This window comes from Nostoc sp. MG11 (assembly GCF_014904695.1).
GTDB lineage: Bacteria > Cyanobacteriota > Cyanobacteriia > Cyanobacteriales > Nostocaceae > Komarekiella.
Genome location: NZ_JACXXN010000002.1, coordinates 57,672 through 519,044, shown reverse-complemented (window position 1 = coordinate 519,044; position 461,373 = coordinate 57,672). Strand labels below are relative to the sequence as shown.

402 protein-coding genes, 1 tRNA gene and 15 pseudogenes (2 of these 418 running past the window's edge) are annotated in these 461,373 nt (G+C 41.9%); 181 read left to right on the top strand and 237 right to left on the bottom strand.

All coding sequences use genetic code 11. The features are described 5' to 3' along the window. The 6 genes from HCR01_RS04890 to HCR01_RS04865 all read left to right on the top strand — a co-directional run. Positions 1 to 136, top strand: partial view of a 3'-5' exonuclease gene (locus tag HCR01_RS04890; RefSeq protein WP_193195028.1) — the 3' portion only. The gene continues 431 nt to the left of window position 1, outside the view; only the last 136 of its 567 coding nucleotides appear in the window; the start codon falls outside the window, past its left edge; the stop codon is at positions 134 to 136. 86 nt (positions 137 to 222) lie between these two features. Continuing rightward, positions 223 to 1,605, top strand: a complete 1,383-nt coding sequence (locus HCR01_RS04885; protein WP_193195025.1) for a cytochrome P450 — start codon at positions 223 to 225, stop codon at positions 1,603 to 1,605. Positions 1,606 to 1,610: 5 nt separating this feature from the next. After that, on the top strand, positions 1,611 to 1,823 hold the full coding sequence (locus HCR01_RS04880; protein ID WP_226889117.1) for a type II toxin-antitoxin system RelE family toxin: 213 nt from the start codon (positions 1,611 to 1,613) through the stop codon (positions 1,821 to 1,823). A 75-nt stretch (positions 1,824 to 1,898) separates the two neighbouring features. Then, positions 1,899 to 3,068, top strand: a complete 1,170-nt coding sequence (locus HCR01_RS04875) for a pyridoxal phosphate-dependent aminotransferase (RefSeq protein WP_193195021.1) — start codon at positions 1,899 to 1,901, stop codon at positions 3,066 to 3,068. Between the two features lie 89 nt (positions 3,069 to 3,157). Next, positions 3,158 to 3,595, top strand: a complete 438-nt coding sequence (locus tag HCR01_RS04870; protein ID WP_193195019.1) for a secondary thiamine-phosphate synthase enzyme YjbQ — start codon at positions 3,158 to 3,160, stop codon at positions 3,593 to 3,595. A gap of 229 nt (positions 3,596 to 3,824) precedes the next feature. Beyond that, positions 3,825 to 4,199: a hypothetical protein gene (locus tag HCR01_RS04865; RefSeq protein ID WP_193195017.1), complete on the top strand. Its 375-nt coding sequence runs from the start codon at positions 3,825 to 3,827 to the stop codon at positions 4,197 to 4,199. A gap of 152 nt (positions 4,200 to 4,351) precedes the next feature. Here the strand turns inward: HCR01_RS04865 and lipB are convergent, their stop codons facing one another. Further along, positions 4,352 to 5,014 carry a lipoyl(octanoyl) transferase LipB gene (gene lipB / locus HCR01_RS04860; protein ID WP_226889116.1) on the bottom strand — a complete coding sequence of 221 codons (663 nt, stop codon included), beginning with the start codon at positions 5,012 to 5,014 and terminating at the stop codon, positions 4,352 to 4,354. Positions 5,015 to 5,651: 637 nt separating this feature from the next. On the opposite strand from lipB, the gene hpf reads away from it, so the two are divergent. After that, positions 5,652 to 6,302 carry a ribosome hibernation-promoting factor, HPF/YfiA family gene (gene hpf, locus HCR01_RS04855; protein WP_193195015.1) on the top strand — a complete coding sequence of 217 codons (651 nt, stop codon included), beginning with the start codon at positions 5,652 to 5,654 and terminating at the stop codon, positions 6,300 to 6,302. A 105-nt stretch (positions 6,303 to 6,407) separates the two neighbouring features. Here hpf and HCR01_RS04850 read toward each other — a convergent pair whose 3' ends face one another. Continuing rightward, a complete protein-coding gene (locus HCR01_RS04850; protein WP_193195013.1) occupies positions 6,408 to 6,869 on the bottom strand; it encodes a peroxiredoxin in 462 nt (153 codons plus the stop codon). A 334-nt stretch (positions 6,870 to 7,203) separates the two neighbouring features. Here HCR01_RS04850 and HCR01_RS04845 point away from each other — a divergent pair, with 334 nt between their 5' ends. After that, entirely contained in the window at positions 7,204 to 8,073 is an 870-nt protein-coding gene (locus HCR01_RS04845; RefSeq protein WP_193195011.1) for a zinc metalloprotease HtpX, read from the top strand. Between the two features lie 117 nt (positions 8,074 to 8,190). Beyond that, complete coding sequence (locus HCR01_RS04840) at positions 8,191 to 8,625, top strand: hypothetical protein (RefSeq protein ID WP_193195009.1); 435 nt, start codon at positions 8,191 to 8,193, stop codon at positions 8,623 to 8,625. Positions 8,626 to 9,273: 648 nt separating this feature from the next. Here the strand turns inward: HCR01_RS04840 and HCR01_RS04835 are convergent. Next, the gene (locus tag HCR01_RS04835) at positions 9,274 to 9,714 is read right to left on the bottom strand and encodes a hypothetical protein (protein ID WP_193195007.1); all 441 of its coding nucleotides are present in this window, start codon (positions 9,712 to 9,714) and stop codon (positions 9,274 to 9,276) included. Positions 9,715 to 10,420: 706 nt separating this feature from the next. Between HCR01_RS04835 and HCR01_RS04830 the strand changes: the two genes are divergently transcribed. Beyond that, on the top strand, positions 10,421 to 10,606 hold the full coding sequence (locus HCR01_RS04830; RefSeq protein WP_162396754.1) for a PCP reductase family protein: 186 nt from the start codon (positions 10,421 to 10,423) through the stop codon (positions 10,604 to 10,606). A 137-nt stretch (positions 10,607 to 10,743) separates the two neighbouring features. Here the strand turns inward: HCR01_RS04830 and HCR01_RS04825 are convergent, their stop codons facing one another. The 5 genes from HCR01_RS04825 to HCR01_RS04805 all read right to left on the bottom strand — a co-directional run bounded on the left by HCR01_RS04825 (position 10,744) and on the right by HCR01_RS04805 (position 17,254). Then, positions 10,744 to 11,043 carry a CU044_2847 family protein gene (locus HCR01_RS04825; RefSeq protein ID WP_162396755.1) on the bottom strand — a complete coding sequence of 100 codons (300 nt, stop codon included), beginning with the start codon at positions 11,041 to 11,043 and terminating at the stop codon, positions 10,744 to 10,746. Positions 11,044 to 11,199: 156 nt separating this feature from the next. Beyond that, positions 11,200 to 12,036: an SWIM zinc finger family protein gene (locus HCR01_RS04820; protein WP_193195005.1), complete on the bottom strand. Its 837-nt coding sequence runs from the start codon at positions 12,034 to 12,036 to the stop codon at positions 11,200 to 11,202. A 93-nt stretch (positions 12,037 to 12,129) separates the two neighbouring features. Beyond that, positions 12,130 to 12,921 carry a hypothetical protein gene (locus HCR01_RS04815; RefSeq protein ID WP_193195003.1) on the bottom strand — a complete coding sequence of 264 codons (792 nt, stop codon included), beginning with the start codon at positions 12,919 to 12,921 and terminating at the stop codon, positions 12,130 to 12,132. A gap of 74 nt (positions 12,922 to 12,995) precedes the next feature. Continuing rightward, positions 12,996 to 13,496, bottom strand: a complete 501-nt coding sequence (locus tag HCR01_RS04810; RefSeq protein WP_193195001.1) for a glycine-rich domain-containing protein — start codon at positions 13,494 to 13,496, stop codon at positions 12,996 to 12,998. A gap of 431 nt (positions 13,497 to 13,927) precedes the next feature. Beyond that, complete coding sequence (locus HCR01_RS04805) at positions 13,928 to 17,254, bottom strand: DEAD/DEAH box helicase (RefSeq protein ID WP_193194999.1); 3,327 nt, start codon at positions 17,252 to 17,254, stop codon at positions 13,928 to 13,930. A 482-nt stretch (positions 17,255 to 17,736) separates the two neighbouring features. Here HCR01_RS04805 and HCR01_RS40385 point away from each other — a divergent pair, with 482 nt between their 5' ends. Together HCR01_RS40385 and HCR01_RS04795 are read left to right on the top strand one after the other, a co-directional pair. After that, positions 17,737 to 17,919, top strand: a complete 183-nt coding sequence (locus HCR01_RS40385) for a hypothetical protein (RefSeq protein ID WP_320073080.1) — start codon at positions 17,737 to 17,739, stop codon at positions 17,917 to 17,919. Between the two features lie 101 nt (positions 17,920 to 18,020). After that, a complete protein-coding gene (locus HCR01_RS04795; protein ID WP_193194997.1) occupies positions 18,021 to 20,177 on the top strand; it encodes a polyribonucleotide nucleotidyltransferase in 2,157 nt (718 codons plus the stop codon). Positions 20,178 to 20,389: 212 nt separating this feature from the next. Here the strand turns inward: HCR01_RS04795 and HCR01_RS04790 are convergent, their stop codons facing one another. Then, positions 20,390 to 22,513 (bottom strand): caspase family protein, encoded by a 2,124-nt coding sequence (locus HCR01_RS04790; protein ID WP_193194995.1) that lies wholly within the window; start codon positions 22,511 to 22,513, stop codon positions 20,390 to 20,392. A gap of 80 nt (positions 22,514 to 22,593) precedes the next feature. Further along, a complete protein-coding gene (sat, locus tag HCR01_RS04785; protein ID WP_193194993.1) occupies positions 22,594 to 23,772 on the bottom strand; it encodes a sulfate adenylyltransferase in 1,179 nt (392 codons plus the stop codon). Between the two features lie 90 nt (positions 23,773 to 23,862). Here sat and HCR01_RS04780 point away from each other — a divergent pair. After that, positions 23,863 to 24,288: pseudogene (locus HCR01_RS04780) on the top strand (Uma2 family endonuclease); the annotation flags it as partial. 198 nt (positions 24,289 to 24,486) lie between these two features. Here the strand turns inward: HCR01_RS04780 and mnmA are convergent. After that, positions 24,487 to 25,539, bottom strand: coding sequence for a tRNA 2-thiouridine(34) synthase MnmA (mnmA, locus tag HCR01_RS04775; RefSeq protein WP_193194991.1), 1,053 nt, complete (start codon positions 25,537 to 25,539; stop codon positions 24,487 to 24,489). 797 nt (positions 25,540 to 26,336) lie between these two features. Between mnmA and HCR01_RS04770 the strand changes: the two genes are divergently transcribed. The 3 genes from HCR01_RS04770 to HCR01_RS04760 all read left to right on the top strand — a co-directional run bounded on the left by HCR01_RS04770 (position 26,337) and on the right by HCR01_RS04760 (position 30,906). Continuing rightward, positions 26,337 to 27,185: a hypothetical protein gene (locus tag HCR01_RS04770; RefSeq protein ID WP_226889115.1), complete on the top strand. Its 849-nt coding sequence runs from the start codon at positions 26,337 to 26,339 to the stop codon at positions 27,183 to 27,185. A gap of 265 nt (positions 27,186 to 27,450) precedes the next feature. Next, a complete protein-coding gene (locus tag HCR01_RS04765) occupies positions 27,451 to 29,007 on the top strand; it encodes an NAD(P)H-hydrate dehydratase (protein ID WP_193195215.1) in 1,557 nt (518 codons plus the stop codon). 126 nt (positions 29,008 to 29,133) lie between these two features. Further along, positions 29,134 to 30,906: an SWIM zinc finger family protein gene (locus tag HCR01_RS04760; protein ID WP_193194989.1), complete on the top strand. Its 1,773-nt coding sequence runs from the start codon at positions 29,134 to 29,136 to the stop codon at positions 30,904 to 30,906. Positions 30,907 to 31,274: 368 nt separating this feature from the next. Here HCR01_RS04760 and HCR01_RS04755 read toward each other — a convergent pair whose 3' ends face one another. Further along, positions 31,275 to 32,246: an NAD-dependent epimerase/dehydratase family protein gene (locus HCR01_RS04755; RefSeq protein WP_193194986.1), complete on the bottom strand. Its 972-nt coding sequence runs from the start codon at positions 32,244 to 32,246 to the stop codon at positions 31,275 to 31,277. 315 nt (positions 32,247 to 32,561) lie between these two features. On the opposite strand from HCR01_RS04755, the gene HCR01_RS04750 reads away from it, so the two are divergent. Continuing rightward, entirely contained in the window at positions 32,562 to 32,996 is a 435-nt protein-coding gene (locus tag HCR01_RS04750; protein ID WP_193194984.1) for a COG3650 family protein, read from the top strand. A gap of 29 nt (positions 32,997 to 33,025) precedes the next feature. Here HCR01_RS04750 and HCR01_RS40695 read toward each other — a convergent pair whose 3' ends face one another. From HCR01_RS40695 to HCR01_RS38420, 3 genes and pseudogenes are all read right to left on the bottom strand, one after another. Beyond that, positions 33,026 to 33,607 (bottom strand): chloride channel protein, encoded by a 582-nt coding sequence (locus HCR01_RS40695; protein WP_413773923.1) that lies wholly within the window; start codon positions 33,605 to 33,607, stop codon positions 33,026 to 33,028. Continuing rightward, positions 33,577 to 34,074, bottom strand: a pseudogene (locus tag HCR01_RS40690) (chloride channel protein). The gene HCR01_RS40695 and the pseudogene HCR01_RS40690 overlap by 31 nt, the downstream one beginning before the upstream one ends. Before the next feature lie 33 nt (positions 34,075 to 34,107). Further along, entirely contained in the window at positions 34,108 to 34,365 is a 258-nt protein-coding gene (locus HCR01_RS38420) for a hypothetical protein (protein ID WP_226889114.1), read from the bottom strand. Positions 34,366 to 34,535: 170 nt separating this feature from the next. Between HCR01_RS38420 and HCR01_RS04740 the strand changes: the two genes are divergently transcribed. From HCR01_RS04740 to HCR01_RS04725, 4 genes are all read left to right on the top strand, one after another. Further along, the gene (locus HCR01_RS04740; RefSeq protein WP_193195213.1) at positions 34,536 to 35,321 is read left to right on the top strand and encodes a TIGR01548 family HAD-type hydrolase; all 786 of its coding nucleotides are present in this window, start codon (positions 34,536 to 34,538) and stop codon (positions 35,319 to 35,321) included. Positions 35,322 to 35,588: 267 nt separating this feature from the next. Continuing rightward, positions 35,589 to 36,089 carry an LptA/OstA family protein gene (locus tag HCR01_RS04735; protein ID WP_193194982.1) on the top strand — a complete coding sequence of 167 codons (501 nt, stop codon included), beginning with the start codon at positions 35,589 to 35,591 and terminating at the stop codon, positions 36,087 to 36,089. 30 nt (positions 36,090 to 36,119) lie between these two features. Then, on the top strand, positions 36,120 to 36,848 hold the full coding sequence (lptB, locus tag HCR01_RS04730; protein ID WP_193194980.1) for an LPS export ABC transporter ATP-binding protein: 729 nt from the start codon (positions 36,120 to 36,122) through the stop codon (positions 36,846 to 36,848). Positions 36,849 to 37,490: 642 nt separating this feature from the next. Then, on the top strand, positions 37,491 to 38,606 hold the full coding sequence (locus HCR01_RS04725) for an LptF/LptG family permease (RefSeq protein ID WP_191757285.1): 1,116 nt from the start codon (positions 37,491 to 37,493) through the stop codon (positions 38,604 to 38,606). Positions 38,607 to 38,732: 126 nt separating this feature from the next. On the opposite strand, the gene HCR01_RS04720 is transcribed toward HCR01_RS04725, so the two are convergent. Beyond that, positions 38,733 to 39,353, bottom strand: coding sequence for a CP12 domain-containing protein (locus HCR01_RS04720; RefSeq protein ID WP_193194978.1), 621 nt, complete (start codon positions 39,351 to 39,353; stop codon positions 38,733 to 38,735). 370 nt (positions 39,354 to 39,723) lie between these two features. Here HCR01_RS04720 and HCR01_RS04715 point away from each other — a divergent pair, with 370 nt between their 5' ends. Continuing rightward, positions 39,724 to 40,899 (top strand): hypothetical protein, encoded by a 1,176-nt coding sequence (locus HCR01_RS04715; protein WP_193194976.1) that lies wholly within the window; start codon positions 39,724 to 39,726, stop codon positions 40,897 to 40,899. On the opposite strand, the gene HCR01_RS04710 is transcribed toward HCR01_RS04715, so the two are convergent. From HCR01_RS04710 to mfd, 3 genes are all read right to left on the bottom strand, one after another. Next, positions 40,890 to 41,078 (bottom strand): ribbon-helix-helix protein, CopG family, encoded by a 189-nt coding sequence (locus tag HCR01_RS04710; RefSeq protein ID WP_162396769.1) that lies wholly within the window; start codon positions 41,076 to 41,078, stop codon positions 40,890 to 40,892. The genes HCR01_RS04715 and HCR01_RS04710 overlap by 10 nt on opposite strands. Before the next feature lie 107 nt (positions 41,079 to 41,185). Further along, on the bottom strand, positions 41,186 to 41,368 hold the full coding sequence (locus tag HCR01_RS04705) for a CopG family transcriptional regulator (RefSeq protein WP_193194974.1): 183 nt from the start codon (positions 41,366 to 41,368) through the stop codon (positions 41,186 to 41,188). Between the two features lie 575 nt (positions 41,369 to 41,943). Next, positions 41,944 to 45,483, bottom strand: a complete 3,540-nt coding sequence (mfd, locus tag HCR01_RS04700; RefSeq protein ID WP_193194972.1) for a transcription-repair coupling factor — start codon at positions 45,481 to 45,483, stop codon at positions 41,944 to 41,946. A 238-nt stretch (positions 45,484 to 45,721) separates the two neighbouring features. On the opposite strand from mfd, the gene HCR01_RS04695 reads away from it, so the two are divergent. Continuing rightward, entirely contained in the window at positions 45,722 to 47,050 is a 1,329-nt protein-coding gene (locus tag HCR01_RS04695) for a hemolysin family protein (RefSeq protein WP_193194970.1), read from the top strand. A gap of 251 nt (positions 47,051 to 47,301) precedes the next feature. Here the strand turns inward: HCR01_RS04695 and HCR01_RS04690 are convergent, their stop codons facing one another. Further along, a complete protein-coding gene (locus tag HCR01_RS04690; protein WP_193194968.1) occupies positions 47,302 to 48,483 on the bottom strand; it encodes an aldo/keto reductase in 1,182 nt (393 codons plus the stop codon). A 731-nt stretch (positions 48,484 to 49,214) separates the two neighbouring features. On the opposite strand from HCR01_RS04690, the gene HCR01_RS04685 reads away from it, so the two are divergent. Both HCR01_RS04685 and HCR01_RS04680 read left to right on the top strand, forming a co-directional pair. Further along, positions 49,215 to 49,439: a hypothetical protein gene (locus tag HCR01_RS04685; RefSeq protein ID WP_193194966.1), complete on the top strand. Its 225-nt coding sequence runs from the start codon at positions 49,215 to 49,217 to the stop codon at positions 49,437 to 49,439. 17 nt (positions 49,440 to 49,456) lie between these two features. Beyond that, entirely contained in the window at positions 49,457 to 51,109 is a 1,653-nt protein-coding gene (locus HCR01_RS04680; protein WP_193194964.1) for a tetratricopeptide repeat protein, read from the top strand. A gap of 84 nt (positions 51,110 to 51,193) precedes the next feature. Here the strand turns inward: HCR01_RS04680 and rpiA are convergent, their stop codons facing one another. Beyond that, complete coding sequence (gene rpiA / locus HCR01_RS04675) at positions 51,194 to 51,904, bottom strand: ribose-5-phosphate isomerase RpiA (protein WP_162394796.1); 711 nt, start codon at positions 51,902 to 51,904, stop codon at positions 51,194 to 51,196. A gap of 443 nt (positions 51,905 to 52,347) precedes the next feature. On the opposite strand from rpiA, the gene HCR01_RS04670 reads away from it, so the two are divergent. The 4 genes and pseudogenes from HCR01_RS04670 to mtnA all read left to right on the top strand — a co-directional run bounded on the left by HCR01_RS04670 (position 52,348) and on the right by mtnA (position 57,196). After that, positions 52,348 to 53,025 carry an S-layer homology domain-containing protein gene (locus HCR01_RS04670; protein WP_193195211.1) on the top strand — a complete coding sequence of 226 codons (678 nt, stop codon included), beginning with the start codon at positions 52,348 to 52,350 and terminating at the stop codon, positions 53,023 to 53,025. A gap of 178 nt (positions 53,026 to 53,203) precedes the next feature. Beyond that, positions 53,204 to 55,111 carry a 1-deoxy-D-xylulose-5-phosphate synthase gene (dxs, locus tag HCR01_RS04665; RefSeq protein WP_193194962.1) on the top strand — a complete coding sequence of 636 codons (1,908 nt, stop codon included), beginning with the start codon at positions 53,204 to 53,206 and terminating at the stop codon, positions 55,109 to 55,111. Positions 55,112 to 55,622: 511 nt separating this feature from the next. Further along, a pseudogene (locus HCR01_RS04660) lies at positions 55,623 to 55,964 on the top strand (cation:proton antiporter); the annotation flags it as partial. Between the two features lie 170 nt (positions 55,965 to 56,134). After that, positions 56,135 to 57,196 carry an S-methyl-5-thioribose-1-phosphate isomerase gene (gene mtnA, locus HCR01_RS04655; protein ID WP_193194960.1) on the top strand — a complete coding sequence of 354 codons (1,062 nt, stop codon included), beginning with the start codon at positions 56,135 to 56,137 and terminating at the stop codon, positions 57,194 to 57,196. A gap of 23 nt (positions 57,197 to 57,219) precedes the next feature. On the opposite strand, the gene HCR01_RS04650 is transcribed toward mtnA, so the two are convergent. Beyond that, positions 57,220 to 59,067 (bottom strand): ATP-binding protein, encoded by a 1,848-nt coding sequence (locus HCR01_RS04650; RefSeq protein WP_193194958.1) that lies wholly within the window; start codon positions 59,065 to 59,067, stop codon positions 57,220 to 57,222. 232 nt (positions 59,068 to 59,299) lie between these two features. On the opposite strand from HCR01_RS04650, the gene HCR01_RS04645 reads away from it, so the two are divergent. Next, on the top strand, positions 59,300 to 59,749 hold the full coding sequence (locus tag HCR01_RS04645; protein ID WP_193194956.1) for a hypothetical protein: 450 nt from the start codon (positions 59,300 to 59,302) through the stop codon (positions 59,747 to 59,749). A 43-nt stretch (positions 59,750 to 59,792) separates the two neighbouring features. Here HCR01_RS04645 and HCR01_RS04640 read toward each other — a convergent pair whose 3' ends face one another. From HCR01_RS04640 to HCR01_RS04620, 6 genes are all read right to left on the bottom strand, one after another. After that, positions 59,793 to 60,896, bottom strand: a complete 1,104-nt coding sequence (locus HCR01_RS04640; RefSeq protein WP_193194954.1) for an ABC transporter ATP-binding protein — start codon at positions 60,894 to 60,896, stop codon at positions 59,793 to 59,795. Positions 60,897 to 61,076: 180 nt separating this feature from the next. Continuing rightward, entirely contained in the window at positions 61,077 to 61,325 is a 249-nt protein-coding gene (locus tag HCR01_RS04635; RefSeq protein ID WP_193194952.1) for a hypothetical protein, read from the bottom strand. Continuing rightward, the gene (locus HCR01_RS40685) at positions 61,318 to 61,437 is read right to left on the bottom strand and encodes a hypothetical protein (protein WP_413773922.1); all 120 of its coding nucleotides are present in this window, start codon (positions 61,435 to 61,437) and stop codon (positions 61,318 to 61,320) included. Before HCR01_RS40685 ends, HCR01_RS04635 begins: the two co-directional genes overlap by 8 nt. Continuing rightward, complete coding sequence (locus HCR01_RS04630; RefSeq protein ID WP_413773920.1) at positions 61,404 to 61,583, bottom strand: BrnT family toxin; 180 nt, start codon at positions 61,581 to 61,583, stop codon at positions 61,404 to 61,406. Before HCR01_RS04630 ends, HCR01_RS40685 begins: the two co-directional genes overlap by 34 nt. 108 nt (positions 61,584 to 61,691) lie before the next feature. Further along, positions 61,692 to 61,895: a type II toxin-antitoxin system HicB family antitoxin gene (locus HCR01_RS04625; RefSeq protein WP_193194950.1), complete on the bottom strand. Its 204-nt coding sequence runs from the start codon at positions 61,893 to 61,895 to the stop codon at positions 61,692 to 61,694. Between the two features lie 25 nt (positions 61,896 to 61,920). Then, complete coding sequence (locus HCR01_RS04620) at positions 61,921 to 62,649, bottom strand: GUN4 domain-containing protein (protein ID WP_193194948.1); 729 nt, start codon at positions 62,647 to 62,649, stop codon at positions 61,921 to 61,923. A gap of 305 nt (positions 62,650 to 62,954) precedes the next feature. Between HCR01_RS04620 and HCR01_RS04615 the strand changes: the two genes are divergently transcribed. Both HCR01_RS04615 and HCR01_RS04610 read left to right on the top strand, forming a co-directional pair. Next, positions 62,955 to 64,382 carry an NADP-dependent isocitrate dehydrogenase gene (locus HCR01_RS04615; protein WP_193194946.1) on the top strand — a complete coding sequence of 476 codons (1,428 nt, stop codon included), beginning with the start codon at positions 62,955 to 62,957 and terminating at the stop codon, positions 64,380 to 64,382. Positions 64,383 to 64,744: 362 nt separating this feature from the next. Further along, positions 64,745 to 70,606 carry an AAA family ATPase gene (locus HCR01_RS04610; protein ID WP_193194944.1) on the top strand — a complete coding sequence of 1,954 codons (5,862 nt, stop codon included), beginning with the start codon at positions 64,745 to 64,747 and terminating at the stop codon, positions 70,604 to 70,606. 66 nt (positions 70,607 to 70,672) lie between these two features. On the opposite strand, the gene HCR01_RS04605 is transcribed toward HCR01_RS04610, so the two are convergent. Continuing rightward, positions 70,673 to 71,125 (bottom strand): nitrate reductase associated protein, encoded by a 453-nt coding sequence (locus HCR01_RS04605; RefSeq protein WP_193194941.1) that lies wholly within the window; start codon positions 71,123 to 71,125, stop codon positions 70,673 to 70,675. Between the two features lie 58 nt (positions 71,126 to 71,183). Between HCR01_RS04605 and HCR01_RS04600 the strand changes: the two genes are divergently transcribed. Continuing rightward, a complete protein-coding gene (locus HCR01_RS04600) occupies positions 71,184 to 71,324 on the top strand; it encodes a hypothetical protein (protein ID WP_193194939.1) in 141 nt (46 codons plus the stop codon). Positions 71,325 to 71,516: 192 nt separating this feature from the next. Here the strand turns inward: HCR01_RS04600 and HCR01_RS04595 are convergent, their stop codons facing one another. The 4 genes from HCR01_RS04595 to HCR01_RS04580 all read right to left on the bottom strand — a co-directional run bounded on the left by HCR01_RS04595 (position 71,517) and on the right by HCR01_RS04580 (position 77,585). Further along, on the bottom strand, positions 71,517 to 71,975 hold the full coding sequence (locus HCR01_RS04595) for a phosphate-starvation-inducible PsiE family protein (protein WP_193194937.1): 459 nt from the start codon (positions 71,973 to 71,975) through the stop codon (positions 71,517 to 71,519). A 287-nt stretch (positions 71,976 to 72,262) separates the two neighbouring features. Next, positions 72,263 to 74,560: a molybdopterin oxidoreductase family protein gene (locus HCR01_RS04590; RefSeq protein WP_193194935.1), complete on the bottom strand. Its 2,298-nt coding sequence runs from the start codon at positions 74,558 to 74,560 to the stop codon at positions 72,263 to 72,265. 567 nt (positions 74,561 to 75,127) lie between these two features. Continuing rightward, positions 75,128 to 76,630, bottom strand: coding sequence for a NarK family nitrate/nitrite MFS transporter (locus tag HCR01_RS04585; protein ID WP_193194933.1), 1,503 nt, complete (start codon positions 76,628 to 76,630; stop codon positions 75,128 to 75,130). Positions 76,631 to 76,736: 106 nt separating this feature from the next. Continuing rightward, the gene (locus HCR01_RS04580) at positions 76,737 to 77,585 is read right to left on the bottom strand and encodes a nitrate ABC transporter ATP-binding protein (RefSeq protein ID WP_193194931.1); all 849 of its coding nucleotides are present in this window, start codon (positions 77,583 to 77,585) and stop codon (positions 76,737 to 76,739) included. Positions 77,586 to 77,673: 88 nt separating this feature from the next. On the opposite strand from HCR01_RS04580, the gene HCR01_RS04575 reads away from it, so the two are divergent. Then, positions 77,674 to 77,919, top strand: a complete 246-nt coding sequence (locus HCR01_RS04575) for a hypothetical protein (RefSeq protein WP_226889113.1) — start codon at positions 77,674 to 77,676, stop codon at positions 77,917 to 77,919. On the opposite strand, the gene HCR01_RS04570 is transcribed toward HCR01_RS04575, so the two are convergent. The 4 genes from HCR01_RS04570 to HCR01_RS04555 all read right to left on the bottom strand — a co-directional run bounded on the left by HCR01_RS04570 (position 77,920) and on the right by HCR01_RS04555 (position 83,897). Next, positions 77,920 to 79,908 (bottom strand): nitrate ABC transporter ATP-binding protein, encoded by a 1,989-nt coding sequence (locus tag HCR01_RS04570; protein WP_193194929.1) that lies wholly within the window; start codon positions 79,906 to 79,908, stop codon positions 77,920 to 77,922. It lies immediately after the preceding gene. A gap of 56 nt (positions 79,909 to 79,964) precedes the next feature. Further along, a complete protein-coding gene (ntrB, locus tag HCR01_RS04565) occupies positions 79,965 to 80,798 on the bottom strand; it encodes a nitrate ABC transporter permease (protein ID WP_193194927.1) in 834 nt (277 codons plus the stop codon). Positions 80,799 to 80,949: 151 nt separating this feature from the next. Further along, complete coding sequence (locus HCR01_RS04560; protein ID WP_193194925.1) at positions 80,950 to 82,272, bottom strand: CmpA/NrtA family ABC transporter substrate-binding protein; 1,323 nt, start codon at positions 82,270 to 82,272, stop codon at positions 80,950 to 80,952. A gap of 26 nt (positions 82,273 to 82,298) precedes the next feature. Then, the gene (locus tag HCR01_RS04555) at positions 82,299 to 83,897 is read right to left on the bottom strand and encodes a ferredoxin--nitrite reductase (RefSeq protein ID WP_193194923.1); all 1,599 of its coding nucleotides are present in this window, start codon (positions 83,895 to 83,897) and stop codon (positions 82,299 to 82,301) included. 430 nt (positions 83,898 to 84,327) lie between these two features. Here HCR01_RS04555 and HCR01_RS04550 point away from each other — a divergent pair, with 430 nt between their 5' ends. The 9 genes from HCR01_RS04550 to HCR01_RS04510 all read left to right on the top strand — a co-directional run bounded on the left by HCR01_RS04550 (position 84,328) and on the right by HCR01_RS04510 (position 94,643). Beyond that, complete coding sequence (locus HCR01_RS04550; protein WP_193194921.1) at positions 84,328 to 84,735, top strand: ubiquinol-cytochrome c reductase iron-sulfur subunit; 408 nt, start codon at positions 84,328 to 84,330, stop codon at positions 84,733 to 84,735. A gap of 26 nt (positions 84,736 to 84,761) precedes the next feature. Beyond that, positions 84,762 to 86,060 (top strand): HEAT repeat domain-containing protein, encoded by a 1,299-nt coding sequence (locus HCR01_RS04545; protein WP_193194919.1) that lies wholly within the window; start codon positions 84,762 to 84,764, stop codon positions 86,058 to 86,060. Between the two features lie 498 nt (positions 86,061 to 86,558). Next, positions 86,559 to 87,506 carry a LysR family transcriptional regulator gene (locus HCR01_RS04540; protein WP_162394731.1) on the top strand — a complete coding sequence of 316 codons (948 nt, stop codon included), beginning with the start codon at positions 86,559 to 86,561 and terminating at the stop codon, positions 87,504 to 87,506. A gap of 80 nt (positions 87,507 to 87,586) precedes the next feature. Next, the gene (locus HCR01_RS04535) at positions 87,587 to 88,687 is read left to right on the top strand and encodes an anthranilate phosphoribosyltransferase family protein (RefSeq protein ID WP_193194917.1); all 1,101 of its coding nucleotides are present in this window, start codon (positions 87,587 to 87,589) and stop codon (positions 88,685 to 88,687) included. Between the two features lie 827 nt (positions 88,688 to 89,514). Beyond that, entirely contained in the window at positions 89,515 to 89,739 is a 225-nt protein-coding gene (locus tag HCR01_RS04530) for a hypothetical protein (protein WP_193194915.1), read from the top strand. A gap of 465 nt (positions 89,740 to 90,204) precedes the next feature. Then, on the top strand, positions 90,205 to 91,389 hold the full coding sequence (locus HCR01_RS04525; protein WP_193194913.1) for a phosphotransferase: 1,185 nt from the start codon (positions 90,205 to 90,207) through the stop codon (positions 91,387 to 91,389). A 22-nt stretch (positions 91,390 to 91,411) separates the two neighbouring features. Then, entirely contained in the window at positions 91,412 to 92,539 is a 1,128-nt protein-coding gene (locus tag HCR01_RS04520; RefSeq protein ID WP_193194911.1) for a T3SS effector HopA1 family protein, read from the top strand. Between the two features lie 687 nt (positions 92,540 to 93,226). Then, positions 93,227 to 93,787 carry a helix-turn-helix domain-containing protein gene (locus tag HCR01_RS04515; RefSeq protein WP_193194909.1) on the top strand — a complete coding sequence of 187 codons (561 nt, stop codon included), beginning with the start codon at positions 93,227 to 93,229 and terminating at the stop codon, positions 93,785 to 93,787. A 121-nt stretch (positions 93,788 to 93,908) separates the two neighbouring features. Then, a complete protein-coding gene (locus HCR01_RS04510) occupies positions 93,909 to 94,643 on the top strand; it encodes a peptidylprolyl isomerase (protein ID WP_193194907.1) in 735 nt (244 codons plus the stop codon). Between the two features lie 265 nt (positions 94,644 to 94,908). Here HCR01_RS04510 and HCR01_RS04505 read toward each other — a convergent pair whose 3' ends face one another. The 4 genes from HCR01_RS04505 to HCR01_RS04490 form a co-directional block, all read right to left on the bottom strand. Then, a complete protein-coding gene (locus tag HCR01_RS04505; RefSeq protein WP_193194905.1) occupies positions 94,909 to 95,808 on the bottom strand; it encodes an MBL fold metallo-hydrolase in 900 nt (299 codons plus the stop codon). An 11-nt stretch (positions 95,809 to 95,819) separates the two neighbouring features. Continuing rightward, positions 95,820 to 96,203, bottom strand: coding sequence for an aspartate 1-decarboxylase (gene panD, locus HCR01_RS04500; RefSeq protein WP_193194903.1), 384 nt, complete (start codon positions 96,201 to 96,203; stop codon positions 95,820 to 95,822). 90 nt (positions 96,204 to 96,293) lie between these two features. Next, positions 96,294 to 96,836: an inorganic diphosphatase gene (locus HCR01_RS04495; protein WP_191757190.1), complete on the bottom strand. Its 543-nt coding sequence runs from the start codon at positions 96,834 to 96,836 to the stop codon at positions 96,294 to 96,296. A 445-nt stretch (positions 96,837 to 97,281) separates the two neighbouring features. Continuing rightward, positions 97,282 to 98,211, bottom strand: coding sequence for a carbohydrate ABC transporter permease (locus tag HCR01_RS04490; RefSeq protein ID WP_193194901.1), 930 nt, complete (start codon positions 98,209 to 98,211; stop codon positions 97,282 to 97,284). A gap of 175 nt (positions 98,212 to 98,386) precedes the next feature. Between HCR01_RS04490 and HCR01_RS04485 the strand changes: the two genes are divergently transcribed. From HCR01_RS04485 to HCR01_RS04470, 4 genes are all read left to right on the top strand, one after another. Next, complete coding sequence (locus tag HCR01_RS04485; RefSeq protein ID WP_193194899.1) at positions 98,387 to 99,046, top strand: GIY-YIG nuclease family protein; 660 nt, start codon at positions 98,387 to 98,389, stop codon at positions 99,044 to 99,046. A 146-nt stretch (positions 99,047 to 99,192) separates the two neighbouring features. Beyond that, entirely contained in the window at positions 99,193 to 100,014 is an 822-nt protein-coding gene (locus tag HCR01_RS04480) for a DUF1003 domain-containing protein (protein ID WP_226889112.1), read from the top strand. A 315-nt stretch (positions 100,015 to 100,329) separates the two neighbouring features. Beyond that, the gene (locus tag HCR01_RS04475) at positions 100,330 to 101,052 is read left to right on the top strand and encodes a cadmium resistance transporter (RefSeq protein ID WP_193194894.1); all 723 of its coding nucleotides are present in this window, start codon (positions 100,330 to 100,332) and stop codon (positions 101,050 to 101,052) included. A gap of 125 nt (positions 101,053 to 101,177) precedes the next feature. Then, entirely contained in the window at positions 101,178 to 101,816 is a 639-nt protein-coding gene (locus HCR01_RS04470; protein WP_193194892.1) for a hypothetical protein, read from the top strand. Positions 101,817 to 101,910: 94 nt separating this feature from the next. Here HCR01_RS04470 and HCR01_RS04465 read toward each other — a convergent pair whose 3' ends face one another. Next, positions 101,911 to 102,291 carry a hypothetical protein gene (locus tag HCR01_RS04465; RefSeq protein ID WP_193194890.1) on the bottom strand — a complete coding sequence of 127 codons (381 nt, stop codon included), beginning with the start codon at positions 102,289 to 102,291 and terminating at the stop codon, positions 101,911 to 101,913. Between the two features lie 248 nt (positions 102,292 to 102,539). Here HCR01_RS04465 and HCR01_RS04460 point away from each other — a divergent pair, with 248 nt between their 5' ends. Then, positions 102,540 to 103,595, top strand: coding sequence for a DMT family transporter (locus HCR01_RS04460; protein ID WP_193194888.1), 1,056 nt, complete (start codon positions 102,540 to 102,542; stop codon positions 103,593 to 103,595). 26 nt (positions 103,596 to 103,621) lie between these two features. Here HCR01_RS04460 and HCR01_RS04455 read toward each other — a convergent pair whose 3' ends face one another. The 8 genes from HCR01_RS04455 to HCR01_RS04420 form a co-directional block, all read right to left on the bottom strand. After that, a complete protein-coding gene (locus HCR01_RS04455) occupies positions 103,622 to 104,398 on the bottom strand; it encodes an ABC transporter ATP-binding protein (RefSeq protein ID WP_193194886.1) in 777 nt (258 codons plus the stop codon). An 80-nt stretch (positions 104,399 to 104,478) separates the two neighbouring features. Then, positions 104,479 to 105,495: a FecCD family ABC transporter permease gene (locus HCR01_RS04450; protein WP_413773919.1), complete on the bottom strand. Its 1,017-nt coding sequence runs from the start codon at positions 105,493 to 105,495 to the stop codon at positions 104,479 to 104,481. Between the two features lie 62 nt (positions 105,496 to 105,557). Further along, on the bottom strand, positions 105,558 to 106,970 hold the full coding sequence (locus HCR01_RS04445) for a cobyrinate a,c-diamide synthase (protein WP_193194880.1): 1,413 nt from the start codon (positions 106,968 to 106,970) through the stop codon (positions 105,558 to 105,560). A 119-nt stretch (positions 106,971 to 107,089) separates the two neighbouring features. Beyond that, positions 107,090 to 108,454: a glucose-6-phosphate dehydrogenase assembly protein OpcA gene (opcA, locus tag HCR01_RS04440; protein WP_193194878.1), complete on the bottom strand. Its 1,365-nt coding sequence runs from the start codon at positions 108,452 to 108,454 to the stop codon at positions 107,090 to 107,092. Between the two features lie 88 nt (positions 108,455 to 108,542). Further along, positions 108,543 to 110,072 carry a glucose-6-phosphate dehydrogenase gene (gene zwf / locus HCR01_RS04435; RefSeq protein WP_193194876.1) on the bottom strand — a complete coding sequence of 510 codons (1,530 nt, stop codon included), beginning with the start codon at positions 110,070 to 110,072 and terminating at the stop codon, positions 108,543 to 108,545. Between the two features lie 102 nt (positions 110,073 to 110,174). After that, positions 110,175 to 111,320 (bottom strand): transaldolase, encoded by a 1,146-nt coding sequence (gene tal, locus HCR01_RS04430; protein WP_193194874.1) that lies wholly within the window; start codon positions 111,318 to 111,320, stop codon positions 110,175 to 110,177. A 334-nt stretch (positions 111,321 to 111,654) separates the two neighbouring features. Further along, entirely contained in the window at positions 111,655 to 112,704 is a 1,050-nt protein-coding gene (fbp, locus tag HCR01_RS04425) for a class 1 fructose-bisphosphatase (protein ID WP_193194872.1), read from the bottom strand. 420 nt (positions 112,705 to 113,124) lie between these two features. Beyond that, on the bottom strand, positions 113,125 to 113,412 hold the full coding sequence (locus HCR01_RS04420) for an RNA recognition motif domain-containing protein (protein WP_193194870.1): 288 nt from the start codon (positions 113,410 to 113,412) through the stop codon (positions 113,125 to 113,127). A 75-nt stretch (positions 113,413 to 113,487) separates the two neighbouring features. On the opposite strand from HCR01_RS04420, the gene HCR01_RS04415 reads away from it, so the two are divergent. Next, positions 113,488 to 113,631, top strand: a complete 144-nt coding sequence (locus HCR01_RS04415) for a hypothetical protein (RefSeq protein WP_193194867.1) — start codon at positions 113,488 to 113,490, stop codon at positions 113,629 to 113,631. Positions 113,632 to 113,871: 240 nt separating this feature from the next. Here the strand turns inward: HCR01_RS04415 and HCR01_RS04410 are convergent, their stop codons facing one another. The 3 genes and pseudogenes from HCR01_RS04410 to nrdJ (HCR01_RS04400) form a co-directional block, all read right to left on the bottom strand. Next, entirely contained in the window at positions 113,872 to 114,090 is a 219-nt protein-coding gene (locus HCR01_RS04410; protein WP_193194865.1) for a hypothetical protein, read from the bottom strand. 496 nt (positions 114,091 to 114,586) lie between these two features. Further along, a pseudogene (gene nrdJ / locus HCR01_RS04405) lies at positions 114,587 to 115,660 on the bottom strand (ribonucleoside-triphosphate reductase, adenosylcobalamin-dependent); the annotation flags it as partial. 309 nt (positions 115,661 to 115,969) lie between these two features. After that, positions 115,970 to 117,220: pseudogene (nrdJ, locus tag HCR01_RS04400) on the bottom strand (ribonucleoside-triphosphate reductase, adenosylcobalamin-dependent); the annotation flags it as partial. Between the two features lie 316 nt (positions 117,221 to 117,536). On the opposite strand from nrdJ (HCR01_RS04400), the gene HCR01_RS04395 reads away from it, so the two are divergent. Beyond that, complete coding sequence (locus HCR01_RS04395; RefSeq protein WP_193194863.1) at positions 117,537 to 118,319, top strand: Uma2 family endonuclease; 783 nt, start codon at positions 117,537 to 117,539, stop codon at positions 118,317 to 118,319. 64 nt (positions 118,320 to 118,383) lie between these two features. After that, positions 118,384 to 119,091, top strand: a complete 708-nt coding sequence (locus HCR01_RS04390; protein WP_193194861.1) for a Uma2 family endonuclease — start codon at positions 118,384 to 118,386, stop codon at positions 119,089 to 119,091. A 406-nt stretch (positions 119,092 to 119,497) separates the two neighbouring features. Here HCR01_RS04390 and HCR01_RS04385 read toward each other — a convergent pair whose 3' ends face one another. Together HCR01_RS04385 and HCR01_RS04380 are read right to left on the bottom strand one after the other, a co-directional pair. Continuing rightward, entirely contained in the window at positions 119,498 to 123,328 is a 3,831-nt protein-coding gene (locus HCR01_RS04385; protein ID WP_193194859.1) for a tetratricopeptide repeat protein, read from the bottom strand. 1 nt (position 123,329) lies between these two features. After that, positions 123,330 to 123,656: a hypothetical protein gene (locus tag HCR01_RS04380; RefSeq protein ID WP_193194857.1), complete on the bottom strand. Its 327-nt coding sequence runs from the start codon at positions 123,654 to 123,656 to the stop codon at positions 123,330 to 123,332. Positions 123,657 to 123,837: 181 nt separating this feature from the next. On the opposite strand from HCR01_RS04380, the gene HCR01_RS04375 reads away from it, so the two are divergent. Further along, complete coding sequence (locus tag HCR01_RS04375) at positions 123,838 to 124,407, top strand: Npun_F5749 family FMN-dependent PPOX-type flavoprotein (RefSeq protein WP_193194855.1); 570 nt, start codon at positions 123,838 to 123,840, stop codon at positions 124,405 to 124,407. A 156-nt stretch (positions 124,408 to 124,563) separates the two neighbouring features. Here the strand turns inward: HCR01_RS04375 and HCR01_RS04370 are convergent, their stop codons facing one another. The 4 genes from HCR01_RS04370 to HCR01_RS04355 all read right to left on the bottom strand — a co-directional run bounded on the left by HCR01_RS04370 (position 124,564) and on the right by HCR01_RS04355 (position 128,236). After that, entirely contained in the window at positions 124,564 to 124,722 is a 159-nt protein-coding gene (locus tag HCR01_RS04370; RefSeq protein WP_193194853.1) for a hypothetical protein, read from the bottom strand. 18 nt (positions 124,723 to 124,740) lie between these two features. Continuing rightward, on the bottom strand, positions 124,741 to 125,505 hold the full coding sequence (gene cysE, locus HCR01_RS04365) for a serine O-acetyltransferase (RefSeq protein WP_193194851.1): 765 nt from the start codon (positions 125,503 to 125,505) through the stop codon (positions 124,741 to 124,743). Between the two features lie 380 nt (positions 125,506 to 125,885). Further along, positions 125,886 to 126,377: a hypothetical protein gene (locus HCR01_RS04360; protein ID WP_193194849.1), complete on the bottom strand. Its 492-nt coding sequence runs from the start codon at positions 126,375 to 126,377 to the stop codon at positions 125,886 to 125,888. Positions 126,378 to 126,583: 206 nt separating this feature from the next. After that, positions 126,584 to 128,236, bottom strand: coding sequence for a DUF3352 domain-containing protein (locus HCR01_RS04355; protein ID WP_193194847.1), 1,653 nt, complete (start codon positions 128,234 to 128,236; stop codon positions 126,584 to 126,586). 244 nt (positions 128,237 to 128,480) lie between these two features. Here HCR01_RS04355 and HCR01_RS04350 point away from each other — a divergent pair, with 244 nt between their 5' ends. From HCR01_RS04350 to HCR01_RS04335, 4 genes are all read left to right on the top strand, one after another. After that, entirely contained in the window at positions 128,481 to 128,828 is a 348-nt protein-coding gene (locus HCR01_RS04350; RefSeq protein ID WP_193194845.1) for a rhodanese-like domain-containing protein, read from the top strand. Positions 128,829 to 129,290: 462 nt separating this feature from the next. Beyond that, positions 129,291 to 130,421, top strand: coding sequence for a heat-inducible transcriptional repressor HrcA (gene hrcA, locus HCR01_RS04345; protein ID WP_193194843.1), 1,131 nt, complete (start codon positions 129,291 to 129,293; stop codon positions 130,419 to 130,421). Between the two features lie 67 nt (positions 130,422 to 130,488). After that, positions 130,489 to 131,148, top strand: coding sequence for a DUF2834 domain-containing protein (locus tag HCR01_RS04340; RefSeq protein ID WP_193194841.1), 660 nt, complete (start codon positions 130,489 to 130,491; stop codon positions 131,146 to 131,148). Between the two features lie 75 nt (positions 131,149 to 131,223). Next, the gene (locus HCR01_RS04335) at positions 131,224 to 131,364 is read left to right on the top strand and encodes a hypothetical protein (RefSeq protein WP_193194838.1); all 141 of its coding nucleotides are present in this window, start codon (positions 131,224 to 131,226) and stop codon (positions 131,362 to 131,364) included. A 46-nt stretch (positions 131,365 to 131,410) separates the two neighbouring features. On the opposite strand, the gene crtW is transcribed toward HCR01_RS04335, so the two are convergent. Both crtW and HCR01_RS04325 read right to left on the bottom strand, forming a co-directional pair. Next, positions 131,411 to 132,172 carry a beta-carotene ketolase CrtW gene (crtW, locus tag HCR01_RS04330; protein WP_193194836.1) on the bottom strand — a complete coding sequence of 254 codons (762 nt, stop codon included), beginning with the start codon at positions 132,170 to 132,172 and terminating at the stop codon, positions 131,411 to 131,413. Positions 132,173 to 132,464: 292 nt separating this feature from the next. Continuing rightward, positions 132,465 to 132,668 (bottom strand): chlorophyll a/b-binding protein, encoded by a 204-nt coding sequence (locus tag HCR01_RS04325; protein WP_193194834.1) that lies wholly within the window; start codon positions 132,666 to 132,668, stop codon positions 132,465 to 132,467. Positions 132,669 to 133,006: 338 nt separating this feature from the next. Between HCR01_RS04325 and HCR01_RS04320 the strand changes: the two genes are divergently transcribed. Continuing rightward, positions 133,007 to 133,825: an SDR family NAD(P)-dependent oxidoreductase gene (locus HCR01_RS04320; protein ID WP_193194832.1), complete on the top strand. Its 819-nt coding sequence runs from the start codon at positions 133,007 to 133,009 to the stop codon at positions 133,823 to 133,825. A gap of 76 nt (positions 133,826 to 133,901) precedes the next feature. On the opposite strand, the gene HCR01_RS04315 is transcribed toward HCR01_RS04320, so the two are convergent. The 11 genes from HCR01_RS04315 to HCR01_RS04270 all read right to left on the bottom strand — a co-directional run bounded on the left by HCR01_RS04315 (position 133,902) and on the right by HCR01_RS04270 (position 146,699). Next, positions 133,902 to 134,348, bottom strand: coding sequence for an SRPBCC family protein (locus HCR01_RS04315; protein WP_193194830.1), 447 nt, complete (start codon positions 134,346 to 134,348; stop codon positions 133,902 to 133,904). 19 nt (positions 134,349 to 134,367) lie between these two features. Continuing rightward, positions 134,368 to 134,556, bottom strand: coding sequence for a CPXCG motif-containing cysteine-rich protein (locus HCR01_RS04310; RefSeq protein WP_191757164.1), 189 nt, complete (start codon positions 134,554 to 134,556; stop codon positions 134,368 to 134,370). Positions 134,557 to 134,567: 11 nt separating this feature from the next. Then, positions 134,568 to 136,214, bottom strand: a complete 1,647-nt coding sequence (locus tag HCR01_RS04305; protein WP_193194828.1) for a B12-binding domain-containing radical SAM protein — start codon at positions 136,212 to 136,214, stop codon at positions 134,568 to 134,570. Between the two features lie 26 nt (positions 136,215 to 136,240). Next, entirely contained in the window at positions 136,241 to 136,495 is a 255-nt protein-coding gene (locus tag HCR01_RS04300) for a SemiSWEET transporter (protein ID WP_193194826.1), read from the bottom strand. A gap of 91 nt (positions 136,496 to 136,586) precedes the next feature. Further along, entirely contained in the window at positions 136,587 to 137,582 is a 996-nt protein-coding gene (locus tag HCR01_RS38415; protein ID WP_226889111.1) for a hypothetical protein, read from the bottom strand. Then, positions 137,572 to 138,447 (bottom strand): hypothetical protein, encoded by an 876-nt coding sequence (locus HCR01_RS38410; RefSeq protein WP_226889110.1) that lies wholly within the window; start codon positions 138,445 to 138,447, stop codon positions 137,572 to 137,574. Before HCR01_RS38410 ends, HCR01_RS38415 begins: the two co-directional genes overlap by 11 nt. 130 nt (positions 138,448 to 138,577) lie before the next feature. Continuing rightward, entirely contained in the window at positions 138,578 to 139,666 is a 1,089-nt protein-coding gene (gene aroC / locus HCR01_RS04290) for a chorismate synthase (protein ID WP_193194824.1), read from the bottom strand. A 221-nt stretch (positions 139,667 to 139,887) separates the two neighbouring features. Beyond that, positions 139,888 to 140,970, bottom strand: a complete 1,083-nt coding sequence (gene psbA / locus HCR01_RS04285; protein ID WP_191757160.1) for a photosystem II q(b) protein — start codon at positions 140,968 to 140,970, stop codon at positions 139,888 to 139,890. Between the two features lie 602 nt (positions 140,971 to 141,572). Beyond that, positions 141,573 to 141,851 (bottom strand): hypothetical protein, encoded by a 279-nt coding sequence (locus HCR01_RS04280; protein ID WP_193194822.1) that lies wholly within the window; start codon positions 141,849 to 141,851, stop codon positions 141,573 to 141,575. Between the two features lie 224 nt (positions 141,852 to 142,075). Then, a complete protein-coding gene (locus tag HCR01_RS04275; RefSeq protein WP_193194820.1) occupies positions 142,076 to 143,572 on the bottom strand; it encodes an MBOAT family O-acyltransferase in 1,497 nt (498 codons plus the stop codon). Between the two features lie 100 nt (positions 143,573 to 143,672). Next, complete coding sequence (locus tag HCR01_RS04270) at positions 143,673 to 146,699, bottom strand: DUF1574 family protein (RefSeq protein WP_193194818.1); 3,027 nt, start codon at positions 146,697 to 146,699, stop codon at positions 143,673 to 143,675. A gap of 217 nt (positions 146,700 to 146,916) precedes the next feature. Here HCR01_RS04270 and HCR01_RS04265 point away from each other — a divergent pair, with 217 nt between their 5' ends. From HCR01_RS04265 to HCR01_RS04255, 3 genes are all read left to right on the top strand, one after another. Then, complete coding sequence (locus HCR01_RS04265; protein ID WP_193194816.1) at positions 146,917 to 147,153, top strand: hypothetical protein; 237 nt, start codon at positions 146,917 to 146,919, stop codon at positions 147,151 to 147,153. 104 nt (positions 147,154 to 147,257) lie between these two features. Beyond that, positions 147,258 to 150,368, top strand: a complete 3,111-nt coding sequence (locus HCR01_RS04260) for a phosphoenolpyruvate carboxylase (protein WP_193194814.1) — start codon at positions 147,258 to 147,260, stop codon at positions 150,366 to 150,368. 85 nt (positions 150,369 to 150,453) lie between these two features. Then, the gene (locus HCR01_RS04255; RefSeq protein ID WP_193194812.1) at positions 150,454 to 150,708 is read left to right on the top strand and encodes a hypothetical protein; all 255 of its coding nucleotides are present in this window, start codon (positions 150,454 to 150,456) and stop codon (positions 150,706 to 150,708) included. Positions 150,709 to 150,787: 79 nt separating this feature from the next. Here the strand turns inward: HCR01_RS04255 and HCR01_RS04250 are convergent, their stop codons facing one another. The 5 genes from HCR01_RS04250 to HCR01_RS04230 form a co-directional block, all read right to left on the bottom strand. Continuing rightward, the gene (locus HCR01_RS04250; protein WP_193194810.1) at positions 150,788 to 151,771 is read right to left on the bottom strand and encodes a phytanoyl-CoA dioxygenase family protein; all 984 of its coding nucleotides are present in this window, start codon (positions 151,769 to 151,771) and stop codon (positions 150,788 to 150,790) included. Between the two features lie 34 nt (positions 151,772 to 151,805). Further along, the gene (locus tag HCR01_RS04245) at positions 151,806 to 153,701 is read right to left on the bottom strand and encodes an asparagine synthase-related protein (RefSeq protein ID WP_193194809.1); all 1,896 of its coding nucleotides are present in this window, start codon (positions 153,699 to 153,701) and stop codon (positions 151,806 to 151,808) included. A 2-nt stretch (positions 153,702 to 153,703) separates the two neighbouring features. Then, positions 153,704 to 154,429: a lasso peptide biosynthesis B2 protein gene (locus HCR01_RS04240; RefSeq protein ID WP_193194807.1), complete on the bottom strand. Its 726-nt coding sequence runs from the start codon at positions 154,427 to 154,429 to the stop codon at positions 153,704 to 153,706. 157 nt (positions 154,430 to 154,586) lie between these two features. Further along, positions 154,587 to 154,745, bottom strand: a complete 159-nt coding sequence (locus HCR01_RS04235) for a hypothetical protein (protein WP_193194805.1) — start codon at positions 154,743 to 154,745, stop codon at positions 154,587 to 154,589. Positions 154,746 to 155,068: 323 nt separating this feature from the next. After that, the gene (locus tag HCR01_RS04230; protein ID WP_193194803.1) at positions 155,069 to 155,452 is read right to left on the bottom strand and encodes a hypothetical protein; all 384 of its coding nucleotides are present in this window, start codon (positions 155,450 to 155,452) and stop codon (positions 155,069 to 155,071) included. A 207-nt stretch (positions 155,453 to 155,659) separates the two neighbouring features. Between HCR01_RS04230 and HCR01_RS04225 the strand changes: the two genes are divergently transcribed. After that, the gene (locus HCR01_RS04225; protein ID WP_193194801.1) at positions 155,660 to 155,965 is read left to right on the top strand and encodes a DUF4090 family protein; all 306 of its coding nucleotides are present in this window, start codon (positions 155,660 to 155,662) and stop codon (positions 155,963 to 155,965) included. 556 nt (positions 155,966 to 156,521) lie between these two features. Further along, positions 156,522 to 157,313: an FkbM family methyltransferase gene (locus HCR01_RS04220; protein WP_193194799.1), complete on the top strand. Its 792-nt coding sequence runs from the start codon at positions 156,522 to 156,524 to the stop codon at positions 157,311 to 157,313. A gap of 228 nt (positions 157,314 to 157,541) precedes the next feature. Here HCR01_RS04220 and HCR01_RS04215 read toward each other — a convergent pair whose 3' ends face one another. The 3 genes from HCR01_RS04215 to HCR01_RS04205 all read right to left on the bottom strand — a co-directional run bounded on the left by HCR01_RS04215 (position 157,542) and on the right by HCR01_RS04205 (position 159,527). Continuing rightward, positions 157,542 to 157,973 carry an NUDIX hydrolase gene (locus HCR01_RS04215; RefSeq protein WP_193194797.1) on the bottom strand — a complete coding sequence of 144 codons (432 nt, stop codon included), beginning with the start codon at positions 157,971 to 157,973 and terminating at the stop codon, positions 157,542 to 157,544. An 8-nt stretch (positions 157,974 to 157,981) separates the two neighbouring features. Beyond that, positions 157,982 to 158,434, bottom strand: coding sequence for a DUF3531 family protein (locus tag HCR01_RS04210; protein ID WP_193195206.1), 453 nt, complete (start codon positions 158,432 to 158,434; stop codon positions 157,982 to 157,984). Positions 158,435 to 158,564: 130 nt separating this feature from the next. Continuing rightward, the gene (locus HCR01_RS04205; RefSeq protein ID WP_193194795.1) at positions 158,565 to 159,527 is read right to left on the bottom strand and encodes a Sll0314/Alr1548 family TPR repeat-containing protein; all 963 of its coding nucleotides are present in this window, start codon (positions 159,525 to 159,527) and stop codon (positions 158,565 to 158,567) included. A gap of 372 nt (positions 159,528 to 159,899) precedes the next feature. On the opposite strand from HCR01_RS04205, the gene HCR01_RS04200 reads away from it, so the two are divergent. Continuing rightward, entirely contained in the window at positions 159,900 to 160,574 is a 675-nt protein-coding gene (locus HCR01_RS04200) for an ABC transporter ATP-binding protein (RefSeq protein ID WP_193194793.1), read from the top strand. Between the two features lie 109 nt (positions 160,575 to 160,683). Next, the gene (gene rsmG / locus HCR01_RS04195) at positions 160,684 to 161,433 is read left to right on the top strand and encodes a 16S rRNA (guanine(527)-N(7))-methyltransferase RsmG (RefSeq protein ID WP_193194791.1); all 750 of its coding nucleotides are present in this window, start codon (positions 160,684 to 160,686) and stop codon (positions 161,431 to 161,433) included. A 119-nt stretch (positions 161,434 to 161,552) separates the two neighbouring features. On the opposite strand, the pseudogene HCR01_RS40680 reads toward rsmG, so the two are convergent. Next, a pseudogene (locus HCR01_RS40680) lies at positions 161,553 to 161,696 on the bottom strand (ATP-binding protein); the annotation flags it as partial. A 116-nt stretch (positions 161,697 to 161,812) separates the two neighbouring features. Between HCR01_RS40680 and HCR01_RS04185 the strand changes: the two are divergent. Together HCR01_RS04185 and HCR01_RS04180 are read left to right on the top strand one after the other, a co-directional pair. Beyond that, positions 161,813 to 162,413: pseudogene (locus HCR01_RS04185) on the top strand (DJ-1/PfpI family protein). 473 nt (positions 162,414 to 162,886) lie between these two features. After that, positions 162,887 to 164,266: a PrsW family glutamic-type intramembrane protease gene (locus HCR01_RS04180; RefSeq protein ID WP_193194789.1), complete on the top strand. Its 1,380-nt coding sequence runs from the start codon at positions 162,887 to 162,889 to the stop codon at positions 164,264 to 164,266. 279 nt (positions 164,267 to 164,545) lie between these two features. Here HCR01_RS04180 and HCR01_RS04175 read toward each other — a convergent pair whose 3' ends face one another. The 4 genes from HCR01_RS04175 to HCR01_RS04160 all read right to left on the bottom strand — a co-directional run bounded on the left by HCR01_RS04175 (position 164,546) and on the right by HCR01_RS04160 (position 171,115). Then, positions 164,546 to 165,193: a hypothetical protein gene (locus tag HCR01_RS04175; RefSeq protein ID WP_193194787.1), complete on the bottom strand. Its 648-nt coding sequence runs from the start codon at positions 165,191 to 165,193 to the stop codon at positions 164,546 to 164,548. A gap of 152 nt (positions 165,194 to 165,345) precedes the next feature. After that, positions 165,346 to 166,926 (bottom strand): CHAT domain-containing protein, encoded by a 1,581-nt coding sequence (locus tag HCR01_RS04170; protein ID WP_193194785.1) that lies wholly within the window; start codon positions 166,924 to 166,926, stop codon positions 165,346 to 165,348. A gap of 122 nt (positions 166,927 to 167,048) precedes the next feature. Continuing rightward, complete coding sequence (locus HCR01_RS04165) at positions 167,049 to 169,331, bottom strand: protein phosphatase 2C domain-containing protein (protein ID WP_193194783.1); 2,283 nt, start codon at positions 169,329 to 169,331, stop codon at positions 167,049 to 167,051. Between the two features lie 1,424 nt (positions 169,332 to 170,755). Further along, entirely contained in the window at positions 170,756 to 171,115 is a 360-nt protein-coding gene (locus tag HCR01_RS04160) for an NAD(P)H-quinone oxidoreductase subunit M (protein WP_162394714.1), read from the bottom strand. 906 nt (positions 171,116 to 172,021) lie between these two features. Between HCR01_RS04160 and HCR01_RS04155 the strand changes: the two genes are divergently transcribed. Next, complete coding sequence (locus HCR01_RS04155) at positions 172,022 to 172,306, top strand: Npun_R1517 family heterocyst differentiation transcriptional regulator (protein ID WP_162394713.1); 285 nt, start codon at positions 172,022 to 172,024, stop codon at positions 172,304 to 172,306. A gap of 816 nt (positions 172,307 to 173,122) precedes the next feature. Here HCR01_RS04155 and HCR01_RS04150 read toward each other — a convergent pair. From HCR01_RS04150 to HCR01_RS04135, 5 genes are all read right to left on the bottom strand, one after another. Further along, positions 173,123 to 173,818 (bottom strand): response regulator transcription factor, encoded by a 696-nt coding sequence (locus HCR01_RS04150; protein WP_193194781.1) that lies wholly within the window; start codon positions 173,816 to 173,818, stop codon positions 173,123 to 173,125. Between the two features lie 742 nt (positions 173,819 to 174,560). Then, positions 174,561 to 175,004, bottom strand: a complete 444-nt coding sequence (locus HCR01_RS04145; RefSeq protein WP_193194779.1) for a hypothetical protein — start codon at positions 175,002 to 175,004, stop codon at positions 174,561 to 174,563. 69 nt (positions 175,005 to 175,073) lie between these two features. Next, positions 175,074 to 175,766 (bottom strand): hypothetical protein, encoded by a 693-nt coding sequence (locus HCR01_RS04140; protein WP_193194777.1) that lies wholly within the window; start codon positions 175,764 to 175,766, stop codon positions 175,074 to 175,076. Between the two features lie 90 nt (positions 175,767 to 175,856). Further along, positions 175,857 to 175,979 carry a hypothetical protein gene (locus tag HCR01_RS39835; protein ID WP_264299878.1) on the bottom strand — a complete coding sequence of 41 codons (123 nt, stop codon included), beginning with the start codon at positions 175,977 to 175,979 and terminating at the stop codon, positions 175,857 to 175,859. Between the two features lie 108 nt (positions 175,980 to 176,087). Beyond that, a complete protein-coding gene (locus HCR01_RS04135; protein WP_193194765.1) occupies positions 176,088 to 176,732 on the bottom strand; it encodes a restriction endonuclease subunit R in 645 nt (214 codons plus the stop codon). 168 nt (positions 176,733 to 176,900) lie between these two features. Between HCR01_RS04135 and acs the strand changes: the two genes are divergently transcribed. The 3 genes and pseudogenes from acs to HCR01_RS04120 all read left to right on the top strand — a co-directional run bounded on the left by acs (position 176,901) and on the right by HCR01_RS04120 (position 180,948). Further along, on the top strand, positions 176,901 to 178,874 hold the full coding sequence (acs, locus tag HCR01_RS04130) for an acetate--CoA ligase (RefSeq protein WP_193194763.1): 1,974 nt from the start codon (positions 176,901 to 176,903) through the stop codon (positions 178,872 to 178,874). Between the two features lie 395 nt (positions 178,875 to 179,269). Beyond that, positions 179,270 to 179,950 carry a tetratricopeptide repeat protein gene (locus HCR01_RS04125; protein WP_193194761.1) on the top strand — a complete coding sequence of 227 codons (681 nt, stop codon included), beginning with the start codon at positions 179,270 to 179,272 and terminating at the stop codon, positions 179,948 to 179,950. A gap of 217 nt (positions 179,951 to 180,167) precedes the next feature. Further along, positions 180,168 to 180,948, top strand: a pseudogene (locus HCR01_RS04120) (Uma2 family endonuclease). A gap of 81 nt (positions 180,949 to 181,029) precedes the next feature. Here the strand turns inward: HCR01_RS04120 and HCR01_RS04115 are convergent. Together HCR01_RS04115 and HCR01_RS04110 are read right to left on the bottom strand one after the other, a co-directional pair. Continuing rightward, a complete protein-coding gene (locus tag HCR01_RS04115; RefSeq protein WP_193194759.1) occupies positions 181,030 to 181,497 on the bottom strand; it encodes a MarR family winged helix-turn-helix transcriptional regulator in 468 nt (155 codons plus the stop codon). Positions 181,498 to 181,614: 117 nt separating this feature from the next. Continuing rightward, the gene (locus HCR01_RS04110; protein WP_193194757.1) at positions 181,615 to 183,294 is read right to left on the bottom strand and encodes an ArnT family glycosyltransferase; all 1,680 of its coding nucleotides are present in this window, start codon (positions 183,292 to 183,294) and stop codon (positions 181,615 to 181,617) included. 282 nt (positions 183,295 to 183,576) lie between these two features. On the opposite strand from HCR01_RS04110, the gene HCR01_RS04105 reads away from it, so the two are divergent. The 4 genes from HCR01_RS04105 to HCR01_RS04090 all read left to right on the top strand — a co-directional run bounded on the left by HCR01_RS04105 (position 183,577) and on the right by HCR01_RS04090 (position 188,229). Continuing rightward, positions 183,577 to 184,224 carry a class I SAM-dependent methyltransferase gene (locus HCR01_RS04105; protein ID WP_193194755.1) on the top strand — a complete coding sequence of 216 codons (648 nt, stop codon included), beginning with the start codon at positions 183,577 to 183,579 and terminating at the stop codon, positions 184,222 to 184,224. Positions 184,225 to 184,486: 262 nt separating this feature from the next. Further along, complete coding sequence (locus HCR01_RS04100) at positions 184,487 to 184,996, top strand: hypothetical protein (RefSeq protein WP_193194753.1); 510 nt, start codon at positions 184,487 to 184,489, stop codon at positions 184,994 to 184,996. A 48-nt stretch (positions 184,997 to 185,044) separates the two neighbouring features. Then, complete coding sequence (locus HCR01_RS04095; RefSeq protein ID WP_193194751.1) at positions 185,045 to 185,932, top strand: hypothetical protein; 888 nt, start codon at positions 185,045 to 185,047, stop codon at positions 185,930 to 185,932. 488 nt (positions 185,933 to 186,420) lie between these two features. Further along, a complete protein-coding gene (locus HCR01_RS04090) occupies positions 186,421 to 188,229 on the top strand; it encodes a bifunctional serine/threonine-protein kinase/formylglycine-generating enzyme family protein (protein ID WP_226889109.1) in 1,809 nt (602 codons plus the stop codon). A 435-nt stretch (positions 188,230 to 188,664) separates the two neighbouring features. On the opposite strand, the gene HCR01_RS04085 is transcribed toward HCR01_RS04090, so the two are convergent. From HCR01_RS04085 to HCR01_RS04060, 6 genes are all read right to left on the bottom strand, one after another. Next, positions 188,665 to 191,667: a GAF domain-containing protein gene (locus tag HCR01_RS04085; RefSeq protein ID WP_193194748.1), complete on the bottom strand. Its 3,003-nt coding sequence runs from the start codon at positions 191,665 to 191,667 to the stop codon at positions 188,665 to 188,667. Between the two features lie 170 nt (positions 191,668 to 191,837). Further along, a complete protein-coding gene (locus tag HCR01_RS04080; RefSeq protein ID WP_193194746.1) occupies positions 191,838 to 192,557 on the bottom strand; it encodes a hypothetical protein in 720 nt (239 codons plus the stop codon). 321 nt (positions 192,558 to 192,878) lie between these two features. After that, positions 192,879 to 193,073 carry a 30S ribosomal protein S21 gene (gene rpsU, locus HCR01_RS04075; protein WP_191757119.1) on the bottom strand — a complete coding sequence of 65 codons (195 nt, stop codon included), beginning with the start codon at positions 193,071 to 193,073 and terminating at the stop codon, positions 192,879 to 192,881. Between the two features lie 123 nt (positions 193,074 to 193,196). Next, positions 193,197 to 193,502, bottom strand: a complete 306-nt coding sequence (locus HCR01_RS04070; protein WP_162394693.1) for an RNA recognition motif domain-containing protein — start codon at positions 193,500 to 193,502, stop codon at positions 193,197 to 193,199. 385 nt (positions 193,503 to 193,887) lie between these two features. After that, positions 193,888 to 194,742: a 3'(2'),5'-bisphosphate nucleotidase CysQ gene (locus HCR01_RS04065; RefSeq protein ID WP_193194744.1), complete on the bottom strand. Its 855-nt coding sequence runs from the start codon at positions 194,740 to 194,742 to the stop codon at positions 193,888 to 193,890. Positions 194,743 to 194,788: 46 nt separating this feature from the next. Continuing rightward, positions 194,789 to 195,661: a sugar kinase gene (locus HCR01_RS04060; RefSeq protein ID WP_193194742.1), complete on the bottom strand. Its 873-nt coding sequence runs from the start codon at positions 195,659 to 195,661 to the stop codon at positions 194,789 to 194,791. A 104-nt stretch (positions 195,662 to 195,765) separates the two neighbouring features. On the opposite strand from HCR01_RS04060, the gene rsmI reads away from it, so the two are divergent. From rsmI to rpsU (HCR01_RS04045), 3 genes are all read left to right on the top strand, one after another. Then, complete coding sequence (gene rsmI, locus HCR01_RS04055) at positions 195,766 to 196,632, top strand: 16S rRNA (cytidine(1402)-2'-O)-methyltransferase (RefSeq protein ID WP_193194740.1); 867 nt, start codon at positions 195,766 to 195,768, stop codon at positions 196,630 to 196,632. Positions 196,633 to 196,726: 94 nt separating this feature from the next. Further along, on the top strand, positions 196,727 to 197,071 hold the full coding sequence (locus tag HCR01_RS04050) for a hypothetical protein (protein ID WP_193194738.1): 345 nt from the start codon (positions 196,727 to 196,729) through the stop codon (positions 197,069 to 197,071). 294 nt (positions 197,072 to 197,365) lie between these two features. After that, positions 197,366 to 197,545: a 30S ribosomal protein S21 gene (rpsU, locus tag HCR01_RS04045; protein WP_017655011.1), complete on the top strand. Its 180-nt coding sequence runs from the start codon at positions 197,366 to 197,368 to the stop codon at positions 197,543 to 197,545. Between the two features lie 271 nt (positions 197,546 to 197,816). Here rpsU (HCR01_RS04045) and pth read toward each other — a convergent pair whose 3' ends face one another. The 3 genes from pth to psbH form a co-directional block, all read right to left on the bottom strand. After that, positions 197,817 to 198,458: an aminoacyl-tRNA hydrolase gene (gene pth / locus HCR01_RS04040; RefSeq protein WP_193194736.1), complete on the bottom strand. Its 642-nt coding sequence runs from the start codon at positions 198,456 to 198,458 to the stop codon at positions 197,817 to 197,819. Between the two features lie 33 nt (positions 198,459 to 198,491). Next, on the bottom strand, positions 198,492 to 198,764 hold the full coding sequence (locus HCR01_RS04035; RefSeq protein WP_193194733.1) for a TatA/E family twin arginine-targeting protein translocase: 273 nt from the start codon (positions 198,762 to 198,764) through the stop codon (positions 198,492 to 198,494). A gap of 176 nt (positions 198,765 to 198,940) precedes the next feature. Then, positions 198,941 to 199,144: a photosystem II reaction center phosphoprotein PsbH gene (psbH, locus tag HCR01_RS04030; RefSeq protein ID WP_162394686.1), complete on the bottom strand. Its 204-nt coding sequence runs from the start codon at positions 199,142 to 199,144 to the stop codon at positions 198,941 to 198,943. Between the two features lie 85 nt (positions 199,145 to 199,229). Between psbH and psbN the strand changes: the two genes are divergently transcribed. Then, the gene (gene psbN / locus HCR01_RS04025; RefSeq protein ID WP_193194732.1) at positions 199,230 to 199,361 is read left to right on the top strand and encodes a photosystem II reaction center protein PsbN; all 132 of its coding nucleotides are present in this window, start codon (positions 199,230 to 199,232) and stop codon (positions 199,359 to 199,361) included. 92 nt (positions 199,362 to 199,453) lie between these two features. Here the strand turns inward: psbN and HCR01_RS04020 are convergent, their stop codons facing one another. Next, entirely contained in the window at positions 199,454 to 202,744 is a 3,291-nt protein-coding gene (locus HCR01_RS04020) for an alpha-mannosidase (RefSeq protein WP_193194730.1), read from the bottom strand. A gap of 105 nt (positions 202,745 to 202,849) precedes the next feature. Between HCR01_RS04020 and HCR01_RS04015 the strand changes: the two genes are divergently transcribed. Further along, on the top strand, positions 202,850 to 204,478 hold the full coding sequence (locus HCR01_RS04015) for a hypothetical protein (RefSeq protein WP_193194728.1): 1,629 nt from the start codon (positions 202,850 to 202,852) through the stop codon (positions 204,476 to 204,478). A gap of 109 nt (positions 204,479 to 204,587) precedes the next feature. After that, on the top strand, positions 204,588 to 204,884 hold the full coding sequence (locus HCR01_RS04010; RefSeq protein ID WP_162394682.1) for a hypothetical protein: 297 nt from the start codon (positions 204,588 to 204,590) through the stop codon (positions 204,882 to 204,884). A gap of 4 nt (positions 204,885 to 204,888) precedes the next feature. On the opposite strand, the gene HCR01_RS04005 is transcribed toward HCR01_RS04010, so the two are convergent. Next, positions 204,889 to 205,833, bottom strand: coding sequence for a lysophospholipid acyltransferase family protein (locus HCR01_RS04005; protein ID WP_193194726.1), 945 nt, complete (start codon positions 205,831 to 205,833; stop codon positions 204,889 to 204,891). A 287-nt stretch (positions 205,834 to 206,120) separates the two neighbouring features. Here HCR01_RS04005 and HCR01_RS04000 point away from each other — a divergent pair, with 287 nt between their 5' ends. After that, complete coding sequence (locus HCR01_RS04000) at positions 206,121 to 207,011, top strand: alpha/beta hydrolase (protein ID WP_193194724.1); 891 nt, start codon at positions 206,121 to 206,123, stop codon at positions 207,009 to 207,011. 3 nt (positions 207,012 to 207,014) lie between these two features. Here HCR01_RS04000 and HCR01_RS03995 read toward each other — a convergent pair whose 3' ends face one another. From HCR01_RS03995 to mnmE, 6 genes are all read right to left on the bottom strand, one after another. Then, entirely contained in the window at positions 207,015 to 207,458 is a 444-nt protein-coding gene (locus tag HCR01_RS03995) for a type II toxin-antitoxin system VapC family toxin (protein ID WP_193194722.1), read from the bottom strand. Between the two features lie 2 nt (positions 207,459 to 207,460). Beyond that, a complete protein-coding gene (locus tag HCR01_RS03990) occupies positions 207,461 to 207,742 on the bottom strand; it encodes a hypothetical protein (protein ID WP_193194720.1) in 282 nt (93 codons plus the stop codon). A gap of 196 nt (positions 207,743 to 207,938) precedes the next feature. Beyond that, positions 207,939 to 208,268, bottom strand: a complete 330-nt coding sequence (locus HCR01_RS03985) for a hypothetical protein (RefSeq protein ID WP_193194718.1) — start codon at positions 208,266 to 208,268, stop codon at positions 207,939 to 207,941. A gap of 50 nt (positions 208,269 to 208,318) precedes the next feature. Further along, positions 208,319 to 209,116, bottom strand: a complete 798-nt coding sequence (locus HCR01_RS03980; RefSeq protein ID WP_193194716.1) for an SDR family NAD(P)-dependent oxidoreductase — start codon at positions 209,114 to 209,116, stop codon at positions 208,319 to 208,321. A gap of 73 nt (positions 209,117 to 209,189) precedes the next feature. Further along, a complete protein-coding gene (locus HCR01_RS03975) occupies positions 209,190 to 209,369 on the bottom strand; it encodes a hypothetical protein (protein ID WP_193194714.1) in 180 nt (59 codons plus the stop codon). A 48-nt stretch (positions 209,370 to 209,417) separates the two neighbouring features. Then, positions 209,418 to 210,809: a tRNA uridine-5-carboxymethylaminomethyl(34) synthesis GTPase MnmE gene (gene mnmE / locus HCR01_RS03970; RefSeq protein WP_193194712.1), complete on the bottom strand. Its 1,392-nt coding sequence runs from the start codon at positions 210,807 to 210,809 to the stop codon at positions 209,418 to 209,420. 262 nt (positions 210,810 to 211,071) lie between these two features. On the opposite strand from mnmE, the gene HCR01_RS03965 reads away from it, so the two are divergent. Beyond that, positions 211,072 to 211,272, top strand: coding sequence for a hypothetical protein (locus HCR01_RS03965; RefSeq protein WP_162394674.1), 201 nt, complete (start codon positions 211,072 to 211,074; stop codon positions 211,270 to 211,272). A 38-nt stretch (positions 211,273 to 211,310) separates the two neighbouring features. On the opposite strand, the gene HCR01_RS03960 is transcribed toward HCR01_RS03965, so the two are convergent. From HCR01_RS03960 to HCR01_RS03915, 11 genes and pseudogenes are all read right to left on the bottom strand, one after another. Continuing rightward, on the bottom strand, positions 211,311 to 212,021 hold the full coding sequence (locus tag HCR01_RS03960; protein WP_193194710.1) for a Uma2 family endonuclease: 711 nt from the start codon (positions 212,019 to 212,021) through the stop codon (positions 211,311 to 211,313). Between the two features lie 58 nt (positions 212,022 to 212,079). Next, positions 212,080 to 212,580, bottom strand: a complete 501-nt coding sequence (locus tag HCR01_RS03955; RefSeq protein ID WP_193194708.1) for a GNAT family N-acetyltransferase — start codon at positions 212,578 to 212,580, stop codon at positions 212,080 to 212,082. A 100-nt stretch (positions 212,581 to 212,680) separates the two neighbouring features. Further along, positions 212,681 to 214,309: a mucoidy inhibitor MuiA family protein gene (locus HCR01_RS03950; RefSeq protein WP_193194706.1), complete on the bottom strand. Its 1,629-nt coding sequence runs from the start codon at positions 214,307 to 214,309 to the stop codon at positions 212,681 to 212,683. A 178-nt stretch (positions 214,310 to 214,487) separates the two neighbouring features. Further along, complete coding sequence (locus tag HCR01_RS03945) at positions 214,488 to 215,429, bottom strand: LysR family transcriptional regulator (RefSeq protein ID WP_193194704.1); 942 nt, start codon at positions 215,427 to 215,429, stop codon at positions 214,488 to 214,490. 266 nt (positions 215,430 to 215,695) lie between these two features. Beyond that, positions 215,696 to 216,484, bottom strand: coding sequence for a BMC domain-containing protein (locus HCR01_RS03940; protein ID WP_193194702.1), 789 nt, complete (start codon positions 216,482 to 216,484; stop codon positions 215,696 to 215,698). A 56-nt stretch (positions 216,485 to 216,540) separates the two neighbouring features. Further along, entirely contained in the window at positions 216,541 to 217,359 is an 819-nt protein-coding gene (locus HCR01_RS03935) for a transferase (RefSeq protein ID WP_193194699.1), read from the bottom strand. A gap of 165 nt (positions 217,360 to 217,524) precedes the next feature. Beyond that, positions 217,525 to 217,773: pseudogene (locus tag HCR01_RS38405) on the bottom strand (ribulose bisphosphate carboxylase small subunit); the annotation flags it as partial. Positions 217,774 to 217,866: 93 nt separating this feature from the next. Then, positions 217,867 to 219,516: pseudogene (locus HCR01_RS03930) on the bottom strand (ribulose bisphosphate carboxylase small subunit); the annotation flags it as partial. A gap of 277 nt (positions 219,517 to 219,793) precedes the next feature. Continuing rightward, positions 219,794 to 220,096, bottom strand: a complete 303-nt coding sequence (locus HCR01_RS03925; protein ID WP_191760411.1) for a EutN/CcmL family microcompartment protein — start codon at positions 220,094 to 220,096, stop codon at positions 219,794 to 219,796. A gap of 6 nt (positions 220,097 to 220,102) precedes the next feature. Further along, entirely contained in the window at positions 220,103 to 220,447 is a 345-nt protein-coding gene (locus HCR01_RS03920) for a carbon dioxide-concentrating mechanism protein CcmK (RefSeq protein WP_039748664.1), read from the bottom strand. A gap of 90 nt (positions 220,448 to 220,537) precedes the next feature. Then, positions 220,538 to 220,846: a carbon dioxide-concentrating mechanism protein CcmK gene (locus HCR01_RS03915; RefSeq protein WP_015209255.1), complete on the bottom strand. Its 309-nt coding sequence runs from the start codon at positions 220,844 to 220,846 to the stop codon at positions 220,538 to 220,540. Between the two features lie 655 nt (positions 220,847 to 221,501). Here HCR01_RS03915 and HCR01_RS03910 point away from each other — a divergent pair. The 3 genes from HCR01_RS03910 (at position 221,502) to HCR01_RS03900 (ending at position 226,251) form a co-directional block, all read left to right on the top strand. Further along, entirely contained in the window at positions 221,502 to 223,358 is a 1,857-nt protein-coding gene (locus HCR01_RS03910; RefSeq protein WP_193194695.1) for an NAD(P)H-quinone oxidoreductase subunit F, read from the top strand. A 127-nt stretch (positions 223,359 to 223,485) separates the two neighbouring features. Beyond that, entirely contained in the window at positions 223,486 to 224,991 is a 1,506-nt protein-coding gene (locus HCR01_RS03905; RefSeq protein ID WP_193194693.1) for an NADH-quinone oxidoreductase subunit M, read from the top strand. Positions 224,992 to 225,105: 114 nt separating this feature from the next. Next, the gene (locus HCR01_RS03900; RefSeq protein ID WP_193194692.1) at positions 225,106 to 226,251 is read left to right on the top strand and encodes a CO2 hydration protein; all 1,146 of its coding nucleotides are present in this window, start codon (positions 225,106 to 225,108) and stop codon (positions 226,249 to 226,251) included. 42 nt (positions 226,252 to 226,293) lie between these two features. Here the strand turns inward: HCR01_RS03900 and HCR01_RS03895 are convergent, their stop codons facing one another. The 3 genes from HCR01_RS03895 to HCR01_RS03885 are packed head-to-tail and all read right to left on the bottom strand — an operon-like array spanning position 226,294 to position 228,327. Continuing rightward, positions 226,294 to 227,013 carry a carbonic anhydrase gene (locus HCR01_RS03895; RefSeq protein WP_193194690.1) on the bottom strand — a complete coding sequence of 240 codons (720 nt, stop codon included), beginning with the start codon at positions 227,011 to 227,013 and terminating at the stop codon, positions 226,294 to 226,296. A gap of 44 nt (positions 227,014 to 227,057) precedes the next feature. After that, positions 227,058 to 227,354 (bottom strand): P-II family nitrogen regulator, encoded by a 297-nt coding sequence (locus HCR01_RS03890; protein ID WP_162394661.1) that lies wholly within the window; start codon positions 227,352 to 227,354, stop codon positions 227,058 to 227,060. A 4-nt stretch (positions 227,355 to 227,358) separates the two neighbouring features. Continuing rightward, the gene (locus HCR01_RS03885) at positions 227,359 to 228,327 is read right to left on the bottom strand and encodes a sodium-dependent bicarbonate transport family permease (protein WP_162394660.1); all 969 of its coding nucleotides are present in this window, start codon (positions 228,325 to 228,327) and stop codon (positions 227,359 to 227,361) included. A gap of 367 nt (positions 228,328 to 228,694) precedes the next feature. Here HCR01_RS03885 and HCR01_RS03880 point away from each other — a divergent pair, with 367 nt between their 5' ends. Continuing rightward, positions 228,695 to 229,267: a GNAT family N-acetyltransferase gene (locus HCR01_RS03880; protein ID WP_193194688.1), complete on the top strand. Its 573-nt coding sequence runs from the start codon at positions 228,695 to 228,697 to the stop codon at positions 229,265 to 229,267. A 122-nt stretch (positions 229,268 to 229,389) separates the two neighbouring features. Here HCR01_RS03880 and HCR01_RS03875 read toward each other — a convergent pair whose 3' ends face one another. The 5 genes from HCR01_RS03875 to HCR01_RS03855 form a co-directional block, all read right to left on the bottom strand. Next, positions 229,390 to 229,878, bottom strand: coding sequence for a LysR family transcriptional regulator (locus HCR01_RS03875; protein WP_226889108.1), 489 nt, complete (start codon positions 229,876 to 229,878; stop codon positions 229,390 to 229,392). A gap of 60 nt (positions 229,879 to 229,938) precedes the next feature. Beyond that, on the bottom strand, positions 229,939 to 231,216 hold the full coding sequence (locus HCR01_RS03870; RefSeq protein ID WP_193194686.1) for a tetratricopeptide repeat protein: 1,278 nt from the start codon (positions 231,214 to 231,216) through the stop codon (positions 229,939 to 229,941). Next, a complete protein-coding gene (locus tag HCR01_RS03865) occupies positions 231,216 to 232,559 on the bottom strand; it encodes an ATP-binding protein (protein WP_193194684.1) in 1,344 nt (447 codons plus the stop codon). The genes HCR01_RS03870 and HCR01_RS03865 overlap by 1 nt, the downstream gene beginning before the upstream one ends. 775 nt (positions 232,560 to 233,334) lie before the next feature. Then, positions 233,335 to 233,589, bottom strand: a complete 255-nt coding sequence (locus HCR01_RS03860) for a FitA-like ribbon-helix-helix domain-containing protein (RefSeq protein WP_193194682.1) — start codon at positions 233,587 to 233,589, stop codon at positions 233,335 to 233,337. A 221-nt stretch (positions 233,590 to 233,810) separates the two neighbouring features. Further along, on the bottom strand, positions 233,811 to 234,617 hold the full coding sequence (locus HCR01_RS03855) for a Uma2 family endonuclease (protein WP_193194680.1): 807 nt from the start codon (positions 234,615 to 234,617) through the stop codon (positions 233,811 to 233,813). Between the two features lie 178 nt (positions 234,618 to 234,795). Here HCR01_RS03855 and HCR01_RS03850 point away from each other — a divergent pair. Together HCR01_RS03850 and HCR01_RS38400 are read left to right on the top strand one after the other, a co-directional pair. Next, positions 234,796 to 235,024: pseudogene (locus HCR01_RS03850) on the top strand (serine/threonine protein kinase); the annotation flags it as partial. A gap of 1 nt (position 235,025) precedes the next feature. Further along, complete coding sequence (locus tag HCR01_RS38400) at positions 235,026 to 235,184, top strand: hypothetical protein (RefSeq protein ID WP_226889147.1); 159 nt, start codon at positions 235,026 to 235,028, stop codon at positions 235,182 to 235,184. Between the two features lie 156 nt (positions 235,185 to 235,340). On the opposite strand, the gene HCR01_RS03840 is transcribed toward HCR01_RS38400, so the two are convergent. From HCR01_RS03840 to trpS, 3 genes are all read right to left on the bottom strand, one after another. Then, positions 235,341 to 236,042: a Uma2 family endonuclease gene (locus HCR01_RS03840; RefSeq protein WP_193194678.1), complete on the bottom strand. Its 702-nt coding sequence runs from the start codon at positions 236,040 to 236,042 to the stop codon at positions 235,341 to 235,343. 129 nt (positions 236,043 to 236,171) lie between these two features. Continuing rightward, positions 236,172 to 237,101: a methylenetetrahydrofolate reductase gene (locus HCR01_RS03835; RefSeq protein ID WP_193194676.1), complete on the bottom strand. Its 930-nt coding sequence runs from the start codon at positions 237,099 to 237,101 to the stop codon at positions 236,172 to 236,174. A gap of 60 nt (positions 237,102 to 237,161) precedes the next feature. Next, positions 237,162 to 238,181, bottom strand: coding sequence for a tryptophan--tRNA ligase (trpS, locus tag HCR01_RS03830; RefSeq protein WP_193194674.1), 1,020 nt, complete (start codon positions 238,179 to 238,181; stop codon positions 237,162 to 237,164). A 528-nt stretch (positions 238,182 to 238,709) separates the two neighbouring features. Between trpS and HCR01_RS03825 the strand changes: the two genes are divergently transcribed. Further along, the gene (locus tag HCR01_RS03825) at positions 238,710 to 239,447 is read left to right on the top strand and encodes a DUF429 domain-containing protein (RefSeq protein WP_193194672.1); all 738 of its coding nucleotides are present in this window, start codon (positions 238,710 to 238,712) and stop codon (positions 239,445 to 239,447) included. A 30-nt stretch (positions 239,448 to 239,477) separates the two neighbouring features. Here HCR01_RS03825 and glgP read toward each other — a convergent pair whose 3' ends face one another. Next, a complete protein-coding gene (glgP, locus tag HCR01_RS03820; protein ID WP_193194671.1) occupies positions 239,478 to 242,042 on the bottom strand; it encodes an alpha-glucan family phosphorylase in 2,565 nt (854 codons plus the stop codon). A gap of 623 nt (positions 242,043 to 242,665) precedes the next feature. Further along, positions 242,666 to 242,989: a hypothetical protein gene (locus tag HCR01_RS03815; protein WP_193194669.1), complete on the bottom strand. Its 324-nt coding sequence runs from the start codon at positions 242,987 to 242,989 to the stop codon at positions 242,666 to 242,668. Positions 242,990 to 243,798: 809 nt separating this feature from the next. On the opposite strand from HCR01_RS03815, the gene HCR01_RS39830 reads away from it, so the two are divergent. Further along, entirely contained in the window at positions 243,799 to 243,927 is a 129-nt protein-coding gene (locus tag HCR01_RS39830) for a hypothetical protein (RefSeq protein WP_255515472.1), read from the top strand. A 653-nt stretch (positions 243,928 to 244,580) separates the two neighbouring features. Then, positions 244,581 to 245,285 (top strand): acyltransferase, encoded by a 705-nt coding sequence (locus HCR01_RS03810; RefSeq protein ID WP_193194667.1) that lies wholly within the window; start codon positions 244,581 to 244,583, stop codon positions 245,283 to 245,285. Positions 245,286 to 245,471: 186 nt separating this feature from the next. On the opposite strand, the gene HCR01_RS03805 is transcribed toward HCR01_RS03810, so the two are convergent. Then, positions 245,472 to 245,627: a hypothetical protein gene (locus HCR01_RS03805; protein WP_193194665.1), complete on the bottom strand. Its 156-nt coding sequence runs from the start codon at positions 245,625 to 245,627 to the stop codon at positions 245,472 to 245,474. 42 nt (positions 245,628 to 245,669) lie between these two features. Here HCR01_RS03805 and HCR01_RS03800 point away from each other — a divergent pair, with 42 nt between their 5' ends. The 4 genes from HCR01_RS03800 (at position 245,670) to HCR01_RS03785 (ending at position 249,469) form a co-directional block, all read left to right on the top strand. After that, positions 245,670 to 245,876: a hypothetical protein gene (locus tag HCR01_RS03800; protein ID WP_193194663.1), complete on the top strand. Its 207-nt coding sequence runs from the start codon at positions 245,670 to 245,672 to the stop codon at positions 245,874 to 245,876. Positions 245,877 to 246,012: 136 nt separating this feature from the next. Beyond that, a complete protein-coding gene (locus HCR01_RS03795; RefSeq protein ID WP_193194661.1) occupies positions 246,013 to 246,129 on the top strand; it encodes a photosystem II reaction center protein I in 117 nt (38 codons plus the stop codon). 357 nt (positions 246,130 to 246,486) lie between these two features. Next, positions 246,487 to 249,096, top strand: coding sequence for a DUF3769 domain-containing protein (locus HCR01_RS03790; RefSeq protein ID WP_193194659.1), 2,610 nt, complete (start codon positions 246,487 to 246,489; stop codon positions 249,094 to 249,096). A gap of 70 nt (positions 249,097 to 249,166) precedes the next feature. Next, the gene (locus HCR01_RS03785) at positions 249,167 to 249,469 is read left to right on the top strand and encodes a hypothetical protein (RefSeq protein ID WP_193194657.1); all 303 of its coding nucleotides are present in this window, start codon (positions 249,167 to 249,169) and stop codon (positions 249,467 to 249,469) included. Here HCR01_RS03785 and HCR01_RS03780 read toward each other — a convergent pair. Both HCR01_RS03780 and HCR01_RS03775 read right to left on the bottom strand, forming a co-directional pair. Then, entirely contained in the window at positions 249,444 to 250,976 is a 1,533-nt protein-coding gene (locus HCR01_RS03780; protein ID WP_193195202.1) for a SagB/ThcOx family dehydrogenase, read from the bottom strand. The two genes, HCR01_RS03785 and HCR01_RS03780, sit on opposite strands and share 26 nt — an antisense overlap. A 230-nt stretch (positions 250,977 to 251,206) precedes the next feature. After that, positions 251,207 to 251,362 carry a hypothetical protein gene (locus HCR01_RS03775; protein WP_193194655.1) on the bottom strand — a complete coding sequence of 52 codons (156 nt, stop codon included), beginning with the start codon at positions 251,360 to 251,362 and terminating at the stop codon, positions 251,207 to 251,209. Between the two features lie 38 nt (positions 251,363 to 251,400). Here HCR01_RS03775 and HCR01_RS03770 point away from each other — a divergent pair, with 38 nt between their 5' ends. The 3 genes from HCR01_RS03770 to HCR01_RS03760 all read left to right on the top strand — a co-directional run bounded on the left by HCR01_RS03770 (position 251,401) and on the right by HCR01_RS03760 (position 255,239). Next, positions 251,401 to 252,237 carry an alpha/beta fold hydrolase gene (locus tag HCR01_RS03770; protein ID WP_193195200.1) on the top strand — a complete coding sequence of 279 codons (837 nt, stop codon included), beginning with the start codon at positions 251,401 to 251,403 and terminating at the stop codon, positions 252,235 to 252,237. Between the two features lie 331 nt (positions 252,238 to 252,568). After that, positions 252,569 to 254,296, top strand: a complete 1,728-nt coding sequence (locus tag HCR01_RS03765; RefSeq protein ID WP_193195199.1) for a serine/threonine-protein kinase — start codon at positions 252,569 to 252,571, stop codon at positions 254,294 to 254,296. Between the two features lie 73 nt (positions 254,297 to 254,369). Then, positions 254,370 to 255,239 carry an Rpn family recombination-promoting nuclease/putative transposase gene (locus tag HCR01_RS03760; RefSeq protein ID WP_193194653.1) on the top strand — a complete coding sequence of 290 codons (870 nt, stop codon included), beginning with the start codon at positions 254,370 to 254,372 and terminating at the stop codon, positions 255,237 to 255,239. 87 nt (positions 255,240 to 255,326) lie between these two features. Here the strand turns inward: HCR01_RS03760 and HCR01_RS03755 are convergent, their stop codons facing one another. Together HCR01_RS03755 and HCR01_RS03750 are read right to left on the bottom strand one after the other, a co-directional pair. After that, positions 255,327 to 256,115 (bottom strand): ABC transporter permease, encoded by a 789-nt coding sequence (locus tag HCR01_RS03755; RefSeq protein WP_162394641.1) that lies wholly within the window; start codon positions 256,113 to 256,115, stop codon positions 255,327 to 255,329. 145 nt (positions 256,116 to 256,260) lie between these two features. Continuing rightward, positions 256,261 to 258,024 (bottom strand): DUF3685 domain-containing protein, encoded by a 1,764-nt coding sequence (locus HCR01_RS03750; RefSeq protein ID WP_193194651.1) that lies wholly within the window; start codon positions 258,022 to 258,024, stop codon positions 256,261 to 256,263. Between the two features lie 140 nt (positions 258,025 to 258,164). Here HCR01_RS03750 and HCR01_RS03745 point away from each other — a divergent pair. Continuing rightward, positions 258,165 to 261,250, top strand: a pseudogene (locus HCR01_RS03745) (pentapeptide repeat-containing protein). 99 nt (positions 261,251 to 261,349) lie between these two features. Here the strand turns inward: HCR01_RS03745 and HCR01_RS03740 are convergent. Continuing rightward, a complete protein-coding gene (locus HCR01_RS03740) occupies positions 261,350 to 261,793 on the bottom strand; it encodes a Fur family transcriptional regulator (protein ID WP_193194649.1) in 444 nt (147 codons plus the stop codon). A gap of 521 nt (positions 261,794 to 262,314) precedes the next feature. Between HCR01_RS03740 and HCR01_RS03735 the strand changes: the two genes are divergently transcribed. Both HCR01_RS03735 and HCR01_RS03730 read left to right on the top strand, forming a co-directional pair. Next, positions 262,315 to 262,785, top strand: coding sequence for a CRR6 family NdhI maturation factor (locus HCR01_RS03735; protein WP_193194647.1), 471 nt, complete (start codon positions 262,315 to 262,317; stop codon positions 262,783 to 262,785). Positions 262,786 to 263,142: 357 nt separating this feature from the next. Continuing rightward, the gene (locus tag HCR01_RS03730; protein WP_193194645.1) at positions 263,143 to 263,865 is read left to right on the top strand and encodes a DUF4336 domain-containing protein; all 723 of its coding nucleotides are present in this window, start codon (positions 263,143 to 263,145) and stop codon (positions 263,863 to 263,865) included. Positions 263,866 to 264,061: 196 nt separating this feature from the next. Here HCR01_RS03730 and HCR01_RS03725 read toward each other — a convergent pair whose 3' ends face one another. Continuing rightward, positions 264,062 to 265,021, bottom strand: coding sequence for a glycosyltransferase family 9 protein (locus HCR01_RS03725; RefSeq protein WP_193194644.1), 960 nt, complete (start codon positions 265,019 to 265,021; stop codon positions 264,062 to 264,064). A 69-nt stretch (positions 265,022 to 265,090) separates the two neighbouring features. On the opposite strand from HCR01_RS03725, the gene ispD reads away from it, so the two are divergent. The 3 genes from ispD to HCR01_RS03710 all read left to right on the top strand — a co-directional run bounded on the left by ispD (position 265,091) and on the right by HCR01_RS03710 (position 267,103). Further along, entirely contained in the window at positions 265,091 to 265,774 is a 684-nt protein-coding gene (gene ispD / locus HCR01_RS03720; protein ID WP_193194642.1) for a 2-C-methyl-D-erythritol 4-phosphate cytidylyltransferase, read from the top strand. 218 nt (positions 265,775 to 265,992) lie between these two features. Then, positions 265,993 to 266,541, top strand: coding sequence for an SMC-Scp complex subunit ScpB (scpB, locus tag HCR01_RS03715; protein WP_193194640.1), 549 nt, complete (start codon positions 265,993 to 265,995; stop codon positions 266,539 to 266,541). Between the two features lie 214 nt (positions 266,542 to 266,755). Then, complete coding sequence (locus HCR01_RS03710) at positions 266,756 to 267,103, top strand: DUF760 domain-containing protein (protein WP_193194638.1); 348 nt, start codon at positions 266,756 to 266,758, stop codon at positions 267,101 to 267,103. A 57-nt stretch (positions 267,104 to 267,160) separates the two neighbouring features. Here the strand turns inward: HCR01_RS03710 and HCR01_RS03705 are convergent, their stop codons facing one another. Next, the gene (locus HCR01_RS03705) at positions 267,161 to 268,366 is read right to left on the bottom strand and encodes an HhoA/HhoB/HtrA family serine endopeptidase (protein ID WP_193194636.1); all 1,206 of its coding nucleotides are present in this window, start codon (positions 268,364 to 268,366) and stop codon (positions 267,161 to 267,163) included. Positions 268,367 to 268,754: 388 nt separating this feature from the next. Here HCR01_RS03705 and HCR01_RS03700 point away from each other — a divergent pair, with 388 nt between their 5' ends. After that, positions 268,755 to 269,645 (top strand): peptidoglycan DD-metalloendopeptidase family protein, encoded by an 891-nt coding sequence (locus tag HCR01_RS03700; protein ID WP_193194634.1) that lies wholly within the window; start codon positions 268,755 to 268,757, stop codon positions 269,643 to 269,645. Between the two features lie 53 nt (positions 269,646 to 269,698). Here HCR01_RS03700 and HCR01_RS03695 read toward each other — a convergent pair whose 3' ends face one another. Both HCR01_RS03695 and HCR01_RS03690 read right to left on the bottom strand, forming a co-directional pair. Then, positions 269,699 to 270,733, bottom strand: a complete 1,035-nt coding sequence (locus HCR01_RS03695) for an isochorismatase (RefSeq protein ID WP_193194633.1) — start codon at positions 270,731 to 270,733, stop codon at positions 269,699 to 269,701. Positions 270,734 to 270,987: 254 nt separating this feature from the next. Further along, positions 270,988 to 271,983, bottom strand: a complete 996-nt coding sequence (locus tag HCR01_RS03690) for a phosphotransferase enzyme family protein (protein ID WP_193194632.1) — start codon at positions 271,981 to 271,983, stop codon at positions 270,988 to 270,990. A 324-nt stretch (positions 271,984 to 272,307) separates the two neighbouring features. Between HCR01_RS03690 and ispG the strand changes: the two genes are divergently transcribed. Then, positions 272,308 to 273,534: a (E)-4-hydroxy-3-methylbut-2-enyl-diphosphate synthase gene (gene ispG / locus HCR01_RS03685; RefSeq protein ID WP_193194630.1), complete on the top strand. Its 1,227-nt coding sequence runs from the start codon at positions 272,308 to 272,310 to the stop codon at positions 273,532 to 273,534. 597 nt (positions 273,535 to 274,131) lie between these two features. Next, complete coding sequence (gene ctpC, locus HCR01_RS03680; protein WP_193194628.1) at positions 274,132 to 275,418, top strand: carboxyl-terminal processing protease CtpC; 1,287 nt, start codon at positions 274,132 to 274,134, stop codon at positions 275,416 to 275,418. A 25-nt stretch (positions 275,419 to 275,443) separates the two neighbouring features. Here the strand turns inward: ctpC and HCR01_RS03675 are convergent, their stop codons facing one another. The 3 genes from HCR01_RS03675 to psbA (HCR01_RS03665) form a co-directional block, all read right to left on the bottom strand. Then, a complete protein-coding gene (locus tag HCR01_RS03675) occupies positions 275,444 to 275,632 on the bottom strand; it encodes a transposase (protein ID WP_193194626.1) in 189 nt (62 codons plus the stop codon). 189 nt (positions 275,633 to 275,821) lie between these two features. Further along, positions 275,822 to 277,213 (bottom strand): malic enzyme-like NAD(P)-binding protein, encoded by a 1,392-nt coding sequence (locus HCR01_RS03670; RefSeq protein WP_193194624.1) that lies wholly within the window; start codon positions 277,211 to 277,213, stop codon positions 275,822 to 275,824. Positions 277,214 to 277,619: 406 nt separating this feature from the next. Beyond that, positions 277,620 to 278,702: a photosystem II q(b) protein gene (gene psbA / locus HCR01_RS03665; protein ID WP_193194622.1), complete on the bottom strand. Its 1,083-nt coding sequence runs from the start codon at positions 278,700 to 278,702 to the stop codon at positions 277,620 to 277,622. Between the two features lie 358 nt (positions 278,703 to 279,060). Between psbA (HCR01_RS03665) and HCR01_RS03660 the strand changes: the two genes are divergently transcribed. The 3 genes from HCR01_RS03660 (at position 279,061) to HCR01_RS03650 (ending at position 281,593) form a co-directional block, all read left to right on the top strand. Further along, positions 279,061 to 279,516, top strand: coding sequence for a rhodanese-like domain-containing protein (locus HCR01_RS03660; RefSeq protein ID WP_193194620.1), 456 nt, complete (start codon positions 279,061 to 279,063; stop codon positions 279,514 to 279,516). A gap of 106 nt (positions 279,517 to 279,622) precedes the next feature. Further along, on the top strand, positions 279,623 to 280,810 hold the full coding sequence (locus HCR01_RS03655) for an acyltransferase family protein (RefSeq protein WP_193194618.1): 1,188 nt from the start codon (positions 279,623 to 279,625) through the stop codon (positions 280,808 to 280,810). A gap of 27 nt (positions 280,811 to 280,837) precedes the next feature. Beyond that, a complete protein-coding gene (locus HCR01_RS03650) occupies positions 280,838 to 281,593 on the top strand; it encodes a TIGR04283 family arsenosugar biosynthesis glycosyltransferase (protein ID WP_193194617.1) in 756 nt (251 codons plus the stop codon). Here HCR01_RS03650 and HCR01_RS03645 read toward each other — a convergent pair. Beyond that, entirely contained in the window at positions 281,578 to 282,279 is a 702-nt protein-coding gene (locus HCR01_RS03645; protein ID WP_193194614.1) for a DUF547 domain-containing protein, read from the bottom strand. The two genes, HCR01_RS03650 and HCR01_RS03645, sit on opposite strands and share 16 nt — an antisense overlap. A 1,020-nt stretch (positions 282,280 to 283,299) precedes the next feature. On the opposite strand from HCR01_RS03645, the gene HCR01_RS03640 reads away from it, so the two are divergent. From HCR01_RS03640 to HCR01_RS03630, 3 genes are all read left to right on the top strand, one after another. Next, entirely contained in the window at positions 283,300 to 284,748 is a 1,449-nt protein-coding gene (locus HCR01_RS03640; protein WP_193194613.1) for a glycoside hydrolase 100 family protein, read from the top strand. A gap of 368 nt (positions 284,749 to 285,116) precedes the next feature. After that, the gene (locus HCR01_RS03635) at positions 285,117 to 286,463 is read left to right on the top strand and encodes a 16S rRNA (cytosine(967)-C(5))-methyltransferase (protein WP_193194611.1); all 1,347 of its coding nucleotides are present in this window, start codon (positions 285,117 to 285,119) and stop codon (positions 286,461 to 286,463) included. 57 nt (positions 286,464 to 286,520) lie between these two features. After that, positions 286,521 to 286,943 (top strand): TerB family tellurite resistance protein, encoded by a 423-nt coding sequence (locus HCR01_RS03630; protein ID WP_193194609.1) that lies wholly within the window; start codon positions 286,521 to 286,523, stop codon positions 286,941 to 286,943. A gap of 55 nt (positions 286,944 to 286,998) precedes the next feature. Here HCR01_RS03630 and psb35 read toward each other — a convergent pair whose 3' ends face one another. After that, complete coding sequence (gene psb35, locus HCR01_RS03625; RefSeq protein ID WP_162394614.1) at positions 286,999 to 287,226, bottom strand: photosystem II assembly protein Psb35; 228 nt, start codon at positions 287,224 to 287,226, stop codon at positions 286,999 to 287,001. A gap of 304 nt (positions 287,227 to 287,530) precedes the next feature. Continuing rightward, positions 287,531 to 289,921, bottom strand: coding sequence for a transglycosylase domain-containing protein (locus HCR01_RS03620; protein WP_193194607.1), 2,391 nt, complete (start codon positions 289,919 to 289,921; stop codon positions 287,531 to 287,533). 265 nt (positions 289,922 to 290,186) lie between these two features. Here HCR01_RS03620 and folK point away from each other — a divergent pair, with 265 nt between their 5' ends. Both folK and HCR01_RS03610 read left to right on the top strand, forming a co-directional pair. Beyond that, a complete protein-coding gene (folK, locus tag HCR01_RS03615) occupies positions 290,187 to 290,675 on the top strand; it encodes a 2-amino-4-hydroxy-6-hydroxymethyldihydropteridine diphosphokinase (protein ID WP_193194605.1) in 489 nt (162 codons plus the stop codon). A gap of 81 nt (positions 290,676 to 290,756) precedes the next feature. Further along, positions 290,757 to 291,305, top strand: a complete 549-nt coding sequence (locus HCR01_RS03610; protein WP_193194603.1) for an NUDIX hydrolase — start codon at positions 290,757 to 290,759, stop codon at positions 291,303 to 291,305. A gap of 82 nt (positions 291,306 to 291,387) precedes the next feature. Here the strand turns inward: HCR01_RS03610 and HCR01_RS03605 are convergent, their stop codons facing one another. Beyond that, a complete protein-coding gene (locus tag HCR01_RS03605; RefSeq protein WP_193194601.1) occupies positions 291,388 to 292,194 on the bottom strand; it encodes a basic amino acid ABC transporter substrate-binding protein in 807 nt (268 codons plus the stop codon). 227 nt (positions 292,195 to 292,421) lie between these two features. Between HCR01_RS03605 and HCR01_RS03600 the strand changes: the two genes are divergently transcribed. After that, on the top strand, positions 292,422 to 293,111 hold the full coding sequence (locus tag HCR01_RS03600; protein WP_193194599.1) for a class I SAM-dependent methyltransferase: 690 nt from the start codon (positions 292,422 to 292,424) through the stop codon (positions 293,109 to 293,111). Between the two features lie 304 nt (positions 293,112 to 293,415). After that, positions 293,416 to 293,775, top strand: coding sequence for a VOC family protein (locus tag HCR01_RS03595; protein WP_193194597.1), 360 nt, complete (start codon positions 293,416 to 293,418; stop codon positions 293,773 to 293,775). 55 nt (positions 293,776 to 293,830) lie between these two features. Here HCR01_RS03595 and aroF read toward each other — a convergent pair whose 3' ends face one another. The 17 genes from aroF to scyA form a co-directional block, all read right to left on the bottom strand. After that, on the bottom strand, positions 293,831 to 294,895 hold the full coding sequence (gene aroF, locus HCR01_RS03590) for a 3-deoxy-7-phosphoheptulonate synthase (RefSeq protein WP_193194595.1): 1,065 nt from the start codon (positions 294,893 to 294,895) through the stop codon (positions 293,831 to 293,833). Positions 294,896 to 294,928: 33 nt separating this feature from the next. Continuing rightward, the gene (gene trpD, locus HCR01_RS03585) at positions 294,929 to 296,029 is read right to left on the bottom strand and encodes an anthranilate phosphoribosyltransferase (RefSeq protein ID WP_193194593.1); all 1,101 of its coding nucleotides are present in this window, start codon (positions 296,027 to 296,029) and stop codon (positions 294,929 to 294,931) included. Positions 296,030 to 296,055: 26 nt separating this feature from the next. After that, entirely contained in the window at positions 296,056 to 297,285 is a 1,230-nt protein-coding gene (gene trpB / locus HCR01_RS03580; protein ID WP_193194591.1) for a tryptophan synthase subunit beta, read from the bottom strand. A gap of 145 nt (positions 297,286 to 297,430) precedes the next feature. Continuing rightward, positions 297,431 to 298,258, bottom strand: a complete 828-nt coding sequence (trpA, locus tag HCR01_RS03575) for a tryptophan synthase subunit alpha (protein ID WP_193194589.1) — start codon at positions 298,256 to 298,258, stop codon at positions 297,431 to 297,433. 55 nt (positions 298,259 to 298,313) lie between these two features. Further along, a complete protein-coding gene (locus tag HCR01_RS03570) occupies positions 298,314 to 298,550 on the bottom strand; it encodes a hypothetical protein (RefSeq protein ID WP_193194587.1) in 237 nt (78 codons plus the stop codon). Then, complete coding sequence (gene trpC, locus HCR01_RS03565; RefSeq protein WP_193194585.1) at positions 298,550 to 299,398, bottom strand: indole-3-glycerol phosphate synthase TrpC; 849 nt, start codon at positions 299,396 to 299,398, stop codon at positions 298,550 to 298,552. The genes HCR01_RS03570 and trpC overlap by 1 nt, the downstream gene beginning before the upstream one ends. Before the next feature lie 214 nt (positions 299,399 to 299,612). Then, positions 299,613 to 301,820 carry an anthranilate synthase gene (locus HCR01_RS03560; RefSeq protein ID WP_193194583.1) on the bottom strand — a complete coding sequence of 736 codons (2,208 nt, stop codon included), beginning with the start codon at positions 301,818 to 301,820 and terminating at the stop codon, positions 299,613 to 299,615. Positions 301,821 to 302,206: 386 nt separating this feature from the next. Further along, positions 302,207 to 303,592, bottom strand: coding sequence for an alkaline phosphatase family protein (locus HCR01_RS03555; protein WP_193195197.1), 1,386 nt, complete (start codon positions 303,590 to 303,592; stop codon positions 302,207 to 302,209). A gap of 245 nt (positions 303,593 to 303,837) precedes the next feature. Next, a complete protein-coding gene (locus HCR01_RS03550) occupies positions 303,838 to 305,121 on the bottom strand; it encodes a 3-dehydroquinate synthase (RefSeq protein WP_193194581.1) in 1,284 nt (427 codons plus the stop codon). Next, positions 305,115 to 305,759, bottom strand: coding sequence for a DsbA family oxidoreductase (locus HCR01_RS03545; protein WP_193194579.1), 645 nt, complete (start codon positions 305,757 to 305,759; stop codon positions 305,115 to 305,117). The genes HCR01_RS03550 and HCR01_RS03545 overlap by 7 nt, the downstream gene beginning before the upstream one ends. A 299-nt stretch (positions 305,760 to 306,058) precedes the next feature. Further along, the gene (gene tyrA / locus HCR01_RS03540) at positions 306,059 to 307,114 is read right to left on the bottom strand and encodes a bifunctional chorismate mutase/prephenate dehydrogenase (protein ID WP_193194577.1); all 1,056 of its coding nucleotides are present in this window, start codon (positions 307,112 to 307,114) and stop codon (positions 306,059 to 306,061) included. Positions 307,115 to 307,270: 156 nt separating this feature from the next. Then, positions 307,271 to 308,461, bottom strand: coding sequence for a scytonemin biosynthesis PEP-CTERM protein ScyF (scyF, locus tag HCR01_RS03535; RefSeq protein ID WP_193194575.1), 1,191 nt, complete (start codon positions 308,459 to 308,461; stop codon positions 307,271 to 307,273). 344 nt (positions 308,462 to 308,805) lie between these two features. Then, positions 308,806 to 310,185, bottom strand: coding sequence for a ScyD/ScyE family protein (locus HCR01_RS03530; protein WP_193194573.1), 1,380 nt, complete (start codon positions 310,183 to 310,185; stop codon positions 308,806 to 308,808). Between the two features lie 88 nt (positions 310,186 to 310,273). After that, entirely contained in the window at positions 310,274 to 311,530 is a 1,257-nt protein-coding gene (locus HCR01_RS03525; protein ID WP_193194571.1) for a ScyD/ScyE family protein, read from the bottom strand. A 30-nt stretch (positions 311,531 to 311,560) separates the two neighbouring features. After that, positions 311,561 to 312,532, bottom strand: coding sequence for a scytonemin biosynthesis cyclase/decarboxylase ScyC (gene scyC / locus HCR01_RS03520; protein ID WP_193194569.1), 972 nt, complete (start codon positions 312,530 to 312,532; stop codon positions 311,561 to 311,563). 50 nt (positions 312,533 to 312,582) lie between these two features. Continuing rightward, a complete protein-coding gene (gene scyB / locus HCR01_RS03515) occupies positions 312,583 to 313,644 on the bottom strand; it encodes a tryptophan dehydrogenase ScyB (protein WP_193194567.1) in 1,062 nt (353 codons plus the stop codon). A gap of 293 nt (positions 313,645 to 313,937) precedes the next feature. Next, complete coding sequence (gene scyA, locus HCR01_RS03510) at positions 313,938 to 315,821, bottom strand: scytonemin biosynthesis protein ScyA (protein ID WP_193194565.1); 1,884 nt, start codon at positions 315,819 to 315,821, stop codon at positions 313,938 to 313,940. A gap of 467 nt (positions 315,822 to 316,288) precedes the next feature. On the opposite strand from scyA, the gene HCR01_RS03505 reads away from it, so the two are divergent. The 7 genes and pseudogenes from HCR01_RS03505 (at position 316,289) to HCR01_RS03475 (ending at position 323,978) form a co-directional block, all read left to right on the top strand. After that, positions 316,289 to 316,459 carry a hypothetical protein gene (locus HCR01_RS03505; RefSeq protein WP_193194563.1) on the top strand — a complete coding sequence of 57 codons (171 nt, stop codon included), beginning with the start codon at positions 316,289 to 316,291 and terminating at the stop codon, positions 316,457 to 316,459. Between the two features lie 863 nt (positions 316,460 to 317,322). Further along, complete coding sequence (locus HCR01_RS03500; protein ID WP_193194561.1) at positions 317,323 to 319,278, top strand: scytonemin biosynthesis sensor histidine kinase; 1,956 nt, start codon at positions 317,323 to 317,325, stop codon at positions 319,276 to 319,278. A 158-nt stretch (positions 319,279 to 319,436) separates the two neighbouring features. Then, the gene (locus HCR01_RS03495) at positions 319,437 to 320,270 is read left to right on the top strand and encodes a response regulator (RefSeq protein WP_193194559.1); all 834 of its coding nucleotides are present in this window, start codon (positions 319,437 to 319,439) and stop codon (positions 320,268 to 320,270) included. A 114-nt stretch (positions 320,271 to 320,384) separates the two neighbouring features. Next, positions 320,385 to 321,563 carry an AGE family epimerase/isomerase gene (locus HCR01_RS03490; RefSeq protein ID WP_193194557.1) on the top strand — a complete coding sequence of 393 codons (1,179 nt, stop codon included), beginning with the start codon at positions 320,385 to 320,387 and terminating at the stop codon, positions 321,561 to 321,563. 49 nt (positions 321,564 to 321,612) lie between these two features. Continuing rightward, a pseudogene (locus tag HCR01_RS03485) lies at positions 321,613 to 322,199 on the top strand (Uma2 family endonuclease). Between the two features lie 124 nt (positions 322,200 to 322,323). Continuing rightward, positions 322,324 to 323,445, top strand: coding sequence for a phosphotransferase enzyme family protein (locus HCR01_RS03480; protein ID WP_193194555.1), 1,122 nt, complete (start codon positions 322,324 to 322,326; stop codon positions 323,443 to 323,445). After that, a complete protein-coding gene (locus tag HCR01_RS03475; RefSeq protein ID WP_193194553.1) occupies positions 323,442 to 323,978 on the top strand; it encodes a DOMON-like domain-containing protein in 537 nt (178 codons plus the stop codon). The genes HCR01_RS03480 and HCR01_RS03475 overlap by 4 nt, the downstream gene beginning before the upstream one ends. An 8-nt stretch (positions 323,979 to 323,986) precedes the next feature. Here HCR01_RS03475 and HCR01_RS03470 read toward each other — a convergent pair whose 3' ends face one another. From HCR01_RS03470 to HCR01_RS03460, 3 genes are all read right to left on the bottom strand, one after another. Beyond that, entirely contained in the window at positions 323,987 to 326,518 is a 2,532-nt protein-coding gene (locus tag HCR01_RS03470; protein ID WP_193194551.1) for a PAS domain S-box protein, read from the bottom strand. 218 nt (positions 326,519 to 326,736) lie between these two features. After that, complete coding sequence (gene gntT, locus HCR01_RS03465; protein WP_193194549.1) at positions 326,737 to 328,095, bottom strand: guanitoxin biosynthesis MATE family efflux transporter GntT; 1,359 nt, start codon at positions 328,093 to 328,095, stop codon at positions 326,737 to 326,739. A 110-nt stretch (positions 328,096 to 328,205) separates the two neighbouring features. Beyond that, the gene (locus HCR01_RS03460) at positions 328,206 to 329,000 is read right to left on the bottom strand and encodes a glutathione S-transferase family protein (protein WP_193194547.1); all 795 of its coding nucleotides are present in this window, start codon (positions 328,998 to 329,000) and stop codon (positions 328,206 to 328,208) included. A 132-nt stretch (positions 329,001 to 329,132) separates the two neighbouring features. Here HCR01_RS03460 and HCR01_RS03455 point away from each other — a divergent pair, with 132 nt between their 5' ends. Together HCR01_RS03455 and HCR01_RS03450 are read left to right on the top strand one after the other, a co-directional pair. Beyond that, positions 329,133 to 329,729, top strand: coding sequence for a TetR/AcrR family transcriptional regulator (locus tag HCR01_RS03455; protein WP_193194545.1), 597 nt, complete (start codon positions 329,133 to 329,135; stop codon positions 329,727 to 329,729). Positions 329,730 to 330,119: 390 nt separating this feature from the next. Next, complete coding sequence (locus tag HCR01_RS03450) at positions 330,120 to 330,776, top strand: hypothetical protein (protein WP_193194543.1); 657 nt, start codon at positions 330,120 to 330,122, stop codon at positions 330,774 to 330,776. A 154-nt stretch (positions 330,777 to 330,930) separates the two neighbouring features. On the opposite strand, the gene HCR01_RS03445 is transcribed toward HCR01_RS03450, so the two are convergent. The 5 genes from HCR01_RS03445 to HCR01_RS03430 form a co-directional block, all read right to left on the bottom strand. After that, positions 330,931 to 331,656, bottom strand: a complete 726-nt coding sequence (locus HCR01_RS03445; protein ID WP_193194541.1) for a zinc metallopeptidase — start codon at positions 331,654 to 331,656, stop codon at positions 330,931 to 330,933. Between the two features lie 220 nt (positions 331,657 to 331,876). Beyond that, positions 331,877 to 333,151, bottom strand: coding sequence for a S41 family peptidase (locus HCR01_RS03440; RefSeq protein ID WP_193194539.1), 1,275 nt, complete (start codon positions 333,149 to 333,151; stop codon positions 331,877 to 331,879). Between the two features lie 100 nt (positions 333,152 to 333,251). Continuing rightward, positions 333,252 to 333,458, bottom strand: a complete 207-nt coding sequence (locus HCR01_RS38395; protein ID WP_226889106.1) for a hypothetical protein — start codon at positions 333,456 to 333,458, stop codon at positions 333,252 to 333,254. 12 nt (positions 333,459 to 333,470) lie between these two features. Further along, positions 333,471 to 333,761, bottom strand: a complete 291-nt coding sequence (locus HCR01_RS38390) for a sugar-transfer associated ATP-grasp domain-containing protein (RefSeq protein ID WP_320073083.1) — start codon at positions 333,759 to 333,761, stop codon at positions 333,471 to 333,473. Between the two features lie 32 nt (positions 333,762 to 333,793). Next, positions 333,794 to 333,985, bottom strand: coding sequence for a hypothetical protein (locus HCR01_RS03430; protein WP_193194537.1), 192 nt, complete (start codon positions 333,983 to 333,985; stop codon positions 333,794 to 333,796). A gap of 393 nt (positions 333,986 to 334,378) precedes the next feature. Between HCR01_RS03430 and HCR01_RS03425 the strand changes: the two genes are divergently transcribed. From HCR01_RS03425 to HCR01_RS03385, 12 genes are all read left to right on the top strand, one after another. Further along, on the top strand, positions 334,379 to 334,597 hold the full coding sequence (locus HCR01_RS03425) for a DUF2945 domain-containing protein (RefSeq protein WP_193194535.1): 219 nt from the start codon (positions 334,379 to 334,381) through the stop codon (positions 334,595 to 334,597). Positions 334,598 to 334,719: 122 nt separating this feature from the next. After that, the gene (locus HCR01_RS03420) at positions 334,720 to 335,157 is read left to right on the top strand and encodes a DoxX family protein (RefSeq protein ID WP_193194533.1); all 438 of its coding nucleotides are present in this window, start codon (positions 334,720 to 334,722) and stop codon (positions 335,155 to 335,157) included. 27 nt (positions 335,158 to 335,184) lie between these two features. Beyond that, entirely contained in the window at positions 335,185 to 335,745 is a 561-nt protein-coding gene (locus tag HCR01_RS03415) for a DUF2808 domain-containing protein (RefSeq protein WP_193194531.1), read from the top strand. A 13-nt stretch (positions 335,746 to 335,758) separates the two neighbouring features. After that, positions 335,759 to 335,899, top strand: coding sequence for a hypothetical protein (locus HCR01_RS38385; protein WP_226889105.1), 141 nt, complete (start codon positions 335,759 to 335,761; stop codon positions 335,897 to 335,899). Next, positions 335,896 to 336,093, top strand: coding sequence for a hypothetical protein (locus HCR01_RS38380; RefSeq protein ID WP_226889104.1), 198 nt, complete (start codon positions 335,896 to 335,898; stop codon positions 336,091 to 336,093). Before HCR01_RS38385 ends, HCR01_RS38380 begins: the two co-directional genes overlap by 4 nt. A 150-nt stretch (positions 336,094 to 336,243) precedes the next feature. Then, positions 336,244 to 337,092 (top strand): AraC family transcriptional regulator, encoded by an 849-nt coding sequence (locus HCR01_RS03405; protein WP_226889103.1) that lies wholly within the window; start codon positions 336,244 to 336,246, stop codon positions 337,090 to 337,092. Between the two features lie 175 nt (positions 337,093 to 337,267). After that, entirely contained in the window at positions 337,268 to 337,777 is a 510-nt protein-coding gene (locus tag HCR01_RS03400; RefSeq protein ID WP_193194529.1) for a quercetin 2,3-dioxygenase, read from the top strand. Positions 337,778 to 337,926: 149 nt separating this feature from the next. Next, positions 337,927 to 338,205 carry an SDR family NAD(P)-dependent oxidoreductase gene (locus HCR01_RS39825; RefSeq protein WP_264299877.1) on the top strand — a complete coding sequence of 93 codons (279 nt, stop codon included), beginning with the start codon at positions 337,927 to 337,929 and terminating at the stop codon, positions 338,203 to 338,205. Then, positions 338,180 to 338,701, top strand: a complete 522-nt coding sequence (locus HCR01_RS03395; protein ID WP_264299876.1) for an SDR family oxidoreductase — start codon at positions 338,180 to 338,182, stop codon at positions 338,699 to 338,701. The genes HCR01_RS39825 and HCR01_RS03395 overlap by 26 nt, the downstream gene beginning before the upstream one ends. Further along, positions 338,698 to 338,832 (top strand): hypothetical protein, encoded by a 135-nt coding sequence (locus HCR01_RS39820; protein WP_264299875.1) that lies wholly within the window; start codon positions 338,698 to 338,700, stop codon positions 338,830 to 338,832. Before HCR01_RS03395 ends, HCR01_RS39820 begins: the two co-directional genes overlap by 4 nt. Positions 338,833 to 338,871: 39 nt before the next feature. Next, positions 338,872 to 339,759, top strand: a complete 888-nt coding sequence (locus HCR01_RS03390) for an alpha/beta fold hydrolase (protein WP_193194527.1) — start codon at positions 338,872 to 338,874, stop codon at positions 339,757 to 339,759. Positions 339,760 to 339,864: 105 nt separating this feature from the next. Beyond that, the gene (locus HCR01_RS03385; RefSeq protein WP_193194525.1) at positions 339,865 to 340,770 is read left to right on the top strand and encodes an aromatic alcohol reductase; all 906 of its coding nucleotides are present in this window, start codon (positions 339,865 to 339,867) and stop codon (positions 340,768 to 340,770) included. A 479-nt stretch (positions 340,771 to 341,249) separates the two neighbouring features. Here HCR01_RS03385 and HCR01_RS03380 read toward each other — a convergent pair whose 3' ends face one another. Further along, positions 341,250 to 341,624, bottom strand: a complete 375-nt coding sequence (locus HCR01_RS03380; RefSeq protein ID WP_193194523.1) for a hypothetical protein — start codon at positions 341,622 to 341,624, stop codon at positions 341,250 to 341,252. 132 nt (positions 341,625 to 341,756) lie between these two features. Between HCR01_RS03380 and HCR01_RS03375 the strand changes: the two genes are divergently transcribed. Then, a complete protein-coding gene (locus tag HCR01_RS03375; protein WP_226889102.1) occupies positions 341,757 to 342,020 on the top strand; it encodes a hypothetical protein in 264 nt (87 codons plus the stop codon). Positions 342,021 to 342,776: 756 nt separating this feature from the next. Then, positions 342,777 to 343,118, top strand: a complete 342-nt coding sequence (locus HCR01_RS03370; RefSeq protein ID WP_193194521.1) for a KGG domain-containing protein — start codon at positions 342,777 to 342,779, stop codon at positions 343,116 to 343,118. A gap of 140 nt (positions 343,119 to 343,258) precedes the next feature. Here the strand turns inward: HCR01_RS03370 and HCR01_RS03365 are convergent, their stop codons facing one another. The 8 genes from HCR01_RS03365 to HCR01_RS03330 form a co-directional block, all read right to left on the bottom strand. Beyond that, positions 343,259 to 344,353, bottom strand: a complete 1,095-nt coding sequence (locus tag HCR01_RS03365) for a glycosyltransferase family 4 protein (RefSeq protein ID WP_193194519.1) — start codon at positions 344,351 to 344,353, stop codon at positions 343,259 to 343,261. Positions 344,354 to 344,408: 55 nt separating this feature from the next. After that, complete coding sequence (locus tag HCR01_RS03360) at positions 344,409 to 345,605, bottom strand: glycosyltransferase family 4 protein (protein WP_193194517.1); 1,197 nt, start codon at positions 345,603 to 345,605, stop codon at positions 344,409 to 344,411. Positions 345,606 to 345,615: 10 nt separating this feature from the next. Further along, a complete protein-coding gene (locus HCR01_RS03355) occupies positions 345,616 to 346,782 on the bottom strand; it encodes a hypothetical protein (RefSeq protein ID WP_193194516.1) in 1,167 nt (388 codons plus the stop codon). Between the two features lie 16 nt (positions 346,783 to 346,798). Then, entirely contained in the window at positions 346,799 to 348,175 is a 1,377-nt protein-coding gene (locus HCR01_RS03350; protein ID WP_226889101.1) for an O-antigen ligase family protein, read from the bottom strand. A 28-nt stretch (positions 348,176 to 348,203) separates the two neighbouring features. After that, entirely contained in the window at positions 348,204 to 349,331 is a 1,128-nt protein-coding gene (locus HCR01_RS03345; protein ID WP_193194512.1) for a glycosyltransferase family 1 protein, read from the bottom strand. Positions 349,332 to 349,358: 27 nt separating this feature from the next. Further along, the gene (locus HCR01_RS03340; protein ID WP_193194510.1) at positions 349,359 to 350,147 is read right to left on the bottom strand and encodes a class I SAM-dependent methyltransferase; all 789 of its coding nucleotides are present in this window, start codon (positions 350,145 to 350,147) and stop codon (positions 349,359 to 349,361) included. A gap of 81 nt (positions 350,148 to 350,228) precedes the next feature. Beyond that, positions 350,229 to 351,530: a lipopolysaccharide biosynthesis protein gene (locus tag HCR01_RS03335; RefSeq protein ID WP_193194508.1), complete on the bottom strand. Its 1,302-nt coding sequence runs from the start codon at positions 351,528 to 351,530 to the stop codon at positions 350,229 to 350,231. Beyond that, positions 351,527 to 353,746 (bottom strand): GumC family protein, encoded by a 2,220-nt coding sequence (locus HCR01_RS03330; protein WP_193194506.1) that lies wholly within the window; start codon positions 353,744 to 353,746, stop codon positions 351,527 to 351,529. The genes HCR01_RS03335 and HCR01_RS03330 overlap by 4 nt, the downstream gene beginning before the upstream one ends. 1,124 nt (positions 353,747 to 354,870) lie before the next feature. On the opposite strand from HCR01_RS03330, the gene HCR01_RS03325 reads away from it, so the two are divergent. Both HCR01_RS03325 and galE read left to right on the top strand, forming a co-directional pair. Then, positions 354,871 to 356,289 (top strand): sugar transferase, encoded by a 1,419-nt coding sequence (locus HCR01_RS03325; protein WP_193194504.1) that lies wholly within the window; start codon positions 354,871 to 354,873, stop codon positions 356,287 to 356,289. 16 nt (positions 356,290 to 356,305) lie between these two features. Then, a complete protein-coding gene (galE, locus tag HCR01_RS03320) occupies positions 356,306 to 357,313 on the top strand; it encodes a UDP-glucose 4-epimerase GalE (RefSeq protein ID WP_193194502.1) in 1,008 nt (335 codons plus the stop codon). A gap of 215 nt (positions 357,314 to 357,528) precedes the next feature. Here galE and HCR01_RS03315 read toward each other — a convergent pair whose 3' ends face one another. From HCR01_RS03315 to HCR01_RS03305, 3 genes are all read right to left on the bottom strand, one after another. Further along, a complete protein-coding gene (locus HCR01_RS03315; protein ID WP_193194500.1) occupies positions 357,529 to 358,290 on the bottom strand; it encodes a class II aldolase/adducin family protein in 762 nt (253 codons plus the stop codon). Next, positions 358,274 to 358,447: a hypothetical protein gene (locus HCR01_RS03310; RefSeq protein ID WP_193195228.1), complete on the bottom strand. Its 174-nt coding sequence runs from the start codon at positions 358,445 to 358,447 to the stop codon at positions 358,274 to 358,276. The genes HCR01_RS03315 and HCR01_RS03310 overlap by 17 nt, the downstream gene beginning before the upstream one ends. Positions 358,448 to 358,822: 375 nt before the next feature. Beyond that, on the bottom strand, positions 358,823 to 360,601 hold the full coding sequence (locus HCR01_RS03305) for a ShlB/FhaC/HecB family hemolysin secretion/activation protein (protein WP_193194498.1): 1,779 nt from the start codon (positions 360,599 to 360,601) through the stop codon (positions 358,823 to 358,825). A gap of 571 nt (positions 360,602 to 361,172) precedes the next feature. On the opposite strand from HCR01_RS03305, the gene HCR01_RS03300 reads away from it, so the two are divergent. Next, positions 361,173 to 361,520 (top strand): DOPA 4,5-dioxygenase family protein, encoded by a 348-nt coding sequence (locus HCR01_RS03300; RefSeq protein WP_226889100.1) that lies wholly within the window; start codon positions 361,173 to 361,175, stop codon positions 361,518 to 361,520. A gap of 76 nt (positions 361,521 to 361,596) precedes the next feature. Here the strand turns inward: HCR01_RS03300 and HCR01_RS03295 are convergent, their stop codons facing one another. The 7 genes from HCR01_RS03295 to HCR01_RS03265 form a co-directional block, all read right to left on the bottom strand. Further along, a complete protein-coding gene (locus tag HCR01_RS03295; RefSeq protein WP_193194494.1) occupies positions 361,597 to 361,842 on the bottom strand; it encodes a DUF6737 family protein in 246 nt (81 codons plus the stop codon). 73 nt (positions 361,843 to 361,915) lie between these two features. Next, positions 361,916 to 362,374, bottom strand: coding sequence for a hypothetical protein (locus tag HCR01_RS03290; RefSeq protein ID WP_193194492.1), 459 nt, complete (start codon positions 362,372 to 362,374; stop codon positions 361,916 to 361,918). A gap of 377 nt (positions 362,375 to 362,751) precedes the next feature. Then, positions 362,752 to 362,964 carry a hypothetical protein gene (locus HCR01_RS03285; protein ID WP_193194490.1) on the bottom strand — a complete coding sequence of 71 codons (213 nt, stop codon included), beginning with the start codon at positions 362,962 to 362,964 and terminating at the stop codon, positions 362,752 to 362,754. Then, positions 362,946 to 364,061, bottom strand: a complete 1,116-nt coding sequence (locus tag HCR01_RS03280) for a radical SAM protein (protein ID WP_193194488.1) — start codon at positions 364,059 to 364,061, stop codon at positions 362,946 to 362,948. The genes HCR01_RS03285 and HCR01_RS03280 overlap by 19 nt, the downstream gene beginning before the upstream one ends. 425 nt (positions 364,062 to 364,486) lie before the next feature. Further along, positions 364,487 to 365,506: an adenosyl-hopene transferase HpnH gene (gene hpnH, locus HCR01_RS03275; protein ID WP_193194486.1), complete on the bottom strand. Its 1,020-nt coding sequence runs from the start codon at positions 365,504 to 365,506 to the stop codon at positions 364,487 to 364,489. A 178-nt stretch (positions 365,507 to 365,684) separates the two neighbouring features. Continuing rightward, the gene (gene hpnA / locus HCR01_RS03270) at positions 365,685 to 366,668 is read right to left on the bottom strand and encodes a hopanoid-associated sugar epimerase (protein WP_193194484.1); all 984 of its coding nucleotides are present in this window, start codon (positions 366,666 to 366,668) and stop codon (positions 365,685 to 365,687) included. A gap of 74 nt (positions 366,669 to 366,742) precedes the next feature. Continuing rightward, the gene (locus HCR01_RS03265) at positions 366,743 to 369,442 is read right to left on the bottom strand and encodes an efflux RND transporter permease subunit (protein WP_193194482.1); all 2,700 of its coding nucleotides are present in this window, start codon (positions 369,440 to 369,442) and stop codon (positions 366,743 to 366,745) included. A gap of 601 nt (positions 369,443 to 370,043) precedes the next feature. Between HCR01_RS03265 and HCR01_RS03260 the strand changes: the two genes are divergently transcribed. The 3 genes and pseudogenes from HCR01_RS03260 to HCR01_RS03250 all read left to right on the top strand — a co-directional run. Next, complete coding sequence (locus HCR01_RS03260) at positions 370,044 to 370,748, top strand: phosphorylase (protein WP_193194480.1); 705 nt, start codon at positions 370,044 to 370,046, stop codon at positions 370,746 to 370,748. Between the two features lie 71 nt (positions 370,749 to 370,819). Then, positions 370,820 to 371,149 carry a hypothetical protein gene (locus HCR01_RS03255; protein WP_193194478.1) on the top strand — a complete coding sequence of 110 codons (330 nt, stop codon included), beginning with the start codon at positions 370,820 to 370,822 and terminating at the stop codon, positions 371,147 to 371,149. A gap of 17 nt (positions 371,150 to 371,166) precedes the next feature. Then, positions 371,167 to 371,595 (top strand): annotated as a pseudogene (locus HCR01_RS03250) (type II toxin-antitoxin system VapC family toxin); the annotation flags it as partial. A gap of 22 nt (positions 371,596 to 371,617) precedes the next feature. Here HCR01_RS03250 and HCR01_RS03245 read toward each other — a convergent pair. After that, positions 371,618 to 372,886: a glycosyltransferase gene (locus HCR01_RS03245; RefSeq protein WP_193194475.1), complete on the bottom strand. Its 1,269-nt coding sequence runs from the start codon at positions 372,884 to 372,886 to the stop codon at positions 371,618 to 371,620. A 92-nt stretch (positions 372,887 to 372,978) separates the two neighbouring features. Here HCR01_RS03245 and shc point away from each other — a divergent pair, with 92 nt between their 5' ends. Further along, positions 372,979 to 374,889 carry a squalene--hopene cyclase gene (shc, locus tag HCR01_RS03240; protein WP_193195191.1) on the top strand — a complete coding sequence of 637 codons (1,911 nt, stop codon included), beginning with the start codon at positions 372,979 to 372,981 and terminating at the stop codon, positions 374,887 to 374,889. A 339-nt stretch (positions 374,890 to 375,228) separates the two neighbouring features. Here shc and HCR01_RS03235 read toward each other — a convergent pair whose 3' ends face one another. Next, positions 375,229 to 375,675, bottom strand: a complete 447-nt coding sequence (locus tag HCR01_RS03235) for an orange carotenoid protein N-terminal domain-containing protein (RefSeq protein ID WP_193194473.1) — start codon at positions 375,673 to 375,675, stop codon at positions 375,229 to 375,231. 329 nt (positions 375,676 to 376,004) lie between these two features. Continuing rightward, positions 376,005 to 377,156, bottom strand: a complete 1,152-nt coding sequence (gene hpnI / locus HCR01_RS03230; RefSeq protein ID WP_193194471.1) for a bacteriohopanetetrol glucosamine biosynthesis glycosyltransferase HpnI — start codon at positions 377,154 to 377,156, stop codon at positions 376,005 to 376,007. Positions 377,157 to 377,244: 88 nt separating this feature from the next. Here hpnI and HCR01_RS03225 point away from each other — a divergent pair, with 88 nt between their 5' ends. Then, on the top strand, positions 377,245 to 378,873 hold the full coding sequence (locus HCR01_RS03225) for a cyclic peptide export ABC transporter (RefSeq protein WP_193194469.1): 1,629 nt from the start codon (positions 377,245 to 377,247) through the stop codon (positions 378,871 to 378,873). A gap of 133 nt (positions 378,874 to 379,006) precedes the next feature. Then, positions 379,007 to 379,729, top strand: a complete 723-nt coding sequence (locus HCR01_RS03220) for a carbonic anhydrase (protein ID WP_193194467.1) — start codon at positions 379,007 to 379,009, stop codon at positions 379,727 to 379,729. Between the two features lie 210 nt (positions 379,730 to 379,939). Here HCR01_RS03220 and HCR01_RS03215 read toward each other — a convergent pair whose 3' ends face one another. Further along, the gene (locus HCR01_RS03215) at positions 379,940 to 380,728 is read right to left on the bottom strand and encodes a DUF1868 domain-containing protein (RefSeq protein ID WP_193194465.1); all 789 of its coding nucleotides are present in this window, start codon (positions 380,726 to 380,728) and stop codon (positions 379,940 to 379,942) included. Between the two features lie 225 nt (positions 380,729 to 380,953). On the opposite strand from HCR01_RS03215, the gene holA reads away from it, so the two are divergent. From holA to HCR01_RS03195, 4 genes are all read left to right on the top strand, one after another. Beyond that, a complete protein-coding gene (gene holA / locus HCR01_RS03210) occupies positions 380,954 to 381,943 on the top strand; it encodes a DNA polymerase III subunit delta (protein ID WP_193195189.1) in 990 nt (329 codons plus the stop codon). Positions 381,944 to 382,162: 219 nt separating this feature from the next. Further along, entirely contained in the window at positions 382,163 to 382,636 is a 474-nt protein-coding gene (locus HCR01_RS03205; RefSeq protein WP_193195187.1) for a DUF4168 domain-containing protein, read from the top strand. Positions 382,637 to 383,365: 729 nt separating this feature from the next. Next, positions 383,366 to 385,360 carry a protein-arginine deiminase family protein gene (locus HCR01_RS03200; protein WP_193195185.1) on the top strand — a complete coding sequence of 665 codons (1,995 nt, stop codon included), beginning with the start codon at positions 383,366 to 383,368 and terminating at the stop codon, positions 385,358 to 385,360. 566 nt (positions 385,361 to 385,926) lie between these two features. Further along, positions 385,927 to 386,409 carry a hypothetical protein gene (locus tag HCR01_RS03195; RefSeq protein ID WP_193194463.1) on the top strand — a complete coding sequence of 161 codons (483 nt, stop codon included), beginning with the start codon at positions 385,927 to 385,929 and terminating at the stop codon, positions 386,407 to 386,409. Between the two features lie 197 nt (positions 386,410 to 386,606). On the opposite strand, the gene HCR01_RS03190 is transcribed toward HCR01_RS03195, so the two are convergent. The 3 genes from HCR01_RS03190 to HCR01_RS03180 all read right to left on the bottom strand — a co-directional run bounded on the left by HCR01_RS03190 (position 386,607) and on the right by HCR01_RS03180 (position 395,159). After that, on the bottom strand, positions 386,607 to 387,221 hold the full coding sequence (locus tag HCR01_RS03190; protein WP_193194462.1) for a helix-turn-helix transcriptional regulator: 615 nt from the start codon (positions 387,219 to 387,221) through the stop codon (positions 386,607 to 386,609). A 705-nt stretch (positions 387,222 to 387,926) separates the two neighbouring features. Then, positions 387,927 to 392,465, bottom strand: a complete 4,539-nt coding sequence (locus HCR01_RS03185) for a PAS domain S-box protein (protein ID WP_193194459.1) — start codon at positions 392,463 to 392,465, stop codon at positions 387,927 to 387,929. A gap of 312 nt (positions 392,466 to 392,777) precedes the next feature. Further along, positions 392,778 to 395,159: a glycoside hydrolase family 31 protein gene (locus tag HCR01_RS03180; RefSeq protein WP_193194457.1), complete on the bottom strand. Its 2,382-nt coding sequence runs from the start codon at positions 395,157 to 395,159 to the stop codon at positions 392,778 to 392,780. A gap of 225 nt (positions 395,160 to 395,384) precedes the next feature. Between HCR01_RS03180 and HCR01_RS03175 the strand changes: the two genes are divergently transcribed. Next, positions 395,385 to 395,744: a DUF1622 domain-containing protein gene (locus tag HCR01_RS03175; protein ID WP_193194455.1), complete on the top strand. Its 360-nt coding sequence runs from the start codon at positions 395,385 to 395,387 to the stop codon at positions 395,742 to 395,744. Between the two features lie 95 nt (positions 395,745 to 395,839). On the opposite strand, the gene HCR01_RS03170 is transcribed toward HCR01_RS03175, so the two are convergent. Continuing rightward, the gene (locus tag HCR01_RS03170; protein ID WP_162398738.1) at positions 395,840 to 395,995 is read right to left on the bottom strand and encodes a hypothetical protein; all 156 of its coding nucleotides are present in this window, start codon (positions 395,993 to 395,995) and stop codon (positions 395,840 to 395,842) included. Between the two features lie 225 nt (positions 395,996 to 396,220). On the opposite strand from HCR01_RS03170, the gene HCR01_RS03165 reads away from it, so the two are divergent. Beyond that, positions 396,221 to 396,418, top strand: a complete 198-nt coding sequence (locus HCR01_RS03165) for a hypothetical protein (protein WP_193194453.1) — start codon at positions 396,221 to 396,223, stop codon at positions 396,416 to 396,418. A 117-nt stretch (positions 396,419 to 396,535) separates the two neighbouring features. Continuing rightward, positions 396,536 to 396,898 (top strand): hypothetical protein, encoded by a 363-nt coding sequence (locus HCR01_RS03160; protein WP_193194451.1) that lies wholly within the window; start codon positions 396,536 to 396,538, stop codon positions 396,896 to 396,898. Positions 396,899 to 397,163: 265 nt separating this feature from the next. On the opposite strand, the gene HCR01_RS03155 is transcribed toward HCR01_RS03160, so the two are convergent. Continuing rightward, the gene (locus HCR01_RS03155; RefSeq protein WP_226889099.1) at positions 397,164 to 397,385 is read right to left on the bottom strand and encodes a type II toxin-antitoxin system HicB family antitoxin; all 222 of its coding nucleotides are present in this window, start codon (positions 397,383 to 397,385) and stop codon (positions 397,164 to 397,166) included. Between the two features lie 53 nt (positions 397,386 to 397,438). Between HCR01_RS03155 and HCR01_RS03150 the strand changes: the two genes are divergently transcribed. Further along, positions 397,439 to 398,638, top strand: a complete 1,200-nt coding sequence (locus HCR01_RS03150) for a Coenzyme F420 hydrogenase/dehydrogenase, beta subunit C-terminal domain (RefSeq protein WP_193194449.1) — start codon at positions 397,439 to 397,441, stop codon at positions 398,636 to 398,638. Positions 398,639 to 398,673: 35 nt separating this feature from the next. On the opposite strand, the gene HCR01_RS03145 is transcribed toward HCR01_RS03150, so the two are convergent. Then, entirely contained in the window at positions 398,674 to 399,051 is a 378-nt protein-coding gene (locus HCR01_RS03145) for a GxxExxY protein (RefSeq protein ID WP_193194447.1), read from the bottom strand. Between the two features lie 79 nt (positions 399,052 to 399,130). After that, positions 399,131 to 400,360 carry an aminotransferase class I/II-fold pyridoxal phosphate-dependent enzyme gene (locus tag HCR01_RS03140; RefSeq protein ID WP_193194445.1) on the bottom strand — a complete coding sequence of 410 codons (1,230 nt, stop codon included), beginning with the start codon at positions 400,358 to 400,360 and terminating at the stop codon, positions 399,131 to 399,133. A gap of 87 nt (positions 400,361 to 400,447) precedes the next feature. Between HCR01_RS03140 and HCR01_RS03135 the strand changes: the two genes are divergently transcribed. The 3 genes from HCR01_RS03135 (at position 400,448) to HCR01_RS03125 (ending at position 403,860) form a co-directional block, all read left to right on the top strand. Next, positions 400,448 to 401,266 (top strand): acyl-CoA desaturase, encoded by an 819-nt coding sequence (locus tag HCR01_RS03135; RefSeq protein WP_193194443.1) that lies wholly within the window; start codon positions 400,448 to 400,450, stop codon positions 401,264 to 401,266. Between the two features lie 223 nt (positions 401,267 to 401,489). Beyond that, positions 401,490 to 402,542, top strand: coding sequence for a fatty acid desaturase (locus tag HCR01_RS03130; protein ID WP_193195183.1), 1,053 nt, complete (start codon positions 401,490 to 401,492; stop codon positions 402,540 to 402,542). A 238-nt stretch (positions 402,543 to 402,780) separates the two neighbouring features. Further along, complete coding sequence (locus HCR01_RS03125; protein WP_193195181.1) at positions 402,781 to 403,860, top strand: fatty acid desaturase; 1,080 nt, start codon at positions 402,781 to 402,783, stop codon at positions 403,858 to 403,860. Between the two features lie 288 nt (positions 403,861 to 404,148). Here HCR01_RS03125 and HCR01_RS03120 read toward each other — a convergent pair whose 3' ends face one another. The 5 genes from HCR01_RS03120 to psbZ form a co-directional block, all read right to left on the bottom strand. Then, positions 404,149 to 405,414 carry a glutamate-5-semialdehyde dehydrogenase gene (locus HCR01_RS03120; RefSeq protein WP_193194441.1) on the bottom strand — a complete coding sequence of 422 codons (1,266 nt, stop codon included), beginning with the start codon at positions 405,412 to 405,414 and terminating at the stop codon, positions 404,149 to 404,151. A 4-nt stretch (positions 405,415 to 405,418) separates the two neighbouring features. Further along, a complete protein-coding gene (locus HCR01_RS03115) occupies positions 405,419 to 405,826 on the bottom strand; it encodes a hypothetical protein (RefSeq protein ID WP_193194440.1) in 408 nt (135 codons plus the stop codon). A 687-nt stretch (positions 405,827 to 406,513) separates the two neighbouring features. Next, a tRNA-Gly gene (locus tag HCR01_RS03110) sits at positions 406,514 to 406,585 on the bottom strand. A 106-nt stretch (positions 406,586 to 406,691) separates the two neighbouring features. After that, the gene (ribH, locus tag HCR01_RS03105; RefSeq protein ID WP_193194438.1) at positions 406,692 to 407,270 is read right to left on the bottom strand and encodes a 6,7-dimethyl-8-ribityllumazine synthase; all 579 of its coding nucleotides are present in this window, start codon (positions 407,268 to 407,270) and stop codon (positions 406,692 to 406,694) included. Positions 407,271 to 407,463: 193 nt separating this feature from the next. Beyond that, positions 407,464 to 407,652: a photosystem II reaction center protein PsbZ gene (gene psbZ / locus HCR01_RS03100; RefSeq protein ID WP_162398750.1), complete on the bottom strand. Its 189-nt coding sequence runs from the start codon at positions 407,650 to 407,652 to the stop codon at positions 407,464 to 407,466. Positions 407,653 to 407,879: 227 nt separating this feature from the next. Here psbZ and HCR01_RS03095 point away from each other — a divergent pair, with 227 nt between their 5' ends. Together HCR01_RS03095 and HCR01_RS03090 are read left to right on the top strand one after the other, a co-directional pair. Beyond that, a complete protein-coding gene (locus HCR01_RS03095) occupies positions 407,880 to 410,591 on the top strand; it encodes a CBS domain-containing protein (protein WP_193195179.1) in 2,712 nt (903 codons plus the stop codon). 25 nt (positions 410,592 to 410,616) lie between these two features. Next, a pseudogene (locus HCR01_RS03090) lies at positions 410,617 to 411,212 on the top strand (Uma2 family endonuclease). A 97-nt stretch (positions 411,213 to 411,309) separates the two neighbouring features. Here the strand turns inward: HCR01_RS03090 and HCR01_RS03085 are convergent. The 4 genes from HCR01_RS03085 to HCR01_RS03070 form a co-directional block, all read right to left on the bottom strand. Continuing rightward, a complete protein-coding gene (locus tag HCR01_RS03085) occupies positions 411,310 to 412,011 on the bottom strand; it encodes a Uma2 family endonuclease (protein WP_193194436.1) in 702 nt (233 codons plus the stop codon). 90 nt (positions 412,012 to 412,101) lie between these two features. After that, positions 412,102 to 412,464, bottom strand: a complete 363-nt coding sequence (locus HCR01_RS03080) for a DUF5615 family PIN-like protein (RefSeq protein WP_193194434.1) — start codon at positions 412,462 to 412,464, stop codon at positions 412,102 to 412,104. Then, positions 412,461 to 412,799, bottom strand: coding sequence for a DUF433 domain-containing protein (locus tag HCR01_RS03075; protein WP_193194432.1), 339 nt, complete (start codon positions 412,797 to 412,799; stop codon positions 412,461 to 412,463). The genes HCR01_RS03080 and HCR01_RS03075 overlap by 4 nt, the downstream gene beginning before the upstream one ends. A gap of 361 nt (positions 412,800 to 413,160) precedes the next feature. Continuing rightward, positions 413,161 to 414,927, bottom strand: a complete 1,767-nt coding sequence (locus tag HCR01_RS03070; RefSeq protein WP_193194430.1) for a serine/threonine protein kinase — start codon at positions 414,925 to 414,927, stop codon at positions 413,161 to 413,163. A 557-nt stretch (positions 414,928 to 415,484) separates the two neighbouring features. Here HCR01_RS03070 and abc-f point away from each other — a divergent pair. Continuing rightward, the gene (gene abc-f, locus HCR01_RS03065) at positions 415,485 to 417,101 is read left to right on the top strand and encodes a ribosomal protection-like ABC-F family protein (protein ID WP_193194428.1); all 1,617 of its coding nucleotides are present in this window, start codon (positions 415,485 to 415,487) and stop codon (positions 417,099 to 417,101) included. 118 nt (positions 417,102 to 417,219) lie between these two features. Here abc-f and HCR01_RS03060 read toward each other — a convergent pair whose 3' ends face one another. Continuing rightward, entirely contained in the window at positions 417,220 to 419,643 is a 2,424-nt protein-coding gene (locus HCR01_RS03060) for a protein kinase domain-containing protein (RefSeq protein WP_193194426.1), read from the bottom strand. Positions 419,644 to 419,663: 20 nt separating this feature from the next. Continuing rightward, positions 419,664 to 421,061: a DUF1822 family protein gene (locus HCR01_RS03055; RefSeq protein ID WP_193194424.1), complete on the bottom strand. Its 1,398-nt coding sequence runs from the start codon at positions 421,059 to 421,061 to the stop codon at positions 419,664 to 419,666. A 345-nt stretch (positions 421,062 to 421,406) separates the two neighbouring features. Here HCR01_RS03055 and HCR01_RS03050 point away from each other — a divergent pair, with 345 nt between their 5' ends. From HCR01_RS03050 to HCR01_RS03035, 4 genes are all read left to right on the top strand, one after another. Next, on the top strand, positions 421,407 to 421,733 hold the full coding sequence (locus tag HCR01_RS03050; RefSeq protein WP_193194422.1) for a DUF6825 family protein: 327 nt from the start codon (positions 421,407 to 421,409) through the stop codon (positions 421,731 to 421,733). A gap of 236 nt (positions 421,734 to 421,969) precedes the next feature. Then, positions 421,970 to 423,655, top strand: coding sequence for an ABC1 kinase family protein (locus tag HCR01_RS03045; protein WP_193194420.1), 1,686 nt, complete (start codon positions 421,970 to 421,972; stop codon positions 423,653 to 423,655). 17 nt (positions 423,656 to 423,672) lie between these two features. Continuing rightward, on the top strand, positions 423,673 to 424,407 hold the full coding sequence (locus HCR01_RS03040; protein ID WP_193194417.1) for a Stp1/IreP family PP2C-type Ser/Thr phosphatase: 735 nt from the start codon (positions 423,673 to 423,675) through the stop codon (positions 424,405 to 424,407). A 579-nt stretch (positions 424,408 to 424,986) separates the two neighbouring features. After that, complete coding sequence (locus HCR01_RS03035; RefSeq protein ID WP_162398757.1) at positions 424,987 to 425,184, top strand: NblA/ycf18 family protein; 198 nt, start codon at positions 424,987 to 424,989, stop codon at positions 425,182 to 425,184. 456 nt (positions 425,185 to 425,640) lie between these two features. Here the strand turns inward: HCR01_RS03035 and HCR01_RS03030 are convergent, their stop codons facing one another. The 4 genes from HCR01_RS03030 to uvrC form a co-directional block, all read right to left on the bottom strand. Next, the gene (locus HCR01_RS03030; protein WP_193194415.1) at positions 425,641 to 427,194 is read right to left on the bottom strand and encodes a serine/threonine protein kinase; all 1,554 of its coding nucleotides are present in this window, start codon (positions 427,192 to 427,194) and stop codon (positions 425,641 to 425,643) included. Between the two features lie 211 nt (positions 427,195 to 427,405). Beyond that, positions 427,406 to 427,855, bottom strand: coding sequence for a hypothetical protein (locus tag HCR01_RS03025; RefSeq protein WP_193194414.1), 450 nt, complete (start codon positions 427,853 to 427,855; stop codon positions 427,406 to 427,408). A gap of 378 nt (positions 427,856 to 428,233) precedes the next feature. Continuing rightward, positions 428,234 to 428,413, bottom strand: coding sequence for a replication restart DNA helicase PriA (locus HCR01_RS38375; RefSeq protein WP_226889098.1), 180 nt, complete (start codon positions 428,411 to 428,413; stop codon positions 428,234 to 428,236). 730 nt (positions 428,414 to 429,143) lie between these two features. Further along, the gene (gene uvrC, locus HCR01_RS03020) at positions 429,144 to 431,036 is read right to left on the bottom strand and encodes an excinuclease ABC subunit UvrC (RefSeq protein ID WP_193194412.1); all 1,893 of its coding nucleotides are present in this window, start codon (positions 431,034 to 431,036) and stop codon (positions 429,144 to 429,146) included. A gap of 507 nt (positions 431,037 to 431,543) precedes the next feature. Between uvrC and HCR01_RS03015 the strand changes: the two genes are divergently transcribed. Further along, positions 431,544 to 431,717, top strand: coding sequence for a hypothetical protein (locus tag HCR01_RS03015; protein ID WP_193194410.1), 174 nt, complete (start codon positions 431,544 to 431,546; stop codon positions 431,715 to 431,717). A gap of 27 nt (positions 431,718 to 431,744) precedes the next feature. Here HCR01_RS03015 and HCR01_RS03010 read toward each other — a convergent pair whose 3' ends face one another. The 9 genes from HCR01_RS03010 to HCR01_RS02975 all read right to left on the bottom strand — a co-directional run bounded on the left by HCR01_RS03010 (position 431,745) and on the right by HCR01_RS02975 (position 440,526). Further along, positions 431,745 to 432,167: a response regulator gene (locus tag HCR01_RS03010; RefSeq protein ID WP_193194408.1), complete on the bottom strand. Its 423-nt coding sequence runs from the start codon at positions 432,165 to 432,167 to the stop codon at positions 431,745 to 431,747. Between the two features lie 443 nt (positions 432,168 to 432,610). Next, positions 432,611 to 433,558 carry an NF038130 family PEP-CTERM protein gene (locus tag HCR01_RS03005; RefSeq protein WP_193194406.1) on the bottom strand — a complete coding sequence of 316 codons (948 nt, stop codon included), beginning with the start codon at positions 433,556 to 433,558 and terminating at the stop codon, positions 432,611 to 432,613. A gap of 663 nt (positions 433,559 to 434,221) precedes the next feature. Then, a complete protein-coding gene (locus HCR01_RS03000) occupies positions 434,222 to 435,499 on the bottom strand; it encodes an LL-diaminopimelate aminotransferase (protein WP_193194405.1) in 1,278 nt (425 codons plus the stop codon). A 279-nt stretch (positions 435,500 to 435,778) separates the two neighbouring features. After that, positions 435,779 to 436,114, bottom strand: coding sequence for a thioredoxin family protein (locus tag HCR01_RS02995; RefSeq protein ID WP_193194403.1), 336 nt, complete (start codon positions 436,112 to 436,114; stop codon positions 435,779 to 435,781). A 107-nt stretch (positions 436,115 to 436,221) separates the two neighbouring features. Continuing rightward, positions 436,222 to 436,602, bottom strand: a complete 381-nt coding sequence (locus HCR01_RS38370; protein ID WP_320073078.1) for a transposase family protein — start codon at positions 436,600 to 436,602, stop codon at positions 436,222 to 436,224. Further along, entirely contained in the window at positions 436,602 to 437,051 is a 450-nt protein-coding gene (locus HCR01_RS38365) for a transposase family protein (RefSeq protein ID WP_264299874.1), read from the bottom strand. The genes HCR01_RS38370 and HCR01_RS38365 overlap by 1 nt, the downstream gene beginning before the upstream one ends. Before the next feature lie 180 nt (positions 437,052 to 437,231). Beyond that, a complete protein-coding gene (locus HCR01_RS02985; protein ID WP_162400017.1) occupies positions 437,232 to 438,008 on the bottom strand; it encodes a PspA/IM30 family protein in 777 nt (258 codons plus the stop codon). A gap of 162 nt (positions 438,009 to 438,170) precedes the next feature. After that, a complete protein-coding gene (locus HCR01_RS02980) occupies positions 438,171 to 438,914 on the bottom strand; it encodes a PspA/IM30 family protein (RefSeq protein ID WP_193194401.1) in 744 nt (247 codons plus the stop codon). Positions 438,915 to 439,200: 286 nt separating this feature from the next. Then, positions 439,201 to 440,526 (bottom strand): hypothetical protein, encoded by a 1,326-nt coding sequence (locus HCR01_RS02975; RefSeq protein WP_193194399.1) that lies wholly within the window; start codon positions 440,524 to 440,526, stop codon positions 439,201 to 439,203. Positions 440,527 to 440,655: 129 nt separating this feature from the next. On the opposite strand from HCR01_RS02975, the gene HCR01_RS02970 reads away from it, so the two are divergent. After that, positions 440,656 to 441,198, top strand: coding sequence for a DUF721 domain-containing protein (locus tag HCR01_RS02970; RefSeq protein ID WP_193194397.1), 543 nt, complete (start codon positions 440,656 to 440,658; stop codon positions 441,196 to 441,198). Positions 441,199 to 441,973: 775 nt separating this feature from the next. Continuing rightward, on the top strand, positions 441,974 to 442,288 hold the full coding sequence (locus HCR01_RS02965) for a hypothetical protein (RefSeq protein ID WP_193194395.1): 315 nt from the start codon (positions 441,974 to 441,976) through the stop codon (positions 442,286 to 442,288). A gap of 127 nt (positions 442,289 to 442,415) precedes the next feature. Here the strand turns inward: HCR01_RS02965 and menB are convergent, their stop codons facing one another. Further along, entirely contained in the window at positions 442,416 to 443,249 is an 834-nt protein-coding gene (gene menB, locus HCR01_RS02960; RefSeq protein ID WP_193194393.1) for a 1,4-dihydroxy-2-naphthoyl-CoA synthase, read from the bottom strand. Positions 443,250 to 443,575: 326 nt separating this feature from the next. On the opposite strand from menB, the gene HCR01_RS38360 reads away from it, so the two are divergent. Both HCR01_RS38360 and HCR01_RS02950 read left to right on the top strand, forming a co-directional pair. Continuing rightward, a complete protein-coding gene (locus tag HCR01_RS38360; RefSeq protein WP_320073077.1) occupies positions 443,576 to 443,677 on the top strand; it encodes a DUF4351 domain-containing protein in 102 nt (33 codons plus the stop codon). A 118-nt stretch (positions 443,678 to 443,795) separates the two neighbouring features. Further along, the gene (locus HCR01_RS02950; RefSeq protein ID WP_193194391.1) at positions 443,796 to 444,227 is read left to right on the top strand and encodes a nucleoside deaminase; all 432 of its coding nucleotides are present in this window, start codon (positions 443,796 to 443,798) and stop codon (positions 444,225 to 444,227) included. Between the two features lie 59 nt (positions 444,228 to 444,286). Here HCR01_RS02950 and rbsK read toward each other — a convergent pair whose 3' ends face one another. Then, positions 444,287 to 445,228: a ribokinase gene (gene rbsK / locus HCR01_RS02945; protein WP_193194389.1), complete on the bottom strand. Its 942-nt coding sequence runs from the start codon at positions 445,226 to 445,228 to the stop codon at positions 444,287 to 444,289. 218 nt (positions 445,229 to 445,446) lie between these two features. On the opposite strand from rbsK, the gene HCR01_RS02940 reads away from it, so the two are divergent. From HCR01_RS02940 to HCR01_RS02930, 3 genes are all read left to right on the top strand, one after another. Then, positions 445,447 to 446,202 (top strand): hypothetical protein, encoded by a 756-nt coding sequence (locus HCR01_RS02940; protein ID WP_193194387.1) that lies wholly within the window; start codon positions 445,447 to 445,449, stop codon positions 446,200 to 446,202. Continuing rightward, positions 446,177 to 447,139: an AIPR family protein gene (locus tag HCR01_RS02935; protein ID WP_193195177.1), complete on the top strand. Its 963-nt coding sequence runs from the start codon at positions 446,177 to 446,179 to the stop codon at positions 447,137 to 447,139. The genes HCR01_RS02940 and HCR01_RS02935 overlap by 26 nt, the downstream gene beginning before the upstream one ends. 151 nt (positions 447,140 to 447,290) lie before the next feature. Beyond that, positions 447,291 to 448,832, top strand: coding sequence for a phytoene desaturase family protein (locus tag HCR01_RS02930; protein ID WP_193194385.1), 1,542 nt, complete (start codon positions 447,291 to 447,293; stop codon positions 448,830 to 448,832). Here the strand turns inward: HCR01_RS02930 and HCR01_RS02925 are convergent. After that, the gene (locus tag HCR01_RS02925; RefSeq protein ID WP_193194382.1) at positions 448,819 to 449,058 is read right to left on the bottom strand and encodes a hypothetical protein; all 240 of its coding nucleotides are present in this window, start codon (positions 449,056 to 449,058) and stop codon (positions 448,819 to 448,821) included. The two genes, HCR01_RS02930 and HCR01_RS02925, sit on opposite strands and share 14 nt — an antisense overlap. A gap of 70 nt (positions 449,059 to 449,128) precedes the next feature. Here HCR01_RS02925 and HCR01_RS02920 point away from each other — a divergent pair, with 70 nt between their 5' ends. Both HCR01_RS02920 and HCR01_RS02915 read left to right on the top strand, forming a co-directional pair. Then, a complete protein-coding gene (locus HCR01_RS02920; protein ID WP_193194380.1) occupies positions 449,129 to 449,770 on the top strand; it encodes a Uma2 family endonuclease in 642 nt (213 codons plus the stop codon). A gap of 314 nt (positions 449,771 to 450,084) precedes the next feature. After that, positions 450,085 to 450,465, top strand: coding sequence for a calcium-binding protein (locus HCR01_RS02915; RefSeq protein ID WP_193194378.1), 381 nt, complete (start codon positions 450,085 to 450,087; stop codon positions 450,463 to 450,465). 34 nt (positions 450,466 to 450,499) lie between these two features. Here HCR01_RS02915 and HCR01_RS02910 read toward each other — a convergent pair whose 3' ends face one another. Continuing rightward, entirely contained in the window at positions 450,500 to 451,060 is a 561-nt protein-coding gene (locus HCR01_RS02910; protein WP_193194376.1) for a sugar O-acetyltransferase, read from the bottom strand. A 272-nt stretch (positions 451,061 to 451,332) separates the two neighbouring features. Between HCR01_RS02910 and HCR01_RS02905 the strand changes: the two genes are divergently transcribed. Then, positions 451,333 to 452,535, top strand: coding sequence for a patatin-like phospholipase family protein (locus HCR01_RS02905; protein WP_320073076.1), 1,203 nt, complete (start codon positions 451,333 to 451,335; stop codon positions 452,533 to 452,535). A 46-nt stretch (positions 452,536 to 452,581) separates the two neighbouring features. Here the strand turns inward: HCR01_RS02905 and HCR01_RS02900 are convergent, their stop codons facing one another. Both HCR01_RS02900 and folB read right to left on the bottom strand, forming a co-directional pair. Continuing rightward, positions 452,582 to 453,865, bottom strand: coding sequence for a diguanylate cyclase domain-containing protein (locus HCR01_RS02900; protein WP_193194374.1), 1,284 nt, complete (start codon positions 453,863 to 453,865; stop codon positions 452,582 to 452,584). 942 nt (positions 453,866 to 454,807) lie between these two features. Further along, positions 454,808 to 455,176, bottom strand: a complete 369-nt coding sequence (gene folB / locus HCR01_RS02895) for a dihydroneopterin aldolase (RefSeq protein WP_193195173.1) — start codon at positions 455,174 to 455,176, stop codon at positions 454,808 to 454,810. 199 nt (positions 455,177 to 455,375) lie between these two features. Between folB and menD the strand changes: the two genes are divergently transcribed. Next, positions 455,376 to 457,163: a 2-succinyl-5-enolpyruvyl-6-hydroxy-3-cyclohexene-1-carboxylic-acid synthase gene (gene menD / locus HCR01_RS02890; RefSeq protein ID WP_193194364.1), complete on the top strand. Its 1,788-nt coding sequence runs from the start codon at positions 455,376 to 455,378 to the stop codon at positions 457,161 to 457,163. 304 nt (positions 457,164 to 457,467) lie between these two features. Here menD and HCR01_RS02885 read toward each other — a convergent pair whose 3' ends face one another. Then, positions 457,468 to 459,075 carry an iron uptake porin gene (locus HCR01_RS02885; protein WP_193194362.1) on the bottom strand — a complete coding sequence of 536 codons (1,608 nt, stop codon included), beginning with the start codon at positions 459,073 to 459,075 and terminating at the stop codon, positions 457,468 to 457,470. Positions 459,076 to 459,409: 334 nt separating this feature from the next. Here HCR01_RS02885 and HCR01_RS02880 point away from each other — a divergent pair, with 334 nt between their 5' ends. Further along, positions 459,410 to 460,423: a metal ABC transporter substrate-binding protein gene (locus HCR01_RS02880; RefSeq protein WP_193194360.1), complete on the top strand. Its 1,014-nt coding sequence runs from the start codon at positions 459,410 to 459,412 to the stop codon at positions 460,421 to 460,423. A 51-nt stretch (positions 460,424 to 460,474) separates the two neighbouring features. Then, positions 460,475 to 461,311 carry a metal ABC transporter ATP-binding protein gene (locus HCR01_RS02875; RefSeq protein ID WP_193194358.1) on the top strand — a complete coding sequence of 279 codons (837 nt, stop codon included), beginning with the start codon at positions 460,475 to 460,477 and terminating at the stop codon, positions 461,309 to 461,311. A 24-nt stretch (positions 461,312 to 461,335) separates the two neighbouring features. On the opposite strand, the gene HCR01_RS02870 is transcribed toward HCR01_RS02875, so the two are convergent. Continuing rightward, on the bottom strand, positions 461,336 to 461,373 hold the end of the coding sequence (locus HCR01_RS02870; RefSeq protein ID WP_413773921.1) for an ArsR/SmtB family transcription factor. It continues 247 nt past the right edge of the window; the window shows 38 of its 285 coding nt (coding positions 248–285); the start codon falls outside the window, past its right edge; the stop codon is at positions 461,336 to 461,338.

The following is a 461,373-nucleotide window of genomic DNA, read 5'->3' as shown; positions in this document are numbered from 1 at the left end:
ATCTAAAAGCTATGGTATGGCACTAGCTCTCAAAGAATTAGGAATAGAATTAAAAGGTATACATCATCGCGGTATTGATGATGCTCGCAACATTGCAGCTATTTACCGCCAAATGAAAACTCAAAAACCAAGCTGAGTCAAAGGAATGATGAAGCTTGCAAGCCTGATAGCTACACTGCATAGTTAGCCTGTATTGATAATAATTTCGGAACTAAAAATCAAATGCAAGCACTCAATCCTCTTAAAACCCCCTCTTTTCTTCAGAAAATCCAATGGGTTGCTGATCCGGTAAAATATATGGAGAGTGCAGCCCAACAATATCCTGATCTATTTACTGCTAATGTAATTGGTTTTGGAAACAAGTTGGTATTCGTCAACCATCCCCAAGGACAGCAAGAAATTTTAACTAACGATCGCAAGAAGTTTGCTGCCCTTGGTAAAGAAAACAGAATATTACAACCCTTAATCGGAGACTACTCAATTATTATGCTGGAAGGCGATCGCCATAGACGACGGCGACAGCTAGTAATGCCTTCTTTTCATGGCGATCGAATGCGAAGCTATGGTGAGTTAATTTGTAACATTACAGAAAAAGTCTTCAATCAATTACCCACAGATAAACCCTTTTCTGCACGTAGCGCCACACAAGATATTTCCTTACAAGTCATCTTACAGACGGTTTTTGGCGTGCATGAGGGAGAACAAAGCCAACAACTCAAGCAACGACTAGCAATCATGGCTGATCTGTTTCGCTCACCTTTCACTTCTAGTTTCCTATTTTTTCCCTTCTTGCAAAAAGATTTAGGAGCTTGGAGTCCCTGGGGCAAGTTTTTGCGGGATCGGCAACAACTTGATGAATTGCTCTACGCTGAAATTGCTGAACGCCGAAGAAACAACGATGCAGATCGGATCGATATCCTCTCTTTGTTGATGTCAGCTCACGATGAAGCGGGGAACCCAATGACAGATCAGGAGTTGCGCGATGAGTTGATGACTTTATTGTTTGCTGGATATGAAACCACCGCAACAGCAATGGCTTGGTCATTGTATTGGGTTCATCAAAAACCCGAAGTCCGGGAAAAACTCATCCAAGAACTGGATACTCTTGGTGATTCACCAGACCCCATGAGCATTTTCCGGTTGCCTTACCTCACCGCTGTCTGCAATGAAACCTTGCGGATTCACCCAGTTGCTATGTTGACATTTCCGAGGATGGTACAGGAACCTGTGGAATTACTAGGACATTCTTTAGAGCCTGGTACAATCGTAGTCGGCTGCATGTATCTCACTCACCAGCGCGAAGATTTATATCCAGAACCAAAGCAGTTCAAACCAGAACGTTTTTTAGAGCGTCAATTTTCTCCTTATGAATTTATCCCCTTTGGTGGCGGTGTCCGTCGTTGTTTAGGTGAGGCTTTAGCTGTGTTTGAAATGAAGTTAGTATTGGCAAGCATTCTGTCACAATATCAACTCGCACGAGCTGATAATCAACTAGAAGTACCTCGTCGTCGAGGTGTTACCCTCGCACCTGCTCGCGGCGTCCAGATGGTAATTACAGGAAAACGGGCGCGTCAAGAGTCTCTTCCGAGTTTGGCAACTATGTAGTTAATTTGCAGCCAAAGTTTTTTAAACAGGTGATGACTAAAATTTTGCTGCTAGCAGAAGATCCTAGACCTCAAGATTATAAGCAACTCAAGGGATATTCAGGTGTATATCGAGTTGATCAAGGCGAGTACCGGATTATTTATAAGATTTTAGAGGATGCAATCGAAGTTTTCCGAGTTGGCAAGCGCAATGATGATGAGGTCTATGAGAATCTCTAGTGACTGTAGATTGATCAACACCATCACAATCTCGAAACAGACTTTTTTTAAATCTACCTCAAGTATCACGATCGCATGGAATCTCTAACCTCTCGTATGAAAGCTGTACAATCGCCGATCATTCCTGTGGTTGGGGAACTGATTAAAAACTCTCCCGGAACCATTTCTCTAGGACAGGGTGTGGTTTCTTACAGTCCACCACAGTCAGCAATTGAGTTTTTAACCAAATTCCTTGCTGAACCTGCAAATAATCTTTACCAAGCAGTTGAGGGAATTCCTCCTTTATTGGTAGCACTGACAGGAAAATTGTCAGCCTTCAATGGCATTGAAATCAATGAAGAAAACTGCATTGTTGTCACGGCGGGAAGCAACATGGCGTTTATGAATGCCATTCTGGCGATTACTTCCCCAGGTGATGAAATTATTCTAAATACGCCTTATTATTTCAATCACGAAATGGCGATCGCAATGGCGGGTTGTCGTGCGGTGTTAGTGGAGACAGACGAAAATTACCAACTGCGTCCAGACGCGATCGCTCAAGCAATTACCCCGAAAACACGGGCAATAGTGACAATTTCGCCGAATAATCCTACAGGAGTCGTGTATTCAGAAACGGCATTGCACCAGGTGAATCAAATTTGTCGTACTCATGGCGTTTACCATATTAGCGATGAAGCCTACGAATATTTTACCTATAACGGGGTAAAACACGTTTCTCCTGGCGCATTTGCTAGCAGCAGCGAATACACTATTTCCCTCTATAGCCTTTCCAAAGCTTACGGTTTTGCCAGTTGGCGTATCGGTTATATGGTGATTCCAAAACACCTGCTTGTCGCCGTTAAAAAAGTCCAGGATACGATTTTGATTTGTCCGCCAGTAGTTTCTCAGTATGCAGCTTTAGGAGCATTGCAAGCAAAAGATGACTATTTGCACAGTAATATAGGAGCAATTGCTCAAGTGCGAAAACTAGTACTCGAATCCCTTAACCGCTTACAAAGCTTGTGTACTATTACCCCTGCCAATGGTGCTTTCTATTTTTTCCTCAAAGTTCATACTCAGATGGATGCTTTTGAATTAGTTAAAAGACTGATTCAAGAACATAAAATAGCAGTCATTCCCGGTTCAACCTTTGGCATGGACAAAGGATGCTACCTACGCGTTGCCTATGGCGCACTGCAAAAAGAGACAGCAAAAGAAGGTATAGACAGATTAGTACAAGGTCTAAAAATTATAATCAGAAGTTAGCGATTATAAGTAAATATTAAATATATATGATTATTATACAGCATTAATTTACTTACTTTTCACAATATTTACAACCTAAATTTAAATAAATGCCAATTATTAATAAGTTAATCACAATCGAAACTGACCAAGGAATTAATATTTATAACATAACACCACAAATCAAAGATTTTATTGCCTCAACATCTATTAAAAATGGGCAAGTTTTAGTATTCTCTCGACATACCACAACAGCCTTGACTGTCAACGAAAATGAAGCCAGACTATTAGAGGACGTGAAGGTATTCTTACATAAATTAGCGCCTGATTCAGAGCGATACTTGCATAATGACCTGCATTTAAGGGATGTTCCAGAAGATGAACCCATGAATGCTCACTCTCACTTGATGGCAATGATGCTAAGTACAAGTGAAGTAATTCCCCTTGTGGATGGAACATTAGCTTTGGGTACTTGGCAATCTGTATTATTTTTTGAGTTGGATGGGCCTCGCAAACGAACTGTATTTTTGCAAATTTCTGGAGAGTAATATCTTAGCTCCCAAAATAGTCCTAAATCATTTGTAATAAGCCCCAAATGACAAATGACTACCTTTATGAAAACCTTACAACTCAAGTAGGATTGCTGTAGCAAAAAATAACTTGGTAATTATAATTACAAAAAACAAATAACAAAGCAATTATACTTAAACCAATTGTAGGAAGTATTTTTGTCATCAGTTGTGCCAATCTAGCAAATAACTCCTCAAACATAAATATATGGCTAAACAATCGCAAGATATCAGGTTAGCTGCTACCACAAGAATCTGGGGACTTACAGTTGGCATTTTAACAATTTGCATTCCACTTTCTGCTGTTACTAGAAGTGGTTCTATTCTTCCTTTAGCTGCTATTGGTGGCGCAGCCGTTGCGACGATTGCTGTTTGGCGTTCTGATGAAAAAAGATTACAAACTAAATATTTGCAACAGCAGCAAGTAGAACTGTTAAAACAAAGAATAGCGAATTTAGAAACAATTGTTAGTACTGATGATCATGAGGTGCGGATGAAACTTCAACAACTAAAGGCAAGTGATGCTTACGGAAATCCGTCTGGTATCAGCACTACACCTAAGCAATCAAAACGTAAAGCTTAAAATCCAATATGGTTGGCTCTAAAACCAACCGTATTGCTTTATGAGCTGAATCGGCAAACTTACTCTAGTTCAATATTTGAACCTTGTCCTTTTAAGTAGGTAAGGATATCCTAACTCTTGTCTCCTGACTCCTTTCATTCACACCGAAAAAATTATTCAGACTGCGGTTCAATTAATTCCATATCAAACACTTCTGCAAAAGACTTAGCTACATAAGAACGTACTTCTTGGCAAGTGATACCTGGAATCCATTCAGCTAAACTGCCTATAGGTTTATCAGAAATGCCACACGGTACAATTTGCTCAAAGCCTTTCATGTCTGGACACACATTTAATGCAAAGCCGTGCATGGTAATCCAACGGCTAACTTTAATACCAATAGCGGCAACTTTGCGCCCTTGTAACCAAACACCAGTAAAAGCCGGAATTCTTTCTCCTTTTAACCCGTAAATTGCCAGTACGCGAATTAATACTTCTTCGAGTTGCCGTAAGTACCAGTGGAGGTCTTGACGATAACGTTGCAGATTTAAAATCGGATACCCCACGAGTTGACCAGGACAATGGTAAGTGACTTCGCCGCCTCTTTCAACTCGATGCACATCATAACTACTTTTGTCAATCTCAAATTTAAGAAATTCTGGGCTTGCTCCCTGTCCTAAAGTGTAGACAGGTGGATGCTCTAGCAAGATTAACACGTCATTTAAACTGGGGTTCTTAATACGCTCGGCGAGAAGCGATCGCTGCCATGCATGAGCATTTAAGTAAGGCATTAGTCCCTGGTTATATAACAGACAACGGTTTTGGTACGTTTTCATACTATGGATAATGCCAAAAATCAACTAGTATCGGGAAGAAATATATTTCAACTCGCAAGGCTAAGGTCAACAAATGTCAAGCTATGCAAAGGATTTTAAAGGAAAGTCAAGGGAATTAGCATTAGAAAACACAAAGTGCTAGCTTGAATATATAACCTCAATAGGTGTTGGGAGGAATTCTCTGCAATCAGCATCACGCCAAGACAATAAGAATGAATGCACTGGCTGATGACTCTAATATTATTGTTTGCATCTCACAGGATCAAACATTCCCCAAAGACTTGTGTTCTTTATCAACAGCGAGCGGATTTCTTGGAACACAGAATCAACCACCAACAGTTGTTTAAGCGTTACTTAGAGAAAAAAGTAGTCACGGGAGCTACTGCTCAGACTACCTCATCTAAATTTCTGCGTAGACATTCAATTGCCTTGCAACCAATTGGAAAGCAGCGCAGAGATCAGAAGATAAATCGACGGTATACTTAACAAAAACCAGATGCAGCAAGCCTTAGAGACAGCGTACCAGCAGTACATAAAAATAATTCACAATTTGTTTTGGCGGCATTGATAGACCTTACCGCAACTTCTTTTCATACAAAGCAAATTCACACATCAAATATTCAGCGGGAGAGTTTACATGAAGCTTGTCATCCACGGCAAAAATATAGAAATTACCGAGGCGATTCGGGAGTATGTGCATCAAAAAATTGAAAAAGCAGTTAATCACTTTCAGAACATCACAAATGAAGTGGATGTGCATCTTAGCGTAGCCCGCAATCCTCGAATTAATCCTAGACAAGCGGCTGAAGTAACGATTTATGCCAATGGTAGCGTCATCCGTGCCGAGGAAAGCAGCGAAAACTTATACGCCAGCATTGACTTGGTTGCAGATAAAATTGCCCGTCAACTGCGTAAATATAAAGAACGGCGTCAAGAGCAGAAAACTCATGCCCAACCAACGAATGAAGTAGTCGTTGTGGAGTCGATGGTAACAGATTTAATTGGCGATCGCACCCCCGAACTACCTAACGAGGTTGTCCGCACAAAGTATTTTTCCATGCCTCCAATGACTGTTGCAGAAGCCTTAGAACAACTGCAACTAGTAGGACATGACTTTTACATGTTCCGCAATTCTGAAACTGGCGAGATTAATGTAATCTACGAACGCAACCACGGCGGTTATGGTGTGATTCAACCCCGCAACGCTAACGGTCATGCTAACGGCAAGAATGGCAAGTCAGCCCAAGCCAATATTGTCATGCCAGAAAAATCGCACTCGAATAAATAGGGACTGAGGATTAAGGACTCTTAAGAGGGGCAAAAAGTTAAAGGTTAAAGGGAAAGGGGATGGTTTTCCCCTTTCTCCAATGCTCCATGCCATAAACTCTATCCCCTACTTGGCCGCAAGCTGCTGCAACGTTTTCAGCGCTTCCTCAACATGACCTTTAAAGTTAAACATTGAATCAAATACGTATTGCACAATTCCCTCTTGGTCAATAACGTAAGTAACACGACCAGGGAACAAACCAAAAGCTGCTGTTGCACCGTAAAGCTTGCGTACTTGGTCGCCTTTGTCACTCAAGAGGGTAAATGGTAGCTGGTGCTTTGCGGCAAATCGCTGGTGAGATTCGCTGGAGTCTGCACTTACACCAATAACTTCAGCGTCAGCGGTTTTAAATACTTCATACTGATCCCGAAAGGCACAAGATTCTGTTGTACATCCAGGTGTGTCGTCCTTGGGGTAAAAATATAGGACAACAGCTTTTTTGCCACGAAAATCTTGGAGGCTAACTGTTGAACCGTTTTGGGCAGGAAGGCTGAAATTAGGAGCGGTATCCCCAACTTTGACTTGCATAACAAATAGTGGTGATTATTTAATAAAGGTAGATTAACTAATTATTTGTCACTGTAGCATTCACTAGATGCTCAAAAATCTCAAGCAATAAGTTCACACTTTAGGCTTAGATACCGCTACTCAATTAATAGCCATAGAGAGATTTTCTTAAAAAGAAACTTATATATTACTAGATAGTGTTTCCAAAAGTTAAGTAGGAAAACCGTACTCATCATACAGGTTTTCTGCACTATATATCTGAGTTTAGCTAGATACAATCAAGGTGTAGCTTAAGTAATGCTGTTGTTTAGAAAAGCTTAAAAAATCTACACAGCATTAGCAGGAGAGCGAAAATATGGCAAATCAATTGAAAACGGTAGCTTTGCTAGCTGCACTCAGTGGCTTATTGATTGCGATTAGTTATTGGATAATTGGCGGTACTGGTGGTTTGATTGTAGGAATTGGTTTAGCAGCAGTAACAAACCTATTTTCTTGGTATCAATCAGATAAAATTGCACTATCAGTTTACCGCGCCCAGCCTGTAAGCGAAAGTCAAGCGCCGGGACTATATCGAATGGTGCAGAGATTGTCTCAGCGTGCCAATATCCCCATGCCAGGAGTTTATATTGTTCCTAGTCAAACTGCCAACGCTTTCGCTACGGGGCGCGACCCAGAACACGCTGCTATAGCTGTCACCGAAGGCATTTTGAATATACTACCAGAGGACGAACTCGAAGGCGTTATTGCTCACGAACTTACCCATATTATTAATCGTGATACCCTGACACAAGCCGTTGCTGCTACTGTCGCTGGTGCTATTTCATTCTTAGCCCAAATGGTCAGCTACAGCTTATGGTTTGGTGGTGGTTCACGAAATGACAATAGAGGCGGAAATCCTTTAGGTATTCTATTAACGGTAATACTTGCGCCATTAGCTGCCACAATCATTCAGCTAGCAATTTCTCGCACACGAGAATTCTCCGCTGATGCTGGTTCTGCTAGATTAACTGGTAATCCCCGTGCTTTAGCTCAGGCATTACAACGGTTAGAAGCTACAGCAAAACAGTTACCTCTAAATGCCAACCCAGCATTTGAGCCGTTATTAATTATCAATCCCATCTCTGGCCAATTTCTGGGTAACTTATTTTCCAGTCATCCTGCCACTGAAGCACGAGTTGCAGCATTGTTAAAATTAGAGCAACAACTGCCAACTACAGCTTATTAAAAAAAGTTCAAGGTCAAAAGTAATTGATTTTGACTATTGACCCTTGACTCTTAACTAATCAATTCAGGATGCAGTTTTCATTCGATAGTCAGCTTTGCAATAAGGATATTTCAACTTATGAATGCTAACAACATCGAACCCATTGAAACCACAATAATCGAATCCACCGAATCCATAGTAGTAGTAGAAATCAGTTCTCAAACTGATGAAATGGTAGAAACCGAAATGGCAGGTGAGACGGATGAAGTTAAGCGCGAAACCAAAGCGCTCATTGAAGCGTTAAAAAGACGCGCTCAAGCTGAGGCAAAATCAGCAGGTACTCTTACCCGTGAAACATATTTGAAAGCTGTGCGTCAAGCACGGGAAGCAATTGAAGGGAGGAAACTTATTGAACGAGATCATCGCCTGGAATATGCTTGGGCAGTAATGCAGGATGAAGCTGAGAAAAACTGGTACTTGCTGATGAAAGAAGTAGTAGACTTCAGCCTTCGTCTTCAAAATGCTACTAAAGCCGCTTGGGAAGCCTTCAATGCTCCTCGCTCTCAACTTTAAGATATGGAGAGTCCAGAAAATATAATTCTTGTGAGGAGCAATTCTTGATTGTATCGATTATACATTAGGGGCGCACAACTAAGTGTACGCCCCTATAAATATTTGTGTTAAACCCGATTGAGAACCGCTTATACCAAGTTGGGAAAGATAGTATTTTGTCATATTTCGCTAGACTGCGTTTCGCTCAGTATCTCTGAGATTCCTCGCTCCGCTCAGAATGACAAGCAATTACAACTTGGTATTACCCTAAGCCCTGAAACTTGGAAATCAGGGGCAAAAGTTTACTACACTCTTCAACTAATGTTGTCGCACTGGGATAGTTATTGGGGTCGCAACTGGTTCGCACTTTTGAAAATCTGGGAAATCTTCAAAAAAAACACTCATGTATAAAACATGACAAGAATTTAAATAGTTAAATTTAACTTAAATTCTTTTTTTTAACTCTTACAATTTTACTTTTTATTTGATTTTATTTGATTAGTAACGAGGCAAAAACTGAACTTTTGCATGGCTGGCTCGATTTGTGATTCAACTACCTGAAAACATGCTGTAAATTATGGCTTGGCTGGATTCAAGCGCATTCATCATTGCAGATAAACTATTCTTACAACCAACCAAGCCATTCCAAGTCAAATCAAATACAAACCTTTATCTTGCTCTTTGCCGTGTATATCGTCCATCAAGTCCTTGCTTAATCCAACTTAGACATTCGTATTCAGATGTGAATAATTTGGGTGCAGCAATATTATTCAATAATTCTGGTGGATAATGATCGTAAAAATATTTACCTGCTTCTTGGAAGACAATAATCAAATTATTGCGGTAAATATATCGTGATTTAAAATTATCCCTTTGGCTACTAAATTCTAAATTTTTTTCAATATGTTCTTTGGCAATATCAACGATATTGCTAATACTGCTGCCATAGATTCTTGCTGGATTTTCTGCTTTGTGAAATTGGCTTTTTTGCCCAATTTCTGCTAGCAATCTATACGAATAAATTTCGTAATTATCTGCTTTGCCAAAAATAAATGGAATGATGAGGTATCCTTTATATGAGACTGATTTTTCATGAAGAAGACGGCTCATCTCAACCTCCTTTTGTGTAACTGCTCTCAAAAAATTGCCTGAATCAAATACACACTAAAAATTAATACATTTCTGTTAGTTACTCTCACATCTGACCTACACTCCACTACTCTTTTGCAAAGAAGGCTATATCCCCTGCAAAAGAGCAGCTAGGTTAATCTCGGTTTATCAGAAAAGTATCGCAACAATAATTATCGCTCTTTTTGAAATCAGTAAGCATTAAACTTGTGAATCAATCAGAGAAATTGATACGATTTGCTGTCATAATTAAGTAACTTATGTATTTGTATTGACAAAAATTTTACTTTTGCTACTGAGTATTTTGCTTCAATTTGATACTAAATCGGCATTTTTGGCGATCGCATAAAATTCAAAGCCACTGGGAGTGTATGCTTGCTCAGTAAACTAACTTGAAAATGTCGAGGAGATTGGTGATGATTCTCAAGTGAGGGAAACGAGCAAATTGCTCAAAGAGCCACGAATGAGATCAATACTCAACAAGAGCGTATAATTAACAAAGCCAAAAGCCAATGGAAAATTTACCCATCACATTTGTTTACATAACTATTGTCTCAAAGTTGCGAAACCAATTAAAGTGTTAATAAGCAGCGTTCAACCTATAGAGCAAGCGTTTGTCTGCGGTAACTGAACCGAAAAAATCAAAATTGGGTCAGACAAAATCATAGCTACCTAGGGGTATGAGTATATGAGCGAATCTAATTTTACAGATGCTTTGCAATGGACATCTGAAGCTAAAACAAAGTTGAAAAGTATTCCCTTTTTTGTTCGTTCTCAAGCTAAAGCCCGAATTGAGCAGCTTGCTCGTCAAGCAGAGCAAGAAATTGTGACAGCCGATTTAGTGGAACAGGCTAGGCTTGAGTTTGGACAGTGAAATATTTCGGATAGTTACTTAGATTACTCGGTTGGCTCTGTTAGACTTTTTAGATATTTCTACATAAGTATGGTATCTACATCTAAACACAAATGACTAATCCGCCGAGATTATGGGCAAGATGTTTTATTAAGTAGCTAGTGACCCCATTCTAAGGTAATTTCCAGATTGGCAGTGGAAGTACCTTTGACTAGTAAAGGTATGAGCTTACCCGATTCAATACAAATTTCTATACCAAATTTTACACTTGCTTTATCTGGCTTAGCTTTGTGTACTATCTCTGCAATTTCCTTGGTAAGAGATTCTATCGCAACGGTTACTTCGTTAAAAGGTTGGGTTTGAAAATTTATTTTGCGTTCGCCGATTAGTGTAGCTTCAACTCGGACATGTGTACCATCAGCAAGTTCTACCGAAATAATTCTAGTTTGGAGTTCCATGTTGATTTGACTGGATTACTCTGCTTTTATAACATTCAATCACTAGTAATAAATACAACTTTAAATTTTCAGGCAGTCTCAGTTTCCTATTGTACATAAGCATCCCATGCCTGATGTTAAGCAGGGATAACCAGGAAATTAGCTGAATTTACCTAGTCAACTTCCTTCCACGTTCATGGCTGCCAAAAAAGCCTTCTGACTAACATCTTTGTAAACTACATCCAAATAGTTCATTACCACATCACCAGAATTTAAATTTACGGCATGTTCTGCCTCTTTCGCCAAAGGAATCGCTCCCAATACGTCTAATATTGTCTCGCTACTCGACGGTGCAATTACTACCAAGGATGACTCTAGTGGCTCGTTATATTGCCAGAAAGCGTCAATTGTTACTGTGTATTGGTTGTTGGGAACTAACTGTTGAACTTCAGAGGTTTCAATAGTGTGAGCTTCAACCTTGGCACTACGTAAATTTCGTAAATCACTAATAATTTGCTCTTTCGTGCGTCCACGCAATTGAAATAGTACAAATGGATCTTCACTGAAGCGATCGCCTAACTGATAGTAAATAGCACCAACGTGTTTACAAGGATTTGCTTTATCAGGACATGAGCATTTACTGTGGATATCAGAGAGAGTAAAAGGAAATAAAGAAAGACCATTCGCTGTAAACACTTCTTCTATATTTTGTGGCATTTCCCCTGCCAGCAGCTTAGCAGCAAAAGTTACTTTATGGGACATTGTTTCAATTACATAACCCCACTGTTCATCACTAAAAGGATCAAGAGAAAGGGAAACTTTATAAGGTTCTGCTTCACTACCTTGTACTCTCGCTAAGACTTTTGCACCTTTAAACTCGATACTCAAGACATTTCCCTGACGAGCATAGTTTCTAGCACGTTCCAAACGCTTTTTAAATCGATAAGAATCTAGCAAATCAAGCCATCGTTGTGACCACCATTCTCGGCTTGACTGAAGAGTAAAATTAGTCATATTTTTTCTTATTTGATTAAATAAATTAGTGGAAAAATGCTAACCTATCTGGTATTTTATATTATCAAAATTAAAATTTTGACATTTTTTAGTTTAGACACTTCTGCTTACATCCCATTTTTTTTTAAAATACTCAACAAAATTTGTTAGTAATCCTCTTCCTCGACTAAAGTCTTTGCCTTCCACAATTTCAAAATGTGTACAGTCAGCTGTATGGTCGTTGAGAAAAATAGAATAATAACCTAGTTTAGGAGTATCTTTTCTTCTATCAAATAAGATATAAAAAGGCACGCAAGTAAGCCCATCATAAATTCTTAATTCTAGATTATGCCCATAGCTTGGATCGTTTCTTAAGTTACGCATTGCGGTAATGAAGTCTCGAAGTCCTACAACCCAGGCTTGACCTTCATCCATCTCATTAGATCTATGAGTAGCATTAGGACAATCAGGATCTATTGCAAGAATATGGATCTTAACTCCTTCTTGCAGAGCATTCTTTACGTCTTCAAGGTACCCTTTACGAAGTGAGCAGTAGGTATCATGCCAATACACCGTATCTCCATTCTTTGCAATGCGAAAAATGCTACCGAAATCCATCTGTTCGTGTACCCTCCGAAAACCCTGTTCAGAGAAAGCCTTGATCTTGAACATATTCTCCAAGCGGTTAACCAGTGAATCTCGATCATAGATAACTGAAACCCAGCTAGCTAACAGTGCCGACCCAGTTGTTGATAGTAGTTGCGACCAGAAACCTAAAGTATTTTGAGTAAACAAACCGACAGTTAAAAGTATTAAACCAATAGTAAATACTACGGATGTTGGAGTGAAATAAGTTGCAAAGTTACTTAATGGATTATCGTATCTATGATTATTATTTTGAGGCATTAACGTTCCGCAGCTAGAAGTCAAGATTCAAGATGACATGAAGATAAAATGAAAAATTCATTCCTAAAATCGAACTAACTAGAACGGTTAGAAGAGGAATATGCTAGTGTAACTGACTTAAAACTTGCAGATGAAGTCCTAGAAGAATGTGCTGGAATTTTATCAAACTTTACATTATCTGATGGAAAAAGTTCTTGAAAAAGAGTTTGACTCAATTCAAATTTCTTAAGATGCTCTTTTTCATCCTGCTGCCCTCTTAGCCCAGAATAGGGATAATGATCTAAGAATCGACCGAATAAATATTGGCAATCATTCCGATATTTCTCAGTGTCAAGAATATGAACATGCCAAACATTATCAATTTCCTTTGTAGGTACTAGTTCTTGCTCAGGATATAAAGCATTTAAAAAAAGGAATTTCTTATATTGAGAAACTGCATATTCTGCTTTTTCTCGGCTCCACTTATGAACATCTTTCGGATGAGTTAGCTTAATAATTATTGATTCCAAATCAAGATTCTCAAACTTAGGCAAGAGTGCGCGTTTGGATTCATTATTAATACTTGTTCCCAACATAAAACATACCTGACAAATTTGATATATTAATTATACCTTGTGCAAGTAGATTGATTTTCTGCTGTCAATCACACTTTACGTTTCTTGTGAGAATTCAGATCAGGAGATATTGACAAGTGTGATACTGGAGGCAGAGTATAGCAACTATGCAAAAATACCTGCCTGGAAAACCAGAGGATGAAACCCTTGTTCAGTTGCCAACAAAGCAACTGATAGACAATTGTTCTAATTGATGAAGGTTTTAAAAATTACGCGAAATTCCAAGAAAATCAAGATGTTCCTAATTTATTAACTGTCGTACAAACCTGTTGCCGCCAAGGACGTTCCGTAATTGAATTTTTTGTGCAAGCTATAAAAGCAATGGTCAATCCTTCTGTGCAGGTATTATCTTCAGTACCTCAACTTTAGATCTGAATCCTTACCCTTCTTATTTATTCTGCATCTTCATCAATTACTGCATTGCGGTCAAGTAGTAATAAGTTACGGAGTTGATCTGTATCCAATTCGGTCAGCCATTCTTCACCCGCACCTACAACTTGTTCAGCTAGTTGTTTTTTACTTTCAATCATGTCATGAATTTTCTCTTCTAAAGTGCCAGTACAGACAAATTTATGTACTTGCACGTTGCGGGTTTGACCTATACGAAATACTCGGTCTGTAGCTTGATTTTCCACGGCTGGATTCCACCATCTATCAAAGTGAAATACATGATTTGCTCGTGTTAAATTTAGCCCTACTCCACCTGCTTTTAGTGAAAGAATCATAATTGGCGGCCCTTGGGGATCGTGTTGGAAACGGTCAATCATTTCCTCCCGTTGTTTTTTACTGGTGCTGCCATATAAAAAGAAGATTTCTCGCCCCAGTTGTTTTTCTAGATGGGGTTTGAGTAATTTACCCCACTCAGCAAATTGAGTGAATATTAAAGCGCGATCGCCTTCTGCTAAAACCTCTTCTAACATTTCTTCTAGCCGCATAAGTTTGGCTGAATTATGTTCCTCTAATGTAGCTTGTTTCAAATACTGGGCTGGATGATTGCAGATTTGTTTAAGCTTGATAAGTAAAGCTAAAATCATTCCCCGCCGTTGCAATCCTTGAGACGATTCAATCTCTGCTAAAGACTCTTCTACGACTTTTTGATAAAGTGCCGCTTGTTCAGTAGTCAAACCACAAAATACTGTCATTTCTTGCTTATCTGGTAAGTCTTGAATAATTTCGCGATCGCTTTTCAGACGGCGCAGAATAAATGGTTGAACTAATGCACGCAACTGACTCAAAGAAGCCATATCACCATACTTTTCAATTGGCATGGCAAACCGCCGCTGAAAAAACTGTCGCTTGCCCAAATATCCAGGATTGAGAAAATCTAAAATCGACCACAATTCTTGCAATCTATTTTCTACTGGTGTACCTGTCAAGGCAACGCGAAATCCAGCTTCTAATTGTCTCACTGCTTGTGACTGTTTCGCATCGGGATTTTTGACATTCTGCGCTTCATCTAAAACAATTGCTTGCCAAGAAATACTCTGTAATGACTTGATATCTCGATGAATTAATGAGTAACTAGTAATGACTAAATCGTGTTTTTTAGCTGCTTCGACAAAAGCTTTACCTTTGGGTCGTTTATCACCGTGATACTGTAAAACTTTCAACGTTGGGGCGAATTTCTTAACTTCCCTTTCCCAATTTCCTAAAACAGAAGTTGGACAAACAAGTATGGTTGGCTTTTCTAATAGACCTTGTTCTTTCAAGTGCAGAAGAAAGGCGATAAACTGAATGGTTTTACCCAATCCCATATCGTCGGCGAGACACGCGCCCAAACCCCAACGCTCCAAGAAGGCTAGCCAAGCAGCACCTCGTTCTTGATACGGTCGCAACTGTCCCTGAAAGCCAGTAGGTGTGGGCAAAGGTGCGTAGGCGTAGCCCGTCGTAGACATCGCCTGATTATTTGTTAGCGCCCCAATTAACTCTTGTAATGCTCCAGACGCCTCAAAGCTGACCACTGGTAGCTTTTCAATCACTTGGGTATCTCCAGTACTAAGACGCAAAGCATCTTCCAAGGAAAGCGCCATTTGGTCTTTGCGAGAGGCGAAAAAGGCTTGGGCTGTCTTGATGTCTTGGGGGCGCAACTCCACCCACTCGCCGTTAATTTCTACAAGTGGGCTATTCAATGCCACAAGTCTATCAAACTCCGCTTTAGAAATAGTCTGTCCGCCAATTCCCAATTGCCATTGAAAATTTAACAAACTCTGTAACCCCAAGCTTCCTTGCTTTTTCTTTGGAGTTTCAGCAGTAATTTTCAAACCCAAACGGTTCGCCCATCCTTCGCGGTTTGCCAAACTGGGAGGTAAAATCACGCCCAAACCACTATCTTCCAGTCTCCAAGCTACAGATTTAATAAATTCATACGCCTGTATGGGAGTGAGACGACAAGATTGGGGATATTCAGTTTCTAAGCTGGTTGCGTAGGGGCTTTGCCCCTTGTCGCCAGACATCGCAGGATACAATCTTGAAGCTAATCCCAAACCGCCCAAAAATGTTTCTTGAGGTTGGTCAATTATCCGATTTTCATAAACCAACCGCTCAACTGGATTTTTCCAAATAGTTGCCGCATCCACTAAAAACTCTGGATTGTCAGCCGCCTGGAGGAAATACGCCAATATCCAATCTACTTCTCCAGGCTCCGGGGAACGCAGTTGAAAACAGGTGCGAAATAGAGTTTTTAGAGCTAGTTGATATTGTAGCGGCATAGTCCAAGCTTTTAGCGCCGCTTCCAGTCGTTCGACTCCAATTACATCTGTATTGGCTGTATGAGATGCACTAGTTAAAGATTGCAACCATTGTCGCACCGCAGACGGTAGAGATGCCATTACCTTTGTTTCAACGATGGGCTGGGAACCTACCATTTCTCGCACTTGGGCATCTATCATACTATTGAGAAATCCCAGCAATAATTCTTGAGGTTCGGTGGGGAAGTCCACCGCTAGGTGAGAAGATGAGGAAGATATTGCTCCTCCGTTCCCTTGATAGGTGCGACAAGCTAATGGCATGTTTGCCGAAAATCTTTCTAGACGGCTTCCATCTACAGCACTATCTAAAAGTACTTGCCACTTCGCAACGATAGAATCATCAGATTGGCGTTGGATAGTCGGTAAAAACTTACAACGCGAGATTAAATCTAAGCTCCAGCGAGCGACTTGCGACCAAAAACGTAAATCTCCTCCCAAAAAGGCATCTTCTCCATTAGCAACATTTAGAGGAACAGAAGTGAGAAATTTCATTGCTGCGGTGGGATTAAGACAAAAACCTTCAACTTGCCACGGTTGTAAGTATTGTGGGGATTGTGTTTCAAAGTCTAATGTGGCAGAGGCAGAATGTACTGGGGTTAATACTGTTCCCTCCTTACTCTCTGAAATATAAGTTAGTAGAGAAATTATTTGGGAGTGCGTTGGCATTATCTCAGCAGTATTTACACCTTTGCGGGTTCGCCCAGTATTAGCTAAAGCAACTTGCGGTTGCTGCGTTTTATTAATTGTAATGTTATGCAAATCACTAAAGGTGATGCTTTGCGTAGCTTGCTTCCCTGTAGGAGTACGCAACCACTCACTTAACTCAACTGGTGTCATTGCCAATGGATGTGGTGGAACATTTGGCGATGAATTCAACTCAAAATTTACCCGCGAGGATCGCCATGTTTCGCCCCAAACAAATAAACAACCACTTTGATTTTTTAGTAACCAACTACCGTGTAAAATCGCCATTTGCTAACTACTCAGATTTTCACCAAATTTCAGCATTAACTAATTATTGTCGTTTTAAAACAATTATATTGAATACAAATTCAATATAATAAACACATTAAATCAATGAGACATCCTAAACATTAAAAAGAATAAAAATTACTATTTATAAATTTTAAATAATCAGACACACTAAGACTAGATTATATGCATTTTCTAGAGCGGAAGATCGTAAGGGTACTACTAAATGTTGTAATTATTGAAGGTAAAATATAATCCAAAACAACCTCTCTTTCAGAGAAAATTTACGGCTTATTAGTTGAGTCAGGATACGTTAGTTATTAGGGTATCTGTTCAGGACGTTACACACAAGCCAAAAGAAGTATTGGGGGCGTTTTATTTAAAACTAAACTTTCCTAGTCAGTACAGCTATATTTGCAACGCTGGTTTTATTGTACAACCTACCGGGGTCAGAGTATAGGACGGTTCATGGAACAAGGCTCTTGACAGCAGCTAGGTTTGACTACGAGGCAGTGATGTTTGATTTTGCCTTTGAAACTAATATACCTTCAATTACACTTTGGCAGTCGTTAGGATTTAATATTATTGGGTGTATTCCGCGTTTAGCAAAGCTGAGCGATAGACAAGTAGATAGATACCTGATCTTGTATCGCGCTTTGCATTGAAAGACTTGTTTATCTTTGTGTGTAACGGAAGTCAGCCATAGGGCATAAATGTTAGGATTGCCACAGAGAGCGAATAGCGAAAGAGAAGGAAAAAAAACTGAATGGCAGAAGTTGATAAGTCAATATCCTTTGATGGACGGGATATTCGACTGAAAGTAGGCCTATTAGCTCCCCAAGCTGGTGGGTCAGTTTTAATACAATCGGGGGACACAGCTGTATTAGTGACGGCTACGCGATCGCAAGCCAGAGAAGGCATTGATTTTCTTCCCCTCACAGTAGATTACGAAGAAAGGCTATATGCCGCTGGTAGGATTCCCGGAGGGATAATGCGACGGGAAGGTCGTCCACCAGAAAAAACAATTCTCACCAGCCGTCTCATAGATCGTCCCCTGCGTCCTCTATTCCCTTCATGGTTACGGGATGACCTGCAAATTATTGCATTAACGCTATCGATGGATGAGCTAGTACCACCCGATGTGCTAGCGGTTACAGGTGCTTCAATAGCTACTCTAATTGCTCAGATTCCCTTTAATGGGCCAATGGCGGCAGTACGGGTTGGCTTAGTGGGAGATGATTTCATTATTAACCCCACCTATGCAGAAATTGAAGCCGGAGATTTGGATCTAGTTGTAGCAGGTTCACCACATGGCGTGATCATGGTGGAAGCGGGAGCGAACCAGTTACCAGAACGGGATATTATCGAGGCGATTGATTTTGGCTACGAAGCAGTGCGAGATTTAATTAAGGCACAGCAAGATTTAGTAGCAGAACTAGGTTTGGTAATAGTGCAAGAAGCACCACCAGAGGTAGACCAAACGCTGGAAAACTATATCAGCGATCGCGCTAGCAGTGAGATTAAGAAAATCCTGTCACAATTTGAATTCACCAAACCCGAACGCGATGCCGCTTTAGATGTAGTAAAAGATACGATTGCAACTGCGATCACTGATCTACCAGAAGAAGACCCAATTCGAGTTGCTGCAACCGCAAACAGCAAAGCCCTTGGTAATACTTTTAAAGACATTACCAAGAAGTTTATGCGCCGACAAATCATCGAAGATAATGTCCGCGTTGATGGTCGCAAACTTGATGAAGTGCGTCCCGTTTCTTGTTTAGTTGGTGTTTTACCAAAGCGAGTTCACGGTAGCGGGTTATTTAACCGGGGACTAACTCAGGTATTATCCACTTGTACTCTGGGGACACCGGGGGATGCCCAAAACCTCAACGATGACATGCAGCTAGATCAACAAAAGCGTTATCTGCATCATTACAACTTCCCGCCTTTTTCAGTCGGAGAAACCAAGCCGATGCGTGCGCCAGGAAGACGTGAAATCGGTCACGGGGCATTAGCAGAGCGATCGCTGCTACCTGTACTACCATCAAAGGAACAATTTCCCTACGTAATCCGCATCGTCTCGGAAGTACTTTCCTCCAACGGTTCCACCTCAATGGGTTCAGTGTGCGGTTCCACCCTTGCCTTAATGGATGCTGGTGTGCCAATTCTCAAACCCGTCAGTGGCGCAGCAATGGGTCTGATTAAGGAAGGGGATGAAGTACGAGTCCTGACTGACATTCAAGGTATTGAAGACTTCTTGGGTGACATGGACTTCAAAGTTGCCGGTACTGATGCCGGGATTACCGCCTTGCAAATGGATATGAAAATCTCCGGTCTGTCGTTGGACGTTATTTCCCAAGCCGTCCACCAAGCCAAATCAGCCAGGTTGCACATTTTAGAGAAAATGCTCGGCTGCATTGACGGGCCGCGCACTGAAACCTCACCCTATGCCCCACGTCTATTAACAATCAAGATTGATTCAGACATGATTGGTCTGGTTATTGGGCCTGGAGGCAAGACTATTAAGGGCATTACTGAGGAAACTGGTGCCAAGATTGACATCGAAGATGACGGCACTGTGACAATTTCCGCTGTAGATGAAAGCAAGGCAAAGAGAGCGCGTAACATCATCCAAGGCATGACCCGCAAGCTGCATGAAGGGGATGTTTACGTAGGACGAGTAACTCGGATTATACCAATAGGTGCATTTGTGGAATTTCTGCCTGGAAAAGAAGGCATGATCCACATTTCTCAATTAGCTGACTACCGTGTTGGCAAAGTTGAGGATGAAGTAGCAGTTGGGGATGAAGTGATTGTCAAAGTGCGCGAAATTGACAATAAAGGTCGGATTAATCTCACACGTTTGGGTATCCATCCAGATCAAGCAGCAGCAGCGCGAGAAGCTGCGGCAGTGAATCGTTAAATCGATTTGGAATTTTAGAGCAAATCTAAAATCCGCGATGCCTACGGCAAGGCATCGCCTTATGCTTCTTAAATCAGTTGTCTAGATTAGATAGGAAAAGGAGCCGAACGACTGAGGTCGCGCGCCACTTCCTCTACTTAGGGAAACCCCAAGACCGGAGTGGCTTGGCTACCTGAACAAATTCTTCTATTGTCTAATATTGGATTTCGTCTTTAGGCTACCTGAAAGCTAAAACTGAGACTTGCCCAATTATTCACATCCAAGATATATGAGTCAGCAGCTATACTATTCATCTCGCCTTTAACTGCACTGGCGTTATGCAAATCTTGTAGCAAGGCTTGTGCAACTTCTAAAGGATTCAGTAATGCGCTAATTAGTAGCTGTTGGTCAGCGGTGGAATACTTAGCTGCATCCAAAGCGGCGAGAGTTTCGCTCAAGGGAGCAGTGCTGAGGATCAGTTGTTGTTCACAAAAGAAGGCTGGGCCTGGAATCACCCAATCAGATGCAGCAGCAGTAGTTTGGGGTAAGGTGAGAGTTCCGCCAGGGGTGATAACCAGTTGTGTGAGCAGAGGTTTGGTGTCTAGATTATTTGGTTCTTGGGTGGTTTGCCAAGGGTAGAAGGCAACTGCTGTTCGATTATTCTTTAATCCTAGTAAGATTAAATATACTGGGCGATTGCCTAGATTTTGCACTCGATACTGCATTCGACTACCAATAGGAACTGTAGGAATGCTGGGTGATTTGCTAATGGATTTTTCCGAACTAAGAGTTCGCAATGTTTGCCGCTGCATAATCACGCGAGACGATATGCTATTAATTATTTCTAAAGTTGCCTTGACTGCTAAGCCAGAAGAACCTTCATTTTCTGTGAGCCGCCATAACTTGGCTGCGAGTAAGGTTTTAAATTTCGGCGCTAACCGTTGTACAGCGACTTTCACAGCTTCCCCAGCTTCCCCAGCAGTGTTGAGAATTAGCTCACCACCAAGGGAAAATAGACCATAGCGACTGGGTGTTTGCTCTAGTTTACCAAGCACATAGTCAGCTGGTTGTTCCCCCGCAACGACACTAGAAACGCGGGGAATGGTAGCAGCAAAGGCGCTTGTAGCATCTACCCGTTCAATTCTTTCTAATTCCGTATCTAGAGCAACTGTTAAATCAATATTCCGAGGTAAAACCCGAACTGCTTCCTGCACAAGTTGCCCTTGTAGGGGGATTGTAGCATCAATGCTGGAAATTTGGGCTTTTGCTGTTAACCCAGTACGCGATCGCAATATTAACTGTTCTCCCGTTAAGAGCGTCAGGCGAGAATTAACTCCGTAGTATTCCAGCACTTGTGGAGGTAATCCTGCTAACCATAAATGGACTGTTTTCCTATCTTCTTCAACTGCTGTCACCGCTCCTTGAGCAGCAATGTTCATCTCTGGGAAAAAATTCTCAGCTAAGGCTCCCTTGGAATTTTTTTTGCTACTAACTAATGCTGGCTGCTGTTTGCTACCCAATTTGTATAGAGAACTTTCGACATCAGCGAGAATGAATTGAATTGTTGTGGCTGGGGTGGATTCCCACAAGTGTTGTGTCAAGGCGTAAGTAAATAACCCAGCGCTAAAATCAGAAAATACTCCTTCCCTTGCCAGCTGTTTTGGATCTGAGGTAGCGGATAGGACTAGAGTATTTAGGCTGAGTGAAGTTTTAGTTTTGAGTTGTTTGAGAAAGTCGAGTTCCGCTGCTGCTAATTGTGCATTTACTGACTCTTGACGGGTACGAATTCTCGATCCGATCTGGGCTGTGGTGGGAGCGTCATAGCTAGTATCCAATACTGCCGTTACTCTATCTGTGGGGAGCGATCGCAACAATAATAATACAGTTTCTTCTAATAAATAGTTGACTATTTTCTCATCTTGTGAAATTTTATTCTCACTAGCTGGTATAAGAGCATTTTGCCCCGCCATATCTAGCGATGTTCCGCTCACGCGAGTGCCGTAGCCGCTAAAGTGGAAGACAACGACATCACCAAGTTTAGCTTGGCCCAAGTGATCCATAAAAGCCGCCTCAATGAATTCCCGGCTAGCTTGTTCCTCAGTTAACGTCAGAATATCTGAGGCTTGGAAACCAAAACGGTGAATCAACAGCTCTCTTTGCAATTCCACATCAGTCAAACAACCACTCAAGGCTGAATGTGGATATTGATTAATGCCTATTAATAATGCCAACTTACGTGGACTGGGTTGTGCTAAGGCTTGGTAGTAGCGATTTCCCAAGGTCAACCACTCAGCCTCAGTTATCCCCAATACCGCGAGTATTGAGCCAATTGTGTGTAAAAACGTCCGCCGCTTCATAAATTAGCTATCAGTTCTCAGCCCATCAGCTAGCAGCTTAATGGGCTGAACTCTGTAGTGTAAAGTATTTGCAATCTATCCTAAACCGATACTTGTGTACGCATGGCTCGCGCCAACTCCGCCGCCACTTCAGGACGGGAAAATTCAGGTGGAGGTAACTCACCTCGACGCAGCATTTCCCGGACTTTCGTTCCCGACAGGTGAACGCGCTCCTCTGGTTTGCTGGGGCTGGTTTTAGTCGTTGCCATCTGCTTGGTGCGTGTACAGTAGAAAGCATGTTCAAATTTCATCGGCACAATGCCTAATTCATCAGGCGCAAACTCTTCAAAGATGTACTGAGCATCGTAAGTACCGTAATAATCGCCAACACCAGCATGATCTCGTCCGACGATAAAGTGAGTACAGCCGTAGTTTTTGCGGACTAAAGCATGGAATATTGCTTCACGAGGGCCAGCATAACGCATTGCCGCCGGATTAATTGCCAAAATCACCCGGTCTGCGGGGTAGTAGTGTTCCAGCAAAATTTCATAGCAACGCATCCGCACATCAGCCGGAATATCATCTTCTTTAGTCGCCCCGACTAACGGGTGTAAAAATAGACCATCCACAGTTTCTAAAGCGCATTTTTGAATATATTCATGAGCGCGGTGGATGGGGTTGCGAGTTTGAAAGCCAACAATCGTTTTCCAGCCTTGATCTTTAAACATTTGCCGTGAGGCAGCAGGATCGATTTGGTAGGTGGGAAACTGGGAATGGGCATCGCGTTGCAATAGCCAAATATCTCCTGCAAGATTTATAGAACCTTGGTTATAGACTACTTGGACACCAGGATGTTTGGCATCGTCAGTGCGGTAGACATTTATGGCTTCGCGGTTTTTGTCGTAGTGATATTTTTGTGTCAGCTGCAAAACCCCGATAAACTCGCCCCTGGAGTTATCTAGACGAATCAAGCCGCCTTCTTTTAGGGGGGAAGCTACTTCTTCTGTTACTGAAAGTGTAATCGGTATTGACCACACAAGACCGTTCGCTAACCGCATTTGGGTGACTACGCGATCATAGTCTTCTTGGTTCATAAAACCCGTGAGTGGACTAAAACCGCCGATCGCAATCATTTCTACATCAGAAACAGCTCGCTCATCAAGTTGCACTCGCGGCAAAAAGTCGGCTTTTGAGAGAAATTCTGCTCTTTGCTCTGGTGTGGCGATCCGGTTAACCAACTCTCCACCGTGGGGGGTAATGGCATCTGGATGGTGACTCAACGTAATCCCCTCTTTGCGTTAACTGCTGTTGTTTCAAACTATGTACTAACTTATCAAAATGCTGGTACGGCGAGAAAAATAGTTTAGGGAATGGAGGAAAATTTTGCAACTAGCGAGTCTATTTTGCAAGAACTGGGGGAAAAGCGATCGCTACGAGTTGCTTACAGTGAGTCTACGTTAGAAATTATAGTTCCTCTACCCGAACACGAAAAATCAAAGGACTTGATTTCGGATATTGTAAAAATCTTGCTGAACATCGCCGGGAAAAGTTATGAACCCTTCGGTTCAACCACCTTTAAGCGGGAAAATACAGCGGGGGTAGAACCAGATGCTTGCTTCTACATCAAGAATTATCAAAGAATGATTGATCGTCGCAAACTGGAACCAGATGATCAGCCTCCTGATTTGGCAATTGAAACAGATGTGACATCAAAAACAACTCTTGATGCTTACGAAGCGATCGCTGTTCCAGAACTATGGATTTACGATAGTAAAAAACTGAGAATTTATTTACTATAGATTTTTAGACGAGTAATGTTTCTCTTGGTCAATTCTTGCTCGTTTAAAATTGCTTCAGTCATCGTTGACTCCATAAGTAACTATCTTTTCAGTGCCATATTGGTCTTAAAAACAAGATCCCCCTCCTCGCAGCAAAGAGAACTCACAGCAACGGCTTATGTTGCTCTAAAGTTTGGAGTAGGGGTTTTTTTGCAACTAAAACTGTTCAATAATTCCGCCACCCAGCACTTTTTCCCCGTCGTACCATACCGCAGCTTGTCCGGGGGTGATGCTGATTTGGGGTTCATCAAACACCAAACGCACACGGGAGTTTTCCAACGGAATCACCGTCACTGGTGTAGGCGTTGAACGATAGCGAATTTGCACTTCGGCGTGAATCGGGGTGGATGGTTCGGCGATGGACACCCAGTTTACTCGCGCTACAGTGCATTCTGGCTGAGTTACCTTAGTGCGATCGCCTACAACTACTTTATTATTAACCGCATCTAATTCAATCACATACAGCGGTTCCGGGGCAGCAATTCCCAACCCTTTGCGCTGGCCAATGGTGTAGTGATGGACACCATCATGCTGTCCTAAAACTTTGCCTGCGGTATCCACAATATCGCCTGTTTTGGGCGCAAGATACTTATCCAGAAATGCCCGCATGGAACCATTACTTTCCACTAAGCATAAGTCCTGACTTTCTGGCTTATCAGCGGTTTTGAGTCCGTATTCAGCGGCGATGCGGCGCGTGTCAGCTTTTTCCAGTTCGCCCAAAGGAAATATGCTGGCTGCGAGTAAATCTTGAGACAAGTCATAGAGAAAGTAGGATTGATCTTTTTTACGGTCAACTGCTCTTAACAAGTGATAACGCCCAGTAGCTTGATCATAGTTAATTTGAGCATAATGACCTGTAGCAATGCGATCGCATCCCAATTCTGCGCGAGCATACTGCACCATCGGCCCAAACTTCACCGTTTTATTACACTGAGAGCAAGGCAAAGGCGTGATTCCAGCGCTGTAACCAGCCACCAAGTAATCGACTATATGTGTTTGAAAAACATCCCGAATATCAACAACCTGATGAGGAACGCCTAGTTGTTCACAAATCTCAGCCGCGTCGATCATACCTTCAGAGCAACACTGACCTTTGCCTTTCATTAGCCAAAGAGTCAAACCAATCACTTCATAGCCCTGATGGTGCAGGATAGCAGCGGCGGTGGAACTGTCAACGCCACCCGAAAGACCAACGACGACTTTTTTCATAACCCTAAATCTTGTTAGGCTACTGGCTGTTACCGACTGGGATTAAAACCCATGCAATACAACAACCTTATGGCAAAATTTTAACTTTACACAACTTTCTATTTGTGGTTTTTATGCAATCAAGGCAACGCCATGTTTACGGAACTCGTGGTTGCCACTGGTTGTAACTCACGCTTTAGAAAGTGCTTGCTCCTTTCCGGTATTTGTAATGGTGACGCTGTACTCGGCATATGAGTAGAGGCTTTTCATTCAAGCACCACACGGAAGCAGCGTGATTGTTAAATTGTAGCATACACCTCTTCAAAGCCTTACTATCAGGGCACTTCAGTTTATGAACAACTAAATCAGCGATCAATCACTAGTCATTTTGGGAGCAGAAGGGCAGTGCAGGCGGGGGGCAGAGGAAATATATCAGAACTTACGCACTCAGATCCCCCAACCCCCTTAGAAAGGGGGCTTTAGACGTTCCCCCCTTAAAAAGGGGGGTTAGGGGGGATCAGGGTTTCAGGCTTCAGTGCGTAAGTCCTATATATTTATTTTGGCAACAATGAGTCTTTGATACTCGTTCATCCACCTTTGAACTCCGTTAACGAGTCTTTGATACTCGCGAACAAGCATAAAAACTCTACTCTTTTGCTCTCCCTGCTCCCCTGCCTCCTTCCTTCCTCCTGCCTAATGTATTTGTTGCCACGTAAATGAGCTAATTTTACGCAAACACTATATAGTTGCTACAACGGCGAACTAATTAGTTGCTGTAGGAAATTGCCTAGAAATGTTGTGACTATTTTGTGACTATTATGTCGAGTGCAATACCAAGTCAATTTATCCGCTTTCAGATGCTATTCCGAAATTCTAAGCGCCAGCGTCCAGCGCACAGACTTCTCTATCTATTCGTGGGAGGATGGTTAGCGCTGACCCCCCACTCTACCTCAGCCCAAGCACAAATCCACAACAGTAGTGTGTTGCTGGCTCAACAAAGGGTAGTTGAAACTTTACCACCACCGCCAGATCTCCAACCGATTCCTTATGGTCAGCAGCCGTTACCGCAGTTAGAACCAGTACAACCAGTACAGGTTAATCAATATGAGCGGGACTTTCAGCCCTTCCAACCAGCACAGGCTAATAAATATAGCCAGAACTTTGAGCGTTATTTAGTATATGTTGATAGCAATGATCCCCGGACACTGGAACAAATACGTCTGATTGAACCCAGAGCTTATATCCGCCAGTACCAAGGACGTACTGTAATCCAGTCAGGAGTTTTTAGCAGAGCATCTAACGCTCAACAACGAGTTAGAGAACTGAAGTCATACGGGATAAATAGCGCCCGGATCGTCAGTTTTGCTGATGGACAGGAAGTAACTACTTCCTCCTCTTTTAGAGGCGATCCTGGTAGAGACAATTCTAGAAGGCAAGAATCTAGATACTATGTCGCCATTCCTGCCAAAGCCGAAGAGTTAGCCGGAATCGCCGCCCGAATTAGGCAGAATCTAGGACAAAATGGCGGTGTATTTGAAAGGCTCAAACCACGAGGGCCACACGTAGCAGTCGGGCCTTTCCCTGAGCGTTTCCAAGCAGAGGAATGGAATAAGTATTTACGAGATTATTTGGGATACGGTGATGCCAGGGTTTACTACGGAAAATAAATTGAGTGCTGAGTAGGGAGTTAAAAGTTAGAAATAGCCCTTTCAAGGTGGGTAAAAATCCCAATATTTCTCGTTTTCATTTTTGTGTCTTAGTGCCTTGGTGGTTCAAAAGTCATTTTTTAACCACTAAGACACTAAGACACCAAGAAAAATACATTACACATTGAAAGGACTAGAGTTAAAAGTTAATTAAAAATCTAAAACTCACAACTTACTACTTATGACTCAGCATAGGCTAAACGCCCCGCTACCGCTAACAACACTGATGCCAGCCAGGCAAGAACAAATTTCGCAAGTGGTCGTTACTGCTGGGCAAATGCGCGGTATTGAGGAGCGTATCTTTGCAGCAGGAATGCCTGTAGTGGCTTTAATGGAAAAAGTGGCGGGGTTAATTGCGCGTCGCATTCAAGCGCTGATCCCTCCTGCAAAAGAGAAATCTCGTGTCGGGATTTTAGTCGGCCCCGGTCATAATGGGGGGGATGCTTTGGTAGTAGCTCGTGAATTACACTTTCGCGGGTATGAAGTCTGGATATATTCTTCTTTCTCAAAGCTCAAGGAATTAACTTCGCAGCACTTGCAGTACGCCCAAAGTTTGGGCATCCCAGTTTATCAGACCATTACACAACTGCCAAATGCTGATTTTTTGATTGATGGGTTGTTTGGATTTGGTTTAGAAAGAACGCTCACAGATCCCATCGCCTCTGCAATTAATCAGCTAAATGAATTTTCTGTACCAATTATTAGTATTGATTTGCCGTCGGGTTTACACACCGATACAGGTGAGGTGTTGGGAACTGCTATTCGTGCTACTCACACGTTTTGTCTGGGTTTATGGAAGCTGGCTTGTTTACAAGATCAGGCTTTAGATTATCTCGGCAAAGTTGAGTTAATCGATTTTGATATTCCTTTAGCTGACGTGCAAGCTGTTCTGGGGGATGCACCCAAGATTAAACAGATTACACCAGCAACGGCACTTTCCACTCTTCCCTTACCTCGTCCACCAGTGACTCACAAGTATAAGGAAGGACATTTACTGCTAATTTGTGGTTCACGCCGCTATGCTGGTGGAGCAATTTTAACTGGTTTGGGCGCGCGGGCAAGTGGTGTGGGAATGCTTTCAATTGCCGTACCCGAATCTCTTAAACCTCTTTTAGTGTCACATTTGCCTGAAGCGCTGATTGTTGGTTGTCCAGAGACGGAAAGCGGAGCGATCGCTCACCTCCAACTCCCAGAAAACACTGATTTGAGTTCTTTTAATGCGATCGCTTGTGGCCCCGGTTTAACACGAGATGCCACTCCGATTGTCCAAGAAGTCATAGAAAGCGAACGCCCTCTACTCCTCGATGCCGATGGTTTGAATATCCTGGCACAAATGGGAACGATCCCCACTTTACAAAAGCGCCAAGCAGTAACGATACTCACACCTCATACTGGTGAATTCCAGCGATTGTTTCCCGATGTCGCAGATCCCAAAAAAGACAGGGTGAAAGCAGTACGGGAAGCAGCGGCACAAAGTGGTGCGGTGGTGTTGTTGAAAGGGGCAAGAACTGCGATCGCAAATCCCCAAGGTGCAGTTTGGATTAACCCAGAAAGTACTCCAGCTTTAGCCCGTGGCGGTAGTGGTGACGTGTTGACTGGGCTACTAAGTGGATTATTGGCCCAAGCGGCGACTAAACAGATTCCCGTAGAGGATATTGTTGCAACTGCTTCTTGGTGGCATTCCCAAGCAGGTATTTTAGCAGCCCAAGAACGCACTGAGTTAGGTGTAGATGCGTTCACATTGACACAGTACTTAATGCAAGTTCTAAGTAAAGTTAGTTGATCTGGTTGTTCCTAGCCTCTGCTCCCCTGCTCCCCCAACTTTGAGTTTCTTTGCAACCCATTAGCTTAAGATCTCACCTAGATTTAAAATTCATCCAGACAAAGGACTTACGCAGGCGATCGCTTGATGTCTATTCCCACAATTAGTGAATTTACTATCCGTCGTAATGCCAACGCCAAATCTTTCCAGCGGGGCGAGGCATACTATGAGTCTGGTGCTGTTAATGTAGTTATCCAACGTGGTCATCGGCTTCATGCAGAAGTTGAAGGTAATGAAGCTAAGTCTTATCGTGTCAGCTTGAATTTCGATAGCAGCAAGTTGATGTCAGTCAACTGCACTTGTGCTTACAACTTTGACGGGTGGTGCAAGCACATTGTGGCGACAATGCTCGTCTGTGCGCGTCAAGCAGAAATTATTGAGCAACGTCCCACCCTTGAACAACTACTTGATCGCTTGGATCATGTCCAAACCCAAAGGCTGCTACAGGAATTGGTAGCAGAATATCCGCCACTGATTGAGGTAATTGACCGTCATGTCAGCTGGATGACAAGTCCGGCTCCCCAACAAAAAACCACAAAACCTGTGCGTTATAGTGCCATTGATCCGGCTCCCTTTAGACGACAAGTACGGCAGATTCTCCGCAATGCGGTGCGCTATTTTGAGGAGGGGTGTGAAGAAGACCCTCTTTGTGAGGAGTTGTCGAGTGTAGTACAAACTGCTGTCGATTTTAGTGAACGGGGAGAAGGTAATAATGCGATCGCTATTTTAGAAGCGATTACCTCTACCTGTGTGGAAAATTGGGCTGATGTGGCAGAATACGGCGCTGAAAACGATGAGATTGCTAGAGAATTGAATGATGCTTGGTGTGAGGCAATTCTCACCGCTGAACTCTCCCTAGAGGAAAAAGTTGACGTTCAAGTGAATTTGGAAGCATGGCAAGATGAGTGGAGTGCTGATTTTGCCATGAGTTTAGAGGCTTTGCGGCAAGATTGGGATTACCCGCCACTAGTGAAAGTTCTCCAGGGAGTCACTGAAATCGCTGTTTGGGAAGGAGAAACACCAGACTACGCTGATGATTTGGCACTAATTCGCCTGAAAATTCTTGAACGTCAGGAGCGTTATCAAGAATACTTATATTTGGCGCAAGCGGAAGGACAAAACCAACAATATCTAACAATGCTGGGGCAGTTAGGGCGAGTGGAAGAAGCAATTGAAGCCGCTCAAACCCAGATGAATTCAATGGAAGAAGCTTTTGCGTTAGCGAAAACACTCAGCACACAAGGGGCATTGCAGCAAGCATTAAATATTGCCCAAAGTGGATTAAATTTACCAGGTAATTGTCAATACCACTTAGGGATTTGGACAAGTGAATTAGCAGAGGATTTGGGTAATGATGAAGCTGCTTTATTAGCAATTCAGGCTGCTTTCCAAACCAAGCCATCCTTTTTTGATTACCAAAAGATAGAAGAATTAGCTGGGGAAAACTGGGAAATTATCAAAACAGACTTGCTGGAGAGCATCCGTAGCTATGAAGGTTGGGGAACAGAATCAATAAGGGTAGAGATTTTCTTATATGAGGAGCTAATTGATGACGCTATTGCGATCGCTAGTGAACTCAGTTCCTATTATTCTGAGTTAATTCACCGAGTTATGAATGCTGCTATCTCTCATAATCCTAACTGGGTCATCGCCAACGCCCGTCGCCGTGCCGAAAAGATTATGGATGCGGGTAAGGCAGAATATTATAACGAAGCAATTGAGTGGCTGAAAAAGGCACGCGCCGCCTACCTGGAATCTGGAAGGAAGGCCAACTGGTTAAGCTATCGAGATGAGTTGATGCAAACCCACGCCCGTAAGCGTAAATTAATGGGGATGTTCAATGAACAGGGTATGAAGTAAAAGTCTTCTTTGAAAAACAATACCAGCGATCACTCCCCAAAACATCGAACTGAAAGAGGCGAATTTTGGATAATGCTTAATCCATTTTCAGAGGAGTTGAACGAGGCGCGATCGCTGCTCACCTAGCTAAGGCATAGGATGAAAAAGAAGATGGCAAATATAACTCGCTACTATACAAACCTGCATCCACAAATATAACAACCAACAGAAAGCTTAGTACAGCATTTCATTAATTCGTAGCGAATAGATCTAAATAAACTTTCCGTTTCTCTGCGCCACTTTGCGTTTCAATTTCATGTCCACGCATTTTACAGGCAACAAAACATTGGGTTAAATAGATATTGACTAGCTTTTAGCAGTAGATAATATCAAACCTTAACACCTTTAGCACGCCATGTTTGCAATGTTTGTTCAAGTCCAGAGCGGTAGCTGGTATAGTGTGGCGAAAAACCAAGAAAAGAGCGTATTTTATCGTTCTTGACAATAGTAAAAAGATCAAGCAACTCCATTTGCTGGAGTTTGATAATTATACGCGCAACTGGTGCTAGAAAAAGTGGAATGTGTCCAGGCTTTTTCATTCCCAGTAACAGAGCAAAGTGATCAATGAAATCGCCAAAGCTTACTGGTGTACCATCTACAACATTGAATACTTCACCGACTGGTTTTTGTTCTGCAACTAAAACTAATGCACCAGCAGCATCTTCAAAGTGCAATAAGTTGGTCAACTTATCTTTTTTACCTGCAAAATATGGTCTTCTAAGCTTGAACGATGTCACATACTTCTTAAGATCAGAAGATTGTGGCCCGTACAAGAAACCCATACGTAAAACACACGCTGGAATCTTGCTGTTAATTACTTGATTCTCTACATCGATTGCTGCTTGAAAAATTGGGTCATTACTAGGCACTGAAAGAGGGGTATTTTCAGTAGCATCAGTAGCATTGCCATATAAGAAAGCATAGCTGGGGTGGACTAGGAATTTGACACTACTATTTTCTATCGCCTTTATTACTGCTGACGTAGTGGCTTTTAACGTCTGGTCATACCCTTTCCATGCGTGTCCATCGTGTAGCAGCGTATTTGGTATTTGCGGTAAGAGATTTAGCACCACATCAGCGTTGACAGTGCTTAATACATCCGATAGTTCATCAGCATCTTTTGGATTAGCTTCCACCAACACAAAGTTTTTAACATCCACAGTTGTAGTGCTGTTCTTATCTTGTAAAATTCCTGTAACTTGATGTCCGCGTGCAAGTAACTGCCGTGTGGTTTCGCTTCCAAGCTCAGTGGTTGCGCCGATGATAACGATACTAAGTTTTGCGAGGTTGTTTTGTTCCATATTTTGTTAAGAATGACGCATTATTTGCTTGAGCGACTTCCTTCCATAGCGTGAACTTTAACGCCTGCATATCGTCTGTGGACGTACCTCTCAATGTAACAAGATAGTTTTGACCTTATCCTCAGCACTTATTTGGTACATGTGGAGTCAATACAGTTCGGATAAGCACTTTTCACCTCTGCTGTAGACTTGGAAAAGATGAAAGGTTTGAAATTACCCTTTTCCCTTTTCCCTTTTTCCTTTCTCCTTTAACCAAACCGTATTGCATGTGGGTTCATCTGGCAAAACATATTAATCACTACACAATCTTTGTCTATGAAAACTTTCATCTCTTGTGTTGTTTTACTTGGACTTGATACTACCTTATTGATTAGCAATCCAAGTACTGCAAAATCTGACATATCGTCTATCAATAAGAATACTCTCGTTGTTGCCGAAACTGTTAGTAACGAAGAATTCATTGCTAGGGGTACTGAACCTTTTTGGAGCGTTACTGTCAGCAAACGTGGAATTATCCACTCTTCGCCAGATACAAAAAAGCAAACGTTCCCGTACGTCGTACCTTTGGAAGCAGAGGGTCGTCCTATAGACCTAGTGAGAGTGTACCCACTTAGAGGCAATAGCAACAATTTATTAATCATCAAGAAAGTTAACGTTTGTAGCGACGGTATGTCAGATAAAAATTATTCCTACTCAGCAACTTTCATTCTGGAGAATAAAATTTTTGAAGGTTGCGCTGAGAAAAAATAATCGTAAAAAGAGTTGTCTATTTTACCGAATTATTCTTGATGATTGCTTTTTGTCTCTTTGATATCATTGGATAAGTCAAATTTTGGCTCAACTTTTGCTTGCCGATAAGTAGCTAAAGTCAGCCCTTCTTTCAAATGTACAGAAGAGTATTTACTCAATCCAATTCGCTGTGCAGTATAAATCCCGTTGTGTCCCGAAAAAAGGTAACTGACTACACAGCTAATACTAATAAATAGCCCCGATTCTAGACCAAAGAGTTCAATTCCCATTAAGGTCGATGCCAAAGGTGTATTTGCTGCACCTGCAAACACACCCACAAATCCCATTCCTGCTAATAGGGGTGGAGGTAATGCCAAAAGCAACGATAAAGCATTACCTAATGTTGCACCAATAAAAAATAGAGGGGTTACTTCTCCTCCCTTAAAACCTGCTCCTAAAGTAAGAGCGGTAAAACCAAATTTAGCGGCAAAATCCCAGGGAGGTAGCTGAGTATAGAAAGAATTAACGATAGTTGAGATACCAAGCCCAATGTACTTGGTCGTGCCACTCAACCCAACAATTACCGCTACGAATACACCGCCTATAAAAGGACGCATTGGAGGATATGATATCTTTGTTTTAAAAAAATGACTAATTTGTGAGTTGCTTGAGCAAAGAGCCTTGCCACAATTCCAAAGATTGCACCTGCTGCGATCGCAGATATCAGCCCCCAAATTGTAATTGTCGGTATAAATGGAGCGTGTCGGTAATCTGTGTGATGCAGACCAAATAGTAAAGTCACTTGATTCCCAACGAGCGCTGCAATTAAAGAAGGAAAAAGTGCATCATAATAAAGTTTTCCAATCGCTAAAACTTATAAACAGAAAACAGTTCCAGCTAAGGGTGTACCAAAAACTGAACCAAATCCTCCACTGATACCTGCTGTTAAAAGAATTCGCCGATTTGCCCCTTGAAAGCGCAATATTTTAGTCAATTTATCTGCCAGAGAAGCACCCATTTGTAATGCTGTACCTTCACGCCCAGCTGAACCACCAAACAGATGGGTGATGATTGTCCCTAATAAAACTAAAGGAGCCATGCGGCAGGGAATAATCTCTTTGGGATTATGAATTTATTCGAGCAACAGGTTATTTCCGGCTTCTACTGCCTGACCAAACCGATGGTAAATCCAACCGCTCACGAAACCACCAAGTGGCAATAAGGCGATGATCCAGCGATGAGATTCACGCCACTCAGTTGCCCATTCCAATGATAATAGAAGCGCTGCGGAAGCAGTGCCGGCAAAAATGCCAACCACAAAAGAAATTGGTAACCACTTAATCAGGTGAGGTAATGCAATAAACAATTCAAACTGACGAAGATGTTTCATACAAAAATCCCTGACACTCTTTAGTCAGTGTTTGTATAATGTGATGCTATGGTTATTTAACTGCTAAGTTTCAATCCAAAAGTCTGCTTTGGCAAGGAAAAGTTGATGATAGTATGGCTTTATCTGCTGACTATCAACTCAAGCAAGCCAAGAATTTCTATGCTCATTATATGATTGAACAAACAAGAGCGATCGCAATTTTTGATATTGATGGTGTTGTCCGTGATGTCAGTGGCTCCTATCGCCGGGCGATCGCAGATACCGTAGAATACTTTACTAACCAAGCGTATCGCCCGACACCATTAGATATTGACAAGTTGAAGTCTGAAGGTATTTGGAATAACGATTGGGAAGCGTCTCAGGAATTAATTTACCGTTATTTTGAAAATCAAGCACAAACTCGCGAACAACTGCAACTCGACTACAACAAAATTGTTACCTTTTTTCAATCCCGTTACCGAGGCGAAAACCCCGATAATTGGACAGGATATATCTGTAATGAACCCTTATTATTACAACTTAGCTACTTAGAGCAACTAACACAAGCCGGGATTGCTTGGGGATTTTTCAGCGGTGCAACTCGTGCTTCTGCTAACTATGTTTTGGAAAAACGCCTTGGTTTGCAATCTCCAGTGTTAATTGCGATGGAGGATGCACCAGGTAAACCAGACCCCACTGGACTTTTAGCCACCGTTCGTCAGTTGGAGAATGCACTGGAGACGACATCAGCGATCATATATGTAGGGGATACGGTAGCTGATATGTACACCGTAAAGAAAGCACGGGAATTAGATTCTCGGACTTGGATTGGTGTAGGGGTATTACCACCACATGTGCAGGAAACAGCAGCACGAAGTGATGCTTATGCTCAGACACTAATAGCAGCAGGAGCCGCAGTAGTTTTGAGTAATGTGCAGGAATTGACCCCAAAGCAGATTCAGGAACTAGTAAGCTAATCTGTAGGCTCACTGTAGAATCTTGCTCAAGTTGTTTTGAGCGCTTGTAAGGTGTGGGGTGTGGCGAAAAAAGTTAAGCTGAGCCGAGAACCGGTATATTGAACTGTAGTGCAATTCATCCTAATTTTTTGAAACCTTGAGGTTGAACACACCGTCAATATTTCAGCCATCAGTTATCCTAAATTACTCCAGATTGGATATTTTATATCTGGATAAACAACTAGACATAATTGGAATACAAGTCGAAATCCGAAATCCCAAATTACTATGATCCCCTGCTATCAATTGTCTAAATCACAGATGCGTCGCTTTGGATTAGCTTTCATGCTACCAGCTGCACTCCTAGGCGCGATCGCCATCCCCACCCACAATGTGCAAACCGCTACAGCTCAAACACCTGCAAGTAACCGTCCCCTCACCATCCGCTCTGATATACAAGAATATGATGCCAAAACTCAAGTAATCACCGCTCGCGGTAATGTGCAAATGTTGTATCCATCTCGTCAGCTTCAAGCAACATCTGCTCAAGCACAGTACTTTAGTAAAGAACGCCGAATTGATTTCAGTGGCAACGTATATATTTTGCAACAAGGCGGCAATAGTATGCGAGCAGAGAAAGTTAGCTATCTAATTGACGAAGGGCGATTTGTCGCCTTACCCCAATCTAACCGTCAAGTAGAGTCTATATATATGGTGCAGGAAACAGATGAAAGTGGTCAAGCTGGTACACCGGCTCCAACAACACCAGCTTTAAAGCGTTCTAACTAGCATCGATCACCAAAAAAGGGCGCATCTATTGTGAAAATTGTTTTAGAAAATATTCACAAATCCTACGGTAAACGAGTAATTATCAATCGCGTTAACCTTTCTGTTGCTCAAGGTGAAGTCGTCGGTTTGCTAGGCCCCAATGGAGCTGGTAAAACGACTTCTTTTTATATCGCTACAGGTTTAGAAAAACCCAATCAGGGAAAAGTTTGGCTTGATAATCTAGATATTACTGGCTTGCCAATGCATAGAAGGGCACGCTTAGGCATTGGTTATCTAGCACAAGAAGCAAGTGTTTTTCGCCAACTATCGGTGCGGGATAATATTCTCCTAGTATTAGAGCAAACTAATGTGCCACGATGGGAATGGTCAAAGCGAGTAGAAAACTTACTGCGAGAGTTTAGGTTGGAAAAATTAGCTAATAGTAAAGGAATTCAACTTTCTGGTGGTGAACGTCGGCGGACGGAATTAGCCAGGGCGCTTGCTGCGGGGAGAGAGGGCCCGAAGTTTTTACTATTGGATGAACCATTTGCGGGAGTTGACCCCATAGCAGTTTCAGAAATTCAGCAAATTGTAGCGCAACTGCGCGATCGCGGCATGGGTGTCTTAATTACCGATCACAATGTCCGCGAAACCCTCGCCATCACAGATCGCGCCTACATAATGCGTGAGGGGCAAATTCTCGCTTTTGGCACTGCTGACGAACTTTACACTAATCCGCTTGTGCGACAATACTATTTAGGAGATAACTTTCAAGTCTAAATTAATAATTATTAATTTACAGATATAAAAGGATATTTTCTACTTTTTTGCTTAACTATTAATCTATAATTTTGCTCCAATTTCTCAGCTCATAGCATTTCCTAATCATCGTGAGGTACAAATTTATCTGTCTTGAAAAGTTTCCTATGTTAGAAAACCCCATCGCCTTTGGCGTCTCCCCTTCTCTACGAGACGCTACGCGATGGGAGAAGACCGCAGTGGCTCCCCTTTGAAGAAGTTATGATCGCTATGCTGGTCTGACTGCCCAACCGTTCTTTTAGAACGGTTCCCTTGTATTTAAAAGATACAAGGGAGAGGCGCAAAGCCTTGCGCCTCTCGGCATTGAAACAGACTATCGCCGGACGTCGGCGCTCAGACTTCTCTTTGCCTACAGAACTTTTCGCTGTATTTATCTGTGTACCCTGCGGGAAGCCGTTGCGCGTCTACATCTGTGGTTAATTACTTTTCTGTGTACCTCACTCAGGTGAGAACTGCTATATGAGAACTGAATTGAAATACTAAATTACAGTAGAAATGCATTCCTTTGCCAGGGTTGCCGGGATTTAAATTTTCAAGCTGCTTATGATCTCAAAGAAGCTCACATCTTTCTACAACCTCAATTCGCTGCTACCTTTTACGATCATGGATCGCTACTTGATCAGCGAATTGCTACCGACGTTTTTGTTTGGTGTCGGAGCTTTTTCATCAATTGGTGTCACAATCGATGCTGTATTTGACTTAGTACGGAAAATAGTAGAAGCCGGACTACCTGTAGACATTGCCATTCAGGTTTTTTTATTAAAGCTACCAAACTTCATAGTTTTAGCCTTCCCCATGTCTACCTTACTAGCTACTCTGATGACCTACAGTCGTCTCTCTAGCGAGAGTGAATTAATTGCCCTGCGGGGCTGTGGGGTAAGTGTCTATCGCATGGTGCTAACCGCTGTGATGATGAGCTTGGTAGTTACAGGAATGACATTTGTGTTTAATGAACACATAGCACCAGCCGCAAATTATCAAGCAGGTCTGACCCTGGACGCAGCTCTCAAATCAGATAAGCCAACTTTTAAGCAACAAAATATTTTCTATCCCGAATACCGTGATGACCCCCAGCCAGATGGTAGTAAAAACAAGATACTGACACGCTTGTTTTATGCTGACCAGTTTGATGGTAAGCGTATGAAAGGTTTAACAATTATAGATCGCTCCACAAAAGGTCTGAATCAAATTGTGGTATCAGAATCCGCACAGTGGAATGGCTCTCAAAATGTCTGGGATTTTTACAACGGCACCATCTATTTTGTAGCGCCCGATCGCTCTTATCGCAATATTGTTAGATTTGAACACCAACAACTACAACTACCCCGCACGCCCTTAAGTCTGGCAGAAAAGAGCCGAGACTATGGTGAGATGAATATTGGCGAAGCACTAGATCAACTAGAAGTTGAACTTCTCAGTGGCGATCGGCAAAAAATTCGTAAACTCCAAGTACGTATTCAACAAAAAATTGCCTTACCCTTTGTGTGTGTGGTGTTTGGCTTAGTAGGCGCAGCTATGGGAACAGTACCTCAACGCACCGGAAAAGGAACAAGCTTCGGTATCAGTGTCATAGTTATTTTTTCGTACTACTTAATTTTCTTTATTAGTGGTGCAATGGGACAAGCAGGTATCCTTTCTCCCTTTATGGGAGCTTGGTTGCCTAATTTTATGTTTTTGGGAGTAGGTGTATTTTTATTGATGCGGGTTGCTAAACGATAAATTACGCGCCGATTTCTAAAAAACAGTGTCACAAGATAGGAGATTAGGGGAAAATGAGGGAGAAAATTCCAACTTATCCCCCTCATCCCCCTCATCCCCCTCATCCTCTCTACACTTCAGTTACTATCAAGGATGATAATTTCGACATTCCGGCGCATCTGGATTTTCCCTACAGTATTCCTCAAAAGACACTTTGGCTGATACCATGCCCTCAGCTTTTTGATGAGCGGCTTCTGCTTGGAGTTCTTCTACTTCATCCCAAGCTGCAGCACAAGCTTTAGAGTAAGCACCTTGTGCAGTACAAGTAGCACGAGCCTGCTCAATTGCTTTTTCAATTCTCTCATCCAGTAGTAGCGCTTTTGGCGTTTCCACAAAGTCGCTCTTGATTAAAATATCAGTAATCGAGATGATGCCTAACAACTTGCCTTTAATCACAGGTGCTCTACGGATGCCTGTATTGGCAAACAACCGTGCTACATATTCCACACCCAACTCAGGATTTACAACAATACAGGGCTTGCTCATGATTTCGTAAACCCGCACTTGCTTAGGGTCTTTCCCATAGGCTGTTACCTTATAAACAATATCCGTTTCTGTAACAATGCCATAGGCATCGTTATCATAACGACGATCCACAACCAAAGCACGTAATCCTTTTTCTTTCATCAGCCCCACCGCTTCAGCGACAGTTGCCGAACCGCGAATAGTAACTACATCCTTGGTCATGATATCTTCAGCTTTCATCATTGCTGTAGTCTCCTGGTAAATATTACAGTGCGATGCGTCGCGCCAAGCGCATCGAAGCATTGCAACGCACAGTTTGAAAATTTAGAGAGCGCAAAAGTTGAACAGTTTCCCAGCCACAACAATAAATTAGAGCAGCTTTCAAATCTGGATGATATCCAAAGTGACCGATGCTCAAAAACTAAGCATGAATTGCCATAACTTTTTATAAAAGCCTTACCAAACAACCCTTAAAGGTGAATAGTAAATTTTTGACTACTACATGTCTTTTGGTAATGACTAATAACTTCTTCAAAAGTTAGGATGAAATCACCATCTAACTTCAGTTGCGAAGTTTTTTGCCGATTTCGAGTAAATTTCAATCACTTAAGCTATGCCACGTCGTCATTATCCTCCCGCTTATTTACGGTATCTCAAAGCCAGGTTATGGAATCTAGGGCGACCTGGTTTTTGGGGAACAGCAATTTTTTTATCTGTGATAGGGCTAGTAACCTGGGAATACTGGTCAAATCCAGAGGCTTTAACTCGCAAGCAAACTAACCAAGTGACTTCACAAAACCCTGCTGACTCTTCTCTGTCAGCAGAAGACAGAGCCATTGCAGCAGACATTGATAACTTGCCAGTTCTGTTTAATGACTTTGAGCAGGCAACTCTTTCAGTCAGGGCAAATACATCAAAAGAAAACACTGACGCAAAAAATAGCAAAAGCTTATTAGAAGATGCAATTAAGAAACAATCTGCTGGTGATGTAAAATCAAATCCCAGTTTGGGGACAGTTAGTAGCCCACCGCTACAAAATATGACAAATCCCTTTGTGGTACAAACAGAAAATTTATTGCGTGGCAAGACATCTGATAGTAACAATCAGTTTCTAGGCGTTAAATCATTAACTGCGGCATCTGAGCAAACAGGAGCAGTACAATCCTCCTCTACTCTGGGAATTGGATTAACTAATCAAACTAACATTGATCCAAATCCTGTTTTCATCAGCCCTTTGCAAGCAGCGCTCAACCAATCTACACAATCTACACAGAAGTTATCTAACTTCAATGGTACTGTTTCAACTCAGACAAATGCCTTGGGGCGAATCTCTAATGAAAGCACAACGCTGATGCTACCCACTAACAGTTTACCTAGTCAGAATTCTCTACCAAGCACTGGGTTAAATTCTGGAACGGGCTACACGTCAACGAATACAAACTTACCGCAAAATCCCTATGGTAATTTAAATGGCAGTCAGGTATTACCTAATGTCGCACCTGCAACACCAATCTCTGCTCCACCAACTAATGTTGCACCCTATTCTGGTTCTGGTCAGATTCCCAGCCAAAGCGTGGTTACACCCATAAACCCAGTGGGTGGCAATTCCATACAGCAGCCCATACAACTACCACAATCTATATATGGCAATTCCGTACAGCAGCCAACGCAACCGTCGCAGTCTATATATGGCAATTCCGTACAGCAGCCCATACAACAGCCACGGTCTGATTTCTCAAACCGTGACCAGATTTTAAGGCAGTATATAGGTGCAGGAGGTCAGAAGTAATCCTGATTACTAGAATTGCTGGATAAAGCTTGACTTTTTGGTATTTTTCGTTTTAATCCTCGTATTAATTCTCTGAGTACATCAGTTTTGCTTCTGTGCGTTGCAGAGCAGTAAGCTTCCAATATCTTTAACTCCTGCTCTGGCAATCTAAAATCTAGTCTTTTATCCGCCTTTGTCATGATTAATGTACTGATATTTTGTGTACATTTAGATCATATGGCACATCTAAGATGGTTATGAAGAAGCACAACAGCGACTTGCAGATGTGATTTGTCCAACCTAACGATCACTTAACCAATTTATGACGTTCGGATACTTCTGAGTTGTCAGATGGAATAGACCGGATCAATTCCCGAATTACATCGGTTGCGGCTCTGCCTGTTATTTTGCAGTATTGTTCAAGTTTCTCTACCTCCCCTGAAGTGAGATTTACTGTGAGTCGTTTAATCGCCCATTTTTTATTATTCATGGTTCACTCTTACAATCACGCTTGGAGAATGTGTGTATTAGCCTCATCCGCAAATTGATAAGTTTTTTTCCAAAAACAAGTGTTAGTCGCGTAAAAGCTCTGAAAACAAAGTGTCGTTAGCCGAAATCTGACCTTGATGAACTATCAGCATCTCTTTAAAGAGAGTCCTTTGCAATCTCAACAGTTGCTAATATTACTCTTTTGACAATTTATCCGTTCACCTATTTTTATATAAGTACTCTTTAGAAGTACTTAAAGTTAAGATTTGATGTGATTGAGGATACGCGGTAATCAAAAGTTAGCTCTACCATTGGTTGTATTGCAAAAGCTGGAGATGATCTGGTGATAAACTGAACGTAGGAACTTCATATAGAGGATTGTACAATATTAAAAAGTTATATTGCAGCAATTTTTATGTTTATTGCCTGGCAAACCTAGTTATTGCAGAAGCATGACCTCGCTGAATGTCAATCAAAATGTCGGTATCTAGCAAATAAATTAGCTTTATCTAGGTTTGCTGACGGTTTTCAGCCTCATGATATAACTTGCAAGCGTATGCTTGACTATCTGTAATATCAGGTCGTGACAACTGCCGCCTCTGGAATTGCATCCTGCATTTTGCCCAAAGTGTCAATGAGACTTTGCAATTGTTTATCTGCTTTGAGAACTGCTAAGCCGCGGACTGTGACTTTTCCAGGTGAGTAGACAAAACGAGATTTGAGATTTTCTGGTAAATTTGCTGCCAATAAATTCCAAGCTGGTTCTTCCATTGGCGTTTCTAAAATGACATGCTGCTTATTTTCTGGTTTAATACGGCTAAATCCTAATTTTTTCGCTAGTTGTTTGAGTTCCATCACGCGCAAAAGTTGACTAGCAGATACAGGTATAGCACCATAGCGATCGCTCCACTCACCAGCAATTTGTGTTAATTCTTCTTTAGATTTAGCTGTTGCTACCGCACGGTATGCACTCATCTTTTGATCCAAATCGGTAATGTAATCTGCTGGGATAAATGCTGTGAGGTTGAGGTCAATCTGGGTATCGTCCACTTGGGGAATTTCTTGGCCGCGGATTTCTCGAATTGCTTCTTCTAGCATTTCCATATACAAATCAAAACCGATCGCATCCATTTGACCAGATTGTTCTGCACCTAACAAGTTACCCACACCCCGAATTTCCATGTCGCGCATTGCTAGCTGATATCCAGAACCTAGCTGGGTGAATTCCTGAATCGCTCGTAATCTTTGCCGTGCGGCATCGGATAATGTTCGCTGCTTCGGATAGAATAGCCAAGCGTGAGCCTGAATTCCAGCACGTCCCACACGTCCGCGTAACTGATACAACTGCGCCAACCCGAAGCGGTGAGCATCTTCAATTAAGATGGTATTAACTCGCGGGATGTCTAAGCCAGATTCAATAATTGTCGTACAAACGAGAATATCAGCATCACCATTGCTAAAAGTAATCATGGTTGATTCTAATTGACTTTCATCCATTTGACCGTGAGCGATCGCAAACCTTCCTCCCGGTATCATCTCCCGCAAACTTGCTGTTGTCTCTTCAATTCCTTCAACGCGGGGAACCACATAAAACACCTGTCCGCCTCTATCTAGTTCTTGGCGAATCGCACTACGGACACTTTCTGGGTTCAGCGGTGCTAAATGGGTTTTAATTGGGCGTCTGGTGGGGGGTGGTGTGGTAATCAAACTCATTTCCCGAATACCCGACAAAGACATGTACAGAGTACGGGGAATCGGTGTGGCGGAGAGAGTCAGAACGTCAACCTGAGTTTTCAAACTTTTAATTTTCTCTTTTTGGTTCACTCCAAACCGCTGTTCTTCATCCACCACCAATAGTCCTAAATCCCGGAATGCTACGCCTTTACCCAAAAGTTGGTGCGTCCCGACAACTATATCTAATTCACCTGTTGCTAATCGCTTTTGAATATCGCGACGTTCTTCAGCGGTACGGAAACGGTTGAGTAAACCGACATTCACAGGGTAAGGAGAAAAGCGTTCTTTGAGAGTGTGGTAGTGTTGCTGAGTGAGGATAGTAGTCGGTGCAAGTAAGGCGACTTGTTTGCCAGAAGTGACGGCTTTGAAAATCGCGCGAATTGCCACTTCTGTTTTTCCGAAACCGACATCCCCACAAACTAAGCGATCCATTGGGCGATCGCTTTCCATGTCGCGTTTAACATCTTGTACAGCTTTGAGCTGATCTGTTGTCGGTTGGTAGGGGAAGGAATCTTCCATCTCTTCTTGCCAAGGCATATCGCCTGGGTAGCTAAAACCTTGTTGTTGCGATCGCGCCGCATAAAGTTTTAGCAAGTCTACTGCCAACTTCTTAATGGCTTTGCGAACTTTATTCTTAGTATTTTCCCAAGCTTTCCCGGTCATCTTGTTGAGTTCCGGTGCTTTATCGCCTGTGCTGCGGAACCGAGATAGCGCACCTACTTGATCGGCGGCGACTCTGAGTAACCCGTCAGCATACTGCACCACCAAATAATCACGAGTTTCGTCATTAATCGTCAAACTTTCTAATTTGACAAATTTACCAACCCCGTGGTTGCGGTGAACCACATAATCGCCTGGACGCAGCTTATTCGCATCAACTTGCTTAGAAATAGCTTTGCGGCGTTTGCGGAGATAGCCGGGAGTCGCTAAGGAGTGCTGTCCATAAAATTCTCGATCTGTGACGACTATCAGCCGATACGTGGGCATGATAAAGCCTTCTAGCTCCGCCAGACCAGAATACTTGAGAGCTACTGGCGTATGGTTGATTTGGAGCTTTTCAATCGCTTGGTAGTCGCGGGGATTAGGAATAAACTGCGCGGGACAGTCATGCTCTTGCAATAGTGACACAGAACGCGAAGGCTGGGCAGAAATCAGCCAGCTAGAGAAATTGCGATCGCGCTCTTGGCGGATAGTTTCAGCTAGTTTAGCAAACTGATGTGGCGTGACTGGAACAGATCTACTAGCCAGATTAATTCCACTATTTTCCTCTGACAGTTCTGATAAATATAATGTTTTAAATTTTGCAACCTCAGCCAAACAGTCATCAAACGAACAGTGAATCTTCGGTAACTGGTTGGATTCTCCAGTTACCAATCGCCATTGTTCTTCGGCATTCTCCACCCAGCGATCGCTGTGAGCATGGCACTGTTCTGGCTCATCAATGGCAATCAGTGTGTTTTCTGGTAAGTAGTCTAGAAGTGAGGCTGGTTGATTGAAAGCTAACCCCAAAAAGCGACGACTACCTTCTAGTGCTGAGTCCTGAGTTATGAGTTCTGAATCAGAATTTAACTCAGCACTCAGGACTTGGAACTCAGCACTCGTTTTCAATGCCGCCATGACGATGGGAGCGAAGCTAGTAGGAGTCAGAACTAGCTGGTCAATTTTATCAAGTGCCGAACGTTGAGTTGCTGGGTCAAATTCCCGGATTTGCTCAATTTCGTCACCAAACCATTCCAGCCGCACTGGTAACTCAGACGAAACCGGGAACACATCAACAATATCGCCGCGCCGACTCCATTGCCCTTCAGTTTCCACCAAAGGCACTCGCTCGTACCCCAAAGTCGTAATTTTCTCACTAAAGCTATTTAGGTCAAATTCCATCCCCCGCTTTAGAGTCAGGCAAAAAGATGTAAAAGCCTCTGGTGGTGGTAAGTGCTGTTGCAAAGCCACTTGAGTAGCGACAATCGCTATCTGTCCCTCGTTATTAGTCAATAACTCTTGACTTTTAACTTTTGACTCTTGACCCTTGACCCTTGACCCTTGACCCTTAACCAAATCTGCCAATACCTGCATTTGTCCCCAACTCATCTCGGTTTCGGGGTCAAAAGGTTCGTAGGGGGAAGCTTCGGAGGTAGGGTAAAAATATACACTTTTCCATCCCATTGCCTCCAATTGTGCGTAAACGCGTCCAGCTTCCTCTAGAGTGGCGCAGACTACAAACAAATTTTTGCCTTCAGTTTGTGCCAACGCCGAAGCCACCAAGCCTTTAGGCAGGCGGGGAATGCCATTTAACCGTAGTTCTTGTTGTCGATTAAGCTTAGAGATAAATTCAGTGGTGAGTGGCGATCGCGCCAAAGCACGCACAATAGAAGAAAATGCCATAAGTTGCTTGTGTGGGAGTCGTAGCAGGTCAGAAAAGATTAAGGCAGTTTATGTCCACTATTTTAAAAGTGTTAACAGCTGTCTCATTCTTTCTGTGGAAGAATAATGCATAACTACTGAATAGACTGTAGAAATATAACTACTACTTTATGTACACTTAAAGCGTTTATAGAAGCACCTTTAATACTAGATACTAGGGATTGAGCTAAGTTCGCATTGATAAGCGGCAATTTTAAACATGTCCTCCACCACTTTGGAAATTTTAATCGTTTTAGTACTCATTATTGCCAATGGTGTATTTTCTATGTCTGAGATGGCCGTCGTCTCGGCACGCAAGGTGAGACTACAGCAGCTTGCCAATCAAGGAGATGCCAAGGCACGAGCAGCATTGAAACTAGCTGAGTCTCCAAATCAATTTTTATCTACTGTTCAGGTCGGAATTACCTTGATCGGGATACTGACTGGTGCTTTTGGAGGAGCAACAATCGCCAATCGGCTAGAAGTTTATGTGCAGCTTGTTCCTTTTTTAGCGCCTTATAGTGAACCGATATCCTTTGGGATCGTAGTTTTGATCATTACTTATTTGTCGCTGATTGTCGGCGAACTGGTGCCAAAGCGTCTGGCATTAAACAACCCAGAACGAATTGCAGCTATTGTAGCTATTCCGATGCGAGCCTTGGCGGCGATCGCTTCCCCAATGGTGTATCTTTTAAGTGCTTCCACAGATATGGTACTACGAGTGTTAGGTATTACCCCTTCTACTGAGCCGCAAGTCACTGAGGAAGAAATCAAAATTTTAATAGAGCAAGGTACTGAGGCGGGAACCTTTGAGGAAGCCGAACAGGATATGGTTGAGCGAGTCTTTCGTTTAGGCGATCGCCCTGTCAGCTACTTGATGACACCCCGTCCCGATATAGTCTGGCTAGACTTAGACGACTCTCCCGAAGAAAACCGTCACAAGATGGTTGATAGTGCCTATTCCCGGTATCCAGTTTGTCAAGGGGGCCTTGACAATGTGCTGGGTATTATCCCCGTTACAGACTTATTAGCCCGGAGTTTTCGAGGTGAACCCCTGGACTTGACTATGGGACTAAGACAGCCCGTCTTTGTACCAGAAAGCACCCGTGGCTTAAAAGTTTTGGAATTGTTCAAGCAAACCATCACTCACATGGCGGTGGTAGTGGATGAATACGGCGTGATTCAAGGATTAGTCACTCTCAACGACATCATGAGCGAAATCGTTGGAGATGTTCCTTCCACAGATGGACAAGACCAACCACAAGCTGTACAAAGGGAAGATGGTTCCTGGCTATTGGATGGGATGTTGCCTGTAGAAGAGTTTTTGGAACTATTTGGTATGGAAGAGTGGGAATCTGAGGAGCGAGGCAGTTATCAAACGTTAGGTGGTTTTGTCATCACTCATTTAGGCCGGATTCCTACCGCAGCAGATCATTTTGAATGGCAAGGTATGCGTGTTGAAGTGATGGATATGGATGGCAACCGTGTTGACAAGGTGCTAGTTGTACCAACGGCAAATAAATCAGTGGATGTTACAAAGGCTGAGTAGCTGGGTATGGGGCATGGAACATGGGGGAAAGGGAAAGGGGAAAAGGGGAAAGGTGAAAATCATCCTTTTAGCCTCTCTTACAAAGTTGAGGCAGTCCGTTGGCGGGGTTCCCCCGCTTAAAGGAACTGCCGTCTGTTCGGAGGAAGCCTCTCTACGTTCGCGCAGCGTGTCGCAGACAGACGCTCCGCGAACCGCTCAGACTTTGTCCTTTACCCTTTAACCTTTTCCCTAATCCCTATCCCTATGCCCAATTAAGTCCGAGATAGACGTTTAACAGGTTCACCCGCTAGCATTTGATGCGCTTGTTCTAGAACCTGGGGGATTTTATCAGCGTGGGGACTGTCAGATAAACATTGCCGTAAGTCGAGTTCACTTAGCCTATCTGCTTTGTTGCCAGGGAACCAATGACTACCGCTACCTAGCAGGTTGTAGCGCATTTTGGCATACTCTACCAGATCGTAGGCGATCGCCAGATTCCACAGCCACAAAATCACGCGAATATTTAACTCACCTGGAGTTGCTTCAAAGGTGGGTAAATTAGTCTGCCAGGTTTTCACCCAATCTTCTCCCAAAGAAGCGATCGCTTCTGCTTCCAACCGTGCCAAAATTGGTGGCAAAATTTCTGATGCGCTGTCCAGCAACTCTAAAGTTTTCAGGTGTTCATCAAAATCTTGTGGTTTGGCCGCTCCCAAGCTCAAGGTATGCACATCTTGATGACTCAAACAAAACAAATCATTAAATACCATCGGACTTAAGGGAGCGCAAAGATTTACTAACTTTTGCGGTGGTTGATAAAGCATTCCCCCTTTATCAGATGGGCTAATAATAAACACTCCCATATCATGGCGTTTAGCAGCTTCAATTGCCGCCCAATTCCATTGATTAATGTAGTACCAGTGCAGGTTAACGTAATCAAATTGATTAGTACTAATCGCCTGCACAATCAGATCTGTTGCTCCATGTGTAGAAAAGCCGATAAATCTGACTTTTCCCTCAGCTTGCAACTGTTGCGCCACTTCCAAACAGCCACCGGGGCGGATACTGTAGTCCAAAGACTCAGGATGGTTGATGCCATGTAATCCCAATAAGTCAACATAATCTAGCTGGAGGTTTTGCAACGATTGTTCAAATGTCTCGCGGAATTCTTTCGCATCTGCCTTTGGGCTAACTTTGGTTTGAACAATCAACTTTTCGCGGGAAAACTTAGGCAATATTCTCCCTAACTGCATTTCCGAAGTGCCATAACCACGAGCAGTCTCAATATGATTAATGCCCACCTCCATTGCTTGTCTAATAGTCGCTTCGAGATTTGCCTGGTTGTCGGTAGGAATTTCCGAATCGGGAACATCCTGCCATTTGAACTGGTATCTCATGCCACCGCAGGAAAACACTGGCATCTGTAACTCTGTACGTCCAAAGCGTCTGTATAGCATTAGTGAATTTTTAATTCCTTCCCAAATTAAAATCTAAGGTTTTAAATCTAAAATTGCACTAGCGATGCCTATGCACTGCAAATCTTTGGCGGTGCGTTATGCTGGCGCAATAACATACCCTACGAAACTAATGTAGGACTTACGCACTGAAGCCTGAAACCTAGATCCCCCCTAGCCCCCCTTTTTAAGGGGGGAACTTCTAAAGCCCCCTTTTTAAGGGGGTTGGGGGATCTGAGTGCGTAAGTCCTGTAATGTTTTAGTGTTGAGCACGAAGTTCCGAGTTCCGAGCACGAAGTTCCGAGTTCCGAGCACGAAGTTCCGAGTTCCGAGCACGAAGTTCCGAGTTCCGAGCACGAAGTTCCGAGTTCCGAACACGAAGTTCCGAGTTCTGAGCACGAAGTTCCGAGTTCCGAGCACGAAGTTCCGAGTTCCGAACACGAAGTTCCGAGTTCTAAGCTAAAAAGTAGGAGTTTTGGGGTGATGTATGGCAAAAAACTGCTTCTTTTCTCTTGTGCTTGATGCTTTGCGTAGCTTGCTTATTTGCAAAAACATGTGTTTACGCACTTTGTTTATTTTAACTCAGTAGTACGCTTGCATCACCCAGTAAATGTCTGCCGTAGTACGCAAAAAATTTGTGTGTGACAAACAAAATATATCGCTGGCATCAGAAAACGACAAGGTTCCTAATGAAGTCTTTTACTAGAACAACTATCGAACCTCTGGAGGACTGAATGCAATCACTCTCAACTAATCAGCTAGCAACTAACTCCTCTAATTTACACTCCAAAAGTCAGGCAGAGTTATCTGCCAACGTATTTATCGGATCTTCAATTATCATTCCATTGATTTTATTTGCGGGTTTTAAACTTTATAAGAAACACCGTTCTGTTGTTTTACGCCAACAAATTGCCACCTTAGAGAAAGTGTGGCATTTGGATATTAAAAAACGAGCTTGAAAAAAGGAATATGGACAATGAAGTACTTATTTATAGTTTGGGTGCTTATAATATTCTTGATTTCTCCTAGTGTGGCGATCGCAGATGACAAAGCGATCAGTGTTTACACTCAAGCAAAACAGCCTTATTCTTTAATATCTGGTCTCGGTACAGTTCACCATCAGGTTTCTACTTCTAATCCCCAAGCGCAACAGTTTTTTGACCAGGGATTAAGTTTAATTTACGCCTTTAACCATGATGAGGCGGTGCGTTCTTTTGAACACGCTGCCAAACTTGATCCACATTTGGCAATGGCATACTGGGGTATGGCCTTAGCTTTAGGGCCGAACATTAACTTAGATGTAGATCTCAACCGGGAACGAGCTGCTTACCAAGCAATACAGCAAGCTTTGGCATTATCGAGCCAAGCATCAGCCCAAGAACAAGACTATATAACTGCTTTGGCAAAACGATATTCCCAAAATGTCGATGCAGATTTGCATCAACTAGCGGTGGACTACGCCAAGGCAATGGCAATTTTAGTAAAAAACTATCCCGACGATTTAGATGCGGCAACGCTTTATGCTGAAAGCTTGATGGATCTGCACCCTTGGCAACACTGGACTAAAGACGGCAAACCACAGGCAGATACAGAAGAGATTGTTACTGTTCTAGAATCGGTACTCAAACGTAACCCGAATCATCTGGGAGCCAATCACTACTACATCCATGCAGTGGAAGCCTCACCTTCTCCAGAACGTGCCCTCAACAGTGCCAAGCGACTAGAAACCCTAGCTCCATCTGCGGGACACTTGGTACACATGCCTGCCCATATCTATTTTCGTGTGGGAGACTATCAAGGGGCAATGCGAGCAAACGAGCAGGCGATCGCTCAAGACGATGCCTACATCAACAAGTATCACGTCCAGGGCACTTATCCCATGATGTACTATAACCACAACGTACATTTCCTCATGGTGGCTAGCAGCATGGCAGGAAGATACAAAGATGCTCTCAAAGCCGCAGATCAATTGGTCGCAAATATCATTGCCATTGACCCATATATGCCCATGCTTGAGGGATTACTAGGCAGCAAAATGCTAATTCAGGTACGCTTCGGGGACTGGGATGCCATCTTCAAAACTCCTGAACCTGGTGCTAAACTGCCAACCACTTCAGCACTTTGGCATTTTGCTCGCGGCATGGCAAACGTTGCCACAGGTAGACTTGAGGAAGCAGCAGCCCAAAGCCAAGCATTATTAGCCGCTAAACAAGTAATTCCCCCCGAAGCAACCATTGGAATTAGTCCCGCCAGTCGGATTTTAGACATTGCTACACAAGTTCTAGACGCCAAAATTGCCAAAGCTAAGCATGACTATGAATCTGCTATTAAATTGCTAGAAAAAGCTGTAGTAGCAGAAGACGCCCTTGATTACATGGAACCACCAGATTGGTACTTGCCTACGCGAGAATCCTTGGGTGGTGTACTTTTGGCTAAGGGTGACTATGCACAAGCCCAGAAAGTCTTTCGTGCAGATTTAGAAAAGTATCCCCATAATGGACGTTCTCTATTTGGCTTGCAGAAAAGTTTGCAGGCATTAGGTAAACATGAGGACGCTAAACTTGTACAAGCCGAATTGGCGACAGCTTGGAAAGATACGGATACGCAGCTACGCGTTGAGAATCTCTGAGATTAGGGATTGGGGAAGTAGGGAAAAGGTTAAAGGGCAAAGGGGTGATTTTTACTTTTCCCCTTTCCCCATGCCCCATACTCTTTATATTTGCCGCACTAGTGGCTGACCATCTTTGACTTCGCCAATTAAAACTAAATCGACACAGTTGACAAAAATACCATTTTCTAAAACACCGGGAATGTTATTCAGCGTTTTTTCTAGTCCGGCTGGATCATCAATAGAGTCAAATGTGACATCTAATACGAAGTTGCCTTGATCTGTGATTACTGGGCCAGCTTTTTTTACACCCATGCGGAGTTCAGGTTTGCCACCCAGTTTCTTAATAGCATCAGTCACGGGAGTAATTGCCATTGGGATCACTTCCACAGGCACAGCGAAACTAGAACCCAAGCGGTCTACTAATTTCCCACTATCTACAACAACAATGAACTGATTTGCCAAGTAATCTACGACTTTTTCGCGGGTATGTGCTGCACCGCCGCCTTTAATCAAATTCTTCTGTGGGTCTACTTCATCCGCCCCATCAATGGCAATATCGATGTGGTCGATAGCGTCCAAGGTGGTGAGAGGAACGCCGTACTGCTTTGCTAGAACTTCTGACTGAAATGATGTGGGGACACCAACGATATCTTTAAGCTCGCCAGACTTTAGGCGATCGCCTAAAAACTGAATTGTGTATGCTGTAGTTGACCCCGTACCCAATCCGACAATCGAGCCTGACTTGACAAGAGCTGCTGCGGCTTTGCCAACTTCTTGCTTCATCAACTTCACGGGATCTGCTGCTGTAGTCATTCCCAAAAACTCCTGAAAAACTGACTATAGTCCATAGTAATGGTCGGGTAACGCGAAAAGATAAAAGGTAAAAAACAAGTTTTTTCTGATTTCTTCTTTCATCTTTCCCTTTTAAGCTTTTGCTTCTGACTGAGTTAGGACAGCACAGTATACACCTGTTCTAGTGAACTATACAAAGTTAATTTTAAAGATATTATTTACTGAAACGGCAAGTAAATATTTAAATTTTAGATAGTTTATTAGCTTATACATTATACATGAAAGCACTTTATCACAAATAGTAAAGCATACTTGATAGCGATGTAAGCAACATTGCTAAGCCTATATTCGTCACTAGATGTAATAGAAAGAGGTGAGTTACAGTATCTAATACACTAGACTTGTAATTCACCTAAGTAGCGCAGTTTTTTCATTCGCAGTAGCAGTTAAAATTGATTATGGTAATGCGTCAGCTTTCAATTACTCTGTCGTTAGTGGCAATACTACAATTGCCAGTAATTGCTCAGTCCCCAGTGCCAGCAACATCTTCAGCAATACCATATGATTCTATTCAAAAGGTAGTTGCTACTAAATGGATGACAAATTTTTCCGATGGTAAGTTTTATCCAGAAAGGTTGCTGACTAGGGCAGAATTAGCCTCAATTATGGTAAAAGCATTTCGACTAGATAAGAGACAAGCTGTTAGCAAAGAAAATTTGGTAATTCCAGATGTTACTCCTACTAATTGGGCATTTAATGATATTCAGATAGTCTTAAAAACTGATATTATGAAAGGCTATCGAGGGAATATGTTTTTCCCTAACCAAAGAGTAACAAGGGCAGAAGCTTTTGCAATTTTTGCCCAAGCTTATGGCATATTTCAATTTCCTGATGACACTGTGAATGAAACTTTAGCCTCAAGTCCAGATCAGGCGTCTATTCCGGCTTGGGCTAGAAAAGCGATCGCCACAGTGGTTACTGAGGGATTTATCAATACAGATGCTCAAGGCAATATTGCCCCATTACGACCAATGACAAGGGGAGATATGGCTTATTTATTGAGTAAATATTTGCAACGACAGCAGCAACAACCAGAAACACCAGAAGTTCCGAGTATTCCAAATAGCCCAGAATCCCCGTAAGAAGAGAAGAGGAATAGGGCGCTCAAGGAGCAAACTGACAACTCATCAGTTACTAAAGTTATACTGTCCACTACAACTAACTTAGTCACAATGTAACAGTGTGAGATTGAGCGAGCAACCCGACCGTGGGAAAATCAGAATACCGAAACTAGAGACTTAGAGAGGAAAACCGCATAATATGCATCTGAGCGAAATTACTCATCCCAATCAGTTGCACGGTTTATCTGTTCGACAACTGCAACAGATTGCCCGTCAAATTCGAGACAAGCATCTCCAAACCGTAGCAGCAACAGGGGGACACCTAGGGCCAGGATTGGGTGTTGTAGAATTAACGCTAGGGCTTTACCAAACACTCGACTTAGACCGAGATAAAGTGATTTGGGATGTAGGACACCAAGCTTATCCCCACAAGCTACTTACAGGACGCTACAGTAGCTTCCACACTCTCAGGCAAAAGGACGGAATTGCTGGTTATCTCAAGCGCTGTGAAAACAAGTTTGACCACTTTGGCGCCGGACATGCTTCCACCAGTATCTCAGCGGCCTTGGGCATGGCTTTAGCGCGAGATCTCAAAGGGGAAAAATTTAAAGCTGTTGCGGTGATTGGCGATGGGGCATTAACTGGGGGGATGGCTTTGGAAGCTATCAACCATGCTGGACACTTACCGAAAACTAACCTGTTGGTTGTTCTCAACGACAACGAGATGTCTATATCTCCCAACGTCGGCGCAATTCCTCGCTATCTCAACAAAATGCGCCTCAGCCTACCGGTACAATTTATTAAGGATAATCTTGAGGAGCAATTCAAGCAAATTCCCTTTGTTGGTGAATCCCTGTCTCCAGAACTAGGACGCATCAAAGAAGGTATGAAACGCTTAGCTGTCCCCAAGGTAGGGGCAGTTTTTGAAGAACTCGGCTTTACCTACATTGGGCCAGTGGATGGACATAATCTAGAAGAGTTGATTTCCACTTTCCAACAGGCACATCAGATACCGGGCCCAGTTCTGGTACATGTGGCAACGGTAAAGGGTAAAGGCTATGAAATTGCTGAACAAGATCAAGTAGGCTACCACGCCCAAAGCCCGTTCAATGTGGCAACTGGCAAAGCTATTCCCTCCAGCAAACCCAAGCCTCCCGCTTATGCTAAAGTCTTTTCCCATACTCTAGTCAAACTTGCCGAACAAAACCCCAAAATCATTGGGATTACTGCGGCGATGGCAACGGGGACAGGCTTAGATAAACTTCAAGCAAAATTGCCCAATCAATATATTGATGTCGGTATTGCTGAACAACATGCTATTACTCTAGCTGCGGGACTAGCAACTGAAGGTATGCGCCCTGTAGCTGCTATCTACTCTACCTTTTTGCAACGCGCTTATGACCAGATAATTCACGATGTCTGCATTCAAAACCTCCCAGTGTTCTTCTGTTTGGACAGGGCAGGGATTGTTGGCGTTGATGGCCCCACCCACCAAGGTATGTATGACATCGCTTATCTGCGTTGCATTCCCAATATGGTAATGATGGCACCCAAAGACGAAGCAGAACTTCAACGCATGATAGTGACTGGCGTTAACCATACCAGCGGCCCGATCGCCATGCGCTATCCTCGTGGCAATGGCTACGGTGTTCCCCTGATGGAAGAAGGTTGGGAACCTTTAGAAATCGGCAAGGGGGAAATTCTCCGTACTGGTGATGATGTGTTAATTGTTGCGTATGGCACAATGGTCTATCCAGGGATGCAAGCCGCTGAAATTCTCAGCGAACACGGCATTGAAGCGACTGTGATTAATGCTCGTTTTGCTAAGCCCTTGGATACCGAGTTGATTTTGCCTTTAGCTCAGAAAATCGGACGCGTCATCACCCTAGAAGAAGGCTGTGTCATGGGTGGCTTTGGTTCTGCGATCGCTGAAGCTTTAATGGATGCTGATATTCTAGTTCCGGTAAAGCGGTTTGGTGTCCCAGATGTGTTAGTAGATCATGCTGAACCAAATGAATCTAAAACAGTATTAGGTTTAACTAGCCATCAAATCGCAGAAAGAGTGTTGCAAGCTTTCTTTCAAGAGCAACTATCTACTGTGAGCTAATTAAAGTTTTCCTTTGCCATATTCATTAGCGGTAAGTGGAAAATTCCCAACTGTTTCTGGTTATGAATTTTTGAGAGATGACCTAAAACATTAATATTTCGTCTAAATCCGGGTTGATGGTTGTCTCTTAAAAATTTTCTGCTATTAATTCAATCAACTGTAGAGTTGACTCTCTAGTTTTTTATAAGTAACTATATTCAAGTAAACAACTTCAACAGACACACAATCAATAAAAAAATATTTTAATTTTATCAAGCATAAACTAGTTGAGAATAACGTAAAAATTAACTCTAAACTCATCTTTGATTAAGTTAAAAAATAAGAGTCTTATAACAGTTTATTTACGTGTGGACGGAATACACCAATCTAGTTTCTAGCCCCTTTCCTCCACCAGAGTGTATTGCATACAACCGAGAAGCACTATAAAGTTGAATCGCCAGCGTGTTCCACTATATGAGTTAGAAATATTTATACTGGTACACAAAATTGCCATTTAAATCTCTTGCAAAAGATGGTAACTGTTGCGATTATTGCCAAGTTTATTCCTGCATGGGGTTTAGGCAAGTTGTTCGGATTCAGCTTTGATAATATCATGTTGATGTTTGGGCTATCTGTGGCTCAAGCTACCTCTACTCTGGCTGCGATTACCGTTGCTTATAAAATCGAGTTGGTCGATCAGTTAATAGTGAATGGCACGATCGCCATGATTTTAGTTACCTGTATTGCTTCTCCTTGGGTAACAAATCAGTGGGGACAAAAACTTAAGCCAGGAGAAGTTAGTAGTCAAAGCCGCGAAACAGGAAGTTTAGGCGATCGCGTTTTAGTCCCAGTTGCCAATCCCAGCACTGAAGATCTCAGTTTTGGGTCGTATACCAGAGGCGATCGCTCATACTCACCCTGAAGTTGCTATGATTATTGCTTATTTTCCCCATTAGCTGTAAAAGGGGACTGGGGACTGGGTGTAAAGAAAACTTTTTCCTAATTCCTAGTTCCTAATTCCCAGTTTTTAATCCCCAATATCCTATGACATCTTCTACAAACCAAGTTTATCCCGTTATTTGGCACAACAATGCAGTATCACTAATTGACCAAACCCGTTTACCCAACGAGTATGCATTTGTGGAAATTCACCGCAGCGAAGACATGGCGCAGGCGATTAAAACCATGATTGTTCGCGGTGCGCCGGCAATTGGTGTAGCAGCAGCTTATGGAATGTATCTTGGGGCCAGAGAAATCGAGACAAGCGATCGCCATTATTTCTTGGATCAATTGGATCAAGTCGCCCAATTGTTGCGTTCTACTCGGCCGACGGCGGTAAATTTATTTTGGGCAATCAGCCGCATGATGAAAGCCGCCTACGAAACCCTGGGAACAGTCGAAGAAATCAAACAAACTCTCTTCCAAACTGCCCAAACTATCAATGTTGAAGATTTGCAAACCTGCCAGGCGATCGGCGATCGCGGTTTGGCAGTTTTGCCCAAGACTCCAGAAAAGCTGACGATACTCACCCACTGCAACGCCGGGGCCCTAGCTACTGCTGGTTACGGCACGGCTTTGGGTGTTGTGCGTTCTGCTTGGAGAGAAGGGCGTTTAGCACGTCTGTTTGCCGACGAAACCCGCCCCCGCTTGCAAGGTGCAAAACTCACAACTTGGGAATGCGTCCAAGAAGGTATTCCAGTTACGTTAATTACTGATAACATGGCTGCTCATTGCATGAAGCAGGGTTTAATAAATGCCGTAGTTGTTGGTGCTGATAGAATTGCCGCTAATGGCGATGCTGCTAACAAAATTGGTACTTATAGTTTAGCGATCGTAGCCAAAGCACATAATATTCCTTTCTTCGTCGCTGCTCCCCTTTCTACTGTAGATTTTGAGTTGTCTGATGGTGGCAAAATTCCCATTGAGGAGCGTAACCCAGAAGAAATATACCAAATTGGCGACACTTTGATCACACCGTCTGGTGTAGATTATTACAACCCAGCTTTTGATGTCACACCAGCTGAATTAATTACAGCAATAATTACAGAAAATGGGGCATTGGCTCCAAGTGAGTTAGCAAAATCTCAGTTGAAACAAGTAGTCTAGTGCAATACTCAAGTCAAACAATATCAAATAACTTTTTGCAAAACTAAGTGCACTGGAATCTCAACCATAAATTTTGTCCCCTCCCCTAGCGTCGATTCACACCAGATTTTCCCCCCGTGCTTTTCTGTGACAATTTGATAGCTGATAGATAAACCTAAGCCCGTACCTTTACCAACATCTTTAGTAGTAAAAAATGGGTCAAATAGCCTGCTAAAAATATGTTCTGGAATACCAGAACCATTATCGGCTATTGAAATTAACACATAATTTTCTGAAGAGACTTCGGTACTAATCCAAATGCTCAATATTTTGTTATTAACAAATGATTCTTCTAGAGTATCAATTGCATTAGAAAGTAGATTCATAAACACTTGATTTAACTGTCCTGGATAACATTCAACTAAAGGCAATTGACCATAATTTTTGATAACTTGAATCAATGGACGATGAGCCTGTGCTTTAAAACGGTGCTGTAAAATCATTAAAGTATTGTCTATGCCTTCGTGCAAATCTACAGCCTTGAATTCAGCCTCATCTAAGCGAGAGAAATTCCGCAAACTCAAAACAATTTCCCGAATACGCGTTGTACCTACTGTCATAGATTGAATAACTTTATTTAAATCTTCTATTAGAAAGTCAAGTTCAATAGTGTCAATTTTTTCTTTAATTACTTGCGGTGAATTTGGATAATACTGCTGATACAGATCTATTAATTGTAGTAAAGATTCGGTGTACTCTTGAATATAATGAAGATTAGAGTAAACAAAGCTAACTGGGTTATTAATTTCATGTGCGATTCCTGCTACCATTTGACCCAAAGCTGACATTTTTTCACTCTGGATCATTTGGGATTGAGTATCATGTAATTCTTTAATAAGTTTCAAAAGATAAGTATTTTTATCATTTAATTCTTGAGTTCTATCTGCAACTGTTATTTCTAAATTTTGATTAATTAACTCTAATTTTTCATTAGCTTCTTGTTGCTGTTGCAGGAGTTCTTTAACCCAAGCAATTAGTTGATTAAACGAAGAAGCAAGTACACCTACCTCATCTTCATTTTTAATAAGAGCTTGCAAGTCAAAATTTGACTCCTGAATAGTGCGTTGAGATATTCTGGTAAGAGTTTGAATTGGGCTAGCAATAGCCTTAGTCGTCACAATTGCCAAAACCAGCGCAGTTAATCCAGAAAACAGCAAAGTCACTATAATGATTTGTAACTGTAATTTTCTAGAAGTTTCGAGAGTTGATTGTGCTAAGTCATACTCAGCATGAGAAAAGTTGATGATTTCAACCAAATCTTCTAAAAATCCATTCATCTGCGAATGTATAGGATTTTCATTGAATTGTTCAATTTGCGTCTGAACTGCGTCAATATTTTCGGATTTTAACTTAGTAAGATTAATTTGCTCTAAAAGCTCATCTAGTTGATTTATGTAAGCGTCTGTAGCCTCTCCGTATTCCTCAATAAATTCCCTTGTTCTCTCTGCTTCGCCTGGTAATTCCTTTTCTTCTTCGCCCTTGGTTGCTCCCTCAGAGTCTTTAAATTCTTGCCACGCTAGCTTGAAATCTGAGTAGTACTTCAAAAAAAGAGCATACTGTTTCTTCAATTCTTCAGGTTTTTTGAGGACTGGGATAAATTCATGTTTGCGCGATCGCGTTTGCAACAAGTCGGTTTGTAAGCGGGTCAAAAGTTGATATTCTTCTAGAGCATCTTCTTCTATTTCTTGCGCTACTTGTTGATAATAGTGCGTCAGTCCTACTCCCAATGTTGTACCAACAATTGTCAGCCCCAAAGTTAGAGCATACCCAAGACCGATTTTCTGTCCAACCTTCAATTTTTCAAACCATTGACCGACTTTGAATAAGGCCATTCGTTTTTTTAAATAAATGTTTTATATAATTAGCTTTCCCATATCTATGGTGTTTTAATTACAGGTAAACACTTAAATAAAAATATTTTTTACTTGAAGAGGCCTAATTTTTCTTAATAGTCCAAAAAATTATCTCTTTGGGAGTTGCCAGTTCTTAACAAGCTTAGTTATATTCTTAGAAATTATTGTATCTATCTTGAAAAGTCGGGATAACAGCAACCTAATTAACTTCATGAAAAAAACAATTCTGATAATGTCATTAATTATTTGCCTTTTTTGGATTGCGAGTTGCAAAAACTCACAAACTGATACAGTAAAGGAAACTCAAACAAATCCGGTTGAAAAACCTCAAACAGAAACTATACAAGAAACTTCAACAGGCACTCAAAATAAACCTGATACAACTCAGAAGACTGCAACCAAACAACCGAAAATTGGCACAGTCAAAGAGTTAGTGAATGGCGACCTTATGTGCTATGTCACTTTAGTAGATGAAAAGGGAACTGAACATAATGTAGGTGCATCATTTGATATTTGTGCAGAACAGACAACTTTTTTATTTAAAAAAGTACGTGCTTTTTATGAAATAGAATCAGTTAATGATTGTCAAAGCGCTGAGCCCTGTGGCAAAACCCGAAAAGAATCTCTGATCACAAAGATGGAGATTCTAAAGCCAAATTAAAGATGATTATTGAATTTTGCATTTTTAATGAAGCCAAAGATAATCACTCATGAGGCAAGATTCTGATACCAGTTTTGGGATCAAATACAAACAACTCATTTAAATCCAGTTGCAGAGAAAGGCCATCGCCTGGACGCAGACGCACATTTCCACCTGTTTGAATATTCAGCAACGCCGTTGATCTGGGTAAAGCTGCACGAATTAAAGTTTCTCGCCCCAAAGGTTCCACTACTTTAACTTCCACAACTAACTGATTCTGATTTTCTGCTGCTTGTTGCAGTTCATTAATAAAAATATGCTCAGGACGAATCCCCAAATTAAAGCTTTGTCCTTGGGGTAAGTGTAAATTATCCTGCATATATGGGGGAATTACTAATAGCTGTCCAGAGACATCAAAACTATCACCCTGATAGATTGCAGGTAAAATATTCATTGGGGGATTGCCTAAAAAAGCCGCCACCATTTGATTAGCAGGACGCGCATAAATAGATTGAGGATCGCCAATTTGTTGAATCCGTCCCCGATTTAGTACCACGATCTGATCAGCCAAAGTCATGGCCTCAACTTGATCGTGGGTGACGTAGATAGTTGTAATACCTAATTCTTGATGTAGCTGTTTTAATTCTGCTCGTGTATCGTCTCGCAATTGAGCATCTAAATTAGACAAAGGTTCATCAAGTAAAAATACTTGTGGTTCGCGGGCGATCGCTCTCCCTAATGCTACCCGTTGTTGTTGTCCCCCAGAAAGTTGTTTGGGTTTGCGATTTAGCAGCTGTTCGAGAGAAAGCGATCGCGCCACATTCACGACTCGTTCTTGAATGATTTTCGAGTCAACTTTCCGCATCTGCAACCCAAAGGCAATGTTTTGCGCCACTGTCATGTGAGGATACAGAGCGTAGTTTTGGAACACCATCGCCACATCTCGCTGTCTGGCTGGGACATTGTTTACCAGCGAATCGCCAATAAAAAGTTTGCCAGATGTGGCACTTTCTAAACCCGCGATCGTTCGCAAAATTGTAGACTTACCGCAACCTGATGGCCCAACCAAAACCCAAAACTCTCCATCGGGAATTTCAAAGGTAATGTCCTCGATAGCGGTGACATTGTTAAATCTTCGCTTAATATCTTCTAGACGAACTTTTGCCATAAGCCGATTTGAAGTTGTGGATTAGTAAGGAAACTCTCCAAACAATTTTATTCGAGTAATTCTATTAATTCCTTTGTTGTAAGTTCAGCATCACATAAGTATCTTGCATAGCAATCCTTTATTGGTGGAATTGAGGGGCAAAAAGTAATATTGAACTCAGGACTATGGGCTTTCATCCGTTCAATCTGACGAAGTATTAGGCTGCGTTGTTGGTGTAGAAATTTGATTTTCCTGCATAATTCTGATCAGAAACCGTAAAGCCTCATTGACAGCATCAGCATTGGGAAACATCTGTACAACATCAGGTTCTAAACGAATTATTGTTTCACCAAAGCTCTTTCGCCCAGAGCCAAATTTTCTGACTCTTAGGCTCTTTAAGTCATACTCTGAACGCAGATCATCTTCCATTTCTGATTTACCCTTATTCATAAGCTTCTCGCTCTGCTGGCGTTACAAATCTTGCACTAATGAGGCGAATCAAATTTCCTCTCTCCGTATACGACACGATTAATAAGCGTCCCTGATTTGACTCTCCAACAATAAGGTAACGCTCCTCATCATCTGAGTGGTCTGGATCGTAGAAGTCAACATAGAGCGATCACCGAAAACAGTTTTGGCTTCTTCAAACGAAACTCTGTGCTTTGACAGATTTTTTGTCGCTTTGTTTTCGTCCCACTCAAACTTCATGGAAATATTGTATCATCGTGTATTTCAAGGGATTTTTGGAGTTACTTTACTTATTAATAACTGTTTTCCCAGTTAAATTTGGTAGTTTTGGTATTAAATTACTACCTTTTAAATACCTACAAGTTCTGGTATTGTCTCATCAATTTCTGATTCTAAACAAAGTTCAATTACTTCTTTAATATTCACCATTAACTCATCAATTGTTTCTCCCTGGCTGTAACAAGCTTTTAGCTGAGGAACTTCTCCGACATAGTAGCCATCCTCATCTCGTTCGATGATGACGTAGAATTCTCGCTTGTTGGCATTGATCATAATTTCTTTTTACTTCAACTCAAAATCATTTTTCTGGACTTTTAGACCAGGCTGGGTGAGATAGTAGAGAAGACATCACTCGCACTCCCCGCAGTTGATTAGAGAGGGGTAAGTGACCTTTGGGGGCACTCAAATCCCAGGTAAACTCATGTGGGTATCGCGTCCAGTTATTGCCACTTCTCCAGCCGATTTTCGACCAGAAATTGTCCCAATTTTTTCCTAAACTCAACCAAATTTCTCGCTGCACCGAAAAGCCAAACTTGCCCTCAGAGTGAACTAACCACAGGTTGTTAATGGTTTGCAAGTCAACAGTCGGGGCATTTTCTACCTCAGTAAAATACAACCATTTTCTTTGTACAGCCGTTGGCCCTGCTAATTCACACATTTTCTGTATGGTTTCGCGATCGGCTGCTTGAAAGTCTTGGAGAGCAAGTAGCTGTTGCAAGGGATTGTAATTAATCCCGCACTCTGATTTTAGAGGTACAATTCCTTCAGGAAAATTAGTTTGCATGAATTCTTTGGCTTTGGGTGCATCAGAGTTGTAAAGGACTTGGTAGGCTTTGCCATCAACCCAAGTCACTGGGTGATCACGACGTTGCAATAAAAATTCCATCAACACATCTAATCCTTCATTATCCAGGTCAGCCAACTGTGAGATGATTTGTTGTTGGGCTTTTTCAGACCCAGAAATTAACTGGAGGCGGAGAGAGTCGATGTCATTAGCTGTGCCTGATACAATCATTGGGTCTGTCATGCCATTACTGGTGTTAGCGGTCAGTGAAAAAGTGTTCGCCCTTGAAGGCGTGCCGTAGGCGATCGCCTATCGGGTGTTTTCTAAAGCTAAACACTGATAGCGAAAAGTAGTTTACTATTTTTGATCGTACAAAATTACGATGGTTTCACTGAAAATCCATACCTCACCCCCAAATGCTGTACAAGGGGAATAGGGGAAAAATCTGCGCCTCATGACTTGGTGAACAAAAGACACAGCAATATCTGCAAGCCTGCCAAAACAATATTTTCAAAAGTGGCGGCGTATCTATCAGGAGCGTGTGAAGTATGTACGACAAGATTACTCCCCCCACAACCGGAGCAAAAATCACCTTCAAAAATGGTGAACCTATTGTGCCTGAAAATCCAATTATCCCCTTTATTCGGGGCGACGGCACAGGTATAGATATTTGGCCTGCTACCCAAAAAGTACTAGATGCTGCGGTAACAAAGGCATATAAGGGCCAGCGTCAAATCAGTTGGTTCAAAGTTTACGCTGGAGATGAAGCTTGTGATTTATACGGTATTTACCAGTATTTACCTCAAGATACTTTGACAGCGGTTCAAGAATATGGTGTAGCTATCAAAGGGCCGCTGACTACTCCTGTCGGGGGTGGTATTCGTTCTTTGAATGTAGCATTACGGCAAATTTTTGACCTGTATGCCTGCGTGCGTCCTTGCCGTTACTATGCAGGTACACCCTCACCCCACAAAAATCCCGAAAAGTTGGATGTGATTGTTTATCGGGAAAATACAGAAGATATTTATTTAGGTATTGAGTGGCGTCAAGGTAGCGAAATCGGCGATCGCTTGATTAAAATCCTTAACGAAGAACTAATTCCCGCCACCCCAGAACATGGGAAAAAGCGAATCCCTCTTGATTCTGGCATCGGTATTAAACCAATCAGCAAAAGCGGTTCTCAACGCCTAGTAAGACGTGCTATCAAACACGCCCTGCTGTTGCCCAAAAATAAGCAACAAGTGACTTTGGTGCATAAAGGCAACATCATGAAGTATACCGAAGGTGCTTTCCGCGATTGGGGTTATGAATTAGCAACTAGCGAATTTCGCGCTTCTACTGTCACTGAACGGGAATCTTGGATTTTGAGTAACAAGGAAAATAACCCCGATATTTCCTTAGAAGAAAATGCCCGTCAAATTGATCCAGGATTTGACAGCCTGACCACAGATAAACAAGTGCAAATTGTCAAGGAGGTTGAAAACGTTCTTGACACAATTTGGGAAACTCACGGCAATGGCAAATGGAAAGACAAGGTATTGGTGAATGATCGAATTGCTGATAGTATTTTTCAACAAATCCAAACCAGACCCGATGAGTATTCGATTCTGGCAACGATGAACTTGAACGGCGATTATTTATCTGATGCTGCTGCGGCAATTGTTGGTGGGCTGGGAATGGGCCCAGGGGCAAATATTGGTGATGCCTGTGCCATCTTTGAAGCAACCCACGGTACTGCGCCTAAACACGCTGGGTTAGACCGGATTAATCCCGGTTCGCTGATTTTGTCTGGTGTGATGATGCTAGAGTATTTGGGCTGGCAAGGAGCCGCAGACCTGGTTAAGAAAGGTTTAGGGGATGCGATCGCTAATAGTCAAGTTACTTACGATTTAGCACGGTTGCTAGAACCACCAGTTAAACCCCTAAAATGTTCTGAATTTGCTGAGGCGATTATTCAGCATTTTGGTAATGGTTAATAGTAATTAAGGACTGATGAATTATGAATTATTTATTTTAATAATTCATAGTTCTTTCCTTTAAAGAAAATTTTTGAGGATCATTTGTAGCCAAAATCGAAGAAAGTATAGTAACGGACAAAAAGCTTAGGATAACAATATACCTCTTGTATAAGTCAAAATTTTTTCAATTGAACCACAGATAAACACCGATGAACACGGATATATGTCGGTGTTTATCTGTACTTTCTTGTAAGAGGGCTATTCTGCTGCCAATTTTTTACATGCTTCGTATTAAACGAAAGTAAATAGAGGGTTTTTGGTGATGAATTACTTTCTGCATCCGGGAACACTAAATCTAGAAGTTCTTAGGATTCAGCAGTATGGTTAGCACCCAAGTCATCATTCCCGGATATCAAGTTAGCGAAGAACTCTACAACGGTTCTAGAACTCTGGTTTATCGTGCTTTTCGAGAGAGTGACCAAAAACCTGTAGTAATTAAACTGTTGAAGAATCCTTATCCTAGTTTCACTGAACTGGTGCAGTTTCGTAATCAGTATACTATTGCTAAAAATCTCAACCTACCTGGAATCATTCAAACTTATAGCTTAGAACCATACCAGAATAGCTCTGCATTGGTGATGGAAGACTTTGGGGGAATTTCCTTAAAGGAATGGTCAGGGAAATGTAAAGATGGGGTGAGTCTGACGGAGTTTTTGAAGATTGCGATCGCTCTGTGCAATACATTAGATTTACTTTATCGCCATCGCATTATTCATAAAGATATTAAGCTTGCTAATATTCTCATTCATCCAGAAACTAAGCAAGTTAAACTTATTGATTTTAGTATTGCATCTTTGCTGCCACGAGAAACTCAAACTCTAATGAGTCCTAATGTATTAGAAGGGACTCTTGGTTATTTATCTCCAGAACAAACAGGACGGATGAATCGCGGGATTGACTACCGCACAGATTTTTATTCTTTGGGTGTAACTTTTTACGAGTTACTGTTAGGAAATTTACCATTTCAATCGAACGATGCAATGGAGTTGGTACATTGTCATATTGCCAAACAACCCACTCCTTTGGAGCAGTTCAAAATTCCCAAATCGATTTCAGATATTGTGATGAAATTGATGGCAAAAAATGCCGAAGACCGTTATCAAAGTGCATTAGGATTGAGATATGATTTAGAAATTTGTTTGCATCAACTCCAGAAAATTGGCAAAATTGGGGATTTCCAAATTGCTCAACGGGATGTGTGCGATCGCTTCCTGATTCCTGAAAAACTTTATGGTAGAGAAACAGAAGTCAAAACTCTGTTAGAAGCATTTAATCACATTACTAATAATCAGACAGAACTCATGCTAGTGGCGGGTTTCTCTGGTATTGGTAAAACCGCGATCGTTAACGAAGTTCATAAACCAATTGTCCGTCAACGCGGCTACTTCATTAAAGGCAAGTTTGACCAATTTAATCGCAATATTCCTTTTTCAGCTTTTGTACAAGCATTTCGTGACTTGATGGGGCAATTGAGTCGTGAAAGCGATGCCCAATTGGTAAGTTGGAAGACTAAAATTTTAGCAGCCCTGGGTAACAACGGCCAAGTTATTATTGAAGTCATTCCCGAACTTGAACAAATTATTAGTAAACAACCTCCTGCACCAGAACTTTCAGGAACAGCGGCACAGAATCGCTTTAATTTGCTATTTCAAAAGTTTATCCAAGTATTTACGACAAAAGAACATCCATTAGTTATTTTTCTGGATGACTTGCAGTGGACAGATTCGGCATCTTTGAAGTTAATGCAATTGTTGATGAGCGAGTCAGAGAGTGGGTATTTATTATTAATTGGAGCTTATCGAAATAATGAAGTTTCTAATACTCATCCTTTGATGTTAACTCTCAAGGAAATTGGCAAAGAAAACACTAATATTAACACAATTACTTTAGCACCACTAAGCACAGTAAGTTTAAATCAACTTGTTGCTGATACTCTTAATTGTTCGCCAGAAATAGCGCAACCGCTGAGCGCTTTGGTGTATCAGAAAACTCAAGGCAATCCATTTTTTAGTACGCAATTTCTCAAAGTGCTGTATGAAGATGGGCTAATTCAGTTTGATTTGGATAATGGAAATTGGCAGTGTGATATTGCAGAGGTGAAGGCATTAGCGCTATCGGATGATGTTGTCGAATTCATGGCATTGCAGTTGCAGAAATTGCCAGAAGTAACACAAAATGTGTTGAAATTAGCGGCGTGCATCGGTAATCAATTTGACTTGGCGACATTAGCAATCGTGTCTCAACAGTCAGAAACCGAAACTGCAACAGCTCTGTGGAAAGCCTTGCAAGAGGGGTTAATCTTGCCTCAAAGTGAAATCTACAAGTTCTATGTAGGGCGAGAAACACAGGATGTAGCTCAAGGTTCACAAGCGGTAACGTATAAGTTTTTGCACGATCGCGTGCAACAAGCTGCGTATTCCCTGATTCCAGAAAAGCAAAAACAATCTACACACCAAAAAATTGGTCAATTACTACTGCAAAATACTCCTCAAGCAGAACTTGAATCCAGTATTTTTGATATCGTCAACCAATTGAATATAGGCATTTCAAATCTTCAAGACTCGTCTCAAAAGGATGAATTAGCCAAGCTAAATTTTATTGCCGGACATAGGGCAAAAGCTACTACAGCATATGAGTCTGCTGATAAATACTTAAACTTAGGCATTGAACTACTGAACCAAAATGCTTGGGAATATCATTATGAATTGATATTGAGTTTACATGAAGAAACCGCAGAGTTAGCCTATTTAACGGGGCGATTTGAACAAGTAGAACAACATATTAGCATAATTAGAGAACATGCTAAATCATTACTTGATCAAGTGAAGGCTTACGAAATTCTGATTCAAGCATATCTTGCACAAAATCAGCTTCAAGAAGCAATTAACACTGCATTAACGGTTTTACAAAAGTTAGGTATTCGGCTACCTAAACAACCGAAAAAAATAGAGACATTATTAGGACTTACCACTACAAAAATAGCTCTAACTGGGAAAAAAACTGTAGATTTGGTAAATCTGCCTCGGATGAGTAATCCCAACCAGTTAGCAGCAATGCGGATTCTCTCTAGTGCTTTATCTGCTGCGTATATCGGGCATCCTGATTTATTGCCGCTAACAGTATTTAAGCAAGTTAATTTATCCGTTAAATATGGCAATACGTCTTTATCAGCATTTACTTATAGCTGGTTTGGGCTAATTCACTGTGGAATTTTGCTGGACATTGAAACAGGTTATCAATTTGGTCAACTGGCTCTCCAGCTTTTAGATATATTCAATGCTAAAGAACAGCAATGTAAGACGCTATTTATGGTTAATTGTTTTATTAACCATTGGCATGGACATGTTAGAGAAACTATTAATCCATTGCTCACAGCCTATCAAAGTGGATTAGAAACTGGGGACGTAGAATATGCATCCTGGGCTATTCTTGTCCGTTCCCTACATTTATATTCAATTGGTGAGGACCTGACAAAAGTTGAGCATGAGACTCACTTGTATGGTGAGGCAGTGAATCAATTTAAGCAAACGAATGCTTTTGTTTACATTAGCATCTATCATCAAGTTGCATTGAACTTATTGGGGCGATCGCTAAACCCTAGTTATCTAATTGGTGATAGCTACAACGAAGATAAACAACCTGCAATTCAAGAGCAGAAGGGCGATGGTACGGGGCTTTTCTTTTCCTATGTCAATCAACTCATTCTGCGTTATTTATTTGGTGACTATGCTGGAGCCATTGAAAAGGCAGAAATGACCGCCAAGTATTTGGAAGCTGGAACGGCGCTACAACCTGTTGTTCATTTTTACTTTTATGATTCTCTATCGCAGCTTGCTATATATTCAGATGCTTCACAACCAGAGCGCAAACAGATTCAAAAGCGAGTTGCAGCTAATCAGAAAAAAATGAAACTATGGGCACATCATGCCCCAATGAATTGTTTGCACAAATTCCATTTAATTGAAGCAGAAAAAGAGCGGATGTGTGGGCAAACTCATCAAGCAATGGAACTATATGATCGAGCCATTAAGGGAGCTAAAGAAAACAGCTATATCCAAGAAGAAGCCTTGGCAAACGAACTAGCTGCCAAATTCTACCTCGACTGGGGCAAAGAAAAGGTAGCTCAATCTTACATGCAAGAAGCCTACTATTGTTATGCTCGTTGGGGAGCTAAAGCCAAAATTGATGACCTAGAAAAACGCTATCCCCAACTTCTTGCTCCCATCTTGCAAGCGCAACAGCATCGCTTTCAACTAGGTGAAACACGCATTTCCACCGTCACCTCATCTTCATTCCTAAATCAAACCATCCAAACCAGCCGCCCAAGCAGTAGCAGTATTTCTGAATCTCTAGATTTAACCACCATCCTTAAAGCCTTACAAGTCCTTTCTAGTGAAATTCAACTAGAACAATTGCTTTGTACCTTAATGCAAGTAGTGATGGAAAATGCTGGGGCAAAAAAGGCTGTCCTACTTGTAATTGAAGACGGTAATCTTATTGTGGAAACTGTAGCCAGCATGAATGAAGGTGTCACCATACTGGCTGTACCTTTGGAATACAGTCAAGCTGTTCCCGCTACAGTTATAAATTATGTTAAACGCAGCTTAAAAACGGTCGTACTAAATGATGCTACAGTACAAAACGATTTTATGGCTGACCCATATTTGATACAAGAACAACCTAAGAGTGTTTTGTGTACGCCGATTGTACATCAGGGAAAATTAATCGGGTTGTTGTATCTAGAAAATCAGTTGACTATTGGCACATTTACGAGCGATCGCACCGAAGTTATCCAACTATTATGCGCTCAAGCTGCTATCTCTTTGGAAAATGCCAAACTCTATCAAACTTTGCAGCAATCAGAACTCCAAGAGCGAGAGAAAGCAATTCAACTTGCCCAATCTTTAACAGATCTTCAGCGAAGTAATGCTATTTTTGTTGCTCAACAAGAAGTTTCCTTTGATGGCATCTTGCTAACTGATGAAAACCGCAATATCAGCGCTTACAATCAACGATTTAGTCGAATTTGGCAAATTCCACAAGCATTACTTCAAACTAGGGACGACAGAAAACTCTTAGGATTTGTCCTTGACCAACTATCACAACCCGAAGATTTTTTGAGAACTGTTGAGTATCTTTATGAACACCCTAGGGAAACAAGTTACCATGAGATTTCCCTCAAAGATGGACGCATTTTAGAGCGTTATTCTGCTCCAGTTTGGTCGGATAGTAATGATTATTATGGTCGGATTTGGTTTTTTAGAGATATTAGCGATCGCAAACAAGCTGAAACAGAAATCCGTCAGAAATCTCAGGAGTTACAACAAACACTGCAAGAACTCCAACAAGCTCAACTACAAATGGTGCAAAATGAAAAAATGGCAACTTTAGGTAATTTAGTTGCAGGGGTAGCACACGAAATTAACAATCCTATTGGATTTCTAAAAGGCAGTCTTAGCAATGCCGAGGAATATATCCAAGATTTATTTGCCCATATACAATTGCTTAAACAACATCATCCCACTCCAGCACCCATAGTCATCGATCATGCAGAAGACATTGACCTAGAATTTCTCTCTGAGGACTTACCAAAACTACTAACTTCAATGCAAGTAGCGACAGAACGGATTACAGACATTAGCACTAGTCTCCGCACTTTTTCTAGAGCTGATACATCTGAAAAAGTTGCTTGCAACCTTCATGAAGGGATTGAAAGTACACTGTTGATTTTGAAGTATCGCCTGAAAGCATCGGACAAACGTCCGGCGATTCAGGTAATTACAGATTATGGTAAATTACCGCTTGTAAAATGCTTTTTAGGACAGTTAAATCAAGTATTTATGAATATTCTTGCCAATGCAATTGATGTATTTGATACAGAAAGTGTTGGACAAACATTTGCCCAATTACAAGCCAACCCTCAGCAAATTATGATTTACACTGAAGTATCTACTAACCAAAATACAGTGGTAATTCGGATCAAAGATAACGGCCCAGGAATGTCAGAGGAGATTAAAGCGCGTATCTTTGACCACTTATTTACTACAAAAGAAGTTGGCAAAGGAACAGGATTAGGATTAGCGATCGCTCGTCAAATTGTGGAAGAAACCCACGGTGGTAAGTTGAGTTGCAATTCTATTCCTGGTGAGGGAACAGAATTTGTCATCGAGATTCAGATGTAGAGACGTTGCAATGCAATGTCTCTACTACTATAGGACGTGAAAATTCGGATTAATGACCAAGGTTAATTAAAGCAGAGAAAATTCTGCCATTGCTTTTGGAAAGTTTTTGTTTTCATGTCCTGAACGGCTAAGTTTAATCAGAGCAAAACGCTGTAAGGGAGTTAAATTTGCCCACTGATGCGGTGTGAGGGTAATACCTATTTCTTGCGATTTTTCTTGAATGCTGGCTGGTATAGTCGTAGAGTCCATCCATGCAGGATGAGACTCGATAGGCAATTTTGCAGGTGGTATGCCTGTGCGTTCTAAAATTAACTGCTGGAGATATTCTTGGTAAGCTCGAATTTCCGTTTCTGTAGTGCAAGGTAATTCGACTAAAGTTTCACGCTCAGTGTGAGCCATGTGGTTCCAATCAGACAATTTTAGCTTGATGCCACAGCTATCTAATTTATAGCGCACCTGCATGGGGATGCAACGCAGGGAGTCAACAAAATCTCTTTCAAATTTAAAGAAAGTTGCCATAATTAATAGTTAAAAATTCTTATATCGTTTCCTAGTCTGCTGAGGTACGAATCTACCTGTGTTTATCTTTGTTCACACTGAAGTTCAGATGCCTGTCTTGAAAAGTTTCCTAGGTTGGGAAACCCGCCTACAGAACTTTTCGCTTCGGCGGGCTACGCCAACGGCGGAAGCCGCCGCTCCGACTTCTCTGTGTGGTTAATTACAACTTCTGTGTACCTCACTTAGTTGAGAACCGCTATAATATTTTTCATCAAGCCTATAGATAACAGCTAAACGCAAACTGACTTCAAAGCTACTCGAAAAATAGCGATCGCTTGATTCTTTGAAATACACATAATTGAGAATTTTAGCTTCTGGCTCCTAATTTATTCTAAATTTTAAATATTCTATTTTAACGGAAATGCCTAGAATTACTGAAACGAATTATTAAATAACTAATTGACAAAGCAAGAATAGCAATTCCTAAACCAATAATATCAATACCTGTGACTTTTTCCAAGTCCAGAATAATAATTTTCCTGGCAATAGCAATCAAAGAAGTTACGATAACTAACTCTACCTGAAAAACGTGTTTTCGCAGATAAGCTGTGATGTTTTCTAAGATTTCTAAAGCAATTAAAATATTCAAAAATAAACCAAATATTTTAAACAATGTTGTGTTAAACTTGGCATATGGAGTTGTAAATAATTCTTGAACAATAAAAACTACTAGATCCGCGATCGCTACCAAAATTACTAACACCATTAAAATCGATAGAACTTTAGAAACTATCACCTCTATGTGTTCGATGATGTGCATAAAGTTCTCATCTTTAGTAACTTCTGCAATTCTCCTAAGCAATTTCTTCATCTGCTGCACCCGGTTTTAAAGTAAAAAAAAGAAAAATCCCATAGATAAATCTAGAGGATTAAAAAAAGTACTTTGCAAGTTTTATATTAAGTTTTTTATTTTTCATAACTCAAGCTCGTACTAGGCAAGCTTCTTTATAATGAGAGTTTTACCTTTCCTAAAATAGTAATGGCTAACAGTCAAGAGTATATAATCAAATAATTTAATAATTACCATTGACTATTGATTATGGATATTTGACTAGATTATTTATTACCAATTTACTATTGAAAGGTATACCTAGCAGCTTACCATTGTGAAGACTGGAGTTGATAATTTTTGACTGTAACTTCTACAGAAATTGGTATTAGCTGCACTGCACAGGCTTTTAATTCTGGTTGCAGTGAATCGGGGCAAGCTTCTGGATGAGTGAGGGCGTTGGCTTCGGCGTCATCTGCCCACAGAGCACCCCAGTGCATGGGGACAAAAACTGTGCCAGGTGCGATCGCCTTTGTCACTTTCGCTAGAAACTTAGCTTTTCCTCGGCGCGATCGCACCTCTACCAACTGATGATCTGCAATACCTAAAACAGCAGCATCACGAGGATGAATTTCTATAAACGGTTCAGGGTGCATTTTGCAAATTTTTTCAATTCGACCGGTGCGCGTCTGGGTGTGCCAGTGTCCGTAAAGCCTTCCATTAGTCAGCACAAAAGGATAACTTGGATCAGGTGGTTCTGCTAGTCCGCGTGAGTAACATGCCGCAAATCGAGCGCGTCCATCAGGGGTATGAAAGCGCAAATCGGTGTAGAGACGCTTACCAGTCTTGCGTCTATAGTACTTCTGTTTCTTTGCAGCTTCCTTGTGTAATAGAGTTTCTTCGTCGTCGTCTTCTTCTGATTCAAAACTGAGAATTCCTGTTTCGGAATCCATAAATATTGGCTCGGCTTTTTCTTCTGGATAAGGCCATTGAGTTTGTCCCTCTGTCTGTAATTGCTCATGACTGATACCCGTCATATCGCAAGGCCTCCCGCGAGTTAGTTGGACAAACTCAGCATAAACTTCAGCCGAGTTAGCAAAGGCAAACTCTCCAGCAAACCCGAGTCTGCGCCCAACTTCTGCGAAAATTTCCCAATCGGCTTTAGCTTCTTTTGGCGGTTGGCGGAATGCTGAACACAAAGTTACCACCCGTTCAGAATTTGTCATCACGCCAGTTTTCTCACCCCATTGTGCAGCGGGTAATAGGACGTGAGCATAAGCGGCGGTTTCTGTGGGGTAATAGGCGTCTTGGTAGATGGTAAAAGGCGATCGCAACAACGCCTTCTTCGTCCGCTCCAAATCTGGCATACTTACAGCTGGATTAGTAGCAGCAATCCACAGTAACCCTACATCGCCAGTTTCCAACCCAGTAATCATGTCCCAAGCAGTCAGACCCGGATTGGGCGAAATCTGTCCTGGCTTGAGTCCCCAAAATTCCTCAACTTCTGCGCGATGCTGAGGATTTTTTACCACCCGATAACCAGGTAATAAATGCGCTAAACCTCCAGCTTCTCGTCCTCCCATCGCGTTCGGCTGACCTGTGAGCGAGAAAGGGCCCGCCCCTGGTTTGCCAATTTGTCCAGTCATTAGGTGCAGGTTAATGATCGTTCTGACCTTAGCCGTCCCTTCTGACGATTGATTCACACCCATTGACCACAAAGACAATACCCGCCCAGATTCACCCCAGTACCGGGCTGCTGTTTCTAAATCTTCAATGCTGATCCCACATTCACGAGCAACTACTTCTGGCGGATAGTGCCGAATCACCTCAGCATAAGCGGGAAAGTTACTAGTGCAGTCGTCCATAAACATCGTATCGATGTAGTTCCAGCGCATCAATAAATGCGCGATCCCATTCAACAAATCGATATCTGTACCAGGACGAATTGCTAAATGTAAGTCTGCGGCTTCTGCGGTTGGTGTGCGGCGAGGATCCACCACAATCATTTTGACTTTGCGATTCTTTTTGTGATACTTTTCTAGCCGATTGAAAACAATGGGGTGACATTCAGCCGTATTAGTGCCAATTAGAAATGCACAATCGGTTAACTCCAAGTCGTCATAACAGCAGGGTGGGCCATCTGAGCCAAAGCTTTGAATATAGCCAGCCACAGCACTAGACATACATAAGCGAGAGTTGGCATCAAAATTATTAGTACCCAGACAGCCTTTCATGAGTTTCTGGGCGATGTAGTAGTCCTCTGTTTGAAATTGACCGGAACCATACATACATAAGGCTTCTGGCCCCTGAGTGAAGCGCACAGTTTGAATGCGCTTGGTGATCATATCAAAAGCTTCATCCCAGCTAACCCGCCGAAACTCCTGATCCAAAGAGTCTCGCACCATTGGGTAATGTAGTCTATTTTTATCTAAAGATTCAGCGATCGTTGCGCCTTTGACGCAAACCATACCCTGACTAGATGGGTGTGTTTTGTCGCCCCGCACCCTCCAAATCGGATTTCCTTGATTATCTCGATTAGTCGCTTTGTTAGGTTGGGCTGGGGGTGAAACTTCTAAACCACAGCCAACACCGCAGTATGGACAAAGGGTTTTGGTAAATTCACTCATGACAGTTATACCGTGTTCGCTGATTTTTTAAATGTTGAAAAGCAAGGTTTCTAGGGGCGCAATTCTAGCGAATTATGTTGTTGTTAACTTAACTGGCGGTAATGAGAAAATATTTAAACTGCTCCTTGCTCAAAACTAATAATTTAAGTTGCTAAAATTTGCCAAATTCTGTTTTTTTAACTTTGAGTAAATACTTACTCTAGTGTTTTTACCTATTTAATATGAGTTAAACCAAAGAAAATGTAATACGTGATACTTTTCATGTTTTATATTTAATAGTTTTTATCTATAAAAATTACAGTAATCATTGATTAAACACCTATTTTTTGGAAAATTTGGAAATTTGCTGCCGTGATAGTTTAGATATTGATTCAATAAGGATTTACAAAAACTTTCCCGTTATAAAAAGGTAAATTTAAACGAATAAAGCCTGTAGGCAGGCTTTGAGATCTTGTAGTCCGCTCCAAGGTTCCGAAAATCTAAAGCTAAATCTTGCTTGCCTTTCTCTCTAGGCGGACTAGATTTGTATAACTGAAACTTCAGTTCGTGAGTACTTTTGCAATTAGCTTATTCTTCTAATAGAACAGTAGAGTTTTTAGTTGCCGTTTCTGGTAATTCACTCTCATCAGCCGCCGCAAATGAGCCTTGAGGTTCTTTGAGGAAGAAGGCACACATAAAAGCACAGATGAAAGCGGCTATAGCCATTGTGGTAAACAGTGTTGGTGCGTCGGTTAAACTGAAAATTGTCAGATAAACCACACCACCAAAATTACCATAAGCCCCAACATTTCCGGCAATTTGTCCAGTGGCTTCTTTTTTAATTAAAGGTACAATGCCGTATGTTGCACCGCAGCCTGCTTGAGCACAGTAAGCGGCAAACATAGTAGCTGCGATCGCTAGCGGAATCGGCCAACTGCTATTAATAAAATGGGTCATCAAATAGCCGATACCAATACCAACACTAATAATTGTCATTGTCCATTTGCGAGAGCCAAACTTATCAGAAATTAAACCGCCGCTGGGACGAGAAATTAAGTTCAAAAAGGGATATGTAGCGGCAATCATCCCAGCTACTACATGCTCTAAACCAAAAGTTTTTTCAAAAAATGCAGGTAACATGGAAACGGCTGCCAACTCGCTACCAAAGTTAGTTACATAAGTGAATTCAAGTAAAGCTACTTGACCAAACTGAAAGCGTTCAGATGCAGCGTAAGTTTTCTTGCCAATTAAAAGTTCTCGATTTACCTGCCAAGCTTTGTAAGTTTGGTAAGCGAATAATGCTGCTAATAGCAACCAAGCCAAATACATTTGGCTTAAAGTCAGGAAGTGAATGTTCTTTTGTTCCAAACGCCAAGCTAATAAACCCAGAGCAAAAATCAAACCAAAGTTGGAGATAATCATTGCCCAGAAGCTTTTGACGCTGGTCACTTCTAAAGAACCATTTTTCTTAGGTTTCTTGTAGACTTTGCCTGGGGGTGTATCTTGGACACTGTTGTAATAAATTACGCCGTAGATGGCTGCAATGATCCCTGTAAGCGCGATCGCAAACCGCCAGTTAGAAGCACCACCAGCCAAAAAGCTAGTAGAAACTGCAAGTATCGGTAAGGCAAACTCTGCCCCAAAAGCACCAAAGTTACCCCAACCGCCATAAATACCTTGGGCAATTCCCATCTCTTTCGGGGGAAACCACTCCGACACCATGCGGATACCAACCACAAACCCAGATCCAACAATTCCCATCAATAAGCGGCTGATGACTAGTTGGTTAAAGTCTTGCGACAGCGCCGTAGCCAAACAAGGAACAGCCGCAAAAATCAGCAGCATTGAATAGGTACGTCTGGGGCCAAAACGATCCAGAAGCATCCCAATGATGATCCGCGCTGGAATAGTCAGGGCAAGATTACAGATAGCCAAAGTTTTAATTTGTTCGGGCGCTAGCTGTAGCTGTTTACCAATCGTTGTTGCAAAAGGAGCAAAGTTAAACCAACAGACAAAGGTGAGAAAGAAGGCAAACCAAGTCTTATGTAATATGCTGTAGCGTCCGCTGAATGAAAATAATTTTTTAAGCATTAAGCCTTCCTAATTGAAGATGAGGTAAGGGGGCAGAGGGGCACAAGGTTAATAAATGCTCCTGACTCTTGACAAATGACCGATGACAAATGACTCCGCCAAGCAGTTACTCGTCAGCGTGAGCAAATCGGCGAAAGAGGAAGTCTAGAGCGTAGTTTCGCAATTCGTAGTACTCAGGGTCTTCCATGATGCGGCGACGATTGCGGGGACGAGAGAAGGGAATATTGAGGATTTCACCGATGTGAGCAGCTGGGCCGTTAGTCATCATCACAACTCTATCGGCGAGGAAAAGCGCTTCATCAATGTCATGAGTAATCATCAGTACGGTGACTTGATGTTCACGCCAGATTTGCAGCAGTTCTTCTTGTAATTCTTCTCTGGTGATGGCATCTAATGCACCAAAGGGTTCATCGAGAATCAAAACTTGGGGACGGATGGAGAGGGCGCGGGCGATCGCAACTCGCTGTTTCATGCCTCCAGAAAGCTGATTTGGTTTCTTGTCAGCCGCTTCTGTAAGTCCCACCATTGCTAAATGTTCTCTGGCGATCGCCCGTTTCTCTGCTTGGGGTTTTTTAGGAAATACTGAATCAATAGCTAGGTAAACGTTATCAAAAACACTCAGCCAAGGCAGCAAACAATAGTTTTGGAATACCATCATCCGGTCGGGGCCTGGTTCGGTGATGGGTTTGTCTTGTAGCAGAACAATACCGTCGGTGGGAGTGTTAAACCCGGAAACCATGTTGAGGAGAGTTGATTTACCACAGCCAGAATGACCAATGATACAAACAAATTCGCCCTCACGCACTTTCAGGTCAACTCCATCCAGTACGGTGTAGGGGCCTTCGGAACTTGGATAAATTTTGCTTACACCTTCAATTACCAAAAAGTTTTCTGCTTTTTTCGTTTGCAGTTGATTGATTTGAGTTTTGCTGTTAATTCCGTTTACTGTTTGCATGATGAATTTATACCAACCAATTTTTAATTACAACTGATGAAAATAGATTTTCAAGAATGAGCTATCGTTCAAAACAAATTTGAGAGTAATGGAGTTCAAAGCCGCATTAATGGAGTTCAAAGCCGCATTAATGGAGTTCAAAGACTCATTAATGGAGTTCAAAGACTCATTAATGGAGTTCAAAGACTCATTAATGGAGTTCAAAGACTCATTAATGGAGTTCAAGGACTCATTAATGGAGTTCAAAGCCGCATTAATGGAGTTCAAAGACTCATTAATGGAGTTCAAAGCCGCATTAATGGAGTTTCCTGCCTTCTCCCTGCTTCCTCAATGACTAAATAAATATTTCCTCAACCCGGATCTGCCGTTTAATTTCCAAGCTTTTGAGATACTCTATTGGCTCTGATGGGTTAAAAACTTTACCATCAAATAAATGAATAGGATCATCCTCTCCGATATCGATTAAGCCGAGTTCGCGTGCAGCAGCACCAAATATGTCTGTACGACAGACTCTTTCAATCACCTCCACCCAGTTTTTCGGGAAGGGTGTTAAGCCCCAACGTGCCATTTGAGTGACCATCCACAAAATTTCAGTGCGGTTGGGATAGTTGGTTTTATTGAGATAAAACTGGTTGTATGCTGTGAAGTCTTGTGGCTCTGTACCGTCGCCGCGATCGTAGGGATCGATGAATCCCGGACGGACGTACACAGGATCTATATCTAAATATTCAGAACGGCAGAGTATTTCTAAAATTTCTTCGCGGTTGCGGAAATCGTCACAATATTTGCAAGCTTCTAACAGTGCTTTGACGAGAGCAAGATAAGTCTCTGGGTACTGCTGCGCCCAATCTTCTCGCACTCCCAAGACTTTTTTCGGCTGTCCTGACCAAATTTCTAAAGCTGTAGCCGCAACAAAGCCTAAGTCTTGATGGACAGCAAGGTAGTTCCAGGGTTCTCCAGCACAGTAACCGTCAATATTTCCGGCTTTGAGTTGAGAAACCATTTCCATTGGTGGAACCACTGTCAAGCTGACATCTCTATCAGGATCTATGCCGCCAGCCGCCAGCCAATAACGCAACATTAGGTTCAGCATTGAAGTAGGATGAACTACACCCAAAGTCAGAATTTGATCGGGAGTAGCGCTAATCGCTGCTTTTAAGTCAGTTAGGTTTCTGACTCCTTGGCTATACAATCTTTTGCTTAAAGTAATGGCGTTAGCATTGCGAGAGATATTTAGGGCATTGATTACAGGAATTGGTTTTTTGCCACCAGCACCCAAAGTTAGGGCTAAGGGCATTCCTGCAAGCATCTGAGCCGCGTCTAATTTACCATTAACAACCCCTTGAGTTATTTCTTCCCAATTACTGGCACGATTGAGGGTGATTTTTTCTAAACCGTACTGGGCAAAGAAGCCTTTTTCTTGAGCAACAATCAAAGGTGCAGCATCAGTTAAAGGTAGAAAGCCGATTTCCAGATTGACTTTTTCTAAGCCGTTGTGGAATGTAGCTACTGGTACTGAAGTCTGCTGTGCTTTGCGTTTCTTGGCCAGCTTTTGCTGGTTGAGGAAATAAATCATTTCATTCCGCAGACTGTAGTAGCTGGGATGTTTGACTACTTCCAGGCGTTGACGCGGACGGGGGATTGGCACTTCGATAATTTGCCCGATATGAGCTTCTGGCCCGTTGGTGAGCATGACAACGCGATCGCTCAACAATAACGCCTCATCCACGTCGTGTGTCACCATCACGCATGTAACGTTGTGTTCGTTACAAATTTTCATCAGTTGTTCTTGCAAGCTACCCCGCGTTAAGGCATCCAACGCCCCAAAAGGTTCATCTAGCAGTAACAACTTGGGACGAGTAGCCAAGGCGCGAGCGATCGCCACCCGTTGTTTCATCCCCCCAGATAACTCTCTCGGACGTTTATTCGCCGCTGGGCGCAGCCCCACCATATCAATATGTTCTTCAATAATGCTTTGGCGTTGACCCTTGGGCTTACCTTTATACACTTCATCAACAGCTAGAGCTACGTTTTCCCGTACTGTTAACCAAGGCAGCAAAGAGTAGTTTTGAAACACAACCATCCGGTCTGGACTGGGATCTTTAATTTCCCGCCCTTCCAAGGTAACGCCGCCAATACTTGCTCGATCTAAACCTGCGATGATGTTGAGCAAGGTAGATTTACCACAACCAGAGTGTCCAATCAGAGAAACAAATTCCCCTTGTTGGATTTTCAACTCAATATTTTTTAGAGCAATATATTTGCCACCAGTTGGGAGATCAAATACACGGTCAACGTGGTCAACTTCAACAAAAGTAGTCATTTTTTAATTCGTAATTCGTAATTCGTAGTTGGGAAATAACCTATTCCCTACTTTTGTTATTCGGATACAACTTTGCTAGCTATAAAGCCAACTAATCTATCTAGGATTAAGCCGACCAAGCCAACATAAATTAAGGCGAGGATAATTTCGCTTAAGTTAGTTTCTGTGGTGGTATTATAGGCATCCCAAATAAATGAACCAATTCCGACACCACCGACTAACATTTCTGCTGCGACAATTGCTAACCAAGATAAACCAATACCAATGCGTAATCCTGTAAATATATAAGGAACAGTGGCAGGAAATACTACTTTAAAGAAATATTTGGCTCCTTTTAAACGCAAAACTCTGGCTACATTTATGTAGTCTTGAGGAATTTGTTGTACACCTACTGTGGTGTTGATCACAATCGGCCAAACAGATGTAATGAAAATCACGAAAATAGCTGAAGGATTAGCCTGTTGAAATGCTGCTAAAGAAATTGGTAGCCATGCCAAAGGTGGTACAGTCCGCAACACTTGGAAAATTGGATCCAGGGCGTTATAAAGTAATTTATTCGCACCAATGAAAATCCCCACTGCAATGCCAACAATTGTTGCTAGAGAAAAGCCTAAACCAACTCTCCCTAAACTACTGAGTATTTGCCAGCCTAAGCCTTTATCACTTTCACCATTATCAAAAAATGGATTAATAATAAAAGGATCCCAAGTTTCGGAAAAGGTTTCTATCGGCCCAGGTAACTTAAAGTTAGGATTTAAACAAAGTAGTTGCCAAATCACTAGAAAAATAGCTAACGCTACCAGTGGCGGCACAATTTTTTGTGAAACTAATTTATTGAAATTCTTACGGTGATTTTTCTTGATAGTGCGACTTCCAAGAATAGCTGCCATTTTCTATTTTCTCCCACTGCCTTTAAGTAGCTAGGCGTAAAAATTCAAGTTTGTAGTAAGGACTTTAGTCCTAATAAACCTTGCTGTGAGCGATTCATCGCTCACTACTAGCTATGATTTTGTTGATGTTTAATTATGCCTAAATCCTTAATTAAACTTTTTTAATTTTCAAACTCTGCAAATATTCTTCTGGTTTTTCTGGGTCAAATTTCACACCATCAAAGAAAGTCTCAATACCACGAGAACTACTCTTAGGGATTTCGGAATCAGGAACAGCAATAGCTTTAGCTGCTTTTTTCCACAAGTCTTCTTTATTCACTTGATTAACTATTTCCTGAACTTTAGTGTCTTTTGGTAAATAGCCCCAGCGAATATCTTCTGTTAAAAACCAAATGTCGTGACTTTTGTAAGGATAAGAGGCATTATCTGCCCAGAACTTCATGCGATTTGGGAAGTTTTGCTGAGTGCGACCATCACCAAAGTCGATATTGCCTTTAGACCTTTCTAAAATATCTGCGGCAGCAACGTTAAAGTATTTACGGTCAGAGCAGATTTTGCACATCTCTTCTTTATTTTCTGAGCGATCGCACCATTGTTGAGCTTCCATAACTGCCATCAACATTGCTTGTGCAGCATTGGGATTTTGATCAACCCAATCTTTCCGCATAGTAAAGGCTTTTTCTGGATGATCTTTCCATAACTCGCCTGTAACTAAAGCTGAATAACCTATTTTTTGGTTTACCAATTGAGCGTTCCAAGGCTCTCCCACGCAGAAAGAATCGATGGTGTTGACTTTCATATTTGCCACCATTTGTGGTGGTGGTACGGGTTCCAAAACCACATCTTGATCTGGATTGATGCCGCCAGCTGCTAGCCAGTAGCGCATCCATAAATCGTGAGTACCACCAGGAAAGGTAACACCAAATTTTAAGGCTTTTTTATTAGCTTTGGCCTGACTTGCAGCTTCTTTCAGCCCTTTGCTTTCTAAATTAACATTGAGTTCTTTAAATCTATTGGCAACAGAGATAGCCTGACCATTGGTATTTAACCTTGCCAAGATATACATTGGCACTTTATCGTTGATGGTCATTAAGTAAGGCATGGGGCTGAGGATATGTGCGCCATCAATACCGCCGCCAGCTGAGCCGATTTTTAAGTTGTCACGAGTCACAGGCCAAGATTTCTGCTTGATCACCTCGACATCAGTCATGCCGTACTTAGCAAAGAAACCCTTTTCTTTAGCAATAATTAAAGGAGCAGCATCAGTTAGAGCAATGAATCCTAGCTTGGCTTTGGTTACTTCTACCTTCGGAGCGTTGGCTACTGTAGAGACGTTGGCGGCGGGAGCAGCAGAGGGCGAGTTACCACCTGTTGAGGCTGTATTGCTGCCAGCAGAACAACCGTGAGCCAAAATAGAAGCGGTAGCCGTAGCACTTGCGGTGAAAATAAATTTTCTTCTTGAAAGATTTGTCATTTGTCCTTTATTTAGTTGTTAACTGTTTAGTTGTGATCTATTGACCAATGAGTTACCAAGGCTTCTTGCTTCGGTTTTGCGCCAAAGTGTTCAATGAGTAAATTTTGCAATACTGGCTGTAAGTCTTCACAGGGTATGCCTTTGATGACACAAGCTCCTAGATGGGCGTCTTTGCCAACTTTGCCACCCATGTAGATATCAACTCCTTCTACAGCTTTGCCATTTTTGCGAACTTTAGTTCCCATCAAGCCGATATCTGCAACTTGAGGCTGTCCGCAGGAGTTAGGACAACCTGTCCAGTGAATTCGCACGTTTGCAGTTAGTATTAACTCTGCTTCTAATGCTTTAATGATTCCTAAAGCACGGTTTTTAGTTTCAATTAGGGCAAAGTTGCAAAATTGTGAGCCTGTGCAAGAAACTAGCGATCGCGTCAGTAAACCAGGATCAATCGAAAATCTTTCTAGCAGCGGCTCTGTCAAAAATGTTGCCAACCGCGAGTCAGGAATATTAGGAATAATGATATTTTGCTCAACGGTGAAGCGAATTTCACCACTACCGTAAACTTCTGCTAGACGCGCGATTTCAAACATATCTTCGGCATACAGCCGACCGACTGGGATATGCAAGCCTACGTAGTTTAATCCTGGTTGTTTTTGTTTATATACCCCAATATGGTCGCGTTTTTCCCAGTCGATTTCGTCTTTTGGCGCTGCGGGTAACAATGGTTTACCCAAACGGTTTTCGACTTCTTGGCGAAACTTTTCTAAACCCCATTCATCAATTAGCCACATCAAGCGGGATTTTTGGCGGTTGGCGCGTAAACCGTGATCCCGATAAACTTCCAAAACGGCTCTACATACTGCTACGACGTCTTCTGGAGACACCCAAGCATTCAGAGGAATCGCCGCCTCACAGCGTTTAGCTGAGAAAAAGCCACCCACCAAGACGTTAAATCCAAATATTGGAGATTGAGAAGATTCTTCCCCAGTCCCTTCTTTAAACGCAGGAACGAAAGCTAAATCGTTGATTTCGGCGTGAACTGAATTGTCTCGCCCACCTGCGATCGCAATGTTAAATTTCCTTGGTAGGTTGGTAAACTCTGGATTGCCTTCACCTTTATTGGTGAGCATATCCTGAATTTGCTGCACCACCTCTCGTGTGTCATACAATTCATCTGCATCCAATCCCGCCACCGGGTCGCCTGTGATATTGCGGATGTTGTCCATCCCTGACTGGACGCTGGTTAAACCAACTGCGTGAAATCTATTAAAAATATCAGGTAAGTCTTCAATCCTGATGCCCCGCAATTGGATATTTTGTCTGGTAGTAATGTCAGCGTTGCCGTCATCTCCGTAACGCTGCACCACTCCTGCTAAAGCACGCATCTGACTGCTGGTGAGAATACCGTTAGGTAAGCGCATCCGCATCATAAACTTGCCCGGAGTCACTGGGCGAAAAAACACACCTACCCACTTGAGTCGGTGATCACGGTCTGTTTCGTCCATTGCTTCCCAGCCTAGGGCAGCAAATTTCTCTATCTCACCTTTGACGGCGAGTCCATCTTTTTCTGCTTTGAATTTCTCAAACTTGTTAAGGCTTGTTGTGGTAGTTGCTGTGTCTGTCATGAGATGAGTTTCGTTGCAAATAACTGATCTGCTGAGAACTTATAGAGTTACTTACCCAATATCAACCAGCCCGTAGTCTCATCAGTTAATGGATCCACGAGGGTTAATGATCAAAAAATTTGATTTAGTTACGGCTGATTATTTGTACTCAAGAGCATTACAACTTGAAACCTAAAATAGGTAAAATCTGTCGCTCTTACATTTTGTAAATTTGTCAAGAAGGTGTGAATACTGTTTATGTAACAATTTCGATACCTCTAAGTTAAGACGGGATTTATGTTAAAATCGTATAAATTGTTACGGTTTTTTAGTAAAATTGCTGAAAGTGTATCATTAGTATGCGTTTTTTGCATAAAGAACAGCTAATAAGCGATGCAAAGCGCTCGCTGAACAGCATTTGGGATTGATGTATGTTAACTAAAACGCAGTCATGAAACGTCGTGATTTCATTTATTGGGTCGGTTTGGGTTCGATAGCGAGTTCTTTACCTGTAGCCCTTGCAGCTTGTTCTTCTCAGACAACTGCTGGAGATTGGCAAACTGTGGGTACATCGGCAGAATTAGATAAAATTGGTCAAATACTCGCTAAAAACTCACCCGTTGGGCCTGTTTTGGTAGTCGGCACATCTAAAACCGAAAATCTGACTGCTGTAAACCCGACTTGTTCTCATGCAGGTTGCACAGTGGCATGGCAAGCTGAGGCAAAAAAATTCACTTGTCCCTGTCATGGTTCGGAATTTGGTGTTGATGGTAAAGTGCAAAGAGGCCCAGCAACAACACCGCTAAAAACTTACGCCGCTAAGATTGAGGGTGATTCAGTTGTAGTTAAGCCAACCTAGACAATTCCAAATTTAAGCAAAGTGTCGTGAATAATTTCAACCAGCTTTTGGTGCAGGCCCAAATAGCATACGATGCAGCTGATTGGTCATCACTGATTCAATATTTGCAACAGTTAGTTTTGGGACAAAACTCTAGACATTCAGAGATAGTTAAAAATCGAGAACATATTCTGAAATTAGCAGTTTCAATTTTAGAGATGGGGGATTTTCAACAACGTTGGGAAGTTGCCAAGGTGTTGACTAGCTTGGGAAATATTGCCATCCCACCACTCATTGAAATCTTAGAAGATGAAGACGCAGAAGAAGAATTGCGTTGGTATGCAGCAAAGATTTTGGGCGAGTTTCAGCACCCAGATGCGATCGCGCCGTTGGTAGAATTGTTGAAAACCGATGAAAATGAAGAACTCAAAGCGATCGCCACAACAGCACTTGGGCAAATGGGTAATGTTGCGATCACCGCACTCTGTGAACTACTAACAGCAGAAGATACACGACTTTTAGCAGTGCGATCGCTCTCTTGTATTCGGCAACCAAAAACCATCACGCCTCTGTTGAGTGTAGTCCAAGATTCACAAGCAGCAATCCGCACCGCTGCAATTGAAGCCCTCAGTAGCTTTCATGATGAACGTGTGCCACCAGTGCTATTGATTGCTTTGGATGATGTCGCTGCCACTGTTAGACGTGCAGCAGTGATGGGTTTAGGTTTTCGTTCTGACTTATGTGCAGAATTAAATTTAGTGACGAGACTGCAACCTAGGCTTTATGACTTTAACCTTGAGGTTTGTTGTGCCGCAGCAGTTGCCCTTTCGCGGATGAATTGTGATGATGCTGCTAAGCAATTATTTCAGGTATTGATATCATCTCATACACCAATTAAGCTGCAACTCGAAATTATCCGCGCCTTAAGTTGGATGGGTACAACATCAGGTTTGGAATACATACAACAAGCACTGAATCATAACTTATCAGAGACAATGTGGCAGGAAATCGTCACAGTTTTAGGACGAGTACAAAAGCCGCAGTTAACTCAACAAGCTACAGAAATTTTGCTAGAAATCTTGCAATCAAAGCATCCAGCTACAGAAATTGTCAACATCAAAAGTGCGATCGCCCTATCATTAGGGCAGTTAGGCAACATACAAGCAATTGAACCATTGATTTCGCTACTAGCTGATGCAAATGCATCGGTGAGATTACACGCGATCGCCGCACTGAAAAGTCTAGATAAGGAAGTCGCATATCAACAATTGCAGCAGTTAGCAAATAACGCCACACTCACACCAGATTTGCAAACAGGAGTAGTGATCGCTTTAGCAGAGTGGTAAATTCTCTCAAAGAGAATGAACAAAGAAATTGAGAATGAAATGAAAGACGAATTACGTTCTAAGTATGACTTTGCTCAAATGGAGGGAAGCATCAGAGGCAAGTATGTTAAGCGGAAAGAACTCGAAGATGAAATTCGATAGGATAAAGCATTTGCAGGTTCTAAGGATACCCTTGCTAAACTCGCGGCCGAAGCAATGGCTGAGTATCATGCAGGAAAAACCCAAGAATAAGACGCAGAAGCATTGTGAAATCACGCACAACCGCTTAATTTCGTACTCAGTTGTAACCAAGTAGAAAAAATCAGCAAAATTACAGCCATTTTCCGCGATATTTACCAAAAAATCTTGAGCAAAGCGGATAATTGACGATGAAGTCAGTAAAACCTGATTTATATTTATATAAATTTGACAAAATGACTTGTAACAAACTTGACTAAATTACAAATTAAAAACCGTTAACTTAATGAAAGCCATAAATGTAATTCAGGCTACATAAAAATGCGACTAGAGCAGTTGCAAGCTTTTCTGGCGATCGCCCAAACCGGCAGCTTTCAACAAGCAGCGCGGCAATGTAGTGTCACCCAATCGACGATCAGTCGCCAAATCCAGGCATTGGAAGCAGATTTGGGGTTAGAACTGTTTCACAGAACAAGTCACGCCAAGTTGACACTAGCAGGTGAACGATTGCTACCCCGCGTCCGCAAAATTTGCCAAGAGTGGCAAACAGCCACAGACGAGTTAGCAGATTTAATCGCAGGAAAACAGCCAGAACTCTGCATTGCAGCGATTCACTCAATGTGTGCCGCTTACCTACCACCAGTTTTGCAAAAATTTTGTCATGATTATCCAGATGTACAATTGCGGGTGACTTCATTAGGTAGCGATCGCGCCCTTAAAGTCCTCAAAGATGGATTAGTAGATCTAGCAATTGTAATGAATAATCGGTTTTTAACCACTGGCAGAGAAATGGTGGTAGAAGTACTTTATGATGAACCTATAGAAGTCCTAACCGCAGCCAATCATCCCTTAGCCAAATATGAATGTATCCCTTGGTCGGAGCTAATTGTTTACCCCCAAGTGGTTTTTAAAGATGGTTATGGAATGCAACGTCTAATACAAGATAGATTTGAGCGACTGGAAGCTAAACTTCAGGCGGCTTTAGAGGTAAATACTTTAGACGCCTTCCGGGGAGTAGTGCGCCAAGGAGAACTGATAGCTTTGCTACCTCAATCAGCACTAATCGAAGCACGTTGCGACCCTACCCTTGCAGTCAGACCCCTAGCCAGTAATAGTACGGGGACTTTACCTGATAGTTCAAGTTTGACTCGTCGGGTAGTGATGGTAACAACTCAAGACCGTCTGCAAATTCCCCCCATCAAGCACTTTTGGCAACTGGTACGAGAAAATATCCCACTGCAACTTAACCAGCAGCGATCGGCTTCATAAGTGTCATTAGTCATTGGTCATTGGTCATTAGTCATTAGTTGCAGATAGGAAAAGGATAAAGGACAAGGGACAAAGGACAAATGAGCAATGAATTTAGAAAACTTCTGCAAAAAGTAGGCAGTGGAAACCACACAGGCGAGAATTTAACTCGTGCTGAAGCCGCCACTGCTATAAAAATGATGCTGTTAGGTGAAGCAACACCAGCCCAGATTGGAGCATTTTTGATTGCCCATCGGATTAAGCGTCCCACTGGGGAAGAGTTAGCGGGTATGTTGGATGCTTATGACGAACTAGGGCCAAAACTGCAACCAATCACTTCTGCGCGTCCGGCGATAGTTTTGGGTCTACCTTATGATGGCAGAACGCGTACTGCACCCATTGCCCCAATAACGGCTTTAATTTTAGCTGCGTCTGGGCAACCAGTGGTAATGCATGGTGGCGATCGCTTGCCCACAAAGTATGGATTACCCTTGATAGATATTTGGCAGGGTTTAGGCATCGATTGGACTACCTTACCACTAACAAAAACCCAACAGGTGTTTGAGCAAACAGGTATTGGCTTTGTTTATACACCACAGCATTTTCCCTTAACTAACAGCATTTGGGAATACCGTGATCAACTCGGCAAGCGTCCGCCTTTGGCGACAATGGAGTTAATTTGGTGTCCTTATGCTGGGGATGCTCATATAATTGCTGGGTTTGTTCACCCTCCTACGGAAGCGATGTTTCAGGTAGCTTTGGCACTGCGTGGCGTAACAAAATTTACATTAGTGAAGGGATTGGAAGGTAGTTGCGACTTACCGCGCGATCGCACTGCAATTATTGGTTTATCTTCATCAGCACCCCAGGAATTAGAACGCTTACACCTCGTACCGCGTGAATACGGTTTTACCACCAAGAATGTACCCCTTGGCACTAACGAAGAACTTGTAGCAGATATGCAGCAAGTTTTGCTTGGTAATCCAGGCGAACTGATGGAAACAGCTTTGTGGAATGGCGGGTTTTACTTATGGCGGAGTGGTATTTGTCCAGATATGCGATCGGGTATAGCCAAAGCCTCAGAATTATTAACTAGTGGCACAGTAGCTAGTAAACTCCAAGAACTCAGTCAAGCAGTAAATTTAGTAGATCAAAACATTCTCCCAAAAAAAGCAATCGTCACTCAGATTTTTAGTTTATGATCCTTTAGGATTTTAGATTTTTTGTTTAACATATTATAGCGCTGAGGTATAGTTAGCGGTCTTCATAATACAAACTCATTCTTGGAGTTTATGGTTCATCCGCTCCTACATGCTATCAATCTTCGATTCTCGAAATAGTACACTGTTTGCCAGTTGAAAAATCATCTGTCAGTATTTGCTATGTACAGGCTGCACACAAAATGTAGAAGATTACACTCATCAGCGAACGCAGATCAGATGAGGTTATAAGTCTCACATCTAGTTTTGTAAACGATTTGTTCTGGTGACGGTGTAGTTTAGTTTAATCCAATGCCGTATATGCGATCGCTTCCTCTTAGTCGTGGCTTTTGTATCTTGTGACAGACTTACTATATCCGCCCCTTTTAAAGACAAAACTTGTCTAATTATGTCTCTAAATTTTGTCCGCAACATACACTGCCTTCCCAAACTCTACAGATAGGCATTGTTATGAATCTTGAGGATGCGTTAGCGAGACATTTCGACATGATTGTTGCGGATTTTGACCTGTATTTTCTACTAGCAGGCATAACCGCAAAGCCTGGTTTTAATTATTAAAGCATCCTCAATAAAATCTAATTAGATTAATTAATCAGGATTTTCCAATAACAATACTGGTGTGTAATAGTAGTTTGAATATTGAAAATTTTGACAGGACATAATTAGTCAGTTTACGTCGAATAAATCAATTTTATCGTGTTGTAAATTGCAGTTTAGTGGCTAATAATTGCAAATGTAAGGTTAAGTAATCAAAGCTTAATCTCACGCAAATACTACTGCTTCATTCCAATTAAATTGAGGTAAAAACAATGGAAAATATCAAGTTGTCTGGATTGAATCCTGCTGGTTCCGAACTATTTATGGATTCTGAAAGCTTTCTACAAGACCTATCTGATACAGATGCTATGGCTTTGCGGGGAGGAGAAGGCCCCAACATTCATGGATTGCTTCAGTTTGGTCTAGGCGTGTATGCAATCCAGAATGTTATATCCCTAGTGAAATCAATTAGTGCCGTTCAGACCGGTAGGAAATAGTCTACAGCGATTTTCCCTTGAGTAGACTACAAAAAACCTGACGCCCTACCCCTGACCCTAATTCCCACTCTGTGGGGGCTTCGAGTTCCATAGTAGAGAAGGGGAAAATTCAAAGCCTCTCTTAGTGTAAGAGCGAAAAGTCTGTAGCTTGCTTTCCTACGGAACGCTACGCGAACCCGCAGGGTGCATTGGCTTCCTGCGAACAGAACTTTTCAATACAGAGAGGTCTGCGCGTGGTCTATTCATTTTAAAAATGCTGTATGTCTTGCTATTGAATAGGATTCAGCAATCAAAAACTGAATCCTACTCAAATCAACTAAGAGCAGGATCAAGAAATTAAGGGCTTAATCCTGCTCAGACTAACTAGCATACCAATAATATCAATAATTATTTGAGAGTACGGGGTTTTATTTTACTAATGGTTTTTATTTTGCTAATGATTAAAGCTTAAATGAGGTTTCAAATATGTCTTTTTTATTAAGCAATAAAAATGTTTTTGAGTATTTGATTAACAAGGGTATCTGTACTGAACAAAATCAGTATCCAAGCAAGATTGAATTAAAACCTGCTAAAAACTTTAACCTGTTACTAACACTGCCAGAGGGTCGTCAACTTTTAGTTAAGCAAGAGCCTCGTAACCGTGAAGGAAAAACGTCAAGCGAATTTTTAAGAGAGTGGCAATTTCAAAAAATGTTACGCAGTTTTCCAGATTTTAGATACATTCTTTCTTCCTTTTCGCAAGCACTTTATTTTGATGCTGAGAATTCAATTATTGTTTTTAATTATTTCAAAGACTATCGCGATTTGGCAGATTTCTATAGTAGAGAGCATATCTTTCCTACCACCATTGTCACCACAATCAGTGCAATAGTTGCCTTAATTCATCGCTTCACTTTAGACCGTCGAGATTATCAAGAAATTTTTGAATCTAGTACAGGAGTCTTTAATAACCAAGCTTTTGAGATGATTCACAGTTTAAAACGGTTGACCCCAGAAATTTTTGGCAACTATCCTGCCGATGCTTTAAAATTCTTTGTGCTTTATCAACGTTACTCTAGCCTGGAACAGGCGATCGCAGAGTTGAGCAATGCTATTGAACCCTGTTGTCTGATTCATAATGATCTTAAGCTGAATAATATCCTACTAGCCAATAATTGGGAAGAAACAGTTTCTCAAACATTGCTACCAGCTAACAGTATTATTCGCCTGATCGATTGGGAAAAATCAAATTGGGGAGATCCAGCTAGCGATTTAGGAACACTCATCGCTAGCTACCTGCAAATCTGGTTATATGGCTTGATTACTAGTAAAACAATTGCTATCGAAGAGTCTTTACACCTAGCTACAACTCCCCTAGAACTACTTCAGCCTTCGATTGTTACTCTGGTAGAGGCTTATTTAAGTAACTTTCCAGAAATTTTGGAGCGCCGTCCTGATTTTTTGCTGCGAGTTGTGCAATTTTCCGGTCTAGCCTTGGTTGAAGCAATTCTGGCAACGCTTCAGCATCAAAAAACCTTTGGCAATTTGGAGATCTGTATGCTCCAGGTTGCTAAGACTTTGTTATGCCGTCCAGAACAATCAATCCAAACTGTGTTCGGCATTTCAGTTTTTGAACTAACTCACCATAAAGCTTTGCGCTTGTTTAAGTAATTTTAGTTACAGGTAACAAATTATGCAATTGCTAAATTCGCTTGTATTGCAAACATCAGATACATCGAGTAAACAATTACTAACGACTCTGGAAGATATAGCCAGTAAAGTTGAGATTCAATCTAACTTTTGTATTCACCATCCAGATTACAAACCTTTAAAACTTCCAGATGAGGTAGTACTCCGTTTTCAGCAATTACCCTTAAACGTTCAGCACAAGTTTCTTAATTCACAATTGTGCCATTTTCTCTACGGGATCTACTATAACGGTGCTGCCCGAACTTTTCTTGCTCTAGATGCAGAGCCAATGGATTCAACAATGTCTCAGAATCTAGAGAACAATACTTTCCTGGGAGTAGATGTGGAGTTTTATGAGCGATTACACTTATCCAATAAAGGTAAAGGCTATTTTGACCCAGATTGGCAAGTGCTAAAGGAAGAGAGCAATGATATTCTGGCAGTGAAAAAGGACGATTTGACTGTGTATATAGAGCGCGATCGCTATCTCCAAGGCACAGAGCAATATGCGATCGCTGGCGACCTGATTGCTATTAGGATGCCTCCTAATCTGGTGCAAAACGGTTTTTACATGGCAGTTGGCAATGCAGGAGCGTTAAGTCGTGCTGATACAGTCATCGATTCGCCCCTTGTGCGCGTCTACTTTAATTTAAGTCCTGAAGGTGCAGTTGCGATTATGGGCAACCTAACACACCAACTAAATACCATATTCATTCCCTTCACTTTTAAAGCACTATATAATCCTTCAGACTATGAGCGCTACGATACAGCAGTGCTTTACTTTGAAAAAAGCAACTATGCAGTTATTCGGCAAGTATTACAATCTCTCTATGCTAAATATAAATCGCATTTCAGCAAGGAAGTGCCACTGTTCACAAAATTGCTCGCACCAGGACTTGCTTTGGCCGAAGAACCAGATAATAAATTTACTCAAAAAGAAAGTTTTGGTTTAAATCGTTGTCAAATTGTTACCAATAGTTTGCTCGAGGCTTGGCAACAAGGAGATGAATCAAAAGAAAATCGGATGGCTTTGATTTTCAAACACTTCGACTTACAAGGCGTTGAATTGCAACGTCCTTACCTCAATTTCAACTCTAAAAATATTTATGCACCATTAGAGTTAGAAATTTAGAACTTACGCATTGACAAGAAAGTCAATAACCTTGACCAATGAAGGCGATTTTCTATACCCCAATGAGCGCAAATTCCGTAGCGGAGTGTACCCCCACGTGGTACACTCCACTTGTCTGCGAGAGGCTCTGCTAACGTTACGTACCCTGTGGGAAAGCTGCAAGAACAGAATGACAATAAATTTCATCAACTTTTAAAACATCCTCTAAGGCTAAAATTAGCCTGTTTTTGAACTAACTAATAGGTTAAAACATATTAAATCGTTTATTTACTCGTGATTGTTCTTTATCAAGTGTTCTTAGTCCAAAGTATTTAGTTTAGATTGAGAACTATTTAAAAGGAAAATTGTCATTTATATATTTATATATGTAGTACATTGGTTTAATATTATATTCACTATAAATCACCTACTTTTTATATGTAGGATATTTTGAACTGCTATCAACAAATAAACTTATATTAAAAGTATTTCCTAAGATAGATTTAAACTAGAATTGGAATAATTTCTTTAATACTATTTACAGATGTGTTTGCCAAAAACACTTTAATAACATTAAAGCCAATCAAATAAATAGTCAAAAAGTATTGTTGCTATATCAATTCATTCAATGGCGAATAGTAAAATAAATGAACTTTGAATATTTTTAATCAATCACCATTTAATAGCTATCTAAACCTTGTACTGTTTATGTCATACAATGAAGATAAATTTCAATATTTTGAAAAATACGACATTAATAAGAGCAAGTTTTTAACGCCTTTTCAGAGAAAATTTTTGCTGAAAAATCTCCAAGCAAATTTACAACCAGAATACCGTCGTCGCATCGAAATTATGTTACTAGCAGATCAGGGTAAATCTCCAACCCAAATTTGTGAAATATTAGGCTGTTCTTACCATATGGCGCGATACTGGATGGGTGTAGCAAAAGCTGGTTTAGCTCACCAATGGCAAGAGCAACCAATAGGCAGACCGAAAAGTATTAACGAGCAATATCTCGAACGCTTGAAGGAATTGGTAAACCATAGCCCTCGTGAATATGGCTATCCATTTCACTGCTGGACAGCACAATGGTTAAGTAAACATTTAGCAAGTGAAATTGGAATTCAAATTACTGAACGCCACATCAGTCGTCTACTCAAACAAATGGGACTGTCTACGAAACAAAGAAATAATAATAATAGCCTTAAACAAGAAACTGACGATACCCAAAATTCTGAGATTACTATCAGCGACCTACAACTTCCCTAAAGGTCTAGTTTGCGATGAGAACTCAATAGCTTCTGGCTAAAAATTTTTCTAGAGTGAGCTGATATCTTTATTTGTTAGTAATTGAATAATAAATACTTTTTAAAGTTATCGGAGTTAAAGGATGACTAAATTATTTATTTTTTCTGAGCTAGACATCATACAACAAATCAAACTTTTCTGCCAAATTCCAGATATAATTGAAGCAATAGCTACTCGTAAAATTATTACCGATGCTGCCGATAAAGCAGGTATTATAATCGAGAAAGCAGAGCTTCAGCAGGCAGTAGACAACATACGATTAACTAAAAAACTTGTCAAAGCTGAAGATACATGGCTATGGCTACAAGAAAATTATCTTTCCCTGGATGAGTTTAAAGAATTAGCCAAAATTAACCTGCTTTCTGAAAAGCTGGCAAATTATTTATTTGCGAAGCAAGTTGAGCCATTTTTTTTTGAACACCAGCTTGATTATGCCGCATCTGCCACTTATGAAGTTATTTTAGATGACGAGGATTTGGCTTGGAAACTGTTTTATGCGCTACAAGAAAACAAAATTAGTTTTCAAGAGATTGCCCGCCAATACATACAAGATCCAGAATTACGCCGCGTTAACGGATATTGCGGGATACAATACCGTAGCAATTTTAGACCGGAGATTGCAACTTATGTTTTTGCTGCCCATCCACCGCAAGTTCTCAAGCCAATGGTAACACAGAAAGGAATCTATCTCATTTGGGTTGAAGAAATAATTCAACCTCAATTAAACGAACCGCTGCGCTGTAAGATTCTAGGAAACTTATTTTCTGCTTGGTTAAAGCAACAACTTGAGGAAGTGAAAATTTTGGTACAGATTTAACATTTATGTTAAAAAAAACTAACAGTAAGCTGGTAAAAGGTTGTGTTCAAGAAACAATCAGCGTGGTAGTAGCTTATGTTTCCTTAAATTGCCAACTTTCAACATTCGTTTTAAAATACAATATCAAAATATTGTTTGCATATTTAAGATATTGTTGAATTTATCTATAAGGAATAATGCTTAAAATACCCATAAAAATCAGGTATTAAACAAATGCCTGATTCTTTGTTGATGCTGGTGGGCTTTCGACTTCAACTTTTGTATATCATACACTCACAGGTAACACCAAATCTTCACGAGCTAGTAATGCTTTGGGAAATACAGATTTAACTTCGACTTGAACCTTGTCAAGAAAATCATCATCGTCATCTGGATGGTGATGAGTGATTACTAAGCGTTGTACATCAGCACTTTGAGCCACACTCACCGCAGTTTGCCAATGCAAATCGGCTGAGTCGTGGTTGTGAGCTGTTGGCGGAGTGTAGGTAGCATTGGCAATCAGTAAATCAACACCTTTAATAAACTGTAAAATCTGATCTCGCTCTACTTCATCAGTATTTTGGTGCAAATCTGTAACATAGGCAACACTATATTGCTGCCAGGTCACTCGATAGCCAACTGACCGCTGAGTTTGATTGATCAACGCTACTGTAATTGTGACATCATCTAATTTCACTTCCTTGTTTGGAGTCAGGTTATAAAACTGCAATTCCGACTGCATTACCTGCAAAGGGTAAGGAAAGTGTGGCTGGAGCATCTGGTCGCACAAGCATTGTTTGATTGAGGCTCCATTTGAAGCAGCTGTACCGTAAATATGGAAGCAATTTTCCGCAATAAATGCAGGGGCAAAAAAGGGAAACCCTTGAATACGATTTGATTGGGAGTTGGTAAAAAATAAATGAGCTTCCAGCGGTTGTTGCTGTTGCCAAGTTTTACCCAGTATGCGTAAGCCAGTACCGCCATCAAAAATTAAGCGTTTCCCGGCTACATACATTTCTACACAAGCTGTATTGCCACCATAGCAACTAGTGTTACTACCTGGGGTGGGAATTAAACCCCGTACACCCCAGAATTGCACAATAAATTCACCCGATAGGTTATTTAGCAGGCTAGTTGACTTTTCAGTTAGGTAACTCTGAGAACCCGACAACTCAAAATTTGACATTTTCCTTGAATTTAGACCTCGCTGAGCAGGTCATTGTAGCGCCGGACTTCCAACAGCCGATTTTTTTCATCCACAATGACTACCGTAGGAGAGTAACCTTTTAACTCTTCTAGAGTGAACTGCCCGTAAGTCATTATAATCAAGCGATCGCCAATAATGCCTAGACGTGCCGCAGCCCCATTTAATTCAATTATTCCTGAATTGGCAGGAGCCGGGATCGCATACGTAATAAAGCGCTCGCCATTGGCATTATTTACTACTTGTACCTGCTCATAGGGTAAGATGCCAGATTTCTCTAAGAGGATTTGATCGATACTGATACTACCCACATAGTGGAGATTTGCCCCGGTGAGAGTACAGTTGTGAATTTTTGCCAAAAGGAGCGTGCGCTGCATTGCGTTTATGGGTTCTGTGGCAATTGAGCTACAGTCAAGTTAAGTAAAGTTTTGTGCTTTCTTTTTGCCTGACTTTTGTTGAAGGTTTGTTCAGGTAGTTTGAGAATCAGAATCCCGACCTTTTTCACTACCGGCTTTTACGCACTTTTCTACTAAAGGCATAACCTCTTCAACATCTTGCCAGCCGCGAATCTCAGTTACCTTTTTTTCCAAATTTTTATAAGTGCGGAAAAATTCGGCAATTTCAGCTAAGCGGTGTGGCGGTAAGTCTTTCAGGGACTTTATTTGAGCGTACCGGGGATCTTTGTCAGGAACACAAAGGATTTTTTCATCGCGATCGCCGCCGTCAATCATCTCCAGGAATCCAATTGGTCTTGCGGCTATAACACAGCCTGGAAAGGTTGGCTCATCTATTAATACCATACCATCCAGTGGATCGCCATCCTCGGCCAAGGTATTGGGCACAAAGCCGTAGTCATAAGGGTATTGTACCGAGGAATAAAGTACCCGGTCTAGAGCAAAAGCTTGTATGTCTTTGTCGTATTCGTATTTATTTTTACTCCCGCCGACAATTTCAATCAGAACGTTGATTAGACCTGGTTTAGGTTGGGCAGGAATACGAGATAAGTCCACAAAAAACTCCTCCGCTAACAGTGAATTATGGGAGTATTCAGCTTCACTCCCCGTGTAGAATTTTAGGGCAATATGGATCTCTCTTCCCAAGGTATTCATTTGTATTGGGGATTGAGGCTAACGTGAGTTCTATAGGATATAAAGGCTGAAAATCATAACAGATAAAGGTTTGAAGAATTAAGAGGTTTGAAATACCACAGGATTTATTGACAATGAAATCAATAACGATAATGAAGAGAAATTTTTTAAATCGCAAAAAAAGCTGAAACTCAAATTTATAAGAACAAAAATAGAGTTTCAGCTATGTTAAAGATTGTATCTCGATTAGATTTAACGTGAGTTCGACAGAGTATTATCTGGCACTTCTAGCAATATGGTGCTGCAATTCAAAATGTAGGCGATCGCTAAAATTTTCTGCTGTCTGTTTGAGCCACCAACAGCTAAATTAGATTGTAATATTATCGCTTCCTTGCTGATTAATCAATAATCGCAAAATCGATAACCCTAAAATTATCAAAAATAGCACCAGCCCAATTGTACATGCATAGCTAATTTCTAAATTATTAAAAGCTTGCTCATATAAATAATAAACAATTGTTTTCGAGCTACTGAGTGGCCCCCCTTGGGTCATGATGTATACTTCTTCAAACACTTTGGTGGCAGAAATAGCTGAAATTACCGCCACTAATGCCAAATACGGCTTCATCAAAGGTATGGTAATATCCAAGTGTTTGCGGATACCATCAGAGCCATCAATGGCTGCGGCTTCGTATATATCAGCAGGAATTGATTGCAATCCCGCTAAATAAATTACCATGTAGTAGCCTAGTCCCTTCCACACAGTCACAGCCATCACACTGGCAAGAGAAATTGGTACAATGCCAAAAAGCTTAGCTGGGCTAGTTAACCAAGGAATACCTTCTGGAAAAATACCCAAAGTTTTGAGGAACTGATTGAGTAAGCCGTTTTCTGCATACAGCCATTTCCAAGCTATCCCCGCAACTACCATTGAAATCACCACTGGGGTGTAGTATGCAGATCTAAACCAATTCATTCCCCGTAGTTTCTGATTAACTAAAATTGCCAGTCCTAAAGGAGCAATTACCAAAATCGGTACTACACCCACAAGATATAAAAAAGTGTTTTCTAAAGTTTTCCAAAAAACTGCATCTTTCCAAAGCTGAAAGAAGTTAGCAAGACCTATCCATTGCGGCGGTTGAGCAAGATCATCGTAGCTGGTAAAGCTGAGATAAAACGCTTGCAGTGCAGGCCAAAAGACAGTTAGCCCCAAAATAACTAGGGCGGGTAATAAAAACAAATAAGGAGTCAGTCGTTGTTTAATAAACATCCAATTTTTAGAACTCAATTGATTCATAAGTGGCGTTTTTTAGACTAAGGTAACGCATGTTGGTATTTTTGCTCTGGAACAATCCTCAAGAATAAAAGACTTGGGGATGTGAGTAGATTTAAGCTTCAATATTTTAAAGGCATATATTTGCGTAGCTTGCCGCCGAAGGCATCGCCTAATTCTTGCATACGGAGCAACTGCAATGGAAACTGAGAACAATCTATCAATTGAACACCAAAATGTCCCCACAAATCATCGTGGACTACATGATTTTTTGTATAGTTCCGACAACGAACACACCACCACTGAGGTGAGCATAACCCATGAATTGGCAAATAATGGGGTTGAAATCATGCCCCTTGCGGTTTGGTGTGCAGCTGCTCAAAATGCAAAAATTGCAGGTGTTTACGCAGTTTTGGATACAGAAAGTTGCACGCAGTACATTGGCTATTCCCGGAATGTGTTGCTATCCCTAAACGGTCATGTCGCTCAAAATGGTGAGCAAAAATGTGCTTTTGTGCGCGTGCAAACATTCAAGTTTCCAAAGCGTCAAGAAATGGAAGATTTGCGAGATGCGTGGATAGCAGAACTCGACAGCACACCAGCTGGTAATGCTTCCGAAAGCGGAATGTGGGCCAGCACGGTAGGCGAAGTTGCTAAGGCGGCCATGTCAGAGACGGAACGCCAAGCCTACGAAGAGAAAAAGTTAAAATTGCGGAAAGCAATGGCTGATACAACGCTTTCTAAAGAGTCAGAAACAATAGATGTAAGTGAAGCCGAACGCCGACATCAACTCGAAGCTGCTGTAAAAAACGATGACTGGAGTGCAATTATCGACACACAGACACAAGAAACCCATTAATCCTCTTGTTATTTTCTGCTTTTGAAAGCAAGACTAATTGATTCCTGGTTTGAGATATGGGTAGACAAGCAGGTATTATCTCTTGTCTTCTTATATCTCACGTTCTAAATTTCAATGAATATTTTTGCGTAGGAGCGATCGCTAATTTGGGGATCAGTCTTAGGGTAGGTTTTTATCTATTCATCACTTTTATCTATCGTTTAGAAAAAAAAGAATATTTGCTTCTATCGTTTAAGGAGCGTACATTAAAGGTCATAAGGTTAAACACAGACCTAAATGACGCCAAGAGGTGCAACATGAATCCCACAAAAAGAGTATTGTCAAACAATGTTGATACAAAAGTAGTTCATAAGCCTCATCTTATTGAGACACAACAATCAGCAGATCAAGATACCTCTACTGAAAATTTGACTTGCGGGCAGCGCCTTGCTGATAAACTAGCAGCGCAAGTAGGTTCTTGGGGATTTCTGATTGGTCAAAGTGTAGTTTTAGCGGGGTGGGTTGGTTTAAATGCCATACCTGGGGTTCCTCACTGGGATGAGTCACCATTCATGATGCTAAATTTAGTATTTTCATTTGCCTCAGCCTATACAGCTCCAGTTGTTTTGATGAGTCAAAATCGTCAATCTGAAATTGATCGCAAAAAAGTCGAAATTGACCACCAAGTGAATTTAAGAGCTGGACAAAATATTGAACTGCTCCATGAAAAATTAAATGATTTACACACTCAACAGCTAAACGAACTGACTCAAATTGTTAAAGAACAGCAGCGAGTGCTCTATGAGCTTAAAGTAAGTTTAGTGCCTGATTCCAAAGAGACTAAAGAGTTTAAAGTGAGTGTATTACCAGGACTCCATGTCCAAACTAATGCCAAATTCGCCAAAGGAAATTCTGGTAATAAACCCTTCAATAATGACCAACAAATTAGTGATAATAACAAAGTTTTTGAAAAGTTTACTGGTCGATAAAAGTGAGCCACATTCGTGTTATCTGTTCAATAGCAAGAGAGTCTGAATTTTACTTTACTCGATACATCTTTAGGTTAAGCTCTAGACTCTCTCACTCTTAATCAGAACCATTATTTAAGCATTTTGATAAAAAAGAATATTTGCTTTGATGAAATAAGGTTTCCAGAGTGAAGTTAGAAATTTTCTACTGAATTGCGAACAGGCACAGCCCATCATTGAATTGGAAATACTACACCAAGTAGCATCTAAGCACTTGCAGACATTAATCGGCGCTAGTTCAGACAGCGCCAGCATGAAGATTGAGGAGAGATAGAAATGAACGGACTCGTCACTGCAATTCCCACAGGAATCACAGCTTTTATCGCCACAAATCTGGATGATTTGGTCATCCTGACACTGTTGTTTTCTCAGGTGAATGCAACCTTCCGTCGTCGGCACATCGTTATTGGTCAGTATTTAGGCTTTTGTACTCTAGTCATTGCCAGCTTGGCTGGTTTTTTGGGAGGCCTGATTTTACCGTCTCATTGGATTGGTCTTTTAGGTTTAGTACCCATCACAGTTGGGTTAAGCCGTCTACTCAATTCAGAAACGGAAGCGCCGTCTGACACACAATCGGAAACTGAGTTTTTTCATTCCTCTCCTTTGGCTGGTTTTTTATCTCCCCAAGCTTATAGTGTGGCGGCTATTACCATTGCTAATGGCAGTGATAATGTGAGTATTTATATGCCATTGTTTGCTAATAGTGCTCTCTCTAATTTGCTGGTAATTATTGCACTCTTTCTTTTATTAGTTGGAGTTTGGTGCTACGTAACTTACAAACTGACTTGCCAGCCTGCAATATCCAATCTGCTAACTCGTTATGGCAACAGTCTTGTGCCTTTTGTATTGATTGGCTTAGGTATGTTTATTATTATAGACAGCGCTTCACTAAATCCAATTGCTTTAGCGGCAAGCTGCCTGTTCTTAATGGTAATAGTCAAACTTTATGGGATAAATGGGCAAGCTGCAACATCTTCAGACATGGAATTTCCTAGATAATCATCTATGAATAATTGCAAGATAAGTTGCTAATAATGCTACTAGAACCTATTAACGCCAACTGTCTTATCTATTAAAGTTTTCTCAGTTGAAAATATTTTGTCATCCTCAAAAGGAGAAAGATCATGAAACTCTTCAAAATTGCTCTGATTGGTTTAGTACTTCTGGTGAATTTGGTGGTTGCTCAACCTTCTTGGGCTGATAGACCAAACCTAACTCAGGGTTCTGACTACACCGAGGTAACTCAAGCGATTAATAACCTCTTAAAGAGCAAAGATGAACCCGGCGATTATGAATACACGCCGGAAGAAATTGAGCAGAAATTGGGAGATTTGAAACTGCAAAAGTACGTTTTAGAGACGGCACAAGATTGGGCACAATGCCGCAATGAGACTGGGAAGACTTTGGCTGTCTACGCTCATAAACCCAAAAAAGCATCTCAAGGAAATACTCTTTATTTCCTAGGAAATGGTGAGATCACAGATAATGATTGGGACTGTGATGGTGTTTATCTGCCAAGTGGTAGCAAAGTTGCTGGTTTCACTGCTACGAATATCCAAGACCAAGAACTGGCGGAACCCCTAGCTATAAAAGTTGTAGATGGAACTCAGCTGGTAGCTAAGACCAATCCAGACACGAACGCTGTAGAATTCAATGTTACTCCTGCCAAAGTGATCAGAGTTGGTGAAATGAACTGGACAATTCCTAATTTGTCGCAAGCCGAGATTGATGCAACAGCGCCTAATGCACCGATTGAGGATTAATATTAAGAGTCGGTTAAATAGTCATAAAAGCGCCCCTTCTTGCAAATAAGGAGGGGCGCTTTTGTTATGGGTAGTTACAACTTATAACTAGGAATTATTTGACTTCACTAGCAGCAAACTTATTGACTCTACCATTTTTCACTGCAACCACTACATCGTAAGTTGCACAATAAGCGATCGTTATATTATTAGCTTTATTGTAAAGGTTGACTACCATTCCTGCACCACCAGGTTGAACTGCGATCGGTTCAAGATCACCAAAAAAGAAACGACGTAGCTGATCACCGCTACCAAATTTACCTTTGTTCTTGATGAGCATATCAATTTTTTGTTGAGCAGTTAAACCCGTAACATCTTTCATTTCCTCGGCTGATGCTCGAACTAATGAAGGATTTACAGCCTGAAGCGGAACATCCCAAACTGTCAACATTCCAGCTAGGGCGATACCTGTAAGTAGCGATGAGGCAAGTTTCATTTATGACTCCTGATCTTTGATCTCGAATAACCAAAGCATCGCACTTAGTACTGAAGCTTGTATGAAACAAAGCCAGAGATTGTCTGAATTTATCCCTTGGGAATATTCAGTTTTAATTCAGCATATTCTCAGATAAGTATGATATTTTGATTTCTCAGTCTATTTTCAGTGTTTTCTTATATCTATCTAATCATTTAATAAAATAAGCCGAGTATAGTTAACAGTATTTTCATAGTAGTAATGTGATTGTGACTAGACCAAGAAAACGACATCATCTTATCTATAAAATTCCAGGTCAAACTTATCTATGGTTAGCAATTCTGATTTTTGGAGCATCTAGCGCAGTTACACGCAAGCTCACAGAAATCGGCACTCAACATTTTATCAGTGGTCGGAATCCGATTTCTTTATGTAATGTTTTGTTTGTGGGGAATCTGTGCGCCTTGATAATTTTGATCCTGATCTATTGGCGACAGTGGAATAAAACGGTTTTGATGCAACTGTCAAAAAAAGATTGGTTCAGTCTAACAGCAGTAGCAATTTTATCAGGAGCGATCGCACCTGGCTTAATTTTCCAAGCGCTGGCGCTGACTAAGGTTAATAATGTGATTTTGGTTGGCAGATTAGAACTCCCTTTAACTTTGGCTTTATCCATTTGGTTGCTGAGGGAACGGGTGAATCTTTGGGAAATTGTGGGAGCGATCGCAGCCTTTTTCGGTGTTACTCTAACTATTATTCTTCAGCCTCCAGGGGAAGCCATGATGAACATGGGAGGTTTCAGTGTGGGTATCGGAGAACTTTTGGCAGTAGCAGGAGCAGTGGCTTCATCTGCTGCCACAATTATTAGCAAAGGAGAAATCTCTCATGTTCCTCTGGGAATCTATAGTATCTTTCGTACTGCCCTAGGAACTGTAATATTTTTCTTCCTTGCTTTAATACTCTATGGAAGCGACCATTTTATGGATGCGTTCTCACCTTTTTTGTGGCGGTGGATGTTGCTCTATGGTGGTTTAATTGTGGTATTGGGTCAGTCATTTTGGATCAAGGGCTTGAGAGCTTCTACGGTTTCTGCTGCTTCCTTAGCTAGCTCTTTTGTCCCAATTGTAGGTATATTGGCAGCTTATTTAATACTGGGCGATGCTCCTACATTCGCTCAATATATCGGCGGTAGTTTAATTTTAGTTGGCATATTTTTAAGTCAGGTTGGTATTCGGCGTCAAAATTCTCGTATTGCTTTGAGCAAAGTTAACTCTAATCAAGCAAAACAAGAAATAGAAACTGGTATGGGATTTAAAGGTATATAAACTAGGGATTGAGTATTACCTGAAATTTATATAGCAGCGATCGCACAAACTTGTAAACCAACAGGCGTGCGAATAATCACAGATTCTACACCAAATACTTGCTCTATAGTGTTTGGATTGAGAACTTTTTCTGGTGTGCCAACTTCCCAAAGATGACCCTGTTTTAATAAAGCGATGCGGGAACTATAGCGAGCCGCTAAATTCAATTCGTGTAAAACTGTGACAATGGTTAATTCTTGTTGCTGATTCAGATTTTTAAGTAGTTCTAAGAGTTGTAGTTGATAGTTAATATCTAAATAAGTTGTGGGTTCATCTAATAGTAATACCTTTGGTTCTTGCGCCAGTGCTAAAGCTAAAAAAGCGCGTTGTCTTTCACCGCCAGAAAGTTGTTCGACTAGGCGATCGCTCAATTTTTCTAGTTGCGTCTTTTGAATTGCAACTTTAACTTTTTGCCAATCTTCGGCGTTTAATTCCCATTGCCACCAGGGTTGATGTGGCGTGCGTCCTAAACTTACTAATTGCCGCACTGTCAACCCAACAGGAACCGTTTGTTGTTGCGGTAATAACGCCAATTTTTGTGCAACTAAATTCGGTGGTTGAGAGTGAATTGCTTTGCCATCAAGTAGCACTGTTCCCTGTTGAGGTGAGAGAATACGACTCAACAATTTGAGTAATGTAGACTTTCCAGAACCATTAGCACCAACTAAACTTAACCATTCTCCTGTTTGCAGAGTCAGGTTAACATCTTGGACAATTGGGACTGCGGCGTAACCACCAGTGAGATTTTGCAGTTCGAGGGGCATTTTCTACTAATTCGTAATTCGTAATTCGTAATTCGTAATTAAGAGATATGGACAAAATTTAATGCAATATGATTTTCGATTCATAACTTATTAAACCCAGCAGAACGGCGATAAAGTAACCAGATAAATAATGGGGAACCTAGTAAAGCGGTGACGGAACCTACTGGTAGTTCTACTGCTCCTAGTCTGGAGAGTAAATCTGCAAAGGTGAGTAACCATGCACCCGCTAGAGCTGAAAGTGGTAAAACAAAGCGGTGATCTGTACCGACAATGAGGCGGACACCGTGAGGAACGACAAGACCGACAAACCCAATCAAGCCGCCAATACTAACTGCGCCTGCGGCTAATAAGGTAGCGATACCACCAATTAAAAGACGCGATCGCGTTAATGAAACCCCTAAACCCACAGCCATATCGTCTCCCAACGCCAGCACATTCACCGATCGCGCCAGTAAACATCCGCCTAGCAGTGCGACAATAATGTAAGGGCCAGCCGTTGAGATTTCTTTCCAACCCCGCCCATTGAGAGTACCAACCAACCAACTCAGCGCAATTTGAATTTGACCATCTTCAGCTAGTAGGAGCAATGTACTTTGTACTGCACCAAATAAAGCGCTTACAGCCACTCCGCCTAAAATTAACCGCTCAACCGAAATTCCCGACCCTGCACGACCGAGCAAAATGACGATCGCTGAAGTCAAAATTGCTCCCATCCACGCTGCTAGCGGAATCGCTACTGGGAATACTTGCAACACTATCATGAGAATGACAATTAGTCCTGCACCCGCTGAAATGCCAAGAATAAATGGATCAGCAAGACTATTGCGTAACATGCCTTGTAGCAATGCTCCTGACATTCCCAACGCTGCGCCGACAATGAGAGCCGCGATAATGCGCGGGAGACGCAAATCCCAGAGGATTGTCTGTTTGACGCTATCGCCTTTGTGCAAAATTGCTTGCCAAAATTCGGAGATACTAAAGGGTACTGCTCCTTGAGAGAGGGACAGCACTAGCGTTACCACCAGTGCTGTACAAAGGAGTAAAACAGCCCAAATGACGCGGTGTTTGCTAAAAATTGTTGAAAATGATCTAGTCAATTTTTCATTCAATATTTTCATTAACTGATTTAAATTATGAATTATTAATTATCAACTATGAATTATTTTGACTCATCAGGATTTAGTTTAATATCTAGACATTGCTTAAGAAATCGCTGTGGAATATCTACACTTTCTCCCCAATGTAGATGAATATAAGAGGCTTGAACATTCCTAGGCAAACTCCATCCTTCGCGTCCCATATTTTCCTCACAATCGTAGCGATAAGTTTCAAACAAGGGCTGATGAGGATTTGAGGTTAATTGAGAACGGTGAAACTCATGCCCATAAACATTTGTACCAGCTGTTACTAGCAAATTATCTTGCAAAGCTACTGCGCGACGATACCCCAAAGTTAAACGTCCACCCATTACAGCGGATGTCGGTAAAACTCCCGCCATTGACCAAGATTTACCTTCAAAATCGACAATTTGCTCGCACAAATACATCAATCCTCCACACTCGGCGATCGCAGGCATTCCTGCAAGAATTGCTCTTTTAACTTGATCCCGAACGCTGATGTTTTCTGCAAGTTGCTGAGCGAAAACTTCTGGGAAACCACCGCCAAAATACATTCCCTGGATACCCTGTGGTAGTTGAGTATCTTCCAAAGGACTCCAGAAAACTAATTCTGCACCCAACTGTTGCAGCAAATCGAGATTGTCTTGGTAATAGAAATTAAAAGCGCGATCGCGGGCAACTGCAACTTTAACAGAGGAGGGGGAGGGTGGGGGAGTTGGAGAGGGGGGAAATGGTTCTGATTTTAATAGGGGTAATAAACGTTGCCAGTCGAAGCAAGTATCTCCTAAATCGGCAAGGCGATCAATTAAAGCATTGAGTTGGGGTAGTTCTGCTGTGGGGACTAAACCCAGATGGCGATCGGGAATTGTGATATTATCCTGACGCCGCAGTACACCGAGAATAGGTAATTGTAGGGGTTCTAGGGAGTCTTTGAGTAGCGAGAGGTGGCGATCGCTTCCTACACGATTGAGTACTACCCCAGCCATTTTAATTCGGGGATCAAAACAGCGATAGCCGTGGGCGATCGCTGCTACAGAACCAGACAAGCGACTGCAATCAATCACCAATACCACAGGCAAATCTAACAGTCTGGCTATGTGTGCCGTACTGGCAAAGTCAGTCATTTGTCCTTTGTTTTTTACAAATGACAAATCACTAATGACCAATGACGAAACACCATCAAATAACCCCATCACCCCTTCCACCAAAGCATAGTCACTCTCTTGGCTATGACGAGCAAAACATTTTTGAACGTAAGCTTCTGAAGTCAGCACCGGATCTAAATTCCGACAAGCACGGCCAGTAACGTGCTGATGAAACATCGGGTCAATGTAGTCTGGGCCTACCTTAAAAGATTGCACCAGTCCACCACGACGGCGCAAAGATGCTAAAAGGGTGAGCGTGACTGTTGTCTTGCCCACCCCACTACGTTCTCCTGCAATGACTAAAGCCATAGGATTGAGTATTGTCGGGTACTGGATATGGGTATTAGGGATTAGGGAAAGAGTTAAAGGGAAAAACCATCCCTTTACCTTTACCCACTCTTGAGAGTCCCTAATCCCCATTACATCATTTAATTATTATCCAGTTTGAAAATCTTCGCTGTTACTACCAGACTTTCTTCAAAAAGTGACTCACGACCCCAGCGTTGTACTTGCTGACTGAGCAATGCTTCCGCCTTTTGTTCCGAAAGTGAACTCACTTGTTGAAATAGACCTGCGGATTGAGCACCGCCGTGTGTTTCCATCCGCATACAACCACCAGTTTCCGAGCAGATGACCGTACCACAGTCTGCTTGCGGATTTGTTGAGCTGAGACGCAAGGCAATCAAGTCGCCCATAATCTGACCAACATCAGCCACGGGGACTCCTGCTAACTCGGCTTCTACTTGCCGTTGGTCTTGGGCCACGAAGCGAATTCGAGTTATGTCATAATCTCCGCTTTCCTTTTGGTAAGAAACTGGCTGCCATTGCAATCGACTCGCTAGCCAACCCAAAAAAAGCAAAGCTTGGGCGGGGTTACCTTTTTCGTAATCAATTGTTACTCGGTCAATTTCTTTCAGGGCTGCGCGACGGTGGGGTGAGTCGTAAGCTTCAGCTGTCAGTTCTTGCCATGATGCAAGACGACGCCAGTTCAAGTCAGCTAGAGGCACGCCAGTTTCTACCAACTCTTGCAGGCTGAGTAAATCGCTTTCTGGCTCGTTAAAGTTGCAAGAATCTACAATTACATTATTGCAGACTGCTGCTAGTCGTTTGAATAGAGGGTTGTTAGGGTCTGGTGTTGCTTTCCACCAGAGAAACTTCGGCAAGCCACCAATTAATAATGCCGGAATCATCCCGCCTATCCGTTCTAAAGCAGCAGCAGTGCCACTAAGAGTTATATATTCACAACAGATAAGTGTACTTGATGATTGCTTTTGGATGGGGCAATAGGCAGAAACTTGAGCTTTGACCCCTTCATCTTCCCCAGCAATTGGAAACAGAGCAATGATACGGCAAGGGTTGCGAAGGGCGATCTCATCGGCAATTCTGGGGCTTGCTGCATTTAAACTATAAGTACCAGCACTATCTCCTGTGGCCCCTCCCTGACGTTTGGAAAATTCTTCCCGTAATACAGCCAGAGTTTCAGGCGTTGCTGTGCCAGTTTCCGGCACTCCATATTTTTTCTGGACTTGTCGGAGCGCCGTGTCCATTTGCGGCCCTAAAATCCCATCAATCGGGCCGTTGTAAAAACCCAAAGCAGCTAATAGATACTGGGTTTCTTCTGGTTCGTAAACAACTAAGGTAAATGTCGTGGCCCGAGTAGCAGCCGGAAGCCCACCGTCTTCACCGGTGATGCCGTAGCTTTGCCAAATTTGATTAAGTTCCGCGTCTATTTCGGAGAGCGAAATATCCTTCGGTGCTTGGAGTGAAAAAATGGTAGGAGCTTGGGGAGTCATAGCAAATTTTGGATTTTGTCATTTATCATTTGTCATTAGTCATTTGTCATTTGTTTTTACTGAATGACTAATGACTAATGACTAATTTTTACAGTCTGCGCCAGCGACGATTATCCTGATTAATTAAGAATTCTGCTTCCGCTGGTTCCCAAGTTCCGGCTTCGTACTGGGGAATGGAAGTGGGATCTGCGGGCGCATCCCAAACGGAAAGGGCTGGAGTTACTACCTGCCACGCTGCTTCGACTTCGTCTGCCCGTGTGAACAATGTTTGATCACCCATCATACAATCAAGAAATAGGCGATCGTAGGCATCAGAAGTTGCTTGGATGCCAAAGGAACCATAACTAAAGTCCATGTCAACGGAACGAGTGCGGAATTCTGCCCCAGGCATTTTCACATCAAAACGTAGAGAAATACCCTCATTTGGCTGAATCCGCATCGCCAAAATATTGGCGTTTGCTTGCTGCGCGGCGGATTGAAACATCCGAGAGGGAACTTCGCGGAAGTGGATCGAAATTTCACTCACTTTTTTCGGCATCCGCTTCCCGGTTCGCAGGTAAAAGGGAACACCTTGCCAGCGCCAGTTGTCAACCAGAAACTTCATCGCGACATAGGTTGGTGTTGTGGAATTGGGATCAACTCCCGGTTCTTGGTGATACCCTGGCACTGGTTGACCCTTCATCCAGCCAGCACTATACTGACCGCGGACTGCTGAACGTGAGAGATTGTGAACATCAGCAAGACGGGTAGCTTGGAGTGCTTTTACTTTTTCTGTGCGGATGCTGTCGGCGTCCATTGCGTTGGGTGGTTCCATTGCAGTCAGGCAATAAAGCTGCATCAGATGGTTTTGCAACATATCTCGCAGTGCGCCGGCTTTTTCATAGTAACCAGCCCGGTCTTCCACTCCTACGGTTTCTGCTACTGTAATTTGAACGTGGTCAACAAAACGACGATTCCACAGAGGTTCAAAAATCGCATTGGCAAAGCGAAATACGAGCAGATTTTGAACTGTCTCTTTACCTAAATAGTGGTCAATACGGTATACTTGATTTTCTTTGCAGAATTTCTGTACCACTTGGTTAAGACTCTGAGCAGAAGCCAAATCTCGACCAAAGGGTTTTTCAATTACCAGACGATGCTTGTACGGGTCATCCAGCATGCCTGCTGTACCTAATTGCTTGATGGCTTCAGGAAAGAAGTTAGGAGCCACGGACAGGTAAAACATTCGGTTCCCCCGTGTACCCCGTTTCTCATCTAATTCGCTCAAGAGGTTTTTTAGTTTCTGGTAGCCTTCAGGATTGTCTATGTCTCCAGGACAGTAGAACAGACCTTGAGAGAAATCTTGCCACAGTTCCCCTAGATCGACACTAGCATGAGCCTCTTCCATGCCTTTTTGCATCTGTTCGCGGAAGTAGTCGTGGCTCCACTCTCGACGTGCCACACCGACAATGGTGGTTTCTGGTGGAATGCGCCGTTCCCGCCGCAATTTGTAAAGTGCTGGCACTAATTTGCGCCAGGTAAGATCACCAGAAGCTCCAAAGATGACTATAATCTGGGGTTCGGGCATCCCTTGCTGTTGCAGGCCAACGCGCAAGGGATTTTCTAGCAGACTGACCATAGAAGTTTGGGATTTGGGATTTGGAATTTGAGATTAGGGATTTAAGATTTGAGATTGGGGATTGGGAAAATTGCCCAGTCCCCAGTCCTTAGTCCCCAGACCCTACACTGGTGACAATACCTTGATTTTTTCTTCTAAAGAGTTCATCAAGGATTGAAAGGGCTTGACAAATTTGTCAATACCTTCAACAAGTAGTTCGTCCATCACTTTACCGAGATCAATGTTGATGTCGGGATCTTTGAGGTTTTCGAGCAGCGTGTAAGCTTCTTCTACGTTCATTTCCACGCGATTAGCTACATCGCAGTGATCAGCGCAAGCTGTAATTGTCGCGGGTGGTAGTGTGTTAACTGTATCTGGGCCAATCAACTCATCGACATACATCACGTCGTTGTAGTTGGGGTCTTTGGTGCTGGTGCTTGCCCAAAGTAGCCGTTGGACTTTTGCCCCTTTTGCTGCCAGGGTTTGCCAGCGATCGCTCTCTACAATTTTCTTGTATTCTTGATAAGCAATCTTCGCGTTTGCGATCGCTACTTTTCCTTTGACAGATTTCAGCTTTGCTTCTACGGCAATATCATCAACGTCTTTTTTCAATTTATCATCAATTTTGGCGTCAATGTTGCTATCAATCCGACTCAGAAAGAAACTAGCTACTGAAGCAATTCTGCTGATGTCTTTACCCTCAGCCACTCGTTTTTCTAAGCCACGAATATAAGCCCAAGCTGTGTTAATGTAACTATCTACAGAAAACAGCAGTGTGATGTTGACATTCATGCCTTCGGCTATCACCTGTTCGACTGCTGGTAAACCAGCCTCAGTACCAGGAATTTTAATCATCAGATTTTCCCGACCAATTTCTTGGAAATAACGTCGGGCTTCGTTTATTGTGGCTTGAGTGTCATGAGCGATAGTGGGTGGTACTTCTATGCTCACGTAACCATCGAGTCCATTCGAGGCTTCATATACAGGGCGTAATATATCACAAGCACTGCGGATATCTGCAAAAGCTAGCGATTCGTAAATTTTGTATGTTGGTAAGCCAGCACGAACTCCGGCTTCAATATCGGCATCATAAATTACGTTACCAGCGATCGCTTTTTCAAAGATGGCTGGGTTGGAGGTAATTCCACAGATTCCTTGATTTTCAACTAGGTTTTTGAGTTCACCTGATTGGATAATGTCACGGCTCAAATTATCCATCCAGATACTTTGACCGTATTGTTTAATTTCTAGTAGATGATTGGTTGCCATAGCTCTTGTTTTTCACTCCTGTTAATGATGTTTCCAAGTGAAGGCAAGCAAAACCCATCAATATTAGTTGATGGTGACTCTTGAATTCTGACGTTGCCAATCACTTATTGCATCGACCAGCTGAGGTAATCTTTAATTCACATTCATTAAAGTGCTATTCTGCATTCCAACCACAAAATGCCATGATTAATTTTCTAATTACTGACGTACACCAGACGCATCTTTGACAATCTTTCCACCCCCGTCTATTTTTGACGGCGGAAAAAACCGACGTTAAAAATAGACAACAAGTATACACTGTCAAGCATTTGCGCCTTCTGCTTTTTCCTTTGTACTAGTGACCGTTTTGAATAAAAGACTCCACCTTTGCTACATCCTCTTTACTACCAATAATTAGAGGGGTGCGCTGATGCAGTTTTTTCGGCACTACGTCTAGAATATCTACCAGTCCTGTAGTGGCGCGACCACCTGCTTGCTCAATCAACATAGCCAGGGGAGCAGTTTCATATAACAAGCGCAATTTACCTTCTGGTTTTTGAATTGTGCCTGGGTAGAGAAACACACCGCCTTGAACTAAAATTCTATGAATATCGCTCACCATCGCCCCACTATAACGAGCGGTGTAGCCCTCTGTGCGATGGACGTAGCGAATATATTCCCGGATTGATTCTTCCCACTGCCAAAAATTCCCCTCGTTGACGCTGTAAACAGAACCGTGGTTGGGAATGCGGATATTTTCTTCTGTGAGAATAAATTCCCCTAAGCTGGGATCAAGGACAAAGGAATGAACGCCCTTACCTATAGTATAGACCAGCATTGTGCTAGGCCCATATAGGATGTACCCAGCAGCAATTTGCTTACGTCCGTTAGTCAGTAGGTCAGTTGCCTTGCGATCGCTATCGTTTCCTTCCTGTTGCCGAATGGCAAAGATGGAACCCAAACTCAAATTAGTATCCGTATTGGATGAACCATCAATTGGGTCATACAGTAAGGTATAGCGACCAATTGGGCAATTTTCGGGTATGTAGTAGGGGTTTTCCATTTCTTCGGAAGCTAAGCGACAGACTAAGCCACTTTGCTTAAACACCGAGATAAATACGTCGTTGGCATAGACATCCATCTTTTTGACGGATTCTCCTTGCACATTTACTTCCCCAGTAAATCCCAGAACGCCTTCCATTAAGCCGGCGCGGCTGAGGCGACGAGCAACCAGTTTGCCAGCAAGAGCGATACGATTCATCAATGCACTCAAATCCTGTGCATCTGCTGAAAAACTCTGAAGTTGCTGTAAAACGTGACGGGATAAGGTTGTACAATCACGATCTAGAGCTTTGTCTGTAGGATCGTTGATCAACAAATCTAAAGATTCTGGCGCTTTAGCCATTTTTGTATTCTCTCTAACGATGGGCTGTTAGTTGGGTGATCTTCGTGTATGGCAATTTATGGTTGCTGCCTCTATCTTAGAAAGGTAAGTCTCTAACTTAGATGTGATTTTAGATAAACTAAAGAAATGAATATTTGGCGGCTTCTGTTTTCCAAGCATAAAAACGCAGAGGCTTAATGTTCGACCTTATTGTTTTCTAAGAATAAACACCACCAATAGCAAATACTTTTTTAATAGATATACTGAGATATTTTACTCTGTCATAGGAAAAACCAACTAGTTGTGATATGTGTTTGGCGATCGCAACTAGTCGGGCATGATTTTATCAGGTTGCTTGATTTTGCATTGTTTCTAGTAAATTTCAGCGACATTGTCTTGCGTAACTAGAAAACAATCTGCTATGATAATTATTCGTGTTTGTTAAAACTCTGGCTTTTTACCCCAACCACCTCGTCGGCTATCTTCTTCTCGCGGTTTGGCTTTATTGACTCTGAGTTGACGACCCATCCATTCTGCGCCATCTAACTCGGTAATAGCTGCGTCTTCTTGGGCATCATCATTCATTTCAACAAAGGCAAAGCCACGCATCCTACCTGTTTCGCGGTCAGTAGGCAAAACAACTCTTTTGACCTCGCCGTAGTCTGCAAATACGGCTCTTAAGTCTGCTTCGGTAGCACTGTAGGAGAGGTTTCCAACGTAAATAGTCATGTGAGATCACGTAATTGTCAACAAAGAGCGATTAATTCAGCGGCAAAACAGATTTAATAAAATTGCAAATATTGCATGATTTCCTCTACATCATTCGCCATTCGTGAATGTTGTGGAAGACCAAACCATCGAGTCAGGCGACGTTATTTACAATTAAATGTGCTATCTGGAGGTAGTGCTTTACTAGGGTTTCTCCAGGTGAAGCAAGTACCATGCTAAGCTTACGCATACGCTCATATAATAACTGATTGTGGCATTTTTCAAAGTATGAGATTTTACAAACTCTCATCAAATTTAAACATATAGTTTCATATTATTTTCATCGTAGTTTTCATAAATACTTCTAATAACGCCCAACTGATTTCAGGAGAATCAAGAGCCTGATAAATAGGAAACCTGGGCGTAACTTAGGTAATCCCGCGTTTAATTGTGACGCGGGAGGGTATCATTACCTAAAATCTACTCAATTGAAATCTGCTGAGGGCCAGTGGCTTTGCCGTTATGTGCCTCAGTTATGGTAATGGTGTAACTGTTAGAGCGGATCTGTTGATCCAGCCAACCTTTAACAGGATCGTCTGCAAGGTTGAGTCGAAGTACACCAGAGAAGAACCCACCCAGAAATGAAACTGGATGCTGAGTCAATTCTCGGAATATAGGTGACAATTCATCAATGAACATTAAGATTCTCCTAGCGCTGTCGTAAAAAATTATCACTTTTTAACTGATCGTAACGTGTCCAGCGCTGTAGGGTTGAATGTCACAAGGAATACTATTTACAACTAATTAGACCTCTTGTAAAAGGTACTTTTGCAAGAGGTGAGAAAAGAAAACAAGAAAAATTCAATCCCTTTCTCCCTTTTCCCAACTTCTGTAATAAATCTGCTGCACACTGCTGAGTTATTCTATCATTACCCACAAAACTCCAGTGATAAAAAAGCAGTGGTTTAATTTCGGAGCAAACCACTGCTGTTTATTGTAATGATAAGTACCTATCCTAAGTTGATAGTTATTTTGCCTTAGAGGATGTTTTAAAAGGGTCTTTGCCTGTCATGTTCAATGCAGCGTAGCGGAATGAAACATCTGGTGTATGTAGTCAAAGACTTAGATTCTTCCTTACGCTTTGCTCCACTCAGAATGACATTTTTATACCATCTTGAACTTTACAAACATCCTCTTATGAGTTTGGTTGCTGATCGGGAAACATACACTTATCAGAATCACAACCACTAGGGCCGGCCTCTGACAATTCACCTAAGTCATAGCGGCTTAATACTGCACAGAAATCATCTGTTTTGCGTCGTGCTTTCACTTCTTGATTCAAACGTTCGTAGGTGATTTTATCTATTGGTTCAAACGGTAAACGTGGGAATGATTGCAAGTCATCAAAACGGGCTAAAAGAGCTGCAGAAATATATCCTTCATTATTTTGAATAGCTTCGTATATTTTCTGTCCCAAAGGTTCAATTTCATCAGAGCGCAGTTCCAAAGTAGCCGATGTATTATGAGTAACGTACCAACGCTGGACTTGGAGAACAAAATCAAATTGAGCTAAGACTGAAAATTGAGAAACATCAACTTCATCAGCACCAGATAAATCAGCCCAAGGTACAGAAACAGGGATTTCTACTAACCATTCACTCACTCGTGGATCAAAGGGATCGTTGAGCAAATTGCCCTGTTCATCTTTGTCAGATTGAGAGGGAATGACATTATAACCATAGTCAATACAAGCTAAGGCTACTGGGTCATTTTTACCGAAAGTAATCCGCCGAATAAATCTTTGGGCTTTGGGGGGATGCCAGCCTGAACTAGCATTAGTTAATAAAGCTTTAGTGCCACTAGGTTGGACTGTGGTGCAGCGATTTGGACGTTTAAGATTGTGGCGATCGCAGTAATCCCAAACTACCCGATGTACAATATCTCTCCAAGAACTTAAATATTTTTCTTCCTGGCGCTTAAATTCTAATCCTTGTTCAGTTACAGGTCTTCCTTCGGCCCACCAGCGTAGCCAATCAACGCCAAAAGCGTGGACAAAGAAATCAAATAAACCTGTGAAAGAAACCCCGACAATTGGGTCTAATTCACGGCTGTATTGATAGCGAGGTTCTAAGAATTTGTGATTCAAAAGTGCTGCTACAGATAATGCTCCAGCAGTGAAAGCTTCCTCTTGTTCTTTGTAATTATATGGATCTATTTGATTCAGGTGGACTTCTGACAAATTGCAGTGGAAGTTACTGCCGATAATTTCCATTTTTGTTATCCTAGAGGCTTTTTATCCTCTAGTTCTACGAGTTCTTAATTCCCCGTAGATCCGACTATATTTTCTACTAAAGATTAAAAATATCATTAGTAGCCGGAGACTCGTGGAGCCGTTGTTAAAAACGGGAGTAAAACCCAGATTATATTCTTTTTACAATTCACATTTATTTTAAATTGTAAAAAGGTTCACTCTCTAGTCTGTACGGTGTCAAAGGTGCTTTAATCTCTCTGATTACCTCGGTATTCCCAATCGCAGGGTTCACCGATTTTCTCCGGTGTTTAACGTGAGGCAAAATTACTTACCACACGGATTCAGCCCATAACGAGCCAAACGATGTTCTAGTTCATTAGCATCAAAGTTGGGATAGCGTTCCTGCAACCACTGTTTTGCTTTTCCTTGTTCGTAAGATTGCAAAAATTCTACTTTCAATGCTGGTGTTGACAGCAAATCAATGTTCGCTCTAGCTACAGCTTCACCAGCCCATTGAATTGCTCCCTCACCACTGTAATACTGTTTACGGACAGCATTCAGACATTCTTCTAATGTCGGTTTGCGGTGAAAAACTCTAGTATGATTTGCCATCCTCAGAGCATCACGCTCTGGATCAATTCGCCAGTTGCCATTTTCGTCCTGCTGCCATAAATTATCTTTGGCACTGGCTGCTTGTTGGTCGTCAGCCGTAAATTGACGCATCCCTGCACTTCTTCGGATATTGCCGGCAACAATTGTGACAGCAGCTTGATCGATTAACAAACAGCATTCAACTGAACTTAATTGTCTGCCTACAGCTTTATTGAGAATGGATGCACAACGCTGATAAAGTCCAGGCAATTTAACAGGATTAGCAACTCCTCCAAAGCCGTTAAGAGTTTCTCCTGCTTTACGTACGTCGCTGATATCGACTAATACTTGTACAGACGCAAAATTTTGCGTCTCTACTTTGGTAAATCGTTCATCAGTAGAGAGTTTCAACAGGGTTTGATATGATTCAACCCAACCTTCGCGGCTATCTCCCACGTGAATAGTGACGCTGTTGCCTTCTATATAGGTTTCAGTATATTCACGACGGAGTTGTTTAGGTGTGCTACCAATTTCACCTTGTACAGTGACATTTAAATGATTGCGGATGGGTGGCAACTGATTAATATATTGTGGTTCTAGGACGGCTCCAGTACCACAGCCCATCATTGCTAAATCCATCATTAATCCGAAGGCACTCCAGTCTTCTAGATTAGTGGAGGTGCAATTATAAGCCCCAGAAAAGTTCTTGGGCTTAGTTATCCAGTCTGTACCACCAACCCATAACCAGCGCCCACTGGGCAGAGCTTTCAAGCTTCGTTGCATCAGATCTAGTGTGGCAACTTCTTCTGGGCGTAGTTTCCCCAACTTGATTAAACCTGTTAGGGTGCGATCGCATACCTCATCCCATGTTTCTCTCAACCCTGCCGCTGTACGGCGGCTGTAAGTTCTGAAAAATACAGGATTGGCAGCAGGGGCAGTTTCAGGAAACTTTGCACTCTGGCGTTTTCGTTCAAGCTCTCGAACCATAAATCAAGTCTTGTTGCATGCGGATAGATATAAGACTATACGCCAAGTAGATTTAGGATCAAAGATTGTCAAATTGTCCACTTTGCGCTAGCTCTAAGCGGTACTAATTGCAACAGAAATTTATGATGTATAATGTCGATTCTCCTCCGATATAGCTAAGTACTACGTTGCAATTAGAACATAAGTTTATGCAAACGCGATCGCTGGTGGAGAGACAGGATTAATAAGCGGATCGCAAGTGCGTAACTTTCTCTCACACTCATAACAGTTAATTACGTCTACGATCTGAAATTAAGAGATAATCACTAAAGCCATCATGCTAGAGTACAATCCCTTAGCTTGCTTGCCCTCATCTGAGGAACTGCCAGATTCTGATGACACCCCAGTGGATAACGAATTACAAAATATAATTCCAGGTTTACTCAAAGTTATCTTAGCGATGGTTTGGGCAGAACGTATGGATTGGTTTTTTGGTATAGATATGGGAATTTATCATGACCCAGATTTACCAGCGATAGTCCCAGATGGATTTTTGAGTTTGGGCATAGAGCGATTTTATGATCAAAACCTCCGCCCCAGTTATGTGCTTTGGGAAGAGAAGAGAGTACCTATATTAGTGCTGGAAGTGGTATCTCAAACATATCGCGGTGAGTACTCAACCAAGAAAGCAGAGTATGCAAGATTGGGGATTTTGTATTATGTAGTTTACAATCCATTTCGTCGCCGTAAGCCACGTTTAGAAGTTTACAAATTAGTTAATAATGTTTATGAATTTCAAGATGGTAATCCTGTTTGGCTACCAGAGATTGGTTTAGGAATTGGCATAGAACAAGGAGCTTATCTAGGCATTCCGCGCGAGTGGATGTATTGGTATAATCAGCAAGGGCAAAGGCTTTTAACACCAGAAGAAAAGGAAAAACTTGCTGAACAAAAAGCTCAGCAGGCAGAACAAAAAGCTCAGCAGGCAGAACAAAAAGCTCAGCAGGCAGAACAAAAAGCTCAGCAGGCAGAACAAAAAGCTCAGCAAGCACAGCAAGAAACCCAATTATTACGAGAACGGTTGCGATCGCTCGGCATAGATCCTGATTCTCTCACTTGAATTGCTATCAAGAATCATCGTTTCAGATGTAATCCGCTAATAACTGAGAAACGGTAAATCCATCATGGTAAATTACGATCCATCAGCTCGTTTGCCCTCTTCAAAAGAACTACCTGACTCTGACGATACCCCGGTAGATAATCAATTACAAAAATCAATTCCTGATTTACTCAGAACTATATTGGCAAATGCTTGGGCAGATAGGATGGATTGGTTTTTTGGTATTCGCATGGGTATTTATTACGACCCAAATTTACCAGCGATAGTCCCAGATGCGTTTTTGAGTTTGGGTGTAAAGCGATTTTATGATGAAAACCTACGTCCCAGTTATGTGCTTTGGGAAGAAAAGAAACTACCAATATTAGTACTTGAGGTGGTATCTCAGATAGATCGTGGTGAGTACTCAACCAAGAAAGCAGAGTATGCAAGATTGGGGTTTTTGTATTATGTAGTTTACAACCCATTTCGTTGCGACAAGCCACGTTTAGAAGTTTACAAATTAGTTAATAATGCTTATGAATTACTTAATGGCGATCGCGTTTGGTTACCAGAGGTAGGTTTAGCGATTGGCATAGAACAGGGAACTTATCTTGGCATTCCGCGCGAGTGGTTGTATTGGTATGACGAGCAAGGTGAACGGTTTTTAACACCAGAAGAACAGATCAAACAATTTCAACAACAAATCCAGCAAGCACAGCAAGCACAACAAGAAGCCCAATTGCTAGCAGAGCAGTTACGATCGCTCGGCATAGATCCTGATTCTCTCACCTGAATTGCTGTAAAGACTCATCAACGAAGCTCCGAGGTTCATGAATGAAGCTTTGAGGTTAATTAATGGAGTTCAAAGCTTCATTAACGAAGTTCCGAGGTTCATCAACGAAGCTCTGAGATTCATTAACGAAGCTCTGAGGTTCACGAACGAAGCTCCGAGGTTCATTAACGAAGCTCCGAGGTTCATTAACGAAGCTCCGAGGTTCATTAACGGAGTTCAAAGACTCATTCACGAGTATAAAAGACTCATTCACGAGTATAAAAGACTCGCTCACGAGTATCAAAGGCTCATTACAACAATTTTCATTTATTTATAAAACACTCTCGCGTTCTTCTTTGCGCCTCTGCGCCTCTGCGTGAGATAAAAATCTTTCAGTAATTACGAATTACGAATTATGAATTACGAATTACGAATTACCCATCACTCTATCAAGACTTGCACGCACACCTTCAGCATAAGGTGACTGCAATCGCTGCAAAATCTCTAAAGCTGGTTGCAAATAGGATATCGCTTTAGTGTATTCACCCTGCTGTTCTGCCAAATCTCCTAACTTCCGCAGAGTCATTGCTTGAGTTCGGACAGCACCAATGCGTTGACTTATTTCCAAAGACTGATTGTAGAGTCTGCTCGCTTCATCCACTTCCCCTTTATTGGCGTAGATACCTGCCAGTTGGTGCAACGTCGCCGCTTTGCCTTGGACATCACCAATGCGTTCATATATTTCCAAAGACTGATTGTAGAGTCTGATCGCTTCATCCACTTCCCCTTTGTCGGTGTAGATATATCCCAGTTCGTGGAACGTCGCCGCTTTGCCTTGGACATCTCCAATGCGTTCATATATTTCCAAAGACTGATTGAAGAGTGCGATCGCTTTATCCACTTCCCCTTTGTCGGTGTAGATATATCCTAGATTGTGCAACGTCGCCGCTTTGCCTTGAACATTACCAATGCATTCTTCTATTTCCAAAGACTGATTGTAGAGTGCGATCGCTTCATCCACTTCCCCTTTGTTGGCGTAGATACGTCCCAGTTCGTGCAAAGTTGACGCTTTGGTTTTGACATCACCAATGCGTTTTGTTATTTCCAAAGACTGATTGAAAAGTGCGATTGCTTGATCTACTTCACCTTTGTTAGCGTAGATCATTCCCAGTTGGTGCAACGTCGTCGCTTTGCCTTGGACATTACCAATGCGTTCATTTATTTCCAAAGACTCCTTGTAGAGTGGGATCGCTTGATCTACTTCCCCTTTGTTGGCGTAGATACGTCCCAGTTCGTGCAACGTCGCTGCTTTGGTTTTGACATCATCAATGCGTTCTGTTATTTCCAAAGACTCCTTGTAGAGTGCGATCGCTTGATCTAATTCCCCTTTGTTGGCGTAGATACTTCCCAGTTCGTGCAACGTCGCCGCTTTGCTTTGGACATTACCAATGCGTTCAGTTATTTCCAAAGACTGATTGTAGAGTGCGATCGCTTGATCTACTTCCCCTTTGTTGGCGTGGATTATTCCCAGTTGGTGCAACGTCACCGCTTTGCCTTGGACATTACCAATGCGTTCAGTTATTTCCAAAGACTGATTGTAGAGTGCGATCGCTTGATCTACTTCCCCTTTGTTGGCGTGGATTATTCCCAGTTGGTGCAACGTCACCGCTTTGCCTTGGACATATCCAATGCGTTCAGTTATTTCCAAAGACTGATTGTAGAGTGCGATCGCTTGATCTACTTCCCCTCTGTCGGCTTTAAGCATCCCAAAATGATGATAAATTAATGCTAATTCTTTTTGGTCTTGTGCGGGGCAAAGCTTTAAAGCTTGTTCGTAATAGTTTAATGCTCGATCAACCTCACCCATTTGGTGTTCACAATAAGCAATTTTTCTGATAACCCTATGGTTTTTAGTAATTTCTAAAGTTGATTTGCACAGATGTATTGCTTCCCGAAATCGACTTTGATTCCGCAAGTGTCCCTCTAATGAACTAGCTATTTTCCCCGCAATTTCTTCATCCTTCCCTAACAACCCCAACCGATGAATTTCTAACTTTTGTGCCTCTGTAGAACTTTCCGCCTCTCCCCACCACAGACGATACAAAATTTGTGCAGCTTGTTTATACAACTCTTCACCCTTGGGGTTTTCTGGAAACTCTAGCAACGGTGACAAAATCCGGGGAACACGATACAACCTCTCTTGATTGTTGGTAAGCGTAACTTCCAACAAACCCAAAATTTCAGCGCGTTGAATATGACTTTCCCAACTTGAGATATCCTCACAAATCGGGTCAATAGCAGCTTGAGGAACAGGTAACTCATACACCAACAACTTCCCCAGCATTTGACGCAAAGCTGGAGTTTGCTGCTTCAGCAATACCTGTGCCAAAATATCCTCACGAAATTCCTTTTCCTTATCTGCCATCTTTTGCAGAATCATCTCAACTCCCCTCTCGGCTTCTGGCGACTTCGGGGAATTTTGCAAAATCTTATCTAACCATTCCAACAGCCGAGGATTTCCATCTGCTGCTTGTTTGGCACGTTCGGGCAAATCTGGCTGAAATTGCCAACTGCCATTAAACGAATCCAGACGATTATACTTTTTAATTAAATCTGCCCCACCCAGAGCCCCCAGAGGTTCGCGGTATAGACGATGATTCAGTTCCGACAATGTGAAATTGTAGCGACAGGTAATAATTACCTTGTGGGGAAGTTGGGAATTTTGAATCGCCTTCAGCAACGCCAGCAGTACATCCACAACTTGTGGTTGCAAGACATAAACCCCATTTCGTAAATCCAAATTAGCCTCAAAGTCATCCAGCACAAAGGCAAAGCGCTGTTCTTTGGTATTCAGTCCTTCAGTGAAAAACTTGGTGAGGCGCTGCATCAAGGGTAACTTGCCATTGAGAATTTCATGCCCTCGTTCCGAGGTACATTGTTCAGCAAGGGTTTTGAGCAGTTTGTCCTCATCCAGTTGCCGAAAGTTCACCAGCCTGTGATAGCCAACCATCCTTTCCAGAAGTCGCGCCGTCACAGTACTCTTACCCACACCCCCCAGTCCGTGAATTAGTACCCCTAATGAAGTGCGAATAGCTTTGAGACAACGTTGCAAAGTCCGCCGTCTCCCAACAAACTCGGAGGGTTTCGCCACCCGCACCTGTTGGGTATCGGGATCTAAAAACTGTTGGTATGCAGGTTCCGGCGCAGAGGGTGGCAAATCTCCTAACACTTCCACCAACGCACCGGGACATTCTCCCTGGACATATAACCGCAACAAATGCCAGTCACGCACATTCTGTTTAAACAACTGCTGGTAAGTGCTAGCGAGTGCTTCAGCTAATTGATATCCGGCTGCCAATTTGCCGTAGAGGTGCGCGGCGGCGGCTGTAGCTGTCCGATCTTCCACAGGCCGCCCCCAACTTAAAACCGCCCTAGCACCCTGTGCAATTAGCGCCTCAGCCATTGAAGGGACAGCCCCTTTATCTGGTGCTTGTCCAGTCCGACACCCAGATAAAAACACCAACTTAGGAAAACGAAACCGGAAGACTTCGGCCAGTTCTGCGGCTGTGGTTTCGTGGCGATCGCCAATTTCCGTCTCAGTGATAAAGTAAGGCGTGTAAGGTGCTTCATCTTTAATTGAGGCGTGTCCTGTGAGGTGAAACACATCAAAGTCATTAAAATAGCGACTCCACACCTTACCCAACTCGCTAACGCAACCGCTTTCTTCCACCCGCAAATCAACAGCAAAATCTCGTGTATCAGCCAGAATTCTCGCTTCTTCCTGTTCAAACTCTAACTTTGGTTCCACATCTTCCGGGTCGGTTGCCATAAACAATACTCGCAATTGTCGTGCTTCCACAGCAAACGCTTCGGTTTCTTTCTCAATCCAGCGCAGAGGTAACACTACCGGATTAAACCGCTTAACTAAAAAATCCTCACCATCATGCAGCACTTCCCAAGGTAAATGCGCCAGTTGTTTATCAGTATCAATGGCAATTACCAACCCCTCACCGCGACAGTTAGCAATTCCCCGACTCAACCACCGTCCATCCCCATCCAACCAAAAAAATAACTGCTTCCCGATTCCTGGTAAATTGGGCAGCAGTTTATAGTAATCTCGTTCACCTTGCTTGAGAAAATTAGCGATTTCTGCTAATTTCAGGCGACGTGATTCATAGTGCTTTACTTCAGGTAGCCAATACCTGAGTTCAACTGTTTCCTGCGTACTTTCCCGAAGTTGAATGCGGATAGTTTGCACTTTATTTGCTGAGAGATTGGAGGATTTCCGTGATTTCCTCTATGGTAGCTTCTTCAAGTAAAATCCTGTTTCCAGTATCAGGGTCAAGGATTACCACATCAAATTGCTTCCCTGGATGAGATTTCTGCCATTCTTGATACCATTTGCGGATTTGTTCAGCTAAAGCCACAGCCCCACCCACAATGCCGATAATAGTTGCAACAGCAGCCAAAGTTCCCTCTCTTTGTGTCGGAACTTCGTAGCTTCCAGATATTCCCGGAATTTCTAGCAAAGCCTCGGCTGCTGCTGGTGCACCCTCACCCTCAATACCGATTTGAATTTCTGCCATAAAATCACCAGCGAATTTATACAGTGTTTTTATCTCACGCAAAGGTGCAAAGACGCAAAAAAGAAAGCATTTCTAAATTATTTAGTTTGTGTTGTACCGATTGTCTAAAATAAGACAACAGATTCAAACTTTGAAACCCAGATTTAATCTGACTTTCAAAAATTACGAATTACGAATTAGTATGTCTCTTGCTCCTTGGCGAAGTGCGATCGCCCATGCCCTCCATCGCAACCGCAGCCTTGTTTATGCTCGTTATCTGCAACTGGCAACAGTACGGGCAAACGGTCGTCCTGCTAATCGTACCCTGGTCTTTCGGGGCTTTCTTGAAGATACCAACCAGCTAAAATTTATCACTGATGCCCGAAGCGATAAAGCCGAGCAGATACAGCAGCAACCTTGGGCAGAAGTTTGCTGGTATTTCCCCAATACACGAGAACAATTCCGCATTACTGGATACTTGACCCTAATAGGCGACGATAATTCTCACCCTGCCCACATCACCACTTGGCAGGAACTAAGTGATGCAGCGCGTTTACAGTTTGCTTGGCCTCATCCTGGTCAACCAAGAGAGCAAAAAGCAGCCTTTGAACCACCGCCGCCCGATCCAGCTCAGCCAGTACCTAATTTTTGCCTATTGCTACTCGACCCCGTGCAGGTCGATCACTTAGAATTGCGCGGCGAACCACAAAACAGATGGCTTTATTGCCGCAACGACCAGCAAGAGTGGTCTACACAAGAAGTTAATCCTTGATTTAGTAATCAAAAGTTAAAAAGTCCAGAGTCCAGTATTAATAGTCCAAGAATTTTTGACCCTTGAACGCCAGTCGCCTCAAGTCAAGCCACTGCCTTGCGGGGGTTCCCCCCGTTGTGGCAAGTGGCGCAGGAAACCCTTGACGCTCCTACGTCGCTACCGCTGCGCTAACGGCAGTTCCTCATGAGGAGCCAGTGCGCTGGGCGGCTCTGCTGACTTGTTCGCTCTTAGCGTTCCCGTAGGGTAGCAACTGGCGTGGAAACCCCCATCGCCCTTGGCGTCTCCCCTTGGGAGAAGACCGGACTGCCTCACCACGGCGCTGGCTCCCCTTGACTAAATACCAGCACCATCTAAAAATTGCTGGATCGCTTTATCTCTAAGGTTACACGAGCGAGAGTTTTGTACTGACTCATTTTCTTTAAAAACTAAATTACCCGCTAAAACAGGAGTTTTTTCAGAAGAATTAGTACGCTGGAGATTTTGTATTTGTTCTTCAAGTGACTCAATACGGGTTACTAAAGCACGAATCACTTCAGCTTCCGAATCTGGTAAATTGTTGTGTTCTAAAGGAGCAACCCGCACTCCAGAACGGTAGACAATACGACCGGGTACACCCACCACAGTACAATCAGTAGGCACATCTCTCAAAACGACTGACCCTGCACCGATACGGACATTGTTGCCAATTTGGAGATTGCCCAGTACCTTCGCTCCAGCTCCGACTACAACATTTTCGCCCAAAGTTGGATGGCGCTTGCCGCTTTGTTTGCCAGTCCCTCCCAGGGTGACACCTTGATAAATCAGGGCATAGTCGCCTATGATCGCTGTTTCGCCAATTACCACACCCATTCCGTGGTCAATAAACACGCTCTGTCCAATTACTGCACCTGGGTGGATTTCAATTCCAGTCAAAAAGCGAGCTATGTGAGATATCAGGCGAGGGATAAAGGGAATACCAATATTGTTCAACCAGTGAGCCAGCCGATGGAACAATAGGGCTTGCAAACCGGGGTAACAAAACAAAACTTCCAACCAATTACGAGCAGCTGGGTCACGTTCAAAGATGATGCGAATGTCAGCACGTAGAGTAGATAGCACGAGATAATACCCTCGGAAAGCAAAACGAGCTACTCTCTCATATTATCGTCCCAAGTGTATTGTATCTCTCATATCTCTCAAAGGAGGATTGGGGATTGGGCATGAGGTATTGGAGAAAGGGAAAGGGGGAAAGGGGGAAACTTAAATCTTGCAACTGCCCCATCTCTAGCTAAGAAATAAATTTCTTAGCTAATAGCTAAAGTCCATTTAAGTGGACTAAAACCTTTACTCAGTCTTCTTTAGAAGACTTTAGCTATTAGCCTCAGAATGAACTCTGAGGCGGTTGTGGGAAGAAGTGCAAGATCTGAGGAAAGGAGTAAAGGTAAATATTATTCCTTTACCCTTTAACCTTTTCCCTCCTTCCCCACCCAATCCCCACTTTATAGCTGCTGTACCGTCACAGTATAGTTACGCTTCATTCCAGGATTAAATGTACCCACCCAAATTCGATAAGTGCCACTTTTCCATTTGCTGTCGTCAACGCTAGCATCTTTACTTTTACCAGTGTCATCGCCACAACGAATTGTAGTTTTATCTGGGCCTTGGATAAGTAAAGTTGTATCGTATCCATTGCTATTAACTTGTATTTTCAGACGGGAAAAGTCTTCTTCCAAAATCATGATGTGATCTGGGGTGGGGTCAGCAAAGCCGATACAGGCGTTCCTATGCCGATCGCGGTTACTAATGGCGGATAAGGAATAGGAACCACTTGTATACCCTTCCACTATTCCTTTAGCTGCTTCAAAGCCTTGTGACAGACTGAATGTACCAAAATTTGCTGTCTCTGCTATCACAGGGGTAGCTGTTATGGCGGTGAATATAGCCAGTAACAAGCCGGCACGAAACTGAAGTCGGGGGCGACGATATTTCATGGTAGCCCTCCAACAGGCTATCAATGTTATTATATATACATATTTTATCTCTTTAAGCACGTATAATCACAGTAGGTGTGCCACATTAAAATGTGCCACATTTAGAGTTTTTGCAGTTAACAGAAGTTGAAGAGTGGGAGCAGGGGGGAATTTGCAGTACTTCTTTCCCCTCTGCTCCTCTGTCTCCTTCCTTGTCCCCATCTCCATTAAGAGTGATCAAGTTGGAAAAAGACACCGCCTTTGAGCGAATCCGTGTTAGTACCGTAACTACTGACCGTGAGCGATCGCAAATTATCGAAAAATGGTTTGCCTAATACCTCAGCTAGCTTCAGAATTGGTAGCTGACGCTCTAATAGATTCTGGCTCTTTGACCAGTCAAGATAAATATAGCCTTGGTTTTGTTGAGGAATGGCAGCGATACTATCTTGGAAATTGGGATTGTCAATTAAGGAATTGTCCTTAGCTGTGAGGACTTCATCCATTGTCTCTAGGTCAGAAGTGAAAATTTCGTAATTTCCGAGAGTTGTATGTACTCCTCGCACTTTTGCTTCTATGCTGAGCGATGGTCGCTCTTTGGCATTGGGTTGTTTAGAAGCAGTGACTAACTCTGTCCAAGCAGAGATTTTTTGTTTGCCTAGAGTGAGGGGACTAATGCTGAGTCCGTTTGATGAGGCGATCGCATCCAAATGAGCAACGCCTTGTTGTACATCTTCAGTGTTTTCCACTACAAAAATCCACTGGGAAGTTGTTTGTTGCGGTAACAATGCTATGGCGTATTCTCCTTGTACCCAGCTGAAAATATCTTCTGCCAAGTTTACACCCCAGCGTTTTTGAACATTCGCTAATGGTTCTAGCAATGGAAAGGTCACATCTTCCTCCGAACCATATATAGTCGCTGTCGCTTGTTTCCAGAGTTTAGCTAGATCGCTATTGCCCAAATTACTCAAATTCGAGCCGGAGATTGCCAAACCTGCTAATCCTGGAATATAGTGCAAAGCTTCTACAGGTTTAGAAAGTGGTGGAGATGGGGGAAGAATTTCTGATGAAGCCAGAAAGGTAGTTTCTGCTAGTAATCCTTTGGGGTTCAAAGCTAGAGAAATAATTTCGCTATCATAGGTTTTTTCTGATAGTTCTAAGCCTTGCCATTTTGCCACCATAGGAAGATTCAGAAAAGCTACGGCTAAACTACCTTTGGGTATTTGTTTAGTGGCTTTTTGGTATTCGGGGAATTTAGCTAAATTCAGATCGGGAGCTTGGACGTTATTGATGGCTTCTCGCAGCACTTTTGGATTGTTGGCAAATAATACAAAGTCTTCGCCGACAACTGCACCTGTAAGCAAGTCCTGCTCTGGCTGAGAATTGTCATAAATCAGTTTGATGCCTTTGTACTGCTCAACGGCTAAGTTTGCCCCAGCTAAAGCCCGTTTGGAAAAAAACAACTCAACAAATTCGTGGCTTTTCTCTGGTTGCTTGGTTGCGAGTGCCATCAGATACCCTGGCTGCTGTCCATTTTCTGGATCGCGATCAATGTCTAGGGTGGTAATAGCCAGTGTAACTTCGTCTCCTAGCCAGGGCTGAATATCTTGTTTGTAATCTATGCGACTTTTAGCCAATAAACTAGTTTTGAGTTTAGACAGTTCATCTTCATGCTCCAACGCTTGTAAACGGTCTGGATTAACCAGTAATGACGCCGTAACAGGAGCAAGTTTCGACACAAATATGGCAGCATTTGGTTGGGAGGTAGAGGCGATGAGGTTAACCGGACTTTTAACAAACCAGTAAAAGCCAGCGACCACAATCACTAGCAGCGCGATCGCACCAGCTACTAGGAAACCAAAGAATGAGCTTTGCCTGTTCACATTAGACCTATAAAACGCGAAGGTTTACAGCAATTTAACTAAAACGCCCAGAATCTCACCATTTCGATTTGACGGCGAGATGAACGACAGCTTAAGTAGATTACGACTTGGATGGAAAGCGTGCTCGTAACAGTTCACTTAATATTGTGAGGCAAGCAGACACACCCTCTTTAAAATGAATGCTCATGCTAGATTAAAGGTTTTCTGTCACCATAAATAATATAGGATTGTTTACAAAAACCTCATGACAGGGAAAACTTTTGGTCAAATCAGTGTAGAGGAACTAGCACAACGTCTATCTGCCGATGAGCCAGGTATTCAGCTAGTGGATGTACGTGAACCGCAAGAATTGGCGATCGCTAATATTGAGGGCTTTGTCAACCTACCCTTGAGTGAATTTGTCGAATGGGGCGATCAAGTACCCACCCTCTTCAATCCCCAAGCTGAAACTCTTGTGCTATGTCATCATGGCATCCGCTCTGCCCAAATGTGCCAGTGGTTAATTGCTCAAGGATTTACAAATGTTAAAAATATTGCAGGCGGTATTGACGCCTACTCTATATTGGTTGACTCTTCAGTTCCCCAGTATTAGGTTCTAATCTCCTAAACCATGCATCACTCAGTTAAGAGCTAGATCTTAACTATTATGAACACAGCAGTGTATAAATTTAGGAGCTTGTGCTGAAAGCTTGACACTTTTGGCACTAAGTACATATCCACGAAACCTTTTGACCCAAATACATTATCAATTGGCAGATAAATACGTATCTAATACTACTTTTGTTAGTGTGGACTTATGCAAAAATACGGTTAGAATACATATAATAACCAGCAGCTTTGACAGCAAAACTTAGGCTTTATTTAAAGAGCAATCTCAAAAACTGCTGGACGTAAACTTTAAAGTTATTTGTCACAATATAATTAAGTAATTTGTTATCTTAATTAATTATTAATAATTTTTTTGTAGTCAAATTTTCTACAAATTTTTCCAAAGTTTGATTAAAGTTTGCTTTCAGCAGTTTGATTAAGGTTTGCTTTCAGCAAAACATATTCTATGGAAGTCCAGTTGACAAATCGACAACAGCATATACTTTGGGCAACGGTACGTCACTATATCGCTACAGCAGAGCCGGTTGGTTCAAAAGCTTTGGTCGAGGAGTACGACCTGGGTGTTAGCTCAGCCACAATTCGTAATGTAATGGGCGTTTTAGAAAAGTCTGGGTTACTTTACCAACCACACACCTCGGCGGGGCGAGTACCTTCGGACTCTGGCTATCGCATTTATGTTGATCAGTTAATCACACCTTCTCTGCGTTCGCGCAGCGTGTCGCAGACAGACGCTACGCGAACAGAAGCTTTAGGGCGAGAGGTGGAGGTGGCATTGCAAAAGCGCCTCCAGTGGGAAGATTGGAGTTTAGAAACTCTACTGCAAGGAGCCGCACAAATTTTAGCAACCTTGAGTGGTTGTATTAGCTTGATTACCATGCCGCAAACCACTACAGCGCTGTTGCGACATCTGCAATTAGTGCAAATTGAAGCGGGACGAATCATGCTAATTGTGGTGACAGACAGTTATGAAACGCATTCTAGGTTGATGGATTTGCCATCAGTACCAGAAGAAATACAACGTGATTCAGAGGTAATTGATCGCGAGTTACAGATTGTTTCTAACTTTTTGAATAGCCACTTGCGAGGGCGAAGCCTGTTGGAATTAGCTCATCTTGACTGGAGTCAATTAGATCGGGAGTTCCAACGCTATGGTGAATTCTTGAAAAATTCAGTTGCAGAATTGACTAGGCGCACTGTTGCACCTGCTACTACACAAATTATGGTTCGGGGTGTGGCAGAAGTTTTGCGACAGCCGGAATTTTCTCAATTACAGCAAGTGCAAACGATTATCCACCTGCTGGAAGAAGAACAAGACCAACTGTGGCGATTAATCTTTGAGGAGCCAGATATAGAGGATGTGGGCAAACCACGGGTAACGGTTCGCATTGGCGCAGAAAACCCACTAGAACCGATACGCACCTGCACCTTGATTTCTTCCACATATCGCCGAGGTTCAATACCAGTAGGAAGTGTGGGAGTTTTGGGGCCAACGCGCCTAGATTATGAAAGTGCGATCGCCGTTGTGGCTGCTGCTGCGGATTACCTGTCAGAGGCTTTCGGTTATTTCAATCCTTAGAGATTAATCGTATTAAGCAGATAGCGCGATTCCTAACGGCAAAATCAATCATTAATTAACTGTAATCATGGTGAGAAAAATTACCTTTGGGGCATTATGGCTAGGATTTGTTACCTATGCTTTTCTTCTGGCTCCTCCCACTCAACCAGTCACATTTGAGTTAATTAAAAACCTTTGTATTGGTCAATGGCAAGATATTAATCCCCTAGTCATAGCACTATTTTACCTCATGGGTATTTGGCCCATAATCTACAGCGCACTAGTGTTTATTAATGGCAGAGAACAAAAAATACCTGCTTGGCCATTTGCGATCGCCTCTTTTGCAGTTGGGATATTTGCGTTATTACCCTACCTAGCTATGAGGGAACCAAATAAACAATTTGTCGGTAAAAAGAATGCCTTTATCAAAGTACTAGATTCCCACTTACTCGGTATTATCTTAACAGTAGCTACGGTTATTCTCGTTACCTTTGGTTTGCGAGGAGGAGATTGGGGTAATTTTGTGCAACAGTGGCAAACTAGCCGCTTCATCCATGTGATGAGCATAGATTTCTGCCTACTTTGCCTATTATTTCCGACATTATTAAGAGATGATATGGCGTGCCGCGGTTGGCAAAATCCGCAGTTTTTCTGGTTAATAGCTTTGCTCCCGCTATTTGGGCCATTGATTTATTTGTGTGTGCGTCCACCTTTACCAGAAGTGGGTACAGAGACGATACTCTACTAGCAGCAAACTCAAAAATTCAAAATTAAAACCGATTGAACAAAATGGCTTTTATCCCCCACAATTCTTAATGATGATATGGGCCGTCACCACTGGAAGAATCCCCAATTGTTTTGGGTAGTGGCATTTGTACCATTACTCGGCCCACTTGCTTATCTTTGTTTACGTCCGCCGCTACCGTTAAACAGCAGTGAAGAATTGCTAATAGGTAGTAGGTAATAACAAGCGATCGCTAATCACCGATTACAATTTAGAGCAATAAAAATTATTTAGACATTTTGTAAATATCTGGTAGCTGCCACCAAGCAATGTGGGGATATTCATGATGTTCTTCATGATAGCCAAAATGATAGCACGTGATAAATGACCACCAAATTGGACGGTTAATAGTTTGGGCTTTATGAGGCTGAATATAACCACCTACTGGTTCACTATGAGGTAGGAAAGTACCAAAGTAAAATAATTGCAATGAACTTAAAAGTGAAGGGATTACCCAAAAGTAAGTTAGATTATCGCTGGGTATATGTAACACATACTTAAAAAAGTTATAAATAATAGTCAGAGCTATAATTTGTCCCCAACTCCAGTAACTCTTCATAAAATGAAGATACCAGGAAAAGAAATTTTTGTGTTTACCATTATGAAAATCCGGGTCTATTTGACTAGCTGGATTATGATGATGTAACCAATGTTTTTTCAATAACTGTTTATATGGTAAAAGACCATATAAAGATAAAGTCAATGAACCAATAAGATGGTTAATTTTGGGGTTGTGAGGAAAAACTACCCCATGCATGGCATCATGTGATGTAATAAATAATCCCGTATACAAAAATGTTTGCCAAAAAATGGTTGGCAGTAATATCAAAAAATTTAACTTGGAGATATCAAGGGAAAGTAATAAAACTAGGCTAAAGACCCATACGCTAATAATAATGATAGCTATGAAAAGTCCCTTAAATAAGGATTTATTTTTCAATACTGAGGTTAGCTTTATTTGATGATTTGGTTGTTCTAATTGGATCACGCTTTTACTCCGCCTAGCATTCAGGTAAAAATTCCCAAAATAAATATAGTCACGATAAAAAATACTAAACACTAGCAAGAAAGTCTATTAGTGCTCAGTATTTTGCACTCGACAGTGCTAACAATTTGAAAATGTGTATAAATATTAAGATACTTTAAATATTATTACACATATAACCGCTAAACCAAAAATTGTTTTCGGTTAAGAGGTTAGTGATACAAGTAAGGACACTGCTAAGCTTGGCATCTAAAGCCACCAGTGTCCTCTTGATACTTTGTAAATAGGCCAACTATTAATAGGGAGTATAAGAAATGAGATGGAGTACATCTCGTAATACGCTGTAGCCGTTGAGATCCCAAAGTAGGTAAGCAAGAAAACCGATCATAGCCAAGCGACCGTTCCAAAGTTCGGCCTGAGGGGTAATACCAATGTCACCGGCATTACGATCCTTGCCATTGTATGCAGTTTCAGTTTTATCGCTAGGATAACGTTCCATTGTTAAGTTTCCTTAAGAATATAATTACACTCTTCATAGTACCTGTCTAGCCATTTAGCGCTATCTGTCTGGAGTTTCAAAGTACAAACAACTCTAAAGAATGAGATTTTAAGGAAGTTTAGAAAATAGTTATACAACAAAAGTTTGATAAGTATTGTTATTAGCCTATTGAGTAGAGCTTTTTTAACACCTAAATTGTAATCTTGGGTGCATTGGCTTTTGCCAGCAATATATTTCCCTAGTTGCAATTAAAAATCTAACGCAAGTCAGAAGGTTTATTGAATTTTTTTGCTCAGACTTACTTATAGATAGGAAATAACATTTTTCAAACTTAAAGTATGGCTCCTACGGTTTTGATTACAGGTGCTTCGCAAGGTATTGGTAAAGCAACAGCTCTTTTGTTTGCTCGAAAAGGATATGACCTCGTACTTGCAGCTCGTCAGGCTGACCGCTTGGATGCCGTAGCCCAGGAGGTGCAAGGTTTTGGTCGTGCAGCCCCACTGACTATTACTTGTGATGTCACAGATTCATCTCAGGTACATACATTAGTACAAAAAGCGTTGGAGCATTATGGCTATATCGACGTGCTAGTGAATAATGCAGGTATCTTTGCATCGGGGCTGGTAGAAGAATTTTCTCTTAGCGATTGGCATCAGGTTATAGACACTAATTTATGGGGATATATCCACACAATTAATGCTCTTTTAGCTCATTTTCTTGAGCGGGGAAGTGGAACTATCGTTAATTTAAATTCCATCGGGGGCAAAGTGCCTACTCCATATTTAGTTGCCTACTGTACCAGTAAATTTGGCGTCACAGGTTTAACGGAGGCGTTGCAAGTGGAATTACAGCCAAAAGGTATTCATGTTTGTGGGATTTATCCAAATTTGATCAAGAGTAGTTTAATGGAACGGGCAATTTTTCGGGGCAAGGATGAGCAAGATGCCCAAACCCGACGCGAACAGCTTAACAGCGTGGTAAAAACTCCCGTTGTAGAGAAGCCTGAAGATGTGGCAAATGCTATTTGGGATGCAGTCAAGAATAATAAGTCGGAGGTGATGGTTGGTTCGGCGAATGTGTCGCAAGGTTTATATCGCTTGTTTCCTAGCTTGATTAAATGGGTTTCGCGGCAAGGCTTAAAGAATGAGGATAAGTAAAACTTTTTCTCCCCTTCTGCCTCCTGCCTTGCCCAAAAGGCGGGTAAATAATTTTATTGTTCAGCGCATTTTGCTATCATGACTCGCATTCGCGTTTCGTTACATAGTGGCGGTAGCGAAACATAGCTTCTAATTGCGCTTGGACTAACCAACCGCTGATAAATTCAACTGTTCCTCCACCAGGCATAGAGAAAGAAATAGCATCAGTCAGCTTGGTTCGACCATTTTCTGGTTCAAATTCATGTCGATGTACCCAAGACTCAAAAGGGCCAGATATCTGTTCATCAGTAAACAGGCGATATTTTTCGTGTTCAGTGTGACGTGCTAACCAAGTTAAAGGTAATGGCCCCAGAAAAAGGCGAAATTCTGTAATGGCACCGACATCAAGTCCTCCTTCACGGCGAACCACTTGAACTGGTTGCCAAGGTGGAGTTAGCAGTTGCAAAATATCTGATCTTTCGTGAAATTTCCAAACTACTTCTGTTGGCGCATTAATCACTGAAGAATGTTTAAAATGCAGCATGGAAAGAAAAACCTAAAATTTAGCCTTCGTATTCGGTATCAATCTCGATGTCCAAGGTGTCTTCATCAACCCGCACATACAAAATATTGGGGTGACAACAAACTTGGCAATCTTCTACATAAGATTGTTGTCCCCCAGCACTCAAATCAATAAAGGTTAAGTTCGGTTCGCCGCAATAAGCGCAGTAATACTCAGCTGTGTTTTGCATCAAGTTTTCAGCTAGGAATTCAATGGCTGTAGTTCTTTTTGGGATGGGTTGAAATGACTCATAGCATCAGCCAAATGCTTTAGTAGTGTAGACTGTGGCAGAGGCCCTTGCAAGTGACTCCAGGGTAATACTTGCTCTGTTGACCAATCAGCGTGGACGTAAAAATCTAAGTCAGGGATTTGTCCTTTGAGTTGTTTGAAAGCACGTTTGTAACTACCCAAGGAGTCGCCAAAGTCACGTGTAAGTTCGAGAAGCTGGGAAAGTCGGCGGTCGCCTCTCGATAACAAAGCTTGTATAATCGACCAATTATAGCTTTCTGGACGGAATTCTATGCCTTGCGGTTTTAGCTGCTTTTGTAACATCTGCAACCGTTTTTCCGCTTGGCGATTCACTCCAAACCATTGAAACGGTGTATGTGCTTTGGGGACAAAGGTGCTGCATCCAAAGGTTAAGCGCAATCCAGGCGCAGCTTTTTTGATACTACGCATCATTGCCACTGTTTGCTCTAAATCTTCTGGTTCTTCACCGGGGATTCCCGCCATTCCGTAGAGTTTCAAGCTTGTTAATCCACCAGCTTTAGCATTTATCGCCGCTTGGATGATTTCATCATTATTTAGCTTTTTGTTGATGATTTGCCGGACTTTTTCTGAGCCACTTTCTACAGCAATAGTAAGCGATCGCGTGTCTCGTTTCGCTAAAGTTTTCGCCAAATTTACTGTCACCGTATTGGTTCGCACTGAGGCAATACTCAGACGCACATCATCATACTTTGGCTGACTAATATAGTCTAGCAACGCCTCAAAATCTGGATGCTGAGTAACAGAAGCCCCCAATAATCCAAGGCGATTTGTAACTTGTAAACCTCTTTCAATTGCCGGAATTAATGAACCTTCAAGACTCGCAGTTCTAAAAGGTAATGTGAGATAACTCGCCATACAGAAACGGCACATTTCTGGACAGCTTCTTACCACTTCTACCATGTAAATATTTTCCCATGCAGCCTTTTCCGTCACCACAGTTGATGCCGATAAGGTATTACCTCGGTAAGTCTGCTTTTGGACTATTGCGGGAATCTCTGGAGAAATTGGTTTAATAGACTTAACCGCACCATCTATACCTTGATATTCCACCTCATACAAACTAGGAACATAAATTCCTGGTATTTGTGCAAGTGTTTTGAGTTGAGTTTGTCGCTCAGCGTTTCTAACTTCTTTGTACGCCTCAATGAAATCTCCCAGCAGGTTTTCACCATCCCCCAGCAAAATTACATCAAAAAAGTCTGCAAAAGGTTCAGGGTTAGCAGTCAGAACGGGGCCACCACCAAAAATTATCGGATGATTATCACCACGAGAAGTTGCTCGAATGGGAATTTGCAAAGATTCCAGCAAATTTAAAATATTTACATAATCCAGTTCCCAGGAAATAGAAAATCCAACTATTTCCGGTTTTCTAGGTAGTTGTTCATGAGTATCTGTGAACAAGCGGCTCACCTGTACATCATCACGCATTGCCAAAGTTGCCCAAACAACCTGATAGCCAAGGCTAGTTATACCCACGCTGTACTCATTAGGAAAGGCAAAAATGACTGGTATGGCATCAGTGTCGGGTGTGGTTGGGGTGAATAAGAGGCGTTCAGAGTCAAATACAGATGATGTCACAGGTGTTTATTAGAGGCAGGGCAGGTTTATCTATATTTAATTTTAAGCCATAGAATGATGAAGTTAAAAATCAACGTCACGCTGTTAGCAAGAATGATCGGTAAAGATTGCAGATAAATTCCATAGATTAACCATAAAGATAAACCACTCATGAATGTAATCAGCATGATGAAAGAAACATCTTTTGCTGATTTTGTTTGCCAAGTTTTAAACATCTGTGGCAAGAAAGCGATCGTGGTTAGTGAGGCAGCAGCTAATCCTAGAATTGTCAATAAATCCATGCGATGCAACCATATTAATTAATTTGTAGTGTAACGCCAGAGTAACACTTGCATTACATCAAATCAGTCTTGGTATGTGTATTGTTTTTGATTACATTTTATCTTTCGGATTTTTGAGATAAGCTTTAGCCCAAGCATAACGCTCTGGATCTTTTTTTAATAAATATTCTGCTGCTTCATGTCGTTTTTGCTCATTTTTTGTACTCCTGATTACTCGTTTTCTTTCAGCATCTATATCTTCAATTTCAGCACCGCGCTGAATAGCTTGTCCAAACCAATAATCACCTTCCTCATATTCATATTTGTCATAACATATAGCACCCATTAAGGTGTAAGGCTGATACTCCATAGCTTTCTTCGCACAAATTTCTGCATCATCTAATTTCTCGATATCTCTGAATGCTGCCCCTCTAGTAACTAAAATAGCTGATTTGAGATTACTGTCATTGACTTTATTTAAGTCCAAATTAGTAAGTTTTAACGCCTGTTCCGGTTCATTTGCTTTGCGCCAATAACCACTAGCTGTGGGGATATGCCACTTATGTCCAGTACGGCCAAGTTCCTGTTCATAAAACTCTGCTTCTAGTCTGTAATATGCAAGGGCAATTTTTCCGCCACGAGATAATAGATCCTCTTCCATAAGCTGTAAAACTAACTTAGGATCTAGCCGTTCTTTTTTCTCTAGTCTGACCATAATCGCGTAAAATAGCTCTAGCGGAAGTGAAGGATCTATCAATCCATACTTTCTCTTTAGTACTGCAAAGTGATTTTGTTGAGCAAAAATAATTAAATCTTCACGTCCATTATTTTGCAGCCAGTCAATTTCTAACTCGTTCAGAAGTTCTCCTGATTCTACTTTGGATTTTAGAGCAAAAGCGTATTTTTCGTTAGCGATCGCAATTGTCTCTAAAAGTTGACGCTTTTTCAGAAAGTTAATATCCTGTTCACTCAAGGGATTATCTGAATCAAGCCTTTTTAGAAGCGTATATAGATGACTAAAAGGGGATAAATCCTCAATTTTACTTGCTTTATACTTAACTTTTAAATCAGCAAATTCTCGCGCTTGTTCCAGTTCTTTAACACTCAATTTTACTTGCTTTATACTTAACTTTTAAATCAGCAAATTCTCGCGCTTGTTCCAGTTCTTTAACAATAGCAATTGTTTCGTTAAGCTCCTGTTGTTCCAGCCAATTAATTTCTGAAGTAATCAACTTTTCATCTGCATCAAGTTTTTGCAAAATTGGGTATAGCGGACTAGATAGAGATACATCTGGGTGTTTATTTGCATGATAATTTATTTTTAACTGGATAAACTCTGCCTTCTTTTCTGCTTCTTGTTGCTCAAAAATTTCTGCTGTTTCAAATAGTTCCCATTTGAGCAACCATTCCAATTCAAGAGCGCTTATTCTTTGTTTACTTTCCAGTTTATTGAGAATTTTATATAGTGGGCTATTAGGTGATGAACCTTGGTATTTAGTAGCTTGGTACTTTATCTTCAAAACAAAAAAATGCCTCTCCAACTCCATCTTCTGAGCAAGAATAACTGTCCCAGTAAGCTGATTATTTTTTAGCCATTCAATCTCTAAATTAGTGAGCGTTTTTTCTGAATCAAGCTTCCAAAGAATCGGGTACAGAGTAATAGAAATCTTTTTGAAAGCTCCCCCATTTTTAGGAACTTGATACTGAGATTTGAGATGGGAAAACTCATTTTCTAGTTTTCTAAGTTCTTCTAAGTTATATTGTTGCTGTTGGCAAATGGTTTCAACAGTTTCAAAAAGTTCCTGCTCTCTTAACCAATCAAACTCTAATTCGGTTAGCTCAATTCCTAAGTCAACTTTTCGCAAGATAAGATATAGAAGACTAGAGGGTGATGAATCTTGACACTTAGTTGCTTGGTATTTTGACTTTAAAACAGTAAAGTGTTTTAAACGATTTTGAAACTCTTTATCCATGTTGATAAGTACCGCGATAACACTGCTTGATTTGTGTTAGCTGCTACTATAACAACACTTAGTCAAAAACAGGGATGGCACAATCACCATCCCACAATAGTGAAATTTGCTTTAAAAAATTCCGTGTTACCTACAACACTTTACACTGCCCATGATGTCTTAGTAAATGATCGCATAGCACCAAAGCTACCATCGCCTCAACCATTGGAACTGCACGCGGTAATACACAAGGATCATGTCTTCCCTTTGCAGCTAATAGCGTTTCTTCACCTTCACGAGTTACAGTCTTTTGCTCTTTTCTAATTGTTGCTGTTGGCTTAAATGCAACTCGTAAAATGATATTTTCTCCGTTGGAAATTCCTCCTTGAATGCCACCCGAACGGTTAGTTACAGTGCGAATTTCACCTTGTTCATCAATATAATATTCGTCGTTATGCTCTATTCCCGTTAACAGCGTTCCCGCAAAACCTGAACCAATTTCAAAGCCTTTACTCGCAGGAAGAGACATGACACCTTTAGCAATATCCGCTTCTAATTTATCAAATACTGGTTCACCTAAAGCTTTCGGCACATTCCTGGCCACGCATTCCACTACACCGCCTATAGAATCGCCTTGTCTACCAATTTGCTCAATTAATTCAATCATGCGATCGCCACATTCGGCATCGGGACAGCGGACGATGTTACTTTCCACTTGTTCTAAGGTGACGGTATTTGGATCAATTACGCCTTCTAAGTCTTTGATGCGCTTGACGTAACCAATAATTTCAACATTGGCAACTTGACGGAGTATTTTTTTAGCGATCGCACCTGCTGCTACTCGTCCAATTGTCTCACGCGCTGACGACCTACCCCCACCCTGCCAATTGCGAATGCCATATTTCGCATCATAAGTTGCATCTGCGTGGGAAGGGCGATACTTTTGTGCCATCTCGTCGTAGTCTTGCGGACGAGTGTCTTTGTTTCGTACCAAAATTGCTATGGGCGTTCCTAAAGTTTTTCCTTCAAATACGCCAGAGAGGATCTCACAAGTGTCCGCTTCCTTGCGAGGAGTCGTAATTTTACTTTGTCCTGGACGTCTTCTATCTAGTTCTACTTGAATTTCTTCAGCTGATATTTCTAGCTGTGGAGGACAACCATCAATCACAACCCCCACACCACCACCGTGAGACTCGCCAAAAGTAGTAATGCGGAATAGATGCCCAAAAGTATTGCCCATGATCTTGAGGAAGTATCGCCCAGCGTTTGTAGTCTACCAATAGCATTTTCTCACTACAAAGCGACAAACAACATGATCATCATTGACCCATTTATTCGACTTTTTTGCTTATTGTTTCGATAAGTATATTTTTGACAACAAAAAAGAGTCCTCCGTTTCCGAAGGACTCTTTTGATTTAATTAAAGATGTTGCATTCCAACATCTCTACAGTATTTAAGTATTAACCGTTGATAGCAGGAGCGGTTAAAGCAACAGGAGCAACTTCGCCAGCAGCCAAATCTAGGGGGAAGTTGTGAGCGTTACGCTCGTGCATTACTTCCATACCTAGGTTAGCGCGGTTGATTACGTCTGCCCAAGTTGAGATGACGCGACCTTGAGAGTCAATCACGGATTGGTTGAAGTTGAAACCGTTCAGGTTGAACGCCATCGTGCTTACACCCAAAGCGGTGAACCAGATGCCGACAACAGGCCATGCAGCTAAGAAGAAGTGCAGTGAACGGCTGTTGTTGAAAGAAGCGTATTGGAAGATTAGACGACCGAAGTAGCCGTGGGCTGCAACGATGTTGTAGGTTTCTTCTTCTTGACCGAATTTGTAACCGTAGTTTAGAGATTCGGTTTCAGTGGTTTCACGAACCAAGGAGGAGGTTACTAGTGAACCGTGCATTGCACTGAACAAAGAACCGCCGAATACACCAGCCACACCTAACATGTGGAAGGGGTGCATCAGGATATTATGTTCTGCTTGGAACACGATCATGAAGTTGAAGGTTCCTGAGATACCCAAAGGCATACCGTCGGAGAATGAACCTTGACCAATGGGGTAGATCAACAATACTGCGGCAGCAGAAGCCAAAGGTGCGCTGTAAGCTACGCAGATCCAAGGACGCATACCCAAGCGGTAGGACAATTCCCACTGACGACCCAAGTAGCAAGCACAACCTATCAAGAAGTGAAATACTACCAATTGGTAAGGGCCACCGTTGTACAACCACTCATCTAAGGAAGCAGCTTCCCAAATGGGGTAGAAGTGCAAGCCGATCGCGTTAGAAGAAGGAACAACTGCACCAGAGATGATGTTGTTTCCGTAGATCAAAGAACCTGCAACTGGCTCACGGATACCATCGATGTCTACAGGAGGAGCAGCGATGAAAGCGATGATGAAGCAGGTGGTGGCGGCTAAGAGAGTGGGAATCATCAAAACACCGAACCAACCGATATATATACGGTTTTCGGTACTTGTAATCCACTCGCAAAAACGCGCCCATACGTTAGCGCTGGAGCGCTGTTGTAAGGTTGTAGTCATTGTTTTATAAGTGCTATTGGTTGTTACAAATGAATCAGGCAGATGAATGTTTGCCTGCTGTATTCGAGTCTACATGAATTTATTTTGATGCGATATATGACTTAATATTCTGTAATAAATTTGTTGATTAAGCTCATCTAACTGTAAAGTTTATTTACCAATAATTTAGAGTTAATTCAGGCGCTCAAAACCTTTTAATATATTAAAAAAACTATGCTTTTAATAAGGCGATCGCCTAGTTAGCTAACTTTACATTTCTATATAAATAGTCTTTAAACTTTTTAATAAAAAACATTTATTAAAAAATTAGCAGAGTGGTCATTGTCCACCCCAGGGCAAATGCATCTAAAGTACTCTTGATCACAACCAAGATTAAGAACAAACCACAAAATCAGTATTTCTCGTTTGATTTATTTTCCAAGCCTCAAGCGATCGCTTAAATCTTTGTCAATAACATACCTTAATGATATTATTTTAGGGTTTATTGAGAATAAAATTTTATTATTGACATGATGTGGCCACCCTGTGTGTAGTTGCGTTGGTAGGTCTTCACTCATATAAAGAATTGCGATCATGTAGCTTCATATTTATTTATGTCGTGGTTAGGGACTGTTGCCATTACCGCCTTGTTGGCGTAGAAGATACTGCCAAATACGCTCGGTTTCAGTCTGAGATTGTCTAAGTGCTTGTTGATGGAGTCGGGCAATATCTGCAAGTTCCCGCACCGTTCGCTCAAGTCTGCCAGCAGTTTGGCTGGTAGCACGGGTTTCTCGTCTCATTCCGTCTTGAATTGTACGGATTAAGTCGAGTTCATCGCCCAACTGGTCTAATCGTTGATCAATGTCATCTAGGCGATCGCTGAGATTTTCTGGGTTAGTCATAATTTATTTCGTTTTAAAATCACTTTAGCTATATTTAATAACAGCGGAGCAGAGACGCAGTGGATTACCGCGATCGCCTCACGCAATCCAACCACACTCAATTCACTACATATACAAGGACTACTACCATGTGAAACGGATTTAGAAAACGGCTTCCCTTATTCTGCAAAGTGGCCGCCCTGCCTTTGCCCTGTTGTCCACCCTGCTTACTACTCAGGTTTTAATTAAAAATCAAAGTATATGTAGGGCAAGCTGCCTTCAGGAGCTAATAACCAAACGGCGTAGAGACATAGAGGCACGAAAACAAGCTTTACAGGCCAGTGGAACTCTAACTTCAATTTGCGGTTAAAGACATAGACTACACCCATGAAACTAGCTATAGCTAGCAGCACCCAGGTGAGTTGATATTGACTCATATTCAGAGCCTCCACGTAGACCTTTTGAGCAAATTGTTCATCAGCAGGATAACCCCAAAGATGCCTAATTACTAAAAAAGAGTCTTGGGGGTTGGGGAGGCGAAACCAAATCCAAGAGGTGAAAACCATTAGTTGAGTTAACAACCAAGCTACAAATATACCCAGAGGATTTTGCCAGAATTGTTCCAGATTTTCAAAGCGATCGCTCATAGTATCTGTAAGTCGATGAACCACTAAAGCTAAGCCGTGGAATACGCCCCAAACGACATAACCTAAAGCAGATCCGTGCCAGATACCTGCAATTAGCATCACAATCAATAAATTCCAGCAAGTGCGGGCTAAACCCCGTCGGGAACCGCCTAAAGGAAAGTAGAGGTAGTTACGCAGCCAATCTCCCAGAGTCATGTGCCAACGCCGCCAAAACTCTGCAATATTGGTGCTGAAGTAGGGAAAGTCAAAATTTTCAGGCAAAACCAACCCGAAGAGTAAAGCACTACCACGGGCAATGTCTACATAACCGTTGAAATCCAAATACAATTGCAAGCCATAAGCAAATGTAGCTAACCAAAGATCAGTACTACCCGCCCGTTGCAAGTTGCCAAAAGATAAATCAACAAAAATTCCCAATTGGTCTGCTAAAATACCTTTCTTGACTGCACCCCTAGCAATCAACCACAACGCCTCTGCAACTTTATCAGTAGTAGGAAGATGTAGCGTATTGAATTGATTTGCTAGGTTGTGATAGCGAGTAATTGGGCCTGATATCAGTTTGGCAAAGAATAGTTTATATGTTGCAAATTTGAGAAACTGATCAGTAGCGGGCGCACCGCGATAGACATCTACCAAATAGGCTATACATTCAAAGGTGAAAAATGAAATCCCCAGAGGCATAGACTTAAAAGCACTATCTGGTGAGTTTATTTCTATCTGAAAAACAAACTTGAATAAAAGTGGTAAATACTTAAAACCTAATAACAGTAAAACATTTAAAATCACACCTACCCATAACAGCTTTAGTCGGCGAAGATTCCAGTCACCTTGGGAAAACTGCCACTCTTCATTAGAAATTTTATAGTCAAGAGAATGTTGTCCTGGTGAGGTGTTTTTTCCAATCTCCAGACCCAGACGGAAATTGATAAAAGTAAGTGCTAATAGTAATGGTATGTACTGGACATGCAAAGATGCATAAAAAACAAGACTAGCAATTAGCAGTGTCCACAAACGTAATTTTTGTTTTGCTAAAGACCAGTAAATTCCTAGTACACTTAACAAAAACAGTCCATAGAAAATTGATATAAAGTTCATTGGTTAGTTATTTATCATTTGTCATTTGTCATTTGTTATTTTTCAAGGGTAAAGGGTCAAGAGTTATTTTCTCCCTCTGCTTCCCATCTCCCCCTTTTTCTTACTTAGTTGGCCACGGAATCATCGGGTCGTGAGCTAGCTTTTTCGAGACTTCGTATGCCCCAAAGCGATTGAGGTGGCTAGGGTCAGAAAAGTAGTCATTTGTTTTTGTCCACTGTTGGCTCAAATCGCGATAGATGAAGTTGGGACTAGTACCTAAACTCAACATATATTGCTGAAATTCTTGCTCATATTTTTTGCGTACTGGGTCTAGATAATCTGCGGTGAGAGGCGTGTTGACAAACACTAAGGAAATCTTTTGAGACTGGGTAAACTGAAGCACTGCTTGGAATGCGGCATCTTGTTCACCTCCTATTTGGAAAGATTTATAGTCATTGTCATAATTCCCTGGAACTCTCGAATGTTTTTGATAGTATCTAGCGGGATTGAAGCGAATAGACAAGGGTAGAAAGCCATCAAAGTCAACTGCTTGCTGAGAAGTATACTCGTCTGAATTATCAGTTTTTGACTGTGTTTTTGATGTGGTTGTTTGAGAGCGATCGCTAACTAATGGCAATGAGTTAAATTGTTTTTGCAATAAACTTTTAATCTGGTCACGGTTTTGGTAGCTAGCCGAGAAAACAGCTAAACTCTGATTCAACCATTCATCTACAGCTTGATAGATGCTAATCTCTTGTTTTTCCGCTTTTAGCTTTTGCTTCTCAAGAGAATTTGCAGGATTTTTGACCTCATTGCTATTTGGAGTTGCTAGTTTTTTCTGCAACGCCTGTTTGTAGCCATTTGATGCTGTGATTGATTTAAAGGTTATATCCTCGCGACCACTATTAAAAGCACGGGCCCCATCCGCCCAGACAATTAGTTTGGGTAGTTCTGATGGTTCCAAAACCTCACGGATAACAAAGTCTACAACTTGTGCTGTAGCACCATTAATACCAAAGTTAAACACGTCAAGATTTGGATAACCCTGAGTTGCCAAAGCTTTAGAAAGCGCTGCCGGATCTACTCCTCTAAGGGCGCGGGAGGAGCCAATAATCAACACATCAGGTGGAGTCCCAGTTCTAGCCAGACGTTGTTTGTACAGCACTAGTTGCTCATCTAACTGTCTAACATTGAAACTTGGCATTTGCGATCGCGCTGCTAATAAAATAGCGGTTGCAGTTGCCTTTTCTTTGAGTGGTGCAGCTGCCAAATTCCTTTCTGGGATATCATCACTTTGAGTAAACTCAGAAGCATTAAATACAGAACTATTATTTGGAGGGGATTTCGTCTTGGAAGTGTTGGCTAAAAATGCTGTTCTCTCACTCTGATTTTTTCCAGATGTCAACGATGCTTTTTGCTTAGAAGATGATGCAGGCGAGGCACTAGTAGCAGTTGGTGTTGACATGGTACGTGCGATAATTTTACCCAACACCCAATCGGTTTGGAGAGTAAGCAATAATCCCAACGTTCCCCAGACTAAAGCGACCTTAAGTCCTTGACTATCAGAGTTGAAATCCGCTGACTGGTTGTTTTCGGTAAATAGCTGAGTTACCAACAGCCATTTTTTCACTGTTGCACTTGCCGTTGTCACCCAATCCCGCGCCACTCCCGTAACAAAACTTTGAACTTCTTCTGTTGTTAAATCGGGACGCAAAATTGGCTCGTCTGTCTCAGAGGTGATGAGGTCGCTAACATATTGAGAAGTAGCAGCAAATTCTGGGGTAGCTTCTGGTACTAAACGTTGGCGATGATCAAAATCAACACCGTAGTGCCAAAAAGGTTCTTTATTGCCAGCACGGCGTCCGTAAACACGCACTCCCATAATTGCAGGAAGTTTTAACTGACGCACAAACTGAGCAACTTTGTTTGCGACTTGTTTGCGTGCTGGACAAACGGGCGCATCACACATAATGTGCAATAAATCACCTTTATTTAGCAGGAGTACCCGAATACCACCTGTTAATAAACGCCACTCTAGGTCAGGATTAAGTAAGCGCTCCAGTAAAAAAACGATCGCAGGTTCATCGCCAGTAGTCGCCAGTTCTAGTGCTGACACAGCAAGAGCAGGATGTTCAGTAGCAGGTAAAGAAACCCAATCAATCCAAGCGGGTTGCTTATCGCCTGTTTTTTGACCGTAGATGGTGGCGGCGAGCATGCCTTGGGGCGCGATCGCTTCTAGCAGTGGTAAAATCGCCTCCAAGCACTGGGCTTTATCTGGCGCTGGGGCAGTTTCTAAAGGGTCAAAAGCTGGGGTGCAAAAGACATGCAGGGTTGATTCTTTGAGAGAAGCTTGGATGGCAACTTTGGACTCGGCAAATAACTCAGTTAATAGCATGGCGATCGCCTGCACATCTCCCCAACGCGCCCATTCCTTGAGCATCACCTCTGGCGGCGTTAGATCAATCCGCAATAACCAATCTGGCGCACTCTCACCGCTGACTTGCGAAACAATCACGGCATCCTGGTAGCCGCAAAGCTTCAGATGACGCAACTTTTGGGCTACTGGTTCCGCTAGCAATGATGCATCGGGGCTATAGCTCGATTGACAAAATATCCATAGGCGATTTTCATCAGGCTGAGAGTTCTGTCTTGGCTGAGACTTCCGAATCTTTACCTGTACTGCCACCCCCAAGGTACTCAAAGTTTCGCTAAGATAACGAGCAATAGCATCTGGATGTCCCTGGCGTGCCAAACTTTCGTTAGAGACAATCAGCGCCCCACCGGGTTGTCTTGATTTTTCCGAGTCTTCTAACAGAGCTTGTTGCGCCTGCTCCAGATGCCGTTCTATTTGATTCAAGTAAACCCGATGACACCATTGGGGGCGCTGTTGCTCTTTTTTTCGACCGTAGACAAATACTTGGTATATTGAGGGTTGTTCGCTGCTTGTGAGAGTATCCAAGTCTGTTTGCTGTAATGCTCGCAGCAAATCAGACAAAGTTCGCCAACGTTGCGGACACTCTGTACCTTCACAAAGAATGTGCAGATCGTTTCCCCGCAACCGGACTTTCACCCCAAAAGTGTTGATTCCTGTTGCTTGGCTTACCAATTGCACTAAGGATTGCTGGTGGTCTGGTAATACTGTTTTCATGGGAAGTTAACTTTACAGGAAGCGATGATTGGGGGATAGTGCCTGCACTTGTAAACTAGAACCATAGATTTATCACACTCTGACATTTTTTTTTAACACTTTTGTCACCTTCGTAGCTCGCAAAATGGGCAAAGATAGTTTTGTACGGTTGCAAGTCAGACTGAATCTTAAGTTTTGCGTTTATTTTACTCATCTTCCTAATAACTGAGAATTAGCAATGCCTTCTGCCAACCAACAGCCTTCTCCTAACTCTGGATTAAATCTGGTTTTGTTTAGCATTTCCCAATCTATCCTTTTACAAATAGGTACAGCGTCTATACTACTGCTGCTCACCACACAGAAAACTACTGTCAGAGCACTAGAAGCTATAGGGGAAGCCAGTGAAGAATTATTTCGAGGCGATCGCCTACCCATCCTCAACTTTCCAGACGACAACGAACTCGATAAAAGTTAGAAAAATTTACTATAAACAATTATTTGCTCCGGAAAAATACCATGAGCATTGGGTGCAGAACGTAGAAGTGTAAACAGTAATCAGCTTTATCAAGAATAGAGAATATGGGTTCCCTTTTATACTCTTTGTCTCAGGCTGCAAATATATGTCCGGCGTCGGAATTATTTTTGCGACATCGTCTACAGGTGGTAGAAGAATTGTGGGAGTCAGTTCTCCGGCAAGAATGCGGTCAAAATATGGTAGACCTGTTGCGACAGTTGCGCGATCTGTGTTCACCAGAAGGACAAGCAACAAATGACCAAGCCTCCTCAGCCGTAAAATTGATTGAACAACTGAATATCAACGAAGCAATTCGAGCGGCTCGTGCCTTCGCTCTGTATTTTCAGCTGATTAACATCATAGAGCAGGAATATGAACAAAAGCAGCAGTTGAGTCGCTTTGAGGCACAAATAGAACCAGCAGAGCAGGAAACCCTACCCAATATTATCTATTCATCCAACCAAGGAGAAGACGACGCGCCTGTCAAGAGGGGGATAGTAGGAGACTTGCTGACCAAGAATTGGGTAGACAAAGCATCAAGTAAAAAAGGTACTTTCGCTGCTTTATTTCCCTATTTATTCAAACTAAACGTACCACCCCAGCAAATTCAACGCCTAATTTCACAACTAGATGTACGCTTGGTCTTTACAGCTCACCCCACAGAAATTGTTCGTCATACCATCCGGGATAAACAGCGACAGGTAGTAAAACTCTTGCAACAGCTCGATTCTTTAGAAAGTCGAGCTGGTAGTACAGGAGGAGGATCTGCTTGGGAAGTAGTAGATTTACGTGAACAATTACTCGAAGAAATTCGCCTGTGGTGGCGCACAGACGAGCTTCACCAGTTCAAACCCTCAGTACTAGATGAAGTAGATTACGCCCTGCACTACTTTCAAGAAGTATTGTTTGATGGAATTCCCCAACTTTATAAACGCTTCAAATACACTTTAGCTGCTACCTTTCCTTGGCTGGAACCGCCGAGCAAAAACTTCTGCTGTTTTGGCTCTTGGGTTGGTTCAGACAGGGATGGGAACCCATCGGTAACACCAGAAATTACCTGGCAAACAGCTTGCTATCAGCGCAAAATGGTGTTGGGAAGATATATTGAGTCAGTGAAGCAGCTGATTGAATTATTGAGTGTGTCGATGCACTGGAGCGATGTCTTACCAGATTTGTTGGAATCTCTAGAGTTAGATCAGTCCCAGTTGAGCGAAGTATACGACGCCCTGGCGTTACGTTATCGGCAAGAACCCTATCGGCTAAAGCTAGCTTATGTACAGAAACGGCTAGAAAATACACGCGATCGCAATTTAGCTTTGTACAACCGGGAAACGCCAAAAAATCAAGACACCCCAATGTATCGTTCGGGAGACGATTTTTTAGCAGAACTGCGGTTGATTCAACGCAACTTAACCGAAACAGGATTAAGCTGTCGAGAACTAGAAAATCTGATTTGTCAAGTAGAAATTTTTGGCTTTAACCTGACACAGCTGGATATTCGCCAAGAATCATCCCGCCACGCCGATACGTTAAATGAAATTCTGGAATACCTGCAAGTACTTCCTCAACCTTATAACGAACTCAGTGAAGAACAAAGAGTCGCTTGGCTAACAGGAGAACTAAAAACCCGTCGCCCATTAATTCCAGCAGAATTACCATTTTCCGAAAAGACCAACGATGTAATTGAAACCTTCCGGATCATGCGATCGCTACAACAAGAGTTTGGTGGCAATATCTGCCACACTTACATTATCAGCATGTGCCGCGAAGTTAGCGACGTACTGGAAGTGTTGCTTTTAGCCAAAGAAGCCAGACTTTTTGACCCCGCCATTGCTGTAGGAACTATTCAAGTTGTGCCTCTATTTGAGACAGTAGAAGACTTGCAACGCTCAAGAACCGTCATGCAGCAACTGTTTCAACTCCCCCTATATCGAGCTTTATTAGCAGGCGGCTATGAACAGATAAAAGTAGAAACTACGGACAGCGATTCTTCCCCCCCTGCTTCCCCTGCTCCCCCTGCCTCCCCTGCTTCCCCTGCTCCCTCTGCCTCCCCCTCAACTCTCACCCCTAACTTACAAGAAGTAATGCTGGGGTATTCTGACAGCAACAAAGACTCTGGTTTTTTAAGTAGTAACTGGGAAATTCATAAAGCCCAAAAATCACTCCAGACAATCGCAGAAGGGTATGGCGTGAATCTGCGGATTTTCCACGGACGAGGTGGTTCTGTGGGACGCGGTGGTGGGCCAGCTTATGAAGCTATTTTGGCTCAACCAGGTCACAGTATTAATGGGCGGATCAAGATTACCGAACAAGGAGAAGTTTTGGCTTCCAAATACTCCTTACTGGACTTAGCTTTGTACAATTTGGAAACCATCACCACTGCCGTGATTCAAGCTAGTCTGCTGCGGACTGGGTTTGATGATATCGAACCCTGGAATGAGATTATGGAAGAGTTAGCAGCGCGATCGCGTCAACATTATCGTGCTTTAATCTACGAACAACCCGATTTTATAGACTTCTTCCACCAAGTAACCCCAATTGAAGAAATTAGCCAGCTGCAAATTAGTTCCCGTCCCGCACGGCGTCCATCAGGTAAGAAAGATTTAAGCAGTCTGCGAGCTATACCTTGGGTATTTAGCTGGACACAAACCCGCTTTTTACTACCTTCTTGGTACGGCGTCGGCACAGCTTTGCAAGAATTCTTGAACGGAGAACCAGAAGAACACCTGAAATTACTGCGCTACTTTTATGTCAAGTGGCCCTTTTTCAAAATGGTAATTTCCAAGGCAGAAATGACCTTGGCAAAAGTGGACATACAAATGGCGCACCACTATGTTCAGGAATTGTCAAAACCAGAAGACATACTTCGCTTTGAGCAGGTTTTTGAGCAAATTGCCAGCGAATTCTATCTCACAAGGGATTTGGTGTTAAAAATCACTGGTCACAATCGACTTTTGGATGGTGATCCTGTATTACAGCGATCTGTACAGTTACGCAATGGCACAATTGTACCCTTGGGATTTATTCAGGTTTCCCTGCTCAAGCGCCTACGACAATCTCTAAATACTACTGCCACTTCTGGAGTTATCCACTCCCGTTACAGCAAAGGTGAACTACTGCGAGGAGCATTGTTAACCATCAATGGCATTGCTGCGGGTATGAGAAATACAGGCTGAGCCGCTGTGTGGAGTCCTTTGTCATTATTCCTTGGTTTGGTAATGTTCTAATGACAAAGGACTAATGACAATTGACAATTAACAAATGACTAAGAATAGAATTTTAATTTGCACCTTTTTAGCACTGTCATCAGGTTTTTTTGGTGGTTACATTGGCGGACAAATTACCTTAATGTTGCATAACCAAAAGTGTCAAAATCAGCCTTGGGGTTTCAAGCAGATGTGCAACGCTTGGGTAACACCAGGAGCAATGTGGCAAGGTAGCACTACAGGAATATGGACAGGCACAATTTTAGGGGCATTTATCGGCGGTTCAGTGACGCGCCAAACTCGTGATTAGAGTGAGCTTCTAACGAGAGGCATTCGTTATATTAAATTGCTAACAAAAGAAATAAAGAGAGTTTCATGAATGAATTAGCTTATCCTCCATAGAAAGTACTCAATCTAGCATTGCGTTTGAGTTCATCAGGCAATTGAAAGTATGGGTTAAATTCCTGCTCTCGACTATTGGTATCTTCAATCAGTGGTGAACCAATGATATACTCTGGGTGCGATCGCTCAAAAGGCATCTTGAGAGCCATACTGGCGGGCCAACCTCTTGCTATCGCTTTAGAATGTTCAAAATTACCGTGGCGGATTTGGAGTGTCCAGCGGATGCGATCGCTGCGATTAACTCCACTGGCATGTAGCATTAGGGTATTGAAAACCAGCACGTCGCCTATTTGCATAGGTACGTGAAGATGCGGAAATTGCCTCAGTATCGACCAATCAACAATATCGACACTTGGGGGTTCATTCTTGCTCCGTGCCCTCCTTGGTAACACCCCCAGCTTGTGCGATCCAGGTGCAATCTGCAAACAACCATCCTGTTCTTCCACGTTCCGTAATGGAATCCAGTATACTACTGCATCTTCAGAGTCCTGGATAACTGGATAATCCTGATGCCACGGAAATAGATGCTCGTCTTCGTAAGGTCTATCGACCCGTATATCAAACAACATATTAGCCATTAATGTGTTTGTAGACATCAGTTTCTTGGAAAGTCTGACTAGCTTGGGGTTGACGTTTATTTGGTGGATAGAAATTAATAAACGAGCAGCGTGTTTAATCACCTGTCCGTGCATATACTCTAACTGACTCAATTGTTGAAATCCTTCATCAAATCCGGTAAGCGCATTTGCTGTGGATTCTTTTTGCAACCCTAACTGTTGCATTTTTAGTTCAATCAGCTGCCTAATATCACAGCGGACTGAATTGAGTTCTTCATCAGTAAGTAGTTCTTTAGCCAAAAAGCAACCAAACTCACCAAACAACTGCTTAGCTTGGTTGTCGGACTTTGCTAATGAAGTTGGGTTAGTCAGAGAGTAATCGACTGATAAATCGTTAATTAAAATACTTTGCATTGTTAACTGCTCCCTTCAGTGTTAAGTACTAACACTAAATCTGCAAAAGATAATTTATACAATGTATTTCAGTGGGCTTTTCCAGAAGGTGATGCCAGGTCTTGCTCATCTGCTCAAACCAGGCGATGAGTGAAAGTGTGATGTTAATGCGACCACAAGTTGGCATATCTCCGATACCAACGGCAGCTTGATGCATGACTCGAATTAATTGTGATTTATCAAATATACCTAACTCGCAGATAGCCGAAGTTTGAACCATTGTTTCTAATTGCGGTAGATGCTTTGATAAACCTAGCCAATAGTTATCGTTAAAAGACCTTTTGTCTGTCCTAATACGGATGGCTTCGGGCAACACTCCCTGCATAGCCTTTTGGAGTACGGGTTTAGGCATCCCAGGGATTTCCCTGATGCTTCTTGGAAGCCCCAAGCAAAAACTCAATAGACGTGGATCAAGGAAGGGACGAGAGTTGTGCATTCCTCGTGGAGCTGCCAGATTCCAACTAGACCAATCTCCTACAGAGCTTTGGATAGCCCATAAATCCGCAGCAATTTCAATAGGGCTATGATATAACTTTTGAGCGTTTTCTCTGCCAACACTCTGCATCTGATAACTGCGAGCAAAATCAGGAATCACCCACGGAGGAATAGAAAATGCTCCAAGGTTTGGCCAATGTCCAAACCCATGTCGTAAGAAATATCCGAATCTTTCACCTGTTAAGATAGGCCAAGCAGGCTGAATACCGCATCCATACATTATCGACCATACATCTTGGTTTTTAGCATAGGCCCATCGGTTAGCCTCGAAAAGTGCTACCAACCATCGACCCTGCCGTAAAAAGTCGGCGATGTAAAGCCGTTTGCTGGCTAGTAGTTGATCACCTCCTATACCTGTCAATATAGTGTCTACTCCAACTTGATGGGCAGTCTCAATTAAAATCTTTTCCATCCCCAACTGGTTTAAATACGGGTAAGGCTCATCATGTATGGGGATTTCCTCGTTAAACCAAAGAAAGTCCAGTGCATTGTCTGAGTCGATCAAGTGGGCTTCAACTGGCCCACCTTGTTCAATCACCATTTCAACATAATCTCGCTCACCAACCAAGCAAGGCCTTTTGTACACTTCCGACAAAGTATGTAAGGGCGATCGCCCTACGCCTGATAGCATCCATTCACGAGCCGTACAAACTATACTCGAAGAATCCATTCCTCCCGATAAATGGGCAGCAATTCGCCCTCGCTGGACTCTTTGTTTAACGGCTTGTCTCAAAAGTTCAGCGTACTGTTCGCCAGCTTCCTCTAGTGTGATGTTATTATTTTTGCCGAGTTTTGCTTTCCAATTCCACCAACAGTGACTTTTTACCTGTCCGATTGGGTTCATTTCCAACGTAGTGCCAGGAAGAACGCGCTTAATTTCTGGGAATGGTGTTCTTTCAGTGGGTAGCTCAAAACCTGGATTAGACCACATAATAAACTGGGCTATGAAATCAAGATCTAGTGATCTTTCAGGTAGCAAAGCCAGAAGCGATCGCAAACTCGTACTTACGGCTATTCTTTGGGAGTTGACGAGCCAAAATAGAGGCCACGAACCAAGGGGGTCTCTTAAAGCAAATAAACGCTGCGAAGCTCCATCCCACAATACTAAGGAAAATTCACCCTCTAATTCTTCAAGAGCCTTAAGACCACTGTAACAATAGACAATTATGGCGATGGTCGCATCGGAAGCACAACTTTGCCTCATTGATTGCGGCAATTTTGAGAGAATTTCATCTTGATAACACAGGTGTCCCAAAAGTACAGATGCAACTCCAGATTGGCGATCGTCAGCAAATGTAACTAAAGGTGCTTGCTTGGGATCATCTCTATGGCAGGAAAATAAATGAAACTGAGTATCTTCATTCAAGGCAGTGAAGACATCAAATCCTACTCTCATATTTAGCAATACCGTATTGCAGGGGTAAATATCTCACAGTGGCTACGATCATCCGTTACAATCCAGGAGCCACACTCTACCCAAGCGTGTGCCTGAAAAGGATATAAGTTAATGCCAAACACTAGTTCTGCTGGAAAACCAAAAATTGTTTTTAGAATTTGCCAACCAACAAGGGCACGTTCTTTACAGGCAATCGGCAATAAAAAGTACCTCGCTGCTGTTTGACGAACTACGTCATCAACTGCTTTGACTGCTGTTTCCCAATCGCCAGAAAGTTTATTATTGTCAGTAGGATAGTGCCAAAACTGCCAAAAACGGATAGTTTTAGTCCAACCCAAAATACGAATGCTAATCCAGGCAAGTGTTAGCAACACAGAGGTAACGAGAGGAGATGGTACTACAGGGTGGGAGTGTGGTAATTTAGAGCGAATCAATTGCTTAGATTGCAAATCACGCAGGAATTTTGTTAAGTCAGTTCGCACCTGCTCCTCTGTAATACCATATTCCTGAGCAATATAATGCACAGACGTCTCTAAACCATGCTCAATTAAGAGCATTAACATTTTTGTACTGACTAAATCTAATCCGTAAAATCTGCCACGATTGAGATCTAGCAGCCGTGCCACTCCATTTTGCAAGAACAAGATTACATCCGCTTGGAGATGGTAGGATTGTTCTGCCTTCATCAACATATTGGAGCTAAGTTCTTGCCACCCTATGTTTGTCATAAACGTCAATCTCTTTGTTTTTGTATATGAGCAGGCAGCTTGAGAAACATCTCTGCAAGGTGCCTGCGTCATGATTACGTTTTCAAGACTTAGCTTGGTGAGTACCGTCTGATCAAAAGCATTGAGCTTTCAATCCTCGCTATTGGCTATAAATGGATTAAGAATAATACCCACCCCAATCATCCCAATATCCCCAGTAACCCTGTACTTTATCGAGATTGCCAAGTTCGTATAGTTTTGGCGCGTGATAGTCTTGTGCTTTGGCTTGTTCACCACTACTGCATGTATTTGTCAATTCAAGCTGTTGAAATTTCATAACTAGCTCCTATCAAAGAAAATTGAAAAAGAATTCAAAAGACAGAATGCTTTGTTTGATTCTCTAGTGCGTGATCACCATGAACAGCCTCTCTCTGTCGTGGTCTTCGGGCTTAGGTCTAATCCTCTTCCTATAGATTTGCTGATGATCAGCAGTTTCTATTTCTTATAACGAAGACTCTACACAAAATATTCCAAAACTGGGAAAAAATTTTGCAAGAGTTCTCTTGTAGAGGTCGTGCCATTCAAACCAATCTCAGGACCATCGCATCATGTCAGCAGTAATTTCTCTTGACTTTTGACTCTTGACTCCTAACTCCTTAATCAACCATCAGTCGGAGCAATAGGCGATTGCAAATTACCCAAAGTTTTCCACGTGTAAGTACTGGTATCAAAACAACGCCAATCCCCAGAGCGCTCTTGATAGCAAAACAGGCTGCGATCGCGACCATCAAGATTATCAGTTAAATAATATACAATTCCTCGAAAAGGATAAGTTTTGCGACTCAGCCGCTTAGCCACTGCTTGATTCGGGCATTCGATAACAAGAACTGGTAAACCATCCAGGTGAGCCAACGAAAAGATACACATCCGCAAAATGGCTCTGAGCCAACTTTCTGAGTTGTCAAAATATTCGTCTATGATTTTGTTGGTCAGAGCTTTTTCGAGCTTACGGTCTTTGTCGTGAGGAGTTTGGACATCAGACATAGCATCACCTAATTGCCACACCGTTGGTTTGAGATTAAACCAAAATCTTCAAAACTGACAAGCGTATATATAGCAGGGAACAGGCGTAAAAGGGACTGGAAATTAGGGATTGGGGATTACAGAAAAATACCAGTGAGTAGGCAAACAGAATATTAAGGGATCAGCAACGCTGGTAAAATCTGCTTATAGCCTTGAGAGCAAATTGTCATGCCTACTGAAACTAACCCAGGAAATCAAACTACCACAGGTGCGGATGCTATTGATGAAGCGATCGCGCAAGGAATTGATTTTGATGGTACTCCCATTCCGCTTGCCAAGCTAGAACTTTATGGTAAAGTTATGGCGCTAGAGGGCAATAGACAGCGTAGTGGCGTTTCCAATACAATGCGATCGCGTATTGTACGAATTGGTGCAAAACATATTCCCCAAGCAGAACTCGACAAATTACTTGTAGATGCTGGTTTCGCACCCCTAAAAGAGAAAGAAATTGCCTTTTTTTATAGCGGCAAGTAAATATTAGCTGAGGATACTAAAATAGGACTTTGGGGAAACATAATCACCCCAGTAGGCTGATACAGACTTGGTTTGCATTATTCGCAATCACCAAAGGCAGGAGTCAACAATACAGCAGACTCCTGACTTATGTTGAAAGATTCAGGTTAAGAATGCTAATTAGTAGCCCTTTCAAAGTGGCTAAAAATCCCAAATATTTTCCCGAATCTTAGGCTTTTCATCTTCGTGTCTTAGTACGGGCAGTCCGTTCAAGTCGAGCCAGCCGCTTGCGGGGGTTCCTCCCATTGTGCGGACTGGCATGGGAAACCTACCCACACGGCTGCCCTTGTCTTGGTAGTTAAAAAATTGCCTTTTTAACCACTAAGACTATAAGACACAAAGTAAAGATACATTCCTTTTTAAAGGGCTAATCCTAATTAATTCAGTGTTTTTCAAAAGACTATGCAAAGTTTGACATCAATCTACAGCTAGAGGGATTGATTTTTGATAAATAGACATGATAAATGTAACAGCAATTTGTATAATTTTTAACAATATTTAGATGAGGCTTTCTGTAATGAAGTGGCTAAAACGAACCTATCAATTTCTTTTTACCAGGAAATCTTTATTTAATTTTCATTTAGCTCTGTTTCATCTTTCGCTTCGAGGAATGGGCATTTTAAATTATGAAAGCAAAGTTGATTCAGGAGAAGACTTTTTTATTAAAAAATACATCAAAGGAAAAGAAAAAAAGGTAATATTTGATGTTGGCGCGAATATTGGTAGTTATTCGCGTGAAATTAAGACTGAAGCTCCAAACTCGATTTTATATTCATTCGAGCCTCATCCAGTTCATTTTAATACGTTGTCCCAAGTTGCTAAAGAATTCAACTTCCAGGCAATTAATGTTGGATGTGGTGATCAAAAGGGTAAAGCAAAGATATATGACTACCGTGATCAAGATTCTTCAGGACATGCATCGTTGTATAAGAATGTCATAGAAGTGCTGCATTATTCATCATCGATAGAGTACGAAATAGAGATAACTACCATTGATGATTTTGTCAAAGAGCATGATATTAAAGAGATAGATTTTCTGAAGATAGATACAGAAGGACATGAATTAGCCGTCTTAAAAGGGGCTAGAGAAACTCTTAGTAGTGGCATCATAAAAATGATCCAATTTGAGTTTAACGATATGAATATCATGTCTCGAACATTTTTTCGAGACTTTCAAGAGATTTTAAAAGGGTATCGTCTTCATAGAATGATGCGAGATGGACTTATTCCTATGAAGGCATATTTAGGCGGAAGACAAATTCATTACGAACTCTTTGCCTATCAGAATATTGTTGCGATTCGCGATTAGTAAGTATCTGAGTTTTTTGAAAGGTAAAACTATCAGGATTGGCTACTAAACCAAGACTTTAAATCCAAAAAGAGTAGATATTATTAGTAAGCGATCGCTCATACCGCCACGTGATAAATAATCGCCAAACTGACCATTTTTTTTAACTTCTATTCCCCAAGAGTTAATATAATAAACTTCAAAGTTTTAGCCTATGGTTTGTTAAATATCTCCGGTTTTTTAGCTAATTTACAGATACTCAAAAAATACTTCTGGTACTAATCTTAATTCTCCAGATTTAAAACGAGAAATTTCTATCCAAAGTGCCCGATGTTTATGGGTTTCTGATTCGGAAAAAATTAAACTTTCTAGTTGATAAAATTTGGGTTCGGCAAAATCACATTGGTAAAGTTGAATAATTTCGTGTCCTTGTCTACCATTAAATGTAAACAGATTTTCTATACAACCCAGATAGCGAATATTCGTTAAATCTGCCTGAATTTCTTCTTGAAATTCTCGCTCTAAAGCTACGTGGCTAGTTTCACCAAATTCAACACCACCACCCAGAGCACGATAAAATGTGTCTTGCTTGACTGGATCATAGCCTTCAGAAACAAATATGCGTTCGCCATCCCGAATTAGCCCCAAGGCTAATAGCCGAATTTCACCTGGTTTATTCATTGTTGTAACTAATTGTCGTAAATAGAGTGAGAACGACTGTCACTATCTTCGACAGGCCAATCTGTATTTTCGCCGCCGATGTACAATTCTTCAAGAGTGACATATTCCTCAGAAAGCTGTGTGAGGGCATTGATTAAGATATCTAAGGCGATCGCATCACTTGTTCCTAAGTCAAACCAGCAACGCGCCCACACACCCTCATACTCAAACTCACCCATGTTATGCATCAGCGCTAGCAGGCTTTTGTCATACCCTTGTGGATCATAATCCATGTAGTTGATATCTGATCCAGTTTCCTGCACTTGCAGATTTTCAGCATTGAATGCACCCAGTTTACCTAAATAAAACCAGGAATTAAAAACCTCTTCTACATACTGCTTTTCACGCCCAGAAGGAATGGTGCTGAACTTCAGCCAAATCCAAACATCAAATGGATTAACATCACGGAACTGAATCTGCATTGCGGACAAATATTTTAACTACTCTTACTAAAAATAAGCATATCAGGGTAGGGCTGAAGACAAGGAGGTAGGAGACAGGAGACAAGAGTTATTTTTTCCATCTTCCCAATGCCCAATGCCCAATGCCCAACTAACTACCCGAATTATTCAGGCGACTAACAGCACCGCCGCGTTCACTCTCAATTTGTTTTACCAAATTAGCTGGGAGTTGAGATCTTTTAGTTAATGCTTTGTCAAAATTGGCGATCGCTTCTTGGATAAGTTGTTGGCTTTTTTCTTGTCTCCCCTGTTCTTTGAGGATTTGGGCTTTGAGATAATAAATTTCTGGGTTATCGGATGTAGTTTTGATCGCGCGGTTGGCATACTCTAGCGCTTGAGAGTACTGTTTTAAATCTCGGTAGGCAAGAGCAATACCCCGATCCACAAGATACTGAGGAGCAGCATTTCTTTGCAAGCGTTCAATTGCCTGATCTGGGCTAGCAAAAGGCAAGTTGACAGCCAACATCAAATCCATATAACCTTTGATTAAATTCAGTTCTGGGTCGTTGGCAGAAATCGCTTCGGCTTTGTCTAAATATTCATAAACTTGCCGCAGCCGACCTAAAGCTCTTGGCGCACCGTTGACTGTACCCTCGCGAGTGAGAATTACCGCTCCTTCTAAAAAATGACCAACGGCAGTGTATAAATTACCACGCAAAGGGTTGCTTGAAATCAATTTTTGTCCAGTTTCTAAAGTTTTCTGGCTATAGCTGTCTAGTTTGCCAAAATCCTTTTTTCCATAAGCTAAGGATGCTTTCATGGCATAAACTAGAGGTTCATTTGGTTCATTAGATAGTGCTTTTTGCAGGTAACGCTCTGCTTCTGAATAGTTACCTTGTTGGAAAATTGCTTTAAAAGCTGCTTCCGTTTGATCGCCAATTTCATGAGGTTTGTTACTCCGAAACGGATCTCCAGCGAGGGAGGGACTGATCCACAGATTAAGAGCGATTATCCAAGGGGCAACGCCAAAGGCGATCACACCCGCAAAACTAGCCTTAGCAAAGCTAGTAAGTTTGGCAAACAAAATTGGTCGAGAAGAAAACCGTTTAATCATTTTAGCCCTCAGAATAATTGCCGTTGAAATAGTTGTATGTCTTACTTAAAATTCAAAAAATGGTTAATCCTAAAATTGCGACGATTTCAGCCAACACTTTCTACACAGGTTGACTTCGGTAGTTTTTCCAGGTTCCCATGCTTGTTGTAGGCATTATTCACGGGTAAGTCTGCCACAATGGAGAAGATTCACAAATAGCGTTCGGACTTCTCGGACGCCGCCGCCTGATAACTTCGGGGAGAAGGTGGATGATTCTGGCTGCTAGATTAAGGTGTGAACACAGGTAATGCGCGATGAATACTTTTCAGAATCTTCTAGTTGCTCTTGGTGTAGTTAATCAGTAATTTGCTGACTTTTTGGTAATCTTAACAAATGCTCTATCTTAGAAATCTAACTTATCACCCCACAGCTTGCCCAACAGCGATTCTCAAATCAATCAACCTAGAATTAGCACCCCAGCAGTTGGGTCTGATTATTGGCCCTAGTGGTTCTGGTAAAAGTACCTTACTAGAAATTTTGTCAGGACTAGCCGAACCCACTTCTGGCGCAGTCTTGTGGCGAGAGCAAGAACTTATAGCCGAACAGTTACAACAATTGGCTGGGTTAGTATTTCAGTTTCCAGAGCGGCATTTTTGTGGTGGTTCAATTTTAGAAGAATTGCGTTTAGGGCATCCTGAATTAGGTTCAGAGCGAGTCAGACAGGCACTAAGTGAAGTAGGATTAGAGCATTTATCACTTTCAGCAGCACCTCATGCTTTGAGTGGTGGTCAGCAACGACGTTTAGCTTTGGCAGTGCAATTAATTCGCCAGCCAAATTTACTGTTGTTAGATGAACCAACAGCTGGATTAGATTGGTCAATGCGTCGGCAACTGGTAAATTTATTAGCGAAACTGAAACAAGACTGGACATTGTTGATAGTGACACACGATGCTGGCGATCTTTTAGCGATCGCAGACCGTTGCTGGACACTCAACCACGGTGAACTAGAATCAATTGACCCAGAAACTCTGAGAGCTAAAGTCAAAGAACCCCAACCAACGGCGTGAAATAGAGCAGGGGCAGCAGGGGGCAGAGGGCAAGGAGCAGGGGGCAGGGGGAGAATAAATACGACTCTTAACTCTTGACTCTTAACAAATGACCCTTGACAAATAACAAATGACAAACCCAACAACTCCCTTATTGCCGGAAATGCCAGAAATATGGCAGCAAACTCTGAATTGGCAACCAACTGCTCAACAGCAAGCGCAATTCCAGAGGCTTTATGAATTAATCTTGCAAGGAAATCGCCAATTGAATTTGACTCGCATCACCGAACCCCACGAGTTTTGGGAAAAACATCTGTGGGATTCTTTGCGGGGAATTGTGCCACAAATGCGATTTATCTCTTCTCTACAAGCGGGTGCGTCTGTAATTGATATTGGCACGGGTGCAGGTTTTCCAGGGATTCCGGTAGGAATTGCTGTACCTAATTGCACAATTACTCTTTTGGATTCTACTCGGAAAAAAATTACTTTTATCGAAAAAATCTTGACTGAACTTGCTCTTAGCAATGCGAAAACTCTCATAGGTAGAGCTGAAGAAATAGGTCAACAATCCCAGTACCGACAAACCTACGATATTGCTTTGATCCGTGCTGTTGGTACAGGCTCCGTCTGTGCAGAGTATGCTCTACCATTGCTCAAACAGGGTGGGTTAGCCATAATTTATCGTGGTAATTGTACAGAAGATGAAATAACCACTTTGCAAACTACTGTTAAGCAGCTAGGTGGAGTTATTGAATCAATAGAGCAGTTTCTCACTCCCATTAGTACAAGCATCCGTCACTGTTTGTATTTGCGTAAAACAGCAACTACACCAGCTAATTTTCCTCGTGCTGTTGGTGTACCTACTCAAAAGCCGCTGTAATTCGTAATTCGTAATTCGTAATTTGTAATTTAGAGGCGTCAGATTTAATCTGGGTAACATTCTTTGAATCTGTTACTCTATTAGGCATAATTGGTATAAGGAGAAACAAAAATTAGTCATTAAACAAAAGGAATTTCAATTATAAATTCTGTTCCTCCACCAAGAATAGAATTACAACTTAACTTACCACTATGGGTTTCTTCAACAATTTGACGAGCGATCGCTAATGCCAATCTTGTTCCTTTACTAACCTCTTTGCTGGTAAGCCATCCTAAATCATTCGTGAAAAACTAAGATTCCCGACTTTTTTATAGAAGTCGGGAATTTTAGCCTTTAAAATGACTCTAAACTATTGACCAATAAATGAGGATACTAAAAAGTGGCTGCGAAAAAGATCTTAATGCTCGTTGGGGACTATGTGGAAGACTATGAGGTAATGGTTCCTTTCCAGGCGTTGCAAATGGTGGGATATACAGTCGATGCAGTTTGTCCTGATAAGAAAGCTGGCGGTAAAGTACGGACAGCCATTCATGACTTTGAGAGCGACCAAACTATATAGTGAAAAACCAGGTCACAACTTTGGTTTAAACACCACGTTTGCGGAAGTAGAAGCTGAAACTTACGATGCCTTAGTCATCCCTGGAGGACGAGCACCAGAATATATCCGTCTGAATCAGCGGGTGTTAGAAATAACTCGTCACTTTGCTCAAGCAAAGAAGCCTATTGCTGCTATCTGCCACGGCTTACAATTATTGGCGGCTGATGTATTGCAAGGCAAGAGGTGTACTGCTTATCCTGCTTGCAGATCAGATGTACATCTAACTGGAGGTATCTACGTAAATATTCCAGTCGATGAGGCAATAGTTGACGGCAATTTAGTGACAGCACCAGCTTGGCCTGCTCACCCGCGTTGGTTGGCAGAATTCTTCAAAGTGCTCGGAACTAAGGTTGAACACTCGGAACTGGCTACAGTTAGTTAAGTGTTAGCAAAAGTTAACTTACAAGTAGCTTGCTTAGTAATTCAAGTCTGAGAATCATCAGTAGTCAGCAGTCTATTGTCAGTGGTAAAAAAACTGGCAATAGACTGCCGATAATTTTATCTTTTTTGAATACAACTAAATGTGGTAAAAACTACTATTTTCTGACAAATTATCATGCGTTTAATTTGCAGTAGAGTGTCAGGAGTAGATAACTTATAGACTATGATTAATAAACCTGACATAGACTCAAGAAACCTACCAACAGCTAAAATGCTTATTAACATTGGTAAAACAATTTTAAATTTTGAGACAAATCGAAGCAATGGCTTCCATCAATCAGAACTTTAATGATTTTGAATTTATTAGCAGTGAGTGAAGCTATAGTGTATTTAGTAATGTTGTGTTGATGTGGCTAAGGTTAAGTCCTACTGCCAAAGTATTTTAAGAATAATTTTAGAAACGTACTCAACTCGATGACAGGCAAAAACGCAAGACAAAATGCATTTCTGCGGCTAGTGTCTGGTAATGGAGCGGCTTCTGGGTCAGAATCTCGCTACTCCCTCCCCCCCAGTAAAGAGATAGTAATTGGACGCGACCCCAGCTGCCAAGTTGTCTTGGATGCCATGATGCACCGGATGGTATCTCGTCGTCATGCAGTGGTTCGTCCCCTCTCTTCATCACCAGATAGCAAATTCAGCTGGTTGGTTTGTGATTTGAATAGTGCTAATGGCACTTATTTAAACGGACAGCGTTTGTACGGGTGTCAGGAATTGCACCCTGGCGATCGCATTTCTCTGGGTACTGATGGGCCGCAATTCGTTTTTGAGTATGAATTCACTTCTCAAGCAACAGTAATGTCGGCTAACCAAGTCACACCACTGCCTTCGGCGACAAACTACTACAACCACACACAATTAAAGCCGCCAGATTCGGTTAGCTTTACTCAACTGTTTCCAATTATTTCCACTGGTAAAGATTTGACTCGTAAAGCTTATCTCGTACCAGGAATACTGACGGTAATATTTGTGGTATTGATGTTTGCTACGGTAGGTCAACCCCAAGCCAATCAAGTTATAGTAGCAACTTACATAGCTTCTGCTGCCTACTATTTTGTTTACCAACTTTGCGGTAAACAAAAGCCTTGGTGGGTACTAATGGCAACAGCCTTGAGCACAACGCTAATTTTGCTCAGTCCTGTGTTGAATTTATTTATCTTCGTGTTTCGCGGCATTCTACCTGGTAACTTGTCTTCGCCTCAAGACTCTACAACCTTTACAGAGTTGCTAGTGCGAATGTTTTTTGGCGCGGGATTAATGGAGGAACTACTCAAGGCATTACCTGTACTAGGAGCGTTTTTTATTGGGAGAATACTGTCCTCACCTTGGCGGGAACGCATAGGTGTTTGGGAACCTTTAGATGGCATTCTTCTAGGAACGGCTTCTGCTGTAGGTTTTACGCTATTGGAAACTCTCGGACAATATGTGCCAGATATCACTCAAAATGTTACCCAACAGGTAGACATCGGGACTGGTCAATTGGTGGGTTTACAATTACTTATTCCGCGAATTTTAGGCTCTGTAGCCGGACACATGGCTTACAGTGGGTACTTGGGCTATTTTATTGGTTTGGCTGTGCTTAAGCCCAGTAGAAGTTGGCAAATTCTCTTGGTTGGTTATCTGAGCGCCGCTGCACTCCACGCTTTATGGAATGCTACAGGATCTATCAACGCTCTGCTGTTAGTGGTTGTTGGTGTGTTATCTTACGCCTTTTTGATGGCAGCAATTCTCAAAGCACGGGCGCTGTCACCAACGCGATCGCAAAATTTTGCGACTCGCTTTCTTGGGCCAAAATAGGAGAGGGAAGATGAGGGAGCATGAGAGCACAAGGGGAATAAATACTGACCCTTGAGCCTTGACTCTTGACTAACTATTTACGTCTTGGGATAGATAGCGGTATTCTTACAATAAACTTATTGTGAAATTAATTTGGGGTTTCTATGTCTGAAGCAAGAAAATAAGAGAACTGTAATACTTTCAACACAACCACTACTCCACTTACAGACATCATACATACTTGCCCCTTGAATCTAATCAAAATAATGTGAGATGAAAGGAATAGATGGCAAACTGAAGTTATGGTTTAGACTGATAGCTATTAAGTTGATTTAAAGCATAGTAGGCGATCGCTAAACTAACTTTAGCTTGCTCTATTTCTGATAAAGTTGTCCACTCACGATTGTCAAGATTACTAACTACAGATGCTACATTTTGCGGTTCGTTGCTTCGCATAGAGTAGGCAAGAGGACGGGCTAATACTAATAGGTCTTCTGCTCCCCAAGTTGGTAGTACACTCTGAACACACTCAACCAGTTGGCCGCCTATTGATTGGTGAGGCGCAAAAATTTCAGCAGCTTTCTTGGCGATCACGTTGAGCCAAACTTGGGGTACACAGGGAGCAAAAGTATTTTGTAAAGTTTCTTGAAGATTAATATCAAGTGCTTGATCTGTAGTATGCTCGTAGCATAAAGTATTTGGAACACTAGACCAAAGTGTATCTAGATGGTTGTAAAAACCTTCTGATCTTGTTTTAAGTTCATCCTCCAGCCAATCTGGGATCACGAACTCCTGTTCTAGTTCGTGAAAATAAGCTTCTGACTCCTCATCAGCTGGATTCCAGGGATAAGTCGCATCCTCTGATTCCAATAACGCTTCTAAAAACTCTAAATCCACTTGAGACGGCAAAGAGTTGGAAGTGTTAGAACTGTTGATTTTATTATTCATTTTTTGCCTCATGATTGATTAATTAGCGGTATTGACAGCTACAACTGCAAGAATCAGATTTCCGCAAAAACAAAGTTGTTTTTCCTTATAGTGAACGCAGGTTCTAAAGGCTGATGTTAATGACTGAAATCTCATTTCTGCTATGACTTGAGCTAAGAGTCTTCAATAATAAACTCCCAGGTTTCGCCTCTAGCACTACCAAACTTTAACTGCATTCCTGATTTCAATGGGACTTCCTCGCGGAGGATTTGCTGCCAACCATTAGGAGCTAAAAACCAAGTTGTGCCGTAGGTAGATAAATCTTGCAAGTAATAAGTTCGCACCAGCGTAGCATCGGTGAGAGTGTTACGGCATAAGATTTCAGCGTGGCGTTTAGAAACCGACGGTTCTGGGATGACAATATCATTATCTCTCGTGCGACCGATGCGAGTGACTCCAGAACGCAAAGACCAGGTTATACCACCTGGAGAAAGCGCTCGCAAAGAGGCTATGGGAACCGGGGAACCGATTTCAGGGATAGCAGTATCGGGTAATTCCGTAATTCCTTCATCAAAGCTCTTAATGAGTTCGCCATCAAAATCTGGATGCAGGTAGAGAACAGGCAAAGTCCAAGCTGGTTGATTGAATTTATATAAAGTTAATAATTCTTGTCTGGCTTGTGCTACAGCTTCATCAATTGGCTTGCGTGATCGCAAAGCTTCGGTAAAGGCTTGAATAAAACTGTGGCTTTCGTGGTCAGCAATTTCGTCGCGCATCCCTAAAACAGCAGGCACACCATGACGGATAAGTACTTCTGCTAAACTGCTAGCAGGCACAGCTTGATGATTGATAGCGGCGGGTTGCGCTCCCCAACAGGCATTGAAAACCGCCAATTTCACACCCGTACGCGTCAATACTTGCGCTAATTCTATACCATTGAGGGTCATCTCTGGGCGTAAAAACAGTAATCCCCCATCTGGCCCAGGCAAACCATGACCAGCATAAAAAAAGACGTTGTATGCTTTAGTTTCTAGCTCTTGAATCAACTCCTGCGGGGTAGGTTGCAGAAGTGTATTTACTATACAGGGTGCATATTTCTGGGAATTGCCAGCCCCGGTGGTGGCATCTGCAAGAGTTTGTTGTAAAATTGCGGCTTCTTGTTCTAGTTGCAGATTATCATCATGACCTAAAACTAGCAGGATACTTAAAGCCTGGTCAGTTCGCAAATATGGCAGGGGATCAACTTCACTGCTGGTGCGACTAAATAGCAAGTCTTGGGAAAATGACATAGCCGATTGACCAGGCTCACGCTGCATAATTTCCCAAGGCAGAGCGATGAGATCCGGGTCACGAATTTCCAGTCGAAAGCGTAATTGTGTATGCTGACCCATCGCAATGCCGCGACTACGTTCCAGACTACCGAGAATTGATCCGTCGAATACCCAGCGCCATAAACTTATTCCTAAGTATTGCATTAGACGACTACTGTAAGGCCCCGTGGCCTGACTTGAAGGGGGTGAAATCAAGTTAATGGGGAATGGGTTTACCCGCCCAGATATTGAAGGGGAAATATCTAAGCGACTATGACCAGCAAACATTTGCTGCCATTCTTGCCAGACTTGAGTTAGTTCAACAGGCCATACACAGTCACGTAGAACATAGCCACTAGGATAGGGAGCTTTGACCACCCAAATGGCGAAGTTGTCAGTGCCAGTGTTTAGGAGACGGGCGATCGCCAGATTCAGGGATGGCATGGATTCATTAAACTACAAGCTAAAAACAAATCATTTCAAATAACAATTTTTCAAGGTTAAAACTTCACCTTGTAAATTTTTCATTTTAGTTATTACCTGTATTATTTCAGGTTTCTACCAGTTTATCGAGTATTTGATTCAGTTGGACTTGTGCCGGGTGAATTACTAACTGGCGGTTGCGTGATAGTATTACATGGACTTGGCGCATCCGATGGCAAAACAGAGACTCCAAAACGTTTCAGTTGGGAGAAGTCAATCAATACTGTTTTCTCTTGCGGCAAAGATGTTGTTACAGCGGCAGGGGAAGATGCTGGTGGCTTGTTTGTATTTGCTGTTGGCGTGATTTTATTTGAGCAGAGCCGCAGTTGCACCTCAGAGCCACCAGAAGCAGTTCTAGTACTTGGGATTGTCTCTACAACTTCTAAAAAAGTACCAGAGGGAAGCGATTGGTTGTTTCTCAGTGGGATTTCACGCTGAGTTTGAATTACCCACCCGGCTGCAAGGTTAGCGAGCGATCGCTGTTGTTCAGGTGTTGCTGCGGGAGTTGGCTGTTGGGGTGTCGGACTAGACAGCAATGGAATCGACACAGATGGCGATCGCAGTTTCATCACAAAGTATCCCAGAGAACCTGCGGCTATCACCAATATTAACGGGACTAGAAACTGTAGCGGTAATTGGGGGGTTTTGGCTGGCTTGCTTTCTGGAATTACCTGAGTTTTCTGATTGGGGCTGCCTAGAACTGTTCCACCTGCCCCTCTGGACGCTAAATTGGCATTTTTTACTGAGGCACTGTCTGGAATAACTGCTTTTACTGTGATTTCTGGTTCCCAGTATTGGACTTGATAATGTACTAAAGCAATGGTGACATTATCGTGTCCATTCTTAGTATTGGCGATTTCTACTAATCTGTCCGCAACCGTTGCTAAATTAACTTCACTAGCCAGAATCGGCAAAATTTCCGTTTCCCAGAACTCCTCTACGCGATCAAAATCACTCAAACCATCAGATGTGAGCAGAAAAACAGCATCTTCATCGAGAAGAAATCGTTGGGAAGTCGGATGCAATGAAGTGCTGGGACTCATCCCCAAAGCCTGCACAAGAGAGCCAGAAGCACTTTGTTGCACAGCCTCGCGGTAGACTGCATAGCCTAGCCGTACCTCGCGGGAAGCGACATCATCATCAAGAGTAACTTGGTAACAGCCGTGGCGTGTAATCCAATAGGCACGACTATCGCCAACGTGAGTAATGTACATTTCATGAGCAACGGGCAATGCCATCACTAAGGTTGTGCCCATGCGTTGACGCCCTTGGCGATTTTCCCCATCGTTGCGCTGACTAATTTTGTCATTGGCAACTGCTACCGCCAATTCTAAGTCAGCCAGCAGCATTGGAGGGTCTATGTGATCGTAGGGAACTTTTGTTAATTGTTGTACCTGCTGCTGGATCGTTTCAATTGCTAAATTTGATGCAACATTGCCTCCCTCGTGTCCGCCAATGCCATCACAGACAATTGCTAAGGCTGTCGGCTGTGGTGGTTTGCTTAGAAGTGTGCCACTGGGGGGATAACAAGCATCTTCGTTGCGTTGGCGGCTGGGCCCAGTGTCAGTTTTGGTAGCAATTGTGATCGTGGGTGTTTGCGATCGCCCTAATTCTGCTAGTCCGCGATCTAAAACTGCGATTAATTGCTCAGGTGAGTTAATCTCTCCTTGAATCAGAGAATGGCTAATAACGCTGACAAATTCAGCTATGACTGGCTTGGTTTCGCTCAGTAATTGCTGCCAAAATTCCCCTAATTGGGTCAGTTCTGGCACTGTTTCAGGGTCGAAACGCAATTCTAACAAGCGTACTAATGGCCCTTCTACCCGCAATAAATCAGGATCAAGCAAGCTAGAAACGACGCCTTCACTTAAAAGCGGTTCCCACAGATGAGCTAATTGCCATAGCCAATTTAGTTGACGCATTGATGTCGCATCACGCCAAGCTGTAATTAATTCGCTGCATAGATGCACTTGTTGAATGTCATCTACAAGCAGTGGTGGTTGTTCTAAAAGCAAGATTTCTTGATGGGAATGCCCGTTAGTTAGAGGCAACACTCCATATACCTGCGGTACATTTAAGCGGTAGGGAATTAGCCTCAAATAAGCTCTGATTACCTCTACATCATCTAACTCAGGCGTTTGAGGTAATAAACCTGGCTTCGTATCTAAAACTACAGATTGATTGATGACTAAATAGCGATCGGCTAATATTTCTCCAGGGCTACCCACACTCAATCCATCTACCACAGCCCAAAGATAAATTTTGGGTAGGGGTGTGGAGCATCGCTGGCAAAACTTGTGAGTCAGGGGGTTGAGAGCCTGACAGTTTTCATTTGGGCAGTAGAGCGTTGCCGCTTCATTTTCCATAGTTGTCGCACCGATCAGCGCTTGGCAATTTCTTCAACAGCATTGGCAGCGGCAACCTAGACCGCTAATGTTTCTTGAACACATATCCAAACTTTGGATGATAATTTTAGCTGGCAGATACCAGCAGGTGCTAATACTTAATTTACCTACTTATCCAAAGAACACGCTCCTAAGTCAACCTATAGCCTCAATCATAGCCTCTATTGCTCTGTGACTCTGCATCACTAGAACAACTAACGCTAAGCCTGTCACCAAAACATAACCCAAGGTCAGCTATGCTATTTTCTTTTGCTAAATTACCTCATAATCAAAAGATAGATAATGTTGGTATTCATTTAGTTTATAAGTAGGAAGCCACCAATGAACTTTAATTAAGAATTAAGATAGATAAACTATAAAGTTATCGTGATTCTAAATAATTTTTAATATCGGTAATAAATATTTGCTAAAATTTAGCATTTTCCACGTTGACAAATAAACAAATTAGAACATTATTGGTCTGTAATCAACAGTCAGCAATTTTAGCGATTACCCAAAGCAGGCGATTTATCTGGTTTTTAGGCTGTAAATTGAAGATTATTACTCCATTTCGTAGTAGTAGTAATGTATTAGAGCAATTGTTGCTATCAATTACTAATACTCCGGCAATGGTTACGCTGAGGAATGCAAATATACCTATTAATACAAACCTCCGCTAATTTCTTTCCAACTTTAAATTTTAAAGAAATTTACTAGCAATCTCTAATTGATAAAAACCTGCTTATTTAAATTTTTGGTGTTAACTTTTTGAAGGTGTTTGTATTGAACAGATTTCTGCAAAATTAGGTTTTTAGGCTCGCTTAATTGAGGTAAGTATCTTATTTCAATCAAGTCATTATTGTTAAATATTGTTAGCTCAGCAATTATATAGTTATTTTTATTACCATTGGAGAAAAACTTAAGTTATGTCATGAATTGCTCATCTATTCTGTTGAAGTCTACCTATCTATGTCCCAGCTAACATTACCTCAAACTTCTGATTAGTGGTACTGAGAATAATACATTACAACTGGCGTTAAACCTGATACTAGCCCATTGGGTGAGTTGGTAAATTCTCAAGTGTAAGATTTTATAAAATTTAATTTGCTGCTACTAAATTCTTTAAAAGATTAAATTTTCATGCTAGGATTCGTGGGACATTCTCACAAAAGTTAAGTTTGACTGTTCTAGAGGTGAAAACCTTAGCAAATTGTGATGGGGTTCTACTATTAACAAGTTGTAAATAGAACAAACAAAATCATAAATATACTGTTTGAGCAGTTTGATGATACAGCGGGGTTTTATTCAGAATCATCATTTAAGAGTTAGTTGGGGCACGGACGAACCGTGTCCCGATGAGTCAAGAGTTACAGAACTCATAACTCATAATTTGAGAACTCTTGATTTTATTGATTACCGTCAGCTGCAACTTGGGGGATTCCCATGCTGTAGTTAGTAACACGTGCAGAGAGATTGTAACTGACTTCGCCTTGTTGCAGGAGCGATCGCAAAAAATGCTCCAAGTCTGAACCAATGCGACGCAAGTTATAGTCTGTTAAGTCCACACCGCTAGATGCTTCTACTAGTTCATCAAACTTCCGATAAATCTTTTGCAGTGCATCTTCATTCCAATTGAATTCGTTGTCTGGGTCAACATCTAACGTTAAAACTTGATTACTAGGAAGCAGTTCGCCATCCCGATCCATTTCAGCCGCAAAAATGCGGATATGACGGGTTGTGGACTTGAGCAGCATCGGGTTATCCATAAGAGGGTGTAAGATTTGGGTGAATTACACTGAAATCATTGTAGACGTTATACCTGAGCTTGAATGTCCTTAACTCACAAGCTTTAAGCCCAGCCTTAACTCCCCAAAGGAATATTGAACGGGCTGAAGTCAAAATATCGCCTGGGTTACTTGTTGCTCCGACTGCTGTTAAGGGTTGAAGCAGGAAATCACTGCTAGGATTTAAAGTCGCCTAATTGTTCTCTTACCACAATTATTGGGTAGAGTGTTTTCATTTGAGAAAACCACAAACAAGTCTCAGCGGTCTGCTAATCTTACCAAAGCTTAACAGCCTAACTTTTCGTCCTTATCAGGGTCAGAAGACAGTAGGATAAAATACTCGACTGGAATAATTTGAGTAGTGCATATGTTGTCCTTCAGAAAAAAGTTTATCTTGAATAACTTTGCTCATTAACGTCTTCTAAATTTGCTGATGAATAAAACGTACATCAAGTAGTTTTACGTAGTTGTGGTACATCGACCTCTGGCTCTCATTAAATGGAAAAAAATCAGCGTTTTTACTTACGTATAAACACCAAAAATCTAGTAACAACTCAAACTGTTATTGACGTAAAGATAAAGTTGATGTAAAAACCTTTAAAAAGCCAGAACAACTTCTTACAGAAACTTTATTGTATGGAATCTTAAAAACTGAATAATAGTTATGGCTTACCTTGAGCGACATCTAGCGCAGGCATGGCAAAACCTAGACAGTGAAAGTCTAGCTTCAAAAAAAAAACCACAGGAGAGTGAAATGGAATACAAATGTGATGGATGAAGAAAAATTCTTAATTCAAACACTTTGGATTCAAAAAAAATATAAAGAATTTTTGCTGGAGATCTACTTTCTGACCCTGATAGCCCCCAAATAAAGGAATCCTAAAAATTATGAACTCCAAAGCATTACCACGCCAAATAAATAATCTCGAAGTAGGTGTTTATGAATGCGAGATACATCTGAAATTTCGGTTGATTGAGGAAAAGAGTCTATTGGGCGATCGCGAGCAACTGCTACAGGTGCTACTTGATGCTTTAACCGAGGGATCTGACGACTTTCTGGAGACGCTACAAGCGTCTGTTAAAGCCCAGGAAGTATCTGAGTTCAAAGCCTCACCTCAAATGCGACGTCAGCTAATGCGCTTGCGTAATGCTGCTGATAACGCACAAGCTTAAAAGTGTAGTTTGAGTAGTGGCAAATCGTGAATTAAGCATCAAATATTGAATTGGTGTTAAATTTGTCTATTTGCCTATTTGCTCTTATCATCAGTTGGCTTGTACAAATTAACTCCACGGCTACGAGCTAGAGCTTACCCCAAGGGAAGCTAAAGAAGCATCTACAGTAGTCTTTAACCCATACACTACGAATATACTTAGGTGACTTCTCATGCAGTCATACCTTGCTTCCAAGGTTGGTTGCAATTTTTCTAAATTTATATTCCCAGAGAATCCTCAAAACATTGTTGCACTTAGATTTGAATTAATATTAGCTAGTAACTGATTCAGTTAAATATCTGAACAAATCAAGTATTTTGGATAATATTTATAGTTGATGTTACGAGCTACTGTCGTTACCTAATGTAGTATTTTACGAAGTTGAAGAATGCTATTTTTGTGCCAGTAGTAAACTTAGTTAAGTACCTGAAGAATGTAGCTAATATCATCTTGGTTAGAATACTTATGTTTTATTGAAAGAGGCGAGAAATCTTGTCAAGAGAGTGGGCAAGGAGGAAAGCCGCCCCATCCCCCAATACGGTTCGGATAAGCACTTTTCACCTCTGCTGTGGACTGAAAAAAGTAAGGGGAAAGGTTTGAAATTACCCTTTTCTTTTTCCCTTTCCCCTTTAACCGAACCGTATTGCCCCATCCCCTATGCCCAAAAACACGATCCCGCAAGTGGGATCGTGTTTCAATACTTATTACTAGTAATTAGGTAATGAATTAGCAGCCAGTTACCTATTAGCATAATTAAAAGAGGATTTTACGGGCTATTTATTTAGCAAGACCGTGTTCTAGAGCAAAACGAACTAACTCCGTACGGCTATTAGTGCCAGTTTTACTAAACAAACGACTCACATACTTTTCTACATTACGGACACTAGTTTCTAAGCGACGAGCGATTTCTTTGTTCATCAACCCTTCGGCTACCAAGTTTAAAACACTTTGTTCCCTGGGAGTTAAATCGATTTTGAAGGGGGCTGGGGATTGAGAAATTGCACTTCTTTGAGTTAATAAGGCCTTAATTTGAGCAATCTGATTGGCCAGTTCAGCAATATCAGGAGTTTCAACTTCTTCTCCCGTCGCTAGAGGCGCGGCGGTGCGGCGGGTTAGTAAGTTTTCGACTATTGCCACTAACTCATCTGGATCAAAGGGTTTGGGTAGATAAGCATCAACACCAGCTTGATAGCCTTGGATGCGATCGCCTGTCATGCCTTTAGCAGTCAAGAATACTACTGGAAGCGCTTGGAAGCGGGGGTCTTCTCGCAATTGCTTGAGGAACTGATAGCCATCCACTTGGGGCATCATGACATCAGAAATAACTAAATCAGGTGTATTTTGCTGCATCAAGTCCCAACCCTCACGGGCGTTACTGGCAACTTGAACGCTGAAACCGCTTTCTTGCAAATAGTCTTTCACGGCTTCACGCAATCCTGGTTCATCATCTACCAGTAACAGTTGTGCTGACATTTAAAATTTCCTTGAATTTACCTTTTTCCAATTTAGCGAAAGTTGACAGTCATTGGACAAAAGGAACAAGGAAAAACCTATTGATTTCTAATGTCACTACAAGAGAAGGACAATGTGCGTAGGCGTAGCCCGCTGGTTATTGGGCTTTGCACACTCCGTAGTCACAAAATACACTAAAATTTAGAACATTCAGGCTTGGAATGTCAATTTAGCAAGCTTTGTACTCAATATACCTAATCAGTAATGAGTTCCCAGTCCCGAATTCGGGACTTCCAAGTAATAAAATATCCCAATATCTCTTGTAGGATGTGCGTTTCGGGCGGACAAGATGCCCACCCCACAAGATTAGATAATTTATTTGTTGGAGTTCCCTTAGTACATTGGTGTCAACTTAACGTGAAAGCCTAGTCTGATAAGCATTTCAAAGTTTTTCGATGTCCCACCGAGACTTGAGATCCCCCCTAACTCACGCCAGTCGCTCCACTTGGGGAGACCCCAAGACCGCGCTGGCTCCCCTTTTTAAGGGGGGAATTAGAATCGAATGCCCCCTTTTGAAGGGGGTTGGGGGATCTGAAACTACTGGAAATTGAGTGTTTGAGCTGAAGTTGATACCAATGCCCTTAGTACCTCTGCTACAAAGAAAGACATGGGTCAGAGCATACAGCTAGATGTACGCCATTACAGCCGCATCTGTTACAAAGATTCTTAAAATAGTATGAGGCTATTCAAAAATCGCACAATTTCACAAAATTTCTACCAACTTTGCCAGCAGACTATCTGCTAAATCCAATAAATCGATATGGTCTCTATCAAAACTATTTCCTTGACCAGCCAACAGATTCTTAACAGCAGATAACCTGTCATTTACTTCGGCAATTCTGCAACATTCTTCTAAATTCACTGCTAAATCAAACAGTGAACGTTCTCCCAAATGTTCTCTTATTTTTACAGCTACATGATCATCACTTACTAGAAATTCTTTAATAGCATCTAACTGAGAATTACCTAATATTTCGTCATGTCCCCAAGTTTCTAGCCAATCTCCATCCACATCCTCAACATAAAAATTAACAAAATCAAGCCCGTAAGTTAACCAGTTCTGTTGCATTTGTCGGGCTGTTTCTAAAGCTTCAGCAAATTTATCTATTCGATTTTCGTAGCTGTGAGTTTCTCGTTGATTACCCATAAAAGCTGTAATAAGCAGGTAAGTATGTAGGCTATGACACAAATCTTGAATATCAAATTCCTGAGAGGATTACGAAAATTTTAAATACTTGCCACCAGAAAGATAATCACTGTTAAACAGTGCTACATTAACTAACTGGTTGACAAAGTTATAATTTTTGGGATTGTAACTTAAGAATAGTCCTCTCTCTATTTCCCACGATCGCAGTGTATTTTGCCAAGCTTGGTACTTTTGTTGATTGAGTTCTTCACTGACACTGGTAACTTGAATGCAGAGCGGTTGATTATTACGACTACTAATAATTAAATCTGTTGCCATAGAGAGGTCGGCAATATAGCGCTGCCAAACACTACCTTCCCGCTGGACAACATCTTGAGCTATGGATCTAATGATATCATTATCTACCTGATTAAATTCGCCTGACATTAATTTTTGCTTCCAAATATAAAATTTGGAGTCACTTGCATTGATCCATCTTGGAAAGAGATAACCATACCAATATCTCTCATTAGGCGTCATCTGCTCGAATTTTGCTTTTTGTTCTTCTGCCGAGGGTAGGGATTTGATTATCAGCCAAATTGTAGAATCTGTAATTACCTCTAAGAGGAAGGCTAGGACAAATGGTTTAGCAGTCAGATTTCCCGGCCTAATGTTTTTTACCCAGCGATTGATTTCATCTAATCTTCTCGCTAAATCAGGATCTATCGAGGAAGCTTGCTCGATGAGGGACTTTAGCTTATCCTTAATTTCTTTTGCTTGCAAACAGATGCCCTACTTCAGAAAATAACGCTTTTTTTACAAATTTACAACTAATTTTAACTGGAAAATGTCTCTGTTAATTTCCAGATGCGGTCAAATATTCTTCTGGTTGATGCCCTGTGCTCGCAAAACCTCACGCAATCGAGCTATTTCTTGCTCTGCTTGTTGAGCGCGTAAACTTTCTTGTTCAGCTAGTTCTTCAGATGAGGGTATCAATTGATTTTCAGTAGTAAAAAATCTTTATTTACCTTCATAAACTCCTAGAGACAAATTCTAGGATAGCAGGTTCAGACATAAGCGATCGCCCCTAAGTTTACGTTCATTTTACTGAAAATTTAGTAACTGGCAGATAGCTTTGAGAACTTGTAGTAACTTTGTTGCTCCCTCAGATTCATTTAAGTTCAGTAATGTCATTACCTGATAAGTTAGCTGCTGATCACGTCTTAGATAAACAAATTGATAAAGCTGCCCATTAGTTACCAGACCCCAAACAGATGTCTGCTGCTCTAAACTCTTAAAAGCATAAGTGAGTAATTGAGGTAAACCCTCAATCACATTAATCGCACTGTTTTTCGTTTCAATCACTAGAACCCAAAAAGGTGGTGCAGTATTAGTTTGCGGACTGCTGATTGCTAAAATGTCCATCCGTCCGGTAATTTTTTTATCTTCATCTTCGACAGCGATCGCAATGCTATCTTCCATCGTCAACCGAATCGGCACGTCATAAAACCCAGCTAACCGCATTAGTGGTGCAATAGTTAAAAATTTAACTAAACCCTCAGAAATTTTACCTGCACTTAAGTAACGCTCAAAGTCACTTCTAATTCGCAATAGATCCTGCTGTTCAAACTCAGAGAGTGGTTCTAGACTTAAAAAATCTGTGAATGAAGCATTTGAAAGCTTTTCTAGTTTAAGAAAACGATGAACATCGTTGAGAGATAGGCTGCTGGCTTCGACAATAAGTGGCATAGCTTCAAGCGTTGTTTGTCAAGACTACTTATCATCTTGCAATATTCTCAGCAGAGATGTTGCAATGCCACACTTTAGATTCGCGCAGCTTAACGAAACTCTAAACACTTTCGGACAAATCTCCGTTAAGAATATAGTTCAGTAACAATACCGTTTGTAACCATAACTATGTCTCAACCAACTATAGAATCAATCCTACAAGAGAAGCGCCTATTCCATCCTCCTAGCGAATTTTCTCAGAACGCTCATATCAAAAGTCTGGAAGACTATCAGCGTCTCTATGAGCAAGCTAAAGCTGATCCTCAGCAATTCTGGGCAGAATTGGCTGAAAAGGAGTTGCACTGGTTCCAAAAATGGGACACAGTTCTCGACTGGCAACCGCCTTTTGCTAAGTGGTTCGTTGGTGGTAAAATCAATATCTCTTACAACTGCCTTGATCGACACCTCACAACCTGGCGTAAGAATAAAGCTGCACTAATTTGGGAAGGGGAACCAGGAGATTCGCGTACCCTTACTTATGCCCAACTGCATCGGGAAGTTTGCCAGTTTGCCAATGTGCTCAAGCAACTGGGGGTACAAAAAGGCGATCGCGTCGGTATCTATATGCCAATGATTCCCGAAGCTGCGATCGCTATGTTAGCTTGTGCCAGAATTGGCGCACCTCATAGTGTAGTATTTGGTGGTTTTAGTGCTGAAGCTTTGCGCGATCGCTTAATTGATGCTCAAGCAAAGCTAGTAATCACTGCTGATGGTGGTTGGCGCAAAGATGCGATCGTTCCTCTTAAAGAACAGGTAGACAAAGCCTTAGCTGATGGTGCTGTTCCCAGTGTGCAAAACGTCTTGGTTGTTAAGCGCACCGGACAGGAAACTTATATGCAATTAGGTGGACGCGATCATTGGTGGCATGATTTACAAAAAGGTGTATCAGCTGATTGTCCCGCTGAACCAATGGACAGCGAAGATATGCTATTTGTCCTCTACACTTCCGGTAGTACAGGTAAACCGAAAGGTGTGGTGCATACAACTGCTGGTTATAACTTATATACCCATATCACCACCAAATGGATCTTCGACCTGCAAGACACAGATGTATACTGGTGTACCGCAGACGTAGGTTGGATTACTGGACACAGCTATATTGTCTATGGGCCTCTTTCTAACGGTGCAACAACTTTGATGTATGAAGGTGCGCCCCGTGCTTCCAATCCAGGCTGTTTCTGGGATGTGATTGAAAAATACGGCGTGAATATTTTTTATACCGCACCGACAGCAATTCGGGCATTTATTAAGATGGGTGAACAACATCCCAATGCGCGAAATTTGTCTTCGTTGCGTTTGCTGGGAACCGTCGGCGAACCAATTAATCCAGAAGCTTGGATGTGGTATCACAAAGTAATTGGTGGTGAACGTTGCCCAATTGTTGATACTTGGTGGCAAACTGAAACTGGCGGCATCATGATTACGCCTCTACCAGGAGCAATTCCTACTAAACCTGGTTCTGCAACTCTTCCCTTCCCAGGAATTCTTGCAGATGTCGTAGATTTGGAAGGCAACACCGTACCCAACAGCGAAGGTGGTTATCTGGCGGTGCGTCATCCTTGGCCAGGGATGATGCGGACAGTCTACGGTGATCCAGAACGCTTCCGCCGCACCTACTGGGAACACATCCCCCCTAAAGATGGCAACTATACTTACTTTGCTGGTGATGGTGCAAGACAAGATGAAGACGGCTATTTCTGGGTAATGGGTCGCGTAGATGATGTACTTAACGTATCGGGGCATCGTCTTGGTACAATGGAAGTAGAATCGGCCTTGGTTTCTCATCCAGCAGTTGCAGAAGCGGCAGTAGTAGGTAAGCCAGATGAACTCAAAGGTGAAGAAGTAGTTGCTTTTGTGACTTTAGAGGGGACTTATCAGGCGAGTGAGGAACTGAGTAAAGAACTTAAGCAACACGTTGTAAAAGAAATTGGTGCGATCGCTCGTCCTGGAGAAATTCGCTTTACAGATGCCTTGCCCAAAACGCGATCGGGTAAAATTATGCGGCGCTTATTACGGAATTTAGCATCTGGGCAAGAAGTATCTGGTGATACTTCCACATTAGAAGATAGAAGCGTGTTAGATCAGTTGCGGGAAGGCAATTAGACAATTCATCATAGGGGCGTAAGCCCTTGCGCCCCTACTAAAGTCCCCTATTTCAATCAATTAGCTTCTCATATTCATCATGTGACCCAATTCATCGATTGGTTTGGTGCGATTGGCAGCAATATCTGCCTCAGCACGTTGTAGCAAACTGTTGAGGCGACCTAATTTTATATCTGCTTCAATTTGTCTGTCCCAAGCGTCATCTAGATATACCTGGAGCCATTCTAAAAGCTTTCGTGCCTCAGTTTTTGGCAGTTTTGCAATAGCTATTTCGATTTATGGAAGAGAACTCATATTTTAACGCTGACAGAATATGTTGAACACAATGCAAGAGTCAGAATTACGCATTTACTAATTATGATGATAATCAGGACATTATTAAGGCATTGAGGACAATGAAGCTGAATAGCCAACTAAAATCAGTATTTATTCAACCTCTTAGCTGCATGATGCTGAGTATCATAACTGCAATTGGCATATCACCATCAGTGTTAGCAGTTACAGGAATTTCTCTGCACACACCTCAACAGTCTGCACAGAAGCAACCACAAAAATTAGCCCAGTTTTCTGGTGCGGAACAACCAGCAGAGCGATCGCAGCTGATCCAACAAGCTAATGCTCTGTACAATCAAGGAGACTTCAAAGGTGCAGAAGACAATTTACGTAAATTTATTAAAAAATTCCCAGAAGATGCATTTGGACACTTTCAACTAGGAAATACGCTCTTTCGTCAAAATCAACCAGAAGCAGCAGTTAGCGCTTACCGAGAAGCCATTCAGATTAGGTCACAATATGCTCTAGCTTATAATGCGATCGGTATGGTTTACGCTAGCCAAAGTCGCTGGACAGAAGCCATTACTGAATATCAGAAAGCTTTAGAAATTAATCCCAACTATGGTGAAGCACTAACTAATGTAGCACTGGTATTGTGGCAAACAAATAAACGGGATGAGGCGCTATCTTCTTTAGAAAAAGCTTTAAATATCTTCAAAGCACAGAATCGAAATGAAAAAGTTAAGCAAATTGAACAAATTTTGCGCGAGATAAAAACTTCAGATGATCCTAGTATTTCATAAAATTCATATTTACAGAAGCTTTGCCTAAAACGCGATCAAGTCAGATAGTGAAACCTGAGATGAATACAGATTAGCTTAATAACTTATCAGTGTTTATCAGTGTTCATCTGTGGTTAAAAATAATCAATTAGTATTTTTGCAAGGAATCTATTTAGCATATTTAAATATTGCTTTTAAAGATTACAATGAAAGTCAAACAAATCTTTAGTTAAAGCCTATGACTTCCCTATCGGCATTAACTTTACCTGATCACACCCAGTTACCAGACTCAGATGGTACGTTCGTGTTCGCAAAGCGTGCCGGAGGCAAAAACTGGCAAGAGCATCCCCAAAGTATCTTACTCACTGACTCGATTAAGCTTGTTTTAGAGAAACTTCATCCTGATAGTCAATATTGTATTGGGCAAGATTTAGGTATCTACTGGCGATTGACAGATCCTCCTGAGAAAGGAGCTGAAGCACCTGATTGGTTTTTTGTACCCAATGTACCACCGACCCTTGAAGGTAAAACGCGGCGTTCTTATGTGCTGTGGAAAGAATTATGTTGCACCCTTGATTGTGTTGGAATTTGTTTCTGGAGACGGTTCAGAAGAACGAGATCAAACGCCGCCATCTCAAGGGGAAGGTGGGAATGTTGGTAAGTTCTGGGTTTATGAGCAGGCTATCCGCGTCCCTTATTATGGAATTTATGAAGTAGCAAAAGCGCAGATAGGAGTATATCACCTAATCGATAACGCTTATCAACTGATGAAACCCAATGAACGAGAACATTATCTCATTGCTCCTTTAGGGGTAGAGTTGGGCATTTGGCAGGGATTATATCAGAATGCAGAGTTACCTTGGTTGCGCTGGTGGGATGCACAAGGAAATTTATTATTCACAGGTGAAGAACGGGCTGAAGTTGAGCGACAAAAGCGGGAGAGAATTGTAGAGAAATTGCGATCGCTTTCTGCTGAACAACTCAACGTTTTAGGAATTTACCCAGAAATGTTGAATTAGAAAATATTATCATCTATCAATATTACATCTTCATATATTTCTGCGTAGGCGTAGCCCAACCTAGGCATCGCACAACAAAAATTATGAGAGGTTAGCGATCGCCTGATTCAAGAGTTGCGAAAATAATTCACGATCAGTCAAGGAAATACCTTGCATCGTTAGATCACGCAATTCTGCCGAAATTGGGGGTAAGACAGTTTCTAGTTCCTTACCTGCATCCGTTAGCCATATCCGCCAAATGCGGCGATCGTGAGGGTCACGTTCTCGACGTACCAAGCTGCGTTCTTCCATGCGGTCTAGTACACCAGTTAAAGTCCCTCCTACTTGTTTAAGTCTGTCCCCAATGCTGGAAGTCGGTAAACCATCTTCTTGCCATAAACAGCACAATATCAACCAATGAAATGGCGTCAGTCCAAACGGTTCTAGCTTCTCTGTAAACTTGCGACTAAGCAATTGTGATAACAATTTGATTCTGTAGCCCATACTGTATGGTGCAAGAATTTGCTGCCATGACTCCATAGTTTGGGAATGATCGGATATGGAAACCATTTAGAAAATTGCTTAGCGTACGTAATATTATCATAACTAGACTAATTGGTTCTAGCAATAACTGCTTTCAATATCTTCAGTAGTCCACATTGAAAGCTTATCCCTGTTGGCAGATTACTAAGGAAGGACTTGAATCAACTGGTAGTCTTTCACTGTACCGAGAACGCGGTGAGATGTAGATAATTCAGGAGGCTTTTTTGTATAAATCCAAGCATAGCTAAAAGCAGGTACTTGGGAAATGGTGTCTACTCGTTGGGCGTGAATAGGAGTGTAGAAATTTAGCAGTACAGCGTTTTTCCCACCCACTTGCACAAAATAGATGGGATGAGTTTGAATAATTGAGGCGATCGCTCTTTGTTGTAAAAAAGTTCTATAAACAGGGTTATAGTCACCTAACAAACCCATGCTACCAGCCACAGCCAAAGCTAACCAACAGGGAATTAACCAACTAGCTACCCAGTAACGAGCTGTGAGAAACTTGTAACCAAAACGGTAACGACCAATCCACACCACAGGCATAATTAACCAAGCTAACCCCACAATCAAGCCGAGTGATGAGTACTTGCGGATATCAGCATTACCGCTAGCTAAAGCGACTATATTCCCCATTAAAAGTACAATACCTAACACACCACAGACATAACTAAGGTTACGGGGAAGATCGCCAGCTATCTTTGCAAAGGGAGTTAATAAATTTCTTCTCCCCTTTTGAAAAGTAGATTGAGTAGAAATCTTTCGGTATGTAAATCCTATTTGATAAATTCTACCTAACCAATTTAAACACACTGCCGCAAGCATCGCTATGAAAGGATAAAGACAAAGACTGTAGTGAGGTAAACGAGTCGAGAACAGACTAAGTTCCGCAAACAGTACAAGTGGAAAACCCACCAATATAAGTTGATAGCGAGGAAGTGGACGACGTAACGCCAAAACTAAGCCTAAAAGACTTAAAAAAAACCAAGGAAATGATTTTAAAGAGATATTCCAAACATAGAAAAATGCTCCATTGTGGTTACGGTCTTCAGAACCTAAATCCACAACAAACTTAAATAAATACCCATAACTCAAATTACCATAGCGCAACCAGTTAAACCACAGCCAACCCAAGGTAGGAATTAAACCTACCACTAAACCTAAATACAAAATTGGGTTAGCAAGATGACGATGACGGCGATGTTCCCAGATTAAATAAGGGAATAAAGCCATAATTGGTAAAAAAATCATAAAGCTTCTGACTAAGAAGCCTAAACCTAAACTCAAGCCAGCAATAAAAGTCCAAAAATAATAATATTTAGGATGCAATTCAGCTTTTAATAAAGACCAAATAGCTAAAAGTACCAATAAAATCATCGGTAAATCAGGTGTACCTAAGCGACAGTATTGCAACCAGAGAAATTCTACACTCACAATCGCACTAGCCAACCACGCCACTTTTTTACCCAGCAAAATTTTGCCGATTTCATATACAAGTAATAGGCTAAAAATGCCAGCTATCATAGTAGGAATTCGTCCACTGGCTTCGCTAATGCCAAACAGCTGGTAAGAAGCAGCAATTAACCAATAGGGCCCAGGTGTTTTATGATGAGCATTGCCCCAAGGAGCTATCCAATCGCCAGAATCCAACATCTGGCGTGCACGCCAAGCGTACAGCCCTTCATCATGTGCCATGAGGCTGTTCTCCCCAGAACTGAATAGCAACAAAGGGAGTATCCAAAGCAACAAACTAATATATGGTAATACTGCTGCTAGGCGCATTTGCCACCACATAAGCTGCAATAACTGTAGTCTATACAACATCGAATTAATCAGAATTGAATGCTGTTACGTAGACTTGCTGATCGCGGTTCTCAGTTGTCTACAATACTCTTGCGTTTAGGAGCCAGGAGACAGAAAAATTATACATTTTGGCTACTCGTATTTGGTTGTTGATTCTTTTTAGTTCGGATATTTCATCAATCAGAGAATCGCTATATATGTCTTGCTTTTATTAAAATATGTTACAGAACGCTTGTTCAAAATATTACCTGAAATTGAGCCAATTTTGGGAAAAAATTTGTGCAAAACAGAGATTAGAGATTTATGATGCTAAGACCAAATGAACGCCTAAAATTAGATGACACAAACGACAAGCTGTTTTATGATTATCCTCGCTTCGTTACTCATGTCGATGAAGGATTTATTCAACAGCTAACGGATTTATATCGCGATCGCCTTCAACCCAACACGCGCATACTTGATATGATGAGCAGCTGGGTTTCTCATCTACCAGCAGAGATGCAGTTTGCTCACGTTGAGGGACACGGACTAAATGCTGAAGAACTAGCACGTAATCCCCGTTTAAATCATTACTTTGTCCAAAATATCAACGAAAATCCTCAGTTACCCTTGCCAGATCAGGATTTTGACGCCGTTCTCAACTGCGTATCAGTGCAGTATGTGCAATACCCAGAAGCAGTATTTTCCGAAATTCATCGAATTCTCAAGCCTGGTGGTGTTGTAATTACCAGCTTTTCTAACCGGATGTTTTTTCAAAAGGCGATTCAAGCCTGGCGGGATGCTTCTGAAGCATCTAGAGTTGAATTAGTCAAGCGCTATTTCGCCTCAGTCCCAGGCTTTACTACCCCAGAAGTCATTGTGCATAAATCAACAACGCCAGCTGTTTTACAGTGGTTGGGTGCAGCCGGCGGAGATCCGTTCTATGCTGTGATAGCTCACCGCATTAAGTAGTGAGCGGTGTTAGCGGTAGCGGGGCGTTTAGCCCGTGCTGAGTCAAGAGTCAAAAGTTGTCAAGAGTTAATAATTTTCTCATTGTCCTCCTTGTCCTGTTATCCCCCTGCTCCCCTGACTGCTGCCTCCTTCAATTAATCACAAGCCAGAAAGTAAGTAACTCTAGATAGCCAGCAATAATTATCAAAAAGTAAATTTTCTGGGTATAACTGACAGCAGCGCCCATAATTGCCTAAAAGCTCAAGATAAAGAGAACCCAAAGATGATTTTAACCCGTAAGCGTAGAATTTTAGCTGCTTTATTGCTCTCAGTTGTACTACTAACCACAGCTTGTACGCCAAAAGCACCTGGACGTTTTGATCAAGTGCAGCAAGAAAGTAGCCAAAAAAAGAGTGGTCAAGCGGTTGCCAAAAACGCAACTCAAGGCGAGAAATTTAATAAATTCTTCCCATCTACTCCAGCCGGCTACCAGTCCGTCTATACCCAAGAGAAAAAAGGCTTTGCTTCAGCGAATTTGAAAAAAGACGGCAAAGATTTAGCGATGCTGTCTATTTCTGATACTACTAGCACACCAGAAGCAGCGGCAAAGTTCTCGAAAAGCACCAAAAAAATTGGTGGTTATCCAGCAGTGGAACAAGGTAAGACACAAACTGCTGTTTTGGTAGGTAAGTATCAAGTGAAAATACTTTCTCGTTCACCGTCATTTACAGCGAGCGATCGCGCCAATTGGCTAGAGAAATTTAATCTTAACGGTCTAGCCAAAGTCAAATGATCTGAACTGCGGACATTTAGATAACAAAACCTAAACAAGGAGATTTTTGTGAGCAAATCGATTTTTGAGTTGGTTGATGAACTCCCAACCAATAACTTGACTATTTCTATGTTGAAATCCCTCGATTTTGTTGCTCCTGGTGAGTGGCAAAATACTGTTGGCTTTGTCAACACTATCAAGACCGTTACTGGTGAAACCGACGAAGATTTAATTCAGCAAATTGGCGAACGAGCGATTTATCTTTACAACGATCGCTCTCAAGGATATCAAAGAGCCTTGTGGCTTTATCAAACTGTTGATAGTACAGATAGAGCTCTTGGTGCAGCAGCTTTAGCGAACAAAGTCGGTGAGAAAATTCCCCTTTTAGGTTTTTTAAATTCTGTCACTCCCAAACCGGATAAAGCTCAAACCATCGATTTAACATTGAAATTAGTCGCTGAATTGGTAGCCTTTTGCCAAATTAACGGCATTCCTGGAGACAGTATTGGCGATTTTGTCGCCTCTTTGGGTGAGTATAGTGGTGAGTCACTTATTCGGATGGTGGCATTAGTTTGCGTTGATGGTTTGATACCCCTGGGCCCAGACTTCATCAGCAAAGCAATATCGGGGCTTAATCAGACAAATCCCCAAGAGTTAGAAAAAAACTCAACTTTCCAAAACATCAAAGATGTGATTCCAGGCAACAATTCCGCCGGTAAACTCAACTTTATTGGCGAAAGCTTTGACTCAGTTAAAGGTTGGATGAGTGGTATCGTCAATGCCAATAATTTAACGCCACAAAAGGTTGTTCACAACTTACAAGGTTTTGTAGAAATTGCTGATGACAAACTAGACTACTTGGCAGCGTTTTTGGATATGTCAACAAATTACTATGAACACACAGGTACGCAAACTTTAGCACGTCGCTTGATTGAACGAGCTGTAGCTGAGATTTAAATTGGTAGGTAATAGGTAATAGCCTTAATACTGTGCGTAGTGTCACCCGCAAGGGGTTAAAGGGTAAAGGATAAGGGGTAAGTTTCAGTCTTTCCCTTCTCTTACAAAATTCTGATGCCTTCTCTACGAGAGGCTGCGCCAACGGATAGCGCAGCGTAAAGCCTGCGGCATGGCTACGCTTAGAGCGACGTAGGAGCGTCGGAAGCCTCTCTACGAGACGCTCCGCGAACCGCTCAGACTTTGTGCTTTTCTCTTTCCCCCTTAACCGAGGGGCCACCAAGTTCCCCAATCCTTAGTACCCTGTTCCAGTAAGTTGGTGATTTTGCTATGTTTAAAGTACTAACATTTGCTCTTAAACCATTTGCTATCAGAAAAGTTCCAGCTTTTTTGTCAACAACTTTTTCGTATTGCTCTCAACCCGAAGCTTTAAAATCATAGAAATTGTAAATACGCTAAAACCTCACTGGCGCTGAGTCTGGGCTTTACCAATGAGTATGGATTTTATAGGAGAACTACTGGATGGACGCTACAAAATCCTTAAACAACTGGGTGAAGGAAATTTTGGTGAAACCTACTTGGCTAGAGATCAAAAACGTCCCAGCAAACCTGTATGTGTAGTTAAGCGACTCAAACCAAAGCATACTCATCCAAAGATACTGGAACTCTTTGAGCAGGAAGCAGTGATCCAGGAGAAATTAGGTGAACATCCCCAGATCCCCCGGCTTCTGGCTCACTTTGCTGTGCAAAATGAGCTGTACATTATCCAAGACTATGTAGAGGGACACACTCTCAGAAAAGAAATTGTGCGGGGAAAGCAACTTCAAGAGAGCAATGTCACGAAGCTGTTACAGGAAATTTTAGAGGTGCTAGTCTTTGTCCATCAACACAATGTAATTCACCGAGACATTAAGCCCGAAAATGTGATGCGGTGTAAACAAGATGGCAAGCTATTCTTGATTGACTTTGGCTCTGTGAAAGAAATTGGTACCCTCTCAATCAATCTTCGGAAGATAATTCGTAACACTGTATTTATTGGCACTCTAGGCTATATACCCGCTGAGCAAGCCAGAGGTAAACCTCGTCTGTGCAGTGATGTCTACGCTTTAGGAATGATGGGCATTGAAGCCTTGACAGGAATTCCTCCCTATCTCCTGCACGAAGATTCTCGTACTGGGCAACCTCTCTGGCGTGACTGTGTACGGGTGAGCGATCGCTTTGCCGATATTCTAGACACAATGGTGTTAGATAACTATACTTTGCGCTATCCGTCAGCAGTTGAAGCATTGCAAGCACTTACTTCAATTACAGTGTTGCCGCCATCATCCTCGCTGCTACTCTCGTCTCCATCACCTGCACCGTCAAACCTCAACTCAATGGTTGGATCGCAATTTGATCTCGATTTATTTGAGTTTGAGAAAATTGAGGTTGAGACGACAATCTTACCTGTGCAACAAGTTGAGTTTGAGATAGCCACTGTCTCTTTAAAACAATCGTTTGCCTCCACAGCTACCTATGACATTAATCGTACTCGTGGCTTTGCTCAATGCTTTATTGAAGATCTAGGTAATGAGATCACCTTAGCGATGGTATCTATTCCTGGGGGGCAGTTCCTTATGGGTTCTCCAGACTATGAACTAGAACGATTTGATTCTGAAAGTCCACAGCACTCTGTAACAGTCCAATCCTTTTTTATGGGTAGGTTTCCAGTTACCCAAGCACAATGGCGAGCAATTGCATTGCTTCCACCAATTAATCGCGATCTCGATCCTGAGCCAGCTAATTTTAAAGGGATAAACTATCCGGTAGAGCAAGTTTCTTGGGACGATGCAGTAGAGTTTTGTGCGCGATTGTCTCAGAAAACAGGACGAGCCTATCGACTTCCTAGCGAAGCTGAGTGGGAGTATGCTTGCCGTGCCAGAACCACTACCCCTTTTCATTTTGGTGATACTCTCACCCCCAGCTTGGCAAACTACAACAACAATATCTACAATGCTGGCTCCCAAGGGACGAATTATGGGCAAACGAGCTTAGTAGGAAGTTTTCCAGCAAATGCCTTTGGGTTATACGATATGCATGGCAATGTGTGGGAATGGTGCGCGGATCATTGGCACGACAATTATGAAGGCGCACCCTTTGATAGTAGTGTGCGGTTATCTAACGATGATGGTCAGTCTCGTTTGGTTCGAGGTGGTTCTTGGAAAAATTCTTTGAGGCTATGTCGGTCTGCTTATCGCAGTTGGAATCCTCAAAACGGCCGGGGAAACCTTCTCGGTTTTCGGGTTGCAGTGTCTTTTTGAAAAAGTGCTGAAGCTCGGTAGCGGGGCAGGAGGCAGGGGGCAGGGAGCAGGGAAGACAGGAAAGAAAGATATTTTGGAATGCAACAATGAGTATTTGATACTCGTGAATGAAGCTCGGAACTCCTTTAATGAGTATTTGATACTCGTGAATGAAGCTCGGAACTCCTTTAATGAGTATTTGATACTCGTGAATGAAGCTCGGAACTCCTTTAATGAGTATTTGATACTCGTGAATGAAGCTCGGAACTCCTTTAATGAGTCTTTGATACGCGTGAATGAAGCTCGGAACTCCTTTAATGAGTCTTTGATACGCGTGAATGAAGCTCGGAACTCCTTTAATGAGTCTTTGATACGCGTGAACAAGCATAAAAACTGCACTCCTGTTGCTCCTCCACCCCCCTGCCTCCTGCCTCCTGCCTCCTGCCCCCTCATAATCTAATCTTCACCCTCCTGTTGTTGTGCAATTGCTGTCAACTTAGCCAAGGACTTAGCTACTGCTACAGCTTGTTCTGATGTCTGATTAGCGATACTTGCAACTTCTAGAATAGATTGACTGGCAGCGGTTGAAGTTTCTACTTGGTTTGTAGTTGCTTGAGTTAGTTCCTCAATTAGTGCATTCACTTGGGTGCTAATGACGTTAATTTGATTAAGTTTTTGCTGAGTTTCTGCGGCTCCCTTAGTCCCGGCGATCGCCTGTTCTTTTCCAGCCTCCATTAATGCCACGATTTCGTTATTTGCTGTGTGAATTTCTGCTACTAGGGATTGAATTTCTGCAATGTCGGCATCTAATTGCTGCGCCAGATAAAGGACTTTTTCAGCGATAGAAACATCTCCACCTGCTGCACCAGTGCGGGCTGCTTCCAGAGCGATCTTCATAACATGGAATTTGATCTGTGATGTCACCTGAGCGATCAGGCTGACTCCTTGCAAGAGCTTTTGGGAAGGCTGATCTAAGCGCTTAACTCTTGCGGCAGCTTCTATAACTGTTGCTCGGATTGCCCAAATACTGTCTCCCGTCTGGTTCATGCCCTCCAGCCCGTCTTTTAACGTGTGATTAAGTCGCTGCTCATGGCGTTCAGCTTGTTGAAGACAGAGGAGCATTTCTTGAGCATAATTAGCCAATGCTTGAATTTGATTGTAGGCAGATGTCACAGACTCCATTTGGCTAACTGTCTCAGAGGAGAGAGTTTCGACAACTGTTTCACTATCCCTTAGTAGTTCTGATGCTTGATGCTGGAGTGCTTCTTTTTGTTGTTGCTGTTCGTAAAAGGCGGATTCAACAGATTCATACGCATGCTCTACCTGGTCTAGGAGCCTAGCATGATCAAGAGCAAATCCCACTTGCATGGCTAACTGAGCGAGCAAATCAATCTCAGACTGCTGCCACTCTCTAGGTGCAGAACACTGATGGGCAATCAGTAAACCAAATAACTGGTCATCTTTGAGAATGGGTGCAACCAGATTCGCCTTCACCGCAAAGGGTTCGAGTTGACTGATATGACAAGCGCTCAGTCCTGCTTCATAAATATTGTTGGTTGCTTGAACTCTGCCTGCTTGATACTTTTCAACATAGCCTTCAGTAAAACAAGGGTCTTTGATTTTGGCCCGCAATGCTTTAGGAAAACCCGGAAGCACTGCTTCGGCAATAACAGTGCCATACCAGTTGGAATCAAAGCTATAGATTATTACTCGGTCAGTACTGATTGCTTTGCGAACTTCGTCAACGGTGGTTCTAAGTACATCTTCTTCGTTGAGCGATCGCCGAATTCGCTTGGTAATATCTGCAATTAAATGAGTTTGCATCCCTTCAGCATCAATGCGTTGGAGCAGTCTGGCATGATCAAGAGCAAATCCCACTTGCATGGCTAACTGAGCGAGCAAATTAATCTCAGACTGCTGCCACTCTCTAGGTACAGAACACTGATGGGCAATCAGTAAACCAAATAACTGGTCATCTTTGAGAATGGGTGCAACCAGATTCGCCTTCACCGCAAAGGGTTCGAGTTGACTGATATGACAAGCGCTCAGTCCTGCTTCATAAATATTGTTGGTTGCTTGAACTCTGCCTGCTTGATACTTTTCAACATAGCCTTCAGTAAAACAAGGGTCTTTGATTTTGGCCCGCAATGCTTTAGGAAAACCTGGAAGCACTGCTTCGGCAATAACAGTGCCATACCAGTTGGAATCAAAGCTATAGATTATTACTCGGTCAGTACTGATTGCTTTGCGAACTTCGTCAACGGTGGTTCTAAGTACATCTTCTTCGTTTAGCGATCGCCGAATTCGCCGGGTAATATCGCTAATTAATTGGGCTTGGTCGGCTCTGTTATCTATCTTTTCTACAAGCCTTGCATGGTCGAGCGCAAATCCTACTTGCGTGGCGATTTGGGCGAACAAATTAATCTCAGATTGTTGCCAAAAACGGGGTGCAGAGCACTGATGTCCAATTAGCAAGCTGAATAGCTGGTTATCTTTGAGGATGGGCGCAATGAGATTTGCTTTGACTGCAAATCGCTCCAATAACCCGATATGACAATCTTTAAGATTAGCTTGATAAATATCATTGATCGCTCGGACGCGCCCTTGTCGGTATTGTTCGACATATCCCCCTTCAAAACAGGGATCTGAGACGGTCGCCCACAACGTCTTTGGTAAACCAGGTGCTACTGCTTCTTCTATAAACGTTCCACTCCCACGCTCGTCAAAGCGAAAGATGACCACACGGTCTATTTTGAAAGCTTCACGAACTTGTTCGACGGTTGTTCTCAGGACATCTTCTTCAGAAAGTGCTTCCTGAATGCGACGAGTAACGTTCATTAATAACTGGGAACGCTCAGCTTCAGCTTCTTGTTTCCAGATCAACTCTGGCAGCTGCTCTTGTAGCAGGTTAATATTTGCCTGTAGCGTCACTAGTTCATCTTGGTCAGCAACGCGAGTCCGAGTTCCCACTTCCTCTCGTCGTAGTCTATTTACTAAAGCAGTAGAAATCTCGGCAGCAGATAGAACTTGACGAGTGGCACGATTTGCCAGGAAAGCAGCGATCGCTCCTGCTGTTAAAGCTATCACCCCAGTCTCAATTAATAGGGATGAACGGTTTTTGTTGAGCGCAAGTTCAACTTCTTGGAGATCTGTCTTACTTCTTGTAAATCTAGCTTGGGTAATCTGCTCAGTAATGGATTGACTGCCAAAGTAGCTAGCTATACCAACTGTCAGCACCGGGAGCATAGTCAGAGCGATCGCCCAAAAGGTTGCTTTAGACTTCAAGCTCCATTGCTGCTCAGGCAAAAGAGACTCTGAAAGGCTTGCGAAACTACTGAGCTTTGTCATACGCCTATTCAGTCTACTCTGGGAATTACTCTTAGCAGCTTTGTCTAGGCGAGTAACAGAGCTAGTGGTAGCGTTATTACTATTAGACTTATCGGAGGAAGGCTGAGTCATGGATAAAACCTCGCCAAGATGAATCGGCACAGCTAGATTGAGTATATCTGCTTTGCAAATCGGTGATGCAATGTCGAGGTGTAATATCCCTGATTAATTCCCCAATCGTCCTCATGAATTGTGTACACTCTATTTCTATGTCAGTTATTTTTAACCGTTGGGACAAGGTGCTATTGAGGCAAACGTAGATCCGCTGCGATCGCATATAAATAAGGTTGAAAAATAGCCAAATTTTCTAGTTTCTCAAACTTACCTGTTTGCGACCCTGGGTCAAAGGCAGTGGTAATTACGTAAAGCGTACTACCATCAAAGACAACATGACTGATATGTTGCTCTTGTACTCCACCTTGTTGCTTGATTCCAGTAAACCCATAGCGGATTCCCTGAAGCTTACCAATAGATACTGGTTGTGCTGGATAAACTGAAAAAACTATCTGCTTTCCATACCCACTCTGACGATCTTTTAATAAAACAGTGTAATAGTCTGCAACCCAAGCCTTGAGTGCTGTTAATACTTGGGTTTGATACTTGGTTTGGTATTCTACCTCAGAACTAGGTGGAATACCTGCTGCTACCAACTTCTTTTGAAAATCTTGATTGTTTGCCAGTGGATAAACTCCGATCTCAACCGTACCCAAAAGTTCTTCTTGAGAAGAGATACACAACAAGGGTGCATTTCCCTCACAAGCAGCGACTTGCCAACCAGTTGGGGCAGCAGTTTTTCCTAAGATTTTCCTCCAGATATTTACTTTATCAGGACTAGGAGACTCTACCACGGCTGAGGGTTGTGCCACTTTAGTAGTAGAAAAGTAAGGGAGAATTAACTTTGCTCCCACAGGGATTAAAACAAATAAAATAGAACCTAGTAAAAGATGGTATACTCGCAGCATTTTTCCTGAAAATCCATAACCAAAGATTGTAACTTTATGGGTATACAGGAAGATACTCTATTTTTCCGAAATTGATACATAGCTATATATAAGCAGTAGCGCTGAAAGCTAATACAGCACTACTACTAATATTGATGAACCACATCTTTTTTATCTCGCGCAAAGAGAAGTTTCAGCAGCGGTCTCAACTGCTCAAAACTTTCCAAGCAAGAGTTGCACAGAGCAATATAAAAGTGTGGTCTAAAAAGATCAAAGAAGTGAGATGGAATTCTGAAGAGATGCTGGCTGGATATCAAATCGAAAGACAAATTTGCTTGGATGTTAACTGTAGCGAGAACGTTGCTTACGACGTTGCTTGTGCCTAGCAATTGCTTTACGCTTCTCTTTTTCTATTGGCGTCTCAAAATGACGCTTTTTTCTCATATCCTGGAAAATTCCTGCTTTAGAAACTTCCCGCTTAAATCTTCGCAAAGCTGATTCAATACCCTCATTCTCCCCTAAAACTACTTGCGTCATTCTCATTCCTCCTTCTGTGGATGAATAGTTTAAAACTAGAGACAAAATAAAATACTCCAGCAGATTTGAGCCTTTGGCTTCATCTGCTGGAGACTCTAGATGTGAATTTTTCAGTATAAGGACTTAGTAACGATTGCGGCGGGCATTATTACCACCCCAGCTACCACGAGAGGAATTACTTCTTTCTTCACGAGGTTTAGCTTTGTTTACTTTCAAGTCACGTCCCATCCACTCAGCACCATCCAGTGCTTCAATGGCAGCTTGTTCTTGTGTATCTGTTTCCATTTCTACAAAAGCAAACCCACGTGGACGGCCTGTTTCCCGATCAGTGGGTAATTGAACTCGATTTACTGTTCCGTACTCTGCAAAAGCTCGCTTTAAATCCTCTTCTGTAACCTGATATGACAGGTTTCCCACGTAAATTGACATAGAATGTCTCCGAATTCAGAGAGTGTAGAGAGTTAAATTCGGAGAGACGCTTTTTAAAAATCAAAACGGGTTACTCAACCGAAAATAATCCTTATATCCATAATTATAGCACAGGCTCAAATTAGCAACTCATACTGAGTAGCTTTCAAGAATAAAACTTTCAGACAGTTTTGAGAAACTGCCAATAATGGGTTCGTGTCGCCTGCTCTATTTGGATTGTTAAATGCAAATAGATGGCTAGCGATCGCCTAAAAGTTTTCAACTTGAAAATAAGGCTGGATCTAAAACCGACGGATCTAAGGAGTTATGTTTTTTATGAGTGTGGTGGTAATCTTACCATGAACTAATGTCATAAAAGCGCATTCGCACGGAAATTACCCAGACTCTAGCTATGCGTAAACTGTGCTAAAGCCATTTCTGCTTTTTGACATAACATCTCGTGATGCTGACTGGTGCTAGCAAGTAAACCACCCCACTGATTGATATCATCGGTGTTGTATTGTAGTGGAGTGCCATCGAAGTGAGTAAATTTACCCCCAGCTTCCGTCAAAATTAATTCTGGAGCGGCTATATCCCAGTCTTTAGGAGCAGACTTACCGGAAAGGGAAATGTAGACATCCGCCTGTTGTTCAACGATGGTGGCAATTTTGCACCCTACACTGCCAACAGCTTTCTGATTTTGACACGGTAGGTGTTGTAGTAAGTAATTTAATCGTTCATTGCGGTGAGAACGACTAACAACTAAGGTTAAATCTTCAACTCGTTTGCTTGACGAAACATTTAAGGGAATAGATGCATCACGGGTTTTGACAAATGTACCTCCACCTTTTGTCGCGTAGTACAATTTTTCTGCTTCGGGTACTGCTACTACTGCTAGTACTGGGCGTGTCTTGTGTACTAAAGCAATATGAATCGCATAATCCCCAGTTTTTTCGATAAAGTCTCGCGTACCATCTAAAGGGTCAATAATCCATACCCACTCAGGAGTGTCCCCACCCAATTGCGATTGATAAGTTTCTTCGCTGATATAGGCAAAGTCTTCATTACCCAAGGCCGCTTGTAAGTTCTCTAAAATGTATTGACTCACAGCTATATCTGCAACTGTGACAGGCTCATTATGTTTATATTGCACTTCTAAGTTAGAATTTTTTGCAGTCTCGTGGTAGTAAGACCGCAGTATATTTGCGGCCCCCAAACCAACATCAAGAGCGATCGCTAATATTTCTTGTAAGTTTTTCATTAATTTAGCCTTGTCTAACTTAAACTAACTTCAATATTGAGCCTAACTACTCAGAATCTATCCAGCGACGCGTGCCAAAAAATTGGCAAGAATCAGCGGCGGTATTAGCTGCTTGTGCTAGGGCATCGTTAAAACTTTCTCTTAAAATATAGTTGCAAAAAGCACCGTGGAAAATATCTCCAGCCCCCAGTGTATCAACCGCTTGGACACGTGGCACAACTATTGCACCAGTTTGATCGCAACTCAAGTATTGAATTGGTTTTTCTCCGTGGGTAATGGCAATATGAGGAATGCCAAAGGCGTGGAGGTAGGCAAAAACTTCTTCCGTAGTGTAGCAATTGGGAGGATAAAAATTAGCAGAACAAACAGCGTAATCAACAAAAGGTAAAATTTGCTCAAATCCAGGTTTCCAACTCCCACCATCGATCGCTACTGGGATATTCTTGGCTTTAGCCATTTGAGCGATCGCGCTTCCAACTGCCATCTGATGCCCATCAATAAGCACAATATCGACATTTTGTAAAATATTTGCTGGGATATATGCGTCACTAATTTGATTTTTGACAGCATTGATCGAAACTACAGCCCGTTCACCTGTAGCTTGGGTGACAATGATAGAAGATACAGGCGGTGCTGTAGTAGTGCTGGAATCGAGATCAGCGATCGCAACTTTGTAATTTGCCAAATCTTGGCGAATTAGTTGCGTCATCGGGTGAAAACCCACCACACCCAAAACCTGAGCTTGATTACCTAAATAACTGAAAGTAACAGCTGCGTTTGTGGCTGGGCCACCTGCTGCTACAGTATAGTCAGCAGCAACAATCTTCTGATTATTCCTAGGAGCAGAGTCAGCAAGGTAGATCAAATCCAAGGTTACTAAACCTACAAATAAACCGTAAAAAGATTTGTCATTAGTCATTTGTTATTAGTCACTTGTTAAGAGTCAAAAGTCAAAGGTCAACAATTATTTTCTTCCCTCTGCTTTCCCTGTCCCCCTGCCCCTCATCTCCCAATTTGTCGCTCATGCAGACCGATCCAAAACCAGGAACACTTTACGTCGTCGGGACACCAATTGGCAACCTGGAGGATATGACATTTCGGGCTGTACGGATTTTACAAACTGTGGATCTGATTGCTGCGGAAGACACGCGTCATACAGGGAGACTTCTACAGCATTTTCAAATTAAAACACCCCAGGTAAGCTATCACGAACACAACCGTAACAGCCGCATCCCGGAGTTATTAGAGCACTTGGGTAATGCCAAAGCGATCGCTCTTGTCAGTGATGCGGGAATGCCAGGAATTTCCGATCCTGGATATGAATTGGTGAAAGCTTGTATTGAGGCGAATATATCAGTAGTTCCTATTCCTGGAGCTAGTGCTGCTATTACTGCTTTGAGTGCAGCGGGGCTACCAACTGATCGGTTTGTGTTTGAAGGCTTTTTGCCACCAAAAGCTCAACAACGACAAGAACATTTAGAAGCTCTGCAAACAGAATCTCGCACATTAATTTTCTATGAATCGCCCCATCGTTTGCGAGAAACTTTGCAAGACTTAGCAGAGTTTTGGGGAAGCGATCGCCAAATCGTTTTGGGGCGGGAGTTAACTAAATTGTTTGAGGAATTTTGGCGGGGGACAATTGCTGAGGCGATCGCCCATTACAGCCAACGCGAACCCCAAGGCGAATATACTTTAGTGGTGGCGGGAAACCCACCGACTCAACTTTTACTGACTCCAGAGGAATTGAAAGCCGAATTGCAACAATTGATTAATCAGGGAATATCGCGATCGCAAGCTAGCCGTCAATTAGCAAAAATGACTTCTCTTCCCCGTCGTCAACTCTATCAACTAGCTCTTTCTTTAGTCCTGAGTCCTGAATTACCAGATTAAATAAAATAATATTTACGTAATATCAAGCATAAATTTAAAAATGCCAGTATAATTTTGACTACAAAGTCCAGCCACTAAAAAATGCAAAAATTTTATGAGCAGGCTGTTAATTAAACTCATAGGTTTAATTCTCATTTTCACTGGTATCTACTTTTTCGGTCAAAACATCATATTTGTTAGTGGCTACTACACAATTTTTTCTCGCAGCTTGCCTGCGACTATTTCAGTTTTAGCAACTATGGCAGGCAGTCTGACATTGGTATTTTTCCGTAGAGAAGCTAGTAACCTTGGATGGATTTTGCTGGGGATTGGCATAGTACTAGTTTTCTTGAGTGGTGGGGTAATTTTGAAAGCAACTAGCTTATGGAATTTTTTTGTTGCTTTTACGGCATTGGCAGCTGGATATAAATTACTAAATGAGGGCAGAATCAACTTTTAAAATAAGCGGAAATATTAGATTTTTGTTGTGTTCATTAGTAGTTAATTTACTTTGTTTATTAGCAATATAGTACATTTAGGAAAATTTAGTATTATAATTTTTTTATCTTCTCTGCTGCCGCTGAGAGTGTGGTGAACACTAGGATTAATTTGTAGCTAAGTGCTAATTTCATGAACGATAAGCAGCCTCAACCGGATGAATTCCCTCTTAATTCTGGCTTTAGCCTAGAGGAGTTTGGCTAAGTTTGAGGCTACTATTACAATGGAAACTATTGATGATGAGGACAAGGTAAGAATGACCCAAGTGGTTCTAGGAGAGAACGAAGGAATAGACTCAGCTTTGCGTCGGTTTAAACGCCAGGTTTCCAAAGCTGGTATATTAGCCGATGTAAAATACCATCGGCACTTTGAAACACCGATAGAAAAGCGCAAACGTAAGGCAGTGGCAGCTAGACGCAAAAGACGCTTTAAATAAAGCTATTTGGTTTGGTACTGGCGTTACTTGAGAAAATAGTTTTAAAACAAGTAACAGCACGTTGCCATTATTCTTACAAAAATTAATCAAAATGTGCCGCACCCCTTATTGGGGTGTCGGTGAAATGCTCTCTCTATAAGCAAGGTGCGTCAAGATTTTTATTACTGGTTAGATAGAGTAGCTTAAAATCGCTGCCCATCAACCAAAATAAACGCCTTAAAACACCATTTAGCTTCTTTTATCAGACTAATAGAGTAGCATTCACCCACCTCTAAGGCTCAGAATTATCGATGGTGCGGCTATTACAAAGATTCATAGCCTTTTCCACTCCCTGTTTGAGGCTTAGTTCTATACACTCAACAACGAACTGAAGTACAAGAGACATAAGTTGAGTTTCGGCAACGGAAAACCGCCCTAGTACATGGGAGACAGTTTCGGAGTTATCGCTATTAGCTGCACCTTTTGGTTTACCAATGCCGATTCGCAAACGAGGAAAGTTTTGTGTGCTAAGATGGGCGATCGCACTTTTCATACCGTTGTGTCCTCCAGCCGAACCAGACAAGCGCAGGCGAGTTTTTCCCAAGGGCAAATCCATATCATCATAAATCACCAGTACTGACTCTGAAGGTAATTTATACCAACTAGTTACTGCTTGTATTGACTGACCTGAGCGATTCATATAAGTCAACGGTTTCAGCAAGCGGATTTTACTTCCACCTGGTGCGATTCCTTCGCCGTACTCCCCTTGAAATTTGCGATTTTCTGTTATGGAAATGTGCCATGAACGGGAGAGAGCATCCACAGCAGCAAAGCCAATATTATGGCGTGTTTGGTCATATTTAGAATCTGGATTCCCCAACCCGACGATTAGTTGGGGAATAACCAGAGCTGGTTTCGTAACACCTTCTGACATTTTGCCTAGAATCAATCGATATGCAGCGCTCTCCTAACTAGCTTGGGAAGAACTTGCAGTATCTTGCTCCGATTTAACAGCCTCAAGTTGCTTAGGTTCCAACTCAGCAGTAGTTTTCACAACTTGTTCCAACTGTTCTGCTTCTTTTTGAAACTCGTTTTGAAACTCCTTAGAAGCATCTTGAAAACTGCGAATTGTTTTACCCACACTACGACCAATCTCTGGCAGTTTCTTAGGGCCGAAGATTAACAATGCAACTACCATAATTACAGCCATTTCTGGCAGACCGATACCAAATATATTCATTTTTTTCTCCTGTAAACTCTCAAATTATCCAAAAACCCACATTTGTAGTTTAGTCAATAGTTAGTCCTCAGTGACAAATCATCAAGAACTGATGTGGCAACTAAAAACTGATAAAAAAACCCGGACGAGCCGGGTGTAGGTTAACTTGTTAGCTAAGCTTAATCGCTTTGTATCAGTTAGCCGCCTAAACTCCGCCAATCGACAAGTACATCCTGAACCAACAGTGATTTATTGTAAAGTTGCAGAATAATCAGCAGAAACACAAAAAATAGCAAAATAAAAACAGCCATTACAGGTGTAGTTCCCCAACCTGGAGCCACCTTGCCATACTCAGAATTCAAGGGCTTCAGGATATCTCCCAACCTAGTCCGTTGTGCCATAGTTCACCTAAGATTACTTGCCAAAGCTTTTTTTAATCTTCTGTAATATTCTATAAGAATAGCACTCATAATCTATCCCTAAATTATGGAACCCGCAATAGTTCTTAGCATTTCTGTAGCTACCGTGGTAGTTGCAATCACAGGACTGGCAATCTATACTTCTTTTGGCCCTCCTAGCAAGCAATTGAACGATCCGTTTGATGACCACGAAGACTAAGAAGGTCAAGGGTCAAGGATCAAGAGTCAAAAGTTAAAAGTTAAAAACTTAAAGCTCAAGACTCAAGATTAGTTACTCACCCAAGCCTGAGATTATTCGCTGGTTATCACCTTGAAACTAGCGATTTTCCAGGGTTGTATCGTCAAGATTTGTTGCTCAGATGAGAATTCAGTAGTGGCAGAGGAACGCTCTAACAAATCTACTGTCTCTTTAAGACTCAACCCTAAATCACTTTCCAAAGATAACTCGGCTGTTTCCCCGTGACATTCGTAACACCGCAGAATTAGCTGCTGTGGGTCATCTTCAGATGGTTTAAGTGCCATCAAGATGAGATTTTCAGATGATAAATCTAGGAACCTCCTCCCTAACCCCTCTTTGCTCGCGCAGAGGAGAGAATTTGGATGTGAATTTTCACAAAACTGATTTAACATGACTTGCAATGGTATATTCAATTCATAGCCACGTCGTGCTGTATGAGCTGATTCCCAACTACCAGCATGAGGATACAAAGCATAAGTAAACTCGTGAAAGCCTTTGTCTGCCTCTGTATCAGGCCAATTAGGACTCCGTAACAGCGTTAACCGTAGTTGATTTGGTTGGCTATCGTAACCATATTTACAATCATTCAGTAAGCTAATACCGTAGATATCTGCATCACCTTGTGTATTCCCAGTCAAATCAGCCCAACGTAAGGCGGGGACTTCCCATTTTGCTTGTTCTGCTGGAGTTTGGGGTTTGGTTGGGCGACGAATAGCGCCACAGGGAATCTCATAGGTAGCGAAGTCTGCTTCGAGGTTTAAAGGAAAAGCAGCTTTCACCAATACTTGACTTTCTTGCCAATTAACTGTGGAGGCAATTTTTAGCAGAGGTGAACCAGCTTGCAAGATGTAATCTTGGCAAAATTCCGATTCACCCAACTGACGCACCACCCGCACACGAGTTTGCACAGGGCCTTGTTCTAGATATTGAATAGATATTAGGCTGGTTGGAGGTAGGGGATGCTGGGCATAATTGGGGTCTATATTCCAAGCATCCCAATATTGACCACTATCTTTAAAAGCTTGTAGTTGATTCCCTGCACCATTCAAAACTTCTCGTTGATAAGCTTTATTAAAAACACTTGATAAATCTCCTGTGTCAGGATTGACGATAACCCGTAAGAATTCATTTTCCAGAACCCAGTCAGGGGAAAGGGAAGGGGTGGGGGAAGGAGAGAGCGGAGGAGTGGGGGAAAGCCAGAATATACGGTAGCCTACAGGTGGAATGTCGGTTGCGAGAAATAGTAGCGTTGATGGTTCAGATAACTGAGATGCAAGCTGTTTTCCAGAAATATCGTAAATCTGCCATTCTTGGGTAGCTGTTGCTGATGTGGGTAAGGAGACAGAGATCACTTCAGAACGCTGCCAATTGAGAGAATTGAAAACGAAAATAGGTAAACTATTAGGTTTTGGTGGTTCTGGTAGGGTAATATGAGATGCGATCGCTAAAAGTGACTCATGTAATATCTTCGTTCCTACTTGTTCCACTTGTTGCCATTGGGGCAGTGCATCTATATAAACTTGGGTAATTGAAGAACCAGGCAAAATATCGTGAAACTGTTGAAATAATAACTGCTTCCAAGCTGCTTCTATCTCTGCTTTGGGATATATCACGTCACAGCTTACTGTTGCCAAAGTAGCAAATAGTTCAGCTTGATACAATAACCCTTCACAACGACGATTCCAGCGTTTTTGATCTGCGTGAGTAGTGTAGCAACCACGATGAAATTCTAGGTATAGTTCGTCATTCCAAGCGGGGAAGGAAGGGGGAGAATCATAACTACTGTCTTGTGCCTTCTGCCTCCTGCCTTCTTTATTGATTTGCTGTAAATACTTTTCAGCCGTCGTAAATTCTAGCTCTGGGAATAAAGGCGACTTTTGCCAGCGTTGGGCGGTTTCTAGCATATCACGGGTAGGGCCGCCGCCGTGATCGCCAACACCGGGAAGCCAGAGGGATTCTGGTAAACCTGTTTGGGTTTGCCATTCAAGAGCATAAGATACCATTTTAACAGGGTCGATACCTTCACCGATGGGTGCAGACATCAAACTAAATACTTCACTACCATCAGGCGATCGCCACCAAAAAGCACCATAATCAAACTTAGTAGTGTCATTCCACCGCAACTTTTGCGTTACAAAATACTCAATACCAGCATTAGCAAAAAACTGCGGCAGAGTTGCACAAAAACCAAAAGTATCTGGAACCCAGACAGTATTTGAAAGCTTACCAAATTTTTCCTGGATGTAGCGCTGACCATATAATAGTTGACGAGCGATCGATTCACCAGCAATTAAGTTGAGTTCCGGTTCAACCCACATTCCACCGACAACTTCCCAACGTCCAGCGGCTACCGCTTCTTGAATTGCCCTAAACAAATCCGGGCGATGTTCTTCAACCCAAGCATAAAGCGCCGGAGTTGAATGACAGAAAATTAACTCAGGAAAATCTTCTTGCAATTTTAAAACTGATTCAAAAGTGCTTTGTGCCGCATTCCAAGTTTCATTTACAGGCCAAAGCCATGCTAAATCTAAATGAGCATGACCTAATAAATAGATTTTGGATTTTAGATTTTGGACTTCGACTTCGCTTAGTCGAGCGATTTTGAATTGAATTAGCTTTTGGCGTAGGAGCAAAAATGATTTTACTAACTCTTCTTTCTCATCCTCTGCGTCCTTCTCTACGAGACGCTTCTCTGCTAGAGGCTCCGTCAACGCGAATGCGTCTTGGCGGTTCGTTACCTCCTCCACCGCCGCCGCCAACTCATCCAACCTCTCCGGCGCAAACTTTTCTAAATAAAGTTGTATTACTGCCAATTCATCAGCCACAAAACCCGGATCAGGATTATTATCATCAGTAGATTCATATACAAGGAGCGATCGCACTAAAGCACCATCACAATGTCCCGGACTTACCAACCGCAAAGCAATAGTAAACTCTTCTCCTGGCGTCACTCCCCGACTAAGAAGCACTCTAGGTGAGCAATCAAATAAATCTCCCTCCAGCGCTAACTCTCCATTTACATAAATCTCAGCCGAATCTGCCCACCAAACTAGCGCCAGCCACAAAGATAACCCCGCTAAAGGATAACCTTGTAAATCTTGGGGAACCACCAATCTTTGCACCAGCCACAGCACTTTTTTCCCACCTGTCCAAGCAATATGTCCTTTAATATTTAATGAGGCAAGTTGCCAAACAGATAAATCAGATGTGGCAACATCAGTAATAACTTGGTCATGTTCCTGGTATAGCCAGTTAGACTGAACATTAACTTGGCAACAAGAGCGCAGTTTCTCTATTGCTTCCAAGATGAATCTAGTATGAGATTGAGAGATAGAAGGGGTCATATTTTCGCTAAGATGAAGGCACTTACGATAATTAACAGTTTGTCGTTTTTATTGGTTGGCGGGAGTCTCACAATTAAACAAGACTTAAACTAACAAATCACTACCATGTCTTCTGGTTCTTCTGGTCATTATCAAAGCAGACTATTTAACTTTGTCCACCAGCAATCTCGGCGGGTGACAGAAAAGTGGGAAAATACTTTTCGGCATTTGCAAGTTGCCACTAAGTGGGGTGTGGAGACACTAATTTACTCAGTATATTTACTGTTTCAGTCATCTGAATCAGATGGAAAAACTCTACATACCAAAGAACCACAAACTAGGCTAAAGTTACAACCAAATGATACCGATTTATCAGCAGAAACACACCTCACTGTTGATACCCCCATCCAGCATGTATTAGGAGCAATCGAAAATCTCTCATCTCAAGAGCTTACTGCTACTTCCTCAACTGCACATTTAAACCCCTTGGCATTTTTGGGGACTTTGTGGGGGAAAGCTATTCATCATGAGCCTACAACTAACGCTAATCCTTCTCAATCCTTAACTATTTCAGATAATTCAGCAGGGAGTCTTATACCCTCACAGTCAAAAAATGCTCTTAAGCATCATCTTCCAGTTGTGCGGGGAATTGCCACAAATTTGCTGAATCGCAATTTAGTACTTGTTACCGCTAATAATGAAATTCTAGATATTTTGACATCACAGCAGCAATCCAAACTAGAAGACAAAATTATTAGCGAAGTTGCTAATTACTGGTATTCTTTGCGGTTAGCTAAAGCTAAAAAAGAAAAGGTTTTATTACCAGAAATTGACCGTTTATTAGCAAAGCTCACTGGTAAAAGTACAAGCAAAATTCTGTCTCTTCCTGAAGGGACATCGAAAGATTTAAATTTAATTAATAAGAGTAGATTGCTGAAATTCTTAGATGCATCTGTTGCAAAGTTGGAAGAGAATGCTGTAGTACTAGTGCAACAACGCAGTCGGGAAATTATCCAAGTTGCTCAAACACAGTTAAATATATTTCTGTATGGTAAAGAGCGGTTAGCTGCTAGAGGAGAAATCGCCGTAAATGCTGATGGTTTGGAAAGTCATACGCTGAATTTTCAGGCTTTAATTGAGGCAGCACTTAATTACTTTTTTGGTGTTAGCGCTGGCAAAAACCTTGAGTCAAACGGTAATGTTAGACAATTACAAAATAAACCATTATCCCATCGTCTCAAGACATTACCTAAAAGTCCTCAGTTACATAACCACGATTTACTAACAGATCCTTGGCTGAAGTTGAGTGATTTATTTGGTGAGTCTAAAACTGTTGCTGACAAACCAGTTACAGTAACTCATAGGCTAAATCCTGTACTGGCTTCAAGTGTATCACCAGAGATGCCTGTATCGAAGAAAGTTGTGCCATCAAAATCGGTACAAAAGAAAAAACCCAGCCACAATCTCACCTCAACTCAAAAAACATCGGGAAAAATCATCTCTGCAAACCAAACTCAAAGCTCTGTTTCCCAATCTAAAAGTGACACTCGCAAAGAAGACGTTTTCCAGCAGCTTCGTCAAGGTACTCAAATTGAAGCCAAGCCAGATTGGATAGAAACTACAGCAACATTGATGGGCTATGAGAAACACCCCTTAGAGCAGCTTTTAGAATGGCTTGACAGTTTTATGCTCTGGCTAGAAGACATATTTGTCAAAATTTTTCATGTATTACAACGGCTGTGGCGAGGTAAATAAGCTGGTAAATATTGTTTAATAACCTATAATAATATTCACAATTTTCCAATTCAGGAAAATGAAAAAGGAGAATTTTGATTATCTATAGTGTTATTAGTGGTTTGATAAAGTGAAAATTCTTGTTTACTGTAAATACTTCAATTTCAAAAATCCCTTAGATAAACCGAAAATTGAAACATTTGCGGTGAATTTGCCTCAAATTCCTAAAGTAGGTGAAACGATTGTAGTTGAGAGAATTTCACCCCAAAAGCAATTTGTGATTATTTTTGAATATATTGTGACAGCAGTCCAGTTTAATGCATCTAGGGAATTAGCTGATTCAGTAGATGCTCAGGTAAATGCATTTTTGAATCACTGTTGGGAGGGAACATCAAATTTTAAAGTTACAAACTTTTTAGAAAAGTAACTTTTTACCAAAGCATGTGATTGAAGAAATGACGAAATAGCTTAGTTCCTGTTGGTTCCTGATAGTCTTTTGGTAACAGAGCAAGCATTGCATTCTGCAAGGCTTCTAAAGCTGTTTCTATTTCTTGTCGTTTCGGTCTGGTAGTTTGAGAAAAGCGTAACGGCTCACCTACCCGAATAGTTAGCTCTTTTCCTAGATATAGGTCATGAGTTCCGATCAGCGCTAAAGGGACGATCGCTACACCAGTTCGTAAGGCGTAAATTACAGTTCCTCGCTTCAGGGGAAGATGTAAGTTACCCTCAGCATTTCCTAGTCGTCCTTCGGGAAACAGAACCATTCCATCCCCACGAGTCAAAATTGCTACGACAATGCGATCGATCTGTCGCAGTGTGTGTATGTCTTCCCCTGTACTCACAGTTTGTTCAATTGCTGTAGCTAGATCCACAAGGTCTTGTCGTCCTGATTTAGCCGCTGCGATGACGGCGAGTTCTTCTTTCCACACTCGTTCTAAAGGAATGACACCTCCCGCAAATTTGAGGACAAGGCGCTTCCACCACTTGTTATAAAGGGTGCGGGCATCGCCTAGGATGTAATAATAAGGTTGGGTGGGGAGTTCAGCCAGTAGCAGCAACGGATCGATGTGGTGGAGATGGTTAACTGCTAGGATTGCAGGTTCCTGGGGTATTCTTTCAGGGTGTTCAACCTGCACTCGGAAAAAGGAATGGATGAGCGATCGCATCACAAAGCGACGCAACCAAGGCTTAGCTCGATGTTCTTGATGTCCTTGGCTAATAGCTTCCAACCCATTTAGAGTTTCTTCAATCGTCTGGCGAATCGCGCGATCGCTAGCCGCAGCTACACCTTCTTGTACCCGCTTGATGCTTGCGGTAGTTAAGGGCGGTAAGGTTTCTGATTGTGTTTTACCTTCCTGCTGGTGGTCGGATGTCAAGTCGGCTGCTTTTTGAACCGGATGAATTTGGGAACTTACCCCATCAGCTAGGTCTTCTGGAACAGATTCACTAGAAGAACTTTTGATAAAACCCTCCTTAAATTCATAAAGAAATCATAGTTCTTAATGCCATATTATTAACCAATCTACTGTTATGTAAAAGCAATAAAACTGTCTTATCTAACTTAAATTATCTGTAATTCCTCCCATAGCTGGAGGTTATTTTACCTACAATATATCTTGATAGGCTAATATCTTGCTAGGAAAAAACGTAAAAAATTCACTTTATGATTGACCACAATGCTCTGGTAGCGTCTCGTAGAGAAGGCACATTCAAAGGTATTGGGGGGCTTGACTTATATTACCAAAGCTGGTGTCCAGAGGGTAAGGTGAGGGGAGTATTAGCCGTTATACATGGACTTGGAGGACACAGCGGAAGGTACATTAACATTGTTCAACATTTGATACCTCTCAAATATGCTGTCTATGCCTTAGACTTGCGCGGTCATGGACGCTCACCCGGTCAGCGAGGCTATATAAATGCTTGGAATGAATTTCGTGAAGATCTGCGAGCTTTTCTACAGTTGATTCAAATTCAGCAGCTAGAATGCCCAATTTTTCTTTTGGGTCATAGCTTAGGTGCAATAATTATTTTAGATTATATTTTGCGCTACCCCAAAGATGCATCTACATTGCAAGGTGCGATCGCTTTAGCGCCAACCCTAGGTAAAGTTGGGGTTTCATCTTTGCGCGTGCTCATAGGAAAGATGCTATCACGCGTGTGGCCGCGTTTCTCTCTAAATACGGGTATTGACATAAGTGCTGCTTCACGAGATCAGCAGATTTTAGCCGCCTATGCCCAGGATACTCTCCGACATACCCGTGCTACGGCTCGTCTGGCTACAGAATTCTTTGCAACAGTTGACTGGATTAATGCTCACGCCGCTGATTGGCAATTACCCTTATTAATTCTCCACGGTGGAGCAGATAGAGTAGCTTTACCTGCGGGAAGCGACATCTTCTATCAGCGGTTAACTTGCTCAGATAAACTGCGAATTGAGTATCCAGAGGCTTATCACGAGATTCAGAGTGACCTGAATTACCAAGAGGTGCTGGCTGATTTGGAGCATTGGCTGGAGCAACATTTGTCAAACAGGCGATCGCATCTTGAGAAATAACAATTACAGTGTTGTCGGATCAACCGCTACAATTCCTTCAGACGCATAGCGAATGAAATCTTTAGTATTGAATGTCAGAATATGCGTCAAACCGTTCGCCTTTATAATAGCAACGAGACGAGCATCATGTACTTGAACACCTGACACACTGAATGCAACGACAAGCTTACGCCACTCAGGGTAAATAATAGGCGTATCAGGCAACAATGGAAAGAGGCGCTCAATTAGTCGCAACAGGCGACCCACTTCCTTTGGTGTTAAACCAAATCCATTCTTTATAGCTGGTCTTGTAGCGACATTCCAAAACTCAACGCAGTTTTGTGGTGTAATTTGCAGTGTATGTCCGTCACGTTGTAGTTTACGGATCGCAGTTCGGATAATTGGGTGTAGTGGGTGAGTGCGATCAACAAGACGCAGCAGGATATTGGTGTCTACGAGGTACACCACTATTAAGGATGATCCTCATAAATACTTTCACGACTCACTGCATAATCTGACAACATAGGTATATTTGATCCAACAGATGCTGCAAACTCGTCAGCTAACTGATCTGCAACTAACTCAAAGTCGTCATAATTCTGCTGATTATGTGTTTGCTGTAGCAGCGCCTCTACGGTTGGCGCGAAAGCATCAGCCAATAATTTTCGGATGCTTTCAGCGTCATGACGTGCAATGCTTTCCCTTAATTTCCGCTCTAATTCCGGCGATAATTCCAGCTTGATCGTTGTCATATTTTAAAAATTCGGTATTAACTAGTCTTTTTAATGCTATCAACAAGGCAACTAGCTATCATCTAAATCAATTTTAGTTTGAGTCAAAAATCATAAAAGCCAAACTCTCAAACCGTTTACTTAAGTAAACTTTAATAGTGCGATCGCCTTTTTCAGCATAACTGATATGATGCGGTTCACCTGTATAAATGCAGAGTTAGTTATTTACATTATTAGAAAAATAGATTGCTAAGGACTGAAAGTTTTTTCCAACCAAAATAGGCTCTCCCTTAACTCCTCCACGAGTAAGAGTACAAATTTTATAATAGTTTTCACAGTCAAAGATTGCTAGAACTAGCTCTTTCCCTGTTTGATAAGAAGATGGTAAAGGTTTCCCTACCTCGCATTCTATATCTGTCCCGTTGTCACGCCAGCGTAACTTCCAAATCCGCTTTTCGGTTATTGGTGCTTGGACAGACTTAGCAATAGCGCCATATACCTGCTCCGCCTTAACATCATCCTTGGCTGCTGGAACAAAAAACTTCATATGCTTTGATTATAAATAACGTAGGTTTCATTAGCATCAGCGTAACGTAGTTACCAAGGTAATTTACTACCATCCCACGAGAAAAAGTTACCGCTATCACCTTCTTGAAGTTGTTCAATGACAGCTAGTAATTGGTCAACAGTACGCTCGACTGAGAATAATTTTTCCGCAGGTACATTTTCCTGAAACGGACGAGAAAGGCGTGTATCCGTTGTACCAGGATGTAATGTCACTACCAATGTTTTAGGGCAGCTTCTTTTATACTCAATTGCTGCCGTTCGCATAAACATGTTAAGTGCGGCTTTGGAAGCACGATAGCCATACCATCCACCAAGTTGGTTATCGCCAATACTGCCTAGTTTAGCAGAAATATGGGCAAAAACGCTGCGTTCTGCGCTTACCGCAGCGCCGGAGGTATTGCTATGACGAAACAAGGGTAATAGGTGTTTAGCAAGTAAGACAGCACCAATACTGTTGATTTGGAAGTAGCGCAACAAATTTTCTGAATTGAGTTGTCTTAAACTTTTTTCAGGTTGCAAACTACCCTCATGCAGAAATCCTACACAGTTGACTACCAAATGCAACTTGTTAATTTGGGTACGTATTTTTTGAATAGCTTCAGCAATTTGCAACTCGTCAGTAATATCCATCGACAAACAAGTTAATCGTTCTGAATACTCGCCTGCAAGAGCTATTAACTCACAGGCTGATTCTGGTTGACGATAAGTTGCATAAACTTTGTCAATTCTGTCATCTTGTAGCAATTTTTTAACAAAACCTAAACCAATGCCTCGGCTAGCTCCCACTATTAACGCATTGGCATTTTTAATATCATTAATAAAAGACATTCTGTTAAATTCACCAACTTATATATTATTATTCAGATTAGTCTTTTGGAAACACCTGCGTAAACTCTCCACTTTATCCAGCACGAACTACTATAAACTCGCTATTTGGCATTCTTAAGTTTGCCGAAATCATTTTGGTTGGTAATTTTATCGTAGATCCACCATCTAATATCCCAACACCAGGAAATGCAATGATCGTAATAACTCCTGGTTTAAAACAACCAATAACTTGAACTGTAATCTCATCAAGCATTATATTCTGAATATTAAATAAAATTTACAATTGTGCAAAAATATATGTTTATTTTCCAATACAGAACCTACTAAAAATCCTGCCAAGTACTGATTCCGTAACTTCCTCACCTGTGATTTCTCCTAATGCCTGAATTGCACCGCGTAAGTCAATTGTCCAGAAATCAAGGGGTAGTTGTTCAGTAATTGTTGCTTGTACCTGTTTCAAAGAGATTTTAGCTTGAGTTAACGCTGCTGCTTGTCTTTGATTAATCGCTAAATCCATATCAGCCGCTTGAACTTTTCCAGATTGAACTATTTCTAAAATTGCTGTTTCTAAAGTATCAATACCTTGATGTTGTGCTGCTGCGGTGGTGACAACTTGATTAATTATGTTTGGATATTTTAAAGATGATATAGTTCCCGTCTCTACAAGGTCGATTTTGTTAATAACTAGAATTAATGGACGATGTTGCACCTGAGCATAAATTTCTTGATCGCCTTGCGTCCATCCATCTGAGGCGTCGATGGTCAAAAGTACTAAATCGGCTGCACTTGCGGCACGACGCGATCGCTCAACTCCAATTTTTTCTACTTGGTCTGCTGTTTCCCGAATCCCCGCTGTATCTAGCACTTGCACAGGAATTCCCCCAACCACTAGCTGGGATTCTACAACATCGCGGGTTGTTCCAGGTAAATCGGTGACAATAGCGCGATCGCTCTGGCTCCAAGCATTCAACAAGCTCGACTTACCAACGTTCGGACGCCCAACAATCGCTACTTTCAAACCTGTACGTAGTAGTTCACCCTTGTCTTTGGTTGCTAGCAGCCTAGTGATTTCTGCGGCAATTTTTTCGATTTCTGATATGATTGCTTTGTCATCCAACGGGGGTAGATCTTCCTCAAAATCTATCCGAGCTTCGATTTCTGCCAAAATATCCAAACAGTTGGCGCGTAACTGTCGGATCGGATGAGCCAATTTTCCCTGTAAACCAGCTAAGGCCGTTTGAGCAGCTTGGGGCGATCGCGCTCCCACCAAATCGGCAATACTTTCAGCTTGCGTTAAATCCAATCGCCCATTTAAAAAGGCGCGGAGGGTAAATTCCCCCGGTTGGGCTAGTCTTGCTCCTTGTTCCAAACACAGTTGCAAAACCTGTTGCACTGCCATAATTCCCCCGTGGCAATGGAATTCTACAATATCTTCACGAGTGTAAGAACGGGGTGCTTTCATAATCAGCAGCAAAGATTCATCCACCAGTTGTTGCGTCTGAGGATGGCGGATGTAACCGTAGAGAATCCGGTGAGTTTCCCAAATTTGCCGCCCAGGTGTGTGAAACACTGCTTGGGCGATCGCCATTGCTTGAGAACCGGATACCCGCACAATACCAACGCTACCCTGTTGAGGAACAACAGCAGTAGCGATCGCGGCGATGGTTCCAGTAGTGGCAAAGAGTTCTGACATGAGCGCCCTTTTCAGCAAAACATTGCATATATTATGCTTAGCGTAGCAGGAGTAGAATAGACCTTACATAAAAGCTACTTTTGTATAAAGTGGGAGAAGACTTAAAGGGATTAAATTTCTTTTTTCCGAATGCCGCCAGAAGTCTAATTATTAAGGACTTTTATTTAAATGGTAAATACCTAGACCAATAGGATGGCAAATGGCAAGGTAAAATTTATCTGGAGGGTAGAAAAACCTCCTAACTAGAGAGGAGGAATTTACTGTGGAGCAGAAGATTAACTGCGCTGAAGCCTGTGTTAACGGTTGCGTTTTGGGGGATAAATGCCCCAATATCGAATTTAAAGAGGCAACTGTAAAATTCGTTGAAGAAACGTCCTTAGACGAAATGCTGCGAATCGCTGAAGAACGTCTGCGAAAAAGAATAACAGAACCGCCAAAATGGGTTTTTCCTGAAGATCCGTAGTATCAGCATCAACAGGCAAAAGTAAGATATTGTAAAAGCTAAACTGTATCTGGATCAATTCCTAATTCTTGCAGTTTAGCTGCCAAGCGATCGCTACGTTGTTTTTCTCGTTCAGCCCGTTGCTTCTCTTGTTCAGCTCGCTGCGTTTCCTGTTGTGCAACTTCTTCCGGTGTCGAAACTAGTTCTCCTTCAGGAGTGAAAAAGCGTAAATTTTGTTGATAAACACCCAAGTATAACTCTAGCTGCTGGCTCCACAACCAACCTTGGGGATTAGGTTCTAGCGGTTGATACTTACCAGCTAGTAAAACAAACCCAGCGAATTCTAGATTATTAGGATCGAACCAAAAGTATTCTGGTGTGCGAAAGGTATCTTGGTAAATTTGTTTTTTCAAGCCTTTGTCAATTGCTGCTGTGGAATCTGATAGCAGTTCTACAATGACGTTGGGATACTTACCATCTTCTTCCCACACAACCCAACTTTTACGGGGTTGGTGTTCAGTCCCCAGCACTACAAAAAAATCTGGGCCTCGGAAATATTCTGATTTGCGCTGGCGTGGACTGTAGTAAATTGTAATATTGCCAGATGCATAAAAGTCATGACGATTTTGCCACAACCACTCAAGGCATTGAATGAGCAGCGTCATTTGTAGCCGATGCAAGTCACTTTCCAAAGGCGGTTCGTCACTATATAAATCCCCTGGGGGAAATATAACATCTTCTGGGGTTTCTAAATCTTGGGTGACAGACATGGCAGCAAATGTCTCAGTGCTATTAGTTTAACGTAGCAGTGAGGAATGTAGACGCTAACTACAAAAACCGTTCGATGATGATCTCGTCCACATACGTTCCTTTGATTTTGGCGTGTTTTTTCGCCGTCCCAACTACATTGAAACCAAGTCTGAGATAACTAGCTAAGGCGTTTGAGTTATCGGCGCGAACATAGGTAAATATCTTTTCATATCCCTTGCTGCAAGCGCTCTTAAATGTAGCCTCAGACAAACTTTTGCCAATGCCTTGTCTTCGGTATGAGAGATCAACAAATGTTGCAATAATTCCCACATGGTCAAATGCATGTGTGTAGGTTGCAAATGGTTCGAGAGTTTGAAATCCAACCACCTGCTGATCTGAAGAATTTACAGCGATATGGAACACCCCACGCTGAGGAAAATTCAAAATATATTCTAGTTCGGCATCAACTGTGAGCGGCGTATCAAACGCAGTGTACATATCGGTTTCAATGATCGGGTTCAAAATGCCAACAATCGCCTCAGCATCATTCGGTTGTGCTTCTCGAACCAGTAAATTCATTTGCTATTGCCTCTTAAAGGTAAGTAGTTTTATTAGCAATTACACTTACAATATTTGAGGAATTTTAATAAAAGTTTGAACAATAACTTTAGCCTCGATTCTATATATCTAACCCAATCACCGTTAATTCAGGCGGATGTTCAACGGCAAACTGGTAATATATTTCTCGTCCTTCTTGTGGTGGAAGAGTTAACTGCCATTCTAAAATCCCCATTTCACCCAATTGAATTTGGGGGTTACTGCGGATGAGGCGCACCTTAATTTGCTCGGTGCGGCTAACTGGTAATTGTTCAGTTAGTTTGAGATTTGTTTCTTTGTTAAGCAAATTAGTAATTACCAACCGATAACCATAAGTAGTCCGGCGCTGGTTGCTAATTAATCTTTTATCTACCTGACGCTCAACTAAGTTACGCTCAATTTTCAAACCTTCGTCAATCCCTAAGTTAAGTTTGAACTCTTGTCCTGGTGCAATATTCTCTAACTTAGTTGTGCCGACAAAGACATTATCGCGGAAAATATTCGCTTTGCCTGGTAACAGAGTTGCGCCGTTGGGACTATTTTTCACATTAGCTTGAAGATAAGCAAAGCTTACCAAGCGTGGCATTGCGACATAATCGAAGCTACAAGGGTAGTCCTCGTTGAAAATTGTAGTTTTATGGGGTGTGCCATCACTGGGAATATTACCGCCACCATTGAGTTTAAAGCTAACTACACTACCTTCTTTGGATATTTCCGCTACAACGGTTTCGGCTGGGATAAGACTAGTTTCTGGCGCAATTTCATCTTGTTCTTGCTCATTTCCTTCACCAGCAGGAGCAGCCTGAGCTGCTATGGTAGGCAATGCTGGACGGACATCATATCGTCGTCGTGCTATTTGTGGGGTTAGAGTACCGATATACCAGGGTTCAAGTTTGGGTGGAAGTGTACCTAATCCTGGTTTAGCTGTAGAAAGGGTGAGAGCCACGTCAATCCAATCTTCGCCACTGCTTTGGGTGACTTCTGCAAGATAGCTTAGATGCACGATATCGCTAGTAGTACTGAAGCGCAAGTCATAAAAAGGAGTCCAACTAGCGCGATTCACCACGTAGGAAAGCTCTAGCTCAAATTCGCCTTCACTCGCAACTTCAACCGCCATAACCAAGTTCAAACTTTCTTTAGGATGGGGTGTTTGAATTTTTTGCAACGATCTGCGGAGTGCTTGTAATTGCTTGTCTAATTCTTGCTGTTGGGTTTTGCACTCTCCAGATGCGATCGCATACTCGCTATATTGGCTTCCGAGAAAATTCAAAAAATCTAAAGTTTCGCTGAGGCTGAGATTTTTTCTTGCAAGACTCTGTGAAAAGGTTTCCTCTGTTTTTTCACGTAAGCCTTCGATAAAATTAGACTGTAATACTAAAGCGTCTACTTGAGCTTGTAGGTGGCGTTTTTCTGCTTCTAGTTGCTGAATTTGCCTTGTTAACTGTGCCACTCGCTCTGCTACAGGTTCGGTAGTGTAAATGCGATCGCTGCTTACTCCTAGCAAGCGCACCTCCACTGTACCCGCACCGCTAACCCTGACAGACTCAGTTTCTAGAGTCACTGGCAACGGGCTAATAACTAATTCCCGTTCAAGTCCTGTTAAAGATACTACACTCCGCCGTGTAACTAGAGCTTTGTCAGTATACACTGTAACCGCTACAATCTGGCTTTGTATTACTTTGCGCCAAGATGGTATTTCCGGGTTAACCACTGCCAGTTTTTCCCAATTTTTAATGGTTCTGCTGGTTAATTGTCAATGTTTCTTAGCCTAACCGTCAACCCCTGCGGGGAATTCAAAATTAAAAATTAAAAATCTGAAATTTTTAATTTTTAATTTATTTATCTCCCCCGATCTCAACTAATGAAAGCTAAATGCATCTTGGCTTAATTCATGCATGAGTTTTCTCCACAGCATCATTACTAACAGTAGTGTTTAACGCTACAATTTTCTTCGCTGCATCTAGTAGATACTCATAATAGGCACGAGCGACGATAGATAACTGTTTACCACCTGGGTAAACCATGAACCAATCTCGCTTAATGGGAAAGTATTGTACATCCAAAATGCATAACTCTGCCGTATCTGGCATTAAAGTATGACGAGATAAAACAGATATTCCTAAACCACCTGCGATCGCTTGTTTGATTGCTTCATTACTTCCCAATTCCAACTTAACTTTTACTGTTATCCCATGTTCATCAAAGAGGGTTTGGACGGCACGACGGGTTCCTGAGCCAGGTTCCCGCATAATAAAAGGTTCATTGGACAGACGTTGTATGGGAATATTTCTTTCCTTAGCTAGTGGATGATTAACTGGTGCAAAAACCACCAAAGGATTTTCTAAAAATGGCTCAAAGTTCACATCTAAATTTTCTGGAACTTGACTCATAATATACAAGTCGTCCAAATTACTACTCATCCGTTCTAAAATTCGTTCGTGGTTTGTTACTTGCAGCGAGATATCAATTCCTGGGTAAAGTTGGCAAAATGGCCCTAATAAACGTGGTATAAAATACTTTGCTGTCGTAATCACAGCTAAGCGTAATTGCCCCTGTTTTAGCCCTTTTAAATCTGCCACTTTCATTTCAAACTGGGCTATGGTGTCAAAAATCTGCCGACAAGTAGCAAATAATTCCCGTCCAGCTTCAGTCAAATATAAGCGCTTCCCCACCTGCTCAAATAATGGCAACCCTACCGATTTCGTAAGTTGCTTGATCTGCATAGAGACGGTAGGTTGGGTGAGAAACAATTCCTCAGCTGCACGAGTAAAGCTACTGTGCCGTGCCGCCGCCTCGAACACTTTCAACTGGTGCAGCGTCGCTTGATTCAAGATATATTCTCCTTTAATAGCTAATAGCAATTTGTAGATATAAAACTAGTATTACTGAACACTTGCAATTGATACAGCGTTGCTCATACGAAGTTATGAGTTTTTGTATAGATAAAACTCTATTAGTGCTATTAAAAGAAAGGTATTTGACTTATGGACTAGAGAAGTTATTATCAGAACACAAGCAAAGCGTAAGATGCCTTCCAGTTAAAGATGAATGTTGAATATTGAATGAGGATTGCTTACAATTCATGATTCATAATTCATCATTCATCATTCCATAATTCTTCTTGAATTTTTGCAGGTAGCTGAGCTAAATCTGGCAAACCTACCATCTCTCTTTCGCCAACTTGCTCTTTAATATTGATGGGTAACTTTAACGGTTGACGTTCCTCTATCCAGCAACTTGCTAGTGGCAAGGTTTGCTCCATATCATCCAGTGGTCGAGGAATTACCATCACAGCATTCAGCTCCCCAATGCGTTCTGCCTCGTACATCCCTGCTTCTACTGCTACTGCAACATTTGCTACGGAGCCACGAATAATGGCTGTACACAAACCCGCACCTATTTTCTCATACGCTGCCAAATGGACATCAGCAGCTTTGAGCATGGCATCACATGCACCTACCATCGCCGGAAATCCTCGCGTTTCCACCAAACCGATTGCTTGATGACTCAGACGGCTATAATTGCCTTCTCGCATCAATTGAGTGAGACGATTGGTGATTGGCAGAACTACCTCTAAGTTGGGATAAGGTCGAGGAATCACCAAGCTAGAGACTAACTGGCCAAACTGTTCCGCAGTTTGAACACCAGATTCTACTGCAAGCCGCACATCAGCAATTCCACCCCGGACGATCGCAGTACAATGACCCCCACCTATTTTTTCATATCCAACTAGGTGAACTCCAGCTGATTTCAGCATCATGTCCGCTGTACCAACTATCGCTGGAAAGCTTTGGGTAGAAACTAAACCCAAAGCAGTGTCCTCGAAGGTTTCATGATTACCTGCTCCCTGGATGCTACTCATAGACCGTTGATTAGATGTTTCCATGTGAACTCTCTAAGATACTCACAAAGCTGACAACTTACAATTAACACTTACTCTGACTAATCGTCAGAGTTTGGGTCGCTCAAGGATTGTCTATGGGGAAACAATGTGGTCAACAGTCTTTGTATGCTCCCTTGCCCATAAATTTGAGTCCCGAAACTTTCAGGGGATTCTGTGGTTGGCTGACTGAGTTCTGAATCATTAGTCACTGAACTTTTGGTTGGCGAAAGCTGCTCAGAGTTCTCGCTGAGTGGTGTAGATGCTTGAGCGGCTGGTCGCATGGTAGAGTCTGCACCATTATTAGGTTCCTCAACGGGAGGAGGTTGACTTTGAGGAGTAACGGCAGATTTAAAAAAGGAAATCGACTTGTGTTTGAAATCCACAAAAGCCGACGCTGAGAGGTTAGTTGAGGAAACTGCTATATCCTCGCCTCGTCCTGAGTTATTATCTTCTTTCTTCGATTGTGCTGTACTTGTAGAAGCGGAGTTAGTTGTAGATGATTCTAGTTGTTTTATTTCACTAATTTGGCGACTCGTATCTCCCAAGACTGAACCAGGTGCAATTACTTGTCCAGGTTCGACTGAATAATTAAAAATTGTTGTTGCTGAACCAATGCAAGCATTTGCTCCAATGTTGCCCTTGCCAACCATCAAAAAACCCGCTCCCAGGTTTGCTCCTGCTTCTACCTCTAAGATTCCTTCATGGACATGGAGAATTGATCCCATCCCAATACAGACCCCTGGGCCGATGATAATCTTGCTGTTTTTAGCTGCTTGGAGTATTACTCCAGGTGCTAATACTGCGCTTGGATGAATAGTCACCTCGCCACTAATATAAGAATCAAATTTGTCGCTGAGGCGCAGTGGCGGCACAGACATGGGAATTATCACCTCGGAAGTCGGAAAAATTTTGAGTTGCCAATGGTGAGTAATGAAGTGCTAAGTAAATTCTACTTCACAAGAAAAAGTTAGCTTTTGATGCTAGTGTCAGTGTTCTAACTCGAAAGTCTAAACTCATTACTCAGCACTTTCAATTCAACACTGCTATGGACGTTGGATAATTGTCTCCAACACTCGGCGCTTAGCTTTAGGGTCAATACCAATTAAGCGCACATATTCTCCTTGGTATTCGGCGAGGTGTCCTTCTATTGCTGCGATCGCTTCTCTTTGAGAAGAAGCTTGAATTTGACCAGTGCTAGTCCAAGAACCTGTACGGAACCGCCGTCCGTCTACGTGCTCAATGCTAATTTTATGCCCACCAGCCAATAGCTGTCGTAGCTGTTCTACTACTTCGGAACTTAAGCGGGTATTCGTAGCTGTTGCTGTTGGAGATGGCGCACTGGCGAATGATTTTTGACTCTGGCTATCGGCACTAGCCTGTCCATTAGGCCGTTGAATAATACTTTCTAACACTCGCCGTTTAGCTTTGGGTTCGATACCAATTAAGCGTACATATTCTCCTTGGTATTCAGCCAGGTGTCCTTCTACTGCTGCGATCGCTTCTCTTTCAGAGGAAGCTTGAATTTGACCAGTGCTAGTCCAAGAACCTGTACGGAACCGCCGCCCATCTACGTGCTCAATGCTAATTTTATACCCACTAGCCAATAACTGACGTAGTTGTTCCACTACTTCAGAACTTAAGCGGGTACTAGTAGCCGCTGTTGTTGCAGATGGCGCACTGGCGAATGATTTTTGACTCTGACTACCGACACTAACTTGTCCATTGGGTCGTTGAATAATGCTTTCTAACACCCGTCGTTTGGCTTTGGTGTCAATGCCAATCAAACGCACGTACTCGCCTTGATGATTAGTTATACAATCTTCCAAGGCGGCGATGACTTCATTTGTCGAATTTGAGTTAATTGGCTCACAACTTTGCCATGAACCAGTGCGGAATCGCCGCTCATCTACGTGTTCTGTGCCGATTTTGTAGCCACTTGCTAATAGCTGGCGGATTTGCTCTACGGTTTCACTACCTATACTACTGCCGCCATGACCATTACTATTACCATTCCCGTTGTAGCCACCATTATTGCCCTGACTAACAGGGGCTTTAAAGCTGGTAGTGGCTTGCACCGTGCCATCTGGGCGTTGGATGATAGTTTCTAATACGCGCCGTTTGCCTTTGGGGTCAATGCCAAACAAACGGACATACTCACCACTATGGTCTTTCAGACAGGTTTCTAATGCAGCGATCGCTTCACCGATTGATCTAGGTTCAATCGGCTTACAACTTGTCCAACAACCCGTGCGGAATCGCCGCTCATCTACATGTTCCGAGCCAATCTTATATCCTTGCTCTAGCAGATAGCGCACCTGCTCTATGGTTTCTGCACCCAAGCTCTTGCTCGACACTTTACTACTCCTTTCCAACTCTATGACAGTAACACCATTACTTGTATAAGATTTAGCAATTTCATCCCGAATGGGTGCTATGCATTTGCTATCCGCAGCACAGAGATAACCTGCTCGCAGTGCTTGATTAATCCCAACTACATGATGGGCAAATTCTCGATCTTGATCTTGCACATCTGGCAAGCGGTCAGCTTGCTGCTGGTTAGTAATTATCGCTCCCGAAGGTACATACTTACCTGGGAGGATTTCTACGTCTTGGATCAAAGCGTGCATCATTACAATGCAACCTGCGCCCACTCTGGCATTAAACACCGTAGAGCGAAAGCCAATGAAGGAATTATCCCCAACATAAGCTGGCCCGTGAATTAGAGCCATGTGGGTAATGCAAGCGTTTTTACCAATCCATACCGAGTATTTATTTTGGTCATCGCCAATTACTCGACCTTGCTCTAACCCATGAATTACCACACCATCTTGAACATTAGTGTTTTCACCAAGATAAAAAGGTGTGCCTTCATCCGCTCTAATCGTAGTTCCTGGAGCAATGATTACGTTTGCACCTATCCGTACATCCCCAATAATATTGGAGAATGAATGCACAAAGGCAGTTTCATGGATTTGGGCTTCAGCTAAACTCCTTGACCACGGGGTTGGGGGTGCCGCCGTGCTGCGGACTGCCATCGCAAGATTCCTCCTCTATGTCATTTGTCACTCGTCAGTTGTCATTTGTCATTTGTCTTTAGCTAATAACTTGTGGGTAACGCTCCTCACGTTTCTACTACTGCGTACACCTACTCTCAAGCAAGCTACAAAGCAGCGTTGACCACACCACAAAAATTACCTAGGTTGGTACCCTCTTTCTTTAAAAGTTCTGTTCGGCGGCTTTAACCGCTCAGACTTATCTCCGTAATGCTAGACTCACCGCACTAGCTCACCAATGACTAATGACTAATGACATTTACCTATACTGGTCTTTTTTGCTGTAAATCAGGCGATCTTCAACGTGAATGGTATCTATTATCGCTACCACCACTGCATCTAATGGACGCTGCTCATTACCAAGAACCTGACGAGCGGCACTGCCACGACTGACAAGCACCCACTCATCAACTCCTGCACCAACAGTATCTGCTGCTACCTCGTATTTTGGCAGGATGTTTCCATCTTCATCTACTAATTGCAACAACAGTAGTTTGACGCCTCTAAGACTTGGGTCTTTCTGCGTGCTAACTACTGTGCCACGAACTTTAGCAACTTGCATTACAGATTACGGTCTTCTGCCGAAAGGACGAATTGCGTTAACGTTTTCGCGGAATTGCTCTACATCTTCGGTATAACGAATAGGCAGGACATATTCTAAGTTCTCATGAGGACGAGCAATGATGTGGGTAGACAGGACTTGTCCACCGTTAACTCGCTTCACTGATTCAACTCCAGCTCCTACTGAGGCTTGTACTTCCGAAACATCCCCTCTGACGATCACTGTAACCCGACCGCTACCAATTTTTTCGTAGCCTACTAGGGTAACGCGAGCAGCTTTCACCATCGCATCAGCAGCTTCCACTACCGCTGGAAAGCCTAGCGTTTCAACCATTCCTACTGCGATTGACATTAGTTCTAATCCTTGATTAAAGTTTTTAGACCTGGAAAAAAGTAACTCTCGACAAGGCAGAGAGTATTAATTACTTTGTTTAACCAGTTTTTAAGTACGGAACTGTTCCACAGCTTCCGTGTAACGAATCGGCAAGACGTATTCCAGGTTTTCGTGTGGACGAGCAATGATATGAGTAGATAAAACTTCACCACCATTTACTCTTCTTGCTGCTTCAACCCCAGCTGCAACTGAGGCTTGCACTTCAGATACATCTCCCCGCACAATTACGGTGACGCGAGCGCTACCAATTTTTTCGTACCCTACCAAAGTTACACGTGCGGCTTTCACCATCGCATCAGCAGCTTCCACTACTGCCGGAAAGCCCTTAGTTTCAATCATTCCAACTGCAATTGGCATCGCAGAACTCCTACAAAATTAATCCAATCAGTACTGTGGTTTGAAAATTGTGACGAGGAAGCTCATCTTGAGCTACAAAAACGCTTCCAAATTAAGCATAGGAAAGCTTGGCGTTCTTGGCAATATAAATTATTATAATAGTTTATGATAAAAAAGTTTTAAAAAACTTAACAAAAATTTATAGCGGGGTTCTGCTTAATTGGAGTTCAACAATTCCTAGAGCAGTCGCTTATGCTTTATAATTTCTTTATTACATTTACAAAATGACATTCATAACCAAGACTAATCTTGTCTGTCGAGGGACGATTAAGGGCTGTATATCATGCTATCTCTGTCTTTCCCCAGTTTTCCTGTTTGAACAAGGACTTCGTGAAAAATCCATAATTTTTTCAAATATATCGTATAAAGTTCTCTGCTAGAAGTAGAAATATAAATTTACAAGTGGAGATGATGTAACAAATTGAAATGCTTTTAAATATGTAAGTTTATATTTAATTAAACCTTAATAGGGTAAATTAAAGTAAAAATACTCAGTCAGTTTTAGGTTAAAAATAGTTAATAAAACATGGATTTTGATCAAGTTATTTTTTTTAGTGAAGGATGCTTTAAAAGCTATTTTAAAAAAGCTAAAAATGAGTCGTCAAAGGAAATTTAAATGAATCAATTTTTCTTCTTAACAAGTTGGTGGGTGCCTTTTTATAGCTTGATAGGCGCACTTTTAACATTGCCGTGGGGAATGGGGATAATTCAGCGTACAGGGCCAAGACCTGCGGTATATTTCAACTTGTTGACGACCCTTTTGGCTTTTGCCCATAGTTTGTTGGTATTTACAAACATCTGGGACAGAGAACCAGAAAACTTAGTTATTAGCTGGTTTAAAGCGGCGGACTTAGATTTATCCTTTTCCTTAGAACTCTCGCCAGTCAGTATTGGAGCAACTGTTTTAATTACGGGGTTAAGTCTGTTAGCGCAAGTTTATGCCCTGGGTTACATGGAAAAAGACTGGTCGTTGGCGCGTTTTTTTGCGCTGTTCGGGTTTTTTGAAGCAGCGCTTAGTGGTTTAGCGATTAGTGACTCTTTGTTTGTCAGCTATGCCCTTTTGGAAGTTCTGACGCTCTCGACTTACTTGCTGGTAGGATTCTGGTATGCTCAACCGCTAGTAGTGACTGCGGCGCGGGATGCGTTTTTAACCAAACGGGTGGGAGATTTGTTGTTGCTGATGGGTGTGGTGACGCTTTCCACCTTAGCAGGTAGTTTGAACTTTTCTGATCTATATGAGTGGGCGCAAACAGCTAACTTAAGCCCAATGACATCGACATTGCTGGGGTTAGCGTTGATTGCGGGGCCTGCGGGTAAATGTGCTCAATTTCCCTTGCACTTGTGGTTAGATGAAGCGATGGAAGGGCCTAACCCCGCTTCAGTAATGCGGAATTCGCTGGTGGTAGCTGGCGGTGCTTATATGCTGTATAAAATGCAACCATTGCTAGCACTGTCGCCAGTTGCGTTGAATGCCTTAGTTGTGATGGGTACAGTGACAGCAATTGGTGCAACACTAGTATCCATAGCGCAAATTGACATTAAGCGATCGCTATCTCATTCCACTAGTGCATACATGGGTTTAGTGTTTCTGGCGGTAGGATTGCAGCAAGGGGGTGTAGCCCTAATGTTGTTGTTAACTCATGCGATCGCTAAAGCACTATTATTCATGAGTTCAGGTTCAGTAATATACACTACTAGCAGCCAAGACTTAACAGAAATGGGCGGACTGTGGTCACGGATGCCAGCCACCACAACTGCTTTTGTTGTCGGTTCAGCGGGGATGGTAACACTGCTACCACTGGGAAGTTTTTGGGCAATGCTAGCATGGGCTGACGGTTTTGTGAATATTAGCCCTTGGGTGATTGGGGTTTTAATATTGGTGAATGGTTTGACAGCATTGAATTTGACCAGAGTATTTAGATTAGTTTTTTGGGGTAAACCGCAACAGAAAACCCGTCGCACTCCAGAAGTTGGTTGGCAAATGGCATTACCAATGGTGTCTTTGACGATTGTGACTCTGCTACTACCCCTGATGCTACAGCAATGGTATTTGTTACCCGATTGGGAAAGTATTAATTGGTATGTGGTGTTAGTGTTGTTTTCTTCTACCGTGGTGGGCGTAGGTATAGGGGCTACAGTTTATCTGCACAAAGCCTGGTCAAGATCTAGGATACTGGCATGGAGATTTGTGCAAGACTTACTGGGTTATGATTTTTACATTGACCGCGTTTATCGATTGACAGTAGTGACTGTAGTAGCACTGCTTTCTAAGATTTCAGCTTGGAGCGATCGCTACTTAGTTGACGGTCTAGTAAACTTGGTTGGTTTTGCAACAATTCTCAGTGGGCAAGGTTTAAAATACAGCATTTCTGGTCAATCCCAGGGGTATATGTTGACTATCCTAGCGGTCGTCAGCGTCCTGGGTTTTTTCATTAGCTGGTCATTGGGTTTATTAGATAAATTGCCTTTTTAAGAGTGCGGAGTCAGGAGTTAAAAGTCAAGGGTCAAGAGCCAAGAATTATCTCCCCATCTGCTCCTGCTCCTCTGCTCCCCTCTGCTCCCTCTAATCCCCTCCTCCCTCTTCTTATCTAGTTCTGCTTATGCTTAGTGCTTTGATTTTGCTGCCGTTGTTAGGTGCGGCTTCAATTGGTTTCTGGCCTTCTGATATCAGTGGGAAATTTGCCCGTGGGTTAGCTTTAGTTGTTGCCAGCATCACTTTCTTGTGGACAGTTGTAATAGCAACTCAGTTCCATCCAGGGGAAGTTACTCAACAATTTGCCGAGTCTCTGCCCTGGATTGAGGTCTTAGGCTTGAATTATAATTTGGGAGTAGATGGCTTATCTTTACCGTTGCTGGTTTTGAATGGACTATTAACTTGTATTGCTATTTACAGCAGTGATGAATCTCTTCAACGTCCTAAATTCTATTACTCTTTGATACTACTGTTAAGTGTTGGGGTAACTGGAGCTTTTCTAGCACAGGACTTACTGCTATTTTTCCTGTTTTACGAACTGGAACTAATACCGCTGTATCTGTTGATAGCCATTTGGGGTGGTGCAAAGCGGGGTTATGCCGCTACGAAATTTCTAATTTACACTGCCGTTTCTGGAATCCTGATTTTAGCAAGTTTCCTCGGCATAGTTTGGCTGAGTGGTGGTTCTAACTTTGCACTGGCAACCTTGAATACTAAGACTCTACCTTTAGCCACACAGCTTTTACTGCTAGGGGGGATTTTAGTTGGTTTTGGGATTAAGATTCCTTTAGTTCCCTTCCATACTTGGTTACCAGATGCTCACGTTGAAGCTTCCACACCGATTTCTGTGCTATTGGCTGGGGTGCTTTTGAAGTTAGGAACTTATGGCTTACTGCGATTTGGTATGAACTTGTTGCCAGAAGCTTGGACTTATCTGGCTCCTTGGTTGGCGACTTGGGCGGTGGTAAGTGTGCTATATGGTGCATCCTGTGCGATCGCTCAAACCGATATGAAAAAAATGGTGGCATATAGTTCCATTGGACACATGGGCTACGTGCTTTTAGCCGCTGCATCTGGCACACCTTTGAGTGTATTAGGCACTGTCATGCAAATGATTAGCCACGGCTTGATTTCTGCAATGCTGTTTTTGCTAGTGGGGGTTGTGTATAAAAAAGCTGGCAGCCGGGATTTAGAAGTCGTCCGGGGACTGCTGAACCCAGAAAGGGGTCTGCCAGTAATTGGTAGCTTAATGATTGTGGGAGTCATGGCCAGTGCTGGCATACCAGGGATGGTAGGATTTATTTCAGAATTTATTGTTTTCCGAGGTAGTTTTCCCGTTTTTCCAGTGCAAACTCTGCTGTGCATGATTGGTACAGGCTTAACTGCGGTTTACTTCTTAATTCTTCTCAACCGCGCCTTTTTTGGGCGTTTGTCTGCACAGGTTACCAACTTACCACGAGTGTATTGGAGTGATCGCGCCCCGGCTCTAGTTTTAGCTGTACTAATTGTAATTTTCGGTATCCAACCGGCTTGGTTATCGCGCTGGACTGAACCAACAATTACAGCAATGGTAAATACACAAAACGTAGTGGCAACGGTGTCCTTGGATAAGGCAATCAGGGCTGAAGACTAGGGACTTTTAAGAGGCAGGGGGGCACAGGGGAAGAATTTTCTGTTTACTCAGCCGCTTCTTTAACAATACCCCAATCCCCAATCCCCAATCCCTATAATTTTTGGAGAAATGGCAATGGTAAATATTAAAAAGAAGCCTGTTAATAATCCCTTAGCTGAATATATTGAGCGGCTGCAAAAAGGAGAAGCATTAATTCCTGATAGTCCAGAAAATGTACTGGAAGTAGTTGGGATTCTTAAAAGCTATGGCATAGTTTTAGATGCCTATTCAAAAAATCTTATTTACATAGCCGAACATCAATTTTTAGTATTTTTTCCATTTTTTAAATATTTTAATGGAGAATTTTCTTTCAAAAAATTACTACGCCACTGGTGGCATGACCGCATTAATTTTGAGTATGCTGAGTATTGCCTGAAATCAATGATGTGGCATGGTGGCGGTGGACTAGATACATATTTAGATACACCAGAATTTCAAAAGAGAGCGCAAGCTGTTATCGACACTAAGTTTAAAAATAATCCCTTAATTCTGGGCATTAACCAGTTATTTCCAGACTTCCTAACAGAACAGTTGCGTGTCTCTGCTTACTATACTGGATTAGGTCAATTCTGGCGAGTTATGGCTGATATCTTCCTTACCCTATCAGACTACTACGACCAAGGCAAAATTAAGTCGATTCCTGAAGTTGTAGACCACATTAAAGCAGGGTTGGTAGCAAGTGCATCAAAGCCAATTACTTATGCTGTCAAAGTTCAGAATAAAGTCTATGAAATCATTCCCCAAAGTGTTGGTTTAACCTTTTTAGCAGATACAGCAATACCTTATGTAGAAGCGATTTTCTTTCGGGGAACTCCTTTTCACGGCACTGTTTCATACAATGCCCAAGCATATCAAATCTCCCCAGATCAAAGTCGGTTTCAGTATGGCGCATTGTATGCCGATCCTTTGCCTATTGGCAGTGCAGGTATTCCTCCCACTTTGTTGATGCAAGATATGCGTCACTATCTTCCAGAATATTTGCACGAAATTTACCGTCGCAGTCTTCGGGGTGAAGATGATTTGCGGGTAAAAATTTGCATGAGTTTCCAAAAATCGATGTTTTGTGTGACAACAGCGACAATTTTAGGACTGATGCCTCATCCTATAGATACCAAAGATCTATCTGAGCAAAATGCTAATCGAGTTTATTTAGAAAAGTGGATGGCTCGATTTGTGACTTCGCGCTTGAGGGAAGTTAACGATATAAATAGTAATGGATAATGCGATTAGGAGTTAAGAGCTAGGAACTCAAAACTCCGTCTTTTAAACAATAGTTACTTCCCCAGTATCAAGATCGTAACGTCCCCCTACAATTTTCAGTGTACCTGCCTGCATCAGTTGACCTAAAAGCGCTGAATTTTCCTGCAATCTTTCAACTTGATATTGAACATTTGCTACGACTGCATTTTCAACCGGATCACCCGGTTTGTCTTTTACTTTAGCCATTGCTGGTTTAATAGCCTTGACAAAAGTGCCAATTTGACCAGGGAGTAAATCGCCTTTTACCGATGCTGTGACTGCACCACATCTTTCATGACCTAGCACCATAATTAGGGGAGTACCTAATAATGCTGCGGCATATTCAATGCTACCAAGCGCTTCTGGTATCACGATATTCCCAGCGATGCGAATGTCGAACAAATCGCCAATTCCTTGGTCAAATAAGATTTCCGCAGATACCCGCGAATCAGCACAGCTCAGTATAGTCGCAAATGGATGCTGTGCTTGGGCAACTTCTTGCAAACGTGTTTGGGTTTGATGGGGATACTCACGCTTTTGCTGTACAAACCGCCGATTTCCATCCAACAGTCTTTTGAGTGCTTCATCAGGACTAACAGGCTCAGTGTCTTGTGCAACCGCAGCGAGAGCAGATTGAGTATACCAAGGCACACTACTTATGGTAGTAGCTGCGATCGCAACTCCACTAAAGCCAGCTAACTTTAAAAGTTCGCGCCTACCAATAAATCCATTAATTCGACTCATAAATATTTTCCTGCAAGGTGAACTATCGCTTCAGCGATACATTATCAAAGAGACGCAACACACCGCACAGATCTAATCTCTATCGCATCAGAAAGATAACATGTACCTCCAAACTTGTTGAGGATAGGTCTGATGACTTCCAAAACAGGTTTGGCTTGATCTGGTAGGCAGAAAGCAATTACATAGACATTGTCAAGCTCTGTAGTTTCTCCATGCGGACTTCTGCCTGCCACATTCCGAATTACAGTATGTCCATGCACACCTGCTTTATCTAAGCCGTCTAATATTTTTGCCAGTTCAACAGCATTGGCGATAATTTCTATTCTTTTTACTGAGTGCATAATCTCATCTCCATAGCAAATTTATGCCGTATAAGTATAAAGGGATACCAATAATAATATTAAAGGGAAAAGTGAGCGCTAAAGCACTAGTTACGTACAAACTAGGATTAGCTTCAGGAAGTGTTAACCTCATGGCGGCTGGAACCGCTATGTAAGAGGCACTAGCACACAAAACTGAAAATAAGAGCGCATTTCCCTGCGGCATTCCGATTAGTTTTGCTAAAAGTATCCCGATTGTTGCGTTTAAAATCGGGATTAAGATAGAAAAAGAGATCAAAAACGAACCTGTTTTACCAAGATCTTTGATTTTTCCCGCAGCTACCAGTCCCATATCTAGCAAAAAGAAGGTTAGGACTCCATAAAATATTTCTTGGGTAAAAGGCGCTTCCAACTTCCAGCCTTTCTCCCCTGATAGCACACCAATTATCAGGCTTCCAACCAAGAGAAAAACAGAACTGTTAAGGAAAGCTTCCTTGAGAACTTCCGGCCAAGAAAAGTCACCATCTTTATCTACGTCAAATATTTTTACTAAAACAAGTCCGACAATGATGGCTGGGGATTCCATTAGGGCAAGAGCTGCTACCATGTAGCCACTAAAACTAATGCCAAGTTCGCTGAGGAATGATCCAGCAGTGATAAAGGTGACTGCACTAATGGAACCGTAAGTTGCGGCGATCGCCGCCGCATTGTATAAATCAAGTCTGATTCTCAGAATGAAGAACGTGTATATTGGCACAAGTGTAGCCATCATGATAGCTGCAAATAGCGTCAGTACGACTTCTTGACTAATTCCACTCTTAACAAGTTCAGCACCTCCCTTGAACCCAATAGCAAGTAGAAGATAAAGAGAGAAGAGTTTAGGTAAAGGTTGAGGAATTTCCAGATCCGACTTTAAAATAACGGCCGACATTCCGAGAAAGAAAAAAAGAATTGGTGGGCTTAGGATGTTAGACATTATTAAGCTTGCATTCATCCCCACCTCTCCTTATATTTGCGTAAACAGAAGCAAAAATTTTGATCATTAATAGTCACTATGTGCTACCTATAAACAGGTATCTAACTAGTTGAACAATCTTATGTCGGCACTCAAATAAGCATAAGCAACTATGCTTTTTGGATGACTATGATGCATAGTTTATCAGAATGAGGATAGCCTTCATAACTTTTTAACTCAGGCTGCTTCGCTTCGTGAAGTCAAGGGGAGCCAGTCACGTGCCCAGAGTTGTCGGAGCGCCGGCTTCCGACGTTGGCGCAGCTCGCCGTAGGCATCTGAACTTCTCCTAGCGGAGACGCTACGCGAACGGAGGGTTCCCCCCCGTTGAGTGAACTGGCGTTCAAGAATGGTTAAATTAATCGCACCCGAACGAATTATAGAGACTTCACGGCTGTTGCTTGAGCCGCTTGTCCCAAATCACGCCTCGGCTATTTACGAGCAACTGCTGGATCAAAGGCTTTACCAGTTCATTCCACAGTTGCCGCCCACATCGTTACAAACTCTAGAAACTCGATACCTTGCTTTATCCTCAAGACTTTCGCCAGACAGACAAGAGGCTTGGTTAAACTGGGTAATCCGTCTTCGAGAATCTAGGGTATATGTTGGGACATTAGAAGCAACAGTACATGCTAACTATACAGCAGCAATTGCTTACACAATTTTTCCACTGTTTTGGCGACAGGGTTATGCAAAAGAGGGATGTTCGTGTGTGCTTGAACACCTTTTTAAGGAATATAGAGTAAGTATTGTTACAGCGGATATAGACACACGTAACATTGCGTCTATTAGCCTTGTCGAGGCGCTTGGTATGAAGCGGACTTCTACACAAACAAATGCCGACTTTTTCAAGGGATCTGTCAGCCATGAGTATCGATATGAGATGGTATCGCCTCTTACTTCTCTCTGGTTTGGCAGTTGAATGAATGAGAGTGGAGAACAAATTACTGGTAGTCCCCGGAGATCGAATCGCAGATAACTATCAACAGCAAGGTCGATCGCTTTGCCGTCTTGTTCAAACTTCCAGTGAGGTTCTCGTCGGGTCTATGGAAAGATAAAGTTGACACAGCGATGCTGCAATAGTTCTGTGGGCGTTGTCGGCCTACCATACCGGGCGAGATAGTGCGGCGAGGCACAAGTGATGTAGCGTGTCGTTGCCAAGTGGTGCATGATTAAACCGCTATCGCTGCTCACTCCAATTCGCACCGTTGCATCAATACCTTCCTCAATCAGATCGATCAAGCGATCGTTAAACGAAACATTCAGGTTTAGCTCAGGATATTGTGCGGAAAATTGTAGCAGAGCCGGAGCGATATGCAGTTTGCCAAACACAAAGCTGAGATCAAGCCGCAATGTTCCGATCAGTATTAATTGCGATCGCTTGACTTCAAGTTCAGCTTCTTCTAAGTCGTTGAGAATTTGCTGACAGCGTTGATAAAATCGGTTGCCAGCTTTGGTCAGTGTCAAACTGCGCGTCGTCCGCTGGAGCAAGCGCACGCCCAGTTCATCTTCTAAGCGCAATGGTCTATACAAATAATTTTGCAAGAGGTCTAGTCATCACAGATTGAAGGCTATCCTTTCTCCCGTCATGTTCTAACGTTTCGGCATAATTCCCATGAGTAGAGTTGCAACCCAAGTAGAAAGAAGTACGCCAGGAAAGAACACTATCATCGGCAGAAACCACCACCAATCAATTTGGTGAAAGGCTAGGCTGGCAATTGAGATAATTACCGCGCTAATACCTAGGATAGCCAAAACGATTGTATAAATTGCCATTGCCTTTCTCGTCCAACCTTGCTCACAGTTAAACGTCGCCGCTACTGGAATTATTAATAAGCCGCATACGATCGCACTGATTAAAGCACTGAGATTCTTCGTGCAAAACCATAAAATACAAAATGTGATCGCACTCAAAAAACAAGCACCCCACCAATTAGATTGCTGGATTTCCTCTGGTGAAAGTGCCAAGCGTCCGAATTTATCAAACCGCAACATCAGGGAAAACAACGGATCAGCAATCCAACTGAAGATGACGAACAGCAAATAAGCGATCGCCACCACCGCCACCACGGGTGTCAAACCAGCATTGACAAAACTGGCAAGTAACATCCGCATTGAGAAAAATAAGCCAATAGTAAATACCCAACGCGTGCGATGATTTAGCCGACTACCCCACAAGAAATAGCGCAGCATTAATCGATAAATGGGGTTTTTTGCTTTTAGTGCTTCGACAACTCCTTGACGCGCCCATTCTAAATTGGGGTTGAGGTGCAATGCTTCACGAAAATATTCCAAAGCTTTCTGTTGACTACCACCGTGAGACAACAAAATCCAACCGCTGCTAGCGTAAGAAGCAGCATCTTGGGGAGAAGTGGCGATCGCTCCTTTGACTGCGGCGATCGCTTCTTTTCCGCGTCCCAATTGTGACAGCGACAAAGCCCGGTAATTCAAACACTCTACATCTTCCGGGTCTAATGATAGTCCTTTAGTGGCTGCTTCCAGGCTTGCTCGCCACTGCTTTTGCTGATAATGACATCGCGCCAGCAGAGCAAAATGAGAAGCTTGATAAGGGTTGAGCTGAATTGCTTCTCGAATCGCTTTTTGTGCAGCTGCAAGTTGCTGACGTTCGCAGAGAATATATCCCAATATATAGTGAGGAAATGGCGAATCGGGAGCGATCGCGATGGCAACTTCTACTTCCAGTGTTGCCTCCTGATATCGCTGCTGACAACTTAAGCACAACCCCAAAACCGCATGAATTCCCGCATCATTTGGAGACTCAGCCACAGCTTGTCGCAGTTCCTCCTCCGCCATCTGATAGCGAGATTGCTCTAATAACAGCTTTGCCCGCTCAAAGTGTACAACACCCATTACATTTTTAAATATTTCAAAATATCATCGTATAAACCGCCCTCATTCGCATACAGCGCATAGTTGCGAGCTGTGGCGAACCACTCTTTAGTAGAAGATTTAACATTCGCTGCTGCCGAGATTAAATCCCTCGTCATCAGCGGCTTGGGAAACCCGATTTTCATCGCTTCTTGCAGTTTTTTTTCCACTGCTAAATCGATCACAGCTTTTAAGTCAGCCCCGGAAAAATGCTCTGTCTTTTTGCTAACTTGCTCATAATCAATCTTATCTACAGGCTTACCACGACAGAGCAACTGTAAAATAGCTGCCCTAGCAGAAGCGTCTGGTGGTGGGATAAAGAGAATGCGATCAAAGCGTCCCGGACGTCGAAATGCTGCATCTAAATGCCAAGGGGCATTAGTAGCCGCCAAAATCAACACCCCTTCATTAGAACTCTTGACTCCATCCAGTTCTGAGAGAAACTGGTTAATCACCATGCGGCTAGAACTTTGACGCAGATCGGTACGGTTGGCAGCTAGAGCATCGACTTCATCGAAAAATACTACACAAGGCTGATTTTCTCGTGCTTCTTCAAATATGGCGTGCAAATTCCGCTCACTGTTTCCCAACCACATATCTAGGACATCATTAATGCCAACAGAGATAAAGTTTGAGTTAATCTCGCCAGCGGTTGCACGGGCTAGATAAGTTTTGCCACAACCGGGAGGCCCATACATCAAAATTCCGCCGCCGATCACTTTACCATAAGCTTTGTAAAGTTCCTGTTGCGTCAGCGGATAAATAATCTTGAGGCGAATTTCATCTTTAACCGTTTCCATTCCTCCCACATCTTGGAAAGAAATCTGCGGGCGTTCCAGCTTTTCATCATCAAGGGCGAGGTTATCAAAATTAGCTGCGCGGACTTTGCCTTCTACTACATCTTGGATGTGGCTGTCCTCTCCAATACCCAAGAGTTCCGCAAAATCTGGATCTGCAATAGATGCATCAAGAGCGATCGCACTGCGATACTGACTCACGGCTTGCTGTACTGCTCCTGAATTTAGCAACAAACGAGCATGGAGTAAGTAAGCTAGTGCTGGACAGTTAGAGTGTTTTAGCAATTCTTCTACAATCACTAAAGACTGATTGTGCTTCCCTTGTTGGTAAAAAGCCCTTGCCAGACCAAGTTTCAACTGTGGTTCATCCCGTGCCAACAGCATTGCTTGACGGTACTCTTTCTCCGCATCCTCCAATTGTCCAAGACTGAGAAGCGTATCTGCAAGGTGTTTCCTAAGAGGTACATTATCAGGTGAAAACTTCAACGCCTCGCGCAGTGCCCGTACCGTATCATAGCTATTGGTCATATTGATTTAGTAATTTAACTTTCAATTAAAGTAATTGCTAAAAAGAGGTAATGATCATCATAGCCTCGGCTTTTCGGTTTTATGGGAAAGAAGGGACGGAATGTGCTAGTGTACAGCGGTGGCTTTGAAATATTGAGTGCCAGCTTTAGCATTGTGCCTTTTACTGATGCTAAATCTTCCTAGTGTTTTTAAATTGCTGCATAAGACGGGTGAACTTTACCAGCACCCGCAAAAATATTACAAAGATACATTAATAGAGATTATGCTTCTGGCTCAACACCGAGCAATGTCTAACGACAAGCTGCTATGCTATGCGTCTACGCAGTGTTTTTAGCAGGAAAGGCGATCGCTCCTAGTTCTCTAAATATTCTCTACCCATAGAAGATTACTTGCGTAAGTACTGGTTTTCAGCGCATTGTAAAACTTTTCTTCTGCTGTTACCATCTAGCATTTTTGCGTAATAGCAAGGGCTAAGTACAAGCTGTCATACACCGCCCGTTCTGTCTGAAGCGCAATATCTAAGGCAAGTGGCATCAAGGGCTGAGATAAATACACCTCTACTGGAACTGCATTTAAATCAGCTAAAGTTTGCTTTGCATTTTCAGCCGTGTCTTCGCCGCGGCGCGTTCGTTTCTAAAAGATATTTACCACCTCTGGTAAGAAAAAATCTGGTACTAAAAAAGTATGATCACTTGCTAGTAAACGCCGAGCTGCATCAGAGTGGATTTCAGGCACAAACCACTTTATAGCAATACTTGCATTAAAACATACTGACTCACCGTTCTCTATCCTCGCGGATGAGTTCAGTACTATCACTGAAAGTTTTTCCTGCATATCTCATCTGAGCGCGTGTTACTGCTTCTCTAGCTTTTTCAATATTGCCGCCAGTGTGGTAGTGTGTCGCTGTTACAGTTGCTTGTTGTAGGATTTGCTTTAGTTCCTCTTGTAAAGATCTACCGTGTTGTTTAGCAAGAGTTTCTAGCTTTTTTAGAATAATAGGGTCTAAATTTTCAACTAAGATTTGAGCCATAATTTCTATATTCCATCGCTTCGTACGGTTGTTTTTTAACCACCTCTTTTTAAGATTTTAAGTTAGTTTAGTAGGCGATCGCATATCAAGCTTTAGAAGTTAACTAACGAAGCATTTTGTAGCAGTTCATCCAATATAAAACGATTTCTGACGACAAGCTGCTGACGCTCCTTCGTCGCTACCGCTTCGCTAATGCGTCAACGCACCCTTGAGCCAAAGACCTAAGCTTCTGGTTCGACGCCGAGCGATCGCAATTGTTCCATCAGGCGATCGGCTCTTTGACGTTCTTGTTCTGCCCGTTGACGTTCTTGTTCTGCCCGTTGACGTTCTTGTTCTGCTCTTTGACGTTCTTGTTCTGCTCGTTGATGTTCCTGTTCGGCTCTTTCATCGCCAGTCAACAATAAATTACCTTGCAAATCCCACCAGCGCAACCAGGGTAATTCCACATTTTGATATTCTCCTGGCCAAATGCCTAACTCAACTCCCATAGGTGCGATCGGATAATGTCCGTGCTCATTTGCTGGTAACAATTGATATTGTCCACCAATGAATTCGTAGACTTCTACGCTAGCTTTTTTGACTTCATAAATCCCGTAGAAAGCAGGACGAATCACCTGCTCATAAATCCAAAATTTACCCTTCCATGGGGTTTTGTCTCTTTCCTCATTCCCATCCCCAGAAACGAATTCTAAGACAATCAACGGGGCAATATACTCTCGCCAATATACATAAGACCTCCGCGTTTGTCCATTCAGCAAGGGTGGTACATTCGGTACAAAAAACCAATCTGGTGCTTCTGCTCCTTTTTCCGGGGGATCGGTCAAGCGCCAGTAAATGCCTAAGTCCTGACCAATACAATATTGACCATCGGGATGTAATTGTTTGAGAACGGGTGTAATCGAGTCAGTCAGTAAGATACTTTGGGGATGCTCTTGCCAGTTTTTCACAAACGTGCCATTGGAGTCTGGTAGCTGCGTATGGTCAGGAAAAGGAGTGAGATCGGTGGGTGGGTTAGTTGCAGAGGTCATAAGGCCACCTTTGCACTGGATAAGGGTTGTTTTTTAGTTTAGCAATACAGGGAGAAGATAAGGGCGATATCTGACGACAAGCCACTGCGCGTCTACGCATTAGTTCTGCAAACCTAGGCTCAGGCTCCCCAGGCTTTATTGTGTGAAAATTTGTGTAAGTATTTCGGGAGTTGCAGATGTGGCTTGGGGAACTGGAGATAAATTGCAAGGTGGAAAATACACTATTGAAAGAGAGTTAGGAAGGGGACGGTTTGGCATCACCTATTTGGTAAGAAATAAGAATAGCGATCGCCGAGTTGTTAAGACTTTAAATAAATGATGACTTGTTCAAGTCCCTTAGCCAATCAGAACGCGGACTACTGGAGACGATGTTTTGGCAGGAGGCGGTAAAACTTACTCAATGTAAGCTTGTCTTGGTCTTGGGTTTTGACTGGTGCTATGGCTGTGGCTTGGGTTGTGGCTGCGAATGTGGCTTTGGTTGGAGGTAAATTACGAAAATCTTTTAGCAAGATTGATACTTTTCTAATTTTAGCTATTACTTCTAGTCTAGGCTTGGGTTTAGGATGACTAGGGAATAGGATTTTTAATACAGTTTATAGCTTTATCATCTGAAGCTAACTGGCAAAAGATTTTGTAGCGGTTGTATCCAGTGGAGTACCCATTAAAAATGGTAAAAAAGCCGAGAATACGAGTCTTTTGACTTTTAATTTCCGCGCATCGGTACTAGGCTTCTGGTTCAACGCCGAGCGATCGCAATTGTGCAGTTAGGCGATCAGCTCTTTCCTCGCCAGTCAACAGCAAATTACCTTGCAAATCCCACCAACGCAGCCAGGGTAATTCCATATTCTGATATTCTCCCTGCCATATACCTAACTCAACGCCTAAAGGATGTATAGGATAATGCCCGCGTTCATTTGCTGCTAATAACTGATATTGTCCACCAATTAATTCATAAACTTCCACGCTGGCTTTACTTACTTCATAAATGCCGTAAAAAGCCGGATGAATCACCTGCTCATAAATCCAAAATTTCCCCTTCCAAGGAGTTTTGTCTCGTTCTTCACTACCATCCCCAGAAACGAATTCTAAGACAATCAAAGGTGCAATAAACTCTCGCCACAGTACATAAGACCTTCGTGTTTGTCCGTCCAGCAAAGGCGGTACATTCCCAACATAAAACCAATCTGGTGCTTCTGCGCTTTTTTCTGGTGGCTCAGTCATGCGCCAGTAGATTCCGCTATCTTGACCAATACAGTATTGCCCATCGGGGTGACATTTTTGCAATATTGGTTTAATTGAGTCTGTTATTAGAATGCTTTGCGGATGTTCCTGGAAGTTTTTCACGAATGTACCGTCTGATTCCGGTAGCTGCGTATGGTCTGGGAAAGGAGTGAGATCGGTGAGTGGATTAATTGCAGAGGTCATAAGGCTACCTTTGCAGGAGTAAGGGTTGTTTTTTAGTTTAGCAATAGAAGGCGAGAGGAGCGATCGCCCTCTCCCCAATCAGATCAAAAATGCGTTGGCGTAGACCATCGTAGGCATAGTTCACCTAATTTAGATTGATACCATTTGATTAACTGGCGCAACTCCAGCTAAATCCAAAATTGGCGCAATTAAATCTTCTCGCTTCACCGCCATCATGTGAACACCTTGACACAATTGCCGTGCTATTTGCACTTGCTCGGCCGCAATTTTCATCCCTTCTTCAAGCGGATCTTTTGCCTGTGCCAACCGATCAATAATGTGATCTGGTATATTTACACCTGGAACGCACCTATTAATAAACTGGGCATTTTTTGCAGATTTCAACAGAAAAATCCCTGCCAAAATCGGTTTTTTGTAACCAGTGGCTATTTTATCCATGAACTTTTCTAGCCGCTCGAAATCTGTGATCAATTGACTTTGAAAAAATTGCGCTCCGGCTTCGATTTTGCGCTCAAATCGACTTTGTAAACCTGACCAACTAGCACATTGCGGATCTACTGCTGCGCCAGCAAATAATTCCAGTGCTCCATCAGTTAAAGGTTTTTCGTTGCAATCAACGCCTTGATTCATTTTCCGAATCAGTTGCAATAGTCGCACAGCTTCCAAGTCAAAGACGGCTTTGGCATCAGGATGATCACCTGCTTTTACTGGGTCGCCAGTCAAGGCTAGGATGTTATGGACACCTAAAGCATGAGCGCCCATTAGGTCAGCTTGTAAACCAATGCGGTTGCGATCGCGGCAGGCAATCTGACAAATCGGCTCGATCCCGTTTTGTAATAAAATTACCGAAGCTATCAATGAAGACATCCGTAGCACTGCGCGGCTACCATCGGTAATATTGACGGCATGAACCCTCCCCTTAAGGGTCGCCGCCATTGAAATCATGTGCGCTGGATTACCACCTTTTGGCGGTGCAACCTCGGCGGTAATTAAGAACTTGCCTTCTTTAGCAGCTGCTTGGAAGGCAGTCAAACAAGTTGGTTTTTGCGTATCAAGCATAACATTGAGTATTTCTGACTCTGGATACACCCATAACATATAGCACCAGAAAGTGAAACCTCATAGAGGCACAGAATAACCCAAAGCAGCTTTCACTTGTGCCAGAGTTTGGTTAGCGATCGCCTGGGCTTTTTGCCGTCCATCACGCAATACAGACTCTAGATAGCCTTTATCCTCTGTTATTGCTTGATATTTTTCTTGTATTGGTTTCAGGGATTCAATTATTGTGTCCGTTAACAATGGCTTGAATTGCCCCCAGCCCATATCTTGACATTGGGCTGCTACCTCTTTCTTAGCTTTACCAGCAAGCAACATATATAGTGTTAACAAGTTATTACACTCTGGGCGCTCTGGGTCATCAAAAGTCAGACCACGAATTGGATCAGTTTTACATCGTTTTATTTTGTATTGAATCTGATCTGGTGGATCAAGCAAATTAATCCGGCTTAAGTCAGAAGGATCAGACTTTGACATTTTGCGTGTACCGTCCGCCAAACTCATTACTCTTGCCCCTTCCTTACGAATCAAGGGGTCTGGTAACTTCAGCACTTGCTGATCTGGTTTGCCAAATTGGTGATTAAACCGGGCTGCAATATCCCGTGTCAGCTCCAAGTGCTGCTTTTGGTCTTCACCTACTGGCACTTTATCGGCTTGGTAAAGCAAAATATCAGCTGCCATCAGCACAGGATAGTCCAACAAGCCGACATTTACATTTTCTCCCTGTTTGACAGCCTTTTCCTTAAACTGGATCATGTCTTCAAGCCAGTTTAAGGGGGTAATACAGTTGAGCAACCAGGTGAGTTCACTGTGGGCGGAAACGTGGGATTGCACAAAGATGGTGGAATAATCTAAATCAAGACCACAAGCTAGATAGAGCGCAACGAGGGTGTAAGTATCGGATGCTAGGCGTGTTGAGTCGTATGGCACTTGTGGCACTGTAATCGCGTGTAAATCAGCTACGAAGAGGTAATTTTCGTATTCGCTCTGGCCTTCTACCCAGTTGCGAATGGCTCCCAAGTAGTTACCTAGATGATAATTGCCTGTTGGTTGAACTCCAGAAAGAACACGCTGCTTGCCCATAAATTTCAACTTTAGTTATCTTAAATCCGCGCTATGTTAATGTAGCCATGTCTGGCGACAAGTCGCTTGTCTACGAGACGCCCTGCGTAGCTTGCTTTTTTGCAGGAGTACGCGCCTACGCAAAACTCATTTAATTTTGACATTTTCCAGGTCAACTCGCCGCTGAGAGATTAGAGATTTACTATATGATTATTTTGTGGTTTTGAGTTTCGGTGAAGATTTCTTTACCTTTCGTCATCAGGTAAAAGTGCAACTATAGACACAATTGCAAGTATTGAAGCAATAGAACTAAAAAGCAGATCACCAATTTATACCTGTCGGTTAAATATAATGATTTTAGAGCGATCACTTTACTCTTCACCCAATCTCTAAATACTATTTACAGTAAGTTTCAATAGTACCTATAGATCAATACGCTTGGGATCAAACAATTTGCACGACCAATAACCTCTGTAGAGACGTTGCAATGCAACGTCTCTACTACACCAAAAAAAGTGCGATAATCAACGCACATTTAGGTTTACAGTAATGAAATTTATTGGCATTGACTTAGGGTGGAAATCCCAGCCAAGTGGACTATGCTGTTTAAAATGGACAGATAAACAACTGCAACTACTAGATCTAGATCGTAAAGAAGCCATTGCAGACATCCTCAGATGGCTCGATACATGCACACAACCAGAGGAACCAGCCATCATTGCTGTAGACGCACCTACCCTCATCCCTAATGCTACCGGAAGTCGCCTTCCAGACAAACTCAGCCACAAACACTTTGGCAAATATCACGCCGGATGTTATCCAGCTAACCAGAACTTAGCCTTTGCAGAACGCACTGTTAACTTTGGCTTAGAATTAGAATCTCGTGGTTTTGTACATGCACCAATAATTGAAGTGCAAAAACTTGGCAGATATCAAATAGAAGTCTTTCCTCATCCCGCCATAGTTAATTTATTCGGCTTAGAACGCATCCTCAAATATAAAAAAGGACGCCTCAATGAGCGTCGCTTAGAATTAATCAAACTCTACAATTATATTTTTAATATCCTACCTACCGTCGAACCTTTTTTATGCATTAGCAGTTTGATTCTTCCTGAAATCCCTACTACTGGTGCTGCTCTCAAAGCTGTTGAAGATAAACTAGATAGCTTGATCTGTGCTTATGTAGCAGCACACTGGTGGTATTGGGGGGAGCAACGTAACTTAGTATTAGGCGATCGCACTACTGGTTACATTGTCATCCCCAAATCAGTGCTGAGAATTGAATAATAACTCAGCACAAGCTACGCTAGCAGCACTCTACTCTGCCCAAGCAATCAACCTTGGTTCATAAGAACTAGACAGGTGTTGGTGCTTCGGTAATACGCGCAAAGACAAGCCTTGCAAACCAGAGGTGGTATAAATGATATTAGCTGTGTAAATACTTAATCCTTGTGTATCCTCTCCTTGATAATCCATTACGACTGGTATGGCATTAACAATGTCACCATTGGCATCGATCGCACCTTGATATAGCTCCACCTGCACATCATCATTTGTCAAAGTTGCCAAATCAACTTTGGCTTTGACGGCAACAGTTTGATTAACTTCAATCTCTGAAACTGCTGACACGTCAATATCTTTGATTTTGATGTTGAACCAGTGTTCGCCCAGTTTTGCTTTCCAAGCAGCTAGTTCTTTAGCTGGGGCATAGTTATCAACTGTCAGCGTGTGATAGCGATCGCTGGCTGGGAAATAAGCCCGCTCGGCATATTCTCCTACCATCCGCGCTGTATTAAAGAAGGGACAATTCAACCGAATTGCATCCTTCATTTTAGCTACCCACGGACGAGGTAAGCCATCACTATCCCGATGCTCATAAAATAGCGGTACAACTTCCTTTTCCAGCAATTCGTAGAGAGCGTTTGCTTCTACTTCATCTTGGTAATTGGGATCGTCGTAATTCTCTCCGTGACCAATCGCCCAACCTGTGCGGACGTAATCAGCTTCATCCCACCAACCATCTAGTACACTTAAATTTGGCAATCCATTCATTGCTGCTTTCATCCCACTGGTACCAGAGGCTTCCCGTGGACGACGTGGTGTGTTTAACCAGATATCACAACCCGCTACCATTAACCGGGAGATGTGAATGTCGTAATTGGGAACAAATACCACCTGTTTTTCTAAGTTTTGTTCGTGGATGAAGTGATTGATATCGCGGATAAGTTCTTTCCCCGGAATATCCTTGGGGTGTGCCTTACCGGCGATCACAAATTGTACTTTTCGGTCTTTGTTGCCTAGTAAAAGCCGCTTGATGCGTTCCAAATCGCGCATCCAGAGGGTAGCACGTTTATAGGTAGCAAAGCGACGGGCAAAACCAATAGTTAAAACGTAAGGATCTAAAACTTCTTGTGCTTGGACGATTTCTGAGGGGGAAGCACCGCGATCGCGCAAATGCTTGACCAAGTGTTCCCGCACGTACAAAATCATGTCTAGTCGGCAGCGTTCATGATTGCGCCACAACTCTTCATCAGGAATGGCTTCCATTCGATCCCACAATGGGCTATCTGGTGGTACTGATGACCAATTTGGCCCCAAATAGCGGTCATACAACTCTTGAGTTGATTTGGCGACACAACTACGAGCATGCACACCGTTGGTAATTGCTGCGATCGGCACTTCCTCTACTGGCACTTTCTGCCACAAACCTTGAAACATTTGCCGCGATACTACACCATGTAATTGTGCTACACCGTTAGAAAATGTCGCCATTTTCAGAGCCAGCACCGCCATACTGAAAGGCCCAGATAAATCACCGGTATTCTCACGCCCCAACCCTAAAAATTGCTCTTTGGGTAAGCCAAAGATGTCTGCATAGTACCCCAGGTAATACAACATCTTGTCGGGAGCAAATAAGTCAATTCCTGCTGGTACTGGCGTGTGGGTGGTAAAGATATTGCTGGAAGCTACTACTTGTTTGGCTTGAGCATAACTCAACCCCTCTTCTTGGATCAGGAGGCGGATCCGCTCTAGCGCAGAGAAGGCTGCATGACCTTCATTCATGTGGTACGCGGTGACTTTCAGCCCCAAAGCTTTGAGCATTTGCACACCACCGATCCCCAGCATGATTTCCTGGTGGATACGCATGTCAATATCGCCACCATACAGTTGATCTGTGATGTCGTGGTCGTAAGCTTTGTTAGGTTCAATGTTGGTATCCATCAAATATAGCGGCACGGTTCCCACCTGTACGCGCCAAACTCTGGCATACACCTTGCGTCCTGGATAATCTACCGCAATCCGCAGTTCTGAACCATCGGGATTACGCTCCAGATGTAGGGGCATATTATAGAAATCGTTAATTGGGTAACGTTCCTGTTGCCAGCCATCAGCATTTAAGTACTGGGCAAAATAACCTTGCTGGTACAGTAAGCCTACACCAACTAATGGTAGCCCCAAGTCACTGGCTGATTTGAGGTGATCCCCCGCCAGAACGCCCAAACCTCCAGAATAAACGGGCAAACAATCTACAAGTCCAAATTCAGCCGAAAAATATGCGTAGCATTCCTTTGGCGTCTGTCCTCGTTGTTTCTGATACCAGGTGCGCTCTTGCAAATAATCTTCTAGCTGACGGTCAGCTCGATCCATTTGCGCTAGGAAGCCTTCATCTTCAACAACTTCCAAAAGCCTTGCTTGAGAGATAGTACCCAGCATTAATACTGGGTTATGACGGCTAGACTCCCATAGGTCGGGGTCTAAGCGGCGAAATAAATCTTTGCTTTCAACGTTCCAATCCCAGTGCAAGTTATGTGCCAGCCGCCGCAGCGGTTCGAGTCGCGGCGGAAGTGAAGGGGATACGTTGAATGTACGAATTGGCTGCATAGGTTGGCAAAACTCCAAGTTTAGCTAAGGTTATTGTTTACTGTCTTTACCCAATGTTGCCAATTCTTTATACTGTGTTTGTGAGGATATTATGACTTTGTTAAGCATTGAGAATTATTCTTCTCCTCGTTGCTATAGTTTACACCAAGGGTGTTTATAGTTCTATGCGTTTCCCTCAGCTATGTGCTTTCTATATTAAAATTTAATGTTTTGGTAATATTTAATACTTAAATTAATTTTTATATCTATTTCAGATTTATATTACCAATTGCTAGTGGAGACACAGCTAGTTCAAAAGCTCAATAGAATATTATTTGAAGTTGATAGCAGTCGATTGCTACTTCAGCCAAGAGTTAGATTTTTAATTATTTTTTAAGAAAATTGTGTTTTATTAAACAAAGGTATCAAAAGAAAAGCTTATAGGACTAGCCCTTTCAAGGCAGGTAAAAACCTCAGAAAATTTCCCGAATTTTGGGATTTTCACTTTAGTGTCTTAGTGGTTAAAAAGTCAATTTTTTAACGACCAAGACACTAAGACACTAAGAAAAATTTATTGTATTTTGAAATAGCTAGTATTTAAAGTTCAATTTTACTTCAGTAAAATAGCTAATTTATGTAATTTTTTATGCACCTAATGAAGGTTGGTCTTTGCTATTTTTTGGCATAGTCAGAGCCATAGCTGCTGCACCAGCAATCTCTGCTGCTATTTGGTAAGCAAGCTTGAGATTTGATGAAGCGTTTTTACCTTTAGAAGAGAGGGAAGCTTTTTTTCGACGCGACTCTTGCTTAACATTACCTGCAACAATGGCTCGCTGCAAGATGATCCAGGCATCCAGGTCTTCTGAGTCATAATTAGTTTGAATAAGCGCTCGCATCTGGTCTTCGGCTACAACGCTTAGATAGCCAGTGCTTAGAGCTTCTTGGACAATTTCTTTAATTAAAACCATAATTTAAACCAAGTTTGTGAGTTGAAACCGATACCTGGATTTAGATGTTTTATGTCTTGTAGACTTATCTAGGAAATTTAAGATATATCTGGTTTTCCTCTAAATAAAATCTATAATGGGCAGTGCCAAGCACACATCACCCGCTTGGCTCATCCGATCGGGTGATTTACAAATTGTCAAATATACGTAATAGGAAAGCGGAAACTTTTACTTTTTGGCTTTTCAATAACGCAAATGTAAAAAGTATCGTAAATATCATTTTGAGTGTAACGTGGAATCAGTGAATTGCTTACATAAACAGCACTAAAAATATAGACAAAATCAGCCAGTAAACTGCTGCATCTAAATAGCTTTGGCGTTGATTTTTTTCATCAACTTGTGGCATAAAATTTTAGAAAAATACACGTAATTGCTGACTGTATCAGGTTGTAACTTAGTAAGCGATCGCCTTGATTGACTCACGATTATTGGTTTTATACAAATTTATCCGGGTTTTCACGTTTATACATCACTTAATAGGGTTAAGACAATAGTATCTGTATCTGATTAGACAACAATTAAGTTACAAGATAGAATATCTAAATATTTTTCTTTGTGAGTATAAAATTAATTGATAATTGTGATCGCCAAAGGAGAAAATTTATTTAACTATCGTTTTTTATACATAAACAATCTTGAAACCAACTTAAGTTTCTAATATTGCTCCATTAAAAATAAAATGTGTTATCGTTAAAAACAACTTGTTATTAAAAGCCATTCATGTAATTACAAGCGTGATTTGGTTAGTCTGTAAATCATCAGTGTGCAACATGATTGGAGCAGCATACTCTAGAAATTCGTTGCAAGAAAGCCGTCATAGCAGTCGGGGAAGCGCTTACTTGTTTGCACCGATGGTTAATTTTAATGTGATGGCTGAAGTGGGAGATAATCCACCCTAATTGGGTTTTATTTCGGCAAAAACACCTATAAAAATCCAACAATAATTACATTGTGATGCTAGACAGTAACTTTATTTCGTTTTTGAAATCATCTAGATAGATGTATTTTTGTTGAAAAATAGCTTGTTGAACTGAGTTATTTTAAAAGACTAAGACAGCCTAATAGAAAGTACTATTAAGGCAAATAATTTTATAGGTAGTTGTCTAACAAGCTTTTCAAATTTTACGAAAAAACGAAACAGTAGCCTGCCTCAATCAACAACTTTTCTCATTTGAAAATTTAATAGTCTAAGGTTTGACTTTGCAATCTACTAATATTGCTTTGTTAATTTGGTCTGGTCATCAAGAAACAATATTGTTGCGTACCTTGCTACAAGAATACTAGTACGAGGGTTTCTGAGACTCCAAGGCAATTCCGCATATTAGTTGAGAGATTAAACGACATTTAAGTTCGAGAATTGCTCATATAGTTAAACCTTGACTTATTGGTTATCTAAATGTTTAGAAAACTATCTAAATATATTGGAACTTTTTGTAACTGCTAACCAACTTTATAGGTCAAAAATACTAAGACAAAAAGTATTAGCAGAAAGGCTATTTATAGAGTGATCGTTCAATCTTGCCAGCAAAAAATTATTGAGAGAACTGTAGCCATGAGCCACAATAACAATTCCCCGAAATGGCAACGCCTGCAAGAAGTTATAGTAACCACTTTGTTAGGAGAGCTTCCCACAATTGCTCTAGGAGCAAAGTTACGAAATTTTGGATATCGTAGTATTTTTGCCCAGATAGGCAGCTCCGTTTACATTCAAAATGGCGTAGAATTCATGGGGACTTCTTGTATTGAAATTGGCAATAGTGTATATATTTTCAAAGGTGTAAGGATAGATGGAAAAGGACACCAAAATAATAGAGTTATTTTGGGAAATGGAGTAGCGATCGAGCGTAACGTTGATATAGGGTGTTTGGAAGACACTTGTATACACATTGATGATGATACTTTCATCGGGCCAGACGTGTGTATTGAGGGGCCAGGAGACATTAAAATTGGTAGGCAGTGTATGATTGCTGCCCACTCAGGAATATATGCCAATAATCACAATTTTGCGGATCCCATAGAGCCAATCAAATACCAAGGTGTTACTCGCAAGGGAATTGTGATTGAGGATGACTGTTGGCTAGGGCACGGAGTAACAGTATTAGATGGCGTTACTATCGGCAAAGGCAGTGTTATCGGTGCTGGAGCAGTTGTTAATAAAGATATTCCTCCCTTCTCTGTAGCTGTAGGTTTACCTGCAAGAGTGATCAAAAGCCGAATTAGTAGAGATATGGCAAAACTCCAGGCTGAGAAATCGTAAGGACAACTGACCTATGAGGGTTTGGTACAGAATTTAGAACCAATGCTCTACTTCTTAGCTTTTATCATTGCCCACATCTTTTCAACTTCTCACTTCGTTGCTATCACGTTTGGGAATAAACTAAAATCTTGCACTCCTCTCGACAACCGCCTTGGAATTCATTCCAAGGCTAATAGCTAAAGTGGTCTAAAGACGACTGGTAAAGGGTCTTATTCCACTTAAGTGAGCAGCTGCAACTGATTGCAGGCGGACTATGGGTTTCACCACAATTTGATTGTTACGAAAATGTGAGTTGGCAAACACCTGAACAATGCCTACGGCAACGGCTCTGCCGAACGCCAAAACCTGTTCTCTGCAAATTAAATGTGTTATGGTCTAGCAGCGATGTCTGAAACACAAGCTACTTTATGTCTAGGACTGGGAAACCTCTATCGTCATTTAACGTCACAAGAGTCACTATCACTAGTCCACAACTTCTTTGTTAAAGGCATTTACAAGTTAGACAACCCACGCACAGCGCCCAACAAAAGCCAAGCACACACTAGAACCCTATCGGTTACTGCAAGTATAGTTACCCAAGCTCACTCTTGAGCGAAGTGAAGGGTTCTCTTCTCTCATCGGAGTCCTCCAAAAAAGGGGCAAGATTTGGGTAATATAAAGGAGCTATCTTTTCTGCATTGCAGAAATTGAGAGAAAGCTTCTTTTTGACACCCTTGGGGATATTTCTATGGTGACTTTAAAAATCGCTGTTTATATTGTTGTTGCCTTGTTTGTAGCTATTTTCGTCTTCGGATTTTTGTCGAACGATCCAGCTCGTAACCCAGGCCGCCGGGATTTAGAGTAAAAAAACGACAAACAATCCGCTACTGCCGACACAAGGTGGAAGCTCCTAGACGCCACACTCACTTGCTATCCCACTCCACAGGTTCTCTTTGAGAGTGTGAGAAGGGATTTAGCCTAATAGACGCCACATACTACCATTTAGGCGTCTAAAACTCTCAAAGACGAGAGCAACAAAGTGGCTCAGGAATCCTCCAAAGTTTGGAGCAGCTTTTGCCGCTCCAAATTCTTTGCACAATGCAGTGTCCTCCTTCGGATAGCTTGTTGCAGGTAGGCAGAAGGCGAAAGTTGGAAGGCAAAGTCTGTATATTTATCCTTCCGGTGGCCACTTGGCTGTTTGTTAGCTCGATTATGTTCAAGTATGCTTCATCCAGTTCTGCCGCCCAATCCGCCTCTCCTCCTCGAATCTTTACAACCTGCAAATTCAATATCATCTGCTAGTGAGACAAATCCCTCAGTTGGAGAAGCTGAGGCTGGGACGCAGGGAAACAAAGACAAATCTAAACAGCAAAAGAATTTGCTTCATTTGGCACCTGCGAGCAACACAGCAACTTATCGGCTGTCAACTCCCATCAATGCAACTCAAGATGAATCAGTAGTTGCCGAAATCCTATCTGCACCCAATACCCCAGAAACCTTTGCGCCAGAATTTTCTCCCCTCACTACCTCTGAGAGTGCTGCACTTTTAGGAAAACCACTGACAGTTGGTTATCCCATGCAGGAGGTTAAAGCTTCTAATTCTCATGAAGACAGTAGCTCAGATGCGCCGCCAGTTGCTCCAATCGTCATCAACAGCAAAAAGTCGTACCAGCCAGAAGCGCAAATCTTAGCTGAAAAATTAACTCAATCAAAACAGCATGATGTTGCTGAACAACAGTCTGCGAGAAAAATCACTCTCTCTGGAACTGCTGTCAATAATACACCGAGTTCTCAAGTAGTAAAAAATACTGTAGAATTCAAGTCTCGCAACCCGACCAACCAGCCTTCAACGCCCATCACCGTAGAATTCAATTCGCAAATACCACAAACTCAAACGCCAACTCCTGTACAGCAGGATGAAAATACCAATCAGCCACAAAATCAACCGCCTGGTACATCAGCACCTACTAACATACCAGCAACACAAAGAGTTGTAGAAGTAACATCAGATCGGCAGGAGTATGACGAGCAAAGACGAATTATTACAGCTCAGGGTAATGTGGTGGTGCGATTTGATGGGGCAGTTGTAGATGCCGATCGCCTGCAAGTAAATTTAGATAACTTAATTGCCGTGGGCGAAGGCAATGTAGCCTTGACAAGGGGCGATCAAGTGCTGCGGGGACAACGCTTTACCTATAACTTTATTCAAGATAGTGGGGAACTGTATAATGGCGCGGGCGAGATTTACGTACCCACAGCGCAAACAGATTTTGCTTTTTCCTCCACAGATGTGACTGCGGGTGGAGTTCCAAGGCGTCCGCCGAGCGATCGCATTAGAGCCAATCAACCCCTTTCAGGTGTGGGCAGTCCTGGAGGAATTGATTTTGTTCTAGGTGGTCAGCCAGATGCTAGAAACGTCCCGCCACCAAAAGCGGGGGGTGTAGTGAATCGGCTCCGGTTTGAAGCTCAACAGATTGATTTCTATCCGCGAGGTTGGCAAGCTAGAGATGTGCGGATCACAAATGACCCCTTTTCGCCTCCAGAACTAGAGATCCGGGCAGATAAAGTCACTGCAACACGAGAAGCGCCCTTAGTAGACCGTATCACCACGCAGCGACAACGTTTAGTATTTGACCAAAATCTCACCGTACCCATCCCAGTGGATCAGCAGACACTTGACCGTCGGGAACGGGAAGTTACCCCCGCAATCGTTTCTCCTGGCTTTGATGGAGATAAGCGAGGTGGTTTGTTTCTTGAGCGTGGTTTTTCACTAATCAATACAGATCAAGCAAGCTTGACTATTACGCCTCAATTTTTTGTGCAAAAACTTGTGCAAGAAGGCACTGGTGACTTAGCCGCGCTTTTGGGTGCGAAAACAAAACTGAATGCTGTTTTGAGTCCAACAGCTGTACTTCAGGGTTCTGGGGAATTAACCAGTTTTGACTTGAATAAGGTGGACGAGAACTTACGGGCAAGTTTGCGATTGCGCCAGACATTAGGCTCGCCCAATCCCCACATATTGAATTTAGAATATAGCTACCGCGATCGCCTCTACAATGGCACTCTAGGTTTTCAAACAGTCCAGAGTAGTCTTGGCGGCGTAATTGCCTCTCCAGTGATTCCTTTAGGTAATAGCGGTATTAACCTCAGTTACCAAGGAGGTGCTCAGTACATTGAAGCCAACACTGATCGCCTCGACTTGCTAGAACCAAACCGGGAAAATGATCGTATTTCTCTAGGCCGTGTACAAGCCAGCGTTAGTCTTGGTAGTGGCCTGTTGCTGTGGCAAGGAAAACCATTAGCACCAACCGCTACAGAGGGATTACGATACACAGCCACTCCAGTTGTTCCTTACTTGCAAGCAGTTGCCGGTGTCACAGGTACGAGTAGCTATTACACCAATGGCGATAACCAAAGTACCCTCATTGGTACAATTGGCTTGGTAGGACAAATTGGTCATTTCTCTCGACCGTATTTAGACTACACCGCCTTTAATATCAGCTATTCTCAAGGTTTCAACAATGGATTATCGCCCTTTTTGTTTGATCGCTCTGTTGATAACCAAGTACTGAGCGCTGGCATCTCGCAGCAAATTTATGGGCCATTTCGCTTAGGGTTTCAAACATCAGTTAACTTGGATACAGGTAGAGAGAGTAGCACTGACTACTTTTTAGAATACAGCCGCCGCACCTATGGTATTACTTTACGATATAATCCGGTGCTGGAATTAGGCGGCTTCAGCATCCGCATTAGTGACTTTAACTGGACTGGGGGCACAGATCCATTTTCTGAAGTTAAGCCAGTTGTGGGTGGTGTACAACAGGATAATTAGTATAAGTTGGGGTGCAAAAGTAGCATAGGTAGATTTCCTGTTCTACCTTCCCAGAGATTTAGATCAGAAAATGAACCGCACAGGTACGTTAAATCGGCGGTTAAAAACCGCATGCCAGTTGCTAACCTACGGGAACGCTAAGAGCGAACAAGTCGGCAAAGCCGCCCACAGCGCTGTCTTTGCAACGCAGTGTTTCCCCAACGCACTGGCTCGTTTACACAGGCAAAACCCGCCTTTGCAGGTTAGTTTTCTATTCGCTAGGGCTGAAGTTGACACGTATGAGCGCTGTTTCACCACCTTTTGGTATTTACGGCAGCCACCGCTCAAATTTATTTCTGTGGTTAGTTTTATCTTGGTCGTCCCAATGTCGTAATGTAAATAACTGCTTCATCAGTAGGGATACCCAAAACTTCATTGACTTGGTCATCGAAAAAGCCACCGATACCACTGACGCCGAGATTCAGGTGCGTTGCAGCTAAATTCAGCCGTTGACCCAAATGACCAGCATCCATGTGTAAATAACGGTAAACGCGATCGCCGTACTGGGCGATCGCGGATTTGAGATCAGATGTATGAAATAGTACCGCCGCTGCATCTCGCCCTAATTCCTGCCCCAAGCAGAGGAAATGCAATTCTCGCCGGAAGTTTTTAAAGCGAATCTGTCGTAATTCTTGCGCTTTTGGTGCGTAATAATAACATCCTGCCTCCAGTCCTTTCACCCCGCAGACAGCAATGAATGTCTCTATTAAATTTAGGTCAAAGTAATCTGGAGAAGTATCTAAACTTTGGTCAATATAATTTTGTGGCTGGTAAGTAAAATCAAGTAAAGACTTCAGTTCATCCAAGGTTAAATCTTCGCCATTATAAGCGCGGGTAGAACGTCGCTTGTACATGTTAATTTCCAGTTCTGACAGCTTTTCTCCCCAATACATCGGCGTGGTGACAGTGGGAATTTTTAGACAGAACGGAAAATTATATTTATCCTCTAAAGATTTTTCTTGTTTAACCGTTGGTAAATTGAGCTTACCTGTTATACCTGGTTGAATATGGGTATGCTGATGAAAATATGTCAGCAATTCACCATCAGGGATTGGCGGATAATTAGTTTGGGTGGCAGAAGGTAAAGCAGTACATCCCAGTGGCAGATTTTGTTTGATATCTAACAAGTCTGCCAGAGGTAGAACAGCGATCGCTCCTTCCTGTTGCGGATCTACATAAAGCAGATCATTTACCGATTCATCCACAAAGCCACCAATTAAGTGGGGGCGATAATCAGTAATCGCACCAGCTAACTCGATATTACCCAGTAGGTGTCCTGTATCTAGAAAAATCCGACGGTAAGCCCTATCTTCATAGCGCCACGCTGAACGATAGAAAACCGCAGTCACAATAATTGCCAGTTGGGTATTTTCTAGTGCGGGATGCCAGAAACAGGCTGCCTGTAAAGTTTGCCAAACATCACTTTCCCAATAATGCATCAGAGAATGAGTCCGACACTGGTAATTATACAGTCCAGGTGGTAATAACGGTGTCCCACGAGAAACCACATACACCTCGGCAGGGTATAACCCGCCTGCACTGGGAGCAGCTCGTAAATATACCGCACTTCCCATAGAAGGCATTCTTGCCGTTAGTCCATAACTGCGAAACAGCAATTGCGATAATCTTTGCCACCATTGAGCATCTTGGTTATTAGTAAATGCCTTTGGTTTTTCTTGGATATAGGGTTTGAGATCATAAGTAGAGCCAATTTTGTACTCTTTAAAAGGCACTGGCTGCTTAGCCCAGTCTAACCTCTGATTTTTAGAGGCAAGAGTCTCAGGATCATATTTAGTACGTTCGTGGTAATGCTGAGCAATTGATTGATGTATTTCCGGCATAATAATTTCAATATCCTTGGGATGTCCTTTTCTTTGATCTTGGCATTCATTAGCCTCATTATTTCGTGTCAATTAGTACAATCGTCAAACTATGAAATTGGTAATAAGTAACGAATGAGCTAGGGACTGGGGAAGTGAGGGAGTGGAGGTCACAGGAGCAGAGGGGCAGAGGGGACAATAAGAGAACTATTAACTCTTGACTCTTGAGCCTTGAACGCCAGATGCTTCTCCTAAGGGAGACGCTGCGCGTAGCTTGCTTCCCCGCAGGGGTACAAGTCGGGAAACCCGACGACAGTCGCCTCAAGTCGGGAAACCCGCCCACGGCGCTGTCTCCCCAACGCACTGGCTCCCCTTGACTCCTCTTGGACGTTTTTTCGCAGTACCATAAGCGCAAAGTTATCTCTCCACTAATTGATTTGTAATGATGTTTGTACGTCAAACTTTATCAAAGCCTGATATCCAACTTTCTTATTTAGAGTGGAATCAAGGTCAAAAACCTTTACTACTGTTACATGGCTTAGCTGACCATGCTCTAGTTTGGTCTAGTTTGGGAGATTACCTGGCGGCAGATTACCACATAGTTGCGCCGGATATGCGCGGTCATGGCGAAAGTAGTAAGCCAATAAAAGATTATAGTTTTGAGAGTGCGATCGCAGATCTCGAAGCCCTAATGAATCATTTGGGATGGTCTTTTGCTCATGTTGTCAGTCATTCATGGACAGGCAAATTAGCTGCCATCTGGGCCAGGAAAAATCCAGAACGTTTGCGGAGTATGATTCTGGTTGATCCGATTTTCATTTGGAAGATGCCTAGCTTTCTCAGGGTAACTTTTCCGATGTTGTATCGCTTCTTACCTTTTCTTAAAAGTATGGGCCCGTTTGCCAGTCAAGAGGAAGCCGAACAACAAGCGCGACAGTTAAAACAATATCAAGGATGGAGTCCTTTACAGCAACAAGTCTTACTCGCAGGAATAGAACAAAAACCCAATGGTAGTTGGGGTAGCAAATTTACTTTTGCCGCCCGTGATGGGATTTTTGAGGAAGTCATGCAAGTGCCTGGTTTTACAATTCCCCTGAATACCCCTGCTATCTTCGTACAGCCAGAACAAGGTCTAAACCGTCAAGATTGGCAACTCCAACCCTATAAAACCTATCTGAAAAATTTACGCCTCTGCCAAGTTCCCGGTAATCATTGGCCATTTTTGACGCAACCAGAAGCATTTAACCGGGCTGTAGCAGCTTTCTTGGCAGAACAAAGTTGAGAAAAATCTGATTATTATTTGAACTTACGCACTGAAGCCTGAAACCCTGATCCCCCCTAACCCACGCCAGTCGCTCCACTTGGGGAGACCCCATCGCATGATTGCGTCTCCCCTTCTCTACGAGACGCTACGCGAAGGGAGAAGACCGCGCTGGCTCCCCTTAAAAAGAGGGGAACGTCTAAAGCCCCCTTAGAAAGGGGGTTGGGGGATCTGAGTGCGTAAGTTCTGATTATTTGGACGGGATTACTGAACGGGAACAGAAGAATGAAGATGAGCGATGTCTAACGACGCTATATGTCTACGCTCTCCTTCAAGTACGGATAAGCCAGTCATGAGCCTTTGTATTAATCCCGTTTGCCCTAAACCAAATCACCAAGATAATGATAAAAACCGCTTTTGTTTAAGTTGTGGTTCCCAACTGGAATTATTAGGGCGCTATCGGGTAATGCGCCTGTTAAGTGACAAAACAGGCTTTAGTAAAGTTTATGAGGCATACGAACAAGATACACCTAAAATCCTTAAGGTACTCAAGGAGGAACTATCAGCCAAGGCTGAAGCAGTAGAACTATTTCAGCAAGAGGTAACTGTGCTGGGAAAAATGAATCATCCCGGCATTCCTAAAATGGATAGTTACTTCCAGTATCAAACCCGAAATGGTTTGGTGTTGCACTGCATTGCAATGGAAAAAATTGACGGGCTTAACTTAGAACAGTGGCTAAAGCAACAGCAGAATCATTATATTTGCCAAGAACAAGCTATAGCCTGGTTAAAACAGTTACTAGAAATTTTGGATTCAGTCCATCGCCAGCAATATTTGCATCAAGATATTAAGCCATCTAACATCATAATTCGCTCTCCTCTTACCAAAAAAAGTTTAGAAAAACTAGTATTAATAGACTTTGGCACTGCCAGAGAAGTAGCCAAATCCTACCCAACCAAACTTAGCAACTGCAAAGGCATGACAGCAATTATGTCATCCGGTTACAGCGCCCCAGAACAAATGAGCGGTCAAGCTGTGCCAGAATCAGATTTCTTTGCTTTGGGACGCACCTTTGTATTTCTACTAACGGGATACCATCCCTTGGATATGTACGATATCCACAATAATTTGTTGCACTGGCGAAATCATGCTATTCACATCTCACCTTTGCTTTTGAATTTAATTGATTGGCTCATGACACCGGAGATAATAAACCGTCCCGCCAATGCCCAGGAAATTTTGCAGTATTTAGAAGAAATTGAGCATCAATTAATAGAAACAACTGCTGCAACTGTAAATGCAGTAGAGTCAAAAGCTGAACAGTTAGCCTTGTTAAGTACTACTAAAACTTTACTGCCTCAACAGAATCAGCCGGAGAAAGTACCATTAGCGTCAATTTTTACAGCGCTCTTAGTAACTTTGGGATTAGTTAGTATAATGGCTTTAACACTGTGGCATACAAAATTAACTTCAGTTCCAAATCATGGACAATCTCCAACAATCAAAGGCAAAATTGATTATTTTTCTTATGAAAAAGGTAGGGATAGTCAGGGGAGAATTGCTGAATTTAATATAGTTGTTTTATCAGTAGAATATAAATGGCTTTTAGGCAGCACGTTTCAAATTAAATATAATGATCAAATTATTAGTCTGGAACTTTTAAGCTTGAATATAGAACAAGAAGAGATACAGAAAGTAATGAAAAACCCCAGTGAAATTATCTCTGTAGGTACAGCTTCTTGTAAAGGTGATGTAGGAATTGAACAACGTATAGCTTTAGAACGTTCTCGACAAATACAACTTTTAGCAAAAAAACTATTTAGTAATACACCAAGTATCAAAGGTTATCGCTTGTTAAATTTGGGTCAATTTCAGCGGAGTAATTGTCAAGCAAGTCAGGATTTAACCGCATACCAGCGAAGTATTATAATTATTGGCGTTAAACAAAGGTCAGCAGATGTGATTCTAGATGAAGCGCTGCGGAATAGATTAGAAGAGAAGCCTTTTGCTGATTTTAGGTTAGAAGATTATTCTTTAGGGTCAGCAGAAAACTTTAAAACAATACCAGGTAATTTATAGCTTTAGTTTCATCTCATCCCCCAAGCGATCGCCCCTTTAGCCATAAACTACTAAAGTGGTCATCTACTTCTCTATGGCAAAAGCAGCAGACATTAGCACCAAGCGATTAATCAGCCTCGCACCTGAAAATTGGGTTAAATGGGTAACGCAAATTTCCGATATTGTATCCGGTGAAATCATCAACTCGGAATTTCAATGGATTAGCCGAGAAAGTGATGTCTTAGTCCGCGCTACAAGTCCCCAATTTGGGGAATTCATTGTACTCAACGAGTTACAATTACGCTATAAACCTGAAATGCCTAAACGAATGCGGGCATACGCAGCGCTGGCGGAAGAAAAGTACAACTTACCCACTTATCCTGTACTAGTTAACATCCTTAAAGAGAGTGATGTTGAAATTCCTACATGCTATAAGTCTAAGTTTGCAGGTTTACAGGCGCGTCAAGACTATCGCGTCATCAATCTTTGGGAAGTCGATGTAGAGATAGCTTTGACTCAACCCGTTCCTTCCTTGCTTCCCTTTGTACCAGTTTTAAAGGGTGGTGCAGCAGAATCGACAGTACAACGAGCATTACAAATCCTCCGCGCCGATGAGCAATTAAGCCAGTTAGAAACTGTCATGGCTTTTTTTGCTACTTTCGTATTAGATAGCGCTTTAGTTCAGCAAATCATGAGGTGGGATATGGCAATATTACGTGAATCTCCTTGGTATCAGCAAATTTTAAAAGAGGGCGAACAACGTGGACGACAAGAAGGACGACAAGAAGGACGGCGAGAGGAGATGCTGTCAGGTATTGAACTTGCTTTAGAGATAAAATTTGATACTGAGGGATTGCAATTGATGCCAGAAATATCTCAAATTTCGGATTTAGATAGATTAAAAGCAATTCAGCAGGGAATTAAGAACATGAAAACACTAGATGAATTGCGACAAATTATTTAATTTAATGGAACTTCTTTGAGTTGGGTAAAGCGTGAGGTGGGATATGTCAGTGTTAGAGAAATCTTTGTTTTTTCAGTTTTTAATTTTTCACGCTCCCATCCCCGAATACCGTTTCAATCCTGCACGCCACAGTAAGCGATTAGCGCCTAAAAACACTAATATCCAACCCACCATTGACCAAAATCCCCGTGCTATATCCACGGGTAGCCCTACTAAAAGACTCGCAGGAAAATCAATCAAATAGGGAAAAGGCGTAAACAGCACTATTGTCCGTACTGATTCTGGAAAGACATTTAAAGGCGCAATTATTCCCGACAAAAATATGTAAAACAAAAACCAAAAACTTTCTAAAGCGCTAGCCCGTTCCGTCCAAAAGGCGAATATGGCTAAGGTATGTTGAATGAGAAACCGCAAAACAAAAGCTAGTACCACCGCCAATATAAACAGTAAAAATTTACCCAAACTCGGTAGCCAAAAGGCTTGAGGATAGAGTAAAAAAAATAACATAATTAGTAACAACACAAATGGTATACGAGCCACTCTTTCAGCAAGATGAGACGCCACGTGATGCCATACCGGATCTATTGGTTGTAACAATTTGGGTGAAAGCTTGCCTTCCACTACTTCCTTTTCAAAATCCCAAATTACCCAAGCAACTGTAATTTGCCTAACAACGAAAACTGTAAGAAAGTAACGAGCGAAATCCACTGGTGTTAAACCGAACTCTCCGCCTTGTGCCGCTTGTATCCAAATACCCATGAAGATAATCGGCAAAGATCCAGCTAAAACCCATAAAATCAGTTCTGCTCGATACTCAACCATATAGGCATAGTATACTGACAAGAAAGTTAGAGCTTTCCTAATTATTTGTTTCATTTATTACAACTGGTTTTTGAGGGCATAATTGTTTTATTATTAACCTAGTATAAAATATTAAAACTCTCCAACTATCCTGAGAATGCTGTTAGGTATCCAGATCCCCGACTTCTGTCGGGGATCTAACTTTTTACGACTCCCCTCTTCACTTAGGTCGATCGCTATTTCTTCGGAGGTTTTTTTCTGTCAATGAAACACTACCAATACCTTGTAGAATGCCACGACCAATTAAACCTAAACCTCGTCCTATTACTTGGGTGAGAATAAAGACAATACCACTGCCTAAAAAACTTACCAGCGATCGCAATCGAGGCGCGATCGCATCCCTAAACTCTAGAATCAGTGTCACCACTAGAGGAATACCTGAAAGTTGGGCTAACTCCTTATTTCGAGGAGCATAAACCGAAGTTTCAGCAATACCACGAGGTGCAATTACAAATAGAACATAGCGGCTTTCAAAAATTGCCTTTGGCTCATTTATATAACTATTTAAACGGTATTTCCATGACAGTTCATTTCTAAAACGTTCAATCTCCCGTGTAGAAATCAATTGGCGACAATAAAAACTTTGCTTAATCACTTCTACATCTGCTAAAGAGTTCAGTAGTGGCTGCATTACGCCATTCGCTACCTGAATCAACAAATTCTCTAAAATCATTAAGGCTTGAGATTTTGCTTCAGCACTAAATGCTGGATAACAGGCATTATCAATGCGTAGTTCTGTTTGAAATAGTAGATAAGCAAACAATTCAACCACTAGCGGGATTTGATTAAGAATATCTGTTTGGACAATCTCTGTATTTTGCAGCAAATATTTGACAATCTCTATATCCTGATTGCCTACTCGCACCCGCGAAAATTTTCCAAAAAAATCTGTAATTGCGGCTTGCCATAAATCGCTTAATAAGGTAGTTTTTACCTCATATAATTGATTAATCTCAATTTGAGAAACGCGCAAGTCATCCAATTGTTCAGCTAGTTTTTGCAGAATCAGATAAAGTAATTCTCGTTTTTTATCTTCGCGTAAAATATCAATTTCTAAATGCACATCTGTGACATTTTGTAAAGGAAACTGGAGTTTGGTAACGCAAGATGAAAATAAGTCAGATTGCAATGCTCTTGGGCTGAGTAGAGACGGCATTTGCCTCTGTTGTGAATCTGTTCTAGCAATTGCACTACTTAAAGAAAGACCAGAAGGCGGCGCATCTGGGATAAATTGCCCCTGTTGTTCTTGTTGCTTTTGTTGTGATGACAATAACTTATTGAGCAACCAACGAGATGCTAGCAGTTCTCGTCGTTGTCCAGCCAAAATTGCTCGATCTAGTAGTGGCAGTCCAGGGACTTGTAATTGTGCCGTTACTGCCGCTAGGGTGGCATCAATGTAACCAATTCCTGACAAACGCCAATTATTTCTGATCTTAGCGAAGGAGAGAGATGAGTTCTGAGTTCTAAGTTTTGAGCTTTGAGAATTTCCACCCTTAATATCCACAAACCAATAGGAACCACCAGACGCTACTTCTCGCATAGCGACGACTAACTCAGAAAGAGGTATGCCTTTGACACAGTAGCCATTCACACCAATAGCCTTAGCAGCCAACAGTATTCCTTGTTCTTGAACAGAGCTAAAAAGCAAAACTGGCAGGTTGGGATATAAAGCTCTCAGTTGTCTACAGAACTGCAAACCTAGCTGCTGACTGGTGGTACGACCATTACCTAATTCTAAAACCACCAAATTTACTTGTTTAGGGTCTTGTTTGGCGATTTCTGCTAGAATCTGCAAGGCAGAGGTATCAGTTTCTACCTCCGCTATGACTTGCAAGTCAGGAATTGTATCCAAAGCTGCCCGTAGTCCTAGACGGAAGATCGGGTCTTGGTCGATTAGCAATAATTTCAGAGGGCGATCGCTCATAGTCTGCTCAAATACAACTGTTTTTTGCTAGTCAGAAAACAGCTTTGATACTAAACTTAGTCCTCCCCATTGTTACCTGTTTTTGCAACCTGAATAAATGGATCATAATTACCTTATGCAGCCATTCCACGTGTAATTAAATGAACTTGAGTATTCAGCATTGGTTGGCAGAACGCTACATCGAAATTAGTCAAATTAGAGGATTTTCAGCGGGACAATTGGCAGGGATCGCCTACCGGATTGTTCAGGATATGGAGGTCAAAAGCCTGATGCCTTTTGATCTTTGTCCCGTGGTAGATGTCTTAGAATTGCCTTTGGATGCAGTTTGGGAAGATATCAGTATCATTGCTCAGTTGACAGAAAGCCTGTTACGTAGTCTCAGCCAAAAGAAACCTTTAAAACGTAATGAAGGCACATGGCTAGCGTTTCAAATTGCCTATCTCCAGGCTTTGCGAGTAGTTCTAGATCAGGAAAAAAGCCTACAAAAACCCTGGTTAAACCGGGCAATCCCTTTATTGTCGGACAATGAGACAAAGGGGCAAGGATTTACGATTAACTCTCCCTCTCTCTCTCTAAAACCCCTCCAAAATGCTCAATTGCTGGGATTGCTGAAAACTCTCAGCCCAGGTAAATTGACGGATACTCAAGCCGAACAAGCACTATCTTTAGTTGCAGACTCATTACTGGTGCAACAAATCAATAATGCTGTCATTGCTTGGTTGGTCGCTAATGGTGCAGAGGAACCCGAAGCTAAACTGATAACACAGCGTTTAGTCAACTCACTTGCTGGCCATTTACTGGTGGTTGTTACTGAGAATGCTGCCCCTCTAGCCCAATTGCAAAAATTTGTCCAATTGGGGATTTCATTTTCTCCCAACTCCATCACCCCAGGAGCATTGTCTAGCTCTACAGTGGGTGAAAAAATTGACTTGTACCGGGAATATTACCGAGCAAGTTTGATCCAAAGCCTTAGTCACCCATTACTGATAGAATCCTTTGCACTTAAGGATATCTATGTACCGCCCACAGGCTTGCCAGTGGAAGATAATTTTGAGCAAGATAAAAAAATTACTAAGCCAGTCGATTTAAAAGCATGGGCACAGCAACAGTTAGCTGATTTAGAAACTATTGCCGTAATTGAGTCGGAACCTGGTTATGGAAAAACCAGTTTTTGCCAAATTTGGGCGGCACAAGTGGCACGGGAACTTTATCCTACTTGGATGCCCATACTAATTAGGCTGCGGGATGTAACATACGTGATTTAGCCGAAACTCTGAATTCTGCTTTTCCTTTTAATTTAGATACAAACCTTGCAACTTGGCTGGAGCAAGACAGTCCCAGATGTTTGTTGCTGCTAGATGGTCTGGATGAATTACCTCCTTCTAGTCAGGGTGCAAGGGCAAAGGCGATTTTTATCCAGCAGTTATTGAGCTTACAGTCTCAACGCCGACACAAGATTGTATTGACGAGTCGGTCAACGACATTGCAAGAAATCTTCCCTAGACTGTCACTGCCATTGAGGCGAATTACCATCCAGCCGTTGGATGTAGACGAACTTAAACAATGGTTTCAGCAGTGGGCAACAGTGCAATCTTTGCCTATCGCTCAAAACTTCTTTACCTTTTTAAAACACGCAGGATTATTTGCTAGTCCATCAAAGTTCCTAGAAATATCGACTCTTCTGCGTCAACCCCTGATGTTGCATTTGCTCGGCATTTTGCACCGTGATGGGCTGTTAGATGAAGAACTATTGCAGTTAGCTGGTAACACTAACGCCCCGCTGCTATGGGAAATTTACCATCGCCTAAGTCGATGGTTGTTAGGTTATCCACTCACTGGCGGTATTAAGACGATGCTATTGCGCTCAGGGTCGGCTCATATCCATCGAACTACAGAAGCGATCGCTAATTTACTCGCTGGTCGCCATCCCCAAGATATACTTGAGCAGATGCGAGCGATCGCGCTCAAAATTTTGCACTCGCAACGCCATCAAATTAATCTAACTGGTGAATTTCATACCTTACCAAGGTTTTACTTTAAAACTCAGGATTTCAAATCCTCACGCCAAGGCGCAACAAAAAGTCTGAGTTTAATTGAGTTTTCCCATATCAAATTAGGAGAATATCTTTGTGCTGAAGCTCTTGCTACTGAGTTAAAATCTCTAACTCAGCGCCAAGAAGATGCTTACGGTACATTCACCTTTGTCCTGGATTCTCCCAGTAGTGTGGCTCAGCACCTTTATAATTTACTCGGTTACGGCGTCCTCAGCCAGGAAATTGAAGAACTCGCATTCGAGGGATGGCGACGAAGCCAAAACCACCAATTTTCGTTTGAAGTTCTGTTTCAACGTCTTTTACTTTTTTGGCGTGCCTACTGTCAAGGCCGTTGGTTAGATGAGGGTATCGCCCATAAAGCTTTGACTTATTTTCACGCACTGCAAAACCCTATTAATGTCGAGCAGGTAAATGCTGCGGTGGGACTAAATGTATTTTTATTGCTTTGTGCTTGCCACCAAGAAGCAAAAATCCACTTTTGGGCTTGCGGCAATCCAGCCATTTTGACAGAATTCAATCCAGAAACGCTGAGCCTGCTGATTGCTAGGACAGATGTTTTACACAAGAATGCCTTCGCAACCCGAATGCGCTCAAATTCTTTAGCTGGACTCAACCTATCGGGAGCCTCTTTGTTGCAAGTTATGTTAACTCAGGTAAATCTTGAGCAGGCAAACTTATCTGACGCAGAATTAATCGGGGCAAATTTGACTGGAGCAAACTTAAAACAAGCAAACCTCGCAGGCGCAAACCTAAGACAAGCAAACCTTGCAGGCGCAAACCTAGAAAGGGCAAATCTCGTAGGCGCAAACCTGGAACAGGCGAATCTCATGGGGGTAAATTTTAATTCAGCCAATCTCACCCATGCCTGTTTATTTGATGCTATTCTCACTGAAGCTGACAAAGAATTCGCCACTGTCAGCGGTGCTCTGTTTTCCAAAGAAGAGTTTCAAAAACTAAAAAATTTGCGTAGTTTACCCCCGCAGGCATCGCAGCAGTCACTCTTGAACATCTATAAAACCACGGCAAAAACAGATATTAGATGGAACAAACCCCCTAATATCGGAATAATTGAAAGCTCAGAAGGAATGATTCTGCCAGTAGATTTATATGATGATGCCGACGATGAAACGGTTTTTAGCACTAACCCCATTGATGATAGTAATGAGTATTAGTCAAGAGTCAAAAGTCAAAAGTCAAGAGTCAAAAGTCAAAAGTCAAAAGTTATTTTATCCCTCTGCCTCCTGCCCCTCTGCTCCCCCACTCCCCAGTCCCTAGCTTTCTGCATTACGACAGCCATAAAAGTTAATACTGTAATCAGTAATCCGCACTCCTGTTTGTTCTTCAATTTTGCGGATAAAATCTTCTGGCAGTTCTACATGCACATCGAGAATTTGATTTGTATCCAAGCAGTGGACATGACTATGAGAATCACTGATATTGCCGTACAAACGCCCATCGCAGCGCTCAATAGACTCAATGATGCCTTGACTGGATAATGCTTCTAAATTTTGATATACAGAGGTGTGACCGATCTCTTTACCTTGCTGGTTCAAGCGATCGTAAATCTCTCTAGCAGAAAGATGTTCATTTGCCTGCCAAAGTAATTCTAGAATAAAACGACGCTGGCGGCTGACACGCATACCTAGTATCTGACAGCGCTCAATAGCATCTTCTAAGGAACGAATTGGTTTTGTAGAAATCGCTTGTTTTTGCATATTACAGTTTGTTAACTGTTGGGGAAATTTTTTTGTTTCAATTTTGAATGTTTATTTTCTATACGCAAGAATATTGCACACCAACTTTTCACCTATACTTGCGTTTTCGCTTGTAATGCTGCGGAGGTCACAAGTTGGGACGATAATTCTTTTTGCTTCTTGGCAGTTGCCTTGTTACACCCTAATCTAAAACAAACTCATTACAACTTTAGCTTAAAATTGTTGCTAATGTCCACCTGAATGCAGGCGTTGCCCTTGTTAAAGCTGGCAAATTTTGTGTCAATCGTTTAGCAAAACTCCCTTCAGAACGCAAAATCAGATTCAAAAATTACTTCGTTTCTTATCTGCTTAGTAAGTTGAAATACTTGATCAAAAATATAACTACTTACTTGTATAACCAGGAGTTTCAGTCATATTTCTCTTAATTTTGCGTTGCAGGAAATGTAGCATCAATCGCTGAAAGCTGCTACTGTAGATTCTCGATCCTACTATTAAGCATAAAGAAAGTAGCTGCTGACTCCATGACAATCGCGATCGCACTCAATAACAACTCCATTAACAATCTAGATTTGTCGCCTGCACAAACAGTGATTGAGCAACTGCTGCAAGAGGGAGCCGCATCCCATGAACAGCAGCTACGCTTTGATATAAAATACGATTTGGAACCTGGCGATCCGCGAGAACTCTCAGAAATTCCAGAGGTACGCCTGTGGTTTATTCGCCTAGATGCCAAATATCCCTGGTTGCCATTTTTACTCGATTGGAAAGCTGGGGAATTTGCTCGTTATGCCGCCATGCTTGTACCCCACCAGTTCAGTTCCCAAGAAGGCATTCAATACAATCCTGAAGCATTGGAAATCTTTTTGATGCGCAAAATCTTTATTTTAGGTGATTGGCTCAAACAGCAAGGTATTCCCAGTTTATCGCGGCTAAAATCTATGGCGCAAATGCTGGGTTATGAATTAGATGATGCTTTATTTGAAATATTTTAAAAATTGTTGATAACAATAAGTAAAATAACGAGTGAATAAGAATTTTACCCATTAAAACTTAGATTTTTGGATCTTCAACTTTTACTTAGAACTGCTAATTATTACTTACAACGAGATATAAAGCATCTCAATACTACTCAGTTAAGCATTTTTAACTAGGAATTTGATTTGGGCAAAAGGTTAAAGGGTAAGGGTTAAAGGTTTTTTCTTTCCCCTTCCCCTTTAACCCTTAACCGACAAGCATTGTAAATCATCCAAGTTTTCAATCTCATGTCGTTGCGCGTGGGTTCTGCTTCCTGCCTTCTCTGTCTTCTGGAATAATTAAAGATATCGTCTACCAATAGTTTGCAGTTTATTATGCTCAGGGAGATTGACAAAAATCTTTGGGTTGCTGAACAACCATTGAAGTATTTTGGACTTAGCGTTGGCACAAGAATGACAGTTATCCGCCTTGCAAATGGTGAACTAGTCGTTATTTCTCCCATCCAAATTGATGAGTCAACTATCCAACAACTTAATCAAATTGGAGATGTTGCCCACATTATTGCTCCAAATCTCTATCATTACCTATTCACATCTAACTTTAAAGCTTTTTACCCAAAAGCCACGCTCTGGGCTGCACCTGGTCTAAAGTCAAAAACACCTGAACTTCCCATTGATCAGGTAATCCAAGAAGATAAAAACAGTTTTTTAAATGAAATTCAATATTTATTGTTTGACGGTTTTAGAACCTTTGGTTTGAGTGGGCCGGATTTACTCAATGAATGTGTCTTTTTTCATGTACAAAGTCGTACCTTGGTATTAACAGACACAGCTTATAATTTTGATGAAAGCTTTTCGCTGCTCACACAATTAGCGGCTAGGGTAATTGGAGGATACAAAACCCTTAGCCCGTCATTGCTAGAGAAATTTTCTACACGAGAAAAAGATCAGGTAAAACAGTCCGTAACAAAAATACTTGCTTGGGACTTTGAACGAGTCATTGTAGCTCACGGTAGCATCGTTGAGAATAATGGTAAGCAGAGATTTAGAGAGGGGTACGAGTGGTTTTTGGGTTTATCCTTGAAGACCGCAGTTTAAGTTATCAAAACATTGCTAAAAGTAGCTTAAAAGTGCATCCTCTAGTTAGTACTCGAACCCTATCCCTATTTTTCTGATGCACTTAACTCTGCTACGCTGACTTTTTTGGGGTACGAATTTTTCTCTGCCACTAGAAATAACAGAAATGATCAAAGTTTCTCAGAAGTTGTTTGAAACTTATTGAAAAACTATTAGTTTAGCCACCCCAGATTTTCTCCAGAATTGTATTGGGTGCAATGTCTGCTACTTTGCCCGTGGGGGATTTAATGGCAAGGAATTTATCACTTTTTGGTAATACCTTGGCTGGATCTGTCGAACCAAATAGAGCAATGGTATAAGTTTGCGTTGCTACACTCAGATGCAATGGCGCACTGTCAGTACATAACATCAAACTTGCTCCGGGAATCATAGCAGTTAACTTGCCAAGATCATCTGGAGAAGTCACTTTGATATCTGGAGAGTACTGCAAAAGCGATCGCACAAACTGCTCGTTGTCAGGTTCTTTAATTACCACCACAGGCAGATCTGGCTGCTTGTGTTGTAAATCTTGAATAATCTGCTGCCAATTCTCGACAGGATAAACGTTTTCCAGACCTTTAGACTGAGATAACTGGCTAGAACCGACATGAATCAAGATATAGCCTGTTTCATGTACTCCTAACCGCTTCTGTTCTTTTTGTGCCCACTCAATATCTGGTTTCGGTACACTTACCGTTAACTCTGAAATAGGGCTATTGATGCCCAATGGTTGTAGCAAATCGTGGTATGCTGCCGCTGCATACTGAGATGCTTTCAACGGCACAGAGTTGGTAAGAAAAACCGATCCTTTACCTTGATAGCCAATACGTATGGGAATTCCCGTCAACCAGAGTAAAAGACCAACTAACCAGCTTTGTCCAACAGTAATAGCAACATCGTACTCGCGATCGCGAATCGTACCCACTAGGTTGCTCCAATCTGCCAGACTGTTACGGTCTTTGTAATCAAAGGTAACAACCTCTTGAACTGACTTACTCACCCGGTAGGCTGGTTTTGACCGGGGTTCCACAACGACATCTATCTGAGCGTCGGGGTAATAGCGCTTTAGGCCATCTAAAGTCGGAAAGAAGAGAATTTGGTCGCCAATTCCGCCAGGGACAAGAGCTACTACTCGCATAATATTTATTGATGCTTACTCGCTCCTTATTTTAGGGGAAAATATATAGCTTAAAGATTGAGGAATTCTGTGTATTTACTAATTCCCGCAGCTGGAATCGGAAAAAGAATGGGGAGTAACCGTAATAAACTCCTGCTCACAGTGCGATCGCAGCCAATTATTGCTTGGACTCTTAAAGCAGCAGAAGCAGCAAGTAAAATCAGTTGGATCGGAATTATTTCTCAACCAACTGACTGGTCAGACTTCAAGAGAATTCTTGCCGATCTGAAGCTGACTAAACCAGTGGAACTGATTCAAGGAGGCTCAACCCGTCAAGAATCAGTTTACAACGGCTTGCAGGCGCTACCAGCAGATGCAAAACAAGTATTAATTCACGATGGAGCCAGATGTCTTGTCACACCAGATTTATTCAACTCTTGCGCTCAAGCCATTTGCCATTGTTCCGGTTTGATTGCTGCTGTCCCCGTCAAAGATACGATTAAAGTTGTCGATGACAATGGCATAATTCAGAGTACACCAGACCGACGGCAACTTTGGGCAGCACAAACTCCCCAAGGATTTGATGTCAAATTATTAAAACAGTGCCACGCCGAAGGTGTTCGTTTAGGCTGGGAAGTAACTGACGATGCTGCTTTGTTTGAAAGATGCGGCATTGAAGTCCAAATTGTCCAGGGAGAGGAGACAAATTTAAAAGTGACCACTCCCCAAGATTTAGCGATCGCAGAATTTATTCTTAGAAGCAAAGGCTTGTGAGAGGGTGGGGAGCTGAGGGGCGGAGGGGCATCTTCGCCTTGTCATCCTTATCTCCCGGCTTTCCTGCACCTGAATATAAACCACTAATCTGATTCGATTTTAAATATTGTTCGACATTTTTGAATAAATAAGATACGATCCCACACACTTGGAACTCGTCTTTTGTCAGGTGTCAATAACTAGTGACCAATGACCAATGACTAATGACTAACGACTAAATGATTACAGCCACAGCGACGAAGATAGAAGCAATTCTCTATTTAAAGGGTAAGCCCTTGTCGCTCGGCGAAATCGCCGAGTATGCCGCCTGCGATCGCGCGACAGTTGAAGAAGGCATGATTGAACTAATAGACAACTATGCCCGCCGAGATAGCGCCCTAGAAGTAGTAGAAACCCCAAATGGTTACAGTTTGCAACTGCGGTCTGACTTTCACGACTTAGTGCAAACGCTGATCCCAGTAGAATTAGGTTTAGGTGCATTGCGGACTTTAGCAGCGATCGCCCTCAATAGTCCCATACTTCAAAGCGACTTGATTAACCTGCGCGGCTCAGGAGTATATCAACACGTCCCGGAACTCGTCGAACTCGGTTTTGTAAAGAAACGCCGAGACAGCGATTCTCGCTCTTACTCGCTGCAAGTAACCCCAAAATTTCATCAGTATTTCCAAATAGATCAACTCCCGCAAATATTCCCCACCAGCCAGAAAGAACAACAACTAGAACTAGAACTAGAACTAGAACTAGAGCAAGAAATAAAAACAGAATAAAGAGAGTGGAGAAGATAAGGGGGTCAAAAGTCAAGAGTTATCCCCTTCTATCTCCCCAGTTCCCCAGCCCTCCAGCCCCTCTGCCCCTGTGCCCCTGTGCCCCTAGTTCCCCAGCTCTCCCTCCTCGTCTTCTGGACTTATACCCGTGGTGAATACGCTACCCTTGTACTATGGTTTAGAGTAGAATTAGCAACTAAGCTAAAAAAAACTGCCAATGGTGTTTAATCCTGACTTTCTGAATGACAACTCTGAGGAACACCCCAATCAACTTCTGAACGACCACTCTGAGGACTACCCTAATCAGTTGCTCAAATATCTACAACATCAGTCTCCTGATGTTTTAGCCCGCGTAGCCCAATCTGTCAGCCCCGAAATTAAACAAATCATTTCGCAAAATGTCCAAGGGCTAGTGGGAATGCTCCCCGCAGAAAATTTCAATGTGCAAATTACTACAGATCGGGAGAACCTAGCTGGGCTTCTAGCATCGGCAATGATGACGGGGTATTTCCTGCGCCAGATGGAACAAAGGATGCAGTTAGAGAATTTGTCTAACAATCAATGATTAACAGTCAAAAATCAAAAGTTTTTGGAATATTGACTGTGGGCAGATGACTCTTGATTACTTTTTGGGATAAGTCCCTGACTGCACTTTGAAGGCTTGAATTTTTCCATTGCGGTTGACTTCGATCGCCAGGATATCTCCGACTGAACTAGACTCGACCAACTTCTGTACTTGGGCTGAGGTTTTGACTGCTTTACCGTTAACTTTTTGAATAATATCTCCTGGGAGCAGTCCGCCTCGCTTAGCTGGAGAATCGTCTAAAACTCCTTTAATCACAATTCCAGCATCCTGCTGAATGTTGAGCTGATTTTCTTGATTAATCTGCTGTTTTTTGGTTGGAGAAAGGTCTGCCATTTCAATACCCAAGAAAGGATGTTCCACACGCCCTTTGGTAAATAGTTCGCTAGCAATGCGGGCGGCGGTTTCAATGGGTATAGCAAAACCAAGTCCTTGAGCATCGGCGCGGATAGCAGTGTTAACGCCAATCACTTCTCCTTGGGCGTTTAATAAGGGCCCGCCAGAATTACCAGGGTTAATTGCGGCATCAGTTTGGATAAAGCTAACTCGCTTATCTGGAACACCAACTTGGGCGCTGGTACGATCTGTAGCGCTAATGATGCCAATAGTGACAGTATTATCTAAACCTAAAGGATTACCAATTGCGATCGCCCATTGTCCTGGTATCAAGTTTTGTGAATTGCCTAACCTCACTGTCGGCAAATCATTCGCCCTGATCTTCACAACTGCCACATCTGTTACAGCATCCACTCCTGCCACTTTACCCTCAAAAGTCCGACCATCTTTGAGGGTGACTTGTACTGTATCTGTATCTGCCACCACATGAGCATTGGTCAGTAATTCCCCATTTTCGCTCAAAATAAATCCTGAGCCTGTACCGCGTTCAATTCGTTCTTGGGGAATTGGTTGCTCATCCTCTCCAAAGAATCGGCGTAAGAGGGGATTTTTCAAAGCGTCAGATATGGGATTTGCTACTTTGCGGGTGGCATTAATCCGCACCACTGCCGGCCCGACTCTTTGCACCGCCGTAGCAATAAAATTTACATTATCGCTTCCAGTAGTTCCCATCGATCCGTTGACTGGATTAGGAACTACATACTCTGGAGGCGAAGCCATTGTGACATTTTTTAGCCGCCGAAATAAGTTATTTTGTGGTAACAGATAGCGGCTGCCAAACAAACCTGCACCGCTGCCAATCGTCAGTAAAGATAGATAAATGGCTAGTTGCTTTAAGGATAAATTCATAACTATTACGCTTAAGGACAGCAATGCAGTTGCTAATTTCTAAGTGTAGTCAAGCAAACGGCAAGTGGACAGGTTAATTTACATAAGAATAGACAGGATTTTGGATGAGGTATTGGGGATCACAGATTATGGTTAGGGGAGAGGCTTGAGATGACAAGTGATAGGGTAATGCCTTGCGGTTAAAGGAGAAAGACTAATACCTCTTACCCTTTTCCCTTTAACCTTGTCCCAGGCCACAAAGGAGATAAGAAGTGCTTAATAAGAGAAAGTATTGGGTGATAGGGAATAATCTGTACTCTCAACTCTATTTAAGTAACTAATCCCCAATCTCCCAGATCTTAGATTCCCCATCTAAAATCTAAAGTTAACGCCCTCTTGACGTACATACATGACTTTACCCTATCGTCAACTATTTCTCTGTAGCTTAGTCAGCGCTTTGGGGCTAGCATCCATACTACCAGGCTTGAGCAGCGCCGATGCTGCTGTAGGGGATTGCCCAACTCCAGCTTTATCTCGCTTTCAACGCCACAAAGTCGCTCGTGGCGAAACTTTGGAGAGCATAGCCCAGCGCTACAATCTCGTTCCCACAACTATTATCGGCATGAATCCAGCTTTGCAAAATGGTGCTGTTGCTGTTGGTAGTGTACTTCAGATTCCTCCCTACAACGGCATTGTTGTTGAAGTACCTCGCGGTCAAACTTGGCGACAAGTAGCAACAAGGTACAAAGTCCGTGCTGATACATTGTTTGAGGTGAATGGCTGCCAAAAAGACCCCAGAATTGTGTTTGTTCCAGGGATAAATTGGTCGCCAAATGGTTCTATAACTAAGTCTCCTTCGCCTACTGATACAAGCACGCAAAACCGTGTTTCATTGGCTGGTTATCCTTTGGCACAAGTAACAACTGTAGTATTACCTTATGGTTGGCAAATTAATCCTGCTACAAATGAAGTTTTCTTCCATAGCGGCATTGATTTACTAGCAACAGTAAGTACTCCTGTAGAAGCGATCGCTCCCGGAACTGTAGCCTTTGCTAATGACCAAGGTACTTATGGTAAATTGGTCATCATTAACCACAGTGGCGGACTCCAAAGCCGCTACGCCCAACTTGACAGTATCAAAGTTACCGTTGGTCAGAAAGTCAAAGAAGGAGCCTTACTGGGAACAGTAGGTACTAGTGGAAAACCAACTTCTAATCAACCCCATCTTCATTTTGAAGTGCGTTCTAGTTCATCTCTGGGTTGGGTAGCAGAAGATCCAAAGGGTTATTTGAAGAAATGAGGTTTGTTTTGAAACGCAAAGGAGCGCGGAGGAAATTTTTGTGTTCCTGTGGTTTAAAGAAATAATGAGATAGGTTCGGTAGATTTTATTATGTGCATTCCTGCTTCTGCAAATCTTGTAAATGCTGCATCTGCCTGTTCTGTGTAGTCTACAACACCAGGAACAACAACAGGAGAAGTGCAATCTTCTAGCAGATAGACTTTTTGAGCAAGGGTAGCATCTACCTGTTTAATTTCTGTTAATAAATCGTCAATTGTCCAGGCGACGCAGTGACTTTTAGCTTGACCACCAATAATTACGGCATCAAATTCTAAAAGTTGCTTAATCAGACGTGTGTTCTTTTGAGCAAGTGGACGCTGCTCAAAATCTTCCAACACCTCTGGACGTAAGATGGAATAGTTTTCTGTTAATGGACTCTCCCCCTTAATTTCAAATTGTGTCTGACTTTGACGAGCAATACAGTGGAAAAATATTGCTTCCTCTACAGATGAAACTAAAGCATGACCAATACCACCTAACATAGAATGATAAGGCCAAACAATCAGAGGATATTTACCGTCTTTACTTAATTGCTTAACGTAGTGATAAGCATGTTTTTCTAATAATTCATAATCTCCATTAGTAATAGTATTAGCAACTGCTGAATTAACTTTCCAAATACCTTTTTCAATATCTGTGGGAGTAATATTAGTAGCTGCTGGAATGGGATGTTCTCCGGCGGCATTAACCCAAAAAATAGGATGAAAAATTTGCGTTGCTGTGTGAGTATCCAGTGTGGGTACAATTGTCGTAATTGCTCCCAAGTTACAATAAATAAATTCACACAATCTTTGATTGTCATTTACCGCACCAGTTCCAGATTTTCCTCCTACAAATAATTCAAATCCGGGGATACAGAAGGTGTTTTGGACATCAATTAGAAGTAGACAAATGCGGGTTTTGTCAGAAGATACTGGTTTGATATCATTTTGTTTCGCCCATGCTTCAGCTTCGGCTGCACGTTCTTGGTAAGGTACGCGCCAAACTTCGCCGACTTTTTCAGCGCTAAAGTGTTGGGGAATGGGTAATGTCGAAGTTTTTTCTAGCATGGGCGTCAAACAATTTGGTGATAAGTCTAATTTAGCTGTTGATGTGCGCGTAGACGCAAAGCGGTGAGACAGCGCTGCGAAGAGAAGTTGGAGCGGAGGCTTCCTCCGATCCAAACTTCGGGGAGGGTTAGCCCGACCCAGGCGACTGCGTTCGCCTTTGGCGTGCCGGAGGCATCACCCAAAGGGCTTGTCGCCAGACATCGCCTCTAATCCCCTTCGCATCTGCACATATCTACAATAGTATATTTGTATTATTAAAATATAGATTTAGCATCATCTAAACTTCTCAACATCGCTAACCGCTCATCAAGCCAATCATCCGTAAACCACCCATAAGGTAAAACATCACTAACTACATTTGTGCTAATTCCCATTACCCAAATATGAGCAGCTTTGATCAACACAGGAATTGATGCCAGTTCAGACTCGCTCAGTTTACGAATGGTTTGATAACCTTCTACAAAACTGTTTCTTACAGTAATATCTATCTTCATCCTTAGTGCTACGTGTAAAAATTTTGCAATATCAAAAGCACGCCAGCCATAGCCACATTGGTCAAAGTCAAATAATGTTGGCTCATTATGTTCTGTAAAATGGGCATTTCCTGAATGCACATCACCAATGCAGATTCCATATTCAGGTACTAACAAAGGTAGCTCCAATACTGCAACTTGGTCTTTAATTTCATCAACTTGGTGCTGAATAAAATCAAGATCCTTTTTTCGGTGTTGGTAGAGAGGTAAAATTGATGTTATTGACCAATCAAGCAAATATTCGTTATTTAAGATGGGGCGACTAAAACTGCTTTTAAAAGCATCTAGCACCTGATGAATTTCTGCTAACACCTCTCCCAAAATATAACTTTGTTTAGTATCAAGCTTGTCATTAACTGCATGTCCAGAAGCATAAGAAAATACAGCCACATAGCGCTTTCCCTCTGGTGCAGCAATTTCTGTAGTGAAACCGCCGTCAATTCTCGCAATAGGGTAAGCAATTGGCTGCTTTTGCTCATGTAAAAACGTTAGTAATTCCAGTTCAAAATCTATCTCTTGCTTATTTCTCCAACCACGCCGATAAACCCGCAGAATGTACTTTTCTTCCTCTGTTTCTACCAGATACGTATCATTTAGCCCTCGCTTGTATAACTTACAGCTACAGAGTTTATTAATTGGATATTTGTCGAGTACAGTGCCAATTAAAGCTGCACCGCTAGGAATTGAATGAATTACAGGTATGAAAGGTTTGTTCATAGAATTAGAAGTGCGCTGATAATATTTACAATTCAGTATTAGAACGATAGCTTCTCTGCGAGACGCTACGCGTAGCTTGCTTCCCCGTAGGAGTACGTTAAGATTCGCTAACGCAACTCACACTACTCAGTTAGAAAAGCTTTAAAGTTACATATTTTGATAGATCAGAAAAATCTGTAAATCTTTTGGTTGTCTCTCATTTGGTATCATTCTCCCTTTTTTTTCTACATTAATTGTCCAAAAAAGCCCCACCTGTGGCAATCTGGGAAACAGAGATTTATCAGATCAGATATTTTAGCTACAGCAAATTTACTCAATCAGGTTATGCAAACTCTGCCCACAGTAAATACTTCAAATACCACATCAAGTCAATCCACTTTTGATACAACCATCAAGCGGCGTAAAACCCGCCCTGTAAAAGTGGGAGATGTCATCATTGGTGGTGGCTTCCCCGTTGTGGTGCAGTCGATGATCAACGAAGATACTCTTGATATTGATGGTTCTGTGGCGGCTATTCGTCGTCTACACGAAATTGGTTGCGAGATTGTTCGCGTTACCGTGCCAAGTATGGCTCATGCTAAAGCTTTAGCAGAAATTAAACAAAAGTTAATTAAAACTTACCGAGATGTGCCAATTGTGGCTGATGTGCATCACAATGGCCTTAAAATCGCTGTGGAGGTCGCCAAACACATAGAGAAAGTGCGGATTAATCCAGGTTTGTATGTGTTTGAAAAACCAAATCCTAATAGAACCGAGTATACCAAAGCTGAATTTGACGAAATTGGTGAAAAAATCCGCGAAACTCTAGAACCTCTGGTAGTTTCTTTGCGTGACCAAGGTAAATCGATGCGAATTGGGGTAAATCACGGTTCCCTAGCAGAAAGAATGCTATTTACCTACGGTGACACACCAGAGGGAATGGTGGAATCTGCCATAGAATTCATTCGCATCTGTGAATCTTTGGACTTCCGCAACTTAGTAATTTCGATGAAAGCTTCGCGAGTACCAGTGATGGTAGCCGCTTACCGCTTAATAGCCAAACGCATGGATGACTTGGGGATGGATTATCCGCTGCATTTGGGTGTCACGGAAGCAGGTGATGGCGAATATGGGCGAATTAAATCCACAGCTGGTATTGCCACATTACTTGCTGATGGCATTGGTGATACAATTCGCGTGTCACTTACAGAACCACCAGAAAAAGAAATTCCCGTCTGCTATAGCATTTTGCAAGCTTTGGGATTGCGGAAGACAATGGTGGAGTATGTCGCCTGTCCTTCCTGTGGACGTACTCTATTTAACCTTGAAGAAGTACTACACAAAGTCAGGGAAGCTACTAAACATCTCACGGGGTTAGACATAGCAGTTATGGGCTGTATTGTCAATGGGCCAGGAGAAATGGCGGATGCTGATTATGGCTATGTGGGTAAGACCCCTGGTTATATTTCTTTGTATCGTGGCAGAGAAGAAATTAAAAAAGTTCCAGAAGACAAAGGTGTAGAGGAATTAATTAACCTGATTAAGGCAGATGAACGCTGGGTAGAACCGTAAAGGAACTGGTTAAAGAGGGAAAAGGTTAAAGGGCAAAGCGCAAAGTCTGAGCCGTACTCCTACGGGGAAGCAAGCTACGCGGAGCGTCTCGTAGAGAGGCTTCCTCGATTGGGCAGTCAGACCCGCATAGCGATGGCTCCGTCAACGCCAAGGCGAACAGAACTTTGTAACAGAGGCTTTCGACGCTCCTACGGACGCTCGTTCCTAGCTATCGCTAACGCTGCGCTATCTGTCGGCGCAGCCCGCTTTTAGCGTTGGCAAAGCCCTCTCGTAGAGAAGTCATCAGACGCCAGTAACGCTCCTGCGTCGCTACCGCTACGCTAACGCACAAGTCGCTTAACCCGCCCAAGAGACTGGCTCAACTTTGTAAGAGAGGGGAAAGGGATAATTTTTTCCTTTTCCCATTACCCCTTTCCCTTTCCCAAATGCCCAACGCCCCACGCTCAATCCCTAAAAATTTTGTAGCGGCGACTATTAAGGTAGCCTGATTGTCAAGTATTTTGTTTAAATTAAGAACACATGCTTAGTCTGTACAGTTTACCCTGTGTTAGATTGAGCATACTGACTATAAATTTTCCCTCTGACACAGCTGTCATTATGGTGATTACAAAAAGTAGGCTTGTTTTGGGTGCTACGGCAGTGACACTCTCCACAATTGCTGTTACTAGTCTTGGCATTCACTCGCGAGGTCAGGCTTTATTTAAAGAAAGTCCTAAGGCGTTGGTGGATGATGTATGGCAAATTATATACCGAAATTACGTAGACGGCACTTTTAATCAAGTAGATTGGCAGGCTGTTCGTAAGGAATACTTGGGCAAGTCCTACAGTAATCAGCAGGAAGCATATAAGTCCATCCGGGAAATGCTCAAAAAGCTAGAAGACCCATACACCCGGTTTATGGATCCGCAGGAATTCAAGAATATGCAAGTTGATACCTCTGGGGAACTAACAGGGATTGGGATCACGATTTCTCAGGATGAAAAAACTAAGCAGTTGGTTGTAATTGCGCCAATTGAGGATACGCCAGCCTTTAAAGCCGGGATTTTGTCCAAAGATGTCATCCTTAGCATCAACGGCAAAAGTACCAAGGGAATGGATACTAACCAAGCGGTATCACTGATTCGAGGTGAAGCCGGAACGCAAGTTAGCTTAATGATTCAACGTAATGGTCAGACAAGACAGTTTGACATCAAACGGGCGCGGATTGAAATTCATCCGGTACGCTACTCCCAAAAGCAAACTCCAGCAGGCAACATTGGCTACATTCGCCTGAATCAGTTTAGCGCTAATGCTGGAAAAGAAATGCAGAACGCCATCAAAGATTTAGAAGCCAAACAGGTATCTGCATATATTCTCGATTTACGTGGTAATCCAGGTGGTTTGCTATTCTCTAGTGTAGAAATTGCTCGAATGTGGCTCAATAGAGGCACAATTGTCTCTACTATTGACCGTCAGGGTGAGCAAGAGCGCGAAGAGGCTAATGGTAGGGCTTTGACGAATAAACCAATGGCGGTGCTGGTGGATAAAGGTTCAGCCAGTGCTAGCGAAATTCTCTCAGGAGCGTTGCAAGATAATAAGCGTGCCACTGTTGTAGGGACTCAAACCTTTGGTAAGGGCTTAGTACAATCAGTGCGTCCCTTGGAAGATGGCTCAGGATTGGCAGTAACAATTGCTAAATATCATACCCCTAGTGGTAAAGATATTAATAAGCATGGCGTTGATCCAGATGTCAAGGTGGATTTAACCGATGCCCAGCGACAGGACTTGTGGCTTAATGAGCGTGACAAAATCGGTACATTAGCAGATCCTCAGTTTGCTAAAGCAGTAGAAATATTACGTAAACGAACTGCTGTTAGGAACACCACTACGCCAGCAAACAATTAAATACTACAAATTTAGCATTTTGAATTTATTGGGGTTGGCACTTGCCAGCCCTAATTAATCCAACGCGACGGGCGATCGCTTCGTCTTGAGAAGCCAAAGGCCCCCAATGTTCTATAATTTCTGGATTATTGTCCTCAATTTGGTCGTTGGGGATAATTTCGCAATTGCCATTAGGAAGCTTGACAATATACCAAGTTTGTGGGTTTGCTGTCATATATAAGAAAGTTCAAATCTCATCTGTTATTTTACGCTGCGATCGCTGTGACTAATTCCTTACTGTCTAAAGGTGACTTTGTAATGAATATTAATTGGATTAGTTTAGGATTCGATGTAGTCATTAGTCATTAGTCATTTGAGTTTACAAAGGACAAATGACTAATAACAAAGGACAATCTATGGTGTATTAACTCCGAGCGATACCTTCTTCACGTGCGGCGCGTTGCACAGCAGCAGCTACAGCGGCGACGACACGCTCATCAAAGACTGAAGGAATAATGTGTTCACGAGTCAAGTCTGAAGGCTTGACTAAGGAGGCGATCGCACTAGCTGCTTCTAGATACATTGTGGTGGTAATTGTCTGTGCTCGACAATCTAAAGCACCACGAAACACCCCAGGAAAAGCTAGGACATTATTGATTTGATTTGGATAATCGCTGCGACCTGTAGCCATGACAGCTACAATGTTGCTGACTAATTCCGGCTGAATTTCAGGAATGGGATTTGCCATTGCAAAAACAATTGGCTCTTTCGCCATCGATTGCACCATTTCTGGTGTCAAAACTCCCGGTACACTGACGCCAATAAATACATCTGCTCCTTGCATTGCACCAGCTAGAGTACCTTGGGCTTTCACCGCAAATTCGCGCTTTTCTTCGGTTAGATCAGTGCGACTAGTTGAGATAATGCCTTTAGAGTCGCACATCCAGATTTTTTCTGCCCCAGCCTTGCGGAGTAACCGAGCGATCGCCACCCCAGCCGCCCCAGCACCATTGATCACAATGTGAATTTCCGCCATTGACTTATGCACCAGTTTCAAGGCATTAAACAATGCTGCCAAGGTGACAATCGCCGTACCGTGCTGATCGTCGTGAAAAACCGGAATATCTAATTCTTGCCGCAATCTCTGTTCAATTTCAAAGCAGCGAGGAGCAGCAATATCCTCTAGATTCACACCGCCAAAAACAGGAGCGAGATTCTTGACTGTCTGGACAATCTCATCTGTATTTTGGGTAGCGAGACAAATGGGAAAAGCATCAAGTCCAGCAAATTCTTTGAATAGCATCGCTTTACCTTCCATCACAGGTAAAGCAGCAGCAGGGCCGAGATTGCCCAATCCTAAAACAGCGCTGCCATCGGTAACAATAGCTACGGTATTTTGCTTAATGGTTAAGTTGTAAACTTCTTCAGGATCTTGAGCGATCGCAGTACAAATTCGACCAACTCCCGGTGTGTAAGCCATTGCTAAATCGGAAACACTTCTTAAGGGAATTCTACTGGCAATACTAATTTTGCCACCGCGATGCAGATTAAAGGTGCGATCGTAAACACTCAGTAACTTAATATCTGGCAATGCTTTCACTGCTTGCACAATCGTCTCAGCGTGTTCAGTACTAGCAGCATCAACAGTAAGATCGCGGGTAGACTCGTTACGGGTTTGCTCGATTAAATCAATTTGACCAAGATTACCACCAGTGGTGGCGATCGCCTGCGTTACCGACGCCAACATCCCTACACGATTGGGAATCTGCAAGCGCAGCGTCAAGCTAAAACTAGAATTAGGAGTTAGGTCTGCCATGTTGATTTTGGATTTTAAGTTTTAGATCTTACTATTGAATTGACTGGTAAAAATCTAGACAGAAGCTAAAGTATAGTTTTTTTAAGTCAATCTTAAACCCGTTGGAGAAATGCCTGTGCTTTCGATCCAATAACCTTTACCTCGTTGTTCGATATACTGCTTTGTGATCGGTGCTACTGTCATAAAACTAATGGCTACTCTTTATCTAGATGTTAAGCGATCGTCCTTCATCTGATACCTCTGGAAACTCAGCAGGCAAGACCAAACTTTAAAGATGACTGTTGCTTGCCCTGATAGTGCAAATTAAAGTAAGAGCAGTTTTTTATTAAGACTGATTATGAAGCAGTTTCAATCAAAAGCGCCCTACATTTCTGGAGGGCGCTTTTGATTTAGCAAGACTTGAGAATTAACCGTGAATCGCTGGTGCTTGCAAAGCTACAGGTATCGCTTCACCCGCAGCCAAATCCAGCGGGAAGTTGTGAGCATTGCGCTCGTGCATCACTTCTATACCAAGATTGGCGCGGTTTAGGATATCTGCCCATGTATTAACTACACGACCTTCGGAGTCAAGTATTGAGTTGTTAAAGTTGAACCCGTTGAGGTTAAACGCCATCGTGCTAATACCCAATGACGTGAGCCAGATACCAACTACAGGCCAAGCAGCTAAGAAAAAGTGTAAGGAACGCGAGTTGTTAAAGCTGGCGTATTGCCAGATTAACCGCCCAAAGTAACCGTGAGCCGCTACGATACTATAGGTTTCTTGTTCTTGACCAAACTTGTATCCGTAGTTGACAGATTCACTTTCAGTTGTCTCTCTGACTAGAGAAGAAGACACTAAAGAACCATGCATCGCAGCAAAAAGCGCACCACCGAACACCGCAGCTACACCCAGTTCATGGAATGGGTGCATAAGGATGTTATGCTCGGCTTGAAACACAAACATGAAGTTAAAAGTACCGCTAATGCCCAGAGGCATCCCATCAGAGAAGCTACCTTGACCAATTGGGTAAATCAAGAAAACAGAAGTCGCAGCAGCTACAGGAGCCGAGTAGGCAACGCAAATCCAGGGACGCATCCCTAGACGGTAGCTTAACTCCCATTGACGACCAAGCCAGCAGAAGATTCCAATTAAAAAGTGCAAAACAATGAGTTGATAAGGCCCGCCGTTGTAAAGCCATTCATCCATTGAAGCAGCTTCCCAAATTGGGTAGAAATGCAAACCAATGGCGTTGGATGTGGGTACAACAGCACCAGTGATAATGTTGTTGCCGTATAATAAAGAACCAGAAACTGGCTCTCGAATGCCGTCAATATCGACAGGAGGAGCAGCAATAAAGGCAATGATGAAACAGATAGTAGCGGTTAGCAGGGTAGGAATCATTAAAACCCCAAACCAGCCGATATAAAGCCGATTATCGGTGCTAGTAATCCATTGACAGAACCGATCCCACAGGTTCCCGCTTTCGCTTCTTCCTAGAGTTGTGGTCATGGCTATGTTGTTTATAAGTTGCTGACAACAATGTTCCCAATTCTGAGGAATTGAGAGTTAAGCTGTTTTCAAAAAGTTTCGCTAAATACCTTCTCCCTATCGCCGGAAATTTATTGAATTACCTCACACCAAAGAACTAACTTCCCCAGGGAGACTGGATGAAAAAAGGGGAAAATTTTCCGGCTCCTAATATCACGTTTTACATTAATTTTTTGTATTTTTCAATTTGTTTCTATTAAGTTTTACTAAGCCAAAGACTGAATTCTGCTTTCTTAATTAGAGCTATTAAAATACCGTTATATCTAAAATTAATACCTACAGCTTAAAATTACCTTTGAAAGAGAGAGCGTTTTAAAAGGTGCGATCGCTTATATTTAAGTTCCTCAAATTCTTCATTAGGCTAGCCTTTCCAGGTGTCCACCAGATTCAAACTAAAGAATTTGCTCAGTGGCTATTAGACTCTACAAAGCCACAGCCTCTTATACTAGATGCGCGGAATCAAGCAGAGTATGAGGTAAGCCACCTGAAAGCGGCTATACATATCAATCCCATTACACCTGACTTATCAGCACTCTCAAGAGTTTCAAACAACACACCAATTGTTGTGTACTGTTCTATTGGCTACCGTAGCGCCAAATTAGCCCAGCAGCTTGATGAGGCAGGTTTCTCCCGCATTTTCAACTTAAACGGTGGTATTTTTCAGTGGGCAAATGAAGGCAGACCCATTTTTAAAGATGATCAGTATCCAACACATTTTGTTCATCCCTATGATGCAATGTGGGGAAAACTTTTGAGAGCTAGATACCATGCTTAGGAATAGTACGAAAATATCCAGATATATAGAATTAACTTCAGTAATCAGCCTCAACATCAACTTTCAAATCGATAGATAATATTTTGTTTAGGCTTACGGCAAATAAATGAACTTAAAAGACGACTTAGATAATACAAACAGTCACTTTGAAAGACGTTATGACCTGGATTGGTTAAGGGTACTGGCGGTACTATTGCTAATTTATTTTCACGCCGCCGCAGTTTTTTACCAAGGTGAATTGGGCGAATTTTATATTAGAAATGACTTAATAAATCCTGCTATTGGGTGGTTTATTTTCTTTGTTCATCAGTGGCACATGCCATTGTTTTTCTTGATTGCGGGGTCTGCCACTTGGTTTTCTCTTCAGTTGCGGACACCAATGCAATATGTTAGCGATCGCTTCAAACGACTATTGATTCCTTTCACATTTGGCACTCTAGTACTGGTTCCTCCTCAAGTCTATTACAAACTTCTAAATCATCATCAAAATATTGGTTCTTATTTACAGTTTTACCCTCAGTTTTTTAACGGAATTCGTCCCCAAGGTAATTTTGAATGGGCTCACTTGTGGTTTGTAATTTACCTATTTGTGTTGTCTGTTGTTACTCTGCCGCTTTTATTATTCTTCAATAAACAAACAGATAAGTTTTGGTATTCTACTATTGCAACTTTCATGAAACAGCCAGGAGCTATATTCTTGCCTGCTTTCCCATTAGCAATGATTGAAGGCGCATTGCGTCCCAAATGGTTTGGTTTCCAAAATCTCTATAATGACTGGGCAAATTTGTTGCTATATCTCCATTATTTTATTTATGGCTTTCTCCTTTGTTCTGACACAAAATTTAGACAAGCAGTTGATCAATATCGAACGCTGATGCTATTTACAGCAGTGATTACTATGTCCATTCTCTTCGGAGTACAGGCAACTAATATTCTTCCCGTACGTGGTTATTCTTGGGAATATATTCTCTATCAAATATTCCGAGGTTTTAATTCTTGGTGTTGGGTAATTACCATACTTGGGTTAGGTCAGCGATATTTAGCATTTAATAACAGCGTTCTGCAATATTGCTCCCAAGCTTCTTATCCAGTTTATTTGTTACACCAGACAGTTTTGGTTGCGATCGCTTTTTACGTTGTGCAATGGAATTTGGGCATATTAGAAAAGTTTTTGATTATCAGTACTGCATCTGTTGTTATCATAAGTTTTTTATACGATGTATTAATCAAGCGCTTAAACATTACTCGATTTTTCTTTGGGCTAAAATCCATCGACACTAAGCAAGTAAAATAAAAGCAGCAATAAAACTACTTAAGCTGCATGTCTCAAGTTTCGATTGTCATTCCTACTTTAAATGAAGCAGCCAGCTTAGGGCGTATATTGCGCCTACTGACTTTACTTAATCCGCCTGCTAAAGAGGTGATAGTAGTGGATGGTGGTAGCGAAGATGAGACAGTAGCGATCGCAAAGCAAAATATTGAGTCGTTCAATCAGGCGCTAAATATACAAGTTCTCTCCTGTCAGCAGCGTGGACGTTCTATTCAAATGAACCACGGAGCATCAGATGCAACTGGAGATATCCTTTGCTTTCTTCATGCAGACACTTGGATACCGGATGATCTCATTGCTGTAATCGAGCAAACTCTGGCAAATCCAACAGTTGCTTGTGGAGGGTTTATTTCTCTAATGACAGGATCTCAAACAACTCGTTGGGGCATCTCCCTACATAATTATCTCAAAACCTACTACGCACCATTACTGTTTAAACCTCACCTGTTTTTTAAAGGATTGCGCCTTTTGTTTGGAGATCAGGTAATGTTCTGCCGTCGAACTGATTTTTGGGATTGTGGTGGATTTGATGAGGCATTGCCAATTATGGAAGATGGAGATTTATGCCTTAAATTAGTGAAAAAAGGACGTATTTATCAGGTGAACCGGATCGTTCAAAGTTCTGATCGGCGTGTGGCGAAATGGGGTAGCTGGAAAGCTACGGCAATTTATCTGTACATTGGTCTTTTGTGGGGTATTGGTGTCAGAGCAACCTATCTCAAGCAGTTTTATCAAGATATTCGCTGATTAAGGCTCCAGTCATAGTAGAGATAGGAAATCGGCGTTGCAGCAGTTAAGGGCAAGTCTGTTTCCAGGTAAGAACGAATATATTCTGGAATAGAGGGCGCAACCTTTAAGAAGTCTTGACGATACCACTTGAATATTTTGCTACAGTAGAGCGTTTTGCTTAGGGAATCGTAACGGACTTTTTCAGGATTGTTAATAAAGCGACGAGCATCTTCATTTAACTGCTCAATGACTTGCTCAGGAAAGTAAGCTCCTACCCGCAGTAACGGACAACCAACCGAAGCACAGACAATTGAGAAATGAATTCGTGGCTCTTGCAATTTGTCTCGCAGAATTTGGTTCTCGATTTGAGCTAAACTATAATGCTTGCCAAAAACTTCATAAACCCGACGTTGGAAGAACCATAGGAAACCAAGCCAGTTAGGAACCCCTAGAATTTTTGGACGAATTGATTTGAGCGGGTATCGTTCCAAAATCGTCGAGATAGTAAACGCATTGTAAAGATTGATCCACAATGCCAATTCCTCTAAAGGCTGGGAATTTGATTCAAGATGCAACTGCTTTAGACTCGATAACCAATCAGCCAGCACTTGGGGTTGCTCTGTTTTCCAAGCAAGATAGTTTACACGACCCTGCTGATCAACATACTGACGAAGTAACGTATCCCAAAGTTCAAAATCAATCATGATCGTTGTCTTGAATGGACATTAGGCGTATTCGGCGTTGGCGCAGCCTCTTGTAGAGAAGACTGCAACCCCCTCACTTCTGCGCGGCTACGCTTCTACAAAAATATCTACTACATTCCTTCAATGCAGATATTAGTGTAGCAAGTTACAGTTCTTTACATATAAAAGCTGACAAAATTACATCATCCCAAAAAAGTGAACAATACCTGGATAACTAAGCCAAGGATCTATACAAGAGGCTGTTGCACCTGCTTACTTTTTAACTTGAGCAAAATTACTCACTCAAATCTTCCTCCAGCATCATTACGATTCTTTAAGTTCAATGATTAAGGTTTTGTTATTGTTTGAAAAATTAGCTTATTTCCACTTTTTTAGGCTTCAGTCGCTTTCTAGAACGTGATATAAAGCTGTAAGCTGTTTTTACTCCTGATTACTTTACCTTTTTTGATTTTACTTGCCTAAGCTCCCCATAGAATAAAACAGTAAGGTAAAATATATAGCCCTTCAGAAGTATTGACATCTTAAATAATTCAAGCTCTCTTATTGCATATTCTGAAAAAAAGTTATAAATTATTAAGTCATAGGGGAATAATTTAATTTCTAGTCTCAAAAACTAAATCCTGCTTAAGCAAATATCCTGAGTGTCGTTTAAGCTTAACGTGAAACTTAAACAGTGCCGGAGATATGTTTTTGTTTGATCAAGCAAAGATGCCGGACATGAAAACAAAATAAGAAATAGTCTAAAAATTTATCTTGCATGACTGTTTTTAGTAATCATGTTAATGCTTGGTTGAATAACAACAACTGTAATTCACCAAAAGGATAGCTGATTAAAAGCAAACAGACAGTAAATCAAACTGCATAAAAATAAGCAGCTTTAGCTGTTGTTGCTGGACTAACTTTTGAAATAATTATATTTGCTATTCCAAAAAATCATCCTAGTAATTGTGAGAGTGGCAAAAATAATAAATAAAAGCGCATCTACTAAAAGTTCACAACCCAAATGGAGTTATTCTGGCGATGCAACTAAATGAAATAGAAACAACTAAAAATATAGAAATAGAAGCGTGGGAAGCATTAGAAAAGTCAATTCTTTACTATCAAGGACGCCCTGTGGGTACGGTAGCTGCCTATGATGCATCTGTAGAAGCACTTAATTATGACCAGTGCTTTATTCGGGATTTTGTCTCTTCAGCCCTCATTTTTCTGATTAAAGGTAGAACAGATATTGTTCGCAATTTTCTAGAAGAAACCTTAAAGTTACAGCCTAAAGAAAGGGCATTAGATGCGTATAAGCCTGGACGAGGATTAATACCAGCTAGCTTTAAAGTTGTCTCAGATAATGGGCAAGAATATTTAGAAGCTGACTTTGGTGAACATGCGATCGCCAGAGTTACACCAGTTGATTCCTGTCTATGGTGGATTATCTTATTGCGTGCTTATGTAGTTGCTACAAAAGATTTTTCTCTAGCCTATCAACCGGAATTTCAAAACGGTATCAAGCTAATCATGGAAATCTGCTTAGCAAATCGTTTTGATATGTATCCAACACTGTTGGTTCCAGATGGTGCTTGTATGATTGACCGTCGTATGGGTATCTATGGGCATCCTCTAGAACTTCAAGTTCTATTTTATGCGGCTTTGCGGGCATCTCGTGAGCTACTAATTTGTCAGGGCAATCACGATATTGTTGGAGCTATTGATAATCGCTTACCTCTATTATGTGCTCATATACGCCAGCATTATTGGATAGATATTAATCGTCTGAATGCAATTTATCGCTTCAAAAGTGAAGAATATGGCAAGGCTGCTGTAAATTTATTCAATATATATGTAGACTCAGTTCCCTATTATGAATTAGATAAATGGCTGCCAAAAAAAGGTGGTTATCTAGCTGGTAATGTTGGCCCATCACAGCTAGATACTCGTTTCTTTTCACTAGGAAACTTGATGGCGATCATTTCAGACCTGGCTACTGAAGAACAGTCACAAGCGATTATGACTCTCATTGAGGATCGATGGGATGACTTAGTGGGAGATATGCCAATGAAAATTTGTTTCCCAGCTTTGGAACATGAAGAGTACAGAATTGTAACTGGATGCGACCCCAAAAATATACCTTGGTCGTATCATAATGCTGGTAGTTGGCCAGTTTTAATGTGGATGTTAGCAGCCGCATCCGTAAAAACCAATAAAACAGGTTTGGCAAGAAAGGCTATTGAAATTGCCCAAACACGGTTGAGTGAAGATGAATGGCCAGAGTATTACGATGGGAAGAAAGGGCGACTGATTGGCAAACAAGCTAGGAAATATCAAACTTGGACAATCACTGGGTTTTTATTAGCAAAAGAACTGATGGCAAACCCCAGTTATTTACCACTGGTTAGTTTTGATAAATTACCCCCAGAAGTTGTTTCTAGAGCGTGTGAGTTTGAAATCGCCAGCGTAGATCCATATATGTCTCGATAGCGTCTGTTATTGGTATTGATAATGATATAACTCTGGCTTATAAATATGCTTAATCTTTGGGTAGAGTGAGTTTGCCGTCCAGGTATAAAGTTTATTTTTAAGCTCCCTGTAACTCAAAGGGGGCTTTTGCTATTGTCAAAATGTAAATAAATTGTTTTAAAAATTCAAAATTTTCATATCCTCACAAAAGAGATAGCTCAAATTCAACACCTTAAATAAACTTCTTGCAAAAATGCGAATCAGTGAAAAATGAACCACAGATAAACACAGCAAAAAGTTTTGCAAGAGACGCCGTGAGTTGCACTCACAACAAAAGATGAAAATCTCTATGCCGAATGCTCAATGTTCAAGCTAGGTATAATATTTTCATGACAAATACCCGTCAACTAGCTTTTATCGCCTTGCGAGACGTTCACAAGGGGGCTTATGCTGATGTTGCCTTAGACAGAGTGCTGCAAAAAGCTAATTTGCAAGATAGCGATCGCCGTCTAGTGACAGAATTAGTTTATGGCACTGTCAGGAGGCAACGCACCCTTGATACCCTGATCGACCAAATCGCTAACAAGAAATCTCATCAACAACATCCAGACCTCCGCACTATCTTACATCTAGGCTTATACCAATTACGCTATCAAGAGCGTATTCCCGATTCTGCGGCTGTAAATACTACTGTCCAACTAGCTAAAGAAAACCGTTTTTCTGGACTTGCAGGTTTTGTGAATGGTTTATTGCGGCAGTATATCCGTCTTGTAGAACACAGAGGAGGAGATCCTCTACAACTTCCAGAAAACCCCGTGGAACGCTTGGGCATTTTACACAGCTTTCCTGACTGGATTATTCAAGTATGGTTTGAACAACTAGGTTTCACACAGACAGAACAACTATGTGAATGGATGAACCAGTCACCAACAATTGACTTACGAATCAACCCGCTTCGCACTTCAATTGAGGAAGTTGAGGCGGCTTTGCAATCTGCTGGTGTTTTAGTACGGCGATCCAAGTTGCCTCAAGCGTTAAGATTGATTGGTAGTTCTGGGCCAATTCAAAAACTACCTGGCTTCAACGAGGGTTGGTGGACTGTACAAGATAGTAGCGCTCAATTAGTGGGCCATTTGCTCGATCCTCAACCAGGTGAAATAGTAATTGATGCTTGTGCTGCACCAGGGGGTAAAACAACTCACTTAGCTGAGTTAATGGCAGATAAAGGGCAAATTTGGGCTTGCGATCGCACTCCCTCTCGGCTTCGTAAACTCCAAGAAAATTCTCAACGGCTGAATTTGCAATCTATACAAGTTTGCACTGGTGATAGCCGCCACTTCACTCAGTTTCAGAACATCGCAGACCGCGTATTACTTGATGCTCCATGCTCTGGTTTGGGAACCCTGCACCGTCATGCTGATGCTCGTTGGCGACAGACTCCAAAATCTGTCCAGGAACTTTCGATGCTCCAGAGAGAACTCATATCACATACATCGACTTTTATCAAACATGGTGGTGTACTTGTTTATGCCACCTGTACACTGCATCCAGCAGAAAACGAAGAAGTTATTTCAGAATTTTTAGCTGAGTCACCTGGTTGGCAAATTGAGTCTCCCAATGTTGATTTACTTTATGCTTATACCACACCTCAAGGTTGGTTTAAAGTCTGGCCTCAGCAACAGGACATGGATGGCTTCTTTATGGTGCGCTTAAGAAAAACCAATAATTACGAATGAATACTGCTTGGGATTGTACTATTTGATTGAGGCCCGAATCTACCAGAGGAGGCAGCAATGGTTACTCAGTCTAATGTGAAAAACTTAGTTAAAATCTTAATAGGAGCTGCTTGGATTGATGGCAGAATCCAACCAGAAGAACGGCAATATCTGCGCGAAATAGCCCAAGCAAAAGGTTTGGCTACCGATCCAGAAATTAAGCCTTGGCTATACGAATTAGTTCCGGTACAGCCACAAGAGTGCTATGACTGGGTAGCGGAGTATCTAGGCGATCGCCCCAGCCTTGAAGATTGTGAAAACTTAATTGAAGCCATCAGCGGATTAATTTACAGCGATGGAGAAGTAGCGACAGAAGAAGCAAGACTTCTGACGAAATTACAGGATTTAGCGAAGGCTAATGAGTCAACTCAACCAGCTTATACAGTGCTTCTCAAGCAAATTCAAAAGCTTTACCGTCGTTGGGTTGAAGTTCAAAACTAAATCATAGTCAAAAGTCTATAGTCTAATGACTAATGACTAATGACTAATGACTAAATTATGACTTCGGTTCTCCCAGACCCGGAGTCTCTTCTTTTTCAACCTTAGGTACAAAGTCAGGACGCTCTTTGCTTTCCCAACCTGCGGGGCGTTTTGAGTTATACCAAGCAATTGAACCAATGGTTACAGCAGCAATAAAACCAACGACATAGACCAAGGTAAAAGCATAGGGAAAATGCGGGGCATTGGCGGCAGCATCCGCTGCTGTTTGCATAAATAAATGCATGAGTATATTCTCCTGCGTTAGATAACACTTGTTAAGACACTATAAAACGAGAATATCACTTAACATCCTCCCCAAGTTTGAGCAAATAGGTAGATATTGCATTAATCCAAAGGAGGGGAAGACAAGAGGGGGAGTTTTCAAAATTATCTTCCACTCCTTCACTCTCCCACTCTTAATACTTTTCGTTATAAATACTTCTTAGCTTCGTTATTACCTAGAAAAAGGTTAAAGAGCAAGGGGGAAATTTGAGCCTTTCCCCTTTCCCCCTTAACCGAAACGTATTGCTCCCATTCCCTTACTCCCCTCACTCTTGAGGAGGTCTGAGTCTATCTCGCCAAGAAGACTGTTGCGATCCTGTGTTGTTCGGGGATAATGATCGCCGAGTTCTTCGAGGTGGCAAAGAATCTGATTCTACTCGTCTAGATCGTCGCCGTGAACTAGAGGATTCTGAAGTAGAATTACTAGAACTTGCCTCTTCAGTGCGATCGCGCCGCCGTCTACGTCTTGGAGTATCATCATTTGATTGTTGCGCTTCTTGTGAATACCTCCTTCTGCTTCTTCGCCTCCTAGATGAGCCGCTATCGTCAGAGCTGACTTTTTCTGATTCATCAGAGGAAAGAGGGCGATTAAGCACTCGTCCGGGCTTGATCCGCTGCGCTTTGATAGTGCCTTTGCGTCCTTCTAATTTGGGTCGTTCGGGGAATTTTTCTACTGGCATCCCTTCTACCGCTTTTTCCATAAACTCGTGCCAGGTGTAAGCAGCGCTACCACTGCTGCCATACGTGGGGCGGTTGTCATCGTTACCTAGCCAAACCCCTGTTACCAGTTGGGGAATGTAGCCAATAAACCACAAATCACGGGCTTCATCAGAAGTACCTGTTTTCCCAGCAACGGGTCTATCATTTAATTGAGCAGCACCACCAGTGCCCGCTTGCACAACGTTGCGTAGCATCCAGGTCATAATGGCGGTACTATCAGCATCAAGGGCCCGTTTGGACTTGAAATCGGATGACCAGATCACCTTGCCTTGGCGGTTGAGGATACGGCGAATACCATGAACTTCTGTGTGCAATCCTTGAGTGGCAAAACTGCCGTAAGCGCTGGTTAACTCTAGCAGATTCACTTCATTCGAGCCAAGAGCTAGGGAGTAGGTGGGCTTGAGTTCAGATTTAATCCCCATATCACGGGCAAGTTTAATGGTTGGCTCAAATCCGACATCAATCAACACCTTCACCGCAATTATGTTGATGGAACGGGTGAGGGCATCCCGCATACTCATCCAGCCCCGGAAGGTTTCACCGTAATTTTTGGGTTCATAGTCATCTACTACATAGGGTGCATCTAGGTAGCTGTCGTAGGGGTTTTTGCCGATCGCGATCGCTGTAGCATATACAAACCCTTTGAATGTCGATCCTGGTTGACGTTGTGCCTGAGTAACTCGATTAAACTGATTTTTACCAAAGTCTTTTCCGCCAACCATTGCCTGAATTTCGCCGTTGCGGGGGTCAATGGCAACCATTGCACCTTGTTTAAAGTTCTCCCAACGGCCTTGATTTCGCAGGGTTTTGGCAACTGCTTCTTCTGCTACCTTTTGCCAATCTTGGTTTAGGGTAGTTTCCACTACTAAACCTCCACCTGCGAGTACATCGGCAGAAACGTACTTCGGCAATTCTTTTTGAATATAGCTGGTAAAGTAGGGTGATTCTACTTGCAGCCGCTTGGGCATACTGCTTTTTAAGGTGAGTGGTTCTTGAGCAGCTGCTTGCCTTTGGGCTGCTGTAATCACTCCATCTTCTTGCATTCGCTGCAATACTAGATTTCGCCGTTGTTTGGCAGCTTCAGGATTTTTGTCTGGGGAGTATGAGCTGGGAGCGGGAGCTAATCCGGCAATGGTTGCCATTTCTGCTAGAGAAAGTTGGTCTGGCGATTTACTGAAGTACACCCATGCTGCATCTGCCACACCGTAAGCTCCACCTCCCAAATAAACTAGATTCAGGTAACGCTCTAGAATCTGGTCTTTGGTTGATTCTTGCTCCATTTTCTGTGCCAGACGCACTTCTTTGAGTTTGCGCCAGATTGTCCGCTCTTGTTTGAGGAAAAGAATTCGCGCTAGCTGTTGAGTGATGGTGCTACCACCTTCTACTACATTCTGTGATCGCAAATTATTCAAAACAGCTCTGACAATCCCTTGAGGATCAACTCCATTGTGTTGCTGGAATCTTCTGTCTTCTGAGGCAATAAAGGCTTTTTCCAGGTTATCTGGTATTTGCTCTAGCTTTAGCTGTTCTCTGGTCGCTTCGCCTTGTTGTTGTAATATATTGCCATTGGCTGCTTTGATAGTCAGTGTTTGCTCTCGAATTACGGCGTTTAGTTCAGCTTTATCTGGTAAAGTTCGATCTACTGAACTAATACCGTAGATAACGGCAACTATCCCACCACCTATGCCCAAGCCTGCCCAAAACCAAATGTGACGATAAAGCGGTTTATCGCCCACTGCCAGTCTATCTTTTATCCCAGATGATAAGCTTTTCATTTGGCTGAGTAACTGCCTCGCCCGCACCAGATGTTTTGGTGGTAAGCTCTCATTTGTGGATTCCTCTTCATGATGATTATCAGGCAGCAATCGCGGTTGCTCCTGGTCAGAGTGACTCAAATTAGCTGGTCTGCGCTTGAACCAGGAGGTCAGCTTGGCCACGTCAGTTTCTCCCCTCAAAGTAGTTAAGACCTAACCGCCATCAGAGAAGCCTGGGGTTAGCGTACTACGTTTGTGTTAGTATACTATCCTATAAATAATGAACTAAATTGACTATAAAAATAATGTTTTTTAGGTTTCGTGAATTTATTTTTGTAAATAAAAATACCAATTTTAATAATTGTTCGGAATATCAAAAGCTTAAAAGTTTCTGTAATATGTAGGGGCAAGTGTCCGCAAGGAAATCCTGAAAGTGGGATCTAGGGTAATGCGATCGCGAACTGCATTCGCTCTTGGTAGTAATCTGGGCGAATCCCAGGCAACCTTAGAAGCAGCTATAGAGACTTTAGCTCAAATACCAGGTATTTTCTTAGAAGCCAGATCTCATTGGTATAGAACCAAAGCCGTCGGCCCACCACAGCCAGATTACTTAAACGGCTGTGTCATCTTGCAAGTTGAGATTTCACCCCAGCAGTTGCTAGAAACTTTGTTAGGGATTGAACAAAGATTTGGACGTGTTCGTCAAGAACGTTGGGGGCCGAGAACTTTGGATTTGGATTTGTTATTGTATGATGACTTAATTTTGCAGACGCCAAACCTCCAAATTCCTCATCCTCGAATGCGGGAGCGAGCTTTTGTATTAGTACCACTAGCAGAAATTGCCCCAGATTGGGTAGAGCCAGTTTCCGGGTGTGTAATTAAAGAACTGATAAAACAGGTAGACTGTTCTGATGTACATTTATTAATGGGCAATTAAAATTACCATCCTTAAAAGTAGAGAGAAGTCTGAACAGCGGAAGCCGTCGCTCATTACTCCTAAAGATAATCAGATTTTACTATGCCATTAGGTAGAGAATTACCACAACTTTTAAAGCAGCGCTTGTTCTATAAAGGACGCAAGTTTGATTTTGAAGTCAATCGCTTGCGTTTACCCAATAAAGCAGAGGGTGAATGGGAGTGTATTCGTCACCCCGGTGGCGCTTTAGCTGTACCTGTGACGCCAGAGGGTAAACTTGTACTTGTGCGCCAATATCGTTTTGCAGTTCAGGGAAGACTATTAGAGTTTCCTGCTGGTACTGTAGAAACTAATGAAAACCCCCTAGAAACAGTGCAGCGTGAAATTCAGGAAGAAACTGGTTATAGCGCCCAAAAATGGCGCAAACTAGGAGAATTTTTTCTGGCCCCCGGTTATTCGGATGAGATTATCTATGCTTTTCTCGCTCAAGATTTAGAAAAGCTCGAGACACCACCAGAACAAGACGGAGACGAGGACATCGAAACTGTGTTTTTAACTCCTGAAGAGTTAGAGAAAGCGATTCTTGAGGGTGAGCCAGTAGATGCTAAATCAATTTCTAGCTTTTTTCTAGCACGTCCATTTTTAGTATGATGTCAATATGCTGTCAGAGTTAGCGATCGCCAGCGTTTTTGGAGTAGTAAGAATGATAACTCTTGACTTTTGACCTTTGACCTTAACTCCTGTCCAAAGAATCTGGCAATTGCGGAGGTTCGGCATCAAACCATTTTTGATAAATTTGCCTGTAAGTGCCATTGGATAATAAGGTAGCTATACCTTCGTTAATTACATCTAGATAAGGTGAATTTTTTGGTGTAGCAATGCCGTAGTATTCTTCTGTGAGCAGATTATCTACAACTTTGATGCCTTTGAGCTTACCATTTTTAATTGCATACAAAGTAGCGAAAGCATCGCTAACTACAGCATCGACATGACCATTAAGCAAGTCTTGGAAAAAATCTGGGCCAGAATTGAACGTACTAATTTTGGCATTGGGAATAGTTTTAGCAAAATCTGCCCCAGTTGAACCAATTTGGACAGCAATTTTTTTGCCCTTGAGACTGTTGAAGTCTTTAATATCTTGGTTATCTTGGCGAACAGCGATCGCCAGTCCGGCTTTAAAATAAGGTCGTGAAAAAGAAATTGTCTTGAGGCGTTGAGCGGTAATTGTGATGCCGCTAATTGCTGCATCGACTCTGTGAGCTTGCAGACTTGAGATCATACCATCAAAAGGCAGGCTTTCAAACTCAACAGCAAACTTTGCTACTTTAGCAATCGCATTCATCAGGTCAATATCAAAACCTTCTAGATTACCGTTAGTCGTTTGGATTTCAAAAGGGACAAAGGTAGGATCTGTAGCCACCTTTAGAAGCTTAACACCTGGGTTTATATTGCGATAAGAACTGTTACAAGCAATAATTAGTAACAAACAGCCTAAGCTCAGAATTAACTGCTGCCATTTGAAGTTGATCAATTCCGCCATAGTCTTGATTGTTTGAGTTTCTTTAGCTACTCTCCGAGTTATGGCTCAAAGCACAGGGAGCATTTTAGCAGTTTTAGCTACTCTCAAGTTTTGGGTATGAAATAGCAAGGAAAAACCTAAATACCTAGCAATAAGAATACTCTTAGTCACTAAAACTGCATACCGCAAGTCCATGTGTTAAAAGTTATGGCTACACCAAATCTAAATTCAATCAGACAAGATACAGAATGACGGATGAAATTCTTCAACAACAAATTGAGTATTATCGCGCTAGAGCAAATGAATATGATCAGTGGTTCTATAGGATAGGACGCTATGATCGCGGCGAAGAAACTAATCAACGCTGGTTTAACGAAGTAGCCATTGTTAAAAGTGCATTATATCAAGTTGGAGCAGTAGATGATATTTTAGAGTTAGCCAGTGGTACAGGTATCTGGACACAAGAACTTTTAAACATCGGCAAGAAAATTACTGTGATCGATGCTTCTGAAGAAGTACTTGCGATTAATCGCTTTAAGTTAGCTTCACCGAGTGTGAAATATTACTTAACTGATTTATTTAAATGGCAGCCTGACACCGAATATGATTTGATGTTCTTTGCCTTTTGGCTTTCTCATGTGCCGCCACAATTACTCGATTCATTTTTGACGAAAGTTTATCAATCTGTTCGCGTTGGTGGACAAGTGTTTATTATTGACTCTCGTTTTGAACCTACATCCACGGCTAAGAATCATATACTTGAAGATGATGGGAATATATATAAAAGCCGCAAGTTAAATAATGATCAGGAGTTCCAGATTGTCAAGATTTTTTATCAACCTGATGAACTGCAATATAAGCTAAATAAAGCAAGGTTTGAGGCTGATGTGAAAGTCACAGATAACTATTTTATCTATGCACACGGAAAGAAGATTTAGGCTGACTGTATTAGGAGAATCTGAGTCTAGCTATTTTTTATGACGCCTTGCTCAAGCTAGGTACTGATGCTTAATCATGTATATATATTAGTTATAGCGATACAGATGACTGATGTAGAGCTAAAGGTGTAGAAAGGAAATGCATTTTAATTGAGAAAGAGTAACGTTGTTTGAAGCTAAGTGAACAGAGAGTTAAAGCCCTTTTTCAAATTGAAGATAGGCTATTTCTTGATCAATCTTAGTAACCTATGATTGCCAATTAAGCAAGCTAAAATACAATAGCTGTCTAAATAGACAGGTTGCAATGCAAATTCTTAAAGTCCTCACCAGAGTTTATCTCAATCCAACAGACTTGGATGACGCGATCGCTTTCTACGAAAACCTCTTTACAGAAGCCTGCTGGTTGTGGTTTGAATATTCCGAGACTGGGTTGGAACTCGCGGGTGTGGGTTCTATTCTTTTAATTGCTGGTTCGGCTGAGGCACTCTCTCCATTCAAGAGTACACAAGCAACATTTCTCGTTGACTCACTCAATGACTTTAGGGAAGCACTTACTGAGCAGGGTGCAGTAATACTGGCGGAACCGAATCAAGTCCCTACTGGAGCCAATATGCGAGCGATACATCCTGATGGAACAATTATTGAATATGTGGAGTTTGGTTAATACAACAAGATTCCCGACTCTTAGAGAAGTCGGGAATCTAAAGGAATCTGAGCTTCTAAACAGAAGTAACTAAAGCAGGTTGAGGCCAACGTCCAACAACTTGCCCAATTATGGACATTTCCTGCATCAAGCGGTCAAATTTCTCAGGAGTTAAAGATTGAGGGCCGTCAGATAGTGCTCTAGCTGGATTGGGGTGAACCTCAATCATTAGAGCATCTGTACCAGCGGCGATCGCGGCCATAGCCATCGGTGGAACATATTCAGATCTACCTGTACCATGACTAGGATCAATCATAATTGGTAAGTGAGTGAGCGATCGCAATACTGGAAGTACTGATAAATCTAGAGTATTGCGAGCATATTTGCCATCGAAGGTTCTAATTCCCCGTTCACAAAGAATCACATTTGGATTTCCTGATGCCAGGATATATTCTGCTGCCATCAGCCACTCGTCAATTGTGGCAGACATGCCGCGCTTGAGCAGCACAGGTTTATCTTGAGCGCCGACCTTTTTTAACAACGAGAAGTTATGCATATTTCGCGCTCCCACTTGGATCACATCAGCTACTCTCGCCACTGCTGTTAAGTCGGCAGTATCCATAACTTCTGTGATGATACCCAAACCTGTAACTTCACGCGCTGCTGCCAATAAATCCAAAGCACTCTCACCATGTCCTTGAAACGCATAAGGTGAAGTCCGAGGTTTGTAGGCTCCCCCACGCAGAAACTTTGCTCCTGCTGCTTTAACCCGCTTTGCTGTCTCCACAATCATCTCTTCGTTCTCGACAGAGCAAGGCCCAGCCACTACCACCAAAGGATGATGCTCGCCGAAGTAAACACGACCATTAGGTGTGGGTACAACAACCTCGCTGGCTTCTCCATGCCGGAATTCTCGACTAACCCGCTTGAAAGGTTTCTCCACGCGCAAGACTTCCTCAATCCAAGGACTAAACTTCTGAATTTGCAAACGATCAAGGGTTGCAGTTTCGCCAATCATTCCCAAGACAACTTTATGCTTGCCGACACTTTTTTCTACTTTTACTCCCCAAGCATCACTCAGTTCTTTGCTCAGCCGAGTAACTTCGTCAATAGGTGTACCGCTCTTAAGTACTACAATCATTTTCTTTTCCTGTATAGTTTGATTAGTTAGCAGTTAGTGCAAAAACTCGGCAAGCTGTTCTAACTTCGCCCAAGCCGCGCCACTTTGCAGAATTTCTTGAGCCAGGGCAATACCTTTAACACAACCTGCCAAGATATCCGTTTCCTCATCAGTGGCTTCACTGACTTGAAACGCTAAAGCTGTATTTAAAGCAACCACATCCTGTTGTGCTTGAGTGCCTTTACCTTGGAGAACAGCCTTCAAAATTTCGGCATTTTCTTGGACATCTCCACCCCTTAACGCCTCAGTCGGTGCAGAATTTAAGCCCAGTTCTTGAGGATTCAGTGTGATGCAACGCACCTTCTCTTGTTGAAGCACAGCCAAGTCAGTAACATCTGCTAAACCAGCCTCATCTAACCTTTCTCGTCCGTGGAGTGCGATCGCTTGGCGACATCCTAATTGTGATAAAGCTTGAGCGATCGCCTCTAGTAAAAGTGGGTCGTTCACACCGATAATTTGCCCTGTTGGTCGCATTGGATTGACTAGCGGGCCAAGCAGGTTAAAAATAGTACGCACTTTCAAAGTTTTCCGTAAAGCGGCAACTGCTTTCAGTGCCGGATGCCAGCCTGGGGCAAACAAAAAGGTGATTCCAACTTCCCCTACAGCCGCTTGCACTTTCTCAGGACTAGCGTTGAGATTTATACCCAAAGCTTCCAACACATCCGCAGAACCAGCCTTACTAGATGCGGAACGATTGCCGTGTTTAGCAACTTTTACCCCTGCTGCTGCGGCGACAAAAGCAACAGCAGTAGAAATATTAAAGGTTGAAGCTCCATCTCCGCCAGTTCCGCAGGTATCAATTAGAGGAGTTAGGGATTGAGAAGGCTCTTTCCCAGTCCCTAAACCTTGAGCTTGCAAAACGCTAGCCATGCCAACTAATTCTTCTGCGGATACGCCTTTGGCTTGAATAGCTGTTAAGATTGCTCCTGATAATACAGGAGGAATGGCATCTTTGAGCCAACCTTGCATCAGATCCCCAGCTTGAAAAGTAGAGAGCGATCGCCGATCAAGCAATTGTTGTAATATAGCTGACCAATCGTAGGAATCAAGCGTGACTGGAATTTTATCAGGTAGAGTTTGAGTTACAACTGTCATATTAATCAATCACAAATGACAAACGACTAATGACTAATGACTTTCGCCACAGTTTGCACATCCTTGTCACCTCTACCAGAGCAATTGATGACAATGCGGGGACTACCATCAAGCTGAGGACAGAGGGTTTCTAGATAGGCGATCGCATGAGCGGTTTCTAAAGCTGGGATAATCCCTTCTAGCCGTGAAAGTCTTTGAAATGCTTCTAGCGCCTGTTTATCAGTTACGCTGTAATATTCAGCACGACCAAGATCCTTTAAATAACTATGCTCAGGCCCAACGCCAGGATAGTCCAGCCCTGCACTAATCGAATGTGCCTCAACTACTTGACCGTCATCATCTTGCAGTAAATAGCTCATTGCACCGTGCAATACACCTATTCGTCCTTTTGTCAAGGTTGCAGCGTGCTTTTCTGTATTCACACCTTCACCCGCAGCCTCGACCCCAACCAGACGCACAGATGCTTCATGCACAAACTCATGGAACAATCCGATCGCATTGGAACCGCCGCCAACACAAGCCAGAAGAATATCTGGTAGTCCTCCCCATTTTTCTTGGCATTGAGAGCGAGTTTCTTTACCGATTACCGCATGGAAATCACGCACAATCATCGGGTATGGATGAGGCCCAGCAACAGAACCCAGGATATAATGAGTTGTTTCCACATTTGTCACCCAGTCCCGAATTGCCTCAGAGGTTGCATCCTTGAGAGTTCCCGTCCCCGCCTCAACTGGACGAACTTCTGCCCCCATCAGCTTCATCCGAAACACATTCAGGGCTTGCCGTTCCATGTCGTGGATACCCATGTAAATTACGCAGTCTAAACCAAACCGCGCACACACAGTTGCAGTAGCAACCCCATGTTGACCAGCACCCGTCTCTGCAATAATCCGCTGCTTGCCCATACGCTTGGCTAGCAACACCTGAGCCAAAGCATTATTAATCTTGTGAGCGCCTGTATGATTTAAATCTTCACGCTTTAAATAAATCTGCGCTCCCGTGCCATCTGGTCTAGCATAGTGTGTTGTCAGACGTTCAGCAAAATATAAAGGACTGGGACGACCTACATAATCCCGGAGTAAATTTTGCAGTTCAGCTTGGAAACTCGCCTCATCGCGATATTGCTCAAATGCAGTTTCCAACTCGCTCAATGCAGGCATTAAGGTTTCTGGAACGTACTTTCCACCGAATCTGCCAAATCTGCCCAAAGAGTCGGGATGCACACTTGCAGTATTGATGTCTTGTATACTTACCACAGTTTAAAATCCTCTTATGTTCAAATATCTTTTCTTGGCTCTCTTCGCGTCTTGGCGGTTCGTTACTCTTCTCTATATAAAAAGCTCACGCAAAAACGCAAAGGTAGAAAGAGTTTATACGTCAATTCAGCAGCGTCGCGCTTTTTTACTTAGCGGAACCAACCTGTTGCAAAGATGCAGGGGTAATTGCAACTTTAAGTTCTTTACAAAGTTGTTCTATAGCTTGTAGTCCTTGAATTGGGCTACCTTCAGCTAAGCGTTTGACAAAGGCACTACCAACAATCACCGCATCTGCACCCCATTCCATTACTTGATATGCTTGTTCTGGATCTGAAATACCAAAGCCAACACCAATAGGTTTATCGGTGACACTCCGCAAATCCTTTACTAAATGCTTTACGCGTTCTTGGAGTTGAGAACGCATACCCGTAACACCTGTTACGCTCACCAGGTAGATAAATCCTTGAGATTGACGAGCGATCGCTTCGATTCTATCCTGAGAACTAGTAGGAGCTACGAGTAAAATTACTTCAATTCCAAAAGCAGCAGCAGTATGTATTAATTCTTCCGCCTCTTCTAAGGGTAAATCTGGTACTACTAATCCTCGCGCTCCAGCAGTAGCAATAGATGCTAAAAACGGCTTAATACCCCGGTGCAAAATTGGATTGTAGTAGGTAAATAAAATTATCGGTGCTTTCAAGCTAGGAATCACATCTTGTAACATCTCTAGCACTTGCTCTAATTTTGTCCCTTTTTGTAAGGCGCGAGTTGCTGCGGCTTGAATCACAGGCCCATCTGCCAAAGGATCGGAGTAGGGAATACCCAACTCAATGAAGTCAGCACCATTGCGATCTAAGATGCGTAAAGCTTCGGCAGTGGTTTCTAAATTAGGATCGCCAGCTGTGATAAAAGGAATCAAAGCACACTGTTTGCGATCGCGTAAAGTTTGAAAGTAATCGGAGATAGAAGTCATTCTGAAAAATAGTTAATGGTTTGTTAACAGCTTTGGAATAATCAAAAATTAGTAATTACAGCAGAAACCCTGTAGAGACGTTACATGTAACGTCTCTACATGTAACGTCTTTGAGGTTCGTCACCAAACATTTAAGGTTCATCACCAAACTAATGAGGTTCGTCACCAAACTAATGAGCTTCATCACCAAACTAATGAGGTTCATCACCAAACTAATGGGGTTCGTCACCAAACTAATGGGGTTCGTCACCAAACTAATGAGGTTCATCACTAAACCTTTGGGGTTCATCACTAAACCTTTAAACTCTCTGCAATGTATTGGCTGCTCAAAAGATTACGCACAGCTTGCTCTATATCACTTTGTTTAATCAAAGACTCTCCTACCAAAACCGCACGAGCACCAGCCTCAGCCACAATAGATAAATCAGCGGGTGTATATAGTCCAGACTCACTGACAACGGTGATATCCGTTTGCAATTGTTGTTGCCGCTCTGCTAGAAGTTGCTGTGTTGTTGCTAAATCAACTGTAAAATCTTCAAGATTGCGATTGTTGATTCCTACTAAACGTAAGCCATCAAGCTGTAACACTCGATCTAGTTCATTCAAAGTATGGACTTCCACCAGCGCAGTCATTCCCAAATCGTGAATCAAGTGCAAAAAATTCTGGAGTTCTTGATCACAAAGGATGGCAGCAATTAATAATACAGCATCCGCACCCGCCGTCCGTGCTAAATAAATTTGGTAAGGGTCAATGATAAACTCCTTACACAGTAGGGGTAATGCTACCTGCGATCGCACAGCACGCAGATTCTCAAAACTGCCTTGAAAGAACTTTTGGTCAGTGAGAATTGATAGACAAGCTGCACCACCTCGTTCATAAGCTTGAGCGATCGCCACTGGCTCAAAATCCGCCCGGATCACCCCACGACTCGGTGATGCTTTTTTAACTTCGGCAATTAAGCTAGGTTGACTAGAATTCTGCTGCAAAGCCGTCAAAAAATTTCGCACATTCGGAGCAGCAGTTAACTGTTGTTGTAAAGAAGTTAAAGGCAGTTCTTGCTGCATTTGAGAAACTTCTTGCTTTTTATACCAGACAATTTCTTCAAGAATATGACGCGGTGAGGCAATTTGTTTATTCATAAGCTACTCAGAGGAGTGGGGGAAAAGCTGCTAATTTTAAACCTTTCAGGGTGTAATGCATTTTCTTTAGTGTCTTTGTGCCTTAGTGAACCAGCGCTGTAGGAGGGTTTCCCAACCTAGGCGACTGGTGAACCCGGAGGGTGGTTCAAAATTCAATTGTTTAACTACCAAGACACTAAGGCATAAGGCACAAAGGTGAAAGCCCAAAATTCATCTAAAGCGTTAGACCCTTGACCCTTGACTCTTCATCAGTATATGCACGCACAACGTTTTTAATAATTGCCAGTCCGACTTCTCCTGCTAGAGTCATGATTGATTCTGGATGAAATTGAACGCCAGCTATAGGAAGTGTCTGATGCTCAATGCCCATAATTATGTCATCATCGGAAATTGCCGTCACCTTGAGTTCTACCGACAAGCGTTGCGGTAAGGCAAACAATGAATGGTATCTACCAACTGTAAAAGATTCTGGTAAGCCTTTGAATAAAACGGAATCTGAATCGGTGACAAAAATCCGTGAAGATTTACCATGCTGGGGATAGTCAAGAACTCCTAATTCTCCACCAAAAGCCTCTACAATGCTTTGCAATCCTAGACAAACTCCAAAAATTGGAATTTGGCGACGAACAAGGGCGGCAATAGTCTCTGCAACCCGAAAGTCGCTTGGTTTGCCAGGGCCAGGAGACAAGACAACTAAATCAGGACGTTCTGTGTCAAATAGCGATTCTGAGAAACCATGACGTAGTGTTGTGACGCTGACACCAGTTTGGCGAATGTAATTAGCTAGTGTATGCACAAATGAATCTTCGTAGTCTATTAGTAAGACGCGTTTACCAGGTTTAACATCTGGGATGTATTTAATTGTTTTTATAGAACTACGCTCATTTGTTCTTTCACCTGTTTGCTTTGCACGACGAATCGTTTCAAATAGGGCGGCAGCTTTAGTGATTGTTTCTTGTTCTTCTGCTTGTGGGATTGAGTCATAAAGAATAGTAGCACCGACTCGTACTTGAGCAATTGAATCTTTTAAGCGAATTGTTCGTAAGATTAATCCGGTGTTTAGATTACCATTAAAGTTTAAGTAGCCAACTGCTCCGCCATACCAACGTCGAGCACTACGTTCGTAATGTTCGATAAAATCTATTGCTGCTTTTTTGGGTGCGCCGGTAACTGTAACTGCCCAAGTATGACTTAAGAATGCATCTAAAGCATCAAATTGCGATCGCAATGTCCCTTCAACATGATCTACTGTATGGATCAAGTGACTATATAATTCAATTTGACGACGACCAATAACTCGTACCGAACCTGGTTCACAAATTCGGGATTTGTCGTTACGATCTACGTCGGTACACATTGTCAACTCAGCTTCGTCTTTATGTGAGTTGAGTAACTGACGAATTTGAGCGGCATCATCAAGGGCATCTTGTCCCCGGCTAATAGTACCACTAATCGGACAAGTTTCGACCCGCCTGCCTTCAACCCGCACGAACATTTCTGGAGATGCTCCAATCAAATATTCTCCACCTAGATTAAAGATAAAACCATAAGGACTAGGATTGATTTGCTTTAAGATTTCAAATAGCTTGCTTGGTGGTTCTTCGCAGGATTCAAAAAAGTTTTGGCTAGGAACTACTTCAAATAAATCGCCTCGGCGGAAGTAATCAAGTGCAACTTCAACTTGTTCGGCATATTCGCCTATTTCATGATCTGCGGTTTGCGTTGGCAGAAGACGCTTGCCTCGATAATCAACAGACTCACCTGTCCGAGGCAGATTATTAGTGCTACCATACGCTGTGTCAAATTCATATTGAAGACGAAATGCGCGTTGCAAATAGTAGTCAACAACTATGAGTTCGTCAGGTAGATAAAGCACTAAATCCCGCTGATCTTGAGGGCGTTCTAGATGCTGAGGAATTGGCTCAAACTGAAAAACTAAGTCATAACCAAAAGCACCATACAACCCTAGATGCTCATCTTCTTGACTAGAGAAAGTATATAGAATTTCGCGGATAACTGTAAATACTGAAGGTTGCTGGCTACGTTCTTCTTCGGCAAAAAACTGTTGTGCGGGTTTAACAAATCCGGCGATGTCATCATTTTCTTGAGTGACATTCTGAAGTTGTTTTGAGCAGGATAGACGCTCTAAAAGCAATGGCAAAAGTACCTTACCGCGCTCATTTAAGGCTGTTAAAATGAAAGCGTTTGCCTGTGTCGTCAATTCCAGTGGTGGATTGACAAATCCGATCGCCCACCTCTTATATCTTCCTGGATATTCGTAGCTACTCTTTAGCAAGCCACCACGTTGAGAATTGAGATAAAATAGAATCTCTTCGATGGCAGTATCTATTGTAACTTCTTTACTAGAGCGTGAAATACGCACACCAGCAAGAGTTGTATAAGAATGAGAATTAATAATCATGGGTAATTTCTCTAGAATAGCTATTAGTCATTAAACTCAAGAGTCATTCATCATTGTTAGTAGTAAATTTTGAGCGCAGAGGACAAATTTAATCAATTTGATATCAATATAATTAAGTCTGTCTCAAGCTTGATAAATACTAGGTTTGATGTAATTAAAAGTTGTTTACTCATTCTGCTCTAAGTTTACTCAATGTGAATCAATTATTACATGAACAATTTTTAGATCAGGGTATCAATTTATTCGCTTTTTATACAAGTTACCTGGGATAATCCCGTAGAATGTTTTTTTGAAGTTTTTGCTTCTTCCTATGGTTATAGAATCAGGCATGACCTAGTACAATTCTGTATAGACGTTACATGTAACGTCTATACATGTAACTGTTATCATTTATTGCCATTCTCCATTAAATGTCTGAGGATTAATTGACAAACATCAACCGCTTTTATAGACGACGAGTCAAGCAAGTGAGGTTGTTTGGTAATCAATAACGGGCCTTCGGTAGGTGAAGGCGGAATACAGCCGTGAGATCCACGCACCAAAGAAGCATCCAAGGGAATAACATCCATCAAATAGCGAAACCCAAGCTGTTTCTTTAGAAGTTTCAAACCGATTTTGAGTTGGGGAAATTTGATTTGAGGGTCAAGGAAAAGTTCTACAGGGTCATAACCAGGTTTGCGGTGAATATCTACAGTTGTGGCAAAATCGGGAGCGCGTTTATTATCAAGCCAGTAATAATAAGTAAACCAGGCATCAGACTGGGCGATCGCTACCAACTCTCCTGATCTAGAATGATCCAAATTATGAGCTGACTTTTCAGCATCATCTAAAACATAAGCAACACCTTCAGTTTCTTCTAGAAGCGATCGCACCTTGGTAATATAGTGTGGATCATTAACATAAACATGAGCAATTTGATGATCGGCAACAGCAAATGCTTTGCTCGCAGCTGGATCAAGCAGTTCACGTCCTAATTCCTCGCGCACCGTTAGCAAACCTTTTTGGCGCAGCATCCGATTTATGTGGACGGGTTTAGATACTGATGTAATTCCGTATTCTGACAAGACGATAACTTGAGCGCCTCTTTTTTCATAAAATTGAATCAAATCGCGACAAACTGTATCAATTTCCTGCAAATCCTTTGCCACTTTATTGACATCAGAACCATATTTTTGTAAACAGTAATCTAGATGCGGTAGATAGACGAGTGTCAAAGTTGGGTTAGAGCGTTCTTCGAGCCATTTTGCTGATTCTGCAATCCATTGGGTAGAAAGAATCGAGGTGTTAGGGCCCCAAAAATTAAACAGAGGGAATTGACCTAATTCATCTTGGAGTTGCGATCGCAATTTTTTCGGTTGCGTATAAATATCTGGGATTTTTCTACCATCGCTAAGATACATCGGTCGCGGGGTAACTGCATAGTTTACCGACGAGTACATGTTGTACCACCAAAATAAGTTGGCACAGGTAAAGTTTGGATCTAACGCTTTCGCCATTTCCCATACTTTGGGAGCCTGAACAAGTTTGTTAGACTGTCGCCAAAACTTAATTTCACACTCATCCCGAAAGTACCAACCATTGGCAACAATTCCATGCTGATCAGGCAACTTTCCTGTAAGATAAGTTACTTGCACTGTACAAGTAACAGCAGGTAACACGGGTGCGATCGGCACAATTTGCCCTTGTTCTGCCCAACTAGAAAGAAAGGGCGTATGCTCACCTATAAGGCTAGACGTTAATCCTACTACGTTAAGAACAACAGTTTTTTGCATGAGAACGAACCGCCAAGGACGCGAAGAACGCAAAGACACAAACCTAGAACACCAATTCAGTATTCAAGATAGAGGCGAGAAAAACCAATTTTTTTGTAGAAACGTTGCATTGCAACGTCTCTACAGTCAACGATAATTGGTCGTTTTACCGAACAGAAGTTGGGTTTTTACGATTACTGAATCAATGCTCTAGAAACCCAGATTAAATCTGACGCATCTTAATTACGAATTAGTATCAATCATTGCTATGCATCTGCGGAAAATCTAAATGTCGGCTTGTGTCGAAGTGGAGAATACTTTGTTTGTAAGCGTGTTAATACCGTCTGCCTATTTTTTGCAAACTCGCGCAGCAGCGATATTGCTTGCTTGTACAAAGACACATCAACCTCGTGAACCTCAATTCCCTTTCCGATGTGTTGCAGCAGTGTTAGGGTCAATTCTCCACCCAAGTGTTCGCGGAACTCGGTCAAACCCCGAAATAAACAACGAGGATGTTCCAATTGTGAAGATTGTTCAGCTAGTTCCGGTACGTACAATTTAAAACCAAGTGCAGATAATGTATTTAGTATCCGTTGCCACTCTGACCAATCAAGCAGTTTTTGCAGGTAGGAATAAGTGCTATCTAAAGCGATACCGATCGCAACTGCTTCTCCATGACGTAAGCTGTAATTTGTCAAATGCTCTAGTTTATGCGCCGCCCAATGACCAAAATCTAAGGGACGCGATGAACCCATTTCAAAAGGATCGCCACTGTTGGCAATATGGTCTAAGTGTAACTGAGCGCAACGATAAATTAGTTGTTGCATAGTGTCCATATCTCGATGGACAAGAGCTGCGGTATGAGAGTGGATAAAAGAAAAGAAGTTAGGATCTTTAATTAACGCCACCTTAATTGCTTCGGCGATTCCAGAACGCCAATCGCGATCGTCTAGAGTTGTCAAAAAAGCAGAATCATTTATAACCGCATAAGGTGGAGCAAATGTACCCAAAAAGTTCTTTTTACCAAAGGCGTTAATACCGTTTTTTACTCCGATACCTGAATCATTTTGAGCCAAGACTGTCGTCGGAATCCGAATCAGACGAATACCCCGGTGAGCAGTTGCAGCTGCATATCCCACCAAATCCAATACAGCCCCACCGCCTATAGCTAACAAGTAGGAGTGGCGACACAACCCGGCTGCATCAATCTGCTGATGAATTTGCTCAACTAAAGTGCGATCGTTTTTGGCAGCTTCTCCACCCGGAACTATGACAGGCTCAATAGCAAGTGTTAGTATTTCTGCATAAAACTTGGTATACGCTGCTAATTGCAAGAGCAAATCAGGACAGAACTGCAATAATCCTGCATCTACAACTGCTACGATTTTCTTTGGCTTTGTCTCCCCATCTGCTGTAATTACTTGCGCTAATGTGGGATTTTTCAACTCAAAAAGATTGTTAGTAAAGTAAATTTCGTAGTTGAAGCTAACCGAAACACTTTGATGAATTGGTTGCAGATTAAATTTACTTTTTTTGATATCTATTACCATATTTCTGCTGATATTTCCGTAAGTGCGGCACGATTCAAAGCTTGAAGGAATACCTCTACTGAACAAGAACTATTTACCTGAACTTGATTATTGATGATGAAAAATGGTACGCTGGTGATGCCTTTCGAGCGAGCAAACTGTGATTCAGCCACAATATCAACCAGAGTATCGTCATTCAATTGCGATCGTAATTCGGTAGGCTCCATTTGATAAGCTGTACCTATGGCAGTAAGAATGTTAATATCTCCAATGTTTAAACCGTCTTCAAAATAAGCTTTATAAATTGCTTCCACAACATCATTTTTTCTATTTGCTGGTGCTAGATTAATTAGCTTGTGAGAAAGCTTAGTATTGACAGCCAAACGAACTTTGTCAAAATCTAGCTTGACTCCTGCTGCCTCACCTGCGCGTCGCGTGGAATCAAATAGATACTGGAGTTCTGCCACTCCAATACCTTTTCTTTCTCGCATAAAGCTCCGAAATTCGTACCCAGAAGGCGGAACGGTATTATCAAGAAGGAAAGGATGCCAGCGGATATTAACCGATTCTTCTTGCCATTGTGCCAGTGCATCAAAAAGATGCTTTTTACCGATTCTGCACCAGGGGCAAACAGTATCATGAAAGATGTTAATCAGCATAGTTGATATTACAATACAGTTTAGTTAAGCAATTTTTTCATTCTCTTTCTTCTCTTTGTGTCCTCTGTCTTGAAAAGTTATGAGCGCCGGGAGCCGGCGCTCATACTTTTCGCTGCGCCTCTGCGGTTAGTAAAAAAAATAACTTTGACAAAGAGTGCTAGCCTTAACTAAACCTTGTTAGCTTTTACCACTCAAATGCTGAGGTTTTATTGTAATAATCAAATTAATTCTGTAGGGGCGTATCTCGTTAGTAGTTTTTAGCAGTGAATGCATTTTTCTGGGTAACTACCTGCCAATTATCATATAGAAAGCAGAGCGTTAGAAGTAGTCTTTTCAGGTATAGCTTCAAAACGAGGGAAACAGCTTTTAGTCCCTTCAAACTCTTGAATTAATGCGGCTCTATCTTTACTTGCTACTAGTCTTGCTAAGCGGCTGTAAGTATTAGCTAAAGAGCTAATTGCCTGACATCTTTCTTCTGTAGCTAGCATGATGTCAACACATAAGTGGGGATTTTGTGAAAACAAGCGTTTAAGAATGTCAATTTCTTGCCGATAACTGGGAGTTGACATTGTTAAACTGCGGTCTATATCAATTTTGGCTTGTGCTAAGAAGACGCCAAGACTAAATCTACAAAAGTGCTGTGTTGCTTGAATAATTACCATCATCTGGTCATGTTCTTCAGGCGTACAAACAATCAACTCTCCACCCTGACTTTTAATAAAGTCTAATAACCATTCAAACGAATCATCGTTTCGACCTGGACACACTACCACTTTCTGTCCTAAAAACGATTTTATATTTGGCCCAAACATAGGATGTAATCCCATTACAGACCCCGAATGGTGTTCGAGCATTGCTTGAGTTGGTTGAGTCTTGATACTTGTAATGTCGCATAAAGCTGTAGTTGGGGATAGATATTTAGCTGCACGTTTAATAACATCAACTGTCTGTTCAATAGGAACGCTAACTAATACCAATTCTGCTTGACTCAATAATTGATCTGCATAATCCCAATCTTCTTGTTCGAGAACACTGACGTTATGACCTACCGCCGAAAGTTGCTCTCTAAATAATCTTCCCATCCGGCCATGTCCACCAATGATGGTAACTTGTCGGGGTTTAATATAATTTATTGATGTTGCAGGGGTAAGTGTAGCATAACAACCATCCACCAGACTTACCCAAACAGATTCAGGAATGCCAGCTTGAGCAAGCTCTTGAGCCACATTAGCAAGTTGTTCTTCTAAACAAGGAAGTTCTGATGTTGCTAATAATGATAGGCGATCGCTCAGTAAAGCGAGCAAGTTTTGGTAAGTTTGTTTAAGCTTGTCTGAATAAGAGGATTTCAAAGGCATTTTCCCTGTCCTCAATAGTGTTAAAACATAGCGCTAGATAAGGAATGTGTAAGGCGATCGCATAAAAGACTAATGTCGTCTTAGTGCGAACTCCTTACATTGATTCAAATAACGTTTGAAGTTTTCTCTGCTATCAGAAATGATGCTACTAAAGAGTTAAACAGCAGTCTTTGCTAGTTCTTTCTCTAAACTAATAGCTGTCTTTTTCTGTCTATTTTTCCGCATTTTCACAGCAGTAGTCCCAACTCCAAATAATACAAAACCTAAAGTTGAAGCGGGTTCTGGTACTGGGGCTGCGCCCTCTACGTTTAATACTTGAACACGACCTTGGAAGAAGTCGCCCACATATAACTTGCCATCTTTGTAGGTAGTGCCACCAGTCCAGTTAAATGTGCCTGGTGTCAAGTCAAGGGGGTCGCCAAAGGGTGGCTCACCTTGTTGGGGAGGTGGTACAATTTCACCAGATGCATTACGGGCAGGTTTACCAAATGCAGTCAGAAATTTACCATTTTTATCGAATACTTGAACGCGGCTATTAATAGAATCAGCCACATAAATATTCTCAAACTCATCTACTTCTAAACCAATTGGCTGATTAAATTCTCCATTTCCACTACCTTGTTTGCCAAATGACAAGATAGATTTACCCTCTGGACTGAGTACCTGAACGCGGTTGTTAAACTGGTCACTCACAAAGAAGTTTCCACTAACTGGAGAAATTCTGATAGCTGCTGGCCCTTGGAACTGTCCAGGTTCAGTACCAGATGTACCAATAGAACCAATTAGTTCGCCGTCGGCAGTGTATTTATTGATTTTGTCGCCGCTAAAATCACCCACATAGACATTGCCAGTTTTATCGAATGTCACACCAGACGGGCCAAAGAAAGCTCTACCTGGTATGAGACCACCAAATGAGCCAAATGATTTAACAAATTTTCCCTGGGGATTGAAGACATTAACGCGGTTGTTGAAAACATCAGCCACATACAGATTCTTAGTTTGCGGTGAGATTCCTAAAGCTGCTGGCTCATCGAATTCGCCTGGCCCTTTGCCACCCTTGCCAATTGCTCCAATATATTTTCCCTTGGGGTTAAATACCTCGACCTTGTTACCAATATTTGGGTTAAAACTGCCATCTGGATTAAGACCGCGACCATTAGCTATCAAGGTATTCCCGGCGTCATCTATTTCTATGCCTTGAGGAACAAAGAGTTGTCCAGGGCCAAAACCGGGGCTACCAATAGAGCGATCGTAGCTTAAAGTTACAGACAGAGCTTGAGCAGCCGTTCCTAACACCATGAATCCGGCACCGAGAACGCCGATTGACAAATTTCTAACTAATTCCATGAGTTTGAAGTCCTAGTTGTATGAGCTATACTCTTCCTAGACTAATTTTGTCCCCAGACCCAATTTGGGAATTTGAGAATTCAGGCTGCTGCCTCATCTTTGAAATGCAACTTTCTATGTGAGGCAGCAGTTTATTTTTTAACTCTTACCTGGCAAAGTCAGATGTAGGTTAGGTTGAGCAGGGCGAAACCCAACACCCTTATCAATGTTGGGTTTCCTTACGTCAACCCAACCTACAATTTTTTTGCAACTAATCCCATACTTTTTATGTCCTGCTTGTTTAGGTTAAATGGATTTTTAGTAAGGGCTTAAACCCTTACTAAAAGCCAAAATTTAAAGTGGTGTTAGGCTATCTCTGCCTTGGCTAATTCTTTGCGCTTGCGCTTCATCTTGGCAGCCGCGCCTAAACCGGCAGCTGTTACGACGCCCAAGATAGAAGCAGGTTCAGGAACAGGTTCGCTGCTATCCACCCGAACAACTGACCCTAATTCTGGGCCAACACCGCGTTTGCTGATATAAATTTTGCCGTCAGGCCCAATATCAATTCCAGCAGCCGACTCTAGCCCTTCACCAGCTGCAACAAGTGTTGTGCGAGTGCCATCAGGAGCAACTTTGATGAGAGAACCAGGAAGGAACCGTAAATCACCTTCTAACTGAGAGTTATCGCTGAATTGTAGGACTAGCAAATTACCTTCCTCATCAAAGGTGAGGTCAGTAATGTGTGTAAACCCATCTAGAAAAACCTCTGGTTTTCCATCGTCGCCGATGCGGAAAATCCGTGATTGATCTTCTGGATAAGGAAAACCCGTATATTCACCAACGTATAAAGCTCCATCGGGACCAATTGCGCCACCTGTAGGTACTGATTGAACCGCTATTTTCCCTCCAGGAAGCTGTTCTACTAGCCCTGGAAGTGCCTCTACTAGTTCTGGAGCTAACTCTTGCCCTGGTGGTGCAGATGGCAACAGTGAGGCACTAAGGGTTTTCTTAGGAATTGCGATCGCTTGGGCATCACTGCCATCAAGTTTAATTTTGTAAGCAGCGTTTCCACCCCCATCAACTACATAAGCAGTATCGCCATTAATAGCCATATCGAAGGGATTAGTAACTACATCCTGACCATCTGGATTATTGATAATTTCATACTTGCCAAAGTCGAAAATACTGTTGAGAGATCCAGTGTTCAAGTCAACTTTGTACAGTTTTCCTAACTCCGGGGCATTCAAAACTTTATCGGGTGTGGATGGTGGGAAAACCTTAAGTTGTGTTTCTGGGATCGGGTATTTAGAGCCAAGAGCAAGTGTTTCTTTATCGCGGTTTCCTGGATAACCAGCAAACCCAGTTAGCAGATAAGCATTCCCTTTAGAGTCGAATTGCAAGTCTTGAATACCGGCCCCTTGGTTGCCGCTGGGTTGTTCTGCTAGAGACACAAAGTTATTAAGTAGGCGCGTTTTTGTACCATTTGGTGAGAGTTTAACGAGTGAACCAGTATTACCTGCACACAAAGGCTGAAATATTGCACTCGGAGATGGCTGGCAATTCCCGTTTCCTCCAATACCTGGCTCTGTTGCATAGAGACTTCCATCAGGGCTAAAGCTAATACCCCGGATATTGCTGACCCCATCGAGAACAGTCGTTAGGCTTGCAGCTTGTGCGGCTGATGTTCCACAAATTGCAGTAAAACAGAATGTAACGGATGTAAGAGCAAATGACTTGAGTTTCATACCTTTCGAGATTAAGAAATTAGTGATTTGTGGAAACTTTTATAGTTTTAAAGACAGTGAATTCTAGTTCGTAGCAGATGCAGGTCTTTTACTTGAGCGTTAAAGCTTTGGTAGCTCTTTTCTTATGCAACCAACCAAGACCCAAAGCGCCTGTTAATATGCCTAAAGTCGAACTAGGTTCAGGGACAGACTCTATATTTTCAATTTTGAGAACTTGCCCACTGTCAGGACCATCGCCTCGATTTGTGACGTAAATTTCACCATCAGGGCCAATTGTCAAGGCGCTAGGTGACTCTAATCCATTGCCACTGAGGATGGTTGTACGAGTTCCATCAGCAGCTATTTTGATCACCGAACCATCTAAATTACCCTTCCAGGCTGGCTGATTGGCGTATTGCAAAGCATACAAATTGCCCGCAGTATCAAACGCCAAGTCTGTTAGTTGGGTAAAATCATCTGCATAAACTGTCGTGCCATCAGCATCAACACGATAGATTTTTGCGCCACCTTCTGGAAATGGAAAACCAGTAAATTGGCTGACATAATAAGCGCCATCGGGGCCTTTGACTACGTTTGAAGGTACTGATTGAATGGGAAGCGATGGCGGCGTTTCACCACCAGATGGCACTTGTGCCGGTTCATTGGATGGGGTATCGGCAGCCGGGAACACTGGATTAGTTAATATTTCTTGGGGAAACGTGGCGATCGCCTGCAAATTACTGCCATCAGTTCTCACGCTGAGTAAGTCGTTTGCACCTGCATCAGCCGCAACTAAATTATTGCCATCGATTAAAAACCCTAAAGGATTGCTACTTAAATCACTACCATCAGGGTTGTTAGCGAGTTCATAGTTAGCTAAATCGGCAACACTTGTCCAGGAATTAGTTTTAAAGTTGGGAGTAATGATTTTTCCTAGGTCAGTATTGCCTAAATTGCGATCGCGAAAGGTTGGATTAGCTGCATACCCAACTAAAACATAAGGTTTGCCTGTGGCATCAAATTGGATATCACGAGGCCCAGCTGCTCCAGTCCCATCTGGTAACGCTAAAGAAGGGAGTCCTGTAAGTACACGCTTGGTCTTGCCATTCTCAACTTTGGTAACTGCGCCACTTGTGCCATAGCATAAAGAATCGCCTTGACCACTTGGTGGCGGAACGCAAGCCCCATTCCCTCCTGTTCCCGCCTCTGTAACATAGAGACTACCATCAGAACCAAAGCTTAACCCACTGGCATTATTAAGGCCATCAGCAATTACAGAAAATGATGCAGCTTGTGCAGCTGTCGTTCCAGAAAAAACAGCAACACAAAAAGTTAAGAAAGTAATAGTAAGTTGCTTCAGTTTCATGTGTTGCAATATTGATCCTTGGCGCTTTAACTAGTAGCTAGTAACTAGTGAATCTTGATTTTTTGGTATGTAGCTCATTCCCCGATCAAACGATTGAAGATTACCAGCTTTGCCTTCAACAAGACGTTTAATATTCATGCTTTCAGCCCCAAAATCTTCAATTTGGAGTTTGCCATGAGTAAAAGCTTCACCTGTTTTCCAGAATGTAATTCGATGCAGGATAAAACCAGAAGCCTCTGGGTCAGCGAAAGAGTATGCAGTTGGGATAAGTAGCGCTACAGAGCGCTGATAATATTCGTAGTCTGGATAAAAGTGTTCTTGTTCAAGCAAGTAGTATTTACTCAAAGCATGTAACCGCACAGAAACTTTTACTTTCTGGTCGTATTCATCTTTGAATTCACCCGATTCAGAAGTAATCTCACCATTTGGTTGTAGTAAATGCGCCCACTCATCTATATTCCGTAAATCTTTTAAGTATTCAATCCCAATTTCAATTGGGGCATCAACATAGATGGTATCAGTATCAATAAAATAGCGCCCTTTTGCTGCTGCGGTGTAACCAGCCTTACGTTCCAAATTACCTTTGAGAGAACGACACTCAGAAGTGTGTACTGTATGAATTCCCTGCATAATCATCTGAGTTTGTCGTTTTGGATCAACAAAGCTCAACCAGTGAAAGTACACGCCCTTTTCGTCCGTTCCTGGCTCAATGTAGTTAGGAGGAAATAGCAAAACAGGGTAAACCTGAAAATATTTCTGATACTCTAACCCGCAGTGCCATTCAATGCCGTAGAAAAGCGGGTTCTCTAGTTTTTTAACGTGATAGTAGAGATTTTTGTGATAGCCAGAAGCAGTTCCAAGCCAAGTATCTTCATCAATCTGCTCTTTCATCCGGCTATAAAGCGTCCATTCGTCTAAGTTTTTTAAACTACAAAGGTACTCAAAGGCGCTCTCTGGTGAAGTAGCGATATAAGCTGATGTTGCAAACGTATTTTTTTCCACTGGTCACTCCTTAAATTAGTAGCTAATTGCTAATTGTTGATAATTAACAATTAAGCTGCGATCGCCTTGGATTTACTGCGTTTACCGCTCGCTATCCGGTCTTCTGCTAATCGTTTAGCAGCATCGTTGGTATGAATTCCTTGCTGTTTAGCAATATCAAAAATTGCTAGTAGCGTGTCATAAATGTTATGCACTTGCTTAAAAGCTTTTTCTTCGTCATAGCCAATCATTTCGTTATAGACATTGATTAGCCCTCCGGCATTAATTACATAATCAGGGCTATAAAGAATATCTTTGTCTGTAAGCATTTGACTATGTATTTGCTCATTGCCTAACTGATTATTAGCAGCGCCAGCAATAATCGGAGCTTGCAACAGAGGAATTGTATGACTATTAATAATTCCTCCTAAAGCACAAGGAGCAAAGATATCTACATCAAGAGAGTAAATTTCGTCTGGCTCTACAACAGTTGCGCCAAAAAGCTGTCTGACTTCTGCTGTTTTTGCTGGGTCTACATCGCTAACAAAAAGTTTAATGTCATGTTCATGCAAGTGCCGACAGAGATTTTTACCGACATTTCCTAAACCTTGAACTGCAACTTTCATGCCATCGAGTCTTTTACTCTGCCAACGAAACTCTACAGCAGCTTGAATTCCTAGAAAAACACCTAAAGATGTAATTGGAGCAGGGCCACCAGACTTTTCTGATACCCCAACTACATGTTTAGTTTCTTTGCTGATTGTCCGCACGTCTTCGGGAGTAATATTTACATCTTGTCCTGTGATAAAACGTCCATTGAGGCTGTCAACAAAACGTCCGTAAGCTCTCAACATCTCATCTGTTTTGTTCTCAGGATTAGCAATAATGACTGCTTTTCCTCCACCAGCCGGAATATTAGCACAAGCCGCTTTGTAGGTCATACCACGACTGAGACGGAGGGCATCTTTTAAAGCAGCTTCTTCGTTGATGTAAGGGAAGAGTCTTGTTGCTCCCATTGCTGGGCCTAAGTTCGTGTTATGTATGGCAATGATTGCTTTGATATCTGGATTTTTGCCATGACAGAAGAGAACTTGTTCGTGACCCATTTCTCTAACAGTTTCAAATAGCAGCATTTTGGTTTCTAAATATCGATTTTGGGTTGGTTAGAGTAAGTCATGATTAGGTAAGGATGAAGTATGAAAAAATAAGACTCACAAATTAAAGTAGGATCTCAGATTTTGTAATGTAGTTGTTAGCTAGGATGAGAAGTTTGCTGCTTCTAATTTCATACTTCATTCTTGATTTTTTTCACGCAGAGACGCAGCGAAAAGTTCTGTAGGCGGGTTTCCCGCCGTAGGAAACTTTTCAAGACAGAGGCGCAGAGAGAAATACTAGTAAAACTGCACAAATATGCAATTTTTTCAAATCAAACTGCTGGGAATGAAACTGGTTTAGCGGAATTTTTAGCTTGATTTGATTTGACTCCTTGGGCTGCCAAACTCTTGTTACGTCCACCAGAAGGTGCTGGGCGATCGGGGTCAATTACTACATCGATTAAGAAGGGAACGTTTGAGGCGATCGCTTGTTCTAGTGCTGCTTCGATATCTGACTCTCTGACGACGACCATTGCTTCTGCTCCCATACCACGAGCAATCATGGCAAAGTTGGTTGGTGGCATGGTTGCATCTGCACCCTTTAATCCCAACACTTTCATCCCTTGATGACACATGTTGTAACGGGCATCGTTGAGTACAATCCAGATGGCAGGAATCTTGTATTTTACGGCTGTGCTGATTTCGTTATTCATCAACATTGCCCCGTCACCCACAATAGCTACAGCTTTACCATTCCGCGCTTGGGCTGCACCTAAAACTCCTGTGACAGCGTGACCCATTGCTCCAACGCCGGTGCTAACTCGGTAACGATTGGCTTGGGCAAATTGCAGCAAATGAGTTGACCAAGTAAACGAGTTACCGCACTCTGCCATTACTACTGCGTCACTACCCTCAACAATAATCTTTTGAATTGCTGACATCAATGCTTCTGGTCGCACTGGATAGTCTATATCTTGTTTGATTACTTCACGCTCTGGACAAGGTAGCAATAATGGTGTGGAACGAGGAGGAGCATCTGATAACTGCTGCAAAAGTTCTTGTAAATAGGTCTTAATATCAGACCGCACCCCGAAGGTTTCAACGTGGGGATAGGCAACCCCTGGCACTTCCGGGTCAATGTCTACATGTACAAAGCCTCTAGTCGGAACCATTGCTGAACTCCAGAAGGAAGTCGGTTCGCCAAGGCGGGTTCCTAGTACGAGTGTGCGTAGTGGAGGTTGCTGTTCCATATAAGTCAAGACGGAAGCATGACCGCCTAAACCTGTGACACCCACAAATTGAGGATGATCTTCAGGAAATATACCTTTACCACGAGGTGAGCACATGACTGCTGCACCAGTTTTTTCAGCGAGTTGGCGGATTTCGTCTGCGGCGTCACGCGCACCAAAGCCAACCCAGATAGCGAAGGGACCGGCAGATAATAATTCTACAGATTTTGCGATCGCTTGTTTGGGAGCAGTGATCGCAAAAGCAGAAATATCTAGTTTGGGTAAGGATATATCCTCAACTAAACTTGTCTGTACACTGGTGGGAATGCTCAAATGGGCTACAAATCCGCCTGGCTGCGCTAAAGCCAGAGCAAGTTTGCGAAAAACTTGGGGTAGTTGAGCAGCCGATTCAATGGTAATTGCATAGTTGAATAGTGCTCCTGGGGTAAAAATTCCCCCGCTGGGCAATGTGTAAGTGCTGGTTTCTTGAATTGCCCAGCGTCCGCGCTGTGGTGCTGAGGTACAAGCTGAGAGCAAAATTACTTTTGCACCTTCACCACGAGCAGCAAATAATCCGGTCAGGGCGTTGGTAATCCCCGGTCCTGCTGTGGTAAATACTACGGTAGGGCGGTCGCTAGCAAAGTACGCCTCGGTTGCTGCAAAGGCTGCTCCTGCTTCATGGCGGAAGTTCAGCACCTCTATGCTGCTATTCGATAGAGCATTCCAAAGGCTTGCCATCGCACCGCCAGCAACGCCAAAAGCGTAGCCTACTCCTAAAGTTGCCAACATCTGAGCGATCGCATCCGCAACTGCGAGAGTGGGGGCTGTTTCGTTCGGTAAAAAGGGCTGAATTCCTCTGTTATTCTCTAATTCATCTAGCTGATGGGAACCGTTTGATGCAGATTCCACATAGCTATTTGGTGGCAACTCCTTGTATGGCTCAGTAGTGATTAAAGGAGAGGTTGAGCCAGTATAGTTTTTACTCATTTCTGTTACGTAATTTCCGAAACTAATAGATAGACAGTGTTTTTGTTTACACTTAAGTACTTGATAATGATTAATACAAACAACTCTGTTGTTTTTTACAATTATGATCAAGCTCGGCTGATGGTAGAGGCAGTTGATTGCTTGATAGTTAATGCTTTTGGAAATATTATTGAAAAACTTTATGAAAAAAGCAAGACAATCAAGGCTGTGCTTCTAAGAGCAAGAATATAAGAGATTAAGACTTGTTAACAATGAAAAATCCTTTGATATGGATGTCAATTTTGTTGCTATTGTTGTGACGGCTACATTGCCCACTGAGCCTGTCTGAGAGATAGTTCTCTGGCTATGGCTAATGAAGTGAAGGCTCATTTACAATGAACAATTCTTTGATGAAGATGTCAATTTTGTTGCTGTTGTGTCAGTAGTCCTAATTTATACTCAGTCATTTAGTAAATTGATACCTGGCGATGACTGGACAGATACATGAACATATTTGCAATGAAAAATCTTTCGATGAAGATATCAATTTTGTTGTTGTTGTGATCACGACAATTTTTACTTGGCTGTTTTTGGAGATTGATACCTTGCGATCGCAAGTAAGCTGTGTCACTATACTTACAATAAATATTAATTTATAAGTGTCAAGGATAAGACATGGTTTCTATGCACCGTGCCAAGTCGGTGCTATTTAAATGGAAATCAAATATGTTTTAGCTTATTTCATTATGGCTAGTTTTTGTTATTCAAAAAAGTCAACCCACTAAGTTTATCTACCTAACTCATCAACACAAATTATCTCAATTAAAATATTATGATCAGAACCAAAATATCGTGGCAGTCTTTGTTCTTGTCAGCAAATACTTCTTGATTTAGCTTTTTTGTGCCCTTCAAAACATACATTCTTAACATTCTCTATTTCTATAGAGCGATGTTTAAGCACTTACTGAGTATTCCTTGATTAAACTATTTCTTATGGCAGATGACTGAGTATATAATTTTATAGTTAAATCCCTGCAAGAGTAATTTAACGAACATTAAATTTTTGAAAAAATTTGCCTATTCAAAATATGAATTATTCTCAGGCAAACACATCTTAAGTTAACCATTAAATGACTATGCACACACATAATTGATGTAGATATAGCTCAATTTTGAATATCTTGCTTAACCTATAAATTAAACGTTTTACAGTTCTAAATCTAAACAAGATTTTGGATTAATCTTGTTGATTTGGCTACAATTTTCCTTTACTCGTAGCAAATTATTTAAACCAACAACAGATTCCAATTGTTTTAATTTTTCGAGGAAATTTGGGTCTAATTATGCATTTATTTGCTGTATAATAAGATTTGTTAACACAATTCATAAAAAAATTCTGGGATATGCTAATAAATTTTAATTTTTAGCAGTCTAATGTGCATTTAAGGATTTTAGATAAGTTGTGCTTATAACTTTCTTCACAGCTATGGTGTGGACTTTATTATAAGGAGTGAGTAGGGATATGAATTTTAACGACTATACGTTAGCTCGATCCAACTCTCAATCGGCACTACAGCCAGAAGTAGAGTTGAGGTTTGCTCATTTATTAATAAATCAAGCTGTAGATGCTGCTTTTTGTATAGGAGAAAACGCGCAGTTTCTCTACGTCAACGATGCTGCTTGCCGGATGACTGAGTATTCCCGTGAGGAATTACTTTCGATGACGCTGCATAGTATAGATGTAGATTTTTCTTTGCACAACTGGTCAGAGAGCAAATCACAGAATTACCTTACTTTTAAGTCTCGCTATCGCAAAAAAGGAGGTGGGATATTCTTGGTGGAAATATCCATGACTCGTGTAGAACACCAAGGTAAAGAGTTTAGCTGTGTCTTTGCTCGTGACAAAAGCGATGAAGTAGTAGAAATGAGTATGCAAAGGTGGGTTGATGAGTTAAGAGATGCTAAAAGCCATTTGCAACAAGAAGTTTCTAAACTAAAGACTAAGGAAGGAGAACTTGAAACGTCTTTATCTATACTTCGCTCTACTCTTGAATCTACTGCCAACGCTATTGTTGCGGTTAACTTTGAGGGAGATATTCTAAGCTTTAATCAGAGATTTGTGGATATGTGGCAGATCCCAGAGTCTTTGATGTTATCCAAAAAATGTCCTCGATGCAAAGCCTTTTTTGAGAACCAACTTAAAGACCCAGAAACCTTTAGTCGGATGATTTGGGAAGTTTCCAGCCAGTCTGACTTCGAGAGCTACGACATTCTGGAATTGAAAGATGGCAGAGTGTTCGCACACTACTCTAAACCTCAGTGGCTTGATGAAAAAATTATTGGTAGAGTTTGGAGTATTTGGGACATTACTGAATCCAAACAGACAGAGGAAGCATTACGGCTGAACGCAGCTAGATTTCAAACTTTGGCAGAAACAACAGATGCTAGCACTTTCTTGATTCAAGGTATGCGGCTTTGCTACGTAAATCCGGCTGTAGAGCTATTAACTGGTTACACAAGAAAGGAACTGCTGACTGGCTTTGATCTTCGCCGATTGATCAAAAGTAAAAAACGTAGACACGTACGAAACCAGGGTGAAGCGACTAACTTTGAATACCAGGAGATGAATATTCTGACAAAAAACGGTACGGAGCGCTGGTTAGCTTGCACGGTTGCGATATTGGATGGAGTGCTGGATTTTGGGGGAAACCCAGTCGAACTGATTGCAGGTATTGATATTACTGATTACAAATATGCAGAATCAGAGCTTAACCAGGCTTTAGAACAAGCAAAACAACTTAGCGAACTCAGAGCACGCTTTCTTTCTATGGTCTGCCATCAATTTCGCACCCCGTTAAACACTGTTTCATTTTCTAATAGCTTACTAAAGCGACACATGGATGAATGGACACAGGAGGAGATACAACCATTATTTGATCACATTCAAACAGCTGTTGAACAATTAAGCCAAATGTTGGATGACATTCTGTTTTTCGCTAAAGCAGAAGCAGCAAAAATAAACTTCCAGCCAAAATCAGTTGAGATAGTTCAGTTCTGCAATGATTTAGTAGCACAGATGCAGATGAGCAGTAGCCAGAACCCAATAAATTTTGTTAGTCAAGTGGAATGCTTAACAGCCTACGTAGATAAAAAACTACTAGAGTCTGTTCTCAATAACTTACTTGATAATGCAATCAAATATTCGTCGTCTCGGAGTGTGATTGATTTGAAACTTTCTTGTGAAAATGGAAAAATAGTTTTTCAGGTAAAAGACAGAGGTATCGGCATTTCAGTAGCAGATCAACAACAACTATTTGAGCCATTTTATCGAGGTAGCAATATCGATCATATACCTGGTACTGGACTAGGACTATCGATTGTCAAAACCCTTGTAGACTTACATGGCGGTCAAATTGCTATGGAAAGCGAAGTTGGTGTAGGCACTACTTTTACTGTCATGCTGCCACTATCAAAATAAAATATCAGTTCCGAGTTGTGTGTGTTGAGTTGTTAACTATTAACTATGTTTATCTGAATATTCATAACTCTTAAAAATGAAAAATTTATCTCTTCCCTACTTAATACTCAGCACAGAGTTTGGTAAGTATTTCCCGCCAAAAGTTCTAGTGAGAAAAAATGATGTACGAATCGGCGAAAAAAATCCTTGTAATTGAAGATGATACCGTTACCCGTAATCTTTTCTTAAAGGGTCTTGAGGCTGAAGGTTTTAATACAATCGGCGCTCAAAACGGTTGTGTTGGCATCCAGCAAGCACGAGAACATTTACCCGACCTAGTGATTTGTGATATTATAATGCCCGATATGGATGGTTATAGCGTTTTAACTACGCTGCGTGAAGACCCTATAACAGCAATCATCCCCTTCATTTTTCTCACTGGCAGCGACACTAAGGCAGAGGTTCGCAAAGCTATGGAGTTAGGGGCAGATGATTATCTGACCAAACCCTCTACACTAGACGAATTGCTCAGAGCGATCGCCACCCGGCTGCAAAAGCAAGCTACTCTCCAATACTGGTGGACTATTCAATTTTTAAATACTCCAAAGCCAACAGCTGCACCTCAGACTTCAGATATTGCTCCTCCCGACTCAATATTTCCCTGCGATCCTCAATTAAAAGAAGTTTTCGACTTCATTGAAGCTAACTATCACCAAGGAATTACTTTGTGTGATGTGGCTGAGGCAGTTGGTTACTCATCTGCTTACTTAACTAACCGAGTAGCAAGGCAAACAGGAGAAACTGTAAACAGCTGGATTGTCAAACGCCGGATGGCAGGTGCTCGCTTTTTACTCCAAAATAACAACCAGACAATTGAGCAAATTGCCAAAGCATTAGGCTATCAAAATGTGTGTCATTTCTCCCGCCAGTTTCGCCAACATCACGGTTTACCTCCCCATGCTTGGCGCAAAGAGCATCAGGTTGTATTGCAAAAAGAGGCAACTTTATGCTGAGAGTCCCTAAAGTAGGCAGTAATCAGTAATCAGATTCCAAAAAACTATTGTGAAGCTATTAAGAAGTTATAAATTTAAGGAGACTGACTGATCACTGATAATGGAGGAATATTTATGAAGTACGACTTTAAAGCGCTTGCTGAACTTTATAAAAACACGCTCTTTAACGACGTACTTCCATTTTGGGAAAAATACTCACTTGACTGGCAGCAAGGCGGCTATTTTACCTGCCTCGATCGCAAGGGCAAGGTTTATGATACAGACAAATTTATCTGGCTACAAAACCGCCAGGTATGGACTTTTTCTACCCTTTACAACCAGCTAGAAAAACGTGAAACTTGGCTAAAAATTGCTAGCAACGGTGCTAATTTTCTTGCTCAGCATGGCAGAGATGCTGACGGCAATTGGTACTTTGCCCTAACCCGTGAAGGTAAGCCCCTAGTTCAGCCCTACAATATCTTTTCTGATTGCTTTGCAGCAATGGCATTCAGTCAATACGCTCTTGCTTCTAGCGAAGATTGGGCCAAAGATGTAGCGATGCAAGCTTACGAAAATGTTTTGCGCCGCCAAGATAACCCAAAGGGCAAATATACTAAAACTTATCCTGGCACACGCCCGATGAAAGCACTGGCAGTGCCAATGATTTTAGCCAACCTGACTCTAGAAATGGAATGGTTGCTATCTAGTGAAACCCTTGAAAGCGTTTTGGCCGCAACTGTTCAGGAAGTGATGACCGATTTTCTAGACCAAGAACGGGGGCTGATGTACGAAAATGTTGCTCCTGATGGTTCCCATATTGATTGTTTTGAGGGAAGGTTAATTAACCCTGGTCATGGTATTGAAGCGATGTGGTTTATCATGGACATCGCTCATCGGAAAAACGACACAAAAACTATTAACCAAGCCGTTGATGTGGTGCTAAATATTCTGAATTTTGCTTGGGATAGTGAGTACGGGGGACTATATTACTTTATGGATGCAGACGGTCATCCTCCACAGCAACTAGAGTGGGATCAAAAGCTGTGGTGGGTACACTTAGAGTCTTTGGTTGCTCTGGCAATGGGTTATCGACTAACGGGGCGTGAAGTGTGTTGTGAATGGTATCAAAAAATGCACGATTACGCTTGGTCACACTTTGCCGATCCAGAATGTGGTGAGTGGTTTGGCTACCTCAATCGCCGTGGAGAAGTGTTGTTAAACCTCAAAGGTGGCAAATGGAAAGGCTGCTTCCACGTACCGCGTGCATTGTACCTCTGTTGGCAGCAGTTTGAGGCATTGGCGCAGTCGGTTTAATCTTTGCTGAGGAGCTAAATTGAAAACAGACCTATTTGATAAGTGTCCCATGAATGTTGTGACACCAAAGCGATTCACAATAGACGAATATCATCGATTGATTGAACTTGGATTTTTGAAGGAGGGCGATCGCATTGAATTAATTAGGGGAGAACTGATCCAAATACTAGCAAAGGGAATGCCTCATACAGTGTGTAGTTCTATACTGTGCCGTCAACTGGATCGGCTTTTGGGCGATCGCGCAGTCATCCGTGGTCAAGATCCTGTTACCCTTCCTAATCAGAGTGAACCTGAGCCAGATGTCGTCATTGCACGAGGAAGAGATGAAGATTATCTCGCTCATCATCCCTACCCCGAAGACATTTTGCTGGTTGTGGAAATTTCAGATTCCACATTGATCTACGACCAAACAAAAAAGCTAGAACTATACGCAGAAGCCGGAATTTCTGATTATTGGGTTGTCAACTTAAATGCTTATCAATTAGAGCGTTACAGTCAGCCTTATCAAAATGTTCAAGGTAAGTTTAACTATCTTAGTAAGCAAATTTATCTATCTAATCAATCTTTGGCCATTCCTGGATTGAAGATGCTTTGTTGGACTTGAGTCGGGTTTTTCCAGAGAGTGCGGCTAAGTAATTTAGATACATTGCAGCAGATGTCTAAAACCTCGTTGTACTCAACCGAAGATCGCAATACTTACGCTACGATATCCCCTATTACCTTTGTGCAATCACGTGGGGAGTAGTGCAGGTACACAAACATGACAGAAAATATCAAGACACAGGGTGAGGAGAATCTGGTTACTATTGCTGCTGACCAATTCGCACAACTGGGGAAGGTTACAGGCGTTGAATTATTTGGTAGCGGTAATATAAATGACACATTTCTAGTTACCTTAGATTCTGCTGAAGAACAACATTTTGTCTTACAACGCATCAACACAAAGGTATTTCGCCAGCCTCAGCTTGTGATGCAAAATATGCGTATCTTCACGGAGCACGTCTACCAAAGGTTACAAAATGCTTCCCTGAATCGGCGCTGGGAAGTACCTCGCGTGTTATTGACTAAGAATGCTCAAGACCATTGGAGGGATGCTGACGGGTCGTTTTGGCGGGCAATCAGCTTTATTAAAGGTTCCCAGTCTTTCGACACCATGCGCGATCGCTCACACGCCACAGAAATCGGCTATGCTCTGGGGATGTTCCACAATTTGATTAGCGACCTACCACCAGAAAAACTCGCTGACACTCTCAAAGGTTTTCATATTACGCCGCTCTATCTTCAGCACTACAAGGAAGTTCTGGCTAAAATTAGCCCGCATCTATCTTCGGAAGTAAATTATTGTTTGCAGTTTGTTAGCGATCGCCAGACCTTTGCACATATCCTAGAAAATGCCAAAGACACAGGCAACCTACCGCTACGCCTAATGCACGGCGATCCCAAAATTAACAATGTCATGTTTGATACTGCTACTCAGCAAGCTGTGAGCGTGATCGACCTCGACACCGTTAAGCCTGGCCTAGTACATTACGACATTGGCGATTGTTTGCGATCGGGTTGTAATCCCGCAGGAGAAGAAACCGAGCAATGGGAAAGTGTTTATTTCGACACCGAATTGTGTCAGGGAATCCTCCAAGGTTATCTCCCTGTCGCAAAGGCGTTTCTGACGGAGAATGATTATACCTACATATACGATGCAATTCGTTTAATCGCCTTTGAATTAGGACTGAGATTTTTTGCTGACTATTTAGCAGGGAATGTCTACTTCAAGGTCAAGCATTCAGAACACAACCTTGCAAGGGCGCTCGTTCAGTTTAAACTCACTGAGAGTATCGAATCCCAGGAAACACAGATTCGCAATATTATTCAGGATATGAAATGAACGATCAAATATTTTCCCTAAAACCTTTCCCCTCTACTAAGCCACTGTCTGATTTGAAAATCACAGGTAGTATTACTCGACGCGCTAATCAACTAGCCATCCGCTACAAGCTTTTCGACGAACTCAAGGAAGTTATCATCGCCCCAGCATCAGATAGATCAGCTCGAAAGCACGAACTTTGGAAAGATACATGCTTTGAATTTTTTCTGGGTATAAAAGATTCTCAGCAGTACTGGGAATTCAACCTATCTCCCGCCGGATACTGGAATGTTTACCGCTTTGATGGATATCGTCAAGGGATGCAAGAGGAAACAGCTTTCATAACGCTCCCGTTTGGCGTCCAGAATCAAGCCGACAGTTTAGTAGTTGCTTTAGATGTCGATTTAGATAAAATTGTCTCGGCACAAGCTTGGGAAATAGCTATCACCAGCGTTATTAAACATAGAGATGGTGAGGTGACTTACTGGGCGCTGACTCATCGAGGAGCGGAGGCTGACTTTCACCAGCGAGATAGTTTTATCATTGAGTTATGACGTTTTCTTTAGTTGATTGGTAATGTAAACCAGAAAGTTAACCCGCGCTTGTGGTTAGTAGTGACACCAATTTCACCACCATGCGCCTTAATAACTTTTCGGCAAAGATACATTTTTAAACCAATGCTTGTAGAACAACAGTCTTGAGGCTCGCGTACATACAAATCAAAAAGGCGATCGCACTCTAGTTTACTCATCGCCATACCGTTATGTTGAATTTGAGTACGAATCATTCCTGCTTCAAAAGTGGCTTTCATCGTAAAATTTAATCCTGGTGGATTGTGTTGCAAGCTATGAGTCAACAAACTTGCCAAAACTTTTTGTAACCGATTTGTATCCGCCATTACTAACGGTAAATCTTTAGGAACCAAGTTCTTCAGAGTTGCTTGATTTTGTGTCAGTATTGGTTCTAAATCAGCGATCATTTCTTCCATTAGCGTGCTAAATTGCACAAGTTCGCGCTTGATAGAAATACCTTCTTTTTCACAGGAATGTATTTCTAGTAATGAGTTAATCATTGTTAGTTGGCGGTCATTGCCTTGAATCATCCGCTCGATAATGGAAGAAGACACAGGGATTAGGCATTGAACAGATTCTTTCCCTAGTCCCCAGTCCCCATTGCCCCTTATTCTCAGAGGGGGCCCCAAGTTCCCGAGTTCCCAGTCCCCAGTCCCCAGTTCTCGTTTGAGCAAATTCTGTAACACCATCAAGTTACCCATGACTGAAGTTCGTAAATCGTGGGCAACCGTGTGTAAAACTACATCTTTTACTTGGTGCAATTCTTCAATTTCTTGCATTTTCTGCTGCAACTGAGCTGTACGTTCTTGCACCTGATGTTCTAAATTAGTATTGAGTTCTGCTAGTTCTTGATGGATCAGGCTTTGCTGAATAGCGATCGCTACCTGTTCTGACATCTGCTGTAATAAATCAATTTCCATTGGTTGCCAATTACGTGGCCCAGAACATTGATTAGCAATCAACGCACCAAATAATTTGTCACCTAGCATAATTGGTACAGTTAAGCTAGCCCTCGTTTGAAATTTTTGAAAGTGTGCCTTCACTTTCGCAGATATTGTTGTTTGAGTTATATCTTCAATGACACGCACAAGATTCGTCTTTAATAAGTTCTGCAATTCTTGCAGATAAGCTTGATCATTTGTAGACCAACCTGAGACTGATGGATAGTTTGGATCAACTGATTCGGCAAGAGTTCTACCTTTTAGCTTGGCATTATTTAGACCAATAAACACCCGATCTGCTTGCAGAAATTGCCTGACTTCAGTTACGGTGGTTTGGAGAATTTGATCTAATTTCAACGAAGACCGAATTCGCGCTAGGGTTTCTGTTAACAAGCGATCGCGCTGTGCTGAGAGGTGTAATTGCGCTTCCACCTGCTTGCGTTCTGTGGTGTCATGATGAACTGCTAATATGCAGGGGATACCATCTAAATCAATTTTTTCGGCTGATAGCTGTGCTGTAACTATCTCGCCAGACTTGCGACGGTATTCAACTTCTAAGTTGCGAACGACTCCCGTAGCTTGCAACTCTTGTAATAAGTTTAAGCGATCACTCTCATGTACCCAAATACTTAACTCAAAAGCAGTTTGACCAATTACCTCATCTTGCTGATAACCTGAAAGGTTTACAAAACTGTCGTTGACTTCTATAAAGCGTCCTTCCTGAAGCGTGCTGATAGTAATAGGATCGGGACTACAACTAAAAGCTTTAGAAAACTTCTGGGCGAGATTACGTAAGGCAACTTCTGCTTGTTTGCGTTCTGTAATATCTCGGACAATTGCTAATACTTCGTCTGGGGCGCTTACTGCCAATCGCGCTTCATAGTCTCGCACTCCTAGAGGCGCAGGTAGCTGATATTCATAAGTTTGCAAAATTCCAGAATCCAAAGTTTTAGCGATCGCTTCTTGGCTAATTGCCGCTACATCGCTTGGTAATAACTCCCACAAATTTTTACCAACTATTTCTTCTTTAGCAAGAGTTATATTTGCTCCCTCACTTTTCAAGTCTAAATACTTGCCATCGCGGCTGATGCGAAACATTAAATCAGGGATAGCATCTAAAATTGCTTTATAGCGAGCCTCACTCTCTCGCAATTTTTCTTCTGCTTGTTTTCGGTCTGTAATATCCATGACCAAGCCATCCCAAAGACAATCGCCGTTAGCTTGTTTTTGGGGTTGGCAAATACATTGAATCCACTTCATGCTACTAGGCGTAATGATGCGACCTTCCCAACGCCAAGGTGAAAAAATACCAATAGCAACAGTTATAGATTCTGTAAATGTTTTTACATCCTGCGGATGAATTAGCTTGAGCAATCCCTGAAAGTCTGCTTGTATAACTTCTGGTTCTAATTCACACAAATCTTGACAACCAGAACTAACATAAAGGACAAACAAAGAACCATCCCGCCGTTGCAGAACTTGGAAAATCATTCCTGGTAAATTTACAGCAACTATTGAAAGCAAGTTAATAGCATCTTGCTGACAATTTGGTGTATGCAGTGATTTTAAGGTTTCATCCACTCTTTGACCCTTTGATACACAAGCTACTGTTATCTGATTTGAAGCCACAATAGACAGTTTGGCGGTTTTTATTCTGTGATAATAACCACTAACCGGATTAAACTAGCCTCTTCTTTCAGGGTATATTCCATCTACTAGCATCGCATTCACCCAATCGGGTGAACCAGTTGCCATTATGAGCAGAAAAGGGAAAACAAGCGCTGTGAGTTGAAGTCACCTCAAGAGGTAGGAAATGCTTCTTGGTTAAGCAAGTTTTGACTGCTTAACATTCGGGGTAGCTGTAATCCAAGTACGATGATAATAGTTGCCATGTACGATACAAGAGCCATCCACAGGAGGTGGTTATTGTGGAAATACCATGCTGTGAAAGCTAGAGGGATAAAACCCAAGACAAAAGCGAGTAGGACGGCATCACGTAGTTTTGCACTCTCCTTTAAACCGATGAAGTAGCCTTCCAACATGAAGGCAATGGCAGTAAATCCTAACAGAGGCAATAACCAGATCGTGTAGCTATTAATATGATTATTGATCTCTGCGTGATTAGTTAACAGCCTGAACAACGTGTCTGAGAACAGAACAGAAATTGTTGCAACAGCCAGTGCAATTAATAAACTAGTCAGTATGGAAACAGTGAGCAGTGGACTCATCTGTTCTGTAGCTCCTTTGCCTTTGAAATTTCCAGTCAGCGTTTGGGTTGTCATCCCTACGCCTTGAACAGTGAATTGACTTAGCAGAGCAATTTGGAGAAGCAGACCGTTTTCTGTCAAGACAGTTGTTCCCATTGCTGCACTGAGATTTGTGAAGATAGCGTAGGTGGAAATTAGGGCTAAAAATCTAATTAAAATATTACTTTTGAGCGCAACAGTATCTTTAAGGGCTGCCCAATCAAAAATCTCTTGCATAGCGGCTGGTAAAACTTGCCACGGGATACTGAAGCAAACCCAAACCAAACCAATCACTAGCGCTAGATACTGACTCACTGCTGTTGCTAGTCCAGCTCCCATACTTTCCCAGCCTAACCTGACAATCATCAGGTAGTCCAGCGCCACATTAGAAGCATTGCCAACAATAGACATGAGCAGCACCACGCTATTCATTTCCCTACCCAGAAACCAACCAATCAGAACAAAGTTGAGCAAGACAGCAGGAGCACCCCAAATCCGGGCGCTGAAATAATTAGCTCCAGAGGCTTCAATTTCAGGGGAACCACTCAAAATTGTAAATCCAATTTTTTGCAAGGGGTATTGCAGCAGCAGGATCAGTAAACCGATTCCTAACGCAATCAAACCACTTCGCAGTCCTGCTAGTAAAATGCCTTTGGGGTCATCAAGTCCCGCAGCTTGTGCAGCGATCGCATTAGTACTTGAGCGCAGAAATTTCAACACACGGTAAAGGTAATCGAAAAGAATCGTTGCTAAAATGACTCCAGCCAAGTGACGGATGTCTGCTAAATGTCCCAAGAAGGCAATGTCAACCAAACCCGCTAAGGGAACCATCATGTTAGAAAGCACACTGACGCTTGCTAGTCGGTAAAAGCGAGGCAAGAAGTCATACTTGGTTGGGATCACAAATGCCATAGATTGTCTGTGCTGGAATTGATCTAAATTGGAACTCTTTCAGTTTAAGTGACAAATAAGATCCCCGACTTTTTTGAAAAGTCGGGGATCTTTATACCGCCTGAATAAGATCAAAAACCTAGAAAAATTCGTCTTAAACCATCTCTAATCATGAACAATGGCATCTTGTCCTGCTGAATTGCTGCCTGAAAGCTAGGGCGATCTTTGAGACATTGAAAATATCTTGCAATTTTAGATTGTGAATTGTCTTTCCATAGATAGCTAAAATTCAATTCATTTAAGCGATTGAGAATAGCTGTCCATACAACATCAGCTAGGGAATAGGTTTCACCGCACAGCCATTTAGTTTGACTCAATTGGTGTTCTAGTTGCTCCAATAATGGCTCAATTTGTGCATTTATCTCAGCAATTTTCTTAGAATCCCGAATTGTTTGGTTCCACTGTTTCACATCCTCCAACTTAGCAGCATATATTTCTTGCAATTCAGGATTCGCTTGCATGAGTTGAGGAATAAGCTTTTCTTTAATTTGAACTGAGCGTTGCAACACGATGCCATCAATTCCTTTGTAGTTGCCGTACATCACTTCTCGCATAGGAAAACGATTTTGGAGATCAACCCATGCATCCATTCTTTTTCGCAAAACTAATTCATTCGGAATCAAACTCGGATTCGGAAATTGTTCATCCAAGTAACGAATAATCATGGCTGAATCACAAATCACTTTGCCATCATGAACTAGAGTTGGAACAACACCTTTAGGATTGAGATGAATGTAGTTAGGCTGTAAGTTTTCAAAGGTCAAAAGATTAATCAGGCGATCGCTCCACTTAAGATTTTTCTCTGCCAAAACTAGTTTTACCTTTTGAGAGCAGATTGAACCTGGAAAGTAGTAGAGTTCAAGCATTTTAATTTACTTTTCCTCTCATGCTCGTGATGTCGTGTTTAGATGACAACAGTTGTTATGCAAATTAAGATAACAACTGTTGTGATAATATGTCAACAGATTTAATTGTATTCTTGGAACACTAGCAAAAAAATGGGTTACAGTGATCGCCGTCTCGAAGTGACTGAAGCAACATGGCGCGTGATTATTCGTGAAGGACTTGATCGCGCCAGTATGCGGGCGATCGCTCAAGAACTTGGCTGTACTACAGGTGTTCTTACCCACTATTTTCGAGATAAAGACGAACTGACGCTATTTGTACTAGAACGAGTCTTTGAAAACCTATTTAGGGATATGAAAGCTTGTACAGAAGGATTGCACGGAATTGAGCGGTTTGAGCAAATGATTTTTGCTGTGCTGCCTTTTGAACCTAGTGGCGGACAAGGTTGGCAGATTTGGATTGCCTTTCTAGGATATGCAATTGGGCGTGAAAAACTAATTCAGGAACATCGAAAACGCTATAAATCACTACATCAGTCCATTTGCCAAGAGTTGACTGATTTGCAAACAGCAAAGCTGATTCGAGAAGATATTGACTTAACGCTTGAAGCAAATGCCCTGATAGCACTTGTCGATGGTATTGGGACAGGGTTTATCATTAATCCTGAACAGTTTCATCCAGACCAGCAACGATATCTAGTGCAGCGATATATTCAGAACTTACGCACTCAGATCCCCCAACCCCCTTAGAAAGGGGGCTTTAGACGTTCCCCCCTTAAAAAGGGGGGGTTAGGGGGGAGCAGGGTTTCAGGCTTCAGTGCGTAAGTCCTAATATTAAAACTTTACTCGCAGCCTCGTAAAAGCTCTTTTGTATAAAGCTTTCATCATTTTCCCAAAAATTTGGGTATGTTTAGGGTTTTTTCTTCTATTTATAGTAGTACAATTGTTCTAGTAGAATTAATTTTAGCGATCGCCTTTTATCGGGCAAGAGTTCCGAACAAAATCCAATTTTCAAACTTCCGCCAACGAAGTACGTGGATACCCGGAGTTGTCTGCGGGTAGTTTGTGATCATTAATACTTTGGGAGCAGGTTGTCGTTAAACATCCTTTTTAGAAAGACCCTAGATGAGATCTAATACTATGATGACACATGTACAGGGTGTAGTTGCAGCCCAAGTTAACAGACCCAATTTTGAGCAATTCATTGAAGAAAAAGCTAATACGACCAAAAGCGTTAGTACCGAAAATTTTTCTTTTCAAACCCTTGCCGAAGTTACCAAAACAATATTGCATCATGCCTTTTGGTTAGCAGAACAACAACAAAAACTCTCTGCAAAAGAGTATAAAAAACTACTGTTTGACCAAGGTTGGAAAGGTGAAGAAAAACGGTATCTAAAAATTGCCGCAGCATTTGGTAAATTTTCGCCCCAAGATTTAGCACAACTCGAGCCAAGAACCATATATCAGTTAGCAGAAAATGGTAAAAAGTATCAACAAGTAATAGATAGACTGCTGGATTTAAGTGCAATTACCCAAGAGGCTGTACGTTCTCTTACCAAAAAACAACGTACTTCTAAAGAACCAAGACCTGAAAAACCAAGTATCTGGCGGCGGCTCAAAAATGGCGGGAGGTATTGTCAAATTCCGCCGATTCACGAAGCTTCAGAATCTACTGGGATTACCTTGCAAAAAATGATCGATGAAGAAGGATTTAGCGCTCAGCACATTGTGGCAGAAGCAATTGCCTTGCGGCAAGCTTACAAGGAAGGGCAACTGGTGCGTAGTTCAGGAAGGTAGAGAGCAGATAACTACGGTGTAATGCAGTGTAATGCATCTTTCTTAGTGTCTTTGTGTCTTAGTGGTTTATAAGTTAGTTTTTAAACCACCAAGACACAGCGAAAAGTCTGAGCGGTAAGAATTTGATAGAGTTGTGGCGTAAATCCTATTCAATTCAAGATGACCGACCATAACACATAATAATACCAGCCATTGCAAAGCTCCAAACAGTAGCAAATAACCAGGAATTAGACACGTAGTTGAGAAAAGAAGCTTCTAGCCACTGTTTTACAAAACTAGTTTCGTGATAGTCTATTAACTTTTTTAGTTCTAACATCGTAATACCGCGATGAGTGGCATCAGATTCGGACTGGAGAGTACCTACTACGTAACATATTCCAGGAATAGCTGCCAAAAGGACAATCAAAAAGGGAATAAGAAAAAACTCCCTTCCCATAAAACTTAAAAAAATAAAGCTGAAATTCAAAAGAAAAAATCCGCTGCCGATGAAACTCCAAAATAAAACAAATGTAAGTTTAGAAATCGAGAAGTAAGAGCGACCAAAATAATACTGCAAGGCATGTCCGCACTCATGAGCGCTGATTGCTATGGCACGTAGAGAGGAATCTGCAAAAATATCTGGGGGAAGACGTATGGTTCCTCGTTTTCCCTCTTTTGGTCTGAAAGCGGCTTTTTGGGAGGTTTGGTCATTTTGTACAGATATCGCACCCAGATTATTCTCTCTTAAGATCAACGTTGCAACTTCATAACCAGTCAATCCACAACTTGCTACACGATTTAAGTTTCGGCGTCGCAGTTTGTCCTGCCGACTACTACACCTGAAAGATAGAGCAGAGGAAACAACTGCACTTCCAACAAATAGATAAAACCAAAAGCTCATTATTTTAAGCAAAAATCAGGTAGTGTTAGCTATCACACTTAAATTACTTGAATTTTAATTAAGCTTTTATGAAATAATGTTACAAAGAGCCAGATGGAGTTAAAGCTCCAGTCAAGATTGGTAATTGGCTTTGATTTTTAGTGGCGTAGACGTTGTAGCAGTTTTCTGTTTAAATCAGAAGCTAGCGATCGCCTGGTAAAATTATCCAATAACTATAGAACTAGAGTGCCTTTACCACAGTCTCTATAGCCCGTTGTTTTTGAGGGTCTGCTCCTCTTGCGTATTCTAAGGAGAATGGAACGCTAAGATCCGGTGTGATACCTTTACCTTCCAACCTTTGATTGCCGTTGAGAAACACATCTGCAACTGCTAGGTAAAGGACGCTGCCATCTTGCATTAGAAAAGGACTACCAGCAACGACTGCTCCTGGAGTTTTAGAGCCAATTACTGGCCCAATTTTATTTTGCTGAAAGCCAAACGCTAGTATTTCCTTACCACTCCGGCTACCCTCATTCACTACCATGACCACTGGCTTTTTCCATTGAAAGTTATAGGTATTTTGCCTGCCATTGCGTGGAATACTAGTCAAGCTTGGGCCTTCAGCAGTGTAGATATTGAGATAACTGGGAGACGCACCACCCCATCCCTCTCTCAAATCTAAAATTAACCCATCTGCGTTCTTGAGACGACCATAGATCAAATTTGTCTCAAGTTGCTGCTGGTATTGCTCACCTGCATAAGACCAGATATGAACATAGCCTATTTTCTTACCTTCTTGTTCAATTAACTGGGTACTGGCTTCTTGAGCGTCCAGAAACATTGTAGTGGCGTCGAGTATCTTTGGAGCGATCGCAATTTCTTGCTGATTACTAGCATTGGGCGTGCGCTGAATCAACAGCTTGACTTTTTGGTCCGCTTTACTAGCAAAAGATTGTATCGGCTGATAGGGTTTACCATCTACACTCAAGAGTTGGTCGCCCACCTTTAAATCAGCTTTAGCTGCTGGACTTCCATCTAAGATAGCACTGACAAAGGTCTTGCCATTGATGTTTTTGGTGAATATGCCAATGCCACTATATTCAATTTTGCCTTTGGGAAAAAACTTTTTTAACTGCTTCTGTAACTCTAGATTGTTGGGCAAAAAAATCCCCAAAAGTTGATAGTAGGCTGGTTCATCCTGAGTGTAGAAGCGAGTGTGAGAAGTCCGCAATTCAGAGAGCATCTGATTGATCACAGTTGCAAACTCTTCTTTAGACTTGGCTTGTTCTGCTTGAGGTTTATACTTTTCGCCGATGGCTTTCCAGTCTACTCCATTCAACTTGGGGTCGTAAAAGTTGTCATTTACGGTTTGCCAAACTTGCTGAAACACTTGAGTTTCCGGTTTTGCTAGCGTTGGTAGTAGTGGTGAACTCAACCACAGCAGGAGTAAAATTGATACACTTAGAAAAATTGCTCCAGCTAAGCGGTTTAAATAAGGGAGTCGAAATATTTTCATCTGTTTTTGATTTCATCAGCGATGTCTACGACGGGCTTCGCCTACGCATCACCACTGGTAAAAATAATTTTCAACTTACAAACCAGTAATGATACAGATTTTAGTAGACTTTGCCATTGGTGTCAGCTAGCTTCACGCTGCCCTGTAAAGGCATTTTTACTGCAAAGGCTTCTTGTACAAACGCAATCTTTTCATCAATTCCCAAGAGTTTTGGCAAGACATCATCAATTGCTTCTAGTCGGGGAATCAGCCCCTCTCGATTGGCAATTTGGATTGAAAGTCCAGGACGAGCATTGATTTCCAGCAACAGCGGCCCTTTTTATCGATCAAGAACAATGTCAACGCCGAGATAGCCAGACTCCGTTTTATCACCTAATTTAGCAGCCATCTCCAAAATAGTTTGCCAGTGAGGAATTTGGCGATCGCACAACGAGTACCCCGTTTCAGGATGATTGTCAATATAGCGGTTGCGCTGGATACCACTCAGCGTCATACCAGTCGAAAGGTCAATACCTACACCCACGCCACCTCTGTGTAAATTTGCTTTACCATCAGAAGCCTGTGTTGGGAGACGCAAAATTGCCATTGCTGGGACGCCACGATAGACAATTACTCGGATATCGGGGACGCCTTGGTAAGCAATTAAATCAATATTACTTGCTCCTTTTGCTTGTAAAACTCGATCTGAACCGTACCACCAAGTGAGATAGCGGTCAGCGTAGCGATCGCTTCAGGCTTCTGGTGATACAAATCAGCAAATTGTTGCATTTGACGAATTGGCATTCCAGTCGTCCGTAGTCGCGTACTTAATTTGGGCAATATCCAAACCACCATAAAACTTAGAGTGGACTCTAAGTCAAGCTTTTTTGCAAAAAAAATTAGCCTGTATTTACAGCAAATTTCAGGTACATGAAATACATAAATAAAATCCAAAACCCTATAGAGACGTTACATGTAACGTCTCTACACCTGTATATAGAAATCATTGTACTTTGATAATTACCGCCAGCAGACTTCTTCAAGGCTAGAATTTATCAGCAAATAAAGGGTGTTTTCTCTATCACCAGAACGATGGCCATTTTTGAAACTGCAACCATAATTTCATTAATGCTGAGTACTAAATGAGTTAAGTGGTTTCTACTTAGGACTTGATACTCATTACAGGCTACGCTAACAGAGCTGGTTTAGTGACTTGAAAAGACATACAACATCAAATAGGAAACAATCGTGACTGAGCAATTCAAAAAAGGCGACAAAGTTGAATGGAACACTGCACAAGGCAAAACAACTGGCAAAGTAGTAAAAAAGCTGACATCTCCCACAGATATTAAAGGACACCACGTTGCAGCGTCGGAAGATAACCCAGAATACTTAGTCGAAAGTGATAACACAGGAAAACAAGCCGCTCACAAACCTGATGCGCTTAAAAAAGTAGATTGTGACTAACTAAAATACTTGAAAATCTTAAGTGGTATTTTGGAAAATGCTTGCCAATTTTCTTACTATCGGTCGAAGTCAGATTGAAATTAGTCAATCAAACTAGATAAGTATAGAATCAAGCAAAACTCATGAGTAAATATAAGGAACTTTTACGCGTTATCCTTGCGATGTCGATCATTGTAGTTGGAGTGACACATTTTATTGTACCAGACCAATATGTCAGAATCGTTCCTTCACAACTTCCCTACCCTTTAGGATTAGTCTATCTCAGTGGCTTTTATGAAATTTTAGGTGGTATTGGATTATTAGTCCCGCCTGTAAGTCAAGCAGCGGCTTGGGGACTGATTGCTCTGTTTATTGCTGTTTATCCTGCGAATATCAACATGGCAGTTAATCTTATTAAAGTTGATCATATACCAAATTCACCTTGGGTTCATGTGATCAGACTTCCCTTACAAGCAGTTTTAATTGCTTGGGCTTGGTGGTATACAAAACCTTCAAATCGAGAACAACAAGCTTCTATAATTCCAAAGTCATTGATTCCTAAAGAACTGGAATTAGAATAAACACATTTTTTTATTCAATATCCGACCATGCGCGTTATAACATTTGGGAAAACACTCTCGTTAGCGCTAAGTATTTGGGGAGTTGCAACTCAGGTTACTCAAGCAGTGCAGCTTAGAGATGGCACAGTCTACTTTGTTCAACCGCCAAACCTGGTTAATGTAGTGACTACATATAAAGGTGTAAATGTCTGGGGAGGGACTTACTATTTTACTATTAACGTGCCGGAAAATGCCGGCGAACCCCTCCAGAGGGTAACAATTACCCAACGAGAGGGAGTAGAAAATATCCGCTATGATCTCGATGATACCCGCGCATTTGTGGGAACAGGCGATCGCAAAGGAGCGCAATTAACACTAGGCTCGGTGACAAGAGAGCGTGAAACACGCACTGTTTCAGTAAACTTTAATCCGCCTGTGACTCCAGGAAAAACAATCACAATTGCTCTACGCCCGTTAAAGAATCCCAGCTTTTCCGGTGTTTATCTATTGGGCGTCACTGCGTTCCCTGTAGGTGAGAAATCTCACGGTCAATTTCTTGGCTTTGGACGGCTTCAGTTCTACAACGAAGGAAGACACTGGTTTCCATAATCTTGTTTCAGCCTTGGCTACACTTTCACCTAGGAAACAAAAAGGAGGATTGCAGACATGGGAGTTGCAGGCTTTTGACCAATTAATGCGATCGCGTCCCCAGGAAAAACAAGATTCGCGCCTGTTGATAGTCACTGTCACCGAAGATGATTGAAGCTTCCAGAACAGCAACAAGTAAAAAGATCGCTCTCAGATATAGCACTGACGCGGCTATTAGAAAAACTTGCACAGTTGCAACCGCGAACCATTAACTTAGATATCTATCGTGACAAGCAATTAAAACTAAACCAAGCTCATCAAATAACTTGTTTGCTGACAGATAAAAAATTATTTGAAACCAGGTCTTGAAAATCGTTCAAGGATTTGGTTAAATCAAGGCTTGAATATAGATTTTTGTTATTAATGGTAGGTATTCCCTGCTTTCTTTTTAGGAATCCTACCTTTTTTGTGACCAAAATACCAGTTTGTATCAACACCTAAAATACCTCAATTTCTTTAATGAAAGCAAATCAGTCACGCCCTATAATCTGGCGATCTCATTACCTGCAATCGATCGAGTTGGTGTATGGTGTTTCTAAACGCTATTCATTGCCCCGCCATTTTCACGAAGAACTGGAACTCAGCATTAGGCAAGGTGACGGCTGGCGGTTTAACTACCGAGGCACGATGTATAGCGTTCCATCAGATACCTTAGTGGTGACACAACCCGGAGAAGCACATTATGCTGATTCTACGAGCGATCAAGACTGCACTTTTCGAGGGCTACGGGTAGGTATAAATTTACTTCAACAAGTTGCAACAGAAATTGCAGGACGCAAAACAGCGCTGCCATCTTTTCCGATGCCTCTAGTCCATGACCGCGAACTTAATACACAAATTGTTCAAGTTCATCAAGCCCTAGAACAATCCATATCTGGGCTTGAACAACAAACATTGATCCTGGATTTGTTAGCACAATTAATTTTGCGCTGTGCGGAAAATCCGCCTTGCCAAGCAAGGTTAGGGGAAGAATGTCAGCCCGTCAAGCGCGTTCGGGCATATCTAGAAGACCATTACGATCAAGAGATATCGTTAGAACAATTATCACAGATTGCGAACTTGAGTCCCTTTCATCTCAATCGATCTTTTCGCAAAAACTTTGGAATGCCACCCCACGCTTATCAAATTCAAGTGCGAATTTTGCAGGCAAAACGGCTGCTAAGAAAAGAGTGGTCTATCAATAAAGTAGCGGCTGAAACTGGATTTGCGAGTCAAAGTCACTTTGGCTCACACTTCAAGCGGCTTGTTTGTGTTACTCCGAGGCAATACATTCAAGACAGCAAGAACGTGATAGATTTTGATGCTTAAATTCATTAATCTTTCAATAGGGTTTTTATAAATTAAGGTCGCAAGCTATGGCGACGAAGGCTGAATTGGACTCTTTAAACAATAGATTAGGTTCGCACCAACCTCAAGTTGAACCCGATTGGGAGAGCTAGCCAACGATCATTAGTTATAACCAATTCAAATAAAGGATTTAGACATGACCGCACAAAACAAGCCACAAGCTTTTCAAGTCAATAGTACCGAAGGTCGCGCTTACTGGGGTATGGGCATTCTCTGGATCATGCTGGCAACTGCTGAAGATACGGATGGACAGTATTCCTGCATAGAAGAACTGATACCGCAGGGGCCAGCAGCACCAGATCACATTCATGAGGCGGCAGATGAAACCTTCTACATTATGGAAGGCGAAGCCACTTTCTTTGTCGAAGACCAGCCGATTAAAGCAACTGCTGGCTCGTTTGTATCAATTCCACGGGGTACAAAACACGCTTTTCAAATCGATTCTGAAACGGTGCGATTACTCAATACCTATGTACCAGCAGGGTTTGAGTACACGATTATGGCAACGACTGTGCCCGCAGAGGCGCGCACTTTGCCTCCTACAGTGTCTTTTCCCAATCAAGAACAAGTTAGTCAAGCGCTTGAGCAAGTCATTCAAAAATATCCTGCGGCTAAAACTAATTTCTTACAAAGTTTCGTAAGCTAAATTACCCGATACCGGATGATATCAGCTTGGCTGTTCAAGTTAAAGCTCTCTTCTTGGAACTTCAATCCCTGATCTGACAATGAGTGAGTGAACAGAGAATTGAAATCTTCGGCGGCATTTTCTGTAGTTTAAAATAATTCAAATCAATCATGGAAAGCAACGAATCAAACAATATACAGCGCGAGCTTGAGGGGAAAGTTGCGCTCGTCACTGGAGCAGCTAGCGGCATTGGCTTAGCAATTACCAAGCTGCTAGAAAGTCGTGGGGCGCTTGTCGTTGTCGAGGACATCAACCCAGATGTGAATGATGTTTTCAAGGACAATTGGCGGATCATTCCGTTTGTGGGTGACGTAGCGACAGAGCAGGCTGCCAAGGAAGTCGTTGACATTGCAACGGAAAGCTTTGGCAAGCTCGATATCCTCAGTTAACAACGCCGCTCGCATTGTGTATAAGAACGCGATCGACATGACGCTTGAGGATTGGAATTCGATCATGGGTATCACTGCCACAGGTGTCTTTTTGCAATCACGGGAAGCGCTCAAGGCGATGATTCCGAACCAAACGGGTGCGATCGTCAACATTGGGTCATATGCCTGCTACCAGACCTTCCCAGGCATTTCGGCTTACGCCGCAGCAAAAGGTGCGCTAGCACAGATCACGCGCACGTTGGCGCTAGAAGCGATTGAACACGGCATCCGAGTCAACGCGGTAGGTGCAGGCGATGTCGTGACTAACCTGCTCAATACCTTCCGTGAGGACGGCCGCGAGTTTCTCGCTGAACACGGCAAAGTGGCTTTGATCAAGCGTGCTGCCCAGCCAGAGGAAATCGCAGAGGTTGTCGCTTTTCTGGCATCAGACAAGGCAAGCTTCATGGTGGGTTCGATCGTGATGGCGGATGGCGGTATGAGCGTAGTTATTCAGTGAACCACAGCCAGGTAGAGCTAAATTACCTGACACCGGACGATCTAAGTTTAGCTTTGGTAAAGCGATCGCTCTCGTGCAGTTGCTTTTCAGGTAACGAGTCTGCCTCATTGATAGATAGCGGCAAAGGATGAATTCTGCAAACATAATACAAATGATAAATAGCAATACAAATGATAAACAGCGACGGGGCAAATTTTGATCAACAATTTAAGCATCAGATGGCTGAAGTCAACGGTGTTCGCATCCATTATGTTATGGGCGGCAAAGGCGAAGCCGTCGTACTTTTGCACGGTTTTCCGCAGACTTGGTATGAATGGCACAAAGTGATGCCCGCGCTTGCCGCAAAATACACGATAATTGCGCCAGACCTGCGTGGTCTCGGTGAGTCTTCTCGTCCCGCGCCAAATTACGAAGCGCAAAGCGTTGGTGAAGACATTCATCAATTGGTTCAAAAACTTGGCTTCCAACAAATCAATCTTGTTGCTCACGACATTGCAGGCGCATCAGCTTATGCTTACGCCGTGCAGTATCCTCAAGAAATTCGTCGGTTGGTTATGTTGGAGACTGCAATTCCTGGTTTCTATGCCGACACGACCGGAGAAACAGGCAATTACTGGCATATGGGTTTTCATATGACACCGGATTTGCCCGAACAGCTTGTTATCGGCAAAGAGCGTGAATACTTGAATTATTTTTTCAGAAATTTCGCTTACAGCAAAGATCCGATTGCCGAAGAAGAGATTAGCCAGTACGTTCGCGCTTATTCTGCGCCCGGTGCAATGCACGCGGCTTTTGAATATTACCGCGCAATGCCGAAAGATGCCGAACAATTTCAACGAGACTTTAAGGAAAAACTCAAAATGCCGATTCTCGCTCTAGGAAGCGAAAAGGTTATGCGAGATTTGCCGCTTAAATCTTTACGAATGGTTGCGGAAGACGTACGCGGCGGCGCAATGCCGCGTTGTGGTCATTGGTTGGCTTCGGAATGCCCAGATGATTTGACTCAACAATTGTTGACTTTCTTCGGAGAAATCGCTATCCCCACATCAAATCCCTGACAGTTAAACAATTTCTCAGCAAAGAAACTGCGTAAAACAGCAGCTTGTGTAGGAAAGCAATGGTGTTCTTCGATTAAGGCTTACAAGTCCATTACAAGGAAAATCATGACGACAAAATTGACAGTTCTGGTTGCTGGTTCTACTGGCATGCTGGGTACTAAGATTGTTTCTGCTCTACTGGACAAAGGAAACATTGATGTTCGGGCAATGGTGCGATCAAGTAACGATACCAATCCAGAAAATCGTAAAAAAATCGATGCCATGAAAGCCAAGGGCGCAGCGATCATCGAAGGCGACGTGATGCAGCCTGAAACCCTACTGCCAGCGTGTGCAGGAGTCGATGTGGTCGTATCTGCGATCGGTAATAGTGAAGTGACTGTACCAGGGCAGAAGAACTTGATTGATGTTGCCAAACAGCAGGGCGTAAAGCGGTTCATTCCCTCCGATTACTCGGTAGACTATCGCAAGCTAGACTACGGTGATAATGACAATTTGGATAAGCGCAAGGAAGTATTTGAGTATCTTCAGCAAAGCGGTTTGGAATATACCTTAGTTCTCAACGGGGCATTTATGGAGTTCATCACCTATATGCCACTGTTTGACCTAGAACATCAAATCTTTCAATACTGGGGCAATGGTGAAACGCCGCTCGATCTCACGACCACTGATGATACCGCCAGGTATGTGGCGGAAGCGGTGAGCGACCCAGGCTTGGCAAACATGGCATTGGAAGTCGCAGGCGATACTCTGACCTCGAAGCAGTTGAAAGCCACTTATGAAGGAGTGACGGGCAGTAAGTTAACCGAAAAATCATTGGGCAGTATAGCCGAGATGCAAGCTTGGATTACTGCCAAAAAAGCGTCAGCCAGTTCACTCGAAGAGTACGTTTACCACCAGTATATGTACGCGATGGTATCGGGTAAGGGCAAACTTGATCGGATTGGAAATGCTCGCTATCCTCATATCAAACCCATGACAGTTAAGCAATTTCTCAGCAAAGGAGATTCGTAAAACGGCGGCTTGAGTAGGAAAAGCGAAAGCGATTCCTAGTCTTTAACTAAAAATGCCTATTGAGAGGGTTGCTACTCCCGAATTCGTAACAGAGTGGAATTTTAAAACGATAACGGTAGTCATGGTAACGTGAGTTCGACGAGGCATAAGGTGTCTATGTAATTAGCCGTCAAAAAAAACTTCTAATATAGTTATAGTGTCCGGCGAAAGACTTATCATTAAGACCGCTGGGGAGCAGTGCTTCGACTTCCTTACCTACGGGAGGCTGCGCCAACGGCTTCTCTACGAGACGCTACGCTTAGCTTGCTTCTCCGTAGGGGTACGCTCAGGACGAGCCGCTCAGCAACCGGAGCAGGGGGGAAAGAGGATTTTCCGGTTTTTGCACAGATGCGGAAATTATAACTAATTAAGCTGGTAAGGACACAATATATTGTGCCCTACGCGTGCAAGCTATTGAATTGAAAAGCGCTGTAAGTTGACTAACTGGCAACTGCAACTGACTTTTTGCGGTTGGGACGCTTGCGGTCTGATTTTTTCTTTAGACCAACCGCTTGAGCTTGGTCGCTATCTGACCCATATTGACCGCGCACAACTTCTTTCATGGCTAATATAGCATTATGAAATTCCCATTCTGCTAATCGGGCAGCATCGGCAGCCGCACGGTATAAAGTTAGTTTTTCGGTTTCGGCTTGTCGCTGCGCCAACATATCCTGATAAGCTTGCTGTAAGTTTGCAACAGAGGTATTAACACGGGTTGTGTCATAGGTGCTGATGGTTTGCAAACCGTGCAATGAAGTAATATCTTGACTAATTAATTGAGGGCGTAAACGACGTGTTGTGTCTTGGGCAGGCATAAATACATACCGTAGTAAACTGTATGCTTAATGTGCCCATTGCAACTTTAAAGCTAACAGTAAGGCAAAGTTTTTAGATAAGACAAGGTTAAAGAAAAGGTAAGTTTATTTACGCAGGTCGATGCGATCGCATTGCAGGTCGATGCAATCGCATTGCAGGTCGATGCAATCGCATTGCAGGTCGATGCAATCGCATTGCAGGTCAATGCAATCGCATTGCAGGTCGATGCAATCGTATTGCAGGTCGATGCAATTATATTGCAGGTCGATGCAATTATATTGCAGGTCGATGCAATCGCATTGCAGGTCGATGCAATCGCATTGCAGGTCGATGCGATCGCATTGCAGGTCGATGCGATCGTATTGCAGATTATTAGACCTCTTGCAAAAGTCTGAAAATTATTAGTGTCATTCTGACCAGAACGTAGTGGAGGCAAGAATCTCACTCCTACGTTTCGCTCCGCTCAACATGACAATTTAAGTATTTATGCAAGAGGTCTATTATGCTTTACGTCGTCACAAGTATGTGACATACTCCTACACTGTAATGTACTTATTCAGTGTGGGCTTCCCAATCTTGCGGTTGGGCTTTCCTGCTTCATTGGTCATGCCTAGACTTGCGTTCCCGGACAACAGCGCTGTAGGAGGGTTTTCCTCTATTAAAAGACACTTACGCCTAAAGATTGCAGCATTATTATTAACGATCTGCAATCTTCATCAGAGCTTGATTCACTGTGGCCGCTGGATCTGATTAAGACTAGTAACTAATTATGCGCGAAATTTTTAGCATGTTGCGCTATTCTTCCACTTTTCGGTAAATCAGCAGGGAAACAATAGCGCTCCTTATAATATCAGTTAATAGTTAGGTTTTACCCTAACTTTGTTAATGTGTCGAAAGTAAAGGAATAGAAAACTCAACGCTTAATTATAGAAGATATTTTGGAAGTCTATAAACGTCTCTCCACCCATTAAACTTGAGTTGTATCTCGGAAGTAGAGTAACAGCATAGAATTATTCTCTCTAAGGGGCCATGAATACAGCTAATTGAGTAGATAACTTGAAGAAATTCATGAATTGATGAAATGGAAAACCAACAAAAGTTTTTGCTGCTTAAAAAAGTAAAAGCTTGAGTTAATTACAAGGAGTAATATCATGGCAGATACAAGCAAACGTGGCTTTGCTTCTATGGATGAAGACAAGCAGCGTGAAATTGCCAGCAAAGGCGGACAAGCCGCTCATGAAAAAGGTACTGCTCACGAGTTTACATCTGAGGAAGCTCGTGAAGCTGGGCATAAGGGTGGTGAAGCCATAAGTCAGGATAGAGAGCATATGGCTGAAATCGGCCGTGAGGGTGGCAAAAGTTCCCACAGTGGTGGTCGAAGTGAGAATAATGACGATGCCGATAGTGAAGAAAAAAGTACCCCTGGCGGTACACCAGAACAACATGCTAACGCAGGACGGCAGAGTCATAAGAATAAGAATAAGAAAAAATAGATAGGTTGAGCTAAGAATCGTTTCAGTAAGTTACGTTGCAATTACTCGTAGGCACACTAAAGGGAAAGGTTTATTTCCTTTCCCCTTTAACCTTTACCCTTTTCCCAACCTACACCCGTCATTTTTGGGTTAGTGAACTATTATTTAGGCTTTATCTTACATTCCATGTATACTTCCAAAATTTCATTTAGCATTCGTTCAACAGCAAAGTGTGTTTCATAGCGTCTACGTCCAGCGTCTCCCATGCGAATCCTTAAATCAGCGTTAGTTATGAGTTGAGTTAACCTTTCTTGCATGGCTACTACATCTGCTTTGGGGACTAAAAAACCAGTTTCTCCATCTACAACTACTTCACTAACCCCACCAACATCAGTAACTACAACTGGTAATCCAGCACGCATTGCTTCAACTGAAACTAATCCAAATGATTCCCAATTTGTTGATAAAACGAAAATGTGTGTGTCTTGCAGAATTTGTTCTACATCAGAACGAGAACCCAAAAACTTAACTTGTTTTTCCAAACCTAAGTTTTGAGCTAAAGACTCTGCTTGCTCCCGCGTAGAACCGTCACCGACAAAAAGTAACTCGAAAGGTTTATCAATACCAGCTAATGCTTTCAAAAGTAGGATTTGGTCTTTTTGCGGTGAAAAGCGAGCGACCATGACAATTTTCACCACATCTGTTTTGCCAGGATTGGCACGACAAACAGTATCAGGAAGACCAAGGTATATTTTAACTAGTTTGTTTCGGGAAGCAATACGATACTGAATAGCCAAGGACAGATCATATTCAGATACAGTGATAATCTTTGAACACCAATGAGCCGCAAGTTGCTCGCTGGGAATCGCTAAAAGCTTCCAATACCAGGGAAGTTTAGCAGCAAAAGCCCAACCATGATCTGTAAAAACAGCAGGTACACCCGCCAACTTGGCTGCAAGTCGTCCTAATATCCCTGCCTTTGATGAGTGGGCATGAAGCAAATCTGGTTTATATTGACGAATTAGGCTTAAAATATTTCCTACTGCTTGGATATCTTGGAATAAATTTACAGAACGCATTAAGTTAGGTAATACATGTACCTTAGCTCCTAATTTTAATGCTGATTCAGTCAGAAATCCTTCTTCTCCAGTGCATAGTATAATCTCAAATTTATCTCGAAAACCGCGAATAAGTTCTAAGACGTTAGTTTGAGCGCCGCCACTCACAGCACGGGTAATTATGTAAAATATTTTCATAAAACGTAAATTTTATTGAGATAGTATTAACTGTAGACTTTTGTCTAAAAAAGTTTTAATTCTGATTTTTGAAGTTAATTTCCGTTACTTCTTTTATATACTTATAAAATTCTAGTCTACGTTGTTGAAGTAGTTTTTCATTATAATCTTTTGCTACTTTTAGATTTCGAGTTGACATTCGTAGAATCCTCTCAGGTTCGGCAATAACTTCCTTTATTTTGGTTGCTAATCCAACTGTATCGCCTGGAATCACTAAGTCTTCAGCTAACAGTAATTCAGGAATGCCTCCTATGTTAGAACCAATGCAAGGTAATCCTCGTGCCATAGCTTCAATTAAAGCTCTAGGTAAACTCTCTTGGCGAGAAGGTAGTACAAATATATCTGCCATATCTAACTGTTCTAATACAGCTTTACCAGATGGTAGTTGACCTTGGAAAAACACACGCTCTTGAATTCCTAGTTTTCTAGCTTGAGTTTCTAAGTCTGGTCTGTACTCACCATCTCCAACAATAACTAACTCCAGGTTTAATCCCTCTTGAATGCACATAGAAACAGCATCTATTAATACATCAATGGCTTTACAAAAGTTCTCTAAAGTTCCAACAGTAATTAAGGTTATTTTGTCTGATTGAGTATTAAGTGAACGAGGATTAGAAACAAAAGCTTCATCAGATAATTCAACATCTGAATAATAAGTTGAATAAGCTTGTTGACTCGAAGGATACCGTTGTTGTAGAGCTTGTTTCGTAACATAAGAAACAGCCGCAGCTTCGACACACTTGTTTTTTAACTTCTGTGTAAACCATCTACGAAAAAAGGGGCGTAAAGGATGTTTAACTGAACCAGGTGCAAAGAAATTGTAAGGGTCGCCCACTACTTCTAAAGCATAAGGCTGATTAGTATGACGCACCCAATCATAAATACAGTTAGCTACGTTTGAGGGAACTCTCAAAATAACAGCATCAGTTAAATGAACAGCATTCCTAACAGCCTGTTGGACTTGTGCAGCTTTTAGCAAGTACTGTACTGGGCCAACGTAGAACGGAACGGCTGCAACCGAAACGTTTTCACCGTCAACACGTTGCCAATGGGCTGGTACTGAGGTCACTGGACGTACTCGTGCCACAATACGTACACTATCGAATACTTCTAGATAACGCAACCAGAACGGGTAGCCACCATTTGTTGAAGTCCAAACAGCACCATCAGGTGTACCAAAATAACGATGGTCAATTGATACAACAACGTTCATTAATAGCCTCCTAATTTAAACTGTAGACATGAACATCTAGAGGTTTAATCAAGCCAGAAAGCTTATCACCTCTGATAACTAAACCTGAAGCACGATTTGCAAACATCGATTTTGCTTGACTGAGATTTGCAGGAACTTTAATTGCAACCTCTGTCGTATCAGTATAAGATGTGTTGATAATAACGGCTAAAACTTGGTTTTGATTTCTCCAAGTTCCAGCCAATATATTTTTGAATCCAGCATCAATTTGATTTAAATTTCCATTCAGTAATATTGGGCTAATAACTTTGATTTCAGGAACCAAAGATTTCAAACCGTTCCATAATTCTTGGTGTTCTGGCAAATACCAATTTTCATAAAGGTAGCTGAAGTAAATAATCCCTTTGACACCACCTAGCAACGCTTGATAGGTCATGTTGCGAATTTCGCTAAATCTTGGTTTTCGCTGAGGATTGCCAATACTATCAGGCTCATTCCATTTAAAAGTTTGTAAATTAGCTATAGCTGGAGCAGCATTATATTTTTGTGATATATTAACAAGAAATTTCATATCATCAAAAGTTGAATTCAAAGGTCTATCAGAAATAGGATAACTTTGAAAACCTATTAAGTCAGAAGTATGTAAGAAACGCATAACTACTTCTGGCTTTAAAGAAAACATACTGATGTATGTCAAGTAATTAGGATTAATTTTTTTGACTTGATTATGTCTATTTAATACTGTATCACGTTTATATCTGGAATTAGCATCATCAGCAATATTCCAACCAAGCAGTGCAGATTTAGTTTTGAATGCGTTCATCACCTCAATTTCAGCAGGCCCCTCTATGATGACATGAACTCCTAGTTTTTTAGCTTGGTCTAACATGATTCTATCATCATCTAGTTTTTCACTATGAGATGTGTGAATTATGTTGAATCCAGCATTAGCTATATCATTTAAAGCTTTTATTTTTAATTTAGCTTTAATATTTTTGGGAACATTGTAATCAACATAATATAAACCAAATGGGAAAAATGGTTTGCTATTTGATAAAATATTATTACTATTGGATGTATAACCAATATCTTGCGTGTCGTTCTTGCTTTGAACAAAATAGAAGCATGCGATCGCAACAAGAAAAGTACTTATAAATATTAATAATAAATTGGTCTTTTTATTATTGATGATTCCCATATTTTAATGTCTTAATTTACTTAATTACTTTGACGTCTTTGCGAAGTGCTATAGCAACAGAGCACAAATAAAAACCGATAAAGCTTCCCATTGCTGGGATTGGATAAAATATTTCTTGAGTAAATGAGGTAATTAAAAAGATTACTGTTGCCCAAAATATAGGTTTTATATATAATTCGTTTTGGTACAACAAATAGAGCATTTTGTAAAATAAAATGGCAAAAATTAGTAATCCTAGAATGCCATTTTCTAAAATTATATGGAGAAAAAGTAGATGAGCACTGCCACCATCTACACCATTATCCCAGGCTGAACCGAAACCTGTACCAACTATCCATCGCCAAGGTTCTTGATTTAAAAATTGAACTTTTTCTTCCCAAATATTATCTCTACCGCTCAAGTTTTCAGCATTACCTGCATCTAATAAAGTTGTTTGTCGATCTAATACTGATCCTTGAACTGAGACTAAATTTACTGAATCTAAATTACCTAAACTTGTCAAAGCAATAATGCCGAACAATAACGCAGCCAAGCCAATAGCTATTACTGTATTCCTTGGTTTTGTTAGCATGTATACTATTACAAAAAGCAGTATTCCTAAAAATCCAGTACGTGATTCAGTAATAAAACAAGCAATTAGCGATAAAAATAATAGTAAAAAGTCAATTATTACTTGTTTACCAAGTCCTAAATATATTCTTAAAGCCGCAATCATAGTTACATGCGCTGCTACACAACCGTGATTGTAACTGATAGTTCCCCAGCCTCTTCCGCCAATTTTTCCTAGCCGTGCATACTCGCTCCATGCACCAGCGATATCTTTACCTTGGGGTAAATGCGCTGTCAGCGCACCCAAAGGCACAATCGCAAAAAAGGTCAATATAATTGATAAACAAACAAATATTAAGACAAAATTAGTAATTTGCTTTAAAACATCGATTCTTTTTGGGGTTAAAGGAATCTGTGCTGTTACCCCAAAGACACATAGGAATTCAACTAAGCGATAAATTTGATAGATGCCAAGTCTAACACCATTAGCGTTTGGATCTATCAAATTACTAAAATAAATTAAATAGCACGTTATGCAGCATAATAATACAAATATTAGCATTACAAATATTTTTTTATTGGCACTGGATGCTGCTGATAATTTTTTGTGCCGATAGCTTAGTATAAATGTTAAAAAAAGCACACTTGTTGCCAAATCGGGGAAAGTGAGCCAAGTTGCCCAAGAACCAATAGCTAAAATGGGGATTGTAAAACTTTGAGATAGCAGGTATAAGCACAAGGCAAGAAATTGCCATTGGGTATTTTTCACCGACGAAGTTGATATAACTGCAAGGTTGTTCGGTGATTGAATATTCTTTTGGCTGATATTTAAAGATGTATTCAAGTTATTCAAAATAAAGTTTTTGAGGATACTAAGCTAAATAGAGTTTCTGTAATTCTTGAAGACTTGTATGAATATTAAAAGGACTTTGCTCAACTAGACAAAGAGATTCTTGTGGGGTAATTTTTGACTTAGTATTGACAACATGAAGGATTATTTCAGCCCAATGAGCAGCGGGTTGTGCTAGGGAAATTTTATGTCCTAAATGCTGGACAATAATTGCTTCTTCTGGAACGGTATCTGAGATTATGGAAGGAAGTCCTGATGCTTGTGCTTCAACTAATACTAGTCCTAATCCTTCATAAAACGATGGAAAGACAAAAACATCCATAGCACCCTGCATAATCTGATGCACATTAGAGCGTACTCCTGCAAAAATTACATGGTCGATTAAATTTGCCTCATAGACTTTTTTTTCTATTTCTGTCCGTAGAGAGCCATCACCAACTAGCAACAGTTGTGTTTTAGGTTGGCGCTTAATAACCTCAGATACAATATCTATAAGAAATGAGTGGTTCTTTTGTTCAGCAAATCTGCCAACGTGACCAATAACGAATGCATCTGCTGCTATACCCAGTTCATGACGGATAGCAACAGCATCGCTTTCAAAGTCAAAAACAGAAAGGTCAATGCCGTAATAAAGAAGCTGCCAGCGAGAATCTTTTTTCCATTCTGATCCATAAAGTGATGCTGCTGCTGCACTCGAACAAGCTAATCCCGTAGTTGCATATTGTTTTATCCAATGGTTTGTCAAACCTAAATATAAACGCCGAGATAATCTGGCTTTTGCGTCGATTGCTGAAGTGTCGTTATGACTATGGGCGATGCGGATCGGAATACCAACCTGTTTGGCTAATAGCAGAACATAACCACTATAGTTGTGAATATGACTGTGAATAATATCGTAAGGCCCATATTCACGATACAGTCGCTTAAAGTTATGAGCGTAGTGTAATGGTTTAGATGGATGCAGACAAGGAATAATTTTACTCCCATAAGCTAGGATCTCATCGTCGTATGCACTTTGTTTTGTGGTTTCAACTAAAAAATCCATTTGAAAACGTTGGCGATCGCAGTTTCGCAAAACGTGCATTAACCATGTTTCAATTCCCCCTCGATCCATACAACCAACAACATGAAGAATCCGCTTAACAGTCATTTGAGTTTCACCTAATTTATCTATGCATTAAAAGATTTTAGTGTTTGAGAACAAACCAGTCTTTCGCAAAACACGGTATATGTTGTACGAAAAGGGATAGTTTTGTATTTGAGCAAGCTGTCCAGAAGTTGCACCACGATTGTGATAATTCTCTGGTAAAGGTCTATCTTTAATGGCTTGAATATCTAATACATAGGCTGGGCAATTGTCTAATGCCCAGTAACCAGGATAGGGAAATAACTCAGGCAAAGGATCAGATGGATGCCCCCATTTTTCAAATAATACTTTCCCCGAAAATGAGGCAAATAGTTGTTTGATAATCTCGATCTGCCCAAGCATAAATGTACGAGTACCATGAAAATGAATTGGGACATTCATTAAAACTCGTCCATGTGGTTTGCAGACCCGAAAACACTGATAAAGTCCCCATTCGAGTGAACAGCCATTTTCTGCCCAGTGTTCCATTGTTTGGTTGCCAATTACGACATCAAACGATTCATCTGGAAAGAACAGATCTGCTAAATTTTCTAAACGAGTGGCTATTGTCTTTTTGCCAAAATATTCTGTCTCTGTGTCAATTCCCTCATAATGCGCTCCGATCAATTCACAATGATTTTTGATTAAATCCCAAGTTCCACAGCCGATTTCTAAAACTGTCATTCCTTCCTTAATTAATTGTAGGTAATCCTCTACAATGGGAATTTCGCACGCTCCTACAGGTGGCGGTGGAAGTTCTCTCTGCAAAATTTCTTGAGCTTTGGCATAAGCTGAACACTTGTTGAGAGTTAACATTCGACATTCTGAGCATTTAGGCATTAGTTCTCCTTCCTTTACTTATTACATTCAGCAGTAAATATGTGATAATTTAGAACTTATTTTGTAGAGTTTTGACCAGATTTATCGTATTCTTATTAAGATGAAAGTTGATGTTAAACAGCCTATGATGCTAATAATACACAAAGTCCACACAGCACCAACTAAACCAAAATTTGGGATAAGTAACCACGATGTTGCAACTGTGAGTAATGTCAATAGCAGATAAGGGATGGTAAAACGCTCAAATACCCTAGTTGCAGTAATTCCAAAGTTTAAGTAGCTTCCTATATATCCAATTCCGGCTGCAACCATTACCCCAACAAACAGGTTGGAGTACCGAGCATATTCGGGCCTATATAGAATAGTAAGAATCTCTTGACCAGCAACCAAAGCTAACAGCACACCTACAACACCAAGTATCACCCCTACACCAATGAGTTTGATTAACAGAGTTTTAAATAGAGAGCGATCGCCTGATGCATAATACTTTGCTAGTCGGGGAGTTGCTGATTGTCCTAGTGCCAATACGACAGTTATTCCTACTAATTGTAAATAAGCGATCGCTGCAAAAATTCCTAACTCTCGTTCTCCTAAGTAGCGTTCGATAAAGTAACGCGGGATATTAGTTTGCAGAGAAATTAGCATCATGACAAAACCCAGAGGTAGCGTCAGCCAAAGCAATTCCTTGAGGGTTTTTATGTCAATTGGCCAGGGCGATCGCCTAACATTTTGCATTTTGAAGAATTCACGAGCTAGAGTTAAACAAGCTTGTAAATTATTAACACCAATCAATTGAATACTAGTGGGAATGTCATAAATTATTAAAATAAATAGCCATACAAATGCCAGCCCAACTGCTCCCCATGCAACACTTTTTGTAATAAAAACTCCACCACTTAAAGCAATCAATGACAGCAAACCTTTAAAAATCATGGACTTGGCAATTCTATCCATGCGCTCGCGCTGCTGTAATAAACCATAAAAAACATCACTAATAGATTCAATACCCTTTGCTAGTCCAATTACCAAAATTACTAATGCTGTTTCCCCGCGATAACCCCCTACCAAAGTTAGCCCAATAATAACTACAACAGCTAGTAAAATTGTTATTAACCTCAACAATAAGTAGTCTCCAAAACGATATTGTTGTTTAGCATCCGTTGCTTGAACTGCCCGTAAATTGAGATTTGAAAATAGGATGATTGGCGCGGTAACTGCTAACCCCAAAGTAAACCGTCCTACCATCTCTGGGGTTCCCAATTTGGCAAGCACTACTAACATTCCCCACTGACAACCTGCATAAATCATATTTCCCGCAAATGTCCAATAGAAATTGCGGCGTAGACTCAGCGGTTGAGAATTTTGTAGAGACTTGAGTGTCATAATTCAGTACTCATGGTGCTGTCTGAAGAGGATTTGGAAAAATGGATGTTGCAGAGTTCAGCCTCTTTGACTGTTCTTTTTACTCCATAGGATTTATCTGCATAGTAATCAGGATAGTCAGTATCAAATGTGACTCCATTTATTACAATTCCCAACACATTTTGAGTAGATTGCTCTAGCAATGTCTTGGTGGCGGTAGCTGTAGCAGAGTTAAATAAACTAGGACGCACAACCAGTAATATTCCATCTGCCAGCTTACTTAACATCAAAGCATCAGCAAATAGACTTAAAGCGGGAGTATCGATAATTACAAAATCGTAGTTTTTAGCAGCTTCTTGGATTAACAAAGCCATGCGTTGTGAGTCAAGCAATGCCGCTGGGTAAGATTGAATTGTTCCCACGGTTAGGACATCCAGATTAACCAGTACTTCTTGAACAGTGTGGGAAAACTCTGCTTGACCCACCAAAACGTTACTCAGTCCGATGGAGTTGGATAATTTCCAGATATCCTGTTGACAGGAGTGACGCATATCTGCATCTATCAACAGGACTCGGCGTCCTATATGTGCCTTGGCGATCGCTAAATTAGCTGCAACAAATGATCTACCTTCGCCTGGAGTTGAACTAACCACAGCAACAACTTGCAGCGGTTTATCAAAGAGGGTGAAATTCAAGTTCATCTGAAGCATTTCAAAGGCTGAACTGACTGCCGATTCAGGATTATCTCTTACAGCTAATAGTGCTAAACCCTCCCCACTACCTCCCCTAGCTTTTTGACCCAACTGAGGAATTGTACCTAGCAAACGATAGCCTAGTAAGTGCTGAGCTTGCTTAATAGTCTTTTGAGATTTATCCAAAGCTTCTAATAAAAGAGCCGTTCCCACTCCCAGCATTATTCCTAACAATCCACCGACTGCTAACTTTAGGTAAATGCGCGGAGAAATATCCTTATTGGGAAGTGAAGCAGCAGAAACTACTCTGGCATTACCAACATCCTGATTTACTACCTCGACTTGTTGCAATCGCTTCAGTAGTTCTTCATAAGTTGATTGTGCTACTTGTGACTGTCGCTCTAGCTGTTGCTGTTTTTCTTGCAGTTGGGGTAAAACACTCAACCGTTTTTGGGAAAGTGCGTATGCATTCTTTAAGACGTTGACTCGATTAGCTAAGGCTGATCGTTCTACATTCGACTGCACTAGTTGGGCGATGAGGTTCTGTTTGAGTCCCCCTATCTGTAAACTCTGTTCTGATACAGACAGCTTTTCATCAAGATTTTGAGAAACTCGTATCCCTAATTGCTTTCTGAGAGCTGCTCGTTTGGTTGTCAAATTAGCGATCGTTGGATGTCGGTTGGTATAACGAGTCTGTGCCACGGCTAACTCATTTTGTACTTGCTGGTATTCTGTTAGTACTTGCTGCACACCTCTTGATTGACTTAAATTGCCTATATCTATAGCCTGCTGCGAATTCAATTTCAACTGACGTTGCAGAAGTTTTAAGCGAGTCTCAACATCTACTAAATTTGCCTGGGCTTGGGTAATCTGCTCTGATAAATCACCGAGCTTTTCCACTCCTGTGACCGCTTCTTGCTCTAAAGCAACTACTCTGTTTTCTTCTTTAAACCGACGTAAAGCTGTCTGCGCTCTTACTACCCTGACTTCAACTTCTGGCAATTGCTTGCTCAAAAAGTTCTTTGCTGCCGTCGCCTGCACTTGATTAATGTAAATATTATTCTCTAGGTAGTATCTCATCAACGAGTTTACAACGGCTGCGGCTTCTTTTGGATTACTACTGTTATAGGAAATGGCTAAAATGTCCGTACCCCGGATACTTTTAACTTTAAGTTTCCTGAGAAACTGATCTATTTCTAGGGGTTTACCTCGTTGATCGCTCAGGTTGAGGTTAGCAATGGTTTTTGCAATTATGGGGTTAGAGCGAATGATCTCTGCCTCTGTATCGAGTGGATTGCCCAGCTCAGTTAAACTATTTAACTCTCCAAGTTGTTCTATAGGACTTGTCAGGGAAGAAACGCGATCAGTCTTATTGAAAACTAGTTTACCTTCCGCTTCATAAATGGGTTTTTGTCTGAAGGCAGCTAAAGCTGATAGTCCGAATATACAACCTGTTACAGCTGCTATTACTAGCCAACGCTTTTTTAGAATTAGTAAGTACTGTTGTAAATCAAAGGAGTTTTGGTCTTCTTGGTTAGATGGCATGACATATTATTGCAAAGCAAAATTGATCTGAATTTAAAAGATGTCTAAAAAGTCAAAAATTTTCATGCCGAAAGGAGTAAAAGTACTATAAATTATCTCAATTAACTTAGATAAATAGAGATAAGATTTTTCGCTCTACTCAGAACGCACTATTAATTTGAATTTTATTTTTTCAACTTATACATGCTTTTCAATATGCCTTTTTACTCCACCTAATAATAATGCCAAAATCCTTTATTTTATGAAAATTGCTTTTACTTTGTAATCACAACGTGAATTGTATTACAAAAAAGTCACCATTTGAGATGCAACTAATTTGGTACTTTTAGTTTTATTTTTTTATTAAAGTTAATTTCGGGGTTTATCATAACATGCATTTAGAAAAAAGTACATAGCTGACGTTAAACATATACTTATTACTGCAAAAAACCCCCCTTTTAGTTGATAAATTTGAATACTCTTTACCAGAAGTTTAAATTAGCTTGATGTATTTTTTTACAAAAACTCTAATTTTGCGAAAGACTTTGAGTATAAATTTATACTTTACTTTTTAGTTGATTTAAAAATATTAAACACTGGAGGTTAATATTTTTTGACTGCTCTCTATTTTGCTTCTTACTGTTTACACTATATTCAGTTTATAGACTGATTCTTGGTTTATGAATACTCAAAAAAATACTTACTTATAATGTATAAAATATTCAGTAACTTTTATTGTTTATAAATTATCTTTTGTATAATAGTTAATCAATAGCTTTACATAATCTTCACAATTAAAGTTTTGACAATCATTTATTATTTAGTCATTACAAAAATTCAATGAACCACATAAAAACTGTGTAAAAGACCTAAAAGATTAGCGAAATTACCTTTAATTTTTCCAAGTAAATTCTAGTTGAAAAAACTAAATTTAAATTGTATATAGACAACTCTTAAGTTCCAAGAGTTTAGAGATGCAGCAAACTAATATTTGAGAAAATCTTAGTTTACATTGATACGAAGAGGCTAGAGTTCAGTGTTACTGATTTGAGACAATTAAGCGGCTTATATCAAGCATATGTAATGCGATAAGCCGCTTATATCAAGCAACTGTAATGTCAAAAGCTGAATAGTAAGATAAATCAATGAGCCTTACGAGTTACATCAGTTCCCCGGCAAAGATTAAATTGCCGGGTAGAGTGCGTAATCTAACCATATTACTTTTGTTAGGAGACACATCTGGCTTATTCATTTGTTTAAAAATTGCCCTTTGGTTGCGTTTAGGTGAATCACTAAATGAGTTTGACCCGCTTGTTTGTAGTTTTGTCCTATTGGTTCTAGTAGGGCATTACCTGGCAGACGCTTACCATCCAGATACGCAAATTGCCGGCTTGCGGACACCATCCCGAATATTGATTAGCAGTGTAGGCGTTGGTATCCTGACTTCTGCATTGATTTATCTGTCTGGGGCTTGGAGAGAGCATATTCTTGTGGGGCGAGGTATTTTACTACCAAGCTTGGCAATGTTCACAATCTGGGCAATAGCTTTGCGGTTACTGGCGGTGAAATGGGTGCGATCGCGTGCTCAGCAAAGTCGTCTGTTAATGCTGGGTGCAGGTGAAAGCGCAATCAAGTTTGCAAGACACCTATTGGAGCTAAATTCATTGGGAGAGCTATTTGTACTAGCTGAAACAAGTCAAGACACAACTTATTTAGCAGATACGAATATCAATCTCAATTGTGTAGGGAGCTTAAACAACTTGCATAGTTGGAGTCTACAGTCTTGGTCTGCGGTGATCGTTGCAACCCCAATCGAGTTTTCTAAACAACAGATGCAGCAATTAATGCAAATGCGGTTGCGAGGTATACCAATTTATTGGCTGCCAGATTTTTATGAAACCTTATGGCACAAACTTCCTTCATCTCTGCTACAGGATAAGTGGTTGGCTTTTAGTGCCGGTTTTAACTTGACGCCTGGCTACTTGAATATGAAGCTGAAGCGCTTTGCAGACTTGATTTTCGTCGGGGTATTACTTGTACTTTTGTTTCCGCTCATGCTGCTCGTAGCTTTAGCAATCAAGTTAGATAGTCCGGGTTCTGTCTTCTACAGTCAGCTACGAAACGGATTGTACGGCAAGACGTTTAGGGTTTACAAATTCCGCTCCATGTATCAGGATGCAGAAAAGCGAGGCGCACAGTGGGCAAACAAACATGACCCCCGCGTCACCAGAGTAGGACGTTGGCTACGCCTGTTGCGAATTGATGAACTACCACAGATATGGAATGTGCTGTGTGGTGAGATGAGTTTGATTGGCCCACGTCCAGAACGACCAGAATTTGATGTCAAGCTCAAAGAAGTGATTCCTTACTATGAAGTGCGTTATCTAGTCAAACCGGGAATTACTGGTTGGGCCCAGGTGATGTATCCCTACGGAGCATCTGTTGAGGATGCTTACGAAAAGCTAGCTTACGACCTTTATTACATCAAGAATTATTCCTTCTGGTTAGATTTGGCGATCGCCTTCAAAACCATTCGAGTTGTTTTGTTAGGTAAAGGTAGATAAAGGTACACAGAGGTAGATGAAAAATACAGTTTTAGTAACTGGTGGTGCAGGTTATATCGGTTCCCATGTAGTGCGTCAGCTGGGATCAGCTGGCTATGATGTCGTAGTGTATGACAATTGTTCTACAGGTTCATCAACATCTGTACTACATGGGAAGCTGATCATCGGTGATTTAGCAGACAGCGAGCATCTTTATCAAGTCTTTGCCAAGTATGAATTTAGTGCAGTGCTGCACTTTGCAGCTAGTCTGGTTGTTCCAGAATCAGTTATCTATCCCCTAGATTACTACGCTAACAACACCCGAAATACTCTGAACTTGTTGCGTTGCTGTAGTGTTATGGGTGTCAATCAATTCATTTTTTCAAGTACAGCAGCAGTCTATGGAGAGTCAGACGCCAGCCCAGTTAGAGAATCTAATCCAACACAGCCTATTAATCCTTACGGACGCTCAAAGCTGATGAGCGAATGGTTGATTCGAGACTATGGCATCTCCTCTTCCTTGCGCTACGTAATTCTACGCTATTTTAATGTAGCGGGTGCTGACCCTGGTGGACGATTGGGGCCAATGTCACCCAATGCAACTCATCTTATCAAGGTTGCTTGTGATGCAGCACTTAAGCGCAAGCCAGAAGTCCGAATTTATGGCACTGATTTTTCCACACCAGATGGAACTGGAATTCGTGACTATATCCATGTTGAGGATCTAGCGACTGCTCACTTAGATGCTTTATGTTATCTAGAGAATGGAGGAGAAAGTCAACTTTTAAACTGCGGTTATGGACAAGGATACAGCGTGCGGCAAGTGATTGAAAGAGTCAAAGCTGTTTCTGGTGTTGATTTTCCTGTTATTTCTGCACCACGCCGTCCAGGTGATCCTGCCTGTGTTGTGGCTTGTGCTGATAAAATTCGCAAGGTACTCGGTTGGCAAGCAAAACACAATGATTTAGACAAGATTATCCACACAAGCATTGCTTGGGAAATGCAACGGGATGGTTTGATGCCTAGGCAGGTTTTATACGTGTAGCCAAGCCACTGTGTTATTTTGAGGGTTTGTAGTAAGCACTTTAGTGCTTAAAAAATCAAGGACTAAAGTCCTTACTACGAACTTGCTTATCCATCAATTTCAACTTGATACGAAATTAGGAAAGGAAGTATTATTTGTGGCATTGGGTAAAGTCATTAAAATCGTTTATTAATTACGAATTATGTAAGCGCAACGGGGCGTAGCCTCAGAGCGAATTACTCAAGTAAATCAGGTTCTTCGCGCACAATCCTGTCATAAAGTGGCTGGAAACAGAACCACCCACCTGAAGGCGCTCCTACTTGGCTGTGTGTTAAACGAGCTGTTTCATGTTTGATCACACTCGGTCTACCCGCGGCTTCTGCTAGGAGTTGCGCTTGACACGATTGCTCTAGGCTAATGTACCACCAAGCAGCTTCATCTACTGTGTGTCCCACAGTCAGAATGCCGTGGTTACGCAGGATTATTGCTTTATTCTGGCTCAAGGCTTCAGCAATTTGCCTACCCTCGCAAGTATCTAAAACAACATCTGTACAGTCATGAAACAACGCATGGTCTTCGTAAAAAGCACAGGAATCTTGTGTGAGCGGATCAAGCAGGCGGCCCAAGCTAGACCAGGCTTTACCGTAAATTGAATGGGCATGTGCAGCGGCGATAATATCGGGTCGAGCCTGATGAATCTGGGAATGAATAGCGAAGGCAGCTTGATTTATAAGAGCATCACCTTTGACAACTTCGCCTTCTTTATCAACCAAAAGCAAGTCAGAGACACGGATATGTCTGAAGTACTTCCCGAACGGATTCACCCAAAAATGGTCTGTAAACTCAGGATCGCGAACTGTAATATGACCTGCTATCCCTTCACTGAATCCAAGCCGGCCAAACAGGCGAAAGGCAGCGGCTAGACGTTGCTTGCGGTGCAGGCGTTCTTCTTCCACTTGCTGAAAAACGGGGGGTTGCAGTTTATCGAATTTGGGCATGTTCTTTTTTTTCCTCCTTGCAGGGAGCATTAGAGTATCCAGAACGAAACGACTTAACGCTTTCGGATTCTGGGATAAATTGGTGACGCCAAATGCAGTCAGTATCATTACTTAAAATATGGATAAATACAGATGCCAATACTTCTCGGATAAGCACTTCTTATCTCCTTTGTTACCTAGGAAAAGGTGAGACCAGTGCTGCGGGAGGGTTAGCCCGACCCAGGCAACTGGCGTTCGCCTTTGGCGTGCCGGAGGCATCACCCGAAGAGTTAAAGGGGAAAGGGAAATTTTAGCCTTTAGCCTTTAGCCCTCCCCCGAAAGGTATTGATACAGATACTCTTTGAGAAGTAGTTTTGACTACTTGTAATTGTGCATGACCTTGTGAAGAACCTTTATCTACACGAGATATACTGTTTTCTCTTAGTTAGCATTGTATAAAATAAATAAAAATTGGTCTTCCGACAGTAGTTCTAGGATAGTGTGTGTCATCTATTTTCTCTCTTCGAGAAGCAATTGACATCAATATTAGACTTCAAAAAGGATTATAGAGTAAATAGAAATATAGCCCGTTTTCTTGCCATGTTCTTTCATTTGAGTCAACAGATACTAAAGGAATTCCCCAATCAAGACGAGCTGTGAAGCGATCGCCTTGTCTCCAGCGTAACCCCAACCCAACAGAAGCTAAAGTATTAGGATTAGGAGCGTCTCTACCCGAATTATTCCAAGCGACACCGAAATCAGCGAAGGGAATTACTTGTAACGTGCTGTCTATTTGGGGTAGGCGGAGTATGGGGATTTGCACTTCAGCAGAAGCAAAAGTGCCATTATCTGTAAGTAAGAAATCTTGACGATAGCCCCGAACACTATCTTGACCACCTAAGCCAAACTGCTCTAAAGGCAGAAGCGCTCTCGATGCTAGTTGTGTATTCAAACGCAGTAACAGTAAAGTTTCGGGAGCTAAAAGACGTGCCCACTGCGCTTGACCTTGCCAAGCAAAAAAACGACTATCGGGAGGGTCTTGATTAATCGTGGCATTCAACGCACCGATACCCAAATTGAATTGAGAACGTAGAGCGATCACTTCACGGTTATTTCGACTTGTCCATTCTTGAAAAAATCGCAACGCAGATACCCTGGTGCGTCCTCGTTCATCTGCTCCGGGCGAGAGTTCATTTGGGGGAAGTTCAAATGGTTTTTGAAACAGCCGAGAAGATATTTCACTTTCGCGTCGGGAGGCTGTCAACCCAAGGGCTAATTCTTGTGTGGGAGTTTGAATTACTGGCTGACGGAATGTCAATTCGTAGTAGCGAGAAGCTGATTGGATATCTAGGCTGTTGAAAGGACGTTCAATAACATCACTTGATGTAGTGCCATAGTTGAAAGTGAGTGTCCCGTTTTTGGGATTGAGAGGCAATGTGTAGCTGGCGTCAAATGAATTACTACCATCGGTATTAGTGTAAGCTAGATTCAGACTATCTCCTAGTCCGAGTAAGTTCGCTTCACCTAGTTGTACTCGCCGCCGGAAGCTGCCTACACTAGGCGATCGCCCATTATCAAGAACTATTTGAGTATTGAAGGTTTTTGCTTCCTTAATCTGCACCTGTAACACACTTGTACCAAGACGCGACCCCGCTGATAGTTCAGCAGACAAGTTTTGAATCAAAGGATTGAGTTGCAAAAGTTGCAGTGCTTCCAAAAGCCGTTGCCGATTCAGAGGTGGTGATGTCGCGATTGCTATACGGCTGCGGACATAATTGGAGTTCAGTCGTTGATTACCAGTTACCTCGATTTCCTCTAATCTACCTTCGACCACCTGAATTTTAATGACACCGGACTGGATTGTTTGAGGTGGGATGTAAGCACCAGAAGTAATATAACCCTTGTTAATGTATAGTTCGGTAATTTTAGAACGAGCCTGATACAATTGCGTCAGTGAAATCGGTCGTTTGGTAAACTCAGCGGTAGCTTGGGCTAACTCTTCGGGACTAAAGACTGTGCTACCAACAACTTCAAACTGTTCAACAGTAATAGTTAAAGGAATTTTACTCGGAAGTGATTCTTCCGGTGTGGGAGTTGGAACAGAAGGGGGAAGTAGTTCTGCTGGTGGGGGTAGTCGCTGTGGTAGTTGAGGCGAGGGAAGTGGGGAAGGCGAAGGCGGTTGGACATCCTGCGGCGGTGGGAGTTGTTGCGATGGTTGTACGTTATCAATAACCTGCGCTTTTAGAAGTCTAGAATTCATGCCGCTAAACAACATAAATATACTTAGCTGCAACCAAGACACTGCAAGCTTTTTAAGGTGTTTATCGATCATGATATTGAGTTAGATATTGCTAGGAACGATAAGATTGTATGGGATTATTATCTGTGCTATTTAAGACTCGAACCGTATCGTTGCATTTTGAGTCTTTACATAATGTATTGTTAATACTGCAAAATTCTTGTAAGTATCAGGAGTACTTTAATACCTTAACTGTTTGCCAAAAATATAAAATTCGTTGATTAATCGAGTTATTGACAGTGTTTTGTTTGTGCTTGATACAGTTAAGTATGGCCACAAACTGATACTTATTCAGCCAGTGATTTAAGTAATTAGCCAAGTCAGCTTCGAGAGGCAAGTTACCGGAGACTTTTATATCCAAGCAATCCAAATCCGAGCCATTTTTCAGTGGCACATAAAATATTTGGTGTTTAAAATCACTATTGACTTTGAGAACCATTAGCTTCTCCATATACTTATGAGAATTTCATTTTTACAGTATCAAATTAACAATACCAAATAATGAAAGTTATTTTATCGATACTAATAAAATTATGCTTTTCACGCTCTCAAAAAGCGCCTTAAGCTGTCAAATTAGAGTTGAGAGCAAAAAGAGGAGATGAAAATGATAGATACTACCGAGATTATTGGCTTTCATGCTCATATCTACTTCGATACTGCGAGTCGTGATGTAGCTGCGCGTGTACGTGAAGGATTGAGCAGTAGGTTTGAAGTGCAGCTTGGACGTTGGCATGATTTACCTATTGGGCCACATCCAAAAGCAATGTATCAAGTTGCCTTTTCACCCAATGAATTTGGCCAGATTGTCTCGTGGTTAATGCTCAATCGTGAGGGGTTGGATGTTTTAATCCACCCTGAGACAGGCGATGATGTGGCAGACCACATGAAACATTCTCTGTGGCTAGGAGAGAAACTAAATCTTAATATTGAGTTCCTTCGGCGGGTTAAGTAGCTAGACGGTAATAAATTAAAGTTTGTAGTAAGGACTTTAGTCCTGATAATCCTTATTTTGAGCGATGAATCGCTCACTACGAACGGAGATTGTCATTTTGATACGATTCTAAAATACCACTGCGAATCATTAGTTGTGGCCAGACTAATACAAAAAATCCCATCCAAGTTAATAGAGGGATGGAGATAAGAATTGTTAGCCAGATAGTTTTAAATAATAACCAACTACCACTAATCAATGTGACAGTTGTGAGAATTATAGACCAGGGCTGACACCACCAAGGTTTGTATTTCCAAGGACTTACGGTTTTTTGTTCAGACATTGAGTTGATTTGGGAAATTTGTAAATTAGCAAAACCAGATGATTAATTATATGAAAACTGAGAAGTTTTAATATTAATCAGGCTTCCACTTTTCTAGGGATATATATTGATTAGTCACCACATCTAGAACCTCAATAACGCCATTTGACTTTAAAACGTGAAACCAGTAAATCGTGACATTTTCATCTGGATGTTTTTCAAACACTTGAACTTTATAATAAGGTTCATCTAGCGTCGGTTTACCATCGACCATTGCTGCAACTTTTATAGTTCCCTTAGACAAGCGTTCAATGTCTCGTGCTTTGCGTTGCACTTGTGGTAGCTTCCAGACTAAATTTAAGGCTGTTTTCTCATCAATTTCTTGGGTAGTCTGAGAAATCTTCACATCGGTATATTTATTTAATCCAGTGAACGGGTTTGAGTAAGTTAGTCCCATTTGAGAATGGTTGTTTAAACTCTGAGTAATGGCTAGCTGACTTGTTACTCCTATCAGTAAGGAAGCTACAAGAGGGCTACATATCAATTTTTTCATGAACCTATCCCTAATTGCTGTTTATTCTCGATGATAGTTCTAAATTTTAGATATTCCCATTACTCTATCAAAGCCGACACTATCTAAGTTAGTAGTTTATTAACTTGAAAACTGCTATATTTTGTACTACACATTATTGTTACACGTAGCAAAAAGTTAAAATTTAAACAATATAAATGAATGAAAAAGTTGCACCTAGATTAAGAGCCAATACTTTTCAGATAAGCACTCAGAACCTTATTTTTTAGGTGGAAAAAAGTTCAGAGATAAAGAGGAAGGTATGAATTCAAACATACGTTCATTTCTCTTTTCCTCTTAACCGAAAGAAATTGTATCAAATTAAAACTCGTTTATATAGTGTTATGTAGAACTGGCTATCAGGACTTACGCAAAAATTGCCAAAAAGCTTGATTTATCGTTCGCATAGCGTGCCGGAGGCATACCGCCAAGACGCCTTCTGGTGCGTCGGCTCCGCCAACGCGTAGCGTCTGTCTGCGACACGCTGCGCGAACGTAGAGAAGAATTAGTAGAGTGGGTGTAAGTCCTATATGTGTTTGCAAAGGAAAATCGACTAGAGGCGACGTAACCAAGTTGCTTGCTCCCAGACAGCTTTGAGGGAAACCAGGTTATTGTGATTAAACCAGTGTTTCCAAGCTTGCTTAAATTTTCCCTTGGCTGCTGCTTGCACACCATCACTGACGGAAACACCGATATGCTGCATGACGCTGGAGTCGCGGTAGCAGTCAATCATACAGGCGGTACACCCATCACGAACCCGCTGCGAACTGTCAAACTCGGTAATATGACACATGGGTTTATCCCAGTTGTGGCAACGGTAAAGGTTAAGATGCCAGTCCAAATAAAATAACTTCCAGCCACCAAGACAGCCAAATTGCTCCGGTTCACCTCGTAAATGGCGTTGCATATCCTCAATGGAGGCGGTAGGATTCACAACCGGAAAATCTTGTTTGAGCGCCTTTAAAGTGTTGAAGCGCTCATGCAACTCTTCGGTAGTGTAGTCTACTAAGTTCGACTCGGCGTAACCAAGATAGGATGATGCCAAGGTGGTGAGCGGATAAGAGAAAGTTACGCTGTCAAAACCCAGCGACTTGAGGAATGGTGGTAACTGCTGGTAATCGTCTATCAATCGGCTCATGGTTACTGAGGCAGTAGTACTGATATGCCGACGCTGGAAATGAATGTTAGCATCCCGGATGCGATCGCACACTCCTTTAAGTCCACGATTCTGTTCATGTTTTTCCACCTCAGCCGCATCAATGGAAATAATCACACTCATCAACCCAGCATCAGCTAACTCATCAATCCGCTTTGGTGTAAGGAGAGAGCCATTAGTCACAAGCATAGGGGCCATACCGATGCTGGATGCATGAGCAATCATCTCATTGAGGTGGGGATGAGCCATTGGCTCGCCACCCACGTAAATCAAGAAATACACCCCATTGCGATAGAGAATCTCTGCCGCTTGTTTTGCTTGCTCCAGCGTTACAGAATGCCGCTCATCCATCGGCATCCTATCCACTGCAAAATTACAGAATCCACAACGAGCATTACATACACTAGTAATCGCAAATTGACAAGTAGAAGGCCCACCATCCAGCACTCCCTGTAAGGCAAGTTGCCATAGCGATCGCCGTTTTGCTCCTAACACTGAGTTATTCTTTGACATACTATCTCCTAAGAAGATGGGCGGAGGGGCAGGGAGTAGGGCATTGGTGTCAACTTAACGTGAAAGCCTAGTCTGATAAGCATTTCAAAGTTTTTCGATGTACCACCTAGACTTGAGATCCCCCCTAACCCCCCTTAAAAAGGGGGGAATTAGAATCGAATGCCCCCTTTTGAAGGGGGTTGGGGGATCTGAAACTACTGGAAATTGAGTGTTTAAGCTTAAGTTGACACCAATGGGAGCAGGGAGCAGGGAGCAAGGGGCAGAGTTTTTATACTCGTTTACGAGTATCAAAGATTCATTAATGGAGTTCAAAGGTGGATTAATGAGTGTCAAAGACTCATTAATGGAGTTCAAAGGTGGATTCATCAAGTTCTAATTTTCTTTTACTCCTCTGACTCTTGACTCAGCACTCAGCACTCAGCACTCTAATTCTTACCGAACACACTACCAAGAGCACGCGCCATATTTTGCGGTTGCATTGCATCCATAGCTGCTGTTGGTTCATAGCCGCAGTGAACCATGCAATCGGCACACTTAGGATTACCACTAGCACGGCCGTATTGACTCCAATCAGTTTCGCCTAGCAATTCCTTAAAGGTGGCATAATGACCTTCATTTAATAGATAACAGGGTTTTTGCCAACCAAGAACGCTATAACTAGGGCTACCCCAAGGCGTGCATTCGTAATCTTTTTCACCAATGAGAAAATCTAGGAACAGCGGATTGTGATTGAAGTTCCAGTTTTTTTCACCTGTTTTCAAGGGAGCGAGAATTTCTCGGAAGAGAGCGCGTGTTTGTTCTCGTTGGAGAAAATGATCTTGATCTGGCGCCCACTCGTAGCTGTAACCAGGAGAAATCATCATCCCGTCAGTATTTAGTGTTTCCAGGAAGTCAAAGAACTCTTGCATTGCTTTAGGATCAGCACCGTCAAAGATGGTGGTGTTTGTCGCGACACGAAATCCTTTGGCTTTAGCGGCGCGAATAGCTTTGACAGCGATATCAAAAACGCCTTTGCGATCTACACACTGATCGTGCCACTCCCGCATTCCATCAAGGTGGACGCTGAAAGTTAGGTAAGGCGAAGGTTGAAACTTATCCAAACTTTTTTCTAACAACAAACCATTTGTGCATAAGTAAACATATTTTTTGCGCTCAATCAATCCCCGCACAATCTCATCAATCTGGGGATGCAACAGAGGTTCTCCCCCAGGAATCGATACAACAGGTGCGCCGCACTCTTCCACAGCAGCAAAGCACTGTTCTGGGGTAAGGTTTTGCTTTAGTACGTCTACTGGATGCTGGATTTTGCCACAACCAGTACAGGCTAGGTTACAGCGAAAAAGCGGTTCCAACATTAATACTAGGGGGAAGCGTTTACGTCCTTTCAAACGCTGGGTAACTAAATACTTCCCAATATCCATAGCTTGTTGTAGATTAATCGCCATTATGGCTATCACTCCTGTTTATATAAATAGATAGAAACACCACGGTTAGGTTGATGTGTATTTAATTTACACTTTTGTCTGTTAAGGGTAAGGGATGGGAAGGGGGAAAAGGGGAAAGGGCAAAAGGGGAAAGGGGGAATAAATACCGAATTCTTGACTCTTAACTCCTGCCCATTTCTCATTTGACATATCCCCCAGAAATAAACCAATACACTGCTTCCTTGAGTGCTGCATTTAGTGAAGACTGGGGTAAACCCAACTCTCGTACTGCTTTTGAGGCATCGTAGTACATGGGTTGTTTAGCCATGCGAACGCCATCCAAAGGCACTGAAGGCAATTTCCCTAGCGGTGCAAGAATTTTTTCATCAATCCAAGCAACACTGAGGGGCAACCAAGCAGGTACAGTGCGTTGGGGTGCGCTCAGACCTGTAATTTCGGCGAGTTCCTCCAAAAGTTGTTTGAGTGTCAGATTTTGATGACCTAAGATATAGCGATCGCCTGACTTCCCCCGCTGCAAAGCTAGTAAATGTCCCCATGCCACATCCCGCACATCGATGAAATTCAGACCAGTATCTAAGTATACGGGCATTTGTCGCCGCAAAAATCGCAGAATAATATCACCTGTTGGGGTTGGTTTAATATCTAACGCCCCGATTGGGCTACTGGGATTGACTACAACTACTTCTTGACCTGTTGCAGCGGCTTGCATGGCTTCTTGTTCAGCCAGAAATTTAGATTTCTTATAGTCACCCACCAACTTTTCTAAGGGACTTTGATGAGTTTCATCTACTATTTGACCAGGTGAACCCACGCCAATCGCTGCCACGGAACTGGTGTAAATGGTGCGCTCAATATCAGCTTTCCGGGCTGCGGCTAGTACATTGCGCGTACCTAACACATTGTGACGATAGAGTAACTCTTGGTCTGTCTGCCATAAAGAATAGTGGGCGGCTACATGAAACAGGTATTGGCAATCTACCATCTGTTGCCAGAGATCTGGGTCATTGAGATCGCCCTGGACTACTTCCACATCCAAACAGCGTAAATTGTCCAGATTGCTGCTGGGGCGTACCAGCGCTTTGACTGTGTATCCCTGTTGCAGCAACAACCGCACCAAGTTAGCACCAACAAAACCTGTACCCCCCGTGACAAACACTTGCATCAACTGCCCCCCTGCTCATTCAATTTTGGATTTGCAATTTTGGATTTTAGATTGTTCAATCCAAAATCTGAAATCTAAAATTCCCCTGCTCCCCCTCTTCCCTGCTGCTTAAACCGGGGAAACCAATCATCTAAAATGGCGTAGACCACAGGGACAACAATCAAGCTGAGAATAGTCGAACTTACAAGTCCGCCAGCGATCGCCACAGCCATAGGCGATCGCAACTCGGAGCCAGCGCCTAAACCCAAGGCAATGGGTAGCATCCCTAAAATAGTTGAGGCTGTGGTCATCATGATTGGTCTAAGGCGCACCGGGCCAGCTTTGAGGATTGCTTCTGTGCGATCTAAGCCAGAGTTACGCAGTTGATTGATGTAATCCACAAGCAAGATGGCATTTTTATTTGCTAGCCCTAACAAAAAGACAAAGCCAATGAGCGAGATCATACCGAAGTCGCTTTTAGTAACAAGTAGTGCCAGCATTGCCCCCACCAGTGCCAAAGGCAAAGAGACGCCAATCACCACCGGGTCTACCCAGCTTTTGAATAGCAAAATCAGTACCACAACAATGCACAGCGCTGATAGAGCCAGAGTAGTGCCGAAACTACCAAAAACCTCACCCAAGCGGGCCGAATCCCCTCCCAAGTCTAAAGAAACACCAGAGGGCAGCACCGCGTTAGCTTCAGCTACCACTTTGTCAGTGGCATCACCCAAAGATAAATTCTGACCGAGGTTAGCACCGATATAGGCTACTCGCTGGTTGTTTAAGCGCTCAATTTGAAAAACTGTGCCTTGTTGATTCGTTTCACCTGTAACTGTGACATCAGCGAATCCTGGGATTTTCTGGAGACGGTCTTTAATTGCTGTAGCGGCTTGACTGAGGGCTTGGAGGTCATTACCCCGTAGTGATACTTGCAAGGGTTTTTGACCGCCGGTATCGACAAATTGAATATCTTCGACACTGGTAGTCACGCCAGTAAGCTTGGGTAAAGAAGAACGGAATTGGTCTTGGAGTTCCGCAGTTTTGATATTGCGATCGTCCTTCAGCTTCACATAGAGCGTACCTTTGTTTGGCTCACCCTCACGAGAACCTACAGTAGTAAATACAGTTTCCACAGCCGGAGATTTTCTAACTACCGCCTCCAGTTTCTTCGCCACTTCAAGAGAATCATTTAAGGGATTGGGAATGGCGATTGAGGCAGCAGAAGGAGAAATTCCTGCTTGTGCTGCTTGTGCTACTTGCCTTTGCAAAGCAGCCTGATCAGGGATATTCGGCAAAGGAGCAGTGTAGGCAATATTGAACTCGCCGCGATCTAGTTTGGGAATAAACCCTTTGGGAATCAGTGGAATCAGTGCTATACCCACGACGAAACTGAGTACAGCTAATCCGACGACTATCCTTCGGTGGCTCAACGACCATCCCAGCAAGTTTCTGTAATATTGGGCAAAAGCCACCCACATATTTCCTTCTTGGCGAGGAGAACGCGAGGCTTTAGGTTTCAGCCAGTAAATAGCCAACACCGGGGATAAAGTCCGAGCAACTAGCATAGAAGCGAGCATCGCCGCTGAAACAGTGATGCCGAAAGGCTTGAAGAACTGACCGATTACCCCACCCATTAAACCGATGGGGAGAAACACCGCTACCGCTGTAAATGTGGCGGCGGTGACTGTCAGTCCAATTTCATTCGTAGCTAAAAGCGCAGCTTGGCGGGGATGTTCACCGTCTTCGATGTGCCGCATGATGTTTTCTACATCTACGATCGCATCATCCACAATACTCCCAATCACCAAAGCTAAAGCTAACAGTGTGATTGTCTCTAAGTTGAAGCCGTAAATCGCCATGACGATAAACGTCGCTAAAAGAGACGTGGGAATCGCCAGCGCAGAAATTAAAGTGGCTCGCCAACTCCACAAAAAAGGAAAAATAACAATGATGGACAACAAGATTGCTTCCATCAGCGCATCTATTGTTGACTGGGTGGCTTGACGGATATATTCTGCTTGAGTAGTAGCTAAGGTGAGTGTGACATCCTTCAGGTTAGACCGCAGTCTTTGGACTTCTTGCTCAACTCGACTCACCACTTCTAACGTGTTGGCATTGCCACGTTTGATCACCTGAAATGCCAGAGCATCTTTGCCGTTAAACCGGATTAATGTCGTCCCGCTTTGAGGGACATTAGCATTAGTTGGCTGCAAGGAAGGAGCGGTAGGAGCGCCTAGCAGAGAGACTTTGAGGACTCCAGGCAGTTTTGCGATCGCACTCACGATTTGGTCATTTGCCAATTTCGTCAGTTCTGTAAGATTTCGCGTCTGACTCTCAATGGCATAGCTAATAGCAGCTGACTCATTCAGATTCAGGGGAATAATTTTGTAAGTTGCTCCTTTAGTCAAAGTCAATTGCTTGATTTGAGTTTCAACGTTGCGGGTTGATGTTTCTAGATTGGTGCCGACAACAAAAGACAGGCTAACGGCAGTTTGTCCAGGATAGGTAGATGAGCGGATATCTTCCAGTCCAGCTAGAGAGCGTAGGCGCTCCTCTATTGGTTGAGTGAGCTTGGCCTCTGTATCCAGAGCAGTTGTCAGCGGGGCTGTAGCATTTACCACCACCACTGGAAAAGTAATATCTGGAAACAAAGCATACTTGAGGGAACTGAAAGCCAAAAGCCCAGCTACCGTCACGGCAATCCAAAAACTCACCGTCAGCCACGAAAATTCAATTGCCAATTTGGAAATATTGAAGCGTTCTCGTGCGGATTTTGAGCTATTAGGCTTTACCATTTTGAAAAATCATCGTGCGGTGACACAATATCTATCTGGAAAATCAGGCAGAAGTAAGGAAAAATTTTTCATCCTGTGTTATGGGCGTGGCTCATGGAGTCTCTAAATAAAAGTAATTTTCGCCATAAATTAGGGAAAGGTTTAAGCTGTCATAAAAAATCAAATAAATCTGAGACAAATTGTGGTATTGGGATAGAAATCAACACAAAATCTCTACTTTGCATTGGTTGAGATTGTTGAGGAAAACTAGCCCAGTACGGTTGATTTTGTCGGCTTTTATATTTCTCATTCCAATTTATCGGCATTGATGATTATGGCAGTAGTTATAAGTAACAGCCTATCAAGATTTTTAAGAATTCAGTTACCATGCTACAGTAATCACTTGCTATTTGGGAGTGCTAAATGACTACTCAGACAATAAGATTATTTGATTGCTAATTGCTAAATTAAAAAATTCTAAAGAATAAAGCGAGTAAACATCTGGGTGTTCGTATTTTGTACAAGACAAACAATATGCGTAGGCGTAGCCAGCCGTAGGCATCGCTATAAATAATAATAAATCCTACTCTTGAATATATCTGCGGTTATCAATACTAGATTAATGACTAATTTACCGCCCATCCAAACAATTTTTGTGCCGCAGGGAGCGGAGTACAAAGCTGTGTGTCGCGGCTTAAGCCACATCACTAGCTCAACGCCAACCGTGGTAGCGATACCCATTGGGATGAAACCTTTAACTAAATACCTGCAACAATGGCAAACAGATAAATGCTTCCAAAATGATTCACAACCCAGAGTGCTAATCATGGGTATTTGTGGCAGCTTGAGCAAGTGCTACGCAGTTGGAGATATTGTACTGTATCAGAGTTGTGTTTATCAGAAGCAAGTTCGAGAATGCGATCGCATCTTCACAACCCAGCTGCATTCTCGTTTATCAGATAAGATAACTTTAGTCAATGCCTTGAGTTGCGATCGCGTCATTTGGTCTGCTGCCGAAAAACTTCATTTAGGCGAGACGTTAGGTACTGATGTTGTTGACATGGAAGGATTTGCTGCCTTAGAGTTTTTCAACGGGTCTGGGGTAGCCGTAGCAATGCTGCGAGTAGTCAGCGACGACTCTGGGCATGATATCCCTGACCTCACACCAGCAATCAACCCCGACGGTTCCCTTCAACCTTTAAAATTAGCAATGATATTGCTTCAACAACCTATTGCCACGACTCGACTAATTCGAGGTTCATTAACAGGACTAAAAGTGTTGGAGCAAGTGACCAATTTGCTGTTTTCTAGTTATAAGCTTGAATAATCTCAATGGAGCTACAAGACTCGCCGACAAGTATCAAAGATTAATCGTCAAACCTAATTTATTTAATTTTTATGAACACCAGTACACCCATAGGTAAAAATAGTGAATCTCAAGTGCTTCATAAATTTAAGTCTTCTCATACACAAGAGATCCAAGAAATTGCCCAAAGGTTAGCTCAGATCACAAATTTATCAGAAGAAACAGTGAAACCTCACCTTGATGCGATGCTTGAGCAGTTGGTAAGGTCTAAAGTTGAATGTCCATTTTATGAAATTGCCACCTCGGATGAATGGGTAAAAGCATTTCGTGAATGGGCAGACAGCCACAGAAAAGATACGCCATTACTTTCCGACTATGCTGTAAGTCGAGCAGGAATATACGAGGAAGATGAAGAAATTTAGTAGCTTACCTTGTAGATAGCAATTTGTTGCTGAGAAGCGTTGAGCCACATCACCCCATGTATGGGGATACTATAAATGCAATTTCCATCTTAAGAAGTACAGGAATTGAGCTTTTTATTACATCCCAAAACCTAGTTGAGTTCTGGCGAAGTGCTACCCGCTCAGTAGAGAGAAACGGGTTAGGGTTAACCATACAAGAAGCCGAAGTGGAACTACAAGGTTTAGAAACACTTTTTCCTGTACTGTCCGATGTACCTGAGATTTATCCTGAATGGAGACGACTAGTTTTAGAGTACGGGGTAATGGGCGTAAATGTTCATGACGCCCGTCTTGTTGCAGTAATGCGTGTTCATCAGCTAACCCACATCCTGACTTTCAACACCAAGGACTTTACTCGCTATGCGAATGAAATCACCCCTGTGCATCCAGCAACTATAATGCCATGACTAACACTCTAGGCAACTGGAATTACGAATTGGGATAAACGCGTCCTTTCCAAGCACCGCCGCGCCCTTGCCAGTGACGTAGGGCTGAATCTAGAGTCATCAGGGTGTAGAGAAAAGCGATCGCAGGTAAGCAAAATGCTAACCAGAGAGGACATTTATAAAAGCGAATTGTAGGTAAATAAGCCAAAGTCATTAGCAGCCATGTGCATAAACCTGTAAATGCGATCGCCCAATTTCCCCAAATCAAACCTAAAATAACACCCACAGGCGCAACCAGATAAATCAGCGTCATTCCCAACAAAGTACCCAGCAGCAGCAATGGGGAATAATCTAATTGCGTGTAAGCAGTACGAGCAACCATATCCCAAATCGTCCCCAAAGTTGGATATGGGCGCAAGCTGCGAGTCAAAGTACTCAATCCTAGCCAGATACGACCGGGGGAGGTATTGGAGGAAGAAGAATTACTTTGTCTCTCCCTTTGCTCCTCCGCTCCTCCGCCCCCCTGCCCCCCCCTGCCCCTCTCCTTAACGGCACGAGCCAGGGCGCAATCGTCAATTAAAGTTTGGCGAATGGCTTGAATACCGCCAATTTGCTCTAAAGCTTCTCGACGAATTAGGATACAGCCCCCAGCGGCGGCAGCGGTTGGATTGTTGGGGCTATTAACCCAGCGGAAGGGATAGAGTTTTTGGAAGAAAAACACGAAAGCTGGGATTAAAAGCTTTTCCCAAGGGCTTTCACACCTAAGTCGCACCATCACAGAAACTAGGTCTAAATCTTCCTGCACAGCTTTGGCAACCAATCGGCGGAGATTGCTAACGTCATGTTCAATATCGGCATCGGTAAGGAAAAAATAATCGGGTTTCTGTAGAGACGTTACATGTAACGTCTCTACAGCCTGAATGCCTTGGTCAATAGCCCAAAGTTTACCCGACCAACCGGGAGGTAATGATTCGCCAGAGATAATATGCAATTGTTGGGGTTTATCTAAGGCATAGGCAACCCCTTCAGCAAAATTTGCTGTCCGGTCTGTACTGCGATCATCTACCAGAAAGACGTTCAGAGAACCAGGATAATCTTGGAGGAGGAGCGATCGCAATGTGGTTGATATCAAATCAGCTTCGTTACGGGCAGGAATAACTGCACAAACTACAGGTAACGATTGTGGAGACGTTACATGTAACGTCTCTACCTCTAATTGCTGGTCTGCTCGCCAAAACTGCCCCCAAAAACTCAGTAATCCCAACCAAATTGTCAAGGATAAGAGTATTAACCCTAATACAATTGCCGCCATGATCTCTTGCAAATTTTCAGTGACTCAGACACAATACACCGTACTGCCGTGTTCATAACTAGATGTTGAGTGTTGAGGTTAAATAGTATTTGATGCAAACACAAGACAGGGTAATAGCTAATCAAGTCGCAACGGCGATCGCAGCTAGCCAAAAATATCTGCTTTCGATTCAAAATCCCGCAGGTTACTGGTGGGCAGAGTTAGAATCCAATGTCACTATTACTGCTGAGGTGGTTCTTCTACATAAAATTTGGGGGACAGACAAAGCAAGACCTTTACACAAAGTTGAAACTTATCTGCGTTCTCAGCAACGGCAGCATGGGGGTTGGGAGCTTTTCTATGGAGATGGCGGAGAACTGAGTACTTCGGTTGAGGCTTACATGGCACTGAAGTTGCTGGGTGTATCGGCAAGCGATCCGGCGATGATTCAAGCACGAGCCTTTATTCTTAAACGGGGCGGTATCAGCAAAACTCGGATTTTTACCAAGTTGCATCTCGCTTTACTTGGCTGTTACAACTGGCGCGGTATCCCCTCACTACCGCCTTGGGTAATGCTTTTGCCCACAGCTTTCCCCTTTAATATCTACGAAATGTCTAGCTGGGCCCGCTCCAGTACTGTACCGCTGTTGATTGTCTGCGATCGCAAACCGATTTTTGTAACTGATCCAACTATCAACCTAGATGAGTTATACGTTGAAGGTGTCGAGCAAGTCCGCTGGGAATTACCCCGCACTGGCGATTGGACAGATTTATTCCTCACCCTTGATGATGGGTTCAAGTTTGCAGAAAGCCTCAATTTAGTACCCTTCCGCGAAGAGGGCATTAAAGCCGCCGAAAAATGGATTTTAGAACGGCAAGAAACTACGGGCGACTGGGGTGGGATTATTCCCGCTATGCTAAATTCAATGCTGGCTTTGCGGTGTCTCAGTTACGACCTAAATGATCCGATTGTGGAACGAGGTTTGCAAGCAATAGATAACTTTGCTCTGGAAACAGAGAATACATACAACATACAGCCTTGTATTTCACCTGTCTGGGATACAGCTTGGGTGATGCGTGCCTTAATAGAATCTGGTTTTGCGCCAGATGATCCGGTTGTGGTGCAGGCTGGAGAGTGGTTACTGCAAAAGCAAATTCTGGACTACGGGGATTGGGCTGTCAAAAATCGCCAGGGAAAACCTGGGGCTTGGGCATTTGAGTTTGACAATAAGTTTTATCCAGATGTAGACGATTCCGCTGTTGTGGTAATGGCTCTACATATAGCAAAACTCCCTAATGAAAAAATCAAACAGGCTGCGATCGCCCGTGGCTTAAATTGGATTGCATCCATGCAGTGTAAACCAGGTGGTTGGGCTGCCTTTGATCTGGACAATGATCAAGATTGGCTTAACTCTATCCCTTATGGCGACTTGAAAGCCATGATTGACCCAAACACCGCAGATGTTACCGCTAGGGTTCTAGAAATGCTAGGTGTTTGTGACTTATCAATTGATATGCACAACCTAGAACGAGCGCTTACTTATCTCATGGATGAGCAAGAAACTGAAGGCTGTTGGTTTGGTCGCTGGGGTGTAAATTATATCTACGGCACTAGTGGCGTCCTGTCAGCTCTAGCCTTAATTGATCCGCAAAGGCATCAACTCAGTATCAAACGGGGCGAAGCTTGGCTAGTCGGATGTCAAAACTCAGATGGTAGTTGGGGCGAAACTTGCCGCAGCTATGACGATCCTAGCCTTAAAGGACAAGGAGATAGTACCGCATCCCAAACTGCTTGGGCTTTAATTGGGCTGATAGCAGCAGGTGAAGTAACAGGCAAATTAGCGCTTGACTCCATTGAGAAAGGAATTAGCTACCTTTTGGCAACTCAACAGCCAGATGGTACCTGGTACGAGGCAAACTTTACCGGGACTGGCTTTCCTGGACATTTTTATCTCAAGTACCACTTGTATCAACAATACTTTCCTTTAATCGCTCTAGGTCGCTATCAAGCAGTTTTGGAATAGTGGAAGGGGGTAGGGGAGATATATTTTGACTTCTTGTAAAAATGCGAAGAAGCGAAAAAGGAACTCTCATTCCTCTGTGTCCTCTGTCTTGGAAAGTTCTGAATCGCTATGCGGGTCTGACTGCCCAACCGTTCTAAAAGAATGGTTGCCTTGTGTCCAAAGGACACAAGGGAGAAGCGCAAGGCTTTGCGCCCAAGGGCAGTAAAACAGACCATCGGAGGAAACCTCCGCTCAGACTTTCCGCTGCGCTTCTGCGGTTTGACTCTTCCGTCAATTGTGCATAAGTCCTATAAATGTGGATGAAACATAGTTCCATCCACTATTTTTAACCCAGAACTTCTACAGCGCTTGCTTTAAGAAAGTTACTAATTCTTCAAGGTTGGGTGTTTCGAGTAAATCCAACACTTCTGATGCTTTTTCAGACGGTATACAGTCATCTGGTAAGCCGATGATGGAAGTTCCCAAATTTTGGGCCAAGTGATACCAAAAAGCCAATTTACAATCAATGCTCATTGCGGCATACTCTCTAGCAGGAGTTGCCGTTTCTCCTCCTTCATTTTTTAGCAACTGACGCAAAGCATTTAGTTGTTCTGCCTGGGGTAGATTTTGAATTTGAGCAACCAAATTTGCTGTACTATCATTTGGCACATCATTGAGAGCGATCGCTGGAACTTCATCAGCAATTTCGTTATAAAGTAATGCCAACACAACCAAGCGATCATCTACATCCAAATTCTGGAATTTTGATATACCTTGTTCTGAAAAATTGATATTTGTAGAAGTCATAAAACCCCCAATAAGTTAGTAATAGATTTGTAGCAATACTGCAATTAATTACTATCAATAGCAACGATATCAGATGTATATTTGACGTTTTACCTGACTGAAGATAGATGTATATAAACCAGAGAGCAGAATAATTAGACACAGAATATCAATCGCGCGGAGTGCAGTCTTGCTTCCAAAGTGCTGAGTCAAGAGTCAAGAGTCAGAGGGGCGGAGGGGCAGAGTTTTTATGCTTGTTAATGAGGCTTTGATACTCGTTAACGGAGTTCAAAGACTCGTTAATGGAGTTCCGAGGTGGATTCATCCAGTTCTAATTTTCCCGTGTTCTCCTACCCCTCTGCTTCCTCGATCACTACTAACTTACCGCCTTTGATCAACTTTAGTCGCTGTCCCCGCCACTCGATTGTGCTGCCCACAAAGCCATAGCACCATATAGCAAAATGTATTAAATCGCGCCAAGGAATGATCCACAAGAACTTTTTGGCAACTGAATCATTGAGAACTTTCACCCCAACAACCCAGCCCATTACCAACCGCATCATCCAAGTGATCGTTAACCCAGCCCAACCGACTACTGAACCTCTAGTAGTAATTAACAACAATAAACTAGTAACTATACCGTAGGTAAACAGCAATCCCAGATAACCCCAAGGGCGAGAAACGCGAATACAACGCGCCCAACGAATTTGACGCTGGATGGCATCAACTAAGGTACTAGTTGCTAAAACATGGTCAACTACATAGTCAGATAACACAACCTTGTAACCATCTTTGGCTGGTAGATAGCCCAGTTGAAAGTCATCCGCCAAATAATCAGCGATCGCTCCAAATCCGCCAATCAATTCCAGCACTTGTTTACGAATTACAATAGTGGAACCGAAAGCAAATTTTATCCCTTCTAGTTGATTACTGACTAAAACACCTGCATGAAAATCAGTGGCAGTCCCCAACGCCTCTAAAGTTGTTACCCATCCTTGTGCTAAGGAACGATACAGACAGGTGATAACACCAACGCTTTCATCTTTCAACGGCTGGACAACTCGTTGCAAATAGTCTTTCCCGACACGAATGTCACTATCGGCTATGAGTAGAATTTCATGTTTAGCGACGGTGACAGCATTCGCCAGATTACTGACTTTCAAGTTTGCGCCAATGATGCGATCGCTCACTACCAAATGAATATCCGTATCTGGAAACTGCTGGATAATTTTTTCGACAACTTCTATACCAGGGTCTTGGCGATCGCGCACAGCAAAGATAATCTGGTACTCTAGATAATCTTGTTGACAAAATGAGGCGAGGTTTTCGTAAGCATCGCTATCAACTCCACAAATTGGTTTGAGAATGGTAACAGCCGGATGGAATTTAGGAGTAATGGGATGGGGGTAATTCAAGAAAGCGATCGCTGCATAAATCCCATAGCAGTAAAACAAGACAGATGATAAACAAAGAATTAACAGCAAGACACTAATAATTGCCATGTAAATTTATGAATTATTAACACTTTGAAGTAAATCTTCCCATTCCCCATTTCCCCAGTCCCCAGTCCCCAATCTCTAATAAATCGTCATGAATCTAATGTACTTTCTTCTGCGATCTTCTTGGGGGATGGTGGCGATCGCGATCGTCACTGGCTTCTTGAGTGGTGGCAGTAGTGCTGGACTAATAGCCTTAATCAGCAGTGCTGCGACTCGCAGCAGCACTTCGCCCCTCACATCCATAGCTTGGGGTTTTGTGGGGCTGGTAATAGTGGCACTCATTACCAGTATTATTTCGCAAGTGATGCTGATTCGCCTATCCCAAAATGCCATCTTGCAACTACGGATGCGCTTAGGTCGCCAGATTCTAGCTTCAGAGTTAAGTCATTTAGAACAGCTAGGCAATCCTCGACTGTTAGCAACCCTAACAGAAGATGTACAGGCTGTGGCGAATGCTGTGTATGTGATTCCTTTCTTATGTATTGACCTAGCAATGGTCTTAGGCTGCCTGCTGTATATAACCTGGTTATCCTGGTTAGTATTTCTAATAGTTGTCAGTCTGATAGTTGTGGGAATAGGTAGCTGCCAGTGGTTATTGAATAGAGGAGGAAAATTACTCGCCCTCGCCCGTGAGGATCAAGACGTACTATTTAAACATTTTCGTACCATCACCGAAGGAGTCAAGGAACTCAAGCTCAACTATCAACGCCGTCAAGTTTTTTTGACAAAACATTTACAATCAACGGCTACTAAATTTCGTCGTCACAATGTTGATGGTTTGACACTGTTTGCTACAACTACTAGCTGGGGTAAACTCCTGTTTTTTTTCGCAATGGGTTTTTTACTGTTTGCACTGCCTTACTTACTAACCATCAGTCCTCAAACCCTCTCTGGTTATATCCTCACCTTTACCTACTTAATGTTGCCGATGGACAACATCGTCACCAATCTTCCCCAGCTTGGCAAAGCCAACGTTGCTTTACAAAAGATAGAATCGCTCGGTTTATCTCTAGCTAGTCGGGCTGAAGTATCGACGGTTCCACCTACTTTTAAATCTGACTGGCACAGCTTACAACTCAAAGGTATTACCCACACTTACCGGACAGATAAAGAAGACAGTAACTTTATCCTCGGCCCCATCGACCTAACATTATATCCTCAAGAATTAGTGTTTATCGTCGGTGGTAATGGCAGTGGAAAATCCAGCCTAGCTAAACTGATAGCCGGACTTTATATCCCAGAAGACGGTGAAATTTGGTTCGATAGAGAACTAATTAACCAAGATAACCGAGAGTGGTATCGCCAGCATTTTTCAGTAGTATTTTCTGATTTCTATTTATTTGAAGAACTTTTAGGTTTAGAAAATTCAAACTTGGATACTCAAGCAAAAAACTACCTCAAGCAACTCCAACTAGACCATAAGGTGAAAGTGGAAAATGGGCAATTTTCTACTACTGCTCTTTCTCAAGGACAGCGTAAACGATTAGCTCTGCTCACAGCGTACTTAGAAGACCGACCAATTTATTTGTTTGACGAATGGGCAGCTGACCAAGACCCAGTATTCAAAGAAATATTCTACACTCAGCTACTACCAGAACTACGGGAGCGAGGTAAAACAGTATTAGCGATTAGCCACGACGATCGCTATTTTCATCTAGCAGACCGAATAGTTAAATTGGAGTATGGCAAAGTGGAATTTGACAAGCCATATCATAAATAAAACCACATTTGATACGACTTATAAATAACAACTGAAGATTAAATTACTCTTAAACCGTGTAAGAGGGTACTCTTGCATCTAGAAAGTATCTGATATCTTCCTAACAACGACAAAGCTGTTGTCAGGTAGACTGATGAGTCGAATTAATGGATTTGTAGGACGTCGAGATTTTTTGAAATTGGCAAGTGTACTGAGCATTGCTGTTACTGCTTTTGGCCCTAGTATTTGGAGTAAAGAGCAAGCTGCTATTGCTGATATTCATCCAGACAATTCCAATCCAGTCAATCCTAACGAAGCTATCAAACGCTTACTGGATGGTAATCAAAGATTCGTACATCAAAAACGTCAATATCCCGACCAATCGCTGGAACGTTTGCAATTAGTTGCAAAAGCTCAGTATCCTTTTGCTTCTATTTTGGGCTGTGCAGATTCCAGAGTACCAGCGGAAATTATTTTTGATCGGGGGCTTGGAGATTTATTTGTCGTGCGAGTCGCTGGTAATGTCGTTAGTGACACTATTATAGGTAGTTTGGAATATTCTACATCAGTATTAGGTTCTCAATTGATTATGATTCTGGGTCATAGACAATGTGGTGCAGTGGCAGAAGCCATCAAAAGCGAGCCACTTCCTGGCAGAATCGGTTTAATTACTGAGGGCATCAAACCATCTTTAGCAAGAGCAAAGTTAACAACGGGTGATACAATTCAGGATGCCGTTATAGCCAATATTCAATATCAGGCTGAAAAATTACAGGAAAGCTCAACAATTTTGGCAAAATTTATTAGTGAAGGCAAACTCAAAATTGTTGGTGCTTGTTACGATATTGAAACTGGTAAAGTAACTGTTATTTCTTAATATATTGTCTACCTAATTAGACCGATTCAATAAATGATTGCAACAAATCCTTTGGTAGAGACGTTGCAATGCAACGTCTCTACATGGTCTATCTGTCACATTGTTTTTTTAATTGGTATTAGTCTCATAAAAAATAGGTAATACTAAAAAATATTACCTATTACTAATTTTCCATTCCCAAACCAAAATCTAGCTGATGTACGTCTAAATTCAAAAATCTAAACTCGGCCAATCTGGTTCACGATGATAGTGCATCATATTGTCAAATTTCCGCAGTTCCACTCGGTGAATCAAAAATTCTGGGGAATTTAACAGCCATTGCTGATTTAATCCAGAAAGCATTGTACTGAGGTTTGTACGGTCTAAATCTGGCGAAATTTCACCAAAATAGCCTAATGTAACATGGGCTGTGAAGTGATAATGCTGTTCAATACCCAAAGCAATTAACTTCGGATTTTGATAGATTGTGCGGCGAAATTGAATAATTTGCTCGTAGCAACGTTCATCCTGGGGTACTAAACAGACACCTACAGCTCTGGGCATGACTATCAATCCCAACACTTGCCAGTAAATTGGATTAGTCTCGCGTGTCATGGATTGTTGATATTGCTGAAAGATTTCAACACAGCAAGAGCGTAACTGTTGTTCAAATTCAGGATTTTTTTCATGAGCGTCACGATAAGCACTGTCCCAAATCAAGTCCGCCAAAGTCAGATGAAAGCTAGCAGGAGGTACAGGGATGATCAAATCACTGTTTACAGGTAACTGCAAAAGTTCCTGCTGATAAGCTTGTAACTTGGCATAGAAAGCGGAGTTTTGTGATTCTTCATCCGCAGATGGGGTAATTAGCGTATAGCCAGGAAAAGGTGCTGCAATTCTCGCCCCGGAATGCGGCTGAAATTTAGAAGATTCCTGGATATGCTGGACTTGGGATCTGTAGGCTTCTGGCAGCGTCATTCTTGCTACCCGATTTAAGTAAGTTTGATAGTTGTCGTCCAATCTTCTTAGCCTCTCGCTGTAACTTGATAGATTTTAGGGAAAATTACCCAAATTAACAGATTGATCTCAAAAGTATTTAGCTTTTTTGGTGTGATGCAAGCTGATAGTGGGAGATGAAGAGGAGGTACAGGAGAGGGGAAAGACTTGCTGCAACTTCCCCCTGCTCCCCTACAGCCTCCACTCCCTCACTCTCCTATCTCACTTTATTTTCCCGGAGGTTTGTCTGTGCCAATTTGTGTTTACTGGGGTGAAGACGATTTTGCCATAGAAAAAGCGGTTGCTCTTTTGCGCGATCGCGTCCTCGATCCCCTATGGACAAGTTTTAATTACACTTCATTTCCCCCAGATCAAGCTGATGCTGCGATTCAAGGGTTAAATCAAGTAATGACACCAGCTTTTGGCGCTGGTGGGCGCTTGGTGTGGTTGATAAATAATACTCTTTGCCAGCACTGTCCAGACAATGTGTTAGCAGAATTAGTAAGAACACTGCCATTAATCCCCGAAAACTCATTTTTATTGCTCACCAGCCGCAGCAAACCAGATGAACGCCTTAAATCCACGAAATTATTGAAACAATTTGCAACTGAGTTTCGAGAATTTCCGCTCATACCACCCTGGAAAACAGAATTATTAGTGCAATCTGTAAATCAAGCGGCTCTTGCTGTGGGCGTGAAACTGACTCCCAAGACTGCCCAATTATTGGCCGAGTCTGTAGGTAACGATACACGACTTCTCTACAATGAGATAGAGAAATTACGGTTATATGTCGAAGGTAGCAATAAGCCTTTAGACGTAGCCACCATTACACAGTTAGTCAGAAATACTACCCAAAATAGCCTACAATTAGCAGCAGCAATCAGAACAGGAGATACAGCTAAAGCTCTGGGAACATTGGCAGATCTCATCAATGCTTCTGAGCCTGGGTTACGGATAGTTGCAACACTGATTGGTCAATTTCGCACCTGGCTATGGGTCAAGATCATGATAGAAAGTGGTGAACGGAACCAACAAGCGATCGCCTCAGCTGTTGATATAGGTAATCCCAAACGTATTTACTTCTTACAGCAAGAAATCAAGTTCCTATCTGTAGAGCAGTTAGTCTCCTGCTTACCCCTACTACTAGAGTTAGAAATAAGTCTAAAGCAGGGAGCTTCAGAAATGACAGTACTTCAAAATAAAGTAATCGAACTGTGTCAAATATGTCGAGGAAGTTGACAATAAATATATAAAGTCTGATGGATTGAATGTTACCCGGAACTTACCACTCCTCAAATAATTCAAAGTCATTATCATATCCCTATTGCAGTTCAGCGTGTACACCAGATGAATAACATTTTCTCTTTCTTTTTTCTACCCAGCCGAAAGCGATATCTGACGATTAGCCCTAACGCTCAAGAACTCGCTCCCGCTGAGCGATCGCTGCGCCTCAAGCCGATGCTCAAACTTTTCTTTGCAGCGCTACCTCACCGTTACGCCTCTACTGTTTCTCAATCTTTGCTTTTGGGCTTAATAACCACTACGAGTGTGATTTACAGCACTTTGTCATTAAATTCAAAAGCTTACGCTCAAACAGCAGTTAACAATACTGAAATTAATAGCTACGCTCAAGCCGTATTAGCAATGGAGCCAGCTCGTCAACACGCTTTTGAAGAAATTAAAAAACTTATTGGTAGTGGAGAAATTCCCCAAATTGTTTGTAATGATGGTAATAGCATAAATGGTCTTCCCAGGAAGGCTCAAGATATTGCAGTGAATTACTGTACGCGCTCCCAAAAAATAGTTGAAGATAATGGTTTGAGCATTGATCGTTTTAACAAAATTACTATGGAAGCACAAAATAACAATAACTTAAAACGACAGATTTATAATACATTATTACGCCTGCAGAAAGCTCCTGATTTTCCGTAAGCAAAACTTGCAGATAATTTAGAAACTATTAGATTAAAAATGAATACTGTCACTTGAAGCTTAGGATTTAGCTAGTAGTAACCAATGACTATTATGAGCAATAGACCTCTTGCATAAGTCGAGATTTATTAAGTCGAACCACAGATAAACACAGATGAACACCGATATTTATCTGTGTTCATCTGTGTTTATTTTCGTCTTATTTCAATTTTTGCAAGAAGTTTAATTATGGCAATACGGTATTTTAGTTTAGTCTCATTAAATCTTTTGCACAAATATTCTAAAAACTATCTAAGCGTAAATTCAAACGATACATGAGCGTAAAGCGCCAGACTTCGATGTTTCAGCGTTAACTTCCACCAAACTGGGAATTGCAGAGATCGTAACTAGACCTCTTGCATAAATGCCTAAATTGTCATGTTGAGCGGAGCGAAACATCTCGGAGATTCTTTCCTGCGGAACCAAGGCGTAGCTTGCTTCTCCGTAGGAGTACCCTCCACTACGTTCTGGTCAGAATGACACTCATAATTTTTGGACTTTTACAAGAGGTCTACTATCTCTCTATGTCAATATTTTCATAATTCCAGTAAAATTAGCACTTCTGAGAAGGGTACAAAGTGCGTTTAGGTATTAGAAAAGTTTATTAATCAGATAATTATCAAATTTTAATAATAGGTATAGGATAAACGAGATAGTAAAAATAGATTAACTTAAATCATCATTATGGTTATGAGAAAGTTATTAGAAGTTGAAATGTTTGATGAGCGTCGTTTAGTTTCAAAAGAAAGAAGTCGAAACTATGAAGATGTTCTAGTTGTCGGTCATCCAGCGCCAATCTCTTTAAAAGACCTAGCTCCTTCCCAAAGTAAAGTTGTGATTTTAAACACTAGTGGAGAAGTTGAACTTTTTACTAGTCCCGACCAAATGATTTCTACACAAACTCCTCTTTCTCTGGAACAATTCCCAGAAATTAATCTCTTGTCAAAGACTTTTAGCGATCAGATCAAAGATCGTTCTTTACAAATAAGCTTTCAAGATGATGATGGTCGTCAGCTAAGCCAAGTACAACTGAAGTTGACTGTTGTTCGGGTTTGTCTAGATATTGATGCAGATCGGGATGGAGCTATTGAAGAAGATAATCCCCATAAAGCTGATTGGCAGTGGGGGATTAATGGTCATGGTGCAATCTTATTAGTCAATAGCGATCGCGACATTGTTTATTCCGATGAGCAACATGATGGTAAAGAAAGCTTAATCAAAGGTCTGCTCGATCTCAAAGATTTTAGCTTTATGATTGTTCGTAAAGCTGGTTTAAGAGATTTACCTTTTGGATATGAATTTTACTTGTCAGTTAACAAAGACACAGCCAAAAGGATTCGTATATATGATGAATTAGATAGAGATGGTTATGAGTTAATTGGCCCAGGAAGGACAAGAGCAAAAATTAGGGATACCGACCGAGATATTATCTTAGCTATTGAGGGATTAAGTTATCCTGATTTTGACTTTGATGGCATGGTTGAGATTACTTTAAGCCTCGTAAAAGATGAAAAAACTCTATACAGTGATCGAGTTATTTTCAGAGTCGCGCCTTGGATTATGACTCCTAATACTTTATCGCCGATAACAGTCTTTGTTTCTCGTTTATTAAATGGAGTTAACAAGGAATTTATTGAGGAACTAAGAAAAGTTGTTGGAAAAGCTAACGCGCAGCTAGATATTATTCCTTTTGAATTTCATCAGAATGACCGTTGGATGCAAGACGAGATTGAGATTGGTTATACTCAAGCTCCAGGACATTTGATGTACGTGGTGTTTGATTCTCCCCGCGATCGCGGATTAATTGACTTCCCCAAACGTAAACTTTTAGGCATTGACTTTGGTTATGTAACCCGCAAAAGCCGCTATTCAGCTACAAAGTTAGACTCTTTTGGTAATTTAGAAGTTTCTCCTCCAGTAACCGTCAAAGGCGTTCATTATCCCTTTGGTCGTCTAATCTTTGGAGGAACTCGCAAAGAAATTATCTCTGAGCCGCGTCGAATGTTAAAAGTCTTACGAGATTTTCTTTACGCGCAAAAAATTCAAGCACCTTTTGAAATCTTTTCTGATTGGCTGAGTGTGGGACATATTGATGAGTTTATGACTTTCGTCCCTACTCCCACATCTAAAGGATTTAAGCTACTTTTAGCTAGTCCTGACCAATTTTATAACATTCTCAAACGTTTACGAGAACAAGGTCATGCTCAAGTATTATTACGGCAGGGAAAACGATTTTCTAATAGACGAGCTGATATTAGTGTGTCAGATATTCTTAATGATGAAAAATTAACTGACCATAATCATCGATTTCAAGAATACATTAATTGGAATCGAGAGATTTTAAAACAAGAATTAGACTTAAACGAAGAAGATATTATCGAACTACCTGCTTTGTTTGAAGTTGATAGGGATGGGCGAGCAGAAACTTTTTCTCCTAATATGGTTAACATGATCGTTCTGAAGCAGCATCTTGGTATCCCTAAGCCTTTTGGCCCTAAGATTGATAACCAGTGCCAATTTGAAGCTTATGTTAAAGGGGTTTTAGAACCTTTAGGTTTAGTTTGCCATTTTATCGATGATTGGGAACCATATTTTCTAGGAGGAGGGGAAATTCATTGTGGGACTAATACCCGTCGGCAACCTTTTACTCAAAAGTGGTGGGAAGTTGAACCTGAATTTCTTTAAAAGTCATTAAAGTAACTAATGGTAGGCAGATACATCAATTACTCTGCCTCCTGCTACTCCTTGATTTAAGCCAGCAGTGTATTAATCAAAAGATTACTGAGTTAAGACAACACTTTGGTAAAGCATGTCATTCTTATTTGATCTAAATCGGGTTCGGAAGTCGATTGGTGTAGAAAACTCGTTTGCTAAAGATTTGAGCGATCGCACCGAGATGTTGCAGTACAGTATAGATTAGGGGATTCCACCGATATCGATGAAATCGGACGGAAGGACTTGGCAGAAAAACGGAATTCTATTTTCTATTCAGAATTCACTGAAGAACTTAGTTCTGGTAATAAAATGTATCTTCTGACATATAACAAATTGCTCTTAAGTCGAAGATGCATTATGTACTATGGTAGAGGATTTTTGGATTCTACTTCAGTATAATGTTTAGCAAGTAAATTCTTGGAGAAATAAAAATATCTCCGAGCTTTATCTAATTCCTATTGCCTTTTGTTAGAGATAAACAACTTTTAAAATAATGTTGTTAGCAGATAATTAATATTAGAAAAACAATACGAAACATGGATAAGATAAATAAACTTGATAGTACTGCAAAAAATTTGAGTCAGCATAGAATAGATACTGAAACTGAGATGAATTCTGAGTCATCATCTAACGAACTAGTAAAAACAAAGAAAACTATTGATATAGATGGTCAGCGCCCAGTCGATCCAAGTAACATTCAAGTTAAGGAAACAATTAATATAGATGGTCAGCGTCCAATCGCGAAAAATGAAAATCATTGTGACAAAACAATCAATATAGATGGTCAGCGCCCGATTGCCAAGAGCGATTTTCAAGAGCATGACACGCTAGCTGTAGACGGCAAACGTCCAATTGACCCTAATGATTTAGAGATTGATGAGATTCTTTACATAGACGGTCAACGTCCGATCACTAAAAATAATTTTCAAGTTCAGGATACTATAGAGGTAGATGGTAGCCGCCCAATAGTTTCAGATAACACTGTTGATTCGCAAATACTAACAGATTATATAGACTAAAATCACCAGCTTTTTTGACACTGTAAATCTAATAATAAACTCTCTGAATCGTTCCAGCTACTAATACACACTCACTCTATTATTTACGTTAAGTAATTTGATAGTAATCTTAATTGATTCCTGAAAAGATAACAAATTATTCCTTAGTTTTAAACTAAATAATAATTAGATTTCAAAAATCAATTCTGATTGCAGTACTAATCATCAACTGTAGCAAATGCCTGTCGCTTGGTGTGAATATTTTTCATGTGCTTCTTGACTGTATTTAGAGTAATGTAAAGCTTGACAGCAATTTCTTTATAGCTGTAGTTGCTTCTATAGAGAAACCAAATTTCGGCTTCTCGCGGAGTCATCTCAAATTTTTTAACTTCAGTGCGGGCTAAATTTTTTAAAGACTCATATCGATTTTCTATAGTTACTAATAAACAAGGCTCATCAAACCAATCTAAATCCAGCAATCTCACCCGAATGCGAAAAATATTTGACTTGTCGAGTACAAATTCATCTGACAGAATCATAAGTTGGTCAGAAAATTTGCTCCGACTGTTAAGTAATGTTTCGCAAAGATGCCAAATGGCCGACGGTACAAAATTATGGGTGAAATTGCCTTGATTAAATTGACAACAAAGACGAAGCGCAGATGCATTAGCATGAAGCAGTTCACCAGTCTCGGTTAAAATCAAGATACCGTCTTCTAGTCCTTCAATTACTTCTTGTAAGAAATAAGCTCGCTTTGAGTCATGCAAGTCAATATTATTTGGCTTTTGTGGTTTAACTACTATTTGTGCAAATGTCTTTGTTAGGGTAAACATATAAGGTACTTCAATGCCCAAAATACTGGTTATTTGTTAGGGGAGTTGAAATATGCACCCTCAATTTTGTGCATGATTATCTAAATAGATTTGGTGAATATTACACACCATCATGCTGTTGAAGCTAGATGTTTATGTAATTTATAACATCTGCTCTTAAAAGTGCTATAAGTCAACAGTTTCTATAGCCTTTTTGAATTAGCTAAGGCTACATAATTTAAATACAACTCTTAAATTGTCTATTTCGGAAGCAGTTTTTATTAAGTAGCGATCGCCGCAATAAAGCGTAAATATTTATACTTAGTCTTTTAATAAACTACATAATCAAATATCATTAAAATCAATATGTACCGAATTTTGGACTTTTCACCTTTGTGTCTTAGCGCCTTTGTGGTTCAAAAGTCAATTTTTAACCACTAAGACACCAAGACACTAAGAAAAACACATTACACTTTGAAAGGGCTAGTCACCAAGACTCACGCATTGACAAAAGAGTAAAATTTTATTTACAAGAAACCAGTATTATTAAAATATTTTTTAATAAGGTTATTTTTCAAAAGCAGTGTAGTTATTTAACTAAAATATTAGCTTTGATTTCACATTTGTCTAGAGTAAAAACTCATACAAAAACTAATAATAAATTTCCTAAGCAATTCACATTTGGATATATGGATATAAATTATACGTTAATCAAAAAATTAAGTATTAAGTACGTCCAACAAGGCTGGCGACTACTGTAGCCAATTCAGCTGGCTCAATTGGTTTAGGCAGATGTAGCTGATAACCTTCTTGTATAGCTCGCATCCGATCTTCTACTCTGGCGAATGCTGTCAATGCCGCTGCCGGAATTTTTCCTCCTTGTTCTGGAGATTGCGATCGCAGTTTGCGGATTAGAGAGTAACCATCTTCCTGGGGCATACCGATGTCACTGACTAAAACATCTGGTTTCCATACCAGAAGTACTTGTAATGCCTCTTGGACTGATGCTACTGCCTGAACTTCGGCGTGGTACTGTTGGAGTACTGTGGTGATAAATTCACGGCTATCGGCTTCGTTGTCTACAACCAGTACCCGGACGCCAAAGAGAGATGGGGGGATGGGGGGAGGGGGGGAAATGGGGAGAGGAGGAGAAGGTGAGGTTTGTTGATTCCGCAAAAGTGGCAGTTTGACTGTAAACGTCGCTCCTTGCTGCTCACCTAAACTATTCGCGTGAACAGTACCGCCATGCAGTTCTACTAAGTGATGCACAATCGCTAATCCTAGCCCCAATCCACCATAGGATCTGGTACTGGAACTATCAGCTTGACGAAAGCGATCAAATACATAAGGGAGAAAATCAGAACTAATACCAATGCCTGTGTCAATAACCTGAATTTGGGCATATTTGTCAGTTGTCAATTTTCCTACTCTATGGGAAACCGCTGACGCGTCTATGTCAATTGTTTGTTTTTCTTGACCACTAACTACTGATAATTTAACCTCTACCCGTCCGCCTGCAAATGTGAATTTAATGGCATTAGATAGCAGATTCCAGATTATCTGTTGCAAGCGTTCGGCATCACCAGAAACTAAGAATTGGGAACTGAGATCCTTAGACTCTCTAAGAAAGTCTTTTTCGGGGTGTTGAGGAATTTCAAACTTTGCTTGTTTAGCTTCATGTTCGTTATTAAACCCTAAATCTGAATCTTGTGTTTCCTTTGGAGAAACTAGGGAAAATCTCAAATCGATTTCCTTCGATTGGGCGGCTAAGCTAACAGTCTTGATCGCTGATTTAATAATCGGAACTAGATCGCAAGTATGAACATTTAGGCGTAACTTGCCTCTAATCATCCGTGAAATATCCAGCAGGTCTTCTACTAGCTGGGTTTGCGCTCTAGCATTGCGCTCGATTGTCTCCACAGCTCTATCTTTCTGGATGTCGTTAAGTTTACGGGAATGCAGCAGTTGTGCCCAGCCGAGGATAGCATTGAGAGGCGATCGCAATTCATGAGACAATATCGCCAGAAACTCGTCCTTCATCCGGTTTGCTTCTCGCAAATGTTCAGTTTGCTGCTGCAAAGATGCAATTAAGCTAGCACGTTCCATTGCGATCGCTATTTGGTCGCACACTGCTTGCATCATCCCTTTTTGATTCTCGGTGAAGCTAAGACGAGTACGACTACCAAAGCTAAGAGTCCCAAAAAGCCGCCCCTGTGCTATCAACGGGTAAGCACAATAAGCCTTAATACCTAGAGAGCGAATCAACTCTGTTTTCGGGTCAGTTGATTGCTGCACATTATCTACAGCAATTGGATGACGTTCTTGGGCTACATTACCGCAGATCGCTTGACCAAATGCCAGCCACTCAATTTCTTTTGCCGTTTCTGGAGAAATGCCACTGTAAGACTCTAGCCGCATGACCTGAGAACTTTCATCAACCAAATAGTTAAAGTAAACATCCAAACCAATTTGCTCTGAAAGTTTTCGGTAAACACTGTCAATCAGTGGTACTGGTTGCTGGCTCGATAGCAGATCACTAGCTGTATCAAATAGTAACTGGAGTCTTTTATAGCCCAAGGAAAGAGCTTTTTCCACCCGCTTGAGGTTGCTAATATCTTGAAACACCATGATACAGGTAGCTGGATAACCATACATCGCTGGCAAGGTATCTGCAAATATCAGTAGTGAACGCACACCTCCACTTGTATGCCAGTCCATCTCGAACTCATCGACACGTTCCCCACGCGCAACCCGCGCCCCTGGTGTTTGGTCATTGGGAATGGGATTGCCAGCTGCATCTGTGCAGTTGTAAACCGTGTGATACTCCTCGGCTGGAACTCCTTTAGGAAAATTGCCTCCAGCTAATATGTCAGCGGCTCGATTAGCGAAAGTCACCTGCGCTGTTTCTGGTTCAATAAACAGCAGTGGTCTTGGCATCAAGTTGAGCACATTTTCCAACCATTTTTGCTGATTCCAGAGTACTTCCTCTGCCTGCTTGCGGACTGTAATATCCAAAAATGCACCGATGCATCCTCTGGTCTTACCTTCTTCGTCAAACAGCGGTGCAACATATACTAACAGCTTGACGATTTTACCATTTTCCTGGATAATCTCAATTTCAGAATCCACAACTTCGACACCTTGAGCAGCAGCGTACTGCATGGGGAGTTCTTGTATTGGCAGTTCTCTACCTTCGCGGTAAACTTTATAGCTTATTTGTTTTTCGTCACTATGAGCGCTGAGGGAAACATTTATATCTGGTGATACCCCCAACTGCTTGGCAAAAGCGGGATTTACCCTGATAGTTCGACATTCCGAGTCTTCGGCGATTCCAACTCCGATAGGTATTACATCTAGTAAAGTTTGTAACTCAGCGACGCGACGCTGTAGATCCTTATTTAGTTGTAGTATGCGTTCCTCAGCTTGCTTTTGCTCAGTGATGTTGCGAGTCACCGTAGCTAAGGCTATTGGCTGACCTGTTTTGTGATCATTGACAGTGAAGATGTTGTAATCGACTGGTATTGCTTGACCAGTCTGGAGGTGCTGGAAGCAGAATTCTCCTTGCCACCGACCTTGTTTAAGTACAGTCGGTAAAATATGTTCTTGAAGATAGGCTTGGTCTTCGGGCATTACATAATCTAATATTGTCTTTTGCCTCACATTTTCCAGGCTGGAAAGTCCTACCAGTTTTTGACCCGCATCATTTATATAGAGCAATTTACCTTCAAGGGTGGCGATACCAATAAAGTCAGAGCTATTTTCTACCAGCGATACTAATTTTTGTTGCTCCGCTTCTGCTTGTTTGCGATCATGTAACGCGGCTTGCCGATCGCGTAGTGCAGCTTGCTGTTCGCTCAAGTCAAGGATAAACGCTACTAACTCGTCTTGTTTCTCTCCCAGCAGCACATAACCAACTAAAACTGGGATGCGGCTACCATCTTTGCGAATGTATTCTTTTTCGTAAGGCGTACAAGCACCGCTGGTATTTGCCTTTGCTTCTACGATTCCTTGCTTATCTAAGTATAAATGCTCTGTAGGCGTAATATTCTTCCAGCTGATCCTGCCTGTTAGCAGATCCTCCCGCGTGTAACCAATCATCCTGAGAAATTCATCGTTTGCCTGCTCAATACCACCATTCGCGTCGCCAAACATAATGCCGATGATGTTGGCATCTACGAGACTTCCCAGTTTATTTTCGTAAGCTCTCAATGCGTCTTGAGCGCTTAGGCGTAGCCTATCGGAGATATCGCGTTGGCTGCTTAAGCGTTCGATAACTGCCGCACTTTGCCAAATCAACACGGCAAAAATCACAATCAGGACGATGGCAAACACCGACACAGCAAACGCCGGATCGTATTTTCCTGCTCGTTGACCTTCAACGATTAACCACCCCACTACAAAAGGTACTGCGATCGCCGCAACTAACAAACGACGTGCAAGTAAACCCCCGTAAGTATCACTGATGACTACTCTCATTAGCCCATGTTCTGCCCGTGCCCACAAGATACCGATACCCAGTACTATGAACGATAGTGCTGTATGTAACGCCATTGATGTTGTATGAGGGGCAATGCCGTAGAGAATTTTTACTTTGTAGGCATAGCCCATGAGCGCCTGAAAGGAAGTCAAAATGGCTATCAAAGCTAAAATTTGTGCGAACCAATAGCCACGCTGGGTTTTTTGATAAACCAGATGCTCTAAAGCCACGCTGATTAGTATAAAGTTCAGTGCCGTATTCAACCCCATTCGCCCTGGATGCGATGTCGTCACAGAGGTTAGAGAGTCACGAAACAGCAGCTCATCAATGCCGAGATTCCAGCCGAGTAGATATTGACTGAGTGTGAGCGTAGCAATTACGGTAACTGCTATTGCACAAACTTTAGAAATTGTGAGATTGAGGGAGTGAAAAAGTAGGGAAGTGGAGGGTCTGGGGTTGATGGCTTTGGGAGAGTAATTTACAATTGTTCTTCCCCCTCTCCCCCTCTTCTTATTTCCCTCCCTCTCGCTTTGCTCCTCTTCCCCTTTCCTTCCTCTCAAATACAACCACAACGACACGCCTGAGAGCACAAAGCACAGTGCTGTGTTCACTTTCATTGTGGCGGGGCTACCAAGGAAGCCGCTCTTAATAACTTCGATGTCAAGCCACCAGCCAATCAGTACCAAGCTGCCAATCAAAATGGCGATCGCACTTGCCATTTGTGCCACCAACGAATGTACAGGGATTTGAAATAAATCTTGCAGCCGCAAGCGGTTGGCGTTTAACATTGAGGATTTTGTCACCGCATCTATCTAGGGCAGTAAAATTCAGTATTTCTTAGGAGCTAAGGGTTCATACCCCCTGTATTTTATGCTACCCCTTGACTTGGTTTTCATCTACCTATATGCATATTTTCTTGTTGGAAGTTTAAAGTTGGAATCATGATTGAGTAAAAATCTCGTCACGGAGTCAAAATAATTTGTAATTGTTTATTCAAGAGTCAAAAACTTTTTGACTTTTGACTCTTGACTCTTGACGCCCCTAATGAATCAGTGGGCAATTTGAATGCATTACAGCTTAAGTATCTTATGAAATGCTATTTAGAATTGCAGAATATGTCGCTTACCATCGTCTTGAAAGCGCTGCTCTGCAATGCCTACAAGTTCTACAATTACTTCACGCAGCGGAGGTGTCCATTTTCCCTCTCTCGGCGCAATTTCTACTACTGTTTGATTATTGGTAGTAGATACACTGAGGTTAATCAGAGAGTAATAGCTATCTTGATACTTTGTTGAATGCCCATCATCTTCAAAAAATTGATATTCATTATTACCACGCCAAACTCGGAACCGGAGTTGGTCGAGTGGTGCATCAACATACTGCATGACAGGTTGCATAGGAATGATCGCACCACCACGGACATAAAGTGGGATTCTTTCCAATGGTGCATGAGCCACAATGTGGATAGGGCCTTCGTAACGCTCGCCACTCCACCAATCATACCAAGTGCCAGCAGGTAAGTAGACAGTTCTATGCTCAACTCCAGGGCGGTAAATCGGTGCAGCCATCAGCGACGCACCTAGTAATACCTGATCGTAAAGAGTGTAGGTTTTAGGATCATTGGGGAAATGGTAAAGTAATGGTCTTAAAATCGGTGCGCCTGTTGTTGCCGCTTCCCAGAAAAGAGTGTAAATGTAAGGCAATAGCTGGTAGCGTAAATTAATATATTCTCGACAGATTTTTTCAGTGCGATCGCCAAATATCCAAGGTTCATGACGAGCGGTAGTCATCGCCGAGTGACCGCGCATCAATGGGTACAGCATTCCCACCTGCATCCAACGGGCGAATAATTCAGCCGTAGCATTACCAGCAAACCCGCCAATATCGCAACCCACAAACGCCACACCAGAAAGCCCCATATTACAAAGCATTGGCAGAGACATTTCTAAATGCTCCCACAACGAATGGTTATCCCCCATCCACACGGCAGACCAGCGCTGTACACCAGCATAACCCGATCGCGTTAACACAAATGATCGCTCTGAACCGCGATGCCGTTGCAACCCTTCCAAGCAAGCTTTAGCCATCATCAACCCATACAAGTTATGCACTTCTCTATGAGTAGAAGATGCAGAGAAATTCTCCCCCTCTCCCCCTGCTTCCCCTGCTTCCCCTACTCTCATTCCTCTCCCCTGCGGTGCATCTAGAGGAAACCAAATTTTTTCCCCCTCATCACCGAAAGGGCGATCATTTATAGCAGGTTCATTCATATCATTCCAAATTCCTGCCACACCAATGTCAGTTAGGCTTTTATGTAAATCACCCCACCAGATACGTACATCAGAACGTAAAAAGTCAGGAAAAACAGCTTTATCAGGCCAAACGTAACCATGAAACAATTCACCATCGGCTTTACGCACAAAGTAGTCTTTTTCTATACCTTGGTCAAAAACGTGATAATTGGCTTCTGATTCATACTTCACACCTGGGTCAATAATTGTTACTGTTTTGAAACCATCTTGTGCTAGATCACTAATGAGTTTTTCCGGGTTAGGAAAGCGCTGAGGACTCCAAGTAAATACGCGATAACCTCGCATATAGTCGATATCAAGGTGGATGACATCGCAAGGAATGTGGCGTTGGCGAAATTCCCGCGCCAGTTCTCGCACCACAGTTTCCGATTCATAACTCCAGCGACATTGATGATAGCCAAGCGCCCATTTCGGCGGTAACGGCATTCTCCCCGTTAACTGAGTGTAGGTACGCAATATTTGTGCAGGTTCGGGGCCATAAATAATGTAATAATCCAATTCACTGCCACGAGTTTCCATCTTCCAGACACCTGGTTGTTCGACACCGATATCGAACTGACTCCAAAACGTGGTGTTGAAAAAGATGCCATAGCTAACGTCTGGACGCAAAGCCATAAAAAACGGGATGGCTTGGTACATTTCATCAGTCAGTGCATCGTAATCTAAGGCATCTGCTGTCCAATTAGTTTTTACTTCGCTGAGTTTATCTAGAAAGCCTGTGCGTTCACCAAAGCCATAGAAATGTTCATCAGTTGCAATTTCCTTCCATCCTGCAACTGCACCCATGCGCCAACCCATGCTCATTTCCGCATCTTGGGCAAACGGACGATTAGCCTTGTCGAAGCAGGCGATACGACAGTTTTGCCGCTCGACGCACACGCGAATCTGTTCTGTTTCAATTTCCACCATTGCTTCAGTTTCTTGCACTGCAAAAGGTGTTGTTGACCATTCTGCATCATCTAACGTCACTGCCCAAGAACGACGGGGTATAAATTCCCCAGTTGGTGTCAAACGCACGCGGATTAAATTGGGGGCAAGTATACTAATTTTGAGACGTGAGTTGCCACAGTCGAAATTGATCGCTTTATCACTCCAGTTTACGGCTTGTACTTTATCAACTATTGTCCAAGGTTGGCTGGTTGTAGGTAGTTTTCCGAAATATTGTGGCATATCACTTGTTAGACAGGTAAAAATCTTTCCGCATTCATGATTACAGACCTAACCATCCTCAAACTCCTTCTTTCGCTAGAAGTTGTATGAAAAATTAGCAGATATTTTTTAGCAAGTTAATTTGTAATTGTCGAAATTTTTTCTTGTTCTTCCGAAGACGGTGCAGAAGTTGCCGTTACTACTCTTGCACTCTTTCTCTGTAAATTATTTCAGGAAAAAAGCACATTGGTACGAGATTTAATTAAGCAAATCACACTTTTTTTGGCAGTGGGAGTTGAAGCCTGTGCCGCTTTTGTGATTGGAGTTGCTGCTGTGGAAGCGACAATAAAAGCATTTCAACTTTTTTTTATTCGCCGTAATGTACCAGAAGAAGCAAAAGATGAATTACGGTTGCGTCTTGGTAGATGGTTGACAGTGGCGTTGGAGTTTGAATTGGCTGCGGATATTCTGCGTACAGCGGTTGCGCCAACATGGGATGAAATTGGTAAGCTGGCAGCAATCGTAGTTTTGCGGACTGTTTTAAACTTCTTCTTGCAAAGAGAAATCGAAAAATCTGCTGCAAACAAAAGCAATGTCCGCAAGTGATATTTTCTGTTTTAATTTTTGGATTTTTCTCATTGAGCTAATTGGCTCAGTTCTGCTGATGATATATACGACGTCTGACGCAAGCTGCTTCGCATCTACGCTGCAATAATTACATAGAGTTCAACGAGTCTATAACGAATGCCTTTCGTTGGAAGCTCACGTAATAATTGTGCTAATTCTTGTAGTTTGAAATTGCGTCCCTGGACGGTATTCACTGTCAAACCGATGCTAAATGAAGGAACTTGCGGCATTGAATCCTTAACAAATTAATGAACAGTAGTCACAGATAAAATACTGGTAAATTTGTCTGCTTTTTTTGGCAGTTCTTTGCTGGGCGATTGCTTCATTTATCACAGCAAATAAGCAGCATGATGGTTAAGAAATGCTCATAACCTAGATATAGAGCGGTAATTGCAGATTTTGATCTAACTTCTTTATTGTGATAATCTTAACCTAGTATGCACGGAGAACAAGTCATGGAGATCACACTAACTACCGCAGAAACTCGAGCTATTTTGCAGGGCTGTCAACGTACTTTAAGACTTGCTCGGAATAATCCAATTTATCGCCAACGCTCTTTTCAAACTTCCAAATATTTTTCAACTTCAAACCACGTTGTCATAGATGACGCCTTTCATCCTCTTAGTGAAGCTGATGAGGTGCTTGAGAAGTAAAACTTAACACGTTTAATTCTCTCTGTGGAATGTAGTCAAAGCTAAGACGTAAGTTTACTATGTGCCTACTGATATAAATGCCATCTACATAGTAAAACTACACAAAGGTGAGAAAACATGATTAGTGACAAAATTACTTACCATTTGACTCAACCAGAGCAGTTAAAGCGTGTAGACACAGATGAGTTAGCTGTTATTCGTAATCGCCGCGCTGCCAAGCGTTTTAGAATACAGCAAACTCTCAATGAGCGCATTCTAGAAACAATTGCGATCGCCTCCATTGTAAGTGCTAGCTTTTTAGGGATAGGCGCGTTGGGATGTTGGGGGCTAGAAACTATAGACGCTTTGGCAAAACCTGCGGTACTTAGCTCTCAAGAGTGGCGTGACCGAAAACATATCTGCTTAGGTTGGATGCTAGTCGGATTTTCCAGCTTTCTTGCTAGTAGTTCATTGGGTGAAAAGCCTGATCAACGAAGCTGAGTATTAATGTCTGCACTCAAGGAATATAGTACGTATTTCTGTATAAGCGATCGCGTTTGGGATTGCTCTATGGTTACTTATGGAGATTGAGGAGAAACGAACCGCCAAGGCGCAGAGAACGCAGAGGAAGACATAAGAGGTGTGGTTTTTGAACAGTGAAAACCCTTCGGTAAGCGTAGCAAAGGGCTAAAAATAATATTTGTTCGAGAGGTCTTGTGCAAAGTATAGATTTAATCCTGCACACTTAGGACAATATTTTAGCTGGTTAAACTGACCACTTTACAGAACTAAAATAACCGCACTCTTCTTTCTCTGCGCTTTCTGCGCCTTGGCGGTTAGTTTCTTCCAAAACCCGCAAAGCTAACGCTTGAACTTTGGCAACAACTTCTTCTCTCGTATTTCCATAAGCCAGCACGCCGGGAAAACCAATCACTTCAGCCAGAAAGCGTCCATCGTCTTCTTGTTCAATCTCTATCGTGAAGTTCATAACGTCTGAAGGTATTGTAGTAAAAGTGATTCCTGTATAAGACAAACATTTATATGACTTCTGTTGATTCTAGCAAGCATAAAAAGGCCAGAGCTTTAAAACCTACTAGCCGCCGCCCTGCGAAAGAACTCTGTAGTGAGTGCGGACTGTGTGATACATACTATATTCACTATGTCAAGGAAGCCTGTGCCTTCATTAATCAGCAGATAGGTGAACTTGAAGAAAAAGCGCATACGCGATCGCGCAATCTCGATAACCCCGATGAACTCTACTTCGGTGTTCACCAAGATATGATCGCGGCGCAAAAACAGCAGCCCATAGCAGGCGCACAATGGACGGGTATTGTCAGCACCATTGCCATTGAAATGCTCAATCGCGGCTTAGTTGAAGGTGTCGTCTGCGTGCAAAACACTAAAGAAGACCGATTTCAACCTATGCCCATCATTGCCCGTACCCCAGAAGAAGTACTAGCAGCACGAGTAAATAAACCAACACTTTCGCCTAACCTTTCCGTATTAGAACAAGTCGAAAAATCGGGGATGAAGCGGTTATTGGTAATTGGTGTTGGTTGCCAAATCCAGGCACTACGAGCTGTAGAAAAACAACTTGGTTTAGAAAAGCTTTATGTTTTGGGTACGCCGTGTGTAGATAATGTCAACCGCGCCGGGCTGCAAAAATTCTTAGAAACAACTAGCCGATCGCCTCAGACAGTTGTGCATTACGAATTCATGCAAGACTTCCGAGTTCACTTCAAACATGAAGATGGTTCCACAGAAACCGTGCCATTCTTTGGTTTGAAAACCAACCAACTCAAAGATGTCTTTGCCCCATCCTGTATGAGTTGCTTTGATTACATCAACTCCCTAGCAGATTTAGTCGTCGGCTATATGGGCGCACCCTTCGGTTGGCAATGGATTGTAGTTAGAAATAACACAGGCAAAGAAATGCTGGACTTGGTAAAAGACCAATTAAACACCCAACCAGTGATGTCCAAAGGTAATCGTAAGGAAGCTGTACAGCAAAGCATCCCTGCTTATGACAAAGGTGTTACCCTTCCCATGTGGGCTGCAAAATTGATGGGTGTGGTAATTGAAAGAATTGGGCCCAAGGGTTTAGAATATGCCCGGTTTTCTATTGATTCTCACTTCACGCGTAATTACTTGTATGTGAAGCGGAATCACCCGGAGAAGTTAGAGGAGCATGTGCCGGAGTTTGCTAAGCGGATTGTTGGGCAATATAAATTACCGGAGTGATTTCTCACGCAGAGACGCAGAGGCGCGGAGAGTTTTTAGAGACTGTTGACTACCCGTGAGATACCGTATTTGATTAGTGAGACGTTAAAGTTGATTAACAATCCAACTCGCTTATCGGCAAGACGTAGGTAGGTTAATAACTGCTTTTTGTGTACTGGATGAACAGATTCCACTGATTTGAGCTCAACAATTACCTTATCTTCGACTATTAAATCAGTGCCAAAGCCTTCCTCCAAAACAACACCCTCATAAACTACCGGAATTACCACCTGTCTTCTAACCTGTAACTTTCGCCTCCTTAACTCAAAATCCATAACTGTCTCATAAACTGATTCCAGCAAACCCGGCCCCAAACTCGTGTGAACCTTGTAAGCAGCATCCACAATTGCACCTGAAATCTCATTCTCAACCATTACCCTTCATACCTCACTCTCTGCGTCTCTGCGCCTCTGCGTGAGATAATCCTAACTCATGTTCTTTATACAACCATCATTAAGCACTCCCTACTACATCGATCGCAGCCTCCAAAGCGATCGCCACATGAGTCCAATGAGTCCCTCCTTGGCAATAAACCACATACGGCTCACGTAAAGGCCCATCTGCCGAAAATTCCAACGTACTCCCCTCAATAAAAGTTCCTCCAGCCATAACTACCTGGCTCTCATACCCCGGCATTTCATCTGGAACTGGATCAAGGTACGAACCAACTGGAGAATGCCGTTGAATGACTTTACAGAAAGCAATGAGTTTTTCGGCAGAACCAAGTTTAATTGCCTGAATCACATCCCCACGAGGAGCAAAAGGTGCGGGATTCACTGCATAACCAAGTTTGTCAAATATATAACCAGTAAGATAAGTCCCCTTCATTGCCTCTCCTACCATTTGCGGAGCCAAAAATAAACCTTGGAAGAGGAGGCGATTTTGGTCAAAAGTAGCACCACCATAACTACCAATACCGGGAGCAGTGAGGCGACAAGCGGCTGATTCCACCAAGTCATCTCGACCGGCGACATAACCGCCAGCATTCACAATAGTGCCACCAGGATTTTTAATTAAAGACCCTGCCATTAAATCAGCGCCTACAGCAGTGGGTTCTCTTGTTTCGATAAATTCGCCGTAGCAGTTATCTACAAAGCAAACGGTGTTGGGGTTTTGTTGTTTAACTAAGTGAACGATTTTTTCAATATCGGCAATTGATAAACTAGGACGCCAAGAATAGCCACAAGAACGCTGAATTAACACTAAACGCGTATTTTCAGCCACACTAGTGCTTAAAGCTTGCCAATCTACTGTTCCGTCCAGGGTTAGCTCTAATTGGCGGTAATTTATGCCAAACTCGATAAGGGAGCCTTGACCATGACCCCGTAAACCAATGACTTCTTCGAGCGTATCGTAGGGAGAACCGACCACTGCTAACATTTCATCTCCAGGACGGAGTACACCAAACAATGCACAAGCGATCGCATGAGTTCCCGAAACGAACTGCACCCGCACTGCTGCTGCTTGAGCACCCATCACTTCAGCAAAAACTTTATCTAAAGTTTCTCGTCCTAGATCATCATGTCCGTAACCAGATACACCAGCAAAATGATGTGTACCTACACGGTGATTACGAAATGCATCCAGGACTCGTTTAAGATTATGCTTGACCTGAGTGTCAATTACAGAAAAAATTTCTAACAGTGCCAGCTCTGCTTGCCGCACCTGTTCCAAACTGTTCATTAATTTCCTCGTTCACAAAAAATTATAGATATAGGGATTTTCTGATCCCGCTTTCCTAGGCTGAACAATTTCAATTCAGGTTTCTGCATGACAATTGCTACTTCAACTAAACCTCAAATTAACTGGGTTAATACCCTATTTTTCATTGGACTGCACATCGGCGCTCTTTTTGCCTTTGTTCCTGGTAACTTTAGCTGGACGGCAGTTGGTGTGGGTTTCTTGCTGTACTGGGTAACTGGTGGTTTAGGCGTTACTCTAGGATTTCACCGCCTTGTTACCCACCGCAGTTTTCAAACTCCCAAGTGGCTAGAGTATCTCCTGGTTTTCTTTGGAACACTCTCCTGTCAAGGAGGCCCAATTGAGTGGATAGGGACACATCGCATTCATCATTTAAACTCTGATACTGACCTTGATCCCCATGATTCTAATAAAGGCTTCTGGTGGAGTCACATGGATTGGCTGATTCATTATTGTCCCGCTCACGCTGATGTTCCTCGTTTCACCAAAGACATTGCCGAAGACCCAGTTTATCAGTTTTTAGAAAAATATTTCATTTTGATCCAGGTTGCTCTAGGTGTATTGCTGTTGCTCCTGGGTGGCTGGCCGTTCGTTATTTGGGGGATTTTTGTTCGGATTGTCTGGGTTTACCATTGCACTTGGTTGGTGAACAGCGCCACTCATAAATTTGGCTATCGCAGCTATGATTCTGGTGATAGATCGACTAACTGCTGGTGGGTAGCCGTACTAGTTTTCGGCGAAGGCTGGCATAATAACCATCATGCTTTTCAATACTCAGCTCGTCACGGGCTGGAATGGTGGGAAATCGATTTAACTTGGATGACAGTGCAATTACTGCAAGTACTTGGTCTAGCTACCAATGTGAAACTGGCAGACAGAAGGCAATAAGTCATTAGTCATTAGTCCTTAGTCATTTACTAGGGACTAACGACGAAAGACTTTCTATGTAATCAATAGTATCTGCCAATTCAAAATTGGCCTCAAAAAGCTACTTAAAGGTGTGCTTGGATACATTAAATTGCTATAATTCAAAGCGCTAATGTTAAGAAACTTTGCGGCAAGCCACTTTATTGGTGACTTGGTGGAGGAGTTTGTTGTTTTTCAGGTGTTCATGACTACATCAATAATTAACAACCAAAAACTAAGTGATGACCTTGGTAATTCTGATCTAAGGCTCAAAGATATTGTCAAAAGTTTGCCACGAGAATGTTTTCAGCTGAACCGTCGCAAAGCTTGGACACAAGCTTTTATCAGTGTTTTTACGGTTGGCTTAGGCTACTATCTTCTGACAATCACACCTTGGTTTCTGCTGCCCCTAGCTTGGATTTTTACGGGCACTGCTTTAACAGGTTTTTTTGTAGTTGGTCATGATTGTGGTCATCGCTCATTTGCCAAACGTCGTTGGGTAAATGATTTAGTGGGGCACTTTTTCATGATGCCGTTAATTTACCCCTTTCATAGTTGGCGCATTAAGCATAATTATCACCATACTCATACCAACAAGCTGGATGAGGACAACGCCTGGCATCCCATTAGACCAGAAGTTTTTGAGAGTTGGGATAAAACCCGACAGTCTGCTTTTGAGTTGTTTATGCGTAAACGCCTCTGGTGGGTAGGTTCTATTGGACATTGGGCAGTTGTGCATTTTGATTGGCGCAATTTCAAGACTAAAGACCAATCAAGTATTAAGCTTTCTGTGGCTGTAGTAGTTCTATTTGCTGCGATCGCTTTCCCTATTGTAATTGCCACAATAGGTATTTGGGGTTTTGTCAAGTTTTGGCTGATGCCCTGGCTGGTCTACCATTTTTGGATGAGTACTTTTACTATTGTTCACCATACTGCTTCAGATGTTCCTTTTGTGACATCGAACAAGTGGAGCGAAGGCATAGCACAGCTATTTGGCACAATTCATTGTGATTATCCCCGTTGGGTAGAATTTCTTTGCCACGATATCAATGTCCATGTCCCCCATCACATTTCTACTGCTATTCCTTCTTACAATTTGCGGCTAGCTTACAGCAGCATCAAAGAGAATTGGGAGCCTTATTTACATAATGAATGCCAGTTTTCTTGGTCTTTAATGAAGCAGATTACAGACCAGTGTCAACTGTACACTACTGATGTTGGCTATAAGACTTTCAACGAATATTACTCAAAGCGATAAACAGCGTTTTCAGCAGTTTTGCTATGAGCATTATGCTCCTGAAAAAAAAAGGAGCATTTATTGTGCTGAGAGTTAATGGAAGTTAAATAGATTTTGGCAATTCTCTACTTAAAATTGTTTAGTTAATTGCCAGACATTACTCTTGTGTGTTAGCAAAAACTAGTATCATAAGCATCGCAGAGGTAAGATTATCTTGCCTCAAACTAAGGTTACGATTTTTATCCAATCAAAGAATCCAGTGCAATCAAATATCATCAATTTCAACAATCCTCAGAACTATGAACTGTCCGAGGATACAACAAAGCTACCTTTTACTCTTCAGGATTTAAAAGCTGCAATTCCCGCTGAATGCTTTCAGCCAAATGTGACAAAATCACTGTTTTATTTCTTTCGTGACATCCTGATTATTGGTCTGCTTTACGCGGTCGCTAATTACCTGGATTCTTGGGCTTTCTTTCCGATTTTCTGGTTAATGCAAGGAACGATGTTTTGGGCTTTGTTCGTAGTTGGACATGACTGTGGACACCAATCTTTTTCTAAGCATAAATGGCTCAATGATTTGATTGGACATCTTTCTCATACACCGATACTAGTTCCTTATCATGGTTGGCGGATTAGTCATAGAACTCACCACAAAAATACTGGCAATATCGATAATGATGAAAGCTGGTATCCTGTGACTGAATCGCAGTATAAGGAAATGCCTCTAGTACAAAAGATAGGCCGATACTATGTTTTCTTATTGGCTTATCCAGTGTATTTGTTTAAGCGTTCTCCTAATAAGGAAGGCTCTCACTTTTCCCCTAGCAGCTCGCTTTTTAAGCCATCAGAAAAATGGGATGTCATTACCAGCACTGTACTCTGTACTTGTATGGTAGGTTTGCTAGCTTTCCTCACCTATCAATGGGGTTGGATGTGGTTACTAAAATATTACGCTGCACCATACATTGTGTTTATTATTTGGCTAGATTTGGTGACATTTTTGCACCACACTGAGCAAGATATCCCCTGGTATCGTGGAGAAGATTGGACTTTTCTAAAGGGTGCGATTTCTAGTATTGACCGTGATTATGGTTTGGTCAATCATATCCACCACGATATTGGGACTCATGTGGCTCACCATATATTCCTGAATATCCCTCACTACAATTTGCTAAAGGCAACTGAGGCGATTAAACCTATTATGGGTGAATACTTCCGCAAATCTGAGGAACCAGTTTGGAAGTCACTGTGGCGTTCAGGCGTGAGCTGTCATTTTGTTCCCGATGCTGGTAGTAAGGTTTACTACACATCTAAGAAGAAATTGGCTAAAGGCTAATTGGCGTGATTAGTGAATGTAGAGAGGCTATACTTTGCTTCTCTACAACCCTCAAATTTTTTTGATAATTCCTAGTTCAGCGTATAGCAATAGCTTCTGTATATAGATATAGCGATTCTCATTTAAATAAGGCAAGCATCCCCAACAATTATCTTATCTTTACTTTTAAGTAACTTAATCAGAGTATGAACTGCACCAGATGATGTAACAACTTCAGCCATGTACTCTGAATCTCCCAGATAGTTAAGATAATTAAGAATTTTAGTCTCTAGCATTTTTTATTAATGACTAAAACCTTCCATTTCCCTGGACAATGTGCTTAACGGTAGTCAAAGTTTCTAAGCTAATAAATCCCCGGCGATGACCTTTTTGGTTTGACATTCCTAGAAATACTGAATCTCCTCGTGAAGGGTTGCGAGAAAAACGTGGGGAAGCATTGATGTATGTAGAGGCGCTGTTAACTCCTAAAGCAAACTGCCGACTTTCCTGATATGATTCAGTCATAATGCAGTCTGCATGACCGCTGCTATATTCATTAATCCAGGCGATCGCACCCTCTAAACTATCCACTAGTTTAAAAGCTACTGTCCTAGTTAAATAAGCATTTCCCCACTCGTTTTCCTTCGCTAGATGCAACTGCGGAAAAGCTTCTACTAATTCCGCATCCCCTTTAATTTCAAAGCCTTTTTCCTTTAAGCTGTTCCACAAAACTGCTAAGGAAGATGGCAAAGCTTGGCGATGAATTAGTACCTTTTCGATAGCATTCACGGGGTCTGGTTCACTTTGATGGCTATCAATAATCATCCAGCGCACCATTTCTAAGCTGCTATTAAGCGACCAGTAAAGGTAACAATTACCCATTGCAGACTTTAAAACTGGGCAAGTTGATTGTCGCATTACTTGCTGAACCAAGCTAGAACGTCCGTAGGGAATCACTAAATTCACATACTGATCTTGAATGACTAAATCACGAACAGAAGCACCATGTTCTGCTGTGATTAGTTCTACACAGCCTGATGGTAGACCAACTTCGGCGATCGCATTTTGCAATACATCAGCGATCGCCGCGTTAGAATGGCTAGCTTCTGTGCTACCTTTAAGAATCAGAGTATTGCCAGTTTTAATACAAAAACCAGCTGCGATCGCTCCTAAATCGGGAAACGCCTCATAAATAAATGCAATCACTCCCAAGGGCATTAACTGAGAATAACTCTGGGAGTCTTCTAGTTGATAGTCAGCATTCCTGACCCGCCGTAGTGGATCGGATAATTCCCCCAACCGTTGTAGAATATCTACGGTTGTCTCTAGCCGTGTAGGAGTCAGCTTCAGCCAATCTAATATCAATTCTGGTACTGCCATTTCCCGACTGGCTTCCAGATCCAAAGTGTTGGCTTCCAGAATGTCGTCAAATGAACGTTCTAGGGCCTGTGCCATTGCTAACACAGCGCGACTCCGGTCTGCTCCTTTTGTCAATCCCAATTTTAAGGAAGCTTGATACGCGCGTTGAGCACTAGTAATTGGTTCGGGGTAATCATCCAAAAATTCAACGGTCATTGAGTTAACGTCTGTAGGTAAGCCAGACCATTAATGCTGGCAGAATAGCTAATAGCACCGCCACCATTGCCCAAGCAATAATGCTGGAACTATTTGCCAATCGCAGTGCTAAGGGCAGCCATATAATCACTAGCACGAAAATAATGCCCAGTGCTATGGGCAGATAGCTTTCTCCAAATCTAGGATGAACAACATGCCAACTATTTCCTGTCCAGCGCCAAGCTCGCTTGTAGGGATAGGTTGTAGAAAGTTGTTCTAGGACATAACCATTATCTTCCAGTACAAATATTTGCTGACAGCGATCGCAACCAAATGCTTCTGTCAGCGTAATCGGAATTAACCGCCCCCGGCGACGGCAGGGACAGGGATATTCCGTATTAAAGTCTATTTTTTCAGGTTTTTGAGATTGCACAAGCGTTCTAATAACTTGAGCGTGTTTTTTACAAACTACGAGAAGATCAATGCCTTAGCGACTGATTTCCCTGTGATCAACTTTTTGTATAGATAGCGAGGCAAACACTGCCATGATTAAGACAGGCAGATGAAACCAACTAAAGGCTGTCGTGATTGTTGCCTAGGGAATTCGGTTGTCTGACCAGAGGATAGCTATCTTTTGTCCTTGCCTGTAGTTAGCAGTCTGGGTTAAAAATTTTTTCCTCTTCATTTTTGGCTTTAAAAGAAATGTATTTACATTTGGCAGGCATTTAGTGTACTGACATATCTAATACGATCTTAAGTTTACGTGGCGACAACTGCTAAAATAACCCGGTTAGAAAAGCTACTCCTACAAGCAACACGGTTATCTTTGAGTATTTCTCTACCCTTTGTTCCTCACAAATTATAAGCATTTGTTCAGAGACAGTAAAGTTAGAACCTTAACCCGTTTGAGTGACTTTTTTATCTAGATATATTTTGGCTAAATTCGCTGCCAAAAGACGTGTTGCGCCTTACAATCCTGCTATTTAAACAGACTTCTTTGATCAAGTGTAGTACACCGCACACAAAACGACTTGTTTGCATCTACAGATATCTAATGCCTACTAAATCGCTCTTGATGTGGACTTAAAGTACTGATTATATTTTACATTTTTTCGTCGTAAGCGGGTAACGCGATTCGAACGCGCGACATTCACCTTGGCAAGGTGACGCTCTACCACTGAGCTATACCCGCAATTCCAATGTGAATATTATGATCTCAGATTTATCCCTAATTGTCAACCCCTTGATTTAGTCGTTAGTCATTAGTCATTAGTGAATAACAAATGACTAATGACGAACTAGCCTAGTTCTTCCGACTCCGCAGCTAAATTGCCGACGTTGGCACTTTGAAAAGAAGCTGGCAAAGACTGGGTATTTCGAGAGTATGGCTCCGCCAGGTTAGAACGCAGCTGCCGCATGAGGCTTGCCATTTCCAAGGCGCTCATGGCATAATCCCAGCCATGATTGCTTTTGATACCTGCCCGTTCTAAGGCTTGCTGCATAGTATCGGCTGTCAAAATACCAAAAATCACAGGTACACCTGTTTGAAAGCTAGCAGCAGCAACGCCCTTCGCTACTTCAGAAGAGACGATATCAAAATGAGGTGTTTGTCCCCGGATGACTGCACCTAGGCAAATTATGGCATCATAGCGATGGGACAGTGCCAGTTGGCGAGCTACCACAGGTACTTCAAAACTTCCTGGTACCCAAACATAGTCTACCTGACTGCCGTGGAGGTTGGTATCTACACCGTGACGTTTCAAGCAATCTTGACACCCCTCCAGGAGCTTAACGCTAACCAGGTCATTGAATCGACCAATCACCACTGCAAACCGTAAAGGTTCTGTTTGAATAAAACTTCCCTCAAAAACTGCCATGACTGCCTCTGAATCAGGTATACTTCTGGCCAATATACATTTCTTCTTTAAAAAATGTAGAGGAGCAGGAAAGCACGGTTAGGAAAAAGGAACTAAGAAAAAGATCTCTCTTTTTTTCCTTTGACCTTTTAACTTGGCTTTTCTGCCCCTCTAGTTCTTATATTATGTGCCTCTGCCAGAGCGAAGCCGTCGTCTATACGACAAAAAAGTTTAACAAACCGACTAAAAATACTAACGCAATCCAGACGCCAGAACCAAGCCAGAGCAGCTTTTTAGATTCACCCCAACTTTGGGGAGTGGCATAAGCAACAGGGACACCTACAACCAGGACAAAAGATAGCGCAACCAGACCTATCAAAGCAATTTGGAATATTATGGTCATTTTTGCTTCTCCCAAGCTAGCGAAATACTAAAGATAGAATATCCTAAAGGGTCGACACTGACAGTTTTTCCTTATTTTTAAGCTAGCAGAAATTGTAACTTTTTAGTCATTTGTCCTCTCTTATAAAGTTCTGTTCGCCGGAAGTCGGCGCTCAGACTTTGCGCTTTGTCTTCTGTCCTTTGTTTAAGTACCAATGACTAATGACCAATGACTAATGACTCTTGATTATGGACTTAATTCTTTGCCACACAACAGCTGATTTTGACGCATTAGGAGCTGCGGTAGGGTTAACACGCCTGCTACCGGGGAGCAAGATTGTGCTATCTGGCGGCTCTCACCCTCCTGTACGGGATTTTTTGGCCTTGCATCGAGATGAATATTCTCTGATTGAAAGGCGTTCAGTTATTCCTGAAAACATTCGTTCCCTGACTGTAGTGGATACACAACACCGCGATCGCGTGGGTAAAGCTGCTGAGTGGTTAGATTTACCCCATGTAAAAGAAATCATAGTTTATGACCATCACCTAGGACAAGAATCGGATATTCCCGCTACGCAATCATATATTTCCTCTGTGGGAGCTACCACAACTTTAATTGCCGAGCAATTGCAACAACAACAAATTTCCCTCACTCCTGCCGAAGCAACGGTGATGGCTTTGGGTATCCACGTTGATACTGGCTCGTTGACATTTGACCAGTCCACACCACGAGATGCCTTGGCTTTGGCTTGGTTAATGGAACAAGGTGCTAGTTTATCGGTAATTTCCACTTACCGTGACCCTGGCTTGTCTCCTCAATTGCAGCAGCTATTAACCCAAGCGCTAGAAAATTTGGAATATCTCTGTATACACGGATATACCATTGCTTGGGTAACTTTGAAAACTGAGGGTTTTGTGCCAGGGTTATCAAGCCTAGCCTCAGAACTCGTCGAGTTAACTGAAATTGATGCCATACTGCTCGCGAATGAATATTCTTTAAACAAAGATGACGTACGCTTAACAATAATTGGGCGATCGCAAATTCCTAAGACAAATCTTAACCTCTTATTCCAACTCCTCGGCGGTGGTGGTCATTCGCAAGCAGCATCGCTGAATCTCCGAGGCGTAGACTCCAAGGCAACATTACAACAACTCCTGGACGGGGTAAAAGCGCAAATTCCCCATCCTCCCATTGCTAGGGACTTGATGTCCTCTCCTGTCCGCACTATTCTTCCTGAAACCACAATTGCTGAAGCACAGCGCATTTTGTTGCGTTATGGAAACTCTGGTTTATCTGTAGTCGATGCCCAAGGACAACTTGTAGGTATTATTTCACGGCGAGATATTGATATCGCCTTGCATCATGGGTTTAGTCATGCGCCAGTCAAGGGCTACATGACAACGAATCTCAAAACGATTACACCAGATACAACACTGCCACAAATCGAGGCGCTGATGGTGACGTACGATATTGGGCGCTTACCTGTGTTGGAGAATGAGCAATTAGTGGGTATTGTTACTCGCACTGATGTCTTGCGGCAATTACATCAAGAAAGAGAGGAAGAAAGAGGAAGAGGGGGAGAGAGAGAGAGGGAAAGAGGGGGAGAACGTCATCTTAATCTCCCTCAATTGCAAAATAAACTTGCGCCTCAATTGTGGCAATTACTCACCGTAGCATCGCAAGCAGCCCAAAAGCGGGGTTGGCATCTTTATCTAGTAGGTGGTGCAGTCAGGGACTTGCTATTAGCGGAAGAAGCAGCAGGTACCTTAATGATCAAAGATATTGACCTTGTAGTTGATGGCTTTCATAAATCAGCAGATGTCGGTGCTGGTGTGGAACTAGCAAAGGCACTCCAGCAACTTTACCCTGCTGCTCGCTTAGAAATTCATGGGGCTTTTCAAACTGCTGCTTTGTTGTGGCATAATGACTCAGAATTAGATTCTTTATGGGTAGATATTGCCACCGCTAGGACAGAATTTTATCCTTACCCAGCAGCGAATCCAGAAGTTGAGGCAAGTTCTATTCGTCAAGACTTGTATCGGCGAGATTTTACCATCAATGCAATGGCGCTGCGGCTCACCTCCCCCCGTGCTGGTGAATTAATCGATTTCTTCGGCGGGTTACTGGATGTACAAGCCAAGCAAATTCGGATTTTACACCCCAACAGCTTTATCGAAGACCCCACCCGCATTTATCGCGGTGTGCGCTTTGCTGTGCGCTTCGGATTTCAGATTGAACCGCAAACAGAAGAGTTTATTCGCTATGCCATCAATAGTGGCGTTTACGATCGCACTGCCCAAGAGAATAGCAAAACTCCAGCCCTACAAACTAGACTCAAAACAGAATTGAAACATATTCTGGAAGCCTCTTACTGGAAATCGGCTTTACAGTTACTCGATAATTTGGGGGCATTGCAGTGCATTCATCCTATCCTGAAATTAGATGAGGAAATCCTACGGCAATTACGTTTGCTAGAACGTTGTTTGCGACGATTTGATGCTGAACAATCCCTCATTCATTGGCAAATGCGTCTAGAAGCATTAATCGCTCACCTAACACCTGAATATCGAGTCAAAGTAGCAAAGAATCTGCAATTACAAGAGGATAGCATTGCTAGGTTAAAAAACTTAGCCCAAAATTCTACTCAAGTGATAGAATCCTTACCTACTTTCCAACGTCCCAGTCAAGTGGTGCAGTTATTGCGACAATACGATTTACCAATGCTGATTTTAATTGCCTTGCAAAGTCCGCGACACATTAGACATCAAATTTGGGAATATTTAACTGTTTGGGCTAATGTACAGCCACTTTTAAATGGCAATGATTTAAAAAAATTGGGTTACAAACCAGGGCCCGAATATCGGCAAATATTAGATGATCTACTTGCTGCTACCTTAGATGAAGTGATTAAAGATAAAACTCAGGCTAAAGAGTTTTTAGCCAAGCATTATCCACAATAATTGTTATTTCACAGATGTGGTTTTTATGCAAACACAAACACCAAGAAAGTATTATACTCCAGAGAAATATTTACAACTAGAGGAGACATCGGAATCCAAAAATGAATACCGAAATGGAGAAATAGTTCCTATGCCTGGTGGTATGACTAATCACAATGAAATCGCAGGTAATTTTTATGCAAATTTTAAATTGACGATGCGGGGTAAAAATTACAAAATCTATATGGGTGATGTCAAATTGTGGATACCACGTTATTGCATCTATACTTATCCAGATGTAATGGTGATTCAGGGACAACCAATATATGAGGGGAATGGCGCTACCAAAGTAACAAATTCTTTAATGATTGTAGAAGTCTTATCCAACTCGACACCAAATTACGATAGAACAAATAAATTGAGATTTTATCGTTCCATTCGGAATTAAAAGAATATATTATGATTGACCAATACGAGTATTTTGTTGAACAGTTCGTTAAAAATGCTGATGGTCAATGGGTATTAAATGAATACGAATCATTAGATGCAGTTTTATCGCTCCAGTCAATAGAGCTTCAAATCCCCTTCAGTGATATTTATGAAGGAGTTAATCTTCAAATACAGGAAAATGATACTCTATAGGATACGATTTAAATTTTTATTTAAAGAGAAATTGCACTACATAAATACTTTGTGAAAATAAGTATTTACCTACAGCACGTTGCGCGATCGCAGTAGACTAAATTGTATCTGGGTCGATATCTAACTCGCGCAGTTTTGCTGCTAAACGTTCTGCTTTTTGTTCTGCCTGTTCTGCTCTCTCTTCTGCCTGTTGTGCCATTTCTTCGGGTGTTGGTACTAATTGCCCATCTTGTGTAAAAAACCGCAATAGACCTTTATGAATTCCCAAATATAACCCTAGTTGATGACTCCACAAATGCCCTTGTTCCGAAGCTTGCAGAGGTTGATATTCTCCATCTACTAAATGAAATCCTACAAATTCTAACGTGTAAGGCTCGAAGTAAAAATAATCCGGTGTGCGGAAGGTATCTTGATAAATTTCTTTTTTTAAACCTTTATCTGTATTTGCTGTTGATTGAGAGAGAATTTCTACAATTACATGAGGATATTTGCCATCTTCTTCCCAGACTACCCAACTTTTACGGATTTTGCGTTCAGTTCCCAGCACTACAAAAAAGTCCGGGCCTCGGAAGTATTCTGATTTGCGTTGGTGCGGACTGTAATAGATAGTTAAATTTCCAGCCGCGTAGAAATCATTTCTATCTCGCCACAGCCATTCCAGGCATGTTAAAAGTAAGATTATTTGTCGTAGATGTAGTTCGCTTTCCAAGGGAGGCTCATCACTATATAAATCACCAGGGGGAAAAATAACATCTTGACAGATGCCTTGTTGATCATCTAATTCTTGAGCAATGGTCATAGAATGAATACGGCATCAAGTAGTTATGGATTTATTTTAGCAGTTTTGTAGTAGGCGATCGCGTAGCGTACCGTAGGTAATCGCCTATTTTTAGGGTAAGGGTAAATAAACTATTCTGTCTTGATATTCATCGTCTTCTGATGCCAAAGCAACTATTATGAGTTCTTCTATATTTTCACCAATACTTAAATTTGGATTGAGGATAAAAATTCCTGGTACGTGACGATTAACAGCAATATAGTCAGCTAAATGTACTGGCATAGAAGTTCGGTTATTTGTCACTAATATAAAATTATTATCCTCACACCAACACAGAATTTCTGGATCGAGTGTACTTTTTAGTGGAGTTTCTGATTCTCCTACCACTTTGATCGCAATCTCAGGTTCTCGTAGTCTAATTTGATTTGGATATACAGGATTGACATTTTCATCAATCAGATATTGCAGTGTCATGCTTGCTGTTTAGCTTGTCTTTCAATTCGGAGTTGGCGCAGTTTTTCTGACACTGGCGGGGGATTAAGCCTCTGTTGTTCTCGCATTCTATGACCGTGTTCTATCCAGTTTTTGATGTAAGCACTGACAGTTTCTTTGTTTTGCAGATAATAAAGAATTGTTGCATATACTTGCTCTAAAGATATTGTTTGATAAATTTGGGCAATTTCTTCTGGAGAACGTCCACAATCAATGTATTCATAAAGAATTGTTTCAATTCCAATTCTTGAATCTTTCAGTCTAATGTCTTCAGAAGAGAGAAAGTTGAAATACTCTGCGATATGCTTGGTAGACATAGATTGACCTATATTCATAGTTAGTTATTATAATTATGATAATTTTTTTATAAAAGCGATCGCACTACATTAAGGCTTTGCAAAAAAATGCGAGCGCATTCTTAGAGGATGTTTTAAAAGTATTTGGCTGTGATTTTAGGCACTTAATGATCCCCCCTAGCCCCTCTTAAAAAGGGGGGAACCAGAATCAAAGTCACCCTTTTTAAGGGGGATTTAGGAGGATCTAGAACGTTTTCCTATCGACAAAAGGACTTTTAAAACATCCTCTTAAGTTAGGCAGAAAAAAAGAGAGTGCGATCTTATCTTTGTCACAAACAAGACTAGATCACCGACTTCTTTAAGAAGTCGGTGATCTGTTTGATTACGGTTTGATTAAAGATTCTTCAGACTGGCGATATTTAGTAATTAATCTACGTTTTTTTAGGGGTGAATAAAGCAACATGGAAAGTGTAGGTAAACTGGTTCCGGTTAGTGCTAACAAAATAAATGGATTTAGAAAGCCCGCTATTATCCCAGTTCCTGCGCTAGCTCCAAATCCTAATGTTAGTAGTATTAGTACAGTTGTAAATGAGTCTTCAGCCAAATCTATAACCCAATCCCTAGCCCAATCCACCGCCTTACCCACCGCCTTACCCACAGCCATACTCACAGCCCCACCCACAGCCCCACCCACAGCCCCACCCACCGCCTTACCCACAGCCATACTCACAGCCCCACCCACAGCCCCACTCACAGCCTCACTCACAGCCCAACCCACAGAGTCTCCTCGCTTTAGTGCGGAATAACCCGCCAAAGACCCAACTATAAGTGAGAGAATACCGAAAAACAGAATCCACCTATATCCAAAAGTTTCTAACAACCAACTTGCAACCGCACTTCCAGCATTAGTAATAAACCAAGTCGTAGCCACACCTACCACCACAGCCACTAAAAACAGCCTAATTAAATCACCAGAGGCTATCTTTCGCTTTTCAATCGGTAAAGCAGCCGTCTGCACCTTCACCGTTAAAGTGGGAGTCTCTGGATAAGCATTACTGTGGAGTATCAGTTGACGTTTATACTGCTTATCCGCCATCAATTTACTCGTATCCACATGAACCTGACACTGAGTATAATTCCCGCTAAACTGAGCAGGTGTCACCGCAATCCAAGCATGAGCATCTGGCGTATGCGGTGGGTCATGAGGATGGGGTGCAATTTCCCATCTACCTTGTAGTAAAGTATCTGCTATAAGGTTCTCAATAGTAATGCTTTGCGTTAGCTTTTCCCCTAATCGGTTCGCTTTGAACTCCAGCACTGTTTCACTGAAATCAACTCCCGCTACACGAATAACATCAAGAGGCTTGAGTGCTTCTAAAGCTGATTGTGCATTAGCGAAACGGTTTTTCTGTATCGGTTGTACCATCTTTTCCAACCAACCCAGAAACCGTAGACTCAACCGAGGTAAAAGATGGTGAAACTTGATTAAATATGGATCATCTTGATCTTGCAATTGATCTATTTTGGTTGATTTGATTCCTGTCAGTAAGCAAATCAAGGTTACACCCAAACTATACAAGTCTGTAGCGTCTGTTGGTTTAAACATTTGCTCTGGTGGAATAAAGCCAGGAGTACCTCTAAATACACTACTCGCTGCAACTTCCTGGCTACCAACACGAGCAAAACCAAAGTCAATTATATAGACATTGAGTTGCTCATCTACCAAAATATTTTCCGGTTTAATATCTCGATAAATTATCGGCGGAATCCGATTTTGCAGATATACAAGAATTTCTAAAACTTTAACTGCAATTTGTTTAATTTCCTCTGGTGCAAAGCTGCGGGTTTCTGCTAAAGATGGCGCATTGATATATTCTTGAACTAGACAAAAGCCATCAGGTCGCTCAAAAGAACTGAGATAGTGGGGAATACCAGGATGATTAAGTTTCTGTAAAAATTGAATTTCTTTTTCGCAAGCTCTGAACCCAGACCAACTAGAACTAGCTTGGGCAAAGCAAAACTGCTTGATTACTACGTGTTCCCCTGTATTAACTTTTGATGCTAGCCAAGTAATCCTTCCTCCTTCCTGATTACGTCCTAATTCTCGCAAAACTTGATAGCCGTGTTCGCTGAAATCTGGATAGCTCATAGTTCAAGGGCAACAAGTGAAATATCCCAAATTTGCTGTGTATTACGCAAATACACTTAAATCAGCAGGGGTGATTCAATTAATCAATGTTTTTAACAATAGTCATTTCTTCTTGTGAGATGGGCGTCTCGCCCGTCCTGGGGCAGGCAAGATGCCCACCCCACAAGATGTAGATGTATTTAAGATAGAAAAAAACTGCTGTAAATCTTTCTAGTAGGGCTGGGGAGTGTGGAAATAGAAAAAGCGATCGCTACCCTTCCGAAATTCCTTCATGCTACACTGTAGTCAATATCAAACCTCATCACAACTCTAACGAGATAGCACAAATGAAGTAGTACCAAGCACCTGTTGCGCCAAAGCAACAAATGTCAACGAAGAATAAATGCAACTAGTTTGACAGGGTTACTTCACATAGTCATGCACTAAAAATATTGTCATCACTCGTATCTACATTGAACCGCTTGGCAAGTGTCTGCGGCTAATTTTTTTATGTCTAATTATCCCCGTAATTGTTGTGAATACACGGGTGGAAGTTTGCGAATTGAGGTTTGAGAATAATGCCGAAAAAATCAATATTGTTAGCTGATAATTTAGCCTACGAACTCAGCTTAGACAGAACTTTATTTAAAAAAGTTCAGGTGAGTATCGAAGCAGGCGATCGCATTGCTTTAGTCGGTCGCAATGGTGTAGGAAAATCAACCCTACTCAAGATGATTGCAGGTCAAATTAGCCCCAATACAGGCTCAGTTTGGCGTAATTGTGTTGTCTATTATTTGCCACAAATCAGCACTATCAGGCAAGAAATTACAGCAGATACAGTACTTAATTTTTTGATTTCCATCTCTGATGAATGGTGGAAAATTGAGGATATTTTGCAAACACAATTTGATACAAAGATTGATTTGTATTTACCAATTACTAACTTGAGTGGAGGAGAACTCACAAAACTATTTATAGCGATCGGTTTAGCTCAAGAACCAAATTTGCTGTTGCTAGATGAGCCAACTAACCACATGGATTTGCAAGCGTTAGAAAGTTTAAGGCAATTTCTCCAAAATTTCACTGGCGCGTTTGTGATTGTCTCGCACAAGCCTTTTTTCTTAGACCAAGTGACATCTGTAACTTGGGAACTTATACCTGTTGGAATAAAGGTATATGGAGGCAATTTTTCTCAGTATCGAGAACAGAAAGAAATCGAGTTAGAAGCAGCATTGCGATCGCACGAAGTTGCCAGAAAGGAACTCAAACGTGTCCAAACTACAGCTATGCAAGAGCAGCAACGCGCAGCGCAATCTAGTCGCAACGGTCGCTCCCAGGTTCTTAATGGCAGTGTAGACAGAACGGCCGCAGGACTAATTAAAACAAAAGCTGAGGCTTCAGCCGGAACTGCGAAAAAGAAACATGAAGCAGCTGTAACCAAGGCTAATCAGAAGGTTACAGATACAAAGATAAAAACAACAAAAACGACGAGTATTCAACTAGAAGAAAAAAGTCAAAAACGCAGGAATCTGATTCATATTCAAGGTGCAAATCTAAGGGTGTCAGAACGCCTGTTAATTCAGAACATTCAGCTACATATCTCCTCTGGCGATCGCATTGCCATTGTCGGCGCGAATGGTTCAGGTAAATCGAGTCTGGCAAAGGCAATTCTGCGGATGGATAAGCAAACAGCAATTTTGGAATCGGGTGAGGTTTTGCTTGCACCAGCGATGAAAGCTGTATATCTCGATCAAACTTATGAACTGGTGAATCGAGAGCAGACGATTTTGGAAAATATGCAAACTGCCAATCCCAATCTCAGCTATCAGTTGTTACGTCAACAACTGGGACACTTTCTATTTAAATATGATGACGTTCATAAAACAGCATCAGTATTGAGTGGGGGTGAATTGGCAAGATTAGCGATCGCAATCATCAGCATATCTGAAATCGACTTACTGATTCTTGATGAGCCAACTAATAACCTAGATATTGAAACTGTTGAACAAGTGGTTGCTGGTATCAATGAGTTTCAAGGAGCTATTTGGGTCATTTCCCACGATCTAGATTTTCTCAGCCAAATTAACATTACCCAAAGTTTAAAGTTGAGCAGGCAATCTCTGCAAATGACGATGTATTTACCCAATATGCTAGAGCAATATTATCAAGAATTACTGGAATGTTATGATGGATAGTACTTGTTACATTAATTGGCGATTGCGCCTAGACTAAATACTTTTTAGAACAACACTATCCTATTATAGGAGTTAATAAAAGAGTATACTAACTAACTACAAACAAAAGTTACTATATTTAGAAGTTGAAACGTTTTAACAGTGATTGTAGTCCAGCAAAAATTGTTGGTTTAGAGGACATAATTCTGTTTATATCTTCCAAAGCTTGTAAAACTTCAGTAGCAGACTGATATCTTTGCCTAAAGTCGTAGCGCACCATCTTATCTAAAATAACTGCAACTTCATCACTAACTTGTGTCTTGTTCCGCCAGAGAATTTCATTTGTCTCAGGATTTTCTGGTAGTTGGTTAGGGAATACGCAGGTGAGTGCTTGGATACCAATCAAGCCTACAGCATAGATATCGCTGCTGAAAGATGGTTTACCAGCCATTTGCTCAGGAGGTGCATAGCCTGGAGTACCAATGGCAACAGTTGAGTTCATTTGTCCCTGAGCGTTAACTATATGGCTGCTAATTTCTCTGACAGCTCCAAAATCAATCAAAACTAACTTTTGATCTCGATTGCGTCTAATTAAATTTGAGGGTTTAATATCGCGGTGAATTACATTATGCTGGTGGACAAACTCTAACACTTTTAAAATGTCGTATAAAATAGCAATCACCTGAGTTTCAGGTAACGGCTTTCCAGGGGTGAGTTCTCGATCCAGGCTATGACCATCAATAAATTCTTGAACTAAATAGAACTCCTGATTTTCCTCAAAGTGAGCAAAGATACCAGGTATCTGGTCGTGGTTTCCTAGCCTGTACTGGACTTCTGCCTCAGATTCAAACAATCTTCTTGCTATCTGCAAAACTTTTGGCTCTGTCTGTGCAGGCCTAAGTTGCTTAACAACACAGGGAGGGTTGCCGGGTAGATCCATATCTTCGGCAATAAAAGTGTTTCCAAATCCACCAGCACCAAGAACTTTAATAATTTTGTAGCGTCCTCTCAAGATACTCCCTATCACCGCAGACTTTCCTGTATTAGAAACCTCCGAATTTATAGAATTACCAATCATTGTTGGTATTGCTTTTGACTCTACTGTTGGTGATGATGGCTGGGTATTATGCTCAATTAAAGTAGATGCCCGTTGCAAAAATTCACCACAGTGTGAACAAAAGGTATTATCAGGAGGATTTTTATGGCCTTTGCTACAAGTAGGTGAGAAGCTTTGTACTATCGACGTCTGAGTTAAAGCCTCACCACAGTAGATGCAAAAACGATTGTTAAAGTGATTCTCATGTCTCTTACTACAAGTAATTACGACAGTTTGTACCTTTGGCGGTGATGTTGTTGGCGAAGAACCAGGAAGTACAGTTTGCAGCCAAGCGATCTGACTCGTATTCTCTATTTCTGACTCTATACCTGCTACATTATTTTGATTAGATTGCTTTTTGATTTCGATACCGCCAAGCGATCGCCAAGTTAGTGGTACTTCTGCCGGATTTTGAAAAGTCATTGGCAACCAAGTAGCACCAGGAAATTTATTCTCTAAACGATTTATCCTTTCTCTTGCTCTCCGCACCGCAAGATGTAAAGGCTTTCCTGAAGCAAATGCTTCAAGAAAACGCTGCAAAAACTTCTGTGCTACTTCATCCGCTACAGGCTCTCGCATTACTATGATATTTGGGACGTGCAACTGGGCCAATTGCCGCGCTATTCCCAACCCATCACAGGAGTTAAAAATTGCTAACTGCAAACCGCGTTTAACAGCTTTTCTCAGATCAGGTTCTAAATCATCAATTGTTATACTGTCCTCGTCATTAAGGTCGATAAAACCACTCTCTCCGTCTTTTTCGCTACGGCTATGACCTGCAAAGAAAAGTATTTGTGGTTTATGCTCATCAATTTGGTCACATAAATACTCTAAGCTCGGCTTATCTAAATGGATCAAGCAGGCGTTTGAGTTTTCAGCTAACTGTTTTACCAACATCTCCCAGTCTGTTTTGGTATTAATTCTGGTGTCTCTGCCGAAAACTGCTAAAATTTTGACTTGACCTTTGGTAGTTGCTATTTGTCCTTTTTTCACTGGTAAAGACAAAGCAACTTCAGCTCGATGGTAATGCTTAAAAAAATCATCCCAGAGATGCCAAGGTAAACGCTGCAATTCTGGATTTTCAGTCTCAAATATGACCCGAATTTCTTCAGATTCGTCTTTCAGGCTTTGGAAAAGTTTTTCGCGGATCGGACTAAAATTAGAGTCTGCTTTTAACCAATCATTAAGACTTGACTTTAACTGTTTGCTAGCTCTTTTGATTTCATCAATAATAAAAGCGTCAGTACCTCCCGTGACGCCCATTCGAGCAGAATATCTACCTGAGACATGGCTACGATAATGTGATTGCCAATAGGTGTAGTGTTTATGCAACTCTGGCGCTGAAGGCAGTTTTCCTTTTGCAGCAGCAATCCACTGGCGATCGCCTTCCGTCCAAATCTGCAAAGATACAGAAAAACCGCTCTCAAAATTTCCCTCTACTAAATTAATTACAACTAACTTGCCCATTGCCGACCCCTTGCAGGCAGTTAAATCACAAAATTCCGCACGGTATTAGCATCACCCAACTGAATTTGCACGCTAAATTGCTCTCCAGGTTTGCCACTAATATTTAGTTGAATACTCTTATTAGTATTTTTGGCTTGTACTTCTAAAAGGTTCTTGCCTGAGATATCAAGCACAATGCATTTAAGACCTTGTGGCAGAGTTTTACTGCTAATTGGATACACTTGTAAACGTATGTCTCTTTCCTGATCTGCTTTTGGCTGGACAGCAACAACCAAAGCTAATGAGTTAGCGATCGCTTGCATTTCTAAATCAATCTGCTGTGCTCGTAAAACTCCTTGATCACCAGTACCACTTCTAGCAAACACTAATTTGTCTGTTTCGCCCAAAACCTCTTCTACTGTCTGCCAACCTGCTTCAATCATATTTTGCAGCCATTGGCTTAAGTTAACTGCTGTTTTACTTAATCCAAAATCAGAATCTACACCCAACACATCTTGTACAGGAATATCTAATATTTCTGTCAATTGACCTGATTTAAAAAGAGCATCAAGTTTCTCAAGACCTTTTTGGGAACCATCAAAAACTAGCTCCATACAACCTTCCTCAATTCTTCGTAGTCTTATTGAACCATCATCCAAAAGTTTATGGAGATGCTGAATAATCACTTCTAAGCGCGCTGCATCTAGATTTTCAACGTCTAACTCTAGCTTAACTTTGCGCCTGGCTTCAGATGGCTGCGGCAATTGTGATGTTTGATATGAACGCCAAGATTCTTCTAAATCTTGAGTTTTTAATTTCTGTTTTGCTAAATTTATATTGATATTGCTTAGTAAATTGACTTCAAAAATATCGCGGATAACTGGATTATGCTTGATCTCAGAAGTAAAGTTGTCGCGCACTTTTTCAAATAAAACTGTCTTAACCTTGGCTGCATAGCACTCAGGTATAAATTCCTCATTAAGCGCTTCTGCTATGAGTTTTTCCTTTACTGCTTGAACGCCTGCTTCCAATAGCTGACTTTCTGGAGTTAGCAGTGATGCAATTTCATCTAGGGATTTAAATGGTATGTCAACGTATTTTACCTGCTTGACATGTTTTAGCTCTTTAACAAGCTGCTTCAGCTTTCGGTCTAGCCATTGAAGTTCATCCCGGTGCTCTGGTGGGTAAATAATTACTGCCCGGTAGCGCTGCACAGAAGATAATTTGATTAATTCTTTATGACATTCTATAGTAATAGTTTGGAGTGCCGAGAGGAAACAAAGTTTAAGTATTTTTTCCAGATCATGATTGACTTGCTTGTCATTATGATGCAGGCGCTTCAAAACATTTTCAACAGAAGAAGCTATTAAAAGCGCATCTACTCTGTTAGTAAAGATACCTACTAAAAAAGGTATTAATATCAGCGTAAAAAGATCCATTTATTTGTCTTTAATATTTTTTAAATACTTAACTTTAATTAAAAATAATTGTCAAACTGTAGAAGTAAGTGATATGGCAACAAGTCACTACTGTGCTGCTTAGTGTCGATACTACCTTATACCCTCAGTAATAAAACTTAATGTTCTGAAATTACGACAAATTTTCCATATATAACCGTAATTACCACATTATAAGTTTGATTTTGCCTTTAATTGCTTATTAAGTGGTAAAGAATGCTATCTATACTAAAAAGTCTGCAACACCAAATTTCTAGCTCTACAGTAGAAGCCGCAATGCATACGGGCAAGTTATAATTCTCTTGCGGACAAGCGTAACAAAAATTTATGAGTAACCCCCTTGTGCAAGCCTTTTTCGTAGGCAGAGCAGTAGCAGAAGTGATTAATGAGCGACTAGAGGTCGCCTTGACAGATGCTTTGAGTGATCTGGGAAAATTTGATGCTGAAGCTAGAGAGCAACTGCGCCAGTTTACAGATGAAGTCTTAGAGCGGGCAAATCGTGCAGCCGAAGCTGCCAATGCTGGTCAAACTACTACAAGTACTGGACAACCCAGTTCCACTTCAGTTGATTTGCAAGCAGATATTGATGAATTAAGAGCAGAAATTGCTCTGCTGCGAACAGAATTACAACACCATCGCAGAACTTCTGCATAAATTTAGTCATTAGTCATAGTTATGGACAAAGAGAGATGTCCGTAGACGCTTCTGCCGTGAGACAGCGCTAGCGACGTTAGAAGCGCACCCTGCGAGAAGCCCTTGGGTGCGCCGGCTTTCGGCAAATAGAAGTTCGGGGAAAAATGACAAATGACACTTGAGCAAAAACAGTTTAGGAATCAGAGTGTTTTTTCTTCTAGGTGATTTCAGTTACAAACCAACGGTAAGCAAAGCATATGGAAACAGGTTATTCAGATAAAGCATACCGTTGGAATCGGGAAAATTACTCTAATAGACGGCGCTTTGTGGACATTTGGTCTTTTGTCTTGACCTTATTGTTCAAGCTTTGGCTGTATAACAAAAATTGGAGTTACACGGGTGGTGTGACTGAGGTAAAGCAAGCTGCAAGACGCCAAGCCCAAGCAGTCTGGATTCGCAGTACCCTACTAGACTTAGGGCCAACCTTTATCAAAGTCGGGCAATTGTTTTCTACCCGTGCTGACATATTCCCTATTGAATATGTAGAAGAGTTGGCCAAGCTACAAGACAAAGTGCCAGCATTTAGCTATGAGCAAGTAGAAGCAACTATTGAAAAGGAACTAGGTAAAAAAATTCCTGAACTGTTTCAGAGTTTTGAACCTATTCCCCTAGCTGCTGCTAGTTTGGGTCAAGTACACAAAGCTGTTCTGCACACTGGGGAATTAGTTGTTGTCAAGGTGCAGCGTCCAGGATTGAAGAAGTTATTTGAAATAGATTTACAGATTCTCAAAGGAATTACCCGCTACTTTCAAAATCATCCTAAATGGGGACGAGGGCGAGATTGGATAGGTATTTACGAAGAGTGTTGCCGTATTCTTTGGGAAGAGATTGATTATCTTAATGAAGGTCGCAACGCCGATACTTTTCGCCGTAACTTTCGTGGCTATGACTGGGTGAAAGTTCCAAGAGTTTACTGGCGTTATACCACTTCTCGTGTGCTGACCTTGGAATATGTTCCTGGGATTAAAATTAGCCAATACGAAGCTTTAGAAGCAGCAGGTTTGGATCGTAAGCTAATTGCTCGTCAGGGCGCTCAAGCGTATTTGCTACAGTTGCTCAATAGTGGCTTCTTCCATGCTGATCCTCATCCAGGTAATATTGCCGTCAGCCCAGATGGTTCTTTGATATTCTACGATTTCGGCATGATGGGGCGGATTAAGTCCAACGTGCGTGAAGGACTGATGGAAACACTGTTTGGTATTGCTCAAAAAGATGGCGATCGCGTTGTTCAGTCTCTCATCAATTTAGGAGCGATCGCACCAGTAGATGATATGGGTCCTGTGCGGCGTTCTGTCCAGTATATGCTGGACAATTTCATGGATAAGCCCTTTGAAAATCAATCAGTCGCGGCAATTAGTGACGATCTTTACGAAATAGCTTATAATCAGCCGTTTAGATTTCCAGCAACCTTCACTTTTGTGATGCGAGCCTTTTCCACCCTAGAGGGGGTAGGCAAAGGTCTAGATCCAGACTTTAACTTTATGGAAGTTGCTCAACCTTATGCAATGCAGCTTATGACCAATATGAATGGTTCTGAGGGGAATAGCTTTCTCAATGAATTAAGTCGCCAAGCAGTTCAGGTAAGTAGTAGCGCATTTGGACTGCCACGTAGATTAGAAGATACACTAGATAAACTAGAGCGGGGAGATGTACGCGTTCGCGTTCGGTCTATAGAAACAGAACGCCTGCTACGACGGCAGAGCAGTATTCAGCTTTCAATAAGCTATGCTCTGTTAATTAGTGGTTTCACACTTTCAGCTACGATTTTAGTGGTTACTAGTTATGTATGGTGGGCACTAGTGCCTGGTCTAATTGCAGCAGGGCTTTCAGTGATCCTGATCCGCCTACTTTTACGCCTTGACCGTTACGATCGTATGTATTAATTGTTGAAGAAAAATTTATGAAACTTAATTTCACGGGTTCCAGTGATCCGGGACTTATTCGTTCTAATAATCAAGATGCTTACTATATCGACCCAGAAGGGCGATTTTTCATTGTTGCCGATGGAATGGGCGGTCATGCGGGAGGTGAGGAAGCGAGTCGCATTGCAACTCAAGAAATTCAGGCGTATTTAGTGGGGCATTGGCAATCTTCCAAGTCTTCCCAAGAATTGCTAGAGCAAGCTTTGTGGGGGGCAAATGAGGCGATTTTACAGGATCAGCAAAATCATCCTGAACGCGCTGATATGGGTACAACGATTGTAGTGGTAATTTTTCGTGCTCCAGAGGCTCCTTGGTGCGCTCATGTTGGCGATTCGCGGCTGTACCGCTTCCGAGAGTCGCAATTAGAGCAAGTAACAGAAGACCATACTTGGGTTGCACGGGCGATCAAAATTGGTGATATCACTACAGATGAAGCACGGATTCATCCTTTTCGTCACGTATTATCACGCTGTTTGGGGCGTGAAGACCTGCATCAGATTGATTTGCAACCACTGGATGTAAAAGTTGGCGATCGCTTGTTATTATGCAGTGATGGTTTGACAGAAGAACTTGTCAATCAAAAAATTGCTGGCTACCTCCAAGACACGCCTTGGGTTGACAAAGCTGCTCTCTCTCTAATTGAGGCTGCCAAAGAAGAAGGTGGACACGATAACATCACAGTTGTCATTGTCGCACTCGAAGATAGTCAATAAATAGTCAAGGGTCAAGAGTAAAAAACTATGGACTTTAGACTGTTAACTTTTGACCTTTGACTCTTTGCGGTAAATATACTCAGCAATTTGTTCAGCCTGAGCATTTTTCTTCTTTACAACTTGATACAAATATTTTTAGCCTCCTTAGATCACTTTGGAGGCTAAATTTGCATAAATTGGTTAATTGACTTCTTGCACATTATAAGGTATGGCGAATATAATGCACGCTTAATACCTTTTATCCCCCTTTCTCCCATCAAGGGGACATTCGCTAAACCTTTCCTTTCAAGAAAGGTTTAGAGAGGTAGAGAGGTAAAAAAGGAGTTTCGGCCTGAGTTTACAAATTCTGAACTTTCCCGAAATCCGCTCTCATGGACTTGGGATATATATCAGTAGAGTCAGGTGCAAGAACTCAAAACCAAAAAAGTCCACACTTAGGATGTGGGCAACCTGTCAAACACTTGTTATCTTTCTTAATACGGAGGAACAAATGTGGGACAGAGAAAAGTCCAAATCTTAATCACGTTTGGACTTCTGTGAATGATATCACCTTTACGCGTTGTTTTTTCGGAGTTAATTATGAGTCAACCAATCGAATTATCCTTGGAACAGCAATTCAGCATCCGCTCATTTGCCACTCAGGTACAACACATGAGCCATGATCAAGCCAAAGATTTTTTAGTCAAGCTCTATGAGCAAATGGTAGTACGCGAGGCAACTTATCAGGAACTTCTTAAGCACCAGTGGGGCTTAGATTCAGGTTCCACTATGGCATAGAGTCTTTCTGATGTCGCAGTGGGCGACCTCCTTCTCTTGCTTAGTTCCAAGGAGGAAAAGAGCTGGGGATGCAGGGGCGTCAACTTCGATAAACAATTCCAAAGGCTGAGAATATAAAACCAAAGTGCAGGAGTTTAATTCACCATCTAAACCAGGACTTACTAATTATTTTGACTACATATCACTGAAGTCCGAATTTATTGAAGCCTTTAGCTTAAATTTACTGGTGCATAAGCAAATCTCTTTAACGTGTCAGCATCATAATTTATCATCCCCTGAATATACATGCAGAGGAAGCTTTCATAGAGACTAGCTTTTGCAGCTAACGTTTTTACTCTTCCTACTTTTTATAACTAAAAATTACAACTATATATATACATTATTTATAAAAGTTTACATTTTCTGAGTGACTACTCTTAATACTACAGATGTTATATGTAATATTAGAATACTTTCTTAGCCAGAAAGGTCGTATGGAGAATCTGTATCAATTCCTTCCAGCTTTGCCAAAATTTGAGGCTTAATCTTTTCATACTCGCTTTTGAGTAAGCTTTTACTAATTTGGGGATCGGCAGATGATACCAAAGCGTTGCTAGTTGTTACCCACTGTTGTAATCTTTGGCGTTGAGCAGGAGCGATACTTGAAAGTAGGATATGGGCACAGCGACTTGGTGTTTCTCGCGCAAAGAACAAAAGACGGTAGTAACCTTTATGCTGTAACAAGCGGGCGATTTCTTGACCAAGACTGGTTTTGAGGTCAAGGTAATAATGTAACCATTTAGCCCCATGTTTACGGTTGTGGATAACAGTAATCCACAGCAACATGGGATGGGGAATAGAAATAAAAAGAAATTGATTGTAGCGGGTACAAACTAAGCGCTTTTGAATTTCTTGTTGCTGTAGCATGACCCACAAGGCAGGTAAAACTTCCCCATTGATATGAATCGGCTGGGTAAATACAATATCGGCAATTGGTTTATTTTGGGGCCAGGAAATGGCACGAGTAATTTCATCATTTGATAAGGATAGCGGTAAATCGGCTTTCGTTTTTTGTTCAAGCTCAGTGCTAACTGTAGTAGTAGGAACTAGTGCGTGGCTGTCTTGCTTAATTTTGCGTACGTGCTCAGGCTGTTCTAGGGATGTTAAAATTTTAAGGATTTCACTGATTGTTTGAGGGCGATCGCTTGCTGGTTTGGCTAAGCAACTCATCACCAAATTTTCTATTTCTTTTGGCAGTAACAATCCAGGGGCAGCCTCAGAAAAAGAACGTGGTTGTTGATAGTGATGTACTTTATACCATGCCCCAAATGAGTGAGTTGGTGCAATTAGTGGCATTTTGCCTGTGAGCATTTCAAACATCATCACGCCCAAACTATAAATATCAGCGCGGTTATCTAGTTCCTTACCCTCCATCTGTTCGGGAGAGGAGTAAGCTAGCGTCCCCAAATAGAATTTTGTATGGTCGCCATCTGAGTGTATTAACTTAGCAATACCAAAATCTAGAACCTTGACCAACTCCCCAAAACTAGAGTCTTGAATCACCAGCATATTGCTAGGCTTAATATCGCGGTGGATAATTGGGCAGATTGTGCCATCAACTGGGATGCCATTATGAGCGCACTGTAACCCCAGGCTAATTTGACGTACCATGCTGAGGAATCTTGGCAAAGGTAGTTGCTGCTTACGAACAATATTGTTCAGGCTTTGTCCTTGTAGGTATTCCATAACGTAGAACGGAGTGTTATTTTCATCGACGCCATAGTCCATTACTCGGACAATGTGGATGCTTTTTTGCCCTAGTAAAGCACAAGTTTTTGCTTCTCGCTCAAAGCGGTCTTGCAATCGCATCTTTTCATTTTGGATTGACAAGGCAAGGAACTTGACAGCAACGGGTACTCCTCCCAACAAAATATCCTTAGCACGATAAACCCGACCCATCGCTCCAGTACCGATTAACTCCTGCATCTGGTAGCGTTTGCTAAGTAAGCGACCAATGTTGGGGTCTGACATAGTAGAAAATTTGACTCTAATGTTCAACAATAGTTTGGCAAGTCAAAAGTCAGGGGTCAGAATTATAGAGAACTCCTGGCTCGTTTGAGACAGCCAAATGCTTTGATTCTGATTTAGTTTGCCCAATTTTGAGCTAATAGTTGTTAATCAAAGGGTTAAGGGTCAAAAGTTACTTAAAGACTTTGAAAAAATGACAAATGGCAAATGACTATTATGTTGACTGACGTTCTAGGCTAGCTTCCATTGTGCTAGTTAAAAAGTGACCGACTAATACACCACTAGTTAAATAGTAGCTAGTATCATTGACCCGGAGTAGGGTTTCAAAGCCACTACGACGCTGGCGATCGCCCAGTACCCAATAACGCTGCACAATGGTATCTGGGCCAATCCAGCCTTCGCCTTCAACCTGTCCTAAAAGATTATGCTGAAGTAAAAAAGTATACTGGCGTTCTCCATCATGCAGACGCCCTTTGTATTGCAACGAAATTTCCGAGTGATCGCTATTACTTGGAAATATCAGCTTTGTGGCCATAGTAAACCAGTTATCTCGATTCCAAGCCACTAAAGTCATACCCTTGACGCTGATTGGCAAGCCATTACGTTCCAGCCAGCTTCCTTGCATTGTCCAGCGTCCTGGTTCCAATAAAAAAGTATGAGCCACCTTCTACATTCCCTGTCTTGATCCATTGACGCCAAGACTACAGTTATAGCAGTGCTGAGACACCAATACTTCTCGGTTAAAGAGTAGAGGGAAAAGGGAAAAGCTTAAGTTTTATCCCTACCCTTTAGCTTTTAACCTTCTCTTAAACTAAAAGGGAGCTAAATAGTGCGAATCCTTAGGAATATTGGCTGAGACACTAAACTTTTGTATGACCCAAGCCGATCAAAAGATAATGTCAAGTCTAATACGTATTAGACTTGACATTATCTTTTATAACTTGCACCTGAAGTTACTTTTAGTTTCTACAGTCAAACTTAATATAGATTTTAAACTAAGTTTATTAAAAATTAGAGAAAACAATTCTCTAATTTTTAATTTTTAACGGTGTGCGTGAATCCCTGGGGCATAAGCCTCAATGACTCTGCCAGTAAGAGTGCAACTAATCATCAAATAATCACAACTTGGGCACTGAGTTCGAGTTAATTGACTATCAAAAATATAATAGCGTTCTGCTTTACTCCCACAGTTTGGGCAGTGAATCTTTTGTACTATCTGCATCTTAAAACCCCTGGTTGTGATTATTTTTTATTTTGTAAAACTGGGTATTAAATCAGGAAAAATTCTGGTTCAACTCAACTTAACAAACTGCCTTGATATTTGGTTTATTATTTTAAACAAAATTTCAAGGTTGAAAATTTTTTCATATCTTTGTTTATTATCTTATAATTTAGGTTATTTTATACTCTTACTTTAGACACATATAATTATTTTTTAATTAAATTATGCTTAGAGATTCACTGATCCCTATAATTAATGCTTTGAGAGAGCCTTATTTATAGTTATTTTAGACGAATACAAAAAAGCCGTTCTTGTATTCAAAAATCAAAACCCAGAAATTACTGTATCTTGAGTTACAAAATCTCTATCTTAAGATTTAGTTAACATTTTTTGGAAAGATTTATGAGATTAAATTTTGGTGAGATATAGCAAAGTGCTGAGTGCTGTTAGCGGTAGCGGGGCGTTTAGCCCGTGTTGAGTAGAAACCCAGTTGCTTCAGAGCTTTGAGCAATCAACACTGTCCTAACCTATGTGACGACAGCTATACTAGCAGCTCTAACATCACTAAATTAGGATGTCGGTATTGGACAGCGCAAGTCACTCTTGCTATTAGTCTTCATGCTCCCTAATATTTCTCGGTTAAACGGAAAAGAGAAAAGGGAAAAGGTAAAGCAAGGGTTTAAATTCACCCCTTAACCTTTTCCCAGACCACACCAGAGGTGAGGAGTTATCAAGAAGGATGAAAATAATCGTAAATTTCTTGAGCTAAACGCGGGCCAATTCCCGAAACCTCAGCGAGTTGTGTAGGTGTAGCCTGCCGAATATAATCAACTGAGCGAAAATGCCCCAACAGCTGCTTTTGTCGATGGTGTCCCAAACCGTGGATTTCATCTAAACGCGATCGCTTCAACTTGTCAGTACGTTGCTGGCGATGGAAACTCACTGCAAACCTATGTGCTTCATCTCGCAATCGTCGCAACAACTGTACTCCTGGTTGTTCTGCATCAGTTGTCAAGGGTTTAGACTCTCCTGGTAAAAAAATCTCCTCTCGCTGCTTCGCCAGACTAACAACTCGCAAGTCTTCTAATACATTTATCTCTTGCAAAACAGCAACAACTGATGATAGCTGACCCTTACCGCCATCTATCATGATTAAATCAGGCCAGTCAGGATTACCCAAGCGTGGCAATTGTGGATCTATAGCGCTTTCGCTGACGCTATACTTGCGGAACCGACGCTGGATAACTTCAGCAAGACTGGCAAAATCATCTGAATGTCCTGCTGTGACTGTAGGATTTTTGATTTTGTAATGGCGATAGTGTTGCTTAGCTGGTAAGCCATCAATAAACACGACTTGGGAGGCTACAGCATTTGACCCTTGAATATGGGAAATGTCATAACCTTCGATGCGGTGAGGTAAGTCTGGTAAATCGAGAATGGCGGCTAAATCTTGCATTGCTTGATGGTTGCGATCGCCAAATTTCTGCATTCTTTGCAATTCATACTGGGCATTTCGCTCTACCATCTCAATTAATTCTGCCTTGGTTTGGCGCATGGGAGCCAAAATTGTTACTTTTCTTCCTTTACGCTGAGTCAAGACATCAGCCAATATCTCTCCATCTGGTAAATCGTGTTGTACTAAAATCTCTGCGGGTATTTCCACTGAGTCAGCGGTTTGGTAATGTTCCTCTAAAGCTCGTTGTAAGATAGCTCCTGGTTCTGCATGAGTATCAGCTACAAATGCTAGGCGTCCTACTAATTGCCCAGCACGAATCTGGAATAATTGAATGCACGCGTGTTTATCATCAGCTGCCAGTGCGATCGCGTCCCGTGAAACTGTATCATCTGGTAGCGAAACTTTTTGATTTGCATTTAGCGACTTTAAACCAGCAATTTGATCGCGAATCCGCGCTGCTGACTCAAAGTTTAACCCCTCTGATGCTGCTTGCATTTGTTGTGTCAAGATATCAATCAGTTCTTGAGTCCGACCTTGGAATACCATCGCTATTTTTTGCACGATTTTGCGGTATTCTTCTGATAAAATCAGTTGTTGACACACACCAGGACATCGTCCTAAATCATAATTCAAGCAAGGACGATCTTTGAATAGTGGTTGAGGTCGTTGTCGTAAAGGAAAGATTCGCTTGCACAGGCGTAATATTTCTCGCAATAGACCAGAATCAGTATAAGGGCCGTAAAATTTATCCTTTTCTTTACCTAATTGGCGCTTGCGGGTAATAAAAATCCGAGGATAGTCTTCTGACCAAGTAATGCATACATAGGGATATTTTTTATCATCCTTGAGCAACACATTAAAATAAGGCTGGTGTTGCTTAATCAAGTTTGCTTCCAGCGCCAGAGCTTCAGCTTCGGTATCGGTGACGATAAATTCAATTTCTGTCACCAGTTTTACCATTGTGGCTATGCGTTCGCTCTTATTGTACGCGTCTCGGAAATAGGAACGGACACGCGATCGCAATTTGCGTGACTTACCTATGTACATTATGCGATCGTTCTTATCCCGCATGAAATACACTCCCGGTTCCGGCGGAATTTCGGCTAGACGGCTTTCTAGTCTTTCGGGTTCTTTAATCAGTGGTAGTGTTTGAGTAGGTATTGTCACAACCAAAGTTAGGTAATCTTTCTCTATTTTAAGAAAAATTATTTTTTTATGCCGATTTAACAGAACATTTATCAAGTAAATATTAAGTAGAAGTGTGTTTAAGTATCGTATTTACACTTAAATTTATAGTATTCTTAGGTGTCTTACATTCATTCAAAGTCATACCTATTTAAAATTAATACTATTAATAAACTCTTAATTTATTTAATTGATCAATCAATCAAATAAATTAAGTTTTAATATAAATCTTATATCTATAGTTTGTCAATCACTTTTGTTCTCAATACTAATTTTTAATAATAAATTTTTATAAACATGGATTAAACTCTTAGCTTTTATATTACAAAGCTAATCATGTTTTCATATGTCTTTTATTAATTAATAAGCAATATTTCGGATTTACAATTTAACTTATAACATTAGGCAAATTAACGGATTGAGTAAATTAAATGTATGATTATGATTGTAGTTGTCACTTTTAAAGTTATTTAATATAACAATCTAACTATGAATTTACAAGATTTTGAATCCCAGTATCGTGAGTCTATGAGTGAAATGCTTAATGAATTACAAACAGCAGTTTTGCTATTAGCACAATTACAACTTAAAATTTATAAAATTGGTAGTTCCGTACAAAATATGAGTGAGACTATTGAAGAGTTTATTACCCAAAACAAATAGAATAAATACGTTGTTAATTAGGCAAGTTCATACGTAGCGCTCAGTAAACTCTTCTTGAATGGTCAGAATCAGATTCTTAAGATTTACGGGTTTAACAAAGTAGTGACGTGCACCTAATCTCATAGCTCGTTCTTGATCAGCTTTAAAGGCAAAGGCTGAAACCACAATGATAGGTATTTTTGACAAACTTGGTTTTTTCTGGATCTGTTCTAAGAGCGAATAACCGTCAATATCTGGTAACTTTAAGTCTAATAACATTAGCTCTGGCTGAAATTTCTCTATAGTTGAGAAAAAAGTCGAGCCTTTTGACAAGCCTTGGACATTGTATCCATAATAACTTAAATAGTCACTCAACAGCATTCTATTAACATCATTATCTTCAAGTAGCAAAACCCGTCTTAATTGATGCGATTTTAATTGCTGATTTATGGTAAGTAAATGTGCTGTCATTGCTGTCTATCTTCTTAGGTCAAAATCCATAGTTATTGCCAGAGACTCAAACAACATTGCATACAAATTTTAGAAAAAATAAAAACATGATTTATTTAGTTTAGATAAAAAATAAATTAAATTTTTGCGGCGATCCTGTGTTTAATGATATTATTTTACAATACAAAATCAATAAATCTTAAGCTTTTCTTTACGTAATTTTTATAATTTTCTTTAGCAAATAATTAATCTATTTTAGAAAATAATTCACCTCGTTTATTACAGTAAATTTTAAGGAATTTTACTGTAATAAACGATAGAAAATTTTCTATCTAGAGAAGTTTTTATCTGGATATTAGGTAATTTAACCGAGGATAGAAATTATTTTATAGTCGTAAGAAAGTGCTCATAAAAAAAGGGAGCTTATAGCTCCCTTACTGAATGGTAGTATTTAAACGGCAGTTTCAAATAGACGCTTTTTTCAACTTGCGTTGTGTGGCGAAGACTCCAGCAACACCCAGCAAACCAAGTATAACTGAGGGTTCTGGCACTGCTGTAGGAGGCATACCTTTGATAGTGACTTCATAGTTTCCACTGTGAGACTTGCCGTCAGCACCTAGTCCTGCACTGTTGGTTAGTCCACTTGCTGTAGCAGAAAAGCTGTAAAGGAAATCAGTTTTGTCATTGTAGGTAACTTTAACAACTTCACTGGCTTGGAAGCCATCTTTGAGAAAATTACCAAAAGTGCCTAACAGAGGAGCATAGTAATCTTTTAAATTGTAGTGACCGGCTAACCCAATTTGAATATCGCCAGTGGTGTCATTTTGATTAACGTAAGAGATATTAGGGTCGCTAGAGCGTTGGAAACCACCAATACCAAAAAATGCGCTAAAGGCTTGCTGGCGGATAAATGAGCTAGGGGTCAAACTTGGTAGACTCAGTGCCAATTTAATTGCAGATTCATTGGCTGTTAGACCAGCTGCATTATAAAATTGGTTAAACCAAGTATTTGCAAAGTTCTGTGCACCATAGCTTGTACTTAATCCTGACCCAGTACTAAACCAATCTGTTGCTGTCAGACTGCTCAAGGTAATACTTTTGCCACCAATTTGCCCTATCAAGGTGGTGTTTTTACTGAAATCAAAACCTACTTGTTCACTGCTAGCTCGCAACTCTACATTTCCAGTAGGATTTCCAGAGCTTCCATCTAGGACTTTTTGCACATTTGCCTGGGAATTGGGTATGACAAAGGTATTTGTAGCGTTGGAATCATAGACTAAATAATCACTTGCTGCTGTTCCACCGATAGTTGCGCCGGTGAGCGTGCCAGCTTGTGCTGGCACAGTAGCAAGAGCGCTCACACCAATAGCTATTGAGGCACCAATTACAAATTTTTCAAAAGTCATTTTCATGTTTTTAAAGTCTCCGTCATTTAGGGAGTTAAGTTTTAAACTACTGCCGCTTCTAGGGTTTGGCTGCCTTGACTACAAACTTTATGGCAATACGGTCGCTTAAAAGCGTAACCAGCATTGTTAGCTGTGTTTGGTAGCTGAGCGTACAAACCCAGTTTATGAGACTGGAAGACCTGATTGGTAAAGCTGCTGTTGATTATCAATAAAAAGATGACGAATATTTTTGTATCTTTATGCGTTTAATTACGTAATTTTGTAACTTGTTATAGTGATTAATAGAACATATTAAATATAATATGAAAGACTATGCAAGTATCATACAATTTCACCTTAAGATTGGACGCCCACTTGCAAAACCTAAGGGTTTTGAAATATGGGTTTGAAATTCGGCATTGCTGAATCAAGATATAAATTGTCATTCTGAGCGCAACGTAAAGCCTGTGGCATAGCTACGCTTAGGGCGGAGCCTCTCGCAGAGAAGTGAAGCGTATCTCCATGGAACGCTGCGCGTTGCTACACTCAGCATTACAAAATAAAATTCATACGCCAATTCAGCAACGCCCTGAAAAATTTGTAAGTTAAACACTCATTAGCTGAATACTAAGTTGCATTCTAAAGATGGTTTGTCCGATCAGAACCTTGGAGAAGGGATTAAGTAGAGGTTCAATTGAGAAACTCAGCAATTCGCTTCACAGCAGTTTCTAGCAATGGTGGCTCATGCACCAAGGCAAAGCGGACATACCCTTCTCCAGATTTGCCAAAGCCGGCACCTGGCGAAGCAGCTACACCAGTCTGTTTGACTAATTGGGTACAAAATTCTATGGAGTTTTGGCTCCACGGTAAGGGCAACTTTGCCCAGATATACATTGTGGCTTTGGGAGTCGAAACGTGCCAGCCAATGTGGTGTAAAGTAGTAACGAAGGCATCACGGCGTTGACGGAAGGTAGCAACAGCAGATTGAACTCCAGCTTGCGGCCCAGTCAGTGCAGCGATCGCACCATTTAAAATACCTCGATACTGATTAAAATCAACAGCTGCTTTTACCTGGCGCAAGGCGTTAATTAATTGGGCATTACCGATGGCATAGCCAATGCGGAAGCCGCCCATATTATAGGACTTGGAAAGGGTAAAAAATTCAATAGAAACGCTTTTATCTGGGTCAGCTTGCAGAATAGAAGGGACTAAGGATTTTGGATTTTGCGGAAAGTTGCAAGGAGGGTTTCCCTCCGTGGCAAACTTTCCAAGATGGATTTTAGATTTTGGACTGGGAGAAGAATTTTCCGACTCCCCAGCCTCAAATACTAAATCTACGTAGGGAAAATCATGAACCAAGACGAGATTGTGTTGCTGACAGAAGGCGACAGCTTCCTGGAAAAAAGATAATGGCGCGATCGCTGCGGTGGGATTGTGAGGATAGCTTAAAACCATCATCCGCGACTGGGCTAAGACGGGGGCGGGAATATCGGCAAACACTGGCAAAAAACCGTTTTCTGCCTGTAGTGGCATTGGGTAAATTTGACCGCTGGCTAGGTAGACTCCCCCGGCATGGGAGGGGTAGCCTGGATCTTGCAACAGGGCAAAATCTCCTGGATTGAGCAATGCTAGGGGTAAATGGGCTGTGCCTTCTTGGGAACCAATGAGGGGCAACACTTCAGTTTGCGGATCGACTTTGATGCCAAATTTTTGTTCATACCAGTTGGCTGCGGCTTGGCGAAACGCTTGAGTGCCATTAAACAGTAAATAACCGTGGGTGCTGCGATCATGTAGAGACTGGGCGATCGCCTCAATAACGTGTGCCTCAGCTGGTAAATCAGAAGACCCTAGTGACAGATCAATTAACTTTCGTCCAGCTGCCAAAGCTGTGGCTTTGGCCTTGTCCATATCAGCAAATACATTGGATTGTAGGGGTTGTAAACGTTTTGCAAATTGTATGTTAGTCATTTGTCCTCTCTTACAAAGTTCTGAGCTAAGGCTTCCTTAGATCAGACCTTGCGCTTTGTCCTCTCTGAAAAAGTTTTGATCCGAGGTTTCCTTGGATCAAAACTTTTCGCCTTGTCCTACCCTGCGAGAAGCCTTGACACTTGCAAACTCGCTAATGCTGCGCTGCCCGCTCCGGGGGTAACGTTCGCCACGCTAACAAAGGAAATCGGAGCAAGTAGCTTCCAAGACTGCGATCCCCTCACCGCTGGTGCATCTATGTCATTTGCTAATGACTAATTACTAACTACTACTTAAGTGTGTATCTAAGAGGGTAAGTAATTTATCTTTACCGATAACTCCCTCAGTGGATATTAAGACTTTCTCGTCTTGAATTAGTCTGAGAGCGGGTACGCCTTCCACTTGATACTGCTTGACAGTTAGTGGATTGGGGTCAATTTCCATTTTAACGACTTTGAGGCGATCGCTATATGCAGTAGCAGCTGAGTTAATCGCTGGCGACATCAATTGACAAGGCCCGCACCAAGAAGCCCAAAAGTAAACCAATACTGGTAGATCGGCTTTCAAAACTTCGGCTTCAAACTCAGCATCAGTTATGGTGATTACACCCTTACTCATTGCAGTCTCCATGAGGTGGCATTGATCAAAGTTGGCACACACAATACTCTATCCCAAACTGAGAGTCAGTGGTCAGTTATCAGTCATCAGTAGACCTCCTGCACGAATCAAGAAGCATGTGCCAGTTCGTAGTTCAGCAAACCAGCAATTAGATTGATGCGTAAGCCAAACCGCTTTCTACGGTTACGATAACGTCCTGAAAAAATGCGAAATATTTGAAAGCGGCGAATCGCATGTTCAATTTTAACTCGCAGTCGGGCTAAAGCTCGATTGTGCTGCTTTTCCGACTTGGGCAACGATTGCTTGCGAGGCTTTTTGGTCGGGGTACAAGCTCCAGCATGAGTTTTAGCAAACCCTTGATAGCCTCGATAAGCTAAACACAATTGCGACGACACAAACGGTAAGCGGCTGCGTTTAAGGAGCTTAAAGTCATGAGTTTTGCCTGTATCTACGGCAGTGCAGATAATTTGTCCCGTTTCAAACTCCACTAATAATTGCGCTTTGAGCGTGTGACGCTTATGCTTGCCGTTATAGTAGCGTTTCTGTTTTTTTTAGGCCGCTCGATGGCTATCTCCCCCACATCGACCACCATGACTTTCCATTCCCACCCAGGTTGATACAATTGCCTCTGGCTGGGTAGCCGGAACTTGCCGCACTTAACCAGTAGGTCTTCTACTTTTGGTACAATCCGCCCAACTGTAGTCTCGTGCAACCCCCAACTTACTCCAATGTGAAATTGAGTGCGATACTCTCGCCAATACTCCAATGCTACTAGCAACTGCTCTTCTACACTCAGTTTGGCTTGTCCACCTCGCCGTCCTTGGCGGTTTAGATGCGGCTCTAAAACCTCCACCATTTCAGCAAAGGTACTCCGATTGACCCCACACAAGCGTTTGAACTCAACATCTGAAAGCCTTTGTAGCTCGCTGTAGGCCATTGTTTCTCCTCAACGACGATGCTCCTTTTAGCTTCATTTTGCTATGAACAGCGCCAACTAGCACTCCGTCTTATTATTCATGCAGGAGGTCTAGTGACAAAAAACAAACAACTGACAATTTATGCAAAATCCCACAACCAACAGGCGTGGGACTAGCTTCAAATAAGTTTTTTGCCAATGTTACATTTGATCCAATTGCTTGCGTAGAGAATCCAACTCGGCATCAACAACTTCATTAGACTTAGGAGCGTTGGTTTCTTGTTGCGGCAGCAGTTGGGGCTGACTTTGGGGACTCGCAGGCGGTAGCATCTGCGCCTTCAAAGCTGCTAATTCGTCATCAACATCGCTACCAGATTCCAAACGGGCAAATTGGCTTTCTAAATCTGAACCCGCCAATTCTGCTACAGATTGGGCACGAGCTTCTTGCATCAAGACTTTTTCTTCCATCCGCTCAAAGGCAGACATTGCACTGCTGCTATTCATCCCACGCACCATGCCTTCGAGTTGCTCTTGGGCTTTGGCTGTAGTAATGCGAGTTTTGAGCATTTCTTTCTTGGTTTTAGCTTCAGAAAGCTTGCTTTCTAACTGAATTAAATTGCGCTTGAGGGTTTCAACTTGAGTGCTTTGCTGATCTAGACTGGCTTTGAGTTGCGTGCCAGTGTCAGTATAAGTTTTCTTGCGCTCTAGTGCTTGTCGTGCTAGGTTTTCGTCACCTTTTTGCAGAGCCAACTGGGCATTGCGTTGCCACTTATTAATTTCATTTTGGGTATCGTTGTACTGTTTTTCAGTACGTTTTTGGGCGGCGATCGCCTGGGCAACTCCCTGACGCAACTGTACCAAGTCTTCCTGCATTTCCAGGACGGCTTGCTCTAGCATTTTTTCGGGGTCTTCAGCTTTATTGACTAAATCGTTGAGGTTAGCACCGACTACTCGCTTAATGCGATCAAATAATCCCATAACCTTGTTTTTCCTTGTGTGGTTTACGCGCTTTGTTAGACCGTTAGCTTTTTTACTTTTTAATAGCTACCTATTTCAATGTAATCTTTCCAGGATGGATCAGTACCTCCCAACGACTCTTAAATATTAAGATATGTCCAAGCTGCGGTAATTGTCCGAAATTCACGGTTCCTGAGATTTGGGTATCTGCTGTTGGGGAGGTAGCACCATCCTCTGATTCCCTTCGGTAAGGAGATTGTCGTGCTGGGTATTTTCTGCTTGATTTAAAACCTGTAGCTTCATTGCTGCTAGTTCGGTATCAACATCATTAGTAGATTCTAATGAGGTAAATCGTTTTTCTAAGTCGTCGCTACTGAGTTGAGCGATCGCTTCTATTTGCGAAACTTTTTCTTCCATCCGCTCAAAGGCACTTAGACTACTGGTGGTAGAAACTCCGCTGAGCATTTCTTGGAGTCGATAAGATGCCTCAGCAGAACGAGCGCGAGCAATGTACATATCTTTTTTAGTTTTCGCCTCGGAAATTTTTAATTCTAGCGTCCGCATATCCTTTTTTAGCCTAGCTACTATATCGTTTTGCTGCTCTATCTGAGCAGAAAGAGCTTTGGCAGTTTCTTGGTAAGCTCGACGTTTAGTCAAAGCCTCCCGTGCTAGAGGTTCGTTGCCTTGTTGCAGTGCTAATTGGGCGCGGCGATACCATTCTTCTGCTTGAGACTGAGTAGCTGCTGCTTGTCGTTCTGTGCGTTTTTGCGTAGCGATCGCTTGTGCTACACCCTGCCGCAATTGCACCAGATTCCCCTGCATCTCTAGAACAGTTTGTTCCAGGATCTTTTCTGGATCTTCGGCACTGCCTATCAAACTATTAAAATTAGCTCTAATTACCCGCAGGATACGCTTGATCAATTCCATGTCGGCTCTCCATTCCCAAAACTCAGTAATGAGTTTTTATAATTACTCATAACTGTATATGTAGATGCCTCGCCCTAACTTCAGTGTTGAGGACTGATACTCCTAACTTTACGTAGGATTAGCAATAACTTTCTTGCAAGGCTTCCGACGCTCTGTACGAGACGCTGCGCGTAGCTTGGCTTCTCCGCAGGGGTACGCGGACTCGCTAGCGCTGCGCTATCGGCTCAGAAGTTCGGTGACTCATGACTCAGGACTTTTATCTCATGGTATCGTAGATTTTTACAACTCATTGCTGCTGAATCCGTGCTTGAATTCCCTTTGTCTGTAGCTCTTGCAGCTTTCGCTGTACTTCCTCTTTAGACTTAACTGCACCCAGATAAATAAATTTTTGGTTACGTGATAAATAAGCATCAGGGACTACTTGCCGTGCTGAGGCTAAAGCGCCTAATCCTTTATTATCTATCACTATATGATAGTATCCATCTGCTGCCGGTTTGATTTCTGCATTCAACTTTGGAGGGGTTGCACTTGGTTGTGGCGAGGTTTTTGCCGCTGGCGTTGAAGGCGAATTCAGGTTCGGTAATGGTGTTGTGGCAATCGGATTTGTCGGTTGGACTGCGATCGGGTTAGGTAATGCTACTTGCGGATTTACGGGGTTTTGGGGAGCGGCCGGATTAGGCATCGCAACAGGAGTTTGTTGGACTTGGGGCTTTAAGCCAACTACATCATTGGGATCTTTTACTTCTGGAAACTCTTTGGCTGCTAAATTGGGATACTTGGGTATGGGCGTAATCTCTGGTTGCAACTGAGGTTGAACATTACTCCAAATTTCCTCAGTATTCTCTGGTGTGGTAGACGAATCGCTGTTAAGTAATTTACTTAGATTTAACTGCGGTAAACTTTTAGGACTAAACACTACATAGCCCAAAGTTAGACTTGCTAATAATAGCAGTAGCATAGAGCCGATACCCAAAGGTGATAGCAGACTATCGTTAGAATTGCTTGGTTTCTTTGTTTCTGGTTCTTCTGTCAAACTTCGCAGCAGTGCTTCACTAGATTCTAGATAGTCATCTGGTTGTTTTGGAGTATCATCCGGTTGTACGAGGTTTTCACCTTTAGCATTCTTAATGACTGCTGGTACGATGCTGCTGGTATTGGGCGGGGGTGGTGGAGTTTGTGTTTTGGCATTGTGGCTGGATGGGATCTTGAGATGAACCATTTGCTTAGTTTTTGCTGTAGCTGGGGCTAGGTTTTCCTGGGGACTTGTGAGTGTAGATGCAGGCGGCGCGTTGGTCTTTGATGTAGCTGGAGCTGAATTCTCGTGGGAACTTGTGGGTGTAGATGCAGGCGGCGCGTTAGTTTTTATTTCTGCTAATTGTTGAGTTGTGCTTGATGTTGTAGTAATGGCAGTAAACTGCTGGGGTTGACTGTTGATGTAACTCCCCGCACGTGATTGGTTCAATGTCCTCGAACCATTTCGCGTGCGTCGGTATCGAGCTAACTCTTGATCTAGCTGCACCTCTAAACTCGCTAGTGCAGCTGCTAGTGCTGGTTTTAACCCAGGTGTTTTAGACGATTGAGTACTGGAATCGATCAAAGGGTTTTGAGTCATTGCTTCTGTGCCTCAAACATAGACTATTGGCTTAACTTTAGATATATTTGTGCCAATAGTAGCGAAAATTATTTATATATCATTCACAACAAAGAATGAAGGGCGATCGGTAACTCAGCACTCTCAAAGATGTCGTTGAAATCAGTTAATGATATTTTAGGCGTTTTAGAAAAGCAGGCTCAATGGCAGGAGCAACCATTACAACGCTTGCTCAAGTGTTGGGCGGAGGTTGTTGGCACAGTGGTTGCTGCACATACTCGACCTTTGTCGATTCAGCGCGATGTTTTGTGGGTAGCAACTTCTAGTGCTGCTTGGGCGCAAAACCTGACTTTTGGGCGATCGCAACTGCTTTTAAAGTTGAATGAACAGCTACCAACGCCTTTAGTGGATATTCGCTTCTCTACTGCTGGTTGGCAGCATTCACCAGTCACGAGCAAACACCAACAAACGGTTTTGCCATCTGAGCATCCTAGTTACATTGGTGATCCGGTTAGCCACCGTAAGGTTACACCAACTGTTAAGAACGCAAATAGTGCTTTTGGACATTGGGCTAAGACAATGCAAGCGCGATCGCATGGCTTACCGCTTTGCCCCCAGTGTCAATGTCCTACTCCACCCGGCGAACTTCAGCGTTGGGCTGTCTGTTCTTTCTGTGCCGCTAAGCAGTTATAAAAAACATGCCAGAAGGGGTGGTTTTTGGGCATAGGGATAGGGAATCTGACAAGTTTAGGTTTAAGGGCGACAAGGAGAACAAGGAAAATTTTGCGGCGTTGCTGCATTCAAATGAAAGTCCTAACTCACCCATTTATGAAAAACCTGCACCTGTGAGGATTGAGGAATGGGGCATGGGGACGAAATTTACCGTCGCTTTCGATGAATAGAGTCAGAATTGTTTAAAGCTCTAGTTTCGCCAGATATACTTAATTTAATAGGGGACAGCGATCGCCTTTCTGCTTAAACACTCAGCAACAAACTGGATTTAATGTCAGTCCTAACTTAAGTTAATGGCAACACTATTTAGTGATTATTCATTGAACGTAATTTATTTTTAACTAGCTTGCCACTGTTGTATAGAGAAATCCTGGATTGTTTAGACAGATAATAATTTCTTATTAAAAGATGACCGCTACACACCATGATGTAGACCAAATAATTCCGAACTGCATATTTTATGTCCTTCTTAAGGGTGAACTTAAAAGGTTAGCTAAATCAAAATCTTTATTTTTATCCTTGATCCCTAATTACTTTTAGCCCAAATTCCTACTTATCAACTTTAGATCATTTAAAAATATAACAAGAATATAAAGACATTCTAAAGTTTGTTTTGGAGCGGGGATCGCTAGAACCTATAGATAATAATGACTTTTTGCCTCTAATCCGTCTTTATATATAGAAGGAAAATAGAAGGGTGAAAATCAGCCATAAACGGCACTAAAGATGAGCCCAAATGAAACCTATTAAACTTTTGACATCTGCCTGTCGATATTGCCGTCATTATCAGCCAGAGGGTCGCCGTGGTGGAATGTGTCAACTGTTAGGAGTACAAGTACAAGCAACTTGGAAAGCTTGCTCTTTGGCGCTCCCACCTTTTGCACCTTCTTGGGAAAGTTTAGAAGATGCTTGGAGTTTGCCGGATGCGACACCAGTTTTAGCTACTTCTCAATCTCTAGCCTCAGATTTAGATAATGCTGCTCTAGCCACTTTAGAGGAAACAACTGCCTGCACCTCTGAACAGCTTCAGACTAAAGCAGTGCTTATTTAGCTACCCATTATTACTCTAATCAGTTTGTAATCTGCTAAAAATAAGATTTGCTTTTAAAATTTCTAATGTTGTAAATTTTGACATTTGCAAAAATCGCACTCTTCAGTGAGGTGCGATTTTTGCAAATTTAAGGTAGCCAAGGAAAATCCCGAAAATTAGGTGTACGCTTTTCGAGAAACGCTTGTTTTCCTTCAGCCCCCTCTTCTGTCATGTAATAGAGTAGAGTGGCATTGCCAGCAAGCTCTTGTAAACCAGCTTGCCCATCACAATCAGCATTGAATGCGGCTTTGAGACAGCGAATGGCGATCGGACTTTTTTCTAAAATCTCTTGTGCCCATTGAATACCTTCGGCTTCTAGTTGGGTAACTGGAACGACACAATTAATTAAACCCATTTCTAGAGCTTGTTGTGCATTATATTGGCGGCAGAGAAACCAAATTTCTCGTGCTTTTTTTTGTCCAACAATGCGGGCGAGATAACTTGCTCCAAAACCACCATCGAAACTGCCAACTTTGGGGCCAGTCTGCCCAAAAATGGCGTTATCGGCAGCAATGGTGAGGTCACAAATTAAGTGTAGGACGTGTCCACCACCGATCGCATATCCAGCCACTAAAGCAATCACCACTTTTGGCATGGAACGAATCAAGCGTTGCAAGTCCAACACGTTTAAGCGGGGAATGCCAGTATCATCTATATAGCCAGCGTGTCCTCGCACGCTTTGATCTCCACCAGAGCAGAAAGCGTATTTGCCATCAGTATGTGGGCCGATACCTGTAAATAGTACTACACCAATGTTTGTATCTTCACGAGCATCACAGAAAGCATCATATAATTCAAAGACGGTTTTAGGGCGGAAAGCATTGCGTTTGTGAGGGCGGTTGATGGTAATTTTAGCGATGCCATCAGTTTTGTGATACAGAATATCTTCGTAGGTTTTGGCAGTTTGCCAGTTAATTTGCATTGGTATGGAGTGCGCTGTTGTGCTTGAGAATTTTATCGCGGACTTAGGGACAAGCGATACCTGCGGTAGGCTACGCCTACGCTAAGATTGATGTCTTAAGCCTTTACAATCTGGTAATTGTTTGGGTGTTGAGGAATAAGCGGTCTTGAGGGTTTCCACGCCAGTTGCTATCCTACGGGAACGCTAAGAGCCAACAAGTCGGCAGAGCCGCCCAACGAACTGGCTCCCCATGAGCGACTATCGAATCCGAAGGGTGACGACGATTATCGTTTACAAGTATTTCTACCCTGAGTCAGTAGGAGATTGCAGCGATATTAGGACGGAATTTGGAAGAACCATTGGCTATTCGGGAAGCAAAGCAAGAAGGAGAAAGAAGGATCGTTTTACGACTATTAAATCGGCGTGTGGGTAATATTGAAATTTGTTAAAGTTTATTGCTTGTATTGTTCATGGACGATCATCGCTCTGTTGATTGTCCTTACAAACAATGCATGCTAGAAAACCTTAATTTATCCCACTACTATGCAACACCAAAGGAGAATTAATATGGATGAGTTTATGGAAGTTGCGATCGTACAAGCAAAACAAGGCAGACAAGAAGGCGGAATTCCCATTGGTTCTGTTCTTGTTAAGGATGGTCAAATTCTCGGCAAAGGACACAACAAACGTGTGCAAGATGGCGATCCTGTTACTCACGCCGAAATTGATTGTCTCCGTAATGCTGGTAGAGTTGGTAGCTACAGAGGTACAACACTCTATTCAACCTTAATGCCGTGTTACCTCTGCGCTGGAGCAGTAGTACAATTTGGTATAAAAAAAGTCATTGTTGGAGAATCAAGAACTTTTTCAGGCGCTAAAGAATTTATGGTATCTCATGGTGTGGAAGTAATTGATCTCAATCTTGACGAATGCGAACAGATGATGAGCGAGTTTATTGAAACTAATTCAGAACTTTGGAATGAGGATATTGGGAAATAGTTATATGAGGCATGGGGAATGGGGAATTGGGTAAAAATTATCCCTTTACCCTTTGCTCTTTAACCTTTTCCCTGCTTCTCCACTCCCCTTTCTTTGAGAAATGCATCAAAGGTAAATCTATCTGGTAGCGAAGTTTGTGCGCCTGGTTTTGTTGTTGCCAAAGCACCCGCAGCTGTACCCCAAATCACAGCTTGTTTTAAAGAAAATCCTTGAAAAAGTGCTGCTGCTAAACCGCCATTAAAAGCATCGCCAGCTGCAACTGTGTCAATTGTATGAACTGGAAATGCGGGTACAAAGAATTTCTCTTCAGCAGTGGCACAGAAAACACCCTTAGCACCTAATTTGACGATCGCACATTTCACACCTCGTTGCAATAAAACCGCAGCGGCTTCTGCTGCTCTTTCCTCTCTATCTACAAGAAAACCCACTAATTGCCCAGCCTCTACTTCATTTGGGGTAATAATATCTACCAGTGGGTAAAGTTCAGCGGGTAAATCAGATTGTGCGGGTGCGGGGTCAAGAATTACCTTGATATTTGCATTTCGTGCTGCTTTAGCAGCTGCAACCACAGCAGCAATAGGAATTTCTAGTTGTAAAAGTAGTGCTGTTGCTTCTGGCAATAAGTGAGACAATCGTTCTACATCTTCTTGATTAACACGCTCATTTGCACCAGGAATCACAATAATTTGATTTTCGCCAGCATAATCTACGGTGATGATGGCAACACCAGAAGTAACATTTTTATCTACAAAAATATTGTCAGTTTGCACACCAGACGCTTGCAAATTGTTGACAAGTTCCACCCCAAAATTTTGTGGCCCTACACGTCCCACCATGTGAGTAGGAATTCCTAATCGCGCTAGTGCTACAGCTTGATTTGCTCCTTTGCCTCCCGGAACTTTAAAAAAATTCTCTCCCAGCAGCGTTTCGCCTGCAACTGGCAACCGGGGCGCTGTTGCTACCAGGTCTATATTGATGCTGCCGAAGACGATAATACTCATTATGCTGATTTTTTGTTTATTATTCAGCCTAATAGTACAAGAGGCGAGAGTGCAAAACACACGTTCTGTGATCGCAATGGTTCAAACCACATTAATACAATACTTAGGTATCCCGCAGTAGTACACTGAGACATCAAACGTAATAAAAAAATCATATTCAGATATACTTTAAGTAAATATATTAATTTTGCAGTATAGAATTAAAAGGAGACTACAAAGTGGTCAAGCTTCAACTTACACACATTAAAAATAAATTATACGAAACACTGACAGGATTAATTGACATAGCAGATCATCAGAACAAACCTGATGCAGAAAAACAGAAAGTATTACTCTCAAGAGGTTATGCTGCCTATAGCTTAATGAGCCTTGCATCAGTAGAACCTGAAATTGCTGCTCAAGCAATTGTTGATGGCTATAGAGATAATGGAATTGATGCTATCTACTATGATGAAAGTGAAAAAATATTTTGGATAGTTCAATCAAAATGGATTGAATCTGGCAATGGAGAACCTGATTCAGGTGAGATACATAAATTTATCCAAGGTATCAAAGATATAATTGATTTTAAATTTGAAAAATTTAACCCAAAAGTCAAAAACAAACAAATTGTAATAGAAAAAGCATTGGCTGACTATAGCGTAAAAGTAAAAATTATTCTTGCTTATTCAGGTACAAAATTAGGTAATAACAATCGCCAAATAATATCAAAATTATTAGAAGAAAATAATGAAGCTAGCGAGTTATTTTTTTGGGAAACATTTTCTCTATACGAAGCTCATAAAGCATTATCAGCAAGCTTGGAAGGTAAACCTGTCAACACAGATTTAAATTTAACAAGCTGGGGGCAAATAGAGGAGCCTTACCAGGCAATATATGGACAAATTGATGCTCAAACTTTAGCTGAGATTTGGCTAGCAAAATGGAGAGAGCCTATTTTCAAAAAACATCAGAAGTTTTGTTGGTCTCAGTGATGTAAATGATGGTATTCAAGATACCTTATTAAGTGCTCCACATAACTTTTTATATTTAAATAATGGAGTTACAGTATTATGTCATAAAATACACAAAAAACCTATGGGTGGATCAGATAAGTCCATTGGATACTTTCACTGCGAAGGAATCTCCATTGTAAATGGGGCGCAAACAGTAGGAACTATAGGTAATACTTATAAAAAAGATGCTGAAAAAGTTAACCAGGCTAAAGTATTTATAAAACTAATCTCATTAGAGAATTGCCCTCCAGATTTTTCTCTCAGAGTGACTAAAGCTACTAATACTCAAAATAAAGTCGAAAATCGTGATTTTATTTCACTAGATTCTCTACAAGAAAAATTAAAGATAGACTTTGCTTTAGCTGGCATTAATTATTCTTACAAAAGAAATGATAAAAAATTACCAGTAGATAATAAAAACTGTAGTTTTGAAGAAGCAATTATAGCATTAGTGTGTAGTTTAGATGAAATACGCTGTACACTTATGGCGAAAGATAAAATAGGCAAGCTGTGGGAAGATGTTAACAAACCTCCTTATACGGAGCTTTTTCATGAAAACATTACAGCAATTACAATTTGGCGCAAGATTCAAATAATGCGGGTTTTAGATATTAAACTAACGCAAAAGCAAAATAGTAATGTTGATAAAGAGAAAGGAACTTGTATATATGGTAATAGATTTATTCTTCACATGATATTTACTCATGTGGGAAAAAGTAAATTATTTATTTCTGATTCAGATTTTGATAAATATCTGGAGAATGAACTTCCCCAGCTAATAGATAATGTAATTACCAAAACCTTGGAGGGCTTAAATAGTAAATATGCTCAAAAGTTAGTATATCAATTTTTTAGAAATTTAGAAAATTACAAATCTCTCAAAACCTTAGTTTTAGAATATCTCCCTGTTCAGTAAATACCTTGATTGAAGTATAAAACTTGAGATTGCTAATACTTTGGACAATAAACAGTAATTTATACCTCACAAATGTACCAGTCCCCAACGGAATATACTGCTAAATATCAGTTAGCAAACTTTAGAAACTATCCTTGCAAACATAGGGGATATGCAAAACACAGATATAGTTGTTATTGGTAGCGGTATAGGTGGTTTAAGTTGTGCTGCTCTTTTGGCACGATATGGCTTTGATGTCATAGTCTGCGAGAGTCATTCTATCCCTGGTGGTGCTGCCCACGCTTTTGAGCGCAATGGATTCCAATTTGACTCAGGTCCGTCCCTTTACTCTGGACTATCTTACAGTCCCTCTGCCAACCCCCTACGACAAGTGCTAGACGCTATTGGCTCTCAGCTACCTTGCTTAACCTACGATACTTGGGGATGCTGCCTACCAGAAGGTGATTTTAATACATCAGTGGGTGCAGAACAATTTTGTGAAGTGCTGATGCAATTTCGTGGTCATGATGCTGTAGCCGAATGGCAGCAACTCCAGCGCGTCATGGAACCACTAGCTAGTGCTGCAACTGCCATACCACCAGCTGCATTACGCTTTGATTTCGGTGCAACTAAAACTGTAAGCCGATTTGCCCCATCTTTAGCAAAGCATATTGCAAATGTTACTAAGCTAACGGGCCCTTTCAGTCGGATTATTGATGGTGTTGTTAAAGACCCGTTTACACGCAACTGGCTTGACATGCTTTGTTTTTTGCTTTCCGGGCTACCAGCAGACGGCACTAGTACAGCCGAAGTCGCATTTATGTTTGCCGACTGGTATCGACCGGGTGTAATGCTTGACTATCCGATTGGTGGCAGTGGTGCTTTAGTTGACACCTTGGTACAAGGATTAGAGCGACATGGCGGTCGGTTGATGCTGGGCGCTCATGTGGAGCAAGTGATTGTGGAAGGCAACCAAGCTGTAGGTGTGCGCCTGCGTGATGGCAAGGAAATCCGGGCGCGTCGGTCAGTAGTTGCTAATACATCTGTTTGGGATACTTTGAAACTCCTGCCAGAAAAAGCAGTGCCAAAACGATTTCGTACTAAACGGCAAGCGACACCTGAGTGTGATAGCTTCATGCATCTACACTTGGGTATTAACGCTCAAGGATTACAGTCAAATCTGGAGTGTCACTACATTATAGTCAACAACTGGGAAGCGGGCGTGACAGCACCTCAGAATGTTGTGTTGGTATCAATTCCTTCAATTCTCGACCCATCCTTAGCACCACTAGGTAAGCATGTGATTCATGTCTATACTCCTGGTAATGAGCCGTATGCTCTTTGGCAAGGAATGGACAGAAGAAGCCAGGAGTATACCGAACAAAAGCTGTTGCGTGCAGAAGTGATGTGGCAAGCTTTAGAGCGCATCATTCCAGATATTCGCTCGCGTTGCGAAGTTACACTTGTGGGCACACCTCTAACTCACGAGCGCTTTCTGCGTCGCCACCGAGGTTCCTATGGCCCGGCGATTAAGGCTGGAGTTAGCTTGTTTCCAGGCCCCAGCACACCCCTACCAGGGCTGATGTGCTGTGGAGACTCGACATTTCCAGGCACTGGTTTACCAGCAGTCGCCGCCAGTGGCATGATTGCCGCGAATACACTTGCACCTGTGAAGCAGCATTTGGCTATGCTTCAAGATATTAAGTGCATTTAATTTTTTGAATACAAAATCTAGTTACCAAAAGAGCCGCACCCGCTAGCAAAGTTGTTAGCACATTTTCAGGTTCAGGTACAGCAACATAGGGGGCAACATGAGTATCGATTCGTGCAGTTGCACCCAGTACACTTACTAATCTAGGGTTACGAAGTATATTAGCAAACTTAGGATAAATCAGCAATTTAACATCAGCAAGGGTCAAATTTTTGCCATCAAATGCCACACTTTCTGGAGCCTCAAATCAAACAAAGCAAATTTCTTGATATCTTGATAAAAAACCTCAGATGAAATCTATGCTGACAATTACAGCAACTATTTCTCAACGGGCCGTACTGCAAAACCTCAGTTGGCAGACCTTTGAAAGCATTCTTGCAGAAATAGGGGATAATCGTGCCACACGACTGGCTTACGACCAGGGGGTACTAGAAGTCATGACTCCTTTAATGCCCCATGAGTATAACAATAGACTTCTCGAACATTTAGTTTTTGCTTTAGCAGAAGAACTTAACCTCAACCTGAAAAGCACTGATTCAGTTACTTGTAAGCGTCCAGACTTACTGCGGGGAGTAGAACCAGATTCAAGTTTTTACATTCAGAATGAACCTGCGATGAGACAAAAGCAGAATCTCGACTTGACGCAAGACCCACCACCAGACTTAATCATTGAGGTAGACTATACCAGCGCTTCTGTTGACCGACTTGCCATCTATCTAGCTTTGGGTGTACCGGAAGTTTGGCGTTATGACGAACCTGTAATGCAGATTTATAAGTTACAGGAAGGTGTGTATATTCCCTGTGATGTTTCGCCTAGTTTTGCAAATCTCCCCTTAGCTACGGAAATTCCCCGATTTTTATCTGAGAGTCTCAATATTGGGGAAATACCGATGATTCATTCATTTCGCGCTTGGGTAAAACAGCAGATAGAAAATTTATAGGGGTAGAGGTATAGACGTGTTATTTATGCATAAAGCTTGTCCTCTCTTACAAAGTTGAGCCAGTCGCTTGGGCGGGTTAAGCGACTTGTGCGTTAGCGTAGCGGTAGCGCCGCAGGAGCGTCACTGGCGTCTGAGCGCCGGTTTCCGGCGAACAGACTTTGCGCTTTGTCATTAGTCCCAAAAAGACAAAAGACTAATGACAGTCTTAACCAGTGAATGTGCAACTTGGAGACACATTAGCTTAACAGCTTGTCGTCAGATATTGCCAAAAGGATGTATCATGTCAAAGTGCATCATACACAAGCCGTTGTTTTATGCCTACTGTTGAACCAGACGAAAACCGAGAGCATCGCATTAAAACAGAAATCATTATCGATGCCGAAGATAAAGAAGAACGGGCAATGGGTTGGTATTACTACCTCGACGATACTCTGAACGTACCCTTTATGGCTAAGTGGACAAAAAAGGGACGCAAATCTACCTCCGTCGAAGAGAAACAAGTCGAAGTGCTGGGAATGGCACCAGACGATGAGTGTTTAAAAGATATGTTTGTGGAAGTTGTTTATCCAGATGGCAAAGATGAAGATGTATTTTCTGCTAGGTTATCTGAAATAGTAGCTATAGATGCTGATAGTGAAACTCAAGAAGCACTAGGAGACTGGCACTATTGGCTTGCTAGAGGATACAAATTCTAAAACGAGTAATGAGCGATCGCATCGCAATTCAATTCTATGACAAATACCGAATAATACGGCAGGGATTGCCAGCAGCAACGACATTTTCAGGTATGTCTTTGACAACTACACTGCCAGCACCAATGGTTGTATTATCACCAATTGTTACCCCTGGACAAATAATTGCACCACCACCAATCCAGACATTATTGCCAATCTTAATGGGTGCAGCTAATTCTTTACCGGAAAGACGAATTTCTGGTTCTGTAGGGTGATAAGCAGTGTAAATTTGCACATAAGGAGCGCACATAACATTTTCACCAATGTGAACTGTATTGCAGTCTAAAATCACACAGCCATAGTTCATATATAATCCGTTGCCAGCGTAAATATTACTGCCGTAGTCACAGTGAAAGGGTGGCACAATTAATATTTGTTGTCCAACTTTTCCAAATAATTCCTGCAAAATTTGTCGCCGCGGCTCTTGCTGTTCTTCAGTTGTAGAATTGTACATTCGTAGGAGACGGCTGGCTTGCTTATTTTCAGCAACTAATTCAGAATCGTATGCAAGATATAACTCGCCTGCAAGCATTTTCTGTTTTTCTGTTTTTTCCATATATATAATTTATAGGTGCAATCGAATATATTGTAATTACAGAATTTATCTACCGAATATAAGCATTCATAACATTGGCAGATTTTTTAAATTATTTCTTAATAGAAAATAGTACCTGTACTCAAATTTTTCTACTACTAATCTTATACTAAATTATCATTAAATTGAAACCAACTAGTAGCCAAATTGCATTCTAATAAACTTTCTAAAAAACCAAATTTTTGATCATAAAAATAATTGAGTTATATTAAGCTGTATTAACTAACCAAAAATTGCAGAGAATTCGGGTAAATATGCCTTTTCGGATTTTAAGCTTGGACGGTGGTGGAATTCGGGGAGTAATTGCGGCCAGTATTTTGGCAGTGATTGAGAAGCAAATTGACCAACCCTTGAATAAGTATTTTAACTTAATTGCAGGAACTTCTACAGGGTCAATTCTAGCAGGTGCGATCGCAAGAGGATGTAGTAGCCAAGAAATTATTGAACTATACAAGCAAAAAAGCTCACTAATATTTCCTTACAAAAGTCGTTTTGCTCTACAGCGAATTGGCTTACTGTTAAAGTACGGTTTATCAGCACCCAAGTTTTCTGATGAAGGTTTGATTCAAGCTAGCAAAGGTGCTTTCGGTGATATAAAAATATGTGATATCACTTCGACGATGCTGTTAATTATCTCCTATGACACAATTAACCGAGAACCAATTATATTTAAAAGTTGGCGTCAAGACAAAAGTTATGGTGATGTCGCTTTGTGGGAAGCGTGTGTCTGTTCAGCATCGGCTCCAACTTATTTTCCAGCACATAAACTAGATAAAACGGTAAACGGAATCGCTAAAAATGCATTTGCGAATGGCATCATTTTAGACGATAATGCATCATCAATAGAAGACGTATATAAAGATAAGCAGATTACAATTACTAATGGTACAGGCAGTGGTCAAACTCGCAATCTCAAAAAATATGTAGGATCAATTCAACTTGCTTTGATAGACTCACCTTGGGAAAAAGTACCCGACAATACCTCTACCTACTCGATTAAATGTATATACTCTGCCATTGATGGCGGTGTTGCTGCTAATAACCCCTCCAGCTGTGCCGTTGCTGAAGCTCTCAGATTGGGTTATGCAGTTGAAGAAATTTCTATCCTTTCTATAGGAACTGGCGATCGCACCCGAATCATACCATATGAACAAGCTCGACAGTGGGGCTTAATAGAATGGGCACAGCCTCTAATTGGTATTTTGTTTGATGGCTCATCAGGTATTTACGAATATATTACCAGGCAAATCATGAATGATCGTGTTTTACGATTGCAATTCAAGCTTGACCGACACTTAACTGGCAAACGTTTGAGTGATGATATTGATGATGTAAGTCCAGAGAATATCAGTAATTTGATTGAAGCCGGAGAGGTTTACATTAACCAGCCACAAGTGCAAACCGCATTACAGAAGTTTTTGCAGATTAGTCAATAGTCAATAGCATTGGACAAAGGGCAAATGACAGATGACAAATGATTAATTAACCAAATATGGCATAAGTAGCTTTTCCCTGCTGCTTAGCTCGGTACATAGCAATATCAGCATCTCGTAACAGACTTGCTGGCTCCTCATAATGATTAAAACTCAAAGCAATACCAATGCTGGCTGTAGTAGATACTTGATGTCCATTCAGGCTCAGCGGTATCCTTAAGGCGTCTTGAATACGTTTGGTAACATTGGTAGCGTCGGTAACGTCTTTGATATCCTCTAAAAGAACAGTAAACTCGTCGCCACCAAATCGCGCTACAGTATCGCCACTGCGTAAGCATGACTCCAAGCGTCGGGCGATTTCGACCAAAAAATCATCCCCCATTGTATGCCCAAAACGATCATTAATTTCTTTAAAGCCATCTAAATCCAGAAATAAAACCGCAAAATAATAATCATTTCTGCGTTTGCTACGCTCAATTGCTTGTTTAAGCCTATCCAGGAATAAGACGCGATTTGGTAATGCTGTTAATCCATCATAAAATGCATTACGAAGCAGTTGCGCCTCTGTTTGCTTACGTTTAGTGATTTCTTGAAAAATTAAAACTGCACCAGTAATGTTGCCATTATGGTCACGGATGGGTGCAACATTATCCCCAATCTGTATTTCTCTACCATCTCTAGCAATCAGCGTGCAATTTTCCGGTAAATTCAAAACCTCACCTGCTTCTATTGAGTGTGTAGCTAGATTTTTGATTGTTTCTTCTACATCTTTATTAACCAAGCTGACAACTTCTATTAAATCTTTACCAAATGCTTCATCTTGCTTCCAACCAGTAAGGTTTTCTGCTATAGGATTCATCATTTGAATACAACCATTGGCGTATGTCACGACCACTGCACAACCCATGCTATTAATAATTGCTATGAGCCTCTGTTTTTCTTCCAGTAATCTCTTTTCAATCTGGTGTTTGTACAGAGCCATTTCCACTGCAATATGTAAGTCTTTTTCAACAAATGGTTTAGTAATGTAGCTGAAAGGCTCGCTTGGTCGCTTTCGATGTAATTTTGTATATTCTGAATGCTCTGTTAAATATAATACAGGCACATGAAAACGATTTTGGATAATATCTGCCGTCTGCTCACCATCAATTTCACCAGTCAAACAGATATCAATTAATACTAAATTTGGATTAGTCTCTGCTACTTTTTTTATTGCTTCTTCACCAGAATGAGTGGTTTCTGGAACAGAATAACCTAACTTTTGTAAACTTTTTCTGATATTTGAGGCTAGAATCTTTTCATCCTCAACAACTAGGATTCTACGTGCGAACATGTTACAATAACCTGTTTGCTAAGGTTAAGATGCTGTTGTCCGTATCAACTAAACCTGAAAGTCAATATTTTTATAATAATCAATTTATAACTGCATATCTCCTTGATTGACGAAAATACTGAACTAATGATCAAATAGTATATTATTTACCTATTATAGTCTGTGTGTTTAGCAAAGTTAATCTGATTAACCTATACAGTTAGTATCAAGTTGTTAACGTTTAATTGAAATTGCCGTAAAGTTACTAACCATTAAAGTCTTATTTTTAATAATATACAATAGTTATTTTCTTAAAAAGCACAGTCTAATGTGGTAATTACCTAAAAATGTATTGAGCTTCGACATTAACCAATTAACAGTGCAATGCTTGCGTAGCATAGATAAAATCTGTATGTAAATATTGCTGCTACTCAGGAACCTGAATTTTTGATACTACTAAATTACTGATATATTTTTTACAAACGTACTTAAATAATTTAATTGTGGATCACCTTTTAAATTACAGAAAAACCTAAGTTTGTATTGCCAGAAAATAGTTTTCGGTATAAAAAAATGCTTTAACAAGTAAGCATGTATAAATAAACAGTAATAATTAATAAATATTTAACAGTCCAAAACCCTTGTATAATTTGCTTTTAAATGTATGCTAGTACTTTGCTACATATATGTTTATTTATGCCCAGTTACTTAGAAGCTATCTACTACTTCTGTGCAAGACTTGACCACAAATCCTGGCATTTTAAAAGATGCAATTTAAATGTATATCAGTAAATAACATAATTTTTTAGCTTTTGAGAATAAGCGAGTACAAAGGAGAAAATTAAAGAGAGGAGAATGGAGCGATGGAAGAAAAGATTCTGTTTGTTAGATACCTCCTCCAGATAAATCCACTCTCCCTGCTTGTTGGTAGGTCTAGTTTAAGAAGAAAAGCACACTTAGGCTTCAGAGATCGGATTTAGTTCTAGTCAGTTCAATGCTAATTTTGCCGCTAAAGTCTGGAATCGGCGCGGCGGGTTTGCTCAAAATAACTTGGACTTGTGTAACATGATCGCACCCTTGGAGGATAGAATCTGCGATCGTGGCTACTAACCGTTCCACTAAAGCAAACTTAGATGTTTTTACCAGATGTTGTACTAAGCTAATGACACTGCGATAATCTAAAGTATCTTTGATCGCGTCGGTCTTGGCAGCAGTGGAGATATCTAGCCATAATTTCACATCCACCTCAAACCATTGCCCTAAAACTTGTTCTTCTGGCAAATAACCAGTGTAGCCATAGCAGCGAATTCCCGTTAAATGAATGCAGTCCATAAGAATTTGAGTGCGAATTTTATATCTTGCAGAAAGTGTAGCCAGTCCTGTGAGATAATTTCCTGACTTGAAAAACCAGCGCATTGCTCTGAGAACCAGAGTTTTAGAGACTGGCTTAACTTTCCCAGACGGATTTTAAATGGAAATATCCTAAACAAAATCTAAAATTTAAGATTGTTTTATAGCTCTATAGGATTTGATGCTAATCGCCTTTAGGAATGTTAATCAACTTTGGGCTTATATTTTAACGGAGACGCTAAAGCGCCTGGGATTAGCTTATGCCGTCATTTGTCCCGGTTCCCGCTCCACACCCCTAGCAGTTGCTTTTGCCCAGCAAGTACCTGATATTGAAGCAATTTCCATTCTCGATGAACGCTCCGCCGCCTTTTTTGCCTTGGGACAAGCTAAAGCAACCGGACGCCCTGTAGCACTACTTTGTACCTCTGGTACAGCAGGGGCGAACTTTTACCCAGCAGTAATTGAAGCCTCATATAGTCGCGTACCACTGTTGGTATTAACCGCCGATAGACCGCAGGAATTGCGAGATTGTCATTCTGGACAAACTATAGATCAGTGTAAATTATATGGTGATTACCCAAACTGGCAAGCAGAGCTAGCTTTACCATCCTCAGACATGGGAATGCTAGCTTATCTGCGACAAATAGTAATTCATGGCTGGGAGCGAGCCTCTGGGAGAGGAGCTTCGCTAACGCAAACTCCAAGCAAGGGGCCAGTACATCTAAATATTCCCTTTCGCGATCCTCTTGCACCCATTCCTGATGTAGAGACGTTTCATGAAACGTCTCTACAATTATTGCAGTCACAGTTTCACCCCGAAGACTTTTTTGTAGGAATAGCAAGCACCACCCTATTACCCATTACCCATTCCCCATTTCCTATTCCCCAAGAATGGCTAAAATGCGATCGCGGTATCATCATCGCTGGTGTTGCTCAACCGCAGCAGCCACAAGAGTATTGTAAAGCGATCGCTCAACTTTCCCAAACTCTTAAATGGCCAGTACTAGCAGAAGGACTCTCCCCAGTCAGAAATTATGCCGACCTCAACCCTTATTTAATTTCTACCTACGACCTGATTTTGCGAAATCAGCAACTAGCAAAGCAGTTAGTACCCAAAATGGTGATTCAGGTGGGTGAATTGCCTACAAGTAAAGAACTGCGTAATTGGATAGATGCAACCCAACCGCGACGCTGGGTTATCGACAACAGCGACCAAAACCTTGACCCTTTGCATGGCAGAACGACGCATTTACGGATATCTGTAGAAGATATAAAGGCAGAGGAGAGAAATTTATCTTTCTCCTTAGATTATGTGCATAAATGGTGTGATGCGGAAGCGAAGGTCAGGTTAGTTGTTGACCAGACTATGGAGAAAATAGATGAAATAATTGAGAGTAAAGTAGCTTGGTTAATTTCTCAGATTTTACCGCCAGGAACGCCTCTGTTTATTGCCAATAGTATGCCTGTACGGGATGTGGAGTATTTCTGGAAACCGAATAATTTAGGAGTGCGATCGTATTTTAACCGGGGTGCAAATGGCATTGATGGCACATTATCCACAGCTTTGGGAATTGCCCATCGCCAGCAAAGTAGTGTAATGTTGACAGGAGACTTAGCTCTGTTACATGACACCAATGGTTTTTTAATCCGCAATAAGTTTGTCGGACATCTGACAATTGTATTAATTAATAATAATGGCGGTGGGATTTTTGAAATGTTACCCATTGCCAATTTTGCTCCATCTTTTGAAGAGTTTTTTGGTACTCCCCAGGATATTGATTTTGCTCAGTTATGCGCTACTTATAATGTGCAGCATGAATTTATTACTTCTTGGCAGCAGTTGCAGCAAAGATTAGACCCACTCCCAACTACAGGAATTCGAGTTTTAGAGTTGCGAACAAATCGCAAACTAGATGCTAAATGGCGACAGGAAAATTTAAGTAAGTTTGCCGCAGATATTGCAATTTAACTATTTTATTAGGTGTTGCTTAATAGTAGTATATAGATATAACGTTTGTGTTATCAAAGTTAGGCGTTGCATATTTGCGGGGTGATTCAAGTTAATACGGCTATTGGCCGATATTTTAAGTAATGAAGTAATAATCGAATTGAATACTTCAGATGACAATTTATTGTTATATTCATCTTACTTGGAAAGTGACAGAAGAGGGATAAGATATCAAGCCTGGCAACAATGCTGGGTTTTAACTTTAATATCAGGCACAAAAAAGACGCGAAGTTTTCCTTCGCGTCTTTTCGTAAAATTCTAAGAATTAGAAACTGAATGTGGTTCTTAGCGCACCAATCACAACATCATCGTTGTTATCGTTGTGATCTGGAGATGTTAACCAGATGACTCCTGGGGTAATGGTGATATTGTCACTCAGTTTGTACTGGTAGAATGCCTCAATATGATAGGAAGTATCATCATCTTCTGCTAATCCGGCAACGCTGGAACTTGTTACCCTCGGCTCTACACCGGCAATAATACCAGCTAAATTACCTTTTTTACCAAGGTCGGGGAAACCGAGAGTTACAGCATAGTTCCAAATGTCAACCTCTCCACGATTTCCACTCAAGGTGCGGCTGTTTGTGTACCCAGCCCAACCACCCAAGACTAATCTATCACTGATGCCAATAGATGCTTGGATACCATAAGAATTGCTGGAAAATGCTACTTCTTCTAAACCTTGGTCAGCTGCTAAATTCGTGAAAGTTGCCGCATTACTACCGGTGAGTAGTGGCTGTTTGTAGGAATTAATGTAAGTTAAACCAACAGAAATGCGATCGCTTGGTTTCACAGTTAACTGAGCCAGCGCCCCATAAGCACCATCAAATAAACCATTTTGAGGAGCAGGATTATTAGCTGTACCACTCAAATAGCCTAAACTGAGTGCTAATTTATCACCAAACTCGTGGGTAACTCCCAACCCCGCACCACCTATCTGGTTATAAATTGGGTTGCGTGTGCCAAAGGTTGACAATGCACCATAAGCACCATCACCATCAAAGATATTGATAGTACTGGTTAGGTCATCTGCTGCGCCTGCATTGGCAATAGCGATCGCCTGTGTATTTTTGCCCAGAGGAAATTTATACCACAGCGCATCTATGCCAGCATCGTTGTTAGCTTCTGCACCACTATTACCACTTGCAAAAAACAAGTTGCCTTCTGGGGTATTAATGTTAGGACTAACAATATTATTTGTTTGAATTCTAGTGAACAGTGTATCTTCCCCTGTGAAGCTGGTTACAAATTCCACACGCGCCCGCACTCCCAGGGTTGTATTCTGGTCTACAATTTCTGCACCGTTGACGTTTTCACCTGACAAAACATCGCTGATGACTGTGACAACTTGTCCTTGCAGTTTGGTTGTAGTTGAGAATTGATTCGCTTCCAGCTCAGCAGCGCGTGCTTCTACTGCATCGACTCGACCCCGTAATGTCGCCAGTTCTGCGGAAAATTCTTCTTGCAACTTTTGCAGTTGAGCTAAATCTTCTTTTGTTACCAGTTCACCAGTGGCGGTAGCAATTAGTTCGTTAACCCGATCAAGACAAGCATTCAAACCAGCAGCAAACTCATATCGCGTCATTGCCCGATTACCGCGATAAGTACCATTTGGATATCCTGCAATACAACCGTAACGCTCTACCAGCGATTGCAAGGCTTGGAATGCCCAGTCTGTAGGTTGTACATCCGACAACTGAGACACTGAGGTAACTTGCGCCATTACCTTATTTGGTGTAACTTCAGCTATAACTTGAGCTTCATTAATTTCCTTTGTAGTTGATGTTTCATCTGCAAATGCAGCAGTATTAACAAAAAGCATTGCAGCATAAACGACTGGACTAGCCAGCAAATATTTACAGAATTCTTGCATTTTTTTTCCTCACACTCAATTAAAATCCACACCCACACTGCGCTTTTTTAAACGCGGATCTTATGAGAAAGTTTTTCAATAATTCTATCAGAATTAAGTAAATTTTCTAACAAAACGAAGTCAAGAAATCCTAATCATTCAGGAAAGACTAAATTGCAGACTTAGTACCTCCTGAAAAATATATTGTTATTCCTTACACAGTAAACGTCAGAATAATCTTGCCTGGATTACATGAGAATGAGAATTATTATAGTATAAAATGTAGAAGAAGTCTTATTGCCAATAAAAATTTTGCCAAAGGCAGAGCAGGCATCCTTTTGGAGGAAAAAACACCGTGATTTGGACTTGTATAGGACGTAAAACAGGTAGACAAGGAAGCAGGATTCTGACCGTAATTGCTCTACTCATGTTGTCAATTGCGGCTGGCTGTAACCAATCGAACACCAATCAAGGAACAACTTCTCAACAGTCACCGCAAGCACAAGAGACTGCATCAAACCCATCAGGGCAAGCGAGAAAAACTAAAGTGGTGACGACGTTTTTGCCAATGTATTTGTTTACCAAAGCAGTAGCAGGCAATGTAGCAGACGTAGAAATTTTAGTCCCACCGGGTACTGAAATACACGAGTATCAAGCAACACCAGAAAATGTCAAAGCAATCGCCACTGCAAATGTACTAGTAAAAAATGGCTTGGGGTTAGAGGAATTTCTAGAAGATACTGTCAAAAATGCCCAAAATCCTAAATTAACTGAAATTGATGCTAGCAAAGGTATTAAGCCCTTAAATGAGATTTCACCTGTTGAGGAAACAGTGAAAGAAGAAAAAGACCACGACCATGCAACGGGTAATCCTCACGTTTGGTTAGATCCAGTTTTGGCTAAACAGCAGGTAATAAATATACGTGATGGGTTAATTGCATCTGATCCTGGGAATAAAGCTGCTTATGAGGCAAATGCAACTGCTTATATTAACGAATTAGAAAGTTTAAACGGCGAATTTCAGCAGACTTTGCAGAAAAATCCCAACTGCACCTTTATTACCTTTCATGATGCGTTTCCATACCTAGCCCAACGCTATAAACTCAAGCAAGTTGCTGTGGTAAAAGTTCCTGAAGATCAACTTTCACCCGCAGATGTGCAAAATGCAGTTAATGCTGTAAAAAAGTATAAAGTTAAAGCTTTATTTAGCGAACCTGGAGTAGATAACAAATTGCTAAATAGTCTTTCTCAAGACTTAAAATTAACTCTGCGTCCACTAGATTCTTTGGAAACTGGTGAAACAGATCCGCAATATTATTTCAAAGCAATGAGAGCTAATTTGCAAACTTTGGAAACTGCTTGTAAATAAATTTAATTGTACTTCTTCATTTTGAATTTTGAATTACTTAGAATTACTTAAATGACATCGCCTATTTTAAAAGTTGAGGGACTAACTGTATATCAAGGCAACTATTTAGCTGTTCGAGATGTATCCTTTGAATTATTGTCAGGAACAGATACAGCCATAGTTGGCCCCAATGGTGCAGGTAAAAGTACTCTGGTAAAAGCGGTTTTAGATTTGATACCTCGAAGCGCTGGTAAGATTGAAATATTTGGTTGTCCAATTGTCAGGCTGGGGCATTTACGTCATCTTTTGGGCTATATGCCGCAAAACTTTATCTTTGACCGCAGTTTTCCTATTTGTGTCAGCGAATTAGTAGGACTGGGATGGGTAATTAAAGGGGAAAAGGGAAAAGCGCAAAGTCTGAGCGGAGGCTTCCTCCGAACAGAACTTTGTAAGAGAGGGAAAAGGAAAAATTTATTTTTCTCTAGCCTGTGGAGACAAGACAGGGAAAAATCAGCAGCAGTAAAAGAAGCTTTACGGCGAACCGATGCTTATCATCTGCGACATCAAGCTATTGGTACTCTGAGTGGTGGCCAACTTAAGCGGGTGTTGCTAGCTTACTGTCTAGTCAGTCCTCGGAGACTTTTGATACTCGATGAAGCCTTTGCTGGGGTTGATGTCCAAGGTACAGCAGATTTTTATGCTTTGCTGAATGAATTAAAGCGAGAGGAGGGTTGGACAGTGTTGCAGGTTTCCCATGATATTGATATGGTAAGCCGCCATTGCGATCGCGTCCTTTGCCTCAACCAAACAGTTGTTTGTACTGGTAAACCCGAAATTGCCCTTTCACCGCAAAACCTTTTAGCAACTTACGGCCCGGGATTCAGTCGCTATCAGCATCATCACAATTGAGTTGGGAGTCAAGAGTTAATATTTTTATTCTTCACTCTCAATTCTCTCCTCACTTTCATCTA

Bases quoted from the DNA above. Each gene is read 5' to 3' on its own strand.
- HCR01_RS03120 (WP_193194441.1), bottom strand. From the start codon at position 405,414: ATGACCGTTGAATTTTTGGATGATTACCCCGAACCAATTACTAGTGCT.
- HCR01_RS04035 (WP_193194733.1), bottom strand. From the start codon at position 198,764: ATGAATATATTTGGTATCGGTCTGCCAGAAATGGCTGTAATTATGGTA.
- HCR01_RS04270 (WP_193194818.1), bottom strand. From the start codon at position 146,699: ATGAAAACAGTATTACCAGACCACCAGCAATCCTTAGTGCAATTGGTA.
- HCR01_RS04155 (WP_162394713.1), top strand. From the start codon at position 172,022: ATGAACTCCAAAGCATTACCACGCCAAATAAATAATCTCGAAGTAGGT.
- HCR01_RS04455 (WP_193194886.1), bottom strand. From the start codon at position 104,398: ATGCCCCTCGAACTGCAAAATCTCACTGGTGGTTACGCCGCAGTCCCA.
- HCR01_RS04865 (WP_193195017.1), top strand. From the start codon at position 3,825: ATGGCTAAACAATCGCAAGATATCAGGTTAGCTGCTACCACAAGAATC.
- HCR01_RS03860 (WP_193194682.1), bottom strand. From the start codon at position 233,589: ATGGCTCAAATCTTAGTTGAAAATTTAGACCCTATTATTCTAAAAAAG.
- folB (WP_193195173.1), bottom strand. From the start codon at position 455,176: ATGGACTGCATTCATTTAACGGGAATTCGCTGCTATGGCTACACTGGT.
- HCR01_RS04505 (WP_193194905.1), bottom strand. From the start codon at position 95,808: ATGTCAAATTTTGAGTTGTCGGGTTCTCAGAGTTACCTAACTGAAAAG.
- HCR01_RS04835 (WP_193195007.1), bottom strand. From the start codon at position 9,714: ATGAGCCGTCTTCTTCATGAAAAATCAGTCTCATATAAAGGATACCTC.
- hpnH (WP_193194486.1), bottom strand. From the start codon at position 365,506: ATGGCGATTAATCTACAACAAGCTATGGATATTGGGAAGTATTTAGTT.
- folK (WP_193194605.1), top strand. From the start codon at position 290,187: ATGCGATCGCGAACTGCATTCGCTCTTGGTAGTAATCTGGGCGAATCC.
- HCR01_RS02900 (WP_193194374.1), bottom strand. From the start codon at position 453,865: ATGTTCGCACGTAGAATCCTAGTTGTTGAGGATGAAAAGATTCTAGCC.
- HCR01_RS04765 (WP_193195215.1), top strand. From the start codon at position 27,451: ATGCCAGCCAGGCAAGAACAAATTTCGCAAGTGGTCGTTACTGCTGGG.
- HCR01_RS03935 (WP_193194699.1), bottom strand. From the start codon at position 217,359: ATGTCTGTGCCGCCACTGCGCCTCAGCGACAAATTTGATTCTTATATT.
- HCR01_RS04070 (WP_162394693.1), bottom strand. From the start codon at position 193,502: ATGTCAATTTACGTGGGAAACCTGTCATATCAGGTTACAGAAGAGGAT.
- HCR01_RS03480 (WP_193194555.1), top strand. From the start codon at position 322,324: ATGACAGAAAATATCAAGACACAGGGTGAGGAGAATCTGGTTACTATT.
- HCR01_RS04090 (WP_226889109.1), top strand. From the start codon at position 186,421: ATGAGTATGGATTTTATAGGAGAACTACTGGATGGACGCTACAAAATC.
- trpD (WP_193194593.1), bottom strand. From the start codon at position 296,029: ATGACAGTTGTAACTCAAACTCTACCTGATAAAATTCCAGTCACGCTT.
- HCR01_RS04110 (WP_193194757.1), bottom strand. From the start codon at position 183,294: ATGTTGTATAGACTACAGTTATTGCAGCTTATGTGGTGGCAAATGCGC.
- zwf (WP_193194876.1), bottom strand. From the start codon at position 110,072: ATGGTCAGTCTGCTAGAAAATCCCTTGCGCGTTGGCCTGCAACAGCAA.
- HCR01_RS04790 (WP_193194995.1), bottom strand. From the start codon at position 22,513: ATGAAGCGGCGGACGTTTTTACACACAATTGGCTCAATACTCGCGGTA.
- HCR01_RS04635 (WP_193194952.1), bottom strand. From the start codon at position 61,325: ATGAATAAGGGTAAATCAGAAATGGAAGATGATCTGCGTTCAGAGTAT.
- HCR01_RS04380 (WP_193194857.1), bottom strand. From the start codon at position 123,656: ATGGCAGAAATTCAAATCGGTATTGAGGGTGAGGGTGCACCAGCAGCA.
- HCR01_RS04685 (WP_193194966.1), top strand. From the start codon at position 49,215: ATGCAATCACTCTCAACTAATCAGCTAGCAACTAACTCCTCTAATTTA.
- trpA (WP_193194589.1), bottom strand. From the start codon at position 298,258: ATGACTTCTATCTCCGATTACTTTCAAACTTTACGCGATCGCAAACAG.
- HCR01_RS03490 (WP_193194557.1), top strand. From the start codon at position 320,385: ATGAAGTACGACTTTAAAGCGCTTGCTGAACTTTATAAAAACACGCTC.
- mnmA (WP_193194991.1), bottom strand. From the start codon at position 25,539: ATGAAAAAAGTCGTCGTTGGTCTTTCGGGTGGCGTTGACAGTTCCACC.
- HCR01_RS03640 (WP_193194613.1), top strand. From the start codon at position 283,300: ATGCAACTAAATGAAATAGAAACAACTAAAAATATAGAAATAGAAGCG.
- HCR01_RS04810 (WP_193195001.1), bottom strand. From the start codon at position 13,496: ATGTTGGGAACAAGTATTAATAATGAATCCAAACGCGCACTCTTGCCT.
- HCR01_RS03905 (WP_193194693.1), top strand. From the start codon at position 223,486: ATGCTTAGTGCTTTGATTTTGCTGCCGTTGTTAGGTGCGGCTTCAATT.
- scyF (WP_193194575.1), bottom strand. From the start codon at position 308,461: ATGGAATTAGTTAGAAATTTGTCAATCGGCGTTCTCGGTGCCGGATTC.
- rpiA (WP_162394796.1), bottom strand. From the start codon at position 51,904: ATGACTACAGCAGCAGATCCCGTGAAGTTGATGAAGCAAGAAGTTGGC.
- HCR01_RS04530 (WP_193194915.1), top strand. From the start codon at position 89,515: ATGGAAAATATCAAGTTGTCTGGATTGAATCCTGCTGGTTCCGAACTA.
- HCR01_RS03695 (WP_193194633.1), bottom strand. From the start codon at position 270,733: ATGCTAGAAAAAACTTCGACATTACCCATTCCCCAACACTTTAGCGCT.
- HCR01_RS39830 (WP_255515472.1), top strand. From the start codon at position 243,799: ATGATTGGAGCAGCATACTCTAGAAATTCGTTGCAAGAAAGCCGTCAT.
- HCR01_RS03005 (WP_193194406.1), bottom strand. From the start codon at position 433,558: ATGAAAATGACTTTTGAAAAATTTGTAATTGGTGCCTCAATAGCTATT.
- scyB (WP_193194567.1), bottom strand. From the start codon at position 313,644: ATGCTGCTATTTGAAACTGTTAGAGAAATGGGTCACGAACAAGTTCTC.
- dxs (WP_193194962.1), top strand. From the start codon at position 53,204: ATGCATCTGAGCGAAATTACTCATCCCAATCAGTTGCACGGTTTATCT.
- HCR01_RS03780 (WP_193195202.1), bottom strand. From the start codon at position 250,976: ATGCCGGAAATACATCAATCAATTGCTCAGCATTACCACGAACGTACT.
- HCR01_RS03440 (WP_193194539.1), bottom strand. From the start codon at position 333,151: ATGAAAATATTTCGACTCCCTTATTTAAACCGCTTAGCTGGAGCAATT.
- HCR01_RS04180 (WP_193194789.1), top strand. From the start codon at position 162,887: ATGACAGGCAAAAACGCAAGACAAAATGCATTTCTGCGGCTAGTGTCT.
- hpnI (WP_193194471.1), bottom strand. From the start codon at position 377,156: ATGGCAATTATTAGTGTCTTGCTGTTAATTCTTTGTTTATCATCTGTC.
- HCR01_RS04520 (WP_193194911.1), top strand. From the start codon at position 91,412: ATGCAATTGCTAAATTCGCTTGTATTGCAAACATCAGATACATCGAGT.
- HCR01_RS03855 (WP_193194680.1), bottom strand. From the start codon at position 234,617: ATGACCTCTGCAACTAACCCACCCACCGATCTCACTCCTTTTCCTGAC.
- HCR01_RS03015 (WP_193194410.1), top strand. From the start codon at position 431,544: ATGAATTTACAAGATTTTGAATCCCAGTATCGTGAGTCTATGAGTGAA.
- HCR01_RS04705 (WP_193194974.1), bottom strand. From the start codon at position 41,368: ATGAATAATAAAAAATGGGCGATTAAACGACTCACAGTAAATCTCACT.
- HCR01_RS04230 (WP_193194803.1), bottom strand. From the start codon at position 155,452: ATGTCTGATGTCCAAACTCCTCACGACAAAGACCGTAAGCTCGAAAAA.
- HCR01_RS03975 (WP_193194714.1), bottom strand. From the start codon at position 209,369: ATGCTTGATGAGATTACAGTTCAAGTTATTGGTTGTTTTAAACCAGGA.
- HCR01_RS02975 (WP_193194399.1), bottom strand. From the start codon at position 440,526: ATGACTCAAAACCCTTTGATCGATTCCAGTACTCAATCGTCTAAAACA.
- HCR01_RS04625 (WP_193194950.1), bottom strand. From the start codon at position 61,895: ATGATCAATGCCAACAAGCGAGAATTCTACGTCATCATCGAACGAGAT.
- HCR01_RS03990 (WP_193194720.1), bottom strand. From the start codon at position 207,742: ATGACAACGATCAAGCTGGAATTATCGCCGGAATTAGAGCGGAAATTA.
- HCR01_RS03150 (WP_193194449.1), top strand. From the start codon at position 397,439: ATGACTTCTGTTGATTCTAGCAAGCATAAAAAGGCCAGAGCTTTAAAA.
- HCR01_RS04135 (WP_193194765.1), bottom strand. From the start codon at position 176,732: ATGCCACTTATTGTCGAAGCCAGCAGCCTATCTCTCAACGATGTTCAT.
- HCR01_RS04720 (WP_193194978.1), bottom strand. From the start codon at position 39,353: ATGATGAAAGCTGAAGATATCATGACCAAGGATGTAGTTACTATTCGC.
- HCR01_RS04535 (WP_193194917.1), top strand. From the start codon at position 87,587: ATGAGCAATGAATTTAGAAAACTTCTGCAAAAAGTAGGCAGTGGAAAC.
- HCR01_RS03170 (WP_162398738.1), bottom strand. From the start codon at position 395,995: ATGCCGCAAGTTCCTTCATTTAGCATCGGTTTGACAGTGAATACCGTC.
- HCR01_RS03955 (WP_193194708.1), bottom strand. From the start codon at position 212,580: ATGAATTTACTGGTTCGAGAAGCACAACCGAATGATGCTGAGGCGATT.
- HCR01_RS04000 (WP_193194724.1), top strand. From the start codon at position 206,121: ATGATTGACCACAATGCTCTGGTAGCGTCTCGTAGAGAAGGCACATTC.
- HCR01_RS03705 (WP_193194636.1), bottom strand. From the start codon at position 268,366: ATGAATTTATCCTTAAAGCAACTAGCCATTTATCTATCTTTACTGACG.
- HCR01_RS03335 (WP_193194508.1), bottom strand. From the start codon at position 351,530: ATGACACTCAAGTCTCTACAAAATTCTCAACCGCTGAGTCTACGCCGC.
- psbH (WP_162394686.1), bottom strand. From the start codon at position 199,144: ATGGCACAACGGACTAGGTTGGGAGATATCCTGAAGCCCTTGAATTCT.
- aroC (WP_193194824.1), bottom strand. From the start codon at position 139,666: ATGGGCAATACTTTTGGGCATCTATTCCGCATTACTACTTTTGGCGAG.
- HCR01_RS04840 (WP_193195009.1), top strand. From the start codon at position 8,191: ATGAATGCTAACAACATCGAACCCATTGAAACCACAATAATCGAATCC.
- HCR01_RS39825 (WP_264299877.1), top strand. From the start codon at position 337,927: ATGGAAAGCAACGAATCAAACAATATACAGCGCGAGCTTGAGGGGAAA.
- fbp (WP_193194872.1), bottom strand. From the start codon at position 112,704: ATGGCTAAAGCGCCAGAATCTTTAGATTTGTTGATCAACGATCCTACA.
- HCR01_RS03305 (WP_193194498.1), bottom strand. From the start codon at position 360,601: ATGATCGATAAACACCTTAAAAAGCTTGCAGTGTCTTGGTTGCAGCTA.
- HCR01_RS04205 (WP_193194795.1), bottom strand. From the start codon at position 159,527: ATGATTAAACGGTTTTCTTCTCGACCAATTTTGTTTGCCAAACTTACT.
- HCR01_RS04050 (WP_193194738.1), top strand. From the start codon at position 196,727: ATGAGCAGGCTGTTAATTAAACTCATAGGTTTAATTCTCATTTTCACT.
- HCR01_RS03445 (WP_193194541.1), bottom strand. From the start codon at position 331,656: ATGAGCTTTTGGTTTTATCTATTTGTTGGAAGTGCAGTTGTTTCCTCT.
- HCR01_RS03770 (WP_193195200.1), top strand. From the start codon at position 251,401: ATGTTTGTACGTCAAACTTTATCAAAGCCTGATATCCAACTTTCTTAT.
- HCR01_RS03710 (WP_193194638.1), top strand. From the start codon at position 266,756: ATGGTGTTTAATCCTGACTTTCTGAATGACAACTCTGAGGAACACCCC.
- HCR01_RS03755 (WP_162394641.1), bottom strand. From the start codon at position 256,115: ATGAAACAAATAATTAGGAAAGCTCTAACTTTCTTGTCAGTATACTAT.
- HCR01_RS03885 (WP_162394660.1), bottom strand. From the start codon at position 228,327: ATGAATGCAAGCTTAATAATGTCTAACATCCTAAGCCCACCAATTCTT.
- HCR01_RS04755 (WP_193194986.1), bottom strand. From the start codon at position 32,246: ATGGAACAAAACAACCTCGCAAAACTTAGTATCGTTATCATCGGCGCA.
- HCR01_RS03000 (WP_193194405.1), bottom strand. From the start codon at position 435,499: ATGACTAACATACAATTTGCAAAACGTTTACAACCCCTACAATCCAAT.
- HCR01_RS03740 (WP_193194649.1), bottom strand. From the start codon at position 261,793: ATGCAAAAACAAGCGATTTCTACAAAACCAATTCGTTCCTTAGAAGAT.
- HCR01_RS04585 (WP_193194933.1), bottom strand. From the start codon at position 76,630: ATGCTTAAAAAATTATTTTCATTCAGCGGACGCTACAGCATATTACAT.
- HCR01_RS04320 (WP_193194832.1), top strand. From the start codon at position 133,007: ATGGCTCCTACGGTTTTGATTACAGGTGCTTCGCAAGGTATTGGTAAA.
- HCR01_RS03595 (WP_193194597.1), top strand. From the start codon at position 293,416: ATGCAAATTCTTAAAGTCCTCACCAGAGTTTATCTCAATCCAACAGAC.
- HCR01_RS04510 (WP_193194907.1), top strand. From the start codon at position 93,909: ATGACTAAATTATTTATTTTTTCTGAGCTAGACATCATACAACAAATC.
- panD (WP_193194903.1), bottom strand. From the start codon at position 96,203: ATGCAGCGCACGCTCCTTTTGGCAAAAATTCACAACTGTACTCTCACC.
- HCR01_RS03495 (WP_193194559.1), top strand. From the start codon at position 319,437: ATGATGTACGAATCGGCGAAAAAAATCCTTGTAATTGAAGATGATACC.
- HCR01_RS03330 (WP_193194506.1), bottom strand. From the start codon at position 353,746: ATGCCATCTAACCAAGAAGACCAAAACTCCTTTGATTTACAACAGTAC.
- HCR01_RS04445 (WP_193194880.1), bottom strand. From the start codon at position 106,970: ATGGCTTTAGTCATTGCAGGAGAACGTAGTGGGGTGGGCAAGACAACA.
- HCR01_RS03925 (WP_191760411.1), bottom strand. From the start codon at position 220,096: ATGCAAGTTGCTAAAGTTCGTGGCACAGTAGTTAGCACGCAGAAAGAC.
- HCR01_RS04360 (WP_193194849.1), bottom strand. From the start codon at position 126,377: ATGAAATATCGTCGCCCCCGACTTCAGTTTCGTGCCGGCTTGTTACTG.
- aroF (WP_193194595.1), bottom strand. From the start codon at position 294,895: ATGATTGTAGTACTTAAGAGCGGTACACCTATTGACGAAGTTACTCGG.
- HCR01_RS04020 (WP_193194730.1), bottom strand. From the start codon at position 202,744: ATGACCCCTTCTATCTCTCAATCTCATACTAGATTCATCTTGGAAGCA.
- HCR01_RS03800 (WP_193194663.1), top strand. From the start codon at position 245,670: ATGTCTGAAACACAAGCTACTTTATGTCTAGGACTGGGAAACCTCTAT.
- HCR01_RS04065 (WP_193194744.1), bottom strand. From the start codon at position 194,742: ATGAAAAACTTACAAGAAATATTAGCGATCGCTCTTGATGTTGGTTTG.
- HCR01_RS03825 (WP_193194672.1), top strand. From the start codon at position 238,710: ATGAAATTTATTGGCATTGACTTAGGGTGGAAATCCCAGCCAAGTGGA.
- HCR01_RS04760 (WP_193194989.1), top strand. From the start codon at position 29,134: ATGTCTATTCCCACAATTAGTGAATTTACTATCCGTCGTAATGCCAAC.
- HCR01_RS03245 (WP_193194475.1), bottom strand. From the start codon at position 372,886: ATGGCGGCAATTGTATTAGGGTTAATACTCTTATCCTTGACAATTTGG.
- HCR01_RS03055 (WP_193194424.1), bottom strand. From the start codon at position 421,061: ATGGATCTTTTTACGCTGATATTAATACCTTTTTTAGTAGGTATCTTT.
- HCR01_RS04280 (WP_193194822.1), bottom strand. From the start codon at position 141,851: ATGACTAACCCAGAAAATCTCAGCGATCGCCTAGATGACATTGATCAA.
- HCR01_RS02920 (WP_193194380.1), top strand. From the start codon at position 449,129: ATGCTGACAATTACAGCAACTATTTCTCAACGGGCCGTACTGCAAAAC.
- HCR01_RS38420 (WP_226889114.1), bottom strand. From the start codon at position 34,365: ATGAAACATCTTCGTCAGTTTGAATTGTTTATTGCATTACCTCACCTG.
- HCR01_RS04715 (WP_193194976.1), top strand. From the start codon at position 39,724: ATGCCACGTCGTCATTATCCTCCCGCTTATTTACGGTATCTCAAAGCC.
- HCR01_RS03360 (WP_193194517.1), bottom strand. From the start codon at position 345,605: ATGAACGTTGTTGTATCAATTGACCATCGTTATTTTGGTACACCTGAT.
- HCR01_RS04245 (WP_193194809.1), bottom strand. From the start codon at position 153,701: ATGAGAGTAGGATTTGATGTCTTCACTGCCTTGAATGAAGATACTCAG.
- HCR01_RS03530 (WP_193194573.1), bottom strand. From the start codon at position 310,185: ATGAAACTCAAGTCATTTGCTCTTACATCCGTTACATTCTGTTTTACT.
- HCR01_RS04795 (WP_193194997.1), top strand. From the start codon at position 18,021: ATGGCAGAAGTTGATAAGTCAATATCCTTTGATGGACGGGATATTCGA.
- HCR01_RS03815 (WP_193194669.1), bottom strand. From the start codon at position 242,989: ATGGTTTTAATTAAAGAAATTGTCCAAGAAGCTCTAAGCACTGGCTAT.
- HCR01_RS04670 (WP_193195211.1), top strand. From the start codon at position 52,348: ATGCGTCAGCTTTCAATTACTCTGTCGTTAGTGGCAATACTACAATTG.
- HCR01_RS04515 (WP_193194909.1), top strand. From the start codon at position 93,227: ATGTCATACAATGAAGATAAATTTCAATATTTTGAAAAATACGACATT.
- HCR01_RS03455 (WP_193194545.1), top strand. From the start codon at position 329,133: ATGGGTTACAGTGATCGCCGTCTCGAAGTGACTGAAGCAACATGGCGC.
- HCR01_RS03140 (WP_193194445.1), bottom strand. From the start codon at position 400,360: ATGAACAGTTTGGAACAGGTGCGGCAAGCAGAGCTGGCACTGTTAGAA.
- HCR01_RS04750 (WP_193194984.1), top strand. From the start codon at position 32,562: ATGAAAACTTTCATCTCTTGTGTTGTTTTACTTGGACTTGATACTACC.
- HCR01_RS03980 (WP_193194716.1), bottom strand. From the start codon at position 209,116: ATGTCTTTTATTAATGATATTAAAAATGCCAATGCGTTAATAGTGGGA.
- HCR01_RS03735 (WP_193194647.1), top strand. From the start codon at position 262,315: ATGACAATCGCGATCGCACTCAATAACAACTCCATTAACAATCTAGAT.
- HCR01_RS03070 (WP_193194430.1), bottom strand. From the start codon at position 414,927: ATGAGCTATCCAGATTTCAGCGAACACGGCTATCAAGTTTTGCGAGAA.
- HCR01_RS03870 (WP_193194686.1), bottom strand. From the start codon at position 231,216: ATGGGTGTTGTACACTTTGAGCGGGCAAAGCTGTTATTAGAGCAATCT.
- HCR01_RS03030 (WP_193194415.1), bottom strand. From the start codon at position 427,194: ATGTCAGACCCCAACATTGGTCGCTTACTTAGCAAACGCTACCAGATG.
- pth (WP_193194736.1), bottom strand. From the start codon at position 198,458: ATGTCAGAAGGTGTTACGAAACCAGCTCTGGTTATTCCCCAACTAATC.
- HCR01_RS04805 (WP_193194999.1), bottom strand. From the start codon at position 17,254: ATGGCGATTTTACACGGTAGTTGGTTACTAAAAAATCAAAGTGGTTGT.
- tal (WP_193194874.1), bottom strand. From the start codon at position 111,320: ATGGCAACCAATCATCTACTAGAAATTAAACAATACGGTCAAAGTATC.
- HCR01_RS03645 (WP_193194614.1), bottom strand. From the start codon at position 282,279: ATGATTGATTTTGAACTTTGGGATACGTTACTTCGTCAGTATGTTGAT.
- HCR01_RS04060 (WP_193194742.1), bottom strand. From the start codon at position 195,661: ATGACTAATGACAAATCTTTTTACGGTTTATTTGTAGGTTTAGTAACC.
- HCR01_RS04085 (WP_193194748.1), bottom strand. From the start codon at position 191,667: ATGACTCAGCCTTCCTCCGATAAGTCTAATAGTAATAACGCTACCACT.
- HCR01_RS04820 (WP_193195005.1), bottom strand. From the start codon at position 12,036: ATGACTAATTTTACTCTTCAGTCAAGCCGAGAATGGTGGTCACAACGA.
- HCR01_RS03880 (WP_193194688.1), top strand. From the start codon at position 228,695: ATGGTTAAATTAATCGCACCCGAACGAATTATAGAGACTTCACGGCTG.
- HCR01_RS03290 (WP_193194492.1), bottom strand. From the start codon at position 362,374: ATGAAAAAATTGATATGTAGCCCTCTTGTAGCTTCCTTACTGATAGGA.
- HCR01_RS04710 (WP_162396769.1), bottom strand. From the start codon at position 41,078: ATGACAAAGGCGGATAAAAGACTAGATTTTAGATTGCCAGAGCAGGAG.
- mtnA (WP_193194960.1), top strand. From the start codon at position 56,135: ATGACATCTTCTACAAACCAAGTTTATCCCGTTATTTGGCACAACAAT.
- HCR01_RS04275 (WP_193194820.1), bottom strand. From the start codon at position 143,572: ATGAACTTTATATCAATTTTCTATGGACTGTTTTTGTTAAGTGTACTA.
- HCR01_RS03940 (WP_193194702.1), bottom strand. From the start codon at position 216,484: ATGGAAACATCTAATCAACGGTCTATGAGTAGCATCCAGGGAGCAGGT.
- scyA (WP_193194565.1), bottom strand. From the start codon at position 315,821: ATGAGTAAAAACTATACTGGCTCAACCTCTCCTTTAATCACTACTGAG.
- psbA (WP_193194622.1), bottom strand. From the start codon at position 278,702: ATGACCACAACTCTAGGAAGAAGCGAAAGCGGGAACCTGTGGGATCGG.
- HCR01_RS04580 (WP_193194931.1), bottom strand. From the start codon at position 77,585: ATGCAAACAGTAAACGGAATTAACAGCAAAACTCAAATCAATCAACTG.
- HCR01_RS03085 (WP_193194436.1), bottom strand. From the start codon at position 412,011: ATGACCATTGCTCAAGAATTAGATGATCAACAAGGCATCTGTCAAGAT.
- HCR01_RS04240 (WP_193194807.1), bottom strand. From the start codon at position 154,429: ATGACAAACATAGGGTGGCAAGAACTTAGCTCCAATATGTTGATGAAG.
- HCR01_RS03450 (WP_193194543.1), top strand. From the start codon at position 330,120: ATGATGACACATGTACAGGGTGTAGTTGCAGCCCAAGTTAACAGACCC.
- mfd (WP_193194972.1), bottom strand. From the start codon at position 45,483: ATGGCATTTTCTTCTATTGTGCGTGCTTTGGCGCGATCGCCACTCACC.
- gntT (WP_193194549.1), bottom strand. From the start codon at position 328,095: ATGGCATTTGTGATCCCAACCAAGTATGACTTCTTGCCTCGCTTTTAC.
- HCR01_RS03355 (WP_193194516.1), bottom strand. From the start codon at position 346,782: ATGGGAATCATCAATAATAAAAAGACCAATTTATTATTAATATTTATA.
- rsmG (WP_193194791.1), top strand. From the start codon at position 160,684: ATGACAAACCCAACAACTCCCTTATTGCCGGAAATGCCAGAAATATGG.
- HCR01_RS04325 (WP_193194834.1), bottom strand. From the start codon at position 132,668: ATGGAACGTTATCCTAGCGATAAAACTGAAACTGCATACAATGGCAAG.
- HCR01_RS04160 (WP_162394714.1), bottom strand. From the start codon at position 171,115: ATGGATAACCCGATGCTGCTCAAGTCCACAACCCGTCATATCCGCATT.
- HCR01_RS03895 (WP_193194690.1), bottom strand. From the start codon at position 227,013: ATGAGTCGAATTAATGGATTTATTGGTAGGCGCGAACTTTTAAAGTTA.
- HCR01_RS03010 (WP_193194408.1), bottom strand. From the start codon at position 432,167: ATGACAGCACATTTACTTACCATAAATCAGCAATTAAAATCGCATCAA.
- HCR01_RS03080 (WP_193194434.1), bottom strand. From the start codon at position 412,464: ATGACACTGCAATATCTGATTGATGAAAATGTCAATCCTGTATATCCA.
- HCR01_RS03415 (WP_193194531.1), top strand. From the start codon at position 335,185: ATGCGCGTTATAACATTTGGGAAAACACTCTCGTTAGCGCTAAGTATT.
- HCR01_RS04740 (WP_193195213.1), top strand. From the start codon at position 34,536: ATGATTGAACAAACAAGAGCGATCGCAATTTTTGATATTGATGGTGTT.
- HCR01_RS03775 (WP_193194655.1), bottom strand. From the start codon at position 251,362: ATGGTACTGCGAAAAAACGTCCAAGAGGAGTCAAGGGGAGCCAGTGCG.
- HCR01_RS04420 (WP_193194870.1), bottom strand. From the start codon at position 113,412: ATGACTATTTACGTTGGAAACCTCTCCTACAGTGCTACCGAAGCAGAC.
- HCR01_RS03155 (WP_226889099.1), bottom strand. From the start codon at position 397,385: ATGAACTTCACGATAGAGATTGAACAAGAAGACGATGGACGCTTTCTG.
- HCR01_RS04885 (WP_193195025.1), top strand. From the start codon at position 223: ATGCAAGCACTCAATCCTCTTAAAACCCCCTCTTTTCTTCAGAAAATC.
- HCR01_RS03915 (WP_015209255.1), bottom strand. From the start codon at position 220,846: ATGCCAATTGCAGTTGGAATGATTGAAACTAAGGGCTTTCCGGCAGTA.
- HCR01_RS38365 (WP_264299874.1), bottom strand. From the start codon at position 437,051: ATGGCCTACAGCGAGCTACAAAGGCTTTCAGATGTTGAGTTCAAACGC.
- HCR01_RS04695 (WP_193194970.1), top strand. From the start codon at position 45,722: ATGTCCTCCACCACTTTGGAAATTTTAATCGTTTTAGTACTCATTATT.
- HCR01_RS03045 (WP_193194420.1), top strand. From the start codon at position 421,970: ATGGAAACAGGTTATTCAGATAAAGCATACCGTTGGAATCGGGAAAAT.
- HCR01_RS03260 (WP_193194480.1), top strand. From the start codon at position 370,044: ATGACTAATTTACCGCCCATCCAAACAATTTTTGTGCCGCAGGGAGCG.
- HCR01_RS03340 (WP_193194510.1), bottom strand. From the start codon at position 350,147: ATGCCTAAATGCTCAGAATGTCGAATGTTAACTCTCAACAAGTGTTCA.
- HCR01_RS03365 (WP_193194519.1), bottom strand. From the start codon at position 344,353: ATGAAAATATTTTACATAATTACCCGTGCTGTGAGTGGCGGCGCTCAA.
- HCR01_RS04875 (WP_193195021.1), top strand. From the start codon at position 1,899: ATGGAATCTCTAACCTCTCGTATGAAAGCTGTACAATCGCCGATCATT.
- HCR01_RS03255 (WP_193194478.1), top strand. From the start codon at position 370,820: ATGAACACCAGTACACCCATAGGTAAAAATAGTGAATCTCAAGTGCTT.
- psb35 (WP_162394614.1), bottom strand. From the start codon at position 287,226: ATGCATTTATTTATGCAAACAGCAGCGGATGCTGCCGCCAATGCCCCG.
- HCR01_RS04100 (WP_193194753.1), top strand. From the start codon at position 184,487: ATGATTTTAACCCGTAAGCGTAGAATTTTAGCTGCTTTATTGCTCTCA.
- HCR01_RS03505 (WP_193194563.1), top strand. From the start codon at position 316,289: ATGACTGGACAGATACATGAACATATTTGCAATGAAAAATCTTTCGAT.
- HCR01_RS04525 (WP_193194913.1), top strand. From the start codon at position 90,205: ATGTCTTTTTTATTAAGCAATAAAAATGTTTTTGAGTATTTGATTAAC.
- lipB (WP_226889116.1), bottom strand. From the start codon at position 5,014: ATGAAAACGTACCAAAACCGTTGTCTGTTATATAACCAGGGACTAATG.
- hpnA (WP_193194484.1), bottom strand. From the start codon at position 366,668: ATGCAAGTGTTTGTCACGGGGGGTACAGGTTTTGTTGGTGCTAACTTG.
- HCR01_RS03180 (WP_193194457.1), bottom strand. From the start codon at position 395,159: ATGCCACAATATTTCGGAAAACTACCTACAACCAGCCAACCTTGGACA.
- HCR01_RS04225 (WP_193194801.1), top strand. From the start codon at position 155,660: ATGCCTACTGAAACTAACCCAGGAAATCAAACTACCACAGGTGCGGAT.
- HCR01_RS03135 (WP_193194443.1), top strand. From the start codon at position 400,448: ATGACAATTGCTACTTCAACTAAACCTCAAATTAACTGGGTTAATACC.
- psbA (WP_191757160.1), bottom strand. From the start codon at position 140,970: ATGACTACAACCTTACAACAGCGCTCCAGCGCTAACGTATGGGCGCGT.
- HCR01_RS04555 (WP_193194923.1), bottom strand. From the start codon at position 83,897: ATGACAGACACAGCAACTACCACAACAAGCCTTAACAAGTTTGAGAAA.
- HCR01_RS03185 (WP_193194459.1), bottom strand. From the start codon at position 392,465: ATGTTAAACGCCAACCGCTTGCGGCTGCAAGATTTATTTCAAATCCCT.
- trpS (WP_193194674.1), bottom strand. From the start codon at position 238,181: ATGGGCAAGCAGCGTGTTCTTTCTGGAGTTCAACCAACAGGCAATTAT.
- HCR01_RS04250 (WP_193194810.1), bottom strand. From the start codon at position 151,771: ATGCAAAGTATTTTAATTAACGATTTATCAGTCGATTACTCTCTGACT.
- HCR01_RS04340 (WP_193194841.1), top strand. From the start codon at position 130,489: ATGGTGAGAAAAATTACCTTTGGGGCATTATGGCTAGGATTTGTTACC.
- HCR01_RS03400 (WP_193194529.1), top strand. From the start codon at position 337,268: ATGACCGCACAAAACAAGCCACAAGCTTTTCAAGTCAATAGTACCGAA.
- HCR01_RS03725 (WP_193194644.1), bottom strand. From the start codon at position 265,021: ATGCGAGTAGTAGCTCTTGTCCCTGGCGGAATTGGCGACCAAATTCTC.
- HCR01_RS02875 (WP_193194358.1), top strand. From the start codon at position 460,475: ATGACATCGCCTATTTTAAAAGTTGAGGGACTAACTGTATATCAAGGC.
- ctpC (WP_193194628.1), top strand. From the start codon at position 274,132: ATGGTGATTACAAAAAGTAGGCTTGTTTTGGGTGCTACGGCAGTGACA.
- HCR01_RS04630 (WP_413773920.1), bottom strand. From the start codon at position 61,583: ATGAAGTTTGAGTGGGACGAAAACAAAGCGACAAAAAATCTGTCAAAG.
- HCR01_RS03555 (WP_193195197.1), bottom strand. From the start codon at position 303,592: ATGCAAAAAACTGTTGTTCTTAACGTAGTAGGATTAACGTCTAGCCTT.
- HCR01_RS03790 (WP_193194659.1), top strand. From the start codon at position 246,487: ATGCTTCATCCAGTTCTGCCGCCCAATCCGCCTCTCCTCCTCGAATCT.
- HCR01_RS04645 (WP_193194956.1), top strand. From the start codon at position 59,300: ATGAAAAAAACAATTCTGATAATGTCATTAATTATTTGCCTTTTTTGG.
- HCR01_RS04315 (WP_193194830.1), bottom strand. From the start codon at position 134,348: ATGCTGCATTTTAAACATTCTTCAGTGATTAATGCGCCAACAGAAGTA.
- HCR01_RS02910 (WP_193194376.1), bottom strand. From the start codon at position 451,060: ATGGAAAAAACAGAAAAACAGAAAATGCTTGCAGGCGAGTTATATCTT.
- HCR01_RS03165 (WP_193194453.1), top strand. From the start codon at position 396,221: ATGGAGATCACACTAACTACCGCAGAAACTCGAGCTATTTTGCAGGGC.
- HCR01_RS03205 (WP_193195187.1), top strand. From the start codon at position 382,163: ATGCTCAAACTTTTCTTTGCAGCGCTACCTCACCGTTACGCCTCTACT.
- HCR01_RS04815 (WP_193195003.1), bottom strand. From the start codon at position 12,921: ATGCCTCAAAATAATAATCATAGATACGATAATCCATTAAGTAACTTT.
- HCR01_RS03430 (WP_193194537.1), bottom strand. From the start codon at position 333,985: ATGGTGGTTTGGATATTGCCCAAATTAAGTACGCGACTACGGACGACT.
- rsmI (WP_193194740.1), top strand. From the start codon at position 195,766: ATGCAGACCGATCCAAAACCAGGAACACTTTACGTCGTCGGGACACCA.
- HCR01_RS04165 (WP_193194783.1), bottom strand. From the start codon at position 169,331: ATGGAAAATGAAGCGGCAACGCTCTACTGCCCAAATGAAAACTGTCAG.
- HCR01_RS04395 (WP_193194863.1), top strand. From the start codon at position 117,537: ATGCTAGAGTACAATCCCTTAGCTTGCTTGCCCTCATCTGAGGAACTG.
- scpB (WP_193194640.1), top strand. From the start codon at position 265,993: ATGATTACAGCCACAGCGACGAAGATAGAAGCAATTCTCTATTTAAAG.
- HCR01_RS04080 (WP_193194746.1), bottom strand. From the start codon at position 192,557: ATGCTGCGAGTATACCATCTTTTACTAGGTTCTATTTTATTTGTTTTA.
- HCR01_RS04825 (WP_162396755.1), bottom strand. From the start codon at position 11,043: ATGGAACTCCAAACTAGAATTATTTCGGTAGAACTTGCTGATGGTACA.
- opcA (WP_193194878.1), bottom strand. From the start codon at position 108,454: ATGACTCCCCAAGCTCCTACCATTTTTTCACTCCAAGCACCGAAGGAT.
- HCR01_RS03325 (WP_193194504.1), top strand. From the start codon at position 354,871: ATGAGCCTTACGAGTTACATCAGTTCCCCGGCAAAGATTAAATTGCCG.
- HCR01_RS03675 (WP_193194626.1), bottom strand. From the start codon at position 275,632: ATGACAGCAAACCCACAAACTTGGTATATTGTCAAGCTTCCTAATGGC.
- HCR01_RS04725 (WP_191757285.1), top strand. From the start codon at position 37,491: ATGGATCGCTACTTGATCAGCGAATTGCTACCGACGTTTTTGTTTGGT.
- HCR01_RS02885 (WP_193194362.1), bottom strand. From the start codon at position 459,075: ATGCAAGAATTCTGTAAATATTTGCTGGCTAGTCCAGTCGTTTATGCT.
- HCR01_RS03985 (WP_193194718.1), bottom strand. From the start codon at position 208,268: ATGAAGTTTTTTGTTCCAGCAGCCAAGGATGATGTTAAGGCGGAGCAG.
- HCR01_RS04830 (WP_162396754.1), top strand. From the start codon at position 10,421: ATGAGCGAATCTAATTTTACAGATGCTTTGCAATGGACATCTGAAGCT.
- HCR01_RS03765 (WP_193195199.1), top strand. From the start codon at position 252,569: ATGAGCCTTTGTATTAATCCCGTTTGCCCTAAACCAAATCACCAAGAT.
- HCR01_RS04610 (WP_193194944.1), top strand. From the start codon at position 64,745: ATGGTTAGCACCCAAGTCATCATTCCCGGATATCAAGTTAGCGAAGAA.
- HCR01_RS03920 (WP_039748664.1), bottom strand. From the start codon at position 220,447: ATGTCAATCGCAGTAGGAATGGTTGAAACGCTAGGCTTTCCAGCGGTA.
- HCR01_RS03095 (WP_193195179.1), top strand. From the start codon at position 407,880: ATGGACTTAATTCTTTGCCACACAACAGCTGATTTTGACGCATTAGGA.
- HCR01_RS02985 (WP_162400017.1), bottom strand. From the start codon at position 438,008: ATGGGATTATTTGATCGCATTAAGCGAGTAGTCGGTGCTAACCTCAAC.
- HCR01_RS03525 (WP_193194571.1), bottom strand. From the start codon at position 311,530: ATGAAACTGAAGCAACTTACTATTACTTTCTTAACTTTTTGTGTTGCT.
- HCR01_RS04475 (WP_193194894.1), top strand. From the start codon at position 100,330: ATGAACGGACTCGTCACTGCAATTCCCACAGGAATCACAGCTTTTATC.
- HCR01_RS04690 (WP_193194968.1), bottom strand. From the start codon at position 48,483: ATGCTATACAGACGCTTTGGACGTACAGAGTTACAGATGCCAGTGTTT.
- HCR01_RS03130 (WP_193195183.1), top strand. From the start codon at position 401,490: ATGACTACATCAATAATTAACAACCAAAAACTAAGTGATGACCTTGGT.
- hrcA (WP_193194843.1), top strand. From the start codon at position 129,291: ATGGAAGTCCAGTTGACAAATCGACAACAGCATATACTTTGGGCAACG.
- HCR01_RS03670 (WP_193194624.1), bottom strand. From the start codon at position 277,213: ATGGCAGACCTAACTCCTAATTCTAGTTTTAGCTTGACGCTGCGCTTG.
- psbZ (WP_162398750.1), bottom strand. From the start codon at position 407,652: ATGACCATAATATTCCAAATTGCTTTGATAGGTCTGGTTGCGCTATCT.
- HCR01_RS04845 (WP_193195011.1), top strand. From the start codon at position 7,204: ATGGCAAATCAATTGAAAACGGTAGCTTTGCTAGCTGCACTCAGTGGC.
- HCR01_RS03265 (WP_193194482.1), bottom strand. From the start codon at position 369,442: ATGGTAAAGCCTAATAGCTCAAAATCCGCACGAGAACGCTTCAATATT.
- HCR01_RS03145 (WP_193194447.1), bottom strand. From the start codon at position 399,051: ATGGTTGAGAATGAGATTTCAGGTGCAATTGTGGATGCTGCTTACAAG.
- HCR01_RS04125 (WP_193194761.1), top strand. From the start codon at position 179,270: ATGAAGCTGAATAGCCAACTAAAATCAGTATTTATTCAACCTCTTAGC.
- HCR01_RS03035 (WP_162398757.1), top strand. From the start codon at position 424,987: ATGAGTCAACCAATCGAATTATCCTTGGAACAGCAATTCAGCATCCGC.
- HCR01_RS04415 (WP_193194867.1), top strand. From the start codon at position 113,488: ATGATTTCCTCTACATCATTCGCCATTCGTGAATGTTGTGGAAGACCA.
- HCR01_RS04220 (WP_193194799.1), top strand. From the start codon at position 156,522: ATGAAGTGGCTAAAACGAACCTATCAATTTCTTTTTACCAGGAAATCT.
- HCR01_RS04870 (WP_193195019.1), top strand. From the start codon at position 3,158: ATGCCAATTATTAATAAGTTAATCACAATCGAAACTGACCAAGGAATT.
- HCR01_RS04650 (WP_193194958.1), bottom strand. From the start codon at position 59,067: ATGGCCTTATTCAAAGTCGGTCAATGGTTTGAAAAATTGAAGGTTGGA.
- trpC (WP_193194585.1), bottom strand. From the start codon at position 299,398: ATGAATAAACAAATTGCCTCACCGCGTCATATTCTTGAAGAAATTGTC.
- HCR01_RS03060 (WP_193194426.1), bottom strand. From the start codon at position 419,643: ATGGGCAAGTTAGTTGTAATTAATTTAGTAGAGGGAAATTTTGAGAGC.
- shc (WP_193195191.1), top strand. From the start codon at position 372,979: ATGCAAACACAAGACAGGGTAATAGCTAATCAAGTCGCAACGGCGATC.
- HCR01_RS04560 (WP_193194925.1), bottom strand. From the start codon at position 82,272: ATGACAAATCTTTCAAGAAGAAAATTTATTTTCACCGCAAGTGCTACG.
- HCR01_RS03235 (WP_193194473.1), bottom strand. From the start codon at position 375,675: ATGACTTCTACAAATATCAATTTTTCAGAACAAGGTATATCAAAATTC.
- HCR01_RS04300 (WP_193194826.1), bottom strand. From the start codon at position 136,495: ATGGATTTATTGACAATTCTAGGATTAGCTGCTGCCTCACTAACCACG.
- rbsK (WP_193194389.1), bottom strand. From the start codon at position 445,228: ATGAGTATTATCGTCTTCGGCAGCATCAATATAGACCTGGTAGCAACA.
- HCR01_RS03380 (WP_193194523.1), bottom strand. From the start codon at position 341,624: ATGCCTGCCCAAGACACAACACGTCGTTTACGCCCTCAATTAATTAGT.
- HCR01_RS03295 (WP_193194494.1), bottom strand. From the start codon at position 361,842: ATGTCTGAACAAAAAACCGTAAGTCCTTGGAAATACAAACCTTGGTGG.
- HCR01_RS04470 (WP_193194892.1), top strand. From the start codon at position 101,178: ATGAAACTCTTCAAAATTGCTCTGATTGGTTTAGTACTTCTGGTGAAT.
- HCR01_RS03730 (WP_193194645.1), top strand. From the start codon at position 263,143: ATGCTCAGGGAGATTGACAAAAATCTTTGGGTTGCTGAACAACCATTG.
- HCR01_RS04150 (WP_193194781.1), bottom strand. From the start codon at position 173,818: ATGTCAGCACAACTGTTACTGGTAGATGATGAACCAGGATTGCGTGAA.
- HCR01_RS38410 (WP_226889110.1), bottom strand. From the start codon at position 138,447: ATGGATAAAGAGTTTCAAAATCGTTTAAAACACTTTACTGTTTTAAAG.
- HCR01_RS04310 (WP_191757164.1), bottom strand. From the start codon at position 134,556: ATGCAAAACACAGCTGAGTATTACTGCGCTTATTGCGGCGAACCGAAC.
- HCR01_RS03225 (WP_193194469.1), top strand. From the start codon at position 377,245: ATGAATCTAATGTACTTTCTTCTGCGATCTTCTTGGGGGATGGTGGCG.
- HCR01_RS03550 (WP_193194581.1), bottom strand. From the start codon at position 305,121: ATGGTAATAGATATCAAAAAAAGTAAATTTAATCTGCAACCAATTCAT.
- ispG (WP_193194630.1), top strand. From the start codon at position 272,308: ATGCAAACTCTGCCCACAGTAAATACTTCAAATACCACATCAAGTCAA.
- HCR01_RS04410 (WP_193194865.1), bottom strand. From the start codon at position 114,090: ATGTTCATTGATGAATTGTCACCTATATTCCGAGAATTGACTCAGCAT.
- HCR01_RS03750 (WP_193194651.1), bottom strand. From the start codon at position 258,024: ATGAGCGATCGCCCTCTGAAATTATTGCTAATCGACCAAGACCCGATC.
- HCR01_RS38375 (WP_226889098.1), bottom strand. From the start codon at position 428,413: ATGCAGATAGTACAAAAGATTCACTGCCCAAACTGTGGGAGTAAAGCA.
- HCR01_RS03050 (WP_193194422.1), top strand. From the start codon at position 421,407: ATGAGTAACCCCCTTGTGCAAGCCTTTTTCGTAGGCAGAGCAGTAGCA.
- HCR01_RS02995 (WP_193194403.1), bottom strand. From the start codon at position 436,114: ATGAGTAAGGGTGTAATCACCATAACTGATGCTGAGTTTGAAGCCGAA.
- HCR01_RS04255 (WP_193194812.1), top strand. From the start codon at position 150,454: ATGACTAAGAATAGAATTTTAATTTGCACCTTTTTAGCACTGTCATCA.
- HCR01_RS03200 (WP_193195185.1), top strand. From the start codon at position 383,366: ATGAGAAAGTTATTAGAAGTTGAAATGTTTGATGAGCGTCGTTTAGTT.
- HCR01_RS03345 (WP_193194512.1), bottom strand. From the start codon at position 349,331: ATGACTGTTAAGCGGATTCTTCATGTTGTTGGTTGTATGGATCGAGGG.
- hpf (WP_193195015.1), top strand. From the start codon at position 5,652: ATGAAGCTTGTCATCCACGGCAAAAATATAGAAATTACCGAGGCGATT.
- HCR01_RS03545 (WP_193194579.1), bottom strand. From the start codon at position 305,759: ATGCTGATTAACATCTTTCATGATACTGTTTGCCCCTGGTGCAGAATC.
- glgP (WP_193194671.1), bottom strand. From the start codon at position 242,042: ATGCAGCCAATTCGTACATTCAACGTATCCCCTTCACTTCCGCCGCGA.
- HCR01_RS04575 (WP_226889113.1), top strand. From the start codon at position 77,674: ATGGAGTTCAAAGCCGCATTAATGGAGTTCAAAGCCGCATTAATGGAG.
- HCR01_RS04170 (WP_193194785.1), bottom strand. From the start codon at position 166,926: ATGCCATCCCTGAATCTGGCGATCGCCCGTCTCCTAAACACTGGCACT.
- HCR01_RS04105 (WP_193194755.1), top strand. From the start codon at position 183,577: ATGATGCTAAGACCAAATGAACGCCTAAAATTAGATGACACAAACGAC.
- galE (WP_193194502.1), top strand. From the start codon at position 356,306: ATGAAAAATACAGTTTTAGTAACTGGTGGTGCAGGTTATATCGGTTCC.
- HCR01_RS04615 (WP_193194946.1), top strand. From the start codon at position 62,955: ATGTACGACAAGATTACTCCCCCCACAACCGGAGCAAAAATCACCTTC.
- HCR01_RS04490 (WP_193194901.1), bottom strand. From the start codon at position 98,211: ATGAATCAATTGAGTTCTAAAAATTGGATGTTTATTAAACAACGACTG.
- HCR01_RS04620 (WP_193194948.1), bottom strand. From the start codon at position 62,649: ATGACAGACCCAATGATTGTATCAGGCACAGCTAATGACATCGACTCT.
- HCR01_RS04145 (WP_193194779.1), bottom strand. From the start codon at position 175,004: ATGGGTAATCAACGAGAAACTCACAGCTACGAAAATCGAATAGATAAA.
- menB (WP_193194393.1), bottom strand. From the start codon at position 443,249: ATGCAAATTAACTGGCAAACTGCCAAAACCTACGAAGATATTCTGTAT.
- HCR01_RS03910 (WP_193194695.1), top strand. From the start codon at position 221,502: ATGAATCAATTTTTCTTCTTAACAAGTTGGTGGGTGCCTTTTTATAGC.
- HCR01_RS02930 (WP_193194385.1), top strand. From the start codon at position 447,291: ATGCAAAACACAGATATAGTTGTTATTGGTAGCGGTATAGGTGGTTTA.
- HCR01_RS04175 (WP_193194787.1), bottom strand. From the start codon at position 165,193: ATGAATAATAAAATCAACAGTTCTAACACTTCCAACTCTTTGCCGTCT.
- HCR01_RS04465 (WP_193194890.1), bottom strand. From the start codon at position 102,291: ATGAAACTTGCCTCATCGCTACTTACAGGTATCGCCCTAGCTGGAATG.
- HCR01_RS04540 (WP_162394731.1), top strand. From the start codon at position 86,559: ATGCGACTAGAGCAGTTGCAAGCTTTTCTGGCGATCGCCCAAACCGGC.
- abc-f (WP_193194428.1), top strand. From the start codon at position 415,485: ATGCCGAAAAAATCAATATTGTTAGCTGATAATTTAGCCTACGAACTC.
- HCR01_RS03610 (WP_193194603.1), top strand. From the start codon at position 290,757: ATGCCATTAGGTAGAGAATTACCACAACTTTTAAAGCAGCGCTTGTTC.
- HCR01_RS03220 (WP_193194467.1), top strand. From the start codon at position 379,007: ATGAGTCGAATTAATGGATTTGTAGGACGTCGAGATTTTTTGAAATTG.
- mnmE (WP_193194712.1), bottom strand. From the start codon at position 210,809: ATGTCAGAACTCTTTGCCACTACTGGAACCATCGCCGCGATCGCTACT.
- HCR01_RS03560 (WP_193194583.1), bottom strand. From the start codon at position 301,820: ATGATTATTAATTCTCATTCTTATACAACTCTTGCTGGTGTGCGTATT.
- HCR01_RS04260 (WP_193194814.1), top strand. From the start codon at position 147,258: ATGGGTTCCCTTTTATACTCTTTGTCTCAGGCTGCAAATATATGTCCG.
- HCR01_RS04390 (WP_193194861.1), top strand. From the start codon at position 118,384: ATGGTAAATTACGATCCATCAGCTCGTTTGCCCTCTTCAAAAGAACTA.
- psbN (WP_193194732.1), top strand. From the start codon at position 199,230: ATGGAACCCGCAATAGTTCTTAGCATTTCTGTAGCTACCGTGGTAGTT.
- HCR01_RS04735 (WP_193194982.1), top strand. From the start codon at position 35,589: ATGATCCCCTGCTATCAATTGTCTAAATCACAGATGCGTCGCTTTGGA.
- HCR01_RS04570 (WP_193194929.1), bottom strand. From the start codon at position 79,908: ATGACTACTTTTGTTGAAGTTGACCACGTTGACCGTGTATTTGATCTC.
- HCR01_RS03405 (WP_226889103.1), top strand. From the start codon at position 336,244: ATGAAAGCAAATCAGTCACGCCCTATAATCTGGCGATCTCATTACCTG.
- HCR01_RS03280 (WP_193194488.1), bottom strand. From the start codon at position 364,061: ATGTCAAAGAATAACTCAGTGTTAGGAGCAAAACGGCGATCGCTATGG.
- HCR01_RS03635 (WP_193194611.1), top strand. From the start codon at position 285,117: ATGACAAATACCCGTCAACTAGCTTTTATCGCCTTGCGAGACGTTCAC.
- HCR01_RS04200 (WP_193194793.1), top strand. From the start codon at position 159,900: ATGCTCTATCTTAGAAATCTAACTTATCACCCCACAGCTTGCCCAACA.
- acs (WP_193194763.1), top strand. From the start codon at position 176,901: ATGTCTCAACCAACTATAGAATCAATCCTACAAGAGAAGCGCCTATTC.
- HCR01_RS03370 (WP_193194521.1), top strand. From the start codon at position 342,777: ATGGCAGATACAAGCAAACGTGGCTTTGCTTCTATGGATGAAGACAAG.
- HCR01_RS03315 (WP_193194500.1), bottom strand. From the start codon at position 358,290: ATGCCCAAATTCGATAAACTGCAACCCCCCGTTTTTCAGCAAGTGGAA.
- HCR01_RS03385 (WP_193194525.1), top strand. From the start codon at position 339,865: ATGACGACAAAATTGACAGTTCTGGTTGCTGGTTCTACTGGCATGCTG.
- HCR01_RS04680 (WP_193194964.1), top strand. From the start codon at position 49,457: ATGAAGTACTTATTTATAGTTTGGGTGCTTATAATATTCTTGATTTCT.
- HCR01_RS03760 (WP_193194653.1), top strand. From the start codon at position 254,370: ATGGCAAAAGCAGCAGACATTAGCACCAAGCGATTAATCAGCCTCGCA.
- HCR01_RS02980 (WP_193194401.1), bottom strand. From the start codon at position 438,914: ATGGAATTGATCAAGCGTATCCTGCGGGTAATTAGAGCTAATTTTAAT.
- HCR01_RS03690 (WP_193194632.1), bottom strand. From the start codon at position 271,983: ATGAACAAACCTTTCATACCTGTAATTCATTCAATTCCTAGCGGTGCA.
- HCR01_RS02915 (WP_193194378.1), top strand. From the start codon at position 450,085: ATGCCTACTGTTGAACCAGACGAAAACCGAGAGCATCGCATTAAAACA.
- HCR01_RS03900 (WP_193194692.1), top strand. From the start codon at position 225,106: ATGGTAAATATTAAAAAGAAGCCTGTTAATAATCCCTTAGCTGAATAT.
- HCR01_RS03500 (WP_193194561.1), top strand. From the start codon at position 317,323: ATGAATTTTAACGACTATACGTTAGCTCGATCCAACTCTCAATCGGCA.
- HCR01_RS03160 (WP_193194451.1), top strand. From the start codon at position 396,536: ATGATTAGTGACAAAATTACTTACCATTTGACTCAACCAGAGCAGTTA.
- HCR01_RS03605 (WP_193194601.1), bottom strand. From the start codon at position 292,194: ATGGCGGAATTGATCAACTTCAAATGGCAGCAGTTAATTCTGAGCTTA.
- HCR01_RS04350 (WP_193194845.1), top strand. From the start codon at position 128,481: ATGACAGGGAAAACTTTTGGTCAAATCAGTGTAGAGGAACTAGCACAA.
- HCR01_RS03655 (WP_193194618.1), top strand. From the start codon at position 279,623: ATGAACTTAAAAGACGACTTAGATAATACAAACAGTCACTTTGAAAGA.
- HCR01_RS03795 (WP_193194661.1), top strand. From the start codon at position 246,013: ATGGTGACTTTAAAAATCGCTGTTTATATTGTTGTTGCCTTGTTTGTA.
- HCR01_RS04335 (WP_193194838.1), top strand. From the start codon at position 131,224: ATGGGCCGTCACCACTGGAAGAATCCCCAATTGTTTTGGGTAGTGGCA.
- HCR01_RS04550 (WP_193194921.1), top strand. From the start codon at position 84,328: ATGAAACGTCGTGATTTCATTTATTGGGTCGGTTTGGGTTCGATAGCG.
- HCR01_RS04015 (WP_193194728.1), top strand. From the start codon at position 202,850: ATGTCTTCTGGTTCTTCTGGTCATTATCAAAGCAGACTATTTAACTTT.
- HCR01_RS04210 (WP_193195206.1), bottom strand. From the start codon at position 158,434: ATGCAGATTCAGTTCCGTGATGTTAATCCATTTGATGTTTGGATTTGG.
- HCR01_RS04770 (WP_226889115.1), top strand. From the start codon at position 26,337: ATGTCGAGTGCAATACCAAGTCAATTTATCCGCTTTCAGATGCTATTC.
- HCR01_RS03195 (WP_193194463.1), top strand. From the start codon at position 385,927: ATGGATAAGATAAATAAACTTGATAGTACTGCAAAAAATTTGAGTCAG.
- HCR01_RS03475 (WP_193194553.1), top strand. From the start codon at position 323,442: ATGAACGATCAAATATTTTCCCTAAAACCTTTCCCCTCTACTAAGCCA.
- ribH (WP_193194438.1), bottom strand. From the start codon at position 407,270: ATGGCAGTTTTTGAGGGAAGTTTTATTCAAACAGAACCTTTACGGTTT.
- HCR01_RS03040 (WP_193194417.1), top strand. From the start codon at position 423,673: ATGAAACTTAATTTCACGGGTTCCAGTGATCCGGGACTTATTCGTTCT.
- HCR01_RS03700 (WP_193194634.1), top strand. From the start codon at position 268,755: ATGACTTTACCCTATCGTCAACTATTTCTCTGTAGCTTAGTCAGCGCT.
- HCR01_RS04265 (WP_193194816.1), top strand. From the start codon at position 146,917: ATGCCTTCTGCCAACCAACAGCCTTCTCCTAACTCTGGATTAAATCTG.
- HCR01_RS04640 (WP_193194954.1), bottom strand. From the start codon at position 60,896: ATGGCAAAAGTTCGTCTAGAAGATATTAAGCGAAGATTTAACAATGTC.
- rpsU (WP_017655011.1), top strand. From the start codon at position 197,366: ATGACCCAAGTGGTTCTAGGAGAGAACGAAGGAATAGACTCAGCTTTG.
- HCR01_RS02970 (WP_193194397.1), top strand. From the start codon at position 440,656: ATGTCGTTGAAATCAGTTAATGATATTTTAGGCGTTTTAGAAAAGCAG.
- rpsU (WP_191757119.1), bottom strand. From the start codon at position 193,073: ATGACGCAAGTAGTTTTAGGGGAGAATGAGGGTATTGAATCAGCTTTG.
- HCR01_RS04605 (WP_193194941.1), bottom strand. From the start codon at position 71,125: ATGGCAACTTTCTTTAAATTTGAAAGAGATTTTGTTGACTCCCTGCGT.
- HCR01_RS03630 (WP_193194609.1), top strand. From the start codon at position 286,521: ATGGTTACTCAGTCTAATGTGAAAAACTTAGTTAAAATCTTAATAGGA.
- HCR01_RS04850 (WP_193195013.1), bottom strand. From the start codon at position 6,869: ATGCAAGTCAAAGTTGGGGATACCGCTCCTAATTTCAGCCTTCCTGCC.
- HCR01_RS03190 (WP_193194462.1), bottom strand. From the start codon at position 387,221: ATGTTTACCCTAACAAAGACATTTGCACAAATAGTAGTTAAACCACAA.
- HCR01_RS04595 (WP_193194937.1), bottom strand. From the start codon at position 71,975: ATGAAGAAATTGCTTAGGAGAATTGCAGAAGTTACTAAAGATGAGAAC.
- HCR01_RS03890 (WP_162394661.1), bottom strand. From the start codon at position 227,354: ATGCACTCAGTAAAAAGAATAGAAATTATCGCCAATGCTGTTGAACTG.
- HCR01_RS03390 (WP_193194527.1), top strand. From the start codon at position 338,872: ATGATAAACAGCGACGGGGCAAATTTTGATCAACAATTTAAGCATCAG.
- HCR01_RS03460 (WP_193194547.1), bottom strand. From the start codon at position 329,000: ATGCTTGAACTCTACTACTTTCCAGGTTCAATCTGCTCTCAAAAGGTA.
- HCR01_RS04215 (WP_193194797.1), bottom strand. From the start codon at position 157,973: ATGAATAAACCAGGTGAAATTCGGCTATTAGCCTTGGGGCTAATTCGG.
- HCR01_RS03840 (WP_193194678.1), bottom strand. From the start codon at position 236,042: ATGACCTCTGCAATTAATCCACTCACCGATCTCACTCCTTTCCCAGAC.
- HCR01_RS04115 (WP_193194759.1), bottom strand. From the start codon at position 181,497: ATGGTTTCCATATCCGATCATTCCCAAACTATGGAGTCATGGCAGCAA.
- HCR01_RS04485 (WP_193194899.1), top strand. From the start codon at position 98,387: ATGGAAACTGAGAACAATCTATCAATTGAACACCAAAATGTCCCCACA.
- HCR01_RS03960 (WP_193194710.1), bottom strand. From the start codon at position 212,021: ATGTCTGTCACCCAAGATTTAGAAACCCCAGAAGATGTTATATTTCCC.
- HCR01_RS03420 (WP_193194533.1), top strand. From the start codon at position 334,720: ATGAGTAAATATAAGGAACTTTTACGCGTTATCCTTGCGATGTCGATC.
- HCR01_RS03865 (WP_193194684.1), bottom strand. From the start codon at position 232,559: ATGACCAATAGCTATGATACGGTACGGGCACTGCGCGAGGCGTTGAAG.
- HCR01_RS03600 (WP_193194599.1), top strand. From the start codon at position 292,422: ATGACGGATGAAATTCTTCAACAACAAATTGAGTATTATCGCGCTAGA.
- HCR01_RS03075 (WP_193194432.1), bottom strand. From the start codon at position 412,799: ATGTCTACCAAGCATATCGCAGAGTATTTCAACTTTCTCTCTTCTGAA.
- HCR01_RS03650 (WP_193194617.1), top strand. From the start codon at position 280,838: ATGTCTCAAGTTTCGATTGTCATTCCTACTTTAAATGAAGCAGCCAGC.
- ntrB (WP_193194927.1), bottom strand. From the start codon at position 80,798: ATGGCAGCTATTCTTGGAAGTCGCACTATCAAGAAAAATCACCGTAAG.
- tyrA (WP_193194577.1), bottom strand. From the start codon at position 307,114: ATGCCTTTGAAATCCTCTTATTCAGACAAGCTTAAACAAACTTACCAA.
- HCR01_RS04375 (WP_193194855.1), top strand. From the start codon at position 123,838: ATGTCTCTTGCTCCTTGGCGAAGTGCGATCGCCCATGCCCTCCATCGC.
- HCR01_RS02950 (WP_193194391.1), top strand. From the start codon at position 443,796: ATGGATGAGTTTATGGAAGTTGCGATCGTACAAGCAAAACAAGGCAGA.
- HCR01_RS04590 (WP_193194935.1), bottom strand. From the start codon at position 74,560: ATGAGTGAATTTACCAAAACCCTTTGTCCATACTGCGGTGTTGGCTGT.
- HCR01_RS02965 (WP_193194395.1), top strand. From the start codon at position 441,974: ATGAAACCTATTAAACTTTTGACATCTGCCTGTCGATATTGCCGTCAT.
- HCR01_RS03785 (WP_193194657.1), top strand. From the start codon at position 249,167: ATGAACCGCACAGGTACGTTAAATCGGCGGTTAAAAACCGCATGCCAG.
- HCR01_RS03810 (WP_193194667.1), top strand. From the start codon at position 244,581: ATGAGCCACAATAACAATTCCCCGAAATGGCAACGCCTGCAAGAAGTT.
- menD (WP_193194364.1), top strand. From the start codon at position 455,376: ATGCTAATCGCCTTTAGGAATGTTAATCAACTTTGGGCTTATATTTTA.
- HCR01_RS03835 (WP_193194676.1), bottom strand. From the start codon at position 237,101: ATGCTTGATACGCAAAAACCAACTTGTTTGACTGCCTTCCAAGCAGCT.
- HCR01_RS03300 (WP_226889100.1), top strand. From the start codon at position 361,173: ATGATAGATACTACCGAGATTATTGGCTTTCATGCTCATATCTACTTC.
- HCR01_RS04235 (WP_193194805.1), bottom strand. From the start codon at position 154,745: ATGAAATTTCAACAGCTTGAATTGACAAATACATGCAGTAGTGGTGAA.